Genomic DNA, 448384 nt, shown 5'->3' with positions numbered 1-448384 from the left:
TGCCGTTCTACAAGCGAGAGGCCTGACCATGAGCGAGACCAAGTACACGAAGGACCACGAGTGGGTGCGCACCGAGGGCGACGTCGCCACCGTGGGCATCACCGACTACGCGCAGGCGCAGCTCGGCGACGTCGTGTTCGTCGACCTGCCGGGCGTGGGCCGCACGTTCGCGGCCGGTGAGTCGCTCGGCGAGATCGAGTCGACGAAGTCGGTCGGCGAGCTCATCGCCCCGGCGGCCGGCGAGGTCGTCGAGGTGAACGACGAGGTCGCCGGCGACCCGACGCTCGTCAACTCCGGCGCGGAGGGCGCCGGCTGGCTCGTGAAGCTGCGCTTCAGCGAGCAGCCCGAGCTGCTCGACGAGGCCGCCTACCGAGAGCTCACCGCCTGATGCGCCCGTTCGTCGACCGCCACATCGGCACCGATGCGGCGGCGCAGCGCACCATGCTCGCGGCGGTCGGCTACGACTCGCTCGAGGCGCTCATGGACGCCGCCGTCCCGTCGGGCATCCGCACCGCGGGCACCGGCATCGGCGAGGCCGCGACCGAGACCGAGGCGCTCGCGGAGCTGCGCGGGCTCGCGAGCCGCAACCGCGTGCGCCACAGCGCGATCGGGCTCGGCTACTTCGGCACCGTGACGCCCGCGCCGATCAAGCGCCTCATCCTCGAGAACCCGTCGTGGTACACCGCGTACACGCCGTACCAGCCCGAGATCAGCCAGGGCCGGCTCGAGGCGCTCATCAACTTCCAGACGATGGTCGCCGACCTCACCGGCCTCGACATCGCCAACGCCTCGATGCTCGACGAGGGCACCGCGGCGGTCGAGGCGATGCTGCTCGCGCGCCGCGCGTCGAAGTCGGCCTCGTCGGTCTTCGTCGTCGACGCCGACCTGCTGCCGCAGACGAAGGCGCTCCTCCGCCACCGCGCGCACGCGACGGGGATCGAGCTCGTCGAGCTGCCGCTCGCCGAGACGCAGCCCGCCGACCTCCCCGACTCCTTCGGCGTCATCGCCCAGCTGCCGGGCGCATCCGGCCTCGTGTGGGACGCGAGCGGCATCTTCGCGGCGAGCACCGAGATGGGCGGCGTGCCGGTCGCCGCCGCCGATCTGCTGGCGCTCGCGCTCATCGAGGCGCCCGGGAACCAGGGTGCGCGCATCGCCGTCGGCTCGTCGCAGCGCTTCGGCGTGCCGATGGGCTTCGGCGGCCCGCACGCGGGCTTCATGGCGGTCGAGCAGTCGCTCACGCGTCAGCTGCCAGGCCGCCTCGTGGGCGTCTCGGTCGACGCCGACGGCTATCCCGCCTACCGCCTCACGCTCCAGACGCGCGAGCAGCACATCCGCCGCGAGAAGGCGACGAGCAACATCTGCACCGCGCAGGTGCTGCTCGCCGTCATGGCGTCGATGTACGGCGTGTACCACGGGCCGGACGGCATCACCGCGATCGCCGAGGGCGTGCACGGCGTCGCGACCCGCTTCGCCGCCGCCGCGCGCGGCGCGGGCGTCGAGCTCGTGCACGACGCGTTCTTCGACACGGTGCGGATGCGGGTGCCCGGCCGGGCGCGCGAGCTGCAGTCGAGCGCGGCCGACGCCGGCATCCTCGTGCACGTCGTCGACGACGACACGCTCCACGTCGCGTTCGACGAGACGTGGGCCGAGGTCGGCACGGGCGTGCCGCTGTCGCGCCTGCTCGAGGCCCTCGGCCTCGACGCCGCGGGCGAGGGCGAGCGCGCCATCCCGTCGACGCTCGCGCGCACGAGCGAGTTCATGACGCACGAGGTGTTCCGCGCCCATCGCTCGGAGACGCAGCTCATGCGCTACGCCAAGCGGCTCGCCGATCGCGACTACGCGCTCGACCGCGGCATGATCCCGCTCGGCTCGTGCACGATGAAGCTCAACGCCGCTGCCGAGATGGAGGCCATCACGTGGCCCGAGTTCTCGGCGCTGCATCCGTACGGGCCGCTCGAGGACGCCGAGGGCTCGCTCGCGCTCGTCGACCAGCTGGGGGAGTGGCTCGCGCGCATCACCGGCTACGACACCGTCTCGCTGCAGCCGAACGCCGGCGCGCAGGGCGAGCTCGCGGGCCTCATGGCGATCCGCGGCTACCACCGCTCGCGCGGCGAGGAGCACCGCGACGTCGTGCTCATCCCCGCGTCGGCGCACGGCACGAACGCCGCGTCGGCGGTGCTCGCGGGCTGCCGCGTCGTCGTGGTCGCGACGAGCGCCAACGGCGACGTCGACATGGCCGACCTCGAGGCGAAGATCGCGGCGCACGCCGACGACCTCGCCGGGCTCATGATCACGTACCCGTCGACGCACGGCGTCTACGAGTCCGGCATCCGCCGCGTCTGCGACCTCGTGCACGAGGCGGGCGGCCAGGTCTACATCGACGGCGCCAACCTCAACGCGCTGCTCGGCCACGCGACGTTCGGCGACATGGGCGGCGACGTCTCGCACCTCAACCTGCACAAGACCTTCTGCATCCCGCACGGCGGCGGCGGTCCCGGCGTGGGGCCCGTCGCGGCGATGGCGCACCTCGCGCCGTTCCTGCCGCGCGACCCGCGCGAGGAGGCCCAGGTCGTCGACGGCGTGCTCGTGGGCGCCAACCCGCTGTCGGCCGCGCCGTGGGGCTCGGCGTCGATCCTGCCCATCTCGTGGGCGTACGTGCGCATGATGGGGCTCGAGGGCCTCACGAAGGCGACCGCGAGCGCCGTGCTCGCCGCCAACTACGTCGCGGCGCGCCTGCGCGAGCACTTCCCGGTGCTCTACACGGGCGAGCACGGCCTCGTCGCGCACGAGTGCATCCTCGACCTGCGCCCGCTCAAGGAGGCCACCGGCGTCACGAACGACGACGTCGCGAAGCGGCTCGTCGACTACGGCTTCCACGCGCCGACGATGTCGTTCCCCGTCGCGGGCACGCTCATGGTCGAGCCGACCGAGTCCGAGGACCTCGGCGAGATCGACCGGTTCATCGACGCGATGATCGCGATCAAGGCCGAGGCGGATGCGATCGGTCGCGGCGAGGTGCCGCTCGAGGAGAGCGCGCTGCGGCGGGCGCCGCACACCGCGGGCTCGATCGTGCACGGCGAGTGGAGCCGACCGTACTCGCGCGAGCAGGCGGTCTTCCCGGTGCCGGGCGTCGAGCGTGCGAAGTACTGGCCGCCGGTGTCGCGCATCGACCAGCCCTACGGCGATCGCAACATCGTCTGCAGCTGCCCGCCCGTGGAGGCGTTCGCCTGATGCAGCCGCCCGCCGGCCGCGCCGATGCCGCACGTCCTCGAGGCGTGCGGCATCGGCGCGCGCTGGCCGCGGTCGCCGGCGCGGCCGTGCTCGCGCTCGCGCTGACCGCGTGCGGCCCGCAGGTGCAGTCGCGGGTCGAGGAGGGCACGCGCGTCGACGTCGCGTGGTCGGGCGAGCTGACGTCGGCGAACGCCGAGAGCGCGGTGGGCCGCACGGCCGCGAACCTCGACGTCGCCGCGCTCACGCGCTCGCGCTTCGCGACCGTCGACGACAGCGGCGAGCTCGTCGAGGACCACTCGTTCGGCACGGCGACCGTCGTCGCCGACGACCCGTTCACCGTGCGCTACGACCTCGCCGACACCGCGCGCTGGTCGGACGGCGTGCCGGTCGACGCGGCCGACCTCATGCTCGCGTGGGCCGCGACCTCCAACGCGCTCTCGACCGATGACCTCGACCTCGACGCGCTCCGCGGCGCCGACGGCGGACTCGACCTGCCCGACGACGCGGTGTGGTTCGACGTCGCGCGACCCGGCGGCATGGCGCACGCCGAATCGGCCGAGCGCGACGACTGGGCGCGCTCGATCGACGTGACGTTCTCGCAGGCCGTGCCCGACTGGCGGCAGGCGCTCGAGGTCGCGGTGCCGGCGCACGTGCTCGGCCAGCGGGTGCTCGGCGTCGACGACGCGATGCAGGCGAAGCACGCGGTGCTCGACGTCATCGACCGCGCCGACCCGCTCGCCCTCCGCGAGCTCGCGGAGGGCTGGATCGCGGCGATGCGCATCGACGCCGCCGCGCTCGAGCAGGCCTCGCTCGTCTCGAGCGGCCCCTACCGCGTCGACGCGGTGCAGGACGGCCGGGTCGAGCTCGTCGCGAACGGCGACTACGCCGGCGCGCGCGGTGCCGAGGTCGAGCGCGTCGTGCTGCAGCCCGTGGCCGACGACGCGACCGCGCTCGCGCGCCTCGCCGCCGGCGAGCTCGACGTCGCGACCGTGCGGCCGACCGCCGACGACCGCACCGTCATCCGCGACCTCGAGCGCGACGACGCGACGCTGCTCGAGGCCGCCGACGGCACGCGCTGGGAGCTCGCCCTGCGCGCCGACCGCGCCCCGCTCCAGGCGGCTGCGGCGCGCGCCTCGCTGCTGCGCTCGCTCGAGCGCGGCGCGCTCGCCGAGACCGTGCTCGCCGAGAGCCCGCTGCGCACCACCGGCACCGACTCCGTGCTCTTCCGCGCCGACACCCGCATCTACGGCTACGCCCTCGAGGACGCCGGCTTCCCGCAGGCGTTCGGCGACCCCGACGCCGAGGCGGCCGCCGCGGCGCGCGAGGCGCTCGGGATCGACGCAGGCACCGAGGTGTGCGTGCGCTACGACCGGGCCGAGGCGTTCGCGGCCGCGACCCTCGAGGTGCTGCGCGCGCAGGCCGCCGAGGCGGGCTGGTCGCTGCGCGACTGCGGCGTCGACGACCTCGAGGCCGGCCTCGCCGAGGACGACTGGCACGCCGTGCTGCAGCGCGTGGCGGTGCCGGCGAGCGTCGAGCAGATCGACGAGCGCTGGCGCGGCGGCGGCATCACGGCGGCCTCGAGCGCCGAGCGCGACGCGCTGCTCGACGAGGCGCTCGCGACCGGCGACCAGGACGCGCTCGAGTCGACGCTGCTCGAGCTCGAGGCCTCCCTCGTCGCCGACGCCCTCGTGCTGCCGCTCGTCGAGCCGCGCCCGCTCACGATCGCCGCGCCCGGCGTCACGGGGATCGCCCCCCGACCGGGTGACGCATCCGTCACGTGGAACGCGTGGGAGTGGGGCGCGGAGCGGGCCTCGGCCGCGCCCTGACAGCCGTGACCGCTCGGGCGTCCCTCAGGCGCCGAACAGCGTCGGGAACGTCGTGTACGCCCAGGGGTAGCCGACGAAGACGGCCACGTCGATGAGCGTGTGCGCCACGATGAGCGGCACGAGCCGGCCGGTGCGCGCGTAGAGCCAGCCGAACAGCACGCCCATCGCGAGGTTGCCGACGAGCGCGGGCACGCCCTGGTAGAGGTGGTACACGCCGCGCAGCGTCGCTGCGGCGAGGATGATCGGCCACGTGCCCCAGCCGAGCCGCCGCAGGCGCTCGAAGAGGTAGCCGACGACGATGACCTCCTCGGTGAGCCCTGCGCGCAGCGCCGACAGCAGCAGCACGGGCACCGTGAACCACTCCGCGTCGAGGGGCGACGGCACGACGTCCACCGTGAGGCCGAGCGAGCGGCCTGCGAGGTAGAGCGCGAGCCCCGGCACGCCGATCACGAGCACGAGGGCGGCGCCGGATGCGGTGTCGCGCCACGGGCGCGTGCCGTCGATCCCGAGGGCGCCGAGGTGCGGCCGGCGGCTGCGCCACAGCAGCCACACGACGAGCGCGACCGGCACGAGGTCGAGCAGGATCCCCGTGAGCTGGTACGCGAGGTCGAGCCACGCGCGGTCGGACCGCGACGGGTTGAGGGCGACCTGCTGGTCGCCGATGGGCGTCGGCCGCGTCGAGACGTCGGCGAACTGGAGGATCGACCAGAGGGCGCTCGCGCCGAGCGAGAGCAGCAGCACGATGGCGAGCTCGGTCGCGAGGCGACGGCGGGAGGGGAGGGCGCTCACGCCTCAACGCTAGGGGCACGCAGGCTCAAGACCCGGTAAGCACCAACTTGGTAACGATCCGTCATCGAGCGCGCGTCGCCGCGGATCCGCGTGCTTAGACTGACCTATCTCAACGAGCACTGCGGCTCTTTGCAGCCGTGCGCTCACCTTGCACAGGAGGAACCAGTGACAAACATCATCAGGCGTCGCGGTCGCGCGATTGCCGGGCTCGCCATCGGCACGGCTGCCATGGTCGCGCTCGCCGGCTGCACGACGGGCGGCACGCCCGCGCCGTCGGAGTCCGGCGACGGAGAGGCCACCGGCGGCACGATCAGCATCGCGCAGACCAACGCCGCGACGGCGCTGAACTCGGGCACCCCCGACTCGAACCTGAACACCAACGGCATGGTCGACTACCTCATGGGTGCCGGCACCGGCCCGGGCTCGTTCTTCTACGTCGACAACGAGTTCAACATCGTCCCCGACGAGACCAACGGCACGATCGAGCTCGTGAGCGACGACCCGCTGGTCGTCCAGTACACGCTCGACCCCGAGGCCGTCTGGTCGGACGGCACGCCGATGTCGACGACCGACCTGCTCCTCAGCTGGGCGATCGGCTCGGGCTACTACGACGACGCGACCTACGCCGAGGACGGCACGGTCTCCGAGGGCAACGTCTACTTCCAGCTCGCCGGCTCCACCGCGGGTCTCGACACCACCGAGTTCCCGGAGATCGACGAGGAGGCGGGCACGCTGACCCTCACGTACGGCGAGCCGTACGTCGACTGGAACCTGGTCAACCTCATCAACAAGCCGGCGCACGTCTTCGCCGAGGCCGCAGGCTTCGGCTCGGTCGAGGAGCTCGCGACGTTCCTCGAGGAGACCCCCGCGGGTGACCCCGAGGCCCCGGCCGAGCCCAACGAGCAGCTCTCGGCGCTCGCCGAGCTCTGGAACACGGGCTACAACATCACCGCGATGCCCGAGGACGAGGGCCTCCTCGTCGGTGCCGGCATGTGGATCCCGAAGGACTTCCAGGCCGACGACGGCGGCTTCATCTCGTTCGAGCCCAACCCCGAGTGGCGCGGCGAGATGGCTCCCTCGTTCGACGAGCTGATCATCCGCTTCATCGGTGACCCGAACGCGCAGATCACGGCACTCCAGAACGGCGAGGTGCACGTCATCGAGCCGCAGCCCTCGGCTGACACGATCGCCGCGATCGAGGCCTTCAACGGCACGCTGATCCAGGGCTCGCAGCTCTCGTACGACCACCTCGACCTCACGATGAACTCCGAGGTGTTCTCCGACCCGGCCGTCCGCGAGGCCTTCCTCCTCACGGTGCCGCGTCAGCAGATCCTCGAGTCGATCGTCACGCCGGTGCAGCCGGACGCCGAGGTGCTCAACTCGCAGCAGTTCGTCACGAACCAGCCGCAGTACCAGGACGCGGTCGCCGCGAACGGCTACAGCGACTACGCCGAGCCCGACATCGAGCGCGCTCGCGAGCTGCTGGGCGGCGCCACGCCGACCGTCAGCATCCTCTACAACACGAACAACCCCAACCGCGTCGACGCCTTCCAGCTGATCCAGGCGAGCGCGGCTGAGGCCGGGTTCAACGTCGAGGACGCCGGTTCGCCCGACTGGTCGAGCCTGCTCGGCAGCGGCAACTACGACGCGTCGATCTTCGGCTGGATCTCCCCGGGTGTCGGCTACGCCAGCCTCCCGCAGATCTGGAAGACGAACGGTGGCGGCAACTACAACGGCTACTCGAACGCCGAGGTGGACGCCCTGGCCGACGAGTCGCAGGTCACCATCGGTGACGAGGAGCGCCTGACCGAGATCATGATCGAGATCGACCGCCTCTCGCGCGAGGACTTCTACGGCCTGCCGCTCTTCCAGACCCCGGGTCTGGTGGCGACCAACGGCGCCGTGGACGGCGTGGTCTACAACGGCGGCCAGACGGGCGCCATCTGGAACACCTGGGAGTGGTCGCTCGTCGGCTGACGCCGACGGTAGGCTTTCCAGCTAGTCCAACCAGGCCGTGGCCGTCGGGACTCCTCCCGGCGGCCACGGCCGACCCGTGTCCGTCATCGACCGCGCGCGACCCGCGCGATCTCCGACTGAACGGAGCCAAGAGCATTGCTCAGCTTCATCGTGAGGCGCATCCTCGCCTCGATCCTGACGCTCATCGTGGCGTCGTACATCATGTACATCCTGACCGCGTACTCGGGGAACCCCCTCGAGGACCTGCAGGCCTCCAACGCACCCAACGCGCAGCTGCTGATCGGCCAGCGCATCGAGCGCCTCGACCTCGACGTGCCGCCGCCGCTGCGCTGGTTCGGCTGGGCCGCCGGCGCCGTCGGCTGCCTCGTGCCCTTCGGTCCCTGCGACCTCGGCACTGACCTCAACTACACCCCGGTCACGCAGCTCCTGCCCAACGCGGCAGCCTCGACGGTGAGGCTCGTCGCCGCGTCGACCATCCTGGCGATCCTGTTCGGCATCATCACCGGCATCGTCTCGGCGCTGCGCCAGTACTCGGCGTTCGACCTGGGCATGACCTTCGTCAGCTTCCTCCTCTACTCGCTGCCGTCGTTCCTCGCGGCCGTGCTGCTGAAGGAGTTCGTCGCCATCGGCTTCAACAACTGGTTGGCGAGCGGCGACTCGAGCATCGGCGTGATACCGACGCTGATCGTCGCGCTGGTCGTCGGCGTGATCATGCAAGCGCTCGTGGCGGGCTCGACCCGAGGCCGCCTCGTCTCGTTCGCGCTCTCCGCGGCCGCGACCTTCGGGCTCATCTCGCTGCTCGACGCGATCGACTGGTTCCAGCAGCCCGGGCTCGGCCCGATCGGCCTGCTCATCCTCATCGGCGGCGTCGTCGCCGGCGTCGTGGCTGTGCTGGCGGGCTTCGGCAACCGACGAGCGCTGCTCGGCGCAGGGATCGCGGGCGTGCTCGCCTACGCGGCGTTCTTCGCGCTCCAGGGCCTCTTCGCGGTCTCCACCATCTGGACGATCATGATCCTCGGCCTCGCGACGCTCGCGGTCTGCTTCGTGATCGGCTGGGTGATCGGCGGGCCCGACCGCAGCCAGGTCATCCGCGTCACGATGCTCGTCGGCTTCCTGTCGGGGCTGCTCGTCGTCGCCGACCGCTACCTGCAGGCGTGGCCCGGCTACCTCTCGCACCCGCGCATCAACAACCGACCGATCGCGACGGTGGGGGAGCAGACGGTGGGGCTCTCGGGCGACATGTGGCTCATGGGCCTCGACATGTTCACGCACTTCCTGCTGCCGACGATCTCGCTGACGCTCATCTCGTTCGCGGGCTACACGCGCTACGCGCGCGCCGGCCTGCTCGAGGTCATGAACCAGGACTACATCCGCACGGCGCGGGCCAAGGGCCTCTCCGAGCGCGTGGTCGTCACGCGGCACGCGTTCCGCAACATGCTCATCCCGATCACCACGATCGTGGCCGCCGACATCGGCGTGCTGCTCGGCGGTGCGCTCATCACCGAGCGCGTCTTCGCCATCAGCGGCATGGGCGCGCTGTTCAACGTGTCCCTCGACCGCGTCGACGTGAACCCGGTGATGGGGTACTTCCTCGTGATCGCCATCACCGCGATCCTGTTCAACTTCCTGGCCGACTTGAGCTACGCGCTCCTCGACCCGAGAGTGAGGGTCAAGTGACGAACCCCACCGCAACCGACACGACCGTCGGGCAGAGCCAGGGGCGGCTGATCCTCCGCCGGTTCGTGAGCAACAAGACCTCGATGGTCTCGCTCGTGCTGCTGTTCGCGATCTTCGCCTTCTCGATCTCGGCGATCGGCCTCGGGCCCATCCCGGGGTGGTGGCAGTACAACTACTACCAGCCGTATCCCGTGCTCGACGCGGGCCGGCCGACGCTGTCGCTCATCCCCGAGTGGCTCGGCGGCGCGGGGATCGCGCTCGGCGAGCACCCGTTCGGCCAGACGCGCATCGGCATCGACTACTTCGCGCAGACGATGCGCGGGGTGCAGAACTCGTTCGTCGTCATCGTGCTGCTCGCCGGCGTCGCGACGGTGCTCGGCACCGTCGTGGGCGCGATCGCGGGCTACTACCGCGGCTGGGTCGACGCGATCCTCATGCGCATCACCGACGTCTTCATCGTCATCCCGACGATCGTCGTGGGTGCCGTCGTCGGGCGCATGACCGGTGGCCTCGGCGTGCAGTACCTCGCGATCTGCCTCGGGCTCGTGGCCTGGATGGGCATCGCGCGACTCGTGCGCGCGGAGTTCCTGTCGCTGCGCGAGCGGGAGTTCGTCGAGGCGGCGCGCGTCGCCGGCGCGAGCGACATGCGCATCATCTTCAAGCACATCCTGCCGAACGCCGTCGGCGTCGTGATCGTCGCCGGTTCGCTCATCGCGGCCGCCGCGGTGATCCTCGAGGCGTCGCTGAGCTTCCTCGGCTACGGCATCCTGCCGCCCGACACCTCGCTCGGCCGGCAGGTCTCCGAGAACCAGTCGGCCTTCGCCACGAGGCCGTGGCTGTTCTGGTTCCCCGCGGCGTTCATCGTGGTGCCGGCCCTGCTGATCAACTTCATCGGCGACGGCCTGCGCGACGCGTTCGACCCGCGGCAGAAGCGCTTCTCGGTGCGCCGCACCAAGGAGCTGCCCGAGAACGCGGAGCACCGCGGATGACCGCGATCGCGGCGCCGGCGCTAGAGCAGCAGCGGCACCGTGGCGGCGAGCACGGGGCCGGCGAGCAGCAGCGCGATCCGGCCCCAGTGCACCGTGACCGGCACGGGCACGTCGTCGGCGTCGGCGGCGCTCGCCGGGCGCCGCGCCCAGCGCTCGCGCACGAGCGCTGCGGCGTCGCCCGACTCGGTGCCCGGGATGTCGCCGATGCGCACGCCGGCGTCGAGCGGGTTGCGCGGATCGCGCGGGTCGCGGTCGTCGCGCGCTCGGCGCGCGGCGCGTCGGGCAGCGAGCGCGCTCGCCTGCGGGGCGCACCACACGGGCCAGCTGCGGCCGGGTGTGAAGAGCGTCAGCGCGAACTTCGTGTCGACGTGGATGAGCGCATCCCATGCGACCGCCACGGTGCGCACGGGGTTGCGGATCTCGGCGCCGCGCGCGTCGACGACGAGCGCCGGCGCCCACAGGAACACGACGGCCGCGTAGGCGAGCCACGCCGTGACGATGGCCGTCGACACCACGCCCCTCGGCTCCGACTGGAGCATGAGCAGGGCCCCGAGCACCGCGAGCAGCGCCCACGAGGCGATCGCGACCCCGCGGTTGACGCGGGAATGGACGGTCACGGCACGCAGATCGTCGTTCACAGGCTCATCGTCGCAGGCGCCACCGCGCCGGGCGAATCCGACACCCCGCTCCAGGAGGCGGCATGACTTCCACCACTGACACCATCCAGCACGGCCAGGACGACGTCCCCGCCCTGCGGATCTCCGGCCTCAACGTCGACTTCGCCGTCGAGGGCTACTGGGTGCCGGCAGCGAAGGACGTCTCGTTCGAGATCGGCAAGGGCGAGGTCGTCGCGGTCGTCGGCGAGTCGGGCTCGGGCAAGAGCGTCTCGTCGATGGCGATCCTCGACCTGCTGCCGAAGAACGCGCGCATCTCGGGGGAGGTGACGCTCGCGGGAGACAGCCTGCGCGGCCTGAACCCCGCGGAGATGCGCGAGGTGCGCGGCAACCGCGTCTCGGCGATCTTCCAGGAGCCGATGACCGCGCTCAACCCGGTCTTCACCGTCGGCTTCCAGATCATGGAGGCGCTGCGCCTGCACCGGGCGATGACGCCGAGCCAGGCGAGGGAGCGCGCGCTCGAGATGCTCGCGCTCGTCGAGCTGCCCGACCCGATGAAGGCGTTCAAGTCCTACCCGCACCAGCTCTCGGGCGGGCAGCGGCAGCGCGCGATGATCGCGATGGCGCTCTCGCTCGACCCCGAGCTGCTCATCGCCGACGAGCCCACGACGGCGCTCGACGTGACGGTGCAGGCCGAGATCCTCGAGCTCATGCGCTCCCTCAAGGACCGCCTCGGCTCCGCGGTGCTGCTCATCACCCACGACATGGGCGTCGTGGCCGACCTCGCGGACTGGGTCGTCGTGATGGAGAAGGGCGTCATCGTCGAGCAGGGCCCCGTGCGCGAGATCTTCGCCGCGCCCAAGGAGGCCTACACGCAGATGCTGCTGTCGTCGGTGCCGCGCCTCGGCGAGGGCGGCGACGAGGAGGAGGCGATCGACCTCACCGCGGCGCTCGCGCTCGCGGCCGAGGACGCCGTCGAGGACGACGCCGAGCTGCGGCGCCGCGTGGAGGCGAACGCCCGGGCGGCGGCGGAGGCCCGCAGCCAGCAGGCCGCGCCGAAGGGCGAGCCGGTGCTCGTGCTCGACGACGTCGCGATCGAGTACGGCCGGAAGGGCAAGCTCGGCGCCTTCCGCGCGGTCGACGGCGCATCGCTCGAGATCTACGCGGGCGAGATCCTCGGCCTCGTGGGCGAGTCGGGCTCGGGCAAGTCGACGATCGGCCGCGCGGCCATCGGCCTCCAGCCGATCGCCCAGGGCCGGCTCGAGGTCGCGGGCATCGACATCTCGAAGCTCGACCGCAAGCTCGCGCGCAGCCTCAACCGCAAGGTCGGCATCGTCTTCCAGGACCCGTCGTCGTCGCTCAACCCCCGCCTGCCGATCGGCGAGTCGATCGGCGAGCCGATGCTGCTCGCGAAGATCCACCGCGGCGCGGCGCTCGACAAGCGCGTCGAGGAGCTCCTCGACGCCGTGCGGCTCCCGAAGTCCTACCGCAACCGCTTCCCGCACGAGCTCTCGGGCGGCCAGAAGCAGCGCGTCGGCATCGCGCGCGCGCTCTCGATGAGCCCCGACCTGCTGGTCGCGGACGAGCCGACGAGCGCGCTCGACGTGTCGGTGCAGGCGACGGTGCTCGAGCTGCTGCAGGAGCTGCAGCGCGAGCAGGGCTTCGCGTGCCTGTTCATCAGCCACGACCTCGCGGTCGTCGACCTCATGTCGGACCGCATCGCGGTGATGCACCACGGCAAGATCGTCGAGCAGGGCACGCGCGACGCGATCCTGCGCGCGCCGCAGGAGGCGTACACCCAGCGCCTCATCGCGGCGATCCCGGTGCCGGATCCCGACAAGCAGCGCGCGCGCCGCGAGCTGCGCCAGCAGGTGCTCGCGCGCACCGCCGCGGAGTCGGACGACACGGGCGGCGGCGACGCGGTCGACGCGGACGCGCTGACCGACGAGCGCAAGACGCAGACGGCGATCGAGGACGAGCGCAGCATCTGATCGCCACGAACGGCCGCGGCCGCCCGCTAGGATGGGCGACCGCGGCCGTTCGTCGCACTCTCCACTCCATCGGAAGGCACCTGCATGCCGATCGCCTCGCGATCAGACCTCCGGAACGTGGCGATCGTCGCCCACGTCGACCACGGCAAGACCACCCTCGTCGACGCGATGCTCCGCCAGACCGGCTCCTTCACCGCTCACCAGGCCGTCGACGAGCGCGTCATGGACTCCGGCGACCTCGAGCGCGAGAAGGGCATCACCATCCTCGCGAAGAACACCGCCATCCGGTACGCGGGCGCGCACACCGACGAGCCGGTGACGATCAACGTCATCGACACCCCCGGCCACGCCGACTTCGGCGGCGAGGTCGAGCGCGGCCTCTCGATGGTCGACGGCGTCGTGCTGCTCGTCGACTCGTCCGAGGGCCCGCTGCCGCAGACCCGCTTCGTGCTGCGCAAGGCGCTCGAGGCGAAGCTCCCCGTCATCCTGCTCGTCAACAAGACCGACCGCGGCGACGCGCGCATCGACGCCGTCGTCGAGGAGAGCCAGGACCTCCTGCTCGGCCTCGCGTCCGACCTCGCCGACGACGCGCCCGACCTCGACCTCGACGCGGTGCTCGACGTGCCGGTCGTCTACGCATCCGGCAAGGCAGGTCGCGCGTCGACCGTCAAGCCCGCCGACGGCGAGCTGCCCGAGAGCGAGGACCTCGAGCCGCTCTTCGCGGCGATCCTCGAGCACATCCCGGCACCGACGTACGACGACGAGGCGCCGCTGCAGGCGCACGTGACCAACCTCGACGCGTCCCCCTTCCTCGGCCGCATCGCGCTGCTGCGCGTGAAGGCCGGCACGATCCGCAAGGGCCAGACGGTCGCGTGGGTGCGGCACGACGGCGAGGTGCAGAACGTGCGCATCACCGAGCTGCTCGAGACCAAGGCGCTCGACCGCGTGCCCGCCGAGAGCGCGGGACCGGGCGACATCGTCGCGGTCGCCGGCATCGCCGACATCACGATCGGCGAGACGCTCGCCGACCCCGACGACGTGCGGCCGCTGCCGACCATCACGGTCGACGAGCCCGCGATCTCGATGACGATCGGCACCAACACGTCTCCGCTCGCCGGCAAGGTCAAGGGCGCCAAGCTCACGGCCCGCATGGTGAAGGACCGCCTCGACCGCGAGCTCATCGGCAACGTGTCGCTGCGCGTCGTCGACGTCGGCCGTCCCGACGCGTGGGAGGTGCAGGGCCGCGGCGAGCTCGCCCTCGCGATCCTCGTCGAGCAGATGCGCCGCGAGGGCTTCGAGCTCACCGTCGGCAAGCCGCAGGTCGTCACCCGCAAGGTCGACGGCGTCGTGCACGAGCCCTTCGAGCACCTCACCGTCGACGTGCCCGAGGAGCACCTCGGCGCCGTCACGCAGCTGCTCGCCGGCCGCAAGGGCATCATGGACGGGATGCAGAACCACGGCACCGGCTGGGTGCGCATGGAGTTCGTCGTGCCCTCGCGCGGCCTCATCGGGTTCCGCACCGAGTTCATGACGATCACGCGCGGAACGGGCATCGCCAACGCCATCGCGCACGGCTGGCAGCCGTGGGCGGGCGCGATCACGACGCGCAACAACGGCGCGCTCGTCGCCGACCGCCAGGGCGTCGCGACGCCCAACGCGATCATGGCGCTCCAGGAGCGCGGCACCTTCTTCATCAAGCCGGGCGACGACGTCTACGAGGGCATGGTCGTGGGCGAGAACGCCCGCGCCGACGACATGGACGTCAACATCACCAAGGAGAAGAAGCTCAACAACATCCGGTCGTCGACCGGTGAGGAGCTCGAGCGCCTGACGCCGCCGAAGCTGCTCTCGCTCGAGGAGTGCCTCGAGTGGGCGCGCGACGACGAGTGCGTCGAGGTGACGCCCTCGGCGGTCCGCATCCGCAAGGTGACGCTCGACGCGACGACCCGCGCTCGCGAGGCGAGCCGCCTCAAGAAGCAGGGGTAGCGCGCAGCTCCCGTCCCGAGGACCCGTTCCGCCGACGACGACCCGGTGCAGGTGCACCCGGTCCGGTCGGGTGGAACGGGTCCTCGTGCGCGTCAGCGCCCCGTGCGCCCGGCGGCGGACGACGAGCGGATGCGGTACCCGGCGCCGCGGTGCTCGGCCGGCAGGCGGTCGCCGCGCCCGTGCAGCTTCTGCCGCAGCGTGCCCGGCGCGTACTCCTCGGGGTAGGCGCCGCGCGCCCGGAGCACCGGGACGACGTGCTCGATCACGTCCTCCCACGTGCCGGGCGTGATCGCGTAGGCGAGGTTGAACCCGTCGACGTCGGTCTCCTCGACCCACGCCTGCAGCGCATCCGCCACCTCTTCGCCGCTGCCGACGATCGTCGGGCCGAGCCCGCCGATCGCCGAGTGGCGGCCGAGGTCGCCGACCGTCCACTCGCGCCCGAGGTCGGCCTCGGCCCGCAGGTGCTGCAGCACCGACTGGATCGCGTTCGACTCGACGTCGCCGACGGGATCGGCGGGGTCGTAGGCGGCGAGGTCGACGCCCATCCAGCCCGACATGAACACGAGCGCGCCCTCCTCGCTCGCGTACGAGCGGTACTCGGCCTCCTTCGCGCGCGCCTCCTCGGCCGTCGCCGCGGTGATGATCGTCAGGAGCGTGTAGATGCGCGCGGAACCGCGGTCGCGGCCGGCCGCCTCGAGCGCGTCGCGGATGCGGCGCACGGTGGCCGCGAGCACCTCCTTCGAGGGCGCCGCGACGAAGATCGCCTCGGCGTGCTCGGCCGCGAACGCGACCCCGCGCGGCGAGGCGCCGGCCTGGTAGATCACCGGCGTGCGCTGCGGCGAGGGCTCCGAGATGTGCGCGCCCGGCACGCGGAAGAACCGCCCCTCGTGGCCGATGTCGTGCACCTTCGCGGGGTCGGCGAAGACGCCGCGCTCGCGATCCTCGACGACGGCGTCGTCCTCCCACGAGCCCTCCCACAGCTTGTAGAGCACCTCGAGGTACTCGTCGGCGTGGTCGTAGCGCGCGTCGTGCGCCAGCTGGTCCTCCTGCCCCATGTTGCGCGCGGCGCTCGGCAGGTAGCCGGTCACGACGTTCCAGCCCACCCGGCCCTCGGTGAGGTGGTCGAGCGTCGTCATGCGCCGGGCGAACGGGTACGGATGCCCGAACGCGGTGCCCGCGGTCACGCCGAAGCCGAGGTGCTCGGTGACCGCCGCCATCGCGCTCACGAGCAGGATCGGGTCGTTGACCGGCACCTGCGCGCCGTTCCGCACAGCGGCGGTGCGGTCGCCGCCGTACACGTCGTAGGTGCCGAGCACGTCGGCGATGAAGAGCCCGTCGAACCGGCCTCGCTCGAGCAGCTGCGCGAGCCGCGTCCAGTAGCCGAGCGTGCGGTACTGCCGCGAGCGGTCGTCGGGGTGGCGCCACAGCCCGGAGGACTGGTGCGCGACGCAGTTCATGTCGAAGGCGTTGAAGCGGATCTGCCGTGTCATGCCGGGCATCGTGCCGCCCGCCCGCGCGCGGTCACAACGGATGCGCGTCCCACGGCGTCATGGAGCGTCACGGTGCGTCACACTCGCCGCTGCGGGCCCCCACGCGCCTACCGTGGCGGCCATGACGCATCCGCACCCCACGCGCCCGCTGCGCATCGTCGCGGTGAGCGGCAGCCTGCACCGGCCGTCATCGACGACCGCGCTCGTCGCGGCGCTCGCGGGCGCCGTGTCGCGGCGCGTCGACGCGGACGTCGACGTGATCGAGCTCGCCGAGGTCGGGCCGCACCTCGGCGGCGTGCTCGAGCGCACGGCGCTGCCCGCACCGGCGCGCGCGGCGATCGAGGCGATCGAATCGGCGGATGTGCTCGTGGTCGGCAGCCCCGTCTACCGCGCGAGCTTCACGGGGCTGTTCAAGCACCTGTTCGACTTCGTCGACCAGCGCGCGCTCGTCGACGTGCCGGTGCTGCTCGCGGCGACGGGCGGCTCGCACCGGCACGCGCTCACGATCGAGCACCAGCTGCGGCCGCTGTTCGCCTTCTTCCAGGCGCTCACGCTGCCGGTGGGGGTGTACGCGGCGAGCGCCGACTTCGAGGCGGGGCGCGTGCGCTGCCCCGAGGTGCTCGAGCGCATCGAGGCCGCGGCCGACCGCGCGCTGCCGTACCTCGTGCGGCCGCCGGCGCCCGTGCGTCCTGCCGCGTGGTGAGCGCGCCGCCCGGCGCACCGTGAGCCGCGCCGATCCGCCGGCGTCGGCGGGGGAGCGGCGCTGGTGGTTGGATGGAGGCGATGGATCCCCGCCTCGAGCGCGTGCTCTTCGTGCACGCCCACCCCGACGACGAGACCCTCTCGACCGGCGCCGCGATCGCGACCGTCGCCGAGGGCGGCGGCTCGGCGGTCGTGGCCACGTTCACGCTCGGCGAGCGCGGCGAGGTGCGCCCGGAGCGGCAGCCGCTCGTCGACGAGCTGGGCGTCGGCGAGGTGCGCCGTGCCGAGCTCGAGGCGGCGCTGCGCGCGCTCGGCGCCCGCGGCCGCCGCATCCACGGCTGGGACGACTCCGGCATGGCCTGGCACCGAAGCGGCCGGGCGGGAGCCGCGCCCGACGCGCCGCCGACCTCGATGAGCCGCGGCGACATCGACGACCTCGCGGATGCGCTCGGCGCGGTCGTCGAGGAGGTCGACCCCACCGCGATGGTCACCTACGACGCCGACGGCGGCTACGGGCACCCCGACCACATCGCCGCGCACCGCGCATCCGTCATCGTCGCGCGCCGCTACGACCTGCCGCTCTACGTGCGCACCGACGCTCCCGCCGACGTCGCCTTCCCGCTCGCGCCCGTGCGCGACCGCGTGCTCGCCGCCCTCGACGCCCACCGCTCGCAGCTCGAGGTCGACGGGGACGAGGTCGTGCACGTCGGCGGCCAGCGCCGGCCCCTCGACGACGTCGAGCACTACCGGCTGATCGAGACCCGCCCACGCCGCCGCGCGCGCTGGGGCCTCCGCGTCGGCGCGCTCGCCGCAGGCGTCATCGTCGGCGTCGTCGGCACGCTCTCGCACCAGCAGCTGCCGTGGGGGCTCGGGCTCTCGCTCATCGCCGCGGTCGGCCTCATCGGCGGCATCCGCGCCGCGAGCGGCTCGCGCCCGCTCACGCTCGCCGCGGTGCTCGGCGTGGTGGGCGTCGTCGCGCTCATCGCGATCGACCCGCTCGGCCGCGGCGCGTTCGGCACCGAGCGCTCGCTCATCCCCGACAACCTGCCGGGCTGGCTGTGGTCGCTCATCCCCGCGCTCGCGTCGCTCGTCGCGCTGGCGTGGCCGGATGCGGAGTCGATGCGGCGGATTAGGATGGCGGGGAAGGCCGAGACGAAGGGGGGAGCGTGAGATGACCTACGTGATCGCGCTGCCGTGCGTCGACCTGAAGGATCGCGCGTGCGTCGACGAATGCCCCGTCGACTGCATCTACGAGGGCGAGCGGATGCTCTACATCCACCCCGACGAGTGCGTCGACTGCGGCGCGTGCGAGCCGGTGTGCCCGGTGGAGGCCATCTTCTACGAGGACGACGTCCCCGAGGAGTGGGCCGAGTACTACGACGCCAACGTGCAGTTCTTCGAGGAGATCGGCTCGCCCGGCGGTGCCGCGAAGGTCGGCGCCCTCAAGCACGACCACCCGATCGTCGCCGCGCTGCCCCCGCAGCAGACCGGCTGATGCTGCTGCCCGAGTTCCCCTGGGACACGCTCGCGGGGGCCAAGGCGCGCGCGGCGACGCACCCGCGGGGGCTCGTCGACCTGAGCGTCGGCTCGCCCGTCGACGCGACGCCCGCGATCATCCAGCAGGCGCTGCGCGAGGCGACCGACGCCCACGCCTACCCGACCAACCACGGCTCGGCCGAGGCGCGCGCCGCGATCGCCGAGTGGTTCGCGCGCGTGCGGGGCGTGCCCGGCATCGGCGACGAGCACCTGCTCGTGACGATCGGCTCGAAGGAGCTCGTCGCGGGCCTGCCGCTCCAGCTCGGGCTCGGCCCCGGCGACGTCGTCGTGCACCCCGCGATCGCCTACCCGACGTACGACATCGGCGCACGCATCGCGGGTGCCACGCCCGTGCGCGCCGACGATCCCGACGACTGGCCCGAGGCCACGCGGCTCGTGTGGCTCAACTCGCCCTCGAACCCCACCGGCGAGGTGCTCGGCACGGATGCGCTGCGGCGCGTCGTCGCCGCCGCGCGCGAGCGGGGCATCGTGGTCGCGAGCGATGAGTGCTACGCGCTGCTGCCCTGGGAGGTCGACGAGGCGCCCTCGATCCTCGACCCGCGGGTGACCGACGGCGACCTCACGGGCCTCGTCGCGGTCTACTCGCTCAGCAAGCAGTCGAACCTCGCGGGCTACCGCGCGGCGTTCATCGCCGGCGACCCCGCCGTCGTGCAGCGCGCGCTCGCGGTGCGCAAGCACCTCGGCCTCATGGCGCCGAGCCCCGTGCAGCACGCGCTCGCCGTCGCGCTCGGCGATGCGAGGCACGTCGACGAGCAGCGCGAGCGCTACCGCGCGCGGCGCGCCCTGCTGCTGCCCGCGCTGCGCGCACGCGGCTTCGAGGTCGCCTCGCAGGCGGGGCTCTACCTGTGGGCCGCCGACGGCACGGATGCGCTCGAGCAGGTCGACGCGCTCGCGCGGCTCGGGATCCTGGTCGCGCCGGGCACCTTCTACGGCGACCCGAGCCATGTGCGCGTCGCGCTCACCGCATCCGACGACCGCATCGCCGAGGCGGCGGCGCGCCTCCGGGGGTGAGCGGCGCGGGTGTGAGAGGGCCGCGCCGATCGGCAGGTAGGCTGGCACGGTGACGACCGAGGACACCGCTGCGACCCTTGCCCGCGACGAGGCCACCGCCGGCCGCTCCGTGACGCTCCAGCACGACGGCCGCTCGACCGAGCTGCAGGTGCTCGAGGCGTCCGACGGCCGCTCGGCGATCGACATCTCGCGCCTCACGCGCGACACCGGGCTCACGACGCTCGACTACGGCTTCGTCAACACCGCGAGCACGCGCAGCGCCGTGACCTACATCGACGGCGACGAAGGCATCCTGCGCTACCGCGGCTACCCCATCGAGGAGCTCGCGCAGCAGAAGACCTTCCTCGACGTCGCGCACCTGCTGATCTACGGCGAGCTGCCGAGCGAGGACGAGCTCGCCGAGTTCGACCAGCGCGTGCGCCGCCACACGCTCCTGCACGAGGACCTGCGCCGCTTCTTCGACGCGCTCCCGCGCGACGCGCACCCGATGAGCGCCCTCTCGAGCGCCGTGAGCGCGCTCTCGACGTACTACGAGCGCGACCACGACCCGCGCGACCCCGAGAAGGTCGACAAGCAGACCATCCGGCTGCTCGCGAAGATGCCGGTCATCGCCGCCTACGCGCACAAGAAGTCGATCGGGCAGGCGTTCCTCTACCCCGACAACTCGCTCTCGTTCGTCGAGAACTACCTCAAGCTCAACTTCGGCATCGAGGCCGAGCCGTACATCCAGAACCCGGTGATGGTGCGCGCGCTCGAGCGGCTGCTCATCCTGCACGCCGACCACGAGCAGAACGCGTCGACCTCGACCGTGCGGCTCGTCGGCTCGACCGACGCGAACCTCTTCGCCTCGGTCTCGGCGGGCATCCACGCGCTCTCCGGCCCGCTGCACGGCGGCGCGAACGAGGCCGTGCTCACGATGCTGCGCAGCATCCGCGACTCGGGCGAGGGCGTCGAGCGCTTCGTGGAGCGCGTGAAGCGCAAGGAGCAGGGCGTCAAGCTCATGGGCTTCGGGCACCGCGTCTACAAGAACTACGACCCGCGCGCGAAGCTCGTGAAGACGTCGGCCGAGGAGGTGCTCGCGCAGCTCGGCGTGCGCGACCCGCTGCTCGACATCGCGCAGGAGCTCGAGCAGGTCGCGCTCGCCGACGACTACTTCAAGGAGCGCAAGCTCTACCCGAACGTCGACTTCTACACCGGCGTCATCTACAAGGCGATGGGCTTCCCCGAGCGCATGTTCACCGTGCTCTTCGCGATCGGCCGCCTGCCGGGCTGGATCGCGCACTGGCGCGAGATGATGCTCGACCCGCAGACGAAGATCGGCCGCCCGCAGCAGCTCTACGTCGGCCCCACCGAGCGCCACATCTCGGCCTGACCCCCCGCACCGCACCACCCCCTCATCGCCGCCTGCGCGGCCGACCGGAGCACGCCATGACCAGCACCACGCAGGCGCCGCAGCGCAGCGCCATCGATCGATTCTTCAAGATCTCCGAGCGCGGCTCGTCCGTGACGCAAGAGGTGCGCGGCGGGCTCGTGACGTTCTTCGCGATGGCGTACATCATCGTGCTGAACCCGCTCATCATCGGCGGCTTCTCCGCCGACCAGGCCGCGGTCGACGTCGAGGGCGGCTGGCTGCCCAACCACCAGGTCGCCGCGGTGACGGCGCTCGTCGGCGGGGTCATGACGCTCGCGATGGGCCTCATCGCGAACGTGCCGTTCGGGCTCGCGGCAGGCCTCGGCATCAACTCGTTCCTCGCCTTCGGCCTCGTGGGCGAGCTCACGTGGCCCGAGGCGATGGGTCTCGTGGTCATCAACGGCCTCATCATCGTCGTGCTCGGTCTCACGGGGCTGCGGCGCATGATCTTCGACGCCGTGCCCGCGCCCCTCAAGGCCGCGATCACGGTCGGCATCGGCCTGTTCATCGCGTTCATCGGATTCGTCGACTCGGGCTTCGTGCGCTCGACCGGCATCGCGGCCCCGCCCGTGCAGCTCGGCGACGGCGGCTCGATCACCTCGCTCCCGACCGTCGTGTTCATCATCGCGCTCGCGCTCATGGGCACGCTGCTCGCGCTGCGCGTCAAGGGCGCGCTGCTCATCGGCATCGTCGGCGCGACGGTCGTCGCGATCGTGCTCGAGGCGATCTTCCGCGTCGGTCCGTCGCTCGGCCAGGACCCGGATGCGTGGAACCTCAACCCGCCGGCGCTGCCGACCGCGATCTTCTCGCTGCCCGACTTCTCGCTCATCGGCCAGGTGTCGTTCGGCTCGTTCGAGCGCATCGGCATCCTCGCGACGACGATGTTCATCTTCACGCTCGTGTTCATGAACTTCTTCGACGCGATCGGCTCGATGACGGGCCTCGCCCGCCAGGCCGGCATCGCGACGCCGGACGGCCAGTTCCCGGGCCTCAAGCGCGCGCTCGTCGTCGAGGGCTTCGGCGCCGTCGCGGGCGGCGGCGCGAGCGCCTCGTCGAACACCGTGTTCATCGACTCGGCCGCGGGCATCGGCGACGGCGCGCGCACGGGCCTCGCGTCGGTCGTCACGGGCGCGCTGTTCCTCGCTGCGATGTTCCTCACGCCGCTCACCTCGGTCGTGCCGCTCGAGGTCGCCGCCGCGACGCTCGTCGTCGTCGGCGCGCTCATGATGGCGCAGATCACCGAGATCGACTTCACCGACTTCCGCGTCGCCCTGCCGGCGTTCCTCACGATCGTCGTCATGCCGCTCACCTACAACATCGCCAACGGCATCGGCGTCGGCTTCATCGCGTGGGTGCTCGTGAACGCGGTCGCGGGGCGCGCGAAGCAGATCTCGCCGCTGCTGTGGATCGTCGCCGTGCTGTTCGTCGTGTTCTTCGCGCGCGGCCCGATCGAGGCGCTGCTCGCCGCGTAGGCGGTCGCGGAAGCACGCGGGGGAGCGAGGCTCCGCTCGGCCGACCGACCGCCGGGACGCCTGAGGATCAGGGCTCGCGGGAGACCGCCGCGAGCACCTCGGGCCAGCGCCGCTCGAGCGCGCGCCCGCCGATGCGCACGCCGAGCCACACCGCGAGCGCGCCCACGAGGAGGCCCGTCGCGAGGCTCACCCACGCGAGCCACGGGATCCACGCCGACGCGATCGCCGTGCCGATCGCCGGTGCGCCGACGGTGCCCGCGGCGACCATCATCACGAGGGCGCCCAGCAGCGCCTGCGCGCCGCCCGAGGAGCCCGAGCCGAAGGGGCTCGCCTCGGGGGCGGGCGTCTGGCCGGGGAGCCACGGGCTGATCGCCGAGCCGACGCCGATCACGAGGCCGCCGGTGCCGAGCGTGGCGCCGACGGATGCGGGGAGGAGATCCCAGCGCCCGGACACCGCGGTCGTGAGCACGCACGCGACCAGCAGCATCGGCACGAACAGGACGACCATGCCGAGCGCGCGGCCCGCGCGGTCGTCGCGGCCGCTGACGCCCGTGAGCACATGGGCTGCGAGCGCCGAGCTGTCGTAGGCGGCGTCGAGCTGCGCGATCGACATGAGCACGACTGCGCCGAGCACCGGCAGGAGCACGGGGCCGACGGCCGCGAACGCGCCGAGCACCACCCCGTCGTCGCCGAGCTCGACCTCGACCGACCTGCCCACCACGAGGTCGATGCCGAGCACGAGCAGCGGCACGAGCAGCACCCCGACGACGTTCACGAGGTGCCGCGGGTCGCGGAATCGGTAGCGCAGCCCGCGCGCGGCGATCGCGCCGACGGGGGTCGCGGGCAGCAGGCGGTCGAGCCACGCGCCGCTGCGCACGCGTCCTCCGCCGCCCGCGGTGATGGGAGCGGTGAGGCGCGCCCGGAAGTCCGCGCCCCACACGAGGGCGAGGCCCGCGGCGGTCGCGAGCGCGATCGCGAGCTGCGCGACGGCGCGGAGCGGCTCGCCGGCGGCGAGCGCGTGCGGCGCGCCCCATGCCGCGCCGAGCGGGGTCCACGCGAGCACCTCGGCGGTCGCGGCGAGCATCGACTCGGAGGCGCCGAGCGCGCGCACGGCCTCGACGACCGTGGGCACGATCATGCCGGCGAGGATGACGAGCACGCTGCCGACGACGATCGTGAGGTCGCGCACGCTGCGCTTGGCGAGCTGACGCGCGAGCGCCGAGGTGAGCGCGCGGCCCGCGAGCATGCATGTCGCGAGCTGCAGCGGCAGCAGGACGGCAGCGACGGCGAGCGCGAGCGAATCGATGCTCCAGCCGATGAGGGTCAGCAGGAGCGCGATCGCCGTGCCGATGCCGCCGACGCCGATCGCGCTCGCGAGCAGCACGCCAGGCAGCAGCCTCGCCGCGCGCACGGGCAGGAGGGCGAAGCGCTCCGGCGCGAGCGCGTCGTCTCCCGAGATCAGCAGGCTCGCGACCGCCCACCCGACGACGAGGGCGCTCCCGAGCACGACCACCGCATCCGGGCCGAGCCCCGGCAGCGTGAGGCGCATCGCGACGAGCAGGCCGGCGAGCACGCCGAGCATGCCGAGCGCGCCGAGCACGCCGAAGGCGAGCGTGACGATCGCCCAGGGGCTGCGGCCGAGCGTGCGCCCGTACTGCCGCAGCCGCAGGGCTACGAGGAGCGCAGCCACGACAGGCTCTCGGTCGCGAGCGACTGGGTGCCGACGAGGTCGAGGAAGCGCCGCTGGAGCGGCTGCCCCTGCCGCACCTCGTCGAGCGTGCCCGAGGCGAGCAGGCGTCCCGCGGCGATGATGGCGACGCGGTCGCAGATCGACTCGACGAGCTCCATCACGTGGCTCGAGAGCACGACCGTGCCGCCCGAGGCGACGAAGCCGCGCAGGATCTCGCGGATCGTCTCGCCCGAGACGGGGTCGACCGCCTCGAACGGCTCGTCGAGCACGAGCAGCCGCGGGGCGTGGATGAGGGCGCACGCGAGGCCGATCTTCTTGCGCATGCCGGCCGAGTAGTCGATCACGAGGGTCGACGCGGCCGACGCGAGGCCGAGCGCGGCGAGGAGCTCGCCCGAGCGGCGCTCGACCTCGGGCTCGGGCATGGCTCGGAGGAGGCCGTGGTAGCGCAGCAGCTCGGCGCCCGTGAGCCGGTCGAACATGCGCACGCCGTCGGGCAGCACGCCCATGCGGGCCTTCGCCGCCGGTGGGTCGGCCCAGACGTCGAAGCCCTCGACGAGCGCCGTGCCGCCATCGGGCCGCAGGAGGCCCGTCGCCATCGACAGCGTCGTCGTCTTGCCCGCGCCGTTCGGGCCGAGGAGGCCCACCATGCTGCCCGCGGGCACGTCGAGCGAGAGCCGGTCGACGGCGATCGTGGCGCCGAAGCGCTTGGTCAGCTCGCGCAGCGCGAGCACCGGTGCGGCGGCGGGGCCGGGGGCATGCTGGGACATGCCTCGATCCTGCCGCATCGGGGTGGACTGCCGCCGCGTCGGCGGGGGATCTCGTGACGCGTGCGCCTGCGGCGCGCGCTCCTCGATCAGCGGGTGGCAGCCGGATCTCGTGACGCGTGCGCCTGCGGCGCGCGCTCCTCGATCGGCGGGTGGGGTGCGCCTGCGGCGCGCGCTCCTCGATCAGAGGGTGGGATGCGCGCGCGCTCCTCGATCAGCGGGTGGGGCTCAATGGAGCGCCTCGTTGAGCTCGACGCCGGAGCCGTCGCGCGGCACGACCTCGACCGCGCCCGTGAGCGAGTTGCGGCGGAAGAGCAGCCCCGGCCGCCCCGAGAGCTCGACGGCCTTGACCGTCCCGCCACCGGGCAGCATGGTCACCTTCGTGCCCGCCGTGACGTAGAGGCCCGCCTCGACGACCGAGTCGTCGCCGATCGAGATGCCGACGCCGGCGTTCGCGCCGAGCAGCACGCGCTCGCCGAGCGCCACGCGCTCCTTGCCGCCGCCCGAGAGCGTGCCCATGATCGAGGCGCCGCCCCCGATGTCGGTGCCGTCGCCGACGACGACGCCCTGCGAGATCCGCCCCTCCACCATCGAGGCGCCGAGCGTGCCGGCGTTGAAGTTCACGAAGCCCTCGTGCATCACGACCGTGCCGGGCGCGAGGTGCGCGCCGAGGCGCACCCGCGCGGCGTCGCCGATGCGCACGCCGTCGGGCACGACGAAGTCGAGCATCCGCGGGAAGCGGTCGATCACCTGCACCTGCAGGCCCGCGCGCTGCAGGTCGACGCGGCGCGCCGTCGCCCACGACGGGTCCACCGCGCCGCCGTTCGTCCACGCGACGACGGGCAGCGCGCCGAAGATCCCGTCGAGGTTGATCGTGTTGGGCCGCACGAGGCGGTGGCTGAGCAGGTGGAGCCGGAGGTAGGCGTCCTCGACCGACGCGGGCGCCGCATCCAGGTCGATCTCGACGTGCCGCGGCTCGAGCACGACGCCGCGCGCAGGGACGGGGCCCGCGAGGTCGTCGAGCGCGCCGCCGCGGATCCACTGCTCGTCGCCCGCGGGGGATCCGAGGGCGGGCGCGGGGAACCAGGCGTCGAGCACCCGGCCCTCGAAGACGGTGACGAGCGCATGTCCGTGTGCAGGGCGAGCCATGCCTCGAGTCTAGGCTGGAGCCCATGACGGCCATCCCGCTCGAGACGACCGCGACCTCCGCCGAGCTCACCCGGCAGCTGTGCGACATCGAGTCGGTCTCGGGCGGTGAGGGTGCGATCGCCGACGCGATCGAGGCCGCCGCGCGCCGCGCGCCGCACCTCGACGTCACGCGCGTCGGCGACACGATCGTCGCGCGCACGGCGCTCGGCCGAGACCGCCGCGTCGTCATCGCCGGCCACATCGACACCGTGCCCGTCAACGGCAACCTGCCGACGCGTCCGCTCGTCGTGGACGGCGAGGAGCACCTCTGGGGGCGCGGCACCGTCGACATGAAGGCCGGCGTCGCCGTGCAGCTCAAGCTCGCGGTCGAGCTCGCCGAGCCCGTCTTCGACGTCACGTGGATCTGGTACGACCACGAGGAGGTGGGGGAGGAGCACAACGGCCTGCGCCGCCTCGCCGCCGAGCACCCCGATCTCATGCAGGGCGACTTCGCGATCCTCGGCGAGCCCTCGAACGGACAGATCGAGGGCGGCTGCAACGGCACGCTTCGCGCCGAGATCCGCACGCGCGGCGTGCGCGCCCACTCGGCGCGCGCGTGGGCCGGCCACAACGCCATCCACGACGCGGCTGCCGTGCTGCAGGTGCTGCAGGAGTACCGCCCGCGCGAGGTCGACGTCGAGGGCCTGCGCTACCGCGAGGGCCTCAACGCCGTGCGCATCTCCGGCGGCGTCGCCGGCAACGTCATCCCCGACGAGTGCATCGTCGAGGTCAACTACCGCTTCGCGCCCTCCCGCTCGCTCGAGGAGGCGACGGCGCACGTCGTCGACCTCTTCGCGGGCTTCGACGTGCGCGTCGTCGACGCCGCCTCCGGCGCTCGTCCCGGGCTCGACGCCCCGCTCGCGATCGAGTTCATCGAGGCCGTCGGCGCGACGCCGCAGCCGAAGTACGGCTGGACCGACGTCGCGCGCTTCTCGGCGCTCGGCATCCCGGCGGTCAACTTCGGCCCCGGCGACCCCACGAAGGCGCACGCCGACGACGAGTCGGTGCCGGTCGCGCAGATCGCCGGCACCGAGGCGAGCCTCAGAGCGTGGCTCACGCGCTCCTGACCGAGCGCCTCGCCGGGCTCGACCGGCGCTGGTGGCTGTGGCCGGCGGCGCTCTGGCTCGTCTCGCGGCTCGTCAGCACCGCGCTGCTCGGCGCGTTCGCCGGGCGGCAGGACGCCAACGCGTGGACGCCCGCGCGACCCGACCTGCTCGACTACTCGACGATGTGGGACGCCCACTGGTACTTCATCGTGGCGATGTCGGGCTACCCGACCGAGCTGCCCGTCGACGACTCGGGGCACGTGGGCGAGAACGCGTGGGCGTTCATGCCGGTCTACCCGATGCTCGCGCGCGTGCTCATGCTCACGGGGCTCCCGTGGGAGGGCGCGGCGGTCGCGATCTCGCTCGCAGCCTCGCTCGGCTTCGCGCTCGTCGCCTACCGGCTCTTCGCCGAGCTCGCGCCGGGCCGCGAGCGGTTCGCGCTCGCGATCGTGCTGCTCTCGCCGACGGCCCCCGTGCTGCAGCTCGGCTACGCGGAGGCGCTCTTCCTGCTGCTGCTCGCCGCAGCGCTGCTCGCGTGGCGCCTGCAGCGCTGGGAGTGGCTGTGGGTGCTGCTGCCCATCCTCTCGCTCACGCGGCCCGGCGGACTCGCCTTCGCGCTCGCGCTCGGGCTGTGGTTCCTCGTGCGCGCGTCCCGCGAGCGCGAGGCGTTCCCGGCCCAGGAGCGGCGGATGCTCGTCGGGCTCGGGGCGTGGAGCGCGCTGTGGGGCTTCGCGTGGCTCATCGCGTGCACCGTCGCGACCGGGAGCCTCGCCTCCTACCTCGAGACCGAGCTCAGCTGGCGCTCCGCCTACATCGGCAGGCAGGAGCTCGTGCCGTTCACGACGTGGCCCATCGGCCTCGAGTGGTGGTTCGGGCCCTGGTGGCCGCTGTGGCTCGCCGGCATCGTGCTCGCCGCGGTGGTCCTGCTCGCGGGTCCGTGGGCGCGCGCCGTCGGCCTCGAGGGACGGCTGTGGGTCGTCGCGTACCTCGTGTACCTCGCGGCGGTCTGGTTCCCGCAGTCGTCGACGTGGCGGCTGCTCATGCCCGCATTCCCGCTCGCGCTCGTGCTCGCGGCCGTGCGGCCGGCGTGGGCGCGGGGCATGCTGCTCGCGGCATGCGTCGCGCTGCAGCCCGTGTGGATCTGGTGGTGCTGGCACGTGGGCGAGCGCGACTGGACGGTTCCCTAGCACACCCGCCTCGGGTGTGCCCTAGGCGGAACGTGTCACCGGAGCGTGAGATAATAGCCCTACAGGAACTGAAGGGGGAGCCGCATGGCCGCCATGAAACCACGCACCGGCGATGGACCGCTCGAGGCTGTCAAGGAGGGTCGGCTCATCGTCGTGCGCGTGCCGCTCGAGGGCGGTGGACGACTGGTCGTCTCCGTGAACGACGAGGAGGCCGCCGCCCTGCACAAGGCGCTCGGCGAGGTGGTCGTCGCCGCGTAGCCGCGTCGGATCGACCGACGATGGTCGATCAGGGGAGGGGCCGGTCCGCGAGGATCGGCCCCTCCTCGTGTCTCACGCGGGTTCGGGCAACCGCACGATCTGCAGCAGGCCGTCGCCGACCGGGCTGATCGCGGCGCGCACGGCATCCGAGGTCGAGAGCTCGCGCAGCAGCGCGCGGAGGTCGGCCACGGCGTCGCCCCGCTGGGCGGGGTCGGCGACCCGACCGCCCAGCAGCGCGTGCGCGACGAGCACCGAGCCGCCGACCCGCACGAGCGAGAGCGCGTGCTCGACGTACTCGAGGAGCCCCGCGGGATCCGCGTCGATGAGCACGATGTCGTAGCTCGACTCGTTCATGCGCGGCAGCACGTCGCGCGCTCGGCCCGTGATGAGCCTCGCGCGGGTCACCGGGATGCCCGCGCGGGCGAACGACGAGCGCGCGTGCTGCTGATGGTCGAGCTCGGTGTCGATCGACGTGAGGGTCGCGCCGGGCGCGCCGCGCAGCAGCCAGAGGCCGCTCACGCCGGCGCCCGTGCCCACCTCGAGGATCGCGCTCGCCTGCGTCGCGGCGGCGATCGCGGCGAGCTGGGCGCCCACGGCGGGCGCGATGGGGGTGATGCCGAGCTCGACCGAGGCGTCTCGCGCTCCGGTGAGCACCTCGTCCTCCGCGGCGAGGTCGTCGAGGTACTTGGCGATGAGCGGTGATGTCTGCACGGTTCCTCCGGCCTCGAGCGTACCCATGGGCACGCATCCGCACCGCCGAGGCTCGCCGCGCGGCTCGACTACCCTGGAGGGGTGTCCCTCGCCGGCATCACCCTCGACAAGCTGCTGATCATCGCGATCCTCGCGGCCGTGCTCATCGGCCCCGAGCGGCTGCCCGCGCTCGCGGAGCGCCTCGGCACGCTCGTGCGCGGCCTGCGCGACCTCGCCGGCGGCGCGAAGGAGCGCATGCGCGAGGAGATGGGGCCCGAGTTCGACGAGGTCGACTGGCGCAAGCTCGACCCGCGCCAGTACGACCCGCGGCGCATCGTGCGCGACGCCCTGCGCGACGACCCGCCCGCGCGCCCCGACTTCCGGACCGCGGCGGCCGCATCCGCCGTCGCCTCGGTCACGTCGCTGCCGCGTCGGCAGCAGGGGCCGATGCGGTTCGACGACGAGGCGACCTGACGCGGCGCGACCGCGCCCTCACGCGGGGGCGAGCGGCAGCGAGCGCCCGGCGATCGGTCGCGTGCCGCGCAGCGCCTCGGCGAGGCGGATGACGGCGGATGCGGCGGGGTCGGCGGGTGTCGACGCCACGACGGGCGCGCCCGCGTCGCCGCCCTCGCGGAGCGCGATCGAGAGCGGGATGCGCGCGAGCAGCGGCACGCCCAGGCGCCGCGCGGCCTCGTCGCCGCCGCCGGAGCCGAACAGCTCGAGGATCGTGCCGTCGGGCTGGGGCAGGCCCGCCATGTTCTCGACGACGCCGAGCACGGACTGGCCGGTCTGGCGCGCGACCTCGGCCGCGCGCTCGGCGACGTCGGCGGCGGCGCTCTGGGGCGTCGTGACGACGAGCACCTCGGCGTGCGGCAGCAGCTGGCCGAGCGAGATCGCGACGTCGCCCGTGCCCGGCGGCATGTCGATGAGCAGCACGTCGAGGTCGCCCCACCACACGTCGGTGAGGAACTGCGCGAGGGTGCGGTGCAGCATCGGCCCGCGCCACGAGACCGAGCGGTTGCCCTCGACGAACATGCCGATCGAGACGAGGCGCACGCCGTGCGCCTCGGGCGGCATCATCATGTCGCCGACCCGGGTCGGCCGCGCGTCGGTGCCGAGCAGCGCCGGGATCGAGTAGCCGTGGACGTCGGCGTCGATGACGCCGACCGCGAGGCCGCGAGCCGCGAGCGCGACCGCGAGGTTCGCCGTCACGGTCGACTTGCCCACGCCGCCCTTCCCGCTCGCGATCGCGATGATGCGCGTGAGGGTCCCGGGCCCGAACTGCTGCGGGCGCGAGCCGCGCAGCCGCTCGACGAGCGCCTGCCGCGTCGCGGGCTCCATGACGCCGACGGCGACCTCGACGCGCTCGACGCCCTCGACCTGCGCGGCCGCCTGCCGCACATCCGCCTCGATCCGGTCGGCCGCGGGGCACGCGGCCACGGTGAGCTCGAGCGCGATGCGCGCGACGCCGCCGTCGAGGGTCGCCGAGGGGATCATGTCGAGCTCGACGAGCGGGCGGCGGATCTCGGGGTCGATGACCGCCCGGAGGGCGCGCTCGAGCGCCGGGTCGAGGCTCGCGGTCACGGCGTGCCCGTCACGGCTCGTCGCGCGCGCGCCGCTCGTCGAGGTCGTCGACGAACGATCGCAGCTCGGCGCGGATGAACTCGCGCGTGGCCATGTCGCGCATCGCCATGCGCAGCGCCACGACCTCGCGCGCGAGGTACTCGGTGTCGTTGAGGTTGCGCTCGGCGCGCAGGCGGTCCTGCTCGATCTGCACGCGGTCGCGGTCGTCCTGGCGGTTCTGCGCGAGCAGCAGCAGGGGCGCGGCGTAGGAGGCCTGCAGGCTCAGCACGAGCGTGAGCAGCGGAAAGCCCTGGTCCTGGGGGTCGAACTGCGCCTCGGCCGGCGCGATCGAGTTGTAGGTGAGCCAGAACCCGCAGAAGACGGTCATGCCGATGAGGAACGCGGGCGTCCCCATCCCGCGCGCGAACGCCTCGGTGAACCGCCCGAAGCGATCCTTCGACTGGGGCATGCGGATGCGTCGGCGCGCCTTGGGGCGCGCGAAGGACTCGTCGCGGTCGCGCTGGTCGCGCTCGCGGTCAGCCATGCGATCCCTCCTCCTGCGCGCGCCAGTCGGCCGGCAGCAGGTGGTCGAGCACGTCGTCGATCGTGACGACGCCGACGAGCCGCCCCGCGGGGTCGACGACGGGCACCGAGACGAGGTTGTAGGCGGCCATCCGGCGCGTGACCTCGGCCGCGGTGTCGCTCACGAGCACCGGCTCGATGAGCTCGTCGAGCAGCGTGCCGACGCGCTCGTTGGGCGGGTACCGCAGCAGCCGCTGGAAGTGCACCATGCCGAGGAAGCGGCCGGTGGGGGCCTCGTAGGGCGGCAGCGTCACGCAGATCGCGGCGGCGAGCGCGGGCGCGACCTCGTGGCGGCGCATGAGCGCGAGCGCCTCGGCGACGGTCGCGTCGGAGGCGAGGATGATCGGCTCGGTCGTCATGAGGCCGCCCGCGGTGTCGGCGCCGAACGAGAGCAGCATGCGCACGTCCTCCGCCTCCTCGGGGTCCATGAGCTCGAGCAGCGTCTCGCCGCGCTCGGCGGGCATGTGACCGATGAGGTCGGCGGCGTCGTCGGGCTCCATCTGGTCGAGCACGTCGGCCATGCGGTGGTCGCCGAGGGCGTCGAGGATCTCGAGCTGCCGATCCTCGTGCATCTCCTCGAGGATGTCGGCAAGGCGGTCGTCCGAGAGGTCCTCGGCGACCTCGATCATGCGCTGCGTCGGCAGGTCGAGCATCGCCGAGGCGGCGTCGGCGGCCGGCAGCTCCTCGAGCGCGGCGAGCAGGTGCTCGGTGTCGTGCTCGGCGTCGAGCTCGTGCCGAACCTCGTTCCAGAGCGCGAGGGTCGTCGGCCCCTTGCCGAACGGGCCGGTCTTGGGCTTGCGGAGGAAGAGCTCGTGCACCTCCCACTCGCCGGGACCCCGCTCGGCGATCGAGAGGTCCTCGACGAGCGCCGTCGTGCCGTCCTGCAGGGTGACGGTGCGGCCGATGACGTCGGCGAGCAGCAGGCGCTCGGAGCCGCGCTGGCTGAAGCGGCGCTCGCTGATGGCCGACGCGATGAGCTGGCCGCCGCCGATCGAGAGCACGCGGCCGATCGAGAGGAAGACGCGCTGGCGCCCGCGGTCCTCGACGACGAGCCCGACGACGCGCGGCGAGGCGTCCTGGCGCGGCACGGTGACGACGTCGCGCACCTTGCCGATGCGCTCGCCCGCGGGGTCGAACACGCCCGCACCCGCGAGGCGGGCGACGAAGACGGTCGGAGCGCTCATGGCGTCCAACGTACCGCGCGAGCCTGACGCTCACAGCGAACCCGCCCGTGCCCTCGACGGGCCGCGTGGGAGGATTGCCGGGTGACCATGTTCCAGCGAGCGGCCGCAGGCGACCAGGGCCTGCCGCGCGGCGTCGTCGTCGCGTCGTACGAGACCTACGACCAGGCGCAGGCGGCCATCGCCAAGGTGTCGGGCTCCGACACCGAGCTCGCCGGGCTCGCGATCATCGGCAACGACCTCAAGCTCGTCGAGCGCATCGTCGGCCGCCTCACGTGGGGCAAGGTCGCGATGCGCGGCGCCCTCCGGGGCCTCGGCTTCGGCGCGTTCATGGGGCTCATGTTCCTGCTCTTCGTGCCCGAGGCCGTCGGCTCCGTGCTCGTCTTCCCGCTGCTGGGGCTCGCCTTCGGCATCCTGCTCTCGGTCGTGCAGCACTCGATCGTGCGCCGCAAGCGCGACTTCGCGTCGACGCAGCAGGTGCTCGCGAGCCGCTACGACGTCGTCGCGCCGCAGGAGAGCGCGGGCCGCGCGATGCACATCATCGGGCAGCGCCAGGCCGGTCAGCAGCAGGGCACGGTGCCCACCGAGGCGCAGCTGCAGGCGGCGCCGCCGCCCGCGCCCGAGCAGCGCATGCCCTCGACTCCCGAGCCGACTTCCCCCGACGAGGCACCATCGGCCGAGCCGGGGCAGGGCCCCGCATCGCGCGACCCCCAGGCGCCGCCCGCGCCGTAGCGGGTCGCCGCGGCGTCACACGAGCGCGTCCGACGCGCGCGCCGCATCCGCGACCGCGTCGCTCACGAGGTCGAGCAGCGGGGAGGCGAGGTTCCAGCGCTGCCACCACAGCGGCACCTCGATCGTCTCGTCCGAGAGCACGACGAGCGAGCCGTCGGCGACGCCGGCCTCGAACTGCCCGGGCAGCAGCATGCCCCAGCCGAGGCCCATGCGCACGGCCTCCGCGAACTCGGCGGATGCGCTGATGACGTGCCGAGGTCCCGTGGACTCCGCGCCGCGCAGCCGCGCGAACGCCGTCTGCAGCGTGTCGTGCGCGTCGAAGTCGACGAGCGGGGCGCGCTCGAGCGCCGCAGCGGTCGGGCCCTCCGGCAGCCACCGCTCGGCGAACGCGCGCTCGGCGACCGGCACGTAGCGCATCCGCCCGAGCGGCGACGAGACGCAGCCGGAGACCGGCTCGCGCTGCGCGGTGACGGCGCCCATGACGGTGCCGGCCTCGAGCAGCTGCGCGGTGCGCTCCTGGTCCTCGCGGTGCAGCTCGAACGTGACCGCGCGCTCGGCGGTGACCCGCGCGAGCACGGGCAGGAACCACGTGATGAGCGAATCGGCGTTGACCGCGAGCGCGACGCGGGGCCCGCCGCCGGCGTCGTCGGCGCCGAGCGCGTCGAGCGCCTCGCGCTCGAGCAGGCCGAGCTGGCGGGCGAGCCGCACGAGCGGCTCGCCAGCGGCGGTCGGGCGCACCGGCTTGGTGCGCTGCAGCACGATGCGGCCGACGCGCTGCTCGATCGCCCGGATGCGCTGGCTCACGGCGCTCGGCGTGACGCCGAGCTGCGCCGCCGCGCGATCGAGCGTCCCGGCATCGACGGCGGCGGCGAGGGTGCGCAGGTGCTCGAGCGGCAGGTCCACGTCGCCACGATAGATGAAGGAACGCTTACGACGCTCCAGGATCTATCGTTGGACTGCATCCGGTCGGCTCAATAGCGTGGCGGGCATGGAGCAGCAGCATGTCATCGCCCTCGTGTCGGGCCTCGGGCTGTGCCTCGGCCTCATCGTCTCGATCGGCGCGCAGAACGCCGTGGTGCTGCGGCAGGGCCTGCGGCGCGAGCACGTCGGGCTCGTGGTGCTCGTGTGCGTCGTGAGCGACGCGATCCTGCAGGCGATCGGCGTCGCGGGCGTCGCGACGCTCGTGACCTCGCAGCCCTGGCTCGAGACGGTGGCCCGCTGGGCGGGGGCGCTGTTCATCCTCGGCTACGTGCTCCTCAGCGCCCGCCGCGCCTGGCGCGGCGGCGGCTCGCTGCAGGCCGCGGACGCGCCGAATGCGGCCGAGGACGCCGCCGGGGGAGCGGTCGCCGTCCGGACGCGCCGCGGCCGGCTCGTGACGCTCGGCACGATCCTCGCCGTCACGTGGCTCAACCCGCACGCGATCGTCGAGACGACGGTCGTGCTCGGCTCGGTCGCCGCGACGCACGGCGAAGCGCGCTGGTGGTTCCTCGCGGGCGGCATCGCCGGCAGCACGCTGTGGTTCGTGCTCTTCGGCTACGGCGCGCGCTACCTCGCGCCGCTGCTGCGCACCGAGCGCGCCTGGCGCGTCCTCGACGGGGCCATCGCTGCCGTGATGCTCGGGATCGCGATCACGCTCGTCGCCGGCTGACCGGCCGGCGTCAGCGCTCCCGCACCTCGCGCATCCACGCCTCCACCGCATCCGCCGTGCGCGGGATGGCACCCGAGAGGTTCACGGCGCCCTCGGCGGTGACGAGGATGTCGTCCTCGATGCGCACGCCGATGCCGCGCAGCTCCTCGGGCACGGTGAGGTCGTCGGCCTGGAAGTAGAGGCCGGGCTCGATCGTGAAGACCATCCCCTCGCGCACGATCCCGTCGTGGTAGAAGTCGCGCCGGGCCTGCGCGCAGTCGTGCACGTCGAGGCCGAGGTGGTGGCTCGTGCCGTGCACCATCCAGCGACGGTGCAGCTGCTGGTCGGGCTGCAGGCTCTCCTCGGCGGAGATCGGCAGCAGGCCCCACTCGGCGGTGCGGCGCGCGATGACCTCCATCGCGGCGGCGTGCACCTCCTTGAACACGATGCCGGGCCGCACGATCGCGAACGCGGCGTCGGCGGCCTCGAGCACGGCCTCGTAGACCTTCCGCTGCAGCGGCGAGAACGTGCCGGAGATCGGCAGCGTGCGCGTGATGTCGGCGGTGTAGAGGCTGTCGACCTCGACGCCGGCGTCGAGCAGGATGAGGTCGCCGGCGCGCACCGCGCCGTCGTTGCGCGTCCAGTGCAGGTAGCACGCGTGGTGCCCGGAGGCGGCGATCGTGTCGTAGCCGACCGCGTTGCCGTCGAGCCGCGCGCGGCGTTGGAAGGCGCCCTCGACCACGCGCTCGCCGCGCTCATGGCGGGTGGCCTCGGTCAGGTCGGCGATCACGTCGTCGAAGCCGCGCGCGGTCGCGTCGACGGCCGCCTGGATCTCGGCGACCTCGTGCGCGTCCTTCACGAGGCGCAGCTCGCTCAGGTCGCGCGCGAGCACGTCGCCGTCGGGGTTGGCGCCCGTGACGAGCGCCTCGACGGCCGGGTCGGCGCCCGTGACGACGAGCGCGGCGCCGGTGCCGGCGAGCGCGCCCTCGAGCTCGCCGAGGTCGGCGGTCGCGACGCCGAGGTCGGCGGCGACGTGGTCGAGCGAGGGGCGCGGGCCGACCCAGAACTCGCCGATCGCGGGATTCGCGTAGAACTCGGTCGTGCCGCGCCCGGCGGGCCCGCGGAAGTAGAGCGTGGCGCGGTGGCCCTCGCCCTGGCCGTCACCCTCGGGCTCGAGCACGAGCACCGAGTCGGGCTCCGCATCCGATCCCCAGCCGGTGAGGTACGTGAAGTCGGGGTGCGCGCGGAAGGGGTAGTCGGTGTCGTTCGAGCGCACCTTGAGCCCGCCCGCGGGCACCACGAGGCGCACGCCCGGGTGCAGCGCCGAGATGCGCGCGCGGCGCTCGGCGGCGAACGCGGCGGCGGCGCGGGGCTCGGGCGCCGCGTCCTCGCGGTCGGCCCATCCCGACTGGATGTGCTCGGTGAACGCCGACGACGTCGGCGTCGTCGAGCGGTTGGAGGTGGCAGGGGCGGCCGAGTCCTGGGCCTTCGTCGTCGCATCGGTCATGCGCCCATCCTCCCACCGTCGGCGCGTGCCGCGCCCGAGGGCGATCAGGCGGGGTCGGCGGATGCCGCCGGCCGCGAGGCGGGCGGGTTCCGGTCGGCGTAGAGGGCGGTGAAGAGGCCGAACGGCTCCCCCTCGGGGTCGGGGCCGCGCTCCTTGAACTCTGTGATGAGCTCGAACATGCGGCGCTGCAGCTCCTCGCGGTGCTCGGGGCTGACCTTCAGGCCCATCCATGCCACGTCGATCTCGTCGGGCGCGAGCCCCTCGATCTGCTGCAGGAACGTCTCGACGAGCACGGGGGAGATGTTGGGCACCGGCGTGCTCCACGAGCGGCCGGTCGCGCGGTAGGGCACCTCGCGCGCGCCGCCGGCACCCGCGCGCTCGGGCTCGGCCACGAGGAAGCCGGTCTGCACGAGGGTGCGCACGTGGTGCAGCATCGTGCCCGGATTGACGCCCAGGAGCTCGGCGAGCTCCTTGTTCGTGCGCGACTCGAACGCGCACAGCCGCAGCACGCGCAGCCGCAGGGGGGAGCTGAGGGCACGGCCGCGCGCCTGCACGTCGGCGTCGCTCTCGTGCGCCGCGCCGCCGTCCTGGGGCGCGGCCGGGCGCGTGCGGTCGTCCTGCGCCGGCGCCTGCTCGTCGGCCCCGTCGGGCCGTCGCCCGACGGGGCCGCTGTCGGTGATCGCGCGCTCGTCGGCCATGCACCGATCCTAGCGATTGAACTTCGTCGATCGGAGGCGCATACTGATCGACATGTCTCAATCAGAGGTCGCGCAACCGGCCGACGACACGCCCGTCGAGCTCGACGCGCCCACCGCCGTCGCCGGAGCGCCGAAGGGGTCGCTCTGGCGCGACGCCAACTTCCTCACGATGTGGTCCGGCCAGGCGCTCGCGCAGGTCGGCTCGCAGGTCACCGAGCTCGCGATCCCCGTGCTCGCGGTGCTGCTGCTGCACGCGAGCGAGCTCGAGGTCGGGCTGCTGAACGCCGCGGGCGTCGCCGCGTTCCTCGTCGTCGGCCTGCCCGCGGGCGCGTGGATCGACCGCATGCGCAAGCGCCGCGTGATGATCTGGGCGGATGCGGTGCGCGCCGCCGCGCTCGCGGCCCTGCCGCTGCTGTGGTGGGCGGGCGTGCTCGAGATGTGGCACCTCTACGCCGTCGCCCTCGTCGTGGGCGTCGCGACCGTCTTCTTCGACGTCTCGTACCAGAGCATCATCCCGTCGCTCGTGCGGAAGGATCAGATCGCCGAGGCGAACGGCAAGCTCGAGGCCACGCGCGAGCTCGCCAACATCGCCGGCCCCGCGCTCGGCGGCTGGCTCGTCGGCCTCATCACCGCCCCGTTCGCGATCCTCGCGACGGTCGGCACCTACATCGCGTCGTTCGTGGCGCTCCTGCGCACCCGCGACCACGAGGAGCCGCGCGCCGCCGACGACCGCGGGCCCATCCTGCGCGAGATCGGCGAGGGGCTGCGCTGGGTCTTCGGCAACCCGCTGCTGCTGCGCATCGTCGGCACGACCGGCATCTCGAACTTCGCGAGCACGATGTCGTTCACGCTGCTGCCGATCTTCCTGCTGCGCACGCTCGGCCTCACCCCCGAGGCGATGGGCGTCATCTTCGCGCTCGGCTCGGTCGGCGGGCTCGCGGGCGCCGTCGCGACCCCGCACATCGTGCGGTGCATCGGCGAGGCGCGCGCGATCCCCGCGAGCGCGATCGCCTTCAGCGTCATCGCGTGCATGCTGCCGCTCGCCGCGACCTTCCCGCAGCTCGCGTTCGGCCTCCTCGTCGTGCAGGGCTTCGTCGCGAGCTTCACGGTGCTCGTCTACAACATCACCCAGGTCACCTTCCGGCAGCGCATCACCCCCGGTCGCCTGCTCGGCCGGATGAACGCATCCGTGCGCTTCTGCGTGTGGGGCGTCATGCCGCTCGCGGCGCTGCTCGCGGGCGCGCTCGGCACGTGGATCGGCGTCGTGCCGACGATGTGGATCGGCGCGGCGGGGCAGGTGCTCGCGGCGCTGTGCGTCGTCGTCGGGCCCTTCTGGGGGATGCGCGAGCTGCCCGACGCCGAGCACTGAGGCTGCGGCCCGCTCCCAAGCGGGCGTCCTACGCTGGCGGGATGCACCTGCCGATGCCAGAGAGCGTCGCCCAGTGGCGGCACGCCACCCGGGGCGACCTCGGCGCGCAGACGAGCGCGCACGTGCACGGCGACCACACCGTGCTCGTGCACCGGTGGCCTCGCGCCGACGCGCCGACCGTCGTGCTCGTGCACGGCATCGGCATGGGGCAGCAGTACTTCGGGCTGCTGCGCACCGCCCTCTCGAGCCGCTTCGACGTCGTCGCGCTCGACCTGCCGGGCTTCGGGCCGTCGCCCGAGCCCACCTCGTCGCTCACGATGCCGAAGCTCGCCGACGTGGTGGCGGATGCGCTGCGGACGCTCGTGCCCACGCCCTGCATCGCGGTCGGGCACTCCATGGGGTCGCAGGTGGTCGCAGAGCTCGCGGTGCGCCACGCCGAGCTCGTCGATCGTGTCGTGCTGCTCGCGCCGACGGTCAACCCGGCCGAGCGCTCGGGCTGGCAGCAAGCGCTGCGGCTGCTGCAGGACCTCGCCAACGACCCCCCGATCGTCGCGCTGCTCGGCGCGCGCCTCTACCTGCAGGCAGGGCCGCGGTGGTACCTGCGGAAGCTGCGCACGATGCTCGACCACGACATCCGCCCCCTGCTGCCGCGCATCGCGCAGCCCGCGCTCGTGATCCGCGGCGAGGAGGACCGCGTCGCGCCGATGGGCTGGTGCGAGGCGGTCGCCGAGGCGCTGCCGGACGGCCGGCTGCGCATCGCGCCGGGTCGCGGCCACGAGGCGATGATCACCGGCGCCGAGCCCGTCGCCCGCATGATCGACGAGTTCGTGCCGTGAGCGCCGCGCTGCGGGTGGCCGGGGGCGCGGTGCGCGCATGAGCATCACGGCCCGCGAGGTGCGCGTCTGGGCGCGCGACTACGCCTTCGCCGCGCGCATGCACGTGCGCTCGACGCTCGACCCGCGGCCGCCGGCGCTGCGAGGGATGCCGGGCGCGCGCGTGCACGTCGTGCTCGTACCGGGGGTCGTGGAGCGCTGGCCGTTCATGGAGCCGCTCGCCCGCCGTCTCGTGCACGCGGGCCACGCGGTGCACTTCGTGCCGCAGCTCGGCCGCCACCTCATGCCGATCGCGGAGGCCGCGCACGTCGTGGGGGAGGCGGTCGACGCGGTCGCCGCTGCGCATCCGCACGCGCAGATCGTGCTCGTCGGCCACTCGAAGGGCGGCCTGGTCGGCAAGCGGCTGCTCGTCGACCGTGCGCAGCGCTCCGACCGGCCGCAGCCCGCGGGGCTCGTGGCGCTCGCGACGCCGTTCGCGGGCTCGAGCCGCGCGCGGCTGCTCCGGAACGCCGCGATCCGCGAGTTCGACCCGACCGACGAGCGGCTCCTCGCGCTCGCCGCCGAGCGCGGCGTCGACCTGCGCATCCGCGTGGTGCTCCCGGCCCTCGACCCGCACGTGCCCGGCAACCGGGTGCCCGAGGGGATGGGCGGCGTGCGGCTGCGCGCCGCGGGCCACTTCCGGCCGCTCGCGACGGCAGAGGCGGGCCGGGCGGTGCTCGCCGCGATCGACGGGTTCGCCCCCGAGCCCGAGCTCGATCGGGGCTGACGCTCAGCGGGCGCTGCGCAGCTGCACGACCACCGGGCGATGGTCGGAGCCCGCGTCGTCGAGCCCCGTGAGCACGCGGGCGGCGACCGGCGTCCAGTCGGGCGTCGCGAGCACGTGGTCGATTACCGGGCCGAGCCACGGCGGCGCCCACGTCGGCCACGTGCCCACGGCGCCGGCCCCGACCGCGGTCGCGGCGTCGCGGCACACGCCGAGGTCGCCGCCGTCTTCGCGCGTCGCCCACCAGTGGTCGAGGGTCGAGTTGAAGTCGCCCGCCATCACGACCGAGTCGCGGCCGTCGCACAGCCCCGCGACGAACTCGATGTCGGCTCGCCAGTTGCGCATCTGGTGCGGCACGGGCGCGACGGGATGCGTCGAGACGAGCACCGGCCCCTCGCCGTCGTCGGGCCGCGCGACGATCGTCGGCAGCGTGCGGGTGCCGCCGACCGTCGAGTCGGTCGTGTACTCGCCGAGGCGCGTGGAGATGAGCAGGGTCGTGTTGAGCGCCCCGTACTCCGGGTCGTAGTGCGTCGTGTGCACCCAGAACGGGTTGCCCCGCTCGCGCAGCCGCTCGGCGACCCCGACGCCGAGCGGCAGCGTCGTCTCGGCGAGCATCACCGCATCCGCCCCCGTCTCGTCGACCACGCGCGCGATCTCGTCGACGCCCGGCTCGTCGCCCGCGGTGTTCCAGGTGAGCACGACGAGGTCGTCGCCGTCGGCGGCGATCGTCTGCGACGCGTCGATGCCGCGCGAGAGGTGGATGCCGGTCGACGCGAGCGCGAAGGCCAGCAGCATCGCGACGACGCCGAGCACGAACGGCCGCACGCGCCGCCAGCCGACGAAGCACAGGAGCAGCAGCGCGAGCACGAGCGCGATGCCGACGACGCCGATCCGCAGCGACACCACCTGCGCGACGACGGGTGCCTGCTCGAGGCCGAAGCCCTGCGGCCACGCCGCGACCGCGAGGCACGCGGCGATCACGAGGGCGAGCAGCCAGCCGACGATCCCGAGCACCCGGCGATCGTAGGCGATGGGCCTGTGGCTCGGGCATGGGCGCGCGCGCGTAGGCTGGCGGCATGGAGCGAGCAGGTGCCGAGCCGCCCTCGGCGTACGACTGGACGAGCGCCGGGCCCGCCGACCTGCACGTGCACTCCCGCGAGTCCGACGGCACGGATGCGCCCGGCGACGTCGTGCGCGCCGCCGCCGCGGCCGGGCTGGGCGCGATCGCGCTGACCGACCACGACACCGTCGCCGGGTGGGCCGAGGCGACCGAGGCCGCCCACGAGTCGGGCGTGGCGCTCCTCCCGGGCGTCGAGTTCTCGTCGCAGATCGGGCCCGCGAGCGTGCACGTGCTCGGCTACCTCCTCGACCCCGAGGCCGAGAGCTTCATCGGCGAGCGCGAGCGCATCCGCGTCGAGCGCATCGGCCGCGCCGAGCGGATGGTGCACGCCATCGGCCGCGACTACCCCTTGACGTGGGAGCACATCGAGCAGCACTCGGCGCCGGGCGCGACGATCGGCCGCCCGCACATCGCCGACGCGCTCGTCTCGCTCGGGATCGTGCCCGATCGCACCGCCGCGTTCGAGGGGATCCTGCACTGGCAGGGCGGGTACTACCAGCCGCACGAGGCGCCGCCGCCCGAGGCGGCGATCGAGATCATCCGCGCGGCCGGCGGCGTCGCCGTGCTCGCGCATCCGGGGGCCCGCGGCCGGCCGGTGCTGCGGATGGGCGTGCTCGGCGACCTCGTCGCGGCCGGCCTTGACGGGGTCGAGGTGTGGCACCGCGACAACGGCGAGGCGGACCGGCAGCGGCTGCTCGACGAGGCCGAGCGCCACGGGCTGCTCGTCACCGGCTCGAGCGACTTCCACGGCGCCGGCAAGCCGAACCGGCTGGGGGAGCACACGACCGACCCTGAGGTGGTCGCCGAGATCGTGCGCCGCGCGACCGGCTGGGTCCCCGTGCTGCCCGCCTGAGCGCCCCAGCTCCCCGCGCGGAGCGGACACTCCCGCATGTGACCGGTCACTCCCGCGTGTGACCGGCCACTCCCGCGCGTGACCGGTCACTCCCGCGTGTGAGCGGTCACTCCCGCGTGTGAGCGGTCACTCCCGCGTGTGAGCGGTCACTCCCGCGCGTGACCGGTCACTCCCGCGTGTGAGCGGTCACTTCCGCGTGTGAGTGGTCACTTCCGCGTGTGAGTGGTCACGGTCGCGGACGCGATGTGGGGCGAGCTGCGCGGGAGCATGGCCGCGACGCTCGGGGCGGAGTGACCCGAGCGCTGAAATCCGAGCCCGACCGCTCGGGCGCTGAGTTGACCGCTCGGGCGCCGAGTTGACCGCTCAGACGCGCGCCCGTGCTGTTCGGGCGCGGCTGACCGCTCGGCGGCTGCCGCCTCCGCGCGGGATGCCGAACGGCCGCCCCGCGCGTGCGGAGCGGCCGTCCCAGGCTTGTGGGTGCGGCGCGCGTCAGGCCCGCGGGGCCTGCGCGGCACCGGCAGCGCCCCCGGCTCCGCCGCCGCCCGAGCGGCGACGGCGACGGCGTCGCGGCGCCGCGTTGCCGTCGTGGTGCTCGGCGCCGCCGCCGTCGTGCGTGCCGCGGCCCTCGGCGCGGCCCTCGCTGCCGGCCTCGGCCGGGGCCGACGCATCCGCCGGACCCTGGCCCTCGCCGCCCGAGCGGCCTCGGCCGCCGCGGCGGCGCCTGCGCGGCCGCTCGCCCTCGGGGCGCTCGACGCCGGCGCGCTCCTCGCGGGGGCCGCGCGAGCCGCCGTCGCGCGAGCCGCGCGCGACACCCTCGCGCTTGGCCTCCTTGTGGGGCGGCGTCGGCTGCAGGCGGCCCTTGGCGCCCTCGGGGATGCCGAGGTCGGTGTAGAGGTGCGGGCTCGACGAGTAGGTCTCGACCGGCTCGGGCCTGCCGAACTCGAGCGCGCGGTCGATGAGCGCCCACTTGTGCAGGTCGTCCCAGTCGACGAACGTGACCGCGATGCCCGTGCGACCCGCCCGGCCGGTGCGGCCCACGCGGTGAAGGTACGCCTTCTCGTCCTCGGGGATCGTGTGGTTGATGACGTGCGTGACGTCGTCGACGTCGATGCCGCGCGCGGCGACGTCCGTCGCGATCAGCACGTCCTTCTTGCCCGCCTTGAACTGCGCCATCGCGCGCTCGCGCGCCTCCTGGCTCATGTCGCCGTGCACGGCCGCGGCCGCGAAGCCGCGGTCGACGAGCTCCTCGGTGAGGCGCGACGCGGCGCGCTTCGTGCGGGTGAAGACGACCGTCTTGCCACGGCCCTCCGCCTGCAGGATGCGCGAGACGACCTCGTCCTTGTCGAGCGCGTGCGCCCGGTAGACGATGTGCTGGATGTTGGCCTGCGCGATGGTCTCGTCGACGTCGGTCGCGCGGATGTGCAGCGGGCGCGACATGAAGCGGCGCGCGAGCGCGACGATCGCGCCCGGCATGGTCGCCGAGAACAGCATCGTGTGCCGCACGGCGGGCACCTTCGAGAAGAGCTTCTCGACGTCGGGCAGGAAGCCGAGGTCGAGCATCCGGTCGGCCTCGTCGAGCACCATCTCCTTGACGTTGGACAGGTCGAGGATGCGCTGCTGCACGAGGTCGAGGAGCCGCCCGGGCGTGCCCACGACGATCTGCGCGCCGGCCTTGAGCTGGTCGATCTGGCCCTCGTAGGCCTTGCCGCCGTAGATCGAGACGACGGTCGTGGGGCGGTTGGAGGTGATGAGCTCCATGTCCTCCGTCACCTGCACCGCGAGCTCGCGCGTGGGGACGACGATGAGCGCCTGCACGCCGTGCTCGGGCTCGGCGCCGAGGCGCTGCGCGAGGGGCAGCCCGAAGGCGAAGGTCTTGCCGGTGCCGGTCTTGGCCTGGCCGATGATGTCCTGCCCCGACAGCGCGAGCGGGATCGTCTGCTGCTGGATCGGGAAGGGGTCGAGGATGCCGCGGTCGGCGAGGGCCTGGACCATGTCGGCGTCGATGGAGAGGTCGTGGAAAGTCAAAGGAATGTTCCGCCTGTTCTTCTGCTCAGGCAAGCGTACCGGCGGCATGCGCCGGGCGCCTCCGCACCGCCCCTAGACTCCTGCACTGTGGTGAAGTGGTTCGACCGGACGCCCCGCGACGTGACGCGGCAGCTCCTGCGGCAGCATCGGGTGCCGGTCGTCGGCGACCGCGTGCTGCTCTCGGACGTGCGGCCGGCGCTCGTGCCCTTCGTCGGCCAGGCGCTCGGGCTTGAGCTCGAGCTCGTCGCGAAGGCGGGCCGGGCGCTCGAGCAGGCGCCGTCGCTCGAGGCGCGCGCGGCGCTCGCAGAGGTCGTTCGGATCCACGCCACCCGTGCCGGCAGCTTCGCGCACGTGCTCGAGAGCGAGGACACCACCGTCGGCGACGCGATGCGCCCGTTCGCCGACTCGACGAGCCAGTTCGCCCGCGCGATCGAGGGCGCCGACTGGTACGAGCAGCTGCTCGCGCTGCACGTCGTCTCCGGGCTGCTCGAGGACTTCTTCATCGCGATCGCGCCGGGGCTGCCGGAGGACGACCAGGACGTCATGCTGCGCGCGCTGCGCAGCGAGAGCGCGCACGGGCACCTCGTGCGGCTGCTCCGCGTCGCGATCGAGGGGACGCCGCGGCTCTCGGACCGCATGGCGGTGTGGGGGCGCAGGCTCGTGGGCGACACGCTGCTGCAGATGTACCTCGCCGTGAACGGACCCGACGAGACCGGTCGCGCGGTGCCGAGCCAGAAGCGGCTCGAGCCGGCGTTCAACGACATCGTCGCCTCGCACACCCGCCGGATGGACGAGCTGGGGCTGACGGCCTGAGCGTCGGCCCCGCGGGCCTCAGCCGCGACGCGCGGTGAGCTCGGCGAGGTAGCGGCCGTCGGCGCGCACGCGTCGTGCGGGGAGCACCTTGGGGATCGCGATCGAGACGACGAGCGCCGCGAGCAGGCTGCCGACCCACAGCCAGCCGTTGTCGGCCGTCGCGCCGAGGAGCGCGCCGACGATCCAGACGACGCCTGCGGCGGCGGCGCCGGCGAGCGGGTTGAGGAAGAGCCCGACCCACTCGCGGCCCGGCAGCAGGTAGCGCGCGAGCAGCCCGATCGCCGCGCCCATCACCATGGGCACGAGCACGAGGATCGGGAGCATCAGGCGACGAAGCCGATCTTGCGCGTCGACTCGCTGCCGATCTCGACGTAGGCGATGCTCGCGCTCGGCACGATGTAGCGGCGGCCCTTGGCGTCGTCGAGCGCGAGGTGCGCGGCGCCGAACGCCGCGAGCACGGCGTCCTCGACCTCCTTGGCGGTCTGCGCCGAGTCGAACGCGATCTCGCGAGCCGAGTCCTTGATGCCGATGCGGATGTCCATGCTCCTGAGGATAGGCGATCGGATGCGGGGGTCCGGCCGCGTCCGCGACCGGCGAACGCCGCGCCGCCGCGGCGATGTCGGCGGCCGTCGATACCGTGGCGCTGTGGCTCCCGAATCCGCTCTGCTCGACCGCACCGCGACCCTGGACGCGTCCCAGGCCGCGGTGCTCGCGCTGCCCGCCGACGCCTCCGCCATCGTGCTCGGCGTCGCCGGCTCCGGGAAGACGACGACGCTCGTCGAGCTCGCCGCCGAGCGGCTCGCTGCGGGGCTCGACCCCGCCGGCCTGCTCGTCGTCGCCGGGTCGCGGCAGGCCGCGACGGCGCTCCGCGACCGCCTCGCCCGTCGCATCCCCATCGCGACGCCGGGGCCGCTCGCGCGATCGATGCCGTCGTTCGCGCACGCGCTGCTCACCGCGGCGGCGCTCGCCGACGAGCGGCCGGTGCCGCAGCTGCTCTCGGGCGCCGAGCAGGATCGCATCATCGCGGCGATGCTCGCGGGCCACGTCGACGACCAGGCGGCCGGTGTCGCCTCCGGGCCCGCGTGGCCCGAGCACCTGCACGCCGAGGTGCGCGAGCAGGCGGGCTTCCGTGCCGAGCTGCGCGAGCTGCTCGCGGCGGTGCAGGAGCGGGGCATGGATGCGTCGGCGCTCGCCGCGCTCGCCGCCGAGCGCGGGGTGCCCGAATGGGCCGCGGCCGCGGCGTTCTTCGACGAGTTCGAGCGGCTCCAGCGGCTCGAGCGGCGCGGGGCGGAGGCCATGACGGCCGCGTCGCTGCTGCGTCGGGCGGCGAGCGCGATCGACAGCACCGCCGTGCGGCTGCCGAGCCTCGTGCTCGTCGACGACGCGCAGGAGCTCACCGAGGGCGCGGTCGTCGTGCTCGAGGCGCTGCGGCGTCGCGGCGCGAGCGTCGTCGCGTTCGGCGACCCCGACACGACGACGGGCGGCTTCCGCGGCGCCGATCCGGCCCTTCTCGCGGCGCTGCCGGCGCGGTTGGGCTTCGCGGGCGAGCCGGGGCACCGCATCGAGCTCGCGGTCGACCACCGCCACGGCGAGCGGCTGCGCGCCCTCATCGAGCGCGCCGCGCAGGGGATCGGCGCGGCGGGCGCCGCGACCCACCGGCGGGCGGCGGCGCGCGCAGGGGGCGGCGACGACGTCGTCGAGCTGCACGTGGCGCAGTCCCTCGACGAGCAGGCCCGGCGCATCGCACGGCTCATCCACGAGCGTCGCGCCGCGGGGGTGGCCTTCGACGACATCGCGGTCATCGCCCGCACGGGGCGCGCCGCCTCCGAGCTCGGCTCGCTGCTCTCGGCGCTCGAGGTGCCGGTCGCCGCGGGCGGGCCGACGCGGCTGCGCGACACCGAGGTGGTCGAGGCGCTCGTGAGCGTGCTCGCGGTGGCGACGGGTCGGCGCGAGCTCGACGCGCAGCTCGCCGAGCAGCTGCTGCGCAGCGACCTGCTCGGGCTCGACGCGCTCGCGGTCCGCCGGCTCAAGCGCGCGCTGCGGCACCGGATCGTCGCCCGAGGCGAGGCCGTGCACGTCGCGGGCGCCGAGCTCGTGCGCGCGGCGCTCCACGACCCCGAGCAGCTCGAGGGCCTCACGACGGCGCGGCAGGGCGCTGCGGCCGCCCGTCGCCTCGTGCGCATGCTCGCCGACGCGAGCGCGCTGCTGACGGGCGACGACCCGGCGAGCGCCGACCGCGTGCTGTGGGCGGTGTGGAGCGCCGCGGGCGTCGCCGACGCGTGGCGGCGCACGGCGCTCGGCGGCCCGGGGGTCGAGCGCGCGCTCGCCAACCGCCGGCTCGACGCGGTGGTCGCGCTCTTCGACCAGGTCGCGCGCCTCATCGAGCGCCGTCCCGACGCCGACACCGGAGCGTTCGTCGACGCCTGGCTCGCCTCGAGCGTCGACGACGACTCGCTCGCCGCGCGGGCCGAGGGGGCGCGCGTCGCGATCGGCACGCCCGGGCAGTTCGTCGGCCGCGAGCTCGACACCGTGGTCGTCGCCGGGCTCCAGGACGGCGTGTGGCCCAACCTGCGACCGCGCGGCTCGCTGCTCGGCGCCAACCGGCTCGACGGGGCGCCGACGGAGGATGCGAGGGCGGGCGTGCTGCACGACGAGCTGCGCACGTTCGTCAAGACGATCGCGACAGCGCGCGGTGCGGTGCTGCTCACCGCGGTCGAGAGCGACGACGAGCAGCCCTCGCCGTTCGTGCTCGGCATCCCGAAGGAGCCCGTGCCGGGCGCCGACGACAGCTGGCACTCCCTGCGCTCGCTCGTCGCGAGCCTGCGCCGTCGCGTGACCGAAGGCCGGCCGGGCGCCGACGCCGCCGCGTCCGCCCTGCGGCGGCTCGCCGACGCCGGCGCGCCCGGCGCCGACCCCGCGGAGTGGGCGGGGCTCGCCCCGATCACCACGAGCGAGCGGCTCGACGCGGCCGAGCAGGTGCGCGTGAGCCCATCGGCGCTCCAGGGGCTCGTCGAGTGCGAGCTCTCGTGGGTCGTGCAGCGGCTCGCGGGCGGCACCTCCAACCGCGCCGCGGCGCTCGGCACCATCGTGCACGACGCCGTCGAGCACGTCGACGCGACCGACGCCGCGGCGATCGAGGCTGCCGTCGACGCCCGGTTCGCCGAGCTCGACCATCCCTCCGCGTGGGAGGCCGCGCAGCAGCGCGACGAGGTCGGGCCGATGGCCGCGGCCCTCGCCGGCTACTTCCAGGTGCTGCGAGGCTCCGGCTGGCGGATCGAGCGCGACGAGCGCGAGGCGCGCTTCGAGGTCGAGGTCGGCGGGGCGGTGCTCTCTGGCGCGATCGACTGGATCGAGCACGGCCCCGCCGGCGAGGTGCGCATCGTCGACCTCAAGACCGGCAGGCGGGTGCCGAAGGCGGTGCCCGGCCTCGGCAACCTGCAGTTGCGCGCCTACCAGCTCGCGGTCGCGCTCGGCGGCGTCGAGGGCATCGAGACGGGCGCGCACACGACCGCGCGCCTCGTGATGCCGAAGCTCGCCCGGAAGGAGAAGACGGTCGACTCCGAGCCTTTCGACGACGTCGCGGAGGCGTTCCACGACCACTTGCGCACGGCGATCGAGGTGATGGGCGGCGCCGTCTTCACCGCCCGCCCCGAGCTGCACTGCAGCGACGACTACAGCTTCGGCCAGTGCGCCATCCACGTCATCCCGGAGGTCACCGAGTGATCAGCGCCATCGAGATCACCGAGGCGATCGCCGAGGTGCGGGGCCGTGCGCCGCAGCGGCCGACCGACGAGCAGATCGAGGTCATCCAGGCTCCCGAGGCGCCGACGCTCGTCGTCGCGGGCGCCGGCAGCGGCAAGACCCACACGATGGCGCAGCGCGTGCTGTGGCTCGTGGCCAACGGCAGGGTCGCGCCCGACGAGGTGCTCGGCCTCACCTTCACCCGCAAGGCGGCGCGCGAGCTCGCCGACCGCCTCTCGGCCGAGCTGCGCGCGCTCGCCGAGGCAGGTCTCGTCGACGCCGAGGTCGCCGCGACGAGGCGGCCTGTCGTCCAGACCTACAACTCGTTCGCGAGCTCGCTGTTCCGCGAGTGGGCGCTCCTCATCGGGCGCGACCCGGAGTCGGAGGTGCTGACCGATCCGGCGGCATTCCTGCTCGCGCTGCGGGTCGCGCGCGAGTCCGACGACCTGCGCCTCGCGTCGCTCGGGCGCGCGGAGACGGTCGCCGACCGGGTCGTGCAGCTCGCCGGCACCCTCGGCGACCACCGGATCTCGACCGACCGGCTGCGTCGCGGCGCCTTCCCGGCCCGGCTGCGCGCGCTGCAGGCGCTCCCGACGGCCGACGAGCCCAAGCTGTTCAAGGCGGCGCACGCGAAGGCGATCGCGCAGGACGTCGAGCGGGTCGGCGGCCTCGACCCGCTCGCCGACCTCGTCGACGCGTTCGACGAGGCGAAGCGCCGCCGCGGCGCCGTGCAGTTCAGCGACCAGGTGCGGCTCGCGCTCGACGCGATCGATGCGCACTCGGGCGCCGTCGACGAGCTGCGCGCGCGGCATCGCGCCGTGCTGCTCGACGAGTTCCAGGACACCTCGGTCCTGCAGCTGCAGCTCATCCACGCGCTCTTCGACGGCACACCCGTCATGGCCGTCGGCGACCCCAACCAGGCCATCTACGGGTTCCGCGGCGCGAGCGCCGGCACGCTCGCGCTCTTCGCGCAGCGCTTCCGCGTCGAGCGCACGCTCACGCTCTCGACGAGCTGGCGCAACGACGTCGACGTGCTGCGCCTCGCGCACGGGGTCGCGAGCCGGCTGCCTGAGCAGCCCGGGGTGCCGGTGAAGCGGCTCGAGCCGCGCGCGGGCGCCGGCGCGGGCGACGTCGCGGTGCGCCACCTGTCGACGATCGAGGACGAGTCCCGGGAGCTCGCCGCGTGGCTGCGCTCCCACGGGGCCGGCGTCGCGGGCTCCGAGACGACCGCCGCGGTGCTCGTGCGCTCCCACTCGCAGGGGGTCGAGCTCACCCGGGCGCTGCGGGCCGAGGGCATCCGCGTGTTCCGCTCCGGCGGCGGCGGGCTGCTCGACGAGCCCGAGGTCGTCGACCTCGTCGCGGCACTGCGGGTGCTCGGCCGGCCGGAGGAGGGCTCGAGCCTCGTGCGGCTGCTCGCGGGCAGCCGCTGGCGCGTCGGGGTCGCCGACATCGCCGCCCTCCAGCGGCACGCGTCGATGCTCGCGAAGGCTGGCCTGAGCAGCGAGCAGCGCACCGCCGATCGCGGCGCGATCGCCGTCGAGGCGCACGTGTCGATCGTCGATGCGCTCGACGCGCTCGTCGACTCGCCGCGGCTCGAGGGCGCGACGGAGCAGGGACTCGCACGGATGCGCGACGCCGGCGCGCTGCTGCGCGAGCTGCGGCGCCGCGCGGGCATGCCGCTCGCCGAGCTCGTGCGCAGCGTCGAGCAGGCGCTCCGGCTCGACATCGAGGTCGCGGCGAAGCGCCATCACGCCCACGGCGCGCTCGACGCGTTCGCGCGCGAGGTGCAGGCGTTCGCGGCCGCCGACGAGCGCGGCTCGCTCGAGGCGTTCCTCGGCTACCTCGACGTGCTCGCGGCCGGCCGCGGCCCCGACGTGCCCGAGCCGGAGCCCGAGCCCGGCTGGGTGCAGGTGCTCACGATGCACGCCTCGAAGGGCCTCGAGTGGGATGTCGTCGCGATCCCGCGGCTCGCGGCCGCGAAGGAGGACGATCAGCCGCTCGGGTGGCTGACGCACGCGACGCTGCCGTACCCGCTGCGGGGCGATGCGGCGCTGCTGCCGCGGCTCGAGCTCGACGGCCACGCGACCCAGCACGAGTACGCGCTCGCGCGCGAGCGGTTCCTCGAGGCGCTGTGGGACCACTACCAGTCGGAGGAGGATCGGCTCGCGTACGTCGGCGTCACGCGCGCCCGCCGCGCGCTGTGGCTCTCCGGCGCGCAGTGGTACGGCCGGGCGCGCACGCCCGCGAAGCCGAAGCGCCTCCTCGAGCTCGCGGCCGCGTCGCTCGACGTCGAGCTGCTGCCGCTGCCCGAGCGCGGCGCGGAGAACCCGCTCGGCGACCGCAGCCCGACGCTCGCGTGGCCCGTCGACCCGCTCGGGCCGAGGCGCCCCGCGGTCGAGGCGGCCGCGGCGCGCGTCGCGGCGGCCGACCCGGCCGCGCCCACGCCGTGGGACGACGCGATCGCGCTGCTGCTCGCCGACCGCCGCGCGGCCGCCCTGAGCCTGCCGAGCCGCATCGCGGCATCCGGCTTCAAGGACTGGGCGGCCGACCCGGTCGCCGTCGCCCGGCAGATCGCGCGACCGATGCCGCAGCAGCCCTTCGCCGCGACGACGCTCGGCACGCTCTTCCACGGCTGGGTCGAGCGCCGCGACGGCGCCATCGGCCTCGGCGACGCGGTCGACGACGAGGCGCTCGACACCGACCTCGTCGGCATCGACGCCGAGCGGCTCGAGCGGCTGAAGCAGACCTTCCTCGCATCGCCCTACGGCGCGAGGCGGCCAGCCGAGACCGAGCTCGAGATCCACCTGCCGCTCGCCGGCACGACCGTAGTGTGCAAGATCGACGCGGTCTACCGCGACGGCGACCGCGCGACGGTGGTCGACTGGAAGACCGGCCGCCTCCCCTCGGGCGAGGCCGACCTCGAGGCGCGCCAGCTGCAGCTCGCGCTGTACCGCGCCGCGTACGCCGCCCACGCCGGGCTCGACCCCGAGCAGGTCGACGCCGAGCTGTACTTCGTCGAGCACGACCGCATCATCCGGCCCGAGCGCATCGAGTCGCTCGCCGAGCTCGAGGCGCGCTGGCTCCGCGCGCAGCGGGCCGTCGCCGAGGCGTCAGCGGTCGGCTGAGCCGCCGACGCCGTCGGTCGAGCCCGCTGCGCGGTCGTCGGGCTCGCGCAGCGGCTCGACCACCTCGGTCTCGGCCTCCGACGACGGCGATGGCGCGCGCGACCCCTGCACGCCCGGCAGGGTCGCCTCCGGCGACGCGGCCTCCGCTTCGCCGAGGTACTCCTGCACGCCGGTCAGGTCCATGGTCTCGAGCCGTGCCGGCGCGATCGCGGCACCCGCGTCGTGGTCGACGCGCGCGACGAGCCCCGCGAGCATCCCCTTGGCGTCCTCGACGATCGCCGCGTCGCCGCGGTCGACGCCGTGCAGCAGCCACCGTGCGATGTCGAGCTCGGCGTGCAGCATCGCGCGCTGGCGCACATGGCGGTCGCCGATGCCGCGCGCCGCGGCGTGCGCGTCGAAGGCGAGGTCGACGCTGCCGAACTCGCTCGAGCCGAGCAGGAAGGCGAGGTCGCGGGCCGGGTCGCCGATCGAGAGGGCGTGCCACCCGTCCACGCCGACGACCGCGCTGCCCTCGATGCGGAACGCCGGGGCCTGCAGGTCGCCGTGCACGAGGGTGGGCTTGAACTGCCAGAGGCGATCCTCGCCGAGCGCGGACTCCCAGCGCTGGAGCAGCGTCGCCGGCACCGAGCCCGTCGCGGCGGCGCGGTCGAAGACGTCGAGGAGCGTGCCGCGCAGCGTCGGCGCGCTCTGGTGCGGCAGGCCCGCATCCGCCGCGACCGAGGTCGGCAGCTCGTGGATCGCGGCGATCGCGCGGCCGACGCTCTCGGCGAGCCCGAGGCGCGCGGGCGAGATGTCGGCGAGGCGCATCGTCGCACCGCCGAGCCGCGTGAGCACGAACAGCCGCGAGCGGCCGGCGTCGGCGGTGCCGAGCAGCGTCGGCACCTCGAACGGCAGCCGCGAGCGGGTCGCGAGCGTGAGCGCGCCGAGCGCGGCGGCGTGCTCCTGCGCCGTGCGCAGCGCAGCGACGGAGCGGGGGAGCACCACCTGCACCGTCTCGCCGTCGGCGAGCTGCGCAGCCACGACCGAGCGGTGCTCGTCGGAGCCGTCCTCCGTCGCGCCGACGACGTCGAGCCCGGGCACGGCGGTGGTGGCGAGCGCGGCTAGAGTGAAGGGGTTCGTGCTCATGGATGCCAGGCTAGGCCGACCTCTCCCGACGGGGGCGGCGCCACGCGACGGAGGTGACGTGCAGGTTCCCCCGCTCGCCCGCTCGGGGCTCGACCGCGACCACGCGTCGCGCATCGCTCCCGACGCCGTCGAGCGTGCGCTCGGCGAGCCCACGACGCGCATCGTCGTCATCGCCGGCGACCGCGCGCCGGTGCGGGACGGCCGGCTCGTGCGCTTCGCTCCCGCCGAGCTCCCGAGCACCGCGAGGCCGGTCGAACCCGCTGTGCCGCTCAGCTGGCTCGGCCGCGCGACGGCCGCGGGCGGTGCGGCGCCGGGCGGGATCGTGCTGAGCATGCTCGTCGCGGAGCCCTTCGAGGTCGAGGGCGCCGAGTGGCGGTCGCTCCGCGAGGTGGGCGCCGCGCTCGACGACGCCGACGCGACGGCGCTCGTGCAGGCCGTCGCACTCGGGGCGTGGCAGCTCGAGAGCCACCACAGCCCGCTCGACGGCCTCCCGACGACGTTCGAGGAGTCCGGCTGGGTGCGGCGCTCGGCGAGCGGCCAGCCGCACTTCCCGCGCACCGACCCGGCGGTGATCGTCGCGATCCACGACCGCTCCGACGAGCGCATCCTGCTCGGCCACAACGCCGCGTGGCCCGAGGGCCGCTACTCGCTCATCGCCGGGTTCGTCGATCCGGGCGAGTCGCTCGAGGCCGCCGTCGTGCGCGAGGTGCACGAGGAGACCGGCCTCCGCGTCGTCGAGCCGCGCTACCTCGGCTCGCAGCCGTGGCCGTTCCCGCGCAGCCTCATGCTCGGGTTCGAGTGCGTCGCGCCCGAGCCGGACGCGATCGTGCCCGACGGCGTCGAGATCCTCGACGTGCGCTGGTTCACGCGCGACGAGCTGCGGGCGGGCGCGGTGCAGCTGCCCGGCGCCACGTCGATCGCCTCGTGGATCATCGAGTCGTGGATGGCGCGATGACGGATGCGTCGATGGCGGTGACGGCCACGACCGACGCCGACCGCATCCTCGCCGGCCTCGACGAGCAGCAGCGGCAGGCGGCGACGGCGCTCGGCGGGCCGGTGGCGATCCTCGCGGGCGCAGGCACCGGCAAGACGCGCGCGATCACGCACCGCATCGCCTACGCGGTCGCGACCGGCGAGCAGGCGGAGCACGCGTCGCTCGCGCTCACGTTCACGTCGCGCGCGGCGGGGGAGATGCGCACGCGGCTCGCGCGCCTCGGGGCGGGCGGCGTGCAGGCGCGCACCTTCCACGCCGCGGCGCTCGCGCAGCTGTCGCACTTCTGGCCGCGGGTGGCCGGTTCGCGCATGCCGGCGCTGCTGCCGCAGAAGGCGTCGACGCTCGCCGACGCCGCCGCGCAGCTGCGGCTGCGGCTCCCGACCGCGCAGCTCCGTGATGCCGCGGGCGAGATCGAGTGGCGCAAGTCGCAGGCGATGACGATCGAGGACTACGGCATCCAGGCCCGCATCCGCCCCATGCCGACGGGCGTCGCGCCCGAGGCGATGATCGACCTGCACATGGCCTACGAGCGGCTCAAGGACGAGCGGCGCCAGATCGACTTCGAGGACGTGCTGCTCGCGACCGCCGGCATGCTCGAGCGCGAGCCGGTCGTCGCCGACGAGGTGCGCGCGCGCTACCGCCACTTCACGGTCGACGAGTACCAGGACGTCTCGCCGATGCAGCAGCGCGTGCTCGCGGCCTGGCTCGGCGACCGCCGCGACGTGTGCGTCGTCGGCGACCCGAGCCAGACCATCTACTCGTTCGCCGGCGCGGACGCGGCGAGCCTGTCGCGCTTCGTGCACGAGCACCCCGACGCCGAGGTCGTGCGGCTCGAGCGCTCCTACCGCTCGACCTCGTCGATCGTCGGATGCGCCAACCGGCTCATGCGGGGACGCGACGCCCTCACGCTCTCGGCGGCATCGGGCGAGGCCGGCCGCGAGCCGACGATCGCCGCGTACGCGAACGACTCCGCGGAGGCCGCGGCGATCGCCGCCGCGTGCCGCGCCCAGGTCGACGCGGGCGCCGACCCGGGGCAGATCGCGGTGCTCACCCGCTTCCACGCGCAGTCCGGGCTCATCGAGCAGGCCCTCGCGAACGTCGGCCTCTCGTCGACGGTGCGCGGCTCGGTGCGCTTCTTCGAGATCCCGGTCGTCAAGCGCGCGGTGCTCATGCTGCGCAGCGCGCCCGCCGACGACCGTCCCGTCTTCCAGGCCGTCACCGACATCGTCATGGGGCTCGGCTACCGGGCCGAGCCGCCCGCGACCCACGGCGTCGAGCGGGCGCAGTGGGATGCGCTGCACGCCCTCGTCACGCTCGCCGAGGAAGCGGGCGGCACCGACCTCCCGGGCTTCGCCCGCGACCTGCAGCGCCGCGCGCAGACCGAGCACGAGCCCGCCGTGGCGGCGGTCACGATCGCGACGATCCACGCGGCGAAGGGCCTCGAGTGGCAGCACGTGCACGTGTGCGGGCTCGCCGAGGGGCTCCTGCCCGTCTCCCACGCCACGACGCTCGCCGAGATCGACGAGGAGCGCCGCCTGCTGTACGTGGCGATCACGCGCGCAGAGCGCACGCTCTCGCTCACATGGGCGCGCAGCTCGGGCCACGCCGTCAGGCAGCCCTCGCGGTTCCTCGCCGAGCTGACGCCGCCGCGCGGTGCGGGCACGCCCGCCGCCGCAGCGCGCTGACCGCACCGTCGCGCTGCCCGATCCGCACGCCCCAGCGGTGAGGCAGCTCGCCCGCGCCCGCGCGCCGCAGCGCCTCGAGCACGGTCACGACCGCCTGCGCCGCGGCGATGGGGCTCGGCACGGGGGAGAGGTGCGCGGGCAGCAGCGCCACGTCGACGAGCGCGCCGCACCGCTCGCAGCCGCCGTCCTGCTCGAACGGCCCCACCTGCACCCACGCGTCGCCGACCGTCACGGGCAGGTGCGCGACGCGCGAGTCGCGCAGCCGCTGCTGCTCTGCCGGCGGCAGCCGCCACGGCGCGACCGGCACGACGACGCCGCCGTCGCCCGCCGGGTGGCCGGCGTCGCGCGCCGCGCGGTGCAGCTGGGCCGCGAGGCGGATGCGCCCGCGCACGATCACGGGGACGGCCGTCGCGGGTACGACGAGCGCCGGGCCGAGCGCGTCGAGCAGCGCCCGCGCAGGCTCGTCGCCCAGCAGCTGCGCGAGCTCGATCGGCAGGACGCCGCGCGCGAGCGCAGCGAGCGCCTGCAGGGTGGGCGGGTCGGCGTCGAGCTCGGCGACGGGCGCCTGCGCACCGATCGCGATGCGGTCGGGCGAGGTGCGGAAGACGGCGAGGTGCGGGTCGAGTCGGAGCATGGGCGCATGATGCGCCGGATGCGCGCAGAGCGTCGTCGGCTCTCCACAGGAGCGCCGCCCGGGGCCGAGGGTCAGCGCTCGGCCGGCCCGCCCTCGGTGCCGTCGGCCGGCTCGCCGTCGTCCGTCGCGTCGGCGTCCGACTCGTCGCCGCCCGTCTCGTCGCCGCCCGTCTCGTCGCCGCCCGTCTCGTCGCCGTCCTGCTCGTCGCCGTCCTGCTCGTCGCCGTCCTGCTCGTCGCGCTCCGCGTCGTCGAGCAGCTCCTGCAGCGCGAGATCCATCTCGTCGAGCTCGCCGACGCCCTGCAGGCGCGCGATCACGCGCGAGGGGTCGTCGATGTCGTCCGAGCCCGGCATGAGGTCGGGCTGGTCCCACAGCGAGTCGCGCGCCTCGGCGCCCACCGCATCCGTCACCGCGCGCCAGAACGCCGCCGCCTCGCGCAGCCGGCGCGGCCGGATCTCGAGCCCCACGAGCGTGCCGAACGCCTTCTCGGCCGGACCGCCCGTCGCGCGCCGACGGCGCACCGACTCGGCGATCGCCTCGCGCTTGGGCAGGCGCGCGGTCGCGGCCTCGGTGACCGCGTCGACCCATCCCTCGATGAGGGCGATCGTCGTCTCGAGCCGCGCGAGGGCCTCGAGCTGCTCGGGCGTCTTCGGCGGGATGAGCGCACCGCTCGAGAGCGCCTGGCGCAGCTCTTCGGGGTTCGTGGGATCGAAGGACTCGGCGAGCTCCTCGAGCCGGTCCACGTCGATGCGGATGCCCTCGGCGTACTCGCGCACCGACGAGAGCACGTGGAGCCGCAGCCAGCGCGCGTGGTGGAACAGCCGCGCGTGGGCGAGCTCGCGCGCCGCCATCCAGATGCGGACCTGGTCCTCGGGGATCTCGAGGCCCGCCGCCGCGTCGCGCAGGTTGACGGGCAGCAGCGCCGCGGTGTCCTCGAGCAGCGGGAAGCCGAAGTCGCCGCCCGCGACGGTCTCGCCCGCGAGCTGGCCGACGACGTTGCCGAGCTGCATCGCGAACATCGTGCCGCCGACGTTGCGGAGGATGCGCTCGGCGCCGGCGATCATGTCCTGCGCCTCCTCGGGCGCGTGCTCCTGCATCGCGCGGGTGAGGGCGCTCGCGATGCTGTTCGCGACCGGCTCGCTCATCTCCTGCCACACGGGGATCGTCGCGTCGACCCACTGGCGTCGCGAGAGCATCGTGAGCGAGGTCGCGGCGCCGATCTCGGTGGTCTCGCCGAGCCACATCGCCGCGAGGTCGGCGGCCTGCTGGACCGCCTCGCGCTCGGCGCTCGTCACGGAGCCCGGGTCGCGCTGCACGACCGCCGCGGCCTGCCGCTGCGCAGCCGACCAGTCGATGCCGTCCTCGGTGCGCGAGAGCGCGGCCTGCAGCTGCGCCATGAGCGCCTGCAGCTGCGCGGGGTCCGACGGCATGCCCGCAGCACCCGCGAGGCGCGCGGGATCGATGGGGCCCTCGCCCGAGAGGAAGCGCTGCAGCATCTCGCGCAGCTCGTCCTCCGGGCGGCGATCGTCGGAGTCCTCAGGCATGCGACTACGCTAGCCCCAGCATGTCTGAGCCCGCGGGGATTCCCGCCAACCCGCCCTCCGCCGTCCGCGAACATCCGGCCATCCGGTTCCCGGACGTGCGCCCCCGCCGTCTGCGCCGCGCCGGATGGGGTGCGCTCGTCGCCGCAGCTGCCGCATCGCTCGCCCTCGCCTTCGTGCCCTCGCCGTACGTCGTGGAGGTTCCCGGGCCCACGTTCGACACGCTCGGAGCGACCGACGCCGGCCCGCTCATCGAGATCGACGGCGCCCAGACGTACCCGACCGAGGGCGAGCTGCGCCTGTTGACGGTCGCGTGGTTCGGCAGCCGCGACCGGCCGCTCAGCTGGGTCGATGTCGCGCAGGCGTACGTCGACCCGGCGCGCTCGATCATCCCGATGGACGCGGCCTTCCCCCCGCAGCTCACGATCGAGGAGTCGAACGAGGCGGGGCGCATCGACATGCAGAACTCGCAGCAGGCTGCGGTCGCCGCCGCGCTCCTGCACGAGGGCTACGACATCGAGAGCGACGTGCGCGTCGCGGGCGTGATCCCCGACAGCCCGGCCGACGGGGTGCTCGAGGAGGGCGACCGCATCCTGCGCGTCAACGGCGAGACCGCCTACGACGTCTACTCGATCCGGGCCTCCATCGCGGCCGTCGACGGCCCGACCGAGCTCGACATCGAGCGCGACGGCGAGCCGATGACCGTCGAGGTGACCCCGCTCGTGGAGGGCGACCAGCGACTCGTCGGCATCTACCCCTCGCACGAGTTCACGTTCCCCTTCGACGTCGACATCGAGCTGCCGAACGTGGGCGGCTCGAGCGCGGGCATGATGTTCGCGCTCGGGATCATCGACGAGCTCACCCCGGGGGCGATGACCGCCGGCACGCACTGGGCGGGCACTGGCACCGTGACCGCGCTCGGCGACGTCGGCCCGATCAGCGGCATCGTGCAGAAGATGCACGGCGCCGTGGATGCGGGCGCCTCGCACTTCCTCGCGCCCGTGGAGAACTGCGGCGACGTCGTCGGGCACGTGCCCGACGGCCTCACGGTGCTCGCCGTCGACACCCTCGACGACGCGATCGCGGCGATCGACGCGGTCGCGATGAACGAGGACATCTCGGGCCTGCCGACCTGCGGCTGATCCGCCGGGGGAGCGCGGCGCCTGCCGGGCGCGGGGCGGGAAGCTCATAGGGAGCCTGACTACGATGAGGGGCACCGCCCGCACAGCACCTTGGAGCCATACGACGTGTCTGCCAACGCCGAACGACCGACCGCCGCGACCACCGGCAGATCGCGGCCATCGCCGCTGCTCATCACCGTCCTGATCGTCGCCGCGATCATCGGCGCGTTCGTGGTGTTCTCGGGCTTCTACGCCGACATCCTCTGGTTCGACCAGCTGGGCTTCGTGCAGGTGCTGCAGACCCGCTGGCTCTCCATGGGCCTGATGTTCCTCATCGGGTTCCTCGCGATGGCGGTGCCGCTCGCGCTCAGCGTGCAGATCGCCTTCCGCTCGCGCCCCGTCTACGCGCAGCTCAGCTCGCAACTCGACCGCTACCAGGAGCTCGTCGAGCCGCTCCGCCGCGTCGTCATGTGGGCCGCGCCCGCCGCGCTCGGCCTCTTCGCCGGCACCGCCGCCGCCTCGCAGTGGGAGACGGCCCAGCTGTGGCTCCACCGCCGGCCCTTCGGCGAGACCGACCCGCAGTTCGGCCTCGACATCGGCTTCTACATCTTCGAGCTGCCGTTCTACCAGCAGATCGTCGGCTTCGCGCTCGCGGTGCTCTTCATCTGCGGCGTCGCCTCGATCGCGACCTCCTACCTCTACGGCGCCATCCGCATCACGGGCCGCGAGTTCCGCATCTCGCGCTCGGCGCGCATCCAGATCGCCGTCATCGCCGCGCTCTACATGCTCGCGCTCGGCGCCTCGATCTGGCTCGGCCAGTACGCCTCGCTCGCGCAGACCTCGCAGGGCTTCCTCAACACCGGTGCCGGCTGGACCGAGGTCAACGCGTCGATCCCGGCCGCGCAGATCCTCGCGGGCATCGCGGCGGTCGTGGCGATCTTCTTCATCATCACCGCCATCATCGGCCGCTGGCGCATCGCGATCGTCGGCACGGCGCTGCTCATCGCCGCGTCGCTCGTCGTCGGCGTCGCCTACCCGGCGATCATGCAGCGCTTCAACGTCGACCCGAGCGCCCGCACGCTCGAGGCCGAGTACATCCAGCGCAACATCGACGCGACCCGCTCGGCATGGGGCGTCGACGAGATGGTCGAGACGCCCACAGAGACGCGGACGGACGCCGAGCCCGGCGCCCTGCGCGCCGACGCCGAGACGACCGCGAACATCCGCATCATCGACCCGGCGCAGGTGACCGACGCGTTCGCGAACCTCCAGGAGTACCGCCAGTACTACGGCTTCGCCGACCAGCTCGACGTCGACCGCTACGAGATCGACGGGCAGATGCAGGACACCGTCATCGCGGTGCGCGAGCTCGACCTCTCGGGCCTCGACGACGACAGCTGGTACAACCGCCACATCGTCTACACCCACGGCTACGGCGTCGTCGCGGCGTACGGCAACCAGCGCGGCCCCGAGGGCCAGCCGGTGTTCCTGCAGGCCGGCATCCCGACCTCGGGCGCGCTCGGCGACTACGAGCCGCGCGTCTACTTCGGCGAGGCGATGCCCGACTACTCGATCGTCGGCGGCGCCCCCGGCAGCGACCCGCTCGAGCTCGACTACCCGCGCTCGACCGAGGAGGGCGCCGGCAACGCCGAGACGACCTTCGCCGGTGACGGCGGCCCGGCGCTCGACAACATCTTCAAGCGCCTCGTGTTCGCGCTGAAGTTCCAGTCGGAGCAGATCATCCTCTCGGATGCCGTCACGGACCACTCGCAGATCCTCTACGACCGCCACCCGCGCGACCGCGTCGCCGCCGTGGCGCCGTACCTCACGCTCGACAGCGACGTGTACCCCGCGGTCGTCGACGAGCGGCTCGTGTGGATCGTCGACGGCATGACGACCGCGTCGACGTTCCCGTACTCGTCGCACCGCTCGATCGCCCAGGCGATCGCCGATTCGACGAACCCCAACCCGCAGGTCGCGCCCGGCCAGATCATCAACTACGTGCGCAACTCGGTCAAGGCCGTGGTCGACGCCTACGACGGCTCGGTCACCCTCTACGCGTGGGAGCCCGAGGACCCGATCCTGCAGGCGTGGAACGAGATCTACCCCGGCACGATCCACCCGATCAGCGAGATGTCGGGGGACCTGATGAGCCACGTGCGCTACCCGTCCGACATGTTCAAGCTGCAGCGCTCGATCCTCGGCGACTACCACGTGACCGACCCCGGCACGTTCTTCTCGGGCGACGACCAGTGGGCGACGCCCTCGGAGCCGACGGCGTCGAACGCCGACACCGCGCCGGCGCAGCCGCCGTACTACCTCACGATGTCGGTCGACGGGCAGGACCCCGCGTTCACGCTCTACTCGACGTTCATCCCGCGCGACGGCCGGAACGTGCTCTACGGCTACCTGTCGGTCAACGCCGACGCCGGCAGCACCGACGGCGAGGTGGCCGACTCCTACGGCCGGCTCACGCTGCAGATGCTGCCGAAGGACCAATCGATCCCGGGCCCGGGCCAGGTGCAGAACAACTTCGACACCGACAACCAGGTCTCCGAGGTGCTCAACCTGCTGCGCCAGGGCTCGACCGAGGTGATCAACGGCAACCTGCTGACGCTCCCGGTCGGCGGCGGTCTGCTCTACGTGCAGCCGGTCTACCTGCAGTCGACGGGTGCGACGTCGTTCCCGGTGCTCCGCAAGATCCTCGTGGCCTTCGGCGACGACATCGCGTTCGAGGACACGCTCGACGAGGCGCTCGACGCGCTCTTCGGCGGTGACTCCGGCGCGCAGGCGGGCGACTCGGGCGTCGATCCCACGACCCCCGAGGGGGAGCCGGCCCCGGAGGAGCCGGGCGGCGAGCCCGCGCCTCCGACCGACCTGCAGGCGCAGCTCGACGCCGCGCTGCAGGACGCGGGCGCCGCGCTCCAGGAGCGGCAGCAGGCGTACGCGTCGAACGACCTCGTCGCGGCAGCCGAAGCCGACGAGCGGCTCACCGCGGCGCTCGAGCGCATGATCGAGCTCACTGCGCAGATCGAGGGCGGCCAGAGCGACGGCGGCCAGAGCGACGGCGGGCAGGCGGAGACGCCGGCTCCGGAGGAGACTCCGGCCCCGGAGGGCAGCGAGTCGCCGTAGCGATTTGCCCGGGCCCGAAGCCCCTGGTAAAGTCATTGACTGTGCCGCGGGGTGGAGCAGCTCGGTAGCTCGCCGGGCTCATAACCCGGAGGTCGCAGGTTCAAATCCTGTCCCCGCAACGAAGTCCGCGAACTGCGGCACGAGAAGAGGCGCCCGAGAGGGCGCCTCTTCTGCGTCTCCCTCGGAAGTGCTCGGTGCGAGCCGCCGGGTGTGCCGGCCGACCCGCCGACGGCGTAGCGTTCGACCATGGGCTTCGCGGTGACGGCGGATGCGTACGACCGGTTCATGGGCCGGTTCTCCCGGCCGCTCGCGGCCGTCTTCGCCGACATGGCGGGCGTCGACGGGGGCGCGGTGCTCGATGTGGGCTGCGGGCCGGGTGCGCTCACGGACGAGCTCGTCCGTCGCGGCGCGCGCGTGCGCGCCGTCGATCCCGCGCCGGGCTTCGTCGAGGCCGTGCGCGCACGGCATCCCGGCGTCGACGTGCTCGAGGCGTCCGCCGAGGCACTGCCGTTCCCCGACGGCGCCTTCGACGCGGCGCTCGCGCAGCTCGTCGTCCACTTCATGGCCGAGCCTGCCGCCGGCCTGGCCGAGATGGTGCGCGTCACCCGGCGCGGCGGCACGGTCGCGGCGTGCGTGTGGGATCACGCGCTCGGCCCGCTCTCGGTCTTCTGGCAGGCAGTCGCCTCGCTCCACGAGGGCGACGGCCCGCCGCCGGGCGAGGCCTCCCGTGCCGGCCAGCACCGCGGCGACCTCGAGCGCCTGCTGCTCGGCGCGGGGCTCGTCGAGGTCGAGGAGGCCCCGATCGCGACGGTCGTGCGCTTCGAGGACGTCGCCTCGTGGTGGGCGCCGTTCGAGCTCGGCGTCGGCCCCGCGGGCGATCACGTCTCCGGCCTCGACGCGCAGGGGAGGGCGCTGCTGGCCGCTCGCTGCCGGGAGCTCCTGCCGCCGGCGCCGTTCGATGTGACGGCGACCGCCTGGAGCGCCCGTGGCATCCGGCACTGAGCGCCTGCGGCATCCGGCCCTGAGCGCCCGCGGCATCGGGCCAGAGCGCCCGCGGCCTCCGGCCCTGCGCGCCCGCGTCCCTACTCGAAGAGCCCGCCGAGCCCGCCGCCGCTCGATGAGCCGCCGTTGGAGCCGGAGACCGCGAGGCGTCCCTCGCTCGGCTGCACGACGACGAAGCCCGGCCCGTGGAACGCGAGCTGGAACGCCTCGCCCGTGCCGCCTCGCAGCATCGAGCGCACGTTCATCGAGCTCACGACGCTCGGCTGCAGGTTCGCCGACCAGCACACCGCCGCGTTCGGGTCGACGAAGGTCGGCTGCTGCGAGCAGTCGAGCAGCAGCGGCTGGCCCTCGCACGAGACACCGACGGTGCCCTGGCCGCCGATCTCGACGTTGAAGAGGCCCCCCGCCATGATGTTGCCGCTGCGCAGCATCCGGATGTCCCACTGCAGCTGCGGATCGAAGGCCAGCAGGTTCTTCCCGTTGACGGAGAGCCCCTCCTGCTCGAGCAGCACGGTGAAGACGTTCGCGGCGTCGCGCGCCAGGAAGACCTCGCCCTCGCCGCGGATGCGCATGAGCGGCGCGCCCTCGCCGGTGACGAGCTTCTTGAGCAAGCGCGCGGCACCCGCGCCCTCGTGCTGGAACTCCATCTGCCCCTGGTAGGCGACCATCGCGCCCTTGGCCGCGAGCACGTCGCCGCCGCCCGAGACGCTGATGCGCAGCATCTTGCTCGACTGCTTGACCCAGCGCTCGCCCGAGCGCGCCTCCTGGTGCGCCTCGGCGAACAGCTCGCTCCTCACGCGCCCTCCTCCTCGAGCGCGCGCTCGAGCCGCTCGACCTTGCCGTCGAGCTCGCCGCTCCAGCCGGGGCGGATGTCGGCCTTGAGCACGAGGGATGCGCGCGGGGCGTGCGCGAGCACCGCGTCGGTCGCGCGCCGCACGACGTCGAAGACCTCGTCCCACTCGCCCTCGATCGTCGTGAACATCGCGTCGGTGCGGTGCGGCAGCCCGCTCTCGCGCACCACCCGCACGGCGGCCGCGACCGCGTCGTGCACCGAGCCGTCGGCACCGGCAGTGCCCGGCGCCACAGAGAATGCGACCAGCATCCTGCTCCCTTCGTCGCCTCGATCCTGGCACCTCGGCGTCGGCAGGGCGAGCGCCGGCGCGAGGCCGTCGGCACGCCGCGCGACGTAGGCTGGGGGCATGGGTGCTGACGACCGGATGCTGCTGGCCGCCGCGGTGCAGTGGGCACCGGGGGAGGACGCCGACGAGAACCGCCGCGCGGCCGCCGGCTGGATCGACGCCGCCGCCGACCGCGGCGCGCGGCTCATCGTGCTGCCGGAGTACTCGCAGCACTGCTCGAGCGACCTCGCGGCGACCGCGCCGGCCGCCGCGGAGGCCCTCGACGGACCGTTCGCGACGATGCTGCTCGAGCGCGCCGCAGCGCATGACGCCGTCGTCGTCGCGGGCATGGTCGAGCGCCTCGACGACGGCGTCGCGAACACCGTCCTCGCCGTCGACGCGACCGGCATCCGCGCCGCGTACCGCAAGGTGCACCTCTACGACGCGTTCGGCTCGCGCGAGTCCGACTGGCTGACCGCGGGCGACCCCGCGCAGCTGCCGGTCTTCGACGCGCTCGGCACGCGCATCGGCGTCGAGACCTGCTACGACCTGCGCTTCCCCGAGGCGACGAGGCGGCTCGTGGATGCGGGGGCCGACGTCGTCGTCGTGCCTGCCGAGTGGGTGCGCGGGCCGCAGAAGGAGCGTCACTGGACGACGCTCGTCACGGCGCGCGCGATCGAGTCGACCGTGCACGTCGTCGCCGCCGACCAGGCCCCGCCGCTCGGTGTGGGCTGCTCGCTCATCGCCGACCCGATGGGCGTGCCGCTCGCGGCGCTCGGCGACGAGCAGGGCATCGCGGTCGCGCCCCTCGACCCGGAGGCGATCGCCTCGACGCGCGCGCGGAACCCCTCGCTCGCGAACCGCCGCTACCGCATCGCCTGACGCGCGCTCAGCGCGCCGGTTCGAGCGCGGCGTCCCGGAGGCCGGCGAGCCGGGCGGAGGCCTCGTGCAGCATGTCGTCCGACTTGCAGAACGCGAAGCGCAGGGTCGAGCGCAGGTCGCGGCGCGACGGGCGGGCGAGCGCGGAGAGCGGGACGCCGACGACCCCGGCGAGCTCGGGCAGGCGGCGCGCGAGCGCCGTCGCGTCGTCGAAGCCGAGCGGCGCGGCGTCGGCGAGCACGAAGTAGCCGGCGTTCGCGTCGTGCACGGCGAAGCCGGCCTTCCGCAGGCCCCGCGTGAGGATGTCGCGCTTCCGGGCGAAGGACGCGACGATCGTGTCGAAGTGCTCGTCGGGCAGGCGCAGCCCCACCGCGACCGCGGGCTGGAACGGCGCGCCGTTGACGAACGTGAGGTACTGCTTGACGGCGCCGATCTGCGCGATGCGCTCGGGCGTCGACATGATCCAGCCGATCTTCCAGCCGGTCACCGAGAACGTCTTCCCCGCCGACGAGATCGAGACGAGCCGCTCGCGCGCGGCGTCGAAGGATGCGATGGGCACGTGCTGGTCGTCGTACACGAGGTGCTCGTAGACCTCGTCGGTGACGATGATCGCGTCGCGGCGCTCGGCGACACGCACGATCTCGCGGAGGGCCTCCTCGCCGAACATGGTGCCCGTCGGGTTGTGGGGCGAGTTGACGAGGATCATGCGCGTGCGGGGGCTCGCCGCCCGCGCGAGCCGCTCGGGGTCCGGCTGGAAGTCGGGTGCGTGCAGCGGCACGGGCACGAGCACCGCGCCGACGAGTGCCGCGATCGCCGCGTAGGCGTCGTAGTACGGCTCGAAGACGATGACCTCGTCGCCGGGGCCGAGGTAGGCGAGCATCGTCGCGGCGAGCGCCTCGGTCGCACCGGCGGTGACGAGCACGTCGCCGCGGCCGAGGCCGATGCCGTAGAAGCGGCGCTGGTGCTCGATGACGGCGTCGATGAGCTCCTGCGCGCCGCGGCCCGGGCCGTACTGGTTGCGGCCGTGGTCGATCGCGTGCTTCGCGGCGTCGAGCACCGCGCGCGGGCCGTCCTCGTCGGGGAAGCCCTGGCCGAGGTTCAGCGCTCCCGTCGCGGTGGCGAGCGCCGTCATCTCGGCGAAGATCGTCGGCGCGAGGCGCCCGTCCGCGCCCAGCAGGCCGGCGCCCGCCGCTGCTCGCTGCCAGGGTGCGTGCGCTGCTGCCTGCTCCATGCCTCGACGCTACCCCGCTTCGGCGCATTCCGAACGGCCGACATCGGCGCCGCGTAGGAATCGCATGGGATCGCCTGGCACCGTAGAGCCATGACCAACCCGTACGACAGCGTGCCGAACCCGATGGCGCCGCAGGGGCAGCCGCATCCGCAGCCCGCGCATCCGCAGCGCTACGCGCCGCAGCCCGGTCCGCAGGCGCAGACCCAGCCGCAGCCGGGCAGCCCGCACGAGCAGTGGCGCTGGCAGCAGCCGACGTCGGCGGCGGCTCCGGTCGGATCGGCGCCCGCGTCGCACCACGAGCTGTACCCGCAGCCCGAGCGCGACGAGGGCCGGCGCCCCCGCAGGCGCGCCGGCGCGGTCGTGGCGATGCTCGCCGCGGCGTGCCTCGTGGGCGGCGCCGCCGGCTTCGGCGCCGGTGCGCTCGTCATGGGGCAGCAGCAGCCGCAGACGCAGTCGGCGCCGCCCTCGAGCGACGCGACCGGTGAGACGGTCTCCGATCCGCAGACGATCGCCGACGTCGCCGCGGCCGCCGGCCCCTCGGTCGTCACGGTGCAGGCCGTCTCGAGCAACGGCAGCGGCGAGGGCTCTGGCGTCGCGGTCGCCGCGGGCGGCTACATCGTCACGAACAACCACGTCGTCACGCTCGACGGCCAGACCGCCGACGCGCGGATCACCGTCGAGACCAACGACGGCCGGCTGCTCGAGGCCGAGATCGTCGGCACCGACCCCATCGTCGACCTCGCGGTCATCAAGGTCGACGCCGAGCTCCCGGTCGTGACCTTCGCCTCGAGCGACGACGTGCGGGTGGGCGACACCGCCATCGCGATCGGCGCCCCGCTCGGGCTGTCGAACTCCGTCACCGACGGCATCGTCTCCGCGGTCGACCGGGGCCTCCGGATCGCCTCGAGCGCCGCGCCCGAGGGCAGCGACCAGTCGCAGCAGGAGCCGTTCGGCTTCTGGCAGGAGAACGGCGCGCAGGGCGCGCAGGAGGAGATCTCGATCCCGGTCGTGCAGACGGATGCGTCGATCAACCCGGGCAACTCCGGCGGCGCGCTGCTCAACGCATCCGGGCAGCTCGTGGGCGTCAACGTCGCGATCGCGAGCATGGGCCAGGGGAGCTCGACGTCGGGATCGATCGGGATCGGCTTCGCGATCGAGTCGAGCCTCGTGCAGCGCGTCGTGCAGGAGATCATCGACACGGGCGAGGCGAGCCACGGCCTGCTCGGCGCGACCGTGAGCGACGTGACCGACGCATCCGTCGGCACGGTCGGCGCGCAGGTGCGCGAGCTGAGCGACGGGGGAGCGGCGGCGAGCGCGGGCCTGCAGGCCGGCGACGTCATCACCGAGATCGACGGGCAGCGCGTCACGGGCGCGGTCGACGCGACCGCGCAGGTGCGCTCGCACCCCGCGGGCGCGGAGGTGACCGTGACCTACCTGCGAGGCGGCGAGGAGTCCGAGGCGCAGGTCACGCTCGGGGCGCTCTAGCTCCCGCCCTCCCGCGGGGAGTCCGACGGCGCGTCGACCGATGCATCCTGCATCGGCGGCGCGCCGTCCGCGTCGCCCGCGCGGCGCTCGCGCAGGCGACGGAGCCCGCCGCCGAGGCCCTCGCGCTCGATGGCGCGCGCCTCCTTGATGCGCTGGCCGAGGCTCGGGCGCACCTCCTTGATGCGCGGGGCCAGGTTGGCGTCGAACTCGCGCGGCGCGGGGCCGAACGCCTCGCGAGCGGCCTTGACGACCTGCCGGCCCAGGATGTTGTTGCCGACGCCGCCGATGACGGCGCCGATGCCGAACGGCATCGCGCGGCCCACCATCGAGGCGCCCGTGTTGCGGGCCATCCGCCGCAGGAAGGCGCGGCGCAGGTAGTCGATCACCTGGCCCATCGCGCCCGTCGGCATCGCCGAGGTGATGAGCTGGCCCCAGTGCGCGTCGATGCCGCGCGCTCGGCCGGTCGCCTGCTCGGCGGCGCGCTTGACGAGCGCCGAGCCGCCGGAGCCGAGCATGAGGGCCATGACGAGCGCCTTGGCGCGCTGCTCGTCCTCGACGGCGATGCCGTGCACCTCGGTGACGGCCTGGCCGAAGAACGCGGTCGCCTCGAGGAAGCCGACCGTCTCGGCGACGGTGAGGCCGAGCGCCGCCGCCGTGCCGATGCCCGGTGCCACGGCGGTCGCGCCGACCGCGGCGCCACCGGTCGAGACGGCAGCGAGGTACTGCTTCTCGAGCCGCTCGATGGTCTGCGCGGGCGTGATCCCGGGGTGCTTGCGCCGCAGCGACCGCAGGTGGTTCACGACGAGCGGACGCTGGACCCCCAGGATCCGCTCGAGCGCGGCCATCACCCAGCCCAGGTCGTCGTCCTGCTCCACCTCGCCCATCGCGGCCCTCCCGTCGTGGCGCCGCGTGCCGGCGCCGGCAAGCATGGTCTCGCGCGCCGCCGGGAGCGGCCTGAGCGTGGGATCATGGACCCATGAGCGACACCCAGCGACTGGACACCGGCCACACCGGCGGTGGCACCGACGTGCTCGACCGCGAGCTCGAGCAGCTCCTCAACCAGGAGTCGGTCGAGGACGGCGACCACGACCGCTTCGCGCACTACGTGAAGAAGGAGAAGATCCTGCAGTCGGCGCTCTCGGGCAAGCCCGTGCGCGCGCTGTGCGGCAAGAAGTGGACCCCGGGGCGCGACCCCGAGAAGTTCCCGATCTGCCCGACGTGCAAGGAGATCTACGAGAAGCTGAAGGCCGACTGAGCCGACGGCGGATGCGTGGGGCGCCCGGGCGGGAACCCCGTCAGCGGAAGGCGGTGGGCAGCGCGGGCTCGCCGCGCGCGAGCCGGTGCGCGTCGGAGGGCAGCTCCGCGACCGACGCGTCGTGGCGCTCGCGGGCGGCCTCGACGCCGTCGTGACCCATCCAGCGGGCGTCGATCTCGCCGCCGGTGACGAGCGGCACCTGCAGCGCGCGACCGAGCGCCGCGGCCTCCGCGGGGACGACGCCGTCGACGCTCAGCAGCACGGTCTCCTCGGTCGCGACGCCGCCCGAGAGCGTGCGCACCGCGATCTTCTCGCCGCCCTTCGAGGCCTTGTTCTCGGAGTGCTTCGCGACGCCGACCCATTCGCCGTCCGCATCCTGCCGCGCGACGAGCTTGTAGACCATGCCCGCCGCCGGGGCGCCGGAACCCGTGACGACGCTCGTGCCGACGCCGTACGCATCCACGGGGCTCGCCTGGAGGCCTGCGATCGCGTACTCGTCGAGGTCGCTCGTAACGGTGATGCGCGTGCCGGTCGCGCCGAGCGAGTCGAGCAGCGCGCGCGCCTCGGCGGCCACCTCGACGAGGTCGCCCGAGTCGAGCCGGATGCCGCCGAGCTGCGGACCGGCGACCTCGACGGCCGTGCGGATGCCCTGCTCGACGTCGTAGGTGTCGACGAGCAGGGTCGTGCCGACGCCGAGCGTGTCGATCTGCGCCTGGAAGGCCTCGGCCTCGGAGTCGTGCAGCAGGGTGAACGAGTGCGCGGCGGTGCCCATCGTCGGGATGCCCCAGCGGGCGCCCGCGGCGAGGTTGGACGTCGCGGAGAAGCCCGCGATGTAGGCGGCGCGCGCGGCGGCGATCGCGGCCTCCTCCTGCGCGCGGCGCGAGCCCATCTCCGCGAGCGGCCGGCCCTTCGCCGCACGCGTCATGCGCGTCGCGGCGTTCGCGACGGCGGAGTCGTAGTTGAGCACCGACAGCGCGACCGTCTCGAGCACGACCGCTTCGGCGAACGAGCCCTCGACGACGAGGATCGGCGAGCCGGGGAAGTAGAGCTCGCCCTCGGCGTAGCCGCGGATGTCGCCCGAGAACCGGTAGTCGGCGAGCCAGTCGAGCAGGTCGGCCGAGACGACCTCGTGCTCGCGCAGCCACGCGAGCTCCGCATCGCCGAAGCGGAACTCGGCGAGCCGCTCGAGGAAGCGGCCCGTGCCCGCGACGACGCCGTAGCGGCGGGCGCCGGGGAGCCGGCGGGCGAAGACCTCGAACACCGACGGCCGGAACGCGGTGCCCGACCGCATCGCGGCGTCGATCATCGTGAGCTCGTAGCGGTCGGTCATGAGCGCGGTGTCGGTCACGGCGCCAGCCTACGGTGCCGGCCTGCGGGTGCGGGTAGCGTTGCCCGGTGACCCGTTCCCCGAGGCCCCTGCCCGACGGCGTCGAGCTCCGCGAGCCGACGCCCGCCGACGCCCCCGCGTGGGCGACGTTCCTCGTGGAGGCGCAGCAGGCGACCTACGCGGGCCGGCTGCCGGAGGACTTCGGCGTCCAGGGGCTTGCGCAGGCCAACGTCGAGGGGCTAGCCCGGGCGTTCGGCGATCCGGCGCGCCACGACGCCGTGCGGCGCATCGCGTGGGCAGGCGACGCGATCGTCGGCGTGGCCGCGACGAGCGCCGCGCCCGCCCGGTGGGAGGTCGAGCTCGGGCTCGTGCCGCCGCCGGCCGGGCGCGAGCTCGACCGGCTCTACGTCCACGCCGACATGCACGGCACCGGCCTCGGCGCGGCGCTCTTCGACGCGGTCGTCGACGATCGCGCGCACTACCTGTGGCTCATCGACGGCAACGAGCGCGCCGCCCGCTTCTACGAGCGGCGCGGCTTCGAGCACCTCGACGAGCGCGTCTCGACCGGCCCGACGTGGGGCGGCATCCCGATGCACCGGATGTTGCGGCCGGAGCGCTCAACCGCAGGTTGAGCGTGGAGGCCGCAAGGTCGAGGAGCGCGCGCCGCAGGCGCACGCGTCACGAGACCTCGCTGTTGACCGCTGCTGGCACCGGTTGAGCGCGGAGGCCGCAAGGTCGAGGAGCGCGCGCCGCAGGCGCACGCGTCGCGAGACCTGCGGTTCGCGGGCTCGAGCTCGTCGAGCCCGCGAACCTCCTAGTCGAGGAAGCCCTCCTCCTCGAGCCACGCGCGCGCGATGTCGGCGGCGGGCGACTGCTGCTCGACGCTCTGGCGGTTGAGCGCGATGAGCGCGTCGGCGCTCAGCGCCTCGCTCACGTCGTTCACGATCTCCTGCGCGTCGTCGTCGACCTTGTCGCTCGCGACGGGCACGACGTGCGAGGCGAGGAAGAGGCCCTCGGTGTCCTCGAGCACGACGAGATCGTTCTGCGCGATGGTCGGATCGGCGGTGTAGACGATCGCGAGCTGGATGTCGCCGCTCTGCAGCGCCTGGATCGTGAGGGGGCCGCCGCCGTCCTCGATGGGGGTGAAGCCCACGTCGATGCCGTAGACCTCGGCCAGGCCCATCGGCCCGTTCGGTCGCGTCTCGGCCTCGGAGTTCGCGCCCATCGTGAGCGGCTCGTCGACGTTCGCCAGGTCGGCGACCGTGGTCAGGTCGTACTGCTCCGCGAACTCCCGGGTGACGACGTAGGAGTCCTGGTCGGTCGCCTCGGCCTGGTCGAGGATCGTGAGGCCCTCGGGCGCTGCCTCGACGAGCGCGTCGTACACCTCGTCGCCGAGCCGCTCGGGCGGATCCTGCACCCAGTACTGCAGCAGGGGGCCGGTGTACTCCGGGAAGAGGTCGATCGCCCCCGACTCGATCTCTGGCATGTAGACCTCGCGCTGGCCGATGCGCAGCTGGCGGTCGACGCGAAAGCCCTCAGCCTCGAGCGCCTGCGCGTAGAGCTCGGCGATGATCTCGTTCGAGTAGTAGTCCTGCGAGCCGACGACGAGCGTCGTGCCGCCCTCGTCGCCGCTCGGGGCGGTCGTCTCGCCCTCGTCGAGGGGGTCGGCGCTCGCGCATCCGGCGAGCACGACGCCCGCTGCGGCGAGCGCGGCGACCGCGAGCCCTGATCTGCGGATGGTGGTGATCATGCTTCGATCCTCTCTCTGTCGCCCAGGCGGGCGCGATGGGGTTCGGCGCGGCGGACGGCCGCGGATTGGGCGAGCTGGAAGCACAGCTCGACGACGAGGGCGAGCAGCGCCACGAGGATCGATGCGCCGAGCATCTGGTCGTACTGCTGCGTCTTGAGGCCGAGGAAGAGCGGCCGACCGAGGCCGGTGTCGGCGACGTAGGCGGCGAGCGTCGCGGTCGAGATGACCTGCAGCGCCGCCGAGCGCAGGCCCCCGACGATCACGGGCGACGCGAGCGGCAGCTCGACCCCGGTGAGGATCTGCCGCTCGGTGAGGCCGACGGCGCGCGCGGCGCCGACGGTCGCGCGGTCGACCGACTCGACGCCCGCGTAGGCGCCCGCGAGCACGGGTGGCAGCGCGAGCACGAGCAGGGCGAGGAACGGCGCCTCGAGCCCGATGCCGAGCCCGAGGCCGAAGAGCGTCAGGAGCCCGAGCGTCGGCAGCGCCCGCGCTCCGCCGGTCACGGCGATCACGGCGCCGCGGCCGCGGCCGGTGTGGCCGATGAGCACGCCGAGCGGCACGCCGATCGCGGCCGCGACGAGCAGCACGGCGCCGGAGAAGGCGAGGTGCTCGAGGATGCGCGAGCCGAGCGCGGTCGGTCCCGTCCAGCTCGCGGGGTCGAGCAGCCACTGGAGGGCTTCGGCGAAGAGGTTCACGCGCGGCTCACCACCCGCTGCCACGGCATCGCGACGCGCGCGGCCACGACGCACAGCGCATCCAGCAGGAACGCGACGGCGACGGTGAGCACGATGCCCGTCCAGATGCTCGCGTCGATGCCGCGCTGGAAGCCGTCGGTGAAGAGCGTCCCGAGGCTCGCGATGCCGATGACGGCGCCGACCGTCACGAGGCTCACGGTCGAGACGGCGACGACCCGCAGCGACGACAGCAGCACGGGCCCCGCGAGCGGCAGCTCGACCCGCCAGAACATCGCCCAGCGCGAGTGCCCGGTCGCGCGCGCGGCGAGCCGCACCTCGTCGGGCACCGAGCCGAACGCATCCGCCGCCCCGCGCACGAGCAGCGCGCAGCCGTAGACGGTGAGGGCGGTGATCATCGTCGCGGGGGAGCGCAGCGGCAGCCCGAGCACGGGCGGGATGATGATGAACAGCGACAGCGACGGGATCGCGTAGAGCAGGCCCGTGCCGGTCAGCAGCGGCGTGCGCCAGCGCGGCGAGCCGGCGGCGAGGCGCCCGAGCGGTACCGAGATCGCGAGGCTCAGCAGGATCGGCGGGATCGACAGCAGCAGGTGGTCGACGAGCAGCTGCCCGACGATGTGCAGGTTCTGGCTCAGCCAGTTCACCGCGCCACCCCCTCCCGCATCACCGCTCGAGCACGCCGGTCGGGCGGTCGTCCCCGTCGACCACGATGCTGCGGCCGTCGACCTCGCGGATGCGGAGGGTGCGACGGGCGGTGCCGGCGCCCACGAAGTGGGCGACGAAGTCGTCGGCGGGGTCGGCGAGGATCTCGGCGGGCGTGCCGCGCTGTGCGATCTCGGCGCCCGTGCGGAGCACGACGACCTCGTCGCCGAGCGCGAAGGCCTCGTCGATGTCGTGCGTGACGAACAGGATGGTCTTGCCGATGTCGGCCTGCAGCGCGCGCATCTCCTGCTGCAGCTGGTCGCGCACGATCGGGTCGACCGCGCCGAAGGGCTCGTCCATGAGCAGGATGTTGGGGTCGGCGGCGAGCGCGCGCGCGACGCCCACGCGCTGCTGCTGGCCGCCGGAGAGCTGCGCTGGATAGCGGTCGGCGAGCGCGGGGTCGAGGCCGACGCGCTCGAGCAGGCCGAGCGCATCCGCCCTCGCCTGCCTGCGGGGGCGGCCCTCGAGCACGGGGACGGTCGCGACGTTGTCGGCGACCGTGCGGTGGGGGAGGAGGCCGCCGGCCTGCAGCACGTAGCCGATCGAGCGGCGCAGCTTCACGCGATCCATCGAGCGCACGTCGACGCCGTCGATGAGCACGCGGCCCGCGGTCGGCTCGACCATGCGGTTGACCATGCGCAGGAGCGTCGTCTTGCCGCTGCCGGACGACCCGACGAGCGCGACGACGCGGTGCGACGGCACGGTGAGGGAGCACCGCTCGACCGCGACCGTGCCGTCGGGGTACTCCTTGCGCACGGCGTCGAACTCGATCACGCGGGCTCCTTCCGGTCGCCGGGTGCTGACGATACTCGTCGTCGCTGACATCGCGCCCGAGCGCCGCCACTAGGCTTGCCGTCGTGCAGCGCCCGATCGGAGTCTTCGACAGCGGCGTCGGCGGACTCACGGTGGCGCGCGCGATCATCGACCAGCTGCCGGCCGAGTCGATCACCTACATCGGCGACACCGCGAACGGCCCGTACGGCCCGCGCGAGCAGCACGAGGTGCGGCATCTCGCGCTCGACGTGCTCGACACGCTCGTCGCGCAGGGCGTGAAGATGCTCGTCATCGCGTGCAACACGGCCTCGGCCGCGACCTTCGACATCGCGCGCGAGCGCTACGAGCAGGGCATGGGCATCCCGGTCGTCGAGGTCATCCACCCCGCGGTGCGCGCCGCCGTCGCGCAGAGCCGCTCGGGTCGCATCGGCGTGATCGGCACCGCGGGCACGATCGGTTCGGGCGCCTACCAGCGCGCGTTCGCCGCCGCGGGCGTGCCGCACGTCGCCGCGGGCGCGGCGCCGCGTTTCGTCGAGTTCGTCGAGGCGGGCGTGACGACCGGCGACGACGTGCTCGCCGCGGCGCACGAGTACCTCGAGCCGCTCCTGGCCGAGCAGCTCGACACGATCGTGCTCGGCTGCACCCACTACCCGCTGCTCGCCGGCGCGATCGGCTACGTCGCGGGCGACGGGGTGCGGCTCGTCTCGAGCGCCGAGGAGACCGCGGCCGACGTCTACCGCATCCTCTCGGACCGCGGCATGCTCGCACCGACGGATGCGGTGCCCGCGTACGCGTTCGAGGCCACGACCGAGGCGCAGGAGCCGTTCCTGCGGCTCGCGCGCCGGTTCCTCGGGCCCGAGGTGACGCACGTGGAGTTCACGCAGACCGGGGTCATCCAGCTGCCCGGCCGCACCGACTGACCGACGACGAAGGAGAGCCGGATGGCACGCAAGGACGGCAGGCAGCCCGATGAGCTGCGCGAGGTCTCGATCGAGCGGGGGTGGAGCCAGCAGGCCGAGGGCAGCGCCCTCGTGGCCTTCGGCCGCACGCGCGTGCTGTGCACCGCATCCGTCATGCCCTCGGTGCCGCGCTGGATGGCCGGCAAGGGCAAGGGCTGGGTGACCGCGGAGTACGCGATGCTGCCGCGCTCGACGAACGAGCGCATGGACCGCGAGAGCGTCAAGGGCCGCGTCGGCGGCCGCACGCACGAGATCTCGCGGCTCATCGGCCGCAGCCTGCGCGCCGGCGTCGACATGCGGGCGCTCGGCGAGCTCTCGATCGCCGTCGACTGCGACGTGCTGCAGGCCGACGGCGGCACCCGCACCGCGGCGATCACCGGCGCGTGGGTCGCGCTCGCCGACGCGATCGCGTGGGCGCAGGCCGAGGGCCGCGTGCCGGGGAGCGCCAAGCCGCTCATCGACTCGATCGCCGCCGTCTCGGTCGGCATCGTCGACGGCGAGCCCGCGCTCGACCTCGACTACCTCGAGGACGTCCGCGCGGGCACCGACATGAACGTCGTCGCGACGGGCCGCGGGCTCATGGTCGAGGTGCAGGGCACCGCCGAGGGCGCGCCGTTCGACCGCGCCGAGCTCGACCGGCTGCTCGACCTCGCCCTCGCGGGCACCGCGCGGCTCACCGAGCTGCAGCGCGAGGCCCTCGCGGGGGTGGGCGCGTGAGCATCGGCGGCTCGACGGGGGTCGACCTCGTCGGCGGGGGCCTGCAGGTGGTCGTCGCGACGCACAACCCGCACAAGGTCGAGGAGCTCGCGCGCATCCTCGCGCCGCTGCTGCCGGGCGTCGAGCTGCTGCCCTACGACGGCCCCGAGCCCGTCGAGGACGGCGAGACCTTCGAGGCCAACGCGCTCATCAAGGCGCGCGCCGCGCACGCGACGACGGGGCTGCCCGCCCTCGCGGACGACTCGGGCATCGAGGTCGACGCGCTCGGCGGCGCCCCCGGCATCCACTCGGCCCGCTACGCCGGCACGCGCGACGACCGCGACAACCTCGAGCTGCTGCTCGCGAACCTCGCCGACGCATCCGATCGCGCTGCGCGCTTCGTGTGCGCCGCCGCCTGGGTCGACGCCGACGGCGAGCTCGCGGTGCGCGGCACGTGGGAGGGCACGATCGCGGATGCGGCGCGCGGCGCCGGCGGGTTCGGGTACGACCCGATCTTCCTGCCGCACGACGGGGGCGGCCGCGCGGCCGCCGAGCTGTCGGCCGACGAGAAGGACGCGCTGAGCCACCGCCGCATCGCCTTCACGGCGCTCGCCGAGCGCATCCAGCGCGCCTGATCGCTCGGCCCGCGAGCGGGGAGCGGTCTCCGATCGCTCCCCTCCGAACGCGACCCGTTTCGCCGAAACACACCCTGTGCACCAGGTCGAGTTCGGTGGAGCGGGTCGAGGAAGCAGCGCGACGCTGCGCACGAATGCCGAGCGCGCGCACCCGGTCGCGCTGTGCCATGATTTCGGTATGCCGAAAACTCAGCGTGCGGGCAGGCGAATCAGTGCCGCCGCAGCGGCATGCTCCGTCGCCGCCGTCGCGCTGAGCGGCTGCGCGCCCGCGGGTGCCGACGGCGCGCCGGCACCGGCGGGGGCCGGCGCAACAGCCGCCGCGGACGAGCGGCCGCTCGTGCTCGCGACGTTCACGGTGATCGCCGACATCGCCCGCGAGGTCGCCGGCGACACCGCGCGCGTCGAGTCGCTCACCCGCGTGGGCGTCGAGGTGCACGACTACGAGCCGACGCCCGGCGACCTCGTGCGCACCGAGGGCGCCGACCTCGTCGTCACGAACGGCATGGGCATCGACGACTGGCTGCTCACCCTCGTCGAGCGCGCCGACGCCCCGCACGTGGTGCTGAGCGACGCCGTCGAGCCGATCCCGATCGAGGCCGGCCACTACGCGGGCAACCCCAACGCCCACGCGTGGGTCTCGCCCGCCGAGGGCGCGGTCTACGTCGAGGAGCTGCGCGTCGCGATCGGCGACCTCGTGCCCGAGCGGCGCGCCGAGGTCGACGCGAACGCCGCAGCCGTCACCGCGCGCCTCGAGCGGCTCGGCGATCGCCTCCGCGACGGGGTCGCGGCGCTCCCCGAGCAGCACCGCGTGCTCGTGAGCTGCGAGGGCGCCTTCAGCTACCTCGCGCGCGACGCGGGCCTCGCCGAGGCGAGCCTGTGGCCGGTGAACGCCGGCGGCCAGGGCACGCCGCAGCAGATCGCCCATGTCGCGGCGGTCGTCGCGCGCACCGGGGTGCCGACGGTCTTCTGCGAGTCCACGACGCATCCGGGCACGCAGCAGCAGATCGCCCGCACCGCCGGGGTGCGCTTCGACGGCAGCCTGCACGTCGACTCGCTCTCGACGCCCGACGGGCCGGCGCCGACGTGGCTCGCGCTCCTCGAGCACGACATCGACGCGATCCTCGAGGGGCTGGGCGCATGAGCGGCACCCCAGCGCACGCCGCCGACCGGGCTGCGGCCCACGACGCGATCGTCACCCACGGGCTCGGCGTCCGCTACGGCGAGGTCCGCGCGCTCGCCGACGTGACCGCCTCGCTCCGCTCGGGCGAGATCACCGGCCTCGTGGGCGTCAACGGCTCGGGGAAGTCGTCGATGCTCGCCGCCGTGCTCGAGCGCGTGCCGCACGAGGGGACCGTGCGCATCCTCGGCCGCACGCCGCGCGAGGCGCGCCGCGCGGGCTTCGTCGCGTCGGTGCCGCAGGCCGAGGCGGTCGACTGGGACTTCCCGGTGACGGTGCGCGACGTCGTGACCGCCGGCCGCTACGGCCGCATGGGGCTGCTGCGCATCCCGCGCCCCGCCGATCGCGCCGCCGTCGACGAGGCGATCGCCCTGCTCGGCCTCGAGCGCCTCGCCGATCGGCAGATCGGCGCGCTCTCGGGCGGGCAGCGCAAGCGCGCGTTCGTCGCCCGCGCCATCGCGCAGGACGCCGAGCTGCTGCTGCTCGACGAGCCCTTCGCGGGCGTCGACCGCACGAGCGAGGCGGCGATCGTCGCCGTGCTGCGGGGCCTGCGCGACCGCGGTCGCAGCGTCGTCATCGTGCACCACGACCTCTCGGGCGTCGCCGAGCTCGTCGACAGCGTGCTGCTGCTGCAGCGGGGCCGGCTCCTGCACCACGGGCCGCCCGAGACCACCCTCACGCCCGAGCGCATCGCCGAGGCGTTCGGCGCCGGGCCCCGCTCCGACGCGGCACCCGAGCGACCGGCCCCGCCGCCGGCCGCATCCTCCGAGGAGGTCGCGTGATGGACGCATCCGTCCTCGACGCCGTGCTCGCCCCCTTCACCTACGGCTTCATGCAGCGCGCGATGGTCGTGACGCTCATGGCCGCGATCGCGTGCGCGCTGCTGTCGACGTGGCTCGTGCAGATGGGCTGGTCGCTCATGGGCGACGCGGTCTCGCACGCGGTGCTGCCGGGGGTCGCGCTCGCGTACATCCTCGGGCTGCCGTTCGCGCTCGGCGCCGCGGTCTTCGGCATCGGCGCCGTCGCCCTCATCGGCGGGGTGCGCGCCGCCACGAGGATCAAGGCGGATGCCGCGATCGGCGTCGTCTTCACCACGCTGTTCGCGCTCGGCCTCGTCATCGTCTCGGTCACGCCGTCCGACACCGACCTGCAGCACATCCTCTTCGGCAACGTGCTCGGCGTCTCCGACGCCGACATCGCGCAGGTGCTCATCGTCGGCGCGATCGTGTGCGTCACCCTGCTCGTGCTGCGCCGCGACCTCACCCTCGTCGCCTTCGACGCGGGCCACGCGCACGCGATCGGCCTGCGCCCGCGCATCCTGCACGCCGTGCTGCTCGGCGCGCTCGCGCTCACCGTCGTCACGGCGCTGCAGGCCGTCGGCATCATCCTCGTCGTCGCGATGCTCGTCATCCCGGGCGCGACGGCCGGGCTCATCGCGGTGCGGTGGGATGCGCTGCTCGCGTGGTCGGTGGGCGTCACGGTCGTCGCGTCGCTCGCCGGCCTCATGGCGGCGTTCTGGCTCGACATCTCGCCCGGCGGCGCCGTGGTGCTCATGCAGGGCCTGGGCTTCGGGCTAGCGTTGCTGTTCGGGCCCCGCCGGGGCCTCGTCGTGCGGTGGTCGAGAGCGAGGCGACATGCAGTCCACAGCGGCTGAGGACTACGTCAAGGCGATCTACCACCACACCGAGTGGCAGCCGGAGCCCGTCACGCCGTCGCAGCTCGCGACGCGGCTCGGGCTCGCGAACTCCACCGTGACCGAGATGGTCAAGAAGCTGGCCGCCGCCGGCCTCGTGCACCACCGGCCGTACGGCGCGATCGAGCTCACGAGCGAGGGCGCGGCGCTCGCGGTGCGGCAGGTGCGCCGGCACCGCGTGGTCGAGACGTGGCTCGTCGAGCGGCACGGCTACGACTGGGACGAGGTGCACGACGAGGCGGAGATCCTCGAGCACGCGCTGAGCGACCGGCTGCTCGACTCGATCGCTCGCTCGCTCGGCGACCCGGTCCGCGATCCGCACGGCGATCCGATCCCCGCCGCCGACGGCACGGTCGTCCGACCGGATGCGGTGCTGCTCGCCGATGCCGCCGTCGGCCACGCGGGTGCGGTCGTGCGCATCTCCGACAGCGACCCGGCGATGCTGCGGTTCCTCGCCGACGCGGGCATCGCGCTCGACGCGAGCCTCGAGGTGCTGGGCCAGAAGCCCTACTCGGGCTCGATCCAGGTGCGCACGGACGCGGGCACCGTCGACCTCGGGCCGCAGGTCGCGCAGGCGGTGTGGCTCTCGGCGTAGCCGGCGCGCCGGTCGCGAGCCCTCAGCGCTCGATGCCGAGGTCGTTCGTGCCCGAGAGGTCGAGGGTCTCCACGGGCCCGGTCGACGTGCCCTCGCGGATCTCCCGCTCGACCTCGCGCCGCGACTGGATCGCGTGCCACACGATGAAGCCGACCGCGATGAGGACGACGCCGATGAGCACGAGGTCGATGTACTCCGTGACGATCTCGGCGACGCCCGGGATGTGCGCGACGCCCCACCCGAGCAGCGGCAGCCCCGCGCCCCACAGCAGCCCGCCGAGCACGTCGAGGCGGAGGAACAGCGGCCACGGCATCCTGCCGACGCCCGCGGCGACGGGCATGAAGGTGCGCACGATCCCGATGAACCGCGCGATGATGACGGCCGCGGCGCCGTAGCGCAGGAAGAACCGGTTGGTGCGCTCGACCGTGCGATGCGAGAACAGCCCGGAGGATCGCCGCTGGAAGATCGGCGGCCCCGCCTTCTTGCCGATGTAGTAGCCCAGCTGGTCGCCCGCGACGGCGCACCCCCAGATGCACAGCATCACGAGCCAGATCGGCTGCGGGATGACGCCGGTGTACGAGAGCACGCCGGCGATGATCAGCAGCGTGTCGCCGGGCAGCAGGAAGCCGACGAGGAGCCCGGTCTCGACGAAGACGATCGCGCACACCAGCAGCAGCGCCCACGCGCCCGCGCCGGAGATGAGGCCCTCGATGTCGATGAGGAACTCTGCAGGCAGCGGATGCACGAGGTGCTCCTTCGCGTCGTGCGTCGGTGCGGGAGAGGGGACTTGAACCCCCACGCCACTAGGGCACAGGAACCTAAATCCTGCGTGTCTGCCAATTCCACCACTCCCGCGTGGGGGTCTCCAGACTACTGGCGCCGACCCACGCGGCAGTGCAGGGTCGGCCATGCGTTCTGCCAGGCTGAGCGCATGCAGATGCGCGCGCTCATCACCGGCGCCTCGGCCGGGCTCGGGGCCGAGTTCGCCCGCCAGCTCGCCGCCGACGGCTTCGCCCTCGTGCTCGTCGCCCGCGACGCCGAGCGACTCGCCGCGCTCGCCGCGCGGCTGCCGGTCGAGACCGAGGTGCTCGCCGCCGATCTCACCGACGCCGCGGGTCTCGAGCGCGTCGCCGCGCGCCTGCGCGACGGCGACCGGCCGGTCGACGTGCTCGTCAACAACGCCGGCACCGCTGTGGCCGAGCCCTTCCACGCATCCGCCATCGACGAGGAGCGGCGGGTGCACGAGCTGCTGTCGTGGGTGCCGCTGCGGCTCGCGCACGCGGCGCTGCCCGGCATGCGCGAGCGGGGCCGCGGCGGGATCCTCAACGTCGCGAGCCTCGCCGGCCGCATGCCGAGCGGCACGTACGCGGCCGCGAAGGCGGGGCTCATCATGCTGTCGCGATCGCTGCACGCCCGCTACCGCCGCGACGGGGTCGCGGTCACGGCGCTCCTGCCGGGCTTCGTCGCCACGGAGTTCCACGAGCGCATGGGCGTCGCGCCCGACGCCGTGCCGCGGGCGGGGTGGGCGGATGCGGCGACGGTCGTGCGCGACGGCCTGCGCGGGCTGCGCCGGCGGCGCGCGATCGTCGTGAGCGACTGGCGCTACCGGCTGGCCGCGCCGCTCATCCCGCTCGTGCCCGATCGGCTCTCCGCCGGTGTGGGCCTCGGAGCGCGCGTCGAGGCGTCGGGCGCTCGGCCGCCCATCAGCGACGCCGATCGGTCGCGCCGCTGACGCGTCGCGCCGCTGTGGCATCGTCGATCGAGACCGACAGGAGCAGCCATGCAGGAGACCATCGCCGTCCTCGGCGCGGGCGTCATGGGCGCGGGCATCGCGCGCGTGCTGGCCCGCGCCGGCCACGAGGTGCGCGTGTTCGACGTGCGCGCCGAGGCCGCGGCCGACGCCGCCCGCGCTGCCGGCGCATCCGCGCACGACACCGTCGAGGCCGCGGTCGACGGCGCGACGATCGTGCTCGAGGCGGCGCCTGAGCGGCTCGAGCTCAAGCACGAGCTCATCGCGCGGGTCGAGGCGGCCAACGCCGACGCGGTCATCGCCTCGAACACGTCGTCGATCGGGGCGGATGCGCTCGCGGCCGGCATGCGTGACGCGTCGCGGCTCGTGATCGCCCACTTCTTCAACCCGGCCGACACCGTGCCGCTCGTCGAAGTCGTGCCGGGGCCGGCGACGCCGCAGGCGACCGTCGGCCGCATGGTCGCGCTGCTCGAGGCGGCCGGCAAGACGGCGGTGCCGCTCGCGCAGCAGGTTCCGGGCTTCATCGCCAACCGGCTGCAGGCGGCGCTCTACCGCGAGGCGATGCACCTCGTCGAGCTCGGCGTCGCGAGCGCCGAGCAGGTCGACGCGGTCGTCACCGCCGGGCTCGGGCCGCGGTGGGCGCTCGCCGGCCCGTTCGAGGTCATGGACCTCGGCGGGCTCGACGTGTGGACGAGCGTCGCCGACGGCATCTTCCCGACGCTCGGCGACGCATCCGCCGCCCCAGCGATGCTGCGCGAGCGCGCCGAGCGGGGCGACCTCGGCGCGAAGGCCGGCCGCGGGTTCCTGCCGCGCGATGCCGACGCCCCGGCGCGCTTCGCGACGCGGCTGCGGGCGCTCATCGACGCGCGCGACGCGCTCGAGGCGTAACGTTCAAAATTGGAATAGATCGATACGCAGAGCGTTGCCCCTCGCGGAGGGCGACGAGATCCGCCGCCCGCGTCAGGAGGCAGAGCAATGACGTTCAAGGTGCTGCAGGACAAGGTCGCGATCGTGACCGGAGCCGCGATGGGCATGGGCGAGGCGACCGCGAGGCTCTTCGCCGAGGCCGGCGCGAAGGTGGTCGTGGCCGACTTCAACCAGGAGAAGGGCGAGTCCGTCGCGGCCGACATCCGCGAGCAGGGCGGCGACGCGCTGTTCGTGCAGGTCGACATCTCGAAGGGCGAGCAGGTCGAGGCGATGGTCGCGAAGGCCGTCGAGCACTACGGCCGCCTCGACGTCGCGGTCAACAACGCCGCGCTGACGCCCGACCAGAACCTCGTGAGCGAGATCGACGAGCAGTACTGGGACCGCCTCATGTCGGTCGACCTCAAGGGCACGGCCCTCACGCTCAAGTACGAGCTGCGCCAGATGCTCGCCCAGGGCGACGGCGGCTCGATCATCAACATCTCGTCGACCTCGGGCTTCCGCGTGCAGCCGCAGACAGTCGCCTACAACGCCGCGAAGCACGGCGTGAACGCCCTCACGAAGACCGCCGCGGTCGAGAACGGCCCGCACGGCATCCGCGTGAACTCGGTCGCCCCGGGCGCCGTCGACACCCCGATGCTCCGCGGCGCGATCGAGCAGTTCGGGCTCGACCCCGTCGAGTACCCCAAGCAGCTCTCGGCGCTGCACCGCTTCGCGCAGCCGCGCGAGATCGCGCAGGCTTCGCTGTGGCTCGCCTCCGACGCCTCGTCGTACGTCACCGGCACGACGATCCACGTGGACGGCGGCTACACCGGCGCGATGTGATCCGCGCTGCGTCGCGCTGACGCGTCGCGCACCATCACGCAGGACGGAGGGCACCATCGGCAGATCGCCGGTGGTGCCCTCCAGCATCCCGTGCCACCGTGGGGCGCATGACCGAACCCATCCGCGCGATCTACTTCAACGGCACGCTCACCCCGTCGCCGGGCGAGAGCCACACCGACCTGCTCATCGAGGCGAGCGCCGGCATCCTGCGCCAGCAGGGCGTCGAGGTCGAGGTCGTGCGCGCCGTCGACCACGCCCTCGCCCCCGGCGTGCAGCCCGACATGCGCGAGCACGGCGCGAGCGAGGACGCGTGGCCCGAGCTCTGGCAGCGCGTGCTCGCCGCCGACATCATCGTGCTCGCGACGCCCATCTGGCTCGGCGACGCCTCGAGCGTCACGCGTCGCGTGATCGAGCGGCTCTACAGCGAGTCGGGTGAGCTGAACGACCAGGGCCAGTCGATCTTCTACGGCAAGGTCGCCGGATGCCTCGTGGGCGGCAACGAGGACGGCATGAAGCACGTGGCGCGCGAGGTGCTCTACGCGCTGCAGCACATCGGCTGCACCATCCCGCCGCAGGCCGACGCCGGCTGGGTGGGGGAGGCCGGTCCCGGGCCGAGCTACGGCGACGAGCTCGACGACGGCTCGCGCGCGGGCGCCGACAACGACTTCACGAAGCGCAACATCACGATCATGGCGTGGAACCTCCTGCACCTCGCGCGCATGCTGCGCGGCGGCATCCCCACCGAGGGCAACGACCGCAACGCGTGGAAGCGCGGCGAGCGGTTCGGGTTCCAGAACCCCGAGTACCGCTGACCGTGCGCACCCACGCCTGCGCAGCACCCGCACGCACGCATCCACGACCGACGCCGACGAGCCACAGGAGGCATCCATGACCGACGTCCGACTCCACATCGACGACAGCGGCGGCGACGGCCGGCCCGTCGTGCTCATCCACGGCTGGCCGCTCTCGGCCGAGTCGTGGGCCGAGCAGGCGGATGCGCTCGGGCGCGCCGGGTACCGCGTCGTCGCGTACGACCGGCGCGGCTTCGGCCGCAGCGACAAGCCCGACGACGGCTACGACTACGACACGCTCGCGGCCGACCTCGACGGCGTCATGCGGCAGCTCGACCTGCGCGACGCGACGCTCGTGGGCTTCTCGATGGGCGGCGGCGAGGTGGCGCGCTACGTGTCGACCTACGGCGACGAGCTGGTGCGCTCGGTGGTCTTCGCGGCCGCGGTGCCGCCCTACCTGCTGCACGGCGACGACAACCCCGACGGCCCGCTCACCGAGGAGGCGTACCGCGGCATGCGCGATGCGCTCGAGGCCGACCGCGATGGCTTCCTCGACGAGTTCCTCGTCGGCTTCTTCTCGAACGCCGAGCGGCTGTGCGTCACCGAGGAGCAGCGGCAGGCGGCGCTCGTGCTCGCACGCCAGTCGCACCAGCCCGCGGCGCTCGCGTGCATGGACGCGTGGGCGACCACCGACTTCCGCGACGACCTCGGCACGATCACGGTGCCGACCCTCGTGCTGCACGGCGACGGCGACCAGACGGTGCCGCTCGAGGGCTCCGGCCGCCGCACGCACGAGACGATCGAGCACAGCGAGCTGCACGTCATCCCCGGCGCCCCGCACGGCTGCAACGTCAGCCACGCGGCCGACTTCGACGCCGCGCTGCTCGCGTTCCTGGAGCGCTGAGGCGCGCATGAGCGTCGTCGACTGGCTGCTCGAGGGCGATCCGGCGATCCGCTGGCAGGTGCTCGCCGACCTCCTCGACGAGGATCCGGATGCTGTGGCCCGCGAGCGCGCCCGGGTCGCGACCGAGGGGTGGGGCGCGGCCCTGCTCGCCGCGCGCGGGCCCGACGGGCAGTGGGCCGGCGGCGCGCACTTCCCGAAGGAGCCGCCGACGCTGCCGGGGCAGCCGTGGACGTCGACCGCGCACGTGCTCACCGAGCTGCGCCTCCTCGGCGTCGACCCGCACGCGCCGGCGGTGCGCGAGGCGATCGCCGATGTCGCCCGCGTCACCCACTGGGAGTACGACGGCGAGCCGTTCTTCGAGGGCGAGGTCGAGCCGTGCATCAACGGCGCGCTCGTGACGAACGCGGTCTACTACGGCGAGGCGGATCCGGGGCTGCTCGACGACCGCATCGTCGAGCGGCTGCTCGGCGAGCGGATGGCCGACGGCGGCTGGAACTGCGAGCAGGAGCACGGCAGCGTGCGCTCATCGTTCGACACCACGATCGCGGTGCTCGAGGCGCTCGCGGCCGTCGAGCGCGTGCGCGACGACGAGCGGATCCGCGCCGCGCGCGCCTCGGGCGAGGCGTACCTGCTCGAGCGCGACCTGCTGCGGCGGCGCTCGACGGGCGAGATCCCGAAGCCCACCTACACGCGCTTCGCGTTCCCGCCCCGCCACGAGTACGACGCGCTGCGGGCGCTCGAGCACTTCCGCGCGGTCGGCGCGATGCCTGACGAGCGCATGCAGGAGGCGCTCGACCTCGTGCACGCGAAGCGGCTCCCCGACGGCACGTGGCCGCTCGACGTCGTGCACGGCGGCGACGCCGTCAACGACTACGGGAAGGTCGGGGAGCCGAACCGCTGGATCACGCTCAAGGCGCTGCGGGTGCTGCGCTGGGCGGAGGGCTGATCGGCCTCACGCTCCCTCGGTGGGCTGCCGGCGCGCCGCCCGGGCCGCGACGTCCCGCAGGCGGATCGTCTCGTCGGTGACGTCGACGACGCTCAGCCCGTGCGCCTGCGCGATCGCGTCGCGGATGCCCCACGACGGGTCGTCGGCGTGCACGCGCTCGTACGCGACGATCTCGGCCGCGGCTGCCGCGATCCGCCGCGCGCTCGCGCGCCGCGGCGCTCGCGGCGCGCGTCGCCCGCACCGCGGGCAGCGGAGCCGGCCCGTCCGCGTCCCCGACGCATCCGGCCCCGAGCGCGTGAGCGCGCCGGCCACCGTGCGCCATGCGTCGCTCCAGAAGCCCATGCGGTCACCCTAGGACTGGCGGCTGACGGGCGCCCCGCCGGGCCCGAGAACCGGGGGCTTCCGGCTCAGCGCAGGCCGTCGAGGAACGCCCGCATCGCCGGCACGACGACCTCGGGGCGGTCGCGCTGCACCCAGTGCGCCGCATCGGGCACGACGAGCAGCTCGGCCTGGGGCATCGCGGCTGCGGCGCGGCGGGCGACCGCCGCCGGCACGCCCGCATCGAGCGCGCCGTGCACGACGAGCGCCGGCATCGCGAGCTCGCCGAGGCGGTCGGCGTAGGCGGTCGTCTGCCGCCGCGCGCCCACCTCGCTGCGCTGCCACTCGCCGAAGACGTCGATGCTCGTGCCGGCCCGTGCCGCTTCGTGCACGGCGCCGATCAGCTCTGGCGTGCGCTGCGCGGCGCTGCGCAGCACGGGGCGGAGGCTCCGCTCGACGGCCGTGGGCGTGCGCGTCGTGGCGCGCGTGATGACGGGCAGCACTCCGGCGCGCGTCGCCGCCCACGCCAGCAGCTGCGCGGGCGCCGACCACCGGCCCTCGACGAGCGTCGGCGCGAGGCCGTAGGAGCCGAGCAGCATGAGGCCGCGCACGCGCTCGGAGTGCGCGAGGGCGTGCCCGATCGCGAGCCCGCCGCCCATCGAGAGCCCGCCGAGCGCACACCGCTCGAGGCCGAGCGCGTCGACGACCTGCTCGACGCACGCGAGGAGCGCCTGCTGGGTCGCGGCCCACGGCGCCTTCGTGCTCTCGCCGTAGCCGGGCAGGTCGGGCGCGAGCACGCGGTGGCCGGCCTCGGCGAGCGCGCCGCCGACCCCGCCCCACGACAGCCACGCGCTGTCGAGCCCGCCCCCGTGCAGCAGGACGACGACGGACGCGTCGTCCCGCGCGGGCTCCGCCGGCAGCCACTCGAGCAGCGAGACGTCGCCCCAGGGGAGCGTGACGGTGCGGCGCGCGGGGTGCATGGCTCGAGGGTAGGGGCGCTCGTGGAACGGGTGCTGTGGACAACTTCCGCGGCCCGGCCGGGCGTTCGGCTTCACTGGCCGCATGCGCCAAGCCGTCGCCGAGATCACCGCGTCCGTCCGGGCGCGCGTGCGCCGAGACGGCGTCGACCTCGCGCGCGGCGGCGACCTCGCCGAGCGCTACGTGCGCGACGCGGTGCGCTCGTACGCCGAGCGCTCGCTGGGCGGCAGCCTGCCGATGCTCGCCGACGAGCGGCAGGCCGAGCGCGACGTGCTCGCCGCGGTCTCGGGCTACGGGCCGCTGCAGCCCTACCTCGACGACCCCGAGATCGAGGAGCTGTGGGTGAACCAGGGTTCGCGCGTGTTCTGCGCGCGCGCCGGGGTCAGCGAGCAGCTGCCGCTGCGGCTCACCGAGACCGAGGTGCGCGACCTCGTCGAGCGGATGCTCTCCACCACGGGCCGCCGCGTCGACCTCAGCACGCCGTTCGTCGACGCATCGCTGCCCGACGGCTCCCGCCTGCATGTCGCGTCGGGCGACGTCGCCCGCGGCGCCATGAGCCTCAACATCCGCAAGTTCTCCCGCCGGCTCGCGTCCCTCGCGGCGCTCGTCGAGCGCGGAGCGCTGAGCCAGCAGGCCGCGGGCTTCCTCAAGCAGGCGGTGGTCGCCGGCTGCAACATCCTCGTCTCCGGGCCGACCCACGCGGGCAAGACCACGATGCTCAACGCCCTGCTCGCGTCGGTGCGCCCGGGCGAGCGCGTCGTCACGGTCGAGGAGACGTTCGAGCTCGACCCGCCGGTCGACGACATCGTCGGCCTCCAGTGCCGCCAGCCGTCCCTCGAGGGCACCGGCGAGATCTCGCTGCGCCGGCTCGTGAAGGAGTCGCTGCGGATGCGCCCCGACCGGCTCGTGGTCGGCGAGGTGCGCGAGGCCGAGGCGCTCGACCTGCTCGTCGCCCTGAACTGCGGCGTGAGCGGCATGTGCTCCATCCACGCCAACTCGGCGCGCGATGCGCTGAGCAAGCTCACGACCCTGCCGCTGCTCGCGGGTCGCAACATCGACGCGGGCTTCGTCGTGCCCACGGTCGCCCAGTGCATCGACCTCGTCGTCCACCTCGCCATCGACGCGCGCGGCAACCGCCAGGTGGTCGAGATCCTCGCTCCCACGGGCCAGGCGGCCGGCGGCGTCATCGAGGCGTCGACGCTCTTCTCGATGCGCGACGGGCTGCTCGAGGCGACCGGCTCGCACCCCGCGCGCACCGCGAAGTTCGACGCCGTCGGCGCCGATCCGCGCGCCCTGCTCGCGAGGGGGACCGCATGACGTGGCTGCTGGGGGCGGCGCTGGGGCTCGGCGTCGTGCTCGCGATCAGCCCGTGGCTGTGGCCACGCAGGGCGCGCGCCGCCGTCGATCCGCAGCCGCGGCCGCGCCTCATCGACCGCTTGACCCAGGCCGGGCTCGACGGCATCCCGCCGCTCGCCGTCGGCGCCGTCTCGCTCCTGCTCGGGGTCGTCGCGGCGGGCGTCGCCCTCGCGCTCGCACCCGTCGTCGCGCTCACCGCGGCCGCCTTCGTCGCCGGCGGCGCGGCGCCCGTGCTCGCCGTGCGCTGGCGGGCGAAGCGGCGGCGCCGCGCGCTCGCGGCCGTCTGGCCCGACGTCGTCGACCACCTGGTCTCCGCGGTGCGCAGCGGTCTGGCGCTGCCGGATGCGGTGGCGCAGCTCGAGCACGCCGGTCCCGAGATCACGCGCCCCGCATTCGCCGCCTACGCGGCCGACCACCGGGCGACCGGCTCGTTCGCGTACGCGCTCGACCGTCTGAAGGACCGCCTCGCCGATCCCGTCGCCGACCGCATCATCGAGACGCTGCGCATGGCGCGCGAGGTGGGCGGCACCGAGGTCACGACGGTGCTGCGCGAGCTCGCCGCCTACCTGCGGCTCGACCTGGCGACGCGCGGCGAGCTCGAGGCTCGCCAGACCTGGATCGTGAGCGCGGCCAGGCTCGGCGTCGCCGCCCCGTGGATCGTGCTGCTCATCCTCTCGACGCGCCCCGAGGCCGCCCAGGCCTACAACGCCGCCGGCGGGCTCGTGCTCATCGCCGGCGGCGCGATCGTCACCGTCATCGCCTACCGCGTCATGCTGCGGATCGGGGCGCTGCCGACCGAGGCGAGGTGGTTCGCGTGAGCGGCGCGGCCGGCTGGAGCCTCATCCTCGGCGCCACGATGGGCCTCGGCCTGTGGATGCTCGTGAGCCTCGCGCCGATGATGCGCCGCCCCGTGCTCCTGCACCGCGTCGCGCCGTACGTGCTCGACGTCTCCGCGGGCGCCCGCGACCTCGTCGCGCGCCGCCGCGTGAGCCCCGCCCGGGTGCTCGGCGTCGTCGCCTCGCCGGTGGGCGACCGGCTCGCGCCGCTCGTGCACGCGGTGCTCGGGACCCCGGACGCGATCCGCCGCCGGCTGCGGCAGGCCGCCGCCGAGGAGACCGTCGCCGACTTCCGCGGCCGGCAGCTGCGCTGGGGCGTGCTCGGCGCCGCGGTGGGTGCCGCGCTCGGCGTCGCCGGTGCGATGCAGGGCGGCCACGTGGCGCTGCCCGCCGCGCTCGCTATGCTCGGGGCCGCGATCGGCGCGATCGCGGTCGACTGGCTGCTCCAGCGCCGCGCGAAGCGGCGCCTCGCGCGCATCTCGAGCGAGCTGCCGTCGATCCTCGAGTTCCTGTCGCTCAGCCTCGCCGCCGGCGAGAGCCTGCAGGATGCGCTGCGGCGCGTGGGCGGCGCAGGCCGCAGCGCGCTCGGCCGCGAGCTCGCGGGCGTCGTGGCCGATGCCGCGGCCGGCGCGAGCCTCTCGGCCGCGCTCGCGAGCCTCGCCGATGAGCTCGGCCACCCGGGCGTCACGCGGAGCGTCGACCAGATGCGCGGCGCGCTGGCACGCGGCACGCCGCTCGCGCAGACGCTGCAGGCGCAGGCCGTCGACGCGCGCGACGCCGCGAAGCGCGGCCTGCTCGAAGCGGCGGGCCGCAAGGAGATCTCGATGCTCGTGCCGCTGGTGTTCGGCCTGCTGCCGACCACGGTGGCGTTCGCGCTGTGGCCGGGCATCCACGTGCTGCAGGTCGGATTCTGAAGGAGGAGACATGTCGACGATCAGCCGACGATTCCAGCGCTTCGTGGGGCGCATGCACACCGAAGAGCGCGGCGACGTGCCCGGCTGGGTGCTGGTGACGCTCATGACCGCGGGCCTCGTGATCGTGATCTGGACGGTCGCGGGGCCGGCCCTCTCGGGCGTCTTCGAGCAGGCGATCGCGCGCGTCACCAGCTTCTGATGCGGCTGGCTGACGACCGGGGCTCGGCGGTCGCCGAGTTCACGATGGTCGCCGGCCTGCTCGTCGCGCTCGTGCTCTCGGTCATGCAGCTCGCGCTCGCGCTCCACGTGCGAGCGACCGTCGCCGACGCCGCCGCCGAGGGCGCTAGGCACGCGTCGCTCGTCGGCGCGGATGCGTCGGCCGGGGTTGTGCGCACTCGCGAGCTCATCACGACCGCGATCGGGCCCGACTACGCGCAGCAGGTCACGGCGTCGACAGCGACCGTCGCGGGGCTCGAGACGATCGAGATCCGCGTCGCAGCTCCCTTGCCGGTGTTCGGCCTCATCGGGCCGACGGCGCTGGAGGTCGCGGGCCATGCGCCGGTCGAGTCGCTGGGCTGAGCGGACGATGCCGGCCGTCCGTCGGTCGCGGCTCTGGACACGGCTTCGGCACCGGCTCCAGTTTCGGCACCGGCTGCGTCTCCTCGCCGACGACCGCGGCTCCGCGTCGCTCGAGTTCCTCACCGTCGGCGTCCTGCTGCTCGTGCCGCTCGTCTACCTCGTGCTCGCGCTCGGGCAGATCCAGCACGCGGTGCTCGGCATCGAGGGCGGCGCGCGGCACGCGGCGCGCGCGATCGCACAGGCCGACGGGCACGACGCCGGCCTCGCCGCCGCCGACCGCGCCATCCGCGTGGCGATCACCGACGCGGGCCTCAGCCCGGATGTGGTCTCGGTCGCCATCGCGTGCGAGCCGCGGCCGTCCGCGTGCGACACCCCGCGCGGCACGGTGAGCGTGCGCATCGATGCGACGGTGCCGCTGCCGCTCGCGCCGCCCGTGCTGCAGCTCGACGTCGGCCTCGGCGTCCCGGTCGCCGCGCACGCGCTCCAACCCGTGTCGGCCTTCGGAGGCGCGCCGTGACGCCGCGCCTCGAGCATCGCGTGCGTCAGGTGCTTCGCCGCCTCGCCCGCGAGGAGGACGGCTCGACGCTGCTGCTCGCGCTCGGCTTCGCCGTCCTCGCGCTCACGCTCATCATCGCGGTGACCGCCGCGACGAGCCTCCTCATCGAGCGCCGCCGCCTCTTCACCGTCGCCGACGGCGCGGCGCTCGCGGCCGCAGAGGCATTCGCGCTCGAGCAGGTCCGCTTCGACGGCGAGGCCGCGAGCCCCGAGCTCGCCGACGCAGCCGTCGACCGCGCCGCCGGCGACTGGGCTGCCCGAGCCGCGCAGGATCTCGCGGCCGTGCGCGTCGAGGGCGCTGCGGCCGACGCGCGGAGCGCAACCGTGACCGTCTCGAGCGCATGGCGCCCGCCGGTCGTCTCGCTCCTGCTGCCCGAAGGCATCCGCCTCGACGTCACCTCGACCGCGCGCGCCGTGTTCGTCGACTGAGCGCGCCGGCCCCCGCCGCCGACGGGCGCGCGGGTAGGCTCCTGCCATGAGCTGCCAACGCTAGCCCCGACCGGGGGCGGCGACCATCGAGAGGATCACCTCCATGCGCGGCATGCTCTGCGACACCCTGTTCGACGTCTTCGGCCACCGCATCTGCTGCGGCCGCATCCCCGAGTGGGCGGCGCGTGTCGGCCATCCCTGGCGGCCCGTCGGCGAAGCGCCGCTCAACCTCTACAACGTGCTCTGGCGCGCGCAGGAGTGGGTGCGCTCCGGCATGTCGGGCTAGGAGCGCCGGCGCCGCGCGGCGCTGCTCGCGGGCCGACCCTCAGTGCGGCCCGCGACCGGCGTCGCGCGGCTTCCGCGGCAGCCACCGCAGCAGCATCCCCGCGCCCAGCACGCACAGCGCGGCGAGCCCGCCGGCCGCCCACGCGATCGAGGCGACGGAGATGAGCAGCGAGATGAGCAGCGGCGCGGTCGCACCGCCCGCATCCGTCGTCAGGCGCCACGCGCCGAGGAACGGCGCGGGGTTCCGCGGATCGGCGAGGTCGGCGCCGAGCGTCATGAGGATGCCGGAGCCGAGCCCGTTGCCGAGCGCCATCACGATCGCCGCGACGACGAACCACATGACCGCCGCATCGAGGTCGTGCGAGACGGCGAGCAGCACGAACGAGGCGGCCATGAGGGCGAGCGACGGCACGACGCTCCACAGCCGCCCGAAGCGGTCCATCACCCAGCCGGAGATGAAGAACAGCGCGAAGTCGACGCCACCCGCGATGCCGATCACGAGGCCCGTCGTCACGCCGTCGAGCCCAATCGAGACGGCCCACAGGGGCAGCAGCACGTTGCGCGCCTGCCGCGCGAGCGCGAGCATCGCGGCGCCCACGCCGACCGTCGCGAGCACCCTCGCGTTCCGCCGCACGACCTGCCGGATACCCGTGCGCTCCTGGCGCAGCTCGATGACACCGGTCGTCACGGGCGTCCGCTCGAACGCCGACGAGGGGTCGGGCAGCACGATGAGCACGACGATCGCGACCACCGTGCCGATCGCGCAGATCACCCACACCGCGCTCAGGCCGAAGCCGAGCCCGAGCACGGCCGAGCCGATGAGGGGGCCGACGAACATGCCCATGCGGAAGATGCCGCCGAGCGTCGAGAGCGCCCGCGCGCGGAACCGCAGCGGCACGTACGTCGTCATGAACGCGTGCCTCGCGAGCGCGAACACCGCGTGCCCGAGGCCGAGCACGAAGATCGCGGCCCCGAGCATCCACCACTCGGTCGAGAAGAAGGCCAGGGCGATCGCGACGAGCACGAGCAGGCCAGCGCCGATCATCGTCGGGCGCTCGCCGAAGCGCGCGACGACCGAGCCGCCGGGCACGTCGCCGACGAGCTGGCCCACCGTGAGCATCGCCGCGACGACGGCGGCCACCGCGAGCGAGGCGCCGAGGTCGCCGGCGATGAGCGGGATGTAGGGGATGACGGCGCCCTCGCCGATCGCGAAGGCCGCGGTGGGCACGAAGGCGGCGCCCGCGACCCTCCGCCACGGGAACCGCTCCGACTGATCGACGCCGCTCACGCGCCCGAGCCTACGGGTGGTGGTCGGCGCGCGATCGGCGCTTCGGACGCCGACCGCCCCGCGCGGCGCCCGCCCAACGTCGGGTGCCCTGCGGAGGGTGGTCAGGACACGCCGCGCCGGCGTGGCCGCGGCCGGCGTGTCCTGACCACCCCCGGCCGCGCCGACGGCGTGTCGTGACCACCCACGGGATCGGCCAGCGGGCGGAGGAGAGGATGCGACGCGGTGCCGCCGCCCGGCCCCGCGTCGGTAGGCTGGTGGATCATGGCCGATCTCGACATCAGCGGCGCCATCGCCGAGCTGCGCTCCACGTTCTCCGACATCAAGGCGGTGCTCGACGAGGAGCGCCTGCGCGCCGACATCGCCCGGCTCTCGGAGGCGGCCGGCGCCCCTGACCTCTGGGACGACCCGGACGCCGCGCAGAAGGTGACGAGCCAGCTGAGCCACGCGCAGGCCGACCTCAAGCGCATCACCGAGACCGAGTCGCGCATCGACGACCTCGAGGTGCTCGTCGAGATGGCGAACGAGGAGGGCGACGAGGAGACGCAGGTCGAGGCCAAGAAGGAGCTCGCGAGCCTGCAGAAGCTCGTCTCCGAGCTCGAGGTGCGCACGCTCCTCGACGGCGAGTTCGACGAGCTGCCCGCGGTCGTCACGATCCGTGCGGGCGCCGGCGGCGTCGACGCGAGCGACTTCGCCGAGATGCTCCAGCGCATGTACCTGCGCTACGCCGAGCAGCACGGCATGCCCGTCACCGTCCACGAGACGAGCTACGCCGAGGAGGCGGGCATCAAGTCGACCTCGTTCGAGATCGACGCGCCCTACGCCTTCGGCAACCTCTCGGTCGAGGCCGGCACCCACCGCCTCGTGCGCATGAGCCCCTTCGGCGCCGCCGGCAAGCGCCAGACCTCGTTCGCCGCCGTCGAGGTCGTGCCGCTGTTCGAGCAGGTCGACGAGATCGAGGTGCCCGAGAACGACATCCGCGTCGATGTCTTCCGCTCGTCGGGCCCCGGCGGCCAGAGCGTGAACACGACCGACTCCGCGGTGCGCATCACGCACATCCCCACCGGCATCGTCGTCTCGATGCAGAACGAGAAGAGCCAGATCCAGAACCGCGCGGCCGCGATGCGCGTGCTGCAGAGCCGCCTCATGCTCGTCAAGCGCGAGGAGGAGGCGGCCCGCAAGAAGGAGCTCGCGGGCAACATCGCCGCGAGCTGGGGCGACCAGATGCGCTCGTACGTGCTCGCGCCGTACCAGATGGTCAAGGACCTCCGCACGCTCCACGAGGTCAACAACCCCAGCGCGGTCTTCGACGGCGACCTCGACGGCTTCATCGCCGCGGGCATCCGCTGGCGCAAGCGCCAGCAGCAGGAGACCGAGGACTGATCGTGGCCGGGGCCGCGAGCGAGGCGCAGGGCGCCGGCGTGCCGCAGACCGGCGCCGACTACCTCGCGAGCCTCGACGACGGCCGCGTCGTCGTCCACGACGGGCAGCCGGTCGACCGCGTGGCCGAGCACCCCGCGTTCGCCGGCGCCGCAGGCACGATCGCGGGCCTGTACGACGCGCTCCACGCCGAGGGGTCGGATGCGCTGCTCGCGCCGACCGCCGACGGCACGGGCCGCACGCACGCGTTCTGGGCGGTGCCCGCGACGCGCGACGACCTCCGCGCGCAGCGCGAGGCGATCCGGGCGTGGCAACGCTCCACGCGCGGCTGGATGGGCCGCACGCCCGAGTTCATGGGCAGCGTCGTCACGTCGATGGCCGCGCACCCGTCGTTCTTCGGCCGCTTCGAGGCCAACGTGCGCGCGATGCTCGACCGCGACCAGCGGGCCGTGACCCACTACGCGCAGGCGCTCGTCAATCCGCCGGTCGACCGCGAGCTGCCGCCCGACGAGGTGGGGGATGTCTTCCTGCACGTCGTGCGCGAGACCGACGACGGGGTCGTCATCCGCGGCGCGAAGGCCGTCGTGACGGGTGCCGCGACCGCGCAGCGCCTGCTCGTGTCGCACTTCGGCGGCGAGGTGCAGACCGACGCGTTCGCGTTCGCGGGCTCGGTCGCGGTCGGCACCCCCGGCATCCGCATCTACACGCGCGGCACGCCGGCCCGCGACGACCAGCCGCTCGCGCACCGCTTCGCCGAGCACGACGCGCTCGTGGTCTTCGACGATGTGCTCGTGCCGTGGGAGGACGTCGTGATCCGCGACGCCGAGACGATGGGCGCCTTCAACCGGGGCGCCGTCGGGTGGAACGCCCGGCTCGCGTTCCAGGCGGCGACGCGGCTCGAGGCCAAGCTCGAGCACATCGCCGGGCTCGCCGTGCGGGCCGCCGAGATCATGGGCATCGACGAGCGCCGAGGCGCGCAGGCGGCGCTCGGCGAGGTCATCGCCTTCCGCCACACCGTCGCGGGCCTGCGCGACGCGATGATCGAGCAGGCCGAGCCCTCGGGCGAGAGCATCGGCCCCGGCGTCGAGGCCGCGATGGCGTTCTCGGCGCTCGCGCCCGACGCCTACTCGCGCATGCGCGTCACCCTCGAGACGACCCTCTCGTCGGCGTTCGCGCACCTGCCGGTGCCCCTCGCATCCCTCGGCACCGAGGCGGTCGCGGGCGTCGAGCCGCTGCTGCGCGGCTCGGGCGGGGCGGATGCGCGCGAGCGGCTGAGCGTCATGGGCGAGCTGTGGGACGCGGTCGGCACGGGCTTCGGCGCTCGGCACGAGCTCTACGAGCGCAGCTACTGGGGCCAGCCGGAGCGCACGCACGTCGGCATCCTGGGGCTCGCGCGCGCCACCGGGCGCCTCGACGGCTGGCGGAGATGACGCCGCGCCGGGCGGGTGCCCGGCGTCGCGCGCGCATCGCCCGTAGCCTCGGTGGGTCATGATCCGGTTCGACGAGGTCTCGAAGACCTACTCCCGCAAGGCCCGCCCCGCCCTCGACGGCATCTCGCTCGAGATCCTCAAGGGCGAGTTCGTGTTCCTCGTCGGCGCCTCCGGCTCCGGCAAGTCCACGCTCATCCGCATGGTGCTCCGCGAGGAGACCCCCACGAGCGGCGAGGTGCACGTGCTCGGCCAGCGGCTGAAGGCCCTGCCGAGCCGCCGCGTGCCGTTCTTCCGCCGCAACCTCGGCGTCGTGTTCCAGGACTTCCGGCTGCTGGGCAACAAGACGGTCTACGAGAACGTCGCGTTCACGCTGCAGGTGATCGGCAAGAGCCGCGGCTTCATCTCGGAGGCCGTGCCCGACGTGCTCAAGATCGTCGGCCTCGCCGGGAAGGCCTCCCGCCTCCCGCACGAGCTCTCCGGCGGCGAGCAGCAGCGCGTCGCGATCGCGCGCGCGGTCGTCAACCGCCCGCCGATCCTGCTCGCCGACGAGCCCACCGGCAACCTCGACCCCTCGACGAGCGCCGGCATCATGGCGCTGCTCGCACGCATCAACGAGGGCGGCACGACGGTCGTGATGGCGACGCACGAGGCGTCGATCGTCGACCAGATGCAGAAGCGCGTCGTCGAGCTCGATGCGGGCGTCATCATGCGGGACGAGGCGCACGGCAGCTACCGCCGGCACCTGGTCGACCTCGACGACGACCTCGCGCCCGTGCCCGAGGAGGAGCTCGCGTGAGGCTGCAGCTGATCTCGCAGGAGGTCTGGAACGGACTGCGCCGCAACCTCTCGGTCGTGGTGTCGGTCGTGCTCGTCACCTTCATCTCCCTGTCGTTCGTCGGCGCGGCGATCCTGCTGCAGCTGCAGATCAACCAGATGAAGGGCTTCTGGTACGACCGCGCGCAGGTGGGCATCTACTTCTGCGGGCCGGTCGACGCGACCGAGACGTGCACGCAGACCGCGGCGACCCCCGAGCAGATCCAGGCGGTGCGGGATGTGCTCGAGGGCGGCGCGATCGCACCGTACGTCGCGCACGTGGAGTTCGAGGATCGCGAGCTGGCCTACGAGCACTTCATCGACCAGTTCGGCGGCACCGCCAGCGCGGAGTTCGCGAGCCCGGAGACGATGAACGAGGCGCTGTGGGTGCGCCCCGCGAACCCGGCCGACGCCGACCTCGTGCGGGAGGCGACCTCGACCCTGCCGGGGGTGCTCGAGGTGCGCGACCAGCGTGCGCTGCTCGAGCCGATCTTCCAGGTGCTCAACACCGCGAGCCTCGCGGCGATCGGCGTGGCGGTGCTCATGCTCGTCGCGGCGGTGCTGCTGATCTCGACGACCATCCGGCTCTCGGCGTTCTCGCGCAAGCGCGAGCTCGGCATCATGCGGCTCGTGGGCGCGTCGAACCGCTTCATCCAGACCCCCTTCATCATCGAGGGGGTGGTCGCGGCGCTCCTCGGGGCGGTGCTCGCCGCCGCATCGGTCGTCGGCATCGTGCACTTCTTCCTGCAGGGCTACGTCGCGCCCATGCTGCAGACGATCGCGATCGTGACGATCGACGACGCGCTGCTCGTCGCGCCCGTGCTCATCGGCATCGGCGTGCTCTTCGCGGGGGTCGCCGCGGCCGTCGCGATCCGCAGGTACTTGCGCATCTGACCCGGCCGGGTGCCGCTCGAGGCGCCGGTGGGGCTAGACTGGACGGCTGCCCGCCCGCCGGGCCGCCGCATCCGTCACCACCGACCCGTCTCACGACCCCGACACCAGGAGCCAGCCATGCCTCGCGAACAGGGCCACAAGGTCGTGGCGCAGAACCGCAAGGCGCGCCACGACTACACGATCGAGGATCGCGTCGAGGCGGGCCTCGTGCTCACCGGCACCGAGGTGAAGTCGCTGCGCGCCGGTCGCGCGTCGCTCGTCGACGGCTACGCGTACGTCGACGCCGGGGAGGCGTGGCTCGACGCCGTGCACATCCCCGAGTACGGGCAGGGCACGTGGACGAACCATCCGCCGCGCCGCAAGCGCAAGCTGCTGCTGCACAAGCACGAGATCGAGAAGCTCGCGGCGAAGGTGTCGCAGGGCGGCTACACGCTCGTGCCACTCTCGCTCTACTTCTCCGACGGCCGCGCCAAGGTCGAGCTCGCGGTGGCGAAGGGCAAGAAGGAGTACGACAAGCGGCACGCGCTGCGCGAGCGGCAGGACAAGCGCGAGGCCGAGCGCGCGATGCGCACGCGCAACCGCATGGGGGAGTAGCCCGTTCGACATCGGGCGCGCTCGACGATTGAATGGGGTCGCCGGCAGGGTTCACCCAGGACCGACCGGCGGAAGGCGATATGCGAGTCGGGATCCTCACCTCCGGCGGCGACTGCCCAGGGCTGAACGCCGTCATCCGCGCTGCCGTGCTCACGGGCATGGTGCACCACGGCCTCGAGTTCGTCGGCATCCGCGACGGCTACCGCGGCCTCAAGGAGGGCGACGTGCGCGTGCTCAACCGCTCGAGCGTGCGCGGCACCTCCCGCATCGGCGGCACGATCCTCGGCACGAGCCGCACGAACCCGTACGAGGGGGAGGGCGGCGGCGCCGCCGCGATCTCCGAGACGCTCGAGCGCCTCGGCATCGACGCGGTCATGGTGATCGGCGGCGAGGGCACCCTCGCGGCCGCGAACCGGCTCGCCGACGACGGGCTGCCGATCGTGGGCGTGCCGAAGACGATCGACAACGACCTCGATGCGACCGACTACACGTTCGGCTTCGACACCGCGGTGCAGATCGCGACCGAGGCCGGCGACCGGCTCCGCACCACGGGCGATTCGCACATGCGCTGCATGGTGCTCGAGGTCATGGGCCGCCACGTCGGCTGGATCGCGCTCCACACCGGCATCGCGACCGGCGCGCACGTCACCCTCATCCCCGAGCAGCCGCGGTCGATCGAGTGGATCTGCGAGTACGTGCAGTCGGTCTACGACCGCCGTCGAGCGCCGCTCGTCGTCGTCTCGGAGGGCTTCAGGCTCGAGGGGATGGAGGAGGAGTACTCCCGCAAGGGGCTCGATGCGTGGGGCCGCCCGCGGCTCGGCGGCATCGGCGAGGTGCTCGCGCCCATGATCGAGGAGCGCACCGGCATCGAGTCGCGCGCGACGGTGCTGGGGCACATCCAGCGGGGCGGCGCGCCCTCGGGCGCCGACCGCGTGCTCGCGACCCGCTTCGGCCTCGCGGCGATCGACGCGATCGTCGACCGCGCGTGGGGCTCGATGGTGTCGCTGCGCGGCACCGACATCGTGCGCGTGCGGATGGCGGAGGCGCTCGGCGACCTCAAGCGCGTGCCCGAGCACCGCTACCGCGAGGCCGAGCGGCTCTTCGGCTGAGGCCGCGGGGAGCGGGCGTTGCCCGCGGAGCCCCCACGCGGTAGCATGATGGGCTGGCCTCGGCCGGCACTTGGCAACTCAACAGCGTGCGACTCGCGACCCAGCACGGGGATGATCGGTTTCGACAGCGCCTCAGTCGCTGCGGGAAGCGGGTAGAGGATGCAGGGTCATCTCTTCAACGCCCCCTGCAAACCCATAGGTGCCAACGCAAAGCGCACCGACTTCGCCCTCGCTGCCTAAGCGAGCCTGAAGTCCGTCAGACCGGAGACGCCCTCGCTCCGGACCCTGGCGTCATCTTGAGGGCTTGCTGCGATGCTGCGTCACAGGGCATCGCGGGACTTTCTCTGTGACTGGGCTCGTCGACCTAGGTGCTCAGGACAAAGGTCGGAGCCGAGCAGAACGCCACGCCTGAGCTGCACCCGGAGAAGCCGCACGGTCCGAGCGTTGGACGGGGGTTCGATTCCCCCCATCTCCACCATCGGCCGCGAGTCGCACGTTGTTGACCAAGTGATCAATTCCTCGCTCCGCTTGGGTAGGCTGATGCCGTCCTGAACTGCGAGGAGGCAGCAGCGTGAGCGAGTACCGGGTCACCGATCCCTACACCGGCCAGGTCGTCAAGGAGTATCCGACGGCGACCGACGACGAGATCCGCGCCGCGATCGAGCGGGCGCAGACGGCCTACGGCACGTGGTCGTCCACGCCGCTGGCCGAGCGCGCCGCGATCATCGGCAGAGCGGCAGCGGCGTTCGCCGAGCGCAGCCGCGAGCTCGCCGAGATCATCCGCACCGAGATGGGCAAGCCGCTCGCGCAGGGCGTGGGCGAGGCCGAGTTCTCGGCCGACATCATCCAGTACTACGTCGACAACGCCGAGGCCTTCCTCGCCGACGAGGTGCTGACCACGAACTCCGGCGCCGACGCGCGCGTCGTGAAGTCGTCGCAGGGCGTGATCCTCGGCATCATGCCGTGGAACTACCCCTACTACCAGGTGGCGCGCTTCGCGTTCCCCAACCTCATCCTCGGCAACACCGTGCTGCTCAAGCACGCGCCGCAGTGCCCGTGGTCGGCGACGACGATCGCCGAGATCCTCGCCGAGGCGGGCCTGCCCGAGGGTGCGTACGAGAACATCTTCGCGACCAACGAGCAGATCGCCGAGATCGTCATCCCCGACCCGCGCGTGCGCGGCGTCTCGCTCACCGGCTCCGAGCGCGCAGGCGCGGCGGTCGCCGAGGTCGCGGGCCGCAACCTCAAGAAGGTCGTGCTCGAGCTCGGCGGCAGCGACCCCTTCGTCGTGCTCTCGGCCGACGACATGGATGCGGTGGTGCAGTCGGCGCTCGACGCGCGCATGGAGAACTCCGGCCAGGCATGCAACGCCTCGAAGCGCTTCATCGTGATCGACGAGCTCTACGACGAGTTCTCGCAGAAGCTCGGCGCCGCGATCGCGGACCTGCCGGTGGGCGAGGCGGAGGACGAGGACGCAGCCGTCGGCGCCCTCTCGTCGCAGGCCGCCGCGGACCGGCTGCGCTCGCAGGTGCAGTCGGCGCTCGGCGAGGGCGCGCAGGTGCTCGCGGGCTCCGTCGAGGAGTCGGGCGACACGCGCGTGCGGCCCGCGCTGCTCGGCGGTGTGACCGAGCAGATGGGTGCGTACCGCGAGGAGCTCTTCGGGCCCATCGGCACCGTCTACCGCGCGAAGGACGTCGACGACGCCGTGCGCATCGCGAACGACACCCCGTTCGGCCTCGGCGCGCGCGTGTGGTGCAACGACCCCGAGCTCGCGCTCGCGATCGCCGACCGCATCGACGCCGGCATGGTCGCGATCAACGACGCCGGCGCCGAGGACTACGACATGCCCTTCGGCGGCACCAAGCGCTCGGGCTTCGGCCGCGAGCTCGGGCCGCACGGCATGGAGGAGTTCATGAACAAGAAGCTCGTCGTCCGACCCTGACTCAGCGCAGCCAGCGACGCAGCCTCGATCGCTCGGCCCGGGCCCGCACGGGCTCGAGCCGGGCGATCGCCGCGTCCGCGGCGGCCTGCGCGCGAGCGTGGAGCAGGCCGTAGGTGAAGGCGCTCTCGCCGGCGAGGTGCGCCGGCATCGCCAGCCGCCGCAGCACCGCGCGCGCGACGACCGCATCCTGCACGTCGCCGAGCAGCGTCTGCAGCTCCTGCGCGGCGCCGGCGAGCAGCGCGGCGGGTTCGCCGTAGGCGGGCTCGGCGAGCTCGGCCGCGTAGCGCACGCGCTTCACGGCACGGCGGGCGGCGTGCAGCCTCGCCTCGCGCTCGGCTCCCGTCGCCTCGTCGGCGCGCGCGAGCCGGCGGCGCATGCGGCGCAGGTCGCGGCGGATGCGCGGGGCGAGCACGTCGTGCACGGCGCCCGCCGCCCGGGGCGTCCATCGCGGCGCCTCGGCGAGTGCCGCGAGCGCGTCCATCAGCGCGAAGTATCGGCTCGAGCGCATGGCCTCGAGCACGAGCGCGTGCGCATCGCGGCGCTCGGCAGCGAGGGCGGCATCGATGCGCGCGGCGACGGGCCCGATCACTTGCTCGCCGGGCTCGCTCGCCAGCTGCTCGGCCAGGCGCCGGCGCTGCACCTCGAGATCGCGCGCCTCGCCGAGCGCGCGGCCGAGCCACCCGAGCTCGGCGCGCAGGGGCTCGGTGCGCTCCCGCTCGAGCAGGGGACGGGCGGTCGCGAGGAGGCCGCGCAGCCGTCGCACCTCGACGCGCATCCGGTGCACCGCCTCCTCGACGTCTGCGCGCACGAGCGGATCGAGCGTGCGCAGGCTCGCGACGAGCCGCTGCAGCCGCGGCCCGACGAGCGCGTGCGCGGGGCTGTCGGGGCCTACCTCGACCGAGGGGACGGCGGCGGGCGCCATCGCGGGCAGCAGCCGCGTGAGCTTCGCCGCGGCCGCGGGTGCATGGCCGCCGGCATCCCGAAGGCTCGCGACGACCGCGTCGAGCTGCTGCGGCTCGCCGTCGACGAGCTCCGCCTCCCACTCGCGCCACGCATCGCGCGTGCCCGCTGCCGCGCCGAGCCCCTCGGCGGTCACGCGGTCGTCGGCGACCTCGACGAGCTCGCGACCGGCGGCGTCGCGCAGCCGATGCACCGTGCGCAGGGTCGCGATGCGCGCGACGGGCACGAGCTCGCGCCCCCGGGCTGCCAGGGCCACGGCATCCTGCAGCGCCTCGGGCACCGCGTCGGCGTCGCCGAGCGGCAGCTGCAGCTCCTCGCGGTGCTGCGCGTCGACGGCGATCTTGACGTGCCAGCCCGCGTCGTCGCCGCCCGTGCGGCGCCGCAGCACGATGCCTGCGGCGGCGAGCGCGCCGTCCTCGGTGTCGAGGTAGGTCGCCTCGAGCCGCAGCTCGCGGGGCGGATCGACGCTCGCGACCCCGGGGACCGCGGCGAGCGGCGGGAGCGCGGCAGCCGCATCCGCCTCGAGCTTCACCTCGATCTCGCGCTCGCGCGCCACCGTGCCGGGCGTCACCGTGCCGGGCACCACCGCGCCGGACGCCACCGCGCCGGGCACCACCGTGCCGGGCGCCACCGAGTCGGGCTGCGACGGCTGCGGCACGGCTGCGCGCCCGGTCAGACGACCGTGCCGGTCATGGGGCGCCCGTCGGCGGCCCACGCGAGCGTGCCGCCCGCGACGTTGACCGCGTCGCGCCCCTGCTGCTCGAGGTAGGCGACGACCTGCGCGCTGCGCGCACCCGAGCGGCAGATGACGGCCGCGCCGTCGGGGACCTCGTCGAGGCGCTCGACGATCTCGCCCATCGGGATGTGCAGCGCGCCCTCGGCGTGGCCGAGCTGCCACTCGTGCGGCTCGCGCACGTCGACGAGCGGGCGGTCCTGGACCTCGGCGGGGGTGACGTCTCGCATGCATCGAGGCTACCGAAGCCGGGCCTACCGGACGCGCGTGCGCCCAGGCATCATGGCGCCCATGGATGTGCGCACCGTGCTCTGGTTCGACGGCCGGATCGAGGAGGCCGCCGAGCGCTACGTCTCGCTCGTGCCGGGCTCGGCGATCACCGGCATCACCCGCTATCCCGATGGCGACGACCCGTGGCCGGGCGAGCACCGGCCGGGCGAGGCGCTCACCGTCGACCTGCACCTCAGCGGCGTGCCGTACCAGCTGCTGAACGGCGGCCCGCAGTTCCCGCAGTCGGAGGCGGTGTCGATCGCGGTGACCGTCGACGGGCAGGCAGAGGTCGACCGGCTGTGGGATGCGCTCGTCGCCGACGGCGGCGAGGAGTCGATGTGCGGGTGGTGCCGCGACCGCTACGGCGTCTCGTGGCAGGTCATCCCCAAGCAGCTCGGCGAGCTCATGCAGGGGCCGAACGGCATGGCGGTCACGCGGGCGATGCTCGGCATGCGCAAGCTCGACGTCGCCGCGCTCGAGGCCGCCGCGGCGGGCTGAGCCGCGCGGCCAGGCGCCACTCAGCGCGCGAGGCGCTCGAGCAGCTGCGCGTGCAGGTGGCCGTTCGTCGCGAGCGCCGAGCCGTGCCACGGGCCCGCCTCGCCGGTCACCGCCGTGAACGTGCCGCCCGCCTCCTCGATCACCGGCACGAGCGCCGCCATGTCGTAGGGCTGCAGGTCGAACTCGGCGACCGCATCCACCTTGCCCTCGGCGAGCAGCATGTAGCTCCACGCGTCGCCGTAGGAGCGCGCGCGCCACACGTCGCGCTGCAGGGCGACCAGCTGGTCGATCCGGCCCGCGCCGTCCCAGCCCTGGATGGAGTTGTACGACAGCGCCGACTCGGCGAGGTCGGCGACGCCCGAGACGCGGATGGGCTGCGGCGCATCGTCGGCGGGCGTCCGCTTCCACGCGCCGCCGCCGGCCGCTGCCCACCAGCGGGCGCCGAGCGCGGGGGAGGAGACGACGCCCACGACCGGGCGACCGTCGACGACGAGCGCGATGAGCGTCGCCCAGATGGGCGCGCCCCGGAGGAAGTGCGCGGTGCCGTCGATCGGGTCGATGACCCACTGCCGGCGCGCGTCGCCCGACGTGCCGTACTCCTCGCCGAAGATCGCGTCGTCGGGGCGCTCGGCCTCGAGCACGTCACGGATGCGGCGCTCGACCGCGCGGTCGGCGTCGGTCACGAACGTCGTGTCGGGCTTCGTCGCGATCTCGAGGTCCTGCGCGCCGAAGCGCGCCATCGAGATGGCGTCGGCGTCATCGGCCAGCCGCAGGGCGAGGGCAAGGTCGTCGTCGTAGCTGCTCACCGCTCCAGCGTACGGCGCGGCTACTCCTCGTGGCGCTCGGCGCGGGCGGCCACGAGCGTGCCGAGCAGTCGCTGCATCGAGTCGACGCGGCGAGGCTCCAGCCGGCCGTCCGCGGCCGCAGCGGCGAGCTCGCAGTACTCCTCGGTGGCGAGATGGGTGCACCCGCGCGGGCAGTCCTCGGCGACCTCCGCGAGGTCGGGGAAGCCGCGCAGCACGTTCGCGGTCGCGACGTGGCCGAGGCCGAAGGAGCGCACGCCGGGGGTGTCGATGATCCAGCCGTCGCCGAGCCGGAACGACACCGTCGATGACGACGTGTGGCGGCCGCGGCCCGTGACCGCGTTGACGTGACCGACGGCGCGCCCCGCGCTCGGCACGAGCGCGTTCACGAGCGTCGACTTGCCGACGCCCGAGTGGCCGACCGCCACCGTCGTGAGGCCGTCGAGCCGCTCGCGCAGCGCCTCGACCGGCGGGTCGTCGATCGACGAGCGCCACACCTCGATGCCGAGCCCCTCGAAGGCCGCGAGGAACGGCGCCGGGTCGGCGACATCCGTCTTCGTCATGACGAGCACCGGGTGGATGCCGGCGTCGTAGGCCGCGACGAGGAAGCGGTTGACCATGCCGGCGCGCGGCGGCGGGTCGGCGGAGGCGACCACCATGAGCATGACGTCGGCGTTCGCCACGATCACGCGCTCGACGAGATCGGCGTCGTCGGCCGAGCGTCGCAGCACCGTCGTGCGCGGTTGGATCCGCACGATGCGGGCGAGCGAGCCCGTCTCGCCGCTCGTGTCGCCCACCACGTCGACCCGGTCGCCCGCGACGATCGACTGCTTGCGCAGCTCCCGCGCCCGCGCGGCGGTCACGACCGCCTCGTCGGGCTCGCCGACCCGCACCGCGAGCCGGTAGCGCCCCCGATCGACGCCGGTGACGATGCCCGTCACCGCATCCTCGTGCTCGGGCCGCTGCTTGGTGCGGGGGCGGTTGGCCTTGGGGTTCGGCCGCTCGCGCACGCTGGTCTCGTCGTACTCGTCGTACGGGTCGTCGTAGTCGCCGAGCCAGCTCACGCGTCAGCCCTGCGCCGGGTCGAGGTCGCGGCCGGCGAGCATCGCCGCCCACAGCTCGGGGAACTCGGGGATGGTCTTCGCCGTGGCGGCGATGTCGTCCACCTCGACGCCGGGCACGCGCAGGCCGATCACGGCGCCTGCGGTGGCGATGCGGTGGTCGTCGTAGGCGCCCCACGGGCCGCCCGCGAGCGGTGCGGGCTCGATGCGGATGCCGTCGGGCAGCTCGATCGCGGTGCCGCCGAGCGCGGTGATGTCGTCGACGAGCGCGCGGATCCGGTCGGTCTCGTGCCCGCGCGTGTGGCCGATGCCGGTCACCTCGACGGGCGCCGTCGCGAGCGCGCCGAGCGCGACGATCGTGGGGGAGAGCTCGCCCGCCGCGTGCATGTCGAGCGTCGCGCCGGGGATCGGGCCGCCGCTCGCCTCGACGATGAGCGTGCCGCGCGAGACGCGGCTCGTGGCGCCGAAGGCGTGCAGCAGCTCGGGCAGCATGCGCCCCACCTGGGTGGTCTGGAGCGGCCAGCCGTCGAGCACGACCCGGCCGCCCACCGCGACGACGGCGGCGAGGAACGGCGCGGCGTTCGAGAGGTCGGGCTCGATCTGCTCGTCGAGCGCCGCGATCGGGCCCGGCTCGACCCGCCACGTCGCCTCGCCCGTCGCTGCGGCGTCGACCCCGCGCCGGCGCAGCGCGTCGAGCGTCATCTCGATGTGCGGGATCGACGGCAGCCGCTCGCCCTCGTGGCGCAGCGTGATGCCCTCGTCGAAGCGCGGCGCCGCGAGCAGCAGCGCCGAGACGAACTGGCTCGAGGCGCTCGCGTCGATCGTCAGCTCGCCCCCGCGCACGCCGCCGGCGCCGAGCACCGTGAACGGCAGCCTCGGCTCGTCGGCGTCGACGCGCACGCCCAGCGCACGCAGCGCCTCCACGACCTGGTCCATCGGCCGGAGCCGCGCGTGCGGGTCGCCGTCGAACGAGACGGGTCCGTCGCCGAGCGCCGCGACGAACGGCAGGAAGCGCATCGCGGTGCCCGCGAGGCCGCAGTCGACGTGCCCGCCGCCGACGACGGGGCCGGGCTCGATCACGAGGTCGGGGCCGAACGCGCCGTCGCCCGGCGCCTCGCGGATGCCCGCCCCGAGCGTGCGCAGCCCCTCGACCATGATCGTCGCGTCGCGGCTGCGCAGCGGCCGGTGCAGCGTCGACGGCCCGTCGGCGAGCGCCGCGAGCAGCAGCGCCCGGTTCGTCAGGCTCTTCGACCCCGGCAGCTGCACGCGCGCGTCGAGGCGGGCGGATGCGGTGGGTGCGGTCCAGGGGCGGGAATGATCGGCGTGGCTCATCGGTTGCAATCTATCGGTCGGGATGCGAGGAGGAGGAGGTGCCGGTGGCCACTGCGACGATCGACGCGCGCGCCGCGACACTAGACTCTGCCGCGATGACCAGTGACGAGGCCCAGGCCGACGAGACGGGCGCCGCGCGCCGCGACGACTTCGCCGAGCAGGCGATGCAGTACGCAGACCAGCTCTACGCGGCGGCGATGCGCATGACCCGCAACCCCGCCGATGCTGCCGACCTCGTGCAGGAGACGCTGCTGAAGGCCTACGCGGCCTACGGCTCGTTCAAGCCCGGCACCAACCTGCGCGCCTGGCTCTACCGCATCCAGACCAACACCTACATCAACACCTATCGCAAGCAGCAGCGACGCCCGTACGAGGCGGCGCTCGACGACATGGAGGAGTGGCAGATCGGCGACGCCGAGTCGGTCTCCTCCACGACGACGCGCAGCGCCGAGGCGGAGGCGATCCACCGGATGCCGTCCGGGATCGTGAAGGATGCGCTGCAGCAGGTGCCCGTGGACTTCCGCATGGCGGTCTACTGGGTCGACGTCGAGGGCCTCAGCTACGCCGAGACCGCCGAGGTCATGGAGACCCCCGTCGGCACCGTCATGAGCCGCCTGCATCGCGGCCGGAAGCTGCTGCGCGGGCTGCTGGCCGACTACGCGCGCGAGCAGGGCATCGACGTGCCGGAGAGCACCACGAAGGAGAAGAAGCCGTGAGCACGGTTGAAGCCAAGAAGAGCTGCACCGAGGCGAGGGCAGCCCTGGAGGAGTACCTCCACAACGAGCTGCGCGCCGAGGACGCCGCCGACGTGCGCGCCCACCTCGCGACCTGCGAGGAGTGCTCGGCCGAGCACCACGTGGGCGAGATGCTCACCGCGGCGCTCCAGGGCGCGTGCAAGGACCGCGCGCCGGAGGAGCTGCGCGAGCGCCTGCTCGCGAGCCTGCGCGCCGCGCGCGACCAGCACAGCTGATCGCCTGATCCCCTGATCCCACGACGAAGGCGGGACCCGCATGGGTCCCGCCTTCGTGCGCTCCCGGGCTCGCCGGCTCAGGCTGCGGCGCGCGCCTCCGCCGCTTCGTCGGCCGCGCCCTCCGGCTCGGCCGCGCCCTCCTCGTCGGCGGCCGCCGACGCATCCGCGACCGGGATCGGGCCGGTCGTGGCCCGCTCGACACCCTCGGCGAGGTAGCGCTCGGTGCCCGCGAGCGTCAGGAACGCCGGGTAGGTCTCCTCGAGCGCGATCTCGCGGAAGAGCGCGATCGCCTCGCGGAAGCGGTTGCCCTCCGCGCGCTCGAACGAGCGGTCGAGCTCGTCGACGACGCCCAAGCAGCGCTCGCGCGTCACCGTGCGGCCGTCGCTCGTGACCGACTCGTTGTGGATCCACTGCCACACCTGCGAGCGCGAGATCTCGGCGGTCGCCGCGTCCTCCATCAGGGAGTGGATCGCGACGGCGCCGTGGCCGCGCAGCCACGCCTCCATGTAGCGGATGCCGACCTCGATGTTGGAGCGCAGCCCCTCGTCGGTGATCTCGCCCTCCGTGGTGGAGAGGTCGATGAGTGCGTCCCCGTCGACCGGCACGTCCTCGCGGGTGCGCTCGATCTGGTTCGGCCGCTCGCCGAGCACCGCGTCGAACGCCTCGCGGCACGTCGCCACGAGCCCCGGGTGGGCGACCCACGAGCCGTCGAAGCCGTCGCCGGCCTCGCGCGACTTGTCGCTCGCGACCGCTGTGAGCGCCCGCTCGGTCGCCTCCGGGTCCTTCGCGCTCGGCACGAACGCCGCCATCCCGCCGATCGCGTGCGCCCCGCGGCGGTGGCACGCCCGCACGAGCTGCTCGGTGTAGGCGCGCATGAACGGCGCCGTCATCGTCAGCTGCGAGCGGTCCGGCAGCACGAACTCCGGGCCGCGGAGGCGGAACGCCTTGATCATCGAGAACAGGTAGTCCCAGCGGCCGGCGTTGAGCCCCGCCGAGTGCTCGCGCAGCTCGTAGAGGATCTCCTCCATCTCGAACGCGGCGGTGATCGTCTCGATGAGCACCGTGGCGCGGATCGTGCCCTGCGGGATGACGAGCAGCTGCTGCGCCATCCGGAACACGTCGTTCCACAGCCGCGCCTCGAGGTGGCCCTCGAGCTTCGGCAGGTAGAAGTAGGGGCCCGAGCCGCGGGCGAGGAGCTCCTCGGCGTTGTGGAACATGTGCAGCCCGAAGTCGACGAGCGCGCCCGAGACCGGCTTGCCGTCGATGAGGATGCGGTGCTCGTCGAGGTGCCAGCCGCGGGGCCGCACGACGATCGTCGGCGTCTCGGTCGCCGTGACCCGGTACTCCTTGCCCTCGGGGCTCGTGTACTCGATGCGCTCGCGGATCGCATCCTGGAGGTTGACCTGGCTCGCGATGACGTTGCGCCACAGCGGGCTCGAGGCGTCCTCGCAGTCGGCGAGCCACACCTTCGCGCCCGAGTTGAGCGCGTTGATCGTCATCTTCCGCTCGATCGGGCCGGTGATCTCGACCCGCCGGTCCTCGAGGCCGGGCGCCGGCGGGGCGACCCGCCAGCTCGCGTCCTCGCGGATGCGCCGGGTCGCCTCGAGGAAGCGGGGCGAGTCGCCGTCGGCGAAGGCCGCACGGCGCTTGCGGCGCTCCTGCAGCAGCTGCTGGCGCGTGCACTCGAACGCGTCGTGCAGCTCGAGCACGAACCGGAGGGCGTCGTCGGTGAGGACGCGCTCCTGGCCCTCGGCGTGTGCGGTGATGCGGATGCGGTCGTGCATGATCGTCTTCCTCCTTCGGTGCGGTGCGGATCAGCGGCGGATCAGTGGAACTGCTCGGACTCGGTCGAGCCGGCGAGGGCGAGGGTGCCCGAGTTCGGGTTGAGGGCGGTCGCGACCAGGTCGAACCAGCCGGTGCCGACCTCGCGCTGGTGCTTCGTCGCGGTGTAGCCGCTCGCCTCGGCGGCGAACTCGCGCTCCTGCAGGTCGACGTACGCGGTCATGTGCTGCTCGGCGTAGCCCTTGGCGAGGTCGAACATCGAGTGGTTGAGCGCGTGGAAGCCGGCGAGCGTGATGAACTGGAAGCGGAAGCCCATCGCGCCCAGCTCGCGCTGGAACTTCGCGATGTCGGCGTCGTCGAGGTGCTTCTTCCAGTTGAACGACGGCGAGCAGTTGTAGGCGAGCAGCTGGTCGGGGAACTCGCTCTTGATGCCCTCGGCGAAGGCGCGGGCGACCTCGAGGTCGGGCTTGCCGGTCTCCATCCAGAGCAGGTCGGCGTACTCGGCGTAGGCGCGGCCTCGGGCGATGCAGGGCTCGATGCCGTTGCGCACCTCGTAGAAGCCCTCGCTCGTGCGGCCGCCGGTCAGGAACGGCTGGTCGCGCTCGTCGACGTCGCTCGTGAGCAGCGTCGCCGCCTCGGCGTCGGTGCGGGCGATGATGACGCTCGGCACGTTCTCGACGTCGGCCGCGAGGCGCGCGGCGTTGAGCGTGCGCACGTGCTGCTGCGTGGGGATGAGCACCTTGCCGCCGAGGTGGCCGCACTTCTTCTCGCTCGCGAGCTGGTCCTCCCAGTGCACGCCCGCCGCGCCCGCGGTGATCATGCCGCGCATGAGCTCGAAGGCGTTGAGCGGGCCGCCGAAGCCGGCCTCGGCGTCGGCGACGATCGGGGCGATCCAGTCGGCGACGGTCTGCTTGCCCTCGCTCCGCTCGATCTGGTCGGCGCGCATGAGGGCGTTGTTGATGCGGCGCACGACCGCCGGCACCGAGTTGGCCGGGTAGAGCGACTGGTCGGGGTAGGTCTGGCCCGACAGGTTCGCGTCGGCCGCGACCTGCCAGCCCGAGAGGTAGATCGCCTCGAGGCCCGCGCGCACCTGCTGCACGGCCTGGTTGCCCGTGAGCGCGCCGAGGGCGCGCACCGGCGTCTCGTCGGCGTGCAGGCGCTCGAAGAGCCGCTCGGCCCCACGGCGCGCGAGGGTGTGCTCCTCGACGACCGAGCCGCGGAGGCGGACGACATCGGCGGCGGAGTAGTCGCGCTTCACGCCCGTCCAGCGGGCGTCAGCCGCCCACTCGAGCTCCAGCTCGGCTGCCTCGGTCGCCAGCGCACCCTGCAGGTCCTGCTGCGTCGCGTCGTGCTGCTCGGTCATGGTGTCCTCCTCGTTCGTCGCCGTCCTCGGCGGGGGTCGTGTCCACCACTCTGCGTGCAGAAGTGCGCCGAGTCAGGCGGATTCACCGGTGAAGTTCTGCAGTTCTGCCAACCTGCGCAGAACTGCCGTATGGTGCTCCCATGACGACGCGTCCCGCCCCCGCCGCCGGCAGCGCATCCGCCCCGTGGGACCGCCCCGCGCGGTCGGCGCCCGAGCCCGCGCCGGTCGACGCGCTGCAGCTCGGCAAGGCGCTGCGGCACGCGCGCAAGCAGGCGGGCCTCACCCTCGACGCCGTGCACGAGGCGATCGGCCTCGCCCCGTCGCAGCTCTCGGGCTTCGAGAACGGCAAGCGCGAGGCGCGCTTCTCGCAGCTGCAGCAGCTCTCGGCGCTCTACGGCGTGAGCCTCGAGCAGCTCACGGGCACCGCGCCGCCATCGCGCAGGGCCGCGATGGAGCTGCGGCTCGAGCGCGCGATGCAGTCGTCGACGTGGCAGCAGAAGCGCCTGCCGACGATGCGGATCGGGCCGCGCACGCCCGACGACGTGCTCGAGACGATGCTCGCCCTCGTCGACGAGCTCGACCGCGTCGCGGAGGAGCGCGTCGCGACGCCCGAGGAGGCCCGCCGGGCCAACACGCAGCTGCGCGCCGAGATGCGCGCGCGCGACAACCACTTCCCCGAGATCGAGGCCGAGGCGGCGGCGATGCTCGCGAAGGTCGGATACCACGCGGGGCCCCTGTCGCAGCACCTCATCGCCGCCATCACCGAGCGGCTCGGCTTCTCGGTGCACCACGTGGGCGACCTGCCGCACTCGACGCGGTCGGTCATGGACTACAAGCGCAAGCGCATCTACCTCTCGCGCTCGAGCCGCACGGGCCACGACCCCCGCTCGGTGCTGCTGCAGGCGCTCGGCCACCACGTGCTCGGCCATTCGGTGCCGGCCGACTACGGCGCGTTCCTGCGGCAGCGCATCGAGACGAACTACTTCGCAGCGGCCCTCCTCATGCCCGAGCGCACCGCGGTCGAGTTCCTCGATGCGGCCAAGCGCGAGCGGCAGCTCGCGGTCGAGGACCTGCGCGATGCGTTCGCGGTCTCGTACGAGGCCGCGGCGCACCGGCTGACGAACCTCGCGACCGTGCACCTCGGCATCCCGCTGCACTTCCAGAAGGTGCACGAGTCGGGGATCATCTACAAGGCCTACGAGAACGACGGCGTGACCTTCCCCGCCGACCACACCGGCGCGATCGAGGGCCAGCCGGTCTGCAAGCACTGGACGAGCCGCGAGGTCTTCGACGTCGCCGACAAGGTCAACGCCTTCGAGCAGTACACCGAGACCCCGGCGGGCACCTTCTGGTGCACGGCGATGACCGAGCGCAGCGCCACGGGGGAGTTCTCGCTCTCCATCGGCGTGCCGTTCTCGCACGCGCGCTGGTTCCGGGGCCGCGGGACGAAGGAGCGCTCCGTGTCGCGCTGCCCGGATCCCACGTGCTGCCGGATCCCGCCGGCCGGCCTCGCCTCCGAGTGGGCGGGGCAGGCGTGGCCGAGCGCGCGGGCGCACTCCCACCTGCTCGCAGCGCTCCCGCCGGGCGCGTTCCCCGGCGTCGACGAGACCGAGGTCTACAGCTTCCTCGCGTCACGCGAGTGACGCGCGCCCCGATCAGCCGATGAGCTCGAGCGCGTCGTCCTCCTCGCGGTAGCGCTCGCCCGAGGCCGGGCACACCCATCCGTCGCCGTCCCGGGTGAGGGGCACGCCGGCGCGCCCGACCCAGCCGATGCGCCGCGCGGGCACGCCGACGACGAGCGCGTGGTCGGGCACGTCCTTCGTCACGACCGCGCCGGCCGCGACGAGCGCCCACCGGCCGATCGCGACGGGCGCCACGCAGACCGCGCGGGCGCCGATCGAGGCGCCGTCGCCGATCGTCACGCCCACCGCCGTCCAGTCCTCGGCGCCCTTGACGCGCAGACCGGGCGTGGCGGCGCGCGGGAACTCGTCGTTCGTGAGGACGGCGCCCGGGCCGATGAAGACGCCGTCGCCGAGCCGCGCAGGCTCATAGACGAGCGCGTAGTTCTGCAGCTTGCACGCGCTGCCGATCACGACGCCCGGCCCGACGTACGCGCCGCGCCCGATGGTGCAGTCGGCGCCGAGCCGGGCGCCCTCGCGCACCTGCGCGAGGTGCCACACGCGCGTTCGCGCACCCAGCTGCGCGTCGTCGGCGACATCGGCGGATGCTTGGACCACGGGTTGGTCGGACATCGAAACCTCCTTGCTCGATCAGCGCCGACTGACGGCGTTGCTCAGGATCCTGCCAGGTGCAGCGCAGCACGCTCACACGGCTTCCGGACGGCGTTACATTCCCTCCGAAGGCGAGGATGCCCGACCCCAGGGGATGTGCGCAGCACCGTCGTCCTCCGCGGAGCGAATCCGCGGGTGCGGCGCCCGTGACGCCTTCGGGAAGCTGGCGGGACATGATGGAGGGCCGCATCGCCGACGGCGGGTCGGCGCGGGACCGAGCGGTGCCCCCTGCCCCGCTGCGGGTCGCCGTCATCGGTGCCGGGTACTGGGGGCCGAACCTCGCCCGCAACTTCCGCGCGAGCGCGGCGTGGGAGCTCGCCTCGATCTGCGACCTCGATCTCGAGCGCGCGCAGCGGGTCGCCGATCGCGTCGGCGGCGCGCCCGTGGACTCCGACCTCGCGGCGGTGCTCGCGGACCCGACGATCGACGCCGTCGCGATCGCGACCCCGGCGCGCACGCACCACGCGATCGCGCTCGCGGCGCTCGAGGCCGGCAAGCACGTCATGGTGGAGAAGCCGCTCGCCGACACCCGCGCCCGCGGGCTCGAGATGGTGGAGGCCGCGCGGAGCCGGGGCCTCGTGCTCATGGCCGACCACACGTACTGCTACACCCCCGCGGTCCTGAAGATCCGGGAGCTCATCGAGCAGGGCGTGCTCGGCGACATCCTCTTCGTCGACAGCGTGCGCATCAACCTCGGCCTCGTGCAGCCCGACGTCGACGTCTTCTGGGACCTCGCGCCCCACGACCTCTCGATCATGGACTTCGTGCTCCCCGGCGGGCTCGACGTCGTCTCGGTCTCGGCGCACGGCTCCGATCCGCTCGGCACCGGCAAGTCGTGCGTGGGCTACCTCGCGATGCCGCTCGGCTGCGGCGCGATGGCGCACATCCACGTCAACTGGCTCAGCCCGACGAAGATCCGGCAGATGGTGATCGGCGGCACGGAGCGCACGCTCGTGTGGGACGACCTCAACCCGCAGCAGCGGGTGAGCGTCTACGACCGCGGCGTCGACATCGCCTCCGTCTCGCGCGGCACCGCGCCCGACCCGCGCGCCGCGAGGGTCTCGTACCGGCTCGGGGACACGTGGGCGCCGGCGCTCCCGGAGCACGAGGCGCTCGCGGGCGTCGTGACGGAGCTCGCGGCGGCCATCGGGGAGCACCGCGCCCCGCGCACGGACGGAGAGGCCGGCCTCCGCGTCCTCTCGGTGCTCGAAGCGGCCACGGCGAGCCTCGCGGCAGCCGGCGCGCCGCAGCCTGCGCGCGAGCGCGCGCTCGAGGAGGGGGCGGCCCGATGACCCGGCTCGAGGGCGCGACCGCGCTCGTCACCGGCGGCGCCGGCACCGTCGGCTCGACCGTCGTCGACCAGCTGCTCGACGCCGGCGTCGCTCGCATCGACGTGCTCGACAGCCTCGTGCGGGGCCGCCGCGCCAACCTCGACGACGCCCTCGCGACGGGCCGCGTGCGCCTCGTCGAGGGCGACATCCGCGACCCCGGCCTCGTCGACGACCTCACCGCGGGCAAGGACCTCGTGCTGCACCAGGCCGCGATCCGCATCACGCAGTGCGCCGAGGAGCCGCGGCTCGCCCTCGAGGTGCTGGTCGACGGCACCTTCAACGTCGTCGAGTCCGCCGCGCGGCATCGGGTCGGCAAGCTCATCGCCGCTTCGAGCGCGTCGGTGTTCGGCCTCGCCGAGGCCTTCCCGACGCCCGAGCGGCACCACCACCACAACAACGACACGCTCTACGGGGCGGCCAAGTCGTTCAACGAGGGACTCATCCGCAGCTTCCGCGCGATGCAGGGCCTCGACTACGTCATCCTCCGCTACTTCAACGTCTACGGGCCGCGCATGGACGTGCACGGCCTCTACACCGAGGTGCTCGTGCGGTGGATGGAGCGGATCGACGACGGCAAGCCGCCGCTCATCTTCGGCGACGGCACCCAGACGATGGACTTCGTGTGCGTGCCCGATGTGGCGCGCGCCAACGTGCTCGCGGCTGCGAGCGATGTCGCCGACGGCGACTACAACGTCGCGAGCGGCCAGGAGACGAGCCTGCTCGAGCTCGCGCAGGCGCTCCTGCGGGTCATGGGATCCGACCTCGCCGTCGAGCACGGGCCCGAGCGCGCCGTCAACGGCGTGCAGCGGCGGCTCGGCGACACGACCGCCGCGCGGCGCGACCTCGGGTTCGAGGCGTCGATCGGCCTCGAGGAGGGGCTGCGGCGCCTCGTCGAGTGGTGGCGGCCGCTGCGGGACGAGATCGCCGCCGCCCGCCGGGAGGTGGCGGCGTGAGCGATCGGATCAACGTCATGCTGCCGTGGCTCGGGCAGGAGGAGGCCGATGCGCTCGCCGAGGTCATCGCGAGCGGATGGGTCGCGCAGGGCCCGAGGGTCGCGCGGTTCGAGGAGCGCTTCGCGGCAGCGATGCTCGCGCCGTTCGCCGTCGCGACGAGCAGCTGCACGACCGCCCTCCACCTCGCGCTCACCGTCGCGGGCATCGGCGAGGGCGACGACGTCGTCGTGCCGTCGCTGTCGTTCATCGCGACGACGAACGCGGTGCGCTACGTCGGCGCCGAGCCGGTCTTCGCCGACGTCGATGCCGAGACGGGCAACGTCACCGCGCACACGGTCGAGCAGGCGCTCACGCCCGCGACGCGCGCCGTCATCGCGGTCGACCAGGGCGGCGTGCCCGTCGACCTCGACGGAATCCGCGCCGTCACCGACCCGCTCGGCATCGTGGTCGTCGAGGATGCCGCGTGCGGCGCGGGATCGACGTACCGGGGCCGGCCGGTCGGCGCAGGGGCAGAGCTGACCGCCTGGTCGTTCCACCCCCGCAAGCTGCTCACGACGGGGGAGGGCGGCATGCTCACGACCCGGCGCGAGGACTGGGCGGCGCGCGCCCGGCGGCTGCGGGAGCACGCGATGTCGGTCTCGGCCGCCGACCGCCACGCATCCGTCCTCGCGCCTGCCGAGCAGTACACCGAGATCGGCTTCAACTTCCGCATGACCGACCTGCAGGCGGCCGTCGGGCTCGTGCAGCTCGCCCGGCTGCCCGAGATCGTCGCACGGCGCCGTGCGATCGCCGAGCGCTACCAGGCCGAGATCGCCGGCATCCCGGGGCTGCGGGCCGTCGCCGATCCCGAGCACGGGACGAGCAACTTCCAGTCCTTCTGGATCGAGGTGGGCGACGGCTACCCGACCGACCGCGACGGGCTGCTCGTCGCGCTCGCGAGCGCCGACATCTCGGCCCGGCGCGGCATCATGGCCGCCCACCGCCAGCCGCCGTACCGCTCCCGCACGCCGGCGGCGGGGCTGCCCGAGACCGATCGCCTGCACGACCGCACGCTCATCCTGCCCGTCTACCACCAGCTCACCGAGGCCGAGCAGCAGCGCGTGATCGACGTGCTGCGCTCGCCGGGAGGTGCGGGATGAGCGAGGCGGTGCTGCTCATCGGCGCGAGCGGGCTCGCGCGCGAGGTGCTCGCGAGCGGCCTCGAGCGGGCCGCGGGCATCCTCGACGACGACGTGGCGCTCCACGGGACGACGGTCGGGGGCGTGCCCGTCCTCGGCGGCATCGAGGCCGCCCGCGGGCGCTCGGAGCGGCTGCTCGTGTGCATCGGCGCCAGCAGGTCGCGGCGCGACGTCGTCGGCCGCCTCGCCGCGCTCGGCGTCGCTCGTGGACGCTTCGCGACCTACGTCGCCGGCTCCGCGCGGATCGGGACGACGAGCGTCGTCGGAGCCGGCAGCATCCTGCTCGACGGGGTGGTCGTGACCGCGGATGCCAGCATCGGCGACCACGTCGTGGTCATGCCGGGCTGCACCGTCACGCACGACGGCGTGCTCGAGGACTTCGCGACGCTCGCGGCGGGCGTGGCGCTCGGCGGCGGCGTCGCGGTCGGCGAGGCCGCCTACCTCGGCATGCTCTCGTCGGTGCGCCAAGGCGTGCGGATCGGCACCGAGGCGACCATCGGCATGGCCGCGGCGGTGCTGCGCGACGTGCCCGCGGGGGAGACGTGGGTCGGCGTGCCCGCCAGGGCGCTCGAGGTGCGGGCATGACCGCCGCGGTGCCGTTCGTCGATCTCGCCGCCCAGCAGGCCGAGATCGCGAGCGAGGTGCTGCCCGTCTGGCGGCGCCTCCTCGAGACCGGGGGCTTCATCGGCGGCCCCGAGGTCGACGCCTTCGAGCGCGAGCTCGGCGACTACTTCGGCGTCGGCCACGTCGTGGGAGTCTCGAACGGCACCGACGCCCTTGAGCTCGCGATGCGGGCGGTCGGGGTCGGCCCCCGCGACGAGGTCATCATGCCGGCGAACACGTTCATCGCGACGGCAGAGGCTGCTTCGCGCATCGGCGCCGTCCCCGTGCTCGTCGACGTCGACGACGCGTGCCTGCTCATCGACCCCGAGGCGGTCGAGGCCGCGATCACGCCGCGCACGGCGGCGATCGTGCCCGTCGACCTCTTCGGCCAGACGGCGCCGATGGAGCGGATCGCGCCGATCGCCGCGCGCCACGGCATCCCCGTGGTCGAGGATGCGGCGCAGGCGCAGGGCGCAGCGGGCCCGGCAGGCCGCGCGGGGACGCTCGGGCGGGTCGCCGCGACGAGCTTCTACCCGGGCAAGAACCTCGGGGCCGCGGGCGACGCGGGCGCGGTCATGACCGACGACCCCGAGATCGCCCGCACCGTGCGGAGCCTCGGCGGCCACGGCAGCAGCGTCAAGTACGTGCACGACCGCGTCGGCATGAACGCGCGCCTCGACGCGGTGCAGGCGGCGGTGCTGCGGGCGAAGCTGCGCCGGCTCGACCGCTGGAACGCGATGCGGCGCACCGCCGCGGGGCGCTACGCCGCGCTGCTCGGCGACGTCGACGCCGTGCGGCTCCCAGCCGTCCGGACGGGCAACGACGACGTCTGGCACCTCTACGTCGTGCGCGTCGACGACCGCGACCGGGTGCTCGCGGAGCTCACCGAGGCCGGGATCGGCGTCGGCATCCACTACCCGACCCCCGTGCACCTCACCGAGGCCTACGCGTGGCTCGGGTACCGGCGCGGGCAGCTCCCGGTCGCCGAGGCCGCGGCCGACCGCATCCTGTCGCTGCCGATGTTCCCGCACCTCACCGAGCAGCAGCAGGGCCGCGTGGCCCGCGCGCTGCAGGGCGCATCGGTCGGCGCGAGCGCGAGGTCCTGAGATGCCGACCATCGACGCGCCGGCCGGCCGAGCGCCGCGCGACTGGGCCGGCCCGAAGCCGCGCCTGGTCTTCTTCCGCTTCGCCGACCCGACGCTCCCGGACTTCATCGCCGGGCACCTGCGCGATCACGTGCGCTGCCTGGAGCAGTGGTTCGACGTGCACGTCATCGACCGCGACGCCGACTACGACGAGGTCGTCGACCGCCTGCAGCCGGATCTCGCGCTCTTCGAGTCAGGGGTGTACGCGCGAAGGGGTCGGGCGATCGCCAACACGCACCGCCATCCCGGGATCCCGAAGCTCGGCCTGCTGAACGCCGACGGGTACTGCCCGACCCGGTCGGTCTTCCTCGCCGACATGGACGACTGGGGCGTCGAGACGTTCTTCACGATCGCGACGTCAGCCTCCGGCTACACCCCCGATATCGCCGACCGCACCTTCGTCTGGCCCAACTTCGCCGACCGGCGGATCTTCCACCCCTATCCGGGTGGGAAGAGCCGGTCGATCCTGCTGAGCGGCAGCCGCGAGACGAACTACCCCTGGCGCGTGCGCGTCGACGGGGCGCTGCGCGAGCGGTTCCCGGTCACGACGATGCAGCACAGCGGCTGGTTCGACCGCGAGGCTGCCGCCGCGATGCCCGCAGGCGAGGCCTACGCGCGCACGCTGAGCGCCGCGCTCATCGTGCCGACGTGCGGCACGATCGCGGAGGAGCTCGTGCGCAAGCACCTCGAGATCCCCGCGTCGGGCGCGCTGCTGCTGACCGAGCGCACGCCCGTCGTCGAAGCGGCGGGCTTCGTCGACATGGTCAGCTGCGTGTTCGCCGACGCGTCGGATGCCGCCGACAAGGTCGCCTACCTCCTCGAGCACCCCGACGAGCTGGCTGAGATCGCGGCAGCAGGCACGAGGCTCGCCCATGAGCGGCACTCGATCGAGCACCGCGACCAGATCCGCCAGTGGTATGAGCTGCACCGTGGTGCCCCGGGTGCACGCATCGTGCAGCCCGACCTCTTCGGCAGCCTCGCGCACGATCCGCTCAGCGGTGCCCGCCCGGTGAGCGCCGTCGCGCGTCCCGGCGTCGACCGACGGCTCCTGCGCTCGGGCGACGCGCTCCTCGAAGCGGGCCTGCCCGCGAGGGCCGCCGACCGCTTCGCGCAGGTCCTCAACCTGCACTTCGAGCCCGAAGCAGCGCTCGGCCTCGCACGCAGTGCGGTGCGGCTCGGCCGGCCGCCCTTGGCCTCTGCGCTCCTCGAGCACTCCGCGGCGATCGTCGTGCGGACCCACGGGGCATCCCACCCCGATCCCGTCGAGCAGGCATGGCAGAGCCGCGTCGCGCTCTGCGGGGCCGACCTCCGCGCTGCCGTCGAGCACGCGGCAGCGCACCCCGGCGTGCGCCATCCCGAGCTCGATCGCATGCGCGCGGTGATCCGTGCGCTCGGAGGCACGGCACCCGAGCCCGCAGATCGCCCGCGGCACCGCTCGGTGCACTCGGGCTTCGGGGCCGAGCCGTGGGACGAGTGGCAGCGGGCGCTCGTCGATGACCTCGCCGCGTGCGGCCGCGACGAGACCGCCGCCCGGGTCGCGGCGATGCCCGACCCGACGCGTGCGACCGCGCAGTCCGTCGGGGCGCGCGCAGGGCGCACGTCCGCCTCGCGCGGCCGCGGCGCCGCGGCTGCCGCCCGCCACCTGCTCGCGCGCGCCCGCCGCCGCGCGACGCGCGAGGCTGCCGCGCTGCTGGGGCGCGACGCGCCGCCCGACCGCGCGTCGCTCTTCCAGGTGCTCGAGGGGCGTCCCATCGACGCCGTCCTCCTCCTGATGGTCGACGACGGCATCGCACGGCGCATCGAGGCGCTCGGCTCCCGCGATCCCTGGCCGCTCGAGATCGTGCGGCTCGGCCGCGCGGTGAGCGGCCCCGCGCGGGATGGATTCGTGCCATGGGGTCATCGGTCAGGCGTCGAGCGTGCCGTCCTGCGGAGCGTGCCCTCGTGGGGCACGTCGATGGTGGTGACGACGCGCGCGGGCATGGGGCACCTCGAGCTCGCCGACCTCGCGAGCACGCGCATCGTCGTCGTCGTGCCGGGCGGAGCCCCGGAGACGGACGCGGAGCGACGGCTGCGCGCCCGCGACGACTGGAGCCCGGCATCCGAGGCGCTGGCCACGCGGCTTCGCGCTGTCCTGCCCGCGGCGGAGGCAGCCGTCTGGGAGCGACGGCCGGCCCGCGACGATCGCGCCCGAGTCCCGGTGCGCGTCGGCGATCTGGCGGTGGAACGGTGACGCGGGGGAGGGTCCGGCCGGCGCACGAGGGCCGCACGTTCCCCGGCATGCGTAGGCTCGTGCCGGAGGCGCCGAGGCCGGAGGCAGTCGTCGAGGATGCAGGGCTGCCCGACGCGCCCATCGCGGGCACGCTCCAGCCACCGGCGATCGGGGGCCGCGCCGCGTCCGGGATCGTCTGGATGACGCTGCAGAAGTGGGTCATCCGCATCTTCGGGTTCGCCACCATCGTCCTGCTCGCGCGCCTGCTCGCGCCCGAGGACTTCGGTACCGTCGCCGCGGCGGGCGTCGTGCTGCCCTTCTTCTACCTGCTCGCCGACCTCGGCTTCGCGGCCTACATCGTGCAGGTGCAGGAGGCGGACCAGCGGATGCTCAGCACGGCCTTCTGGTTCTCGCTCACCGCGGGTGCCGTGCTGAGCGGGGTGCTCGTCGCGACGGCGCCGCTGTTCGGCCTCGCGTTCTCCGACGATCGCGTCGTGCCGGTGCTGCAGGTGCTCTCGGCGTGGGTGGTGCTCACGGCCGTCGGCTCGGTGCCGTCCGCGATGCTGCGCCGCGCGATGCGCTTCCGCGCGATCGCGGCGCAGGGCGCGATCGGCGCGGTCGTCGCGCAGGTCGTCGCGGTGGCGATGGCCCTCGCGGGGCTGGGCGTCGCCGCGCTCGTCGCGCAGTCGCTCGTCGCGTGCGCCGTCACCACGGCCCTCGCGTGGCACGCGGCGAAGTGGCGACCGACGCTCGCCTTCTCGCGGGAGGAGTTCCGCCGCATGGCCGGCTTCGGCTCGCAGGTGCTGAGCGTCGAGCTCGTGGCGATGCTGCGCGCGTCGGGGGAGGCAGCCGTGATCTCCCGCACGCTCGGCGTCGCGGCGCTCGGCTCGATGACCATCGCGCAGCGGCTCGTCCAGATCGTGCAGGAGCTCACGGGAAGCGCCATCGTGCCGGTGACGAACGTCGCCTTCGCCAAGATCCGCGACTCCTCGGCGCGCCTGCGCAGCGCCTACCTCCGGGCGCTCCGGCTCACCTACGCCGCCCTCTCGCTGCCGATGGTCGTCATCGCCGTCGGCGCACCGCAGCTCGTCCCCCTGCTCTTCGGCGACCAGTGGACCGCGAGCGTCGCGCCCGCGCAGGTGCTCGCGGTCGCGAGCGTCCTCGCCCTCGGAGCATGGCTGGATCACGGCCTGTTCTACGGGCTCGGGCGGCCCGGGACGTGGCTCGTGTACGCCGTCGTGATCGATGCGCTCACGCTCGCGACCACGATCGTCGCCGCGCAGTGGGGCCTCGTCGCGATCGCGTGGGGCTTCCTCGGCGTCGCAGTCCTCGCGACCGTCGTCCGCTGGTTCCTCGTCGCGCGCGCGCTCGAGACGAGCGTGGGCGTCGTCGCGGGCCCCTGCACCTACCTCGTCGCGGTCGTCGCGGTCAGCGGGGCCGCCGGCTGGGGCGCCGGGGTGCTCGCGGCAGGCGCTCCAACCATCCTCGCCCTCCTCGCGATCGGCGCGGCGGTCCTGGTCGGCCACGCGGCCGTGACTGCGGTGGGCGCGCGCGACGTCGTGCGTGACGCCGCCGGCATCCTCCGGCGGGCTGCCGTGCGGCGCGGGCAGGAGCGGAGGGCCGACCGATGACGATGCAGGAGCGGGTGCGAGCGCTCCAGGAGCGGCACGCGGTCGGCGGGCGCGTGCTGCCGCTCGTCGCGAGGCGCTGGCCGGGCGCGCTCCGCGCGACGACGACGCCGGCGTCGGCCCTCGCGCCGGCGGGAGACGTCCTCGTCTCGGTCGTCGTCCCGTGCTACGACTACGCGCGATACCTCCCCGCGGCCGTCGAGTCGGCGCTCCAGCAGGAGGGCGTGCGCGTCGAGGTCATCGTCGTCGACGACCGGTCGACCGACGACAGCGCCGACGTGGCCGCCGCCCTGAGCCGCCGCCATCCCGAGGTCCGGCTCATCCGGAACCCGACGAACGTCGGGCACGTCGTCTCGTTCAACCGGGGCTGGAGCGAGTCGACCGGCGCCTACGTCGTCAAGCTCGACGCCGACGACCTCCTCGCGCCGAACGCGCTCGCGCGCGCCGCGGCGCTGCTCGAGGCGCACCCGTCGGTGGGCCTCGCGTACGGCCATCCCCGACACTTCGCCTCGGCCGATCCGCCGCCCGCCCGCGCCGGGACGATCACGTGGACCCGATGGCGCGGCGACGACTGGCTCGAGGAGCGGTGCAGGCTCGGGGTGAGCGCGATCACGAACCCCGAGATGGTGCTCCGCTCCTCGCTGCTCGCCGAGCTGGGCCCGATGGACCCGGCGATCCCGTACGCGCCGGACTTCGAGCTCTCGCTGCGCATCGCGGCGGTCGCCGACATCGGCTACGTGGGCGGCGCCGATCAGGCGCTGCACCGCGAGCACCCCTCGAGCATGAGCGAGACCCACGGATCGGGGCTGCTCGTCGACCTCGGGGCGCGGCGCGACGCCTTCGACGCCGCGTTGCGCCACGTCGCGGATCCCGCGCTCCGCGCGAGGCTCCAGGAGCTCGCGCGCCGAGCGCTCGCCCACGACGCTCTGCGCTTCGCGTCCGCCGCAGCCGACCGCGGCCGCGCGGCGAGCGTGCACGCGCCCCTCACCGAGTTCGCGCTCGCCGTGCATCCGACGGTCGCGTCGTCGCGCGCTGCGCGGAGGCTGCGCCGCCCGGCGCGCGCGCTCGTGACCGCGGGTGCGCCGCTGCGGCGGCTCGCGCGGCGGCTGCGCCACGAGGCCTACTACGCACGATGGATGGTGTCGGGTGTCTGAGATCGCGGCACGGGGAGCGCGTCCGTCGGGCGCGGGAAGAGCGCGTCCGCGCTCGCCGCTCGAGGTGAAGGTCCGCCGTGCGCTCGCGGTCGGTCCGGCGGGCATCGCTCAGCGGCTCGCGATGCGCGCCTACGAGGCGACGGACGCCGCCGCGATGAGCTTCAACCTCGACTACGACGACATCCTGCTCGACGTGCCCGCCCGGCTCCCCGAGCCGACCGAGCCTCTCGCGCGCGGCCGAGCGGCGCGGATCGGCTGGGTCATGACCCCGCCGGGCGCCGGATCAGGCGGGCACACGACCGTCTTCCGCATGGTCGAGGCCCTCCGGGCGCGGGGGCATCGGCTGACCGCGTTCGTCTACGACAAGTACGGTGTCGACGTCGACGAGCTCGGCGACCGCATCCGCCGCCACTGGCCGGCCGCGGGCGTCGACGTGCGCGACGCCCGCGCCGGCATCGACGACGTCGACGCCGTCGTGGCCACGTCGTTCGAGACGGCGCACGTCATCGTGCGGTACGCGCGCCAGCCGATGCGGCGCCTGTACTTCATCCAGGACTTCGAGCCGTACTTCTACGGGCACGGCGCCTCGTACGAGCTCGCCGCGATGACCTATCGGCTGCCGTTCCGGCGCATCGCCCTGGGTGCGATGCTCGATGGGATGATCCGGGAGGCGACCGGGATCGAGAGCGACGTCGTGCCGTTCGGCTGCGACTCCGCGGCGTACCGGCCGCCGTCGCCGCCGGTGCCGCGGAGCGGGGTCGTCTTCTACTGCCGGCCCGGCGCGCCGCGGCGGGGATACGAGCTCGCCGTCGCCGCGCTCCGCCAGTTCCACCGCATGCACCCCGACCAGGAGATCCACGTCTACGGACTCCGTCCCAGGGGCATCGGCATCCCCGTCACCTTCCACGGGCGGATGAGCGTGCCCGAGCTCAACGACCTCTACGGCCGCACGATCTCGGGGCTCGCGATGTCGTTCACGAACATCACGCTCGTCGCCGAGGAGATGCTCGCAGCCGGCAACATCCCGGTCGTGAACGAGCTCGCGCTCGCGCATCTCGTGCTCCCGAACCCGCACGTGCGGTGGGCGGCGCCGACGGCGGCCGCCCTCGCCGGCGCGCTGAGCGACGCGGTGTCGGTGCCGGACGTCGCCGGCCGAGCCGCGCGGGCGGCGGCGTCGATCGTGGAACGCTCCTGGGAGCCGACCAAGGACGCGGTCGTGCGGCTCATCGAGCAGGAGGTGTACGGCTCATGAGTGCGGCGACCCTCCGCGCGCCCATCGCGCGCACCAATCTCCATCACCTGCTCGAGCAGGCGGCCGAGCGCACCCCGTCGGCTCCCGCGCTCACGTTCGGCGAGACATCGGTCACCTACGGCGACCTGTGGCGCATCGTCCGCGACGCGGCCTGCGGGCTCGCCGCCGCGGGCGTCCGGCGCGGCGACCGGGTCGCCATCTACCTCGAGAAGCGCATCGAGACGGTCGCGGCGATCTTCGCAGCCTCGGTCGTCGGCGGCCTCTTCGTGCCGATCAACCCGGTGCTGAAGCCTGCACAGGTGCGGCACATCCTCCGGGACAGCGGCGCGCGGCTGCTCGTGACGTCGGCCCATCGCCTGCCGGTGCTCGTCGAGGCGGTCGTCGACGCGGGGGTCCGCGACGTCGTGCTCGTGGACGGCTCCGGCCCGGTCGGCGCGCGGTTCGCAGTGCACGCGTGGGGCAGCGGCGCCGGCGCCGAGGCGCCCCGGTCGGGTGCCATCGACCTCGACGCGGCCGCGATCCTCTACACCTCGGGGAGCACGGGCAGCCCGAAGGGCGTCGTGCTCAGCCACCGGAACCTCATCGCCGGAGCCGAGAGCGTGAGCGCCTATCTCGAGCAGACCGCCGACGACGTCATCCTGAGCCTGCTGCCGCTGAGCTTCGACGCGGGGCTCAGCCAGGTCACGACGGCGTTCGCGGTCGGCGCGCACGTGATCCTGCTGAACTACCTGCTCGCGCGCGAGGTGCCGAGGGTGTGCGAGCGCCACGGCGTCACGGCGATCACCGGCGTGCCGCCGCTCTGGGTGCAGCTCGTCGAGGCGACGTGGCCCGAGGCGACCGCGCACCGGCTGCGGTACTGGGCGAACACCGGTGGCCGGATGCCGCGCGCGCTGCTCGACCGGCTGCGCGCGACGTTCCCGGAGGCGAGGCCGTTCCTCATGTACGGACTGACCGAGGCCTTCCGCTCGACGTACCTCGACCCCGCCGAGATCGACCGGCGACCCGAGTCGATCGGGAAGGCGATACCGAATGCCGAGATCCTTGTCCTCCGTCCGGACGGTTCGAGGTGCGCGGCAGGCGAGGAGGGAGAGCTCGTCCACCGAGGTGCGCTCGTCAGCCTCGGCTACTGGAACGACGCCGACCGGACCGCGGAGCGCTTCAGGCCCGTCGACCAGGGGGATGCGGGGTGGCGCGCGCCCGAGCGCGCGGTGTGGTCCGGAGACACCGTCGTCGCGGACGAGGACGGATTCCTCTACTTCGTCGGCCGTCGCGACGACATGATCAAGACCTCCGGCTACCGAGTGAGCCCGACGGAGATCGAGGAGGCAGCGTTCGCGACCGGCCTCGTCCGCGACGCGGTCGCGATCGGCGTCGCCGACGCGAGCCTCGGGCAGCGGATCGTGCTCGTCGCCTCAGCCTCGGGGCAGGGAACGGACGCCGGCGCGGTGCTGCGGGCGATGCGCACGCTGCTCCCGCTCTACATGGTTCCGTCGGAGGTCGTGCTGCGGGATGCGATGCCCCGGTCGCCGAACGGCAAGTACGACCGGGCGCTCATCAGAGCGGAGGCGGCGCGATGAGGGCCGAGGAGCACGTCGCCGCGTTCGGCACGGTCGCCGGCGAGCTGCGGGTCGGGGGCAAGCCGCTGAGCCTGCTCGCCGCGGCGGTCGGGTCCACGCCGTTCTTCGCCTACGACCGCGGTCTGCTCGACCAGCGCGTGGATGCGCTCCGGGCAGCGCTGCCGCCCTCGATCGAGCTGAGCTATGCGATGAAGGCCAATCCCATGCCCGCGCTCGTGCAGCACCTGGCGCTGCGCACCGACCGCATCGACGTCGCGTCGGCGCTCGAGATGCGGACCGCGCTCGACACCGGGCTCGACGCGAGTCGGATCAGCTTCGCCGGGCCGGGGAAGCATCCCGACGCGATCGCCCGGGCCGTCGCGTCGGGAGTGCTGATCGAGGTCGAGTCCCGCACCGAGATCGATCGCGTGCTCGCGGCTTCCGATGCGCTCGGCGTCGCCCCGAGCGTCGCCATCCGCGTGAACCCTCCCTTCGCCGTGCGCGGATCGGGCATGAGGATGGGTGGGGGTCCGCAGCAGTTCGGCATCGACGCCGAGGAGGTGCCGCGGGTGCTGCGCCACTGCGCCGGCGCCGGGATGGACGTCGTCGGGTTCCACGTCTTCGCGGGCTCGCAGAACCTCAGCGCCGAGATCCTCGCCGAGGCGCAGCGCAGCACGGTCGCGCTCGTCCTCGAGCTCGCGTCTGCGCTCGAGCGTCCGGTGCGCTACCTGAACCTCGGGGGCGGCTTCGGCATCCCCTACGTCGAGCGCGACCGGCCGCTCGACCTCGCCGCCGTCGGCGCGGCGCTCCACACGCTCGTGGACGACGTCATCGCGCCGCACCTGCCCGAAGCCGCACCCGTGATCGAGCTCGGCCGCTACATCGTGGGCGAGTGCGGCGTGTACGTCACCCGCGTCCTCGACCGCAAAGTTTCCCGAGGCACCACCTACCTCGTGGTCGACGGCGGCATGCACCACCAGCTCGCGGCATCCGGGAACCTCGGGCAGGCGATCCGGCGCAACTACCCGGTCATCGTCGGCAATCGCGCCGAGCGCGCGGCGAGCGAGACCGCATCCGTGGTCGGGTGCCTGTGCACACCGCTCGACCTGCTCGGCGACGCGCTCGAGCTCCCCCGCGCCGAGATCGGGGATCTCGTCGTGGTCTTCCAAGCGGGCGCCTACGGGCTCACCGCGAGCCCCACGGCCTTCCTCGGGCACGCCGCCCCGATGGAAGCGCTCGTCTGACGGAACGAGGAACCCATGACCGCGACGATCGACGCCATCCGCGACACCCTCATCGAGACGCTCGAGCTCACGGTGCCGCCCGAGGATCTGGGGGCGCACACGCCGCTGCTCGGTGCGCTGCCCGAGCTCGACTCCTTCGGGGTCGTGCAGCTCGTGGCCGCGATCGAGGAGCGGTTCGACATCACGATCGACGACGACGAGTTCGGTCCGGAGCTGTTCGGCACGGTGGGCAGCCTGACCGACTTCGTGGAGCAGAAGCTCGCGGACTGAGCCGGCGATGACGAAGGATGCCGTCAGATCGCGCCGCGGGCGGCGCGCATGATGCCGTCCGCGCTCCGCACCGGGTTCCTCGCGACGCTCGGCGGTGCGGAACCCGTCGCCGGCGTGCCGGACGGCGCGGCGCATGAACGATTCGAGGCCATCTCGCTCTCGCTATGGGGCCGGCCCGCGGTCGACGACGGGCACGAGGGCCGTCGGACCTTCGTCGTCTCGAGGGTCGCGCGGCGTCGCGACGGCGCGCTGGACGGCGGCGAGATCGCCGACGCGATGGCGGTCGATCCTGCGCTCCTCCACGATCTGCTGCCGCCCTTCGGGGCGATCCAGGCGTCCGGCGGCACCCTGCGGTTCTCGGGGGACTGGATGGGCTTCGAGCACGTGTTCGCCCATGACGGTCCCGGGTCCGTCATGCTCTCGACCTCCGCGCTCCTGATCGCCGAGCGCGTCGCCGCCGGGTTCGATCCGGTCGGCGTCGCGGTGCAGTCGCAGCTCGGCTGGCAGCTGGCATCCCGGACGCTCTTCGACGGCGTCCGGAAGCTCCCGCCGAGCGCATCCGCATCGCTCACGGCCGACGGGCTGTCGCTCGCCGCCGATGCCGACGCGGCGAACCCCACCGACGACGCTGCCGTGCCGCACGCGGCGGGCATCCTGCGACGCTCGCTCGAGCGGCTGCTCGACGAGCATCCGGATGCGGTGCTCCAGCTCACCGGCGGCATGGACTCGCGCCTGCTGCTGAGCGCGATCCCGCCCGAACGACGCCGAGGGCTGCACGCCATGACGCTCGACGTCCCGGGTGCCGGCGACGTCGCCGTCGCGCGCGACATCGCGCGGCGCTTCGGCATCGAGCACGAGGTCCACGGATTCGCCGGGCTCGACGATCTCTCGCCCGAGGACGCGTGGGCGTCGTGCCGGGCGGAGGCGACCCGGCTCGACTGCATGACGGATCCCGTCGCACTGGCAGCGCAGCGGAACGCCGAGCGGGCGTTCGCGCAGGGTGTGCGCATCTCCGGGCTGGGCGGGGAGGTCGCCCGGGGGTTCTACTACGTCGGGGACGTCGACGACCGCACGTACGAGCGGAAGGACGCCGCGCGGCTCGCTGACTGGAAGCTGTTCGTCAACGAAGCGGTCGAGCCGGGGCTGCTGACCGCTGAGTTCGCCGATTGGGCCCGGGAGCGCGCCGTGGACGAAGTGCACGACGCGCTCCGTCGCGGCGGCGACGAGTGGTTCCGGGCGACGGACGCGCTGTACCTGCGCCACCGCATGCAACGGTGGGCAGGGGCGACCGACATCGCCGTCAGCGACCAGCGCGTCGTCGTCAACCCGATGCTCGACCGCGACTTCCTCGCCATCGTGTCGGGACTGCCCCCGCGGGAGAAGGCGAACGCGCGGTTCCTCGCGCGGCTGCAGATGGCGCTCGACCCCGAGCTCGGCCGACTTCCGCTCGAGGGGCGACCCGCGCCCGCGTCCTACGCCGAGCCCTCCGCGTGGGAAGGCGTCGCGGGCACCTATCGCACCGCGAGGAGGCTCGCGAGGAAGGCAGCGCAGCGGCTGCGGCACCGCGGTCGAGCGCCGGCTGGGGGCGAGGAGCTCGCCGCGAAGGTCGTCGCCCACTGGCGAGCGCACCCCGCAATCCTCGACGGCGTCGTCCGCGAGCCGTTCGTGTCCGAGCGCTGGGTCGCCGCAGTGCTCGACGGCGCGCACGAGCCTCGGCCGAGCTCGGTCGCGCTGCTGACCAACCTCGCGGTCGCTGCCGAGGGGCGCTGAATGGAGGTCGCGCTCGCCCCCATCGCCGACGCCGACATCGAGGCGGTCTCGCGATTCATGCACGACCACCACAATCGTCGGGTGGCGCCCGAGCAATGGGCTCGCGCACTGCGCATGCGCTGGAGCGACGCGGCGCCGCATCACGGGTTCCTGCTGCGGGCCGAAGGGGACATCGTCGGCGCGTACCTGGCCTACTTCTCGGAGCGGGAGGTCGACGGCCACGCCGAGCGCTTCTGCAACCTCGGTGCCTGGTGCGTGCGGGAGGAGCATCGCGCCGAGGGGCTGCGGCTCGCGATGGCGCTCGTGCGGATGCGCGGCTACCACTTCACGGATCTGTCGCCGAGCGGGAGCGTGGTGGCGCTCGACCGCGCGATGGGGTTCACGGAGCTCGACACGTCGGCATCGGCGATGCCGAACCTGCCGTGGAGGACGCTCGGCGTGCGCGTCACGGGAGATCCGGATCGGATCGACGCCGCGCTGTCGGGCGCCGAGCGGCGCGTGTGGGCGGATCACCGCGCCGCCGCCGCCGCGCGGCACCTCATCGTGCTCTCGGGCGAGGAGCAGTGCTACATCATCTTCCGGCGCGACCGGCGCAAGCGCGTGCGTGCATTCGCCTCGATCCTGCACGTCTCGAACCCGGACCTGTTCCGGCGGGCGGTCCGCGACGTCGGTGCGCACCTGCTGCTGCACCACGGGATCGCGGTGACGCTCCTCGAGCGGAGGGTCGTCGGGGACCCACCGCCGGGCACCGTGGCGCTCCCGCGCACCCGACCGAAGATGTTCAAGAGCAGCGCGCTCGCATCCACGAGCATCGACTACCTCTACAGCGAGCTCGTCGCGCTCGAGTGGTGAGCGCGGTCTTCCCGGGCGAGCCTCACTAGCGCGGGCTGCGCACCACACGCCGCCCGAACGGTGCGGCCGTCGGGCCGCGCTCGAGCTTCCACAGGGCTCCCGCGATGCCCAGGATGAGGAAGAGCGTGCCCGTCGCCATCGGGAACGAGAACGCGTCGAACATGACGAGGCACGCGAACCCGGCGCATACTGCGGCGGCGAGCGAGAGCGCGAGGTCGCGGGTGGCCTCGTCGGCCACGATCCAGCGGAGCCGCAGCATGACGACGGCGGTCGTGACGCCGAGCGCGAGGAACGCGAGCGTGCCCACGATGCCGATCGTGACGAGCAGCACGAGGTACTGGTTGTCGAAGATGCGGTACTTGGGGAGGAACGTGCCGAGGCCGCGCCCGAACAGCGGCGAGCGGGCGATGAAGTCACCGGCGATCGGAAGGCTCTCGACGCGAGACGTGACGCTGGGATCGTCGGCGGCGCCCACGAAGAGTCCCACGGTGGCATTGAAGAGGTTCGGGGTCACGACGAGCATCGCGAGCAGGCCCGCGGCGCCGACCCCGGCTGCGAGGAGCCGGCGCCTCGTCGCCCAGCCGATGACGCAGACGCCGAGCGCGAGGAGCGCGCCCAGGTACGCCGAGCGCGACGACGTCACGGGGATGACGGCGACGACGGCGAGCGCGGGCAGCCACCGGACGAGGCGGCCGCGGTGCACGTGGTGGAACCCGACGTGGAGGACGAGCGGCAGCAGCATCGCGAGGAGCATGCCGTACTCGATCGGGTGGATGGACGTTCCGGCGGGTCGAGGGAAGCCGCCGCGCCCGCTCAGGTCGTAGCCCGGCGAGCTCGCGAGCCCCGGGATCGTCAGCTGGTCGACCCAGAGCTCGCGCGTGACGACCTGCACGATGCCGAGCAGCGCGATGAGCCCGCCGCAGACCGCGAGTCGCCAGACGAGCGTGTCGAGCCGGTCGCGCTCGAAGGTCGTGTCGTGGGTGAGCAGCAGCGTGCCCGCCCACGACGCGAGGGTGAGGAGCGCGACATCCGCCGGGCTCACCTCGTCGGCGCTCATCGGGCCGGCCATCGCGAGCACGTAGCTGATGCCGACGCAGAGCAGCAGCACGCCGAGGGCGATCCGGACGGGCTGCGCGCTCCCGGCAGGTCGTCGCAGCCCGCCGACGAACATGAAGACCCAGAGCGCGAGGCTCCCGAGCCCGAACAGCATCGACGGCGCGCCGGCGCTGCCGAGCTGGCCGATCACGAACCGCGACGGCACGAAGAAGAGCAGGACGAGGTAGAGCGTCAGCCAGCCGACGGCGTCGATCGCCGTCGTGGGCGGTCGGAGGCGCCGGACGGCAGTCGTCATCGAGCGCGGCCGGTCCGCGCCGGTGACGGCTCCGGCGCCTGGGCCGCCTCCTCGTCCTGCTGCGCCGGCGCAGCGTCGGCGGGCTCCTTCGGGACGGCCGGAACGCGGCCGGCCCGATCGCCCGACAGGTCATTCGCGGCGCCCTCCGCACGGGGGAGCGCCGGCTCCCGCGCCGAGCGGCGGGTGATGAGCCCGTCGACGCCGAAGGCGAGGAACCCGGTGGCCGCGAGTCCGACCGCGACGGCCGCGATGGCGTTGCGGATCGTGGTGCTGAGATCCTCGGTCGCGGTCACGTCGGTCGTGAGCTCCATCGATCGGATGATCGAGTCGTCAGGGGCGTCCACCTCTGCCTGGAGGCGCGCGAGCTCGTCGGAGATCCGCCCCTTCAGGTACTCGAGCGTCGCGAGGCTCTGCGCGGCGGTGACGTCGTTCACCTCGACGAGGATGACGGGGCCGCGCACGCTGCTGTCGAGGGCGACGAAGTAGTCGGCGGTCGCCGAGCGCCGCTCGACGGCCTCCCGCTCGGGGTTGCTCATGATCTGGGCGACGACGAGGCTCGCGGGCTGCTCGAGGCCGCTGAGGGCGAGCAGCGGGTTGCCGATCTCCTCCACGGCGTCGGCGGACGGCAGCAGCAGCACGAGCGCGCGCGACTTGAACTCGGGGGGCGTCGCGGCGACCGCGCCGTACGCGAGGCCCGCGGTGAGCAGGAGGCCGAGGAGCACGACGTACCAGCGGCGGACCAGCACTCGGATCACGTCGCGCACCATGTCAGATCCTCTCCGCACCATCTTCACCGACAGCCGGGGCAGCGTTAGTGTATGCCACACGACCATGTCTCTCTGGGAACTGATCCGAGCGTGCTGGCGCGCATGGCCCGTGGTGGTCATCGGCGCGATCCTGACGGCTGTCGCGGGCGCAGCGGTCGCCCAGCAGGACGGCGTGCACTACTCGCGCACCGAGCTCATCTTCCTCGCGCCGACGAGCGACGACCGCCCGAACGCGATCGGCACGCAGTCGGACTCGATCACCATGACCGCGGGAGCAGTGGCGCGGGCGGTCGTCGGTCCCGCGCGGCTGCCGAAGTACGCGTCGCCGGAGGTGACGCTCGTCGGGCTCGGGGTCGACGAGGGCTGGTCGCTGCGGCTGCCCGACACGGGCGGCCAGTGGGCGACGAACTTCGCGACGCAGCGCCTCGTGCTCGAGGTCGCTGCGCCCACGGCCGAAGCCGTCGCGGCGCAGCAGGAGGAGCTGGTGCGCGAGGTGGCCGCGACGCTCGAGTCGCTGCAAGCGCGCTACGGCGTCGCGCCGGCGTCGCGGATCACCGTGATCGAGTCGCCCGAGGCGCCCGTCATCCAGCATGTGACGGGAAGTCGCGTCCGCGCGCTCGCGATGACCGCCGCGCTCGGCATCGGGCTGACGCTCGCGTGCGTGCAGGTGCTCGATCGCCGCAGGCGGGCGGCCGCGGTCGCCCCGCTCCCGGCGCGGCGCGCTCCGCGCCACGCGGCTCGCGCGCCTCGACCGCTGCGCTGACGCCGCGTCTCGCGCACGACCAGGTCAGCCGCGGCTAGGCCCAGGTCTGCACCCAGCGCTTGCCGACGACCCTCGGGTTCCACCGGTCGACGTCGCGCTGCCGCGACCTCGGGATGCCGCCGATGAGCGCCGCCGCGACCGAGAACGTCGAGTGGCGCGAGTGGACGAGCCAGTGGCAGCCGGCCAGCCCCCACATGTCGACGAGGGCGTTCTCGGCCTCGCGGAGCGGATCGTCGGTCTCGGTCTGCTGATGCAGCGACCGGTCGTCCGCGCCGAGGGCCTTCTCGATGACGAGCACGTCGTCGAACGCCTCGCGGAACCGCGCCTGCACGGCCGCGTTGTCGGTCGCGAGGAAGATCCGAGCGTCGGGGGCGCGCTCGCGCAGCCTTCGGGTCTCGCGGAAGACGCGGTCGAGCGACACCTTCCGGTCGGTGTAGCGGATGTGCACGCCGATGCGCGGCCGCGCATCGTCGGGGAAGAGCCGCTCGAGCGCCGATCGCACGCGCGCGTTCGGACGGAACCACCGCTCGAGCGCCCACCTCGTCAGCTGCTCGTGCCCCATGCCCCGGAACGCGGGGGCGCGGCTCGCGCGGCGACGGATGCGGGCCATCTTCGGGAGGTACGACCAGAAGACCGCGATCGGCTCGGGCACGTCGGGATGCGCGAGGTCGATCGAGAGCCTGCGGTAGACGAAGGGGCTGCTGTGCTCGCCGGGGAATCGGTCGTCGATGATCTGGAACGGGTGCTCGTCGAGGCGGCCGCGCCAGAGGGCCGGGGCCACGTCGACCCGGTCGTCGAACTCGGCAGCGACGTGCCCGCCCGGGCCGTCGAAGAGCGCGGGGTACGCGTCATCGCCGAGCGGCAGGTAGTCGCCGTCGCGCCAGTCGATGACGGCGGTGCGACCCGTGAGCTCCGCGAGCACGAGGCCCGTGCACGCGGAGAGCATGCGGTTGCCGAGCCCGCCCTTCGCCTTGATGAGGAGGACCCGCTCGGGTGTCGCGGTCATAGCCGCTGCGCCTCCGCGATGCGCGCGAGGTCGGCGTCGACCATGAGCCGGGCGAGATCGGGCGTGTGCGTCTGCGGCTTCCAGTGGAGCACGCGCTCGGCCTTGCTCGCATCGCCCACGAGGGCGTCGACCTCGGTCGGCCGCAGGTACCGCTCGTCGAACCGCACGTGGTCCTGCCAGTCGAGGCCGACGTGGCCGAACGCGAAGTCGAGGAAGTCGCGCACGGTGTACGACGTGCCGGTCGCGATCACGTAGTCGTCGGGCTCGTCGACCTGGAGCATGCGCCACATGCCCTCGACGTACTCCTTCGCGTACCCCCAGTCGCGCGCAGCGTCGAGGTTCCCGAGGTAGAGGACGTCCTGGCGGCCCGAGGCGATCCGCGCCGCCGCCATGGTGATCTTCCGCGAGACGAACGTCTCGCCGCGCCTGGGCGACTCGTGGTTGAAGAGGATCCCGTTCACCGCGTACATGTCGTACGCCTCGCGGTAGTTGCGCGTCATCCAGTAGGCGTAGAGCTTCGCCGCGCCGTACGGCGATCGCGGGTAGAAGGGGGTCGTCTCGCTCTGAGGCGGCGGCGTAGCGCCGAACATCTCCGAGCTCGAGGCCTGGTAGAACCGCGTGGGCAGCCCCGACTCGCGGATCGCCTCGAGGATGCGCGTCGTGCCGATGCCCGTGACGTCCCCGGTGAACTCGGGCTCGTCGAACGAGACGCGCACGTGCGACTGCGCCGCGAGGTGGTAGATCTCGTCGGGTCGCACGCGCTCGATGAGGGTCACGAGGCGCGAGCCGTCGGAGAGGTCGGCGTAGTGGAGGAAGAGGCGCGCCTCCTCGTCGTGCGGGTCGCGGTAGAGGTGGTCGATGCGCGACGTGTTGAACGTCGAGGCACGGCGGATGAGCCCGTGCACAGTGTAGCCCTTGTCGAGCAGCAGCTCGGCGAGGTAGGAGCCGTCCTGGCCCGTGATCCCCGTGATCAGTGCGACCCTGCCAGCGTCCATGCCAGCCCCCCGTCGTGCGATGCCATCCCTCGCGCTCTCGAGCATCGCACTGCCGTGATCCGCAGAGGTTGCTGCACTCTACCCAACCGTCGCGCCCTGGGAACAGCGCCATTACGATGAGCCAGCAACGGCGCTCATCGGGAGGCGGAGCCATGGACGAGACCCTCGATCGCGACGCGCGCGTCTACGTCGCCGGCCACGGCGGCCTCGTGGGCTCCGCGATCTGGCGCGACCTCGAGGCGCGCGGCTTCTCCGACCTCGTCGGCTGGCGGTCGTCCGAGCTCGACCTGCGGGACGCGCGAGCGACGATGGACGCCGTGCGCGAGGCGTCGCCGGACGTCGTGGTGATCGCCGCGGCCCGCGTCGGCGGCATCATGGCGAACGCGACCGAACCGGTCGAGTTCCTCAACGACAACCTCCGCATCCAGACGAACCTGTTCGAGGCGGCCCACGCCGCCGACGTCGACCGCCTGCTGTTCCTGGGGTCGTCGTGCATCTACCCGAAGGAGGCAGCGCAGCCCATCGCCGAGCGCTCGCTGCTGACGGGACCGCTCGAGCCGACGAACGCCGCCTACGCGATCGCGAAGATCGCCGGCATCGAGGCGATCAAGGCCTATCGCTCGCAGTACGGGCGGCGCTGGATCTCGGCGATGCCCACGAACCTCTACGGCCCGGGCGACAACTTCGACCTCGTGCGCTCGCACGTGCTGCCGGCGATGATCCGGAAGTTCCACGACGCGAAGGTCGACGGCGGGGCAGTGCGCCTGTGGGGGAGCGGAACCCCGCGACGCGAGTTCCTGCACGTCGACGACCTGGCAGATGCCGTCCACCACCTGCTCGAGCACTACGACAGCGCGGAGACGATCAACGTCGGCGTCGGCGCCGACGTGTCGATCCGCGAGCTCGCGCGGCTCGTCGCCGATGCCGTCGGCTTCGACGGCCCGGTCGACTGGGACGCCTCGAAGCCGGACGGCACGCCTCGCAAGCTGCTCGACGTCAGCCGCCTCGAGGAGCTCGGGTGGCGGCCGTCGATCGGCCTCGAGGAGGGCATCGCGTCGACCTACCGCTGGTTCCTCGAGCACCGGGCATGATCCCCGCCGTCGCCGCCGTCGTCGTGACCTACAACAGCGAGCGCGACATCGACGGGCTGCTCGACAGCGTCCCGGCGGCGATGGGCGGCCTCGACCACTCGCTCGTCGTCGTCGACAACGGGTCGACCGACGGCACGCTCGACGTGCTCGGCGCCAGGACGGACTGCATCGTCGTCCGCTCGACCAACGTCGGGTATGCCGCAGGCATCAACCGCGCGGTCGCCGCCGCCGGCGAGGCGCGCTCGATCCTGATCCTCAACCCGGATGCGACGCTCGACCCCGGGTCCGTGCCCGCGATGCTCGCGGTGCTCGAGCGCCCCGGCGTCGGCATCGTCGCGCCGCGCGTGCGGGAGGCCGACGGCAGGCTGTCGCCGACCATCCGGCGACGGCCGACGCTCGCGCGCGTGGGCGGGCTGAGCTTCACGGGCCTGGATGCGTTCAGCGAGCGGGTCGAGGACCCGGACGAGTACCTCGTCGAGCACGACGTCGACTGGGCCGTCGGCGCGATCCTGCTCGTCGACCGGCAGTGCTACGCGGCGCTCGGCGGCTTGGACGAGTCCTTCTTCCTCTACTCCGAGGAGACCGACTTCTGCCTGCGGGCGCGCGACGCGGGCTGGTCGACGCGCTACACGCCCGATGCGGGGGCGGTGCACGTCGGCGGGGGATCCGGCGAGAGCTCGCTCACGCACACGATGAAGATCCTCAACCGCGTGCGCGTGTACCGCCGGCGCACCGGTCCGCTGCGGGGCGGGCTCTACTTCGGGTTGAGCGTCGCGATCGAGCTCCGGCGTGCGCTCCTGGGCACGCACGACTCGTGGCCGACGGTGCGCGCGCTGCTGCGACCCTCCGCGCGGCCGCGCCAGCTCGGGCTGCGCCGGCGGCTCGTGCCGCGCTGACTCGCCGTAGAGGCCGATCGGCGCTCGCGCTCACGGTGTCACGGGCGTGCCGTCGTCGTAGACGTTGCCCCTCCACACCGCGCCCGGGGCGTCCGCGTCGAACGAGGCGATCGGTCCCCAGTAGCCGCAGACGAAGCCGCCGTCCTGACCCGGCTCGGTGCCGCGCTCCCACACGTTGTCGGTGAAGCGCATGTCGCGCGTGTGACCTGAGAAGGCCTTGCCCTCGGTGCCGCCGCCGTACGCGCAGTAGCCGCCCGAGCCCGCCCGGATGAGGTTGCCGTCGATCGTGACGTCGTGCATCGGGTCGAAGTCGGGGTAGCCCGTCAGCGCCGCCGAGCACCCTGCATCCGGCGGCACGTCGGGCGCGTCGCACGCGATCGTGCTCCCGATCACAGTGCTCTCGTGGTTGACGCGGATGCCGGACTCGTGGTGCGTGCCGGATGCGTCGTGGAGCTGGCCGTGCACGTACGAGTGCCGCACGGTGCAGTCCGAGTAGCAGTTGATCGAGCGGTTGCCGCCGACGACCTCGACGCGTGTCGCGGTGAAGTGCGCATCGCCGATCCCCGTCCGCACGACCTGGCCGGCGTCGACGGTGCTGTCGGTGATCGTGAACGAGCCGATGTCGTCGACGTAGTCGGCGTAGACGCTGCCCTCGATGCGCGAGTCGGTGATCGTCACGCCCCTCGCGAGGATGCGGAGGTCGCACCGCACCTCCTTGGCGTGGATGACGACATCCGGCGTCTGGATCAGGCATGGGCCGGTGTAGGGGGAGAGCAGCGTGCCCGGGGGCACCCCGGTCGTCGTCGCGCTCGGGAAGGTGCGGCCGAGCACCACGATGCCGCCCGGCCGCGGTGCAGGCATGGAGAGGAGCGGTGGGGATCCGGCCCCCTCCACGGCCGCGGGCGTCGCCGCCGTCGCCGTGGCCCCGCCGCCGGCCGGCGCGGCCCGGAAGGCCGGGGCGACCAGCGCGATGGCGAGGACGGTCGCCAGGACGGCGAGCGTCCGGAGCGCACCGCTCGGGCCTCGGGCGCGAGGGCCGCCCGCGCGCTGCACGTCCTCGACCATCGCCATCCGCGCATCCGGCTTCGGGGGTACGCTTCGCGAGGGAGCCCTGCACCTCGCGCACCCCGGTTCCCGGAGGCTAGTGGTGGAGTCGAGCGTTCGCAAGAGCCCCCGTCGCTGGGTCGTGCTCGCCCTCGCCGGCTACGCGCTCGCCGTGGTCATCGTGCTCCTGCTCCCGGTCGGGTACGGCCGCATCGTCGAGGCGATCGGCGATGCCCTCCGCTCGCTGCTCGGGGGCGCGGCGTTCGGCGACGGCTGGGTGGAGGCCAGCGCCAACGTGCTCCTGTTCGTGCCGCTCGGCGGCCTGGTGACGCTGCTGCTGCGCCGCCGCTGGCAGGGCATCGCGCTCGCGCTCGCGCTCTCGGCTGCGGCGGAGCTCGCGCAGATCGTGATCCCTGCTCGGCAGCCGAGCCTGCGCGACCTCGCCGCGAACGTGCTCGGCGCCGCGATCGGCGCGGGCCTCGCCTGGTGCCTCGTGGTGCGCCGCGAGCGGTCCGCCGCAGCGGAGCCGCCGTCAGCGCATCCGCTTGACCGCGCTCGCGAGCGCATTCCTCGCCGTGACGAGCCGAGGCCTGCCGGCGAGGATGCGGCGCACTGACTCGAGCGTGTCGTCGGCGGTGACGCTGTAGCGCGCCCGGAGCCAGGCGGAGTCGCGCACGGGGAAGCGGTCGCTCGAGTAGACCGCGGCGTAGGAGGCCTCGCGCAGCCGGCGGAGGGTGTCGCGCCCGTACCGGCCGAGCGGCAGCGCCGCAGCGGCGACGGATGCTCCCGCGGCCTCCGAGAGCGCCGAGCGGGCGTCGACGAGCTCGCGCCGCGCGTCGGCGTCGGTGAGGCTGCGCCACGAGACGTGGTCCCACCCGTGCGAGCCGATGGCCATGCCCGCGTCCGCGAGCGCGCGGACGTCGCCCCGCGAGAGGCTCCGCGCATCCTCGAGGCGCCCCGCGAGCGCGAAGAAGGTCGCGGTCAGGCCGCGCTCCCGCAGCGCGGGCAGTGCGACCTCCACGTCGGAGCGGTTGCCGTCGTCGAAGCTCAGCGCGACCCACGGCCGCTCGGCGACCTCGTCGAGGACGCGGCGGAACGCATCCGCGCTCACCCAGTAGCGCGCCTCCCCCGGCTCGCGCTCGGCCACGCACGTGCCGATGCCGTGGAAGCACAGGTGGACCGTCGCCCGGCGGGCGTGCTGCTGGGCGGCGCTCACGGGACTGCCCTCCCTGGAGCGCGCGTCGTGGCGTCGTGCCCCCACGCGCGAGCGGTCCCCGCGCGCGACGCGCGGCGAGCGACGACGGCGGCCGCGACGGTCATCCCGACGTACGCCACGGCGGCCGGCAGCAGCCAGGGCCGCGGGAGCACGACGTCGCGCAGCCACGCCCACCGGTCGGCGGGGCGCACCGCGGCGGCGACCGCGCCGCGCGCGGCGGCCGCCCGCAGCTCGGCGTTGCCCCGCCGCACGCGGACGAGCCGGTCGAACAGCGCGCGCGTCGTGCGCGGCGCTCGGACGACGACGCTCACGCCGCTCGCCTCCCGCTTCTCGGAGGCCTCGAACTGCCCGTCGAGGAAGAGGTCGTCGGCGATCAGGTCGGGGAACCGGTCGAAGCGGGCACGCCCCTCGGCGGAGACGGCGATCATGCCGCGCCCGTAGAGCCCGTCGCGGAACGCCGGCAGCCGCTCGCTGATCGCGCAGTACGCCCGCACGAGGAGCGGGCTGCCCTCGGTGTCGAGGATGCGGTGCGGCACGGCCGCGAGCACGCCGTCGCGCAGCGCTTCGAGCAGTCGAGCGACGCCGTGGGGCGGCACGACGATGTCGGCGTCGAGGTAGACGCGCGGGAAGCCGTCGGCGACGTCGTCACCGGCGTTGAGGGCGCCCGGCTTGCCTGCGGCCTCGCGCTCGACGACCGTCGCGCCGCGCCGCCGGGCGACGCCTGCGGTGTCGTCCGAGCAGCCGTTGGCCGACACGACGACGTGCATCGGCCCCGCATCCGCCTGCGCTGCGAGCGCGTCGAGGCATGCGCCGAGCACGGGCTCCTCGTCGTGCGCCGCGATGATGACGCTGCTCATGTCGGCACCCGGGCTCGGGCGTCGTCGGTCGGGGCCGACGGGGCGGACCGGGCGACGACGAACCGGCGGAGCTCGGCGGCGTCGTCGACGTCGACGTACCGCCGCCCCTCGGCGTCGTGCGTCGTCGGCGCCGGCTCGGGCACCGCGGGGACCGAGCGGCGGTGGCCGGTGAGGTCGTCGAAGACCCCGACGTACGCCTCGGCCTGCGGGCGCCAGTCGAGGTGGTCGCGCACGCGCGCCCGCGCCGCCGCTCCGAGGTCGGCCCGCCGCTCCGGGTCGTCGATGAGCGCCTCGACGTGGTCGGCGAACGCGCTGACGTCGCCGGAGGGCGCGTAGAGCACCGTGTCGCCGCCCGAGACGCGCGTCTCCGCGAGGTCGAACGCGACGGTCGGCAGGGCGTAGGCCATGTACTCCATGGTCTTGTTCATCGTCGACACGTCGTTGAGCGGCGTCTTCAGGTCGGGGCAGAGCCCGATGTGGGCGCGGCTGAGGTGCTCGGCGAGCTGCGCGCGGTCGACGCGGCCGGTGAAGGTGACGTGAGCGTCGAGCCCGAGCGCGCCGCACTGCGCACGCAGCGCCTCGAGGCAGTCCCCGAAGCCCAGCAGCATCGCCGTGATGTTCGTGCGCCCGCGGCGGTGGACGAGCTCGTCGACGACGAGCAGCACCTGGTCGACGCCGTCCTGCGGGCCCATCACGCCGACGTAGACGAGCCCGATGGCGTCGGGCGGCAGCGGATGCTCGGGCACGACCGGGCGCATCCGATCGGTGTCGGGGCCGCTGCGCACGACGGTGACGTCCTCGGGGCGCCTGCCGCCGCGCGCGATCGCGACCGCGCGGTAGGACTCGTTCGTCGAGATGACCCGGTCGGCGGCGCGGAACGAGCGGCGCTCGAGCCACAGGAGCGCGCGGTGCTCGAGCCGGCGCACGGGCCCCGCGGGCTCCCCGAACCGCGACCGGAGCAGCTCTGGGCCCAGGTCGTGGTGGTCGAAGACGAAGCGCACGCCGAAGGGGCGCCACAGCCGCGCGAGCAGCCAGTAGGTGTCGGGCGGGTTGCACGCCTGGAGCACATCGAACCGGCCGCGCCGCCGGACCCGCAGGCTCAGCGCCGCAGTGCGCATCCAGCTGTACGCGAACTCCCACGCGTAGCCGACGAGTCCGGCGGCCTCCGGCGCGGGCGCGTAGGCGTGGATGTCGACGCCGTCGAGGCGACGGAACGCGGGGTCGCCCGGCCCCTGGGGGCAGATGACGCTCACCCGGTAGCCGCGCGCCACGAGCGCCTGGCACTCGAGCCAGACGCGCCGGTCGAGCGGGACGGGGAGGTTCTGCACCACGATGAGGACGTGCGGAGGCCCGACGCCCGGTCGGCGCCGGCGCGCGCCCGGTGCGGCGCGCATCTCAGTACGCGCCCGAGGGATGCAGCACGACGCGAGCGGTGCGGAGGATGATCATGAGGTCCTCCATGACCGACCAGTTCTCCACGTAGCGCAGGTCGAGCCGAACGCTGTCCTGCCACGTGAGGTCGCTCCGGCCGCTGATCTGCCAGAGGCCGGTGATGCCCGGCTTCAGGTACAGCCGGCGCTTGACCACCTCGTCGTAGCTGCTCGCCTCGTGCGGCAGCGGGGGCCGCGGCCCCACGACGCTCATGTCGCCGCGCAGCACGTTCCAGAACTGCGGCAGCTCGTCGAGCGAGTGGCGACGGAGGAACGCGCCGACGCGCGTCACCCGCGGGTCGTCCTTCATCTTGAACAGCGGGCCCGCGCCCTCGTTGCGCTCTCGCAGCTCCTCGAGCCGCTGCTCGGCGTCCACGTGCATCGTGCGGAACTTGAGCATCGGGAAGCTCTGCCCGTCGCGGCCGATGCGCTGCTGCCGGAACAGCACGGGTCCCGGCGAGTCGAGCGCGATCGCGATCGCGATGGGCACGGCGACGATCGCGATCGCGACGAGGGCGCACGAGCTCACGACGACGTCGAGGGCGCGCTTGAGCACGTGCCGGCCGCCGTCGAACGTCGGGATGCGCACCTGGATGAGCGGCAGGCCGTCGACGGGTCGGAACGAGATGCGCGGCCCGGCGACGTCCGTGAGGCGCGAGAAGAGGATGAGCTCGGCGCACGTGCCCTCGAGCTGGCGCCGCAGCCGCGTGAGGTACTCGGGGTCGGCGTCGGTGCTCGCGGCGAGGATGACCGTGTCGGCGCCCATGCGCTCCGCGTTCTCGGCGACCGTCGCCGACGTCGGGAGCACCGGCACGGCCCTGCCGCGGAGCTCGAGCGGCTCGCCCGGATCGCCCCGCACGGCGGCGCCCACGACGTGGAAGGTCAGGTCGCGCGCGGCATCGAGGCGCTCGAGCACGTACCCGATCTCCTCGCGCTCGCCGACGAGGATCGTGCGGGAGGCGAACTCGCCCTCGCGCCGCCTCGCGACGAGCCACCGACGGCACTGCCACCGCGCGAGGAGGAGGCCCAGCATGCCGACCGGCAGCGCGACGAGCAGCTGCTGGCGCAGCTCCGGCCAGTCGACCGCGAGCGCGCCCACCGCGAGCAGCGCGAATGCGAGTCCCGTCGCGTGCGCGACCCGGCGGTACTCCGTGGCTCCGGCGCCCAGCACCGATGCATCGCGCGAGTGGAAGGCGGCGAGTGCGGTGAGCCAGACCATCGCCGTGAGCACGGGGGCCGCGAGCACCCGCTCCGGCGCCTCGATGACGGCCTCGCCGACGAGCATCGCGGCCGCGAGCGTCGTGACCGCGGCGAGCGCGACCGCGGTGTCCGCGACGACGAGGCGTGCGCGGCTCCGCCGCTCCCACTCGAGGCGGCGGGTCAAGGTGGAGGTGGGTCGTGGCGACCTGGCCCCCGGCAGCACGAGGGCGGGGGCGGCGACGCCGGCCGTGAGCCATCCGCGGCTCCGCGCGCCGGCCACGGCCTGGGGTGAGGCAACCGGCCGCGCGACTCGCTGCACCTGGACCACCTGCTTCCCCGCACATCGGCGCCGTCGCCGACCACTGGTAACACTGTTTCCAAACGTAGGCACGGGTCGCGGGCGCGACAAGCGCAGATCCCCCCTCGACCGGAATCGTGGGGGGATCTGCGGGTGGGGCTGAGCGCTTGCTCAGCGCGAACCGAGGATCGCTCGATCAGCCGAGGGCCGACTCCAGGATCGTCGTGAGCTCGCGCGCCGAGCGCTTGGCCGAGCCGGTCGCCGGGCTCGCCGACTGCGGGCGGCCGACGACCTTGAGCGTGCGGCCGTGCAGGTGGCGGGGGAGCACGAGGTGCACGAACGGCCAGGCGCCCTGGTTGAGCGGCTCCTCCTGCACCCAGACGAGCTCGGCGTTCGGGTAGCGGTCGACCACGGCGTTGATCTCGTCGATCGGCAGCGGGTAGAGCTGCTCGACGCGCACGAGCGCCACGTCGCTGCGGCCGCGCTTCGCGAGCTCGGCCTTCAGGTCGTAGTGGATCTTGCCCGAGTGGAGGAGCACGCGCGTGACGGCGCCGGCGTCCTGCACCTGCTGGTCGTCGATCACCGTCTGGAAGCGGCCGGAGGTGAACTCCTCGACCGAGCTCGTCGCATCCCGCAGCCGCAGCATCGCCTTCGGCGTGAAGACCACGAGCGGGCGGCGGGGCCGCGCGTACGCCTGGCGGCGCAGCAGGTGGAAGTGGTTCGCCGGCGTCGAGGGCCGCGCGACCGTCATGTTGTTCTCGGCGGAGAGCTGGAGGAAGCGCTCGATGCGGCCCGACGAGTGGTCGGGGCCGGCGCCCTCGTAGCCGTGCGGCAGCAGCAGCACGAGCGAGGAGTGCTGGTTCCACTTCTGCTCGGCCGACGCGATGAACTCGTCGATGACGATCTGCGCGCCGTTGGCGAAGTCGCCGAACTGCGCCTCCCACAGCACGAGCGCGTCGGGGCGCTCGACCGAGTAGCCGTACTCGAACGCCATCGCCGCGTACTCGCTCAGCAGCGAGTCGTAGATCGACAGCCGGGCCTGGTCGGGCCCGAGGTTGGCCAGCGGCAGCCACTCCTGGCCGTTGCGGCGGTCGTGCATGACGGCGTGGCGCTGCACGAACGTGCCGCGACGCGTGTCCTGGCCCGACATGCGCACGGGCGTGCCCTCGAGCAGCAGCGAGCCGAGCGCGAGCAGCTCGCCGAACGCCCAGTCGATGCCGCCCTCGCGGCTCGCCTTGACGCGCTTGTCGAGCACCTGGCGCACCTTCGGGTGCACGGTGAACGCCTCGGGCGGGTTGCCGTGCGCGTCGCCGATCGCGTGGATGACGGATGCGTCGACGCCGGTGGCCTCGGGCTCGCCCGTGGCCTCGGCGGGCTCGGCGGGCACGATCGGCATCGAGCCGGTCGCGGCGGCGTGCGTCTCCATGAAGGCGCGCTCGAGCTTGCCCTGGAAGTCGGCCTGCGCCGCCTCGTACTCCTCCTTGGTGATGTCACCGCGGCCGACGAGGTTCTCGGCGTAGAGGGTGCGCACGGAGCGCTTCTGCTCGATGAGCGAGTACATGAGCGGCTGCGTCATGGTGGGGTCGTCGCCCTCGTTGTGCCCGCGGCGGCGGTAGCAGATGAGGTCGATGACGATGTCGCGCTTGAACTCCTGGCGGTACTGGAACGCGAGCTCTGCCACGCGCACCACCGCCTCGGGGTCGTCGCCGTTCACGTGCAGGATCGGCGCGTGGATCGACTTCGCGACATCGGTCGCGTAGGTCGACGAGCGCGACTCGCTCGGCGGGGTCGTGAAGCCGACCTGGTTGTTCACGACGAGGTGCACGGTGCCGCCGGTCTTGTACGCGCGCAGCTGCGAGAGCTGGTGCGTCTCGAACACGACGCCCTGGCCGGCGTTCGCCGCATCGCCGTGCACGAGCACGGGCAGCACGCTGTGCTCGCCGTCGCCGATGCGGTCCTGCTTCGCGCGCACGATGCCCTCGAGCACGCCGTTGACCGCCTCGAGGTGCGAGGGGTTCGCGGCGAGGTACACGGGGACCGTCGAGCCGTCGGCGGCGGTGAACTCGCCCGCGTTGCCGAGGTGGTACTTCACGTCGCCCGAGCCCTGGAAGACGGCGGCGCCCTCGAACTCCTGGAACACCTGGCCGTACGTCTTGCCGGCGATCGAGGTGAGCACGTTGAGGCGGCCGCGGTGCGGCATGCCGATCGCGACCTCGTCGAGGCCCGCCTCGGCGGCGCCGGCGAGCAGCGCGTCGAGGAAGGCGATCATCGACTCGGCGCCCTCGAGCGAGAAGCGCTTCTGGCCGACGTACTTCGTCTGCAGGAACGTCTCGAACGCCTCGGCCTCGTTGAGCTTGCGCAGGATCCGCATCTGCTCGTCGTGCGTGGGCTTGACGTAGGGCACCTCGAGGTGGCTCTGGAACCACGCGCGCTGCGCCGGGTCGGCGATGTGCATGTACTCGACGCCGATCGTGCGGCAGTACGAGTCGCGCAGCACGCCGAGGATGTCGCGCAGCAGCGCAGAGCGCTTGCCGCCGAAGCCGCCGGTGACGAACTCGCGGTCGAGGTCCCAGAACGAGAGGCCGTGCTGCTCGATCTCGAGGTCCGGGTGCGTGCGCTGCACGAACTCGAGCGGGTCGATGTCGGCCATGAGGTGGCCGCGCACCCGGAACGCGTTGATGAGCTGCGTCACGCGCGTCTGCTTCGAGAGCTCGTCCGCCTCGCGCACCGAGACGTCGGTCGACCACTTGATCGGCTCGTAGGGGATGCGCAGGTCGGCGAAGATGTCGCGGTAGAAGTCCTGCTCGCCGACGATGAGGCCGTGCACGATCTTCAGGAACTCGCCCGAGCCGGCGCCCTGGATGACGCGGTGGTCGTAGGTCGATGTGAGGGTCACGGTCTTGCCGACGCCCGCATCCGCCAGCCGCTCGGGGCTCGCGCCCATGAACTCGGCCGAGTAGTCGAGCGCGCCGACGCCGATGATGCAGCCCTGGCCGGGCATGAGGCGCGGCACCGAGTGCACGGTGCCGATGCCGCCGGGGTTCGTGAGCGAGATCGTCGTGCCCGCGAAGTCGCCCGCGTCGAGCTTGTTCGCGCGCGCCTTCTTCACGAGCGCCTCGTACGCCTCGACGAACTCCGAGAAGTCCATCGTCTCGCACGCCTTGATGCTCGGCACGAGCAGCGCGCGGGTGCCGTCGGGCTTGGGGATGTCGATCGCGATGCCGAGGTTGATGTGCGGCGGCGCGATCATCGCCGGCTTGCCGTCGACGACGTCGTAGTAGACGTTCTGGCTCGGGAAGGCCTTGAGCGCCTGCACGAGCGCGTAGCCGATGATGTGCGTGAACGACACCTTGCCGCCGCGCGTGCGTCGCAGGTGGTTGTTGATGACGATGCGCTGATCGATCATGAGCTTCGCCGGCACCGTGCGCACGCTCGTGGCGGTCGGCATCGTCAGCGACTTGTCCATGTTGGCGGCGAGGGTCTTGGGCATGCCGCGCAGGGTCGTGACGACGGGCTCGTCGGCGGGCTTGGCGTCGGCCGACTGCGCCTTCTCGTCCTTCTGCGCCTGCTCCTTCTTCGCCTGAGCGGTGGGCGCATCCGCCGGAACGGGGGTCGGGCGGGCGGCCTGCGCGGTCGTCTTGGCGACGATGCCGCCGTCGCCCTTCGCGGCGGGGGCGGGCGTCTCGGCCTGGCCCTCGGTGTCCTCGCGGGGCGCGTCCTGGGCGCGCTGCCCCTCGCCCGAGTCGACGGGCTGCTCGGGGCGCGACTCGTTGCGCACCGGCCGGCGCGGCGGCGTCGGCTTCGACGGGGCGGCCGGGGCCTTCGCCGACTCGGCCCTGGGCGCATCCGCCTGCTCCGTCCCGCCCTGGGGCTGCGACGCCTGCGACTGCTGCGCCGTGGCCTCAGGCGCGGCGCCCTGCGACGCGGGCCGCTCGGGGCGCTCGCTCATGCTCGTCGCCGCGCCTCCCGCGTCACGCTGCGCCGCGTACCGCTCCAGGATGGGCCACCACGATCGGGCCACCGAGTCCTTGTCCTTCGCGAAGAGCTGGTACTGCTCCTCGACGAGCCACTCGTTCGCTCCGAAATCGTTGTCGTCCGCAGGGGTGGACACGGTATCGATCGCCTCTTTCGATTCTCCGGGCATGCCGCAGGGAGGCCTGCGGCGACACTGCCCACCAGCATAGTGGCGCTCCCGAGCGGCCCGGCGCCACGGCGCTCAGGGTCGAGCGCGGCGGTCAGCGGGCGAGCCCGAGGGCCTGCAGGTCGACGCCCGCCGCCTCGACGGCGAGCATCATCACCTCGCGCCGCCACACCACGCGCGGCTCGAACCGCAGCGGCATGCCGGCCTCCGCGGGCGTCCGGTTGCCCTTCGCGCCGTTGCACGCGACGCACGCGGTGATGGTGTTGAGCCAGCTCGACTCCCCGCCGCGCGAGACGGGCTGGATGTGGTCGATGGTCGCGCCCGGGCCCCCGCAGTAGGCGCAGCGGCGGCGGTCGCGGTCGAGGACGCCGCGGCGCGTCCACGGCATGCGGTCGTAGAGCCGCGTGTGCGGGATCTGCACGTAGTCGTTGAAGACCACGACGCGCGGCACGGGCAGCTCGAGCGAGTTCGACCGGATCGTGCCGTCGCCCGCGAGCATGACCTGCGCGCGCTCCTTCACGATGAAGGCCACGGCGCGCTGCAGCGAAGCGACGCCGATCGGCTCGAGCGTCGCGTTGAGCACCACAACCTGCGCTGTCATCGCTGTCTCCGACACCATCTTGCCGCGCTTCGGTGAACGGCGGGTGTCGGACCCGCCGACTAGCGTTCCGGTATGGCCACGGATGTGGGCGTCGTGCCCCTCGATCGCGGCGAGCGCATCGCCGTGGCGACCCTCGTCGGCGGTCGGGCGACGGATGCGGCGGTGCACGACCGCGCGCACGTCGCCCACGATGCGCGGCTCTCGGCGCCGCGTGCGCGCATCGTCTGGCAGGATGCCCGGTCGGCCGTGCCGGCGCTCCTCGACGCCGGCGTGCGGCTCGAGCGCGTGCGCGACGTGCGGCTCGTGCACCGCATCCTCGTCGACGCCCGCGGGCTCCCGGCCGAGGAGCGCTGGTCGCGCGCGCTGCGGGCCGAGGCGGAGGGACTCTTCTCGCTCGCGCCCGATGCCGAGCCGCTCGACGAGCTCGCTGGCCAGCTCGCCGCGCAGGAGGCCGCGATCGGCGACGACGCTGGCTTGCGGATGCTCGCGGCCGCCGAGTCGATGGGCGCGGTCATCGCGGTCGAGCTGAGCCGCCAGGGGCTGCCGTTCGATCGCGCTCGGCACGACGCGCTGCTCGCCGAGGCGCTCGGCGAGCCGCCCGCGGGCGGGGGCCCGGGCGATCGGCCGCTCGGCATGGAGGCGCTCGCCGCGCAGGTGCGCGACGCCCTCGGCGCGCCGTCGCTCAACCCCGACTCGCCGCAGGAGGTGCTGAAGGCGCTGCGGCGCGCGGGGCTCGACGTCGCCTCGACAGCGCGGTGGGAGCTGCGCGAGCACGACCACCCGGTCATCGCACCGCTCATCGAGTACAAGCACCTCGCGCGCCTGCACACCGCGAACGGCCGCGCGTGGGCGCAGCGCTGGGCGCGCGCCGACGCGCAGGGCCGCACGCGCCTCGCGATCGAGTACGTGCCCGGCGGCGTCGTCACCGGCCGCTGGGCGACCGAGGGATCGGGGGCGATGCAGATCGCGCGGCAGATCCGCGCGGCGGTCGCCGCCGAGCCCGGCATGCGGCTCGTCGTCGCCGACGCCGCGCAGCTCGAGCCGCGCGCGCTCGCCGCGATCGCGCGCGACCAGGCGCTCGCGGCGGCCGGCCGCGGCACCGACCTCTACCAGGGCCTCGTCGACCGCGGCGTCGTCGACAGCCGCCAGCAGGCCAAGATCGGGATGCTCGGCGCGCTCTACGGCGGCACGACGGGGGAGTCGGCCGTCGTCCTCCCGCGGCTCGCGCGCGCCTACCCGCGGGCGATGGGCGTCGTCGAGGCCGCGGCGCGCGCAGGGGAGCGCCGCGAGCGCGTGCGCACGTGGCTCGGCCGCACGTCGCCCCTGCCGCCCCGCTGGCGGGACGACGAGCGCGGCCTGCGGCAAGCGCGCGCGTGGGGCCGCTTCACGCGCAACTTCGTGGTGCAGGGCACCGCCGCCGAGTGGGCGCTCGCGTGGATGGCGGGCATCCGCCGCGCCATCCGCGACATCGAGGGGGCGGCGCTCGTGTGCTTCCTCCACGACGAGGTCATCGTGCACGCGCCCGAGGAGGCGGCGGATGCGGTGGCCGCGTCGGTGCGCGAGGCCGCGGCCGACGCTGGCCGCATGCTCTTCGGCGCCTTCCCGATCGAGTTCCCCGTGCAGACCGCCGTCGTCGCCGACTGGAGCCAGGCGAAGGGCTGAGCGCGCCCCGGCACGCCTACCCTGGAGCCATGCGCTTCATCGACGACGTCCCGGAGCACGACCTCACCTACTCCGACGTCTTCCTCGTCCCCAGCCGCAGCGATGTCGGCTCCCGCATGTCGGTCGACCTCTCGCCCGACGACGGCACGAGCGCGACGCTCCCGATCGTCGCCTCCAACATGAACTCGGTCACCGGCCCCCGCATGGCGGCGACCCTCGCGCGCCGCGGCGGCCTCGCCGTGCTGACGCAGGATCCGCCGCTCGAGGAGACGATCGCCGGCATCGACTGGGTCAAGGCGCAGCCGATCGGCCTCGAGTCGCCCCACCGCGCGGCGCCGACCGACATCGTGCTCGACGTCACGCGGCGCGTGCCCGCGATCGCCGGCCACGCGGTGGTGGTCGAGGATGCCGAGGGCATGCTGCTCGGCGCGATCCCGGCCGAGCGGCTCGCCTCGGCGCTGCCCGACGCGACGCTCGGCGACCTGCTGCACTCGCACCTGCCTGCGCTCACCATGGCCGAGGCCGTCGACGGCCGCACGATGTTCGCCGCGCTCGAGCGCGAGGGCGTCGACGTCGCCCCGGTCGTCGAGGACGGCCGGTGCGTCGGCATCGCCTCGCGGCTCGGCGCGCTCCGCGCCGACATCTACACGCCGGCGCTCGACGCATCCGGCCGCCTCTCGGTCGCCGTCGCGGTCGGCATCAACGGCGACCCCGGGCAGAAGGCCAAGGCGCTCGTCGACGCGGGCGCCGACGTCGTCGTCGTCGACACGGCGCACGGGCACCAGGGCGGCATGCTGCGCGCCCTCGAGGCCGTGCGCGCCGCGGTCGGCGACGCGATCCCGGTCGCAGCGGGCAACGTCGTCTCGGCCGACGGCGTGCGCGACCTCGCCGCCGCCGGCGCCTCGATCCTCAAGGTCGGCGTCGGGCCCGGCGCGATGTGCACGACGCGCATGATGACGGCGGTGGGGCGACCGCAGTTCTCGGCCGTGCTCGACACCGCGGCCGCCGCGATCGAGGTGGGCGCGCGGGTGTGGGCCGACGGCGGGGTGCGCTACCCGCGCGACGTCGCGCTCGCGCTCGCCGCGGGCGCCTCGAGCGTCATGGTGGGCAGCTGGTTCGCCGGCACGATCGAGGCACCCGGCCGCCTGCAGCGCGACGACCGCGGCCGCCTCTACAAGGAGTCGTGGGGCATGGCGTCGACCAAGGCCGTGCTCGGCCGCAACGCCGGCCTCGACGCGTACGAGCTCGCGCGGAAGACGCTCTTCGCCGAGGGCATCTCGTCGTCGACGATCCTCCTCGACCCGCAGCGGCCGAGCGTCGAGGACCTCGTCGACATGATCACCTCCGGCGTGCGCTCGTCGTTCACGTACGCGGGCGCGGCGACGGTGCCCGAGTTCCGCGAGCGCGCGCGCGTCGGCGTGCAGTCGGCGGCGGGCTACGAGGAGGGCAAGGCGCTGCCGGTCAGCTGGTGACGCGCCGAGCGCGTCGAGGCTCCCACCGAGCGGATGCGGGGCGCCGACCGATAGGATGCCGCGCGTGAACGACGACCACAGTCATAGTCCCGTGCCGGAACCGATCGGCTGATGGACCTCATCCTCATCAGCATCGGCGTCGTCCTGACGATCGGAACCGGCCTCTTCGTCGCCAGCGAGTTCGCGCTCGTCAACCTCGACCGCGCGGAGCTCGAAGCCCGTCGCGATCGCGGCGAGTCGCGCCTGGCGGGCACCATCAAGGCGCTCCGGCAGACCTCGACGCACCTCTCGAGCGCGCAGCTGGGCATCACGCTCACGACGCTGCTCACCGGCTACACGATGGAGCCCGCGATCTCGCGCCTGCTCACGCCGGTGCTCGTGTCGTGGGGGCTGGCTGAGGGCTTCGCCGCCCCGCTCGCGAGCGTCATCGCGATGACCGGCGCCACGATCCTGTCGATGATCGTCGGCGAGCTCGTGCCCAAGAACCTCGCGCTCGCGAAGCCGCTCGGCACCGCGATCGGCGTCACGCCCTTCCAGCGCGCCTTCACGGCCGTCTTCAAGCCGGCCGTGCTCGCGCTCAACGGCTCGGCCAACGGCATCCTGCGCTCGATCGGCATCGAGCCGAAGGAGGAGCTCTCGGGCGCCCGCACGGCCGACGAGCTCACGAGCCTCGTGCGCCGCAGCGCCATGGAGGGCGCGCTCGAGGCGGGGGCTGCGACGCTCCTCGCCCGCACGCTGCGCTTCTCGGAGCTCTCGGCGGGCGACGTCATGACGCCCCGTCCGCGCGTCGAGGCGATCGAGCGCAGCGACTCGGTCGCCGACCTCGTCGCGCTCGCCCACCGCACGGGCCTATCGCGCTTCCCGGTGATCGACGGCGACCTCGACGAGGTCATCGGCATCGCCCACATCAAGCAGGCCATCTCGGTGCCGCGCGAGCGACGCGCCGACGTGCCGGTCGCCGCGATCGCCGAGGAGCCGCACCGCGTGCCCGAGTCGGTGCGCCTCGACGCGCTGCTGTCGGATCTCAAGGAGCGCGGCTACCAGCTCGCGATCGTGATCGACGAGTACGGCGGCACCGCGGGCATTGCGACCCTCGAGGACCTCGTCGAGGAGGTCGTCGGCGAGGTCGCGGACGAGCACGACCGCCTGCACGTCGACGTGATCCAGGGCCCCGGATGGGTGACCTTCCCGGGCGAGTTCCGCCCCGACGAGCTGCTCGAGCGCGCGCGCATCGCGATCCCCGAGGACGGCCCCTACGAGACCGTCGGCGGCTTCATCATGGCGAGCCTCGGCTCGCTCCCGGCCGTCGGCGACACCGTCGAGATCGACAGCGGCACGCTCCGCGTCGAGCGCGTCGACGGGCGCCGCGTCGACCGCGTGCGCCACATCGACCGCCCGGCAGACGAGGAGGGCGAGCGATGAACGACTGGCTCGGCATCATGTGGCTGGTCATCCTGCTGATCGCCAACGCCTTCTTCGTCGGCGCCGAGTTCGCCGTCATCTCCGCCAAGCGCTCCCAGATCGAGCCCCTCGCCGACCGCGGCAACCGGGCGGCGAAGCTCGCGCTGTGGGCGATGGAGCACGTCTCGCTCATGCTCGCGATGTGCCAGCTGGGCATCACGGTCTGCTCGCTGCTCATCCTCAACGTCTCGGAGCCGGCGATCCACCACCTGCTCGAGGGCCCGCTCGAGTGGACGGGCCTCGCGCCCGAGGTCGTCTCGGTCGTCGCCTTCGTCATCGCGCTGCTGCTCGTGACGTACCTGCACGTCGTGCTGGGCGAGATGGTGCCGAAGAACGCCGCGTTCTCGGTGCCCGACCGCGCGGTGCTGCTGCTCGCGCCGCCGCTCGTGCTCATCTCGCGCATCTTCAAGCCCGTCATCTGGGCGATGAACGGCGTCGCGAACGCCATCCTGCGCCTCTTCCGGGTGCAGCCGGTCGACGAGGCCGCGAGCGCGTTCACGATCGACGAGGTCGAGACGATCGTCGAGACCTCGAAGCGCGAGGGGCTGCTGTTCGACCCGACCGGCGCGATCAGCCGCACGTTCGAGTTCACCGAGCGCCGCGTGCGCGAGGTGGCGCTGCCGCTCGAGGAGATCGTCACGCTGCCGGCGGGCGCGACCCCGGCCGACGTCGAGGCGGCCGTGCGCGAGCGGGGCTTCTCGCGCTACATCGTCGCCGACGAGGAGGGCCTGCCGGCCGGCTACGTGCACATCAAGGATGTGCTCGGCGCCGACGACGCGCACGCCGACCTGCCCGTGCCGGCCAAGCGCATCCGCCAGCTCGCCTCGATCTACGAGGGCGCCGAGGTGGAGGACGCGCTCGCGCTCATGCGCTCGACGGGCGCCCACATCGCCCGCTCGTTCGACGAGCACGGCGAGACGACGGGCCTGCTGTTCCTCGAGGACATCATCGAGGAGCTCGTCGGCGAGGTGCGCGACGCGACGCGGAGGCTCTTCTGACGCGGGGGCACGCGTGGCTGTGGCTCGCGTTCGGCCTCGTGCACGGCCTGCTCGCGATCCTCAACCTGCCGAGCGTGTCGAGCGCCTACGGCGACGTCGTCTCGGTCTACCCGTTCTGGCTGCGGGAGGGGCTCGACGGCGAGTGGCTCGGCATCGACGCCCCGTGGGTCTACCCGCTGCTCGCGTGGGCGCCGATCCTCGCCGCGGGCGTCGCGGGGCCGGATGCGCTGCCGCTCGTGTGGATGCTCGTCGTCACGGCCCTCGACGCGGTCGCGTTCGGCATGCTGCTGCGGGTGCCGAGGGGCCGGCTGCTCGCGCTCACCTGGCTCGGGCTGCAGCTCGCGCTCGGGCCGGTCGCGCTCGGCCGCATCGACACGGTCGCGGTCGCAGTGAGCATCATCGGCGTCGCGGTGCTGCGCAGCGGCCGCACGGGCTGCGCGGCCGCGGCGTTCACCGCGGGCGCGTGGATGAAGGTGTGGCCCGGCGCCCTCTACCTCGCGCTGCTCATCGCCCGGCGGCCGCGGCGCTGGATCCTCGCGGCCGGCGCGACCGTCTCGGCCGCCGTGCTCGGCGTCGCCGCGCTGCTCGGCTCGCAGCAGGCGCTCTCGTTCCTGCTCGAGCAGGGCGACCGGGGTCTCCAGATCGAGGCGGTCGCCGCGACGCCCGCGATGTGGCTCGTGGGCGCCGGCGACGCGTACGTCTACTACGACCGCCAGATCCTCACCTTCCAGGTCGACTTCGACGGCGTCGGCCGCATCGCGGCGCTCTCGACGCCCGTGCTCGTCGTCGCGGTGCTCGCGCTGTGCGCGCTCGGCGCGCTCGCCGTGCGGCGCGACCACGGGCGCGAGGCCGTCGTGTGGCTCGCGGTCGCGCTCGTCGCCGCGATGATCGTCACGAACAAGGTCGGCTCGCCCCAGTTCGTGCTCTGGCTCACCGTGCCCGCGCTGCTGCTCGCCGAGCTCGGCGCCCGGCGGCACTGGATCGGGGTCGGCGCGATCGCGGCGGTCGGCGTGCTGACCCAGGTGCAGTACCCCTGGACCTACGGCTGGCTCGTCACCGGCGACCCGCTCGCGGTGCTGCTGCTCACGGCGCGCAACCTCGTGCACGTCGGCATCCTCGTCGGCGCGGTCTGGATGCTCGTGCGGGCGACGCGCCGCGGACCGTTCGCGCTCTCAGCCGATGAGCGACGCGAGCAGGTCGCCCACGCGGCCCGACTCGATGAGGAAGGCGTCGTGGCCGAAGCCGCTCTCGAGCACGATCGGCTCGGCGCCGGAGACGCTCGTGGGGATGCCGGCGGCGAGCCGCTGCTGGTCGGCGACGGGGAAGAGCCGGTCGCTCGAGATGCCGACGACGAGCGTCGGTGACGTGACGCGCTCGAGCGCCGCCTCGACGCCCCCGCGCCCGCGGCCGACGTCGTGCGTCGACATCGCGTCCACGAGCCGCACGTACGAGCCGGCGTCGAAGCGGCGGGTGAAGCGGTTGCCGTGCACGTCGAGGTACGACTCCACCTGGAACCGCCCGCCCGCGAGCGGGTCGACGCTCGACTGCCACTCGCGCCGGAAGCGCTCGTTGAGCTCCTGCTGCGAGCGGTAGCCGAGCATCGCCATGCGGCGCGCGAGGGCGAGGCCGCGCGCGGGACCGGCGTGGCCGGGCAGGTCGTAGAAGTCGCCGCCGAGCCAGCCGGCGTCGGTCGTGATCGCCTCGATCTGCAGGGTGTTCTGCGCGATCTGGTCGGCGCTCGTCGCGGCGTTGGAGGCGAGCAGCGCCGTCGCACCGACTCGGTCGGGATGCTCGATCGCCCACTCGAGGGCGTGCATGCCGCCCATCGAGCCGCCGACGACGGCGTGCCAGCGGCGGATGCCGAGGCGGTCGGCGAGCCGCCGCTGGGCCTCGACCTGGTCGCGCACCGTGACGCGCGGGAACCGCGAGCCCCACTCGCGGCCGTCGGGGGCGAGCGACGCGGGGCCGGTGGAGCCCTGGCAGCCGCCGAGCATGTTGGGCGCGACGACGAAGTGGCGGTCGGTGTCGATCGCGAGCCTGGGGCCGACGACGTCCTCCCACCAGCCGGCCGTGACGTGGCCGGGGCCGGCGGGGCCGCGCACGTGGCTGTCGCCCGTGAGCGCGTGGAGCACGAGCACGGCGTTGTCGGCGGCCTCGTTCAGGCGACCCCACGTCTCGTACGCGACCACCGCATCCGCGACCGTGCCGCCGGCCTCGGCGTCGAGGTCGCCGATGCGGGCGAACCGCCGATCGCCCGGGTCGTCGCCGGGGCGCCAGGCGCCCGTGACGGGGACGGGCCGCACGTCGCCGGGGGAGGGCGAGCCGTCGATGCCGTGCGAACCCTCGAGCAGGCGGGAGGCGGGCACCCTGGCGGCTGGCTGCGCGTCGTCGCTCAGCTGCCAGTCCATCGGTGCCCGCCCTTCCGCTCGGCTCAGGCGGTCGTCGCCTCGAGGGCGCGGGCGCGCTCGGCGGCCGCGTCGAGGCCCCGGCTGAGGTCGGCGATCAGGTCGTCGGCGTGCTCGATGCCGACCGAGAGCCGCACGAGACCGGGCGTCACGCCGGCCGTGAGCTGCTGCTCGGGCGTGAGCTGCGCGTGCGTCGTCGACGCCGGGTGGATGACGAGCGAGCGCACGTCGCCGATGTTGGCGAGGTGGCTGAAGAGCTCGAGCGCCTCGACGAGCGCCTTGCCTGCCTCGACGCCGCCGACGAGCTCGAACGAGAGCACGGCGCCGGTGCCGCGCGGCGCGAGCTGCGTGCCGCGCTCGTGCCAGGGGCTCGAGGGCAGGCCCGCGTAGTGCACCTGGGCGACCTGCGGGTGCGCCTCGAGGAACTGCGCGACCGCGGTCGCGTTGGCGACGTGCCGGTCGACGCGCAGCGAGAGCGTCTCGATGCCCTGCAGCAGCTGCCACGCCGAGTCGGGGGCGGCGGATGCGCCGACGTCGCGCAGGAGCGTCACGCGCGCCTTGATGATGTAGGCGATCGCGTCGCCGAGCGCCTCGGTGAAGGTGACGCCGTGGTACGACTCGTCGGGGGTCGTGAGGCCGGGGAACTTGTCCGACTCCGACCACGCGAAGCGGCCGCCGTCGACGATGACGCCAGCGACGACTGAGCCGTGGCCGCCGAGGAACTTCGTCGCCGAGTGCACGACGATGTCGGCGCCGTGCTCGAGCGGGCGGATGAGGTACGGGGTCGCGATCGTGTTGTCGACGATGAGCGGCACGCCCGCCTCGTGCGCGACGCCCGAGACGCCGGCGATGTCGAGCAGGTTGATGCGCGGGTTGCCGATCGTCTCGCCGAAGAGCGCCTTGGTGTTCGGGCGGATGGCGCGGCGCCACTCGTCGAGGTCGTCCTGGTCCTCGACGAACGTGACCTCGACGCCGAGCTTCCGCAGCGTGAAGTGGAAGAGGTTGTAGGTGCCGCCGTAGATCGACGACGACGAGACGATGTGGTCGCCGGCCTGCGCGATGTTGAGGATCGCGTAGGTCGTCGCCGACTGGCCCGAGGCGAGCAGCAGCGCCGCGGTGCCGCCCTCGAGCGCGGCGATGCGCTGCTCGACGACGTCGTTCGTCGGGTTCATGATGCGCGAGTAGATGTTGCCCGTCTCGGCGAGCCCGAACAGCCGCGCTGCGTGGTCGGTGCTGTCGAAGACGTACGACGTCGTGCGGTAGACCGGCGTGATGCGCGCCTTGGTGGTCGGGTCGGGCCGAGCGCCCGCGTGCACCTGCAGGGTCTCGAACTTCCAGTCGCTCATGGCTCTCTCCTCGCTGGGCTGGTCGGCCGGGTGGCCTGAAGTCGTGGATCGAGTCTGGGCCGGTTCCGCATCCGCCACCAGGTCGCCGCGTCGCACGGCGTAACACTCGGGACTGCGGCCGGGGCCGTGCGGCCTCCCGGGAGCCACGGCCATCCTGCCTGGCCATCCCGCCCGAGTGGCGCATGCAGGCGCCGGATGCTTGCATGGCGGCATGAGCGAGAAGCGGTTGATCGTCACGGGTGCGTCGAGCGGGATCGGGGAGGCGGTCGCGAGGCAAGCGGTCGCCCGCGGCTGGCAGGTGCTCGCCGTGGCCCGGCGGGCCGAGCGGCTCGAGGCGCTCGCGGCCGAGATCGGCTGCGACGTGGCGGTCGCCGACCTCACCGATGAGGCGTCGGTCGCCGCCTTCGCCGAGGCGGCCGCGGCGTTCCGGCCCACGGGCCTCGTGCAGGTGGCGGGCGGCGCGAAGGGCGCGGCCCCGATCGCCGACACGACGATCGACGACTGGCGCTGGATGTTCGAGGCGAACGTCATCGGCACGAAGCGCGTGCTCGACGCCGTGCTGCCGCTGCTGCGCGCCTCGACCGCCGACGGCGGCTACGCCGAGGTCATGGTCGTGACGTCGATCGCCGCGACCGTGCCGTACACGGGCGGCTCTGGCTACAACGCCGCGAAGTCGGCCGAGAAGCAGCTCGTCGACGTGCTGCGGCTCGAGCTCGCGGGCGAGCCCATCCGCGTGATGGAGGTCGCGCCCGGCATGGTCTGGACCGAGGAGTTCAGCCTCGTGCGCTTCGGCGGCGACAAGGCGAAGGCGGATGCGGTGTACCAGGACGTGCAGGACCCGCTCTCGGCCGACGACGTCGCCCGCGTGATGACCGACATCCTGGCGCTGCCCGGCCACGTCTCGGTCGACGAGACCATCATCAAGCCCGTCGCCCAGACGCATCCGTGGATCGTCACGAAGGGCCCGCTCGTCGCGAGGGGCGCGTGACGTCGGCATCCGCGCCAGCGTTGCGCGTGTTCCGACATCTCTGGCTGTACGTCGCTCTGGTCCTCACAACCGTTCCGATCCTGGCCCTCTGGGCCCTGCTCTTCGAGAACGCGGGCGCGAGGCTCGCCGGACTGGTGCTTGGTGTGCCGGCCACCGCCGGGATCATGCTGCTGCTGATGGCGAGATCGGCGTACCGGCTGGAGGTGCTGCGGAGCGCGCTGCCCGACGCGATCGTGGTCCCCTTGATGATGCAGGCGCAGGACTGGCTCTTCCTCGCGCCGACGCCCCGCCGCCCGCGCCAGTGGTTCCGTCGGATGACGACCGCGAGCTTCGATGACTTCGGCGTGACGCTGTGGGAGGGCGGAGGGCGCCCGAGCCCGACGTGTGAGATCCCTTGGTCGGCGGTGACGGAGATCGCTGCCGCTGAGGTCGTGAGTGATGACGGCTCGCATTCTCCCTACGGGATCTTCCTCGCGCTCGCTGGCGAGGACGGGCAGGCCGTGCGCTTCGCGCTCGTCCGGGAGGGCGCGCTGTTCGGCTTCAAGCAAGGCCTTCCATATCCGGCGGATGTGTTGCGTGGGCGGGTGCGGGAGCGCTGGGGAGCCGCTGCGGCGTGGGGGGCCAGCGAGCCTCGTCCGTGGCGGAGGGAAGAGCATCCGAGCCCAACGCGGCCGCGGCAGGATCGGGTGCGCCCGATCGAGCGGCCGCAAGGGCCGCCCGTGCTCCGCGATGCCTTTACAGTGGGCCCTGCAGTGCTCGGAGCGACGTGGGTCGGCGTGGGCGTCCTCGTGGTCTGCTTCACCGAAGGCGCATGGCGTTGGGTCTTCGGCGTCCTGCTGCTCCTGATCGTGCTGTGTCAGGGGATCCTGCTGGCGCTGCTGCTCGCTACTCGATGGTCGGCGCGTGATGGCGAGCTGCGCATCCGCAGGGCGACGGGTTGGGAGTCGATCCGGCTCTCCTCGATCTCGTCGGTCGAGATCACCCGGGATCCTTCGATTCCAGCCATGCTCTGGATGGTCCCTGTCACGGGTGTCTGGTATGGCCTTGAGGTGCGGCTGCACGACGGCACTCGGGTGCCCATGCCAGAGCTCTTCGGCTCGGCGGCGCGCTGCGTCGCGATGGCCGACAGCATCGAGGCGCTGCTGCCGAACGCCCCGATACGCGCAGAAGCGCCTCGCGGTCACTGATCCGGCGCGGGGGCGTCGCAAGTGCGCGACACCTGCTCCCACACCGGCGCGGGTTGGGAGCGGCGGTGGTCCGGCCCGCCTCCGTCATGCCTCGGACGCCGCGGCGGCGCCGGCGGACGGCTCGGGCACGGGCTCGGGGTCGGCGAACGCCAACCGCGGCACCGCGACGAGGCCGACGGCGGCGACGAGCGCGGTGACGCCGCAGATGATCCACACGACGATGTAGCCGCCGAGGCTCGCGGCGGTGCCGATCGCGCGGACCGCGAGCACGATCGCGAAGATCGACGACGCGAACGAGCCGCCGATGGTCTTCGTCGTGTTCGTCATCGCCGTCGCGACGCCGGTCTGGCCGCGCGGTGCGGCGGCCGCCGCGGCCGCGGGCAGCGCGCCGACGAGCGCGCCGGAGCCGACGCCCGCGACGGCCATGCACGCGAAGACCTGCCACACCTCCAGGTGGAACGGCACGAGCAGCAGGTAGCCGACACCGACGAGCGTCGAGGCGACGATGAGCAGCAGCCTGGGCCGCACGCGCGCCGAGAGCACGGCGAGGGCAGCGGCGCCGACGATGAGCGCGAGCAGATAGACGCCGATGAGGATCGAGCGCCCGGATGCGTCGAGGCCGAGCCCGTAGCCGAGGCTCGGGTCGGTGCCCGCGTACGTCGCGAGCGGCGTCTGGGCGCCCAGCAGGCTCACGCCGATGAGGCCGGCGGTGAGCTGCACCGGCCACATCTCCGGTCGGCGCATGACGCGCAGGTCGATCGCCGGGTCCTCCTTGCCGAGCACCCACCGACCGAAGGGCACGAGCAGCAGCACGCCGACTGCCATCACCGCCCAGCCCCACCACGCATCCACCCCGCCGAGCTTGAGGAACGTGAGCCCCGAGGTGATGGTCAGCAGGGACAGCGCGAGCAGTACGAAGCCGCCGGCGTCGAGCGAGCGGCCCGGGAGCGGCTCGGACTCGGGTACGCCCCACAGGATCGCGAAGAAGCAGAGCGTCACCATCGCCGCCGGGAGCATCAGGGTCGCGGGCATCGCCTCCCCGAAGGCGCCGAACGCGGCGGCCGCGCCGAGCGCGCCGATGATGGCGCCGGCCTCGAGCGCGATGACGAGGAGGCCCGCGGCACGGCGCGTCGCGGAGGGGGCGACGCCGGTCCGTCGGCCGCGATCGAAGATGAGCGCGACCTCGAGCGGCAGCCACACCGTGTAGGCGCCCTGGAGGGAGAACGCGATGAGGTAGCTCCAGAAGTCGCCCGCGAAGGCCATCCACCAGCTCGCGGCGGCCGTGATGGCGGTCGAGACGAGCAGCATCCGCTTGTGCCCGTGCATGTCGCCGAGCTTCGCGAGCACCGGCACCATGAGCGCCGACAGCAGCAGCTGCCCTGCCTCGAACCAGTTGACATCGGCATCGGTCACGCTGAGATGCCGCGCGATGTCGGGCGTGAGCGTCACGTAGTAGCCCTGCAGCACGCCGCTCGTCAGCTCGACGCACACGAGCCAGCCGATGAGTGCCAGCGGCACGGCGTGCATCCTCGTCACGGATGCATCATGGCACCGGGATCGCAGGAATCCTCACGTCGGGCCTGGGACGCGCCACGGCGACCCGTGCGGCGGGGCGCATGGGCTCGGCTCGCGCGGCTGCTGTGCGGGTCTGGAACGCAGGGGCCCCGTGCGGTCGCGGACCGGATCGCTCGGGGCACAGGGTTCGGCTCGCGGCGGTCGCCCAGGGGTAGAGCGGGTCGCTTCGGACGCATGGCTCGGGTCGCGGCGGTCGCCCGGAGGTAGAGCGGGTCGCGCCGGACACATGGCTCGGGTCGCGGCGGCCGCCATGGTCGAGCGGGTCGTGACGGCTGCGCGCACGGGACAGTCGTCAGAAGGGCCGGCTCGGTGCACCTGAGCCTGTGGTGTCGCCCCAGTAGGCGTCGTGGTGCTCGCGGAAGACCGGTCCGGTCTGCGGCGGCTCGTCGGTGTAGACGTCGCCGGTGGGCGAGGTGAACTCGAGCACGCCTGGGCTGGTCTGGCGCACCTTCCAGCGTCGGGCGTGGGCGAGCTGGGCGCCTTTGAGGGTGTGGTGGCGTCTGCAGAGGTGGGCGAGGTTGTCGTGGCAGGTCGTGCCGCCCTCGGCCCACGGCTTGGTGTGGTCGATGTCGCAGCGGCGGGCGCGCTGCCCGCAGCCTGGCCATCGGCAGTGCTGGTCGCGGGCACGCAGCAGCCGCTTGAGCTGGCTGGAGGGCGTGTAGGAGTCGACGGCGAGCACCTGGCCGGTGAGCGGGTCGGTGAACAGCCGCGCCCAGCTGCTGGCGCGCTCGGCGAGGATGCGGGCGGTCTCCGGATCCAGCGGTGCGCCGTTCGCGAGCCGCGCGACCGCCGCCTCGAGGCCCGCCATGGGCTCCCCGTCACCGTTGTCGCCGGTGAGGACGGGTGCGGGGATGAGCACGCTGACCTCGGCGCGGATGCCGTGCAGGCCGGTGTCGGTGGGGTCGGCGGTCAGCAGCAGGTCGGCCAGCAGGTCGGCGCGCAGCAGGTCGGCGCGCAGCTGGTCGAAGGTGCGCCGGTCGCGGCCGCCGTCGGCACCGACCGGCGCCTCACCGACGGCATCGGCGCCGTTCCCGGGCGTGTCGGCGGCATCGGCAGCCCGGTCCGGCGCGCCCGCGCGCGCCCGAACCGACGCCTTGGCCATCTGGGTGAGGCGGTCGTGGATGCCGTGCGCGAGCGCGGTCGGCAGCAGCGCGCGCAGCATCGACATGCCGTCGTCGAGGTCGCTCACCCACACGCCGCGCTGCTCGCGGGCGGTGCGGTGCCGCTCGACGAGCGGCTCCGCCAGGTGCTGCTCGAGCTCGCGCCGCGCGATCGCCCGCAGTCGGCCCGGGGTGGTCTGCTCGGCGTGCGGCAGCAGCGCCGCTTCGAACGCCTCCCGCGCCGCCGGATCCTGGATCGGCGCGCCGATCTCCGCGATCACGGCGACGTGGCCGCGGTGTATGCGGGTGTCGCCCCACGCGCGCACGGTGGCGGGCCACCGCTGCGTGTCGGCCATCGCGGCGTTGAGCTCGGCCTCGACGGTGCGGTCGGAGCGGCGCTGCCGCAGCCCCAGCTCGCACGCGGCATCCCGCAGCCCCACCGCCGGGTCGAGGCGCTCCTCGAGCGCATCATCGACCGCGACGTGGCCGATGCCGGCGAGCAGGTGCGTGCGCATCGCCTGCAGGCCCGCGATCGCGGCGTCGATCTCGACGACCGCGCGCATCGCCGTCTCGGACACGTCGCGCGGCGTGGGGCCGTCGGCGCCGGAGCCGCGCACGGGCTCGGGCTCCTGCCCGTCCCGCGGCGTCGCGTCCGTCGTCATGCAGGCATGCAACCACGGGCCACCCACGCGGCCCGACCGGTGGGGACAACCCGCCCGGGCCGACGGCGGGTCTCGAGACGCGAGCGCCTCCGGCGCGCGCTCCTCGACCGGCGAGGGAGCGTCGAGCACCACGGGAGCGGGCGCGGGTCTCGTGACGCGAGCGCCTCCGGCGCGCGCTCCTCGACCGGCGAGGGAGCGTCGAGCGGCGAGGGAGCGTCGAGCACCACGGGAGCGGGCGCGGGTCTCGTGACGCGAGCGCCTTCGGCGCGCGCTCCTCGACCGGCGAGCGCGCGGTAGCGGGCTTCCGTACACGGAGGGGCGGGGTCGCACGGCGCGATCAGCGGTGGCCCGTAGACTGGGCGCATGGCCTCCTCCCACCCGTTCGTGATCTCTGTGCGCGACATCGCGCGGAAGCCGGGCGAGATGCGCGAGCACGAGCTGACGGCCCCCTTCGGCGAGAAGGTCGGCGAGGGGCTCGCGGCCGTCCAGCCCGACGAGCCTGCCGAGCTCGACGTGCGCCTCGAGAGCGTGCATGAGGGCATCCTCGCCACGGGCAGCGCCTCCGTCGTCGCCCGCGCGACCTGCGCGCGCTGCCTCACCGAGTTCGACCTCGACGTCGATGTCGACTTCCTCGAGCTGTTCGCGTATGATGGTGCGTCGGAATCCGACTACCTCGTCGTCGACGACACCGTCGACGTGCTTTCGGTGGTCCGGGACGCGGTCGTGCTGGCGCTGCCGTTCCAACCGGTCGACCGACCGGACTGTGCAGGGCTCGATCCTGAGACAGGGGAGCGGCTCGAGCCGGGCACGCAGCTCGTGCCGGAGGAGACCATCGATCCTCGATGGGCTGCGCTCCAGGGATTCGCACCAGACCTAGCCGACGACCAGTCGGAAGATGACGCCCAGGCGTCGAAGAAGGAGTGAGCAATGGCTGTTCCCAAGAGGAAGATGTCGCGGTCGAACACCCGCGCGCGCCGTTCGCAGTGGAAGGCCGTCGCGCCCAAGCTCGTGAAGACCATCGAGGGCGGCAAGACCGTCTACAGCCTCCCGCACCGCGCGAAGGTCGTCGAGGACTCGGCCGGCACCCCGCTGTACATGGAGTACAAGGGCCGCAAGGTCGCCGACGTCTGATCCCTCTCACGAGGATCGCCGTCGCATGACGGACACGGGCGCATTGCTCGAACAGCTCGGGGTCGACATCGACCCCGAGCTGCTCGTGTTGGCGCTCACCCACCGCTCCTGGGCCTACGAGCACGGGGGCGTGCCGCACAACGAGCGCCTCGAGTTCCTCGGCGACTCCATCCTCGGCCAGGCCATCACGATCGAGCTCTACCGACGTCTGCCCGACGCGCCGGAGGGCGAGCTCGCCAAGCGCCGCGCCGGCGTCGTCTCGACCGTCGCGCTCGCCGAGGTGGCCCGCGGCATCGGCCTCGGCCGGCACATCCTCCTCGGCAAGGGCGAGGCGGCGTCCGGCGGCGCCGACAAGCCGTCGATCCTCGCCGACACCATGGAGGCCGTCTTCGGCGCCGCGTTCCTCAGCGCCGGGCACACCGCATCCGCCGAGCTCGTGCTGCGCCTCGTCGGCCCGCTGCTCGACGATCCCGGCCGCACCGGCGCCGCGCTCGACCCGAAGACCGCGCTGCAGGAGATCGCCGCAGCCCAGGGCCTCGGCGCGCCGATCTACGAGATCGAGGCGGCCGGCCCCGACCACGCCCGCACCTTCACGGCATCCGTCCTCATCGACGGCCGCGCGGTCGCCACGGGCACCGGCTCGAGCAAGAAGGTCGCCGAGATGGCCGCCGCGCTCTCGGCCCACCAGCAGCTCAGCGCCGCGAACGCCTGAGCGGCCCACCATGCCTGAGCTGCCCGAGGTCGAGGTCGTGCGCGCCGGCCTGGCCCCGGCCGTCACCGGCGCCCGCATCGACGGCGTCGAGGTGCTCGACGAGCGCTCGATCGCCCGCCACGACGGCGACGCCGCGGCGTTCGAGGCGGCGCTGCGCGGCCGCACGCTCGAGCCTCCGCAGCGCCGCGGCAAGTTCCTCTGGATCCCCCTCCGCCCCGAGTCGGGCGAGACGGGCACGGATGCGCTCCTCGCGCACCTGGGGATGTCCGGCCAGATGCTGGTGCGGGAGCCGGGCGCCGCACCCGACCGCCACACGCGCATCCGCCTGCTGCTCGAGCAGCCGGTCCACGGACCGCTCGAGCTGCGCTTCGCCGACCAGCGCATCTTCGGCGGGCTCGCCGTGCGGCCCGTCCACGACGGCGTGCCCGACCAGGCCGCGCACATCGCGCTCGACCCGATCGACCCCGCCTTCGACGCATCCGCCGTGGCCCGTCGGCTGCGGCAGCGCAAACAGGGCGTGAAGGCCGCGCTGCTCGACCAGCAGCTCGTCTCGGGCATCGGCAACATCTACGCCGACGAGGCGCTGTGGCGAGCGCGGCTGCACTACCTGACGCCGGGGCAGCGGCTCACGCAGGCGCGGGCGCTCGAGCTGCTCGGCCACGTGCGGGCGGTGCTCGACCAGGCGCTCGCCGAGGGCGGCACGTCGTTCGACGCGCAGTACGTCAACGTCAACGGGCAGGCGGGCTACTTCGAGCACAGCCTCAACGCCTACGGCCGCGGCGGCCGCCCCTGCCCGCGCTGCGGCACCACGATGGTGCGCGAGGCGTGGGCCAACCGCTCGTCGACGCGCTGCCCGCGCTGCCAGCGCCGCCCCCGCGGGCTCGCGGCCTGAGGCGACGCCCACCCGGCTGTCCTAGCCTGGATCGATGGCCTTCGACGGATTCGACCCCGACGCGTTCGCCTTCTACCGCGAGCTCGAGGTGCACAACGAGCGGCCCTGGTGGCTCGCGAACAAGGCGCGCTACGACGAGCACGTGCGGGCGCCGTTCGAGGCCCTCGCCGAGGAGCTCGAGCCCGTCGCGAGCGCCGTCAAGGTCTACCGGCCCTACCGCGACGTGCGCTTCAGCCACGACAAGACGCCCTACAAGACGCGGCAGGGCATGTTCGCTCAGCGGGCGCCCGGCATCGGCTGGTTCCTCAACCTCGACGCCTCGGGCGTCTCGCTCGGCGGCGGCTTCTTCGGGGATGCGTCGATGACGAAGGCCTACCGCGCGGCCGTCGAGGCGGTCGGGCCGGGCACCGAGCTCGAGGGCATCGTGCGCGACCTCGAGGGCGCCGGCTACGCGATGGGCGGCGAGCAGCTGAAGACCGCGCCGCGGGGCATCGCCGCCGACCACCCGCGCATCGCGCTGCTGCGCTACCGGTGGATGACCGCGCGCAAGCACGTCGACGAGGCGGATGCGACGGGTCCCGCGCTGCTCGACGCCCTGTTCGACACGGTCGACGAGCTGCAGCCGCTCGTGGGGTGGGCGGTCTCGCACATCGCGTCGAAGCGATAGGCCGGGGGCGGGGCGGCGGCTCAGCCGAGGATGCGCCGCGCGAGCCGGGCGCGCCACCCGCTGAACGGCGGGTAGATCACGCGAAGCGTGTCGAGGCCCGTCGGCTTCGACAGCACGGCCTTGTGGTGGCTGAACGCGTCGAACGAGTGCTTGCCGTGGTACGCCCCGGTGCCGCTCTCGCCCACGCCGCCGAACGGCAGCGCCGCAGCACCGACGTGCGCGACCGCGATGTTGATGCCGAGCGCGCCCGACGAGGTCTCGCGCTCGACGCGCCGCACCGCATCCGCGTCCCTCGCGAAGACGTAGAGCGCGAGCGGCTTCTCGGCGCCGCGCATCGTCTCGATGAAGCCGTCGACGCTGTCGACGGGGAGCACCGGCAGGATGGGGCCGAAGATCTCCTCCTGCATGACGGCGGATGCGTCGTCGACGTCGGTGAGGATCGTGGGCGCGACGTACCGGTCGTCCGCGTCGACCTCGCCGCCGATCACGGCGGTGCCGCCGCTGAGCAGGCCTCGCAGCCGCTCGAGGTGGCGGGTGTTGACGATGCGCGCGTAGTCGGGGGAGGTGCGCGGATCGCCGAGCTGCTCTGCGGTCGCGCGCCGCAGCTCCTCGACGAGCTCGTCGGCGACCTCGCGGTCGACGCGGATGTGGTCGGGGGCGACGCACGTCTGCCCGGCGTTCAGCCACTTGCCCCACGCGATGCGGCGCGCGGCCGCGGGGATGTCGGCGGAGCGGTGCACGTAGGCGGGGCTCTTGCCGCCGAGCTCGAGCACCGTGGGCGTCAGGTGCTTCGCGGCCGCGGCCGCCACCACGCGCGCGACCTGGGCGTTGCCGGTGTAGAACACGAGGTCCCACCGCTGCTCGAGCAGCGCCGTCGTCTCGTCGACGCCGCCCTCGACGATGCGCACCGAGCGCGCATCGAGGTGCTGCGGCGCGAGCTCCGCCAGCAGCGCCGACGTCGCGGGCGCGACCTCGCTCGGCTTCACGACGGCCGCGCACCCCGTAGCGATCGCGCCGACGAGTGGGGCGAGCACGAGCTGCACGGGGTAGTTCCAGGGGCCGATGATGAGCGCCGCACCGAGCGGCTCGGGCACGGTCCGCGCGACGGCGGGCTGCAGCGCGAGCGGCGCGAGGAGCGGCGTCGGCGCCATCCAGCGCCGCAGCGACCGCTTCGCGGCGCGCGCCTCGGCCACGACGTAGCCGATCTCGGTGAGGTGCGCCTCGACCTCGCTCTTGCCGAGGTCGGCGCGCAGCGCCGCCTCCCACCGCGTCGTGTGCTGCAGCAGCATCGCCACGAGCCCGTCGAGCTGCTGCGCGCGGTGCTCGCGCGAGCGCGTCACCCCGCTCGTGACCGCCTCACGCAGCTCGGCGGCGAGGCCGTCGACGGATGCGCGGTGCTCGGTCTCGGGGCGGGCGTCGGTGGCTGCGCGGTCGCTCATGGGCACATGGTCGCAGGCGCGCCTATGCCTCCGCCGCGCCGTCGGCGCCTGCGCCCTGCACCGGCGCGAGCCGCTTCTGCCACGCGCCCTCCGCGCCGACCGCGACGAAGCCGAGCGCCTCGTTGACGGCGAGCATCGGCCGGTTCTCGCTCGCGTTCCAGGTGATGACCCGCGTGCGGTCGGGGTGCAGGCGACCGAGCTGCAGCAGGTTCTCGGTCTTCACGAGCATGCCGAGGCGGTGGCCGCGGTGGTCGGCGCGCACGAGCGTGTCCTCCTGGAAGGCCGGGCGGCCGGCGTCGGGCAGCACGAGCACGGTGAACGCGACGGCCTCGCCGCTGTCCCGGTGGATCGCGACCGCCTGCAGCAGCGTGCGGCCGCTGCCGGTGACCTCCTCCTCGAGCCGCTGCACGCGCGCGGCGTCCCACTGCTCGTCGTCGACGTCGAGGCCGGCCGACGGCGCATCCGTCGCCATGCGGGCGCGGAGCGCCGCCATCGCGTCCTGCAGCTCGGGCGGGGTCGCGCCCTGCCACGAGCGTGCCTCGTACACGTCGCCCGCGTGCGCGAGCGCATCCGCCCGATGCCGCTCGAGGTCGGCACGCGCCGCCTCGACGTCGAGCTCGGAGATGCGGTCGACCTGCTCGAGCGCATACCCGAGCGACGTCGCGAGCCGAGTGGGCGCGTCGACCGCGATCGCGCCGTGGCCGCTCGCGGGGCGGAGGCCCGCCTCGCCCTCCGCGGGCACGCGGTGGTCGACCCACCCCTGCAGCGTCGTCGCGCCGAGCTCGCGCCCGACCGCCTCGAGGCGCTCGGCCATCGCCCGGCCGATGCCGCGGCCGCGCTCGTCGGGGACGACCCACGCCGAGACGTAGGCGACGCGGGAGCCCTCCTCGCGGTTGATCGCGGCGATCGCGCGGCCCACGTCGCGCCCGCCCTCGGTCACGAGGAATCGGCGCGCGATCTCGTCGTCGGGATGGCGCAGGCTCGCCACGATCTCGTCGACCGTCGTGTCGAACGCGTCGTCGCCCCAGTGGTGCTGGGTGACGCGGTTCGCCGCCGCGACGTAGCGCGCGACGAGCGAGAGCCGCGGCTCGTCGAAGTCGTCGTCGGGCGTCTCGAGCTCGAGCCACTCGAGCCGCGGTGCACTCATCGCGCGTCCTTCCGCTGCCACTGCGCCTCGTAGGCGACGGGCTCGAAGCCGCACGCCTCGTTCACGGCGAGCATGGGACGGTTCTCCTCGGCGTTCCACGTGGCGATGCGCGTGAGCTCGGGTCGCAGCTCGCGCAGCCGCACCATGTTGTCGAGCTTGAGCAGCATGCCGAGCCCGTGCCCGCGGTGCGCCGTCGTCACGAGCGTGTCGTGCTGGCGCGCGACATCCCCGGTGGTCGGCAGGATGAGGCTCGAGAAGCCCGCGAGCTCGCCCGTCGCGCGATCGCGCGCCACGACCGTGACGAGGGTGCGGCCGCCGCCCTGGCGGCTCTGCTCGAACGCCGCGAGGCGCGCGTCGTCCCAGGTCTCCGCCTCCCACGCAAGGCCCGCGACGGGCGCGTCGACCGACATGCGCTCGTGCAGCATCCGCATGCCCGGCCGGTGCTCGGCAGGCGTCTCGCCGACCCAGCGCACGAGCTCGTAGCCGGCGGCGCGCGCGAGCCCTGCCGCGCGGCGCTCATCGAGGTCGTCGAGCCGCCCGAGGTGGGCGACGCTCACGCGGTAGACCTGCTCGAGCGCGAAGCCGCGCGCGACGAGGGGTGCGACCTCCGGATGCGTCGGGTCGGCGGCGCCGTGCCCGGTGCGGGCCGTGACGGGGCCCGAGCGCGCGCCGGGGGAGGAGGCGACGATCGTCGGACGGCCGAGCGCGCCCGCCTGCTCGACCCCGAGCGCGACGAGGGCATCCGCCGCTTCCGCGCGCTCCGCAGCCGCGAGCCCGGGGGAGAGCTGCGCCTCGATCGCGGCGACGTCGGTCGAGTCGAGCAGCGTCGCGTAGACCGTGAGCGCGCCGACGAGCCGGTCGCCCTGCCACGCGTGCCAGCGGTCGATGCGCTCGGTGCCGTCCGGCTCGAGGAGCGCCGCGAACTCCTCGAGGGTGTTCGTGTAGAGGCCGGCGCCGTAGCGCTCGGCGTTGCTCGCGTCGTTGAGCGCGTGCGCGAGGCGCAGCTCGATCGCGGCCGGGCTGTCGTCATCGGAGCGCAGGTGGTCGGGCAGGGGAGACGCGGGGCGGATGTCGAGGTGCATGGATCCTGCCGCTCGGCACCGGCGCCATGCCGGCGGGCAGCCTTGCAGGATAGGGTCGCGCGCGCCTGGCGCGCAACACGCGGTGCGACGACTACGGTGGTGCGAGCACGATCCGGGAGCCGCATGCACCTCAAGACCCTCACCGTCAAGGGCTTCAAGTCGTTCGCGCGCCCGACGACGTTCCAGTTCGAGCCCGGCGTGACGTGCGTCGTGGGGCCCAACGGCTCCGGCAAGTCGAACGTCGTGGATGCGCTCGCGTGGGTCATGGGCGAGCAGGGCGCGAAGACGCTCCGCGGCGGCAAGATGGAGGACGTCATCTTCGCCGGCACCGCGACGACGGGGCCGCTCGGGCGCGCGCACGTCGAGCTCGTGATCGACAACAGCGACGGCGCGCTGCCGATCGAGTACGCCGAGGTGCAGATCTCGCGCACGCTCTTCCGCAACGGCGGCTCGGAGTACGCGATCAACGGCGAGTCGTGCCGGCTGCTCGACGTGCAGGAGCTGCTGAGCGACTCGGGCCTCGGGCGCGAGATGCATGTGATCGTCGGCCAGGGGCAGCTCGACAACGTGCTGCAGGCGACGCCCGCCGACCGCCGCGGCTACATCGAGGAGGCCGCCGGCATCCTCAAGCACCGCCGGCGCAAGGAGAAGACGCTCCGCAAGCTCGACGCGATGCAGGCCAACGTCACGCGCCTGCAGGACCTCACCGGCGAGATCCGGCGGCAGCTGAAGCCGCTCGGCCAGCAGGCCGAGATCGCCAAGGAGGCCGCGACGATCCAGGCGACCGTGCGCGACGCCCGCGCGCGCCTCATCGCCGACGAGGTGATCGCGCTGCGCGCGCAGCTCGACTCGGCGGCCCGCTCGGAGTCGGAGCGGAAGTCGGAGCGCATCGTGCTGCAGGAGCAGCTCGAGCAGGCGCAGTTGCGCGCATCCCGCATCGAGGCGTCGATGGCGGGCGACGACGTCGACCGCGCCCGCACGGTCGCCCACGCGCTCGAGCGCGAGCTCTCGCGCCTCCAGTCGCTGCACGCGCTCGCGGGTCAGCGCCTCGCGCTGCTCGAGGAGGCGCCCGAGGCCATCGACGCCGCGCCGCTCGTGACGCCCGAGATGGTGCAGGCGGTGCGCGACGAGGCTGCGGCGCTCGGCGAGCGCGTCGCCGAGGCCGAGGCGGCGCTCGGGAAGGCGGCCGCGGGCACGGCGCTCGCGCGCGCCAACCTCGACTCGCTCGACGAGGAGATCGCCGCGCAGGCCGCCCTCGTGTCGAAGCACGACCTCGAGGCAGCCGCCCATCGTTCGAAGGTCGAGGTCGCGCAGTCGACGCTCGCCGCGCGCGAGGCCGAGGTCGCGCGCCGCGAGGCGCAGGTCGCGACCGCCGCCGAGCGGCTCGCCGCGGCGCGCGAGGCGGCCGCCGAGGTCGGCGACGACGAGGACGCGGGCGACAGCGAGTCGCTCGCCGCCGCCTACCGCGAGGCCGACGACGCGCAGGCGCGCCTCGCGAGCGCCCTCGACGATCGCCGCGACGCGCTCCACGCCGTCGAGCGGGAGCGCGACGCCCTCGCGGCCCGCACGTCGGCCCTGACCCTCGCGCTCTCGCAGGCCAACGCATCCGCCGGCATCGTCGAGGCGGGCCTCGACGGCGTCGCCGGGCTCGTCGCCGAGCGCGTGAAGGTGCGGAAGGGCTACGAGGCCGCGATCGCCGCTGCGCTCGGCACGCTCGGCGAGGCGGTGCTCGCCGAGTCGCGCTCCGCGGCGGTCGCCGCGCTCGAGCACGCGCACGCCGAGTCGCTCGGGCGCATCGAGGCGGTCGTGGCGGATGCGGGGCGCATGCGGCCGCGCATCGACGCGGCCGCCGAGGGCGTGCGCGGCGCCGTGCACGCGCCCGACGTCGTCGAGGCGCCGGACGGCGTGCTCGGCATCCTCGCCTGGACCTACGTCGTCGACGACCTCGCCGCCGCGCAGGAGCTCGGGCCCCGCCTCGCCGACCTCGAGCTCGGCGGACCGGTGACGATGGTGACGAAGCGCGGCGAGCTCATGACCGAGCACCTGCTGCGCGGCGGCAGCGACGACAGCCAGTCGCGGCTCGAGCTCCTCGCCGAGCGCGATGCCGCGACCGAGCGGCTCGGCGAGCTCTCGACCGCGATCGAGCGGGAGGCCGGCGCGCTCGAGGACGCGCGGCAGGCGCACCAGCAGGCGAAGCGAGCGGCCGCCGAGGCGCTCGAGGCGCTGCGCGCGCACGACGCCGCGTCGGCGACCCGCGGCGAGCAGCGCTCGCGTGCCCGGGCCCGGCTCGAGTCGGCGACCGGCGAGCACGAGCGCGCCGAGGCGGCGCTCGCCGAGGCGCGCGGCGGCATCCAGCAGGCGCTCGACGGCGTCGACGACGCGCAGCGCGCGCTCGAGCGCTTCGAGGCGAAGCCGCGGCCCATCCTCGACGCCTCTGAGCGCGAGGCGCTGCTCGTCGAGCTCGAGGAGGCGCGTGCCGACGAGACCGACCTGCGCATCGAGCTCGAGACCGCGCGGGAGCGCGTGCGCGCGGAGCTCGCGCGAGCCGACGCGCTCGCGCGCGACGTCGAGGCGCAGCGCGCCCGGGCCGAGGAGGCCGCGCGCCGCGCGGTGCTGCGCGAGCGGCAGTGCGAGCAGGCGCAGCGGGTCCTCGACGCCATCCCGCCGGTGCTCGGCGTCGCCGAGCGCAGCGTGCAGGAGGCCCGCCAGGTGCTCGCCGAGCGCGAGGCCGCGCGCCGCGACCGCAACGAGGAGCTCACCCGGCTGCGCCGCGACGAGGGCGGCCTGCGCGAGCGGCTGCAGGAGCTCACCGAGCACGTGCACGTCGCCGAGATGGAGGCGTACGAGCAGCGCCTGCACCTCTCCAACCTGCTCGAGCGGGCGGGGAGCGAGCTCGGCCTCGACGAGCGCGTGCTCGTCGCCGAGTACGCGCCGGAGGAGACGTGGGACCGGAAGGCCGAGCAGGTGCGCCTGCAGGACGCCGAGCGCAAGCTCGCCCGGCTCGGCCGCGTCAACCCGCTCGCGCTCGAGGAGTTCGAGGCGCTCGAGCAGCGCCACACCTTCCTCACCGAGCAGCTCTCCGACCTCGCGAAGACGCGCGCCGACCTCGAGCAGATCATCGCCGACCTCGACGGCACGATGGAGTCGATCTTCGCCGCCGCGTTCGAGGACACGAAGGCGGCGTTCACCGAGGTCTTCCCGATCCTCTTCCCGGGCGGCTCCGGCGCCCTCGCGCTCACCGACCCCGACAACTTGCTCGAGACGGGCGTCGAGGTGACGGTGCGCCCCGCCGGCAAGAAGATCGACCGCATCTCGCTGCTCTCCGGCGGCGAGCGCTCGCTCGCGGCGGTCGCGCTCATGGTCGCGATCTTCAAGGCGCGCCCGAGCCCGTTCTACATCATGGACGAGGTCGAGGCGGCGCTCGACGACGCCAACCTCGGCCGGCTCCTCGCGGTGTTCGAGCAGCTGCGCGAGACGAGCCAGCTCATCATCATCACGCACCAGAAGCGCACGATGGAGATCGCGGATGCGCTCTACGGCGTCTCGATGCGGCAGGACGGCGTCTCGGCGGTCGTCGGGCAGCGCACCGCCCGCGATCGCGAGCCCGTCGACGCCTGAGCCCGGCCCCCGCGCAGAGCGTCCGCCGCGCCGCACGCCAGCATCCGGCGAAGCGTGCTCATCCGACGGCCCTCACCGCATCGCCGAGATCACGAACACGGCGCCCTCGCCGTAGGCGGCGTCGAGCGCCTCCTGCATCGAGCCGTCGTCGTAGAGCACCTGCACGACCGCGGTGCCGCGGTCCCCCCAGGCCGAGAAGAGATCCTCGCGCCCCATCGCCATCAGCCGGTCGCAGATCTCCTGGATCCGCTCCTCCGAGAGGTCGCCCTCCGGCACCTCGACCGCGGGCATCGTGATGGCGGCCGCGCTCATCGGCTCGCCGGTCGGCGTGAACGCGTGCGCCTCGGCGTCGTAGGTGCCCTCGATCGCGACGCCCTGCACCCAGCGCACACCGCCCGTCTCCTCGTGCGGGTACGCATCCCAGTCCCACCCCACGAGCGCGGGCCCCGAGCACTGCGGCGGCGCCGACTCCGCCACGGGGCCCACGCACAGCAGCGTCGCATCGCGGGACTCGAGCACGGTCGCGATCGCGAGCACGGGGGAGTCGGCGCTCGGCATCGGGAGGTCGAGCGCAGCGGCGGAGGGCGCGTCGGGCGCGACCGGATCGCCGCCGCTGCCGGCGGTCGCGCAGCCGGCGAGGACGAGCGCGGCGAGGACACCGCCGAGCACCGGAGCGACGAGGGCGCGGTGGGCGGGGCGGGATGCGCGGATGCGCGGGAGAGGACGGCTCATGGCCTCACGGTAGGCGCGGGCAGGCGCGATCACAGCCCAACCTTTCGCGCGACTCGCACGTCCGGGCCGCGCGGCCGGCGCTGCCGGCGGTCCTTCAGCGCGGCAGCCGCCCCTCGTGCAGCACGCCGTCCGGGTCGGCTGCCGCCCGGATCGCGCGCAACCGCTCGAGCGCCTCGGCCGTGCCGCAGCGCTCGAGCGTGTCGTGCTCCTCGAGGAACGTGGGGAGCAGGCGCGCCGATGCACCTGGCCGCAGCAGCGCATCCAGCCCTGCGAGGCTCGCCGCGCCCGGCTCGGGCGGCGCGCCGGGGAACATCGGCGCGAGCGCCATCGACAGCCAGCGCGCGCCCTCGAGCGTCGCGAACCCCGGCCGCCGCGGATCGTCGAGCGCGCCGCCGAGCATGCGCAAGGTCACGCCGACGAGCGGCGCCTGCTCGGGCCGGGCGTGGAAGTCGAAGAGCGCGTCGATCATCGCCTCGTCGAGCCGCTCGAGCGCGATCGAGCCGCCGCGGCTCGGCGACGGGTCGGTCGGCTCCATCGACGCCGCCGCGATCGCCGCCTGCGACGTCGGCCCCATGCGCCCCTGCCGCGGCTCGGCGGCCGCCCGCACGGCGTCGAGCGCACCGAGGTCAGCCTCCGACAGCGCGACTGCCTCGACCGCGACGAAGCTCGTGCCGCGCACCTCGGCCGGCACCATCGGCGCATCCGGCATCCGCATCGACGACACGAAGACGTTGAGCCCGGCGGGCGCCTCGTCGGCGAGCTCGGCGAGCGCGCGCAGCACCGCCGGGCCGTCCTCGACGGCGAACATCATCGCCCCGCCCCAGAGCGTCGGCGCCTCGATGAGGTCGAGCGCGAGCGCCGTCACGACGCCCACGGTGCCGCCCGCGCCCCGCAGCGCCCACATGGTGTCGGGATCGGATGCGTCGTCGACGCGCTCGTGCGTGCCGTCCGGCCGCACGATCCATGCGGCTCGCAGCGACTGCGCGCCGAGGCCCGCCGAGCGGCTCAGCCACGAGTGGCCGCCGCCGAGGGTGTAGCCGGCGGCGCTCACGCCTCGGTTCGTGCCGGAGGGCACGGCGAGCCCGGAGCCGTCGAGCGCCTCGATGACCGCGCCCCACCGGACGCCCGCCCCGATGACGGCCGTGCGCGCATCCGCATCGATCTCGAGCCGGTCGAATGCGCCCGTGCGCACGAGGATCGCGCCCTCGAGCGCGCCGCCGGCATCGCCACCGCCGGCGCGGGGGCCGCCCGCCCCGTGCCCGCTCGGCTGCACCGCGACGGTCGCCCCGCTGTCGCGCGCGGCGGCGAGGATCGCGCGCAGGTCGTCGACGTGGGCGGGGTGCGCGATCGCGGCGGGCCGCTGGTCGACCGCGAGGTTCCAGGGGAGGCGCTCGGCGTCGTAGTCGGCGTCGCCGGGGAGCGTCACGAGGCCGTCGAGGGCCGCGGGGAGGGCGGAGAGGTCGGGGCGGGCGCCGGTCGCGGCGCGATGCGCGGTCACGCGCGCGAAGGTACTCCTGCGCGGGCGGGCGCACCAGAGCGCACAGCGCGGGAGCGCACCAGAGCGCACAGCGCGCGAGCGCACCAGAGCGCCCAGCGCGCGGGCGGCCAGAGCGCACCGCTCGCGAGCGCCAGAGCGCACTGCGCGTGAGTGGGAGCATGGAGGCGTGAACGATCGCGACGCGCTGTTCGCGCGCCTCCGCCGCCGGCCCGACGTCGAGGACGACGCGCTGCAGGCGCACGACGCCTCCGACGCGCTCATCCTCGACGAGGCGGCGAAAGCGGTCGGCGGCAGCCTCCCGGCCGACGTCGTCGTCATCGGCGACCGGCACGGCGCCCTCACCCTCGGCGCGCTCGCGGCCGGGGCTGAGCGGGTCCGCGTGCACCAGGACTCGATCGTCGGCGAGCGCGCCCTCGACGCGAACGCCGCCGAGCTGGGCATGTCGGGCTACGAGCACCACGCCCTCGACGCATCCCTCGTCGAGGGCGCGAGGCTCGTGCTGCTGCAGCTGCCCCGCTCGCTCGACGAGCTCGACGAGATCGCCGAGCTCGTCGCGACGCACGCCGACGAGGGCGTGCGCGTCGTGGCGGGCGGCCGCGTCAAGCACATGACGATGAGCATGAATGCGCTGCTCGGCCGCTCGTTCCGCTACGTGCACGCGAGCCTCGGGTGGCGGAAGTCCCGCGTGCTCCACGCCGAGGGGCCGCTGCGCCCGGGCATCAGCTGGCCGCGCGCCCGCCGCCACGTCGTGCGCGGTCGCGAGCAGGAGGTCGTCGCGCACGGCGCGGCGTTCGCGGGCACGTCGATCGACATCGGCGCGCAGACGCTGCTCGCGCACCTCGACGAGATGGCGGATGCGACGCACGCGATCGACCTCGCGTGCGGCACGGGGGTGCTCGGCATCGCGCTCGCGCTCGCCCGCCCCGGCGTGCGGGTGCTCGCGACCGACGCCTCGGCGGCCGCCGTCGCCTCGACCCGCGCGAGCGCCGAGGCGAACGGCGTCGCCGACCGCGTCGAGGCCCTGCAGGCCGACGGCCTCGAGGGCGTGCCGGATCGATCGGCGGGGCTCATCCTGCTCAACCCGCCGTTCCACGTCGGCGCCGCCGTGCACACCGGCATCGCCGAGCGGCTCATCGCCGACGCGGGCCGCGCGCTCGCGCCCGGCGGCGAGCTGTGGTGCGTGTGGAACAGCCCGCTCGGCTACCGGCCGCTGCTCGAGCGCGTCGGCGCCACGCGGCAGGTGAGCCGGAACGCGAAGTTCACGGTCACCGTGACGACGTGCTGAGCCGCGGGGAGGGCGCCGCGGCCGCCGCCCAGCACCGCAGCATGAGCGACGAGCGGTGGCCCGCGCAGTCGGCGGCGAGTGCCGCGAGGTCGGCGATCCCGAGGTGCCGCGCACCCTTCCGCACCGCGACGTCGCCCATGAGCAGCACGTCGGGATCGCCGAGCCGCAGCGAGAGGTAGCCGACCGTCCACGGCCCGATGCCCTTGAGCTCGAGCAGCCGCACGCGCATGGTCTCGAGGTCGGATGCGGGGCCGATGCCGGTTGCGGGGAGGACGATCGCTCCCGTCGCGACCGCCTCCGCCGCCCGGCGCACCGCCGCGGTCTTCGCGGCGGGGCCGCGCAGCACGTCGGCGCCGTCGGCGACCTGCGCCATGGTCGGGAAGCAGCGGTCGATGCCGTCTTCGACGAGCGCGGCCGGGAGCGGGTCGCCGAGCGCGGCGAGCAGCCCGAGCTGCAGGGTCGCGGCGGCGACCGTGATCTGCTGCCCGACGATCGCCCGCACGAGCATCTCGTGCGCGTCGGCGCACCCGGGCTGCGCGAGCGCGGGGCTCCGTGCGATCGCGTCGGCGAGCAGGGGAGCGCCGTGCCGTGCCGCCGCCCAGGCGACCTGCTCGTCGGCCGCGCGCCGCGCATCCGCACCCCGTGGTGTGCCGGGAGCGTCGCCGCCGAGGTCGAACAGCCGCGCGAGGTCGGCGTCGTCGGTGGACGCGGCCTCGCCGTCGACGACGACGCCCGCGACCCGGGGCCCGGGGAGGGCGCGCCGGTAGCCCGCGGGAGAGACGACCTCGACGCCCGGCACCGCGCGCGGCGCGAGCCACGCGAGGATGCCGGGCGCCCCGGTCATGCGCTCAGACCTGCCGGTCGCCGCGCTCGTCGAACTCGCGGCCCTCGCGGAGGCGCCGGCGCACCTCGTCGAGGTCCTCCGGGTCCATGTCCTCGCGCGCGGCCTCGCGCAGCACGTCCTCGGCGAAGTCGGCGGCGGGCGCCTCCTTGCCGGTCGCGTCGACGACCTGGAGGGTGCCGGCGTCGGTGTGCTCGACGCGCAGCGGGCGGTAGAACGCCGTGCCCATCGCGTCGACGATGTGGTAGTGGCCGTCGGCGCCGAGCTCGGCCTCGGCCGGGCCGATGTGGAGCGAGACGTCGCCGGTGCGCTTCGCGTCGACGCGCAGCTTGATGAGCGAGGCGACCGTCGCGACGACCATCGAGACGAGGATGACGAGCAGCGAGTGCCAGGTCTCGATGTGCGGCACCCACGTGATCGGCTCGCCGCCGTTGATGAACGGCAGGTCGTTCGCCTCCATGGCGTGGAAGACGAGCTTCACGCCGATGAAGCCGAGGATCGCCGCGATGCCGTAGTGCAGGTAGACCAGGCGGTCGAGCAGGCCGCCGAGCAGGAAGTAGAGCTGGCGGAGGCCCATCAGGGCGAAGATGTTGCAGGCGAAGACGAGGAACGGGTCGGTCGTGATCGAGAAGATCGCTGGGATCGAGTCGATCGCGAAGAGCAGGTCGGTCATGCCGAGCGCGAGGATCACCAGCAGGAACGGCGTGAAGTAGCGCGTGCCGTCGATCTCGATGCGGGTCTTGCCGCCCACCCAGCGGTCGGTGAAGTTGACGCGGCGCTTGAGCGCGCGGATGAGGAAGTTGTCCTTCTCGCCCGCTTCGTCCTCGCTGCCGAAGGCCTGCTTCCAGGCGACGAACACGAGGTAGGCGCCGAAGATGTAGAAGAGCCACGACAGCGACTCGACGAGCTGCACGCCGACGACGATGAAGATGCCGCGCAGCACGATCGCGATCAGGATGCCGATCATCAGCACTCGCTGCTGCATCTCCTTCGGCACCGCGAAGCGGCTCAGGATGATGATGAAGACGAAGAGGTTGTCGACCGAGAGCGAGTACTCGAGCAGCCAGCCGGTGACGAACTCGCCGGCCTTCACGCCGTCGCCGATGAGCCAGAGGACGCCCGCGAAGACGAGCGCGAGCGACACGTAGATGCCGACCCAGACGGTCGCCTCCTTCATGGAGGGCACGTGCGGCCGCTTGACCACGATGAGGAGGTCGAAGATGAGGATGGCGACCAGGACCGCCATCGAGGCGATCTCGAAGATCTGATACGTCGTCAAGGGCAGTGCCTCTCGTGAGGGTAGGGGAATCGGCGCGAACGTCTCTCCCGCGCTCGAAGCGCCTCCGCGACCGGGAGCCCCGGGGCTCCGTGATGACGATCGCGGCGTGACGGGATACTCCCCTTCGCCAGGGCACGAGTCTAGCGCCAGGGCCACCTAGCATGGAGCCATGGCAGCGAAGTGGTCCCTCTCCGGCGCGCTCAGGGGCATGTTCCAGCGCGAGACGATCACCGAGGAGACGTGGGACGACCTCGAGACCGCGCTCATCATGGCCGACTTCGGCCCCGACATCACCGAGCAGCTCATCGAGGCGCTCCGCGCCGACGTCGACCGGCTCATGGTCGACGACCCCAAGGACCTCAAGCGGATGCTGCGGGAGCGGCTCGAGGAGCGCTTCGCCGAGTACGACCCCACACTGTCGCTCCAGGAGCGGCCCGCGGTCATCCTCGTCGTCGGCGTCAACGGCGTCGGGAAGACCACGACGATCGGCAAGCTCGCGCGCTTCCTCGTCGCGAACGGCCAGTCGGTCGTCGTCGGCGCCGCCGACACGTTCCGCGCCGCCGCGGTCGAGCAGCTCGCGACGTGGGCGCAGCGCGCGGGGAGCGCGATCGTGCGCCCGGAGCGCGAGGGCCAGGACCCCGCATCCGTCGCCTTCCAGACCGTCGAGGCCGCGAAGGCCCACGACCACACGATGTGCATCATCGATACCGCGGGCCGCCTCCACACCAAGGGCGGCCTCATGGACGAGCTCGGCAAGATCAAGCGCGTCATCGAGAAGCAGGCGCCGATCTCGGAGGTGCTGCTCGTGCTCGACGCGACGACCGGCCAGAACGGCGTCAACCAGGCGATGGCCTTCATCGAGCACGCCGGCATCACCGGCCTCGTCGTCACGAAGCTCGACGGCAGCGCGAAGGGCGGCTTCATCCTCGCGGTGCAGGAGCGCACGGGCATCCCGATCAAGCTCATCGGCCAGGGCGAGGGCATCGACGACCTGACGGGCTTCACCCCGCACGTGTTCGTCGAGCAGCTCGTCGGCTGATCGGCTCCGTCGGTCGACGAGGGCGCGCCGCAGGCGCACGCGTCACCACCTCGCAGGTCGAGGAGCGCGCGCCGCAGGCGCACGCGTCACCACCTCGCAGGTCGAGGAGCGCGCGCCGCAGGCGCACGCGTCACCACCTCGCAGGTCGAGGAGCGCGCGCCGCAGGCGCACGCGTCACGAGACCGGAGCTGCTAGTCCGCCGTGTCCGGCCGCGAGAGCGTCCCCACGATCGTCAGCCGGCCGTCGTCGATGCGCGCCTGATCCTCGGTGATGACGGTCGCGTGCGCGCCGCGCACCCACAGGAGCCCGTGCGCGTCGCCGCGGCCCGAGTGGCCGACGATGCCGAAGTCGCTGCCCGGCAGCCGGCGGCCAGCCGTGTCGGGGTGCGCAGAGAGCACCTCGGGCGTCGCGACGGCGACGGTGCCGGTCTGCACGGTGCCGTAGGCGGCGAGCACGATCGGGCCCCACGTCGCGTGGAGGCGCCGCACGAGATCGGCGCCGATGTCCTCGCCGGCGACCATGATGCGGCGCAGCCGCGGCGGCTCCTCGCCCGAGCGGTCGAGCTCGTCGAGGATGCCCTGCAGCTGCCGCGGCGAGGCCGAGAGCACCGAGACGAAGCGGTCGCGGATGATGCGGATGCGGTCGGCGGGCGACGTGTGCGCGGCGCTCACGAGCGTCGCCCCGGTGAGCAGCGCCATGCCGAGCATCTGCAGCCCCTGCCCGCGGTGCGGGGGAGCGCACACGAGCACGACATCCGTGCCCTCGAGCCCCAGCCGGTCGTGCAGGCCCGCGAGCTGCCGCAGGCCCTGCAGGCCCATCGCGCCCTGCACGTGCCGCGTGATCGTGCCCGCCGCGGTCTCCGACGGCAGCACGATGCGTGCGCGGTGCCGCGTGCGCGCGAGGCCCGAGCCGTCGCTCGAGCTCCACTCCATGACCTGCTCGGCGCTCACGGCCGGGCCGGGGTGCCAGTCGGGCGCGTCGCCGTCGTGGATGAGCAGCGCGTCGCGCGGCACGGCGCGCGCGTAGTCGTCGAGCGAGCGGGGGCTCACGGGCATGACGTCGAGGCCGAGCCGGGCGGCGGCGAGGAGCGCGACCTGCATCGCCGGCCCGCGGCACGCGAGGACGACGGGGCGCGGCCGGCGCTCGAGCGGCCCGAGGTAGAGCACGGCGGCGACGCCCTCGGCCGAGCGCCAGAGCTGCCGGAACGTGCTGCTCCAGCCGTCGACCACGAGGCCGAGCCGGTCGCCGTGGATGCGCGCGGCGTGGCGCGCGAGCGCCGTGATCGTGAAGCCGTGGGCGCGCACGCTGCGCCACAGCGATCGGGCGTGCGTCGGCGGCATGCCGCGTAGGCGCATGCTGGACCCCCTCTGCGTCGACGCCTCCAGCATGCCAGGTGCGACGGTAGACTGGCGGGCACCATGGCTGCGTTCGGTTCCCTCTCCACTCGCCTCACCGAGACCCTCGCCAAGCTCCGCACGAAGGGCAAGCTCTCCGCGTCGGACGTCGACGGGACGGTGCGGGAGATCCGGCGCGCCCTGCTCGACGCCGACGTCGCGCTCGACGTCGTGAAGTCGTTCACCGCGGCGGTGCGCGAGCGTGCGCTCGGCGCCGAGGTGTCGGAGGCGCTCAACCCGGCGCAGCAGGTCGTCAAGATCGTCAACGACGAGCTCGTGGGCATCCTCGGCGGCGAGAGCCGCCAGCTGCAGCTCGCGAAGCAGCCGCCGACCGTCATCATGCTCGCCGGCCTCCAGGGCGCGGGCAAGACGACGCTCGCGGGCAAGCTCGCGAAGCACCTGCGCGGCCAGGGCCACACGCCGCTGCTCGTCGCGAGCGACCTCCAGCGCCCCAACGCCGTCACCCAGCTGCAGGTCGTGGGCGGCCAGGCCGGCGTGCCCGTCTTCGCGCCCGAGCCCGGCAACGGCGTCGGCGACCCCGTGCGGGTCGCGCGCGAGGGCGTCGCCGAGGCGACGCGCAAGCAGCACGACATCGTCATCGTCGACACCGCGGGCCGCCTCGGTGTCGACGCCGACATGATGCGCCAGGCCGCCGACATCCGGAAGGCCGTGCAGCCCGACGAGGTGCTGTTCGTCATCGACGCGATGATCGGCCAGGATGCCGTGGCGACCGCGAAGGCGTTCCAGGAGGGCGTCGACTTCACGGGCGTCGTGCTGACGAAGCTCGACGGCGACGCGCGAGGCGGCGCCGCGCTCTCGATCCGCGGAGTGACCGGCAAGCCGATCATGTACGCCTCGACGGGCGAGACGCTCGACGACTTCGAGCCGTTCCACCCCGACCGCATGGCGAGCCGCATCCTCGACCTCGGCGACATCCTGACGCTCATCGAGCAGGCGCAGAAGGCCTTCGACGAGGAGGAGGCGCACCGCCTCGCCGAGTCGATCGCCACCGACGGCTTCACGCTCGAGGACTTCCTGAAGCAGATGCAGCAGCTGCGGAAGGCCGGCAACTTCAAGCAGATGCTCGGCATGCTGCCGGGCGCGAAGGGCATGCGCGAGGCGATCGACTCGTTCGACGAGCGCGAGCTCGTCCGCACCGAGGCGATCATCCAGTCGATGACGCCGCAGGAGCGCAAGCAGTCGCGGATCCTCAACGGCTCCCGCCGGCTGCGCATCGCGCGCGGCGCGGGCGTCACGGTGACCGAGGTCAACCAGCTCATGGCGCGGTTCGAGCAGGCGGCGAAGATGATGAAGACCGTCGCGAAGGGCGGCGTGCCGCAGATGCCGGGCATGGGCCCGATGCCGGGCATGCGGCAGCCGAAGAAGGCGGCCGGCAAGCCCGCGAAGCAGCAGCGCCGCTCGGGCAACCCCGCGAAGCGCTCGGCCGAGCCGGCGCAGCCGGCGGCGCCGCAGGGCAGCGCGTTCGGCAAGCCCAAGGCCGAGGGGGCGTTCGGCGAGCTCTCGAACGCCGACCAGGAGACGCTCCAGCGCATGCTCGGCAACCGCTGACCCGCTCCGGCCGGGCCGCTCGCAGGGGCGGCGCGTACGGTGGGCGCATGGCACGCATCCTCGTCCTCGGCGCCCACGGCCGCATCGCGCTCCTCGCGCAGCGCATCCTCGCCCAGCAGCAGCACACGGTGCACGGCGCGATCCGCAATCCCGAGCACCGCGCCGACGTCGCCGACACCGGCGCCGAGCCCGTCGTGACCGACCTCGAGCGGCTCGACCAGGCCGGCGTCGACGAGCTGCTCACCGGCTACGACGTCGTCGTTTGGTCGGCGGGTGCGGGCGGCGGCGACCCGGCGCGCACCCGCGCGGTCGACCACGACGCGGCGATGCGGGTCGTGGATGCGGTGGCGCGCTCGGGTGCGCGGCTCGTGATGGTCTCCTACTTCGGCTCGAGCCGCGACCACGGCGTGCCCGCCGACCACCCGTTCCACGCGTACGCCGAGGCGAAGTCGCTCGTCGACGAGGCGATCCGCGACTCGGGCACCGACTGGGTCATCCTCGCGCCGTCGACGCTCACCGACGCCGACGAGGGCGGCATCGAGGTCGACGAGCCCGCCGGCTCGCTCTCGTCGGGCGAGATCCCGCGCGCGACGGTGGCGCGGCTCATCGCCGAGGTCGTCGCGCGGCCGACGCTGCGCGGCGTGACCATCCGCTGCAACGCGGGGGCGACGCCGGTGGGGGAGGTGCTCGACGCGCTCGCGTGAACGGGTCTCGTGACGCGTGCGGGCTGCGCCCGCGCGCTCCTCGACCAGCGGAGCCGGCGACTACAGCTCGATCGAGTACATCGTCGAGCCGTGCTCCTTGACGTAGCCGAGGCTCGCGTAGAGGCCGTGCGCGCCGGAGGGGTTCTCGGTGTCGACGTCGAGCACCGCCGCCTCCATGCCGGCGTCGGCGAATGCACGCATGCTCGCCGCGAGCGCCGCGAGCGCGGCCTTCCTGCCGCGGTAGGCCCGGCGGGTGCCGAGCACCCCCGTGTAGCCGAACGAGTAGCCGCGCACGGGGAAGTCGGCCTCGTACCGACTGTTGAGCGCGTACGCGACCACGAGCGGCGCGCCCGCCTCGAGCGCGGCGCGCGTGCCCGCATCCGTCGACGGGGCGGCGACGAGCGCATCGACGTCGGGCTCGTCGTCGACGACGACGAACGACCACTCGGGCGCGAACTCGCTGCGGCCGTTCGTCCACTGCTCGGCCGTCTGCGGCTCGCTGCCCCAGTGGTCGCGGAAGGCGTCGTTGTGGGCGAGCCGCGTCGCCTCGTCGACCTCGGGCGAGAACGGCACGAGGCGCAGCGGCGGCGCGAGCTCGACCTCGGGGATGGGCGGGGCGTCGCCCGTGAGCGGCCGCTTGAGGTCGGAGTAGTAGCGGCGCGGCTCGAGCCCCGCGTGCAGGAACAGGCGATGCTTCGAGACCGGGTCGTCGTCCTCGGCGTAGGCGCCGATGCGGCCGGGCAGCTCCTTGCCGGAGGCTGCGAGGATCTGGCGTGCGCGCGCGAGCTGCCACGCGAGCACCTCGCGCCCGATGCCCTCGCCGCGCCGATCGGGGTGCACGCCGCCGAACGCGAAGGCGCGCACCGTGCTCGTGTCGCCCGGGAAGGTCGCGACGAGCGCGCTCGCGACGAGGCGGCCGTCGGCCTCGAAGCCGAGCAGCGAGTCGTGCTCGAGGTCGCGCCACTCGGCACCGAGCTCCTCCCGCGTCTCCTCCTCGGTCTCGCGGAAGGGCGCGCCGTCGGCCTCGGCCATCGTGTTCGTGAGCACCGTCAGCTGCGGCGCATCGTCGACGGTCGCGGGGCGCCAGCGCAGGTCGCCCGCGGTGATCTCGGGCAGGGTCTCGGGCGCCTGGGCGCGCTCGGCGATGGGAGCTCTCTCGTCCACGCGCCCCAGCGTAGGACCGCCCGCCCACAGCGTCGAGCGCCTAGGGTCGAGGCATGACGGATCGCCCCACCCGGATCGGCGTGCAGCTCGCGCCGCAGCACGCCAGCATGCAGACCACGATCGACGCCGCGCGGCGCGTGGAGGAGATGGGGGCGGATGCCGTCTTCGGCTGGGACCACTTCTTCCCGCTCTCGGGCGAGCCCGACGGGTGGCACTTCGAGGCCACGGCGCAGCTCGCCGCATGGGCCCAGGCGACCGAGCGCATCCAGCTCGGCTCGCTCGTGTTCTGCAACTCCTACCGCAACCCCGACCTGCTCGCCGACGTCGCGCGCACGATCGACCACATCGCCGGCGGCCGCTTCGTCTTCGGCATCGGCAGCGGATGGTTCGAGCGCGACTACGAGGAGTACGGCTACGACTTCGGGTCGGTCGGGAAGCGGCTGAACGCGCTCGCCGATGCGCTGCCGCGGATCCGCGAGCGCTTCGCGCAGCTCAACCCGCCGCCCGTGGGCCCGATGCCGATCCTCATCGGCGGGAAGGGCGAGCAGAAGACGCTGCCGCTCGTCGCGCAGCACGCCGACATCTGGCACTCGTTCGTCGGGCCCGATCAGCTGCAGCACAAGCTCGACGTGCTGCGCGCCCGGTGCGACGACCTCGGCCGCGACGTCGGCGAGATCGAGATCTCGAACGGCGCGAGCGTGCGCGATGGCGTCGGCGGCGTCGGCTTCGAGCGCCTCGACGCGCTCCACGCGATCGGCACGCGCCTGTTCACGATCCCGCTCTCGGGCGACGACACCGCCGAGGGGTACGCGCTCGAGCGCGTGCAGGAGTTCCTCGACTGGCGCGACGCGAAGAACGACGGCCGCTAGGCCCGCATCGCCTCGATCAGCTCGCGCAGCACGGCCGAGTGGCCGCCGCGCGCGAACGCGGCCCGCTGGAGCGACGCCGATCCGCCGCGCTCGAGCACGCGGTGGACGGCGGCGAGCGAGTCGGTCGCGCCCAGGTCGGCAGCGATCGGCGCGAGGCGCTCGGCTCCCTGCGCGATCGCTTCGCGCACGGGCTGCTGCGTGCCGTCCTCGTCGATGATCGCCATCGCGTCCAGCCCGTCCCTCGCCGCGCGCCACTTGTTCTCGCGCACGAGCCACGAGGGCAGGTAGTGCCGCGGGGCACCCGCGTCGAGGGCGCGCGACGCCTCCTCGATGAGGCAGTGGGTGAGCGCGGTCACGGCCGCGAGGTCGTCGATCGACGGCGCGCCGTCGGCGATGCGCACCTCGATCGTGCCGAGCGTCGGCGACGGGCGCACGTCCCAGCGCAGCTCGCCGAGCTCGTCGATGACGCCGGCGCGCAGCATGTCGTCGAGCGTGCGCTCGTACTCGGCCCAGTCGACGAGCATCGGCGGCAGGCCGCCCGTGGGGAGCTGCTGGAACAGCATCGTGCGATGGGAGGCGAAGCCCGTGTCGTGGCCCTGCCAGAACGGGCTCGACGCCGACAGCGCGAGGATGAACGGCAGCTTGTCGAGCATGGTGCGCATGAGCGGCACGACCTTCGCGCGATCCTCCACCCCGACGTGGTTGTGCACGCCGAAGATGATGAGTCGCCTGCCCCACTCGCCGGCCTTGTCGATCACGCGGCGGTAGCGCGGATCGTCGGCCTGCTCCTGGTCGCGCCAGCGGCTCGTGGGATGCGTGCCCGTGCCGACGAGGGCGACGCCCAGCCGGTCGGCGGCGGCCCCGGCCGCATCGCGCATCCGCCGCAGCTCGTCGACCGCCTCGTCGGTCGTGCGGTGGACGCCGGTGATGAGCTCGATCATCCCGGCGAGGAACTCCTTGTCGAAGCGCGGGTCGTCGATCGCCGCGAGCAGCTCCTTGGCGCGGGGCACGATCTCGCCGGAGCCGGGATCGACGATGGCGAGCTCCCACTCGATGCCGAGGCTCGAGCGGGGGAGGCTGCGAACTCCATGGGTCGACTGTAGGGCCCGCGCCTGGATGACGCGCGAGTCGCCGCCAGATGTGCCAGAATGGGGGGTCGAGCACGCGCCCCGACCCTCTATCCGGCGCGCGGACGCTCACCGAGCTTTGCGGGTCGCGCAACCCCACGTGCGCAGGCCGCGGTGCAACCACGAGAACACAAAGCAGGAGAACTGTGGCAGTCAAGATCCGTCTGAAGCGCTTCGGCAAGATCCGTGCGCCCTTCTACCGCGTCGTCGTCGCCGACTCGCGCACCAAGCGCGATGGCCGCGTGATCGAGGAGATCGGGAAGTACCACCCGACCGAGAACCCCTCGCTCATCGACATCGACAGCGAGCGCGCGCAGTACTGGCTCGGCGTCGGCGCGCAGCCGACCGAGCAGGTCGCGGCGCTCCTCAAGCTCACGGGCGACTGGGGCAAGTTCACGGGCGAGGGCCCCACGGAGAGCCAGGTCAAGGCTCCCGAGGGCAAGAAGGCGTTCGTCGCCGACGAGGCCAAGAAGCCGGTGCTGAAGCCCAAGGCCGAGAAGCCGGCCGAGGCCCCCGCTGCCGAGGCGCCCGCCGAGGCCGAGTCGACCGAGACCGAGTCGGCGGCCGCCGACGAGGCCGAGAAGACCGAGTCCTGAGCATGCTGCGCGATGCGCTCGAGCACCTCGTCACGGGGATCGTCGATCGCCCGGACGACGTGCGCGTCGACTCGCGCGACACGCAGCGCGGCGAGGTCCTCGAGGTGCGCGTGCACCCCGAGGACCTCGGCCGCGTCATCGGGCGCGGCGGCCGCACGGCCGGCGCCCTGCGCACCGTGATCGGTGCGCTCCCCGGAGGACGCCGCGTCCGCGTGGACGTGGTGGACACCGATCGCTAGGCCGGCCGTGCCCGCGCGCACCCAGCTGCGCGTCGGCCGGCTCACGCGCGCCCACGGGCTCAAGGGCGCCATCAAGGTCGAGCTCTACACCGACGACCCCGGCCGGCGCTTCGTGCCCGGCGCGCGCTTCGCGCTGCAGGTGCCGACGTCGTCGAAGTGGCACGGCAAGTCGATCGAGCTCGTCGAGCTGCGCATCTACAACGGCACGCCCGTGGCGTTCTTCGCCGGGGTCACCGATCGCACCGAGGCGGAGTCGCTCGTCAAGGCGGTGCTCTGGGTCGAGCAGGATCCCACCGAGCTGCCCGCCGAGCCCGACGCGTGGTACGTGCACCAGCTCGCCGGCCTCGAGGTGTGGCGCGAAGGCGAGCGCATCGGCCGCATCGTGCGCGTCGACGCCCTCCCCGCGCAGGACGTGCTGATCGTCGAGCACGAGGGCCGCGAGGTCATGGTGCCGTTCGTCAAGCAGCTCGTGCCCGAGGTCGACCTGCGCGCCGGTCGCGTCACGGTCACCCCGCCGCCGGGCCTGTTCGAGGAGCTCGACGACGCGGACGACCGCGACGGCGATGCGCCCGACGCCCAGGCACAGCCCGACGCGCCCGCGGCCCATGCCGCCGACGCATCCGCCGACCGCGCCGACGCGCCCGACGCGTCCGACGCATCCGCCGAGGCCGACTCGCCCGAGCGCGGGTAGCCGTGCGCGTCGACATCGTCACGATCTTCCCCGAGTTCTTCGGGGTGCTCGACGTCTCGCTGCTCGGCCGCGCCCGCCGCGACGGCCTGCTCGAGCTCGGCGTGCACGACCTGCGGCAGTGGACCCACGACCGCCACCGCACCGTGGACGACACCCCCTACGGCGGCGGCGCGGGCATGGTCATGAAGCCGGAGCCCTGGGGCGAGGCGCTCGACGCGCTCCTCGGCGACGAGACGGATGCGCTCGTCATCCTGCCGACGCCCGCGGGTGTGCCGTTCACCCAGGCGCTCGCGCGCGAGCTCGCGGCCGAGTCGCACCTGCTGTTCGCGTGCGGACGCTACGAGGGCATCGACGCGCGCGTCGCCGAGCACGCCGCGACCCGCGCGCGCGTGCTCGAGGTGAGCCTCGGCGACTACGTGCTCAACGGCGGCGAGGTGGCCGCGATGGCGATGATCGAGGCCATCGGCCGGCTCGTGCCGGGCGTCGTCGGGAACCCCGAGAGCCTCGTCGAGGAGAGCCACGAGGACGGCCTGCTCGAGCATCCGTCGTACACGAAGCCGCAGGTGTGGCGCGGGCTCGAGGTGCCCGAGGTGCTGCGCAGCGGCAACCACGCGGCCGTGGCCGCCTGGCGGCGCGAGCAGGCGCTCGAGCGCACGCGTCGGGTGCGCCCCGACCTGCTGCCCGACGACCGCTGAGCCGGCGCTCGCGGGCGCCAGCCGTCAGCGAACAGCGCGGCGCGCCCACAACCTGCCGCGTTAGCCTCGGAGCATGGCAGGCACCCCTACCGAGCAGCCCGCGGCTGCCCCGCGGCACTGGGCGCTGCGCGGCTTCTTCTGGGCCATGGTCGGCGCCATCGTCGTGCTGCCGGCGTGGATCATGTTCGGCCGCGCGCTCGCCGGCGCGCCGCTCGGCGACGCGCTGCTGCTGCAGGCGTTCCTCGGCCCGGGGCTCGCGATCCTGATCGGCGGCGTCGTCGGCATCACGATCGCGCGCAAGGAGGTGCGCCGCCCTCGCGCCGTCACCTGGCGCGACGTGCGCCTCATCGGACCGTGGCTCCTCGTCATCGCGCTGCTCGGCTTCACCGTCGTCGACACCGCGGGCGGCCGCACGGGGAGCGCGCTCACGGCGTGGTTCGGCGACGGGTGGCTCACCGCCTCGCAGTCGTTCACCGCCATCGGCGTCATGGTGACGATCATCGGCGGCATCGTGATCTTCTGGCTGCAGGTGGTCGAGCTCGGCCGCGAGACCCGCCGCCGCGTCGAGCGCGTCGTGCAGGATCTGCAGTCGCCGCTGCTCGAGCAGCGCGCGCGCCAGGCCGACGCGACGTTCTCGCCCATCGACGGCCCGCAGTCCGGCCGCGTCATCAGCATCGACGACGACGAGCCGCACCGCTGAACGCGGCCCGGCGGGGGATGCGTTGGCGCGCGCCGCGCGCATATGGCAGGATGGATCGCTGGTGCCACACGCGTTCCCGCCTGCACGGCGGGCCTCTGCCACGGGGGAGCGGACGCGGGCACCGCATCCATGACTTCACCATCCCGTAGCGGCCGACCTGTGGCGGCTGCAGAGAGCGACACACCATGCACATCCTCGACAAGGTCGACGCCGCGAGCCTCAAGGCCGACGTCCCCGACTTCCGCCCCGGCGACACCGTCAAGGTGCACGTGAACATCATCGAGGGCTCGCGCTCGCGCGTGCAGGTCTTCCAGGGCATCGTCCTCGGCCGCTCTGGCCACGGCGTGCGCGAGACCTTCACCGTCCGCAAGGTCTCGTTCCAGGTCGGCGTCGAGCGCACCTTCCCGGTGCACTCGCCGGTCGTCGACAAGATCGAGATCGTGAGCCGCGGCGACGTGCGCCGCGCGAAGCTCTACTACCTGCGCGGCCTGCGCGGCAAGGCCGCCAAGATCCGCGAGAAGCGCGTCGGCTGAGCGCACGCGCGCACGGGGCGGGGTCGGCGATGCCGGCCCCGCCCTTCGCTTTCGTCGCCGAATCGTGATGCGACGCGGCGCGCGCCCGGGCCCGACGGCATCGGCGCGCGCCTAGACTTGCCGAGGCGAAAGGGCGGGGATGACGGAGACGGCTGGGGCCGCAGGAGCCGCTCGGGCTCGCGGTGCGAAGAGCGCGCTGCTCTTCCTGCGCGACATCGTCGTCATCTTCCTCATCGCGCTGCTCATCTCCTTCCTGGTCAAGACGTTCCTGATCCGGCCGTTCTGGATTCCGTCGGAGTCCATGAACGACACCCTGCAGGTCGACGACCGCATCATCGTGAGCCTGCTGACGCCTGCGCTGATCCCGGTCGGGCACGGCGACGTCGTCGTGTTCGAGGATCCGGGCGGCTGGCTCCCCGAGCCCGAGCAGGAGCCCGAGACCGGGCTCGCGGGCGCCGTCGACTGGTTCCTGACGTTCGTGGGGCTCGCGCCCGAGGACGACCACGGCTACCTCATCAAGCGCGTCATCGGGCTCCCGGGCGACACCGTCGAGTGCTGCAACGACTTCGGCCAGCTGCTCATCAACGGCGTGCCGATCGACGAGCCCTACCTGCACCTCGACCAGCCGGGCCAGCCCGCGAGCTCCATCCCGTTCGAGGTGACGGTGCCCGAGGGCCAGCTGTGGGTCATGGGCGACAACCGCAACCACTCGGGCGACTCGCGCGCGCACATGGACGGGCCCGGCGACGGCTTCGTGCCGATGGAGTCGGTCGTGGGCCGCGCGATCCTCATCTCATGGCCGATGGAGCGGTGGACGTGGCTCGACAGCCACGATCAGTCGTTCGTGGGCGTCGAGCCGCAGGCGGCCGAGCCCGAGGCGGTGCTGCCGCAGGCGGTGGCCCACTGATGGCGGCGCGCTGATGGTCGCCGTCCCGACGCTCGAGGCCGAGCAGGCCCTGTGGGCGGATGCGTCGCACGTCATCGGCATGGACGAGGTCGGCCGGGGTGCCCTCGCGGGCCCCGTGAGCGTCGGCGCGCTCGCGCTGCGGGCCGACTGCGGCGCGCAGCCCGAGCACCTGCGCGACTCGAAGACGATGACGGCGCTGCGGCGCACCGCGACCGCGCCGCTCGTGCGCGAGTGGGGCGTGAGCGCCGTCGGGCACGCGAGCAACGACGAGATCGACCGCTACGGCATCCAGGTCGCGCTCGGCCTCGCCGGGCGCCGCGCGCTCGTGGCGCTGCACGCGGCGGGCATCGACGTGCCGCGGAGCGCCATCCTCCTCGACGGCACCCACGACTGGCTCGCGCCGGCGCTGCGCGCGCCGGTGCGCACGATCCTGCGCGCGAAGGCCGACCGCGACTGCGCGTCGGTCTCCGGCGCGGCGCTCGTCGCGAAGGTCGAGCGGGACGCGCGGATGGTCGCCGCCGACGGCGACCATCCCGGCTACGCCTGGCACTCCAACAAGGGCTACGGCTCCGCGGCGCACCTCGCGGCGATCGCCGAGCTCGGCCCGACGGCGCTGCACCGTCGCACCTGGCTGCGCTGACGCATCCGCGCCCCGGCCGCCGCGCACGCGCGGCGCTCGGTGCTCAGACGTAGCGGCGGATGCCTCGGCGCCAGAGCCACACGACGAGCACGATGACCGCGATGACGACGAGCCCGCCGATCGCGAAGGCGATGAGCGCGCGCCACGAGGCGGGGTCGAGCGTGGCCGGCGCGGCCTCGCCGCGGGCCGCAGGAGCGGCGTCGGGAGCGCCGGAGTAGTCGGGGGCGCCCGTCGCCTCGCCGACGACCTCGATCGTGATCGTCATGGGCGTCGGCGTCGTGCCCTCCGCCGCCTCGAAGCCGACCGCGACGATGTACTCGCCGTCGAGCAGCGGCCGCTTGACCTGGCCGGGGTCGCCGTCCCAGCGCACCGGGGCCGTCGTCACCGCGACCGCCGCGCCGGGCTCCGCGAGGGGGGCTGCCCAGCGAGTGCCGTCCGCGGTCGTCGCGAGCAGCGCCGCGACGTCGGCGCCGACGGGGTCGAGCACCTGCAGGATGCCCCACGCGTCGGCAGGCACGGGCATGTCGGGGTCGAGGCTCGCCTGCACGCGCACCGACTGGCCCCACGCGACCGGCACGCGGAAGAACTGGAACTCGCTCGGCAGCATGTCGCTCGTGTAGGAGCCCGGCGCGATCTCGGGCGCGTCGTTGAGGCTCGACCCGCCCACCGCGGGGCCGGCGGCGCCGTCGGCGGCGGTCGCGAGCTCCCAGCCGCGCTGCGCGTCGTCGGGGCGGGGGAGCGCCGAGGCGTTGCTCGGCCACGGGTTCTCGGCGATGCGCAGCTCGAAGGGTACGAGCGCCTCGGGCGGCGTCTGCGACTCGACGGTCAGCACGAGCTGCTCAGCGGTCGCGCACGCGTGGGCGGGGCTCCCCTCGGCGGCGCTCACGCGGCCCGTGAAGACCGAGTAGCGGTCCTCGCCGAGCGCCGTGATCGTCGTCGCATCGCACGCGGTGCCCTCGGGCGTCGCGAGGGTCGCCTGCAGCGTGAGGCTGCCTGCCTGCGGCAGGCGGCCGGTGAGGCCGACGTGGATGGTGGAGCCGGTCGTCTCGCGGGGCACGAGGTACGTGAGGGCGGTCGTCTCCGGCGCGACCTCGTCGACGTACTGCTGGCCGGGCAGGAGCTGCGGGGCGCCGTCGGCCGACGCGGCACCTGCGACGCTCTCGCCGACGACGCCGAAGGGCCGGAACGCGCGCGTCGAGAGCCGCTCGAGCGCGTGCTGGAGGCTGTCGGCCTCCGAGACGTCGAGGTAGTCGCCGCGGCCGCGGTCGGCGACGCACTGCAGCTGCTGCCGCGCGGCCGCGTCGACGTCGAAGCCGATGACGTCGATGCGCAGGTCCGGGTCGTCCTGGGTGAGGTCGGCCGCGACCGAGCACGGGTCGGGGCTGCACGTCGCGAGCCCGTCGGAGACGAGCAGGATGCCGCGACGGCCGCCATCGCCGAGATCGCCCGCGGCCTGCTGCAGCGCGTAGCCGATCGGCGTCTCGCCGTACGGCCGGTAGCGGTCGACCGCATCCCGGAGCGCGTCGTGGTTGCCCGTGCCGAGCGGCACGAGCAGCTGGGAGTCGGAGCACGAGCCCTGGCCGCCGCTCGGCACGGTCGCGCCGAACACGCGCATGCCGACGCGGTTGCGCGCCGGCAGGTCGTCGATCACGGCGCCGAGCGCCTGCTGCGCGGCCGCGATGCGCGTGCCGCCGTCGGGCGTCGGATCGGCCATCGAGCCGGATGCGTCGAGGACGATGACGAGGCCGCCGCTGCCGCCGGAGCTGGAGGCCGCCGGCGCGGCGGTCGCGGGTGCGGGGGAGAGCGTGCCGGCGCCGAGCGCGAGCGCGGCGATGAGGGCCGCGACGGCAAGGATGCTCCGCACCGCGTCTCCCCTCGACGAGCATTTCTTCCGGATACGAATCTACGCCGTGGCGCATCGGCGTTCCCGGGGCGACCGATGTCTTGGAGGAATCTTCAGCGGACGCCGGCTCCTGCGCTGGGCCATAGGATGGCGGGGTGGAACCCGAGGACATCGAAGACTACGACCGCGAGGTCGAGCTGGCGCTGTTCAAGGAGTATCGCGACGTGGTGGGCATGTTCAAGCACGTCGTCGAGACCGAGCGGCGCTTCTACCTGGCAAACGACGTGAAGGTCACCCGGCACGACGCGGGCTCCGACTTCTACTTCGAGCTCGAGATGACCGACGTATGGGTGTGGGACATCTACCGCTCCGACCGCTTCATCAAGTCGGCGCGCGTGCTCACGTTCAAGGACGTCAACGTCGAGTCGCTCGCGTCGCGCGACCTCGAGCTGCCGAAGGACCTCGCGATCGAGGAGTGAGCCGCGGGGCTGAGGCCCCGTTCTCCACAGCACGCGCGCCGCGCGCGCCGCGCCCCGCCGCGCATCCGCTTTCCTGCCGCCATGCGAGCGAAGGATCAGCTGGGGCTCGACGGCGAGGCCGCCGCGAGCGTGCATCTCGAGCGCGCGGGCATGCGCATCGTCGACCGCCGGTGGCGCTGCGCGCACGGCGAGCTCGACATCGTCGCGCTCGACGGCGACACCATCGTCTTCGTCGAGGTGAAGACGCGCCGGGGCCTCGGCTTCGGCCACCCGTTCGAGGCCATCACGCCCGCGAAGGTCGCGCGGCTGCGCCGGCTCGCCGGCCTGTGGCTCGAGAAGACGGGTCGCCGCGGGCCGCTGCGCATGGATGCGGTGGGCGTGATCGCGCCGCGCTCCGGCAGCTGGCGCGTCGAGCACCTGCGGGGCATCGCGTGAGCGGGTTCGGCCGCGCCGAGTGCGTCGCGCTCATGGGCCTCGCCGGCGTCGGAGTGCAGATCGAGGTGCACGCCTCCTCGGGCCTCCCGGTCGTCCACATCGTCGGGCTGCCCGGACCGGCCGTGCAGCAGGCGCGGCACCGCACCTGGAGCGCGATCGCGCGCATGGGGCTCACCGCGCCGAGCGGCCGAGTGGTCATCAACCTCACGCCCGCGTCGCTGCCGAAGGCGGGCACGCACTTCGACCTCGCGATGGCGATCGCGGTGCTGCGGGCCTCCGGCGTCGTGCCGCCCGACGACGGCGAGACGGCGCTCCTGGGCGAGCTCGGGCTCGACGGGAGGCTGCGGCCCGTGCCCGGCACGCTGCCGCTCGCGCGCGCCGCTGCCGAGGCGGGCATGCGTCGGCTCGTCGTGCCGAGCGCCTCGGCCGACGAGGCGGCGCTCGTCCCCGAGCTGCGCGTGCTCGCCGCTCCGAGCCTCGCCCACGCCGCGGCCCTGCTCGGCGCGCAGCTCGACCCCGACCCCGTCGAACCGGTGCCCGCGGCGCCCGCGCCCGAGCGAGCGCACGCCGCGCTCGACCTCGCCGACGTCGTCGGCAACCGCGCGGCGATCGACGCGCTCGAGATCGCCGCAGCCGGCGCCCATCACCTGCTGATGGTCGGCCCGCCCGGCGCGGGCAAGTCGATGCTCGCGATGCGGCTCCCGGGGATCCTGCCGCCGCTCACGCAGGAGCAGGCGCTCGAGGTCGCGTCGCTGCGCTCGCTCTCGGGCGAGCCGGCGCCCGCGGCGCTCGAGCTGCTGCCGCCCTTCGAGCACCCGCACCACTCCGCGACCGCGGTCTCGCTCGTCGGCGGCGGATCCGGCACGATCCGACCGGGCGCCGCGGCCCGCGCGAGCCACGGCATCCTCTTCCTCGACGAGGCGCCCGAGTTCCCGCGGGCGGTGCTCGACATGCTGCGGCAGCCGCTCGAGTCGGGCTCCATCACGGTGCATCGAGCGGCCGGCGCCGCGACCTTCCCGGCGCGGTTCCAGCTGCTGCTCGCCGCCAATCCCTGCCCGTGCGGCATGTTCGGCACCGGCGAGTGCACGTGCGCGCCGCAGCAGCGGCGCCGCTACTTCGGACGGCTCTCCGGCCCGCTGCTCGATCGTGTCGACCTGCAGGTGCGCGTCGACCGCGTCGTGCCCGGCCAGGACGACAGCCGGCGCAGCACGGCGGATGCCTCGGCGCGCGTCGCGCTGGCCCGCGAGCGTGCCGCCCGCAGGCTCTCCGGCACGAGGTGGACGGCGATGGGGCACGTGCCCGGGCCGTGGCTGCGCCGCCACCTGCCGCTCGAGCCGAGCGTGCTCGAGCCGCTCGAGCACGCGCTCGAGCGGGGCACCCTCACGATGCGGGGGCTCGACCGCGCCGTGCGGGTCGCCTGGACCATGGCCGATCTCGCGGGCGAGGAGCGCCCGAGCAGGACGCACATCGGGAGCGCGCTCGCGCTCAGGAAGGGGATCCCCGCATGAGGCCGTTCCGACTGGAGCCGGCGCTGCTGCGCACGGCCGTCGAGAGCACGCTGCCACCGGGCGCAGCCGCGCCGGACGACGAGGAGGTCGTCGCACGCTTCGCCGCGGGCGCATGGACGGTGCTGCCCGAGCCGGGCGACGGCGTCGCGGGCATGCTGCGCGAGCGCGTCGGCGCCGCGCAGGCGCTGCAGCTGCTCGTCGAGGGCGCGGGCCCCGACGCGTGGGCGAGCGCGATCGGCGACGCCGAGTCGGCGCGCCGCATCCCCGACGCGCTCGCGCGCTGGCAGCCGAGGCTGAGCGCCGAGCGCATCCTCGGCGCGTTCGCGCAAGGCGCCGCGCACAGCCAGGTGCTCCTCACGCGCGATGATCCGCGCTGGCCGGCAGCGCTCGACGACCTCGGCCCGCACGCGCCTGCCGCGCTCTGGATGCGCGGCGATCCGGACGCCCTCGCGGCGTGCGACCGCTCGGCGGCGCTCGTCGGCTCCCGCGCGTCGTCCGGCTACGGCGAGCTCGTCACGGGCCAGCTCGCCGCCGGCCTCGTCGCCCGCCGGTTCGCGATCGTCTCGGGCGGCGCCTACGGGATCGACGGCACGGCGCACCGCGCGGCGCTCGCGAGCGGCGGGACGACCGTCGCCGTGCTCGCCGGCGGGCTCGACCGCTTCTATCCCGCCGGCAACGACGAGCTGCTGCGGCGCGTCGCCGCCGCCGGCTGCGTCGTCGCGGAGGCACCGAGCGGCGTGCCGCCGACCCGCTGGAGGTTCCTCGCGCGCAACCGGCTCATCGCGGCGCTCGCGAGCGCGACCGTCGTGGTCGAGGCGGGCCGCCGCTCGGGCTCCATCAACACCGCGGGCCACGCCGCGGCGCTCGGCCGACCGCTCGGCGCGGTACCCGGTCCCGTGACCTCGGGCGCGAGCACCGGCTGCCACCGCCTGCTGCGGGAGTACGGCGCGGCCGTCGTCGAACGCGCGGAGGACGTCGTCGAGCTCGTCGACGGCCCTGGGGAGGAGGACGCGCCGCTCGCAGGCGCCACGAGCGACGAGCTGCGGGTGCTCGACGCGCTCTCGACGCGCGCGCCCCGCGCGGTCGACGATCTCGCGATGCGCACCGGCATGGCGCCCGGCGACGTGAGCGCGGCGCTCGCGCTGCTCGAGCTCGGCGGCGCGGTCGGGGAGCGCGGCGCGGGGTGGGTGCGGGTGCGGTCGTGAGCCGCGCCCGATGATCAGTCCGTCGGCAGCTCGCGGATGACCTTCGCCGGCACGCCGGCCGCGACGACGTTCGGCGGCAGGTCCTTCGTGACGACCGCGCCCGCCGCGACGATCGTGCCCGCGCCGATCGTCACGCCGCCGAGCACGAGCACACCCGCGCCGAGCCACGCGCCGTCGCCGATCTCGATCGGCGTCCACACGTTCTTGCCCGCCCGGCGCTCCACGCCGCCGATCTCGTGGCCGTCGGTGACGAGCTTCACGAACGGCCCGAGGTTCACGTTTCGGCCGATCGTCGTGTGCTGCCGGATGTAGCACGAGCGGTTCATGAACGTGCCGTCGCCGATCGTGACGGGCCCGATGATCTCGGTCTGCCCGTAGAGCGTGACGTTGTTCCCGAGCCGCACCTCGTGCTCGGCGCCGAGCTCGCTCATGAACTTCACGCTCGGGTCGATGCGGTTGTTCTCGCCCTGCACGACGTGGTGGTGGATGCCGCGCGCGTGCCCGGGCAGCACGCGCTTGTTCAGCTCCTTCACGCGGCGCTGCAGGTGCTCGAGCTCCTCGAGCAGCTGCTCCTGCTGCTGCCGCATCCGGCGGATCTCACGAGGGCTGGCGAAGGGGAACAGACGCACCCCGGCACGGTACACCCGCGCACTAGCCTGGGCGAATGAGCTTCGGCATGCACCCGGAACCGGCGGCCGTGATCGCCCACCTGAGCGACACGCACCTGCTCGCGGGCGGTGCCGCGCTCGCGGATCTCGTCGACACCGAGGGGCACCTCCGCGAGACCGCCGCCCGGCTCGCGGTCGCCGCTGCCGACGCCGACGCGATCGTGGTCTCGGGCGACGTGGCCGATCTCGGCGAGCCGGAGGCGTACGCGCTCGCGCGCGAGATCCTCGAGCCCGTCGCCGACGGGATCGGCGCGCCGATCGTGTGGGCGGCGGGCAACCACGACGAGCGCGCGGCGATGCGCGCTGCGCTCGGCCTGCCGGGCGAGCCCGACGACCCCGTCGACTCGGTGCTCGAGGTGGGCGACCTCCGGATCGTCTCGCTCGACACGAGCCTGCCCGGCTGGCACCACGGCGGCTTCGACGAGGGGCAGGCCGAGTGGCTCGCCGCGGCCCTCGTCGACCCGCCTCGGCTCGGCTCGGTGCTCGTGATGCACCACCCGCCGCTGCCGTACCGCAGCCGGCTCATGCGCCTGCTCGAGTTCCGGGACGAGGCGCGCCTCGCCGACGTGCTCGGCGCGGGCGACGTGCGTGCGATCCTCTCCGGCCACCTCCACGTCGGCGGTTCGGGCACGTTCGCCGAGATCCCCGTCGTCCTCGCGAGCGCGACGAGCTACGCCGACGACCTCGGCGGGCCGCCGCCCGCGATGCACGGCATCGACGCGACGCAGTCCTTCAACCTTGTCGAGGTCTACGCCGACGCGATCGCCCACTCCGTCGTCCCCGCGCTCGTGCACGAGTCGCGCGAGACGCTGCCGGCCCACGTGGTCGAGCAGGTGCTGCAGCTCGACCCGGCGGATCGCATGGAGCGGTTCAGCAGGAAGCAGGGGTGAGCATGCTGCTCGACGCCGCGGTGGACGGGTTCCTCGACCACCTGGAGCGCGAGCGCGGCTACTCCGCCAACACCGTCCGCGGCTACCGGGGGGACCTGCGCAGCCTGCTCGAGCACTGCGCGCTCCAGGGCGTGCGCGACGCCGCGGAGCTCGACACCGACACGCTGCGCGAGTGGCTCTACCGCAGCGCCGACGCCGGACTCGGCAAGGCGACGATCGCGCGCCGCAGCGCCGCAGCGCGGGGCCTCGGTCGGTGGATCGCCGCCCAGGGCGGCGCCGACGCGGCGAGCAGGCTCCGCACGCCCAAGCGCGATCGGCACCTGCCCCGCGTGCTCTCGCGGCAGGCGATGGATGCCGTGCTCGCCGGCCTCGTGGAAGCGGCCGCCGACGGCGACCCCGTGGCCCTCCGCGACGTCGCGGTCGTCGAGCTGCTCTACGCGAGCGCGCTCCGCGTGAGCGAGCTCGTGGGCCTCGACGTCGACGACGTCGACCTCGAGCGGCTCACGGTGCGCGTCACGGGCAAGGGCTCGAAGGAGCGCGTCGTCCCGTTCGGGCGGCCCGCGCTCGACGCGGTGCTCGACTGGATGCGCACCGGCCGCCCGCACCTCGCGGACGCGTCGAAGCCGCATCCGGCGCTCTTCCTCGGCGCGCGCGGCGGCCGGCTCGGGCAGCGGCGCGTGCACGAGCTCGTCACCGGGCTGCTCGAGGCGACGCCGGGCTCGGGACCGCACGGGCCCCACACGCTGCGGCACACGGCGGCGACCCACCTGCTCGACGGCGGCGCCGACCTGCGCGCGGTGCAGGAGATGCTCGGGCACGCGAGCCTCGGCACGACGCAGATCTACACGCACGTCTCGCTCGAGCGCCTCGCGGAGGCCTACCGCACCGCGCACCCGCGGGCCTGACGCGCGGCCGCCTGCGCCCCGCCCGCAGCCGCCACCCGCAGCTCGGCGGCGTGCTCGAGCGCCGCCACGACGACCTCGGTCGCCGCGCTTGACGGAGTCGGCCGGCAGCAGCACGGGGCGCTCGATCCCGAGCAGCGGCAGCGGGTCGACGTAGGCGCCGTGCAGCCGTGCCCCGAGGTGGAGCCGCGCGCCACCCGCGGCGTGACCGGCCTGGAGCACGCCGATCGGATCGCCGCGCGAGACCGCGTCGCCCGCCGCGACGAGCGGCTCGACGGGCTCGAAGCTCGATACGAGCCCGTCTGCATGCTCGATCGAGAGCACGGGGCGCCCGGCGACCGGCCCGGCGAAGCGCACGACGCCATCGGCGGGTGCGACGACGGTCGCGCCCTCGAGGCTCGCGAGGTCGACGCCGCGGTGGCCCGGGCCGTACGGCGAAGCGGGCGCGTCGAACGCGCGCACCACGTCGTGCGGCTCGACCGGCCACAGCCAGGGCGCGGCCGCGAGCACCGCGAGGAGGGCGAGGATGCGCATGCCGGCCATGGTGCACGGATGCGGTGCGTGCGCGTGCCGCGGCCGCCTCGGTCGGTGGAGAGCGGTGCCGCGCTGCGAGCGCCCGGGGCATGTAGCATAGGAGGGCATCGCTTGTGCGATGACTTCGCGCGTCCATCGCGACTCCAGTCCCAACGGTCCAGCTGCCGAGCCCTCGTGCCCGCGCAGCTGGTGGGGCCGGGTCAGGGCGCCAGGGGCTCGGCCACCCGGCCGCGCCGGCAACCGCAACAGAAGAAGGAGGCGGCCATGGCCGTCGTCACCACCCGCCAGCTGCTCGACAGCGGCGTGCACTTCGGGCACCAGACCCGTCGCTGGAACCCCAAGATGAAGCGCTTCATCTTCACCGAGCGCTCCGGCATCTACATCATCGACCTGCAGCAGTCGCTCGCCTACATCGACAAGGCGTACGACTTCGTCAAGGAGACCGTCGCCCACGGCGGCAGCGTGCTCTTCGTCGGCACCAAGAAGCAGGCGCAGGAGTCGATCGCCGAGCAGGCGACGCGCGTGGGCCAGCCCTACGTCAACCAGCGCTGGCTCGGTGGCCTGCTCACCAACTTCAACACGATCTCGAAGCGCCTGAGCCGCATGAAGGAGCTCGAGGAGCTCGACTTCGAGGACACCTCGGTCTACACCAAGAAGGAGCTGCTGCTCAAGCGCCGCGAGCTCGAGAAGCTGCAGAAGTCGCTCGGCGGCATCCGCAACCTGCAGCGCACCCCGTCGGCGCTCTGGGTCGTCGACATGAACAAGGAGCACCTCGCGGTCGACGAGGCGAAGAAGCTGGGCATCCCGGTCATCGCCATCCTCGACACGAACTGCGACCCCGACGACGCGCAGTACCCGATCCCCGGCAACGACGACGCGATCCGCTCCGTCGCCCTGCTGACGAAGATCGTGGCCGACGCGGCCGCCGAGGGCCTCATGCAGCGCCACGGCGGCGGCGACGCCCAGGCCGAGCCGATGGCCGAGTGGGAGCGCGAGCTGCTCGAGCAGCAGGCCGCCGCCCCCGCCGCCGAGGAGCCCGCTGCCGCTGAGGCGCCGGCTGCCGAGGCCGCCGCAGAGGCCCCCGCCACTGAGGCGCCCGCCGAGGAGCCCGCCGCCGAGGAACCCGCCGCGGCCCCGGCCGAGACCACCGAGGACGCCACCGCGTCCGAGAAGAACTGAGGAGCAGCATGGCCACCATCAGCATCGCCGACCTCAAGATGCTGCGCGAGCAGCTCGGCACCGGCATGAGCGACACGAAGGCAGCCCTCGAGGAGGCCGGCGGCGACGTCGAGAAGGCGACCGAGATCCTCCGCCTCAAGGGCGCCAAGGGCAACGCGAAGCGCGCCGACCGCTCCACGAGCGAGGGCCTCGTCGCCGTCGCCGAGGGCGATGGCGCCGTGACGATGATCGCGCTCGGCTGCGAGACCGACTTCGTCGCGAAGAACGAGAAGTTCATCGCGCTCGCCGACCGCGTCGTCGAGGCGGTCGCCGCGGCGGGTGCCGCCGACCTGCAGGCCGCGCTCGCGGCTCCGGCCGAGTCGGGCACCGTGCAGTCCATCATCGAGGAGCAGGCGGCGACCATCGGCGAGAAGATCGAGCTGACCAAGGTCGCTCGCATCGAGGCGCCGGCCCAGGCCGTCTACCTGCACCGCACGTCGAAGGACCTGCCCCCGCAGGTCGGCGTGGTCGTCGGCTACACGGGCGACGACTCCGAGACCGCTCGCGCGGTCGCGCAGCACATCGCCATGTTCGACCCGGCGTACGTCACGCGCGACGAGGTGCCGGCCGACCAGGTCGAGAAGGAGCGCGAGCTCGTCACCGAGATCGCTCGCGGCGAGGGCAAGCCCGAGGCCGCCCTGCCGAAGATCATCGAGGGCCGCCTCAACGGCTTCTTCAAGCAGATGGTCCTGGTCGACCAGGACTACGCGCGCGACAACAAGCAGTCGGTCGCGAAGGTGCTCGAGGCCGCGGGCCTCACCGTCACCTCGTTCGCCCGCTTCAAGGTCGGCGCGTAACCAGCTGCAGCACGTCACGGAGGCCGGGGGAGACCCCGGCCTCCGTCGTCTCGCCGGACGCGCACGCGGTAGGCTCGTGCACGGTCCGGACCGGGCCGCGACCCCAGGAGGAGCCCATGCCAGCACAGCCGCGCCGTCGAGTCCTCCTGAAGCTCTCGGGCGAGGCGTTCGGCGCCGGCAGCCTCGGGGTCGACCCCGACGTCGTGCAGGCGATCGCGAAGCAGATCGCCGAGGCCGCGGCCACCGTCGAGATCGCGGTCGTCGTCGGCGGCGGCAACTTCTTCCGCGGCGCGGAGCTCAGCCAACGCGGCATGGAGCGCGGGCGCGCCGACTACATGGGCATGCTCGGCACCGTGATGAACGCGCTCGCGCTGCAGGACTTCCTCGAGCAGGCGGGCGCCGAGACGCGGGTCCAGTCCGCGATCCAGATGACGCAGGTCGCCGAGCCGTACATCCCGCGCAAGGCCGAGCGGCACCTCGAGAAGGGCCGCGTCGTCATCTTCGGCGCCGGCGCGGGGCTCCCGTACTTCTCGACCGACACCGTGTCGGCGCAGCGCGCGCTCGAGATCGGCGCCGACCAGGTGCTCGTCGCGAAGAACGGCGTCGACGGCGTCTACTCCGCCGACCCGAAGCGCGACCCCGCGGCGACCCGCTACGACGAGATCACCTACCAGGATGCGCTCGTGCAGGGCCTCAAGGTGGTCGACTCCACGGCGTTCAGCCTCTGCATGGACAACCGCATGCCCATGCGCGTGTTCGGCATGGAGGGCGACGGGCAGCTGCGCCGCGCCATCCTCGGCGAGCCCGTCGGCACGCTCGTGCGCGCCTGATCCACGGCGCCCGCGGATACACTCGACCCTGAGGGAAGGAACCACGTGATCAGCGACGTTCTGGCTTCGGCCAAGGAGAAGATGACGCAGTCGATCGAGGTCGCGAAGGACGACTTCCAGACCGTGAGCGCAGGTCGGGCGAACCCCGCCCTGTTCCAGCGGCTGCAGGTCGACTACTACGGCTCGCCGACGCCGCTCGTGCAGCTCGCGTCCTTCCAGCAGCCGGATGCGCGCACGCTCGTCATCACCCCCTTCGACAAGAGCGCGCTCAAGGAGATCGAGCGCGCGATCGTCGCCGCGCCGCACCTGGGCGTGACCCCCTCGAACGACGGCTCGATCGTGCGCATCGTGATGCCGGAGCTCACCGAGGAGCGCCGCCGCGACTACGTCAAGATCGTCAAGGACAAGGCCGAGCAGGCCCGCGTCGCGGTGCGCAACGTGCGCCGCCAGGCCATGACCGACCTCGACAAGCTCAAGGGCGAGGTGGGCGACGACGAGATCGCGCGCGCCGAGAAGGAGCTCGAGGCCGCGACGAAGCAGGCCGTCGAGGGCATCGACGAGGCGCTCAAGAAGAAGGAGTCCGAGCTCCTCGAGGTCTGACGAGGAGGTCGGGAGGCGACGCATGCGACGCGAGCATCGGAGCGCCGCCGAGATCGAGGCGCAGATCCAGGCGCAGATCCACGCAGCCCGCGACCAGATCGAAGCCACCCGCGAGCGCGTCAACAAGCGCACCGGCCGCGACCTGGCCGCGGCGATCGGCATCGCGCTCGTGCTCGGCGGTGCGCTGCTCGCGAGCCTGCTGTGGGTCAAGACGCTGTTCATGGCGTTCGCGACCGTGCTCATCGGCTTCGCGCTCTACGAGCTCGCGAGCGCGCTGCGCTTCGCGGGTCGCGACGTGCCGCGCGTGCCGCTCGTGCTGCTCGGCTGCGCGATCGTGCCCATCACGTGGTACTTCGGCGCGGCGGGCATGTGGTGGTCCACGCTCGGCGCGATCGGCATCGTCGCGATCGTGCGCCTCGTCGAGCTGGTCGACCCGTCGACGCGCTCGGGCGCGGGCGCGGTCTTCGCCGACGTGACGGCGGGCGCGCTCTGCATCGCCTACGTCGCGGTGCTCGGCGCCTTCACGGTGCTGCTGACGTCGCAGGACGGCGGGCAGTGGTGGACGCTCGCGATGATCATCATGACGACGGTGATCGACACGGGCGCGCTCGCCGCGGGCGTCTGGCTCGGCAAGCACAAGCTCGCCCCGCGCATCAGCCCCGGCAAGACGTGGGAGGGCCTCCTCGGCGGCGCGGTGCTCGCGACCGGCGCCGGCATCGCCCTCTCGGTGTGGATGCTCGGGCAGGAGTGGTGGTTCGGGTTCATCCTGGCGGCGCTGCTCGTCGCGAGCGCGACCGTCGGCGACCTCGCGGAGTCGATCATCAAGCGGGATCTCGGGATCAAGGACATCGGCTCGTTCCTCCCGGGGCACGGCGGGTTCCTCGACCGGCTCGACTCGATCCTGCCGAGCGCCGTCGTCATGATGGCGCTCTTCCAGGTCACGCACTCGTGAGCGGCACGGCGCCGCTGGCATGATGGAGACGATGAGCACGTTCCCGAGAGCCCGCAGGTCGCAGCTGGGCTACGACATCGAGCAGGTCGAGGACTTCCTCGAGGACGCTCGTCGTGCGTACGCGACCGACGCCAGGGCGGCGACGGCGATCGACTCGTCCGCCATCCGCCGCACGAGCTTCGGCATGCAGAAGGGCGGCTACTCGCCGGCCCACGTCGACGCCGCGCTCGAGCGGCTCGAGGAGGCCTTCGCGCGCCGCGAGCACGAGCGCGGCATCCTCGAGCACGGCGAGCAGCAGTGGTACGCCAAGGTGCGCGAGCGCGCGCAGGCGACCCTCGAGCAGCTGCGCAGGCCCGACGGCGAGCGGTTCCGCCGGGTGAGCCGCATCTCGCGCGGCTATCGCGTGCCCGAGGTCGACCGCTTCGCCGCGCGCGTCGCCGCCTACCTCGAGGACGGCCCCGACATGACGGCGCGCGAGGTGCGCACCGTGCAGTTCGACGCGCAGTTCGGCGGCTACGACGAGGACGAGGTCGACGCCCTGCTCGACACCGTCGTGAGCCTGATGCTGGCGGTCCGCTGACGACGCCCCTCGGCTTCGTTACCGTTCCGTGATACTGTCGATCCTCGTGTTCACCCGCTCCGCCACCGCATCCGCGCGCTCGACGCGCACGCGAGGCGTGCTCTCGGGCCTGTCGCTCCTCGCGGCAGCGGGCTTCGTGATGGTCTCCCTCGCGGCGAGCCCCGGCAGCCAGGTGATGGCCGAGCCGGCGTCGCTGCCGAGCGAGCAGCGCCCCGGACAGGCGCTCGACGCCGTCACGGGTGAGCAGGCGGCGCTCGTGCGCGACCAGATCATCGTGCACACGCCGACGCCCACGCCGACCCCGACGCCCGAGCCGGTCGCGGCCCCGGCGGCCGCCGGCGGCCAGGCAGCTGCCTCGATCGCCATCCCCACGGTCGCCGCGCCCAACCCCGGGAGCGCGCAGGCGATCGCCCGCGAGATGGTGCACGCGCGCGGCTGGGGCGACGACCAGTACTCCTGCCTCTACAACCTGTGGCAGAAGGAGTCGAACTGGAACGTGTACGCGCAGAACCGCTCGAGCGGCGCGTACGGCATCCCGCAGGCGCTGCCCGGTTCGAAGATGGCGACCGCGGGCGCCGACTGGCAGACCAACCCCCGCACGCAGATCTCCTGGGGCCTCGGCTACATCGCCGGCCGCTACGGCACGCCGTGCGGCGCCTGGGGCCACTCGCAGCAGGTCGGCTGGTACTGATGCCGTCGCGGCGGCCGAAGCGTCGCGCGCAGCCCTACGTGCCGCTCGACGTCGACCGTCTCATGCTCGGCGCCGCGCGCATCGAGCGCCGTCGCGCGGGGGAGTGGCACGTCCAGCCGATGTCGTCGGGCAACGCCGTGAAGGACTACACGTGCCCCGGATGCGGCGGCACGGTCGCGCAGGGCACGGCCCACGTGGTCGTCTGGCCCGCGGACTCCATCTTCGGCGACCGCGCCGTCGAGCAGCGGCGCCACTGGCACTCGGGCTGCTGGCGCGCGAGCTGACCGCCGTGGGCGCTACTTCGCGTCCTGCCTCGGGATGATGACCTCCTTGAGGATCAGCTGGATGGCCGCGGCGACCGGGATCGCCACGAGCGCACCGAGGATGCCGAGCAGGGTGCCGCCGATGAGCGCGGAGAGCACGACGACCACCCCCGGCACCTTGACCGCGCGGTTCATGATCTGCGGGCTGATGACGTAGGCCTCGAGCTGCATGTAGACGAGGTAGTAGATCGCCACCGGGAGCGCCGTCTGCGGGCCGTCGAGCAGCAGCACGAGCAGCGAGATGAGCACCGAGGCCGAGATCGTGCCGATGAGGGGGATCGTCGAGGCGATGAGGGCGATGAAGGCGTAGACGACCGCGAGCTCCGAGCCGACGACCGAGAGCATGATGAACGACAGCACGCCGTTGAGCAGCCCGAGCGCGCCCTGCCCGAGCACGAAGCGGCCGACCGAGCGCATGATCTGCTCGGCGATCTCGATGAACTTCGGCCGCGACGACGCCGGCACGAGGCGGTACATGCCGGACTTCAGCGCGGGCAGCGAGCCCGTGAAGTACAGCATCAGCACGACCACGATGAGCAGGCCGCCGATCGTGAAGGCGACCTGTCCGACCGCCGCGACGACCGCGGCGGCGAGGTCGGCGACGAACGGCGGCACGGTCGACCACGTGTTGAAGTCGGTGAGCGCGTCCTCGAGCTGCGTGAGGGCGAGATCGATGTCGAACCCCGGGAACGTCGAGCGCACCCACGCGAGGAAGCCCTCGAACGCGCCGCCCTCGATCTCCTCGACGATCGACTGCACGAGGAGGCCGAACTGCGCGGCGATCGTGGGCACGATGAGCCACGCGGCTCCCACCAGCACCGCGAGGATGACGGCGAAGACGATGAGCACGGCGCCCCAGCGCGGCACCCGGCGACGGATGAGGAACTGGATCACGGGCTCGACGCCGAGCGCGAGGAAGATGCCGGCGAACGCCCACACGAGCACGGTGCTGATCTGCTGCACCGCGGTGCCGATCGCGATCGCCAGCAGCACGCCGAGGCCGCCGAGGAGCCCGAGGAGGAAGCCGTTCCTGATCGTCACATCCGCATCCTAGGGGCGGCTCCCGGCGCGCCAGCCGAGGCGCGCGGTCCGTCGCGCGGCAGGGGGTTGGCGCTCGAGGCCGCCACTCCGGTACCCTGGAGGCTTGCCTGCCGGACGCGGTTCCCGATCGACGGCCCGCCATCCTCCCCGGCGATGGTGAAAGGACCTCTGACTCGTGCGATACATCCTCGCGGCTGTGAGCCTCGTGATCTCGCTCGTCCTGCTCGGCCTCGGCATCGGCCAGCGCACCTTCTGGGCGCCTCCCGAGACCATCGTCTCGCAGCTCGAGCAGTCGACCGACGCGCAGCTGATCGTCATCAGCGGCGAGACCATGGATCAGCATGACGGCCGCCAGACCGTGACGATCACCGACGACGGCCCCGTCACGGCGGTCGTCGGCCGTGACCACGACGTGCTCGGATGGGTCGGCGACGCGGAGCACGCGGTCGCGCAGCTCGGCGAGGCGGATGCCCTCACGCTCGACGAGGTGTCGGGGGCCGACGACCCGCTCCCGTCGCTGCTCGGCAGCGACATGTGGATCGAGGAGCACGAGGGCGACGGCCGCGTGCAGTTCGCGATCGACCTGCCGGTCGGCTTCTCGATGGCCATCCAGGGCGAGCCGGGCGCCGCGGCGCCGGCGGACGTGCGCGTCGAGTGGCCGTTCGACGCGAAGACGCCGCTCTTCGGGCCGCTCATCACCGCCGGGCTCGTGTTCCTCGCGCTCGCGCTCGTGCTCTTCCTGCTGGCGCTCCGGCGTCACCGGCGCAGCCGCGGGCCGCAGCGGCGCTCGCACCGAGAGCTGAGCCGCGCCGAGCGCCGAGCGCTCGCGCGCGACGCGCGCGCGGGGCTGCCGCTCCCCGAGCGCGCCGTGCGGCCGAGCGACCCCGCGATCGAGCCGACCGACCGGAGCGCGGACGCGCCGACCGACCGGAGCGCGGACGCGCCGGTCGACGAAGCGGCGCCCGCGCAGGAGCCGCCCGCCGAGGGCGCGCCCGAGCGCGGCGAGGGGCGCGCGCCGCGCGCAGCATCCCCCGCTCGGCGCCGCCTCGGCATCGTCGCGCTGCCCGCGCTCGCCGCGATCGCGCTGACCGGCTGCGGGCCGCAGTACTGGCCCGGCGGCGAGCCGAGCGCGACCGAGACCGTGCCGACGCCGACGAGCATCGAGGAGACGCTGCCGCCCGTCGCGCTCACCGAGCAGCAGTTCTCCCGCGTGCTCGAGGACACGCGCGAGGTGGTCGCCCAGGCCGACGCCGACCGCGACCTCGGGCTCGCCGAGCGCCGCACCGCCGGCCCGGTGCTCGACGCGCGCAGGACGAACTACGAGGTGCGCGGCGAGAGCGACGAGATCGAGCCGCTGCTCGGGATACCCGACGGCGAGGTGCAGCTCCTGCTGCCGCAGCAGACCGAGACCTGGCCGCGCACCGTCATGGCCGTCGTCGCGTGGGAGGACTCCGCGCGCGCCCAGTCGACGCTCGTCTTCCGCCAGACCGACGCCCGAGAGCCCTACCGCCTCGTCTACCAGGCGACCCTCGCCTCCGGCGTGCAGGTGCCGGCGGTCGCGAGCCCCACGATCGGTGCCGCGAGCCTGCCGGGCGACACCCCGCTGCTCCAGCGCCGCCCGGACGAGGTGACGATGGCGTACGCCGACGTGCTCATCAACGGCGAGGACTCCGAGTACGCCTCCTGGTTCCAGGAGGAGGGCGATGCCCTGCGGGAGCAGATCGGCAAGGCCTGGAAGGACGAGCAGCGGGCGAAGCCCGAGTACGAGCTCACCGACCTCGAGTGGTTCGCGGATGAGGACGAGCAGGCACCGCTCATGCTCGTGACGAACGAGGGGGGCGCGCTGCTGGCGACCTCGTTCACCGAGACGCAGCGCACGACCCCGGCCGAGGAGGGCGTCGAGGTCGAGGCCCAGGCGGGCCCGGCGATCCTCGCCGGCGTCGAATCGTCGACGCGCGGCATCGAGCAGACGTACCAGATCCAGGTGCTGTTCGCGGTGCCGCCGGCCGATGCGCCCGAGGGCGCGCAGATCCAGGTCGTCGGGTTCGCACAGTCGCTCCTGGACGCGAGAGAGGTCGGATGATGACGCAGGAGTCCATGCCCGCATCGATCGCCGGAGCCGTCGACCTGTCGGCGCTCGCGGCGCGGCACCAGCAGGCGCAGGCACCGCAGCAGGCCGCGGGCGGCTCGGCCACCGGCGGTGCCGCTCCCGGCGTCGTGATCGACATCACCGACGCCGACATGGCGTCGCTCGTCGAGCTCTCCGACCGCGTGCCGGTCATCCTCGCGATCGTCGCGAGCTGGAGCGAGCCGAGCGCGCAGCTCGCGCCGGTGCTCGAGCGGCTCGTGACGGCGCAGCGCGGCAGGCTCGTGCTCGCGAAGGCGGACGCCGACCGCAGCCCGCAGATCGTGCAGGCGTTCCAGGCGCAGTCGGTGCCGACGGTCGCGGCCGTGATCGGAGGCCGCCCCGCGCCGCTGTTCAGCGGCGCGCTCCCCGAGGACCAGCTGCAGGACGTGCTCGCGCAGGTGCTCGAGTTCGCGGCGCAGCAGGGCATCACGGGCACCGTGCCGGTGGGCGACGGCGAGCAGCCGGCCGAGCCCGCGCCCGAGCCCGTGCCGCCGCTGCACCAGGAGGCGTACGACGCGATCGACGCCGGCGACCTCGACGCCGCGATCGCCGCGTTCGAGAAGTCGATCGCGCAGAACCCGCGCGACGCCGACGCGATCGCGGGCCTCGCGCAGGTGCGGCTGCTCTCCCGGCTGCAGGGCAAGGCTGCGGAGGAGATCCGCTCGGCCGCCGCGTCGTCGCCGAGCGACGTCGAGGCGCAGATGCTCGTCGCCGACCTCGACCTCTCCGGCGGCCACGTCGAGGACGCCTTCGGGCGGATGCTCGAGCTGCTGGGCACGCTCAGCGGTGACGAGAAGCAGGACGTGCGGCTGCGGCTCCTCGACCTGTTCGAGATCGTGGGGCTCGACGACCCGCGGGTGAACGCGGCGCGGAAGCGGCTGACGACGCTGCTGTATTGAGCGTGGAGATCGCGGGCTGCGGTCTCGTGACGCGTGCCGGCTGCGCCGGCGCGCTCCTCGACCTGCGGGCCTCGCGGGCTGCGGTCTCGTGACGCGTGCGCCTGCGGCGCGCGCTCCTCGACCTGCGGGTGCGCGGGCTGCGGTCTCGTGACGCGTGCCGACTGCGCCGGCGCGCTCCTCGACCTGCGGGCCTCGCGGGCTCCGGTCTCGTGACGCGTGCGCCTGCGGCGCGCGCTCCTCGACCTACGGCGAGGCGGGGCGCAGCAGCAGGCCCGCGAGCGGCGGCACCGTGATCGTGGCCGACGCCGGGCGACCGCCCCAGGGCTCGTCGACCGCGTGCACCGTGCCGAGGTTGCCGACGCCGGATCCGCCGAACTCCACCGCATCCGAGTTCAGCACCTCCTGCCACGCGCCCGCGCTCGGCAGCCCGAGCCGGTAGCCCTCGACGGGCCGGCCCGAGAAGTTCACGACCACGGCGACGGGATCGCCATCGGCGCCCCAGCGCAGGAACGCGAGCAGGTTGTCGGCGGAGTTGCCGCCGTCGATCCACTCGAAGCCGCCCGGCTCGTTGTCGCGCAGCCACAGGGCCGGCGTCTCGCGGTAGATGCGGTTGAGCTGCGACACGAGCCCCATGAGCCCGCGGTGCACCGGCTGGTCGAGGATCCACCAGTCGAGCCCGCGCGCCTCGCTCCACTCGCTCGGCTGCCCGAACTCCTGCCCCATGAAGAGCAGCTGCTTGCCCGGGTGCCCCCACATGAAGGTCAGGTAGGCGCGCACCGAGGCGAGCTTCTGCCACTGGTCGCCCGGCATCTTGCCGAGCAGCGAGCCCTTGCCGTGCACGACCTCGTCGTGGCTGATCGGCAGCATGAACTGCTCCGAGAACGCGTAGAGGAACGAGAACGTGATGTCGTGGTGGTGGTGCGAGCGGTACATCGGGTCGACCGCCATGTACTGCAGCGTGTCGTGCATCCAGCCCATGTTCCACTTGAGCCCGAAGCCGAGGCCGGATGCGTCGGTCGGCTTGGTCACGCCGGGCCACGACGTCGACTCCTCGGCGATCATGACGATGCCGGGCACGCGCCGGTAGACCGTCGCGTTGACCTCCTGCAGCAGCGCGATCGCCTCGAGGTGCTCGCGGCCGCCGTGCACGTTCGGGAGCCACTCGCCGTCCTTGCGGGAGTAGTCGAGGTAGAGCATCGAGGCGACCGCGTCGACGCGCAGGCCGTCGATGTGGAACTCCTCGAGCCAGTAGACGGCGTTCGCGACGAGGAAGTTCTTGACCTCGGGCCGACCGAAGTCGAACACGTGCGTGCCCCAGTCCGGCTGGTCGCCGCGGCGGGGATCGGGGTGCTCGTAGAGCGCACGGCCGTCGAAGCGCGCGAGCGCCCACTCGTCCTTCGGGAAGTGGCCCGGCACCCAGTCCATGAGCACCCCGTAGCCGGCGCGGTGGAGCCGGTCGATGAGGTAGCGCAGGTCGTCGGGGTGACCGAAGCGGCTCGTCGGGGCGTAGTAGCCCGTCACCTGGTAGCCCCACGAGCCGCCGAACGGATGCTCGGCGAGCGGCATGAACTCGACGTGCGTGAAGCCGGTCTCCTCGAGGTGCTCGATGAGCGCGTCGGCCATCTCGCGGTAGCCGAGCCCCGGCCGCCACGAGCCGAAGTGCAGCTCGTAGACCGACATGGGGGAGTTGTGGGGGTCCCGGGCGGCCCGGGACCGCATCCAGTCGTCGTCGCTCCACGCGAAGCGGCTCGTGCCGACCTTCGACGCGGTCGCGGGCGGCACCTCGGTGTAGCGCGCCATCGGGTCGGCGCGCGTGACCCAGCCGTGGTCGGTGAGGATCTCGTACTTGTAGGCGCTGTGCTCGAGGTCGCCCGGCACGAAGAGCTCCCACACGCCCGAGATGCCCATCGAGCGCATCGGGTGGGTGCGGCCGACCCAGCCGTTGAAGTCGGCGATGATCCGCACCGCGTGCGCGTTCGGCGCCCACACCGCGAACGAGACGCCCGCGACGCCCTCGTGCTCGCGCATCCGCGAGCCGAGCACGCGCCAGACCTCCTCGTGGCGGCCCTCGCGCCACAGGTGCAGGTCGAGCTCGCCGAGGGTGGGGGTGAAGCGGTAGGGGTCCTCCGCCTCCCACGTCGCGCCGTCGGCGTACCGCGTGCGCAGGCGGTAGGGGCGGATGGGTCCGGGCACGCTCGCCTGCCACAGGCCGTCGCCGAGATGCTCCATCGCGATGGGCTCCTCGGCGGCGCCAGCGGCGTCGGGCAGCACCGCGACCTCCTCGGCGAGGTGGCGCACGGCCCGCACGACGTGCGAGGCGCCGCCGGTCGCGCCGGGCTCGGGGTGCGCCCCGAGCAGGTCGTGGGGCGCGGGGTGCGCGCCCTCCGCGAGTCGCTGGATGGTCGAACGCTCGAGCATCATGCCCCCGATCGTCGCACGTGGATGACGTGCGCCGGCTCCACGAAGGCGTCGAGGCGCACGAAGTTGTGGTCGCTCCAGTGCCAGCGCTCGCCCGTGATCAGGTCGTGCGCCTCGAACGACTCGCCCGGGCGCATGCCGAGCTTCGTGAGGTCGAGGTGCACGGTCGTCTGGCGGGCGGAGTGCGGGTCGACGTTCGCGACGACGATGATCGTGTCGGGCTCGCCCGACTCCGTGAAGGCCCCGTCGACGTGCTTCGAGTAGACGAGGATCGCGTCGTCGTCGCTCCAGTGCACGTCGAGCGCCCACAGCTGCCGGATCGCCGGGTGCGCGGCGCGGATCTCGTTGAGCCGCGTGATGTACGGGGCGATCGACGAGCCGTTGCGCTCGGCGCGCTCCCAGTCGCGCGGCTTGTACTCGTACTTCTCGTTGTCGATCGCCTCTTCGGCGCCGGGCCGCGCGACGTCCTCGATGAGCTCGTAGCCCGCGTACATGCCCCACGTCGGCACCGCGGTCGCGGCGATCGCTGCGCGCACCTTGAACGCGGGCACGCCGCCGAACTGCAGGTACTCGGTGAGGATGTCGGGCGTGTTGACCCAGAACGCCGGCTTGAACCAGGCGGCTTGCGTGCCGGTGACCTCGCGCAGGTACTCCTCGAGCTCGGCCTTCGTGTTCCGCCACGCGAAGTACGTGTACGACTGCTGGAACCCGACCTTGCCGAGCGCCTGCATCATCGCGGGCCGCGTGAACGCCTCGGCGAGGAAGACGACGTCGGGATGCGCCGCGTTGACGCGGGCGATGACGTGCTCCCAGAACCACAGCGGCTTCGTGTGCGGGTTGTCGACCCGGAAGATCTGCACGCCGCAGCCGATCCAGAGCTCGAGGATGCGCAGCACCTCGGCGACGATCCCCGCGGGGTCGTTGTCGAAGTTGATCGGGTAGATGTCCTGGTACTTCTTCGGCGGGTTCTCGGCGAACGCGATCGAGCCGTCGGGGAGCGTCGTGAACCACTCGGGGTGCTCGGTGACCCACGGGTGGTCGGGGGCCGACTGCAGGGCGAGATCCATCGCCACCTCGAGCCCCGCATCCGCTGCCGCCCGCACGAACGCGCGGAAGTCGTCGATCGTGCCGAGGTCGGGGTGGATCGCGTCGTGCCCGCCGTCCTTCGAGCCGATCGCCCACGGGCTGCCGGGGTCGCCGGGCTGCGGCGTGAGCGTGTTGTTGGGCCCCTTGCGGTTGACCTCGCCGATCGGGTGCACGGGCGGCAGGTAGACGACGTCGAAGCCCATCGCGGCGACCGCGGGGAGGCGCTTGGCCGCGGTCGCGAAGGTGCCGGACTGCCACGAGCCGTCGGGCCGCTGGACCGCGCCCTCGGAGCGCGGGAAGAGCTCGTACCAGGCGCCGACGGCCGCCCGCGTGCGCTCGACGCGCAGCTGCAGGGTCTCGGATGCGGTGACGAGCGAGCGCGGGCGGTTGCGGTCGACCGCGGCGAGGATGTCGGGGTCGTTGACCGACGCCCAGCGCTGCAGGATCGGCACGCGGCTGTCCTCGAGCGCGCTTGCGGCACCGGCGAGCATCGTCGCGTCCATGCCCTTCGCGGCCTTCGCCGCGCGGCGCAGCAGCTCGGCACCCATCGTCGCCATGAGCTCGGCGTCGATGTCGGCGGCGATCTTGATCTCGGCGTTGTGGTGCCACGTGGCCCACTCGTCGGCCCACGCCTCGACCTTCCAGCGCCACAGCCCCTGCTCGTCGACCTGCGCGAGCGCGCGGTGCCGGTCGAGGCCGTCCTCGAGCGGCCGCATCGGGATGCGGCGGCGCACGCCGGAGGGCGACGCGAGCACGAGCGTCACCCCGATCCGGTCGTGGCCCTCGCGGAACGCGACCGCCTCGAAGGGCACGACGTCGCCGACCACCGCCTTCGCCGGGAACCGGTTGCCGGGCTGCTGCGGATGCAGGTCGAGCACGGGGATCCGGCCGGTGCGGGCTTCGGGCTTCGCAGGTTCCTGGGTCTTCGCCACGAGGCCAACCTAGCGAGCGTCCCTGCGTGTCTGCGAGGAGGCCGGGGCTAGGCTCGGTGCACGTGAGAGCGATCCGCAAGTTCACCGTCCGCACGTCCCTGCCCGAGCGCCTCCGCAGGCTCGACGCGCTCGCCTCCAACCTGCGCTGGTCGTGGCACGAGCCCACGCGCGAGCTCTTCCGCGAGATCTCCCTCGAGGGCTGGCGCGCGACGGGCCACGACCCCGTGCAGCTGCTCGGCTGGGTCGGCACCGACCGGCTCGAGGAGCTCGCCGCCGACGACGCCTTCGTCGCGCGCGTCGAGTCGCTCGCCGACGACCTCGACGACTACCTCTCGCAGGCCCGCTGGTACCAGTCGCTCCACGGCGCCCCCGAGTCGATCGCGTACTTCTCGCCCGAGTTCGGCATCACGAGCGCCCTGCCGCAGTACTCCGGCGGCCTCGGCATCCTCGCGGGCGACCACCTCAAGGCCGCGAGCGACCTCGGCGTGCCGATCGTGGGCGTCGGCCTCTTCTACCAGGCCGGCTACTTCAAGCAGGCGATCTCGCGCGAGGGCTGGCAGCAGGAGTCGTACCCCGTGCTCGACCCCGACGGGCTGCCGCTGACGATCCTCCGCCGCCCGGATGGCACGCACGCGACCGTCTCGCTCGCGCTCCCGGGCTCGCGCACGCTGCACGCCCGCATCTGGCAGGCCACGATCGGCCGGGTGCCGCTGCTGCTCCTCGACACCAACATCCACGAGAACGACGCCGAGCTGCGCGCCGTCGCCGAGCGCCTCTATGGCGGCAGCGGCGAGCTGCGGCTGCAGCAGGAGCTGCTGCTCGGCATCGGCGGCGTGCGCGCGCTCGCCGTCTACAGCGAGCTCACGGGCGCGCCGACCCCGTCGGTCTTCCACTCGAACGAGGGCCACGCGGGCTTCCTCGGCATCGAGCGCATCTCGCAGCTCATCGCCGCGGGCCTCGACTTCGACGCCGCGCTCCAGGTCGTGCGCGCCGGCACGGTCTTCACGACGCACACGCCCGTGCCCGCGGGCATCGACCGCTTCGACGTCGAGCTCGTGCGCCGCCACCTCACGGGCGACCTCGTGCCGGGCGTCGACGTCGACCGCGTGCTCGCGCTCGGCCGCGAGGACGACCCCGGCATCTTCAACATGGCGCAGCTCGGCTTCTCGCTCGCGCAGCGCGCGAACGGCGTCTCGCAGCTGCACGGCAAGGTCTCGCGGCGCATGTTCGCGAGCCGCTGGCCGGGCTTCGAGACGAGCGAGGTGCCGATCACGTCGGTCACCAACGGCGTGCACGCCCCCACGTGGACGTCGCCGATCCTCAAGCACCTCGCCGAGCGCGAGCTCGGCACGCTCGACACCACGAAGTGCGACTGGGGGTCGGATGCGGTCTCCGACGAGACGCTGTGGTCGGTGCGCCGCGAGATGCGCGCGGCGCTCGTCGCGGAGGCGCGCGAGCGCACCCGCGCGAAGCATCGCCGCAACGAGGGCGTCGAGCCCGCGTGGATCGAGGGCCTCCTCGACCCGGACGTGCTGACGATCGGCTTCGCACGACGCGTGCCGACCTACAAGCGCCTCACGCTCATGCTCCACGACCGCGACCGGCTCCGCGCGCTGCTCACGCACCCCGAGCGGCCGGTGCAGCTCGTCATCGCCGGCAAGTCGCACCCGGCCGACGAGGCGGGCAAGGCGCTCATCCAGGAGCTCGTGCGCTTCTCGCAGGAGCCCGACGTGCGCGGGCGCATCGTGTTCCTCGAGAACTACGACATCTCGATGGCGAAGTCGCTCTACCCGGGCTGCGACGTGTGGCTCAACAACCCGCTGCGCCCGCTCGAGGCGTGCGGCACCTCCGGCATGAAGGCGGCGCTCAACGGCTCGCTCAACCTCTCGATCCTCGACGGCTGGTGGGAGGAGTACTTCGACGGCAAGAACGGCTGGGCCATCCCGTCGGCGAACGAGCACATGGACGCCGCCGAGCGCGACGCGTTCGAGGCGACCGCGCTCTACGAGATCATCGAGCACCAGGTCGCGCCGCGCTTCTACGAGCGCGACGAGCGCGGCCTGCCGACGGCGTGGATCGCGTCGATCCGCCACACGCTCGCGTCGCTGAGCCCCGAGCTCTCGGCCGAGCGCATGCTCGCCGAGTACGTCGACCGGCTCTACGCGCCCGCCGCTCGCGCGGCCGCGGTCGCGGGGGAGGACGGCGCGCGGGCGGCGCGCGAGTTCGCGGCGTGGACGGGGCGGATGCGCGACGCGTTCGGCCAGGTCGACGTGCGCCACGTCGAGGTCGAGGGCGTCGACGTGCCGCCGACCGTCGGCGATGCCGTGCGGGTGCGCGCGTACGTCGACCTCGGCGGCCTCGAGCCCTCGGACGTCAAGGTCGAGGTCGTCGCCGGCACGGTGACCGAGGAGGGCGACCTGCGCCACGAGCGGCGCTTCGAGCTCGAGGCGGCAGGCGCAGAGGACGACGGCGCGCTGCGCTTCGAGTCGGCGATCGAGCTGCGCCTCGCGGGCACGTTCGGCTACACCGTGCGCGTCGTGCCGAAGCACCCGATGCTCGCGTCGGACGCCGAGCTCGGGCTCGTCGCCTACGCCAAGGGCTGACCGGGCGCGGGCGGCGACGGCGGGACGCGGAAGCGCACGACCGTCGCCGCCGGCGCGCCGCCCGCGGGCATGCCGTGCACGGCGTAGACCCGCAGGCTCATCGCGGCCACGGCGACCTGTGCGCCGGGCGCGACCCGCTCGTCGGCGAGGCGGTCGGCCGCGGAGTCCCAGAGCAGCTCGAGCCCGGTCGCGCCGTCGGGCTCGGGCGTCGTGACGAGCGCGTCGCGCGGGGAGCCGTGGAAGATCACGAGCACGCGCGAGTACGCCTCGTCGATCGGCGTCGACTCGGCGAGCATCTGCATCGTGCGGTCGTGGGAGTGGTCCCAGTCGTCGATCGTCATGCGCGAGCCCGCGACGTTGAACCAGTCGAGCCGCGACGAGCCCGCGACGCGCTGCTCGCTCTGCCCGTACTCGAGCGGCCGCAGCGCCGGGTGCTCGCGGCGCAGCTGCAGCAGTCGGCGCGTCTGGGCGAGGAACGCGTCCTGCCACTCGCGCCGGTCCCACCGCATCCACGTGAGCGCCGAGTCCTGGCAGTAGGCGTTGTTGTTGCCGCGCTGGCTGCGGCCGAACTCGTCGCCCATCGTCAGCATCGGCACGCCCGCCGAGACGAGCAGCGTGCCGAGCAGGTTGCGCATCGAGCGTCGACGGTCGTGCTGCACGGCGACGTCGTCGGTGCGGCCCTCCACGCCGTGGTTGTACGAGCGGTTGTCGTCGGTGCCGTCGCGGTTCTCCTCGCCGTTGGCCTCGTTGTGCTTGCGGTCGTAGCGCGTGAGGTCGGCGAGCGTGAAGCCGTCGTGGGCGGTGATGAAGTTGAGGCTCGCGAGCGGCCCGCGGGTCGCCGAGAACGGCCCCTCGGAGCCGGAGACGGCGTGGGCGAGCGGTCCGACGCCCGTCGCGCCCTCGCCGCCCGCGCGGAACTCGCGCAGGTCGCTGAGCCAGAAGCGTCGCACCGTGCCGCGGAAGCCGTCGTTCCACTCGCTGAAGCCCGCGGGGAACTGGCCCGTGCGCCAGCCGTCGGGGCCGAGGTCCCAGGGCTCCGCGATCATCGTCGCGCCGCGCAGCGCCGGGTCGGCGAGGATCGCCTGCAGCAGCGGATGCTGCGGGTCGTAGGCCCCGTCGGCGCCGCGCCCGAGCGTCGTCGCGAGGTCGAAGCGGAAGCCGTCGACCTGGAACTCCTCGCGCCAGTGGCGCAGCGAGTCGAGCACGAGCTGCTGCGCGGCCGGGAGCGAGAAGTCGACGGTGTTGCCGCAGCCCGTCCAGTCGACGAGCCCGCTGTCGTCGTGGCGGTAGTAGGAGGCGTTGTCGATGAGTCGCAGGCTCGACGGCGGCCCGCCGGCGCCCTCCTCGGCGGTGTGGTTGTAGACGACGTCGAGCAGCACCTCGATGCCGGCCTCGTGCAGCAGGCGCACCATGCCCTTGACCTCGCGCAGCACGCCGCCGGTGCCGTCGAACTGCGCCTTGCGCGACGCATAGGCGCTGTGGGGCGCGAACCAGCTGAGGGTGTTGTAGCCCCAGTAGTTCACGCGGCCCTGCTGGATGAGCCGCTGCTCGGAGACGAACAGGTGGATCGGCAGCAGCTGCACCGACGTGACGCCGAGGTCGCGCAGGTAGTCGATGGTCGACGGATGCGCGAGGCCCGCGTAGGTGCCCCGCAGCTCGGGCGGCATGTGGGGGCTCAGCTTCGTGAGCCCCTTGACGTGCGCCTCGTAGATCACGCGTCGGCTGCTGGGGATGTCGGGACGCGCGACGCCGCCCCAGTCGAACGCGTCGTCGACGACGGTCGCGCGGTGCTGGCCGTGCGGCGTGCGCACGATGCCGCGCGCGTGCGGGGGCAGCGCGTTCCGGGTCCAGTCGAACGCGTGGCCCGGCCCCTCGGGGCCGTCGACGCCGAGCGCGTACGGCGTGCCGACGACGAGCCGGTCGGTGTCGATGACGAAGACGTCGCCCTGACGCTGCATCGGGATCGCGTCGATGAGCCAGTCGGGGTCGTGCGGGTCGAACAGCCGCAGCTCCATGCGGTCGGCGTTCCGCGACCAGACGGTGAGGCGCTGGCCTCCGGCGATGGGCTCGATGCCTCGCGCTCGATCGACCCCCGCCATCACGCGCTCTAGGCTAGACGCTCATGCGGCTCTTCGATCACGCCGCCGCCACGCCCATGCGCGACTCGGTGCGGCAGGCGCTCGCGGACGCCCCGTCCCTTGCGAACCCGGCGTCGACGCACCGCGCCGGCCAGCACGCGCGGGCCGTGCTGGAGGATGCGCGCGAGCGGCTCGCCGCGGCGCTCGGCGCGCACCCGACCGAGGTCGTGCTCACGTCCGGCGGCACCGAGTCGATCAACCTCGCGCTCAAGGGCTCGTGGTGGGCGGCCCAGCATGCGGGCGCCGATGCGGGTGGGGGCGCCGCCGTCGTCGTGCCCGTCGCCGAGCACCACGCGACGCTCGACGCGGTCGAGTGGCTCGAGCGGCAGGGCGCCGAGCTGCGCTGGATCGGCGTCGACGCGCACGCGGTGACCGACCCCGAGGCCTTCGCCGACGCGCTCGGCGGACCCGGCGGATCCCGCCCGGCCGCCGCGGTCGCGACGATGCTCGTCGGCAGCAACGAGGTGGGCTCGCTGCAGCCGGTGCAGCAGGCGGCGGATGCGTCGGCGCGCGCGGGCGTGCCCCTGCACCTCGACGCGGTGGGCGCGTTCGGGCACGTGCCGCTGCGGTTCGCCGAGACCGGCGCGTCGCTCCTGAGCGTCGCGAGCCACAAGATCGGCGGACCGCACGGCGTCGGCGCGCTCGTCGTGCGGCGCGACGCGCGGCTCGAGGCGCTGCACCACGGCGGCGGCCAGCAGCGCGGGCTGCGCTCGGGCACGCAGGATGCGCTCGGGGCCTCGCTCTTCGCGCTCGCGGCCGAGGAGGCGGTCGCCGAGCTCGCCGGGGAGGCGGCGCGCCTGCGCTCGCTCACCGACCGGATCCTCGCGGCCGCGGCCGCGCTGCCAGGCGTGCGGGTGCTCGCCGCCGATGAGCGGCTGCCGCACATCGCGCACCTCGTCGTCGAGGGCGCTGAGGGGGAGTCGCTGCAGTTCCTGCTCGACGAGGCGGGGTTCGCGGTCTCGAACGGCTCGGCCTGCTCGGCGGGCGTCGCGCGCGAGTCGCACGTCGTGCGCGCGTGCGGGCTCGAGGGGGTCGCCCCCCTGCGGCTCTCGCTCGGCCGCACGACGACCGCCGACGACGTGGACGCGCTGCTCGCGGTGCTGCCCGACGCGATCGCCCGCGCCCGAGCGCTCGCGCGCTGACCCGTCGCCGGTACCCTGGATGGCCGGAACGCCCGGGAGGTGCGCATGAAGGTGCTGGCCGCGATGTCCGGCGGGGTCGACTCCGCCGTGGCCGCAGCGCGCGCCGTCGACGCCGGCCACGAGGTCGTGGGGGTGCACCTCGCGCTCAGCCGGATGCCCGGCACGCTGCGCACCGGGAGTCGCGGCTGCTGCACCGTCGAGGACGCGATGGACGCGCGCCGCGTCGCCAACGCGCTCGGCATCCCGTTCTACGTGTGGGACTTCTCGGAGCGCTTCCACGACGACGTCGTGCAGGACTTCGTCGACGAGTACGCGGCAGGCCGCACGCCCAACCCCTGCTTGCGCTGCAACGAGAAGATCAAGTTCGAGGCGCTGCTCGACCGCGCGATCGGCCTCGGCTTCGACCGGGTCGTCACGGGGCACTACGCCCGCGTCGAGCGCACGCCCAAGGGGCCGGAGCTGCATCGCGCGGCCGACTGGGCGAAGGACCAGTCGTACGTGCTCGGCGTGCTGACCGGCGCGCAGCTCGAGCGGTGCTGGTTCCCGCTCGCCGAGACCCCGACGAAGGCCGAGGTGCGCGCGGAGGCCGCCGAGCGCGGCTTCCTGCTCGCGCAGAAGCCCGACAGCCACGACATCTGCTTCATCCCCGACGGCGACACGCGCGGCTTCCTCGCCGAGCGGCTCGGGAGCGAGCCGGGCGAGATCGTCGACCGCGACGGCACCCCCGTCGGCGCCCACGAAGGCGTGCACGGGTACACGGTGGGCCAGCGGCGCGGGCTCGCGCTCGGCGTGCCCTCGCCCGACGGCCGCCCGCGATTCGTGCTCGAGGTCAGGCCCTCCACCCGGCAGCTCGTCGTCGGGCCGAAGGAGGCGCTCGCCGTGACCCGCCTGGCCGGCACGCGCATCTCGCACGCCGGCGCCCCGCATCCGGCGCTCGCGCACGGTGCGCCGGGCGACGGGCTCGAGGTCGAGGTGCAGATCCGCGCTCACGCCGATCCCGTCCCGGCTCGCGCCCGCCGCGTCGGTGACGAGCTCGTGATCGACGCCGACGAGCCGCTCACCGGGGTCGCCACGGGCCAGTCGGCGGTGCTCTACCTCGGCACGCGCGTGCTGGGCCAGGTCACGATCGACCGCACGGTCGCGGCCGACGTCGTCGTCGCCTGAGCCGGCTCCGGCGCTGCGCGGGCCGCCGTGCAGGGGCGCCCTCCGCGGGGCTCGCGCTCGGCCGGGAGGCCCCGCGCATCAGTGCCCGGCGTGCTCCGCGATGTCGAGCCCCGCGAGCTCTGCGGTTCCCGCGCCGTGCGCGCCGTGCGGCTGGGCGAAGGCGCCGGCCTCGGTGCCGGCGAGCGCCCCCGTCGTGACGGTCGCGACGACGGCGGATGCGGCGGCGAGCACGCCGAGCGCCGCGAGCGGGCGCGGCTCGGCTCGGGCGTGCTGCGCTTCGTGGCTCGCGCGCCGCGACGGGCGGCACAGCGCGAGGCTCGCCCCGAGCGCGAGCGCGCTGCCCGCGAGCATCGGCACGAGCGGCACCGCCGACGCAGCGCCGCCGGCGACGAGCCCGGCGAGCCACGCGAGGGTCGGCGTCCCGAGCGCCAGGGCGACGGCACCCGCCCGCAGCCGTCGGCCGCGCAGCGCCAGCACCGCGACGGCGAGCTGGGCGGCGCCGCCGGCGAGCACGAGCAGCGCGAGCCACGACGCGGCCGCCCACAGCGGGGCGGCGGCGCCCACCGCGATCGCGATGAGCGCCGCGCCGAGCGCCGCGACGGCGCCTGCGGGCCGCAGGAGCGCATCCATGGGCCGGCCTACGCCGTCGCGCCGCGCGCCGCCGAGCTGCGGTCGAGCGCGAGCCCCGTGCCGAGCAGCACGATCGCCGAGGCGAGGTGCAGGATGTGGTCGGCGGTGTTGAGCGCGAGGATGTTGAGCGCCGTGCCGACGAGGAAGAACCCGACGATGCCGAGCAGCAGGTAGACGGCGCCCACGGTGACGTTGACCGCCTTCGCCGACGCGGTGCCGCGGAGACCCGAGAGCAGCAGCGCCGCGCCGATCGCGAGGTGCGCGATGTTGTGCAGGTGGTTCACCTGGAAGACGCCGAGCAGCAGCGCGCCGTCGGGGCCCGCCACGTTGCCGCCGGCCACGAACAGGCCGAGCACGCCGACGAGCAGGTAGACCGCGCCGAAGATCGTGGCGACGAGGCGGTTGGGGGACTGGGTCATGGCTCCTCCTTCTGTGGGGGCCCGCGGGCCCGGGATGTCGAGGGTTCGGAGCCGGAGCGGTCTCGGATTGCGTGCGGCCGGCTCGTGGGCGGACGGTGGCACGATGGGTGCATGTCGAGCCCCGAGGCCGCGCAGGCCACCGACGCCGCCCAGGTCACCGACGCCGCGCAGGCCGCCGCATCCATGAGCCTCGGCGAGGCGAACGAGCGCGCGCAGGAGCTGCGCGCCCGCATCGAGGAGGCGAGCGCGGCGTACTACGGCCGCGACGCGTCGATCATCGACGACGCGACGTACGACGCGCTCGTGCGCGAGCTCGACGCGCTCGAGCGGGAGCACCCCGAGCTGCAGAGCCAGGACTCGCCGACGCAGACGGTGCAGGGCGCCGCGGCGGGCGGGCTGCCGACGATCGAGCACCTCGACCGCATGCTGAGCCTCGACAACGTGTTCTCGCTCGACGAGCTGCGCGAGTGGTGCACGAAGGCCGAAGCGGCGTCGGGTCGGCCGGTGCGGTGGCTCTCGGAGCTCAAGATCGACGGACTCGCGATCAACCTGCGCTACGAGCGCGGCGCGCTCACCTCCGCGGCGACGCGCGGCGACGGGCGCGTCGGGGAGATCGTCACCCCGAACGCCCTGCGCGTCGCCGGCATCCCCGAGCGCCTGAGCGGCGAGGGCCATCCCGAGGTCGTCGAGGTGCGGGGCGAGGCGTTCATCCCGACGCAGGCGTTCCACGAGCTCAACGCGCTGCAGGAGGCGCTGCGCGAGCGCGCGTACGAGGATGCGCTGCCGCGGCTCGGCGAGGAGCGCGCGCGCAAGAGCGCGGCCAACCGCTTCCCGACGTTCGCGAATCCGCGGAACGCCGCCTCGGGGGGCCTCCGCCAGCAGCTCGAGAAGAAGAGCGGCCTCGAGCGCGAGGCGGGCGACGCGCGCGTCGCGGCGCTGCGGATGTACGTGCACGGCATCGGGGCGTGGCCCGACCCGCCCGTCGCCGCGCAGAGCGAGGTCTACGAGCTCCTGGCCTCGTGGGGCCTGCCGACGAGCCCGCACTCGAGCGTCGAGGACGACGTCGACGGCGTGGTCGCGTTCGTCGAGCGGGTCGGCGGCGACCGGCACGGCTTCGAGCACGAGCTCGACGGCGTCGTCGTGAAGGTCGACGAGCTCGCGCTCCACGCCGAGCTCGGCCAGACGTCTCGCGCGCCGCGCTGGGCCATCGCCTACAAGTACCCGCCCGAGGAGGTGCACACGAGGCTGCTCGACATCGTCGTGAGCGTCGGGCGCACGGGCAGGGCGACGCCGTTCGCCATCATGGAGCCCGTGCACGTCGCCGGCTCCGTCGTGCGGCAGGCGACGCTCCACAACCAGGACGTCGTGCGGGCCAAGGGCGTGCTGATCGGCGACACCGTCGTGCTGCGGAAGGCCGGCGACGTCATCCCCGAGGTGCTCGGACCGGTCGCCGACCTGCGCGACGGCTCGGAGCGCGAGTTCGTGATGCCGAGCGCGTGCCCGGAGTGCGGCACCGAGCTGCGCCCCATGAAGGAGGGCGACATCGACCTGCGCTGCCCCAATGCGCGGTCGTGCCCCGCGCAGGTGCGCGGTCGCGTCGAGCACATCGGCTCGCGCGGCGCGCTCGACGTGGAGGCGCTCGGCGAGGTGACCGCGGCGGCGCTCACGCAGCCCTCGCACCCCGCGGAGCCCCCGCTCGTGACGGAGGCGCGGCTGTTCTCGCTGACGATGGACGAGCTCGTGCCGATCGAGGTCGTCGTGCGCGACGGTGAGACCGGCGAGCCGAAGGTCGACGAGGAGACCGGCGAGCCCGTGCGCCGGCGACCGTTCCAGCGCAACCCCACGGCGGCCGAGAAGAAGGCCGGGGCGACCGGCCCCCAGCCGTCGAAGCAGGCGCAGACGCTGCTCGCCGAGCTCGAGCGCGCCAAGGAGAAGGACCTCTGGCGGCAGCTCGTCTCGCTCAACATCCGCCACGTCGGGCCCGTCGCGGCTCGCGCGCTCGCGGGCTGGTTCGGCTCGCTCCAGGCCATCGAGGAGGCGACGCCGCAGGAGCTCGCCGAGGTCGAGGGCGTGGGGCCGATCATCGCCGACGCGGTCGTCGAGTGGCTCGCGGTCGACTGGCACCGCGAGATCGTGCAGGCGTGGCGGGATGCGGGCGTGCGATTCGCGACCCCAGGTCACCCCGGGCCGGGCGCTGCGGCCGAGGCGGGCGGGCCGCTCGTGGGCATCACGGTCGTCGCGACGGGCACGCTCGAGGGCTACACCCGCGAGGGTGCGCAGGAGGCGATCATCGCCGCGGGCGGCAAGGCCGCCTCGAGCGTGTCGAAGAAGACCGACTATGTCGCCGCCGGCCCGGGAGCCGGCTCGAAGCTCGCGAAGGCCGAGGAGCTCGGCATCCGCATCCTCGACGCCGAGCAGTTCCGCATCCTGGTCGAGCAGGGCCCCGAGGCGCTCCCAGCGGTCGACGGCGCGTGATCGAGCGCCTCGCGATCGAGGGCTACCGGTCGATCCGGTCGCTCGTGGTCGACCTGGCGCCCCTCACGGTTGTCACCGGGGCCAACGGGTCGGGCAAGTCGAGCCTCTACCGGGCGCTGCGGCTGCTCGCCGACTGCGGCGAGGGCCGGGTGGTCGCCTCCCTCGCTGCCGCGGGCGGGCTCGATGCCGTGCGCTGGGCGGGTCCCGAGCGCGGCTCGCGCCGCGGCGGAGCCACCGAGGGCACGGTGCGCGGCGGCCCGGTGTCGCTGCGGCTGGGGGTCGCGACGGATGCGCTCGGCTACGCGATCGACCTCGGGCTCCCGGTCGCGCAGCGCAGCGCCTTCGACCTCGACCCCGAGATCAAGCAGGAGCACGTCTTCGCCGGCACCGATCCGCGCCCGGCGGGCGTGCTCGTCGAGCGCACGCGGGGCGCGGCGCGCGTCGCGACGAACGGCGGCTGGAGCGAGCTCGCCCGCGGACTGCACCCGTGGGCGTCGGTGCTCGACGAGTTCGCGGGCCACGCGGAGGCCGCCGAGCTCGCCGGCGCGCGCCGCATGCTGCGGGGCTGGCGCTTCCACGACGCGATGCGCACCGACGCGTCGGCCCCCGCTCGGCATCCGCAGGTCGCGACGCGCGCCGCTCGGCTCGACCACGACGGCGCCAACCTCGCTGCTGTGCTGCAGACGGCGATCGAGGCGGGGCGGGATCGGGAGGTCGCCCGCGCGATCGACGACGCGTTCCCGGGCTCGCGGCTGCGGCTGCCGATGGTCGACGGCCGCATGCGGGTCGCGCTCGAGCAGCCCCGGCTGCTGCGGCCGCTCGACGCAGTCGAGCTCTCCGACGGCACGCTCCAGTACCTGCTGCTCACCGCCGCGCTCCTGTCGGCCGAGACGCCGGGCCTCATCGTGCTCAACGAGCCCGAGCGGAGCCTGCACGCCGAACTCGTGCCGGCGCTCGCCGAGCGCATCAGTCGCGCCGCGGGCGAGACGCAAGTGGTCGTCGTCACGCACCATGCGAGCCTCGCCGAGGCGCTCGGCGGCGCCGCGGGTGCGCTGCGCATCGCGCTCGAGAAGGACGCGGGCGAGACCGTCGTCGCGGGGCGCGAGGGGCTCCTCGACCAGCCGGCGTGGCGGTGGCCGAAGCGTTGACCGGAGGCGGCACGGGACCGGCACGGGCGAGCCGACCGCGCCCGCCGGGCCGGCGCCGCGGCGCTGACCGCGCGCCCAGCCCGTGCCGGTAGCGTCGCGGCATGGCTGATCGACACGAGGTCCAGGCCGCGTTCGGCGCGGTGCTCACGATCGAGGGCGGCGCGTCGCTGTCGCCGTGGAGCGACGTGTGGGCCGCGCGCGTGCACGGCGGCGAGCACGACGTCGACGCGGTCGTCAAGCGCACGTGGCGGAGCCCTGCGCCGCTCGAGGCGTGGCAGCGCACGCTCGTCGCGCGCGGCATCCGCACCGTCGCGCCCCTCGTGCCGCCCGTCGCGGTGGGCGAGGGCGACGCCGCCGAGCAGTGGGTCGCCTACCCGCGGCTGCTCGGTCGCGAGTGGGACGGCGGCGCCGACGACCTCGCCGCCGCAGGCCGGCTGCTCGGCCGGATGCACGCGGCATCGGACGGGCTCGCGATCGACGGCTTCCCGCCCTTCGAGTGGGGCAGCGCGGAGCGCTCGTCGATCGACGAGGACGTCGAGGCGATCCGCGCCTCGGCGGCCGAGCACTGGCCGCACGCCGACGCGGACCGCTGGATCGCCCAGCTCGAGGCCTTCGGCGACACGCTCGAACGGATGCGCGCCGCCGGACTGCCGCACGTCCCGGTCTCGCTCGACCACCGCGCCGCGAACCTGCTCTTCGACGCGGAGGGCGCACTCATGGTCGACCTCGAGAACGCCTCGCTCGCGCCGCGGATCCTCGACCTCGCGGTCGCCGCGCTGCTCTTCCCGCTCGAGCACCCCGGCGCCGCCGGCAGCGCGCTCGGCGGCGCCGAGTGGGCGGCGTTCCGCGGCGGGTACCTGAGCGAGTGCCGGCTCACGAGGCGCGAGCTCGAGCTGTGGCCGACCGCGCTCACCTACATGAAGCTCGAGTGGGGCACGTGGCACCTCACCGAGGGCGTCGAGCCGGAGCCCGAGGGCAACCTCGCCTACCTCGAGGACCTCCTCACGCTCGACGAGCACGCGCGCTTCCCGCTCGGCTGATCGGGGGTTCGCGCGAGCGCCCGAGCGCTCCTACCCTGGAGCGCATGCCCCACGCACCCGCCTCGACCGCGCCCCGCATCCGCTGACCGTGCGCCTCGTCTTCGCCCATGGCTCCGGCCGGGTCGGCGCTGCCGCGTTCCCGCAGCAGGCGGCGGCCTTCCCCGACGCCGAGTTCCCCGTGCTGCCGGGCTACGGAGGCGACGAGCCCGCGGTCGGTGACGTCGCCTCGGCCGCGCAGGCGCTCGCGCTCTCCGCGAGCGAGGCCGACGGCGTCGTCGGCTACAGCTACGGCGGTGTCGTCGCGGCGCTCGCAGCGTGCATGGAGCAGCCGGCGGCGCTCGTGCTCATCGAGCCGGCCCTCTTCGGGCTCTCGCGCGAGCGGCCCGCGACCGCGCGCCTCATCGAGCGGCTCGAGCCCGTCTACCTCGACAGCACGCTCACCGACGAGACGTTCGAGCGCGCCCTCCTGCAGGCGCTGAGCGGCCACGACATCGGCCCCGCGAGCACGGCGGATGCGCGGCGCTCGTCGCGCCGGACCCGGCTGCACGGCGCCCCGTGGCGCCACGCGATCGACCCCGCGTGCCTCGCGGAGACGAGGATGCTCGTGCTGACGGGCGGCTGGAGTGCCGACTACGAGGAGGTGGCCGACGCGCTCGTCGCGCTCGGCGCCGAGCACGCGGTGCTGCCGGGCCACGGCCACCGCGTGATCGACCATCCCGAGTGCAGCGATCGCATCCGCGCGTTCGTCGAGGCCGGCGCGGCGCGCTGAGCGGCGCGCGCGACAGCCGCAGCCGGGTCAGAAGAGCGGCACCGTCGCGCCGGGCGACTGCGTCGTCGACGGCAGCTGCGTCGCGCGCGACGGGCGCGCGGGCGGCGCAGTGAGCCCCGTGCCGGAGGTCGTGCGCACCGGTGCGAGCCGATGCTGCCGCAGGAGCGGCCTCGTGCGCGCCCGCAGCCAGTCGCGATAGCCCTTCGCGGCGTAGGCGCCCCGCCCGTAGATGCGCCCGTACAGCGGCAGCAGGTGCGGGTGCGCCTCGCGCAGCCACGCGAGGTACCACTCGCGGGCGCCGGGCCGCAGGTGCAGCGTGCTCGTGATCGCGCTCGTCGCGCCCGCGTCGGCGATCGCGGCGAACGCTCGGTCGAGGTGCTCGTGCGTGTCGGTGAGGCCCGGGAGCACCGGCATCGCGAAGACCGCGCAGTCGAGCCCGGCGTCGCGCACGGCACGCACGGTCGCGAGGCGCGCGGCGGTCGTGGGCGTGCCCGGCTCGACCTCCTGCTGCAGCTCGTCGTCGAAGATCGCGATCGACATCGCGATCGCGACGGGCACGTCGCGCGCGATCGAGGCGAGCAGCGGCAGGTCGCGCCGCAGCAGGGTGCCCTTCGTGAGGATCGAGATCGAGGCGCCGTGCCGCGCGAGCGCCCGGAGCACGCCCGGCATGAGCCGGTAGCGCCCCTCGGCGCGCTGGTACGGATCGGTGTTGGTGCCGAGCTGCACCGCGTCGACCGCGCGCCTGGGGCCGGCGAGCTCGCGCTCGAGCACCTCGACGAGGTTGGCCTTCACGACGATCCGGGAGTCGAAGTCGGCGCCCGCGTCGAGGTCGAGGTACGTGTGGGTGTTCCGCGCGAAGCAGTAGCGGCACGCGTGCTGGCAGCCGCGGTAGGGGTTGATCGTCCACGTGCCGCCCATGAAGCCGTCGCCGGGCACGCGGTTGAGCGCGCTCCGCGCAGTGATCTCGAGGAACGAGGCGCCGTCGAAGCCGGGCGTCGGCCACTGCTCGAGCACGCTCCCGCGCTCCTCGAGGCCCGGCAGCGCGTCGGCGTCGACGTGCGTCGTCGTCTGCCCTTCCCATCGCATGCGCCCATTCGAACACACGTTCGAAGCCTGCGCAAGCGCGCACTCGGCGCGCCGCGGATAGGGTGCTGGCGTGGGGCGAGGTCGACGGATGCGCGTGCTGCGCCCGGCGCTCTGGGCCGTCGCGATCGTGGTCGCGTTCACCGCGCTGCTGACCCGCGCGATCCGGCGGATCGTCCCGGCTTGGCTCGACGTGCCGGTCGAGCACGGGCTGTGGGCGCTGCTCGTCGCGCTCGCGATCGTCGGCGCCGCAGGCCTCGGCGGGGCGAGCCTGTGGCACGCGCTCATGCTGCCGCGGCTCGTGCGGGTGCGGCGCATCGACGTGCTCATCGCGCTCCTCGGGTCGGGCATCCTCGTGCTCTCGGTCGCCGTCGTCGGCGCCTCGGCGATCGACCCTGCGCTCGCCCGCGCGCTCCTGCTGCTCGCGCTGCCCGTCTGGGTGGGCGGCGCCGCTGCGGTGGCGCTCGCCCTCGCGATCCTCATCCACCTGCGCGCCGCTCGCGCGCCGCGCGCCGTCGGGACGGTGCTCATCCTCGGCGCGGGCCTGCGCGGCCGCGAGGTCGGCCCGCTGCTGCGGCGGCGCGTCGAGCGGGGCGCCGAGGTGTGGCGCGCCGCGGTCGTCGCCCGGCCGGATGCCCGCATCGTCGTCGCGGGCGGGCAGGGCCCCGACGAGGTGCGCACCGAGGCGTCCGCGATGGCCGAGCACCTCGTGCGACGGCTCGGCGTGCCCGCCGAGGCGATCGACCTCGAGCAGGCCTCGACGACCACGCGGGAGAACCTCGCGCTCTCGCGCCCGCTCATCGCGGGCCGGGGGCCGCTCGCGGTCGTGACGAGCGAGTACCACGCGTATCGCACCGCGTGGCTGCTCGCGCGGCTCGGGATGGACGGCACGGTCGTGGGCGCGTGGACCCGCCCGTCGTACCGGCCGGGCGCCGTCGTGCGCGAGGCGCTCGCGGTCGCCGCCGACCACCGCTGGTGGACGATCGGAGCCGCAGTCGCGCTGTGGGCGCTCGCGGCCTGGGCCCTCCTGCAGCGACCGTAGGATTGGAGTCCGGAGGGCTCACGACCGTGAGCCCGGAGGACTCCAGGTCGAGGAGCGCCGCGCGCAGCGCGACGCGTCACGAGACCGCGCTGTCCCGCTCCGCGAACCGTTCACCAGCCGCCCGCCGACCCCCCTTGGAGACGCATGTCCGAGATCACGCGCGAGCAGGTCCAGCACCTCGCTGGGCTCGCCCGCATCGCGCTCACCGACGACGAGGTGACGAGCCTGACGGCCGAGCTGTCGCAGATCGTCGACGCCATCGCCACCGTCCGCGAGGTCGCGGGCGACGACGTGCCCGCCACCAGCCACCCGGTGCCCATGGCCAACGTGCTGCGGCCCGACGAGGTCGGTGCGACGCTCTCGCACGAGCAGGCCTTCGCGGGCGCACCGAGCCACGACGGCGAGCGCTTCCGCGTCTCGGCGATCCTGGGGGAGGAGCAGTGACGGCCGACCTCACGCGCCTCGCGGGCCACGAGCTCGCCGCGCTCATCGCATCCGGCGACGTGTCGAGCGTCGAGGCCACCCAGGCGCACCTCGACCGCATCGCCGCGGTCGACGGCGAGATCCACGCCTTCCTGCACATCGACGACGGCGCGCTCGAGCGGGCGCGCGCGATCGACGAGCGGCGCGCGAGCGGCGAGCCGCTGCACGAGCTCGCGGGCGCGCCCGTCGCGATCAAGGACGTGCTGTGCACCGTCGGGATGCCCTCGACGTCGGGCTCGCGCATCCTCGAGGGCTGGATCCCGCCCTACGACGCCACCGTCGTCGCGCGCCTGAAGGACGCCGGGCTCGTGCCGCTCGGCAAGACCAACATGGACGAGTTCGCCATGGGCTCGTCCACCGAGCACTCCGCCTACGGCGTCACGCGCAACCCGTGGGACACCGAGCGCATCCCGGGCGGCTCCGGCGGCGGCTCGGCCGCGGCGGTCGCGGCCTTTGAGGCGCCCTTCGCCCTCGGCTCCGACACCGGCGGCTCGATCCGCCAGCCCGCCGCCGTCACCGGCACGGTCGGCGTCAAGCCCACCTACGGCGGCGTGAGCCGCTACGGCGCGATCGCGCTCGCCTCGAGCCTCGACCAGGTCGGCCCCGTCACACGCACGGTGCTCGACTCGGCGCTCATCCACGACGTGATCGGCGGCCACGACCCGCACGACTCCACGAGCCTCGACCGCGAGTGGCCGTCGTTCGCCGCGGCCGCTCGCGAGGGCGCCGCGTCGGGCAGCCTCGCGGGCCTGAAGGTCGGTGTCGTGCGGGAGCTCGACAGCGAGGGCATCGCCGCCGACGTGCAGGCGCGCTTCCGCGAGACCGTGCAGGTGCTCACGGATGCGGGAGCGGAGGTCGTCGAGGTCTCGTGCCCGTCGTTCTCCTACTCGGTTGCGGCGTACTACCTCATCCTCCCCGCCGAGGCGTCGTCGAACCTCGCGCGCTTCGACTCGGTGCGCTTCGGCCTGCGGCGGGAGCAGGCGGGCCAGACGGTCGAGGAGGTCATGGCGGCGACGCGCGAGGCCGGCTTCGGGCCCGAGGTCAAGCGCCGCATCATCCTCGGCACGTACGCGCTCTCTGCCGGCTACTACGACGCCTACTACGGCTCGGCGCAGAAGGTGCGCACGCTCATCCAGCGCGACTTCGACGCCGCGTTCGAGCAGGCCGACCTGCTCATCAGCCCGGCAGCGCCCACCACGGCGTTCCGCCTGGGGGAGAAGCTCGACGACCCGCTCGCGATGTACGTCAACGACATCACGACGATCCCCGCGAACCTCGCCGGCATCCCCGGCATGGGCCTGCCGATGGGCCTCGGCGACGACGGGCTGCCGGTGGGCCTGCAGCTGCTCGCGCCGATGTTCGAGGACGCCCGGCTCTACCGCGCCGGCGCCGCGATCGAGGCGCTCCTGGCCGAGCGCTGGGGCGGCATCCTGACGACGAAGGCCCCTGCGCTGGACGGAGACGCACGATGAAGGCGAAGCTCATGGACTTCGACGAGGCGCTCGAGCGGTTCGAGCCGGTGCTCGGCTTCGAGGTGCACGTCGAGCTCGGCACCCGGACCAAGATGTTCTCGGGCGCGCCCAACCCCGCGCACCCGGACTTCCACGACGCGGCGCCCAACACGCTCATCGACCCGCTGAGCCTCGGCCTGCCCGGCAGCCTCCCGGTGACGAACGAGACGGCCGTGCGCTACTCGATCTCACTCGGCCTCGCGCTCGGCTGCGAGATCGCCGAGTCGTGCCGGTTCGCGCGGAAGAACTACTTCTACCCCGACGTGCCGAAGAACTACCAGATCTCGCAGTACGACGAGCCCATCGCGTTCGAGGGCGAGGTCGAGATCGAGCTCGCGAGCGGGCGCCGGCTGACGGTGCCGATCGAGCGCGCGCACATGGAGGAGGACGCGGGCAAGCTCACGCACGTGGGCGGCTCGACCGGCCGCATCCAGGGCGCCGAGTACTCGCTCGTGGACTACAACCGCGCGGGCGTGCCGCTCGTCGAGATCGTCACGAAGCCGATCTTCGGCGCCGAGCACGACGCGCCCGAGATCGCGCGGGCGTACGTCGCCGCGATCCGCGACATCGTGCTCTCGCTCGGCATCTCCGAGGCGCGCATGGAGCGCGGCAACCTGCGCTGCGACGCCAACGTCTCGCTGCGGCCCCGCGGCCAGGAGGCGCTCGGCACGCGCACCGAGACGAAGAATGTCAACTCGATGCGCTCGGTCGAGCGCGCGGTGCGCTACGAGATCCAGCGGCAGGCGGCCATCCTCGCGGCCGGCGGCACGATCGTGCAGGAGACCCGGCACTGGCATGAGGACACCGGCACGACGAGCGCGGGCCGTCCGAAGTCGGACGCCGACGACTACCGCTACTTCCCGGAGCCCGACCTGCTGCCCGTCGAGCCGAGCCGCGAGCTCGTCGAGGAGCTGCGCGCGCAGCTGCCCGAGCAGCCCGTCGCCCACCGCCGGCGCCTCAAGGCCGAGTGGGGCTTCACCGATCTCGAGTTCCAGGACGTGGTGAACGGCGACATGCTGCACCTCGTGGAGGCCACGGTCGCCGCGGGCGCCGCCCCGCAGGCGGCGCGCAAGTGGTGGACGGGCGAGATCGCGCGCGTCGCGAACGACCGCGGCGTCGAGGCGGGGAGCCTCGTCGACCCGGCGCACGTCGCCGAGCTGCAGCGGCTCGTCGACGAGGGGACCCTCACCGACCGGCTCGCCCGGCAGGCGCTCGAAGGCGTCATCGCGGGCGAGGGCAGCCCCGCCGAGGTCGCCGAGGCGCGCGGCCTCAAGGTCGTCACGGATGAGTCGGCGCTCGTCGCCGCGGTCGACGAGGCGCTCGCGGCGCAGCCCGATGTGCTGCAGAAGATCCGCGACGGCAAGGTGCAGGCTGCCGGCGCGGTGATCGGTGCCGTCATGAAGGCGATGCGGGGCCAGGCGGACGCCGCACGAGTGCGCGAGATCGTCCTGGAGCGTGCCAGCAGCTGAGTAGGACGCTCCCAGGAATCTCCCATGAATCTGCGTAGGCTTGATCCCGGCTTCCGCCACCGCGGGGGCCCGGCGGGGTAAGACCCTTGCACCGCTGCTGGAGAGAAGGGACCAAGCACATGGGCATTCTCGGTTGGATCGTCCTCGGCCTCCTGGCCGGCGCGATCGCGAAGCTGATCCTCCCCGGTCGTCAGGGCGGCGGATGGATCATGACCCTCATCCTGGGCGTCGTGGGCGCACTGCTCGGCGGCTGGCTCGGCTCGCTGCTGTTCAACGCACCGCTGGAGGACTTCTTCTCCATCCAGACCTGGCTGCTCGCGATCGGCGGCTCGATCATCGTGCTGCTGATCTGGGGCCTCGTGACCCGCAACCGCGGTCGCACGCAGGCCTGAGTCACGCAACACCCAGGACGGGGGCGGCCTTCGGGCCGCCCCCGTCCTCGCGTTCTCCGTCCTCGCGCTCCGCGTGCTCGCGTCAGCCGCGCGTGCCTGACGCGACCGCCTCCGTGCGCGCGGCGAGCTCGTCGAGGTGCTCGAGGTCGCGCAGGTCGAGCACCTGCAGGTAGACCCGCTCGACGCCGTCGTCGGCGAGCGCGGCGAGCCGGTCCTCCACCTCGGCGGGCGTGCCCGCGATCCCGTGGGCGCGCAGCTCGGCGGGCTCCCGGCCGATCGCGGCCGCGCGGCGCGCGAACGCCGCCTCGTCCTCGCCCACGCACGCGACGAGCGCGACGGAGCGCACGACGGGCCGGGTGCGCTCGGCGCGCTCGATCGCGTCGTCGAGGGCCGCGAAGAGCGGGCGGATGCGGTCGAAGGGCGGGAACGAGAGGTTGTGCTCGTCGCCGAACTCCGCCGCGAGCCGCGGCGTCCGCTTCGCGCCGAGGCCCCCGACGATCACCGGCACGCGCTCCTGCACCGGCTTCGGCAGCGCGGGGGAGTCCTCGAGCCGGTAGTGCTCGCCCGCGAACGAGAAGCGGGCGCCGACGGGCGTCTGCCACAGTCCCGTGACGATCGCGAGCTGCTCCTCGAGCAGGTCGAAGCGGCGCTCGGGGAAGGGGATGCCGAGCGCCCGGTGCTCGGCCTCGAACCATCCCGTGCCCAGGCCGAGCTCGATGCGGCCGCCGGACATCGCATCCACGTTCGCGACCTGCACCGCCAGGATGCCGGGCAGCCGGTAGGTGACCGACGACACGAGGGTCCCGAGCCGGATGCGCTCGGTGTCGCGCGCGAGCCCGGCGAGCGTCGTCCACGCATCCGTCGGCCCGTACCCCGGATCGCCGTCGCCCATGCGCAGGTAGTGGTCGGAGCGGAAGAAGCCGTCGAAGCCCAGCTGCTCGGTGCGCAGCGCGATCGCGAGCAGCTCGTCGTAGGAGGCGCCCTGCTGGGGCTCGGTGAAGATGCGGAAGTCCATGCGAGCCAGCCTACGGAGGCCGACCCGCGCGTCGGCGGCTCGTAGGGGGTCGACAATCGCGACCCGGCGCATCCGTCGCCATGCCACCATCGGCGCATGGACTACGGCTACATGCTCGGCTACTGGAAGGCGGGCCCGCCCGCCGGCGCGCTCGAGGCGGTGCAGGAGGCGGAGCGGCTCGGCTTCGACTCGGTGTGGACGGCCGAGGCCTACGGGTCGGATGCGTTCACGCCGCTCGCGTGGTGGGGCGCGGCGACGTCGACCATCAGGCTCGCGACCGGCATCGCGCAGCTCTCGGCCCGCACTCCCGCATCGACGGCGATGACGGCGATGACGCTCGATCACCTCTCGGGCGGGCGCGTCATCCTCGGCCTCGGCGTGAGCGGTCCGCAGGTGGTCGAGGGCTGGTACGGCCAGCCGTTCCCGAAGCCGCTCGCACGCACGCGCGAGTACGTCGCCATCCTGCGCAGCATCATGGCGCGGCAAGCACCGGTGACGGCTCCCGGGCCGCAGCTGCCGCTGCCGCGCACGGGCGAGGGCACGACGGGGCTCGGGAAGCCGCTCATGTCGACGCTGCACCCGCTGCGCGAGCACATCCCCATCCACCTCGCGGCGGAGGGCCCGAAGAACACCGCGCTCGCCGCCGAGATCGCCGACGGCTGGCTGCCGTTCCTCTTCTCGCCCGCGAGCGACGCCGACGCGCGGGCGCTGCTCGCCGAGGGGTTCGCGCGGCGCGACCCCACCCTGCCGCCGGCGGACGCGTTCGAGGTCTCGGTGCCGGTGCCCATCGTCGTCGACGACAGCGTCGAGGCGGCCGCCGACCGGCTGCGCCCGATGATCGCGCTCTACGTCGGCGGGATGGGCGCGAAGGGGGCGAACTTCCACTTCGATGCCGTCGCGCGGCTCGGGTTCGAGGCCGAGTGCGCCGCGATCCAGGAGCACTACCTCGCGGGCCGGAAGGCCGAGGCGATCGCGGCGGTGCCGATGCGGCTCATCGACGAGATCGCGCTCGTCGGCCCCGTCGGGCGCATCCGCGACGGCCTCGCGCGCTGGGAGGAGTCGGTCGTGACGCGCATGCTCGTGCAGGGCGACGCCGAGGCGCTGCGGGCGATCGCGAGCCTTCGCGGCTGAGTCGGCGTTGCACCCGCGCGGCCGCAGCGGCGGTGCCTACGATCGATCGGTGCGGACGGACTGGGACAGCTGGGGCGGCGACGTGCTCTCGAAGGAGGCGAAGGCCGCTCGCGTGCCGGCCCCGCCGAGGCGGGTGCCCGCTGAGCGCGACCTCGTGGTCGAGCGGCACGACGGATGGGTCGGCGCGGTCGTGCGCGTCGAGGCCGGCACCGTGCACCTCGAGGATCGCCGCGGCAAGGTGCGCGCGTTCCCCCTCGGGCGGGGCTTCTTCGTCGACGGCGTCGAGGTCGAGCTCGTCCCCGCCGCCGCTCGCCAGGCGGGCCCGACGCGCACCGCCTCCGGCTCGCGCGCGGTCGAGGGGCTCAAGGCGCGCGTCGCGCTCCCGAGCCGCATCCTCGTCGAGGGGGTGCACGATGCCGAGCTCGTCGAGCAGGTGTGGGGGCACGACCTGCGCGTCGAGGGCGTCGTCGTCGAGCCGCTGCACGGCGCCGACGACCTCGCGGGGATCGTCGCGGAGTTCGCGCCGACGAGCGAGCGCCGGCTCGGCATCCTGCTCGACCACCTCGTGGCGGGCTCGAAGGAGTCGCGGATCGCCGAGGCCGTGACGCGCGGCCCGCACGGTGCGCACGTGCGCATCGTCGGGCATCCGTTCATCGACATCTGGCAGGCGATCAAGCCCGCGCGCCTCGGGATCCCCGCGTGGCCCGACGTGCCGAAGGGCGAGGACTGGAAGCGGGGCACCCTGCGCAGGCTCGGGATGCCGCACGAGAGCCAGGAGGACGTGGGGCGCGCGTGGCAGCGCATGCGCTCGCGGGTGCGCGACTGGAACGACCTCGAGCCGGCGCTGCTCGGCCGGGTCGAGGAGCTCATCGACTTCGTGACGGCGAACCGCCACTGATCCGCGCTCGTCGGTCGAGGAGCGCGCCGGACCCAGTCCGGCTCGCGTCACGAGACCCGCGCTGCGGTCCCCTCGTCGGTCGAGGAGCGCGCCGGACCCAGTCCGGCTCGCGTCACGAGACCCGCGCTGCGGTCGCCTCGCTGGTCGAGGAGCGGGCCGGACGGAGTCCGGGCCGCGTCACGAGACCCGCTACTCGATCACCGTCGGCGGCAGCGGCTGCACGTCCACGAACGTCGGCAGCTTCGGGTCGCGCCCGTCGCCCGACGACCGCCCGGTGAAGCGGCGCCCCAGCCACGGCAGCACGTACTCGCGGTAGTAGGCGAGGTCGCGGCGCCCCTCGGCGGTCGTCGCGCCGGCGAGATCGCGCCACGCCTCGGGCGCGGGGTGCCCGAGCGCGCGCAGCACGTTGCGCGCCACGTGCGCGTGGCCGGCGGCGTTGAGGTGCAGGCGGTCGATCGACCAGAAGCGCGGGGCGCGCAGCTCGGGGTCGCTCCAGTTGTCGACGTAGGGGGCGTCGAGGTCGCCGACGTTGGCCCGGAACGCCCGGGCGAGCGCGTCGCCGCGGCGCTGCATCACGGCGCCGATCGGCATGACCTCGCTCGGGTTGCCGCCCGAGAGCAGGATCGGCCGGATCCCCGCGGCGGCGATCCGGCGGGCGGCGTCCGCGAGCCGCGCGCCGACGTGCTCGATCGAGACGCGCGGGCGCAGGATGTCGTTGCCGCCGCCGTTGATCGAGATCGCGTCGGGCTCGAGCGCGATCGCGGCGTCGAGCTGCTCGTGCAGGATGCCGGCGAGCTTGCGGCCGCGGATCGCGAGGTTGGCGTAGCGCACCGGCTCGCCCTGCGCCGTCGCGAGCCCCGCGGCGACGAAGTCGGCCCACCCGCGCACGCTGCCGTCGGGCAGCTCGTCGCCGACGCCCTCGGTGAAGCTGTCGCCCACGGCCACGAACGAACGGATGTGCTGCGCGGTCTGGCTCACCGGCCCAGCCTACGCGCGGCGGCCGGATGGGTGCCGGGCTAGACTGGCCGGCAGACACGGGAGTCCGGTGCGCCGGGCTGAGAGGAAGGCCGCAGCCTTCGACCGTCACACCTGATCTGGATCATGCCAGCGCAGGGAGACATCTTCACCCGTGCCATCACATCCGAGTGAAAGGCACAGCATGACTGCAACCACCGCATCCGCGCCCGCGAGGCGCACCAACCCGCGCTGGCGCGTCGTCGACATCGTCGTGGCCGCCGTGCTCGGCGTCGCCACAGGGCTCCTCTTCGTGCTCTGGAACGGCGTCGGCTACGTCTGGTTCACCGCCATGGAAGGGCTCACGCCCGGATTCGGCGGGCTCGCGGCGGGCGTCTGGCTCATCGGCGGCGTGCTCGGCGGGCTCATCATCCGCAAGCCCGGCGCAGCGCTCTTCGTCGAGCTGCTCGCAGCGACGGTCTCGATGCTGCTGGGCAGCCAGTGGTCGATCGAGACGGTCTACTCCGGCATCGCCCAGGGCCTCGGCGCCGAGCTGGTCTTCCTGCTCTTCGCCTACCGCCGGTTCGGGCTCGTCGTCGCGATGCTCGCGGGCATCGGCGCGGCCGTCGCCGCGTGGACGCTCGAGCTGTTCACCTCCGGCAATCTCGCGATGAGCGGCGAGTTCCTCGTGATCTACCTCGGCTGCCTCGTCGTCTCGGGCGCGCTGCTCGCCGGCCTGCTCGGCTGGCTCCTGACCCGGGCGCTCGCGGCGACCGGCGTGCTCGACCGCTTCGCGTCGGGACGATCGCGCGGCCGGTGACCGGCTCCCGCATCCGTGCGCGCGGTTGGGGCTGGCAGCACGCCGGCCGCGGCGCGCCCGCGCTCGCCGGGCTCGACCTCGACGTCGAGCCCGGCGAGCGGGTGCTGCTGCTCGGACCCTCCGGCGCGGGCAAGTCGACGCTGCTCGGGGCGCTCGCAGGCGTCCTCGGCGGCGAGGAGGAGGGCGACGAGACGGGCGAGCTGAGCGTCGACGGCGCGCACCCGTCGAGCCGGCGCGGCATCGCTGGCCTCGTGCTGCAGGATCCGGAGGCCAACACGATCATGTCGCGCGTCGGCGACGACGTCGCGTTCGGCTGCGAGAACCTCGCGGTGCCGCGCGAGGAGATCTGGCGCCGCGTGCGCCACGCGCTCGACGCCGTGGGGCTCGAGGTCGAGCTCGACCGCTCGACCGCGGCGCTCTCGGGCGGCCAGCGGCAGCGGCTCGCGCTCGCGGGCGTCATCGCGATGCGACCGGGCCTCATCCTGCTCGACGAGCCCACCGCCAACCTTGACCCCGCCGGGGTCGTCGAGGTGCGGGATGCGGTCGATCGCGTCGCGCGCGAGACCGGCGCGACGCTCGTCGTGGTCGAGCACCGCGTCGAGACGTGGCTGCCGGTCGTCGACCGCGTCGTGGTGCTCGCCGCGGGCGGCGGCGCCGTCGCCGACGGCTCGCCCGACCAGGTGCTCGAACGCCATCGTGAGCAGCTCGCGGCCGACGGCGTCTGGGTCCCGGGGCTCCCGGTCGAGGTGCCGCGCGGCGGCCGCCGCCCCGCCGATGCGCTGCTCGAGCTCGACGAGGTGCGGGCCGGTCGCGGCGGAGAGCCGGCGCACGAGGCCGTCTCGCTCGACATCCGCGCGGGGGAGGCGCTCGTCGTCACCGGGCCGAACGGCGCGGGCAAGTCGACCCTCGCGCTCACGATCGCAGGCCTCATGGCGCCGGTCGCGGGGGCCGTGCGGGCGACGGACGCGCTGCGTCGGCCGGGTGAGCCGGCTGCGGTCGGCGCGCCGGGGGCACGGCGATCTCGCCGCGGGGGCGAGGGCCCGCGCGATCCCTCCCCGTTCCGCTGGCGGCCGAGGCAGCTCGCGACGCGCATCGGCACCGTCTTCCAGCAGCCCGAGCACCAGTTCGTCACGCCGCGCGTGCGGCAGGAGGTCGCCGCGGGGCTGCACGCGCTCGGCATGGCGCCCGCAGACATCGACCACCGCGTCGACGGACTGCTCGCGGCCCTGCGCCTCGAGGCCCTCGCCGACGCGAACCCGTTCACCCTCTCCGGCGGCGAGCAGCGGCGCCTCTCCGTCGCCACCGTGCTCGCCCCCGCGCCGCGGGTCATCGTGCTCGACGAGCCCACCTTCGGGCAGGACCGCCGCACGTGGACAGAGCTCGTCCGGCTCATCGCCTCCCTCGTCGACGACCGCGGCTGCGCCGTCGTCGCCGTCACGCACGATGCCGACGTCGAGCGCGTGCTCGGCGACCGCACGCTGCGGCTGGGGGAGGCGCGATGACGTCGACGACGCGCACCGCTCGCGCCGCGCGCCGACCGAGCGCGCTCGAGCGCGTCAACCCGGTCACGCCCTTCGCCGCCGCGGTCGTGTACTCGTTGCCGATGCTGCTGACGATCGACGTCGTCTCGGCCGGGGTCGCCCTCGTCGCGTGGCTCATCGTGCTCGGAGCGGCGGGCATCGGCCCGCGCACCGTGCTGCGCCGCGCGTGGCCGCTGCTGCTCGCGGCGCCCGTGTCGGCGGTGAGCATGCTGCTCTACGCCGAGCCGGGCGGGCGCATCCACGCACAGCTGTGGATCGCGACGGTGAGCGACCGGTCGATCGAGCTCGCGCTCGCGATCGGCCTCCGCGTCCTCGCGCTCGGGGTGCCGGTGCTCGTCGGGCTCGTCGGCCTCGACCCCACGCGGCTCGCCGACGGCCTCGCGCAGGTCGCGCGCCTGCCGCACCGCTTCGTGCTCGCGGCGCTCGCGGGCGTGCGCCTCTTCGGGGTGCTCGGGGAGGACTGGCGGCAGATCGCGCTCGCCCGCCGCGCTCGCGGCCTCGGCGACACCGGTGCCGTGCGGCGCGCGCTGCAGGCGGCGTTCGCGCTGCTCGTCGTCGCGCTGCGCCGCGGCGGCACGCTCGCGACGGCGATGGAGGCGCGCGGCTTCGGCGGGCCCGAGCGCACGTGGGCGCGGCCCTCGACCGTGGGGCGGGCGGATGCGGTGCTGCTGCTCATCACGGCGGGCATCGTCGCGCTCGCCCTCGGCGCCTCCGTCGCGACGGGCTCGTTCATGCCGGTCTGGGCGGGCGCGTCGTGAGCGGCACGGAAGTCACGCTCATCGACGGCCGCTCCGGCGCGGGCAAGACCGCGCTCGCCGCGCGCCTCGCCGCCGAGACGGGGGCGCGCGTGATCCACATGGACGACCTCTACGCCGGCTGGCACGGGCTCGCGACCGGCTCGCGGCTGCTCGAGCGCGCCATCCTCGCGCCGCTCGCCGCAGGCTCCCCAGCGGTCTGGCGCCGCTGGGACTGGGCGGTCGGCGACTGGGGCGATGAGGACCGGGCCGAGCCGGGTGCACCGCTCATCGTCGAGGGCTGCGGCTCGCTCACGATCGCGTCGCGCGAGCACGCGAGCCGGGCGATCTGGCTCGAGGCGCCAGAGGAGGTGCGGCACGCCAGAGCGCTCGAGCGCGACGGCGACGACTCCTGGTGGGCGCTGTGGCGCGAGCAGGAGGACACGCACATCGCGGCCAACGACCCCGCGTCGCTCGCCGACGAGGTGCGCGCGACCTGACGACCGGTGCGGGAGCGCGCGCGTCGGTGCTCGAGGCTCCGGCGCGGAGCGCGGCCGTCGGTGCGCGGAGCCGTCAGGCCCAGCCGAGCTCGTGCAGCTGCTCGTCGTCGATGCCGTAGAAGTGCGCGATCTCGTGCACGAGCGTCGTGCGCACCTCCGCGCGCAGGTCGTCGAGCGTCTCGCTCGTCGCGAGGTGCGGCAACCGGTAGACCATGATGCGGTCGGGGAGCTCGCCGAAGCCGTACTGGCCGCGGTCGGTGATCGCGACGCCCTCGTAGATGCCGAGCAGGTCCTCGTCGGGATGCTCGTCCTCGACGAGGAAGACGACGTTGTCGAGGCCCTCGACCATCTCGTCGGGCAGCGCGTCGAGCACCTCGGTCACGAGCGCCTCGAAGTCGTCCGCCGTCATCTCCACCGACGCATCCTCTCGCACTCCCGGCGTGCTCGTGCCGCTGCGTGGGCCGGTGCGGCCGTTGATACCGTGGAGGGGTATGAGCATCCCTGAGCGCGCCCCTCGACCGCCCCGACCGCAGCACGTCATGGAGGTGGTGGGCACCGAGCGCATCGCACCGAGCCTCGTGCGCGTGCGCATCGGCGGGCCAGGGTTCGCGGCCTTCGTGGACAACGGCTGCACCGACGCCTACGTGAAGCTGTGGTTCGCGCGACCCGAGCTCGGCCTCGAGCCGCCCTACGACCTGACGGCACTGCGCGGCACGCTCGCGCCCGAGGATCTCCCCGTCACGCGCACCTACACGGTGCGCGAGGTGCGCGACGACAGCTTCGCGATCGACGTCGTCGTGCACGGCGACCAGGGCATCGCGGGCCCGTGGGCCGCGCGAGCGCAGCCGGGGGAGCGCGTCGTGTTCGGCGGACCCGGCGGCGCGTTCGCGCCGGACGCCACCGCCGACTGGCACCTCTTCGTCGGCGACGAGTCGGCGCTGCCGGCCATCGCGCGCGGCGTCGAGGCGCTCCCGGCGACGGCGAGCGGCCTCGCGCTGATCGAGGTGCGGGATGCGTCGGAGGAGATCGCGATCCAGGCGCCGCCCGGCGTCGAGGTGCGCTGGCTGCACCGCGGCGCGCCGACCGCCGCGACCGTCACGCTGCTCGCCGACACGGTCGCCGAGCTCTCCTTCCCGGCAGGCCGGGTGCAGGCGTTCGTGCACGGCGAGCGCGAGTCGATGAAGGCGCTGCGCGACGAGCTCTTCGGCCGCCGCGGGCTCGAGCGCGCGCAGGTGTCGCTCTCGGGCTACTGGGCGCAGGGCCGCACGGAGGATCGCTTCCAGGCCGAGAAGCGCGAGCCGGTCGGGCAGATCCTCCCGCCCGCCTGAGCGGCGCCCTGTCGGCCACGGCGCGGCAGGGTGCAGGATGGCCCCATGGCCGACGACCCGATGGAGCGCGCGATCCTGGCCCTGCTCGCCGAGCGGCGCGAGGGGGCGTCGATCTGCCCGAGCGATGCGGCGCGACGCGTTGCGGGGGACGACCCGGAGGTGTGGCGCCCGCGCATGGACGAGGCGCGCGCCGCAGCGGCGCGCCTCCTCGAACGGGGCGCGGTCGTCGTCACGCAGGGCGGCGCGCCCGTGCATCCGAGCGAGGCCCGGGGCCCGATCCGCATCCGCCGCGCCGAACGCTGACTCGCGCCGCCACAAGGCTCGCGGCCGTCGGCGCTACCGGGCGAAGAGCAGCAGGCCGAGCGCGCGCGGCGTCGAGAAGCCGGCGTAGTGCGGCGGCATGCCCTTGGTGATGAGCCGCCACCGCGCGTGCGCGATCGTGTCGCGGGACACCTCCCGGACCGCGTCGTCGGCCACGGCGTGGAGCGCGGACTCCGCCGCCGCGAGGATCGCCTCGGCGTGCAGCTCGATGTCGAAGCCGCGTCGCGCTGCGATCGCGTCGCCGAGCACGGCGGGTCCGGCGGGCACGTCGTCGGGGGAGCCGAGCACGCGGATCGGGCGCACCTCTGCGTCGGTCAGCGGGCCGCCGAGCTCGCGCAGCCGGTGCGCGGCGGCGTCGGGGTCGATCGCGCGACCGCCCTCGTACGGCATGAGCGCGAGGTCGAGGTGCAGCAGCGTCAGCAGGTCGGTGATGCCGCGGTCGCGCTCGGCGAAGCGCGCAGCGTGCCGTCGCGACCTGGCGGGGAGGCCATCGGTGCGCAGGTGCCCGACGACCGCGAGCGAGAGCTGCTGCAGGAGGCGCACGCCCGTCATGTGCATCGCGATGTGCCCTGCGCCGTGCAGGCCGTTGCGGTAGCCCGCGTACTGCAGCTCCGAAGCGTCGCTCCAGCGGGGGTCGACCCCGAGCGCGCGCATGCCGGAGGCGATCTGCCGCCGGAGGGCGCGCTCCCGCGCGGGATCGAGGTCGAAGCCCGCGAAGATGCCGTCGAGGTCGGTCCAGCCCCAGCCGCCCTTGAGCACGCCCGCGCCCAGGCCGGTGAGCGTGAGCTCGCGCCGATGGTGGCGCACCGAGGTCGCCGGCACCAGGCGGTCGTAGATGCCGAGCAGGCTCGACGCCCAGATCGTCAGCGGGTTCATGCCGAGGTCGACGGACTCGTCGCGCGGACGGCTCTCGTTGAGCGGGAACCGCCAGCGCTCCGCGAGCAGCTGCGCGATGCGGTGATCGTCGGCGTGCTCCGGCACGGTGTTCGACGCGGTCACGTGGATGTCGTCCATCGCCCCGCCGCGCAGCGCGCCGGCGAGGATGATCCGGGAGTCGTAGCCGCCCGACAGGTGCAGCTCGCTCCGCCACCCGGTGATGCCGGCGAGGGCAGCCGTGGCGCCTGCGATGAAGCCCGCGGCGCCGCGCAGGCTCGCGGTCGAGTCGACGGCGTCATCGACGATCCGCGCCGCGAGCGGGGGCCCGTTGAGGCGCGCGGCGAGCCGCATGCCGAGCCGGATCTCGAGGCCCTGGCCCGCGGGCACCCAGCCGATCTCGCGCACCGCGGTGTCGGGCGAGATCTGCTGGCCGGCGTGGCTGTTGAGCACGGAGCGGGCCAGCAGCGCCTCGCGATGCTGCGTGGAACGGAGGCCGAAGGCGGCGCGCAGGTCGTCGAGCACGAGCAGCGAGTCGGAGACCGCGACGAAGCCGGGACCGTGCGTGTGCATGAGCGCGACGCTGCCGAAGACGTCCCGTCGGATCCGCACGCGCTGACGATCCCAGTCGGCGACCAGGAACTCGCCCGCCGCCCCGTCCGCGGATCCGGGCAGCGCCATCCACCCATCGACGCCGAACGCGATCGCGTCGAGCTCGGGCACCATCGCGGTGCCGCGGAAGTAGGTGCTGCCGCGGATGCTCGCGGCGACGTCGCGGCTCACGATCGTGATGCTGCGTCGGCGGTCGAGCTCGGCGGAGAAGCGCTCGGAGGCGGGGCTGCCGTGCCGGTCGAGCCACGACGCGACGGTCGCGCCCGCAGCGCGGTCGTGCACGACGATGAGCGCGTTCACCATCACGACACCCTATGTCGAGATTCGCTCAGCGTCGAGCGTCGCCGACCGACGCGTCGTGCGATCGGACGAGCGTCGAAATGCACTCGAGTACGCACATGGCCCCGGTGCTCGACCGGGGCCATGCTTCGTGGGGTGAGTAACGGGGCTTGAACCCGCGACCTCCTAGACCACAACCAGGCGCTCTACCAACTGAGCTATACCCACCATGTGTGCGCGAAGCGCAACCAGGACAGTGTACGACATCCGGCGGCCGTTCGCCGCATCGGCCCCTCAGATGCTGTGCGTCCCGGCGGCCGGATCCGTGCCCCCGGCCGGCAGGTGCGCGCTGAACCCGTCGACGACGGCGGCCGAGATCGACTGCAGCTCGTCGCTCGCCCGGCCCGGCGCATCCGTGAACACCGCCTCGCGGTAGTAGCGCAGCTCGCGGATCGACTCAAGGATGTCGGCGAGGGCCCGGTGCCCGCCCGCCTTCGCCGGCGCCTGGAAGTAGGCCCGCGGGAACCAGCGGCGCGAGAGCTCCTTGATGCTCGAGACGTCGATCGAGCGGTAGTGCAGGAAGCCGTCGAGCGCCGGCATGTAGCGCGCGAGGAACATGCGGTCGGTGCCGATCGTGTTGCCGCCGAGCGGCGCGGTGCGCTCGAGCGGCACGAAGCGCTGCACATACTCGAGCACCTCGAGCTCGGCCTCCGCGAGGCTCACACCGTGCGGGATCTCGGCGTCGAGGCCGCTCGTGGCGTGCATCTGGCGCACGAAGTCGTTCATCTGCTCGAGCGCGCCGTCGGAGGGCTTGATGACGATCTGCAGCCCGGGATCGAGCACCTGCAGCTCGAAGTCGGTGACGACGGCGGCGATCTCGACGAGCTCGTCGACCGTCGGGTCGAGCCCCGTCATCTCGCAGTCGATCCACACGATCCGGTCCGCAGCAGCCACGGAGCGAGTCTATGCGGCCGGCGGGCCGCTCAGCCGAGCTCGTCGAGCAGCTCGTCGAGGTCGACGTCGGCGAGCGTGCCGAAGGTGCGCTCGGCGGGCACCGGCGCGTGGGTGAGCTGCGTCGTGAGGAACCAGAGGCGCGCACCCGCCGCGACGACCGATCGCGCGCCCGAGCCGGAGTCCTCGAAGGCGATGCACGCGGATGCGTCGGCCCCGAGCCGTCGGACGGCGAGCGCGTACGGCGCGGGGTCGGGCTTCGATCGCTCGACGTCGTCCGCCGAGACGGCGAAGCGCAGCGAGCCCTCGGGGGCCGCCCCGACCAGCGCGTCCGCGTTGGCGGCGGATGCGTTGGTCACGAGCGCCGCAGGGATCCCCGCGGCGGCGATGCGCTCGAGCAGCGCGAGGCTGCCGGGCAGCCAGGGCACGTCCTGCCGCACGCGGTCGGCGACCGCGCCGGCGATGGCGGCGATGATCGACGCGCAATCGCCGTCGGCGCCGCGCTCGCGCATCCGCTCGGCCCACTCGACCATCGGCCTGCCGGTCGTCCAATGGGCGTCCTCGGCCGTCCACTCGATGCGCTGAGCGCGCGCGAACGCGCGCATCTCCTCGTGCCAGATGGGCTCCGAGTCGATGAGGGTGCCGTCCATGTCGAGCAGCAGCGCGCCGGTCATGCCCCCACTCTTCCAGGAGGGGCGACGGATGCTCACCAGCGGAAGCGCGTCACGTCGTGCGGGAAGGCGAACCACGCGAGCACGCGGCGGGGCGTGATCACCCGCAGCCCGCCGCCGTCGTCGCCCGACCACGCGTCAGCATCCGGCGCGTACCCGTCGTCGCGGTACTTGCCGAACGCGGCCGACAGCCGTGCGCCGAGCTCTGCGGCGTCGGCGCGGGTCGCGTACGAGTCTCCCTCGACGATGACGGCCTGGCTGCCGCTCTCGAGCGTCAGGGTGACCGCGGGCCGGCGCTCCGCGTTGCGCGCGTGCCGCGTCTCGGGCGAGCCGTCGTACCAGAAGCGGCCGTCGACCCACACGCCCCAGCGCGGGACGGCATGGGGACGGCCGTCCGGGCGGACGGACCCCAGCCAGTAGTGCTTCGCCGCCACGAGCCGCGCCTCGACCTCGGACCACTCGAGGAGTCCCTCGTCGTCGTCGGGCAGGCCGTAGCCCTCGGGCAGCACCGCGCGATCGCGAACCGGAGCGGGCAGGGGCGGGAGATCGGTGCGCATGAGGAAAGCATGGCGCCGACCGCCCACAACGCATCGGCTGGGTCGGGCGGCGCCCCCGGCAGGAATCGAACCTGCGACCAAGAGATTAGAAGGCTCCTGCTCTATCCGCTGAGCTACGGGGGCGAGCCGTGCGGCCTGCCGATTCTACCGATCCACCCAGCGCCGCCCGCCTAGGCTGTCGGGGTGCTTCCCACCCTCCTGCAGACCGCATCCGCCACCGAGGAGCTGACCGGGGTCGCCGGCTGGGCCGTCGGGCTCATGGACGCGATCGGTGCGCCCGGCGCGGCGGTGGCGATCGCGGCAGAGAACCTCTTCCCGCCGATCCCGAGCGAGATCATCCTGCCGCTGGCGGGGTTCGCCGCAGCGCAGGGCTCCTTCTCGCTCGCCGAGGCGATCCTCTGGACCACGATCGGATCGGTCGTCGGTGCACTCGCCCTCTACTCGCTCGGCAGGCTCCTCGGGCACGCGCGGCTCGTCGCCATCGCGCGCCGGATGCCGCTCGTGCGCGCGAGCGACATCGACAAGACGACCGCGTGGTTCGCCAAGCACGGGTGGAAGACGGTGCTGTTCGGCCGGTTCCTGCCGATCTTCCGCAGCCTCATCTCCATCCCGGCGGGCATCGAGAAGATGCCCGTGCTCCTCTTCCTCGGCCTCACGACCGTGGGCTCCGCCGTCTGGAACACCATCTTCATCCTCATCGGCTTCACGCTCGGCATGAACTACCACGTCATCGAGCCGTACATGGACTGGCTGCAGTGGATCGTCATCGGCGCGGTGCTGCTCGCGATCGCCTGGTGGGTCGTCCGCCGCATGCTCCTCAACCGCCGCGAGGGCAAGCACCTCTTCCACGGCGAGTGACCGGCCCGCCCGCCGCGCGGCAGACGGCTCAGGGGCGGGTGAAGCACGAGAGCGCGTCGTCGAGCGCCCAGGCTCGGCCGATCGGCAGCAGCGCGGTGCCGCCCGGCAGGAGCCGACGCGACTCGAACGCGACCCCCGACGCGTCGTCGACGCGCGCGATGTAGCCGATGGCGAGGCCGGAGGCGCTCGTGACCCGCCAGAGGTCGTCGCGCACCCGCCGGGTCGCCACATGCGGCGCGGTCGGCGCGGTGCGGCGCTGCCTCTCGGTCATGATCGCCATGGCTGCTCCTCTCGGTCGTCTGCGACGCTACGGGCGGCCACCCACAAGGCGCGCGCCGGGTCGCGGACGATAGGCTCTGCGCATGCAGGAGATGGTGCTGGCCGGTGGGTGCTTCTGGTGTCTCGACGCGGCGTACCGCGTCGTCGACGGCGTCGAGGAGGTCGTCTCGGGCTACACGGGCGGCAGCGTCGCGAGCCCGAGCTACGAGCTCGTCTGCACGGGCTCGACGGGGCACGCCGAGGCCGTGAAGGTCGTCTACGACGAGACGCGGCTGCCGACCGACGTCGTGCTCGACATGTTCTTCACGATGCACGACCCCCGGCAGCTGAACCGCCAGGGCAACGACATCGGCACGCAGTACCGCTCGGCGATGTTCTACCGCGACGAGGCGGAGCGCGAGCGCTTCGAGGCCGCGATCGCCCGGGCGAGCGAGTGGTGGCCGGGCGAGCTCGTGACGACGCTCGAGCCGCTGGGGGAGTTCTACCCCGCCGAGGAGTACCACCAGGACTTCTTCGCGAAGAACCCGACCCAGGGCTACTGCCTCGCGGTCGCCGTGCCGAAGGTCAACAAGATCCGCGCGGGCTTCGCCGACTACCTGCGCGTCTGAGGTTCTCCACAGCGGGCGCGACGCGCGGCGCGGCGGTGCGCCTGCGCAGGGCACCCTCCGTGGCATGAACGATGCAATCACCGTCGTCGGCTCGCTCGGAGGCGACCCGACGCTCAAGTCCGTCAACGGCGACCGGGTCGCCGAGTTCCGCCTCGCCTGCACCTCCCGCCGCAAGGAGGGCGAGGAGTGGGTCAACGGCCACACCAACTGGTACAGCGTCGAGGCGTGGGGCGGCATGGCCGATCACGTGGGCGCCTCGCTGCGCCGCGGCGACGTCGTGGTGCTGCTCGGCAGGCTCAAGGTCGACCAGTGGGAGTCCGGCGACAAGCGCGGGACGAGCGTGAAGATCCGCGTCGAGCATGTCGGCCACTCGCTCCGAGTCGGGCCGTCGACTCGGCAGCGCCGTGCGTCGGATTCCGGCGGCGCGCCGTCGGGCGAGCGCGATTCGGCGGACGACGCCGCTGCCCTCGCCGATGACCCCGCCCTCGCCGATGCCCGTGCGCTGAGCGGCGCCGGCGCGACGTCCGGCGGCGACTGGGGGGCGCAGGCGACCGCGAACGCCTTCGGCGCCTAGGCTGAGGGCGTCCCCGCCGGTGAAGGAGGTCGCGTGCGCCGCACCGCAGCAGTCGTCTCGCTGGCCGTGCTCGCGCTCGGGCTCGCCGGCTGCTCGCCGGCCCCTGAGCCGACGACGGGGACGCCCGCGCCGGGCGACAGCGCTCCGGCGCCGGCTCCGTCGGCGACCGAGGATGCCGAGCTCGCGGCGTTCCGGGATGCCCTCGAGGGCCACTCGCCCGCCGATCCCGACGCGCTCGTCTCGGCGCTCGAGGCCGCGGGCTTCGCGCGCGACACGATCGAGCGCACTCGGGAGCTCGATTCGCTCGGGGCGCCGGTGACCTTCCTCGAGGTCGCGGTGCGGGGCGATTCCGACTGCCTGCTCGGCCAGGTCGGCGAGGGCGAGGCGACGGCGATGCGCGCCGAGCTGCTCGGCGGCGGCCGGTGCCTGGTCGGCGACGTGATCGTCCTAGACTGAGGGCATGGCCGAGTACATTTTCTCGATGGTCCGCGCCCGCAAGACGGTGGGCGACAAGGTGATCCTCGACGACGTCACGACAGCGATCCTCCCCGGCGCCAAGATCGGCGTGGTGGGACCGAACGGCGCGGGCAAGTCGACGATCCTGAAGATCATCGCGGGCCTCGACACGCCGTCGAACGGCGACGCGGTGCTCAGCCCCGGCTACTCCGTCGGCATCCTCATGCAGGAGCCGGAGCTCGACGAGTCGAAGACCGTGCTCGAGAACGTGCAGGAGGCGTTCGGGCACCTGACGCAGAAGATCGCGCGCTTCAACGAGATCTCCGCCGAGATGGCGAACCCCGATGCCGACTTCGACGCCCTGATGGCCGAGATGGGCTCGCTGCAGGAGGAGATCGACGCCGCCGACGCGTGGGACCTCGACTCGCAGCTCGAGCAGGCGATGGACGCGCTGCGCTGCCCGCCGGGGGACTGGCCGGTCACGAACCTCTCCGGCGGTGAGCGACGCCGCGTCGCGCTGTGCAAGCTGCTGCTCGAGAAGCCCGACCTGCTGCTGCTCGACGAGCCCACGAACCACCTCGACGCCGAGAGCGTGCTGTGGCTCGAGCAGCACCTCGCCAAGTACCCGGGCGCCGTCATGGCCGTCACCCACGACCGGTACTTCCTCGATCACGTCGCAGGCTGGATCTGCGAGGTCGACCGCGGCCGCCTCTACCCCTACGAGGGCAACTACTCGACGTACCTCGAGAAGAAGGCCGAGCGCCTCCAGGTGCAGGGGAAGAAGGACGCGAAGCTCGCGAAGCGCCTCTCGGAGGAGCTCGACTGGGTGCGCTCGAACGCGAAGGGCCGCCAGGCGAAGTCGAAGGCGCGCCTCGCCCGCTACGAGGAGATGGCGGCGGAGGCCGAGCGCACCAGGAAGCTCGACTTCGAGGAGATCCAGATCCCGCCGGGCCCGCGCCTCGGCTCCGTCGTGCTCGAGGCCAAGGACCTCCAGAAGGGGTTCGGCGACCGCACGCTCATCGACGGGCTCTCGTTCACGCTGCCCCGCAACGGCATCGTCGGCGTCATCGGCCCGAACGGCGTCGGCAAGACGACCCTCTTCAAGACGATCGTCGGCCTCGAGCCGCTCGACGGCGGCGACCTCAAGATCGGCGAGACGGTCAAGCTCAGCTACGTCGATCAGAGCCGCGCCAGCATCGACCCGAACAAGAACCTGTGGGAGGTCGTCTCCGACGGGCTCGACTACATCCAGGTCGGCAACGTCGAGATCCCGTCGCGCGCGTACGTCAGCCAGTTCGGCTTCAAGGGCCCGGATCAGCAGAAGAAGGCGGGCGTGCTCTCCGGTGGCGAGCGCAACCGCCTGAACCTCGCGCTCACGCTCAAGGAGGGCGGCAACCTGCTGCTGCTCGACGAGCCCACGAACGACCTCGACATCGAGACGCTCGGGAGCCTCGAGAACGCGCTGCTCGAGTTCCCCGGCTGCGCGGTCGTCATCACCCACGACCGGTGGTTCCTCGACCGCATCGCGACGCACATCCTCGCGTACGAGGGCACCGACGAGGATCCGGCCCAGTGGTACTGGTTCGAGGGCAACTTCGAGGCGTACGAGCAGAACAAGATCGACCGTCTCGGGCCTGAGGCGGCGAAGCCCCACCGCTCGGCCTACCGCAAGCTGACGAGGGACTGATGCGACTGCCCGTGCCCGTCCAGGTCCGCTGGTCGGATCTGGACGCGTACGGGCACGTCAACAACGCAGCGCTGCTGACGCTCCTCGAGGAGGCCCGCGTCACGGCCTTCTGGGCCGGGGGACCCGAGGACGCGCCGACGACGGCGATCATCGACGCGGGCCCGGGCGCGTCGAGCCTCACGGTCATCGCGCGGCAGGAGTCGGAGTACCTCGGCCAGATCCCGCACCACCGCCTGCCGCTCGTCGTCGAGATCTGGATCGGGCGCATGAGCGGTGCCTCGATGGACGTCTGCTACGAGGTGCACGCGCCCGACCGCTCGCAGGTCTACGCGCGGGCGCAGACGACGGTTGTGATGCTGGATGCGGCGTCCGGCCGACCGCGCCGGCTCACCGCCGAGGAGCGCGCGGCCTGGGAGCCGTACCTCGAGGAGCCGGTCGCCTTCCGCCGACGCTAGGCCGACCGGCGGCCTCGGCGCTCGCTAGGCTGGGAGCGCAACGTCGCCACCTTCGTCGAGGAGCCTCCCATGACCGACACCGCCGTCGAGACCACTGAGCAGCCGACCGCGATCCCGCACTGGATCTCGGGCGCCCGTCGCGAGGGCGCGGGCCGCACGTCGCCGGTGTTCAACCCTGCCCTGGGGCGGGTGGTCTCCGAGGTCGGCCTCGCGAGCGCCGACGAGGTGAGCGAGGCGATCGCCACCGCGAAGGCCGCCTTCCCGGCGTGGCGCGACATGTCGATCGCCAAGCGCCAGGCGGTGATGTTCCGCTTCCGCGAGCTCATCGTGCAGCGCAAGGACGAGCTCGCCGCGATCGTCACCCGCGAGCACGGCAAGGTGCACTCCGACGCGCTCGGCGAGATCGCGCGCGGCATCGAGGTGGCCGAGCTCGCGACCGCGTTCCCGCTGCTCACGAAGGGCGAGTACTCCGAGAACGCCTCGACCGGCGTCGACGTCTACTCGCTCCGCCAGCCGCTCGGCGTCGTCGGCATCATCAGCCCCTTCAACTTCCCCGCGATGATCCCGCTGTGGTTCGCGCCGGTCGCGCTCGCGGCGGGCAACGCGGTCGTCATCAAGCCGAGCGAGAAGGATCCGTCGGCCGCGGTCTTCATCGCCGAGCTCTTCCAGGAGGCCGGGCTGCCCGACGGCGTGCTCTCGGTCGTGCACGGCGACAAGGAGGCCGTCGACACGCTCCTGACCCATCCGGACGTGCAGGCGATCTCGTTCGTCGGCTCGACGCCGATCGCCGAGTACGTCTACGAGACGGGCTCGAAGCACGGCAAGCGCGTGCAGGCCCTCGGCGGCGCGAAGAACCACATGCTCGTGCTGCCGGACGCCGACCTCGACGTCACGGCCGACGCGGCGGTGAACGCCGGCTTCGGCTCGGCGGGCGAGCGCTGCATGGCGATCTCGGTCGTCGTCGCGGTCGAGTCGATCGCCGACGAGCTCACCGCCAAGATCCGCGAGAAGATGGCGACGATCCGCACGGGCGACGGCACGCGCGACAACGACATGGGCCCGCTCATCACGGGGCAGCACCGGGACAAGGTCGTCGGCTACATCGGCACCGCCGAGCAGGACGGCGCGACGGTCGTCGTCGACGGGCGGAACCCCGAGGTCGACGGCGACCCGAACGGCTTCTGGGTGAAGCCGACGCTGCTCGACAACGTGCCCACCGCATCCGCCGCCTACAAGGAGGAGATCTTCGGGCCCGTGCTGTCGATCGTGCGCGTGCAGTCGTACGAGGAGGGGCTCGAGCTCATCAACGCGAACCCCTACGGCAACGGCACCGCGATCTTCACGAACGACGGCGGCGCGGCGCGCCGGTTCCAGAACGAGGTGCAGGTGGGCATGGTCGGCATCAACGTGCCGATCCCCGTGCCGGTCGGCTACCACTCGTTCGGCGGCTGGAAGCGCTCGATCTTCGGCCAGGGCAAGGCGTACGGCAAGCACGCGTTCGAGTTCTACACGCGCGAGAAGGTCGTCACGAGCCGCTGGCTCGACCCGAGCCACGGCGGGCTCAACCTGGGCTTCCCGCAGCACGACTAGCCGCTGCAGGGTGCGCCGGGGCTACGCGCTCCGGCGCACCGCCATGATGAGCGACGTGCCGAGCTCGCCGGTGGCCGGGTTGACCTCGTCGTCGACGAAGCGGCCCTCGAGGGCCATGCCGATGCGCTCGGCGACGCGCTGCGAGGCGACGTTCTCCTCGTCGAGGTGCGCGATCACCCGGTGGGCGCCCATCGCGAAGCACAGCTCGAGCGCGGCCCGGGCAGCCTCGGTCGCGATGCCGCGGCCCTGCATCTCGGCGGCGACCGTCCAGCCGAGCTCGGCCTGGCGGCTGCCGAGGCTCGTGATCCGCACCATGAGGTCGCCGACGAGGGTGCCGTCGTGCTCGATGCCGAGCTGCTCCGCGTCGCCGTCCCGCAGGAACACCGGCGCGCCGCCGGCGGTCCACGCCATGAGCTCGGCCTCGGTCTGGTCGCGGTTGTAGGTCCAGCGGCGCTGGCCCGGGGCGTTGCGATAGGCGCGCACGGTCTCGAGGTCGTCGGGCCGGAGGGTGCGCAGCACGAGCCGTTCCGTGCGCAGCGGCAGCGCCGCGCGCATCGTGCGCATGGCCTCCGCGGGCTCGATCGGCTGGATCGTCACGGCTGCCCCTCCTCGGGCACGCGCACCATGCCCTCCTGCGCGACGGTCGCGACGTGCGTGCCGTCGGCCGAGTAGATGTGGCCGTGCCCGAGGCCGCGCCCGCCGCCGGACGAGCTCGTCTCGAGCTCGAGCAGGAGCCATTCGTCGACGCGCGCGGGCCGGTGCCACCAGAGCGCGTGGTCGAGGCTCGCCGCCTTGAGGCCCGGCGTCGTCCATGCGGCGCCGTGCATGCGCACGATCGGCTCGAGCATCGCGTAGTCCGAGAGGTAGGCGAGGGCCGCGCGGTGCAGGGCGTCGTCGTCCGGCAGGCGGTCCTTCGCGCGGATCCAGACGTGCTGCTTCGCGTGCCGCTCGCGGGCGGGATCGGGCAGGTAGATGGGCCCCTCGACGTGCCGGATGTCGAACGGCCGCGCGATGACCGCACGCGCCTGCGGGTGGCCGGCGTAGGGCGCGAGCAGCTCGTCGGAGCTCGGCAGCTCCTCGGGGCCGGGCAGCCCCTCGGGCATCGGATGCTGCGACGACGGGCCGCCGTCGACGTCCTGGAACGACGAGATCATCGACATGATCGGCACGCCGTCCTGGTAGGCCTGCACGCGACGCGTGCCGAACGAGCGACCGTCGTGGATGCGCTCGACCGCGAACGTGATGGGCCGCTCGACGTCGCCGGGCCGCACGAAGTAGCCGTGCACCGAGTGGATGTGGCGATCCGGCGGCGTCGTGCGCTGCGCGGCGACGACGGCCTGCGCCATCACCTGCCCGCCGAAGACGCGGCCGTAGGGCATCGGGTGGCTCGTGCCCGTGAAGATGTCCTCATCGGTGCGGGCGCCGGTGTCGGCGAGGTTCAGGGTCTCCAGCAGGATGCGGATGCGATCGGTCACGCAGGCTCCTCTCGGCGCGGCTGCCCGGACGGGCCCGCCCTAGTCTAGAGAGCGCATGCACGCCATCCTGACCCTCGACGAGCGCGCCCGCGCCGACCTCGTCCTGCTGCTCGACCGGGCCGCCGTCTTCGGCGACGGCACCGTGCGGCTCGCGGCCGACGGCGACGTCGCGCTGATCACGACGCCCATGACCGCATCCTCCGGCCTGCTCGACACGGGGCCGACGGTGCTCGTCGCCCGGGCGTCGCGCATGCGCGAGCCCGCGCGCTTCGACGGCGTCGTCGCGCTCGCCGCCCTGCGGGACGCCCTGCGCGAGGGCGCCGACATCGAGATCCCGGATGCGGTGGGTCGCCCGGCGTGGGCCGCGGTCTCGCCGCCGCGGGGCGGCTGGGCGCACACGGGCGACGTCGACGCCGCAGCGGTGCGCGCGCTCGCGACCCAGGCGGCCGCGGACGTCGAGGCGTCGCTGCCGGCCTCGCCGGGAGAGCCGGTGCGACGGCGCGCGGAGCGTGCGGTGTGGGCTCGCGCGGTGCACCCGAGCGGGCTGACCGCCGGTCAGGCCGCCGCCCTCGTCGCGATGCGGTTCCTCGGCGACGCGCCGGTGCGGGTGACCGAATCGGGCGGGTGGATCCGCGCCTCGGGCCGCGCTGGCGAGGTGCTGGCCCGCTAGCTCGTCCGCCCCTGTCGGCGCCGGCGGCGAGCCCAGGTGAGCAGCAGCGCGCCGACCGGGATGAGCAGCGCCATCGCGGGGATGGCGATGACGATCGACCGCCACCTGCCCGTGAGCGCGATCATCCCTATGCTGCACACGACGAGCAGTGCGCCCAGCACGAGCGCCACCACGCCGACCATGGTCGCGATCGTCGCGCGGCGGTCGACGGACCGCGCCGGTCGCTCGAGCCGGCCGTCTGCGGCGTCGACGAGCTCCTGCGGGCTGCCGAGCCTGGCCAGCGTCTCGTCGAGGCTGTCGCCGTCCGCCACGGCGGCCTCCAGGTGCTCGGCGATCTGCTCGACGAGCTGGGCGCGGTGCGCCTCGGGCAACGACGCGGCGCGCAGCTCGAGCGTCTCGAGGTAGCGCCGCGCTGCGGCCGGGAGGGCGGGGGAGTCGGTCATGGCGTCAGTGCCTCTCGGGGTCGAGGATGCCGTGCACGGCTCGGGCGAACACCGGCCACTCGGCGCGGAAGGCGGCCAGCTCGGCTCGGCCGGCGGGCGTCAGCCGGTAGAAGCGGCGCGGGCGGGCGCCGTCGGCGATCACCCAGTCGCTCGCCACCCTCCCGGCATCCTGGAGCCGGGTGAGCAGGGGGTAGACCGTGCCCTCGCTGGCCACGAGGCCCGCGTCGGAGAGCTCCCGCACGATCTCGAGCCCATAGCGCTCCCGCTGCTCGAGCAGCGCGAGGACGGCCGGGCCGAGCACGCCCTTGCGCAGCTGGGTCGCCACGGAGCCATCGGCCATGTGCTGCACGATACCTTGCATCGCAAGGCCAGGCAGGGAGCCCGCACGTGGCGGGAGGGCGCTCAGAGCACCTCGAGCTCGGGGATCGCGCCGAGCTCGCGCGCGAGGCCGCCGCCGTTGGGCGACCACACCCACGGGTGCATCGAGCGCGTGTCGGCGTGCTTGCGACCACCGGCGAGCACGGCCTCCTGCGCCGAGAGCTCGCGGATCGCGACGGCCCGCACCGACCGCGGGTGCGCGCTCGCGAACTCGCCGTAGAGCTCCTCGTCGTGCTGGCCGTCGTCGCCCACGAGCAGCCACGCGATGTCGGGGAACTCGCGCGCGAGGCGCTGCAGCTGCAGGCGCTTGTGCTCCTTGCCCGAGCGGAAGAACCGGTCGGGCGTGGGGCCCCAGTCGGTCAGCAGCATCGCGCCCGCGGGGTAGAGGTTGCGCGAGAGGAAGCGCGACAGGGTCGGCGCGGCGTTCCAGGCGCCGGTCGAGAGGTAGATGAAGGGGCTGCCGGGGTGCTGCCGCGCGATGCGCTCGTAGAGGACCGCCATGCCGGGGACCGGGGTGCGGGCGTGCTCGTCGAGCACGAACGCGTTCCAGGCAGCGAGCAGTGGGCGGGGGAGCGAGGTGACCATGACGGTGTCGTCGATGTCGCTCACGACGCCGAAGCGGGTCGCCGGGTCGACGACGAAGACCGGAGCGGCGACTTCTACCGATCCGGCGACCGAGATCGTGACCTCCCGCCAGCCCGGCTCGAGCCGCGCTGGCACGATCGCATCGACGATGCCGCCGCGATCCGCCACGACGACGTGCTGCTCGCCGCCCGCCTCGATCGTCACCTCGATGTCGTTGAGCGCGAGGGAGGTGAAGGAGCGCCAGCCGCGCACGTTCTCGTAGTGCACGCTGCGCTCGGCGCCCGGCTGCACGAGCAGCACGCGCGCGAGCACCCGCACCCAGCCGTCGCCGCCGTAGCCGGGGTACGCGACGATCGCCGGGAGACGGCCCGCGCGCAGGGCGCGCGCCTCCCGCACCTCGTGCACCCAGTCCTCGACTCGCGCCGCGGTGTGCTTGATGCGCTCGGGCACTCGCGAGAGCGGGTCGAGCTCATCCATGCGTGACCTCCTGAGCCGTGGACGCCATCGACCCTACCGACTGCAGGATGCCGCGGGACGATGATCAGCCGACCGGCCGGATCAGATCCGCGCCCTCCTCGCGCACGCTGCCGACGCGCCGGTCGACCTCGTGGATGGTGAGCCCCGCCGCGACGTCGCCCGCCTCGGCGACCACGGCCTCGAGCGCGGCCTCGCCGTCCTCGGCCGGGTCGAGCCACGCATCCCGCATCTCGGGCGCGACGACGAGCGGCATCCGCTCGTGGATGCTCGCGAGCTCGCCCGTCGCCGCTGTCGTGAGGATGGTGGTCGACAGCAGCCAGGAGCCGTCGGGCTGCTTCCACCACGCGTAGAGCCCGGCGAACGAGATGGGCGCGTCGCCGTGCACGTAGTGCGGCGTCTTCGCCTCGCCCAGGCGCCGCCACTCGTACCACCCGTCGGCCGGCACGAGCGCGCGCCGCTCGCGCACGCCGTCGCGGAACATCGGCTTCGACGCGGCCGTCTCGCTGCGCGCGTTGAACGCGCGGGAGCCGACCGAGACGTCGTCCGCCCACGCGGGCACGAGCCCCCAGCGGGCCGGCTCGAGCCGGCGCACGGGCGGGCCGTCGTCGCGCGGCCGCGGCTCGACGACGATCGGCACGGTCGTGGTCGGGGGGATGTTCCAGTTGGGCTGCGGGAGGCCGTCGGCCGCCTCGTCGACCTCGAACAGCGCGACGAGATCGGTCGCGGGCGTGGCCATCACGTAGCGTCCGCACATGTCGGAGATACTCTCACCTAGTGGACCCGGATGCGAGAGGATGGCCGTCATGGACGAACGCGGAGCGGCTTCTCCGTCCCACTCGGTGACCGTGCGCCACGAGCCCGTGCAGGCGCGCGCCGCGCATCGCATCGAGGCGCTGCTCGACGCCGCGGCGGCCGTCGTCGTCGAGCAGGGCATCGAGCACCTCACGACCGCGCTCGTCGCCGAGCGCGCCGGCGCGTCGATCGGCACCGTGTACCGCTACTTCCCGGATCGCGTCGCCGTGCTCGTGGCGCTCGCCGAGCGCAACTTCGAGCGGCTCCGGCACGCGATCGAGCGCGAGATGGCGGCCGAGCACGCGACGTGGGGCGAGGCGATGGAGGGCATCGTCGGCGCGATGGTCGAGACCTTCCGCTCCGTGCCGTCGTTCCGGGCCCTGCGCACGGGCGAGGGGCTCGACCTCGGGCCGGAGAGCCGGGAGCCCGTCGCGCCGATCTTCGTCGCGGACGTCGAGCGCTACCTGCGCGAGCGCTGGGGCGTCGAGATGGACGACGCGCGCCGCGGCGACCTCGAGCTCGCGATCGGCTCGCTCGACGCGCTCGTCACCTACGCGTTCATGCACGACCCGGACGGCGACCCGCGCTACCTCGCGCTCGGGATGGAGCTCGCGCGGCAGCACCTCACCCGGGTGATCGGCGACGACGCCGCCTGAGGCAGGCGCGCGGCCCGCTCAGCCCGCCGCGTCCTCCTGCTCGTCGTCCATGTGCCGGGACTCCGAGCGAGAGATGACGCGCTTCGCGACCCACACGAGCAGGATGAAGCCCGCGATGACGGCGACGAGCACGTAGCCCGCGCCGTGCAGGCGGTCGGCGAGCTCGCGGTAGGTGCCGCCCGCGAGCCAGCCCGCGGTCGCGTACGCCGTCGCCCACAGCAGGCACGCGGGCAGCGTCCAGCGCAGGAAGCGGCGGTAGGGCATGCCCGCGCCGCCGGCGATGAGCGGCACGAGCGAGTGCGCGACCGGCAGGAAGCGCGACAGGAAGATCGCCGGCCCGCCGCGGCGCGCGAGGTAGCGCTCGGTGCGCCGCCACTGCTTCGATGCGCGCGGCCAGCGGCGCTCGAGCCAGCGGTCGATCGCGGGGGCGAGCCAGCGACCGATCGCGAAGCCGATCGTCTCGCCGCACAGCGCGCCGATGACCGTCGCGACGATGAGCCCGAGCCACCAGGGCCACTCCTCGACCGCGAGGGCCGCGACGATCACGATCGTGTCGCCGGGCACCACGAGGCCGAGCAGCACGCTCGTCTCGAGCAGGATCGCGATGCCGGCGAGCACGGTGCGCAGCAGCGGGTCGATGCCCGCGACGGCGTCGAGGAAGCCGCCGATCGCGTCGTCGATCACCGACCGCCCTCGGCCGGCCGCGCGCGCAGGCCCGCGAGGCGCTCCCGCCAGGCGCTCGCCCGGGTGGGCTCGGCGAGCCGCGGGCCGTCGATCCAGCGCTCGACGGTGCGGATGCCGCGCAGCGCGTTCGCGAGCCACACCTCGCAGCCCTCGAGGTCGGCGGGCGTCGCGCGCTCCTCGCGCAGCTCCACCCTGTCGATCCGCGCGACCTCGGCGATGACCGCGGCGGTCACCGACGGCAGCCGCGGGATGTCGGCGGCCGGCACGTGCAGCGCGTCGCCCCGCCACCACAGCAGCGCCGACCAGGTGCCCTCGGCGACGGCTCCGCCGTCGAGGATGACCGGCTCGACGGCAGTGCCCGCGCGCGCGGACTCCTCGGCCTGGAGGGCGCCGAGCGCCTCGAGGTCGGGGCCCTTCCGCAGGGGCGTGGTGCGCGGGTCGCGCCGCGCGGTCACGACCGTCGCGGTCTCGCCCGCTGCGGGCACCGGCCGCACGCGCAGCCGGATGCCGCCGGGCGTCAGGTCGAGCCTCGGCGACCACCTGCCGGCGGTCGGCACCTCGCGCATGGCGCGTCGGGCGGCGCTGAGCGCGTCGGCGCGATCCCCGCCCGCGTCGGCCACCGCATCCGCGAACCGCAGCCGGTGCCGGTCGAGGGCGAGCACGAGGCCGTCCTCGACGAGCCACGAGTCGGCCGCGACCGTGCCCGCCACCGGCTCGCGAGTGGGCTCGAAGCGCCCGTGCGCCCACGCGCGCACGTCGTCGCTCCCGCTCATAGGATCGACCCTATGCCCGCGACCTCTGCGCCGCTCCAGGCGCACCTCGGCGCGCGCTGGGCCGCCGGGGTCGAGACGACGCCCGAGGCGGCGTTCGCGGCGCTCGAGGTGGAAGCCTGCGACGTCGTGTGGCTCGACTCGTCCTCCGAGGGCTCGCACCTCATCGGCACGGGCGCGCACGTGCTGGTCGTGCGCGACGGGCGCGCCGAGCTCGACGGCGAGCCCGTGCCGGGCGACGCGCTCGCCGCGCTCGAGGCCGCGCGGGCGGCGCTGCCGGGCCCGTGGGTCGGCTGGCTCGGCTACGAGTCGGGCGTGCGGATGCTCGGGCTCGACCCGGTCGGGGACGCCGGCCCGGGCGCAGACGCCGACCCTGGCGGGGACGCCGACCCGGGCGCGCGGTTCCCCGAGGCCGCGTGGCTGCTGCTCGACCGCTGGGTCGTCGTCGACGGCCGGTCGGCGCAGCTGCAGTCGCGCGACGGAGAGCCGTGGTCGCTGCCGGAGGCGGAGCCGCGGCTGCCGTCGATGGCGACGATCGACCCCGCGCAGCTGCGCTGGCGCGACGACGACGCCGGCTACGCCGAGAAGGTCGAGCGGTGCCGCGCGCACATCCGCGAGGGCGACTCCTACGTGCTGTGCCTCACGACCGCGATCGAGGCGCCCCCGATCGACGCCGTCGCGACGCACGGGCGGCTGCGCTCGGCGAGCCCGGTGCACCACGGCGGCCTGCTGCGCATCGCCGGGGTCACCGTCTCGAGCGCGAGCCCGGAGACCTTCCTGCGCGTCGAGGGCGGCATCGCGACGACCCGCCCGATCAAGGGCACCAGGCGGCGAGGCGCCGACGACGACGCGGCGCTCGCGCTCGAGCTCTACGAGAGCGAGAAGGAGCGCGCCGAGAACGTCATGATCGTCGACCTGTGCCGCAACGACCTGCAGCGCGTCTGCGCGCCCGGCACGGTCGAGGTGACGAGCCTCCTCGGCGTCGAGTCGTACCCCACGGTCCACCAGCTGGTGTCGACCGTGCAGGGTCGGCTGCTGCCCGGCGTCGGGCCGCTCGACACGGTGCGCGCGCTCTTCCCGGCGGGGTCGATGACCGGCGCGCCGAAGCGCCGCACCGTCGAGCTGCTGCAGGCGCTCGAGGGCGGCCGGCGCGGGGTGTACTCCGGATGCTTCGGCCTGGTCGCGGGGGAGACGTGCCACCTCGCGATGGTCATCCGGAGCGTCGTCGCGGATGCGCACGGCACGCACATCGGGGTCGGCGGCGGCATCACCGCGCTCTCGGAGCCGGCCTTCGAGGTCGAGGAGCTGCACGTGAAGGCGGCGGCCCTCCTCGCCTCGCTCGTGCCCCGCGACGACTAGGGGCGGGTGGCTCCCTCGCCAGCGCTCGCCGTCGCCTCGGCGCGCTCGGCGAGCCGCTCGAGCCGCGCGTCCCACTGCCGGCCGATCGCATCCAGCCGGCCGGCGAGGTCGCTCAGGCTCGCGCCGATCGCCCGGTGCCGCAGCGCCCGGCCCTGCCGCTCGCTCGACACGAGTCCTGCGGCCTCGAGCACCGCGATGTGCTTCGCGATCGCCTGCCGCGACACGGGCAGCTCGCGCGCGAGCTCGCTCGCCGACCGAGCCCCGACGCCCAGCAGCTCGAGGATGCGCCAGCGCGTGTCGTCGGCGAGCGCTGCGAGCTGCAGGGTGGGCGGGGCGCTGCGCGGCTCGGCGGCCGCGCTCACGACGTCGCCGCCAGCACGTGCGCGCGCAGCCCTTCGAGGACCTGCTCCCAGCCGCCCGTGTTCTCGTCCATCCGTGCGTCGCGCTGCGCGGCCGGCACGCGCATCCACCCCGATTCCACGACCGTGACGCGGGTGCCGCCGTGCTCGGTCGCCTCGAGGTCGAAGCGCACGTCGCACGCCTCCGGCCCCGGTTCGTCCTCACCGATCGCGCCCCACCGGAACGCGAAGACCTCCTCGGGGCGCAGGATCCGGATCGCCACGGGCCAGCGCTGCCCCTGCCACTCGAAGGTGCCGGTGACGCCCTCGCGCAGGCCGCCGGGGAAGACGGCCGGATGCCCCCACCACGCCTCGATGGACGCGGGGTCGGTGAGGTGGCGCCAGACGAGCGCCTTCGGCGCGGGGATGTCGCGCGCGTGGGTGATGGTGCCCGCGACCCGGTCGACGCTCGCCCGACGCCAGCGGCGGGCGACGAGCGCGACGAGGTCGTCGAGCTCCTCGGTCCAGCCCTGCCGGTTGTCCTCCATCGCGGCGCGCGCCCGCGCCGCATCGCCCAGGCGTTCGAAGCCGGTCTCCTCGACCCGCAGCCGGGTGATGCCCGCGTCGTGCTCGAGCGTGAACGACGCGAGCGTCGAGTTGTCGTCGCGGATCGGCTCGCCGGGCGTTCCCCAGCGGAAGGCGAACGCGCGGGGCCGCTCCCACCGCTCGACGCGCGCGGGGAAGTCGTCGTGCTCGGTCCACCCGAACGTGCCGGTCGCGCCCGCAGCCATGCCGTCGGGGAAGTCGGCGCGCTGCCCGAACCACTCGGCGATCTCCCGAGGGTCGGTGAGCGTCTCCCAGACCACCTCGAGCGGCGCGCGCACCTCGATCGTGCGCACCACCCGCATCCGCTCGTCGTCGGCCGTCGCCTGCGCCTCGTGCGCCATGAGCACCTCCTGCAATCGATCGGTTGCAGGTGACGCTACGCCGTGCCGGCACGGAATGCAACCGTGAGGTTGCGCGAAGTCAGGGGGCGAGCGACTCGGCCAGGTCGACGAGCTCGTCGAGCTCGACCGTCCAGCCCGCGGCGAGCGAGCGCAGCGCCTCGCGCCGGGTCGCGTCATCGCCCTCGAGCGGGAAGCCCGACTCGACGAGGTGCAGCTGCGTGCCGCCGTCGACCTGCCGGAGGGTCATCTCGACCGTCGAGGCGCGCCCAGAGAGGATGCCCTCGGCCCACTCGAACGAGAAGCGCGACTCGGGCTCGACCTCGCGGATCCGGGCCGCGAGCACGACCTCGCCCGTCCAGGCGAATCGGCCGAGCGCATCCGGCACCACCCCGTCGGGGAAGGCGGCGATGTCGCCGAGCCAGCGCGCGAGCAGCTCGGGCTCGACGAGGCAGCGCCAGACGGTCGCGACCGGCGCATCCACCGAGACGATGCGCGTCACACGGGATGCGGGCACATCGACGGTGGCGGGCGGGTTCTCGAACTGCGGCACGCACGACCTCCTGATGACTGGCCCCATCCTGCCACGAGGGCGTCGGGCGGGCTCACCGTAGACTGGGGAGCCGTGCCGGACGCCGGATGCCGGCACGACCCAGGAGCTTCTGTGACCGACGAGACCTACGACTTCGCCCGCATCCAGCAGCGGTGGCTGCCCGTGTGGGACGCCATCCGCCCCTTCGCGACGGATGACGAGACCGACGCGCGCCCCCGCAAGTACGTGCTCGACATGTTCCCGTACCCGTCGGGCGACCTGCACATGGGGCACGCGGAGTCGTACGCCTACGGCGACGTGCTCGCGCGCTACTGGCGCCAGCGCGGCTTCAACGTGCTGCACCCCATCGGCTGGGACTCGTTCGGCCTGCCCGCCGAGAACGCCGCCATCAAGCGGGGCGCCGACCCCAAGGCGTGGACCGAGGCGAACATCGCCCAGCACAAGAAGTCGATGCGGCAGTACGCGACGGCGTTCGACTGGGACCGCATCCTGCACACCTCCGACCCCGCGTACTACAAGTGGAACCAGTGGCTGTTCCTCGAGCTCTACAAGGCGGGGCTCGCGTACCGCAAGCCCTCGAACGTCAACTGGTGCCCCAACGACCAGACGGTGCTCGCGAACGAGCAGGTCGTCGACGGGCGCTGCGAGCGCTGCGACACCCCGGTGGTGAAGAAGAAGCTCACGCAGTGGTACTTCAAGATCACCGACTACGCCGACCGCCTGCTCGACGACCTCAACCAGCTCGAGGGCCGCTGGCCCGAGAAGGTGCTGCGCATGCAGCGCAACTGGATCGGCCGCTCCGAGGGCGCGGAGGTCGAGTTCGAGATCGAGGGCCACCGCGGCACCGTGCCGGTCTTCACGACGCGCCCCGACACGCTCTACGGCGTCACCTACATGGCGGTCGCCCCCGACTCCGACCTCGCGGCGGAGCTCGCGGCGGGCGCCGCGCCCGACGTGCGGATGCGGTTCCAGGCCTACCTCGACGACGTCAGCCGGATGACGGAGATCGACCGGCAGAACACGGAGCGCCCGAAGACGGGCGTCGACCTCGGCCGCTTCGCCACGCATCCGCTCACGGGGGAGCGCCTGCCCGTCTGGGCGGCCGACTACGTGCTCGCCGACTACGGGCACGGCGCCGTCATGGGCGTGCCCGCGCACGACCAGCGCGACCTCGACTTCGCGCGCGAGTTCGACCTGCCGGTCAGGGTCGTCGTCGACACCAACGCCGCGGTGACGGGGGTCATGCCGGCGATCCCGCTCGACGAGCACGGCAACGCGGTGCTGCCCGACGAGCTGCCGCCGCTCGACCCGAAGGCGACCGGCGAGGCACTCACGGGCGACGGGCGCCTGATCAACTCGCGCGAGCTCGACGGCTTGTCGAAGCAGCACGCGATCGGCCGCATGATCCAGCTGCTCGAGGCGAAGGGCGTCGGCCGCGCCGCGAAGTCGTACCGCCTGCGCGACTGGCTCGTGAGCCGCCAGCGCTACTGGGGCACGCCCATCCCGATCGTGCACACCGCCGATGGGCAGGAGGTGCCGGTGCCGTTCGAGCAGCTGCCCGTGACGCTGCCCGACTCGGCCGGGCTCGACCTGTCGCCGAAGGGCACGAGCCCGCTCGGCGCCGCCGAGGACTGGGTGAACGTGCCCTCGCCGATCGACGGCACCCCCGCGAAGCGCGACGCCGACACGATGGACACGTTCGTCGACTCGTCGTGGTACTTCCTGCGCTTCCTCTCGCCGAACGACGACACGCAGGCCTTCGACCGAGCGCAGGTCGAGCGCTGGGCGCCGGTCGACCGCTACGTCGGCGGCGTCGAGCACGCCATCCTGCACCTGCTCTACGCGCGCTTCATCACCAAGGTGCTCTTCGACCTCGGCCACGTGCCGTTCACCGAGCCCTTCGAGTCGCTGCTCAACCAGGGCATGGTCATCCTCGACGGCGCGAAGATGTCGAAGTCGAAGGGCAACCTCGTCACGCTCTCCGAGGAGCTCGAGCGCTTCGGCGTCGACGCCGTGCGCCTCACGATGTCGTTCGCCGGACCGCCCGAGGACGACATCGACTGGAAGGACGTCTCGCCGACCGGTGCGCAGAAGTTCCTCGCGCGTGCGTGGCGCCTCTCGCGCGAGGCGCTCGCGAAGCCCGGCAGCGACCCCAAGCCCGGCGACCGGGCGCTGCGGCGCGAGACCCACCGGTTCCTCGCGGATGCGCCGGGTCTCGTCGAGGGCCTGAAGTTCAACGTCGTCGTGGCTCGACTCATGGAGCTCACGAACGCCACGCGCAAGGCGGTCGACTCCGGCCCCGGCGCCGGCGACCCCGCGGTGCGCGAGGCGGTCGAGACGATCGCCCTCGGGCTCTCGCTCTTCGCGCCCTACACGGCGGAGGACATGTGGGCGAACCTCGGCCACGAGCCGTCGGTCGCGAACGCGGGCTGGCGCGAGGCTGACCGCTCGCTGCTGGTCGAGCAGACCGTGACGGCTGTCGTGCAGGTCAACGGCAAGGTGCGCGACCGCGTCGACGTGCCGGCCGACGTCAACGACGCCGACCTCGAGACGATCGCGCGAGCGCTGCCGGGCGTCGAGCGGGCGATCGGCGACGCCGACATCCGGAAGGCGATCGTGCGGGCGCCGAAGCTCGTGAACTTCGTGATCGGCTAGCTGTGATGTCCAGGCAGGTTGTTCAGTCTGCTGATGGGCGTGCCGCCGATGGCGGAGTGTGCTCGATGGTGATTGTAGAAGTACAGCCAGCCGGGCAGTTGCGCTCGGCGCTCGGTCTCTGATTCGTAGCGTCGGGCGTAGGCCCAGCCGTCGGCGAGGGTGCGGTGGAAGCGTTCGATCTTCCCGTTCGTCTGCGGACGGTAGGGCCGGGTGCGTTTGTGGACGATGCCGAGGCTGGTGCAGGCGTCGCGCCAGGCGTGTGAGCGGTAGGCGGAGCCGTTGTCGGAGAGGACGCGCTCGACGGTGACGCCGCGGTCGGCGAACCAGTCGACGGCGCGTTCGAGGACGCCGATCGCGGTGTCCGCGCGCTCGTCGGAGCAGATCTCCGCGTAGGCGACTCGGGAGTGGTCATCGATGACCGTGTGGACGAACGCGTGGCCGAGCAAGGGGCCGCGGTGCTTGCTGCGCGGGGTCCCGGTGCGCTCGACGGTGGCGGAGCGGTTGCGGTCGCCTTGCTGCTTGCCGACGTAGCGCCAGCCGCCGCCGTCGGGGATGTTGCCGAACTTCGTCACGTCCACGTGAATCAGCGAACCCGGGTGGGGGTGCTCATACCGGCGGATCGGCTCCCCGGTGACCCGGTCGATCGTGGAGAGCCGGTTCAGGCGGGAGCGCACCAGCACCGCGTGGACGGTCGAGGCGGCCATCCCCAGCCGGCCGGCGATCTGCACCGGGCCGAGCCGGTGCCGCCAGCGCAGCATCACGATCGACCGCACGGCCTCGTCCGGCGTCCGGGCCGGGCTGCGAGCGGGACGGCTGGAGCGGTCCTGCATGCCGGCCTCGCCCTCCTCCCGGAACCGCTTCGCCCACTTGCGCGCCGTCGGGGTCGAGACCATGAACAGCTTCGCCGCCGTCACGGCGCTCCAGCCGTCGTCGACGATCAGCCTCGCCAGCCGAAGACGAGCGCGCGGGGTCAGCGCAGCGTTAGCGTGGGACACGAAGGCCTCCTGGTGTGTGGAGCGGTGAACTAGACAGCTCCACTCCACTACCGGAGGCCTTCGCCTATCCGCAGATCAGGCCCGTGTCACGAAACAACGTCCCCGGACATCACAGCTAGCGCCACCGCGCAGTTCCCTCCGCAGGTCGAAAAGCGCGCGGGCGTGAGCCGGCACGCCTCTCGAGACCGCCGCCGTTCCCTCCGCAGGTGGAGGAGCGCGGGCGCTCTCCGCAGGTCGAGGAGCGCGCGGGCGTGAGCCCGCCCGCGTCACGAGACCGCTGCCGTTCCACAGCCCCGCCCACCCGTCCCGCGCGCCCCCGCGCATCCGCCCTACCGTGCCTGCCATGGCCGGGACGGATGCGCGCTGGCGGCTCGGCGCGGGCGCCGCCGTGCTGCTCGTGCTCGGTGCCGTCGCGGGCGGCGTCGCGCAGCGCATGGTCGCCGACGCGCAGCCCGCCGCCGTGCTGCCCACGCCGGTGGCGACCGCTGCCTCCGGGCTGGTCGTCGACGTGCAGGGCGCCGTCGCGGAGCCGGGCGTCTACCGGCTCGCGCAGGGCTCGCGCGTGCTCGACGCGCTCGCCCGCGCCGGGGGCACGACGGATGCGGCGGCCCCCGGCGCGCTCAACCTCGCGCGGGCGCTCGTGGACGGCGAGCAGCTGCTCGTGCCGACCGAGGAGGAGCAGGCGGCGGCTGCCGAAGCGGCGCCCGGCGGCGCCGGTGCGGGCACGGGCATGGGCGGGCTCGTCTCGCTCAACCGCGCCGATCAGGCGACGCTCGAGACGCTCCCGCGGGTCGGCCCGTCGCTCGCGGGCGCGATCATCGCGCATCGCGACGAGCACGGACCCTTCACCGATCTCGCGCAGCTCGACGACGTGCCCGGCATCGGGCCGGCGCTGCTCGCGACCCTGACCCCGCTCGTGACGCTGTGACCGGCTCCGCTGGGGAGCGCGCCGCTGCGACCGGCGAGCGATCGTGAGGGCCTGATGCGCGACGTGCGGCTCGCGCTTCCCGTCGCGATCGCCTGGGCGGCGCTCGCGGCCGTGAGCCCGCACACCGGTGCGCCGGGGATCGCCGCCGTAGTCGCCGCAGCGGTCGCGGTGCTCGCGCTGCTCGCCGCCCACGGCATCGCGCGCCGCGCGACGGGTGCCGACGCCGGCGCGCTCGCCCCGCGCGCGGCCGCCGCGGTGCGCACGGTGGCGGTCGGCGCCGCTCTCGCGTGCCCGCTGCTCGTCGGCGCCGACGTCGTCGCGGGCAGCGGGCTCGACGCGTGCGACTCGCTCGACCTCCTGCTGCTCGGTCAGGCGGCGCCCACCGAGGTGGTCGTCACCGGCTGCGACGACGCGCCGACCCTGCGCAGCGCCATGCTGTTGCGGGCAGCGGATGCGGCGCTCACGATCGGTGGCACGGCCACGGGCGCGTGCGATGCCTGGCTCGACGGCACCCGGTGGCTCCTGACGTGCGACCGCCTCGAGACCGCTGAGCCCGCGGCGTGGGCGGCGTGGGCGGCGCCGCTGCGCGACGGACTGCTGCAGGCCTCGGCCCGGCTCCCGGGCGTCGGCGGCGAGCTGCTGCCCGGCCTCGCGATCGGCGACGAGCGCCGGGTGAGCCCGCAGCTGCGGCAGGCGATGCTCGACACCGGGCTGTCGCACCTCACCGCAGTGTCTGGCGCCAACTGCGTCATCGTGGTCGGCGCCGCCTTCCTCGCCGCCTCGTCGCTCGGCGCGCGCCGGGGCGTGCGCATCGGTGTGGCGCTCGCATCGCTCGCGGCGTTCGTGGTGCTCGTGACCCCCGAGCCGTCCGTCGTCCGCGCGGGCGCGATGGCGTCGATCGGGCTGCTCGGCATCGCGACGGGCCGGCGGGCCGGGGCGGTCGCGCTGCTGTCGCTCGCGGTGCTGGTCGTGCTCGCGGTGCAGCCCCATCTCGCGACGAGCGCGGGCTTCGCGCTGTCGGCGCTCGCGACGTGCGGGCTCATCGTGCACGGGCGGCCGATCACGCGGGTGCTCGCGCGGTGGCTCCCCACGCCCATCGCGGCGCTCATCGCCGTACCGGTCGCGGCGCAGCTGTGGTGCCTGCCCGTGCTCGTCGCGCTCGACGCGCAGGTGAGCCTCGTCTCGGTGCTCGCGAATCTGCTCGCGGGGCCAGCGGCACCGCTCGTGACGGTCGTCGGGCTCGCCGCGTGCCTCGCCTCGCCGCTCGCCCCGGCGGTGGCGGTGGGCCTCGCGTGGGTCGCGTGGCTGCCCGCCGCGTGGATCGCGCAGGTCGCGATGGTCGCGCAGCAGCTGCCGGCCGCCCAGGTGCCGTGGCCGGTGGCGCCCTGGGGCGTCATCGCCGCATCCGCCATGCTCGCGCTCGTCGCGATCGCGCACGCGCGCGGCCGGCTCGCGCGCGGAGTCGCGGGGGCGCTCGTGCTCGGCGCGGTGGTCGGGCTCGGGGCCGCGTGGCCGAGCATCCGGCTGGGGTCGCTCGCCGACTGGCGGATCGCGCAGTGCGACGTCGGGCAGGGAAGCGCGACGCTCGTGCGCCACGGCGGCGCGGTCGTGCTCGTCGACACCGGCGAGGACCCGGCGCGCATCGAGGGCTGCCTCCGCCTGCTCGGCGTCCAGCGCGTCGACCTGCTCGTGCTCACGCACTTCGACCGCGACCACTCCGGCGGCGCGCCGGCGCTCGTGGGCCGCACCGCGCTCGTCGTGCACGGGCCGACGGACGAGCGGGCGCTGCCGGTGGTCGACGAGCTCGCCGCCGGCGGAGCCGCCGCGCACGAGGCGCGCCGAGGCGACGCGTGGCAGGTGGGCGAGGTGCGCGTCGAGGCGCTCTGGCCGATCGGCGAGCTCGAACCGGGCAACGACGCGAGCGTCGCCGTCGCGATCGACCTGCCCGGCGCTGGCCTCGAGCTCGTCGTGCTCGGCGACCTCGGCGCCGAGTCGCAGTCGCGGCTGCTGCGCGCCGGCGGCTCCGCGGCGAGCGTCGTCGTCGTGTCGCACCACGGCTCCGCCGACCAGCTGCCCGCGCTCTACCGCCGCATCGGGGCTGTCGCGGGGCTCGTCGGCGTGGGCGAGAACGACTACGGGCACCCGACGGATGCGGCCCTCCGGCTCGTGCAGGAGAGCGGCGGGATGCCGCTGCGCACCGACGAGCTCGGCACGGTCGCGCTCGCGGTCGATTCCGGCGGGGTGCGTGTCTGGTCAGAGCGCGTCGGCGGCGGGCCGTAGCTTGAGGGCGGGAGGGGATCCATGACCGAAGTGCTTGAGTTGAGCGCAACTGCGACCGAGCGCTACGCGACGGTACTGGCGGGGGTCGCATCGAGACTCGCAGATCGCGACTTCATCGCAGCAGAAGCCCAACTGCAGCCGATCGCTGGGGAGCGCTGGGTCGGCTCTCTGCGCCTCTATGCTTCGCCGGTCGCGGGCGTGCCGAAGCGCCTGGGACGCTCGGTGGCCGATCGGGTCAAGGCCGAAGTGTTTGCGAAGGATTCGTTCCGCTGCACCTACTGCGGCGGCCGCGCTGTGCCGCGATGTGTCCTCGTCGCGATCAGCGACGTCTTCCCGGAGTTGTTCTCGTATCACCCCAACTTCGCGAGAGGCAAGATCCATCCCGCGTTCTGGGCGCTGGCTCCAGAGGCCGATCATGTGATCGCTCACAGCAGCGGCGGCACGAACGAACCGAGCAACCTGACGACCCTGCACACGACGTGCAATACACGCAAGTCCAGTACGGCGAGGAGCGCACTTCCGCCGGTCGTGATCGGGAACCACGACGCAGCCTGGGACGGTCTCACCGCTGTCTACCCAGGTGTCGTCGCAGCGGGGGAAGAGCACGGCGTCCGGCATTCCTCGCTCGGTTACCACGCGAGGTGGATGAAGTACTTCTCGGACGCGGCGTCTCGGCCGGACGTCCCCGTGGGCGGGCTCCCGTAGGCTGGGGCGCATGGCGCAGGGCATCCCCAAGATCGGCTGGGAGCAGGTGTCGCCGGCACCCGTCGTGCTCGTGTTCGGCAAGGAGTCGTTCCTCGCCGACCGCGCGCTGCAGCGCCTCAAGTCGCTGCTCCTCATGGAGGACCCGGAGCTCGAGGTCAGCGACCTCGACGCCGGGCAGTACACCGACGGCGCGCTCGAGCTGATCGCGAGCCCGTCGCTCTTCGACGAGCCCCGCCTCGTGCGGGTCTCGAACGGCGTGAAGGCGACGGATGCGTTCATCGCCGACGCGCTCCGCTACCTGCAGGCGCCCGTCGACGGCACGACCCTCGTCATCCGGCACGACGGCTCGACGGTGCGCGGCAAGAAGCTGCTCGACGCGATCCGCTCGCACCCCGGTGCGATCGAGGTCGTGTGCCAGCCGCTCGGACGCGGCGACATGGTGCCCTTCGCCCGCAACGAGCTGCGGCTGCTCGAGCGCGAGGCGACGCCCGGCGCGATCGCCGCGCTCGTCGACGCCTTCCACTCCGACATCGCCGAGCTCGCGAACGCCGTCCGGCAGGTGGCGCTCGACACCGAGGGGCCGGTGACCGAGCAGGTCGTGCGCACGTACTACGCCGGCCGGGTGGAGACGACCGCGTTCGCGGTGGTCGACGCGGTGGTCGCGGGCGACGTGGCGAAGGCGCTCGTGACGCTGCGGCAGGCGATCGCGACGGGCGCCGACCCGGTGCCGATCGTCGCCGCGTTCGCGATGCGGTACCGGCAGCTCGCGAAGGTCTCGGGCGTGAGCGGCGGGGGAGCGCAGGTCGCGCGCCAGCTGGGCATGCAGGACTGGCAGCTGAACAACGCGCGCCGCGACCTGCGCGGGTTCACCGACGCCAGCCTCTGCGATGCGATCGAGGCGATCGCGCACGCCGACCACGCCGTCAAGGGGGCGGAGCGCGACCCACAGCACGCGGTCGAGCGCCTCGTGCGCCAGCTCGCCTCGCGCGCCGCGGCCTGAGCCGCCGGCGTCGCCGGGGCGGGCGCGCGCAGACGCAGAAGAGGGGCCCCCTCGGGGACCCCTCTTCGCGAAGCTGCTCAGCTCAGAGCGCGGCGACCTGCTTGGCGATGGCCGACTTGCGGTTCGCCGCCTGGTTGCGGTGGATGACGCCCTTCGAGACGGCCTTGTCGAGCTTGCGCGACGCGACAGCGACCTTCTCCTGCGCGACGGCCTTGTCGCCGGCGGCGATGGCCTTGCGGGCCTCGCGCACAGCGGTGCGGAGCTCGCTCTTGAGGGCGCGGTTGCGGTCGGTCGCCTTCTGGTTGGTCAGAATGCGCTTGATCTGCGACTTGATGTTCGCCATGGTGTCCTGTCCTGGTTGGGAAGCGTGGGCGGCGGCGGCTTGCGCTCCTGCAGAGCCCGCCGCATCCCGGCCTCGCGCGACGGGCGCGCAGAAGCAGGGGAAGCCAACGAATGATGCTACCAGCGCGCGTCCGGTGCTCGCAACGCGAGCGACCGCATCCGCTGTGGAAGAATGGAGCATTCCGCGCCGTCCGTTCCGGCGGCGCCCGAAGCCCACCCGAGAAGGACCCGTGAGCCCCCGAGCGACCAAGGCCCTCGAGCCCGCCGCGACCGATCCGGCGCAGATCCGCAACTTCTGCATCATCGCGCACATCGACCACGGCAAGTCGACCCTCGCCGACCGGATGCTGCAGCTCACCGGCGTCGTCGACGACCGCTCGATGCGCGCGCAGTACCTCGACCGCATGGACATCGAGCGCGAGCGCGGCATCACGATCAAGTCGCAGGCCGTGCGCATGCCGTGGGCCGTCGACGGCGAGCCGTACGCGCTCAACATGATCGACACCCCCGGGCACGTCGACTTCACCTACGAGGTGAGCCGCTCGCTCGCCGCGTGCGAGGGCGCGATCCTGCTCGTCGACGCGGCGCAGGGCATCGAGGCGCAGACCCTCGCCAACCTCTACCTGGCGATGGAGAACGACCTCGAGATCATCCCCGTGCTCAACAAGATCGACCTGCCGGCCGCCGACCCGGAGAAGTACGCGGCCGAGATCGCGGGCCTCATCGGCGGCGACCCGGCAGACGTGCTGCGCGTGAGCGGCAAGACCGGCGAGGGCGTCGAGGCGCTGCTCGACCGCGTGGTGCAGACCATCCCCGCGCCCGTCGGCGACGTCGACGGCCCGGCGCGCGCGATGATCTTCGACTCCGTGTACGACGCCTACCGCGGCGTCGTCACCTACGTGCGCATGGTCGACGGGCGGCTCGCGCCGCGCGAGCAGATCCAGATGATGTCGACCGGCGCCCGCCACGAGCTGCTCGAGATCGGCGTCTCGAGCCCCGAGCCGCGCCCGTCCCAGGGCCTCGGCGCCGGCGAGGTCGGCTACCTCATCACGGGCGTCAAGGACGTGCGCCAGTCGAAGGTCGGCGACACCGTCACCTCGTTCCGCACGCCTGCCGAGCAGCCCCTCAAGGGCTACGCCGACCCGAAGCCGATGGTGTTCTCGGGGCTGTACCCGATCGACGGCAGCGACTACCCGGTGCTGCGCGAGGCGCTCGACAAGCTCAAGCTCTCGGATGCGGCGCTCGTCTACGAGCCCGAGACCTCGGTCGCGCTCGGCTTCGGCTTCCGCTGCGGGTTCCTCGGCCTCCTGCACCTCGAGATCATCACCGAGCGCCTCCGCCGCGAGTTCAACCTCGACCTCATCGCGACGGCGCCGAGCGTCGTCTACGAGGTGGAGACCGAGGACCGCAAGGTCCACACCGTCACGAACCCGAGCGAGTTCCCCGAGGGCAAGATCCACTCGGTCGTCGAGCCGATGGTGCGCGCGACGATCCTCGCGCCCAAGGACTACGTCGGCGCGATCATGGAGCTGTGCCAGTCGCGCCGCGGCACGCTCGGTGGCATGGAGTACCTCTCGGAGGACCGCGTCGAGCTGCGCTACCGGCTGCCGCTCGGCGAGATCGTCTTCGACTTCTTCGACCAGCTGAAGTCGAAGACGCAGGGCTACGCATCCCTCGACTACGAGCTCGACGGCGAGGAGGAGGGCGACCTCGTCAAGGTCGACATCCTGCTGCAGGGCGAGCAGGTGGATGCGTTCAGCGCGATCGTGCACCGCGACAAGGCCTACGCCTACGGCGTGCTCATGGCCGGGAAGCTGCGCGAGCTCATCCCGCGGCAGCAGTTCGAGGTGCCGATCCAGGCCGCCGTCGGCGCCCGCATCATCGCCCGCGAGACCATCCGCGCGATCCGCAAGGACGTGCTCGCCAAGTGCTACGGCGGCGACATCACCCGCAAGCGCAAGCTGCTCGAGAAGCAGAAGGAGGGCAAGAAGCGCATGAAGATGGTCGGCCGCGTGGAAGTGCCCCAGGAGGCGTTCATCGCCGCGCTCTCGAGCGGCGAGACGAAGAAGGAAGCGAAGTAGGCAGCACGATGAAGCCCATCCGCGAGCGCGCCACGAACTACGGCTCCGTCGGGGCCACCGCCCACTTCGACTTCCACCGGTACCCGCCGAAGGGCTTCGAGGTCGTGCAGCTGCGCAGCCGCATCGGCCACGGCCGGCCCCGCTACGACGCCGCTGTCGCGGCGCTGCGCACCTGGAAGGTGCAGCGGCTCGCCGGCATCGAGGTCGACGTCGTCGGCACCGAGGAGGGCACCGTCTACCGCCCGGTCGGCTTCGACGGCGACGAGGCGACCCGCGCGGCGAGCATCGAGCCGCAGCAGGACTTCGGCCCCGACGGCGAGCCCTTCCTGCAGCCGGGCGACTCGGTCGACCAGCGCGTGCGCCTGCTCGGCATCCAGTTCCACGGCCCGATGCGCGTCATCGCGGTCGAGGAGGAGGCCAACAGCCACGGGGTCATCCTCGGCACGCTCGAAGGCCACCCCGAGGCGGGCGAGGAGCGCTTCACCGTCGAGATCGCCGACGACGAGACCGTCTTCCTGCACTTCCGCGCCATCGTGCGGAACGCCGCGTGGTACGCGAAGCTCGGCAAGCCGTTCGCGAAGGCGCTCCGGGCCAGGTACCACGACCGCTATATGAACGTGCTGCGGTCGATCGACGTGCGCTGACGATGGGACGCCTGCCCGACGGCGAGGCGGCTCCCGCCGACGGCCGGCTGCCCGAGGGCACCGCGGCCGACGCACCGTTCGGCACCTACATCCACGTGCCGTTCTGCTCGGTGCGCTGCGGCTACTGCGACTTCAACACGTACACGGCCGACGAGCTCCGCGGCGCGACCCGGGCGGGCTACCCCGGCGACGTCGCCCGCGAGATCGCGCTCGCCCGCGACGTGCTCGGCGAGCTGGGGCCCCTGCGGCCCATGCGGACCGTCTTCTTCGGCGGCGGCACCCCGACGCTGCTGCCCGCGGACGACCTCGTCGCGATGCTCGAGGGCGTGACGGATGCGTTCGGCCTCGCCGAGGGTGCGGAGGTCACGGTCGAGGCCAACCCCGACTCGATCGACGCCGCCGGGCTCGCGCGGCTCCGCGACGGCGGCGTCACGCGCGTCTCGGTCGGCATGCAGTCGGCGGTGCCGCACGTGCTCGCGGCGCTCGACCGCACCCATGACCCCGAGCGCGTGCCGCTGGTGGTCGAGTGGGCCCGCGACGCGGGGCTCGAGGTGAGCGTCGACCTCATCTACGGCGCGCCGGGGGAGTCGCTCGGCGACTGGCAGCGCTCGCTCGACGCCGCCGCCGCGATGGCGCCCGACCACGTCTCCGCCTACGCGCTCATCGTCGAGGAGGGCACGGCGCTCGCCCGCCGCATCCGTCGCGGTGAGCTCGCCGCACCCGACGACGACCTGCAGGCGGCGATGTACGAGGCGGCGGATGCGACGCTCGGCGCCGCGGGCTACTCCTGGTACGAGGTGTCCAACTGGGCGCGCGACGGGCGCGTCGCCCGGCACAACCTCGCCTACTGGCGCGGCCACGACTGGTGGGGCTTCGGGCCCGGCGCGCACAGCCACGTCGGCGGCGTGCGCTGGTGGAACGTCAAGCATCCGGCCGCCTACCGCGACCGGCTCGCGGCCGGCGCCTCGCCGGCGCTCGCGCGCGAGGTGCTCGACGACGAGACGCGCCGCGTCGAGCGCGTGCTGCTCGAGTCGCGCATCGCCGAGGGGCTGCCGGTCGGGCTGCTCGAGCCCGAGGGGCGCCGCGCGGTCGCGGGCCTCGTCGCCGACGAGCTCGTGGACGGCAGAGCCGCCCTCGCCGGCCGGGTGGTCCCGACGCTGCGAGGGCGGCTCCTGGCCGACGCGGTCGTGCGCCGGCTGCTGCCGTGAGGCGCGGCTACTTCACGAGCCGCCAGTTGAACGGGTAGCGGTACGAGCCGCCGCCGTTGACGCGCATCGCGCCGATGATCGAGAAGATCACCTGCAGCAGGCCCGGCACCCAGTAGAGCGCCATCAGGATGAAGCCGATGCCGACGATGCTGAGGATGGTGCCGACAACGATGAGGCCGATCGCCAGGATCGTCATGAAGATGCCGAAGTTCAGCGCCTCCTTCGACTCCTGCCGCGCGAAGGCGCTGCGGTCCTTGTAGATGAGGAAGACGATCAGCGGGCCGATCCAGCCGCCCCAGCCGCCCGTGACGATGGTCGACAGGCCGGAGAGGTGGCCCCACATGCCGGCGTTCTTCTCGTCCACGGGCGACATGGGGGCGCCGGCGGCGTACTGCGGCTGACCGGGAGCGCCGTACTGCGGCTGGCCAGGGGCGCCGTACTGGGCGCCGTACTGCGGCTGGCCGCCCGGGGCGCCGTACGGCTGCTGGCCCTGGCCGTAGCCGGCCTGGCCCTGTCCGTAGCCCGCCTGGCCCTGCCCGTACGGGTGCTGGTCCTGCCCAGCGCCGTAGGTCGGCGCGCTCGACTGGCCCTGCGGGGCGCCGTACTGCGGGGCGCTGGGCGTCTGCGGTGCGCCGGGCGCCTGGCCGTAGCCGGATGCGGCCTGGGCGTTCGGGTCCACGGCGTCGCCGCTGCCCGGCGCCGGCTGCTGCTGGCCGTGCTGCCAGCCCTGGCCGGGATCGGCGGGCTCGCTGAAGGCGGGCTGGCCGGGGGCCTCGGGCCCCGCTCCGGCGGCGGGCGACGAGAAGGACTGGGCGGGCTCGCCGACGCCGGGCGCGGCGGGCGCGCTGGGCGCGGCGTGCTGCTCGTCGGTCACGGAGAATCCGTCGACCGGCTGCTCGGCAGGATCGTGCTCGCCCGGGCGAGGAGCGTTGGGATCGGACATGGCGTGCCTTTCTCGGATGTCGACGCGGGCCGCCGAGGCGACTGCCGCTACCGCCATTGTGCGCGCGATCGCCTGGAGATCCTCTTCGAACCGCGGCGGGTCGCGGTAGGATTGGCAGTCAGCAGTTGAGAGTGCCAGCACAGACGGGGAGGGGAGCGATGGTCTCGGATCGTGGCCTCGAGGTCCTGCGCGCGATCGTGCAGGACTACGTGGCGCTGCGCGAGCCGGTCGGCTCGAAGGCGATCGTCGAGCGCCACGCCTTCGGCGTCTCCGCCGCCACCATTCGCAACGACATGGCGCTGCTCGAGGAGGAGGAGCTCATCGTCGCTCCCCACACCTCCTCCGGCCGCGTGCCCACCGACAAGGGCTACCGCGTCTTCGTCGACCGCCTGCAGCGCATGCAGCCGCTCACGCAGGCGCAGCGGCTCGCCATCACGCGCTTCCTCGACGAGTCGGTCGACCGCGACGACGTGCTCGACCGCACCGCCCGGCTGCTCTCGCAGCTCACGAACCAGGTCGCGCTCGTGCAGGTGCCGATCCGGCGGCATGCGCTCGTGCGCCGCGTCGAGCTCGTCGCGGTCTCGGAGCGCCGGGTGCTCGCGGTGCTCATCCTCGACTCCGGCAGGGTCGAGCAGCGGGTGCTCGACGCCGGCCAGCGCATCGACCCCGAGCAGGCGGGCGCGCTCGGGCGCGCGTTCACCGAGATGATCGGCGACCGCTCGCCTGCCGACGCCCAGCAGCGCCTCGCCGAGGCCGCCGCATCCGCCCCCGCCTCGCTCGGCCCCGCGACCGCCGCCGTCGCGCATGCGCTCGGCGAGATGCTGCAGACGGGCGGCGGCGACCGCATCGTGATGGCGGGCGCCTCGAACCTGGTGCGCGAGGAGCGCGACTTCCACGGCACCGTCACCCCCGTGCTCGACGCGATCGAGGAGCAGGTCACGCTGCTGCGCCTCTTCGCCGAGATGGGCGGCGACGGCGGCGTGGCCACCCGCATCGGCCGCGAGCTGCACGGGCCGCTCGGCGAGGCGTCGATCGTCGCATCGACGTACTCGACCGACGGCATCGAGGGCCACGTGGGCGTGCTGGGCCCCACCAGGATGGACTACGCAGGGAACATGGCCGCGGTGCGCGCAGTGGCGCGCTACCTCACGCGGCTGCTGAGCGAGGACTGAGTGACCGACCACTACGAGACCCTCGGCGTCGCCCGCGACGCCGCCCAGGACGAGATCAAGAAGGCGTACCGCAGGCTCGCCCGCGAGCTGCACCCCGACGTGAACCCCAGCGAGGACGCGGCGGAGCGGTTCAAGGACGTCACGCACGCCTACGACGTGCTCGGCGACCCGCAGTCGCGCGCGGAGTACGACCGCGGCCCGATGCCCGGCATGGGCGGCGCCGGCTCGTTCGGCTTCGGCGACATCTTCGAGCAGTTCTTCGGCGGCGGCCGCTCGAGCGGCCCTCGCTCGCGGCGACAGCCGGGGCAGGACAGCCTGCTGCGCGTCGACCTCGACCTCGCCGACGTCGTCTTCGGCGTGCACCGCGAGCTGCGCGTGCAGACCGCCGTGCTGTGCGAGACGTGCGAGGGCGCCGCGACCGCGCCCGGCACCAGCCCCGAGCGCTGCCTGCAGTGCGGCGGCTCCGGGCACGTCCAGCGCCAGGTGCGCTCGCTGCTCGGCAACGTCGTCACGAGCCAGCCCTGCGGCGTCTGCCAGGGGTACGGCACCGTCATCCCGCAGCCGTGCCACACGTGCGCCGGCCACGGCCGCGTGCGCGCCGAGCGCACGATCCCGGTCGACATCCCCGCGGGCGTCGACACGGGGCTGCGCATCCAGCTGCCCGGTCAGGGCGAGGTGGGCGAGGGCGGCGGCCCCGCCGGCACGCTCTACCTCGAGATCAACGTGCGCCACCACGACGTCTTCAGCCGCGACGGCGACGACCTGCTCGGCACCCTCGAGGTGTCGATGCCGGATGCGGCGCTCGGCGCCCGCACCACGGTCGAGGGCATCGACGGGCCCGTCGAGGTCGAGGTGCGCGCCGGCACGCAGTCGGGCGACGTCATCACGATCGGCGACCGCGGCGTCACCCGGCTGCGCGGCGCCGGCCGCGGCGACCTCAAGCTCGGCGTGCAGGTCGTGACGCCGCAGAAGGTCGACCGCCGCACCGAGGAGCTGCTGCGCGAGCTGCGCGACCGCACGAAGGCGCCCGCGCCGCAGCTCGCGCACTACCGGCAGGGCCTGTTCGCCAAGATGCGCGACCGCTTCCGGCTCTGATGGCGCACTGCTACTGGCACGACGCGCTCGCCGGCGCCGCAGCGGGCGACGTCGTGACGCTCACCGGCGAGGAGGCGCACCACGCCGCCGTCGTCTCCCGGATGCGCCGCGGCGAGCGGGTGCTCGTGAGCGACGGTGAGGGCACGCTCGCCGAGGGCGTCATCGACCGCGCCGAGCGCGACGGGGTCGACGTCGTGCTGCAGCGCGTCGAGCGCGTCCCGGCGCCCGTGCCGCGCATCGGCCTCGCGCAGGCGCTCGCGAAGGGCGACCGCGCCGAGCTCGCCGTGCAGGCGGCGACCGAGCTGGGGGTCGACGCGATCGTGCCGTGGCAGGCGCGCCGCAGCGTCGTGCAGTGGAAGGGCGACCGGGGCGAGAAGGCGCTCGAGCGCTGGCGGAAGATCGTGCGCGAGGCGGGCAAGCAGGCGATCCGCCCGCACCTGCCCGGCGTGGGCGCGGTCGTCGACACCGCGGGGCTCGCGCGTCTCGCGGACGAGTGGCAGCTCGTCGTGCTCGAGCCCACCGCATCCGTCGCGCTGCCGCAGGTGCCGCTCGAGCGCGACGTGCTGCTCGTCGTGGGGCCCGAGGGCGGGATCGAGCCGGGCGAGCTCGAGGCGCTCGAGGCGGCGGGCGCGGTGCCGGCCCGGATGGGCGACCACGTGCTGCGCACCTCGACAGCCGGGCTCGCGGGCATCGCGGGCCTCTCGATGCTGCTCGGCCGCTGGTGAGCAGCGCGAAGGTAGGCTGACGGCATGGCTGAGCCCACCGTGTTCGAGAAGATCATCGCGCGCGAGATCCCGGCGGAGATCGTGCTCGAGAACGACCGCCTCATCGCGTTCACCGACATCAAGCCGCAGGCACCCATGCACGTCGTGGTGACGCCGAAGACGGCGCAGTACCGCGACGTGGTCGAGCTCGCCGCCGGCGACCCCGACCTGCTGGCCGAGATGGTGCAGGTGGCGCGGGCGATCGCGCGGGAGCGCGCCGAGGGCGACTTCCGCCTCGTGTTCAACACCGGCGAGCTCGCCGGGCAGACGGTCTTCCACGTGCACGCGCATGTGCTCGCGGGATCGCTGGGAGAGGGTTCGCTTGCCTGAGTCCACCGAGTCCACCCGGTCCACCGCCACCGAGTCGATCGAGATCGACGGCATCGAGATGGTGCGGCTGCTCGGGCCGCAGGACCGACTGCTCACGCGGCTCGAGCACGAGCACCCCGATGTGACCGTCGCGGTGCGCGGCAACCTCGTGAGCCTCAGTGGCCCCGAGGAGGACGTGCGCGTCGCGGGACGGCTCGTGCGCGAGCTCGTCGACCTCGTGCGGCAGGGAACGCACCTGAGCCAGACCGAGGTGGGCGAGGGCTCCCGCATCCTCCGGCAGGACTCGAGCCGCAGCCTCGCCGACGCGATCGGCGAGGTGATCCTCACCTCGAAGGGCAAGTCGATCCGCGCGAAGACCGAGGGCCAGCGCGCCTACGTCGAGGCGATCGAGGACCACACGATCGTGTTCGGCATCGGCCCGGCCGGCACCGGCAAGACCTACCTCGCGATGGCGAAGGCCGTGCAGGCGCTGCACCGCAAGGAGGTCAACCGGATCATCCTCACGCGGCCCGCGGTCGAGGCGGGGGAGCGGCTGGGCTTCCTGCCCGGCACGCTCACCGACAAGATCGACCCCTACCTGCGGCCGCTCTACGACGCGCTCAACGAGATGATGGATCCCGAGCTGCTGCCGAAGCTGCTCGCGACCGGCGTCGTCGAGGTCGCGCCGCTCGCGTACATGCGCGGCCGCACGCTCAACGACTCGTTCATCGTGCTCGACGAGGCGCAGAACACGACGCCCGAGCAGATGAAGATGTTCCTCACCCGGCTCGGCTTCGGCTCGAAGATGGTCGTCACCGGCGACGCGACCCAGGTCGACCTGCCCGCCGGCACCTCCGGGCTGCAGGTCGCGCAGCACGTGCTGCGCCGCATCGACGACATCCACTTCTCGCACCTCACGAGCGCCGACGTCGTGCGGCACACGCTCGTCGGTGCGATCGTCGACGCGTACACCGAGCACGACCAGCGGCAGATGGCGCGCGAGGCGCGGCGTCCGCAGCAGCAGCACCGCGGGAGGCGCTGATGGCGATCGACCTGCTCAACGAATCCGGCGCCGAGGTCGACGAGGCCCAGCTGCTGCGGCTCGTCGCGTTCGACCTCGAGCGGCTCTTCGTGCATCCCGACGCCGAGGTCTCGGTCGTGCTCGTCGACGTGCCCACGATCGAGCAGCTGCACGTGCAGTGGATGGACGAGCCCGGCCCCACCGACGTGCTCTCGTTCCCGATGGACGAGCTGCGGCCCGGCTCGCACGATCAGCCCACGCCGCCGGGGCTCCTCGGCGACATCGTGCTGTGCCCCGAGGTCGCCCAGGAGCAGGCCCGCGAGGCCGGCCACAGCCTCATGACCGAGCTGCGGCTGCTGACGACGCACGGGCTGCTGCACCTGCTCGGCTTCGACCACGCCGAGCCGCACGACCGCGACGAGATGTTCGCGCTGCAGGATCGCCTGCTCGAGGCGTTCGAGGAGCACGACTCCTCCACCCCGGGCCGCGCCCCCTGATGTTCGAGATCGTCCTCTTCGTCGTCGCCGCGCTGCTCGTGGCCTTCGGCGCCTGGCTCGCCGCGTGCGACGCCGCGCTCGGCGTCGTCTCGCGCGCCGAGCTGCAGGCGGCCGCGAAGACCTCGCGCCGCGAGCGCGCCATGCTCTCGATCGCCGACGACCTGCCGAGCCACATCATGACGCTCCAGTTCGGCCGCATCATGTGCGAGACGATCGCGGCGGTGCTCATCACGCTCGCGGTCGACTCGCTCGTCGTGGAGTGGTGGATCACGCTGCTCGTCGCGGGCGGCGCCATGATCCTCATCTCGTTCGTGCTCGTGGGATCGAGCCCGCGCGCCGTGGGCCGCGCCCACGCGGTCGGGCTGCTGCGCGCATCCGCCGGCTTCATCCGCTTCTGGCGCGTGCTCACCGGCCCCGTCGCCTCGCTCGTCGTGACCGTCGGCGACAAGGTGACGCCGGGCCGCCAGCGCGAGACGGCGTTCGCGACCGAGCAGCAGCTGCTCTCGATGGTCGACGCCGCCGCGGAGTCGGCGGTGCTCGAGGACGACGACCGCGAGCTCATCCACTCGATCTTCGAGTTCAACGCGACGCTCGTGCGCGAGGTCATGGTGCCGCGGCCCGACATGATCGTCGTCGAGCGCGACGTGACGGCGGCGGATGCGCTGCGGCAGTTCCTCGACAACGGCCTCTCGCGCATGCCGGTCGTGGGGGAGTCGACCGACGAGATCGACGGCATCCTGTACCTGCGCGACGTCGTGCGCAGCCGCACGTGGCGGCCCGACGCATCCGAGACCGCGGCCGACCTCGCGCGCCCCGCGCTGCTCGTGCCCGAGTCGAAGAACGCCGACGACACGCTCGCGCTCATGCAGGCCGAGCGGATGCACGTGGCGATGGTCGTCGACGAGTACGGCGGGATCGCGGGGCTCGTGACCCTCGAGGACCTCGTGGAGGAGCTCGTCGGCGAGATCCACGACGAGCACGACCGCGGCCGCGCCGAGACGGTCGACGCCGGCGACGGCGTCTGGCACGTGTCTGCCCGGCTGCAGATCGACGAGCTCGGCGACCTCTTCGGCCTCGACCTCGAGGACGAGGACGTCGACACCGTCGGCGGCCTCATGCAGAAGGAGCTCGGCCGCATCGTCGAGGTCGGCGACGTGGTCACGACGCGCGGCCTGCGGATCGAGGTGCGCTCGCTCGACGGGCGCGGACGCAGCACGGGCGAGATGGCGGTGCGGCTCGTCGAGCAGCCCGCCGAGCCCGGCACCGAGGGGGCAGCATGACCGAGCAGACGCATCGCAGCGGGTTCATCACGTTCGTCGGCAGGCCGAACGCCGGCAAGTCGACGCTCATGAACGCGCTCGTCGGCGAGAAGATCGCGATCACGTCGTCGAAGCCGCAGACGACGCGCCACGCGATCCGCGGGGTCGTCCACCGCGACGACGCGCAGATCGTGATCGTCGACACCCCCGGCATGCACAAGCCGCGCACGCTGCTCGGCAAGCGGCTGAACGCCGTCGTGCAGACGACGCTCGGCGACGTCGACGTCATCTGCCTGTGCATCCCCGCCGACGAGCCGATCGGCCCGGGCGACCGCTACATCGACCAGCAGCTGGGCGGCTTCCCGCGCGCCCACAAGATCGCGGTCGTGACGAAGACCGACGCGGCCTCGAAGGAGCGCGTCGCGGCGCAGCTGCTCGCCGTCTCCGAGCTGCGGGAGTGGGATGCCGTCGTGCCGCTGTCGTCGGTCGCGGGGGAGCAGCTCGACGTGCTGCTCGATGCGATCGTGCCGCTGCTGCCCGAGGGTCCGCCGTTGTACGAGACCGCGACGACGACCGAGGAGCCGCTGCACGTGCGCGTCGCCGAGCTCATCCGCGAGGCGGCGCTCGAGGGCGTGCGCGACGAGCTGCCGCACTCGATCATGGTGACGGTCGACGACATCGCCGAGCGCGAGGGTCGCGACCTCACCGACGTGTACGCCAACCTCTGGGTGGAGCGCGACAGCCAGAAGGGCATCATCATCGGCAAGGGCGGCTCGCGGCTCAAGCAGGTGGGGGCGGATGCGCGAGCCGAGATCGAGCGGATGCTCGGCACCCGGGTGCACCTCGACCTGCGGGTGAAGGTCGCGAAGGAGTGGCAGGGCGACCCCAAGCAGCTGGGCCGCTTCGGGTTTTGAGCGCGCAGGCCGCAATGCCGCAGAGCGGCGTTGCGGCCGGAGCGCTCAAGGTCGAGGAGCGCGCGGCCTCCGGCCGCACGCGTCACGAGACCCAGCCGTCCCGCTGGTCGGGCGCGTGTGCAGCCCCCGGCCGCACGCGTCACGAGACCCGTCCGTCCGGCTGCTCGCCGGTCGAGGAGCGCGCGGCCCCCGGCCGCACGCGTCACGAGACCCCTCCACCGAGCGGATGATTCCGGGCGGGAGCGCCGCCGACGGAACCCCCGCCGCAATAGCCTGAGATCCATGTCCGCCCCCGCCGTCGCCCCCGTCGAGCCGCCTTCGACGGCGCGCGAGCGGCGCCCATGGATCGACCGGGAGACCGTGCGCGCCGACGGCATCCTCGCCGCGGTGTCCCTCGGGCTCCTCGCGGTGCCGACGCTCCTGCTCATGGTCCTGATCACCGACACGGGGCCGACGTGGCTGCTCGCGATCGTCGTGACCGCCGCGCTCGCCGGGGCGATCCTCATCCGCCGCACGCGCCCAGTCCTCGCGCTCGCGGGGCTCACCCTGCTGGCGGGGCTGCACGTCGCGGTGCAGGCGTGGCTGTTCCCCGTCTGGTTCGGCGTGCTGATCGTGCTGTACTCGATCGGGCGCTTCAGCCGCTGGCCCGGCAGGCTCGCGGGCCTCGGCATCGCGTTCGTCGCCTCGCTGCTCGCCGGCTACTGGCTCATGGCGGTCACCTCGATCGACGGCGTGCAGACCGGCTGGGGCCTCGTGCAGGCGATGTCGTTCCTCTGGTTCCCGCCGATGCTGCTGTTCAGCCTCGCGATCCTCACCGGCTGGGGTGCCGCCGCGGTCGCGCGGAGCACTGCGGCCACCGAGGTCGCGCAGGTGTCGCTGCGCCGCGCCGACCAGGAGGAGGAGCGCGCCGCGCTCGCGCGCGACATGCACGACGTCGTCGCGCACTCGCTCGCCGTCGTCATCGCGCAGGCGAACGGCGCGCGCTACACGCCCGATCCCGCCGCGAAGGACGCCTCTCTCGAGACGATCGCCGGCACCGCGAAGGAGGCGCTCGGCGACGTGCGCCTCCTGCTCGCCCAGCTGCGGCACCGCGAGGCGCCCGATCCCGTCGCCTCCCTCGACGTCGCCGACGCGCTCGTCGAGCGGATGCGGGGCAGCGGCCTCGACGTCCGCGTCCAGCACCTCGGGCGGCCGGCGCCGCTGCCGCGCACCGCGGACATCGCCGCGTACCGCATCCTGCAGGAGGCGCTCACGAACGCGCTGCGCCACGGCGACCGGAGCCAGCCCGTCCACGTGCGGCTGCGCGCCGTCACCCTGCCCGACGGCCACGGCGGCGTCGTCGTCGACGTGCACAACCGGGTGCTCGCGCAGCCGGGGGCCGCCGGTCACGGGGTGCGCGGCATGCACGAGCGCGCGCGGCTCGCCGGCGGCGACGCGTGGACCGGCATCGAGGACGGCTGGTTCCGCGTGCGAGCATCGTTCCCTGCGGGGCTCACGTGAGGGCCGGCAGGAGAGGAGCCGCATGATCCGGGTGCTGATCGTCGACGACCAGGCGCTGTTCCGAGGCGGGATCCGCATGCTCGTCGCATCGCAGCCCGACATGGTGTGCGTGGGCGAGGCCGCCGACGGGGCGCAAGCGGTGCGCGTCGCGGCCGAGCAGGAGCCGGACGTCGTGCTGATGGACGTGCGCATGCCCGTGCTCGACGGCATCTCGGCGACGGCGCGCATCGTGCAGGCGCGGCCGGCGACGCGCGTCGTCGTGCTCACGACCTTCGACCTCGACGAGGCCGCCGCGCGCGCGATCCGGGCCGGCGCATCCGGCTTCGTCCTCAAGGACGCCGAGCCCGAGCTCGTGCTCGCGTCGATCCGCACGGTGCACGCCGGCAACGAGGTCGTCGCCGCGAGCGCGACCCGCGAGCTCTTCAAGGCCTTCGGCGCGCAGCGGCGCACCGTGCCGCAAGCCTTCGCCGAGCTCACCGATCGCGAGCGCCAGATCTTCGCGCTCGCCGCGAAGGGGCTCTCGAACACCGAGATCGCGCGCGGCGAGTTCGTGTCGGAGGCGACGGTGAAGACGCACATCTCGCGCATCCTGCAGAAGCTCGGGCTGCGGGACCGCGTGCAGCTCGTGGTCTTCGCCTACGAGCACGGGCTCGCGGGCGAGCACGTCTGACGCCGCGCCGCAGCGCCGGTCGCGACGGTCGTCCCACCCCGCTGGTCGCGGAGCGCGCGGCGGAGCCGCTCGCGTCACGGGGGTCCAGCGTCTGCGGCAGGATCGGAGGGTGCACATCGACGAAGCCGGCCCCGCCGACGCCCCGCCGCTGCTGCTCCTCCACGGCGGCGGCGTCTCCGGCTGGATGTGGCGGCCCACGATCGCCGCGCTCGCGCGGCCGGTGCGCACGATCGTGCCGGACCTGCCCGGGCACGGCCGCAGCGCATCCGCCGACTACCGCTCGCACGCGGAGACGGTCGACGCGCTCGAGCGCGAGCTCGAGCGGCGCGCGCCCGGCGGCGCGACCGTCGTGGGCTTCTCGCTCGGCGCCCAGCTGACGGTGCTGCTCGCAGCCCGGCGGCCGGATCTCGTGACGGATGCGGTGGTCGTGAGCGCGCAGGCGAAGCCGATCGCGATGGCGTCCCTCACGCTCGGCATGCTCGCGGCGGCCGCGCCGCTCGCGAGGTGGCAGCGGTTCGCGCGCCTGCAGGCGAAGGAGCTCTTCGTGCCCGAGGCCCTCGTGCCGGAGTACCTCGCCGACAGCGCCCGCATCACGCGGGCGACGCTCGTGGCGAGCGTGGGGGAGAACCTGCGCTTCACGCCGCCCGCGGGCTGGGGCGAGGGCACGGCACCCGCCCTCGTCGCGGTGGGCGCGCGCGAGCGCTCGCTCATGCGCCGCTCCGCCGAGGTCCTGCACGAGGCGCGCCCCTCGAGCGAGCTGCGCGTGATCGAGGGCGTCGGCCACGGGCTGCCGCTCCAGCGGCCCGACCTCATGGCGGCGCTGCTCGACGCGCGGCTCGGTCATCCGAGCGGATGACGCCGGTTCCGCCCGCCGCCTGACGACGCGGGAGGCCGCCCCGCCTTGACTGGGAGCATGCACCAGCACGCACTCCTGCTCCGCGACGTCTCCAAGCGCTACGGCGACGGCGACGCATCCGTCACCGCCCTCGACCGCGTCGACCTCGCCATCGCGCCCGGCACGCTCACGGCCGTCATGGGCCCCTCCGGCTCGGGCAAGTCGACCCTGCTGCACCTCGCGGCAGGGCTCGACGCGCCGACCTCCGGCGACGTCCTCATCGGCGGCACGTCGGTGGTCGGGCTCGACGACGACGCGCTCACGGCACTGCGGCGCGAGCAGGTGGGCGTGGTGTTCCAGTCGTTCAACCTCGTGCCGAGCCTCACCGCGCTCGAGAACGTCGAGCTGCCCGCCGTGCTCGCGGGCCGCGCACCCGACCGCGCGCGCATCGCCGATCTGCTCGACGAGCTCGGGGTGGCAGGCCTCGCCGACCGGCGGCCGCACGAGCTCTCGGGCGGGCAGCAGCAGCGCTTCGCGATCGCGCGGGCGCTCGCGCAGCGTCCCGCGATCGTGCTCGCCGACGAGCCGACCGGCGCGCTCGACACCGCCACCTCGGTCGAGGTGCAGGAGATCCTCGTGCGGCAGGCCGCCGCGGGGCAGGCGATCGTCGTCGTCACCCACGACCCCATGGTCGCCGCACGTGCCGAGCGCGTCGTGCTGCTGCGCGACGGCCGCATCGAGCCGGAGCTGCCTGCGACCGACGCCGCCTCGATCGCTCAGCGCATGCTGGCGGTCGCCCGATGACCGCCGTCGCGGCCCCCGCGGCTCCCGCCGCGCGCGCTCGCCGCGCCGACGGCGCGACCCGCACCGGGCAGGGCCTCGCCTTCGCGGTCTCGGTGCTCGCGGCCGCCTTCGGTACCGGGCTCGCGACGCTCATGGAGCACGCCGCGCGCGCCCTGTACGGCGAGGCGATGCTGGCCTCGAGCCCCACCGCCCGCATCATGCTCGCGATCGCGGGGGTGCTGCTCATCGGCGTCTCCGTCGTCGTCGGAGCCATCGTCGCGCGGCAGGCGTTCACCGGCGCCGTCGAGGACCTGCGGAGCGAGATCGCGCTGCGGCGGCTCCTCGGCGCGTCGGCCCGCGTCGAGCGCGGGCGCGTGCTGCGCGGCTTCGTGCTGGTCGGCGCGACCGGCGCCGCGGTCGGCTGGCTCGCGGGCGTGCTCCTCGCCGCCGGCGCGGGCGCGGTCGTCTCGAGGCTCGCCGACCGCATGGACTTCGCCGGGATGCCGGCGGTCGAGCCGTGGGCGGTCGTGCCGGCCGCGGCCGTCGCGGCCGCCGCGGCGCTCTCGGCCGTGCTCGCGACCCGCGGCGTGCTCGCCGTCTCGCCGCTCGAGGCGCTGCGCGGCGCGGGCGTCGACGTCGAGACCACCCGCCCGCGCCGGCGCGTCGGCGGCATCGTGACCCTCGCGATCGGCGCGCTGCTGCTCGCCGCGTCGGTCGCCCTCTCGGTGCTCTCGCCGCTCGCCGTGCTCGTCGGTTTCGCGGGCGGCGTCGTGTCGGTCGTCGGCATCATCGTGCTCGCGCCCGCGATCGTACCGCCGCTCACGGCCGTCGCGGTGCGCGCGCTCGGCCGGGGCGTCCCCGCACGCGCCGCCGCGGGCACGCTCGCCACGCATCCGGGCCGCACGTCGGCGCTCGTGCTCTCGCTGTTCGCCGGCGCCGCGGTCGTGACGATGATGATGACCGCCGGCTCGTCGCTCACGACCGCGGTCGTCACGATGGAGCGCAGCCCCGAGTTCCGCGCCGAGCTGCAGGCGATCTACGGCGGCGTGACGACGGTCATCACCGGCATCGTGGGCTTCTCGGCCGTGCTCGCGGTGCTCGGCTTCGTCGCCGCGATGCTGCTGTCGGTGCGGCGCCGCGCGCGCGAGATCGGCCTGCTGCGGATGCTCGGCATGCGCCGCCGGCAGACGCGCGCGATGCTCGTCGCCGAGGCGGGCGTCATCACCGCGGTCGCGGTCTCGACCGGCTTCGGGATGGGCGTCCTGTACGGCTGGATCGGCACGCAGTCGATGGTCGGATCGATCGGCGGCGTCGTCTCGACGGCGCCGGTCGTCCCGTGGGCGCTGCCCGTCGCGCTCGTCATCGGGGGCGTCGTGGTCGCGCTCGCCGCAAGCCTGCCCGCGGGGCACCGCGCCGCATCCGTGCCCCCGCTCGCCGCGGTCGCCGCCGACTGACGTTCGCCTGGATGCCCACCTGACGCTCGCCCCTCGGGAACGCGAGGGGGTATACGCTGGTGCCATGCAGAGCGTGCTGCTCCTTCGTCGCCGCGGCGAGGCCTGACACCGGGCTTCCTCGTCGCGGAGGCTGTCCTGCCCGGACTCAGGAGCGAGCGACAGGAGCAACGATGAAGAACATGCAGCAGCCGTCCGGGATGCCGGCCCACCGGTACATCCCGTTCCACGAGCAGATCCAGGTGGACCTGCCGGATCGCACGTGGCCGTCGAAGCGCATCGAGCGCGCGCCGCGCTGGTGCGCCGTCGACCTGCGCGACGGCAACCAGGCCCTCATCGACCCGATGACCCCCGACCGCAAGCTCATGATGTTCCAGCTGCTGGTCGAGATGGGCTACAAGGAGATCGAGGTCGGGTTCCCGTCGGCGAGCCAGACCGACTTCGACTTCGTGCGCCGGCTCATCGACGAGGGGCACATCCCCGACGACGTCACGATCCAGGTGCTGACGCAGTGCCGTGACCACCTCATCCGCCGCACGTTCGAGTCGATCCAGGGCGCGACGCAGGCGATCGTGCACATCTACAACTCCACGAGCGTGCTGCAGCGCGATGTCGTGTTCCGCTCCGACCGCGAGGGCGTCAAGCAGATCGCGATCGACGGCGCGAAGCTGTGCCTCGAGCTCGAGGGGATGCTCGAGGGCACGAAGGTGTTCTACGAGTACAGCCCCGAGTCCTACACCGGCACCGAGCTCGACTACGCGCTCGAGGTCTGCAACGCGATCATCGAGACGCTCGACGCGCGGCCCGAGCGGCCCGTCATCATCAACCTGCCGGCTACGGTCGAGATGGCGACGCCGAACGTCTACGCCGACTCGATCGAGTGGATGCACCGCCACCTCGCGCGCCGCGAGTCGGTCATCCTCTCGCTGCACCCGCACAACGACCGCGGCACGGGCGTCGCCGCCGCCGAGCTCGGCTACATGGCCGGCGCCGACCGCATCGAGGGGTGCCTGTTCGGCAACGGCGAGCGCACCGGCAACGTCGACCTCGTCGCGCTCGGCCTCAACCTCTTCACCCAGGGCATCGACCCCGAGATCGACTTCTCCGACCTCGACCGCGTGCGCCGCGTCGCCGAGCACTGCACGCAGCTGCGCGTGCACGAGCGCAGCCCGTGGGCCGGCGACCTCGTCTACACCGCCTTCTCCGGCTCCCACCAGGACGCCATCAAGAAGGGCTTCGAGCGGATGGCCGCCGACGCCGCCGCTGCCGGCAAGAGCGTCGACGAGATCACCTGGGCGGTGCCCTACCTGCCGATCGACCCGAAGGACGTCGGCCGCAGCTACGAGGCCGTCATCCGCGTGAACTCGCAGTCGGGCAAGGGCGGCGTCGCCTACCTGCTGAAGGCCGACCACGGGCTCGACCTGCCGCGCCGCCTGCAGATCGAGTTCTCGAACATCGTGCAGACCCGCACCGACAGCGAGGGCGGAGAGGTCTCGAGCGACGAGATCTGGCACATCTTCGGCGACGAGTACCTGCCCTCTGAGCCGCACAACGAGGCGGAGCAGTGGGGCCGCTTCGAGCTCACGGGCTTCTCGACGACCTCCTCGAACGAGGGTGAGGCCCAGCTCACCGCGCGCCTGCGCGACGGCGAGTGCATCCGCGAGGTCGCGGCGACCGGCAACGGTCCCATCGACGCGATGCTCCAGATGTTCCGCGCCGAGGGCGTGCAGGTGACGCTCACCGACTACGTCGAGCACACGATGAGCGCCGGCTCCGACGCGACCGCCGCGTGCTACATCGAGCTCGACGTCGACGGCGAGACCGTGTGGGGCGTCGGCCTCGACCCGAGCTCGACGACGGCGGCGCTGCGCGCGATCGTCTCGGGCGTCAACCGCGGCCTGCGCATCCACGACCACAGGGCGCTGCCGGTCGGCTGAGCGTGCCCACCTACCGCGACGAAGGGGTCGTCCTCCGCACCCACCAGCTGGGGGAGGCCGACCGCATCGTCACGCTGCTCACGCGCGAGCACGGCAAGGTGCGGGCGGTCGCGAAGGGCGTGCGCCGCACCTCGTCGCGCTTCGGCGCGCGGCTCGAGCCGTTCATGGTCGCCGACCTGCAGCTCGCGGTGGGACGCAGCCTCGACATCGTCACCCAAGCGGTGACGCTCGGCGCCTACGCGCCGGTGATCGTCGCCGACTACCGCGCCTACACGGCGGCCGCGGCGATGGTCGAGACCGCCGACCGGCTCACCGACGAGGACGCCTCGCGCCAGCAGTACCTGCTGCTCGTCGGGGCGCTGCGGAGCCTCGCGCGCAGCGAGCACGACCCGTCGCTCACGCTCGACTCCTACCTGCTGCGGGCGCTCTCCATCGCCGGCTGGGCCCCGTCCTTCGGCGACTGCGCCGTCACGGGCGAACCCGGCCCGCACCGGGCGTTCGTGCCGCAGCTCGGCGGCATGGTGTCCGACCAGGCGGCGCCACCCGGAGCCCTGCGCATCGATGCGGCGACCCTCGGACTGCTCACGGCGCTCCTGACCGGCGACTGGGCGGCGGCGGATGCGTCGCCGTCCGGCGTGCGCACGCGCGCGTCGGGTGCGGTGGCCGGCTACGTCCAGTGGCACCTCGAGCGGGGCCTGCGGAGCCTCGAGCACGTCGACCGGGGCGCGCAGTGACCGACGAGCCGATCGAGCTGCGGCCGATCGACTGGACCGGCGAGCACCCGCCCGCGTACGAGCGCGGCAGCGTGCCCCGCCACGTCGCGATCATCATGGACGGCAACGGCCGCTGGGCCAACCAGCGCGGCCTCACGCGCACGCAGGGGCACGCCGCCGGCGAGGCGGTGCTGCTCGACGTCGTCGCGGGCGCGCTGCAGGCGGGCGTGCAGCACCTCTCGGTCTACGCGTTCTCGACCGAGAACTGGAAGCGCAGCCCCGACGAGGTGCGCTTCCTCATGGGGTTCAACAAGGCGGTGCTGCGGCGGCGCCGCGACCAGCTCGACGCGTGGGGCGTGCGCGTGCGGTGGGCCGGCCGGCGGCCGCGGCTCTGGCCGAGCGTCATCCGCGAGCTCGAGGAGGCCGAGCGCCGCACCGCATCCAACACCGCCATGACCCTGCAGATGTGCGTCAACTACGGCGGCACGATGGAGATCACGGATGCGGTGCGCTCGATCGCCGCGGACGTCGCGGCCGGGCGCCTCAAGCCCTCGGGCGTGACCGACCGGCTCGTGCGCAGCCGCATGTACAACCCCGACGTGCCCGACGTCGACCTCTACATCCGCTCGTCTGGCGAGCAGCGCATCTCGAACTTCCTCACCTACCAGGGCGCGTACGCCGAGATGGTCTTCCTCGACCGCCTGTGGCCCGACTTCTCGCGCGCCGACCTCTGGCACGCGCTCGACGTCTACACCGGCCGCGAGCGCCGCTTCGGCGGCGCCGTCGACGCGCCCGGCACGCTGCCCGACTAGCGACCGCAGGCCGGGGACACCTCGCTGATCGAGGAGCGACCGCAGGTCGCGCGCCCGCCCACGCTGATCGAGGAGCGACCGCAGGTCGCGCGCCCCTCGCTGATCGAGTAGCGACCGCAGGTCGCCCGCCCGCCCACGCTGATCGAGGAGCGACCGCAGGTCGCGTATCGAGATCCCGCCGCTACTCGGCGACCGCGGCCGCCAGCCGCTTCCGCCACGGATGGTCGTCGGCGAGCCGGTCGGCGAGCCACGCGCGCGCGTCGGCGTCGAGCGCGGGCAGCGCCTCCTCGAGCCAGGCGACGTCGTCGGTCTCGGTCGCCGCGTACGCGAGCACGACCTGCGGCTTCGCGAAGCGGATGCCGCGGTGCACGTCGAGCGCGTCCTCGAGCGGGAGCGTGACCGCGGTGTCGCGGCGGAAGCGCCACGTGTCGCCGTCGCTCGGATCGAGCAGCACCTCGTACTCCCACAGCGCGTACGCGTTGCGGCGGAGCCAGATGCTCGACGTGCCGATCGGCAGCACGTCGGAGTCGTGGGTGCGGAGCGGCTTGAGCGCGCCCTGGAAGGCGCACCAGAACTGCCAGCGGCTGCCGAGCCAGCCGCGCAGCAGGCTGAGCTCGCTGCGCGGGATGACGAGGTCGATGTCGCTGTGCGGCCGCTCGCGGCCGATCGCCGCGTCGATGGCGTAGCCGCCGCCGATCCACCAGTGGCCGGAGTAGCCGTCGAGCAGGTCGGCCGCATCGCTGGGCCAGCGCTCGGCCCAGGCGCCATAGAGCTCGTGCTGCTCCTCGCTCTGCATCCAGCCCTCCTCGCCGAGACTCGGGGCGCTTCGCGCCCGAGGCCCGAGCCTATCTCAGCCGCATGTCCCCCGAGCACTCCACCGACGCCTCCGCACGCGGCGACGGGAGGGGCCCCGGCTCGGTAGGATCGACGTTCATGCGCGCGCCTCAGCCAGAGCCGCGCGCTCGCCCGATCCCGAGGAGCATCCGTGGCCCAGAACCGTCTCGACGCCGTCATCAACCTCGCGAAGCGACGCGGCTTCGTGTTCCAGGCGGGGGAGATCTACGGCGGCTCGCGGTCGGCGTGGGACTACGGGCCCCTCGGCGTGGCGCTCAAGGAGAACATCAAGCGCCAGTGGTGGAAGACGTTCGTGCAGGGCCGGGACGACATGGTCGGGCTCGACTCGTCGATCATCCTGCCCTCGGCGGTGTGGCAGGCCTCCGGACACGTCGACACCTTCACCGACCCGCTCGTCGAGTGCCTGCAGTGCCACAAGCGCCACCGGCAGGACCACCTCGAGGAGGCGTTCGAGGCGAAGAAGGGCCGCGCGGCCGCCTCGATGGACGAGATCACGTGCCCCGACTGCGGCACGACCGGCAAGTGGACCGAGCCGCAGCTCTTCTCGGGTCTCATGAAGACCTTCCTCGGCCCCGTCGACAACGAGGCGGGCCAGCACTACCTGCGCCCCGAGACGGCGCAGGGCATCTTCGTCAACTTCTCGAACGTGCTCACCGTCTCGCGCAAGAAGCCGCCGTTCGGCATCGGCCAGGTCGGCAAGGCGTTCCGCAACGAGATCACGCCCGGCAACTTCATCTTCCGCACGCGCGAGTTCGAGCAGATGGAGATCGAGTACTTCACGCACCCCGACGAGGCGGCCGCGTGGTTCGACACGTGGGTCGAGGCGTGCTGGCAGTGGTTCCTCGACCTCGGCGTCGACGAGGCCAACATGCGGCGCTTCGACGTGCCCGAGGAGGAGCGCGCGCACTACTCGGCCGGCACGATCGACATCGAGTACCGCTTCGGCTTCCAGGGCTCCGAGTGGGGCGAGCTCATGGGCATCGCGAACCGCACCGACTACGACCTCTCGTCGCACTCGAGCGCATCCGGCAAGGATCTCGTCTACTTCGACCAGGCATCCGGCGAGCGCTACACGCCGTACGTCATCGAGCCCTCGTTCGGCCTCACCCGCAGCCTCATGGCGTTCCTGGTCGACGCGTACGACGAGGAGGAGGTGCCGAACGCGAAGGGCGGCACCGACACCCGCACCGTGCTGCACCTCGACCCGCGCCTCGCGCCCATCAAGGTCGCCGTGCTGCCGCTGAGCCGCAACGAGCAGCTCTCGCCGCTCGCGCGCGACATCGCCGCGAAGCTGCGCGGGCTCTGGGCGATCGACTTCGACGACGCGGGCGCGATCGGCCGCCGCTACCGCCGCCAGGACGAGGTGGGCACGCCCTACTGCGTGACGGTCGACTTCGACTCCCTCGAGGACGGCGCCGTCACGGTGCGCGAGCGCGACTCGATGCAGCAGACGCGCGTGCCGATCGCCGAGCTCGAGGCGCACCTCGCGCAGGGGCTCGTCGGGGCGTGAGCGTGACGACGAGCACGCCGCCGGCGCTGTCGATCGGGCCGATCGCCCTCGACGCGCCGGTCGTGCTCGCGCCCATGGCGGGCATCACGAACACCGCCTTCCGGCGCCTGTGCCGCGAGTACGGCGCGGGGCTCTACGTGAGCGAGATGATCACCACGCGCGCGCTCGTCGAGCGCACGCCAGAGACCATGCGGCTCATCAGCCACCACGAGTCCGAGACGCCGCGCTCGGTGCAGCTCTACGGCGTCGATCCCGCGATCGTCGAGCAGGCCGTCGGCATCCTCGTCGACGAGGACCGCGCCGATCACATCGACCTGAACTTCGGCTGCCCGGTGCCCAAGGTCACCAGGCGCGGGGGCGGCAGCGCGCTGCCCTGGAAGCGCGACCTGTTCGCCGCGATCGTGCAGCGCGCGGTGCGCCGGGCGGGCGACATCCCCGTGACCGTCAAGATGCGCAAGGGCATCGACGACGAGCACCTGACCTACCTCGATGCCGGCCGCATCGCCGAGGACGCCGGCGTCGCGGCGGTCGCGCTGCACGGCCGCACCGCGGCGCAGCACTACTCCGGCACGGCCGACTGGGATGCGATCGCGACCCTCAAGCAGCACGTCACGTCGGTGCCGGTGCTCGGCAACGGCGACATCTGGCAGGCCGAGGATGCGCTGCGCATGGTCGAGCACACCGGGGTCGACGGCGTCGTCGTCGGCCGGGGCTGCCTCGGCCGTCCCTGGCTCTTCGGCGACCTCGCCGCCGCCTTCGCCGGCAGCGGCGAGCGGCACCGGCCGAGCCTCGGCGAGGTCGCGGATGCGTTCCGCCGCCACGCCGAGCTGCTCGTCGAGTTCTTCGGCGAGGAGGACCGCGCGTGCCGCGACATCCGCAAGCACGTCGCCTGGTACTTCAAGGGCTACCCGATCGGCGGCGACGCCCGGCGGTCGCTCGCGGCAGTCGGCTCGCTCGCCGAGCTCGACGACCTGCTCGGCGCGCTCGACCGCGCGGTGCCCTACGACGCCGCGGGCATCGAGGGGCAGCGCGGGCGCGCGGGCGGCGCTCGCACGCCGGCGCTCCCGGACGGCTGGCTCGACAGCCCCGAGCTGAGCCCCGCGCAGCGCGCCGCCCTCATCGAGGATGAGAGCGACACCCGTGGGGGTTGACGCGCGGCGGCCGCTCGCCGCCGGCTACACCGAGCACGACGTCGAGCGGCGCCTGCCCGAGACGCACACCTCCGCCCGCACCGACTTCGCCCGCGACCGCGCGCGCCTCCTGCATTCGAGCGCGTTCCGACGGCTGGGGCAGAAGACCCAGGTGCTCTCGCCGACGATGGGCTTCGACGACTCCCGCACGCGCCTGACGCACTCGCTCGAGGTCGCGCAGATCGGCCGCGAGATCGCGGGCGAGCTCGGTGTCGACCACGACGTCGTCGACACCGCGTGCCTCGCGCACGACATCGGCCATCCGCCGTTCGGGCACAACGGCGAGCGCGGCCTCAACGAGTGGGCGCTCTCGATCGGCGGCTTCGAGGGCAACGCGCAGACGCTGCGGGTCATCACGCGGCTCGAGCCCAAGGTGATCCGCGACCGCCCCTACGGCCTCAACCTCACGCGCGCGAGCGTCGATGCCGCGTGCAAGTACCCGTGGCCGGCGGCGCACGACGTGCACGACGCATCCGGCCGGGTCAAGTTCGGCTACTACGCCGACGACCGCGAGGCGTTCGAGTGGATGCGCGAGGGCGCGCCCGAGCGCACGCCCAGCATCGAGGCGCAGGTCATGGATCTCGCCGACGACATCGCCTACTCGGTGCACGACTTCGAGGATGCGGTCGTCGGCGGGTACGTCGACGTCGCGAAGCTGCAGGGCCGCGTGGGCCATGACGAGCTCGTCTCGATGATGCTCACGTGGGTCGGGCCCGAGTTCACGCGCGACGACCTGCTCGCGGCGTTCGACCGGCTCGACGACCTCGACACGTGGCTGCGGTCGTTCGACGGCTCGCGCGCCGACCACGCGCGCCTCAAGAACCTCACGTCGAAGCTCATCGGGCGCTTCGCCAACGCCGCGATCGAGCGCACGCGCGCGACGCACGAGGGGCCGCTGACGCGCTTCGGCGCGTCCGTCGAGGTGCCGCGCGAGGTGCGGGCCGAGATCGCGGTGCTCAAGGGCACGGCGGCGAGCTTCATCCTGGCCGAGCGGCGCCAGCCCATCTACGCGAGCCAGCGGCGGGTGCTGCAGGAGCTCTGCGACGCGCTGCTGCGCATCGGGCCGTCGGCGCTCGACCGCGCCTACGCCGACGACTGGGCGGCCGCGCGCGACGACGCCGCGCGGGCGCGCGTGGTCGTCGATCAGGTCGCGAGCCTCACCGATCGCGGCGCGTTCGCGTGGCACGAGCGGTTCGTCGGGGACTAGGGGGAGCGATGGCGGGGCGGATCCGGCGCAGCGACATCGACGAGCTGCGCTCGCGCATCTCGATCGTCGACGTCGTCGGCGAGCACGTCACGCTGAAGACGGCCGGCGTCGGCAGCATGAAGGGCCTGTGCCCCTTCCACGACGAGCGCACCCCGTCGTTCCACGTGCGGCCCGCGGTGGGCCGCTACCACTGCTTCGGATGCGGGGAGGACGGCGACGTCTTCCAGTTCGTCATGGCGATGGACCACACGTCGTTCGCCGAGACGGTCGAGCGCTTCGCGGCGCAGCTCGGCTACACGCTGCACTACGAGGACGGGAAGCCGCAGGAGGAGACGAGCGGCCGGCTGCGCCTGCTCGCGGCGAGCCGCGAGGCGGAGGCGTTCTTCCAGCAGCAGCTCCTCACGCCCGCCGCCGCGCTCGGGCAGCGCTTCCTGGGGGAGCGCGGCTTCGACCTCGCGGCCGCGCAGCGCTTCGGGGTCGGCTACGCGCCCGCGTCGTTCGACGCGCTGAAGTCGCATCTGCGCGGCAAGGGCTTCAGCGAGGCCGAGCTGCTCGGCGCGGGCCTGCTGAGCGAGGGCCAGCGCGGCAGCTACGACCGCTTCCGCGGCCGGCTCGTGTGGCCCATCAGAGACGTCGCGGGTGCGACGGTCGGCTTCGGCGCGCGCCGGCTCTCGGATGACGACAAGGGCCCGAAGTACCTCAACTCGCCCGAGACGCCGATCTTCCGCAAGAGCCAGGTGCTCTACGGCCTCGACCTCGCCAAGCGCGACATCGCCAAGGGGCACGAGGCGGTCGTCGTCGAGGGCTACACGGATGTGATGGCCTGCCACCTCGCGGGCGTCACGACCGCCGTCGCCACGTGCGGCACCGCGTTCGGCGTCGACCACATCAAGGTGCTGCGGCGCGTGCTCGGCGACGTCTCGACGACCGACACCCGCTCGCTCGGTCGCGTGATCTTCACCTTCGACCCCGACGAGGCGGGGCAGCAGGCCGCCGCTCGCACGTTCGCCGAGGAGCAGCGCTTCGCCGCCCAGACGTTCGTCGCCGTGCCGCCGGAGGGGCTTGACCCGTGCGACCTGCGGCTCGAGCGCGGCGACGACGCCGTGCGCAAGCTCGTGCAGCAGCGCCGCCCGCTGTTCGAGTTCATGCTGCGGCGCATCGTCGCCGAGCACGACCTCGAGACCGTCGAGGGCCGCGTCGCGGCGATGCGCCGCGCAGCGCCCGTGCTGCAGTCGATCCGCGACCGCGCGCTCGCCGACGGCTACGCCCGCACCGTCGCCGGCTGGCTCGGCGTCGGCCCCGACGAGGTGCGCCGCGCCGTGCGGCAGGCCGGGCCCCGCCCGACGCCCACCGCCGAGGGCGCCGCACCGCAGCATCCGCCCGCCGATGTCGCGCTCAAGCAGCTCGAGCGCGATCCCGCGTCGCGGCTCGAGCGCGACGCCCTCGCGGCGCTCCTGCAGCAGCCCGCCGTGCTCGGCAAGGATCTCGCCGCCCGCGGCGCCTCGGCGTACGTCGCGAACCCGTCGCTCGCGGTCGTGCGCGACGGCGTGCTCGCCTCGCTCGACGCGATCGAGGCGCCCGACTTCTCGGAGCGGGTCGCCGAGACCGTGCCGGCCGAGATCGTGCCGCTCGTGCGCACGCTCGCGATGGCGCCCATCCCGCAGTCGACGCCGGAGGGCGTGACCGACTACGTGCGCGGCATCGTCTCGTCGCTCGTCGACCGCGACATCCTGCGCCGGAAGGCGGCGCTGCTCGGCAGCCTGCAGCGCCTCGGCACCTCCGATCCCGATGCGTCGAAGGCGCTCAACCAGCAGCTGCTCGACCTTGAGCGCGAGCGGCGGTCCCTCCGCGAGGAGTGACGGATGCGGCGGCCGGCCGCCCCTCGATGTGACCCGGGGGTGGCGGAGATGGTACGCTGGTCGTCGCTCCCGCAGCGATCCTCGATAGCTCAATTGGCAGAGCAGCCGGCTGTTAACCGGCAGGTTGATGGTTCGAGTCCATCTCGGGGAGCGACCAAGGCCCCGCCGAACGGCGGGGCCTTTCGCGTGCCCGCGCCATCCCCTCGTCGGTCGAGGAGCGCGCGGCCGCCGGCCGCACCGTCCCCTCGTCGGTCGAGGAGGCCGCCACGGGCCGTACCGTCCCCTCGTCGGTCGAGGAGCGCGCGGCCGCAGGCCGCACGCGTCACGAGACCCGCCGCCGCTCCGGCGTGTTCGTCCCGGCTGGATGCGCCGCGCCGGTTACACGTGGCGCCGTGTCACCCTTCGACCCGACCGACCTCTTGGCCGGGCCCGCCGGCTTCGGCTTCGCCGTGCTGCTCATCTGGCTCGGGCTCTGCGTGCTCGGCATCCTCGCCACGTACTGGCTCATCCGCCTGGCGGTGCGCCACGGCACGAAGGACGCCATGCTCTGGCAAGCGCGCGGCATGCCGACGAAGGCCGAAAAACGCTACCGCGTGAGCCTTGCGCTGCAGGAGCAGCGTCGGAGCGACCTCGGCCGCTGAGCGACCCCGCTCAGTCCTCGAGGTCGTCGACGCCCGGCATCCACGTCAGGCCGGGCACGCCCCACTTGTTGCGCTTGATCGCCTTCTGCACGCCCTTCGTACCGAACGCATCCAGCCGGTCGGCGTAGAGGATGCCGTTCAGGTGGTCGTACTCGTGCTGCAGGATGCGCGCGAGCCATCCCGAGGCCTCGAGCTCGTAGTGCTCGCCGTGCACGTCCTGCGCCCGCAGCAGCGCCCGCTCGGCGCGCTTGAGCGCGAACCGCTCGCCGGGGATGGACAGGCAGCCCTCCTCCTCGTCGTCCTCGGGGACGCCGACCGGCACGGGCGAGATCCACAGCTCGGGGTTGACGGCCACGCCGCGCGTGCGCGTGCCCTCCTCATCCGTCCAGTCGTAGACGAACACGCGCTCGCCCCTGCCGATCTGCGGGGCGGCGAGGCCGACGCCGGGCGCGGCCTCCATGGTGGCGAACATGTCGTCGACGAGCGTCGCGAGGGCGTCGTCGAAGGCGACGACGGGCTCGGCGACCTGGTGCAGCACGGGCTCGCCCGTGATGCAGATGGGCAGAACAGTCATGTCCTCCAGGGTATCGACGCGCGTGCGGAGTAGGTTCTACAGGTGCTCTTCACCGCGCTCGACGACTTCGCGGCTGAGATCTCGCTCACGCCGCTGCAGGCACTCGGGATCCCGGTCGCGCTCGTGGGCGCCATCTTCCTCTCGGTGGGCACGCAGTTCCAGCACCGCGGTGTCGGCCACTTCGAGGGGGGCGACCAGCGCGGTGCGCACCTCGGCGGCTCGGCGCTGCTGCGACTGCTGCGCAGCCCCGCGTGGGTGCTCGGCACGCTGCTGCTCGGCCTCGCGATCGTCATGCAGCTGGGCGCGCTCGCGCTCGCGCCGCTCATCGTGGTGCAGCCGCTGGGCGCCGTCGCGCTCGTCGTCACCGCGATCCTCAACTCGCGACTCGCCAACATCCGCCTCGACCACCGCTCGATCCGCGCGATCGGCGCGTGCCTGTTCGGCATCGGCATCTTCGTCACCGTCGCCGCGATCTTCGCCGTCGAGCGTCCGATCCAGGATCGCCAGCTGCTCACGGTGCTGTCGCTGCTCGTCGTCGCGCTCGTCGCGCTCGGCGCCGCGTGGTGGTGGTTCCGGCACCGCGCGAACGCGATCTTCTACATCGTCGCGGCTGGCGTGCTCTACGGTTTCGTCGTGACGCTCTCCAAGATCGTCATCAACCGCATCATCAGCGGCAACTTCGAGGGCCTCACCATCATCTGCGGCGTCGCGATGCTCATCGCGATGCTCGTCGGCAGCTATGCGGTGCAGCTCGCGCACGCATCCGGCCCGCCCGACCTCGTGATCGCCGGCCTCACCGTCGTCGACCCGCTCGTCGCCGTGCTCATCGGCGTGACCGTGCTCGGCGAGGCGGCCGAGACGCCGCCGTGGGCCATCATGGTCTTCGCCGGCGCCGGCGCGATCGCCATCTGGGGCGTCTTCCAGCTGGCGAGGCACCACCCACAGATCCGGCCGCTCGAGACGGCGCCCGAGGAGGACCATGACTGACCGCCCCCTGCGCATCCTGATCGCCACCGACACCTTCGCCCCCGACGTCAACGGCGCCGCGAAGTTCACGACCCGCCTGGCCGCCCGGCTCACGCAGCGCGGGCATGAGGTGCACGTCGTGGCGTCGGCGCTCGGCCGCGGCCGCCACGGCACCCGCATCGAGGAGCACGAGGGCGAGCGCTTCAGCGTGCACCGCCTGCGCTCGATGCTCTACCCGGGCCACGAATGGCTGCGCTTCGCGCATCCGTGGCGGATGTTCCAGAACGCGGCCTCGTTGCTCGACGCGCTCAAGCCCGACGTCGTGCACTTCCAGTCGCACATCATCCTCGGCCGCGCGTTCTCGCTCGAGGCGAAGAAGCGCGGCATCCGCGTGATCGGCACCAACCACCTGATGTTCGAGAACCTCATGGACCACTCGAACATCCCGCAGTTCCTGCAGGGCAAGACGGTCGAGTGGGCGTGGCAGGACGCCGCGACGGTGCTCGGCCGCTGCGACGTCGTCACGACGCCGACGCGGCGCAGCGCCGACTACCTCGAGCTCAAGACCGGGCTCGAGGGCGTGCACGCCATCTCGTGCGGCCTCCCGGGCGACGAGTACAGCCCGAATCCCGAGCGCCAGCGCGGCCGCATCGTCTTCGTCGGCCGCGTCACGAGCGAGAAGCGGCTCGACACGCTCGTGCGCGCCGTCGCGCAGCTGCCCTCCGATCTCGAGTGGCACCTCGACATCGTCGGCGGGGGCGACCAGATCGACGAGCTCGCGGCCCTCGCCCGCGAGCTGCACGTCGCCGACCGCGTGACGCTCACCGGTTTCGTCTCCGACCAGGAGCTGCGCGAACGGCTGCGCGGCGCCGAGGTGTTCGCGATGCCGTCGACGGCCGAGCTGCAGTCGATCGCGACGATGGAGGCGATGGCGACCGGCCTGCCCGTCGTGGCTGCGGATGCGATGGCGCTGCCGCACCTGGTGACCGACGGCGTCAACGGGTGGCTCTTCCGCCCCGATGACGCCGAGGACCTCGCAGAGAAGCTCGAGCGCGTGCTGCGCCTCGACGACGAGGAGTACGCCAAGCTGCAGCAGCACAGCCTGCAGATGGTGGCGCCCCACGACATCGAGGCCACGATCACCGCCTTCGAGCGGCTGTACCGCGGCGAGGACATCGCCGACCCCGACACGCACGTCGAGATCGACGACTAGGCTCGGATTCCGGGCCGAACGGCCCGCGGGGCGGTAGCTCAGCCGGTCAGAGCAGCGGACTCATAATCCGTCGGTCACGGGTTCAAGTCCCGTCCGCCCTACGATCACCCGCCCGGTCGGCGTCCCCGCCGCATCCGCTGCGCGGTCTCGAGCGCGGCGACCCCGAAGAGCACGGCGGTCGTCGCGCCGCTCGTCGCGAGCGGCGACATCGCGGCGGCCGCGAGCCCGACGGTGACGAGCGCGATGATGCCCGCCGCGTGCGCGACCATCCAGCGGCCCTCGAGGAGGCGCCGGAAGCACAGCGTGCCGGCGAGGAAGAGCAGCGGCCCGCCGATGACGGCGAGCGTCGCCGGCACGCTCTGCTCGTGCGGGTGCGAGAGCACCTGCTTGTCGCCGACGCTCACGAGCACGATGCCGCCGATGACGAGCAGGTGCACGTAGGTGTAGGCCGTGCGGGCGAGGCGGCCCGGCGCGTCCGACGCCTCCATGGCCTCGGCGCCGATGCGCTCGCCGTGGTCGAAGTAGATCCACCAGGTCGCGGCCGCGGTGCAGAACGCGAACGCCATCGCGAGCACCGAGTCCGCCGTGATCTCGAGCTCGATGAATGCGAAGCCCGTCACGAGCAGGCCCTCGCCGATCGCGATCAGGACGAACAGCGCCGAGCGCTCGGCGATGTGCGCTCCCGAGAGATCCCACCGGCTCAGCTCGACCCGGCCCATCCCGGGCACGGGGAAGCCGATCCGTGAGCCGAGCAGCTCCACGCCGAGCGCCGCCGCCCACAGCGGCAGCTGCGCCGGCAACGGCAGCAGCGCGCCGACGATCCAGAGCACGCCGCCCGCGGCCGTCCAGATGAGCACGAGCGTGAAGTCGCGCGCCACCTCGCGATCCTCCCGCCGCGCCGCGAGCACGATGAACGCCGTGCGGCCCACCTGCATGACGACGTACGCGATCGCGAAGATCCAGGCGCGCTCGCCGAAGGAATCGGCGATCGACACGCTCATCACGAGCCCGACGAACGCGAGCGCGACCACGGCGATGCGCACCGGCAGGCGCACGGGATCGAGCCAGTTGGTCACCCATGTCGTCGCGACCCACGTCCACCACAGCGCGGTGACCATGATCGCGCCCTCGAGCGCGCCGAGCGGCGTCTCGTGCTCGACCAGGTAGGCCGAGAGCTGGGTGAGCGCGAGCACGAACACCAGGTCGAAGAACAGCTCGACGTAGGTGACGCGATCGGAGCGCGACGCATCCGAGGGGCGGAGGAGGGGCTCGCGAGCCTCGGCGGTCATAGGCGGATGCTACGCCCGCGCTCCAGCGACGCACGCCCTGGCCCCGACGTAGCATCGAGCCATGCCCGCTCCCGCCACCCCGCACCTCGCGATCGACCTCGAGCGCATGCAGGCGAACATCGCGCGCGTCGCCGAGGCCGCGACCGCCCGCGGCGTCGCGCTGCGCCCGCACGCCAAGACCCACAAGACGATCGAGATCGGCCGGATGCAGGTCGCGGCCGGCGCGCACGGACTCACGGTCGCGACCGTGGGGGAGGCCGAGGCATTCGTCGCCGGCGGCCTCGACGACCTGTTCGTGGCCTACCCGATCTGGGTGGACGCCGACAAGGCGGCGAGGCTGAGCACGCTCGCCGCCCGCGGCGCCGCCATCTCGATCGGCATCGACTCGATCGCCGGCGTCGAGCGGCTCGTGCACGCCGGGCTCGCGGGCCGCATCGCCGTGCGCGTCGAGGTCGACGCCGGCCACCACCGCTCCGGATGCGCGCCGCACGACGCGGGGGAGGTCGCGGCCGCCGCGGTGCGCGCGGGCGTCGAGGTGGAGGGCGTCTTCGCCTTCCCGGGGCACGCGTACGCGCCGGATGCGCGCGAGCGCGCCGCGCGGGAGGAGGCGGACGCACTCACCGCCGCTGCCGCCGCGATGCGCGCCGCGGGCGTGCCTCCGACCGTGATCTCCGGCGGCTCGACGCCGAGCCTCGCGGCCTCGCTCGCCCTCGACTCGCCCGTCACGGAGCTGCGCCCCGGCGTCTCGGTCTTCGGCGACGCGCAGCAGTGGGAGCTGGGCTCCGCGGATCCCGCGCACATCGCGCTCACCTGCCACGCGACGGTCGTCTCGCACGCCGGCGGTCGTCTCGTGCTCGACGCCGGCTCGAAGGTGCTCGGCCCCGACCGCGCGCCGTGGGCGACCGGGCACGGCCGCCTCCTCGACCACCCGGACGCGCGCATCGTGCAGCTCAGCGAGCATCACGCGGTGGTCGAGCTCCCGGGGGATCTGCCCGCGCTCGGCAGCGTCGTGCGCGTCGTGCCGAACCACGTCTGCATCGCGGTGAACATGGTCGACGACCTCGAGGTCTACGACCGCGGCGACGACACGATGCCCGCCACCCGCTGGCGCGTCGCCGCGCGCGGGCGCAACAGCTAGGTCGCCGCGCCGATCGTCTCGGCGAGCCGCAGGATGCCGTCGCCCGACTCGGGCCGCCCCTCGCCGTCGAGCGGCAGCAGCGGCACGCTCGTCGCGCCCGCCGCACCGTAGACCGACCGCAGGCGCCGCACCTCGTCGGCCGACGCATCCGCCCGCACGCCCGCGAACTGCACGACCGCGCTCTCGGGCGGGAGCCCGGCGGCCTCGCGGGCGGCGCGCACGATCGCCACGGCCGCGCGCGTCTCTTCGGCTCCCTCGCCCGGCGTCATGTCGCCGGCGAGGATGATGCCGTCGCCGAGCTCGCCCGCGAGCGCGAGCGTCTTGGGCCGGCCGCCGCCGATGAGCAGCGGCGGCACCGCGGGGGCCGGCCAGCGCAGCTGCACGCGATCGAGCCGCACGTAGCGCCCGTCGGCGCTCACCTCGTCGCCCGAGAGCAGGGCGCGCAGCGCCCTCGCCTGCTCGTCCAGCAGCGTGAGCGGCGACGCCGCGCGCACGCCGGCCTGGGTCATCCACTCGAGCACGCCGTGCCCGATCCCCGGCAGGAAGCGGTCGGGGAACATCCGCGCGATGGTCGCGATCTCCATCGCGGTGAGCGCGACGTTGCGCAGCGGCACGGGCATGAGCCCGAGGCCGACGCGGATGCGCGGGGTCGCGGCGAGCACCGCGGCCGCCGTCGAGGTGCCCGACTGGCCGAAGCAGTCCTCCCACAGCCACAGCTCCGGCACGTCGGCGGCGTCGGCGGCGCGCGCCACCTCGAGGAACCGCTCGGGCGCCTGGTCGGGCGGGAGGATGAGGCCGAGCGTCGGTGCCGCGTGCATGCCGCCGACGGTACGCCCTGCCGCCCACGCGGAGCCGATGCCGCCGCTCCGCCGCGCCGCGCTCCCGGTGGGCGCGCGTCGGTAGGCTGAAGCCATGAACGATGCCCCGGTGACCGCACCCGACGACGAGGCCATCGCCCAGCACGCCGCCTTCCGCCGCAAGCGCGACGCGAGCGTGCGCGGGCCGCAGGGCGCCCTGGCGCTCGTCACCACCGCGTGGGTCTCGGAGCCCACCCAGATCGAGGGCGTGCCCGGCACGTGGGCGCCGTCGCCGGCGGGCGACGGGCTCGTCGTCACGGCGGATGCGGCGGCCGGCATCATCGTCGACGGCGAGACCGTCGACGGCGAGGCCACCGTGTACGGCCACGAGACGATGACGCCGAGCTCGGTGCGCTTCGACGAGCGCCGCACCGGCTTCGTGATCGGCCCGGACTACCACGGTCGCTTCGCCCTGCGGGTCTGGGACGCCGAGGCGGCCGAGGAGCGGGGCTTCGAGCAGATCACCGCCTACGACTACGACCCCTCCTGGCACGTGCAGGGCACGTTCGAGCCGGTCGAGGGCGGCGTCGCCTTCGAGCACGGCAAGTCCCAGGGCGGATCGCTGCGCAAGGCCGTCTCGCCCGGCCGCATCCGCTTCGAGCACGACGGCGAGGAGATCGAGCTCATGGCGCTGCCCGACGGCGACAGCCTGCAGATCGTCTTCGCCGACGCCACCACCGGCGACGAGACCTACGAGGTCGGTCGCTTCCTCTTCATCAAGCCGCGCCACGACGGCACGGTCGACCTCGACTTCAACCGGGCCATCGTGCCGCCGTGCGCCATGAGCGACCAGTTCAACTGCCCGCTGCCGCCGGCGGGCAACCGCCTGCCCTTCCCGATCCGTGCGGGGGAGCAGAAGCCGGTGTTCGCCGAGTAGGTCTCGTGACGCGTGCGGCCTGCGGCCGCGCGCTCCTCGACCGACGGGCCTCGTGCGGACTGCGGCCGCGCGTTCCTCGACCGACGGGCTCTGCCACGCCGCGCACGAACGACAGCCTTGTCGTTCCGCGCCGGGATGTGACACACTCGAAGTGTCTCGATCCGTTCGACCGATGGGGAAGTCGCATCGAACGAGGGAGAGACGATGACTGCTGCGCACACGCTCAGACGGCATCCCGCGACCACCGCGGGCGTCGTCTGGATCCACGCGTCCCAGCGCGCCATGCGCACCCACCTCGAGTGGGCCGTCGGGCATGCCGTCGGCGACGCGCTCCGCTTCGTCTGGCAGCCGCAGCCCGCGGAGCCGGGCGCCGAGCGCGCCGAGGTGCACTGGTCGGGACCGGTCGGCACCGGCGCGGCCATCGCATCCGCCCTCGCCGGCTGGCGCGACGTGCGCTTCGAGGTGACCGAGGACCCGACGCCCGGCTCCGACGGCATGCGCTGGATGCACACGCCGCAGCTCGGCATCACGGCGCAGCGCATCGACGCGAGCGGCTCGATCGTCGTGCCCGAGGATCGCATCCGCGGCGCGATCGACGCTGCCGGCACCGATGGCCGCAGGCTGCTCGCCGCGCTCGACGACGCCATGGGCGGCGCCTGGGATCGCGAGCTCGAGACCTACCGGCACGCCTCCGACGCCGCGCCCGTCATCGCGCTGCACCGCGTCGGCTGACACCGACCGGTCGCCACGGGCGGCCCGCCCGGCCGCCCCACAGACCACTGAGGGCCCCGCTGCGTACAGCGGGGCCCTCAGTCATGCCGGAAGCGTCACACCGAGCGGATCGCCACGACGGCGTTGTGCCCGCCGAAGCCGAACGAGTTCGACACGGCCAGCTGCGGCCCGTCGCCGAGGGCGATGGGCTCGCCCGAGATCCGCAGCGGCGCATCCGGGTCCTGCTCGGTCACGTTGATCGTCGGCGGCGCCTGGCGCTCGACGAGCGCGAGCACCGTGAAGACGGCCTCGAGCGCACCGGTGCCGCCCAGCAGGTGGCCGTGCGCGGCCTTCGTCGCCGAGACCGGGATCTCGCGCACGCGCTCGCCGAACACGCGGTGCAGCGCGCGCACCTCGGCCACGTCGCCGACGGGCGTCGAGGTGGCGTGCGCGTTGATGTGCGTGACGTCGTCGGGCGTGGCGCCCGCCGCCTCGAGCGCGAGGTGCACGGCGCGGCTCGCGCCGAGGCCCTCCGGCTCGGGAGCCGTGATGTGGTGCGAGTCGGCGGTGACGCCGCCGCCGGCGAGCTCGGCGTAGATGCGGGCGCCGCGCGCGAGCGCGTGCTCCTCGGTCTCGAGCACGAGCGCCGCTGCACCCTCGCCCATGACGAACCCGTCGCGGGTGACGTCGTAGGGGCGGGATGCGGTGGCAGGGTCGTCGTTGCGGCGCGAGAGCGCCTGCATCGAGGAGAAGGCCGCGAGCGTGAGCGGGTGGATGGCCGACTCGCTGCCGCCGGCGATCACCACGTCGGCGAGACCGGCCTGCAGGTGCTCGTAGGCGTTGACGAGCGCCTCGGTGCTCGAGGCGCACGCGGAGGCGACGGTGCGGGCGTAGGCGCGCGCCTCGAAGTGCATCGAGACGGCCGCCGAGGGAGCGTTGGGCATGAGCATCGGCACCGTCATGGGCATGACGCGGCGCGGGCCCTTCTCGCGGAGCGTGTCCCACGCGTCGAGCAGCGTCCAGAGGCCGCCGATGCCGGTCGAGAAGTCGACGCCGAGCCGCTCCGAGGGCACCTCGGGCGAGCCCGCGTCCGCGAAGGCCTCCTTCGCGGCGATGAGCGCGAACTGGCTCGACGGGTCGAGCCGCTTCGCGACCGGGCGCTCGAGCACCTCCGAGGGGCGCACCTTCGCCTCGGCGGCGAACGTGACGGGCAGCTCGTGCTGCTGCACCCACTCGTGCTCGAGGCTCCGCGCGCCGGACTCGCCGGCGAGCAGCGCCTCCCAGCTCTCGCGCGCGGTGCCGCCGAGCGGCGACGTGGCACCGATGCCGGTGATGACGATCTTCTTCGTCATGCCTCTCCTCCAAGATGGCGCGTGCGGCCGGTCACCCGGCCGCACGCGAACGCCTGCACAGGCTCAGGCCGCCTGGGCGCCCGTGATGTAGTCGACAGCGTCCTGCACGGTCTTGAGGTTCTTGACCTCGTCGTCCGGGATCTTGACGTCGAACTTCTCCTCGGCGTTCACGACGATCGTCATCATGGAGATCGAGTCGATGTCGAGGTCGTCGGTGAACGACTTCTCGAGCTGCACGTTCTCGGTCGCGATGCCGGTCTCGTCGTTCACGAGCTCGGCGAGCCCGGCGAGGACCTCGTCCTTGCTGAATGCCATGGGGTGTCTCCTTCTGTGGATGGAACGGGGTCGAGTCTAGGGGAGCACGACGACCTGGGCGCCGTACACGAGACCGGCGCCGAAGCCGATCTGCAGCGCGAGGCCGCCGGAGAGCTCGGGCTGCTCCTCGAGCAGCCGGTGCATCGCGAGCGGGATCGAGGCGGCCGAGGTGTTGCCGGTCGTGGCGATGTCGCGCGCGATCGCGACGCTCTCGGGGAGCTTCAGCTGCTTGGCGAACTCGTCGATGATGCGCATGTTGGCCTGGTGGGGGATGAACGCGGCGAGGTCGCCGGGCTCGATCCCGGCGGCGTCGAGCGCCTCGCGCGCCTTCTTCGCCATCTCCCACACGGCCCAGCGGAACACGGTCGGGCCGTCCTGTCGCAGGGTCGGCCACGGCTGCCCCTCGCGCATCGAGCCGAGCGTGTTGGTCATGCGGATGGTCTCCCAGTGCGAGCCGTCCGAGCCCCACACCGAGGGGCTGATGCCCGGCTCGTCCGAAGGGCCGACGACGACCGCGCCCGCGCCGTCGCCCAGCAGGAAGCTGATCGAGCGGTCGGTCGGGTCGACGACCTCCGAGAGCTTCTCGACGCCCACGACGAGCACGTGCTCGGCCATGCCGCTGCGCACGAGCGCGTCGGCCTGCGCGACGCCGTACGCGTAGCCCGCGCACGCCGCCGAGATGTCGAACGCGGGCGCGGGGGTCGCCCCGACGCGCTCGGTGAGCAGCGCCGCCATCGACGGCGTCTGCACCGTGTTGCTGATGGTCGAGACGATCACGGCGTCGAGCTGCGAGCCGTCGATGCCGGCGCGCTCGATCGCCTCGCGCGCAGCGGTCTCGGCGAGGTCGACCGCCTCGCTCCCGTCCGAGACGCGGGCGCGCGTGATGATGCCGGTGCGCTGCCGGATCCACTCGTCGGACGAGTCGATCGGGCCGACGAGCTCGTCGTTGGGCACGAGCCGGTCGCCGCGCGCGGCGCCGACCGACAGGATCCGCGATCCGCCGCGCGAGGCCAGCCTCTTCATCGCCGGGGTCCGCTTGGTCTCGCTCATGCTGCTGCTCCGCTCTCCAGCAGCGCGACGGCTGCCTCCAGGTCCTCAGGGGTGGTGATGCCGACCGACGGCACGCCGCGCAGGCCGCGCTTCGCGAGGCCGGTGAGCGCGCCTGCGGGGGCGAGCTCGACGATGCCGGTCACGCCCGCGGCGGCGAACGCCTCCATGCACCGGTCCCAGCGCACGGGGCTCGAGACCTGCCCGACGACGAGGTCGAGGAACGCGGGTCCGGATGCGACGGCGCTGCCGTCCCGGTTGGTCCAGAGAGTGGTGGTCGGGTCGGCGGCGGCCGTCTCGGCGGCGCGCGCGCGGAAGCGCTCGACCGCGGGCGCCATGTAGTCGGTGTGGAAGGCGCCGGCCGTCTGCAGCGGGATCACGCGAGCGCGCTCCGGGGGAACCTCCGCGAGGGCGGCGAGCGCGTCGAGGGCGCCCGCGACCACGATCTGGCCGCCGCCGTTGTAGTTCGCCGGCTGCAGGCCGAGCTCGGCGAGGCGCGCCTCGAGGGCGGCCTCGTCGGCACCGAGCACCGCGGCCATGCCGGTCGGCGTCTGCGCCGCCGCATCCGCCATCGCCCTCGCGCGCTCGCCCACGAGCGCCATGGCGTCCTCCGCGGTGAGCACGCCGGCCGCGACGGCGGCCGTGATCTCGCCGACCGAGTGGCCCGCGACGCCCGAGGCGAGCCGCGCGCGGTCGCCGAGGGCGTCGAGCGTGAGGATGCCCGCGGCGACGATGAGCGGCTGGGCCACGAGGGTGTCTCGGATGGTGTCGGCGTCCGAGACCGTGCCGTGCTCGACGAGGTCGACGCCGGCTGCGTCGCCGAGGGCGCGGAGCCGCTCGTGCACGCCCGGCAGCTCGAGCCACGGGGCGAGGAATCCTGGCTTCTGCGAGCCCTGGCCTGGTGCGACGATGACGATCACGGCATTCATCCTCCCACCGCGCCCTTGCCCCGGGCGGCATGGCGCTGGTGCTGGGATCCGGGCTGCGGCTGCCGTTGCGCACGCTCGCGCGACGCGTCGTGGATGGCGCCGAGGATGATCGCGGTGTGCAGCGCGAGGGCCTCGCGCGCACCCGTCGCGTCCCAGCCGATGATCTCGCTGATGCGCTTGAGGCGGTAGCGGACGGTGTTGGGATGCACGAAGAGCTCGCGCGCCGTCGCCTCGAGGGAGCGGCCCGTGTCGAGGTAGCACGCGAGCGTCGCGAGCAGGTCGCTCGAGTGGTCGCGCAGCGGCTGGTAGATGCCGCGCAGCAGCTCGGCGCGCGCGAGCGGGTCGCCCGCGAGGGCGCGCTCGGGCAGCAGGTCGTCGGCGCGCACGGGGCGTGGGGTGCGGCGCCACGCGTCTGCGACGGCGAAGCCCGCGAGCGCGGCCTTCGCGCTGCGAGCGGCCTCGACGATGCTCGGCACCGCGGGTCCCAGCACGAGGTGGCCCTCGCCGAAGCCCTCGGCGAGCTGGCTCGCGATCGCGAGGAACTCGATCGGGTCGTCGCCGGCCTCGTCCTCGGCGGCGGCGCGGCCGATGACGACCACCAGGCGGGTGCCCTGCACGCCGACGAGCACGTCGCATCCGGCATGCCTCGCCTTCCGGCGGATGACGTCGACGTCGAGCGTGCGCGGCGCGACGCCCACGAGCACGGCGCACTCGCCGCGGCCGTGCCAGCCGAGGGCCGCCGAACGGCTCGGCAGCTCGTCGTCGTGCTCGCCCGTGAGGATCGAGTCGACGACGAGGGCTTCGAGCCGCGCGTCCCACAGCCCGCGCGACTCGGCGGCGCGCGCGTAGACGTCGGCGGCCGCGAACGCGATCTCGCGCGAGTAGCGCAGGATCGGCTCGCGCATGCGCGGGTCGGCGTCGCCGATGCGCTCCTCGAAGACCGACACGACGGTGCGGATGAGCTGGAGCGTCTGCTGCAGGCTCACGCTGCGCAGCAGCTCCCTGGGCGCCGCCGCGAAGACGTCGGCGGCGATCCAGGGCTGCGCCTCGGGATCCTCGTGCCAGGCGATGAAGGACGTGATGCCCGACTGCGCCACGAGCCCCACCGCGCTCCGCCGCGAGGGCGGCATCGTGCGGTACCAGGGCAAGCGGTCGTCGAGCGCCCGCATCACCTGCGTCGCGAGGTCGCCGGAGATGCGGCGCAGCCACGCGAGCTGCTGCGCCTGGAGCTCGGCGTCGGCGGGCAGCGCCGACCGCCTAGGCGTCGCCGCCGGCGGTGCCGGAGACGCCCGCGGTCACGTCGTGCAGGTCGTACTTCGAGATCGCCTGCTGCACCATGCCGAGCGGCACCTTGCCCTGCTTCGCGAGCGCGTCGAGCGCGCGCACGACCACCGAGTGGCTGTCGATCTTGAAGAAGCGACGAGCCGCGGCGCGCGTGTCGGCGAAGCCGAAGCCGTCGGCGCCGAGCGTCGCGTAGTCGCCGGGCACCCACTGGCGGATCTGGTCCTGCACCGCGTGCATGTAGTCGCTCGTGGCGATGAAGGGCCCCTCGGCCTCCGAGAGCCGCTGCGTGACGTACGGCACCTTTGCGGGCTCCTGCGGGTGCAGGAGGTTGTGCTCCTCGACCGCGAGCGCGTCGCGGCGCAGCTCGCTCCACGAGGTCACCGACCAGATGTCGGCCGAGATGCCCCAGTCCTTGCCGAGCAGCTCCTGCGCGTGGTGGAGCCACGGGAGGGCGACGCCCGAGCCGAGCAGCTGCACCTTGATGGGGTGGTGGTCGCTCGTCGAGACGCGGTGGATGCCGCGGCGGATGCCCTCGACGTCGACGCCCTCGGGCTCGGCCGGCTGCAGCATCGGCTCGTTGTAGACCGTGAGGTAGACGATGACGTCCTCGGGGGTCTCGCCGTACATGCGCTCGAGGCCCATCTGGGTGATGTGCGCGATCTCGTAGCCGTAGGCCGGGTCGTAGGCGAGCACGGCGGGGTTCGTCGAGGCGAGCAGCGGCGAGTGGCCGTCGGCGTGCTGCGTGCCCTCGCCGGCGAGCGTCGTGCGGCCCGCGGTGGCGCCGATCAGGAAGCCGCGCGCCATCTGGTCGGCGGCCGCCCAGATCGAGTCGCCGGTGCGCTGGAAGCCGAACATCGAGTAGAAGACGTAGATCGGCACGAGCGGCTCGCCGTGGGTCGAGTACGACGTGCCGGCGGCGGTGAACGCCGCCATCGCGCCGGCCTCGTTGATGCCGACGTGCACGATCTGGCCGTCGGGCGCCTCCCGGTACTTCAGCAGCAGGTCGCGGTCGACCGAGGTGTAGTTCTGGCCCTGCGGGTTGTAGATCTTGGCGGTCGGGAAGAACGCGTCGATGCCGAACGTGCGCGCCTCGTCGGGGATGATCGGCACGATCCGCTCGCCCCAGCCCTTGTCGCGCAGCAGATCCTTGAGCAGGCGGACGAACGCCATGGTCGTGGCGACCTCCTGCTTGCCCGAGCCCTTCTTGGGCATGTCGTAGGTCTTCGCCTCGGGCAGCGGGATGATCGTGTGCTTCGAGCGGCGCTCGGGCGTGAAGCCGCCGAGCTCGCGCCGGCGCTCGAGCATGTACTGGATCTCGGGCGACTCGACGCCGGGGTTCCAGTACGGCGGGTGGTACGGGTCGCTCTCGAGCTGCTTGTCCGAGATGTCGATCTGCATCGCGTCGCGGAAGGTCTTGAGGTCGTCGAGCGTGAGCTTCTTCATCTGGTGGGTCGCGTTGCGCCCCTCGAAGCTCTTGCCGAGCCCGTAGCCCTTGACCGTCTTGGCGATGATGACCGTCGGCTGGCCCTTGTGCTGGCTCGCCGCCTTGTAGGCCGCGTAGACCTTCCGGTAGTCGTGGCCGCCGCGCTTGAGCGCCCAGATCTCGTCGTCCGAGAGGTGCTTCACCATCTCGAGCGTGCGCGGGTCGCGGCCGAAGAACTGCTCGCGCACGAACAGGCCCGACTCCGCCTTGTAGGTCTGGTAGTCGCCGTCGGGCGTCGCGTTCATGAGATCGCGCAGCGCGCCGTCGTGGTCGGCGTCGAGCAGGGCGTCCCACTCGCGGCCCCAGATGACCTTGATGACGTTCCAGCCCGCGCCGCGGAAGAACGACTCGAGCTCCTGGATGATCTTGCCGTTGCCGCGCACCGGGCCGTCGAGCCGCTGCAGGTTGGCGTTGATCACGAAGTTGAGGTTGTCGAGGCCGTCGTTCGCCGCGAGCTGCAGCGCGCCGCGCGACTCGACCTCGTCCATCTCGCCGTCGCCGAGGAATGCCCAGACCTGCGCGTCGATGTCGCTCTTGAGGCCGCGGTTGACGAGGTAGCGGTTCGCCTGCGCCTGGTAGATCGCGTTGATCGGGCCGAGCCCCATCGACACCGTCGGGAACTGCCAGAACTCCGGCATCATGCGCGGGTGCGGGTAGGAGGGGATGCCGTTGGGCGCCTTCGACTTCTCCTGCCGGAAGGCGTCCATCTGCGCCTCGCTCAGGCGCCCCTCGAGGAACGCGCGGGCGTACATGCCGGGGGAGGCGTGGCCCTGGTAGAAGATCTGGTCGCCGCCGCCCGGCGCGTCCTGCCCGCGGAAGAAGTGGTTGAGGCCCACCTCGTAGAGCGAGGCCGACGACGCGTAGGTCGAGATGTGGCCGCCGACGCCGATGCCGGGCGCCTGCGCGCGGTGCACCATGATCGCGGCGTTCCACCGGATCCAGCGCCGGTACGTGCGCTCGAGCGCCTCGTCACCGGGGAACTCCGGCTCGTCCGAGGCGGCGATCGTGTTGAGGTAGTCGGTGGTCGGCACCATCGGCACACCCAGGTGCAGATCCTTCGAGCGCTTCAGCAGGCTCAGCATGATCTCGCGCCCGCGCTGCGGGCCGTGCGTCGCGACGAGCTGGTCGAGCGACTCCTGCCACTCGGCAGTCTCGGCCGGGTCCGAGTCGTTGGTGTGGCCCGAGTAGGGGTCCTGGTCGTTCAGCACCGAAGCTCCTGACGTCGATTCCTGCGGCACGCCCTGGGTGCTGGGGCCGCCCGTCCACTCTAGCCACCGCGCCGTGCCCGACGAGTCCGGCCCGAGGGCCGGTCTGGCACGATGAAGGGCGGATGCGCAGCACGACCCGGGGAGGACGCATGGCACTGCAGATCGGCGACGAGGCTCCCGACTTCACCCTCACCGACCACACGGGCGAGGCGATCACGCTCTCGGCGCTGCGCGGCAGCCCCGTCGTGCTCGTGTTCTACCCGGCCGCGTTCACGGGCCGCTGCACGGGCGAGCTGTGCGCGATCCGCGACGAGCTCTCGGCGTTCGAGGGCGCCGAGGCGAAGGTCTACGGCGTCTCGACCGACACCGCCGCGTCGCTGCGCGTCTTCCACGAGCAGGAGGGCCTCACCTTCGACCTGCTGAGCGACTTCTGGCCGCACGGCGCGGTCGCGCAGGCGTACGACGCGTTCCTCCCCGAGCGCGGGCAGGCGACCCGGGCGACCTACGTGATCGACCGCGACGGCAGGATCGCCGCGCACTTCCGCGTGAGCCCCGCCGAGTCGCGGGACATGGACGCGTACCGCGAGGCGCTCGCGGGGCTCGCGTAGCCTCCCCGCGCCCGTCAGCCGGCGCGGCGGTAGCGCGTGACGATCACGCCGTTGCGAAGCGGCTCCGCCGAGCGCAGCGCGAGCCGCCGCGTGCTCGGCAGCCCGTCGGCGAAGAGGGTGGGTCCGTGCCCGACGATGCGCGGGTGGACGAGGAGGACGTACTCGTCGATGAGCCCGAGTCGGTCGAGCTCGGTCGCGAGCCGGCCGCTGCCGAGCAGCACGCCGTCGGGGGTCGCGTCCTTGAGCGCCTGGACGCCCGTGCGCAGGTCGCCGGCGATCCGATGGCTGTTGGTCCACGGGAAGCTCGTGCGGGTCGCCGACACGACGTGCTTGGGCTTCGCCTCGAGCTTGCGGGCCCACGCGACCATCGCCGGCGTCGCGTCGACCTCGCCGCGCGCGATGGGCGGCCAGGCCTCCTCCATCATCTCGTAGGTGACGCGGCCCCACAGCATGGCGCCTGCGCCGTCCATGAGCGCCGAGAAGAAGGCGTGCGTCTCGTCGTCGGCGATGCCCTCACGATGATCGATGCATCCGTCGAGGGTGACGTTGATGCCGAAGGTCAGCAGCCCCATGTCGGGAGCGTAGACCCGGAGCACGGCAGCGGCCAGGCGCACGGCCGCGCGGGAGCGTCACGGTGGGCGGTGCCGGGCTCGAACCGGCGACCCCTTCGGTGTAAGCGAAGTGCGCTACCAGCTGCGCCAACCGCCCCCGGGTGCCATCCTGCCACCCGCGCGCGCCGGGCCCGCGCATCCGCCCGGCACGGCATCCCTAGGATGGGGCCATGACGAGCGTCGCCGATGTGCAGCGTGCGGTGGAGTCGCTCTGGCCCGCCGCCACCGCTGAGGAGTGGGACGCCGTCGGGCTCGTCGCGGGGGATCCGGCCGATCCGGTCGAGCGCATCCTGCTCGCCGTGGACGCGGTGACGGCGACCGCCGCGGAGGCGGTCGAGCGCGGCGCCGACCTGCTGCTCGTGCACCACCCGCTGCTGCTGCGCGGCGCGACGAGCGTCGCCGCGACGACCCCGGCGGGCCGCATCATCACGCGCCTCGTGCGCGAGCGCGTCGCGCTGCTGGCCGCCCACACGAACGCCGACGCGGTCGATCGCGGCACGAGCGGTGAGCTCGCATCGATGCTCGGCCTCGAGCGCGTCGTCCCGATCGTCGAGAACCGCGTCGACCCCGCGAAGGGCCTCGGCCGCGTGGGCACGCTCCCGGAGCCGGTCCCGCTCGGCGAGCTCGTGCGCCGGCTCGCGGGTCTCGTCCCCGCGGTCGCGGGCGGCCTCCGCGCCGCGGGCGATGCGGATCGCGCAGTGCGGCGCATCGCGATCTGCGGCGGCGCGGGCGACTCGCTGCTGCGCGAGCCCGCGGTGCTCGGCGCCGACGTCTACATCACGAGCGACCTGCGCCACCACCCCGCCTCCGACGCGCGCGAGCGGCACGCGGCGGGCGAGGGGCCGGCGCTCATCGACATCTCGCACTGGGCGAGCGAATCGCTGTGGCTGCGGCCGGCGGCCGAGCAGCTGCGCACCGCGCTGCCGGGTGTCGACGTCGTCGTGAGCGAGATCCGGACGGACCCATGGGACTTCGCGGTCCCGCAGGAGGAGCAGGCATGGCACTGAAGGCGAGCAACCACGACCAGCGGCAGCTGCTGACGCTGCAGGAGGCCGACACCCGCATCGTGCGGCTGCAGGCCAAGGCGCGGGCGCTGCCGCAGACGCCGCGCATCGAGCAGCTCGACACTGAGCTCGTGCAGCTCGACCGCGAGGTGCTCGAACGGCTCGGCGAGCACGACGACATCGCCGCTGAGGTCGGCCGCATCGAGAACGACGTGCAGACGGTCGAGGCCAGGCTCAAGCGCAACCACGAGCGGCTGCCGCTCATCACCGATCCCAAGACGGCGACCGCGACCGAGCACGAGATCGGCACGCTCGAGCGGAGGCGGGGCGAGCTCGAGGATCTCGAGCTCGAGGCGATGCAGCGCCAGGAGGACGCGGAGGCGGCGCTCGCCGCGGCGCGGGAGCGCGCCGGCGCGGCTCGCGCGGAGCGCGAGCGGCTCGCCGCCGAGCGCGATGCGGAGGCCGCGGGGATCGCGGCCGAGCTCGAGCAGGCCCGCAGCGAGCGCGAGCGGCTCGCGGCGCCCGTGCCGACCGATCTCCTCGCCCTCTACGAGCGGCAGCGCGAGCGCTACGGCATCGGTGCGACGCTGCTGCAGCGCCGCACCTCCGTCGCGTCGGGCGTCGAGCTGACGGCCGCCGAGCTCTACGAGATCCGGCAGGCGCCGGAGGACGACGTGCTGCTCGACCCCAACTCCTCGGCGATCCTCGTGCGCACGGAGGAGAGCGGGATCTGACCCGCGCGCGCGACGCGCGACGTACGATCGGCGTGGGAGGTGCGCCATGGAGGTCGTCGAGGTCGCCGACGAGGCGGGCCTCGACGAGTTCCTGCGGCTCGGGCGGGAGACGCACGGCGGCCGCGCAGTGCCGGTCCTCGAGCGCACCGTGCGGGCATGGCACCGCGGCACGACCCCGCATCCGCACCCCGTGACGCTGCTGCTCGCGCGCACCGGCGCCCACCCCGTGGGGCGCGCGATCGTGCACCGCGACGACCGCCTCGACGCCCGGCTCGGCAGCCGGGCGCTCGTCTTCGGCGCGCTCGAGGCGCGCGACGCGGCCGTGCTCGACGCCTTGCTCGACGACATCGAGCGCCGAGCGCTCGCCGCGGGCGCGACCGAGGTCTTCGGGCCGGCGCAGCTGCTGCCCAACCAGTCGGGCGGGGTGATCACCGCGGGCTTCGAGGAGCGCGGGTTCCTCGACGCCGCGTGGAACCCCGAGTGGGTGCCCGAGGTGCTCGAGGCGCGCGGCATGGAGCGCTGGTACGAGGGCGACACGTGGGTGGTCGACGTCGTCGACGAGGACGGTCCGAGCGTCGCGGAGCTCGACGCGGCGGGCATCCGCATCGACGAGGTCACGCGCGCCGGCCTCGGCCGCGGGCTGCGGGCGCTGCTGCCGCTCCTCAACGACTCGTTCGCGCAGCTGCCGTACTTCACGCCGTTCACGGCGGCCGAGCTGCACGCGCAGTTCTCGGGGTTCTGGCTGCTGCACGAGCCGGGGCTCTTCCTCATCGCGCGCGACGAGGAGGACGTGCCGCTCGCGTTCGTGCTCGCCGTGCTCGATGCCGCGCCGATGCTCCAGGCATCCGGCGGCCGCTTCGGCCCGCGAGAGCGGTGGCGGCTGCTCGCGCACCGGCGCGAGCTGCGGTCGGATGCGGTGCTCGTCATCCAGGGCGCGCGGCCGGAAGCGCAGGGCAAGGGCATCGTGACGCTCCTGAGCCGCCGGCTGCACGCGAACCTCGCCGACATCGGCTGCCGCAGGCTGCGGTCGACGCCGGTCGGGCGGCAGAACCCCGGATCGGCGCGGCAGTTCTCGCGCTTCGGCGGCCGGCCGCTGCACGCGACCGCCTACTACCGGAAGTCGCTGACGCGGTGACGAGCGCCCCGCTATCCTGGTCCTGCGAATCGGTCGGCCAGGCGGTCGCGTCGCGCATCTTCGGATGCGTGCCGAGGAACGTCCGGGCTCCGCAGAGCAGGGCGGTGGATAACGTCCACCCGGGGCAACCCGCGAGCAAGTGCAACAGAGAGCAGGTCCACCGGTCGGGGCGACCCGGCCGGCCAGGAGTGAAACGGTGGGGCAAGAGCCCACCAGCGCGGCGCGTGAGCGTCGCGGCTAGGCAAACCTCGCCCGGAGCAAGACCAGACAGCGGATCACGGGGCTGCTCGTCCCATCCGCGGGTAGGTCGCTAGAGGCGCACGGCGACGTGCGTCGTAGAGAGATGACCGTCCACGACAGAACCCGGCGTATCGGCCGGCCGATTCGCCCGCTGGAGCTCAGGGCGGAGGCCCTTTCGGGCCTCCGCCGCGACGCCAGCGCCGACGCGCGTCCCGGGCGTCGGGAACCGCTGCACCTGCGCACAGCGTCCCCTCGAGGCGTCTGCCCGCTCAGTCAGGCCGCCACCGCGACCGGCTGCGACTCCTCCGCCACCGGCTGCGGCGCGCGCCGGGCCCACCGCTTGAGCGCGACGACCGCGAGCGCGGTGATGATCGCGCCGACGACGATCGCGACGACGAACATCAGCAGGTTGCCGATCGCGAAGAAGACGAAGATGCCGCCGTGCGGCGCCTGGCTCGTGACGCCCGCCGCCATCGAGATCGCCCCGGTCGTCGCGGCGCCGAGGATCGAGGCCGGGATGACGCGCAGCGGATCGGCCGCGGCGAACGGGATCGCGCCCTCGGAGATGAACGAGGCGCCGAGCAGCCATGCGGCCTTGCCGTTCTCCCGCTCGGCGAGCGAGAAGAGCCTGCGGTCGATGACGGTCGCGAGGGCCATGCCGAGCGGCGGGACCATGCCCGCCGCCATCACGGCGGCCATGATCATCCACGGCGCTGGGTTCTCGGGCGACCCCTCGGCGAGGCCTGCGACGGCGAAGCCGTAGGCGACCTTGTTGATGGGGCCGCCCAGGTCGAAGGCCATCATCGTGCCGAGCAGCAGGCCGAGCAGGATCGCCCCGGTGCCGGTCAGGCCGCCGAGGAACCCGTAGAGCGCCTCGGACAGCGCCGCGATCGGCCCGCCGAGCAGCATCACCATGAGGCCCGAGGCGAAGATCGAGGCGAGCAGGGGGATGACGACGACGGGCATGAGCCCCCGCATCCACACCGGCACGCGCCACGACCCGATCCACCACGCGGCGACGCCCGCGAGCAGGCCGCCCACGATGCCGCCCAGGAAGCCGGCGCCCATGAGGCCCGCGACGGAGCCGGCGACGAAGCCGGGTGCGATGCCCGGCCGGTCGGCGATGCCGAAGGCGATGTAGCCCGCGAGCGCCGGCACGAGGAAGCCCATCGACGCCTGACCGATCGCGAACGCGACGCAGCCGAGGTAGTAGAGGAGGCCCTCCGGCGGGAGGTTCCACAGCGTCGTCGAGAGCGCGACGTCCTGCGCGGTCGAGAGCGACGTGCCCTCGGCGGCGAACGCGATCTCGAAGCCGCCCAGCAGGAAGCCGAGGGCGAGCAGGAGGCCGCCGCCAGCGACGAACGGGATCATGTAGCTCACGCCCGTGAGCAGCGAGCGCTTCACCGTGCCGCCGATCGAGCGCGAGGACGCCTGCGGCTGCGCCTCATCGGCGCCCGAACCGCCCGCGACGCGTGCCCCGGCGGGGTCGTCGGCGATGCGCAGGGCCTCGGCGATGAGCTCGTCGGGCGCGTCGATGCCGCGCTTGACCGGCACCTGCACGAACGGCTTGCCGGCGAAGCGCGAGCGGTCGCGCACGTCGACGTCGACGGCGAAGACCACGGCGTCGGCATCGGCGATCGTCGCCGGCTCGAGCCGCTTCGTGCCGCTCGAGCCCTGCGTCTCGACGGCGATGCGCACGCCCGCGCGCTCGGCGGCCGCCTTGAGCGCATCCGCCGCCATGTAGGTGTGCGCGATCCCGGTCGGGCACGCGGTGATCGCGACGATGCCGCGCCGTCCCTCGGCGGCCGCGGCCGGCTCCTCGGGCTCCTCCTCGTCGGCGACCGCGCGCTCGACGAGCGCGACGACCTCCTGCGGCGAGGCGGCCGCGCGCAGCGCGCTCGTGAACTCCTCGTCGATGAGCGAGCCGGCGAGCCGCGAGAGCACGGCGAGGTGGGTCTCGGCGGCGCCCTCGGGCGCCATGATCATGAAGACGAGGTCGGCGGGACCGTCGCCGGCGCCGAAGTCGACGGCGGGGCGCAGCCGCGCGAAGCCGAGGGTCGGCTCGAGCACGGCCGACGACTTGCAGTGGGGGATGGCGATGCCGGCGCCCATGCCCGTCGGGGTGAGCGCCTCGCGGGCGAGCACCGCGTCGGCGAGACCGTCGGCGTCGGCGACGCGCGGGGTGTCGGCCGCGCGCGCGGCGAGCGCGCGGATGACGCTCTCCTTAACGGGTCCGAGGTCGGCGTCGAGCAGCACGAGGTCGGACGTGAGGATCTGGGGCATCAGTGCTCCTGGGGTTCGGCGGCCGCGGCCGCGAGGGGGGAGTCGGCCGTGGCCGGCGCGGGTCGGGGGAGGATGCGGACGCGCTCGGCGTCGGCATCGGCGGGGGTCGGGAAGCCAGTGCCGGACATCGCCGCAGCCGCGGAGCCGTGCGCGACGGCCTGCGCGAGGCGACCGGACGTGTCGTCGCCGCGCGCCTCGGCGATGAGCCAGCCGGCGAGGCTCGCGTCGCCGGCGCCGACGGTCGAGCGCACGACGGTGGGCGGCGCCTCCGCGCGCAGCGTGCCGGAGCGGTCGGCGAGGATCGCGCCGTCGCCGCCGAGGGTGAGCAGCACGGCGCCGACGCCGCGGCCGACGAGGGCCTCCGCTGCGGCGGCGGCGTCCGCAGGCGACGCGATCGCGCCGTGCGCGAGGCCGAGCAGCTCTTCGAGCTCCTCGTCGTTGGGCTTGACGAGGTCGACGCCGCCGGCCGAGACCGCCGCGGCGAGGGGCGCGCCCGAGGTGTCGACAGCGATGCGGATGCCCGGGGCGGCCTCGCGCGCGACGCGCACGATGTCGGCGACGAGACCCGGTGCGGTGCCGGCGGGCAGCGACCCCGCGACGACGAGCCAGCGGGCGGCGGCGGATCGCTCGCGCACCGCTCGCAGCACCGCCGCGATCGCCGCGTCGCCGAGCGCGGCGCCCGGCTCGTTGACCTTGGTCGTGGTGCCGTCGGGCTCGGTGATCGCGATGTTCGTGCGCACGGGGGAGCCGACCGCGACGCACGTCGCGTCGACGCCGTCGGCGGCGAGCAGCGCGGCGTAGCGGTCGTCGGCGTCGGCGAGCACGATCGCGTGGGCGTCGACGCCGGCTGCCGCGAGCACGCGGGCGACGTTGACGCCCTTGCCGGCGGCGACCTCGGTCGTCGCGCCGGCTGTGCGCTGCACGGCGCCGCGCGCGAGAGGAGCCGCGAGCTCGAGCGTGCGGTCGATCGAGGGGTTGAGGGTCAGCGTGACGATCATGCGACGTGCACCTCGCAGCCGGCGGCGTCGAGCGCCGCGGCGAGCTCGGTCGACGGCGCGGTGTCGGTCAGCAGCACGTCGACGGCGTCGAGGCCGGCGAAGCGCACGAGCGAGGCCTCGTCGAGCTTCGCGCCGTCGGCGAGCACGGCGACGCGGCGACCGGCGCGCACGATCGCCGTCTTCACGGCCGCCTCGTCGGGGTCGGGCGTCGTGAGCCCTGCGGCGTCGAGGCCGTTCGTGCCGAGGATGACGAGGTCGGGCCGCAGCGCGCCGATCGCGAGCACGGTCTGCGCGCCGACGGCGGCGCCGGTGACGGCGCGGATGCGGCCCCCGATCGCGTGCACCTCGATCGCGGAGTGCGCGGCGAGCGCCTGCGCGATGGCGGGGGAGTGCGTCGCGACGACGAGCCGCGGGCCGCCGGCCTCCGGCCACGTCGCGACGATCTCGTCGGCGAGCGCCGCGGTCGTCGTGCCGGCGTCGAGCAGCACGCTCGTCGCGCCGGAGGCGAGCAGTCGCTCGCACGCGAGCCGCGCGATGCGGCGCTTGCCCTCGGCGTTGGCGCTCGCGCGCTCGGCGACCGCCGGCTCGACGAGGCTCGACCGCCCTGCGCTCACCGCGCCGCCGTGCACGCGGCGGGCGACGCCCGCCTCCTCGAGCGCGTCGAGGTCGCGCCGCACGGTCTCGGTGGTGATGCGGAAGTCTCGGGCGAGCTCGGTGACGAGCACGCGTCCGTCGGTGCGCAGCCGCGCGGCGATCGCGTCTCGGCGCTGGGGGGCGAGCATCGGTGCATCCACGCTGGCGACGATACAACACAAGCGCAGATGAAACAAGAGAAACAAAGATCACAGGCGCGGCCCGTGCATGCGCGCGCAACGACGCCCCGGCGCAGCGGTCGGGGGCGTCAGCGGATGCGGTCAGACGCCGCGCGCGAGCGCCGCGGCTCCGATGATCCCGGCGTTGTTGCGCAGCATCGCGGGGACGATCGGCGTCTGCAGCTCGAGCAGCGGCAGGAACTTGTCGGCCGACTTCGACACGCCGCCGCCCACGACGAACAGGTCGGGCGAGAAGATGAACTCCAGGTGGCTGTAGTAGCGCTGCAGGCGCGCGGCCCACGCCTCCCAGCTGAGCCCCTCGGCCTCGCGCACGCGGTTCGACGCACGGCTCTCGGCGTCGTGGCCGTCGAGCTCGAGGTGGCCGAGCTCGGCGTTCGGGATGAGCACGCCGTTGTAGATGAGGGCCCCGCCGATCCCGGTGCCGAGGGTCGTCATGATGACGAGCCCCGCCGCATCCTTCGCGGCGCCGTAGTGGTCCTCGGCGAAGCCCGCCGCATCCGCGTCGTTGACGAAGTGGATGTCGCGCCCGAGCGCCCGCTCGAAGAGCGACTCCGCCTCGAGCCCGATCCACGCCTTCGAGACGTTGGCGGCGCTCATCGTGCGGCCGCGGCGGACGATCGCGGGGAAGGTCACGCCGATGGGGGTGTCGTCGTCGATCTCGAGGCGGCTGACGAGCTCGACCACCGCATCCCGGATCGCGTCGGGCTCGCCGCCCGCCGGCGTCGGCACCTTCACGCGATCGCTCAGCAGCTCGCCGCGCTGCACGTCGACGAGCGCCGCCTTCACGCCCGTGCCGCCGATGTCGACCCCGACCGCCTTGTCCCTGGACTTCACCACGGCGACGATCCTGCCACGGTTCGCCGCGAGCGCGGCGTCAGCCGGGCAGGGGTGTCAGGCCGAGGGCAGCGTGAGGATCTCGGCACCCGTCTCGCGCACGACGATCGTGTGCTCGAACTGCGCCGTGATCGAGCGGTCCTTCGTCACGACCGTCCAGCCGTCCTCCCACATCTGCCACTCGTGCGTGCCGAGGGTGAGCATCGGCTCGATCGTGAAGACCATGCCGGGCTCCATCACCGTGTCGAAGCGCTCGGTGTCGTAGTGGGGGATGATGAGGCCCGAGTGGAACGACGTGCCCACGCCGTGCCCGGTGAAGTCGCGCACGACGCCGTAGCCGAAGCGCTTCGCGTACATCTCGATCGCGCGGCCGATGACGTTGACGCGGCGACCGGGCATCGCGGCCTTGATGCCGCGCTGCAGCGCGAGCTCGGTGCGCTCCACGAGCAGCGCGACCTCCTCGCTCGTCTCGCCGACGACGAACGTGCGGTTCGAGTCGCCGTGCACGCCGTCCTTGAAGGCCGTGATGTCGATGTTGACGATGTCGCCGGCCTCGAGCACCGTGTCGTCGGGGATGCCGTGGCAGACGACCTCGTTGACGCTCGAGCACACCGACTTCGGGAAGCCGCGGTAGCCGAGCGTCGAGGGGTACGCGCCGCGCTCGGTGACGAACGCGTGCCCGATCGCGTCGAGCTCGTCGGTCGTGACGCCCGGCCGCACCGCGGCGCCGACCGCGGCGATCGCGTCGGCGGCGATCGTGCCGGCGGCGCGGATGCGATCGATCGTCGCCTCGTCGTACACGTCGCCGCCGACGTGCTTCGCGGGGCCGGGCCGCCCGACGTACTCGGGGCGGGCGATGGATGCGTCGACGCGGCGCTCGGGGGAGAGGCGGCCGGGGATGAGGTGACCTGACACGTCCTTCGGCATAGGCTCCATCCTAGGCAACCGTTCCGCGGCGAGATCCCGAGGAGGCCCCTATGGCCGAGTACTGGTACAACCTGGAGACCGGTGTCGTCGAGGAGGGCATGGTCTCGCCCGGCTACGACCGGGCCGGACCCTTCGCGACGCGCGAGGAGGCGGCTCGCGCCCCCGAGATCATCAAGGAGCGCTCCCGCGCGTGGGCCGCGGAGGACGCTGCCGAGGACAGCTGGGGCAAGGGCTCGCAGGGGTCGAAGGACGCGTCGGGCTCGTAGCGCCCGGCGGCTGCCGCCCTACGCCGCCGCGAGCACCTTGCGCAGCGTGCGCAGGTTGCGGGTCGTGACGGCGTCCTTCGCCGTGCGCTCGAGCGCCTTCGCGAACGCGCTCGTGAGCGTCGTGCCCTTCGGGTTCGACCAGTGCACGACGCCGTGGCCGCGCGGGTCGCTGCCGGCCGCGACCGCCTCGCCGTCGCCCTGCTCGAGCCGGGCGAGCGCTGCGGCGACGCCGGGCTCGAGGGCGAAGACGACGTAGGGGGTGTGCGCGTCGTCCTCGGCGTGCGGGTAGGCCTCGACGATCGCGGCGAGGTCGTCGATCGCGATCCCGAGCACGCGGATGCGCCTGCCGTAGCGCCGCTCGAGCGCGGCCTCGGCCGCCCGGGCAGCGCCCCGCGCATCCGTCGCCGTCACGACGGCGTTGCCGCTCGCGAGCACCGTGACGACGTCATCGAGACCCGCGTCGGCCAGGAGCGCGCGCAGGTCGGCGGAGCGCACCGTCACGCCGCCGACGTTGACGCCGCGCAGCAGGAGCGCGATCCGCACGGCTACTCGTACTCGTGCTCGGGGGCGGGGTAGACGCCCGACTCGACGTCGCTGCGGAAGTCGCGCGCGGCCTGCTCGAGCGTCTGCGCGAGCTGCGCGTACTGCTTGACGAAGCGCGGGATGCGGCCCGTGGTCATGCCCGCCCAGTCGCTCCACACGAGCAGCTGGCCGTCGCAGTGCGGGCCGGCGCCGACCGAGAGCGTCGGGATCGTGAGCGCCTCGGTCACGGCCTTCGCGGCATCCGAGGGCACCATCTCGAGCACGACCGCGAAGGCGCCAGCCTCCTGCACCGCCAGCGCGTCGCGCAGCAGCTGCTCGGCGCCCGCCTCCCCGCGGCCCTGGATGACGTGGCCGCCGAGCCCGTGCTCCGACTGCGGCGTGAACCCCACGTGGCCCATGACGGGGATGCCCGCCTCGACGATGTGGCGGATCTGCTCGGTCGAGCGCTCGCCGCCCTCCAGCTTCACCGCGTGGGCGCCCGTCTCCTTCATGAAGCGGATCGCGGTGTGCACGGCCTCGCGCGCGTTCACCTCGTACGAGCCGAACGGCAGGTCGGCGACCACGAGCGCCCGCTGCACCGCGCGGGCGACGCCGCGCGTGAGCGGGATGAGCTCCTCGACCGTCACCGGCAGCGTCGTGTCGTAGCCGAAGACCGTGTTGCCCGCGGAGTCGCCCACGAGCAGGAAGTCGATGCCCGCGCGGTCGAACACCTGCGCCGACAGGAAGTCGTAGCTCGTGAGGCCGACGATCTTCACGCCGTCCTGCTTCGCCTTCTGGAAGTGGCGCGTGCGCACGCGCTTCGGGCCGCCGCTCGCGCCCCCGCCGTAGGGCGCGCCCTCCGCGCCGTCGCCGGGGACCTGAGCGCTCTCGCTGAATGCCATGGGCCGAGCCTAACCCGCGCGCCCACTAGCCTGTGGGAAGGCAGAGAGGGGCCCGCATGGACAAGCAGCAGGACTTCGTGCTCCGCACGATCGAGGAGCGCAGCGTCAAGTTCGTCAGGCTGTGGTTCACGGATGTGCTGGGCTCGCTCAAGTCGGTCGCGATCGCGCCCGCCGAGGTCGAGGGTGCGTTCCTCGAGGGCATGGGCATCGACGGCTCCTCGATCGAAGGCCTCTCGCGCTCCTCGGAGGCTGACGTCATCGCGAAGGCCGACCCGTCGACGTTCCAGGTGCTGCCCTGGCGCGGTGAGGTCGACCCGACGGCGCGCATGTTCTGCGACATCTTCACGCCCGACGGCGAGCCCGCCGCGGCCGACCCCCGGCACGTGCTCAAGCGCACGCTCGCGAAGGCCGCCGATCGCGGCTTCAGCTTCTACACGCATCCGGAGTGCGAGTTCTACCTGCTGAAGTCGGCCGACGTCGAGCGCCCCGAGCCCGTCGATCGTGCCGGCTACTTCGACAACGTGCCCGGCGGTACGGCCCATGACTTCCGCCGCGCGTCGGTGCGGATGCTCGAGGACATCGGGATCTCGGTCGAGTTCAGCCACCACGAGGCGGGCCCGGGCCAGAACGAGATCGACCTGCGCTACGCCGACGCGCTCTCGACCGCCGACAACATCATGACCTTCCGCACGATCGTCAAGGAGGTCGCGATCTCCGAGGGCGTCTTCGCGACCTTCATGCCGAAGCCCTTCGAGGGGCAGCCCGGCAGCGGCATGCACACCCACATGTCGCTCTTCGAGGGCGAGCGCAACGCCTTCCACGACCCGGCCGGCAAGTACCAGCTCTCGAAGATCGGCCGCCAGTTCGTCGCGGGCCTGCTGCACCACGCGCCCGAGTTCACGGCGGTCACCAACCAGTTCGTCAACTCCTACAAGCGGCTGTGGGCCGGCGACGAGGCGCCGAGCTTCGTCAGCTGGGGCCACAACAACCGCTCGGCGCTCGTGCGCGTGCCGCTCTCGAAGCCGAACAAGGCCCAGTCGGCGCGCGTGGAGTACCGCGGCCTCGACTCGGCCGCGAACCCCTACCTCGCGTTCTCGGTGCTGCTCGCCGCGGGCCTCAAGGGCATCGAGGAGGGCTACGAGCTGCCCGACGAGGCCGTCGAGGACATCTGGCAGCTCTCGGACCGCGAGCGGAAGGCGCTCGGCTACACGCCGCTGCCGACGAGCCTGCACGACGCGATCCGCGCGATGGAGGAGTCGGAGCTCGTCGCCGAGACGCTCGGCGAGCAGGTCTTCTCGTACTTCCTGCGCAACAAGCGCGAGGACTGGCGCCGCTACCGCGACCAGGTGACGCGCGTCGAGCTCGAGTCGAACCTGCTCTCGCTCTGAGCGATGCGCGTCCCGTCGCCGCGCACGCGCCTGGCCCGGCTGGGGTTCCGCGAGCCGAGCCGCGCGGAGGCGTGCCTCGACGAGCTGCCCGCTTCGCTGACCGGCGTCGTCGAGGAGTGCGCGCGCACCGCTGATCCCGACACGGCGCTGCAGATGCTCGTGCGGCTGCTGCGGGCCCACGGCGGCCCCGCGGGCGGCGACGCACAGGGCGGCGACGCGCTCGGCGGCGACGTGCACGAGGCGGTCGCGGATGCGCTCGGCGACGACGCGGCGCGCACGTCGCTGCTGCGCGTGCTCGGCGGGTCGCTCGGCGTCGCCGAGCACCTCGAGCGGCACCCCGAGGCCATCCGGGCGGTCGCGCGGCCCGAGCCGCCGCGCGCCGCGGACGCATACCGGTCGAGCCTGCTCGAGGCCGTCGCCGCGGAGGGCGGGGCGACGACCCTGCCGCGCGACGCGGCGGTCGCGGCGATGCGCGACCGCTACCGCCTCCACCTCGCCGAGCTCGTCGCGTGGGACCTCGCGCTCGAGGAGCCCCAGCGCGAGGTCGACGTCGTCTCCGCCGCGCTCGCCGACCTCGCGGCCGCGGCGCTCGAGGCGGGCCTCGCGATCGCGCGGTCGGCCGCGCGGGAGCGCTTCGGGGAGGACGCCGACCGCGTGCGGCTCGCCGTGATGGGGATGGGCAAGACCGGCGCCCGGGAGCTCAACTACATCAGCGACGTCGACGTCATCTGGGTGCACGGCGTCGACGAGGGCCGCGTCGACGGCTCGCCGCTCGAGGAGTCGCGCGCGACCCAGATCGCGACGCTGCTCGCGCGCGAGACGACCGCGGCGTGCGCGCAGTTCCAGGCGGCGCCGCCCCTGTGGGAGGTCGACGCGAACCTGCGCCCCGAGGGCCGCGACGGCGCGCTCACCCGCACCCTCGCATCCCACATCGCCTACTACGAGCGGTGGGCGAAGACATGGGAGTTCCAGGCGCTGCTCAAGGCGCGGCCGATCGCCGGCGACGCCGAGCTCGGCGCCGCCTACGACGCGGCGATCCGCTCGCTCGTGTGGGAGTCGTCGAGCCGCGACGGCTTCGTCGAGTCGGTGCAGCGGATGCGCGAGCGCGTGACCGAGCACATCCCGGCCGACGAGGTCGAGCGGCAGCTCAAGCTCGGCCCCGGGGGCCTCCGCGACATCGAGTTCACGGTGCAGCTGCTGCAGCTCGTGCACGGCGCCGACGACCCGACGCTGCGGCAGCGCGGCACGCTCGAGGCGCTCGAGGCGCTCGCCGCGCGGGGCATCGTCGGCCGCGCCGACCGCGACGAGTTCAGCGACCACTACCGGTTCCTGCGCGTGCTCGAGCACCGCATCCAGTTCTGGCGCATGCGGCGCACGCACCTCATGCCGATCGAGCCCGACGAGCTGCGGCGGCTCGCGCGCTCCGCGCGCATCGGCGGCGAGGAGGCGCTCACCGCCCAGTGGCAGTCGGTGCGGCGCGCCGTGCGCAGCCTGCACGAGCGCATCTTCTACCGGCCGCTGCTCGGCGCGGTCGCGTCGCTCGACCGCGACGACGTGCGCCTCACGCCCGAGGCGGCGCAGCGGCGGTTGCGTGCCGCGGGCTACGTCGACCCGAAGGGCGCGCTCGCGCACATCGCCGAGCTCACCGGCGGCGTGTCGCGCCGCGCGCAGATCCAGCGGCTGCTGCTGCCGGTGCTGCTCGGCTGGTTCGCCGACGGCGCCGACCCCGACATGGGCCTCCTCGCGTTCCGGCGGCTCAGCGAGGCGCTCGGCGACAGCCCGTGGTTCCTGCGCATGCTGCGCGACTCACCGGTCGCGGCGCAGCGCCTCAGCAGGCTGCTGTCGTCGTCGCGCCTCATCGGCACGCTCATGGAGCGCATCCCCGAGGCCGCGTCGTGGCTCGGCAGCGACGAGCAGCTGCGGCCGCGCTCCGAGGAGGCGCTGCGCGAGGAGGCGGCCGCCGTGCTCGCGCGGCACGAGGGCGACGCCGACGCGGTGCAGCGGGCGCTGCGGGGCCTGCGGCGGCGCGAGCACCTGCGCGTCGCGATGGCGAGCGCGCTGCAGCGCGCCGACGAGACGGCGGTGGGCGCGGCGCTCACCGCGATCGCCGCCGCGCTCGTCGACGCGGCGATCACGCTGCACCGGCCCCAGGGCCTCGAGCTCGCGACGATCACGATGGGCCGCACGGGCGGCCGCGAGATCGGCTTCGGCAGCGACATCGACGTCATGCACGTCGCGCGCGGCGGCGACGATCCCGTCGGCGCGGCGACCGTGGTCGTGCGCCGCGTGCAGGAGACGCTCGCTGACCCGACACTGCCGTTCGAGCTGGATGCGGCGCTGCGGCCCGAGGGTCGGCAGGGTCCGCTCGTGCGCACGCTGGAGAGCTACCGCGCCTACTACGACCGCTGGTCGGAGCCGTGGGAGGCGCAGGCGCTGCTGCGCGCCCGGCCGTTCGCGGGCGACGCCGCGCTCGCCGGCGAGCTCATGGCCGTGATCGACGAGCGCCGCTACCCCCTCGAGTTCCCCGCGTCGTCGGTGCGGGAGGTGCGACGCATCAAGGCGCGCGTCGAGACCGAGCGGCTCCCGCAGGGCGCCGACCGCCGCCGGCACCTCAAGCTCGGCGACGGCGCGCTCAGCGACGTCGAGTGGCTCGTGCAGCTGCTGCAGCTGCGGCACGCGGGGCACGAGCCGGGGCTTCGCACGACCTCGACGCTCGAGGCGCTCGCCGCTGCGGCGCGCGCCGATCTCATCTCCGACCGGGACGCCGAGATCCTGCGCGAGGCATGGCTGCTCGCCACCCGCATCCGCAACGCCCTCGCGCTCGCGCGCGCCCGCTCGATCGACGTGCTGCCCGAGGATCGCGCCGAGCTCGAAGCGGTCGCGCGGCTCGTCGGCATGCCGGCGGGCTCGGCCGCGGCGCTCGAGGAGCAGTACCTCGCGGCGACGCGCCGCGCGCGCCGCGTCTTCGACCGCCGCTTCTACGAGTAGCGCTGCGCGCACGAGAGCGGGGCCGGATCCCCCCAAGGAATCCGGCCCCGCCGCGTGTGAGCGTCAGACGCCGTAGTAGAGCTCGAACTCGTACGGGTGCGGACGCAGCGCCATCGGCAGGATCTCGTGCTCCCGCTTGTAGGCGATCCAGGTGTCGATGAGGTCCTTCGTGAAGACGTTGCCCTCGAGCAGGAAGTCGTGGTCGTTCTCGAGCGCGACGAGCGCCTCCTCGAGCGAGCCCGGCACCTGCGGGATGCCCTTGGCCTCCTCGGGCGGCAGCTCGTAGAGGTCCTTGTCGATCGGGTCCATCGGCTCGATGCGGTTCTTGATGCCGTCGAGGCCGGCCATCATCTGCGCCGCGAACGCGAGGTAGGGGTTCGACGCGGCGTCCGGCGCGCGGAACTCGATGCGCTTGGCCTTCGGGTTCGAGCCCGTGATCGGGATGCGGATCGCGGCCGAGCGGTTGCCGGCCGAGTAGACGAGGTTGATCGGAGCCTCGTAGCCCTTCACGAGGCGGCGGTAGGAGTTGATCGACGGGTTCGTGAACGCGAGCACGGCGGGCGCGTGGGCGAGCAGGCCGCCGATGTACCAGCGGGCCGTGTCGGAGAGGTTGCCGTAGCCGTTCTCGTCGAAGAAGAGCGGCTTGCCGTCGAGCCACAGCGACTGGTGCGTGTGCATGCCCGAGCCGTTGTCGCCGAAGAGCGGCTTCGGCATGAAGGTCGCGGTCTTGCCCCACTCCTCGGCCGTGTTCTTCACGATGTACTTGAAGGCGAGGATCTCGTCGGCCGCCTTGACCATCGTGTTGAAGCGGTAGTTGATCTCGGCCTGGCCGCCGGTGCCCACCTCGTGGTGGCTGCGCTCGACCTGGAGGCCGATCGCCTCGAGCTTGAGCACGATGTCGTCGCGCAGGTCGGCCTGCTTGTCGACGGGGGAGACGGGGAAGTAGCCGCCCTTGTAGGGCGTCTTGTTGCCGAGGTTGCCGCCCTCCTCGACGCGGCCCGAGTTCCAGGCGCCCTCCTCCGAGTCGACGGCGAAGAACGACTGCTGCGGCTTCACGTCGTAGCGCACGTCGTCGAAGATGTAGAACTCCGCCTCGGGCGCGAAGAACGCGGTGTCGGCGATGCCGGTCGAGGCGAGGTACTGCTCGGCCTTGTGCGCCACCTGGCGGGGGTCGCGGTGGTAGATCTCGCCCGTGCGCGGGTTGTAGATGTCGAAGAGCATGACGAGCGTCTTCGCCTCGCGGAACGGGTCGATGTACGCCGTGGAGACGTCGGGGATGAGCTGCATGTCCGACTCGTGGATGTTCGCGAAGCCGCGGATCGACGAGCCGTCGAAGAGCTGGCCGACGCTGAAGAACTCCTCGTCCACCGTCGAGGCGGGGATGTTGAAGTGCTGCTGCACGCCCGGCAGGTCGGTGAAGCGGATGTCGAGGAAGGCCACCCCCTCGTCCTTGATGTAGGCGAGGACCTCGGAGGAATCCTTGAACATGGTGCTCCTTGCGTTGGGGGTGGGCGAGTGCCGTACCTCGACGCTACGCGGGAGCCGTTGCCCGTCGGTGACGCCGATGTTTCGGCGGTGTTACGTCAGCGGGGGCGACCGGGGCGCACGCGGCGCGGGTCGATGCCCTTCGGGATGGGCAGGTTCGCCTGGCCGAGCGAGGTGAGGCGGTTGGCGACGGCCATGACCTCGGCGCGCGTGAGCGTCTTCTTCAGCCGCCGCATCGAGCGCGTGAGGCGGCGCAGCTCGAGGTCGGAGTCGGGACCGACCTCGATGACGTGCACCGGCACGTTCGGCACGATGCGCTTGACCTTGCGCTGCTCCTCGCCGAGCAGGCGGGCGACGCGCTCCTTCGGGCCCTCGGCGATCAGCACGACGCCCGGCTTGCCGACGGCGCGGTACACGGCGTCCTGCGTGCGCGGGTTGACGCCCACGGGCATCTCGCTCGTCGTCCAGTTGCCGCGCAGGCCGTTCTTCAGCACTGCGCCCACGGCGCCCGGCCGGCCCTCGATCTGCGCGAACGCGATCTTCTCGGCCCGCCAGGTGAGCGTCATCATCATGAGCATCAGACCGATGAGCACGCCCGAGATGATCCACAGCACGAGGAACAGCACGTCCTGGCGGAAGACGATCGCGAGCACCGTCACGACGATGATCGGCCCGAAGAACGCGAGCAGCATGAGCGGCAGCGCCAGCTTGTCGTTCCTGCGGGTCATCTGGAAGATGGACCACATCGTCTTGAGCCTGCCGGGCTCCTTCTCGCTGTCGCGTGCCATGCCATCAGGATACCGGGGCGCCGAGCCGCGGTTCTCCACACCGGCGGCGGGCGGGCCGTCGCCGCTCGCGGCGGGGCTGGCACCATCCGCCGCGTGGACGACGAGACGCTGACGATCGCTGGCTACCCGCTGGTGCGGGCGCTGCGCCGCGACGACCGGCGCGAGGTGTGGGTGGGGGCGGATGCGTCGAGCGCGGGCGTCGAGCTGCACCGCGCGCTCACGGGTGAGGACGCCGCGCTCGCGCGAGAGGCCGAGGCGCTGCTCGCCGCCGAGCACCCGCACCTGCTGCCCGTGCTCGACGTCGCGACCGACGGCGGCGCGGTGCTCGTGCGGCCGCTCGTGCCGCACGACCTCGCCGCGTGGCTCGTGCAGCGCCGCGCACCGCGGCCCGGCGAGGCGGTGACGGCACTGGCCCCCGTCGCGTCGGCGCTCGCCGCGCTGCACGCGATCGGCGCGAGCGCGGGCGGCTGCGACGCGCACGAGGTGCGGCTCGACGGCGACGGGGCGCCGATGCTGGTCGCCGCGGGCGCATGCGTCGAGACCCTGCGGCCGACGCCGGCGTGGCGGGAGGAGAGCGCGGGCGTCGCGGCCGACATCGCCTCGTGGCGTGCCCTCGCCGTCGCCGTGCTCGAGGCCGGCGGCGAGTCGCTCCCGGCCGAGGTCGAGGGCGCGCTCGAGCGCCACGACCTCGCGGCGGCCGCGGAGGCGCTCCTCGCGGCGTGGCCTGCGCTGCCGCTCGCGCTCGAGACGGCGTCGCCACCCCCTGCGGCCCCGGCGCCGGGCCGGATGCGTCGGCGCGAGCGGCCGGCGGGGCTCGACCGGGTGCTGGCCCGGGTCGCGCTGCTCGCGGAGCGCTCGGCCGAGCGCGCGGGACCGCTCGTGCCCGCCGCGGTCGCGGCGCTCTCGCGAGTGCGCCCACGGTTCTGGGCCGTCGCGGGCGGCGGGGCCGCGGCGGCGATCGTGTCCGCGCTCCTGCTCGCATCGCCGGGCGACGCGGGTGCGGTCGGCGCGGACCCCGCACCGATCGCATACGAGCGGGGCGGCGCCGGTGCGCCGGAGGCTCCGGACGGCCGCGCGGCAGCCGAGGACGGTGCGACAGCCCCGGCGCAGCACGACGGCGCCGGCGGGCCCGACGAGGCTGTAGCGCCTGGGGAGGCCGCGTCCGAGTCGGCGGAGGCCGCCGGCTCCGCGACTCCGGACGCCGATCCGGTCGCAGCGGCCGCCGCGCTGCTCGCGGAGCGGGAGGCGTGCCTCGACGCCGACGACGCCGCGTGCCTCGTGCTGCTGCACGAGCCGGGCAGCCCGCAGCTCGGGGCCGACGAGCCGTGGCGCATGCCCGCGGACGGCCGGCTCGAGGTCGTGCAGCGGCTCGGCGACGCGTGGCTGCTGCGGGTGGTGTCGGAGACGGCACCGGCCTCGGTGCTCGTGATGAGCACCGAGGCCGGGTGGACGCTGCGCGACGCCTGGTCTGACTAAAGGGGTCTCGCGACGGCTGCGGCCCTGCGGACCGCGGCCTCCTCGACCTTGACCCCTCCGGGCTCACAGGCGTGAGCCCTTCGGCGTCAAACCTCGAACTGGCCCGACTCGAGGTGCGCCTTGACCTGGCCCAGGTAGCGGGCGGCGTCGGCGCCGTCGATGATGCGGTGGTCGTACGACAGCGCGAGGAAGACCATCGAGCGGATCGCGATGGAGTCCTGCCCGTCGACCTGCACCACCACGGGACGCTTCACGACCGTGCCGACGCCGAGGATGGCGCGCTGCGGCTGGAACACGACGGGCGTGTCGAACAGCGCGCCGCGCGAGCCGGTGTTGGTCAGCGTGAAGGTGCCGCCCGAGAGCTCGTCCGGCTTCAGCTGGTTGTCGCGCGTGCGCTGGGCGAGATCGGCGATCTCGGCCGTGAGCTCCTTGATGCTCTTGGAGCTCGCGTCGCGGATGACCGGCGTGAGCAGGCCGCGCTCGGTGTCGACCGCCATCGCGAGGTTCTCGGTCGCAGGGTAGGTGATCGTCTCGCCGTCGTCGGTCGCGTTGATGAGCGGGTGCGACTTGAGGGCCTGCACCGCCGCCTGCGTGAAGAACGGCAGGAAGGTGAGCTTGTTGCCCGTCTCCTCCTGGAACGCGGCCTTCTTCGCCTCGCGCAGCTGCGCGACCTTCGTCACGTCGACCTCGACGACCGTCGTGAGCTGTGCGAGCGTCTGCATCGACTCCACCGCGCGGGTGGCGACGATCTTGCGCAGGCGCGACATCTTCGCGGTCGTGCCGCGCAGCTCCGAGACCTCGGCCTCGATCGGTGCGGCGGCTGCGGCCGCGGGCGCTGCCGCGGGAGCGGCCTCCGCAGCGGCGAGCACGTCCTCCTTGCGGATGCGGCCGCCGACGCCCGTGCCCTGCAGCGAGCCGAGGTCGACGCCCTTCTCGTTCGCGAGCTTGCGCACGATGGGCGTGACGTAGGCCGCGGACGAGCCGGATGCGGCCGGCGCCGCGGGAGCCGCGGGCGCCGGAGGCGCGGGCTTCGCCGGCGCTGCCGGGGCGGCGGGCGCGGCCTTGGGTGCCTCAGCGGGCTCCGCGGCCTCGGCGGGCTTCGCCTCCTCCGCGGACTTCGCCTCGGCGGCAGGCTCCGGCTCCTCGGCCGGCTCCTCGGCCTTCGCCGGCTCGGGCTGCTCGGTCGAGGGCTTCGCGGGCTCCGGCTGCTCGGCGGGCGCCGCGTCCTGCGCCTCGGCGGAGCCGGTCGACTCGGCCGGGGGCTCGTCCGTCTTCGCCGGCTCGGCCTCGGGCGCCTCGGCCGCCGGAGCATCCGACGACGCCTGGCCGCCGACGCGGGCGATGACCGCGCCGACCTCGACGGTGTCGTCCTCCTCGGCGAGGATCTCGGTGATCGTGCCCGCGATGGGCGACGGCACCTCGGTGTCGACCTTGTCGGTCGAGATCTCGACGATGGGCTCGTCGACGGCGATCTCGTCGCCGACCGCCTTGAGCCAGCGGGTGATCGTGCCCTCGGTGACGCTCTCGCCGAGCTCGGGCAGCGTGATGTCCTGGCCGCCAGACGCCGCCGGCGCCGACTCCTGCGCAGCCTCCGCGGGCGCGGCCTGCTCCTCCGACTCCTTGGACGGAGACTCCTGCGCCTCGGCGGCCGACTCCTCGTCGGCCTCCTGGTCGGCCTCGCTGTCGGTGCCCTCGGTCGCGGTCTCGGCGGCGGGCTCCTCGGCCTGCTGCGCAGCCTCGGCAGCCTCCTCCGCCGGGGCCTCCTCCGCGGGAGCCTCCTCGGCGGGCGCCTCGCCGGCGTCGCCGACGCGGGCGATGACGGCGCCGACCTCGACGGTGTCGTCCTCCTCGGCGAGGATCTCGGTGATCGTGCCCGCGATGGGCGACGGCACCTCGGTGTCGACCTTGTCGGTCGAGATCTCGACGATGGGCTCGTCGACGGCGATCTCGTCGCCGACCGCCTTGAGCCAGCGGGTGATCGTGCCCTCGGTGACGCTCTCGCCGAGCTCGGGGAGCTTGATGTCAGTCATGGATCGGTCTCCTGTGGCAGTGATCAGATGGCGTGGAGGGGCGTGCCGGCGAGCTTCAGCATCGTCTCGCCGAGCGCCTCGTGCTGGGTGGGGTGGGCGTGGATGAGCTGCGAGACGTCCTCGGGGTACGCCTCCCAGTTCACGATGAGCTGCGCCTCGCCGATGAGCTCGCTCACGCGGCGGCCGATCATGTGGACGCCGACGACGGGGCCGTCCTTGACGCGCACGGCCTTGACCGAGCCGGTCGTGCCGACGATCTCGCTCTTGGCGTTGCCGCCGAGCGAGTACTCGTAGGTCTCGATGCGGTCCTCGCCGAACTGCTCCTTGGCCTTCGCCTCCGAGTAGCCGATCGAGGCGACCTCGGGGTCGCTGTAGGTGACCTTGGGGATGTTGATGTCCTCGACCTTGCGGGGGTTCAGGCCCGCGATCTCCTCGGCGACGAAGATGCCCTGCTGGTAGCCGCGGTGCGCGAGCTGCAGGCCGGGCGTGATGTCGCCGACGGCGTAGACGCCGGGCACCGACGTCTGCAGGCGGTCGTCGACCGTCACGAAGCCGCGGTCGAGCTGCACGCCGACCTCCTCGTAGCCGACGCCGGCGGTGTTCGGGCCGCGGCCGACCGCGACGAGCAGCAGGTCGGCGTCGATCGTCTCGCCCGTCTCGAGGGAGACGTGCACGCCCGACTCGTCCTGCGTGACGCCCGAGAAGCGGGCGCCGAGCTTGAACTGGATGCCGCGCTTCTTGTAGGCGCGCTCGAACTGCTTCGAGACCGACTCCTCCTCGTTCGCGACGAGGTGGGGGAGGCCCTCGATGATCGTGACCTCGGCGCCGAAGGCGCGCCAGACGCTCGCGAACTCGACGCCGATCACGCCGCCGCCGAGGATCGCGACGCGCTGCGGGATCCAGTCGAGCTGCAGCGCCTGCTCGCTCGTGATGACGTTGCCGGTGATCTCGAGGCCGGGGAGCGTCTTCGCGTACGAGCCGGTCGCGAGCACGATGTTTCGGCCCGTGAGGGTCTGGTCGCCGACCTGGACGGTCGTGGGGGAGGTGAGCTTGCCCTCGCCCTCGAAGACCGGGATGCCCTTGGCCTTGAGGAGGCCCTGGAGGCCCTTGAACTTCTTCGAGACGATGCCGTCGCGGAACGCCGAGACGCCCGCGATGTCGATGCCCTGGAGCTCGGCCTGCACGCCGGCGTGGCCGGCGTCGCGCACCTCGTCGGCGACCTCGGCCGAGTGCAGCATCGCCTTCGTCGGCACGCAGCCGCGGTGCAGGCAGGTGCCGCCCAGCTTGTCCTTCTCGACGACGGCGGCGCTCTTGCCGAGCTGGACGGCCCGCAGCGCGACGGCGTAGCCGGCGCTGCCCCCACCCAGGACGACGATGTCAAAGCTCTGATCGGACACGCACTTGCTCCTTATGAGTCTTCGTCGCCGCACCGGTGGGCGCGGCTGTGCACGGCAGTTCCTGCCCACCCCAGCCTAGACGGTCGCCTGGGCGGCACCTGGGTCACTCCGCCGAGCGCGACATCTTCGACAGCGTGCGCAGCAGCCCGCGCACGACGACGCCGGTCGCGCCGGTGGGCGTGTAGCCGAACGGCGTGCCGGTGTTGGTCGACGGCCCGGCGATGTCGATGTGCGCCCACGGGATGGGGGAGCCGTCGCGCTCGCCGATGAACTCGTTGAGGAACGCGGCGGCGAGCAGCATGCCGCCGGCGCGGTTCCCGACCTTCGCGTTCGCGAGGTCGGCGACCTCCGAGTCGAGCATGGGCCGCATCTCCTCGGGGATCGGCATCGGCCACACCTGCTCGCCGACCTCGCGCGATGCCTGCAGCACCGCATCCACGATGGCCTCGTCGTTGCCCATCACACCGCTCACCCGGTTGCCGAGCGCGATGACCTGGGCGCCCGTGAGGGTCGCGACGTCGATGATCGCGTCGGGCTGCGCCTCGCTCGCGAGCACGAGGCCGTCGGCCATGACGAGCCGGCCCTCGGCGTCGGTGTTCGTCACCTCGACCGTCGTGCCGCCGCGCATGGTGATGACGTCGTCCGGGCGCGTCGCGGTCGAGGAGACGAGGTTCTCGGCGAGGCACAGGTGCGCCGTGATGCGGATCGGCAGCTGCAGGGCGGCCGCGGCGACCGTGACGGCGTAGACCGTCGCGGCCCCCGTCATGTCGTACTTCATGTGCTGCATCGAGGCGGCGGGCTTGAGCGAGAGGCCGCCCGAGTCGAACGTGATGCCCTTGCCGACCAGCACGACGTGGCGGGTGGCGTTCTCGGGCGCGTGCTCGACCGTCACGAGGCGCGGCGGACGGCTCGAGCCCTGGCCGACGCCGATGATGCCGCCGAACCCCTCGCGGCGCAGTCGCTCCTCGTCGCGCACGACGACGCTGAGCCCGGCGTCCGCGGCGCTGGCGACGACGCGGTCGGCGAAGTCGACGGGGCTCAGGAGGTTGGGGGGCGTGTTCGCGAGGTCGCGCGTCGTCCACACGGCCTGCGCGGCGACGCCGGCGCTCTGCACGGCGTACGCGGAGACCTCGGCGTCGCCGGCGACGACCGCGATCTCGCACACCCGCGGGGCGTCCTCGTCGCGCTTGCGCTTCGCGTCGTAGCGGTACGCGCCGAGGGCCGCGCCCTCGAGCACGGCCTGCACGTCCTGGGCGGAGGCCGCCGGGAGCGCGAGCGCGAGCGACGGCACGTCGCGCAGCGCCCGGACCGCGGCGCCGGCCGCCTCGCGCAGCCGGTCGGCGCTCGCCGAGTCGCCGAGGCCGACGAAGGCGACCTTGCGGCCGTCGACGACCGCGCGCGTCACCTGCTCGCGCTTGCCGGTGATGCCGAGGTCGGCGAGCAGCTCGGGGTCGAAGCCCGCGGCCGAGGGGGTCTCGCCGGCGTGCACGCCGTGCACGATCAGCTCGGCGGTCGCGTCCTCGGGCGTGGCGATGATGGAGAGTGCTGGGAAGGGCATGGGTCACGAGGATACCGGCGACTCCCGGCTCAGTAGGCTGGGAGCGTGTTCGAACCCCACGAGCTGACGCTGCCCCTCGAGGATCTCGAGACCGTGCCCCGCGGCCTCGACCTCGTGATCGCGCTCCACGGCTTCGTCGACGCGGGCTCCGCCGCCGAGGCGGCCGCCGCCGCGATCCTCGACACCCTGCCCTACCGCGGGATCGTCGAGTTCGACACCGACCTGCTCATCGACCACCGCTCGCGCCGCCCCCGCATGCTCTTCAACGAGGACCACATCGAGGAGTACCTGCCGCACTCGCTCACGCTCCTGCAGGTCGAGGACGACGCCGGCGCCCCCTTCCTGCTGCTCACGGGGCCCGAGCCCGACTGGATGTGGGAGCGGTTCACGGATGCGCTGCTCGGCCTGCACGAGCGCCTCGGCATCGCGAGCACCACGATCATCACGTCGATCGGCATGCCCGTGCCGCACACGCGGCCCCTCGTCTCGACGGTGTCCGGCAACCGCGCCGAGCTCATCGAGCAGTACTCCGCCTGGCGGCCCGTCTCGTCGGTGCCGGCGTCGGTCATCCACCGCATCGAGCACCGCCTGCAGACGACCGCGCCCGTGTCGACGTTCACCGTGCTCGTGCCGCACTACGTCGGCGAGTCCGGATCCGCCGGGCCGGCGCTCGCGGCGCTCGAGGGAGTGACGAGCGCCACGTCGCTCGCGTTCCGCACCGAGGAGCTGCGGCAGGCCGACCGCGAGTTCCAGCAGCTCGTCGCCCAGCAGATGGAGACGAACGAGGAGCTGCAGCGCATCGTGCACACCCTCGAGGCCCGCTACGACGCGTTCATGGCGCAGTCGTCGGTGCGCTCGCCCCTCACCGACGAGGACGGGACGCTGCCGAGCGCCGACGAGATCGCGGAGGAGCTCGAGCGCTACCTGCAGCAGCGGCGCCGCCCGGGCTCGGACCCGCTGGGATGAACAGCGCCCGCTCCTGGCTCGTCTGGGGCGTCGGCGCCTTCGCCTACATCGCCGCCGTCCTGCACCGCTCCTCCCTCGGGGTCGCCGGGCCCGCCGCCGCCGAGCGCTTCGAGGTGCAGGCGACGCTGCTGTCGACGCTCGGCGCCGTGCAGATCGGCGTCTACGCGATCATGCAGGTGCCCGTGGGCGTGCTGCTCGACCGCTTCGGCCCCCGCGTGCTCATCGCGGGCGGCGCCCTCGTCATGACCGGCGGCCAGGTGATGGTCGCGCTCGCCGAGGAGCTGCCGCTCGCCGTCGCCGGGCGCGTGCTGCTCGGCATCGGCGACGCTGCGACGTTCATCTCGGTCATCCGGCTGCAGTCGGGATGGTTCACCGGGCCGATCGTCGCCCAGATGTCGCAGTGGACGGCCGTGAGCGGGCAGCTCGGCCAGCTGCTCTCGACCGTGCCGTTCGTGTGGCTGCTGAGCCAGGTCGGCTGGACGCTGTCGTTCGGCACCCTCGCGATCGTGGGCGCCGTCGCGCTCGTGCTCGTGCTGCTGCTCGTGTACGACGCGCCGCCCGGCGGCGCGCCGACGACGGGCTCGATCGACCTGCCGGAGGGCTGGTGGCCGCGGCTGCTGACGGCCTTCCGCCAGCCGGGTACGCGGCTCGGGTTCTGGACGCACTTCTCGCTGCTGAGCACCACGAACGTGTTCCTGCTGCTGTGGGGCTACCCGATGCTCGTCGACGGACTCGGCTTCTCGAGCGGCGAGGCGGCCGGCTTCATGTCGATCGTCGTGTTCACCGGCATGGTCGCCGGCCCCATCCTCGGCGTCGCGACCGCGCGGTTCCCGCTGCGCCGATCGACGCTCGTGCTCTGCATCGTCGGCCTCGTGGCGCTCGTCTGGACGGTCGTGCTCGTCTGGCCCGGGCATCCGCCCACCTGGCTCGTCGTGGTGCTCGTCATGGCGCTCGGCGTCGCCGGCCCCGGCTCGACCGTGGGCTTCGACTTCGCCCGCACGTTCAACCCGCTCCGGCTGCTCGGCTCGGCGAACGGCATCGTCAACATGGGCGGCTTCATCGCCTCGTTCGCGATCATGCCCATCATCGGCATCGTGCTCGACGTCGTGCACTCGGTGCGCGTCGCGGGCGGCGAGGACGTCGGGCTGTACGACTGGGAGGGCTTCCGCATCGCGTTCGCGGTGCAGCTGCTCGTGCTCGGGCTCGGCTTCGCGATGGTCGTGCGGATGCGCCGCATCACGCGGTCGAGGCTGCGCGAGGAGGGCATCGAGGTCGGCCCGATCTGGGCCGCGCTCGCCGCGTGGATGCGGGGCCGCCGAGGCTGAGCGGGCTGGATCCGGCAGGCTGGGAATGCCTATGCCACATCCGGCGCTATACTGTCAAGACCGACCCAGTCGAGACCGGTGCCCGCCGCCGGACTTGACATGGGTCATTCGACTGCCCTCAGTCTGACCGCACTGAGCCCCTCGGCTCGCTGCACTGGGCGCCCGAGACCCACCGGAGGACGCATGCCAGCCAAGGACACGCCGAAGACCGCGGCCGCTGCGAGCGACGCCGAGCAGCCCGCCAAGGCGCCCGCGAAGCGGACGTCGGCCGCGAAGTCGACCGCCGCGAAGGTCACGGCGGCGAAGGCGCCGGCCAAGACCACCGCGGCCAAGACCACCGCCGCGAAGACGGCTGCGGCCAAGACGACGACCGCGAAGTCGACGACGGCGAAGACGACCGCCGCGAGGACGACCGCCGCGAAGTCGACGACGGCGAAGACCGCGACGGCGAAGACCGCCGCCGCGAAGTCGACGACGGCGAAGACCACCGCCGCGAAGGCGACGGCGAAGCCCGCCGCCAAGAAGCCCGCGACGCGCCGCAAGGCCGCGACCGACGTGCTCGAGCCCGAGACCGAGGAGACGACCGAGGAGGTCGAGACCGAGGAGGAGGAGGAGAAGGTCCACGTCGAGAAGCTGCCCACGGGCGCGCTGCGCCTCTCCGGCGACGACGACGAGCCGGCTCCGACGCAGATCACCGGCGCGACCGCCGACCCGGTCAAGGACTACCTCAAGCAGATCGGCAAGGTGGCGCTGCTCAACGCCGAGCAGGAGGTCGACCTCGCGATGCGCATCGAGGCGGGCCTGTTCGCCGAGGAGAAGCTCTCGCTCGAGGGCGACGACCTCGACTGGCAGCTCAAGCGCGACCTCACCCGCATCGCCCGCGACGGGCAGCGCGCCAAGAGCCACCTGCTGGGCGCGAACCTGCGCCTGGTGGTGTCGCTCGCGAAGCGCTACACCGGCCGCGGCATGCAGTTCCTGGACCTCATCCAGGAGGGCAACCTGGGCCTCATCCGCGCGGTCGAGAAGTTCGACTACACCAAGGGCTTCAAGTTCTCGACCTACGCGACGTGGTGGATCCGCCAGGCGATCACGCGCGCCATGGCCGACCAGGCCCGCACCATCCGCATCCCGGTGCACATGGTCGAGGTCATCAACAAGCTCGCCCGCGTGCAGCGGCAGATGCTGCAGGACCTCGGTCGCGAGCCGAGCCCCGAGGAGCTCGCCCGCGAGCTCGACATGACCCCCGAGAAGGTCATCGAGGTGCAGAAGTACGGCCGTGAGCCCATCTCGCTGCACACGCCGCTCGGCGAGGACGGCGACAGCGAGTTCGGCGACCTCATCGAGGACACCGAGGCGGTCGTGCCGGCCGACGCGGTGGGCTTCACGATGCTGCAGCGCCAGCTCGAGTCGCTGCTCGACTCGCTCTCGGAGCGCGAGGCGGGCGTCATCCGCATGCGCTTCGGCCTCGGCGACGGCATGCCGAAGACCCTCGACCAGATCGGCGACACGTTCGGCGTCACGCGCGAGCGCATCCGCCAGATCGAGTCGAAGACGATGGCGAAGCTGCGCCACCCGTCGCGATCGCAGCAGCTGCGCGACTACCTCGAGTGATCCGCGCGCAGTGATCCGCATGGAGTGATCCGAGCGGGTGACCGATGTCATCCGACGTCACGAGGCCGTCCCGGAATGCCGGGGCGGCCTCGCGCTGTTCTAAGATGCAGTGTTACCCCTCTGAAGGAGAGCTCATGACCCACGCCCGCGCCCGCTTGACCCTCGTCGCCGGCATCGCCGCCGCATCCGTCGCCCTCGTCGGCTGCTCGAGCGCCGGCTCGCCCGCCCCGAGCGACGCGGAGTCGGGCGGCCTCACGCTCGAGCAGGTGCAGGAGGCCGGCGTGCTCGTCGTGGGCACCGAGGGCACCTACTCGCCGTTCTCGTTCCACGAGGGCGGCGCCGGCGAGCTCACCGGCTACGACGTCGAGGTCATCACCGCCGTCGCGGACGAGCTGGGCGTCGAGGTCGAGTTCGTCGAGACCCAGTGGGACGCGATCTTCGCCGCGCTCGACTCCGGCCGCATCGACGTCATCGCCAACCAGGTCGGCATCACGCCCGAGCGCCTCGAGCGCTACGAGTTCAGCGAGCCCTACACCTACTCGCCCGGCGTGCTCATCGTCCCCGAGGGCAGCGACATCGCCGGCTTCGAGGATCTTGAGGGCCGCACGAGCGCGCAGTCGCTCACGAGCAACTTCGCCGACATCGCGCGCGACGCCGGCGCGCAGGTCGAGGAGGTCGAGGGCTTCGCCCAGGCCGCCGAGCTCCTGCGGCAGGGCCGCGTCGACGCCACCGTCAACGACCGCCTCACCTTCCTCGACTACGAGCAGGCGCAGGGCGGCGAGACCGGCCTCGTCATCGCGGCCGAGTCGGACGACGTGAGCGAGATGGGCGTCGCGTTCCGCGCCGGCAGCGAGTCGCTCGTCGCCGCGGTCGACGAGGCGCTCGAGGCGCTCCGCGCCGACGGCACGCTCGCCGAGATCTCGGAGTCCTACTTCGGCGAGGACGTCTCGCAGCCGTGATCCCGGCCCACCACGACCGCGCGGCCCGGGCGAGAGCCCGGGCCGCCGTCGCGTAGGCTCGCGCCGTGGACTGGCAGCTCATGCTCGACTCGGTCGGGCCGATCGCGCTCGGCGCGATCACCGGCAGCATCCCGCTCACGCTCGCGTCGTTCTCGCTCGGGCTCGCGCTCGCGCTCCTCGTGGCGCTCATGCGGCTCTCGGGCAACCCGATCCTCTCGGGGATCGCTCGCGTCTACATCTCGATCATCCGCGGCACGCCGATGCTCGTGCAGCTGTTCGTGATCTTCTACGGCATGCCGCAGCTCGGCGTCACGCTCGATCCGTGGCCGAGCGCCATCATCGCGCTCTCGCTCAACGTCGGCGGCTACGCGGCCGAGATCGTCCGCGCCGCCATCCTCTCGATCCCCAAAGGACAGTGGGAGGCGGGCGCGATGATCGGCATGTCGCGCTGGCAGACCCTCGTGCGCATCGTGCTGCCGCAAGCGGCGCGCGTGTCGGTGCCGCCGCTGTCGAACACGTTCATCTCGCTCGTGAAGGACACCTCGCTCACCTCGGTGATCCTCGTCACCGAGCTGTTCCGCATCGCCCAGCGCATCGCGTCGCCGACGGGCGAGTTCCTCACCATCTACCTCGTCGCAGCCGCCGTCTACTGGGTCATCTGCGTCGTGCTGGCCCTCGGCCAGGACGCCCTCGAGCGGAGGCTCGATCGCTATGCCGTCTGATCTCCCAGGCGCGCCCGCCGGTACGCCCTTCGTCGAGGCGCGCGGGCTGCACAAGTCGTTCGGCGACAACCACGTGCTGCGCGGCGTCGACCTCGAGATCGCGGCGGGCAGCGTGCACGCGCTCATCGGGCCGTCCGGCTCCGGCAAGACGACGGTGCTGCGCTCGCTCAACGGGCTCGAGTCGCCCGAGGCTGGCACGCTCCGCATCGGCGACCTCGAGCTCGACCTCGCCCGCCCCCGCACGCGCGCCGAGCGCGCGGCGCTGCACCGCGCATCCGCGATGGTCTTCCAGCAGCACCAGCTCTTCCCCCACCTGAGCGTGCTCGGCAACGTCACGATCGGCCCGCTGCGCGTGCAGCGCCGCCCCCGCGACGAGGTCATGGCGGATGCGCTCGCGCTGCTCGAGCGCGTCGGCCTTCGCGAGAAGGCGGATGCGTTCCCGTCGTCGCTCTCGGGCGGCCAGCAGCAGCGCGTCGGGATCGTGCGCGCGCTCGCGCTGCAGCCGTCGATGCTGCTGTTCGACGAGCCGACGTCGTCGCTCGACCCCGAGCTCGTCGGCGAGGTGCTCGCCGTCATGACCGAGCTCGCGCGCGAGGGCTGGACGATGGCGGTCGTGACGCACGAGCTGGGCTTCGCGCGCGAGGTGGCCGATCAGGTCTCGTTCTTCGCCGACGGCGTCGTCGTCGAGCGCGGCACCCCCGCGCAGCTGTTCGACGCGCCGCAGCACGAGCGCACGCAGCGCTTCCTGCAGCGGATGCGGGGGCCGTTCGGCGCCTGACGCCCGCAGACGGAAGCGGCCCGCCCCTCGATGGGGCGGGCCGCTGTCGATCGTCGTGGGTCAGCGCTCGGCGAGCTTGGCCGTCTCGTCGTGCCAGACGGTCGCGAGCGGCTGGAGGGCGTCGCGGTGCTTGGCCGCGTGGTGGGCGCAGAAGAGCAGCGTGCCGCTCTCCATGGTGGCGCGCACGTAGGCCTGCGCGCCACAGCTGTCGCAGCGGTCGAGCGCGCTGAGCGGCGCGTTCGCCTCGTCGGCCTCGAGCGTCGTGGTCTGAGTGTCGTTCACGGTGCCCTCCTTCTTCATGCGTTCCGACCATCGTCGCACGCGCGAGGCCGGGAACGGCGCTCCTGGGGGCCCGGTTCGCCAGCGGCGCAACCCGGCGGCGAGCCGCGCGCCCTGACGGGACGGGGCGGCGCGCGGCCGTAGGCTGGCAGATGCGCTCGATGCGGGATCGCGCATCCCGGGCGCGTCACGCACGGAATGGGGGATCGGTTGGCAGCCGCGGCATCCGACTACTCGGCACGGCACCTGACGGTGCTCGAGGGCCTCGAGGCGGTGCGCAAGCGCCCAGGCATGTACATCGGCTCGACCGATTCGCGCGGGCTCATGCACTGCCTGTGGGAGATCATCGACAACGCGGTCGACGAGGCGCTCGGCGGGCACGGCGAGCAGATCACCGTCACGCTGCACGCCGACGGCTCGGTCGAGGTCGCCGACCGCGCGCGCGGCCTGCCGATCGACGTCGAGCCGCGCACGGGCCTCACGGGCGTCGAGGTGATCTTCACGAAGCTGCACGCGGGCGGCAAGTTCGGCGGCGGCGCGTACCAGTCCTCCGGCGGCCTCCACGGCGTCGGCGCATCCGTCGTCAACGCCCTCTCCGAGCGCCTCGACGTCGAGGTCGACCGCGACGGCGCGACCTGGGCGATGTCGTTCCACCGCGGCGAGCCCGGCGAGTTCCTCGACGAGGGCGAGCCCTCGCCGGCTGCGACCTTCCTGCCCTTCACGGATGCGTCGAGGCTGCGGAAGGTCGGCAAGGTCAAGAAGGGCGTCACGGGCACGCGCGTGCGCTACTGGGCCGACCCGCAGGTGTTCACGAAGGGCGCGGAGTTCCTCGCCGACGAGCTCGCGCGCCGCGCCCGCCAGACCGCCTTCCTCGTGCCGGGCCTCGGGATCGAGATCATCGACGACCGCGGCGACGAGCGCGTCGTGCACGACTTCAAGTACGACGGCGGCATCAGCGAGTTCGCCGAGTACCTCGCGCCCGACCCCGCGCTCACGGCGACGTGGCGGCTCACCGGCGAGGGCGAGTTCCAGGAGACGATCCCGGTGCTCGACGAGGAGACCGGCCACATGGTCACCCGCGAGGTCGACCGCACGTGCGAGGTCGACATCGCGCTGCGCTGGGGCACCGGGTACGACACCGTCGTGCAGACGTTCGTCAACATCATCGCGACCCCCAAGGGCGGCTCGCACCTCGCCGGCTTCGAGCAGTCGCTGCTCAAGCTCATCCGCGACCAGGTCGCCGCGAACGCGCGGAAGCTCAAGGCCGGCACCGACAAGGTGGAGAAGGACGACGCCCTTGCCGGGCTCACCGCCGTCGTGACCGTGCGCCTGCCCGAGCCGCAGTTCGAGGGGCAGACGAAGGAGGTGCTCGGCACGCCCGCCGTCCGGCAGATCGTCGCGCAGGTCGTCGCGCGCGAGCTCGGCGCCATCCTCACCTCGTCAAAGCGCGACGAGAAGGCGCAGGCCTCGCAGCTGCTCGAGAAGGTCGTGAGCGAGATGAAGGCGCGCATCTCCGCGCGCTCGCTCAAGGAGACCGCGCGCCGGAAGAGCGCCCTCGAATCCTCGTCCCTCCCGGTCAAGCTCGTCGACTGCCGCTCGAACGACGTCGAGCAGACCGAGCTCTTCATCGTCGAGGGCGACAGCGCGCTCGGCACGGCGAAGCCTGCGCGCGACAGCGAGTTCCAGGCGATCCTGCCCATCCGCGGCAAGATCCTCAACGTGCAGAAGGCGTCGATCGGCGACATGCTCGGCAACGCCGAGTGCGCGGCGATCATCCAGTCGATCGGCGCCGGCTCCGGCCGCACGTTCGACCTGAGCGCCGCCCGCTACGGCAAGGTCATCATGCTCTCGGACGCCGACGTCGACGGCGCTCACATCCGCACCCTGCTGCTGACGCTCATCCATCGCTACATGCGTCCCCTCATCGAGGAGGGCCGCGTCTACGCCGCCGTGCCGCCCCTGCACCGCGTGCTCGTGAAGCACCGCGGCAAGCCCGACGAAGCGGTCTACACGTACTCGGATGCGGAGCTCCACCGCACGCTCGCGCGGCTCAAGAAGGCGGGCAAGTCGTGGCACGAGCCGCCGCAGCGCTACAAGGGACTCGGCGAGATGGACGCCGACCAGCTCGCCGAGACCACGATGGACCGCACGAAGCGCACGCTGCGTCGCGTGACGATCGGCGACGCCGAGCGCGCGACCGAGGTCTTCGAGCTGCTCATGGGCAACGACGTCGCACCGCGCCGCGACCTCATCGTCTCGTCGCAGCCCGACCGCGACCGCATCGACGCCTGACCCGAGCCCGCAGCGAGACGGGGACTACCGCCGGCGAGCGCGGAGGCGCACACTGGCGCCATGCTCGGCAGGCGGGCGGTGGCGATCGTGGTGTCGGCGGTGCTGGCCCTCACCGTGATGGGCTGCGTCCCCGAGGCGCCGGTCGAGCCGGGCTCGAGCGCGAGCCCCACCGCGCCAGGACCGAGTGCTGCAGCGCCGAGTGCTGCAGCACCGAGCGCCGGCCCGAGCGCGACCTCCGCGCCCGAGCCGACGCCGCTGAGGCCCACCCCGCCTCGCCCGACCGCCACCGGACCCGTCGTGCCGTCGCCGCCGCAGCCGTCGCCCGGCGTCGACCCCCAGCCGACCTCCCCGCCGCCGGCGCCCAGGCCGACCGCGCCCAGGCCGCCGGCGCCGAGCCCGCCAGCGCGCCCGACGCCCTCCGCGACCGCGCCGCCCGCCGCGGTCGTCCCCGCCGCGTGGCGCGGCCGCGACGTCGAGCGCATCCTCACCGACCGGCGCGTCGTCGCGCTCACGTTCGATGCCGGAGCTTCCGACGCGGGGCTGGCTCCCATCCTCCGCACCCTCGAGCGCGAGGGCGTCGCTGCGACGTTCTTCGTCACCGGCGCCTTCGCCCGCGCCCACCCACAGCAGGTGGCGGCGATCGCGGCGGCCGGCCATCCGGTCGGCAACCACAGCGACACGCACCGGTCGCTGCCCGACCTCACCGACGCGCAGATCGCCGCCGATCTGGCCCGCGCGGAGGCGGCGATATCGGCAGCGACCGGGCGCCCCGCGAAGCCGCTGTTCCGCTTCCCGTTCGGCGCGCGCACGCCGTACGACATCGGCGTCGTGAACGATCTGGGCTACGTGCCCTTCCGCTGGAGCGTCGACTCGCTCGGCTGGCGCGGCACGAGCCAGGGCGGCTCCGCCGCGGCGGTCGCCGACCGAGTGGTGGGCGCCGCCCAGCCGGGCATGATCGCGCTCATGCACGTGGGCGCGAACCCCGACGACGGGACGACGTTCGACGCGGACGCGCTGCCGTCGATCATCGAGCGGCTGCGGGCGGCCGGCTACAGCTTCATGGACCTCGACGGCGTCGTGCGCTGAGCGGGACGGCTGCGTGCGGCGCGCGTCACGCGCCCAGCCGCGCGCCGATCGCGCCGATCGTGCCGTCGATCGCGACGCCCGAGCCCGCGCGCGGCGCGCCGCCCGGCGGCAGCTGCCGCTGCGAGCCGTCGGCGCCCACGGCGATCGGGGAGGGGCCGGCCCACGCGATCGCGAGCCCGATCTCTCCCTTGAGCAGCCGGTGCGCCTGCACGCCGCCGGTGCCGCGACCCTTCGGCGGGAACTCGGTGATCGCCGACACTTTGACGCGCGGCTCGTCGAGCCCGGCGAGGGTCTCGGCGGCGGCGGTGACGGTGACCACCTCGGCGGCCTCGTCGACGGCGCCGGCGAACCGCACCGACGCATCCGCCTTGAGGCCGATGCCCTTCATGCCCGCGGCGCCCGCGCCCTGCGGGTTCACCGCGGCGGCGGGGAAGCGCAGCAGCTGCGCGTCGCTCGTGATCAGCACGATCCACGCGTGGTCCGGCGCGGGGGCGATGCCCACGACCCGGTCGCCGGCCTTGAGCGCGATGACGCTCTCGCGGTCGCGGTCACGCAGGTCGGCGGGCACGATGCGCTTGACCGTCCCGTTCGCGGTCGCCACGAGCCACGGCTCGCGGCTCGCGAGGTCGATGAGCGCGACGTGCTCCTCGCCCCGCTCGAACGCGCCGAGCTCCTTCACCTTGATGCCCGCGGTGAGGCCCACGGATGCGGGGGGCACGCTCGGCAGGTCGGCGGGGGTCAGGCGCAGCACGGCGCCCGACGAGGTGACGAGCCCGAACGTGCCGCGCGTCGTCGTCGCGACCGACGAGCGGATCGCGTCGTGCCGGCTGCGGCGCGCGGGCACCGGCACCGGCTCGTCGCCGTCGACGCGCACGACGCGGCCGGTCGCCGACAGCAGCACCGTCGTCGGCGCATCCGCGATCTGCAGGCTCGCGGCGATCTTCGCCGCCGAGGCGCGGCCGGTCGTCTGCTGGCCGTTCGCCTCCGTCAGCAGCGTGCGGCGGGGCGTGCCGAAGCGCTCGGCGACCTCGTCGAGCTCGTCGGCGACCACGCGGTGCAGGGCGCTCTCGCTGCCGAGGATGCGCTCGAGCTCGGCGATCTGCGCCTGCAGCTCGTCGCGCTCGGCCTCGAGCTCGATGCGGCTGAAGCGCGTGAGCCGACGCAGGCGCAGCTCGAGGATGTACTCGGCCTGCGCCTCGGACAGGTCGAAGATCTCCTGCAGCCGTCCGCGCGCCTGCTCCGAGTCGTCGGAGGAGCGGATGACCTGGATGACCTCGTCGATGTCGAGGATCGCGATCAGCAGGCCCTCGACGAGGTGCAGGCGCTCGCGCTTGCGGGCGAGGCGGTACTCGCTGCGGCGGCGTACGACCGAGACGCGGTGGTCGAGGTAGACCCGCAGCAGCCCCTTGAGCCCGAGCGTCTCGGGCTTGCCCTCGACGAGCGCCACGTTGTTGATCGAGAAGCCGTCCTCGAGCGGCGTGTAGCGGTAGAGCTGCTGCAGCACCGCATCCGGGTCGAAGCCCGTCTTGATGCCGATCACGAGCCGCAGGCCGTGCTTGCGGTCGGTGAGGTCCTGCACGTCGCTGAGGCCCTGCAGCTTCTTCGACTGCACGCCGTCCTTGATCTTCTCGATCACGCGCTCGGGGCCCACCTGGTACGGCAGCTCGGTGACGACGATCTGGGTCTTGCGCCCGTGGCGCTCGATCGACGAGCGCGCGCGGGTGCGGAACGAGCCGCGGCCGCCCTCGTACGCGTCGCGGATGCCGTCGAGACCGACGATGACGCCGCCGCCGGGCAGGTCGGGGCCGGGCACGTGGCGCATGAGGTCGGCGGTCGTCGCGTCGGGGTGCGCGAGCAGGTGCTTTGCCGCCTGGACGACCTCGACGAGGTTGTGCGGCGCCATGTTGGTCGCCATGCCGACCGCGATGCCGCTCGCGCCGTTGACGAGCAGGTTGGGGTAGGAGGCCGGCAGCACGTCGGGCTGCTGGTACGAGTTGTCGTAGTTCGGCACGAAGTCGACGACGTCCTCGTCGAGCCCGTCGGTGAGCGACAGGCCCGCGGCGGCGAGCCGCGCCTCCGTGTAGCGCGCCGCGGCGGGCCCGTCGTCGAGGGAGCCGAAGTTGCCGTGCCCGTCGACGAGCGGCAGGCGCAGCGCGAACGGCTGCGCGAGGCGCACGAGCGCGTCGTAGATGGCGGTGTCGCCGTGGGGGTGCAGCTTGCCCATGACGTCGCCGACGACGCGAGCGCTCTTCACGTGCCCCTTGTCGGGGCGCAGCCCCATCTCGGACATCTGGAACAGGATGCGTCGCTGCACGGGCTTGAGCCCGTCGCGGGCGTCCGGCAGGGCGCGCGCGTAGATGACGGAGTAGGCGTACTCGAGGAACGAGTCCTGCATCTCGCTCGTGACGTCGACGTCGTCGATGCGCTCGCTGGGGACGAGATCGCCGGATGCGGGAGGGGCGGGTGTTGCAGTCATAGGCTGAAGGAATGCTACCGACCAGGGCGCCCGGATCCCGGAGCCTTGCCGACGTGCTGCGCAGTTCGTCGCTCGCGATGCGCGGCGAGCGCAACCCGCTCTCGCTCCCGCCTGTGGAGGGCGCCGTGGTGCTGCTCGTCGACGGGCTCGGGTCGGCGCAGCTCGGGCAGCGCGCCGGCCACGCGCGCACGCTCGCGACCGCGCCGGGAGGCTCGCTCGACGCCGGCTTCCCGTCGACGACGGCGGTGGCGCTGGCGAGCCTCATGACGGGGGCGCTCGCCGGTGAGCACGGCATCGTCGGCTACGACGCGCTCGTGCCCGGCCACGGCGTGCGCAACCAGCTGCGCGACTGGGGCGGTCCGATGGATCCGCTGCGCTGGCAGCGCCTGCCGACGCTGCTCGAGCAGACGCCCTCGATCGTCATCGGCGAGCAGAAGCACGCGGCGAGCGGCTTCACCCAGGCCGTGCTGCGCGGCGGCGAGTACCGCGGTGCGCGCACCCTCGCCGAGCGGTTCGCGCTCGCCCGAGACGCCGCTCGCGAGCGCGTGCTCGTCTACCTCTACGTGCCGGAGCTCGACCGCATCGGGCACGACGACGGCTGGCAGAGCGACCGCTGGGTCGACGCGCTCGAGCAGCTCGACGGCGCGGTGCGCGACCTCGTCGCGGGGCTGCCGCGCCGGACGGGCCTCGTCGCGACCGCGGATCACGGCATGGTCGACGTCGACGCATCCGGCCACCTGATCGTCGAGCCCGCGCTGCTCGACGGCGTCGCCCACGTCGCCGGCGAGCCGCGCTGCCTCCAGCTGCACCTCGCCCCGGGCGGGTCGGCGGATGCGGTGGCCGGCGCGTGGCGCGCCTGGCTCGGCGACGCCGCGTGGGTCGCGACGCGCGACGAGGCCACGGCCTCGGGCTGGTTCGGCGAGGTGCACCCCGACGTCGCGCCGCGGCTGGGCGATGTGTTCGTGGCGAGCCGCGGCCGACGCGCGATCTACCTCGACGCGGCGGACCCCGCCCGCGGCATGATCGGCCAGCACGGCTCGCTCACGCCCGACGAGCTGCGCGTGCCGCTGCGCCGCTTCGGCGCCTTCGCCTGAGGGCGCCCGAACGCTCGAGGGGCGTCACAGCGCATGCGCCGTGACGCCCCTCGAGCGGTAGGTGAGTGCTTACGGCTGGAAGAACATCTCGTCGGCGATGAAGCCGGGCTGCACCCGGATCAGGGCCGCCTCGCCGTCCGGCACGGTGAAGGCGACCGAGCCTGTGGACGAGGCGCCGCTGAAGAGCTCGTCGGCGCCGATGCTGTCGTCGAGCAGTACGGGGTTGTCGAAGGCGTCGATGACGTTGCCGCCCTCGGTCACGAGGTCGACCATGACCATCGCGGCGTAGCCGGAGTCGTCGCCCGTGTAGGTGACGGTGTACGTGACGATCTCGTAGTGCGAGCCGTCGGGTGCCGGGTCGTTCACGCCCCCACCCATGGCGCCCGCGACGGTTTCGGCCGCGGCAGCGTCGTGGGAGTCGACGGTCACCGTCCACTCGTCGCTGCTGATGGTGCTGCCGATCGGGAGCGGGTTCTCACGCGTACCCTCCTCGCCGGTCGCTGCATCTCCCTGGTCGGCGGCGGGGGCGGCGCCCTCATCGCTCGCGCCCTCGACCTCGGCCGGCTCGACGACGGACGTCGACTCGTCGAAGGCGTCGTTGAAGGCGGCGGCGGCGACCGCGAAGAACACGACGACGCCGACGATGGTGCCGACGACCGAGATGATCAGGGCGGCGATGCCCATGCCCTTGGCCTTGTCGCGCATGAACAGCGACACGATGCCGAGGATGAAGCCGATGGGCAGCAGCACCCAGCCGACGATGAGCGCGCCCGGGATGCAGGCGAAGATGAAGCCCACGATGGCGACGATCATGGCGACGAGGCCGAGGACGTTGCGCGACTTCTTCGTCTCGACGGGCGCGGGCGGGCCGAAGGCGGGCTGCTGGCCGTACTGCGCCGGAGCAGGCTGGTAGCCCGGCGCAGGTGCGGCGGGCGGGACGGAGGAATCCTGCGCAGCAGGATTCGGCGTGGAGGGGTGGTGCTGGGACATGACCGCTATTCTGCGCGATCTGCAACTCTCTGGCTCTGAACTTCACCGAAACCTGAGGAACGACACGCCGGTGCGCAGCGACGCGGCGACGCGGCGTGGCTCGGGGGCGGCCGGGTCTCGTGACGCGTGCCCGCTGCGCGGGCGCGCTCCTCGACCCTGAGCCCTCCGCGCTCACCGCGACGGTGAGCTCCGGGCTCAGAACCGCACGACCTGGCGGATCGCCCGGCCGTCGGCGAGGGTGTCGAGCGCCTCGTTGAGGTCGTCGAGCGCGATCTCGCTCGTGACGAGCTCCTCGACGGGCAGGCGTCCCTCGCGCCACAGCTGCTCGTAGCGCGGGATGTCGCGCGACGGCACCGCCGAGCCGAGGTACGAGCCGATCACCGTGCGCGCCTCGGCCGTGAGCGTGAGCGGCGACACCGACGAGCGGGCGTCCGGATGCGGCAGGCCGACGGTCACGGTCGTCCCGCCGGGCGCCGTGAGCGCGAGCGCGGTCTCGAACGCCTTCGGGTGGCCGGCGGCCTCGACCACGACGGGAGCGCGGAGGCCCTGCTCGATCGCCTCGTCGGGGGAGAGCGCGACGTGCGCGCCGAGCTCCCGCGCCCGGTCGAGCTTCGCCGGCACCGCATCCACCCCGATGACGCGGCCCACGCCGAGCGAGACCGCGGCGAGGAGTGCGGCCATGCCGACCCCTCCGAGCCCGACGATCACGATGTCGTCGCCCTCGGCGGGCCGGCCGGCGTTGATGACCGCCCCACCGCCCGTGAGCATCGCGCAGCCGAGGACCGCCGCGACCTGCGGCGGGACGTCGTCGCCGACGGGCACGACCGAGCGACGGTCGACGACCGCGTGGGTCGCGAAGGCCGAGACGCCGAGGTGGTGGTGCACCCCAGCCGCGCCCTCGTGCAGGCGCCGGCCGCCGCCGAGCAGCTCGCCGGCGCCGTTCGAGGCGGAGCCGCGCTCGCAGGGCAGCCGGCCGTCGGTCGCGCACGCGGCGCACTCGCCGCAGCGCGGCAGGAAGGTCGTCACCACGCGCTGCCCCGCGACGACATCGTCGACCCCGTCGCCGACCGCCTCGACGATGCCGGCGGCCTCGTGGCCGAGCAGCATCGGCACGGGTCGCGGTCGCGCGCCGTCGACGACCGAGAGGTCGCTGTGGCAGAGCCCCGCCGCCTCGATGCGCACGAGCAGCTCGCCCGGGCCCGGCGGATCGAGCTCGAGCTCGACCAGGTCGAGCGGCCGCGACTGCGCGAAGGGTCGCTCGGCGCCGATCGCGCGCAGCACGGCGCCCCGGATGCGCATCAGCGGCCGTCCCAGCCCGCGACCGTGCCGTCGGGCGACGTCTCTCGCACGACGAGCGTGCAGTCCTTGCCGCCGAGCCCGTCGTCGAGCAGGCGCTGCAGCTGATCGCGGATGAGCGTCGCGGCAGGCACGCGGACGCCTGCCGCCTCGGCGCCCGCGACGGCGAGCGTGATGTCCTTGTGGCACAGCATCGCCGAGAACGACGCATCGAAGTTGTGGTTGGCCGCTGCGCCCGGCACGACGCCCGGCACCGGGTACCAGGTGCGCAGCGCCCAGCTGTCGCCGGAGGAGACGCGCGCGACGTCGAAGAAGGCCTTGGCGTCGAGCCCGAGCTGCTGCGCGAGCTGCGCGCCCTCGCTCATGCCCAGGATCGAGATGCCCAGCATCATGTTGTTCACGAGCTTCGCGGCGATCCCGTGCGTGGCCTCGCCCACGACCATCACGTTGCCGGCCATGGGCAGCACGACCTCGCGCGCGTCGGCCACATCGGCCTCGTCGCCGCCGAGCATGAAGGTGAGCGTGCCCGCCTCGGCGCCCTGCGTGCCGCCGGAGATGGGGGAGTCGACGAACCGGAAGCCGCGCGAACCCGCTTCGCCGTGCGACCAGCGCGAGGTCTCGATGTCGACCGTCGAGGTGTCGAGGATGAGGGTTCCCGGGGCCGCGTGGTCGAAGACGCCGTCGGGGTCGGCGAGCACCGACCGCACGTGCTCGCCCTTCGGCAGGCTGAGGATCACGACCTCCGCGCCCTCGACCGCCTCCGCGATCGAGCCGACGGCGTGCACGCCGTGGTCGGCGGCCGCCGCGCGCAGCGCGTCGACGACGTCGTAGCCGCGCACGTCGTGGCCGGCGCTGACGAGGTGGGAGGACATCCGGCTGCCCATGTTGCCGAGTCCGATCCAGGCGATTGACGTCATCGTCGATTCCTTCCGAGGTGAGGGTTCCACGCTATCCCCTCCGACGCGGAGCGGGCGGCGAGGAAGCCCTCGCCGCCCGCCCGCTCAGGGGTCGATCCGTGGATCAGGCGGTGCCCTTCTCGCTCGCGATGCGGCGACGGTCCTCGTCGTCCACGTCGTGCAGCGAGATGCCCTTGGTCTCCTTCAGGGCGAAGACCGCCACGAGCGTGATCGCGCACGCGACCACGAGGTACACGGCGACCGGCACGTGCGAGTCGAACTCGCGCAGCAGCGCGGTCGCGATGACCGGCGCGAGCGAGCCCGCGACGATCGACGTCACCTGGTAGCCGAGCGAGACGCCCGAGTAGCGCATGCGGGTCGGGAACAGCTCGGCCATGATGGCCGGCTGGCCGGCGTACATGAGCGAGTGGAACGCGAGGCCCAGGATGATGCCGCCGAGGATGACGAAGTCGTTCCCGGACTGGTACATCGGGAAGGCGATGAAGCCCCACGTCGCGCCGAGGATCGCGCCGACCATGTAGACGCGCTTGCGGCCCACGGTGTCGACGAAGCGGCCCACGATCGGCACGAAGATGAAGTGCGCGACGTGCGCGATCGCCAGGAGGCCCAGGATGCGGGCGACGTCGTACTCCAGGAACTCGCGCAGGTAGACGATCGAGAACGTCACGACGAGGTAGTAGAGGATGTTCTCGGCGAAGCGCAGGCCCATGGCCGTCAGCACGCCCTTGGGGTAGCGCTTGAGCACCTCGAGCACGCCGTAGCCCTGCGACTTCGACTGCGCGACCTCCTCGCGGACCTCCTGGAAGATCGGAGCGTCCTCGATGCGCGTGCGGATGTAGTAGCCGACCGCGACGATGACGACCGAGAGCCAGAACGCGATGCGCCAGCCCCAGCCGAGGAACTGCTCCTCCGAGAGCACCCACTGCAGCACGAGCAGCACGACGGTCGCGAGCAGGTTGCCCGCCGGCACCGCGGCCTGCGGCCACGACGACCAGAAGCCGCGCTCCTTGTTGGGGGAGTGCTCAGCGACGAGCAGCACGCCGCCGCCCCACTCGCCGCCGACCGCGAAGCCCTGGAAGAAGCGCAGGATCACGAGCAGCGCCGGAGCCCAGTAGCCGATGACGTCGAAGGTGGGCAGGCAGCCCATCAGGAACGTCGCGACGCCGACGAGGATGATGGCGAACTGCAGCAGCTTCTTGCGGCCGAACTTGTCGCCGAAGTGGCCGAAGACGATGCCGCCGAGCGGGCGCGCGACGAAGCCGACGCCGTAGATGAGGAACGCGTTGATGATGCCGGCGTACGGGTCGTCGCTCGGCGGGAACATGATGATGTTGAAGACGATCGTCGACGCCGTGGCGTACAGGAAGAACTCGTACCACTCGACGACGGTGCCCGCCATCGCCGCAGTGACGACCTTTCCGAGCCCCTGGCGCGAATTGTCGCGCGACGTGTCTGTGACGGACTGGGTCATGCCTACCTCCTCGTAGGTGCACGGGACTGTGCCGACGGGCAACATAACATGACGATCGGTTCAGGTGCGCACGGCGTGCGGCGTGGCGCGACGACGGAGGGCGCCCCCGCGGGGCGCCCTCCGTCATGCGTGCGGATGCGGTTCAGTCGTCGGTGCGGGACCCGAAGACGATCTCGTCCCAGCTCGGCATGGCGGCACGCGAGCCGCGCTTTCGCCCGCCGACGGGGCCGGTCGCGCGCTGCGGCCGCTGGGGCTGCTCGTGCTCGAGCGGCTCGATCGCGGGCTCCGGTGCGGCGTCCACGGGCGACGGGTCGTGCTCGGCGCTGCGCAGCGCCGCCTCGCGCTCGCTGCGGCGGCGGCGGAGCGCGTCGAGCAGCTCGGCGGTGTGGTTGGGCTGCGCGGCGGCGGCCGGCCGGTTGATCGCGGCGGCCTGCACGTTCTCGGGCTGGCTCCCGACCTCGCCGCCTCGCCGCCGCAGCCACGGGTTGTCGGCCTTCGTCGGCTCCGGCCGGGCGCTCGGCGCGTGCTCGGGCACCGCCGCCGAGGCGACCGCCTCCTCGAGCCCCATCCCGGGCTCGACCGGTGCCGGCGTCGACCGCACGGCGCCGCGCTGGATGCGGAACGCATCCGAGTCGAAGCGGCCGGTGTCGCGCGCGGCGTCGTGGGAGGGCAGCTCGGCGCGCTGCGAGATCGGGGGAGCGCCGCCGGCATCGGTGGCGGGCGATGCGTCCGGCGCCTTCGCGGCGGCATCGGGGCGCGACTGGCGGTCGATCGCGCGCAGTCGGGGCACGAGGACGCTCGTCGCGTCCCCCGTCTGGCTCAGCGAGGTCGCCTCCTTGCCTCGCGGCGTCAGCGTCGCCTTCTTGGGCTCGTAGCCCCAGACGGCCTCGTGCTGGATCGCCTCGGTGGTGAAGCGCAGCCGCACCGTCCACGCGCCGCCGTCGGCGTCCTTCCAGGCGGCCCACGCGCGGTCGGATGCCCGCAGGTCGTCCAGGCGCTCGTCGATCGCCGCGCCGAAGGTCGTCTCGCCCGCGAGCGGGTCGATGTCGCCGGAGGCGACCGGGATCGACAGCGCGGAGTCGAGCACGTGATCGCGCTCCGCGACGACCGGTCCCTCGAATCGCTCGACGTACGCGAGCTCCTCGCCGGTCGAGGACGCGACCTCCTCGGCGGTCATGCCGCCACGGATCAGCGCCTGGATCTCGCGCGGCGTCGCCTTGCGCTCGCGGTGCGGGATGGCCGCCGGCGGCTTGCGGTGCTCGGGCAGGTCGTCGACGCGCACGCGGAAGCGCTCGCCGGACTCCGACTCGAGGATGAGCACGTCGTCCTCGACGCCGATGACGCTCAGCTGCTGCATGATTCGTCGGTCCTTCCTGGCGTGATCTGGATGGGTCGTCAGCATCCCACGCAGCTCCGGCCGGGCTCGGGAATGGAGCGGGCGCGCCGTGCGTTCCGTCGGAAGCACCGCCTGTCGGTGCCGACCGCCGCGGTCAAGGAGCACGCCCCGCCAGATATCTGATTTGCCCCGGATGCCGGATTCGTGCAGAATGTGCGCCGACGCCGCCCCACCACCCCCCAGCAAGGAATGCCCTGATGGCCACCGATTACGACGCCCCGCGCAAGACCGACGACGAGAACGAGTCGATCGAGGCGCTGAAGGAGCGAGTGCCGTCGAAGAGCGTCGCGACGGACGACGACGCCGACAACCCCGGCAGCTTCGACCTCTCCGCCGCCGACCTGGCCGACGTCGAGCTCGACGTCGTCGTGCTGCCGCCGCAGGAGCACGAGTTCACCTGCGTGAGCTGCTTCCTGGTGAAGGACCGCCTGCAGTTCGACCACGAGACGAAGCTCGGGCCGATCTGCCGCGAGTGCGCCTGACGCGGACGGGCAAGACCCGGCCGGCCTGAGCTCCACGACCCGAGCCGTCGCGACCAGAGCCGTCGTCGCCTGAACCGGCCCGCTCAGCGCGCCCGCCGACGAGTCGTCAGCCGACGGGCGAGCGCCGCCCTAGCGCGAGCGCTGCGCCGCGGTGATCGCTGCCGCGAGCTCCCGCGGCCTGCGGGTGCTGACCACCCACGCGGGCGTCGGGTCCTGCTCGTCGGTGACCGCGACGCGCACGACCGCGCGGGTCCAGGGCGAGATCACGTGGTGATCCGCGGGATCCCAGCCTGCGCGCAGCGCGGCCCTCGCCGCATCGCCGTCGAGCGCGACCGGCTCGCCGAGGTCGTCGACGTCGATGTGCGCGCGGCCGGCGCGCAGCTCGCCCGCGCGCACCTCGAGCACCGGAGCGCCGATGAGCAGCGCGGCCACGATGCCGCCGTAGAGGACGATCGCCACCGCGATCCCAACTCCGATGCTCACGGGCAGGAAGACCAGCAGGGTCGCCGGCACGATGAGCAGCAGGACGACGGGCAGCCACCACGGCGGCACGAGCCGCTCGCGGTACGAGGGGGCGGATTCCATGTCCCCATCATCCCGCGTCCGCCGACGAGTGTTCGCCGGGCGCCCGAGCCTCGGATAGCCTCGGGTGCGATGGAGCAGGTCGAAGTCCTCATCACCGGAGCACCGGTGCCCGCCTACGCGCACCCGGGCGACGCCGGTGCCGACATGCACGCCGCCGAGAGCGTCGTGCTCGCGCCGGGCGCGCGCGCCCTCGTGGGTACCGGCGTCGCGATCGCGCTGCCCGACGGCTACGCCGCCTTCGTGCACCCGCGCAGCGGCCTCGCGCACAAGCACGGGATCACGATCGTGAACGCGCCCGGCACCGTCGACGCGGGCTACCGCGGCGAGATCAAGGTCAACCTGCTCAACACCGGCAGCGAGCCGCACCGCATCGAGGTCGGCGACCGCATCGCCCAGCTCGTGGTGCAGCGCGTCGAGCGCGTCCGCTTCATCGAGGTGGAGCGCCTGCCGGGATCGGATCGAGGCGAGCGCGGGCACGGATCGACCGGCCACAGCGCGGCGCCGGAGGGGATCGCACGATGACCGACGTCACCGCCGGGCAGGAGCCCGAGCAGGAGCTGCCGCAGGACGACGAGGAGCTCGTCCCCAAGAGCGCGCCCGCCGACCGCCCCGAGGTCGGCCCGCTCGACGAGTCGGAGGCGCCCGTGCGCCCGTACGTCGATCTCGGCGGCCTGCGCATCGTGCCGCGGCCCGGCATGCAGATGCGGCTCGAGGTCGAGGAGAAGACCAAGCGGATCGTCGCCGTCACCCTCGAGCACGACGGGTCGACCGTGCAGCTGCAGCCGTTCGCGGCACCTCGCAGCGAGGGCATCTGGGCGCCCGTCCGCTCGGTGCTGCGCGCGCAGCTCGAGCGCCAGGGCGCGGCGGTCGACGAGGCTGAGGGCCTGCTCGGGCCCGAGCTCCGCGCGCGACTGCAGTCCGGTCCCGACGGCGCCCCGCGCGCGGTGCGCATCATCGGCGTCGACGGGCCGCGCTGGATGCTCCAGGGCCTCATCGGCGGGCGCGCCGCGGTCGACGACGACCGGGCCGCCGCGGCGATCGAGCTCTTCCGCTCGACCGTCGTCTGCCGCGGCAGCGACCCCATGCCGCCCCGCGAGCTCATCCCGCTGCGCGCACCGAAGTCGGCGTGAGCGAGCCGGGCAGCCCGCAGGGGCCCGAGCAGGGGCCCGCGGAGCCGTCGTTCTCGGAGCAGGTGGGCGACGCGATCCGCAGCTCGAAGCTCGGCCGCCTCGACCCCGCCGCGAAGCCGTCGCCGCACGCGCTGCTCGAGGCGATGGGCGGCGCGCGGGGGCTCATCGAGTCGCTGCTGCCCGGCATCCTCTTCCTCGTGCTCTACGCCACGACGAAGAGCGTGCTCGTCTCCGTGCTCGTCCCCCTCGTCGTCTCGATCGGCTTCGTCGCGTGGCGCGTGCTGCAGAAAGGGCAGCCGGTGCTGGCGTTCGCGGGCCTCATCGGCGTCGGCATCTCGGCGGCCGTCGCGCTCATCACGGGGCAGGGCGAGGACAACTTCCTCTGGGGCTTCACGGTCAACGCGGTCGTCATCGTCGTGCTCGTGGTCAGCATGCTCATGCGGCGCCCGCTCGTCGGCGTGATCGCGGGGGCGCTCACCGCGACCCCGTACGCGTGGCGCACCGAGCGCGCCAAGCGAGCGGTCGCGTGGCGCGGCACCGTGCTGTGGCTGCTCGTCATCGGCGCGCGCCTCGCCGTGCAGGTGCCGCTCTACCTCGCGGCCGAGGCGGACGTGCCGGGATCGATCGAGCTGCTCGCGGCGGCCAAGCTCGTCATGGGCGTGCCGCTCTACCTCGCGGCCCTGTGGGTCACGTGGCTCATGGTGCGCACCGTGCTCACCGAGCACGACGGCGACACGCGTGATGCAGCGCCGGAGGACGAAGCGCGCTAAGGTATCTTGACGTCAAGATATCTTGGCCCGGGCCGCCCCACGGCGATGACCCGAGGCATACACTCGAGGCGCAGCCAGCGCATCCCGTGAGACACAGAGGAGTCACGATGGCGAACCCGAACAGCTTCGACAGCAAGAGCTCGCTGTCGGTCGGAGGCACCGACTACACGCTCTACCGGATCGACAAGGTGGCGGGGCACGAGCGCCTGCCGTTCAGCCTCAAGGTGCTGCTGGAGAACCTGCTCCGCACCGAGGACGGCGCGAACGTCACGAGGCAGCAGATCGAGGCGCTCGGCTCGTGGGATGCGAACGCGGAGCCGAACGTCGAGATCCAGTTCACGCCGGCCCGCGTCGTCATGCAGGACTTCACCGGCGTGCCCTGCATCGTGGACCTCGCCACGATGCGCGAGGCCGTCGCCGAGCTCGGCGGCGACCCGACGAAGATCAACCCGCTCGCGCCGGCCGAGCTCGTCATCGACCACTCGGTCATCGCCGACCTCTTCGGCAGCGCCGACGCGTTCGAGCGCAACGTCGAGATCGAGTACCAGCGCAACGGCGAGCGCTACCAGTTCCTCCGCTGGGGCCAGACGGCCTTCGACGACTTCAAGGTCGTGCCCCCGGGCACCGGCATCGTTCACCAGGTCAACATCGAGAACCTCGCGAAGGTCACGTACTCGCGCGAGTTCGACGGCGAGCTCACCGCCTACCCCGACACGGTCGTCGGCACCGACTCGCACACGACGATGGTCAACGGCCTCGGCGTGCTCGGCTGGGGCGTCGGCGGCATCGAGGCGGAGGCGGCCATGCTCGGCCAGCCCGTCTCGATGCTCATCCCGCGCGTCGTGGGCTTCAAGCTCACCGGCGAGATCGCCACGGGCGTCACCGCGACCGACGTCGTGCTCACGATCACCGACATGCTGCGCAAGCACGGCGTGGTCGGCAAGTTCGTCGAGTTCTACGGCACCGGCGTGGGCGCGGTGCCGCTCGCCAACCGCGCCACGATCGGCAACATGAGCCCCGAGTTCGGCTCGACGGCCGCGATCTTCCCGATCGACGACGTCACGCTCGACTACCTGCGCTTCACCGGGCGCGACGAGCAGCAGGTCGCGCTCGTCGAGGCCTACTCGAAGGAGCAGGGCCTGTGGCACGACCCGTCGGTCGAGCCGGTCTTCTCCGAGTACATGGAGCTCGACCTCGGCACCGTCGTGCCGTCGATCGCCGGCCCGAAGCGCCCGCAGGACCGCATCGAGCTCTCGCGCGCGAAGGAGCAGTTCGCGAGCGACATCGCCAACTACGCGACGCCCTCGACGAGCCACGACATCGTCGACCTCGAGTCGAAGCACTCGTTCCCCGCATCCGACCCCGGCACCGTGCCCGGCGAGGAGGAGGACGACACCCGCGAGGTCCACATCAACGGCGGCGGTCCGACCGAGTTCTCGAAGCCGGTCACGGTCTCGACGCCCGAGGGCGAGTCCTACACGCTCGACAACGGTGCGGTGACGATCGCCGCGATCACGTCGTGCACCAACACGTCGAACCCCTCGGTCATGCTCGCGGCGGGCCTGCTCGCCCGCAAGGCGATCGAGAAGGGCCTCAAGGCGAAGCCGTGGGTCAAGACCACGCTCGCGCCCGGCTCGAAGGTCGTCACCGACTACTACGACAAGTCGGGGCTCACGAAGGACCTCGACGAGCTCGGCTTCTACACGGTCGGCTACGGCTGCACGACGTGCATCGGCAACTCGGGCCCCCTCATCGAGGAGGTCTCGGCAGCGGTCAACGAGCACGACCTCGCCGTGACCGCGGTGCTCTCGGGCAACCGCAACTTCGAGGGCCGCATCAACCCCGACGTGAAGATGAACTACCTCGCGTCGCCGCCGCTCGTGATCGCCTACGCGCTCGCCGGCACGATGGACTTCGACTTCGAGAACCAGCCGCTCGGCAAGGGCAAGGACGGTCAGGACGTCTTCCTCGCCGACATCTGGCCCTCGGCCGACGAGGTGCAGGCGACGATCGACTCGTCGATCGACACCGAGATGTTCACGAAGCAGTACGCCGCCGTCTTCGACGGGGACGAGCGCTGGCAGAGCCTGCCGACGCCCGACGGCGACGTCTTCGAGTGGGACGAGCAGTCGACCTACGTGCGGAAGCCCCCGTACTTCGAGGGCATGACGATGGAGCTGACGCCGGTCACCGACATCCAGGGTGCGCGCGTGCTCGCTGCGCTGGGCGACTCGGTCACGACCGACCACATCTCGCCCGCGGGCGCGATCAAGGCCGACAGCCCCGCCGGCCGGTACCTCACCGAGCACGGCGTCGAGCGCAAGGACTTCAACTCCTACGGCTCGCGCCGCGGCAACCACGAGGTCATGATCCGCGGCACGTTCGCGAACATCCGCCTGAAGAACCAGCTGCTCGACGGCGTCGAGGGCGGCTTCACGCGCGACTTCACGACCGAGGCGGGCGAGCAGACGTCGATCTACGACGCATCCGTCAACTACCAGGCGCAGGGCACCCCGCTCGTCGTGCTCGGCGGCAAGGAGTACGGCTCGGGCTCGAGCCGTGACTGGGCCGCGAAGGGCACGAACCTGCTGGGCGTCAAGGCGGTCATCACCGAGTCGTTCGAGCGCATCCACCGCTCCAACCTCATCGGCATGGGCGTCGTGCCGCTGCAGTTCCCCGCGGGCGAGTCGTGGGCGTCGCTCGGCCTCGACGGCACCGAGTCGATCTCGATCACGGGCCTCGAGGAGCTCAACGAGGGCCGCACGCCCAAGACGGTCCACGTCGTCGCCGAGCCGACCGCGCACAGCCCCGAGGGCAAGCAGACGGTCGAGTTCGACGCCGTCGTGCGCATCGACACCCCGGGCGAGGCCGACTACTACCGCAACGGCGGCATCCTGCAGTACGTGCTGCGCTCGCTGGTCTGACCCGCGTGCCCGACGGCCCCGTCTCCTCGAGAGGCGGGGCCGTCGGCGTGCGGCGCGGACACAGGGCCGCGGATGCGTGCGCGGGCTACGATGGACGGGTTATGGCGATCCTCGAGCAGATCACGGGCCCGCGCGACCTCGACCGGCTGTCGAAGGCCGACCTGCAGCGCCTCGCCGCCGAGATCCGGTCCTTCCTCATCCGCGAGGTCGCCCGCACGGGCGGCCACCTCGGCCCCAACCTCGGCGTGGTCGAGCTGACGATGGCGATGCATCGGGTCTTCCGATCGCCGCGCGACGCGTTCGTGTTCGACACCGGCCATCAGTCCTACGTGCACAAGCTGCTCACCGGGCGCCAGGACTTCTCGCGTCTGCGCCGCAAGGGGGGCCTCGCCGGCTACCCGCAGCGCGCCGAGAGCGAGCACGACATCGTCGAGTCGAGCCATGCGTCCTCGTCGCTGTCCTGGGCCGACGGCATCAGCCGGGCCTTCGACCTCACCGGGCAGCACGACCGCAGCGTCGTCGCGGTCGTCGGCGACGGCGCGCTCACGGGCGGCATGACGTGGGAGGCGCTCAACAACATCTCCGACGACAACCGACGCAGGCTCGTCATCGTCGTCAACGACAACGGCCGCTCGTACGCGCCGACGATCGGCGGCATGGCGCGCTTCCTCAACGGCGTGCGCACGCAGCGCTCCTACACGACGCTGCGCGGCACCTCCGAGCGCGTGTTCTCCCGCTTCGGGCGCCCGGGCCGCGCGCTCTACCGCGGGGTGCGGGGCGCGACCCACGGCTTCCTGACGCGCTTCGTCAACAACGAGGTGCTGTACTCCAACCTCGACATCAAGTACCTCGGGCCGATCGACGGCCACGACCTCGACGCGCTCGAGGAGGCGCTGACGCAGGCGCGCGACTTCGGCGCGCCGGTCATCGTGCACGCGATCACCCAGAAGGGGCAGGGCTTCGACCCGGCGATCAACGACGAGGCCGACCAGTTCCACGCCGTCGGCCAGATCGACCCGGAGACGGGGGAGTCGATCGCGAGCGCAGGCCGGCCGGCCTGGACGTCGGTGTTCGCCGACGAGCTCGTGCGGATCGCCCGCGACGACCGCCGCATCGTCGGCATCACGGCTGCGATGCTGCGGCCCACCGGACTCGACCGGCTCGCGGCGCTCGACGCCACGCGCGTGCTCGACGTCGGCATCGCCGAGCAGCACGCGGTCACGACCGCGGCAGGTCTCGCGTACGGCGGCCTGCACCCGGTCGTCGCGATCTACGCGACCTTCATGAACCGCGCCTTCGACCAGGTGCTCATGGACGTCGCGCTCCACAAGGCGGGCGTGACCTTCGTCCTCGACCGCGCCGGCGTCACCGGCCCCGACGGGCCGAGCCACCACGGCATGTGGGATCTCGCGCTCCTCCAGTTCGTGCCCGGCATCCGCCTCGCCGCGCCGCGCGACGCCGCTCGCCTCGAGGAGGAGCTGCGCGAGGCCGTGCTCGTCGACGACGCGCCCACGGTCATCCGCTACCCGAAGGGCTCCGTGCCGCCGCAGCTCGATGCGCTGCACCGCACCGACGACGGCGTCGACGTGCTCGTCGAGGCCGAGCGGCGCGACGTGCTCATCATCGCGATCGGATCGTTCGCGCACCTCGGCGTCGACGTCGCGGAGCGCGTGCAGGCGCAGGGGATCGGCGTGACGGTCGTCGACCCCCGCTGGGTCGTGCCCGTGGCCGACTCGATCATCGACCTCGCGCGCGAGCACCGCATCGTCATCACCCTCGAGGACGGCGTGCGCGTCGGCGGCATCGGCACGCGCGTGCGGCAGGAGCTGCGCGCGGCGGGCGTCGACACGCCCGTCGACGAGCTGGGCCTGCCGGATGCGTTCATCGACCACGCCGATCGCGGCGAGATCCTCGAGGACGCCGGCCTCTCTGCCCAGACGATCGCGCGCAACATCGTGCACCAGGTGCTCGGCACCGGTCGCCTGCCGGTCGCCCGGCAGCTGCCCGGCGAGCACGAGGTGCGCATCGAGCACCCGGGCGAGCCCGCCCCGCAGCCGAGCGCCGACTGAGGCTCTCCACAGGCGGCCGACGCCGGGGAGCGGCCACCGCACGGGATGCGGTTGGCTCGCGCCCATGGACGACACCCCCGCTCTCCCCGGCTCGCTCGGCGAGGTCGCCGCGCTCGTGCAGCACGGCATCGTGCGCCGCCTGTGGATCTTCCTGATGGACGACGTCGGCGTCCTGCAGCCCCAGCTGCAGCAGATCGATGGCACGCCCGTCACGCCCGACGCCTACGCCGTGCTCGCGCTGCGGCGGATCCTCGCGCTCGTGGCCGAGCCGGGGACGTCGATCGTCGTCGTGCTCGAGCGCTCCGGCAGCGCCGCGCCGACACCGGATGACTGGGCGTGGCGCGACGCCGCCGTGCGCGCCGCGCGCGAGCAGGCGCTGCCGCTCGACGGCGTGCTGCTCGCGCATCGGGACGGCGTCGGGCCGCTCGAGCCGGAGGCGCCGCGTACGCTGGCCGCATGACGTGGCTGCGCGCGCCTGGGCCTGACGACGACAAGCGATCGATGGGCGTCCTGGGCGTCGTGACGGGGTCGGTGCGCTATCCCGGCGCGGCGGTGCTCGGCGTGGAGGCGGCGTGGCGCACGGGCGTCGGCACGGTGCGGCTCTGGGCCCCGCGGCGCGTGCAGGACCTCGTGCTCGCGCGGCGCCCCGAGACGGTGTGCCACGCGCTCGACGAGCCGCCCGAGGGTGTCGACGCGTGGGTGCTCGGCTCGGGGCAGGACGCGCGCGAGCGCGACGAGGCGCTGCGGGCACTGCTGCGCGCGTGCCTCGGCGGCGGCCGCCCGGCCGTCGTGGACGCCGGAGCGCTCGACCTCGTGCCGGGACACGAGGGTCCCGCGGTCGTGACGCCGCATGAGGGCGAGCTCGCCCGCATCCTCGGCCGCGAGCGGGATGCGCTCGGCGACCGGGATGCGGCCGCGGGGGAGGCGGCTCGCGCGCTCGACGCGATCGTCGTCGCGAAGGGCGTGCCGACGTTCGTCGCGACGCCGGCCGGCGCCCTGACGACGGTGCATCCGCCGACGCATCGCCTCGCGACCGCCGGTACGGGCGACGTGCTCGCGGGCGTGCTCGGTGCCGTCGTCGCCGGCAGCGCGCGCGAGGCGGCGGACCCCGGAGCGCTCGCGTCGATGGCCGCCCTCGCGGTGCGTCTGCACGGCGCCGCGGCCGCCCTCGCCGCCCAGGGCGGCCGGTCGGTGACAGCGCTCGACGTCGCCGAGCGGCTCCCGGAGGCGGTCGCGGCGGCGCGCGCGGACTAGCGGTCGGCGGCCTCCTCCGCCGCGGCGCTGCCGGCCGTGTGTGCGTCGATCGCGTCGGCGGGCAGGAGCAGGAAGGCCGTGCGCACGAGCTCCCGCACGCGGGGGAGCAGGTCGTCGGCGAGCGCGCGCTCGTCGACCTCGAGCAGCTGCGCGATCGCGCTCACGAGGCGCCTGACGGGCAGCTCGCCGTCGCTCGCGCCGACGAGCGCCGCGAGCGCGGTGTCGACCGAGAGCGTGCGCGCGAGCGCACCGCCCTGCCGCAGCTCGATGACGTTCGGGCCGTCGGCCCCGGGCAGCTGGTGGCGCGCCTCGGTGACGTCGCGCGCGGTCACGAGGCACTGCTCGGCGAGCGCCGCGTCGTCGAGCGCGGCGAGCCGCTCGGCGTCCTCGAGCGCGGCGGCGAGATGGGCGCCCGCGTGCTCGAGCTGCACGGGCTGGGGGATGCGCTCGGCTCGCGCGAGCGACGGCGTGCCGTGCGGACGCCGCAGGGCGAGCCAGCCCATGCCGACCGAGACCACGCCGCGCGCGCCGAAGTCGTCGAGCCACGCGCCCAGCATCCCGTCGTGCGCGGGATCGCGAGGCAGCGTGCCGCCGTCGCGCAGCCACAGCTCGGCGTAGGCGACCGGATCGAGCGACTCGCGCTCGAGCACCCACGCGTCGAGCTCGCCGCTCGCCCATCCGAGGGCGCGCCCGATGCCCGGCTCGTCGCGCGTCGACTCCCAGTTGCCGAGCAGCCGCGCGTGCCCGCCGGGGCGCAGGTGGGCAGCCGCGCCCGCGACGACCTCGTGCATGAGCGCATCGCCCGTGCGGCCGCCGTCGCGGTACGCGTAGGCGGGCACGCCCTCGGCGCGGGGCGTGATGACGAACGGGGGGTTGGATGCGACGAGGTCGAAGCGCTCGTCCGCGACGGGCTCGTAGAGCGAGCCGAGCCGAGTCTCGATGCCGTCGACGCCGTTGAGCGCGGCGTTGAGCCGCGTGTAGGCGAGCGCGCGCTCGGAGACGTCGGTCGCGACCACGCGCGCGGCCCGGCGCCGGAGGTGCAGGGCCAGCACCCCGCATCCGGTGCCGAGGTCGAGCGCGTCGCCCGCAGGAGCGTCCGTGACGGGCGGCAGCAGCGCGGCGAGCGTGCGTGCGGCGCCGCCCACCCCGAGCACGTGGTCGTCCGGCAGCGGGCGCACGCCGGCGAGCTCATCCGGGTCGCTCGCGATCCACCACTCGCCCTCGCCGCCCGCGTCGCGCCAGCGATGCGGGCGGATCGTCATGCGGGGCTCGAGTCGGCCGTCGCGGCGCGCGACGAGGCCGAGAGCGACCGCGCCCTCGACGCCGAGCGACGGCAGCGCATCCGCGAGCTCGTCGGGCTCGACCGCGTCGCCGAGCCACAGCGCGCGCACGAGCGTCGCGAGCGGCCCAGGCGCGGCGAGCGCAGCCCGCCTCGCGGGCGCGGCGAGCATGCGCCCGAGCGCGGCGTGCGCGTCGTCGCCGAGCAGCGCGCCGACGCCCTCGTCCGTGAACCCCGCGGCTGCGAGGTCATGGGCGAGGGCGTCGACACGGGCGGAGTCCATCCCGCCAGTCTGCCGGATCGCGTGCCGGCGGGCGGTGCGGCTCAGGCCTTGGCGCCCTCGATCCGCGGCGAGTGGAACGTGCCGCCGAAGACGCGCTCCGAGGCCCCGACGCGGTCGAGGTACGGCGTGATGCCGCCCATCTGGAAGGGCCAGCCGGCGCCGAGGATCATGCAGAGGTCGATGTCCTCCGGGGCCGCGACGACGCCGTCGTCGAGCATGCGCTTGATCTCGTCGGCGAGGCCGTCCTCGATGCGCAGCCGCAGCTCGTCGACCGAGAGCGGCACGGCGCCCTTCGGCGTGTGCTTCGCGACGATCTTGCGGGCGCGCTTGTCGATGCCCTTCGCGGTGCCCTTGGCGTCCTTGTCGAGCAGCACGCCCGCCTCGGCGAGCTCGTGCAGCGCGTGCGACTCGAAGAAGCGGTCCGGGAAGGCGCCGTGGTGCGTGTCGAGCACGTGCGCGCCGACCTTGAGGCCGACGAGGTCGAGCAGCACGAACGGGTCCATCGGGAACCCGAACGCGCGCTGCGCCTCGACGACGTCCTCGAACGACGTGCCCTGCTCGACCGCGTGCATCGCCTCGCCGAGCAGCTTGGCGAGGATGCGGTTGACGACGAAGCCGGGGGTGTCGCGGGTGATCACGGCGCTCTTCTTCAGGTCCTTCGCCACTCGCATCGCGGTCGCGAGGGTCGCGTCGTCCGTCGCGGGCGTCTGCACGACCTCGATGAGCGGCATGACGGCGACGGGGTTGAAGAAGTGGAAGCCGACGAGCCGCTCGGGGTGCGCGAGCACCGAGCCCATCGCCTCGATCGACAGGCCCGACGTGTTGGTCGCGAGCACCGCGGTCTCCGACAGGTGGGGCTCGACCTCGGCGAAGACCTGCTGCTTGACGCCGAGCTCCTCGAAGACGGCCTCGATCACCCAGTCGCAATCGGCGAAGTCGGCCTTGTCGACCGTGCCCGAGATGAGGGCCTTCAGGCGCTGCTGCTCGTCGCTCGAGACGCGGCCCTTCGCGGCGAGCGCGTCGATCTCGCCGCGGATGCCCTCGAGCGCCGCGTCGACGCGGCCCTGGTCGAGGTCGGTGATCACGACGGGCACCTGCAGGCGCCGCACGAACAGGAGCGCGAACTGGCTCGCCATGAGCCCCGCGCCGATGATGCCGACCTTCCGCACCGGCTTCGCGAGCTCCTTGTCGGGCGCGCCGGCGGGGCGCTTGGCGCGCTTCTGCACGAGGTTGAACGCGTAGATCGACGCGACGAACTGGTCGCCGACGGCGAGGTCGGTGATCGCCTCGTCCTCGGCCGCGAAGCCCGCGGCGCGATCGTTCTTGCGCGCGAGCTCGAGCAGGTCGAGCGCGCGGTACGGCGCCGCCGGCACCGTGCCGATCTTCTGCTGCAGCATGTCGCGGGCGACCTTCACCGCGATCGGCCACTTGACGGTGCGCTCGATCGCGCCCGGCTGGTTCGGCCGCTCGACCTTGCGGCCGCCCAGCACCTCGTCGGCCCACCGCAGCGACGACTCGAGGAACGTCGCGGGCCCGAACATCGCGTCGGCGATGCCGAGCTCGAGCGCCTCGGCCGGCTTCAACATCCGGTTCTGCTTGAGGGGGTTCTCGACGACGACCTTGAGCGCGCGCTCGATGCCGATGAGGTTCGGCAGGATCGTGGCGCCGCCCCAGCCGGGGATGAGCCCCAGGAAGACCTCGGGCAGCGCGACGGCGGGGGCGGCAGAGCTGATCGTGCGGTAGTCGGCGTGCAGGCCGATCTCGAGCCCGCCCCCGAGCGCGAGCCCGTTGATGAGCACGAAGGTCGGCACGGGCGCCTCGTGCAGGAGCCCGAGCACCCGGTGGCCGAGGCGGGGCAGCTCGCCCGCGGTCGCGCGGTCGGGGATGTCGGCGACGTTCGAGAGGTCGACGCCCGCGGCGAGGAAGTACGGCTTGCCCGTGACGGCGATCGCGTCGATCTCCCCGGCGGCGCCGCGCGCGCGCTGCGCCTCGAGGACGTCGCCGAGCTCGAAGAGCGTCGCGGGCCCGAGCGTCGACGGGCGGGTGTGGTCGCGCCCGTTGTCGAGCGTGACGAGCGCGAGCCGCCGCCCCGAGGGCAGGGCGACGTCGCGCACGTAGGAGTGCGTGACGACCTCGTCGAACTCGGCGGCCGCCAGCAGCGGGAACTCGTCGCGGATGGCCATCAGTTGCCCTTCCCGTAGCGCTTGTGGTGGGGGTTCTCCCAGATGACGGTGCCGCCCTGCCCGAGCCCGACGCACATCGCGGTGACGCCGTAGCGCACGTCAGGGCGCTGCTCGAACTGGCGGGCGAGCTGCAGCATGAGGCGCACGCCCGAGGAGGCGAGCGGGTGGCCGATCGCGATCGCGCCGCCCCACGGGTTGATGCGGGGGTCGTCGTCGTCGAGACCGAAGTGGTCGGTGAACGACAGGATCTGCACCGCGAACGCCTCGTTGAGCTCGAACAGCCCGATGTCGTCGATCGACAGGCCGGCCTTCCGCAGCGCCTTCTCGGTCGAGGGCACAGGGCCGATGCCCATGATGTCGGGGTCGACGCCCGCGAAGGCGAACGAGACCATCCGCATCTTGGTGGTGAGGCCCAGCTCCTTCGCGGCGGCGGCCGACGCGACGATCGACATCGTCGCGCCGTCGTTGAGGCCGGATGCGTTGCCCGCGGTCACGCGGCCGTGGTCGCGGAACGGCGTCTTGAGCCCGGCGAGGCCCTCCATCGTCGTCTCCGGGCGCGGCGCCTCGTCGGCGGTCGCGAGGCCCCAGCCGGCGTCGGACTGCGTCGCGACGGGGATGAGGTCGTGCTGGATGTGACCGGCCTCGAGGGCCGCGGCGTACTTGTGCTGCGACCGCATCGCGTAGCGGTCGGCGCGCTCCTTGGTCAGGTGCGGGAAGCGGTCGTGGATGCGCTCGGCGGTCTTGCCCATGTTGAGGGCGTCCATCGAGACGAGCTTCTCGGCGACGAAGCGCGGGTTGGGGTCGGCGTCGAGGCCCATGGGGTGGCGCCCCATGTGCTCGACGCCGCCGGCGATCGCGACGTCGTAGGCGCCGAAGGCGATGCCGCCCGCGACGGTCGTCACGGCGGTCATGGCGCCCGCGCACATGCGGTCGAGCGCGTAGCCGGGCACGGTCACGGGCAGCCCCGCGAGCATCCCGACCGTGCGGCCGAGGGTGAGCCCCTGGTCGCCCGTCTGGGTGGTGGCAGCGATCGCCACATCGTCGATGCGCTCGAGCGGCAGCCCGGGGTTGCGCTCGAGCAGCCCGGTGAGCGCCTTGACCGCGAGGTCATCGGCGCGCGTGCGCCAGTACATGCCCTTCTCGCCCGCACGCCCGAACGGGGTGCGGACGCCGTCCACGAACACGACGTCGTCGTTGGCCACAGTGCCTCCTGAGTGGGTGATTGCGGCACCAGCCTAGGAACCCGTCCTGACCGCGGGCGGCGCGGTTGCCGCTTCCTACGAGTCCGGCTCCGCGGCCTCGACGGGGGCTTGGTCAGCCTCTACAAACGCCGCAGCGATCCTCTGTGCGGTCGCCGCAACCTGCCACTCGCGTGCGTCGCGCTCGCGCAGCACCTGCGCGACCGCCTCGGCCGTCGGCTCGGTCGGCTCCCACGCGACGCGGCGCAGGGTGTCGGGCATCAGGAGGTTCTCGGACGGCATCGACAGCGCATCCGCCACCTCCTGCACCGCGGCGCGGGCCGCCTTGAGGCGCGCGTCGGCCTCGGGCCGGCGCTGCTTCCAGAAGCGCGGGGGCGGCGGCTCGTCCGAGCGCACGCGCAGCGGCGGCAGCTCCTCGCGCGCGCGGCCGCGCTCGATCGCGGCCCACCAGCGGTCGAGCTCGGCCCGGCTCGCGCGGCCCGTGAAGTCCTTCCGCGCCGCGAGGCGGCCCTTCGACTCGGGGTCGGCGATGGCGGCGGCGAGGAGCGAACGATCCGGCACGAGCCGCCCGGGCGCGGTGTCGGTCTCGCGCGCGAGCTCGTCGCGCGCGAGCCACAGCTCGCGGGCGACGGCGAGCTGCCGACGGTCGCGGATCGCGTGGATGCCCGAGAGCCTCCGCCACGGCTCGGCGGCAGGGGGTTTGGGCCGGCGCTCGAGCGCGTACGCGAACTCCTGCTCGGCGAGCTCCTGCTTGCCCTGCCGCGTGAGCTCCTCTGCCAGGGCGTCGCGCGCATCCGGCAGCACCTCGACGTCGAGGGCGGCGTACTCGAGCCAGCTGCGGGGGATCGGTCGTGTCGACCAGTCGCTCGCGCCGTGCTCCTTGCGCAGCCGCAGCCCGACGAGCCGCTCGGTCACCGCGGCGAGGCCCACGCGGTCGAAGCCCGCGAGGCGGGCGCCGAGCTCGGTGTCGAACAGCCGCGCGGGCTCGAGGCCGACCTCGCGCAGGCACGGCAGATCCTGGCTCGCGGCGTGGATGATCCACTCCTCGCCGCCGATGGCCTCCTGCAGGCGCGTGAGGTCGTCGACCGCCACGGGGTCGACGAGCACGGTGCCGGCGCCGCGGCGGTGCACTTGCACGAGATAGGCGCGGGCCGAGTACCGGAAGCCGTTGGCGCGCTCGGCGTCGACCGCGACGGGCCCGCTGCCCGCGTGCAGCCGGTCGGCGGCGGCCTTGAGCGACTCGGCGTCGGCGATGACCTCGAGGGGGCCGACCGCTTGCGCGAGCGGCAGCTCGGGCTCGGCGGCGGATTCGGCGACCGGCTCAGCCACGGGTGCGCCGATGCGCGTCGAGGCCGGTCGCGCCGGGCTGCACCGAGAGCCCGGCGATCGCGCACAGCAGGTCGGTCCAGGCCGTCAGGTGAGCGCCGAAGTCGTAACCGGTCGGGGTCCACGACGCGCGCAGCTCGATCTGGGCGCCTTCGCCCTGCGCGGCGAGCTCGCCGAACCCGATCGAGAGGATCTTCGTCGCGGTGCCCGACTCCGAGTGGTACTCCGCGCCGCGCTGCTCGAGGGCTTCCAGCAGGTACGTCCAGGTCACCTCGGCGAGGAACGGGTCCACGCCGATCTCCGGATCCTGCGAGGCCTGGGTGAAGCTCACGATGCGGAAGTCGCCGCCCCACGCCTCGGGCTCCTCGGGGTCGTGCATGAGGATGAAGCGGCCTGTGCCGAGGTCGGAGTCGCGGCCGTGGTCGGGGGTGCCGACGTCGGCAGCGATCGCGAACGAGAACGGCGCGATGCGGCCCGGGGCCGGGATCTCGCGCACCGAGAGCTCGCTCCGCAGCTCTGCGCGCCGCAGCTGGTCGACCGCGGCGCGGAACGCCTCGGGCTCAGGGGCGGGGGCTGCACTGCTCGTGTCCACTCGGCAAGACTACGATTCCCCCGTGACCACCGGAACAAGGCGCGCCGCCGCAGGCACCCGGGCCGGTCGCTGGGCGCTCGTCGCGGGCGGCGCGGTCGTCGCCGGAGCGGCCCTCGCGGTCACGGGAGCCTCGGCCGCGCTCGGCTCGATGCTCGTCACCCCGCCTCGCAAGCAGGTCGACGACATCGTCGTGCTCGGCCTCGACGAGCGGGGCGTCCGCCTCGGCCGCACGCCCGACACGGGGCTGCCCGGCACGTACGCGCTGTGGATCGGGGAGCGGCTCGCGGTGCTCGGCGAGGTCGTCGCCGAGGACGCCCGGAGCGTGACGCGGGCGGTGGATGCGCGGTCCCGCGCGATGCTCGAGGGCGTCGCCTCGGCACGGTGGTCGGGCTACGCCCTCTTCAAGCCGCGGCAGGTGACCGACCGCGTCGAGCGCGTCGACGTGCCGACCGAGGTCGGGCCCGCCCCCGCGTGGATCATGGGCGAGCAGGATGCGTCGACGTGGTGCGTGCAGGTGCACGGCCGCGGTGTGACCCGGCGGGAGACGATCCGCGCGGCGCCGATCTACCTCGAGCGCGGCATCCCCGTGATGGCCGTCTCGTACCGCAACGACACTGAGGCGCCTCCGAGCCGGCAGGGCAAGTATCGGCTCGGGCTCGACGAGTGGCGCGACGTCGAGGCGGCGATCGACATCGCCGTCGAGCGCGGCGCCCGCCGCATCGTGCTCCAGGGCTGGTCGATGGGCGGGCAGATCGCCCTGCAGGTCGCTCGCCGCTCGCGCCACCGCCGGCGCATCGCGGGCATCGTGCTCGACTCGCCCGTCGTCGGCTGGCGGCCGACGCTGCAGCTGCAGGTCGCCCTCGTGCGGATGCCCGTGTGGCTCGTCGATACCGCCGTCGGCCTGCTCGAGTCGCCTGCCGCCGCGCTGAGCGGCACGCGCAGCCTCGACTTCGACGAGCTCGACAACGTGCTGCACGCGGACGCCCTGTCGCAGCCGATCCTGCTGCTCCACTCCGCCGACGACGGCTACGTGCCGCCGGACGCCTCGCGCGCGCTCGCCGCCGCGCGGCCCGACCTCGTCGACTACCGCGAGTGGGAGCGCGCGCGGCACACGAAGCTGTGGAACCTCGATCGGGAGCGCTACGAGCGCGAGATCGGCGAGTGGCTGGATGCGCGGGGGATCGGGTTTGCGTCGATGAGCGCACCGAGCTGACGATTCCGGTCTCGTGACGCGTGCGGCCTCCGGCCGCGCGCTCCTCGACCTGCGGAGTGACGCGTGCGGCCTCCGGCCGCGCGCTCCTCGACCTACGAGGCTCGGGCTACGAGGCCGGAGCGTGCTCCCTGATCTGGCGCTGGATGCGGCCGAGCATGCCCACCATGCCGCGCAGGCGCAGAGGCGACACCACCCGGTCGAGCCCGAGCATCCGGGGCATGTCGATCGGCACCGCGAGCGCGGCGTCGACGCTCGCGCCCTCGAGCCCGTGGGCGAGGATCGAGGCGAAGCCGCGCGTCGTCGGCGCCTCCTCGGGCGCCGTCGCGTGCACGTGGACCGCGTCGTCCACCTCGACGAAGAGGTAGACCGGCGACTGGCACTCGGCGACCCGCTCGAGCAGGTCGGGGTGGTCGGCGAAGCGCTGCGGCAGCGGCGGGAGGTCGTCGGCGTACTCGAGCAGCAGCTGCAGGCGATCCTGCTCGGGCATCGCCTGGAAGTCGTCGACGGTCTGCTGCAGGCCGGGGGTGAGGCTCATCGGGCGGGCGCCTCGCCCGGCTCGTCGCCGACGGCGATGGGCACGCCGACGAGCGAGCCCCACTCCGTCCACGAGCCGTCGTAGTTGCGCACGCCCGGCAGGCCGAGCAGGTGGGTGAGCACGAACCACGTGTGGCTCGAGCGCTCGCCGATGCGGCAGTACGCGATGACGTCGTCGGCGCCCCGGAGGCCCGCGCCGTCGAGGTAGATCGCCTCGAGCTCCTCGCGCGAGCGGAAGGTGCCGTCCTCGGCGACGGCACGGCCCCACGGCACGCTCGCCGCGGTCGGGATGTGCCCGGCGCGGAGCGCGCCCTCCTCGGGGTACGCGGGCGCGGTCGTGCGCTCGCCCGAGTACTCCTCGGGGCTGCGCACGTCGACGAGCGGCTTGCCGAGGTGCGCGAGCACGTCGTCGCGGAAGGCACGCAGCGTCGAGTCGTCGCGCTCGACGACGGGGTAGTCGACCGGCTCGCGCCGCGGCGCCTCGCGCGTGAGCTCGCGGCCCTCGGCGATCCACTTGTCGCGGCCGCCGTCCATGATGCGCGTGCGGTCGTGGCCGTAGAGCGCGAAGACCCACAGCGCGTACGTCGCCCACCAGTTGGCCTTGTCGCCGTAGAAGACGACCGTCGTGTCGCGCCCGATGCCGCGGCTGCCGAGCAGCCGCGCGAACGCCTCGGGGGAGACGTAGTCGCGCAGCACCGGGTCGTTGAGGTCGACGTGCCAGTCGATCTTGACGGCGCCCGGGATGTGGCCGACCTCGTAGAGCAGCACGTCCTCGTCGGACTCGACGATCACCACATCCGGGTCGTCGAGGTGCGCGGCGACCCACTCGGTCGACACGACCCGCTCGGGCGCGGCGTACTGGGCGAAGCGGTGCTCGGTCTCGGTCACGTCGGTCTCCTCGTGCGCGATACGCAGGTCGGGTGCGGGAGCCTGAAGTAGGCTCGTGGGGGCGAACGCCATCCTCCCACCGAATGTTCCACGGGCGCCGCGCGCCCTCGTCTAGGAGCCCGCATGCCAGCACCGATCTCGCTCGTCGAGCGCAACCCCGCGGTGAGCGCCGAGCAGATCGTGGCGAGCCTCGTGCCGCCGCCCCAGTTCGACGACGCGACGTTCGAGTCCTACCGCCCCGACCCCGCGCATCCGTCGCAGGCTGAGGCGGTCGAGCGGATGCAGGAGCTGGCCGAGGCGTGGACGTCGCCCAGGCGCGGCGGCCTGTTCCGCAAGAAGGCGCCGGAGGTCAAGCCCGGCATCTACCTCGACGGCGGCTTCGGCGTCGGCAAGACGCACCTGCTCGCCTCGCTCTGGAAGGCGATGCCCGGCCCCAAGCGCTTCGGCACGTTCATCGAGTACACCGCGCTCGTCGGCGCGCTCGGCTACGCCGAGGCGGTGCGGCAGCTCGCGAGCTCGACGATCATCTGCATCGACGAGTTCGAGCTCGACGACCCGGGCGACACGATGGTGATGACGCGGCTGCTCGGCGAGCTCGTCGCGGGCGGCACGAAGCTCGCCGCCACGAGCAACACGCCGCCGAACGCGCTCGGCGAGGGCCGGTTCGCGGCGGCCGACTTCCTGCGCGAGATCCAGGCGATCGCCGACCGGTTCCAGATCATGCGCATCGACGGCGAGGACTACCGCCAGCGGGACATCACCGGCGCCGCGCCGACCGTCGAGCCCGCCGAGCTCGAGCCCGCGCTCGAGGCGCTCGGCGGCGCGGTCGCGCTCGACGACTTCGACGCGCTCGTGCGGCACCTCGCGACCGTGCACCCGTCGCGCTACGTCGGGCTCGTGCGCGACGTCGACGCGCTGGGCCTGCGCGACGTGCGCGTGCTGCACGACCAGAACGACGCGCTCCGCTTCGTCGCGCTCGTCGACCGGCTGTACGACGCGCAGGTCGCGATCCGCGCGACGGGCACGACGCTCTCCGAGGTCTTCAGCGACGAGATGCTCGGCGGCGGCTACCGCAAGAAGTACCTGCGAGCGATCTCGCGCCTCGTCGCCCTCGCGCACCAGGAGTAGCGGCGGGGCGCTGCGCGCTCAGCCCTCGGCGTCCGTGCGCCGCAGCTGCTCCTGCGCGTCGCTCGACGAGCGCTCCGCGGCGTCGACCGGCGGGTAGCGCCGGCTGAGCAGCGCGACGTACGCGCCGCCGAGCACCGCCGAGATGAGCGAGCCGGTGAGCACGCCGAGCGTGCCCTCGACGATGAGCTCCTCGGCGCTGCGGTGGGCGAGCTCGTTCATGAGCAGCGAGACCGTGAACCCGATGCCGGCGAGCAGGCCGATGCCGATGAGCTCGCGCAGCCGCAGCCGGTCGGCCTTCGGCACGCGCAGCGCGGCCTGCCCGACGAGGCCCGCGATCGTGACGCCGAAGAGCTTGCCGACCGGCAGCGCGATCACGATCGCCCAGAACACGCCGCTCAGCTCGGTGATGGGCACCTGCGGGATCGCGACCGACGCGGAGGTGAACGCGAACAGCGGCAGCACGACGCCGTTCGAGAAGGGCTCGAGCTTGAGGCGGGCCGACTCGGCCGGTGCGGGCGCGAGCACGAGGCCGAGCAGCACGCCGGCGATCGTCGCGTGGATGCCGCTCATCGCCACGAGCCACCACGTGATGACCGCGACGAGCACGAGCGCGATGCGCAGCGGCCAGCTGCCGCGACGGCCCCGGTACACGCGGCCGAGCGCCCAGAAGGCGACGACGCCGACGGCGGCGAGCGCGAGGTAGGGGACCTCGACCTGCTCGGTGAAGAACACGGCGATGAAGAGAATGCCGATGAGGTCGTCGATGACGGCGAGCGCGAGCAGCAGGGCGCGCACGGCGGTCGGGAGGCGGCGTCCGAAGAGCGCGAGCACGCCGAGGGCGAAGGCGATGTCGGTCGCGGTCGGGATGGGCCAGCCCTGCGCGCCGTCCTCGCCCGCGACGGTGAAGTAGATGATGGCCGGCAGCGCGACGCCGCCGAGCGCCGCGATCGTCGGGACGGCCGCCTTCGCGATCGAGTTGAGGTCGCCCTGCGTGAACTCGTAGCGCAGCTCGACCGCGACGACGAAGAAGAAGACGACGAGCAGGCCGTCGGTCACCCAGTGGGCAGCGGAGAGGTCGAGGCCGAGGATCGTGAAGGGGAGGTGCGCGTGCTTCGCGGCGTCGAGCGCGGGCCCGAGCGCGGTGTTGGCGAGCACGAGGCCGAGGATCGCGGCGCCGAGCAGCAGCATCGCCGAGACTTGCGGGTTCCGGATCCACGACAGGTTCATGGGCCCATCCTCCCACCGGGCCCGCACCGGTCAGACATCCCGGACACGTCCGCGAAACACGGCGTGCGCATCCGTAACCCACCCGAAACGTGAGCGGCACCGACCGCGAAACGCGCCGGGAGCATGCTCGGGGCATCCCCGTCGGACACACCCCAAGGAGCACCTCGTGGATGCAGGCAGCATGGCCTTCGGCGTCGTCGCGACAGCACTCGTGCTGTTCATGACGCCCGGACTGGCGTTCTTCTACGGCGGCCTCGTGCGCGCCAAGAGCGTCATCAGCATGATGATGATGTCGTTCGGCGCGATCGGGCTCGTCGGCACGCTGTGGATCCTCTACGGCTACAACATGGCGGCGGTCGAGACGCCCTTCGCGTTCTCGGGCAACCCGTTCAGCGACTTCGGCCTCGCCGCGATGGCCGCCGGCGAGAGCGCGAACACCGATCTCATCGGCGTCGCGTACGGCTCGACCTTCGCGATCATCACCGTCGCGCTCATCTCCGGCGCGATCGCCGACCGCGCGAAGTTCGGCGCGTGGATGCTCTTCGCGGGCGTCTTCGCGACGCTCGGCTACTTCCCGATCGCCGCGTGGGTCTGGGGCGGCGGCTGGGCGTACTCGCTCGGCGACCTGCTGGGCCTGCCCGCCGTCATCGACTACGCGGGCGGCACGGCCGTGCACATCAACGCCGGCGCCGCGGCCCTCGCCCTCACCTTCGTGCTGCGCAAGCGCGTCGACTTCACCAAGGGCGCCCACAAGCCGCACAACGTGCCGTTCGTGATCCTCGGCGCGAGCATCCTGTGGTTCGGGTGGTTCGGCTTCAACGTCGGGGCCGAGTGGCTCAACGGGCTCGAGGGCGCGGGCCTCATCACGATCAACACCCTCGGCGCGACCGCCGCCGCGATCTGCGCGTGGATGGTCGTGGAGAAGCTGAAGGACGGGAAGCCCACGTCGGTCGGCGCGGCGTCGGGCGCGGTCGCGGGCCTCGTCGCGATCACCCCGGCGTGCGCGAACCTCACGCCCGGATGGGCGCTGCTGCTCGGTGCGCTCTCGGGCGCGCTGTGCGCCCTCGCGGTCGAGCTCAAGTACAAGCTCGGCTTCGACGACTCCCTCGACGTCGTCGGCATCCACCTCGTCGGCGGCATGCTCGGCACCGTCTACCTCGGCTTCTTCGCGAACGGTACGGGCCTGCTGCTCGGCGGCGGCTTCGGGCAGCTCGTCGTGCAGCTGCTCGCGTCGGTCGGCGTCATGGTCTACGCGTTCGTCGTCGCGTTCCTCATCGGCTTCGCGATCGAGCGCACGATGGGCTTCCGCCTCACCGAGCAGGACGAGGTCGCGGGGGTCGACCGCGTCGTGCACGGGGAGGCCGCCTACGAGTACGAGCTCGAGCGCGTCTGACGCGACGCGGTGCGGAGGGGTCGGCGATGCCGGCCCCTCCGCTCGTGCCTGGCGCTCGCAGCGCGCGGATGCGAGGCTGGGCCGCATGAGCGCCTCCACTCGTCGGATCCTGCTGCTGGGCGTGAGCGCAGGGATGCGCTCCTTCACGCCGCTGGCGGCCCTCGCCCGCACGCACGACCGCGCCCCGGGCGCACGCGGCTGGCGCCGCTGGCCGGTGCTGCGGAGCCGGGTGGGGCGCGCCGCGATCACCGGCATGGCCGCCCTCGAGCTCGTCGGCGACAAGTCGCCCGCCGCCCCCTCGCGGCTCGCCCCGCCGGCGCTGCTCGGCCGCGCGTCTCTCGGCGCGATCGCGGGTGCCGCGCTCGCGTCCGAGGCGGGTGTGGATGCGGGTCGCCGGGTCGCGCGCGGTGCCGTCCTCGGTGCCCTCGGCGCCGTCCTCGGCGCGATGGCCGCGCTCGCCGTGCGCTCGGCGGTCGTGGAGCGCACCCCGCTGCCCGACCCGGCGGTCGCCGTGCTCGAGGACGCCGCGGCGATCGCACTCGCGCGCGCGTCGATCGGCGCCTAGGGCGTCACAGCGCGACGGCGCCGCGGACGCGGTGGCCGCTCGCGATCGACTCGCTCGAGACGGCGATGCGGGGCGAGAGCAGCATGACGACGAGGTCGGCGACCTGCTGCGGCGTCGACTCGCCGGGCTTCCCGAGCGCGACCTCCGCGCGGGCGTCATCGGTCACCGGCCCGGGATTGACGACGTTCACGGCCACACCCGTGCCCGCGAGCTCGTCGGCGAGGCTCTGCGCCGCGATGATGAGCGCGGCGTTCCGCACGGCGCCGGTGATGTTGCCGGTGATGAGGGCGTTCTGGCCGCTCACGCCGACGACGCGGCCCGAGCCGGCCGCACGCATGTGGGGGAGGACGGCGTTCGCGATGCGCAGGAACGTCATCGCCTTGCCGTCGACCGCCTGCGCGACCTGCGCGGGGTCGCTCGCGCGCGCGGGGTCGAGGGTCTGCGCCGGCGGGGCGGCGGCGACGACGAGGCCGTCGATGCGGCCGTGCCGCTCGAGCACCTGTGCGACGGCTGCCTCCACCGACGCGTCGTCGGCGGCGTCGAGCCGGAGGTCGGCGCCCTCGCCGCGGGCCGCGGTCACGACGACGGCTCCCTCCTCTGCGAGCGTGCGGGCGACGGCGCGGCCGATGAGGCCCGTGCCGCCGACGACGAGGACGACGTGGTCGGTGAGCTGCAGATCCATGCCGCCACGGTAGTCCTCGCGCGGTGCGCACCTGCCGGATGCGGGGTTCCGGTGCCGCTCGCACCCGCGTACCGTGCCCCGCGAGCGCGCCGCCCGGTGCGCTCGGAGAGGAGTGGACATGGAGCACGACCACAGCGCAGGTGCCGCCGGGACCGATCCGGGATCGCACGCCGAGCACATCGAGGCGCTCCGGCGCTGCGCCGAGGAGTGCCGCCGATGCGCCGAGGCCGACCGCCGGGAGGGCATGGACGACTGCGCCGCGTCCTGTGAGAGCTGCGCGGAGGTGTGCGAGGCGGTCGCGAGCGTGCTCGAGCGCGGCGCGATGCCGGTCGACGCCGTGTCCGCCCTGCTCGCCGCGTGCGCCGCGGTGTGCCGGGCGTGCGCGGCCGAGTGCCGACGCCACGATGCCGAGCACTGCCGGGCGTGCGCGGAGGAGTGCGAGCGCTGCGCCGAGGCCTGCGCCGCCTGAGGAAGGCGCCTGAAGACGGCGCCCGAGGAAGGCGCCTCAGGACGAAGAAGGGGCCGGCATCTCGACGATGCCGGCCCCAGGCGGTGGGCGATACTGGGTTCGAACCAGTGACCTCTTCCGTGTGAAGGAAGCGCGCTACCACTGCGCCAATCGCCCTCGCCGCACCGGTGCGGACCGGACAAGTCTGCCACATCCGGGAGGGTGCTCGTGACCATCGGACCGCATCCGACACGGGTGGCGGGCCGATTTGGACATGGGTCGATCCGGGGGCTATAGTCATTCGAGTGCTCAGCGATGAGCCCCGCGGATGTGGCGCAGTGGTAGCGCATCACCTTGCCAAGGTGAGGGTCGCGAGTTCGAATCTCGTCATCCGCTCGAGAGCAATCTCATGGAGAGCAATCTCACACCACCTGGTGGGGTGGCCGAGTGGTGAGGCAGCGGCCTGCAAAGCCGTCTACGCGGGTTCGAATCCCGTCTCCACCTCGATCACACCCCAAGCGGGCGATTGGCGCAGCGGTAGCGCGCTTCCCTGACACGGAAGAGGTCACTGGTTCGAACCCAGTATCGCCCACCACCTCGAGGCCCCGGCACTGCCGGGGCCTTCGTCGTCTCCGCGTGCGCGCGGACACGCGACGTCACGGCACGTGCGGCCCGCCTACGATAGAGCGGTGACCACCGGATTCGATCTCTTCACCGACCGTGCCGTCGTCGCCATGCGCGTCGACGGCGAGCTGCAGGACCTCGCCCGCGAGGTGACCGAGACCCAGACGGTCGAGCCGGTGACGATCGACAGCCCCGATGGGCTCGACATCCTGCGCCACTCCGCCGCGCATGTGCTCGCGCAGGCCGTGCAGCGCGTGAACCCCGAAGCGAAGCTCGGCATCGGCCCGCCCATCCAGGACGGCTTCTACTACGACTTCGACGTCGACGCGCTCTCCACCGACGACCTGAAGGCGCTCGAGAAGGAGATGCAGCGCATCGTCAAGGCCGGCCAGCGCTTCGTGCAACGCGTCGTGACCGACGACGAGGCGCGGGCCGAGCTCGCCGACGAGCCCTACAAGCTCGAGCTCATCGGGCTCAAGGGCGGCGCCGCGAAGGCCGCCGAGGGCGCATCCGTCGAGGTCGGCGCGGGCGAGCTGACGATCTACGACAACGTCGACCCGAAGACGGGCGAGGTCGCCTGGAAGGACCTCTGCCGCGGGCCGCACCTGCCCTCGACCCGGCTGATCGGCAACGGCTTCGCCCTCACGCGCGTCGCGGGCGCCTACTGGCGCGGCAAGACCGACCAGCCGCAGCTGCAGCGCGTGTACGGCACCGCGTGGCCGACGAAGGACGAGCTGCGCGCCTACCAGGAGCGCCTCGAGGAGGCCGCGAAGCGCGACCACCGCAAGCTCGGCCGCGAGCTCGACCTCTTCTCGTTCCCCGACGAGATCGGCTCGGGCCTGTCGGTGTGGCACCCGAAGGGTGCGATCGCGCGCGGCGAGATGGAGCAGCACGCGCGCCGCCGCCACATCGAGCAGGGCTACAGCTACGTCTACACACCGCACATCACCAAGCGCGACCTCTTCGTCACGTCGAACCACCTCGTCACCTACGGCGAGGGGATGTGGCCGCCCATCCACATGGACGAGGAGCGCGACGACGAGGGCAACGTGACGAAGGCCGGGGTGGACTACTACCTCAAGCCCATGAACTGCCCGATGCACATCCTCGTGTACCGGTCGACCGCGCGCAGCTACCGCGACCTGCCGCTGCGCCTCGCCGAGAACGGCACCGTGTACCGCAACGAGCTCTCGGGCGCGCTGCACGGCCTCACGCGCGTGCGCGGCTTCACGCAGGACGACGCGCACCTGTTCGTCACCCCCGAGCAGCTCGAGGAGGAGACGACGAAGGTCCTCGAGTTCGTGCTCTCGCTGCTGGGGGACTTCGGCCTGACCGACTTCCGCCTCGAGCTCTCGATGCGGGACGACGAGAAGGAGAAGTGGATCGGCGACGAGGCCGTCTGGGAGACGGCGACGGATGCGCTGCGGCGCGTGGCGAGGGCCTCCGGGCTCGAGGTCGTGGAGGAGCCGGGGGAGGCCGCGTTCTACGGCCCGAAGATCGACCTCAAGGTGACCGACGCGATCGGCCGCTCGTGGCAGCTCTCGACCGTGCAGCTCGACTTCAACCTGCCCGAGCGCTTCGAGCTCGAATACACGGCGGCCGACGGCTCGAAGCAGCGCCCGATCATGATCCACCGCGCCCTCTTCGGCTCGATCGAGCGCTTCTTCGCGATCCTGCTCGAGCACTACGCCGGCGCGTTCCCCGTGTGGCTCGCGCCCGTGCAGGTCGTCGGCGTCCCGGTCGCCGAGGAGTACGCCGACTACCTCGAAGAGATCGCCGCGCGCCTGCGCGGCCACGGCGTGCGCGTCGAGGTCGACCGGTCCGACGAGCGGATGCAGAAGAAGATCCGCACGCACACGCTCCAGAAGGTGCCCTTCCAGCTCATCGCGGGCGGCCAGGACCGCGACGCCGGGAGCGTCTCGTTCCGGTTCCGCGACGGCACGCAGGACAACGGCGTGCCCGTCGACGAGGCGGTCGCGCGCATCCTCGAGGCGATCGAGACGAAGGCCCACGTGTGACCGAGCACGGCGACGCGACCCGCCGCGGCGGCGACCCGGCGCTCGACGAGCCCGCCGAGCGGGCCGCCGCGCGCCGAGACTCGCTGCCCGGCTTCGTGCCCGCCCCCGACCAGGAGGAGCCGCTCGTCGCCGAGCACGCGTGGGGCGCGCCCACGCAGATGTCGAGCGAGCTGCCGGGGGTGCCGGATGCGTTCCAGCGGCTCTGGACGCCGTACCGGATGGTCTACATCCAGAACGGCCAGATGCCCGACGAGCACGCGTGCCCGTTCTGCCGCGCGCCGGAGCTGAGCGACGACCAGGGCCTCATCGTCGCGCGCGGCGAGACGTGCTTCGTGCTCCTGAACCTTTACCCCTACAACACGGGGCACCTCATGGTGTGCCCCTACCGGCACGTCGGCATGTACGACCAGGCAACGACCGAGGAGGTCGCCGAGATGGCCGTGCTGACGCAGACGGCGATGCGCGTGCTCTCGCAGGTCACGCGCTGCCAGGGGTTCAACATCGGCATGAACCAGGGCCGCATCGCCGGCGCCGGCATCGCCGACCACCTGCACCAGCACATCGTGCCGCGATGGACGCTGGACTCGAACTTCTTCCCGATCATCGCGAAGACGAAGGCGCTGCCCATCCTGCTGGAGGACATGCGCCAGGACATCCAGGCGGCTTGGCCGGCGTGATCCCCGGACGCAGCCCTCACGAAAGACACATCATGACCGAGAACACCACCGGCTCGGCGCGCGTCAAGCGCGGCCTCGCCGAGATGCTGAAGGGCGGCGTCATCATGGACGTCGTCACCCCCGAGCAGGCGCGGATCGCCGAGGACGCCGGCGCGGTCGCCGTCATGGCGCTCGAGCGCGTGCCCGCCGACATCCGCGCCCAGGGCGGCGTCGCGCGCATGTCCGACCCCGACCTCATCGACGCGATCAAGGCCGAGGTCTCGATCCCCGTCATGGCGAAGGCGCGCATCGGCCACTTCGTCGAGGCGCAGGTGCTCGAGGCGCTCGAGGTCGACTACATCGACGAGTCCGAGGTGCTGAGCCCCGCCGACTACGTCAACCACATCGACAAGTGGCCCTTCACCGTGCCGTTCGTCTGCGGCGCGACCAACCTCGGCGAGGCGCTCCGCCGCATCACCGAGGGTGCGGCGATGATCCGCTCGAAGGGCGAGGCCGGCACGGGCGACGTCTCCGAGGCGACCAAGCACATCCGCACGATCAACCAGGAGATCCGCCGCCTCTCGTCGCTCTCGAAGGACGAGCTGTTCGTCGCCGCCAAGGAGCTGCAGGCGCCGTACGAGCTCGTCGCCGAGGTCGCCGAGGCGGGCCGCCTGCCGGTCGTGCTCTTCGTGGCCGGCGGTGTCGCGACGCCCGCCGATGCGGCGATGATGATGCAGCTCGGCGCCGACGGCGTCTTCGTCGGCTCGGGCATCTTCAAGTCGGGCGACCCCGAGCGCCGCGCGGCCGCGATCGTCAAGGCGACCGCCGCGTTCGAGGACCCGAAGGCGATCGCGGATGCGTCTCGCGGGCTCGGGGAGGCGATGGTCGGCATCAACGTGGCCGACCTTCCCGCCCCGCACCGCCTCGCCGAGCGCGGCTGGTAGCCGTGGCCGACCGGCGCGCGCCGCGCGTCGGAGTGCTCGCCCTGCAGGGCGACGTGCGCGAGCACGTCGCCGTGCTGGCGGCGCTCGGCGCCGAGACGGCGCTCGTGCGCACTCCCGCGCAGCTCGCCGAGGTCGACGGCCTCGTGCTGCCCGGCGGCGAGTCGAGCGTCATCGACAAGCTCGCGCGGATCTTCGGCCTGCGCGAGCCGATCATCGCGCGCATCGGCGCGGGCATGCCGGTCTACGGCACGTGCGCGGGCCTCATCCTGCTCGCCGACCGCATCCTCGACGGCCTGCCGTCGCAGCTGCCGTTCGGCGGGCTCGACATCGACGCGCGCCGGAACGCGTTCGGCAGCCAGGTCGACTCGTTCGAGGCCGACCTCGCGGTGCCCGTGCTGGGGGAGCCGCCCGTGCACGCGACCTTCATCCGGGCGCCCGCGGTCGAGCGCGTGGGGCCAGCGGTCCGGCCGCTCGCCGCGGTCGACGGGCGCGTCGTCGCCGTCGAGCAGGGCGCGCTCCTCGCGACGGCGTTCCACCCGGAGGTCGGCGGCGAGCTGCGCTTCCACCGGCGCTTCCTCGACCGCGTCGCGCATGTCAGCGGTGCGTGATCGGATGCTGCGGTGACCGACCGGCTCAGCCGCATCCCCTGGCAGGCGCTGTGGATCGCGCTCGCCGTCATCTGGGGCTCGTCCTTCCTGCTCATGAAGCTCGGCCTCGAGGCGCTCCATCCGATGCAGATCGCGACCGCGCGCGTCGCGATCGCCGCAGCGACGCTCGCGGCGCTCGCCGCCGCCTCGCGCACCCGGCTGCCGAGCGACGCGCGCACATGGGGCCTGCTCGCGGTGTGCTCGCTCTTCCTCACCGCGCTGCCGTTCACCGCGTTCGTCGTCGCCGAGACCCGCATCTCGTCGGCCGCCGCGGGGCTCGCGAACGCGATCACGCCGATCTCGACCGTGCTCTTCGCGCTCCTGCTGCTGCCGAGCGACCGCCTCACGTCGCGCAAGCTCGCGGCTGTGCTCCTCGGGCTCGTCGGCGTCGTGCTCATCGCGCAGCCGTGGACGGCCGAGAGCGGGCCCGACCTGCTCGGCTTCGGGATCGCGGTGCTCGGCGCCGCGTCCTACGGCGTCGGTTGGACGCTCAACCGACGCCTGCTGGGGCGCACCGAGGTGCCGGGCCTCGCGCATCCGACCGCCCTCATGATCACCGGCCTGCCGATGACCCTCGCCGCGCTGCTCGTGTGGAGCTCTGTCGAGGGGTGGTCACCAGTCGCGGTGCACGGCCCGGCCGCCTCGCTCCCGCTCGCCCTCGCCGCGGTGGTCGCGCTCGGCGCGATCGGCACCGGCGTCGCCTACATCCTGCAGTTCGAGGTCGTGCGCGCCGTCGGGCCGACGGTCGCGGCGACGGTCACCTACCTCATCCCGGTCGTCGCGGTGCTGCTCGGCGTGCTCGTGCTCGGTGAGCGGCTCGGCGTGTGGCAGATCGCGGGCGCCGCGATCGTGATCGGCGCCGGCATCCTCGTGGGCCAGCGCCCGCGCACCCCCGCGGTCGCGACGCCCTGACCGCAGCCGCGGGCGGCGCCGCGGTGCCGCCCGCGCCCGTCGCATCGGCACCGGCCGCATCGGCACCGGTTGCATCGGCGCCGGCTGCATCGGCGCTGGTTGCATCGGCGCCGGCTGCATCGGCGCTGGTTGCATCGGCGCTGGTTGCATCGGCACCGAGTGCACCGGCGCTGGTTGAATCGGCCTGTGCAGCTCTACTCCAGCCGGCCCGCCCGCGCCGCCCTCCAGGTGCTCGGCGACCTCATCGCCCTCGTGACGATCGTCGTCGCGGTGTGGGTCGCGCGGCAGGTGCACGACGCGATCGCCTCCCTCGGTGCGCTCGGGACGCAGGTCGAGGATGCCGGCGCCGGCTTCTCGCGCACGCTGCGGGATGCGGGGGAGGGTCTCGCGCAGGTGCCGCTCGTCGGCGAAGGGGTCGCGCAGCCCTTCCGCGACGCCTCCGGCTCCGCCGAAGAGCTCGCGGCGGCCGGTGTCGCGCTGCGCGATGCCGTCGACGCGCTCGCTGGCGGCGTCGCGACGGCGCTGTGGCTGCTGCCGGCACTCCTCGTCGTGCTGCTGTGGGTGCTCCCGCGGCTTCGCGGGGTGCGGCGCGCGGGCGCGACCCTCCGGCTCGCGGCGACCCCGGCCGGACGCGAGCTGCTCGCGGTGCGCGCGCTCGTCGGCCAGCCGATGACCCGCGTGCTCGCGGCGGTGCCCGACCCCGCGGCGGCCATGCGCGCAGGCGATCCGGCCGCGATCGAGGCGCTCGCGTCGCTCGAGCTGCGCTCCGCGGGGGTGCGTGCGAGCAGCCGCTGACCGAGATCGGCGCTGGTGCGGCGGGGCGCCGCCGCGTACCGTGCTCGCATGGTGCAGCAGCTGCCTTCGACGGGCGACGGCGAGCGGCCCCCGCCGGGCGCGGGCTGCGACACGAGCGAGCTGCGCATCATCCACGCGATCTACCGCGAGGACTTCGCGCGCGCGGGTGAGCTCGTGCGCGCGACGCCCGCCGCCGACGCTCGCCGCGTCCGCCTCATCGCCGGCCATCTCGACGCGCTCGTCGAGGACCTCGGCGTGCATCACAGGCTCGAGGACGAGCACATCTGGGATCGCCTCGAGCAGCGCGCGCCCGCGTGCCGCGCGCACGTAGGGCGGATGCGGGACCAGCACGCGAGGATCGCGGAGCTGCTCGAGCGCGTGCGGGAGGCGGTCGCGGCCTGGCGCGCTGCGCCCTCCGAGCCCGAGGCGCTCATCGACGCGCTCGAGCGCACGCGAACCGTGCTGATCGACCATCTCGGCGACGAGGAGCGCGACGTCGTGCCGGTCGCGGCCCGCGTCATGACGCAAGGGGAGTGGGACGGCATCCGCGAGGCCGCGATGCGCGAGGGCCGGCCGTCGACGATGATGATGATCGAGCTCGACCGCGTGCGGCGCCAGTTCGCTGCCGAGGGCCGAGAGGCCGAGTTCATGGAGCAGCTGCCCCAGCCCGTGCGCCTCGCCTTCCGCCTCTTCGGCCGCCGCCAGGCCGACCGCCGCTGGCGCGCGATCTACGGGCCGCGGTGACGGCGGTCGGCCGCTGAGCCGCCGCCCCGCGGCACCGGCGTAGGATGGGGCGTCCTCCTCCCTCGACCCGGAAGGCAGCATGTCCGGACACTCCAAGTGGGCGACGACCAAGCACAAGAAGGCGGCCATCGACGCCAAGCGTGCGAAGTCGTTCGCGAAGCTCATCAAGAACATCGAGGTCGCCGCGAAGATCGGCGGCGCCGACCTCGCGGGGAACCCCACCCTCGTCGACGCCGTCCAGAAGGCGAAGAAGACGAGCGTCCCGAACGACAACATCGACCGCGCGATCAAGCGCGGCGCGGGTCTCACGGGCGAGACGATCGACTACACGGCGATCATGTACGAGGGCTACGCGGCCAACGGCGTCGCGCTCATGATCGAGTGCCTCACCGACAACAAGAACCGCGCGGCCGCCGAGGTGCGCACCGCGATGAGCCGCAACGGCGGCACGATGGCCGATCCCGGGTCGGTCGCGTACAACTTCAGCCGCAAGGGCGTCGTCTCGATCACGAAGGCTGAGGGCGTCGACGAGGACACGATCCTCGAGGCCGTGCTCGACGCGGGCGCCGAGGAGGTCATCGACCAGGGCGGCGGCTTCGAGGTCATCTCGGAGGCGGGCGACCTCGTCGCCGTGCGCTCCGCGCTGCAGGAGGCGGGCATCGACTACGACTCCGCCGAGGCCGAGTTCGTGCCGAACCTCAAGGTCGAGGCCGACCTCGAGACCGCGCGCAAGGTGCTGCGGCTCATCGACGCGCTCGAGGACCTCGACGACGTGCAGAACATCTACGCGAACTACGACATCTCCGACGAGGTGCAGGCGCAGCTCGACGAGGACGAGTAGGTGGTCTCGGCGTCGGTGCGCGTGCTCGGCGTCGACCCCGGGCTGACCCGCTGCGGCATCGGCGTCATCGACGTCGAGCGGCGGACGCCCTCGCTCGTCCACGTCGAGGTCGTGCGCTCCGACGCCGACGAGCCGATCCCGCAGCGGCTGCTGCGCATCGGCCGCGGCGTCGAGGCGGCGATCGACCGGCACCGCCCCGACGCGATCGCCCTCGAGCGCGTCTTCGCGCAGGCGAACCTGCGCAGCGTCATGGGCGTCGCGCAGATCTCCGGCATCGTGCTGCGCGCGGCTGCCGAGCGCGAGCTGCCCATCTCCCTCCTCACGCCGACCGAGGTCAAGGCCGCGGTGACCGGCTACGGCGCCGCCGACAAGCGCCAGGTGGGGGAGATGGTGCGCCGCCTGCTGCGGCTGCAGGCCGCGCCGAGCCCCGCGGACGCGGCGGACGCCCTCGCGATCGCGATCGCCGAGGGCTGGCGCGCGCGCGTCCCGGTGCGCGGCGCCGCGACGCCCGCGCAGCAGGCGTGGGCGGCCGCCGAGGCGGCAGCGAAGCGCCGCCCGGCTCGCTGAGCGGGGCGGCGCGTCGAACGCGGGTCAGCGCGAGCGGCGGTGCTCCCGGCGGCCGACCTCGATGGCGAAGAACACACCGACGCACAGCGCCGCGAGGCCGCCCGTGAACATGATGAGCTCGAGGCCCTCGGTCTCGAACGAGTAGCCCATGAGGATCAGGCCGCCGATGAACAGCACCATCGCGAAGGCGGTGTGGATGACGTGCATGGTCGCTCCCTGTCTGCGGATCGGCGGTCGGCATCGACTCTACCGGAGTCGCGAGCCCCGTCCGACGCGCGGCGCGGCAGGGCGGCGGGCGGGGTGGCCCGGCCTAGGCTGATGGGGTGATCTCCAGTCTCGACGGCACCGTGCTGTCCGCGCGGGGGCAGCGGCTCGTCGTGGGCGTCGCCGGCATCGGCTACGCCGTGGCGGTGACTCCGCAGTGCTCGCTCGCCGCGCGCGTCGGCAGCCCGATCGCGCTGCACACGCACCTCGTGGTGCGCGAGGACGAGCTCGCGCTGTTCGGCTTCGAGACCGAGGCCGAGCTCGATGCGTTCGAGCTGCTCATCGGCGTCTCGGGCGTCGGCCCGAAGTCGGCCCTCGGCGTGCTCGCGCACCTCGCGCCCTCCGAGCTCGCGCGCGCGGTCGCCGAGCAGGACGAGCGCGCGTTCAAGGCCGTGAGCGGCATCGGGCCGAAGACCGCGAAGCTCCTCATCCTGCAGCTGAGCGGCAAGCTCGCCGCACCGGCGCCCGCCGCGGCGGCGAAGGGGTCGGATGCGCGGGCAGACGTGCTCACGGCCCTCACGGGGCTCGGGTGGCCCGAGCGCACCGCGAACGACGCGATCGAGCGCGCGGCAGCCGCCGCCCCCGACGCCGCCGGCACGACCGGCGGACTGCTGCGGGCCGCGCTCGCCATCCTCGGGCCGGGGGCGCGGCAGTGACGGAGCCGATCGGCGATCCGCTCCTCGATCCGGGCGCGACGGCGGACGAGCTCGCCTTCGAGGGCGCGCTCCGGCCGGCGAGCCTCGCCGAGTTCGTCGGGCAGCCGAAGGTCAAGGGGCAGCTCGAGGTGCTGCTGCACGCCGCGCGCCTGCAGGACCGCGCGCCCGACCACATCCTGCTCGCGGGCCCTCCCGGCCTCGGCAAGACGACGCTCGCGAGCATCATCGGCGCCGAGACGGGGCGGCCCATCCGCTACTCGTCCGGCCCGGCGATCCAGCACGCCGGGGATCTCGCCGCGGTGCTCTCGGCGCTCGTGCCCGGCGAGGTGCTCTTCATCGACGAGATCCACCGCATGTCGCGCGCGGCCGAGGAGATGCTCTACCTCGCGATGGAGGACTTCCGCATCGACATCATGGTCGGCAAGGGAGCGGGCGCGTCGTCGATCCCGCTCGAGCTCGCGCCGTTCACGCTCGTCGGCGCGACGACGCGTTCGGGGATGCTCCCGGCGCCGCTGCGCGACCGATTCGGCTTCACCGCCCACCTCGAGTTCTACGTCGCCGACGACCTCGAGCGCGTGCTCGCGCGGTCCGCGCGGCTGCTCGGCCTCGAGATCGAGCCCGCGGCGCTCGGCGAGCTCGCGAGCCGCTCGCGCGGCACCCCGCGCATCGCCAACCGCCTGCTGCGCCGCGTGCGCGACTGGCTGCTCGTGCACGCCGGCTCGAGCGACCTCGAGGGCGTGCGCGCGGCGCTCGAGCTCTACGACGTCGACGAGGCCGGGCTCGACCGCATCGATCGCGCGGTGCTCCACGCGATCGCGCACCGGTTCGGGGGAGGCCCCGTCGGCCTCTCCACCCTCGCGGCGGCGATCGGCGAGGAGGCGGACACGATCGAGTCCGTCGTCGAGCCGTTCCTCGTGCGCGAGGGCCTCATCGGCCGCACCCCCCGCGGTCGGGTCGCGACCCCCGCGGGCATGCGCCACGCCCGCGCCGACATGCGGGAGCCCACGCTCGACGGGCTATGATGGTCGCTTGGCCCCGCGCGAAGCCGCGCAGGGCGAACCACCCTGAGAGGCTCTTCCTTCACGATGCTCTTCCTGCAGAACGCCGCCACCGGCCAGACGGGCTTCCAGCTCGACCCGCTGACCATCATCATGCTGGTCGTCCTCGCGGCGATGATCTTCTTCATGTTCCGCAGCAACAAGAAGCGCAAGGCGCAGGCTGAGGAGCTCCAGACCAAGATGGTGCCCGGCGCCGAGGTCATGACGAACTTCGGCCTCTTCGGCGAGCTGCGCGAGATCGACGAGGAGCGCAACGAGGCGCTGCTCGAGATCGCGCCCGGCACGATCGTCCGCGTGCACCGCCAGACGCTCGCCCGCGTCGTCGAGGATGACGCCGTCGTCGCCGAGGAGCGCGTCGACGACGTCGGCGACGCGGACGAGCCGCGCGACCGCGCCTGATCCGTGGCCAAGGCTCGGACCCGGGGCGCGCGCGCCCTCATCTGGCTCTTCGTGCTGATCGCCGGGCTCGCCGGCGCCAACCTCGCCGCCGTGCAGTTCTCGGGCGGCTCGTGGGCGCCGCAGCTCGCGCTCGACCTCGAGGGCGGCACGCAGATCGTGCTCGAGCCGCGGCTCGCCGAGGGCGCCTCGATCACGCAGGAGCAGCTCGACCAGGCGGTCGAGATCATCCGCCAGCGCGTCGACGCCTCCGGCATCTCCGAGACCGAGATCACCACGCAGGGAGGCCGCAACATCGTCGTCGCGCTCCCCGGTGAGCCCGACGCCGCGACGATGCAGCGCATCCAGGCGAGCGCCAAGATGGAGTTCCGGCCCGTGCTCGCCTCGGCCGCCGCGAACCCGCCGGGGGCGACCCCGACGCCCGAGGCGACCGAGCCCGCGGACGAGGCGCCCGCATCCGAGCCCACCGACTCGTGGGACCAGGCGTGGATCACGCCCGCGCTCCAGGCCGAGTTCGACGCGTTCCAGTGCGCCGACGTCGACCCGACGAAGGTCGCCGACCCCGATCGTCCGTTCATCACGTGCTCGACCGACGGCACCGCGCGCTTCATCCTCGGCCCGGTGCAGGTCGACGGGGCCGACATCGCCGACGCGCAGGTCACAGCCGCGACGAACTCGCAGGGGCAGGCGACCGGCGGCTGGGCAGTCAGCCTCGAGCTCGACGGCAACGGTCCGGCCGACTTCGAGGAGATCACCCGCGCGATCACGGGCCTGCCCGAGCCGACGAACCAGTTCGCGGTCGTGCTCGACTCGACCGTGCTCATGCCGATCTCGTCGAACGCCATCATCACCGACGGCAACGCGAGCATCACCGGCGGCTTCACGCGCGAGGGCGCCCAGAGCCTCGCCGACCAGCTGCGCTTCGGTGCCCTGCCGGTGAGCTTCCAGGTGCAGTCGAACGAGACGATCTCGCCGACGCTCGGCGCGAGCCAGCTGCAGGCGGGCCTCATCGCCGGCCTGATCGGCCTCATCCTGGTCGTCGCCTACTCGATCCTCCAGTACCGCGCGCTCGGGCTCGTCGTCGTGCTCTCGCTCGGCATCGCCGGCGTGCTGACGTACCTCGTCGTGACGTTCCTCTCGAGCACCGAGGGCTACCGCCTCTCGCTCGCGGGCATCGCGGGCCTCGTGATCTCGATCGGCATCACGGCCGACTCGTTCATCGTCTACTTCGAGCGCATCCGCGACGAGCTGCGCGAGGGCAAGCACCTGACCTCGGCGCTCGAGACCGGCTGGAAGCGCGCGTTCCGCACGATCCTCGTGTCGGATGCGGTGAGCTTCCTCGCCGCGGTCATCCTGTTCCTGCTCTCGGTCGGCAACGTGCGCGGGTTCGCCTACACCCTCGGCATCACGACGTTCATCGACATCGTGGTGGTCGCGCTCTTCACGCATCCGCTGCTGCGCCTGCTCGCGCGCACCGGGTTCTTCTCGTCGGGCCACCGGCTCTCGGGCCTCGACCCGCAGGCGCTCGGCGCCGTCTACCGCGGCAGGGCGCGCTTCCGCGAGCCCGTGCTCGCAGGCAAGGGCGCGACCTCCTCGCGGGAGGCGCAGCGCCGCCAATCGATCGCGGAGCGCAAGGCGGCCGCGGCCACGACGGGCAAGGAGGACTGATGGCGTCGCTCACCACCCTCGGCAACGAGCTCTACACCGGCGAGCGCTCGATCCCGGTCGTGTCCAAGCGCAAGACCTGGTTCATCGTCACCGCGGTCGTGCTCATCGTGCTCGCGCTCGGCACCGTCGTCCGCGGCGGCTTCGTCTTCGGCATCGAGTTCACCGGCGGCAGCGAGTTCCGCGTCTCCGGCCTCGAGTCGGCGAGCGTCGAGGGCGCGACCGAGACGGTCGAGGCCATCGTGCCCGACACGGAGGCGCGCGCCGCCGCGATCGGCCAGGACACCGTGCGCGTGCAGACCGACGCGGTCTCGGAGGAGCAGGCGGCCGAGATCCGCGCCGCGCTCGCCGAGCAGTACGGCGTCGAGACCGGCGACGTCGCGTTCTCGTTCATCGGCCCCTCGTGGGGCCAGGACGTCTCGCGGCAGGCGCTCATCGCGCTCGTGGTCTTCCTCGTGCTCGTCTCGATCGTGCTCGCCGCCTACTTCCGCACCTGGAAGATGGCGCTCGCAGCCCTCAGCTCCCTCGCGTTCGACCTGCTCGTGACGGCGGGCATCTACGGCATCATCGGCTTCGAGGTGACGCCTGCGGCGGTGATCGGGTTCCTCACGATCCTCGGCTACTCGCTCTACGACACCGTGGTCGTGTTCGACAAGGTGCGCGAGAACACCGCGCCCGGCGTCTCGGGCACCATGCTCGACAACATCAACCTGGCCGTCAACCAGACGGTCGTGCGCTCGATCAACACGTCGATCGTGGCGACGCTGCCGATCGCGTCGATCCTCTTCATCGGGGCGTTCCTGCTCGGCGCCGGCACGCTGCGCGACATCGCGCTCGCACTGTTCATCGGCACCATCGTCGGCACGTGGTCGTCGCTGTTCGTCGCTGCGCCTGTCTATGCTCAGCTGCGGCAGCACGACAGCATCGGCGAGGCCAAGGTCAAGGTCCAGCGCGAGCAGGGGGCCGTGGTCTAGCCACGATCGGAGGTCCGACATGAGCGAGGTGCAGCCCAGCGGCGGCTTCCGCACGCTCCTGCCGTTCCTGTTCTCCCGCTCGCACCGGGCGGGGGCGGTCGACGAGCTCATCCGCTCGGTCAAGTCGCAGCACCCGAAGGCCGACACGGGCCTCATCCAGCGCGCCTACATCGTCGCCGAGGAGGCGCACCGGGGGCAGTACCGCAAGTCGGGCGAGCCCTACATCACGCATCCGGTCGCCGTCGCGCAGATCCTCGCCGACCTCGGCATCGGCGCGATCACGGTCGCCGCCGCGCTGCTGCATGACACGGTCGAGGACACGAGCTACACGCTCGACCAGTGCCGCGCCGACTTCGGCGACGAGATCGCGATGCTCGTCGACGGGGTCACGAAGCTCGACAAGCTCAAGTACGGCGAGAACGCGCAGGCCGAGACGGTGCGCAAGATGGTCGTCGCGATGTCGAAGGACATCCGGGTGCTCGTCATCAAGCTCGCCGACCGCTTGCACAACGCGCGCACGTGGGGCTTCGTCTCGGGCGACTCGGCGCTGCGGAAGGCGCGCGAGACGCTCGAGATCTACGCGCCGCTCGCGCACCGCCTCGGCATCCAGACGATCAAGGTCGAGCTCGAGGACCTCTCGTTCGCGGTGCTGCAGCCCAAGGTCTACCTCGAGATCAAGAACCTCGTCGAGGCGCGCGCGCCCGAGCGCGAGCGCTACCTCGAGGAGGTCGTCGCGGGGCTCCGCGAGGACATGAAGGCCGGCAAGATCCGCGGGCGCATCGCCGGGCGACCGAAGCAGTACTACTCGATCTACACGAAGATGCAGGTGCGCGGCCACGACTTCGCCGACATCTACGACCTCGTCGGCGTGCGCGTCATCGTCGCATCGGTGCGCGACTGCTACGCGGTCCTCGGCGCGATCCACGCGCGCTGGCAGCCGATGCCCGGGCGCCTGAAGGACTACATCGCCACCCCGAAGTTCAACCTCTACCAGTCGCTGCACACGACCGTCATCGGCCCGCGCGGCCACCACGTCGAGATCCAGATCCGCACCGAGGAGATGCACCGCCGCGCCGAGTACGGCGTCGCGGCGCACTGGAAGTACAAGCAGTCGGGCGGCAGCGAGATGTCGTCGACCGACATGGCGTGGCTGCAGCACATCAACGACTGGCAGGAGGAGACGACCGACCCGGGCGAGTTCCTCGACTCGCTGCGCTTCGAGATCGGGGCGAAGGAGCTCTACGTCTTCACCCCGAAGGGCAAGGTCATCGGGCTGCCGGCCGGCGCGACGCCGGTCGACTTCGCCTACGCGGTCCACACCGAGGTCGGGCATCGCACGATGGGCGCGAAGGTCAACGGCCGGCTCGTGCCGCTCGACACGAAGCTCGCCACCGGCGACGTCGTCGAGGTGCTGACCTCGAAGAACCCGGATGCGGGGCCGAGCCAGGACTGGCAGGGCTTCGTGACCTCCCCGCGCGCACGCGCGAAGATCCGGCAGTGGTTCCAGCGCGAGCGGCGCGACGAGGCCGTCGAGGCGGGCAAGGAGGCGATCGCGAAGGCGATGCGGCGCCATGACCTGCCGATGCAGAAGCTCATGGGGCGGGATGCGTTCGCCCAGGTGGCCGCGCAGCTCAAGTACGACGACGTCACGGCGCTCTACGCGGCCGTCGGCGAGGGGCACGTCTCCACCCAGTCGGTGCTCGAGAAGGTCGTCGCGTTCATCCGCGCCGAGGAGGGCGGGGCGGACGACGCGCCCGAGCCGCTGCTGCCGACGCGCACCGCGTCGCGCCCGGCGGCGAGCACCTCGGGCGTCCTCGTGCGCGGCGCCGACGACATCCTCGTGAAGCTCTCCAAGTGCTGCACGCCCGTGCCGGGCGACGACATCGTCGGCTTCGTCACGCGCGGGCAGGGCGTGAGCGTGCACCAGCGCAGCTGCCCCAACGTGCAGGGGCTGCTCACCGAGCCCGAGCGCATGATCGAGGTCGAGTGGGCGCCCGTGTCGAAGGGACTGTTCCTCGTCAACATCCAGGTCGAGGCGCTCGACCGCTCCGCGCTCCTGAGCGACATCACCCGCGTGCTGAGCGAGCACCACGTCAACATCCTCTCGGCGAGCGTCAACACGGGCAGCGACCGGCTCGCGCTCAGCCGCTTCGCGTTCGAGATGGGCGACGTCACGCACCTCGAGAACGTGCTGAACGCGGTGCGCCGCATCGACGGCGTGTACGACGTCTACCGCATCACGACCGGCTGACCGCCGGCCGCGCGCCCTCGGCCGCAGCGCATCCGCTCACGTGCCGCACATGCAGGAGGCCGGCCCCGTCACGGGACCGGCCTCCTGCATGCGCCGCGATCAGCCGGCGGCGGCGACGACCTCGAGCCAGCTGCGCTTGGTCGCGAGCTCGGCTTCGATCTCGGCCTTGCGCTTCGCGTCCTTCGCGTCGGCGAGCTCGGCCTCGAGCGCCTCGATCGCCTCCTCGAGCTGGCCGGCGAGCCCCTCGGAGCGCGCCTTCCGCTCGGGGTCGGAGCGCTTCCAGTGCTGCTCGTCGAGCTCGCGCACGTGCGTCTCGATGGCCCGCATGCGGTCCTCGACCTCACGCAGCGACTCGCGCGGCACGCGGCCGATCTCGTCCCAGCGACGCTGGATGCTCAGCAGCGCGTCGCGCGCGGCGGCGCGGTCCTGCAGCTCGAGGATCGGCGCGGCCTCCTCGAGCAGCGCCCGCTTCGCGACGAGGTTGGCCGCGTACTCCTCGTTGTCGACCGCGGCCTGCTCGGCCTTCGCGGCGAAGAGGACGTCGCCGGCCTCCTTGAACTGGGCCCACAGCGCGTCGTCGATCTTGCGTCCGGCGCGGCCGGCGGCCTTCCACTGATCGAGCAGCGCACGGTAGGCGGGGATGCCGTCGACCCCCTTGGGCGCGAGCGCCTGCGCCTGCTCGACGAGCGCCTGCTTGCGGGCGCGCACGTCCTTGTGGGAGGCGTCGAGCTCGGCGAAGAACTTGCGGCGCGCGGTCTCGAGCGTGCTGCGGGCATCGCGGAAGCGCTTCCAGAGCGCGTCGGCCTGCCCCTTCGGCAGGCGCGGGCCGTCCTTCTGCAGGCGCTGCCAGTCGGCGAACAGCACGTCGACCTTCTGCATCATCTGCTTCCACTGCACGTCGCCCAGGTCGCCCGCGGCGAGCCGCTCGATCGACTCGACGACCTGCGTGCGCTCGGCGATCGCGTGCTCGAGGTCAGCCTTGCTCGCGGCCTGCTGCTGCGCCTCGAGCTCGCCGAGCGTGCCGCGGAGCGCGTCGAGGCGCGCGAGCAGCGCGGGGATGTCGCCCACGGCGCTCGAGCCCTGCACGGTCTCGTGGAGGTGCGACGCCGCCTTCGCGACGTCCTTCGCGTTCGCGCCGCCGCGGATGCGCTGCTCGAGCAGGCGCACCTGGCCCTCGAGCTCGGTGTGCTTGCGCTCGAAGTAGGCGAGCGCCTCCTCGGGCGTCGCGTCGGGGAACTGCCCGACGACGCGCCAGGCGTCGCCGTCGCGGACGGCGACCGTGCCATCGGCGTCGACGCGGCCGAAGCCGCGCTCGATGACGGGCTCGCCCATGGCCGGCCCCTGCGGCTCAGCGGCGGGCGCCTCCGGCTCGGCGGGCGCGTCCTGCTCGGCGGGCGCGTCCTGGTCGGCGGGCGCGTCCTGCTCGGCCGGCGCGTCCTGCTCGGCGGCGGGCGCCTCGTCAGCAGGAGCGGGGGTGTCCGGCTCGGCGGCGGGGGCGGCGGCCCCGGGAGCGGCGTCCTCGCCGGTCGCGGGCTCGCCGGCGACCGTCTCAGCGGCCTGCTGCTCGGCGTCGGCGTCGGTGGGCTGGATGGGGTCGGGCATGACGGAGTCTCTCGTACGAGGGGACGGGCAGGGTCGAGCCTATCGCGGCGGGCGGCGGCCGCTACTGCAGGACGAAGTCGTCGATCGTCACGGGCTCGGCGGGCGGGCCGTCCGGGACGCCGCCCTCCGTGCCGGCCGCGATCACCGTGTCGCGGAGCTCGTCGAGCCCCGAGGTGACGGTGCCGATGACGGTGTAGCCGCCCGCGGCGTCGGAGGGGATGGTGGTGTCGCCGTAGACGATGAAGAACTGGTGGCCGTTGGAGTCGGCGTTGCCGCTCTGGCGAGCCATCGCGATCGTGCCCTCCGGGTAGACGTCGTCGGCGGGCGCGTTCTCGATCGGGCCGTACATGTACGACGGGTCGCCGGCGCCGTTGCCGTCGAGCGAGCCGCACTGCAGCACGCTGAAGCCCTCGCTCGTGGTGAGGCGGTGGCAGCTCTTGCCGTCGTAGTAGTCCTGCTGCGTGTCGTGGAGCACGGCCGAGACCGCTTGCGGCGCGGCCTCGCCGTCGAGCTCGACGCCGAGCGCGACGCCGTCGATCGTGAGCGTGCCCGTCCATGACCGTCCCTCGGCGAGCTCGGGGCCGGGCACGGTCGACTCGGCAGCGGGCTCGCTCGCCGAGGGAGCGGGCGTCTCGTCGGCCGGGGCCGCGGGGGGCTGCGTGATCGAGAGCAGCCCGACGCCGCCGAAGAGCACGACGGCCGCAGCGACGCCGCCGACGATCGAGTCGCGCACCTGCCGGCGCTTCCGCCGCTCGTGCACGGCCTGCCGCGCGCGGTAGTCCCGGACGCGCCGCTCCTGCTCCTGCTTCGTGACCACGGACTCTCCTCCATCGATGCCGCGTGTGCGCTCGCCGGCGAGCGGCGGCGCGGCGTTCAGGCTACCGGCTCACCCGAGCGGAGCCCGACAGCGCCGCCCGCCGCGCGGCCGGTGTGGGCGGGCCCGCCTAGCATGGAGGCATGGCCATCGGGACGACGGCGCCGCTCGCGGTGCGGATGCGGCCGATGAGCCTCGACGAGGTCGTCGGCCAGCGCCACCTGCTCGGGCCGGGTTCGCCCTTGCGGCGGCTCGCGGCGAGCAGCACGGATGCGGCGGGCCGCTCGAGCGGCCAGAGCGTCATCCTCTGGGGTCCGCCCGGCACCGGCAAGACGACGCTCGCGCAGTCGATCGCGCACTCCTCCGATCGCAGGTTCGTCGAGCTGAGCGCCGTCACGGCGGGCGTCAAGGACGTGCGGCAGGTGATGGAGGAGGCGCTGAACCAGCGCGACCTCTTCGGGCAGTCCACGGTGCTGTTCCTCGACGAGATCCACCGCTTCACGAAGGCGCAGCAGGACGCGCTGCTGCCCGGCGTCGAGCAGGGGTGGGTCACGCTCATCGCCGCGACGACCGAGAACCCGTCGTTCAGCGTCATCAGCCCGCTGCTGTCGCGCTCGCTGCTGCTCACGCTCGAGCCGCTCGGCGACGACGACATCGGCGCGCTCGTCGAGCGCGCCGTCGCCGACCCGCGGGGCTTCGACGGCCGCATCGTGCTCGACGACGACGCCCGCGCCCAGCTCATCCGGCTCTCCTCGGGCGACGCGCGACGCGCGCTCACGGCGCTCGAGGCGGCCGGCGCGCACGCGCTCGAGGCCGCGTCGGCGTCGGGGGAGGAGTCGGATGCCGCGGCGACCGTGACGGCGGAGGCCCTCGCGACCGCGGTCGATCGGGCGCTCCTGCGCTACGACCGGCAGGGCGACGAGCACTACGACGTCATCTCCGCCTTCATCAAGTCGGTGCGCGGCTCCGACCCGGACGCCGCGCTGCACTACCTCGCGCGCATGATCGAGGCGGGGGAGGACCCGCGCTTCATCGCCCGCCGCATCATCGTGCTCGCGAGCGAGGACATCGGGATGGCCGACCCGCAGGGGCTCGTGATCGCGACCGCCGCCGCGACGGCCGTGCAGATGATCGGCATGCCCGAGGGGCGCATCCCGCTCGCCGAGGCCACCGTGTACCTCGCGACCGCGCCGAAGTCGAACCGCTCCTACCGCGGCATCGACGCCGCGATCGCCGATGTGCGCGCGGGCGACTTCGGGCGCGTGCCCATCCACCTGCGCGACGGCCACTACCCGGGCGCGAAGCGGCTCGGCCACGGCAAGGGGTACCGGTACGCCCACGACGCGCCCCACGGCGTCGCGACGCAGCAGTACCTCCCCGACCCGCTCGTCGGCCGCCGCTACTACGACCCCGGTGCGCACGGCTTCGAGCGCGACGTCGCCGCCCGCCTCGAGCGCATCCGCCGGATCCTGGCCGGCGACCGCTGATCTGGTAGTCTGGACGACGGCCCACCGGGCGGCAGCGTGCCACGGCATGCTCGCCTCGGGCCCGCAACCCTCCTTAGGTCCCGGCACTCGGCCGGGACAGCCGCTCGCGCGGCAGCGACTCAGCGAAGGAAGTCATGTCCACGAAGTCCCGTTCCCGTTCGAAGGTGCGCCTGTCGCGCGCCCTCGGCGTCGCCCTCACCCCGAAGGCCGCTCGCTACCTCGAGAAGCGTCCCTACGGCCCCGGCCAGCACGGCCGCACGAAGCGCAAGGCCGACAGCGACTACGCCGTCCGCCTGCGTGAGAAGCAGCGTCTGCGCGCCCAGTACGGCATCCGCGAGGCGCAGCTGCGCCTCACGTTCAACGAGGCCCGCCGCCAGCCCGGCCTGACCGGTGAGAACCTGGTCGAGCTGCTCGAGATGCGCCTCGACGCGCTCGTGCTGCGCGCCGGATTCGCCCGCACCACCGCGCAGGCGCGCCAGATGGTCGTGCACCGCCACATCATGGTCGACGGCCAGCGCGTCGACCGCCCGTCCTTCCGCGTGAAGGAGGGCCAACTCATCCACGTGCACGAGCGCAGCGAGGGCATGGAGCCGTTCCAGGTCGCGGCCGCGGGCGGTCACGCCCAGGTGCTGCCCCCGGTGCCGCCGTACCTCGACGTGCAGCTCGACCGCCTGCAGGCCCGCCTCGTGCGCCGCCCCAAGCGCGCCGAGGTGCCGGTCGTCGCCGACGTCCAGCTCGTCGTCGAGTACTACGCCGCTCGCTGATCCAGCGAACCGTCGGGAGGGGTCGCCAAGGTGGCGGCCCCTCCTCGTCGTTAGACTGCTACCGCCCCGCCGCCGATCCGGTGCGGAGCGAAGCGAGACATGAGGGAGACCCGCTGTGAAGAAGCTCCTGTTCCTGGCCGTCGGCGTCGTCATCGGCGTCTTCGCCGCACGGCGCATCGAGGAGAGCGAGAAGGGCAAGGCCTTCCTCGACAGCGTCGACGACCGCACGCGCGAGTTCACGGATGCCGTCAAGGACGGCTACCAGGCGCGTGACCGCGAGCTGCGAGGCGAGTGACGACACCCGATCCGAGCCCGGGCGCCCGTCGCGGCGCCCGGGTTCGTCAGGCCCCGAGGGGCTGGAAAGACTGACCTGATGCAGACCGCAGAGATCCACAGCCGCTTCCTGAAGCACTTCGAGCAGCGCGACCACACCATCCTCCCCTCGGCGTCGCTCGTGAGCGACGACCCCGCGATCATGTTCACGATCGCCGGCATGGTGCCGTTCATCCCGTACCTCTCGGGCCGCGTCCCCGCACCCTGGCCGCGCGTCGCCGACGTGCAGAAGTGCATCCGCACGAACGACATCGAGGAGGTCGGCCGCACGCCCCGACACGGGACGTTCTTCCAGATGGCCGGCAACTGGTCGTTCGGCGACTACTTCAAGCGCGAGGCGATCGAGTGGGCGTGGCAGCTGCTGACCGCCCCCGAGTCGGAGGGCGGCTACGCGTTCGACCCCGCTCGCCTGTGGGCGACGGTCTACGAGACCGACGACGAGGCCGAGCGGCTGTGGCTCGAGGTCACCGACCTGCCGGCCTCCCGCATCCAGCGCCTCGGCCTCGACGACAACTACTGGATGACGGGGCAGCCCGGCCCCGCCGGCCCCGACTCCGAGATCTTCTACGACATGGGGCCCGAGTACGGCCCCGAGGGCGGCCCCGCGACCGGCAGCGACCGCTACGTCGAGATCTGGAACCTCGTCTTCATGCAGGACGAGATCGCCGACGTGCGCTCGAAGACCGAGTTCACGATCGTGCGCGAGCTGCCGAACAAGAACATCGACACCGGCATGGGCCTCGAGCGCATCGCGTTCCTCAAGCAGGGCGTCGAGAACATGTACGAGATCGACCAGGTGCGGCCCGTGCTCGACCTCGCGAGCGAGCTGAGCGGCCGGCGCTACGGCGCCGAGCACGAGGACGACGTGCGGATGCGCGTGGTCGCGGACCACGTGCGCTCGTCGCTCATGCTCATGGGTGACGGCGTGACGCCCGGCAACGACGGCCGCGGCTACATCCTGCGCCGCCTCATGCGCCGGTCGATCCGCGCGATGCGCCTGCTCGGGGTGCACGATGCCACCTTCCCGACGCTCTTCCGCGCGAGCTACGACGCGATGCGCGCCGCCTACCCCGACCTCGACGCGGCCTGGGGCCGCATCGAGCGCCTCGCGGTCGCCGAGGAGGAGACGTTCCTGAAGACGCTCGAGGCGGGCTCGACCGTGCTCGACCTCGCGATGGCCGACGTGCGCCGCGACTCCGCGCGCACGGTGCCGGGCAAGACCGCCTTCCTCCTCCACGACACCTACGGCTTCCCGATCGACCTCACGATGGAGATCGCCGAGGAGGCGGGGCTCGAGGTCGACCGCTCGACGTTCGAGACCCTCATGAGCGAGCAGCGCACGCGCGCGAAGGCCGACGCGAAGTCGCGCCGCCGCCAGCTCGCCGACCTCTCGGTCTACGCCGACCTGCGCGCGAAGGGCGAGACGGCGTTCCTCGGCTACGACGAGCTCGAGGCCGACGGCGAGGTCATCGGCATCGTCGCCGGCGGCCAGCAGGTGCGCTCGGCCGGCGTCGACCAGGAGGTCGAGGTCATCCTCACCGCGACGTCGCTCTACGCGGAGTCCGGCGGGCAGGACAGCGACCAGGGCCGGCTCGTCGGCGCGGGCTTCGAGGCCGAGGTGCTCGACGTGCAGCGCCCCGTCCAGGGCCTCATCAGCCACACGGTCCGCGTCACGAGCGGCGAGATCGCCGTCGGCGACGTCGCGCACGCGGTCGTCGACCCGCTGTACCGCCGCGGCGCCAACAAGGCGCACTCGGCCACGCACCTCGTGCACGCGGCGCTCCGGCAGCTGCTCGGCCCGGACGCCGTGCAGGCGGGGTCGTACAACAAGGCCGGCTACATGCGCCTCGACTTCACCTGGTCGAGCCCGCTCTCGCCCGACATGCGGGCCGAGCTCGAGGGCATCGCCAACAACGCCATCCGCGACGACCTGCCGGTCGAGACGCGCGTCATGCCGCTCGACGAGGCGAAGGCGCTCGGCGCGATGTCGCTCTTCGGCGAGAAGTACGGCGACACGGTGCGCATGGTCGACATCGGCGGCCCGTGGTCGCGCGAGCTGTGCGGCGGCACCCACGTGGGCACGTCGAGCCAGGTGGGCCTCATCTCGATCACGAGCGAGGCGAGCGTCGGCTCATCGGCGCGGCGCGTCGAGGCCGCCGTGGGCGCGGACGCGTTCGAGCAGCTCGTCGCCGAGCGCACGCTCGTCAGCGAGCTCACCTCGATGCTCAAGACGCCGCGCGAGCAGCTGCCCGGCCGCATCCAGGAGATCGTCGCGGCGCTCAAGACGGCCGAGAAGCGCATCGCCGAGTTCTCCTCGCAGCAGCTCGCCGGTCGCGTGCAGCCGATCGCGGACGCCGCGGAGCGCGTGGGCGACGTGCGGCTCGCGGCCGTCGACCTCGGCGCCGTCGCCTCGCAGGACGACCTGCGCTCGCTCGCGGGCCAGGTGCGGGAGCGGCTCGGGGCCGACGCGGCGGTCGTCGCCGTCGGCGGCGCCGTCGACGGCAAGCCCGCGATCGTCGTCGCGACGAACCAGGCGGCGCGCGACGCCGGCCACGCCGCCGGCCCGCTCGCGAAGGCCGCTGCAGGCGTGCTCGGCGGCGGAGGCGGCGGCAAGCCCGACATGGCGCAGGGCGGCGGGCAGGACGCGAGCGCGATGCCCGCGGCGCTGGCAGCCGTGCGCGAGGGGCTGAGCCGCTGAGCGCGATGGCCGGCATGCGACGGGGCGTGCGGATCGGGGTCGACGTGGGCAGGGCCCGCGTCGGCGTCGCCCGGTGCGACCCCGACGGCCTGCTTGCGACGCCCGTGGAGACGATCCAGCGCGCGACCGTCGACCCGGTCGCGCGGCTGCGCGAGCTCGCGGCAGAGCTCGACGCCATCGAGGCGGTCGTGGGGCTGCCGATCTCGCTCTCCGGCGGCGACACCCCGAGCACGCAGGACGCCCGCGACATGGCGGCGCAGCTCGCCGCGACCATGCCCGTGCGGCTCGTCGACGAGCGGCTCTCCACCGTGACCGCCTCGGCGGGCATGCGCGCATCCGGCCGCTCTGCGAAGCAGCAGCGCCAGACGATCGACCAGGCGGCCGCGGTCGTCATCCTGCAGCACGCGCTCGACTCCGAGCGCGCCGCCGGGCGCGCGCCCGGCGAGCTGGTGCACGACGGCGGCGAGGCCGCACTCCGAGAGAGGGACTGACATGGCCGGACGACGCGAGCGCGCTCGACTCGAGCGCAAGGCGCGCGCCCGCAGGCGCATCATCGGCTGGAGCATCGCGCTCGTCGTGGTGATCGGCCTCTCCGTCGCGGCCGTGTGGGGCGTGCAGCGCCTCGCGGAGCGGTTCAGCGGACCCGAGGACTACCCCGGCCCCGGTACCGGCGAGGTCGTCGTGCAGGTGCAGTCGGGCCAGAACGGCTACGACGTCGCGGCGACGCTCGTCGAGGAGGACGTCATCGCGAGCGCCGAGGCGTTCACCGACATCCTCGTCGCCGACCCGTCGATCCAGCTGCACCCCGGCGCGTTCCGCCTGCAGCAGCAGATGCCCGCGCAGGCCGCGCTCGACGCGCTGCTCGACCCCGCGAACAAGGTCGAGCTGCGCGTGACGGTGCCCGAGGGCTACACGCTGCCGCAGGTGTTCGAGCGGCTCGAGCGCGACCTCGGCATCCCCAAGCAGGAGTTCGTGCAGCTCGCGAGCGACGTGTCCAACTTCGACGTGCCTGCCGATGCGCTCAACATCGAGGGCTGGCTCTTCCCCGCGACGTACACGTTCGACGACGGCGTGACGGCGCAGGGCGTGCTCGACACGATGATCGCCCGCCAGCACCAGGCGCTCGAGCAGCACGGGGTCTCGGCCGACGACGCGCAGCGCGTCATCACCTTCGCGTCGCTCGTCCAGCGCGAGGCGCGCTACGCCGACGACTTCGGCAAGGTCGCGCGGGTGTTCCAGAACCGCCTCGACATCAACATGCCGCTGCAGTCCGATGCCACCGTCGCGTACGGCACCGGGAACCTGCACGTCGTGACGACGACGCGCGAGGAGCGCGCCGACGCATCCAACGCGTACAACACCTATGCGCACCCCGGCCTGCCGGTGGGGCCGATCGGCGCGCCGGGCGACGTCGCGATCCAGGCGGTCCTCGAACCGACCGAGGGGCCGTGGCTGTACTTCGTGACCGTCAACCCGGAGACGGGCGAGACCGTCTTCTCGGAGACCTACGAGCAGCATCAGGTCGCGGTGCAGCAGTTCCAGCAGTTCCTGCGCGACAACCCGGGCTGGGGCGGCTGAGTGCCGGATGCCTCGGCCGGAGCCTGGCGGCTCGCGGTCGTCGGCGCGCCGATCGAGCACTCGCTCTCGCCGGTGCTGCAGGGCGCCGCGGCCGCCGCGCTCGGGCTCGACTGGCGCTACGAGCGGCGGCTCGTCGCGGCGGGTGAGCTCGCGGGCTTCGTCGACGCGCTCGACGGTCGGTGGCTCGGCCTGTCGGTGACGGCGCCGCTCAAAGAGGAGGCCCGCGCGCTCGCGCGGTGGGTCGACGAGCGCGCCGAGCGCACGGGAGCCGTCAACACGCTCCTGCTCGACGGCGCCGCACCGCGGGGGTGGAACACCGACGTCGGCGGCATCGTGCGGGCGTTCGCGGATGCGGGCCTCGCGTCGGCCTCCACGGGCGCGATCGTGGGTGCGGGCGCGACCGCGCAGTCGGCGCTGCTCGCGCTCGCAGAGCTCGGGGCGCGCCGCGTGACCGTCGCGCTCCGCACGCCCGCGAAGGGCGCGCGAGTGCAGGAGCTGGGGGAGCGGCTCGGCGTCGCCGTCGTGCTGCAGTCCCTCGAGGCGGCTCTCCCGGCGGTGGATGCGGCGGTCTCGACGCTCCCGGCCGCGGCCGCGCTCGTGCCGGCCTTCGCGCATCCGCCCGCCGTGCTGCTCGACGCCGACTACGCGGGCGCGGCCGGCTCGCGCTACGTCGCGACGCTCGGTGCCGAGCGCGTCATCGACGGGCGCGAGATGCTGCTCGGCCAAGCGGTGCTGCAGGCGCGCATCTTCGCCCACGGCGACGTCGATGCGGCGCTGCCCGACGAGGATCGGGTCGCCGACGCGATGCGGGCGGCGATGGTCCGGGCGGCATCCGCGGGTCTGGAAGAATCGTAGGCATGCTGCGCTGGCTCACTGCCGGGGAGTCCCACGGCCCCGAACTGATCGCGATCCTCGAGGGGATGCCCGCGGGCGTGCCGATCACCGCCGAGCAGATCCAGGCCGATCTGCAGCGCCGCAAGCTCGGTGCCGGCCGCGGTGCGCGCATGAAGTTCGAGCAGGACGAGCTCTCGATCTCGGGCGGCGTGCGGCACGGCCTCACGCAGGGCGGCCCGGTCGCGCTGCGCATCGGCAACACCGAGTGGCCGAAGTGGACCGAGGTCATGGGCGCGGCGCCGCTCGAGGGCGAGCTCACCGGTGCGCGCGCCGCGAAGCTCACCCGTCCGCGCCCCGGCCACGCCGACCTCGTCGGCATGCAGAAGCACGGCTTCGACGAGGCGCGGCCCGTGCTCGAGCGCGCGAGCGCGCGGGAGACCGCGGCGCGTGTCGCGCTCGGCGCCGTCGCGCGCGCCTTCCTGGGCGAGCTGGGCGTGCGGCTCGTGAGCCACACGCTCTCGATGGGCCCCGTGCGCGTGCCCGAGGGCGCGCCGCTGCCGACGCCCGACGACGTCGAGCGGCTCGACGCCGACGAGCTGCGCTGCAACGACCCCGGCACGAGCGCCGCGATGCTCGCCGAGGTCGAGGACGCCAAGCGCTCGGGCGACACGCTCGGCGGCATCGTCGAGGTGCTGGCCTACGGCCTCCCGCCGGGGCTCGGCTCGTACGTGCACTGGGATCGCCGGCTCGACGGACGCCTCGCACAGGCGCTCATGGGCATCCAGGCGATCAAGGGTGTCGAGGTCGGCGACGGCTTCGAGACGACGCGCCGCCGCGGCAGCGTCGCGCACGACGAGCTCATCGTCGGCGACGACGGCGTGCACCGCGAGACGGGTCGCGCCGGCGGCATCGAGGGCGGCATGTCGACGGGCGACGTGCTGCGCGTGCGTGCCGGCATGAAGCCGATCGCGACCGTGCCGCGGGCGCTGCGCACCATCGACGTCGCGACGGGCGAGGCCGCGCAGGCGCACCACCAGCGCTCCGACGTCGCCGCGGTTCCCGCCGCGGGCGTCGTCGCCGAGGCGATGGTCGCGCTCGTGCTCGCGGACGCGATGGTCGAGAAGTTCGGCGGCGATTCGGTCGCCGAGACGCGCAGGAACCTCGACGCCTACCTCGCCGCCATCCCCGAGTCGCTGCGCACGTCGCCGTGACCGCCGGCGGGCTCCGGCCCGGTGCAGCGCACGGCCCGCGCCCCGGCGACGAGGCGGGCACCGTCCCGCCCATCGCGCTCATCGGCCCCATGGCGGCGGGCAAGACGTCGCTCGGCCGCAAGCTCGCCACGCGCATCGGCCGCACCTTCGCCGACACCGACCGGCTCGTGGTGCTCGAGCACGGCCCCATCCCGCAGATCTTCGCCGAGCACGGGGAGCCGGTGTTCCGCCGCTGGGAGGCCGACGCCGTGCAGCGCGCCCTCACCCCGGGCGCGGTCGTCGCGCTCGGCGGCGGCGCCGTGCTCGACCCGGGGACCCAGGCGCTGCTGCGCGAGCAGGCGACGGTCGTGCTCGTGACCGTCGACGAGGAGGCCGCCGCGCGCCGCATCGGCGGCGGCGGTCGGCCGCTCCTCGCCGACGGCATCGCCGCCTGGCGGCGCATCGCGCGCGAGCGCGAGCCCCTCTACCGCGAGCTCGCTGACACCGTGCTCGACACATCCCGCACGCCCATGGCGCGGCTCGTCGACCAGCTGCAGGGCTGGCTCGAGGAGCGCGGCCTGTGACCGCCGCAGGCCGCGCCCGCACCCCGAACCGAAGGAGCGCATCCGCATGACCACCATCCGCGTCGAGACCGAGGCGCCGTACGACGTGCACGTCGGCAGGGGGATCCTGGTGGAGCGCCTGCGCGAGTCGCTCGGCGACGCCCAGCGCCTGCTCGTCGTGCACCAGCCCGCCATGAGCCGCATCGCCGACCACCTGAAGGACGAGCTCGGCATCGAGGTGCTGCTCGCCGAGGTGCCCGACGCCGAGGCCGCCAAGCGCATCGAGGTCGCGCAGTTCCTGTGGCAGATCATGGGGCAGGCGGAGTTCACTCGCACGGATGCGGTGCTGGGGCTCGGCGGCGGCGCCGTCACGGATCTCGCGGGCTTCGCCGCGGCGACGTGGTTGCGGGGCATCCGCGTGCTGCAGGCGCCCACGAGCGTGCTCGGGATCGTCGATGCGGCCGTCGGCGGCAAGACCGGCATCAACACCGAGCAGGGCAAGAACCTCGTCGGCGCCTTCCACCACCCCTCGCTCGTCGTCGCCGACCTCGAGCTCGTGGACTCGCTGCCGCGCAACGAGCTGCTCACCGGGTTCGCCGAGATCGCGAAGGCGGGCTTCATCGCCGACCCGCGCATCCTCGAGCTGCTCGAGGGCTCGCTGGACGCCGCGACCGACCCGACGACGCCGGAGTTCCAGGAGGTCGTGGCGCGCTCGATCGAGGTGAAGGCGCGCGTCGTCGCGAACGACTTCCGCGAGGCGGGGGAGCGCGAGTTCCTCAACTACGGCCACACGCTCGGCCACGCGATCGAGCACACCGAGCGCTACCGCTGGCGCCACGGCGCGGCCGTCTCGATCGGCATGGTGTTCGCCGCCGAGCTCTCGCGCCTCGCGGGCCGCCTGCCCGAGTCGGTCGTCGACCGGCACCGGGCGGTGCTCTCGTCGCTCGAGCTGCCGATGACCTACCCGGTCGGCCGCTGGCAGACGCTGCTGGGCACGATGCGCAAGGACAAGAAGGCGCGCGGCTCGATGCTGCGCTTCGTCGTGCTCGACGACGTCGCCAAGCCGCGCATCCTCGAGGGGCCCGACGAGGGCCTGCTGTTCATGGCGTACCAGTCGCTCGCCGACTGACTCGGCTCGCACCCCTCGTCGGTCGAGGAGCGCGCGCCGGAGGCGCACGCGTCGCTGTCGTCGGTCGAGGAGCGCGCGGCGCAGGCGCCCGCGTCACTGTCGTCGGTCGAGGAGCGCGCGCCGGAGGCGCCCGCGTCACTGTCGTCGGTCGAGGAGCGCGCGCCGGAGGCGCACGCGTCACGAGACCCCGCCCTTGCGCGCCGTCGCGGCGCTCGCGCAGACTGCACCCATGGCACACGGCGACATCACGCACATCGAGATCCCGGTCACCGACTTCGCGAAGGCGACCTCCTTCTACTCCGGCCTCTTCGGCTGGCAGATCGCCGAGATGGAGGGCTTCGAGGGCTACCCCATGTTCCAGGCGCCCAACGGCGTCTCGGGCGGGGCGCTCACCGAGCGCGCCGAGGGCTTCACGCAGCCGCGCAGCATGGTCGAGGTCGACTCGATCGACGCCGCCCTCGAGCAGGCGACCGCGAACGGCGGCGCCGTGGTGGTGCCCAAGTCGGAGATCACGCCCACGAGCTGGTGGGCGGTGCTCGCCGACCCCGACGGCAACCACATCGGCCTCTTCGAGGGCGAGATGTAGCCAGCAGGGCCGGGCGCATGCGGCAGACTTGGCCGCATGCGCATCCTCGTCCTGAACGGCCCCAACCTCGGCAGGCTCGGCACGCGCGAGCCCGAGGTGTACGGCACGGCGACGATCGACGACATCGCACCGCTCGTGGAAGCATCCGGCCGCACTGACGCCCCGATCGAGGCCGACGTGCGCCAGACCGACGACGAGGCCGAGCTCGTCGGCTGGATCCACGAGGCGGTGGATGCGCGCACGCCCGTGATCCTGAACCCTGCGGCGTTCACGCACTACTCCTATGCGCTGCGCGACGCGTGCGCGCAGCTGCAGGGCGTCGCGCCGCTCGTGGAGGTCCACATCTCCAACCCGCACGCGCGCGAGGCCTTCCGGCACACCTCGGTGATCTCCGGCGTCGCGACCGGCGTGATCGCAGGCTTCGGGCTCGACGGCTACCGACTGGCGGCCGCGGCGATCGCCGCCCGGTAGACTCGGCTCTCGGCCGCGAACCCCACGGAACGGATACCGCCAGCATGGCAACCACGAACGACATCAAGAACGGCTCGGTGCTCAACCTCGACGGACAGCTCTGGAGCGTCATCGAGTTCCAGCACGTCAAGCCCGGCAAGGGCGGGGCGTTCGTGCGCACCAAGCTGCGGAACGCCCGCAGCCAGAAGACCGTCGACAAGACCTTCAACGCCGGCACCAAGGTCGAGTTCGCGACCGTCGACCGCCGCGACTACCAGTTCCTCTACAACGACGGCACCGACTTCGTCTTCATGGACAACGAAACCTACGAGCAGCTGCCGATCCCGGCCTCGGTCGTCGGCGACGGCGCGAAGTACCTGCTCGAGAACGGCACCGCGACCATCTCGATGCACGAGGGCGAGGCGCTGCAGGTCGAGCTCCCCGCATCCGTCGTGCTCGAGATCACCTACACCGAGCCGGGCCTGCAGGGCGACCGCTCGAGCGCCGGCACGAAGGCCGCGACGGTCGAGACGGGCGCCGAGGTGCAGGTGCCGCTCTTCGTCGAGCAGGGTACGCGCATCAAGGTCGACACGCGCACGGGCGACTACCTCGGCCGCGTCACCGACTGACGTGGCAGACGAGGTCTACCCCTCGCGCCGCAAGGCGCGCAAGCACGCCGTCGAGGTGCTGTACTCCGCGCAGGCGCGCGGCGAGGCGCCCGAGACGGTGCTCCGCGACACCGCGTCGCGGCTCGGCTGGACGAAGCACGGCTGGTACCCGTTCGCGCGCGAGATCGTCGCGGGCGTCGGCGACGCGACCGATGCGCTCGACGAGCTGATCGCCTCGTCGAGCGAGCACTGGAGCCTCGACCGCATGCCGCGCACCGACCTCGCGATCCTGCGGGTCGGCGCGTGGGAGCTCGAGCACGAGACGGCACCCGCGAGCGTCGTGATCTCGGAGGCCGTGCACCTCGCGAACGAGCTCTCGACCGACCGCTCGGGCGCGTTCATCAACGGCGTGCTCGGGCGGATCGCGGCGCAGCGCGCCTGACCGGCGGGTCCGACCCGAGCTGAGCGGCCGCGGTGCGCGCGCCGTAGGCGCTCGCGTCACGAGACGGCGCCGGTCGCCTTGCGCGCGCCGCTCCCTCGTCGGTCGTGACGAGACCCCGCGGCCGCTCGCTGCTCCCTCGTCGGTCGAGGAGCGCGCGGCGCAGCCGCTCGCGTCACGCGACCAGCGCGGTCGATCCGATCGAGTTCTCCACATCGTCGCGGTCGTGTGGGTGGCCCGTGGTTGCATGCCTGCATGTCGACGGATGCGGTGGAGCATGAGGGGCCGGAGGGTCCCGAGGTCGCCCGCGCCGAGCACCCGGCTGCTCCTGATTCCGCGCTCGAGCCGGCGACCGCCAGTGGCGCGCTCGACCCGGCTCCCGCCGCACCGCCCACCCCGCGCGATGTGAGCGAGACCGCGATGCGCGCGGTCGTCGAGATCGACGCGGCGATCGCGGGCCTGCAGGCGATGCGCACGCAGCTGCTCGCCGGCATCGGCCATGTGGCGGTCGACGATGCGCTCGCGGAGCGGCTCGACCCGGCGGTGGGGCTGCGGGATGCCGCGTGCGAGCTCGGGCTGCGGCAGCGCCGCTCCGACCGCACCGTCGAGGCCGAACTGAACGCCGCGATGGCCGACACGCAGCGCTGGCCCGCGACCGTGGAGGCGTGGGGGCAGGCGCGCATCCACCGCGGCCACGTCGCCGTGATCGCGGAGATCGGCGCGCCGATCCAGGATCCGGCGGCGCGGGCGGCGTTCGAAGCGGCGCTGCTGCCGCACGCCGAGCAGACCACCCCGGGCCGACTGCGGGCGATCGCGCGGCGCGAGCTCGAGCAGCACCTGGCGGAGCCGCTCGTCGAGCGGCACCGCACCGCCCGCGAGCAGCGCGGCGTGTGGGTGAGCGACCTCGACGACGGCATGTCGATGCTGCGCGCCCTGCTGCCGACCGCGCTCGCGCACGGCATCCACGACCGCCTCACCCAGATGGCCAAGGCGTCGGTTCGGGCGCGCCGGACCGGGCTGCCGACGCCGCCGACACGCCCGGGAACGGCGCCGATGCCGTCGGTGAGGCGCCGGTCGGTGCCGACGGCGGCCGCGACTCGCGGACCTTCGACCAGCTGCGCGCCGACTTGCTGGCCGACCTGTTGCTGACCGCCGACCCCACCGACACCGGCCTGCACGGCATCCGCGCCGAGGTCAGCGTGCTCATCCCCGCGCCCGTCCTCACCGGCGACGACGGGGCGCCTGTGGCGGGTGTCGAGGCGGCGGTCGCGCGGCTCGCGAACGGGGCACCCATCGACCCGGAGACCGCCCGCATCCTCGCCTCGCGGGCCAGCAGCTGGGCGCGGCTGTTCACCGACCCGCTCACCGGCCAGGTGCTCGCCGTCGACACCTACACGCCCTCCAGCCAGCTCAAGCGGCTGCTGCGAGCCCGCGACCAGCACTGCCGGTGGCCAGGCTGCGGGCAGCGCGCCCGCCGCTGCGACATCGACCACACCAAGCCGTGGGCCGAGGGCGGCACGACCTGCCACGACAACCTCGCCCACCTCTGCAGACGCCACCACACCCTCAAAGGCGCCCAGCTCGCCCACGCCCGACGCTGGAAGGTGCGCCAGACCAGCCCCGGCGTGCTCGAGTTCACCTCGCCCACGGGCGACGTCTACACCGACGAGCCGCCGCACGTCGGGCCCGTATTCGTCGACGCGTCGGTTGAGCACTGGGGCGAACGGCGAGCCGACTCCGACGCGCCGTCGCCGTTCTGAGGGCGCTGGTGCCGGCCACCGCCACCGAGCACGATGGGAGCATGAGCGCGGACGACGCGGGATCGCAGTCGGGTCGGCGTCCTCGTCGAGCGTACGCGGCCGACGATCGCGCGGCGACCGAACGCATCCGCACCGATTGCGCGATCGTCGGCGGGGGACCGGCGGGCATGATGCTCGCACTGCTGCTCGCGCGGCGGGGCGTCCGCGTCGTCGTGCTCGAGCAGCACGGCGACTTCCTCCGTGACTTCCGCGGCGACACCATCCACCCGTCCACGCAGGAGGTGCTGCACGAGCTCGGCCTGCTCGAGCGGTTCCTCGCGCTGCCGCACGCCGACATGCAGCAGGTGACGCTGCGGTTCTCGGGCGAGCACCTCGTCGTCGCCGACTTCTCCCGATTGCCGACCCGGCGCAAGGCCATTGCCTTCATGCCGCAGTGGGACTTCCTCGACTTCCTCGCGGATGCGGGGCGGGACCTCCCGGGGTACGACCTGCGAATGCGCACGACGGGTGTCGAGCTGCTCCGCGATGGCGACCGCATCACCGGGGTGCGAGGTGCAGGCCCGGAAGGCCCGATCGAGCTGCGTGCGAAGCTCACCGTCCTCGCCGACGGGCGGGACTCGCGCCTGCGGGATGCGGCCGGGCTCGTCAGCGCGGGTGGTCCGAGCGCGATCGACGTGCTGTGGTTCCGCCTGCCTCGGGAGCCCGACGAGTCGATCCCGTTCATGCAGGTCGGCGACGGCGCGCTGCTGTCGATCGATCGCGGCGACTTCTACCAGTGCGCGCACATCGTGGGGAAGGCCGTGTGGCGTCGGGACAAGTCTGCGCTCGACGCCCTCCGGGAGCGGATCGCACGCCTCCACCCCCCGTTCGCAGCACGCATCGCGGCGCTCGAGGTCGACGACATCCGCGTGCTCGACGTGCGCATCGAGCACCTCGAGCGCTGGTACCGCGACGGCGTCCTGGCGATCGGCGACGCCGCCCACGCCATGTCGCCGGCCGGCGGCGTCGGCATCAACCTCGCGATCCAGGATGCCGTCGCGGCTGCGAACGCGCTCGCGCCCCGCCTCGCGACCGCGCGCCCGACGCCCGAGCTGCTCGCCCGCATCCAGCGGCGCCGGCAGCCGCCCGCGCGCGCCGTGCAGGCGCTCCAGCGGCGCCTCGAGCGTGTGCTCGTGCGCGTGGCCGAGCCGGGTGCCGAGGTGCCCGTGCCGCTGCCGCTGCGCCTCGTGCAGCGGGTGCCGGTGCTGCGGCACGTCATGGGCAGGGTCATCGGCCTCGGTCTCCGATCGGAGCACGTCGAGGAGTAGAGTGGAGGCATCAGACAACCTTGAAGCCCGTCCTGTGAGGCGGAGAAGGGAGTCGCTGTGGCTCAGACTGCGCGCACTCGCACCGTGCTCGGTCCCGACGAGATCGGGCGGGCGCTGACGCGCATCGCCCACGAGATCGTCGAGGCCAACCACGGCCCCGATGACCTGGTGCTCCTCGGCATCCCGACCCGCGGCGTGCCGCTCGCGCAGCGACTCGCGTCGCGGCTCACCGAGATCACGGGCGAGGACTTCGCCGCCCGCACCGGTGCGCTCGACATCACGATGCACCGCGACGACCTGCGGGCCAGGCCGACGCTCGCCTCGCAGCCCACGCGCATCCCCGCGATCGGCATCGACGACCGCACCGTCGTGCTCGTCGACGACGTGCTCTACTCGGGCCGCACGATCCGCGCGGCGCTCGATGCGCTCGCCGACCTCGGCCGGCCGCGCGCGGTGCGGCTCGCGGTGCTCGTCGACCGCGGCCACCGCGAGCTGCCGATCCGCGCCGACTCCGTGGGGAAGAACCTGCCGAGCGCCCGCAGCGAGCACGTCTCGATCCTGCTCGACGAGATCGACGGCGAGGACGCCGTCGTGATCGAGGGAGGCGCCGCATGAAGCACCTCCTGACCGCCGCCATGCCGCGCGACGAGGCCGTGGCCCTCCTCGACCTCGCCGAGGACATGCACCAGATCCAGGAGCGCGAGGTCAAGAAGCTCCCGGCGCTGCGCGGCCGCACGGTCGTCAACCTCTTCTTCGAGGACTCGACCCGCACCCGCTCGTCGTTCGAGATCGCCGGCAAGTGGCTCTCGGCCGACGTCATCAACGTCTCGGGCAAGGGCTCGAGCGCGTCGAAGGGCGAGTCGCTGCGCGACACGGGCCTCACGATCGCCGCGATGGGCGTCGACGGCGTCGTCGTGCGCTCGGGCGCTTCGGGCGCCCCCGCGCTGCTCGCCGACTGGATCGGCCGGCCGGTCGTCAACGCCGGCGACGGCACCCACGAGCACCCGACGCAGGCGCTCCTCGACGCGTTCGCCCTCAGGCGCCGCATCCACGGGCCGGATGCGGCGCGCGGCAAGGCGCTCGACGGCGTGCGCGTCGCGATCGTCGGCGACATCGCCCACTCGCGGGTCGCGCGGTCGAACGCGCTGCTGCTGCCCGCGCTCGGCGCCGAGGTCACGCTCGTCGGCCCCGCGGCGCTCCTGCCGCCCGCCGGCGCCGACGGCAGCCGGCTCGGCGTGCGGGCGACGACCGACCTCGACGCGGTGCTCGCCGAGCGCCCCGACGCGCTCATGCTGCTGCGCGTGCAGCTCGAGCGCCAGGCGGGCCGGGTGAGCCTCAGCCCCGCCGAGTACGTCACCGGCTGGTCGCTCACCGACGAGCGCCTCGCACGCATCCCCGGCACCCGCATCATGCACCCGGGCCCGATGAACCGCGGCCTCGAGCTCTCGAGCCGCGCCGCCGACGACGACGCGTCGACCGTGCTCGAGCAGGTCACCGCGGGTGTCTCGGTGCGCATGGCCGTGCTCTACGCGCTGCTCGCATCCGACCAGGGAGGCTCCCGATGACCGCCCCGACAGCGCACACCCGCGCCACGCTCATCACCGGCGCCGCGATCCTCGGCGGCGAGCGCCGCGACCTCGCGATCGTCGACGGCGCCCTGGTCGACCCGACGACCATCGACCGCGACTCGGCCGACGTCGTCGACGCATCCGGCCTCATCGCGCTGCCCGGGCTCGTCGACCTGCACACGCACCTGCGGCAGCCCGGCGGCGAGCAGGCCGAGACCGTCGCGACGGGCGTCCGCGCAGCGGCCGCCGGCGGCTACACGTGCGTGTTCGCGATGGCCAACACGAATCCCGTCGCCGACACGCGGGCGGTCGTCGAGCAGGTGCACCGGCTCGGCCAGGAGGCCGGGCTCGCGACCGTGCGCCCGATCGGCGCCGTCACGGTCGGCCTCGCGGGGGAGCGTCTCGCCGACATGACGATGCTCGCGCGCAGCGCCGCCCGAGTGACGGTGTTCAGCGACGACGGGAAGTGCGTCGCCGACGCCGAGCTCATGCGCCGCGCGCTCGAGCACGCCGCGTCGCTCGGCGCGGTCGTGGCGCAGCACGCGCAGGATCCCGACCTCACGCGCGGCGCCGTCATGCACGAGGGGCCGCTGTCGGCCGAGCTCGGCCTCGCCGGCTGGCCGTCGGTCGCCGAGTCGTCGATCGTCGCGCGCGACGCGATGCTCGCCGAGCTCACCGGCGCGCGCCTCCACGTGTGCCACGTCTCGACCGCCGGGACCGTCGAGGTCGTGCGCGCGGCGAAGGCGCGGGGCATCGCGATCACCGCAGAGGTCACGCCCCACCACCTGCTGCTCACCGAGCAGCTCGTGCGCGGCTACGACGCGCGCTTCAAGGTCAACCCGCCGCTGCGCACCGACGCCGACGTGCAGGCGCTCCGCGAGGCGCTCGCCGACGGCACGATCGACATCGTCGCGACCGACCACGCGCCGCACGCGCCCGAGGCGAAGCAGACGGCGTTCGCGGATGCGGCCTTCGGCATGGTGGGCCTGGAGACCGCGCTCGGCGCGGTGCAGGAGGCGATGGTCGAGACGGGGCTCCTCGACTGGGCCGGCGTCGCGCGCGTGATGTCGACCGCGCCCGCCGCGATCGGCCAGGAGGCCGGCTACGACGCGCCGCTCGAGATCGGCTCGCCCGCGCACGTCGTGCTCGTCGACCCGGCCGCCCGCACGACGATCGACACCGGCAGCCTGCGCGGCCGCTCGGCGAACTCGCCGTTCCTCGGGATCGAGCTGCCGGGCAGCGTGCGGCACGTCTGGCGCGGGGGGCGCCGCACCGTCGCCGACGCCGTGGTCGTCGAAGCCGTCGTCGAAGCCGCCGTCGGAGCCGCCGTCGGAGCCGCCGTCGGAGCCGCCCCTCTCGAGGGGCAGGTGCGCGCATGACCAAGGAGCTCTTCGCGCTGCTGTGCGCGGCGTTCGTCGCGCTCGTCGCCGTGCTCGTGTGGCTCGGCATCCGCTCGCGCCGACGACGCCAGGGCGATGTGGACGAACCGCTCGGCTGGATCGACGCCGCGCCGACGCTCGTCGTCGACGCGCTCTACGTCGCCACGACGCGCGCCGGCGACCCGTACGACCGCATCTTCGCGCACGGCCTCGGCTTCCGCGGCCGCACGAGCCTCGCGGTCGACGCCGACGGCGTGCAGCTGCTCGCCGACCGGCGGGAGGTGCGCATCCCGGCCGAGCGCATCCGCGCCGTCGAGCGCGCCACCTGGACCATCGACCGCGTCGTCGAGCCCGGCGGGATCATCGTGATCGCGCACGAGCTCGGCGCCGACGTCGACACCTACATCCGCGTCATCGGCGATGACGCGGCCGCCTTCGAGGCCCTCACGGGGCTCGTCCGCGGCACCACCAGCACGCCCGCAGGGGAAGGAACGACCGCATGACCGCATCCGCAGCCCACGCCCTGGACGCCGCCCTCGTGCTCGAGGACGGCACCATCTACCGCGGCAGCGCGTACGGCGCCGTCGGCCAGGCGCTCGGCGAGGCCGTCTTCGCGACCGGCATGACCGGCTACCAGGAGACGCTCACCGACCCGAGCTACGCCGGGCAGATCGTCGTGCAGACCGCGCCGCACATCGGCAACACCGGCGTCAACCGCGAGGACGACGAGTCGACGCGCATGTGGCCCGCCGGCTACGTCGTGCGCGCCGCGAGCCGCGTGACGTCGAACTGGCGCTCGGAGGAGCCGCTGCCCGCGCAGCTCGCGCGCGACGGCGTCGTCGGCATCGCCGGCGTCGACACCCGCGCGATCACGCGCCGGCTGCGCGACGCGGGCGTCATGCGCGCGGGTGTCTTCTCGGGCGACGCGCTCGTCGACGACGACGCGATGCTCGCGATCGTGCGCGAGAGCCCGCAGATGGCCGGACGCAGCCTCGCCGCGACGGTCAGCACGGCCGAGGCGTACCGCCTCGAGGCGATCGGCGAGTCGATCGGCACGCTCGCCGTGCTCGACCTCGGCGTCAAGGCCTCGACGCTGCGCTACCTGCGCGAGCAGGGCTTCGACCTCGTCGTGCTGCCGCAGGACGCGACGCTCGACGAGGTGCTCGCCCACGAGCCCGTCGCCGCGTTCTACTCGAACGGCCCCGGCGACCCGGCCGCATCCGACGCCCAGGTCGAGCTGCTGCAGGGGCTGCTGCGCGAGGAGCTGCCGTTCTTCGGCATCTGCTTCGGCAACCAGCTGCTCGGCCGCGCGCTCGGCTTCGGCACCTACAAGCTGCCGTTCGGCCACCGCGGCATCAACCAGCCCGTGCTCGACGTCGCGACCGGCCGGGTCGAGATCACGAGCCAGAACCACGGCTTCGCCGTCGACGCGCCGCTCGGCGAGGAGCTCACGAGCCCCGCGGGCTTCGGCCGCGTCGAGGTGAGCCACTACTCGCTCAACGACAACGTCGTCGAGGGCCTGCGCGCGCTCGACATCCCGGCGTTCAGCGTGCAGTACCACCCGGAGTCGGCGGCGGGCCCGAACGATGCCCACCACATGTTCGAAGAGTTCCGCCAGCTGGTGCTGGCGAAGAAGAAGGGGGCGCAGGCCTGATGCCCAAGCGCGACGACATCAACTCCGTCCTCGTCATCGGCTCCGGCCCGATCGTCATCGGGCAGGCCGCCGAGTTCGACTACTCGGGCACCCAGGCGTGCCGCGTGCTGCGCGAGGAGGGCGTGCGCGTCATCCTCGTCAACTCCAACCCGGCGACGATCATGACCGACCCCGACTTCGCCGACGCGACCTACATCGAGCCGATCACCCCCGAGGTGATCGAGACGATCATCATGAAGGAGCGCCCCGACGCGATCCTGCCGACGCTCGGCGGCCAGACGGCGCTCAACGCCGCGATGGCGCTCCACGAGCAGGGCATCCTCACGAAGCACGGCGTCGAGCTCATCGGTGCCCGCCCGGACGCGATCCAGCGCGGCGAGGACCGCCAGATCTTCAAGCAGCTCGTGCTCGACGCGGGCGCCGACGTCGCCTCGAGCGCGATCGCGAAGAGCGTCAACGAGGCGGTCGCCTTCGCCGAGGAGTACGGCTACCCGGTGGTCGTGCGCCCGTCGTTCACCATGGGCGGCCTCGGCAGCGGCTTCGCGCACGACGAGGCCGAGCTGCGCCGCTTCGTCGGCGACGGCATCCACTCGTCGACGATCGGCGAGGTGCTGCTCGAGGAGTCGATCCTCGGGTGGAAGGAGTACGAGCTCGAGCTCATGCGCGACGTGGCCGACAACACGGTCGTCATCTGCTCGATCGAGAACGTCGACGCCGTCGGCGTGCACACGGGCGACTCCATCACCGTCGCCCCGGCGCTGACCCTCACCGACCGCGAGTACCAGCGGATGCGCGACATCGCCATCCGCATCATCCGCGACGTCGGCGTCGACACCGGCGGCTGCAACATCCAGTTCGCGGTCGAGCCGGCGACCGGCCGCATCATCGTCATCGAGATGAACCCGCGCGTCTCGCGCTCGTCGGCGCTCGCCTCGAAGGCGACGGGCTTCCCGATCGCCAAGATCGCGGCGAAGCTCGCGCTCGGCTACCGCCTCGACGAGATCCCCAACGACATCACGAAGGTCACGCCCGCGTCGTTCGAGCCCGCGCTCGACTACGTCGTCGTGAAGGTGCCGCGGTTCAACTTCGAGAAGTTCCCGGCGGCGGATGCGACGCTCACCACGACCATGAAGTCGGTCGGTGAGGCGATGGCGATCGGCCGCACCTACGCCCAGGCCCTGCAGAAGGCGCTCCGCTCGCTCGAGAAGCGCGGCTCGTCGTTCCACTGGGAGGGCGAGCCGGGCGACGCCGCGGCGCTGCTCAAGATCGCGCGCACGCCCACCGACGGCCGCATCGTGACGCTGCAGCAGGCGCTGCGCGCCGGCGCGACGGTCGAGCAGGCGTTCGAGGCCACCGGCATCGACCCGTGGTTCCTCGACCAGATCGTGCTCATCAACGAGGTCGCCGAGGAGATCGGGGCAGCTGCCGAGCTCGACGAGGCGACCCTCCGGCTCGCGAAGGAGCACGGCTTCTCCGACGCGCAGATCGCGCAGCTGCGCGGCATGACCGAGGCCGAGGTGCGCGAGGCGCGCTGGGCGATCGGGCTGCGGCCGGTCTACAAGACGGTCGACACGTGCGCGGGGGAGTTCCCCGCCGAGACGCCGTACCACTACTCGAGCTACGACCTCGAGACCGAGGTCGCGCCCTCCGACCGCCGGAAGGTCATCATCCTGGGCTCGGGCCCCAACCGCATCGGCCAGGGCATCGAGTTCGACTACTCGTGCGTCCACGCGTCGTTCGCGCTCGCCGACGCGGGCTTCGAGACGATCATGGTCAACTGCAACCCGGAGACCGTCTCGACCGACTACGACACGAGCGACCGGCTCTACTTCGAGCCGCTCACGCTCGAGGACGTGCTCGAGATCGTGCATGCAGAGTCGGCCTCCGGCGAGCTCGTCGGCGTCATCGTGCAGCTCGGCGGCCAGACGCCGCTCGGGCTCGCGCGCGGCCTCGAGGCGGCCGGCGTGCCGATCCTCGGCACGACCCCGGATGCGATCGACGCGGCCGAGGAGCGCGGCCTGTTCCAGCGCATCCTCGACGAGGCCGGCCTCATCGCCCCGAAGAACGGCACCGCGACGACCGAGGACGAGGCGGTCGCGATCGCGGAGCGCATCGGCTACCCCGTGCTCGTGCGCCCGTCGTTCGTGCTCGGCGGCCGCGGCATGGAGATCGTCTACGACACGCCGAGCCTGCACGGCTACTTCGACCGCATCGCCGGCCACGGCATCGTCGGCCCGGGCGCCCCGCTGCTCGTCGACCACTTCCTCGACGACGCGATCGAGATCGACGTCGACGGCATCTTCGACGGCACCGAGCTCTACGTCGGCGGCATCCTCGAGCACATCGAGGAGGCCGGCATCCACTCGGGCGACTCGTCGTGCACGCTGCCGCCCGTCGGGCTCGGCCGCGCGCAGCTCGAGGAGATCCGCGAGGCGACGCTGCGCATCGCCCAGGGCCTCGACGTGCGCGGCCCCATCAACGTGCAGTTCGCCTACGCTACGGGCGTGCTGCACGTGATCGAAGCGAACCCGCGCGCGAGCCGCACGGTGCCGTTCGTCGCGAAGGCCATCGGCACGCCGATCGCCCGCGCGAACGCGCGCGTGCTCGCCGGCAGCACGATCGCCGAGCTCGTCGCCGAGGGGCTGCTCCCCGAGCGGGACGGCACGATCCTGCCGGTCGACGCGCCCGTCGCGGTCAAGGAGGCCGTGCTGCCGTTCCGCCGCTTCCGCACCGCCGACGGTCGCATGGTCGACTCGCTGCTCGGGCCCGAGATGCGCTCGACCGGCGAGGTCATGGGCATCGACCGCGACTTCCCGACCGCGTTCGCCAAGAGCCAGGTCGCCGCGTACGGCGGCATGCCGACCTCGGGCACCGTGTTCGTCTCGCTCTCCGACCGCGACAAGCGCCAGGCCGTGCTGCCCATCCACCGGCTCCAGCAGCTCGGCTTCCGCATCGTCGCGACAGCGGGCACCGCCGAGGTGCTCGCGCGCAACGGCATCCGTGTCGAGCAGGTGCGCAAGCACTCCGAGGCGGGCGACGAGCCCTCGATCGTCGACCTCATCGACGCGGGCGAGATCGACATCATCATCAACACGCCCTCCGGCGGCGTCGCCCGCGCCGACGGCTACGAGATCCGCGCTGCGACGGTCGCGTCCGACAAGGCGCTCTTCACGACGGTCTCGCAGCTCGGCGCCGCGGTCACCGCGATCGAGGCGGCGCGCGACGCGTTCGAGGTGACGAGCCTGCAGGAGTACCACGCGCGGCGGTCGGCGTGACCTCGCAGCGCCCGACCTTCCTGGGGCACCTCACCGCATCCGTCGCCGCGCACGGGCCGCTGTGCGTCGGCATCGACCCGCACCCCGCGCTGCTCGACGCGTGGGGCGCGGGGGCGGATGCGGCGGGCCTCGAGCGCTTCGGCCGCACGGCCGTCGAGGCGGCCGCCGGCCGCGTCGCGGTCGTGAAGCCGCAGGTGGCGCTCTTCGAGGCCCACGGGTCCGCCGGGCTCGGCGCGCTCGAGCGGGTGCTCGCGGATGCGCGGGCGGCCGGCCTGCTCGTCATCGCCGACGCCAAGCGCGGCGACATCGGCTCGACGAACACCGGCTACGCCGCGGCGTGGCTGACGCCGGGCTCGCCGCTCGAGGCCGACGCGCTCACGGTGAGCCCATACCTCGGCGTCGACGCGCTCGACGGCGCGTTCGCGGCCGCCGAGGCGGCGGGCAAGGCGCTCTTCGTGCTCGCCGCGACCTCGAACCCCGAGGCCCGCGCGCTGCAGAGCGCCCGGCTGCCCGACGGCCGCACGGTCGCCGCGGCGGTCGCCGAGGCGGTGACGGCGCGCAGCGTCGCGACCGGCGCCGGCCACGGCCTCGTCATCGGCGCGACCGTCGATCGCGCCGACTACGGCCTCGCGACCCACCCGTCGACACCCGTGCTCGTACCTGGCTTCGGCGCGCAGGGCGCGAGCCTCGGCGCGCTCCGCACCCTCTTCCCAGCCGACGCGGTCGTGCTCGCGAGCGCGAGCCGCAGCATCCTGCGGGCCGGCCCCGACGCGCTCGCCGCCGCGATCGACGCGGCGAAGGCCGAGCTGCCGGCGTGAGCGCCGGGGAGCGCTCCGCGGTCCCGGATCCGGCCGCGGCGGGCCGAGCGGCCATCGAGGCGCGTCGCGCGCGCGCCGCGGTGAAGCGCGCGCTCGCCGCGGGGGAGCGCGGGCCCCGCGACGTCGCGGAGCGGGCATGGCAGGAGCCGGGCGGCCCCGAGGGCCGCCTCCGGGTCGCCGAGTACCTCACGAGCCTGCGCGGCATCGGACCCGCACGGGCCGCATCCGTCATGGAGAGCCTCGGCATCGCGGGCTCGAAGCGGCTCGGGGGACTGGGCGGTTTGCAGCGCGAGCGCGTTCGCGGTTGGCTGGACGACGTGGATCCCTCGCGCCGCCCCCGCCTCATCGTGCTCGCCGGACCGACGGCGGTCGGCAAGGGCACCGTCGCGCAGTACGTGCGCGAGCACTTCCCGCAGATCCGGCACTCGGTGAGCGCCACGACGCGCTCGCCGCGCCCGGGCGAGATCGACGGCGTGCACTACGCGTTCGTCTCCGACGCCGACTTCGACCGCATGATCGAGGAGGACGACTTCCTCGAGTGGGCGAAGGTGCACAACCAGTCCCGGTACGGCACGCCGCGCTCGAGCGTGCAGGCCGCGCTCGACGAGGGCTCGTCGGTGCTGCTCGAGATCGACCTGCAGGGCGCGCGCCAGGTGCGCGAGTCGTTCCCGGATGCGGTGCTGCTGTTCCTCGCGCCGCCGTCGTGGGACGAGCTCGTCCGCCGCCTCGTCGGCCGCGGCACCGAGACCGAGGACGAGCGGGAGCGCCGCCTCGAGACCGCGAAGGTCGAGCTCGCGAGCCAGCCGGAGTTCGACGCGACGATCGTCAACACCGACGTCGCCGAGGCCGCGCGCGAGGTCGTCGAGCGGATCCTCGCCGCCGAGGCCGACGAGGCACGGTAGAATCGTCCATTGCGCCCATCGGCGCACGAGCTTGCGCGGGCCCCGACCCGCATCCATCACGACTGCAGGAGGCACCCATGGCCAGCCAGGGCATCATCAACCCGCCGATCGACGAGCTGCTCGAGAAGGCCGACTCCAAGTACCAGCTCGTGATCTTCGCGTCGAAGCGCGCGCGCCAGATCAACGACTACTACACCGACATCCACGAGGGCTCGATGTTCGACAACGTCGGCCCGCTCGTCGACGCCACGGTCGAGGACAAGCCGCTCTCGGTGGCGCTGCACGAGATCCACCAGGACAAGCTCGTCCTGACCAAGGACGAGACCGCCTCCGCCTGATGCGCGTCGTCGTCGGGATCTCCGGCGGGATCGCGGCGTACAAGGCTGCGCTCGCCATCCGCGAGCTGGTCAAGGCGGGCCACGACGTGCACGTCGTGCCCACCGCATCCGCCCTGCGCTTCATCGGCCGCCCGACGCTCGAGGCGCTGAGCCGCAACCCCGTCACCGACGAGGTCTTCGACGACGTCGCGAGCGTGCGGCACGTCGCGCTCGGCCAGCAGGCCGACCTCATCGTCGTGCTGCCGGCGACCGCGAACACGATCGCGAAGCTCGCCCACGGCCTCGCCGACGACCTGCTCGGCACGACCGTGCTCGCGTCGCGCGCACCGCTCGTCATCGCGCCGGCGATGCACACCGAGATGTGGGAGCAGCCGGCGGTGCAGGCGAACGTCGCGACGCTCGCCGCGCGCGGCGCGACGATCGTCGGGCCCGTCGCGGGACAGCTGACGGGGGACGACTCGGGACTCGGTCGCATGGCGGAGCCGGCGGAGGTCGTGGCCGCCGCGCTCGCCGTCGTCGCGCAGGCGCCCACCGAGCGCGCCGACGCGACGCCGCTCGCCGGCCGGACGCTCGTCGTGAGCGCCGGCGGCACCCGCGAGCCCATCGACCCGGTGCGCTTCCTCGGCAACCGCTCGAGCGGCGCGATGGGCGTCGCGCTCGCCGAGGCGGCCCGCGACGCCGGTGCAGCGGTGACGCTCGTCGGCGCCAACCTGCACGTGCCGGCGCCCGACGGCGTCGCGCTCGTCGAGGTCGAGACCACGGCGCAGCTCGCCGAGGCGATGGAGGCGCACGCCGACGCCGACGTCGTCGTGATGGCCGCCGCGGTCGCCGACTACCGCGTCGACGGCGTCTCCGACGGCAAGCGCTCGAAGGAGGAGTGGGGCTCGCAGCCGACCCTCACCCTCACGGAGAACCCCGACATCCTCGCTGGCCTCGCGCACCGCGCGCGCCAGAACCTCGTCGTCGGCTTCGCCGCCGAGACCGAGCCCGACGACACCGCGCTCATCCACCGAGGCCGCGCGAAGCTCGCGCGCAAGGGCGCCGACCTGCTCGTGGTCAACCGCGTCGGCCACGCCGAGGGCTTCGGCGACGTGACGACGCGCGTGAGCGTCCTCGACGCATCCGGCGTCATCGCCGAGAGCGCCGGCGCCAAGGCGTCAGTGGCCCGCGACATCATCGACGCCATCGCGGAGCACCTGGCCCCGCGCGAGGAGGGAGCCGAGTGAGCCTTCGGCTGTTCACGTCCGAGTCCGTCACCGAGGGGCACCCCGACAAGATCTCCGACCAGATCTCGGATGCCGTGCTCGACGCGATGCTCGCCCAGGACCCGGAGGCGCGGGTCGCCGTCGAGACGCTCGTCACCACGGGCCTCGTGCACGTCGCGGGCGAGGTGCGGACGACCGGCTACGTCGACATCGCGTCGCTCGCGCGGAAGACGATCGTCGACATCGGCTACGACTCGAGCGAGGTCTCGTTCGACGGGCACTCGTGCGGCGTCACCGTCTCGATCGGGGAGCAGTCGAGCGAGATCGCGACGGGCGTCGACACCGCGATCGAGGCGCGAGGCGGCTCGGTCGACCCGCTCGACCGCGACGGCGCCGGCGACCAGGGCATCATGTTCGGCTTCGCGACCGACGAGACGCCCACCTTCATGCCCGCGACCGCGTGGGCGGCGCACCGCCTCGCCGAGCGCCTCGCCGCCGTGCGTCGCTCGGGCGAGATCCCGTGGCTTCGCCCCGACGGCAAGACCCAGGTGACGATCGGCTACGACGGCTTCACGCCCGTGACCGTCGACGCCGTGCTCGTCTCGACGCAGCACGCGCCCGGGGTGACGGGCGACGAGATCCGGGACGCCGTCTCCGAGCACGTCATCGAGCCGGTCGTGTCGCAGCTCGGCCTCGACGCGAGCGCGATGCGCACGATCGTCAACCCCTCGGGCTCGTTCCTCACGGGCGGCCCGAAGGGCGACGCGGGCCTCACGGGACGCAAGATCATCGTCGACACCTACGGGGGCGCCGCGCGCCACGGCGGCGGCGCGTTCAGCGGCAAGGACCCGTCGAAGGTCGACCGCTCGGCCGCGTACGCGCTGCGCTGGGTCGCGAAGAACGCCGTCGCCGCAGGCCTCGCGTCGCGGCTCGAGGTGCAGGCGGCGTACGCGATCGGCATGGCGCAGCCCGTCGGCATCTACGTCGAGTCGTTCGGCACCGGCGCCGTCTCCGACGAGGCGATCCAGGCCGCGATCCTCGAGGTCTTCGACCTGCGCCCCGGCGCGATCGTGCGCGACCTCGACCTGCGCCGCCCGATCTACCGCCAGACGGCCGCCTACGGCCACTTCGGCCGCGAGCTGCCCGGCTTCACCTGGGAACGGCTCGACCGCGTCGACGCGCTGCGCACCGCCGCGGGGCTCTGAGCCTTGCCGGCCCGGTACGCGCGGGTCGTCGTCGACTCGCGGCTGCCGCAGCTCGACCGGCTCTTCGAGTACCGGGTGCCGCCGGGCATGGAGGGCGTCGGGCCAGGCGTGCGCGTGCGCGTGCCGCTGCGGGGCGACCGGCTCGCGACGGGCTGGGTCGTCGAGGTCGCGGATGCGCGGGCCTGGGAGGGCGAGGTCGCGGACATCGAGCAGGTCGTCTCGGCGGTGCCCGTGCTGCAGCCCGAGGTGTGGGCGCTCGCGCGCGCCGTCGCCGACCGGGCGGCGGGCGGGGCCGCCGACGTGCTGCGCGTCGCGATCCCCGGGAGGCAGGCGCGCGTCGAGAAGCAGTGGCTCGCGGGGGAGCGGGCGGCGCTGCCCACGCTGCCGGAGCTGCCTGAGTCCGCCGCCGTGCTGCCCGGGCTCGTCGCCGACCGTCGCCGGGTGGCGATGGAGTGCGCGGGCGGCGTCGTCGAGGTCGCCGGCGGCGCGGAGGCCGGCGAGGACGGCCCGCAGTGGATCGGGCGCTGGGCGGTCGCGCTCGCCGCGCTCGTGAGGCAGGCGCTCGAGCGCGGCGAGCAGGCGATCGTCGTCGTGCCCGACCACCGCGACCAGCGGCAGCTCCGCCTCGCCCTCGCCACCGCCGTCGGCGCCGAGCGCGTCGTCGAGCTCGACGCGCGGCAGAAGAACCCCGAGCGCTACCGAGGGTTCCTGCGCTGCCTCGAGGGCGAGCCGCTCGCGATCATCGGCCCGCGCTCGGCCGTCTACGCACCGGCTGCGCGGCTCGGGCTGCTGGTCGTCTGGGAGGACGGCGACCCGCTCCTGGCCGAGCCGCTCTCGCCATGGGTGCACGCGCGCGACGCGGCGCTCGTGCGGCAGGCGCAGACCGGCTGCGCGCTCGTCATCGCCGGCCACGCCCGCTCGAGCGACGCCGAGCGGCTCGTCGAGCTGGGCTTCCTCGAGCACGAGCGGGTCGGCGCGCACCGCCGCCGCGTGCTGCCCACCGCGCTCGCCGACGACGGCCGGCGCGTGCCCGCCGCCGCGTTCCGCGCGGCGTCCGAGGCGCTCGCCGAGCGGCCCGTGCTCGTGCAGGTCGCGCGCCCAGGGCACGCGCCGGGCCTCCGCTGCGGCGACTGCGGCACGCGAGCGCGCTGCGCGGCGTGCGGCGGTCCCCTCGGCCGGCGCTCGCGCGGCGCCGCCCCGTCGTGCCGGCTGTGCGGTCGGCTCGCCGCAGGCTGGCAGTGCCCCTCGTGCCACGGCACCGCGCTCACTGAGGTGGGCCGCGGCTCGACACGCATCGCCGAGGAGCTCGGGCGCGCCTTCCCCGGCGTGCCGGTCGTCGTCGCCGACGGCGACCACGAGCGCCTGCGGGTCGACGGCAGGCCGCGGCTGGTGATCGCCACGCGCGGCGCCGAGCCGATCGCCGATGGCGGCTACGGCGCGGTCATCCTGCTCGACGGCGACACGCTGCTCGCGCGCGAGGGCCTGCGCGTGGGGGAGGAGGCCGTGCGGCAGTGGGCGACCGCGACCGCGCTCGCCGCCGACGGCGCCACGATCGTGCTCGCGGGCGTCGCGGGCATCGCCGTGACGGCGCTCACGGGCGACACGACCGTGCCGTTCGCGAAGGCCGAGCTCGCCGAGCGCCGCGCGCTCCGGTTCCCGCCCGCCGTGCGCACCGCATCCGTCGTCGGGCACCCCGACGCCGTCGCCGAGGCGCTCGAGGCGCTCGGCGAGGTCGAGCACCTCGACGTGCTCGGGCCTGTACCGGCCGAGGGCGCGCGCGACGGCGACCTCGAGCGCGCGATCGCCCGCTTCGCCTACGCCGACGGCGCGCGCGTCGCGGGCATCGCGCGCGGCCGCGTGCTCGCCGAGGCCACCCGGCCGCGGAAGCCCTCGGCGCCGGCCCGGCTCCGCATCCGCTTCGACGACCCGGAGCCCTTCGAGGGCCTCTGATCGCCGAGGGTCGAGCCCGGATGCGGGAGGATGGAGGCACCATGCGCATCGTCTTCGCCGGCAGTCCGGCCGCCGCCGTCCCCAGCCTCGAGGCGCTCGCCGCGCGGCACGAGATCGCGGCCGTCGTCACGCGCGCGGCGTCGCCCCAGGGGCGCAAGCGCGTGCTGACGCCGACGCCCGTCGCGGCGGCCGCCGAGGCGCTCGGTCTGCCCGTCATCGAGGCGAACCGGCTCGACGCCGAGGCGACCGCGCGCATCGCGGCGCTCGAGCCCGAGCTCGCCGTCGTCGTCGCCTACGGCGGCCTCGTGCGCGAGCCGCTGCTGTCGATGCCGCCGCACGGCTGGATCAACCTGCACTTCTCGCTGCTGCCCGACTACCGCGGCGCCGCGCCCGTGCAGCGCGCGCTCATCGACGGGCACGGCGTCACGGGCGTGTCGGTCTTCCGGCTCGTGCCCGAGCTCGATGCGGGGCCGGTGGTGCGGATGCGCGAGGCCGAGATCCCGGAGGGCGCGACCGCGGGCGCACTGCTCGCGCACCTCGCCGAGGTCGGCGCGCGCGAGCTCGTCGAGGCGGTCGACGCGATCGCCGACGGCACGGCGGTCTTCGAGGAGCAGTCGGGCGCGCCGACGTTCGCGCCCAAGCTCACGCTCGCCGACGGCGCCCTCGACTTCACGCGCACCGCGCCGGCGCTGCTCGCGCGCTTCCGGGGCGTCACGCCCGAGCCCGGCGCGCACGCGATGCTGCAGACCTCCGAGAGCGAGGGCGAGCGGGTGAAGCTGCTGGCGCTCGCGCGCTCCGGCGCCGAGCCGCTCGCGCCGGGCGAGGTCGCCCTCGCCGGCCGCACCGCCGTCGTCGGGACCGGCAGCACCCCGCTCGAGCTCATCGAGGTGCAGCCAGCGGGCAAGCGCCCGATGGCGGGCGCTGACTGGCTGCGGGGCCGCGGCGGCACGGCGAGATTCGACGTAGGTCGAGGAGCGCCCGCCGAAGGCGGACGCGGTTCCGTAGGTCGAGGAGCGCCCGCCGAAGGCGGACTCGGTTCTGTGGGTCGAGGAGCGCCCGCCGAAGGCGGACGCGGTTCCGTGGGTCGAGGAGCGCCCGCCGAAGGCGGACGCGGTTCCGTAGGTCGAGGAGCGCCCGCCGAAGGCGGACGCGTCACGAGACCGGAGCCCCGCGCATGACCGCCAACCCTCGCCAGCTCGCCCGCGACGTCGTCCTCGACGTCGCCCGCGACGACGCCTACGCCAACCTGCTGCTGCCGAAGCGCATCCGCGAGGCCCATCTCAGCGCCGCCGACGCGGGCTTCGCGACCGAGCTCGCCTACGGCACGCTCCGCTGGCAGGGGCAGCACGACGCACTCATCGCCGACGCCGCGGGTCGCCCGATCACGGAGATCGACCCCGAGACCCTCGCGACGCTGCGCATCGGCTCGCACCAGCTCGCGCACATGCGGGTGCCCTCGCACGCGGCCGTGCACGAGACGGTCGCGCTGCTGGGCCGCCACAAGGGCCGCGCCGGCTTCGCCAACGCGGTGCTGCGACGGCTGAGCGAGGTGCCCGCCGACGAGCGCCTCGCGCGGATCGCCGCCGACCTCCCCGCCGACGAGCGGCTCGCCCTCGAGACCGGGCACCCCACGTGGGTGCTGCGCGCACTCCGTCGCACCCTCGAGCGCGAGGGCGCCGCCGACGAGCTGCCCGAGCTGCTCGCGGCCGACAACGACCCGCCTGCTGTGCAGCTCGTGGCGCTGCCGGGCCTCGCGCGCCCCGACGAGCTCGCGCTCGAGGCGACAGCGAGCCCGATCGGCCGCATCGCGCCCGCCGGCGACCCCGCGCGCCTGCCGCAGGTCGCGGGCGGCAGCTGGCGCGTGCAGGACGCCGGCAGCCAACTCGCCGCGCTCGCGCTCACCCGCGCGCGGCCGGTCGCGGCCGGGGAGCGGTGGCTCGACGTCTGCGCGGGCCCCGGCGGCAAGGCGGCGCTCATGGCGGCCGAGGCCGCGATCGGCGGCGCGCAGCTCGAGGCCAACGAGGTCGCGCCCCACCGCGCGAAGCTCGTGCGGCAGGCGGTGCGCGCAGTCGGCGAGCGCTTCCCGGATGCTCGAGCACGCGTCGTCACGGGCGACGGCCGCCGCTACGGCGAGGGCGACACCGAGGCCGCGTTCGACCGCATCCTGCTCGATGCCCCGTGCACGGGGCTCGGGGCGCTCCGCCGCCGGCCGGAGGCGCGCTGGCGCAAGGAGCCCTCCGACGTGCCCGCGCTCGCGACCCTGCAGGCCGAGCTGCTCGCCGCATCCGCCCGCGCCCTCAAGCCCGGCGGGCTGCTCGCCTACGTCACGTGCTCGCCGCACCTCGCCGAGACGCGCGCGATCGTCGACCGCGCCGCTGCGCTCGGCCTCGAGCCGGTCGACACCGGCGCGGTGGTCGCCGAGCTCTCGCCGGGGATCGCGCTGGGGGAGACGGGCGCGGCCGTGCAGCTGTGGCCGCACCGCAACGGCACCGACGCGATGTTCATCCAGCTGCTCACGACGGCCGACCGATAGGCCACGCACAGCCGGATAGGCTGGAACCCATGGTCAGGATCCACCCCAGCATCCTGTCGGCCGACTTCGTCAACCTCGAGCGCGACCTCGGGAAGATCGCGAGCGCCGACGGCGTGCACGTCGACGTCATGGATGCGCACTTCGTGCCCAACCTCACGTTCGGGCTGCCGATGGTCGAGCGCATCGCCGAGGTCACCGAGCTGCCGATCGACGTGCACCTCATGATCGACGACCCCGACACGTGGGCGCCGCAGTACGCGATCGACCGCGTCGACTCGGTCACCTTCCACGCCGAGGCGACGCGCGACGCCGTCTCGCTCGCACGCGAGCTGCGCGCCCGCGGCACGCGCGCCGCGATCGCGCTCAAGCCCGGCACGCTCGTCGACGCCGTCATCGAGCACCTGCCCGAGTTCGACATGGTGCTCGTCATGACGGTCGAGCCCGGCTTCGGCGGCCAGGCGTTCATGCCCGACATGCTGCCGAAGGTCGAGGCGCTCCGCACCAAGGCGGAGGAGCTCGGCATCGAGCTCGCGCTGCAGGTCGACGGCGGCATCACGGCCGACACGCTGCCCATCGCCGCAGCCTCGGGCGCCGACGTCTTCGTCGCCGGCAGCGCCGTCTACGGCCACGCCTCGCCCGCCGAGCGCATCGCGACGCTGCGCGACGCCGGCCGCGGCGCGTTCGACACCGGGCGCATCGACCTCTCGGCCATCCACCGCGGCACCGCCGGCAAGGGCCTCGGCGCCGACGCCGACGACGCGGCCGGTAGCCTGGACCGGTGAAGACCTTCGACGAGCTGCACGCCGAGCTCGAGCGCACCCTCGCCGAGCGCCGAGAGGGCTCCCGCACCGTCGAGCTCGTCGACGCCGGCGTGCACGCGATCGGCAAGAAGATCGTCGAGGAGGCCGCTGAGGTGTGGATGGCGGCCGAGCACGAGACCGATGAGGACACGGCGCTCGAGATCTCGCAGCTGCTGTACCACCTGCAGGTGCTCATGCTGGCGAAGGGCATCAGCCTGCAGGACGTCTACCGACATCTCTGACGCGCTGTCCCCACATCCGTCAGACCTGCAAGGGAACCCATGCTGAAGATCGCCGTGCCCAACAAGGGCTCGCTGGCCGAGACGGCCGCCTGGATGCTCGACGAGGCCGGCTACCGCGGCCGCCGCGACGGCAAGGAGCTCATCGTCGTCGACGCGCGCAACGAGGTGGAGTTCTTCTTCCTCCGCCCGCGCGACATCGCGACCTACGTCGGCTCGGGCGCGCTCGACGTCGGCATCACCGGCCGCGACCTGCTGCTCGACTCCGGCTCCGACGCCCACGAGGTCGAGGGGCTCGGCTTCGCGCGCTCCACGTTCCGCTTCGCCGGCCCCGCCGGCCGCTTCCAGAGCGCCGCCGACCTGCAGGGCGTGCGGATCGCCTCGAGCTACACGCTGCTCGTCGAGCAGCACCTCGCCTCGCTCGGCGTCACCGCGCAGCTCGTGCGCCTCGACGGCGCCGTCGAGTCGGCCGTGCGGCTCGGGGTCGCGGATGCGGTGGCCGACGTCGTCGAGACCGGTGCGACGCTGCGCGCCCAGGGCCTCGAGGTCTTCGGCGACCCGATCCTCACGAGCGAGGCCGTGCTCATCTCGAACGGCAGCAACCCGCCCGGCCTGTCGCGCCTGAAGCGCCGACTCGACGGCGTCATGGTCGCGCGCGACTACGTGCTCGTCGACTACGACATCGAGCGCACCCACCTCGACGCCGCGATCGCGATCGCGCACGGCTTCGAGAGCGCGACCGTGAGCCCCCTGCAGAAGGAGGGCTGGGTCGCCGTGCGCGTCATGGTGCGCCGCGACGACACCAACCACATCATGGACGCGCTCGACGACGTCGGCGCGAAGGCGATCATCGTCTCGCGCATCCACGCAGCCCGCCTCTGAGGCGCCCGAACCGAGGAGGTCCACGATGCTCGCGACCCGCGTCATCCCGTGCCTCGACGTCGCGCACGGCCGCGTCGTCAAGGGCGTGAAGTTCCAGGGGCTCACCGATCAGGGCGACCCCGTCGAGCTCGCCGCGCGCTACGCCGAGCAGGGCGCCGACGAGCTGACGTTCCTCGACGTCAAGGCGACCGTCGAGGATGCCGGCACGATGCTCGAGGTCGTCGAGCGCACCGCCGAGCAGATCTTCATCCCGCTGACCGTCGGCGGCGGCGTGCGCTCGCGCGACGACGTCGCGCGCCTGCTCGCGCACGGTGCCGACAAGGTGGGCGTCAACTCCGCCGCGATCCGCGACCCCGAGCTCATCGACCGCATCGTGGCCGACTTCGGCTCGCAGGTGCTCGTCCTCTCGCTCGACGTGCGGCGCGAGGCGTCGATGCCGAGCGGCTTCGAGGTGACGACCCACGGCGGCAGCCGCGGCGCCGGCCTCGACGCCATCGCGTGGGCGCGCGAGGGCGTCTCCCGCGGCGTCGGAGAGCTGCTCGTCAACTCGATCGACGCCGACGGCACGAAGGAGGGCTTCGACCTCGAGCTGCTGCGGGCCGTGCGCGAAGCCGCGACGACCCCCGTGATCGCCTCGGGCGGCGCGGGGGAGCCGGCGCACTTCGCGCCGGCGGTCGAGGCGGGGGCGGATGCCGTGCTCGCCGCGAGCATCTTCCACAGCGGGCAGTGCACGATCGGCGAGGTGAAGGCCGCGATGCGGGAGGCCGGGGTGACGGTGCGATGAAGGCCGGTGACGGTGCGATGACGGATGGCTCGATGCCACTGCTCAAGAAGGACGCCGACGGCCTCGTCGCCGCGGTCATCCAGGACGACGCGACGGGCGATGTGCTCATGGTCGGCTACATGGACGACGAGGCGCTGCGCCGCACGGCGACCGAGGGCCGCGTGACGTTCTGGTCGCGCTCGCGCCAGGAGTACTGGCGGAAGGGCGACACCTCCGGCAACATCCAGGTGCCGCGCTCGATCGCGCTCGACTGCGACGGCGACGCGCTGCTGATCCGCGTCGACCAGACCGGCCCCGCGTGCCACACGGGCGCCCGCTCGTGCTTCTTCACGCCCGTGCCCGTGGCCGACGGGAGCGACGCGTGACCACCGGCACCGACCGCGCGGCGTTCGACGCGCTCCTCGAGGGCCACCGCGTCGTGCCGGTCGTGCGCGAGGTCTTCCTCGACGGCGAGACGCCCGTGGGCGTCTACCGGCGCCTCGCCCTCGACGCCGACGGCGCCGCGCGCCCGGGCAGCTTCCTGCTCGAGTCGGCCGAGCAGGGCGTCTGGAACCGCTACTCCTTCGTCGGCGTCGCCTCGTTCGGGCAGCTCACCGCCGACCGCGGCCGCGTCGTGTGGCGCTCCGAGCACGTGGGCGCCGAGCGCCTCCTCGGTGACGACGCGCCGGAGGGCGGCCTCGCCGCGCTCGAGCACGTGCTCCGCCGCTGGGCGACCCCGCGCATCCCCGGCCTGCCGCGCCTGACGACCGGCATGGTCGGCCACATCGGCTGGGAGGTCGTGCGCGAGCTCGAGCGGCTGCCCGACGCGCCCGAGCGCGACGTCGACGTGCCCGCGATCGCGATGTCGCTCGTGTCGGCCCTCGTGGTGCTCGACCACCGCACCGGCGCCGCGCACCTCGTCGCGAACGCCCTCAACGACGGGGCAGAGACGGCGGATGCGCTGTGGCGCGACGCGCAGGCGCGGCTCGACGCGCTCGAGGCGGCGCTCGTCGCGCCCGCCCCCGGCGCGATCGCCGCGCTCGACCGCGAGGCCCAGCCCGACCCGACCTCTCGGCTGAGCGCAGAGGACTTCCGCGGCATGGTCGAGTCGTCGAAGCGGCACATCGTCGACGGCGACGTCTTCCAGGTCGTGCTCTCGGCGCGCTTCGACCTGCCGACCGACGCCGACCCGCTCGAGGTCTACCGCGTGCTGCGCATGCTGAACCCCTCGCCCTACCTCTACCTGCTGAGCCTCGAGACGGCCGACGGCGAGCCGTACGCGGTCGTCGGCTCGAGCCCCGAGGCGCTCGTCACCGTCCACGAGGGCCGGGCGACCATGCACCCGATCGCGGGCTCCCGCCCGCGCGGCGCCGACGCATCCGCCGACCGCGACCTCGCCGAGGAGCTGCTCGCCGACCCCAAGGAGCGCAGCGAGCACGTCATGCTCGTCGACCTCGCCCGCAACGACCTCGCGAAGGTGTGCGTGCCGGGCACGGTCGCCGTGACCGAGCTCATGGCGATCGAGCGCTTCAGCCACATCATGCACATCGTCTCGACCGTCGAGGGCGACATGCGATCGGATGCGTCGGCCGTCGACGCGTTCCGCGCGACGTTCCCCGCCGGCACGCTCTCGGGTGCGCCGAAGCCGCGCGCGCTCGAGCTCATCGACGAGCTCGAGCCCGCCCAGCGCGGCGTCTACGGCGGGGTCGTCGGATGGTTCGACCTCGACGGGGATGCGGATCTCGCGATCGCGATCCGCACCGTCACGATGCGGGCAGGGGTCGCGCACGTGCAGTCGGGCGCGGGCCTCGTCGCCGACAGCGACCCGGAGACGGAGCTGCGGGAGGTGCGGAGCAAGGCCGCCGCGCCGCTGCGCGCCGTCGCCGTCGCCTCGTCGATGCGGGGGAGGCCGTGAGCCGGCTGCTCGCGCGCGGCCGCACGGTCGCGTCGGCGCTGCTGCTGCTCGCCGCGGCGCTCGGCCTGCTCTCGGCGACGCAGCCCTGGGCGAGCGTCGTGCTCGTCGACGGCCGCGAGCTCGCCGCGACCGGCCAGCAGCTCGCGGGGGCGCTCACGGTCATGGCGCTCGCCTGCGCGGTGCTCGCGCTCGTGCTGCCGCTCGCGGGCCGCGCGTGGCGCGTCGTGCTCGGGGTGCTCGCCCTCGCGCTCGGCGCCGGCCTCATCGCGCACGTCTCGGCGGCGCAGGGCGGCATCGGGCGCGCGCTCGACGTGCTCGTCGCCGACGCGACGGGCATCGCCGGCAGCGCGCAGGCGGCCGAGGTCGCGAGCCTCGTCGCCGACGGCTGGCAGGGCGCAGGCTTCGCCGCGGGCGCCGTCGCCGCGATCGCGGGCGCGTGGACGCTCGCGACGGGGCACCGCTGGCCCGCGCGGGCGAAGCGCGCGGCGCGCTACGAGCGCACCGGCTCGGGACTCGCCTGGGACGCGATGGACGACGGCGAGGATCCGACTCGATAGACTGGCCCCGAGGCGCATTCCGCGCGCCCTGGATCGACCCGAGGAGCACCGTGAAGGCACGCAGCAACGGCATCAGCGACGAGCACGCCGAGGAGCTGCACGTCGCCGACTACGACCCCGCGTTCGTCGACCCCGGCCACGGCAACTCGCGCGCCGGCTGGACGAGCGTCGTCGTCATGCTCGTCGCCATCCTCCTCGGCACGCTCTTCTTCTTCCTCGACATGCCCGTGCTGGTGTGGGCGAGCGCGGGCCTGCTGCTCGTCGGCGCCCTCCTCTGGCCGATCCTTGCCAAGGCCGGCTTCGGCGCGCAGGGCCACTGACCGTGCTCGACGCGCTCACCGCGGGCGCGCTCGAGGATGCGGCGCAGCGGCGCGAGTCGCTGCCGACCGCGCGCCTCGAGTCGATCGCGCTCGCCACGCCGCAGCCCCGTGACGCCGCCGCGATCCTCGGCACGCCGAAGGCCGACTCCGACGGCCCGCACATCATCGCCGAGGTGAAGCGCGCGAGCCCGTCGAAGGGCCCGCTCGCCGACATCCCCGAGCCCGCGGCGCTCGCCGCCCGCTACGAGGCCGGCGGCGCGAGCGCGATCAGCGTGCTCACCGAGGGGCGCCGCTTCCTCGGCTCGCTCGAGGATCTGCAGGCCGTGCGCGCCGCCGTGTCGCTGCCGGTGCTGCGCAAGGACTTCATCGCCGACGAGTACCAGCTGCTCGAGGCGCGCGCCTTCGGCGCCGACCTCGCCCTGCTGATCGTCGCGTCGCTCGAGCCGGCGCGGCTCGAGCAGCTGCACCGCTTCGCGACCGACCTCGGCTTGTCGGTGCTCGTCGAGGTGCACGACGAGCGCGAGATCGACGCGGCCCTCGCGGTCGACGCCCGCATCCTGGGCGTCAACACGCGCGACCTCAAGACCTTCACGATGCACCCCGAGCGCTTCGCCGAGCTGCGCGAGCGCATCCCCGCCGGCACCGTCGCGGTCGCCGAGTCGGGCGTCCGCGAGGCCGCCGACGTCGCGCGCTACCGCCGTGACGGGGCGGATGCGGTGCTCGTCGGCGAGGCACTGGTGACGCACGGCGACCCGGAGGCCCGCGTCGCCGAGTTCGGGAGGGCATCATGAGCGAGACCCGGCTGCGCGAGCAGCACGGCCCCTGGTTCGGCGCGTTCGGCGGGGTCTTCATGCCCGAGCCGCTCATGGCGGCGATCGACGAGCTCGCCGCGTGCTACGCCGAGTGCAAGGCCGACCCGGCGTTCCAGGCCGAGTTCGCCAGGCTCTCGCGCGACTACACCGGCCGCCCGTCGATGCTCACCGAGGCGACGCGCCTGAGCGAGCGCGCGGGCGCGCGCATCCTGCTCAAGCGCGAGGACCTCAACCACACCGGCAGCCACAAGATCAACAACGTGCTCGGCCAGGCCCTCGTCGCCCAGCGGCTCGGCAAGACGCGCCTCATCGCCGAGACCGGCGCCGGCCAGCACGGCGTCGCGACCGCGACGGCCGCTGCGCTCTTCGGCATGGAGTGCGTCATCTACATGGGCGAGGTCGACACCGAGCGCCAGGCGCTCAACGTCGCCCGGATGCGGCTGCTCGGCGCGAAGGTCGTGCCCGTCACGAGCGGCTCGCGCACCCTCAAGGACGCCATCAACGAGGGCCTGCGCGACTGGGTCGCGAACGTCGACACCACCCACTACCTCATGGGCACGGTCGCGGGCCCGCATCCGTTCCCCGAGATGGTGCGCGACTTCCACCGCGCGATCGGCGAGGAGGCGCGCGAGCAGACGATCGCGATGACGGGCGGCCTGCCGGACGCCGTGCTCGCGTGCGTCGGCGGCGGGTCGAACGCGATGGGCATCTTCCACGCGTTCCTCGACGACGAGGGCGTGCGCCTCATCGGCCTCGAGGCCGCGGGCGACGGCGCCGAGACGCCGCGCCACGCGCTCTCGATCGGGCGCGGCGAGCCGGGGCTCCTCCACGGCATGCGCACGTTCCTGCTGCAGGACGCCGACGGCCAGACGCTCGAGTCGCACTCGATCTCCGCCGGCCTCGACTACCCGGGCGTCGGCCCGGAGCACGCGTGGCTGCACGACATCGGCCGCGCCGAGTACTGGCCGGTGAGCGACACCGAGGCGATGGATGCGTTCCTCGCCCTCACGCGCGCGGAGGGCATCATCCCGGCGATCGAGTCGGCGCACGCCGTCGCGGGCGCGATGCGCCTCGCGCAGGAGGCGCCCGGCTCGACGCTCGTCGTCTCCCTCTCGGGGCGCGGCGACAAGGACGTCGCGACCGCCGGGCGCTGGTTCGACATGCTCGACGAGGGAGCGCAGCAGCTGTGAGCGCCATGCGTGCAGGGCGCCGCACCGAGGACGCCATCCGCGACAGCGGCAACCGGGCGCTCATCGGCTACCTCCCGGTCGGCTTCCCCGACCTCGCCACGAGCATCGAGGCGGCCGTCGCGATCGCCGAGGCCGGCTGCACGGCCATCGAGCTCGGCGTGCCCTACTCCGACCCCGGCATGGACGGCCCCGTCATCCAGGCCGCGACGCAGGCGACGCTCGAGCGCGGCTTCCGCCTCGACGAGCTCTTCGAGGCGATCGCGGCCATCACCGCTCGCACCGACGTGCCCGTGCTCGTGATGACCTACTGGAACCCGGTGCTCCGCTACGGCGTCGAGCGCTTCGCCGAGCAGCTCGCGGCTGCGGGCGGCGCCGGCCTCATCACGCCCGACCTCACGCCCGAGAACGCCGCCGAGTGGCTCGACGCCGCCGAGCGGCACGACCTCGACCGCGTCTTCCTCGCCGCACCCTCGTCGTCCGCCGCGCGGCTCGACGCCGCGATCGCCGCCTCCCGCGGCTTCGTCTACACCGTCTCGACGATGGGCACGACGGGCGCGCGCCAGGATGTCGACGCGGCCGCCCGCACGCTCTCCGACCGCATCGCGGCCCGCGCCGCCGCATCCGGCACCGAGGTGCTGCGCTGCGTCGGCCTCGGCGTCTCGACCGCCGAGCAGGTGCGCGACGTGCTCGCCTACGCCGACGGCGCGATCGTCGGATCGGCGCTCGTGCGCGCGCTCGGCGACGGGGGCGTGCCGGCGGTGCGCGAGCTCGCCGCCTCCCTCGCCGCCGGTACACTCGACGGCGGTCCGGCGACGTCGTCGCAGTCCTCCGCACCGAAGGCATCAGCACAGAAGGGCGCCACCGCGTGACCAACGTCTTCCAGAGCATCCCCAGCCCCAGTCCCGAGTGGCAGCAGGTGCCGATCGGGCGGTGGCTCGAGGCCATCGGCGTGATGGACCTCGTGCAGGGCTCGGTGCTCGGCGCGGTCGTCGCGGGCCTCGTCCTCGGGCTCGTCGTCACGCTCATCGTGCTCGCCGTCTGGCTCGTCGCCGGTCGGCTCACCCGCAAGGACGCCGCCTGGACGCTGCTGATGAGCCTGCTGTTCGGCGTCGCGGTCGCCTTCCTGCTGCGCATGGTCGGCCCCTCGTGGGGCATCCAGACCTACGCGCTGTGCATCCTCGCGGGCATCGTCGTCGCGACGCTGCTCACCGGCTACCGCCTGCGGCAGCGCGGCGTCGACGCCGGCTACGTCATCGACATCGCCGTGTGGGCGGTGCTGCTCGGCATCGCCGCCGCGCGCCTGTTCCATGTCGTCACGCACCCCGACGACTACTTCGGCCCCGGCCGCGACCCGATGACGGCGTTCTACGTCTGGGAGGGCGGCATCGCGATCTTCGGCGCCCTCATCGGCGGCGCGATCGGCATCTGGATCGGCTGCCGCACGACGGGCCTGCGCTTCTCGACGTTCGTCGACGCGCTCGCGCCCGGCCTGCTGCTCGCGCAGGCCTTCGGCCGCCTCGGCAACTGGTTCAATCACGAGCTGTTCGGGCAGCCGACGGGCCTGCCGTGGGGCCTCGAGATCGAGGCCGACAACCCCGCGTTCCCGATCGGCCTGCCACCCGAGACGCTCTTCCACCCGACCTTCGCCTACGAGATCGTCTGGAACGTCGCCGGCGCCGTGCTGCTGCTGTGGCTCGACCGCAAGCGCGACGTGCAGTGGGGCCGCCTCATCGCGCTCTACCTCATCTGGTACGGCATCGGCCGCTCGGTGTTCGAGACGATCCGCGTCGACCCCTCGGAGCTCTTCCTCGGCATCCGCACCAACGTCTGGATGGCGTTCCTCGCGATCGCGATCGGCATCGTCGTCTGGGTGGTCCAGACACGCCGCCACCCGGGCCTCGAGCCCTCGCCGTGGGAGCCCGGTCGCGACCCGGACGCCGAAGAGGGTGTAGATTCTTCCCGCTACACCGAGCTCCCCGAGCCCCGCACCCAGGACGACCCGGAGCCCGCCGCAGAACCCGCGGCCGCGCAGCACTGACATCGCGCGCTCCTCTGCGCGCTGCGGGCCGACGGCGTCCCGCTCCTTCCGCCCGAGCACATAGGAGCGACATGCACACGTCCAGCGATCTCACGAACGGGGCCTTCACCTCGCGGGGCCTCGGCCTGCCGGCCGCCTCAGGGCTCTACGACCCGAGGCACGAGCGGGACTCCTGCGGATTGGCGATGGTCGCCACGACGCGGGGCACGGCAGGCCATGACATCGTCGCGCTGGCGCTCGATGCGCTGCGCAACCTGGAGCACCGCGGCGCGGTCGGCTCCGACGCGGGGACGGGCGACGGCGCGGGCATCCTGACCCAGATGCCGGATGCGTTCCTGCGGGCCGTGGTGGGCTTCGACCTCCCGGCCGCCGGCAGCTACGCCGCGGGTCTCGCGTTCCTCCCCACCGACGCCGCAGAGCGCGAGCGGGTGCAGGAGCGCATCTGGGAGCTCGCCGGCCAGGAGCGCCTGCGGGTGCTCGGCTGGCGCGAGGTGCCGACGGATCCCTCGGCGCTCGGCAAGCTCGCGAGGGCAGCGATGCCCTCCATCCACCAGCTGTTCGTCATGGGGGCGAACGGCCCCACCTCCGGCATCGAGCTCGACCGGCTCACGTGGCGCCTCCGCAAGCGCATCGAGCGCGAGGTGGGGGAGTACCTGCCCTCGCTGTCGAGCCGCACCATCACCTACAAGGGCATGGTGACGACGCTCCAGCTCGAGCCCTTCTACCCCGACCTGTCGGACTCTCGCTTCGAGACCAAGCTCGCGATCGTCCACTCCCGCTACTCGACGAACACGTTCCCGTCGTGGCCGCTCGCGCAGCCGCTGCGCATGATCGCCCACAACGGCGAGATCAACACCGTCGAGGGCAACCGCAACTGGATGCGCGCGCGCGAGTCGCAGCTCGCCTCCGAGCTGCTCGGCGACCTGCGGCCGCTGCGGCCGATCGTGACGCCCGGCATGAGCGACTCCGCCTCGTTCGACGAGGTGCTCGAGCTGCTGACGCTCGCGGGCCGCTCGCTGCCGCACGCCGTCATGATGATGGTGCCGCCGGCGTGGGAGAACCAGCCCGACATGCCCCAGGAGCTCCGCGACTTCGCCGAGTACCACTCGCTGCTCATGGAGCCGTGGGACGGCCCCGCGGCGATCTCGTTCACCGACGGCACCCTCGTCGGCGCGACCCTCGACCGCAACGGCCTGCGCCCGGGGCGCTGGCTCGAGACCTCCGACGGCCTCGTCGTGCTCGCGAGCGAGACGGGCGTGCTCCCGATCGAGCCGAGCCGGGTCGTCCGGCGCGGTCGCCTGCAGCCGGGTGTGCTCTTCCTCGTCGACACCGCCGCGGGCCGCATCGTGCCCGATGCCGAGGTCAAGCGCGAGCTCGCGTCGATGGAGCCGTGGGGCGAGTGGCTCGACTCGAGCCGCATCCACCTCACCGACCTCCCGGACCGCGAGCACGTCGCGCACACCCCCGCATCCGTCACCCGCCGCCAGCGCACGTTCGGCTACACCGAGGAGGAGGTGCGGATCCTCATCGCGCCGATGGCCAAGACCGGCGCCGAGCCGCTCGGCGCGATGGGCTCGGACACGCCCGTGGCGGTGCTCGCCGAGCGGCCGCGGCTGCTGTTCGACTACTTCACGCAGGCGTTCGCGCAGGTGACGAACCCGCCGCTCGACAGCCTGCGGGAGTCGATCGTCACGAGCATGACGATGGGGCTCGGGCCCGTGCGCAACCTGCTGACGGCGAC

Annotated in this window: 419 protein-coding genes, 11 tRNA genes, 2 other RNA genes and 3 pseudogenes (2 of these 435 running past the window's edge); 289 read left to right on the top strand and 146 right to left on the bottom strand. The window is 73.5% G+C overall.

Annotated features, from left to right (window positions below):
• The 4 genes in view from gcvT to BLT67_RS03240 are tightly spaced (at most 44 nt apart) and all read left to right on the top strand, a layout consistent with a single transcriptional unit that may run on beyond the window.
• Positions 1–26, top strand: partial view of a glycine cleavage system aminomethyltransferase GcvT gene (gcvT, locus tag BLT67_RS03255; protein ID WP_092665700.1) — the 3' portion only. The gene continues 1093 nt to the left of window position 1, outside the view; only the last 26 of its 1119 coding nucleotides appear in the window; its start codon lies off the left edge, out of view; the stop codon is at positions 24–26.
• 2 nt (positions 27–28) lie between these two features.
• The gene (gene gcvH / locus BLT67_RS03250) at positions 29–388 is read left to right on the top strand and encodes a glycine cleavage system protein GcvH (RefSeq protein ID WP_092665699.1); all 360 of its coding nucleotides are present in this window, start codon (positions 29–31) and stop codon (positions 386–388) included.
• Positions 388–3231 carry an aminomethyl-transferring glycine dehydrogenase gene (gcvP, locus tag BLT67_RS03245; RefSeq protein WP_092665698.1) on the top strand — a complete coding sequence of 948 codons (2844 nt, stop codon included), beginning with the start codon at positions 388–390 and terminating at the stop codon, positions 3229–3231. The genes gcvH and gcvP overlap by 1 nt, the downstream gene beginning before the upstream one ends.
• A gap of 44 nt (positions 3232–3275) precedes the next feature.
• Complete coding sequence (locus tag BLT67_RS03240; RefSeq protein WP_172801973.1) at positions 3276–5057, top strand: ABC transporter substrate-binding protein; 1782 nt, start codon at positions 3276–3278, stop codon at positions 5055–5057.
• Positions 5058–5081: 24 nt separating this feature from the next.
• Here the strand turns inward: BLT67_RS03240 and BLT67_RS03235 are convergent, their stop codons facing one another.
• Entirely contained in the window at positions 5082–5846 is a 765-nt protein-coding gene (locus BLT67_RS03235) for a CPBP family intramembrane glutamic endopeptidase (RefSeq protein ID WP_157674136.1), read from the bottom strand.
• Between the two features lie 165 nt (positions 5847–6011).
• Here BLT67_RS03235 and BLT67_RS03230 point away from each other — a divergent pair, with 165 nt between their 5' ends.
• From BLT67_RS03230 to BLT67_RS03220, 3 genes are all read left to right on the top strand, one after another.
• Positions 6012–7823, top strand: coding sequence for an ABC transporter family substrate-binding protein (locus BLT67_RS03230; protein ID WP_231945561.1), 1812 nt, complete (start codon positions 6012–6014; stop codon positions 7821–7823).
• 135 nt (positions 7824–7958) lie between these two features.
• Positions 7959–9500: an ABC transporter permease gene (locus BLT67_RS03225; RefSeq protein ID WP_092665695.1), complete on the top strand. Its 1542-nt coding sequence runs from the start codon at positions 7959–7961 to the stop codon at positions 9498–9500.
• The gene (locus BLT67_RS03220; protein ID WP_231945560.1) at positions 9497–10489 is read left to right on the top strand and encodes an ABC transporter permease; all 993 of its coding nucleotides are present in this window, start codon (positions 9497–9499) and stop codon (positions 10487–10489) included. Before BLT67_RS03225 ends, BLT67_RS03220 begins: the two co-directional genes overlap by 4 nt.
• 20 nt (positions 10490–10509) lie before the next feature.
• Here BLT67_RS03220 and BLT67_RS03215 read toward each other — a convergent pair whose 3' ends face one another.
• Complete coding sequence (locus tag BLT67_RS03215; protein ID WP_092665694.1) at positions 10510–11127, bottom strand: PH domain-containing protein; 618 nt, start codon at positions 11125–11127, stop codon at positions 10510–10512.
• 62 nt (positions 11128–11189) lie between these two features.
• Here BLT67_RS03215 and BLT67_RS03210 point away from each other — a divergent pair, with 62 nt between their 5' ends.
• Positions 11190–13094, top strand: a complete 1905-nt coding sequence (locus tag BLT67_RS03210) for an ABC transporter ATP-binding protein (RefSeq protein ID WP_092665693.1) — start codon at positions 11190–11192, stop codon at positions 13092–13094.
• A gap of 84 nt (positions 13095–13178) precedes the next feature.
• A complete protein-coding gene (gene typA / locus BLT67_RS03205) occupies positions 13179–15080 on the top strand; it encodes a translational GTPase TypA (RefSeq protein ID WP_092665692.1) in 1902 nt (633 codons plus the stop codon).
• A 92-nt stretch (positions 15081–15172) separates the two neighbouring features.
• On the opposite strand, the gene BLT67_RS03200 is transcribed toward typA, so the two are convergent.
• Complete coding sequence (locus BLT67_RS03200) at positions 15173–16570, bottom strand: LLM class flavin-dependent oxidoreductase (protein ID WP_092665691.1); 1398 nt, start codon at positions 16568–16570, stop codon at positions 15173–15175.
• Positions 16571–16691: 121 nt separating this feature from the next.
• On the opposite strand from BLT67_RS03200, the gene msuE reads away from it, so the two are divergent.
• From msuE to BLT67_RS03170, 6 genes are all read left to right on the top strand, one after another.
• Positions 16692–17273, top strand: coding sequence for an FMN reductase (gene msuE, locus BLT67_RS03195; protein WP_092665690.1), 582 nt, complete (start codon positions 16692–16694; stop codon positions 17271–17273).
• 80 nt (positions 17274–17353) lie between these two features.
• A complete protein-coding gene (locus BLT67_RS03190) occupies positions 17354–18442 on the top strand; it encodes a PIG-L family deacetylase (protein ID WP_172801972.1) in 1089 nt (362 codons plus the stop codon).
• A gap of 1 nt (position 18443) precedes the next feature.
• A complete protein-coding gene (fdxA, locus tag BLT67_RS03185; protein WP_092665688.1) occupies positions 18444–18767 on the top strand; it encodes a ferredoxin in 324 nt (107 codons plus the stop codon).
• Entirely contained in the window at positions 18767–19840 is a 1074-nt protein-coding gene (dapC, locus tag BLT67_RS03180; RefSeq protein WP_092665687.1) for a succinyldiaminopimelate transaminase, read from the top strand. The genes fdxA and dapC overlap by 1 nt, the downstream gene beginning before the upstream one ends.
• 142 nt (positions 19841–19982) lie before the next feature.
• On the top strand, positions 19983–21212 hold the full coding sequence (locus BLT67_RS03175) for a citrate synthase (protein ID WP_231945619.1): 1230 nt from the start codon (positions 19983–19985) through the stop codon (positions 21210–21212).
• Positions 21213–21268: 56 nt separating this feature from the next.
• Positions 21269–22723, top strand: coding sequence for an NCS2 family permease (locus tag BLT67_RS03170; RefSeq protein ID WP_157674134.1), 1455 nt, complete (start codon positions 21269–21271; stop codon positions 22721–22723).
• A 67-nt stretch (positions 22724–22790) separates the two neighbouring features.
• On the opposite strand, the gene BLT67_RS03165 is transcribed toward BLT67_RS03170, so the two are convergent.
• The 3 genes from BLT67_RS03165 to dapD all read right to left on the bottom strand — a co-directional run bounded on the left by BLT67_RS03165 (position 22791) and on the right by dapD (position 26326).
• Entirely contained in the window at positions 22791–24413 is a 1623-nt protein-coding gene (locus BLT67_RS03165) for a hypothetical protein (protein WP_092665686.1), read from the bottom strand.
• Complete coding sequence (locus BLT67_RS03160; RefSeq protein WP_092665685.1) at positions 24395–25180, bottom strand: ABC transporter ATP-binding protein; 786 nt, start codon at positions 25178–25180, stop codon at positions 24395–24397. Before BLT67_RS03160 ends, BLT67_RS03165 begins: the two co-directional genes overlap by 19 nt.
• Positions 25181–25405: 225 nt before the next feature.
• The gene (dapD, locus tag BLT67_RS03155) at positions 25406–26326 is read right to left on the bottom strand and encodes a 2,3,4,5-tetrahydropyridine-2,6-dicarboxylate N-succinyltransferase (protein WP_092665684.1); all 921 of its coding nucleotides are present in this window, start codon (positions 26324–26326) and stop codon (positions 25406–25408) included.
• A 23-nt stretch (positions 26327–26349) separates the two neighbouring features.
• Between dapD and dapE the strand changes: the two genes are divergently transcribed.
• The 3 genes from dapE (at position 26350) to BLT67_RS03140 (ending at position 28856) form a co-directional block, all read left to right on the top strand.
• Positions 26350–27432 (top strand): succinyl-diaminopimelate desuccinylase, encoded by a 1083-nt coding sequence (dapE, locus tag BLT67_RS03150; RefSeq protein ID WP_407922512.1) that lies wholly within the window; start codon positions 26350–26352, stop codon positions 27430–27432.
• Positions 27414–28598, top strand: a complete 1185-nt coding sequence (locus tag BLT67_RS13325; RefSeq protein WP_157674132.1) for a hypothetical protein — start codon at positions 27414–27416, stop codon at positions 28596–28598. The genes dapE and BLT67_RS13325 overlap by 19 nt, the downstream gene beginning before the upstream one ends.
• Before the next feature lie 84 nt (positions 28599–28682).
• A complete protein-coding gene (locus BLT67_RS03140; RefSeq protein WP_092665683.1) occupies positions 28683–28856 on the top strand; it encodes a DUF3117 domain-containing protein in 174 nt (57 codons plus the stop codon).
• Positions 28857–28928: 72 nt separating this feature from the next.
• Here BLT67_RS03140 and BLT67_RS03135 read toward each other — a convergent pair whose 3' ends face one another.
• Positions 28929–29567 (bottom strand): O-methyltransferase, encoded by a 639-nt coding sequence (locus tag BLT67_RS03135; RefSeq protein ID WP_231945559.1) that lies wholly within the window; start codon positions 29565–29567, stop codon positions 28929–28931.
• An 81-nt stretch (positions 29568–29648) separates the two neighbouring features.
• On the opposite strand from BLT67_RS03135, the gene BLT67_RS03130 reads away from it, so the two are divergent.
• On the top strand, positions 29649–30020 hold the full coding sequence (locus tag BLT67_RS03130; RefSeq protein WP_092665681.1) for a Sec-independent protein translocase family protein: 372 nt from the start codon (positions 29649–29651) through the stop codon (positions 30018–30020).
• Positions 30021–30038: 18 nt separating this feature from the next.
• Here BLT67_RS03130 and BLT67_RS03125 read toward each other — a convergent pair whose 3' ends face one another.
• The 3 genes from BLT67_RS03125 to BLT67_RS03115 are packed head-to-tail and all read right to left on the bottom strand — an operon-like array spanning position 30039 to position 32875.
• Positions 30039–31130 (bottom strand): Mrp/NBP35 family ATP-binding protein, encoded by a 1092-nt coding sequence (locus BLT67_RS03125; protein WP_092665680.1) that lies wholly within the window; start codon positions 31128–31130, stop codon positions 30039–30041.
• 10 nt (positions 31131–31140) lie between these two features.
• On the bottom strand, positions 31141–31653 hold the full coding sequence (locus BLT67_RS03120; RefSeq protein WP_092665679.1) for a DUF1003 domain-containing protein: 513 nt from the start codon (positions 31651–31653) through the stop codon (positions 31141–31143).
• Entirely contained in the window at positions 31646–32875 is a 1230-nt protein-coding gene (locus tag BLT67_RS03115) for a magnesium transporter MgtE N-terminal domain-containing protein (RefSeq protein ID WP_092665678.1), read from the bottom strand. The genes BLT67_RS03120 and BLT67_RS03115 overlap by 8 nt, the downstream gene beginning before the upstream one ends.
• Positions 32876–32962: 87 nt before the next feature.
• Here BLT67_RS03115 and BLT67_RS03110 point away from each other — a divergent pair, with 87 nt between their 5' ends.
• Entirely contained in the window at positions 32963–33604 is a 642-nt protein-coding gene (locus BLT67_RS03110; RefSeq protein ID WP_331712167.1) for a general stress protein, read from the top strand.
• Between the two features lie 15 nt (positions 33605–33619).
• Here the strand turns inward: BLT67_RS03110 and BLT67_RS03105 are convergent, their stop codons facing one another.
• Positions 33620–34507 carry a LysR family transcriptional regulator ArgP gene (locus BLT67_RS03105; protein WP_092665676.1) on the bottom strand — a complete coding sequence of 296 codons (888 nt, stop codon included), beginning with the start codon at positions 34505–34507 and terminating at the stop codon, positions 33620–33622.
• A gap of 85 nt (positions 34508–34592) precedes the next feature.
• Between BLT67_RS03105 and BLT67_RS03100 the strand changes: the two genes are divergently transcribed.
• Positions 34593–35252, top strand: coding sequence for a LysE/ArgO family amino acid transporter (locus tag BLT67_RS03100; protein WP_092665675.1), 660 nt, complete (start codon positions 34593–34595; stop codon positions 35250–35252).
• Between the two features lie 10 nt (positions 35253–35262).
• Here the strand turns inward: BLT67_RS03100 and BLT67_RS03095 are convergent, their stop codons facing one another.
• Positions 35263–36738: an aminopeptidase P family protein gene (locus tag BLT67_RS03095; RefSeq protein WP_092665674.1), complete on the bottom strand. Its 1476-nt coding sequence runs from the start codon at positions 36736–36738 to the stop codon at positions 35263–35265.
• Between the two features lie 44 nt (positions 36739–36782).
• Positions 36783–37436: an ArsR/SmtB family transcription factor gene (locus BLT67_RS03090; RefSeq protein WP_092665673.1), complete on the bottom strand. Its 654-nt coding sequence runs from the start codon at positions 37434–37436 to the stop codon at positions 36783–36785.
• Positions 37437–37488: 52 nt separating this feature from the next.
• Between BLT67_RS03090 and BLT67_RS03085 the strand changes: the two genes are divergently transcribed.
• The 3 genes from BLT67_RS03085 to BLT67_RS03075 are packed head-to-tail and all read left to right on the top strand — an operon-like array spanning position 37489 to position 40404.
• The gene (locus tag BLT67_RS03085) at positions 37489–38805 is read left to right on the top strand and encodes an MFS transporter (protein ID WP_092665672.1); all 1317 of its coding nucleotides are present in this window, start codon (positions 37489–37491) and stop codon (positions 38803–38805) included.
• Positions 38806–38846: 41 nt separating this feature from the next.
• Entirely contained in the window at positions 38847–39641 is a 795-nt protein-coding gene (locus tag BLT67_RS03080) for an alpha/beta fold hydrolase (protein WP_092665671.1), read from the top strand.
• A 37-nt stretch (positions 39642–39678) separates the two neighbouring features.
• Positions 39679–40404, top strand: coding sequence for an esterase/lipase family protein (locus BLT67_RS03075; RefSeq protein ID WP_092665670.1), 726 nt, complete (start codon positions 39679–39681; stop codon positions 40402–40404).
• A 3-nt stretch (positions 40405–40407) separates the two neighbouring features.
• Here the strand turns inward: BLT67_RS03075 and BLT67_RS03070 are convergent, their stop codons facing one another.
• The gene (locus BLT67_RS03070) at positions 40408–41415 is read right to left on the bottom strand and encodes an endonuclease/exonuclease/phosphatase family protein (protein ID WP_092665669.1); all 1008 of its coding nucleotides are present in this window, start codon (positions 41413–41415) and stop codon (positions 40408–40410) included.
• A 62-nt stretch (positions 41416–41477) separates the two neighbouring features.
• On the opposite strand from BLT67_RS03070, the gene BLT67_RS03065 reads away from it, so the two are divergent.
• The gene (locus tag BLT67_RS03065) at positions 41478–42374 is read left to right on the top strand and encodes a PHP domain-containing protein (RefSeq protein WP_092665668.1); all 897 of its coding nucleotides are present in this window, start codon (positions 41478–41480) and stop codon (positions 42372–42374) included.
• Between the two features lie 489 nt (positions 42375–42863).
• Here BLT67_RS03065 and BLT67_RS03060 read toward each other — a convergent pair whose 3' ends face one another.
• Entirely contained in the window at positions 42864–44366 is a 1503-nt protein-coding gene (locus tag BLT67_RS03060) for a DEAD/DEAH box helicase (RefSeq protein WP_407922518.1), read from the bottom strand.
• 123 nt (positions 44367–44489) lie between these two features.
• Here BLT67_RS03060 and BLT67_RS03055 point away from each other — a divergent pair, with 123 nt between their 5' ends.
• Entirely contained in the window at positions 44490–45212 is a 723-nt protein-coding gene (locus BLT67_RS03055; RefSeq protein ID WP_157674130.1) for a ferritin-like fold-containing protein, read from the top strand.
• An 18-nt stretch (positions 45213–45230) separates the two neighbouring features.
• On the opposite strand, the gene BLT67_RS03050 is transcribed toward BLT67_RS03055, so the two are convergent.
• Both BLT67_RS03050 and BLT67_RS13320 read right to left on the bottom strand, forming a co-directional pair.
• Positions 45231–45536, bottom strand: a complete 306-nt coding sequence (locus tag BLT67_RS03050; protein ID WP_092665665.1) for a hypothetical protein — start codon at positions 45534–45536, stop codon at positions 45231–45233.
• Positions 45536–45754 carry a DUF3107 domain-containing protein gene (locus BLT67_RS13320; protein WP_157674128.1) on the bottom strand — a complete coding sequence of 73 codons (219 nt, stop codon included), beginning with the start codon at positions 45752–45754 and terminating at the stop codon, positions 45536–45538. Before BLT67_RS13320 ends, BLT67_RS03050 begins: the two co-directional genes overlap by 1 nt.
• A 103-nt stretch (positions 45755–45857) precedes the next feature.
• Here BLT67_RS13320 and BLT67_RS03045 point away from each other — a divergent pair, with 103 nt between their 5' ends.
• Positions 45858–48935, top strand: a complete 3078-nt coding sequence (locus tag BLT67_RS03045; protein ID WP_172801970.1) for a UrvD/REP family ATP-dependent DNA helicase — start codon at positions 45858–45860, stop codon at positions 48933–48935.
• Positions 48932–52078, top strand: a complete 3147-nt coding sequence (locus BLT67_RS03040; RefSeq protein ID WP_172801969.1) for an ATP-dependent DNA helicase — start codon at positions 48932–48934, stop codon at positions 52076–52078. Before BLT67_RS03045 ends, BLT67_RS03040 begins: the two co-directional genes overlap by 4 nt.
• Here the strand turns inward: BLT67_RS03040 and BLT67_RS03035 are convergent.
• Positions 52064–53203, bottom strand: coding sequence for a phosphotransferase (locus BLT67_RS03035; RefSeq protein ID WP_172801968.1), 1140 nt, complete (start codon positions 53201–53203; stop codon positions 52064–52066). The genes BLT67_RS03040 and BLT67_RS03035 overlap by 15 nt on opposite strands.
• 58 nt (positions 53204–53261) lie before the next feature.
• Between BLT67_RS03035 and nudC the strand changes: the two genes are divergently transcribed.
• Both nudC and BLT67_RS03025 read left to right on the top strand, forming a co-directional pair.
• A complete protein-coding gene (gene nudC, locus BLT67_RS03030; protein WP_231945558.1) occupies positions 53262–54158 on the top strand; it encodes an NAD(+) diphosphatase in 897 nt (298 codons plus the stop codon).
• Entirely contained in the window at positions 54143–55882 is a 1740-nt protein-coding gene (locus BLT67_RS03025) for an ATP-dependent helicase (protein ID WP_231945557.1), read from the top strand. Before nudC ends, BLT67_RS03025 begins: the two co-directional genes overlap by 16 nt.
• Here the strand turns inward: BLT67_RS03025 and BLT67_RS03020 are convergent.
• Positions 55806–56516: a hypothetical protein gene (locus tag BLT67_RS03020; RefSeq protein ID WP_092665661.1), complete on the bottom strand. Its 711-nt coding sequence runs from the start codon at positions 56514–56516 to the stop codon at positions 55806–55808. The genes BLT67_RS03025 and BLT67_RS03020 overlap by 77 nt on opposite strands.
• A gap of 71 nt (positions 56517–56587) precedes the next feature.
• Positions 56588–58060 (bottom strand): zinc-dependent metalloprotease, encoded by a 1473-nt coding sequence (locus tag BLT67_RS03015; protein WP_092665660.1) that lies wholly within the window; start codon positions 58058–58060, stop codon positions 56588–56590.
• Positions 58061–58080: 20 nt separating this feature from the next.
• Between BLT67_RS03015 and BLT67_RS03010 the strand changes: the two genes are divergently transcribed.
• From BLT67_RS03010 to BLT67_RS02995, 4 genes are all read left to right on the top strand, one after another.
• Positions 58081–59199: a YlbL family protein gene (locus BLT67_RS03010; protein ID WP_157674122.1), complete on the top strand. Its 1119-nt coding sequence runs from the start codon at positions 58081–58083 to the stop codon at positions 59197–59199.
• Positions 59200–59304: 105 nt separating this feature from the next.
• A complete protein-coding gene (locus tag BLT67_RS03005) occupies positions 59305–62310 on the top strand; it encodes a UPF0182 family membrane protein (protein ID WP_231945556.1) in 3006 nt (1001 codons plus the stop codon).
• A 45-nt stretch (positions 62311–62355) separates the two neighbouring features.
• A tRNA-Met gene (locus BLT67_RS03000) sits at positions 62356–62429 on the top strand.
• A gap of 127 nt (positions 62430–62556) precedes the next feature.
• Positions 62557–63312 carry a class I SAM-dependent methyltransferase gene (locus BLT67_RS02995; RefSeq protein ID WP_092665658.1) on the top strand — a complete coding sequence of 252 codons (756 nt, stop codon included), beginning with the start codon at positions 62557–62559 and terminating at the stop codon, positions 63310–63312.
• Positions 63313–63392: 80 nt separating this feature from the next.
• Here BLT67_RS02995 and BLT67_RS02990 read toward each other — a convergent pair whose 3' ends face one another.
• Together BLT67_RS02990 and BLT67_RS02985 are read right to left on the bottom strand one after the other, a co-directional pair.
• Positions 63393–64109: an AIM24 family protein gene (locus tag BLT67_RS02990; RefSeq protein WP_092665657.1), complete on the bottom strand. Its 717-nt coding sequence runs from the start codon at positions 64107–64109 to the stop codon at positions 63393–63395.
• Positions 64106–64414: a thiamine-binding protein gene (locus BLT67_RS02985; RefSeq protein WP_092665656.1), complete on the bottom strand. Its 309-nt coding sequence runs from the start codon at positions 64412–64414 to the stop codon at positions 64106–64108. The genes BLT67_RS02990 and BLT67_RS02985 overlap by 4 nt, the downstream gene beginning before the upstream one ends.
• A 97-nt stretch (positions 64415–64511) precedes the next feature.
• On the opposite strand from BLT67_RS02985, the gene BLT67_RS02980 reads away from it, so the two are divergent.
• Entirely contained in the window at positions 64512–65312 is an 801-nt protein-coding gene (locus BLT67_RS02980; RefSeq protein ID WP_231945555.1) for a nitrilase-related carbon-nitrogen hydrolase, read from the top strand.
• A 7-nt stretch (positions 65313–65319) separates the two neighbouring features.
• On the opposite strand, the gene BLT67_RS02975 is transcribed toward BLT67_RS02980, so the two are convergent.
• Positions 65320–66540 (bottom strand): aminotransferase class I/II-fold pyridoxal phosphate-dependent enzyme, encoded by a 1221-nt coding sequence (locus BLT67_RS02975; RefSeq protein ID WP_092665655.1) that lies wholly within the window; start codon positions 66538–66540, stop codon positions 65320–65322.
• A 90-nt stretch (positions 66541–66630) separates the two neighbouring features.
• Between BLT67_RS02975 and BLT67_RS02970 the strand changes: the two genes are divergently transcribed.
• A complete protein-coding gene (locus BLT67_RS02970; RefSeq protein WP_092665654.1) occupies positions 66631–68025 on the top strand; it encodes a S1C family serine protease in 1395 nt (464 codons plus the stop codon).
• On the opposite strand, the gene BLT67_RS02965 is transcribed toward BLT67_RS02970, so the two are convergent.
• Positions 68022–68909 (bottom strand): hypothetical protein, encoded by an 888-nt coding sequence (locus tag BLT67_RS02965; protein WP_197674429.1) that lies wholly within the window; start codon positions 68907–68909, stop codon positions 68022–68024. The genes BLT67_RS02970 and BLT67_RS02965 overlap by 4 nt on opposite strands.
• Positions 68910–69001: 92 nt before the next feature.
• Here BLT67_RS02965 and BLT67_RS02960 point away from each other — a divergent pair, with 92 nt between their 5' ends.
• Entirely contained in the window at positions 69002–69280 is a 279-nt protein-coding gene (locus BLT67_RS02960; protein WP_092665653.1) for a DUF3039 domain-containing protein, read from the top strand.
• Between the two features lie 40 nt (positions 69281–69320).
• Here the strand turns inward: BLT67_RS02960 and BLT67_RS02955 are convergent, their stop codons facing one another.
• Positions 69321–70628, bottom strand: a complete 1308-nt coding sequence (locus BLT67_RS02955; RefSeq protein ID WP_269456973.1) for a nicotinate phosphoribosyltransferase — start codon at positions 70626–70628, stop codon at positions 69321–69323.
• 47 nt (positions 70629–70675) lie between these two features.
• On the opposite strand from BLT67_RS02955, the gene BLT67_RS02950 reads away from it, so the two are divergent.
• On the top strand, positions 70676–71239 hold the full coding sequence (locus BLT67_RS02950) for a GNAT family N-acetyltransferase (protein ID WP_092665652.1): 564 nt from the start codon (positions 70676–70678) through the stop codon (positions 71237–71239).
• 182 nt (positions 71240–71421) lie between these two features.
• Here BLT67_RS02950 and BLT67_RS02945 read toward each other — a convergent pair whose 3' ends face one another.
• From BLT67_RS02945 to BLT67_RS02930, 4 genes are read right to left on the bottom strand one after another with little or no spacing between them, the layout of a single operon-like run.
• Positions 71422–72357: an ABC transporter substrate-binding protein gene (locus BLT67_RS02945; RefSeq protein WP_172801967.1), complete on the bottom strand. Its 936-nt coding sequence runs from the start codon at positions 72355–72357 to the stop codon at positions 71422–71424.
• Positions 72354–73052 carry an ABC transporter permease gene (locus BLT67_RS02940; RefSeq protein ID WP_092665651.1) on the bottom strand — a complete coding sequence of 233 codons (699 nt, stop codon included), beginning with the start codon at positions 73050–73052 and terminating at the stop codon, positions 72354–72356. Before BLT67_RS02940 ends, BLT67_RS02945 begins: the two co-directional genes overlap by 4 nt.
• Entirely contained in the window at positions 73049–73693 is a 645-nt protein-coding gene (locus tag BLT67_RS02935; protein WP_092665650.1) for an ABC transporter permease, read from the bottom strand. The genes BLT67_RS02940 and BLT67_RS02935 overlap by 4 nt, the downstream gene beginning before the upstream one ends.
• 19 nt (positions 73694–73712) lie before the next feature.
• Positions 73713–74525 carry an ABC transporter ATP-binding protein gene (locus BLT67_RS02930; protein ID WP_092665649.1) on the bottom strand — a complete coding sequence of 271 codons (813 nt, stop codon included), beginning with the start codon at positions 74523–74525 and terminating at the stop codon, positions 73713–73715.
• An 83-nt stretch (positions 74526–74608) separates the two neighbouring features.
• Between BLT67_RS02930 and murI the strand changes: the two genes are divergently transcribed.
• From murI to BLT67_RS02895, 7 genes are all read left to right on the top strand, one after another.
• Positions 74609–75445 carry a glutamate racemase gene (murI, locus tag BLT67_RS02925; RefSeq protein WP_231945554.1) on the top strand — a complete coding sequence of 279 codons (837 nt, stop codon included), beginning with the start codon at positions 74609–74611 and terminating at the stop codon, positions 75443–75445.
• A 21-nt stretch (positions 75446–75466) separates the two neighbouring features.
• Positions 75467–76201 (top strand): ribonuclease PH, encoded by a 735-nt coding sequence (gene rph / locus BLT67_RS02920; protein ID WP_092665647.1) that lies wholly within the window; start codon positions 75467–75469, stop codon positions 76199–76201.
• On the top strand, positions 76198–76815 hold the full coding sequence (gene rdgB / locus BLT67_RS02915) for an RdgB/HAM1 family non-canonical purine NTP pyrophosphatase (protein WP_231945553.1): 618 nt from the start codon (positions 76198–76200) through the stop codon (positions 76813–76815). Before rph ends, rdgB begins: the two co-directional genes overlap by 4 nt.
• A gap of 337 nt (positions 76816–77152) precedes the next feature.
• The gene (locus BLT67_RS02910) at positions 77153–77956 is read left to right on the top strand and encodes a metal ABC transporter solute-binding protein, Zn/Mn family (RefSeq protein WP_231945552.1); all 804 of its coding nucleotides are present in this window, start codon (positions 77153–77155) and stop codon (positions 77954–77956) included.
• Positions 77953–78774, top strand: coding sequence for a metal ABC transporter ATP-binding protein (locus tag BLT67_RS02905; protein WP_092665645.1), 822 nt, complete (start codon positions 77953–77955; stop codon positions 78772–78774). The genes BLT67_RS02910 and BLT67_RS02905 overlap by 4 nt, the downstream gene beginning before the upstream one ends.
• Entirely contained in the window at positions 78774–79646 is an 873-nt protein-coding gene (locus BLT67_RS02900; protein WP_092665644.1) for a metal ABC transporter permease, read from the top strand. Before BLT67_RS02905 ends, BLT67_RS02900 begins: the two co-directional genes overlap by 1 nt.
• The gene (locus BLT67_RS02895; protein ID WP_092665643.1) at positions 79627–80280 is read left to right on the top strand and encodes a metal-dependent transcriptional regulator; all 654 of its coding nucleotides are present in this window, start codon (positions 79627–79629) and stop codon (positions 80278–80280) included. Before BLT67_RS02900 ends, BLT67_RS02895 begins: the two co-directional genes overlap by 20 nt.
• A 22-nt stretch (positions 80281–80302) precedes the next feature.
• Here the strand turns inward: BLT67_RS02895 and BLT67_RS02890 are convergent, their stop codons facing one another.
• Together BLT67_RS02890 and BLT67_RS02885 are read right to left on the bottom strand one after the other, a co-directional pair.
• A complete protein-coding gene (locus BLT67_RS02890; protein ID WP_172801966.1) occupies positions 80303–81025 on the bottom strand; it encodes a DedA family protein in 723 nt (240 codons plus the stop codon).
• Positions 81026–81052: 27 nt separating this feature from the next.
• A tRNA-Leu gene (locus tag BLT67_RS02885) sits at positions 81053–81135 on the bottom strand.
• Positions 81136–81211: 76 nt separating this feature from the next.
• Between BLT67_RS02885 and BLT67_RS02880 the strand changes: the two genes are divergently transcribed.
• The 6 genes from BLT67_RS02880 to BLT67_RS02855 all read left to right on the top strand — a co-directional run bounded on the left by BLT67_RS02880 (position 81212) and on the right by BLT67_RS02855 (position 86420).
• Entirely contained in the window at positions 81212–82012 is an 801-nt protein-coding gene (locus BLT67_RS02880) for an SDR family NAD(P)-dependent oxidoreductase (protein ID WP_092665641.1), read from the top strand.
• A 48-nt stretch (positions 82013–82060) separates the two neighbouring features.
• Entirely contained in the window at positions 82061–82918 is an 858-nt protein-coding gene (locus BLT67_RS02875; protein ID WP_092665640.1) for a 3-hydroxyacyl-CoA dehydrogenase family protein, read from the top strand.
• Positions 82919–83005: 87 nt separating this feature from the next.
• On the top strand, positions 83006–83779 hold the full coding sequence (locus BLT67_RS02870) for an SDR family NAD(P)-dependent oxidoreductase (protein WP_092665639.1): 774 nt from the start codon (positions 83006–83008) through the stop codon (positions 83777–83779).
• 107 nt (positions 83780–83886) lie between these two features.
• On the top strand, positions 83887–84591 hold the full coding sequence (locus BLT67_RS02865) for a flavodoxin family protein (protein WP_092665638.1): 705 nt from the start codon (positions 83887–83889) through the stop codon (positions 84589–84591).
• Between the two features lie 76 nt (positions 84592–84667).
• Entirely contained in the window at positions 84668–85474 is an 807-nt protein-coding gene (locus tag BLT67_RS02860) for an alpha/beta fold hydrolase (RefSeq protein ID WP_092665637.1), read from the top strand.
• Positions 85475–85481: 7 nt separating this feature from the next.
• Positions 85482–86420, top strand: coding sequence for a prenyltransferase/squalene oxidase repeat-containing protein (locus tag BLT67_RS02855; protein WP_092665636.1), 939 nt, complete (start codon positions 85482–85484; stop codon positions 86418–86420).
• A gap of 6 nt (positions 86421–86426) precedes the next feature.
• On the opposite strand, the gene BLT67_RS02850 is transcribed toward BLT67_RS02855, so the two are convergent.
• Both BLT67_RS02850 and BLT67_RS02845 read right to left on the bottom strand, forming a co-directional pair.
• Positions 86427–86762 (bottom strand): hypothetical protein, encoded by a 336-nt coding sequence (locus BLT67_RS02850; protein ID WP_092665635.1) that lies wholly within the window; start codon positions 86760–86762, stop codon positions 86427–86429.
• A gap of 65 nt (positions 86763–86827) precedes the next feature.
• Complete coding sequence (locus BLT67_RS02845; RefSeq protein ID WP_092665634.1) at positions 86828–87718, bottom strand: alpha/beta fold hydrolase; 891 nt, start codon at positions 87716–87718, stop codon at positions 86828–86830.
• 82 nt (positions 87719–87800) lie between these two features.
• On the opposite strand from BLT67_RS02845, the gene BLT67_RS02840 reads away from it, so the two are divergent.
• The 8 genes from BLT67_RS02840 (at position 87801) to BLT67_RS02805 (ending at position 92671) form a co-directional block, all read left to right on the top strand.
• Positions 87801–89033 (top strand): CpaF family protein, encoded by a 1233-nt coding sequence (locus BLT67_RS02840; RefSeq protein WP_092665633.1) that lies wholly within the window; start codon positions 87801–87803, stop codon positions 89031–89033.
• On the top strand, positions 89030–89890 hold the full coding sequence (locus BLT67_RS02835) for a type II secretion system F family protein (RefSeq protein WP_092665632.1): 861 nt from the start codon (positions 89030–89032) through the stop codon (positions 89888–89890). The genes BLT67_RS02840 and BLT67_RS02835 overlap by 4 nt, the downstream gene beginning before the upstream one ends.
• Positions 89887–90822: a type II secretion system F family protein gene (locus BLT67_RS02830; RefSeq protein ID WP_231945551.1), complete on the top strand. Its 936-nt coding sequence runs from the start codon at positions 89887–89889 to the stop codon at positions 90820–90822. The genes BLT67_RS02835 and BLT67_RS02830 overlap by 4 nt, the downstream gene beginning before the upstream one ends.
• Before the next feature lie 10 nt (positions 90823–90832).
• Positions 90833–91021 (top strand): hypothetical protein, encoded by a 189-nt coding sequence (locus tag BLT67_RS02825; RefSeq protein ID WP_092665631.1) that lies wholly within the window; start codon positions 90833–90835, stop codon positions 91019–91021.
• Positions 91021–91401 (top strand): TadE family protein, encoded by a 381-nt coding sequence (locus BLT67_RS02820; protein WP_172801965.1) that lies wholly within the window; start codon positions 91021–91023, stop codon positions 91399–91401. The genes BLT67_RS02825 and BLT67_RS02820 overlap by 1 nt, the downstream gene beginning before the upstream one ends.
• 7 nt (positions 91402–91408) lie before the next feature.
• A complete protein-coding gene (locus tag BLT67_RS02815; protein ID WP_231945550.1) occupies positions 91409–91918 on the top strand; it encodes a hypothetical protein in 510 nt (169 codons plus the stop codon).
• Positions 91915–92385, top strand: a complete 471-nt coding sequence (locus tag BLT67_RS02810) for a pilus assembly protein TadG-related protein (RefSeq protein ID WP_092665630.1) — start codon at positions 91915–91917, stop codon at positions 92383–92385. The genes BLT67_RS02815 and BLT67_RS02810 overlap by 4 nt, the downstream gene beginning before the upstream one ends.
• Before the next feature lie 103 nt (positions 92386–92488).
• Positions 92489–92671, top strand: a complete 183-nt coding sequence (locus tag BLT67_RS02805) for a hypothetical protein (protein ID WP_092665629.1) — start codon at positions 92489–92491, stop codon at positions 92669–92671.
• Positions 92672–92710: 39 nt separating this feature from the next.
• Here BLT67_RS02805 and BLT67_RS02800 read toward each other — a convergent pair whose 3' ends face one another.
• Positions 92711–93958 (bottom strand): MFS transporter, encoded by a 1248-nt coding sequence (locus BLT67_RS02800; RefSeq protein WP_092665628.1) that lies wholly within the window; start codon positions 93956–93958, stop codon positions 92711–92713.
• Positions 93959–94219: 261 nt separating this feature from the next.
• Between BLT67_RS02800 and prfB the strand changes: the two genes are divergently transcribed.
• The 8 genes from prfB (at position 94220) to BLT67_RS02760 (ending at position 102117) form a co-directional block, all read left to right on the top strand.
• Positions 94220–95338, top strand: a complete 1119-nt coding sequence (prfB, locus tag BLT67_RS02795) for a peptide chain release factor 2 (protein WP_092665627.1) — start codon at positions 94220–94222, stop codon at positions 95336–95338.
• Positions 95339–95340: 2 nt separating this feature from the next.
• The gene (locus tag BLT67_RS02790; RefSeq protein WP_092665626.1) at positions 95341–96765 is read left to right on the top strand and encodes a 4-hydroxyphenylacetate 3-hydroxylase N-terminal domain-containing protein; all 1425 of its coding nucleotides are present in this window, start codon (positions 95341–95343) and stop codon (positions 96763–96765) included.
• Positions 96766–96823: 58 nt separating this feature from the next.
• Positions 96824–97561, top strand: a complete 738-nt coding sequence (gene ftsE, locus BLT67_RS02785) for a cell division ATP-binding protein FtsE (RefSeq protein WP_092665625.1) — start codon at positions 96824–96826, stop codon at positions 97559–97561.
• Complete coding sequence (gene ftsX, locus BLT67_RS02780; RefSeq protein ID WP_092665624.1) at positions 97558–98472, top strand: permease-like cell division protein FtsX; 915 nt, start codon at positions 97558–97560, stop codon at positions 98470–98472. Before ftsE ends, ftsX begins: the two co-directional genes overlap by 4 nt.
• Positions 98473–98589: 117 nt before the next feature.
• Positions 98590–99066 (top strand): SsrA-binding protein SmpB, encoded by a 477-nt coding sequence (smpB, locus tag BLT67_RS02775; RefSeq protein WP_092665623.1) that lies wholly within the window; start codon positions 98590–98592, stop codon positions 99064–99066.
• An 80-nt stretch (positions 99067–99146) separates the two neighbouring features.
• Entirely contained in the window at positions 99147–100175 is a 1029-nt protein-coding gene (locus BLT67_RS02770; protein ID WP_092665622.1) for an ATP-dependent 6-phosphofructokinase, read from the top strand.
• 107 nt (positions 100176–100282) lie between these two features.
• Positions 100283–100653, top strand: a transfer-messenger RNA (tmRNA) gene (gene ssrA, locus BLT67_RS02765).
• 93 nt (positions 100654–100746) lie between these two features.
• Entirely contained in the window at positions 100747–102117 is a 1371-nt protein-coding gene (locus BLT67_RS02760; protein WP_092665621.1) for an aldehyde dehydrogenase family protein, read from the top strand.
• 1 nt (position 102118) lies between these two features.
• Here the strand turns inward: BLT67_RS02760 and BLT67_RS02755 are convergent, their stop codons facing one another.
• Positions 102119–103735: a CYTH and CHAD domain-containing protein gene (locus BLT67_RS02755; RefSeq protein ID WP_172801964.1), complete on the bottom strand. Its 1617-nt coding sequence runs from the start codon at positions 103733–103735 to the stop codon at positions 102119–102121.
• 14 nt (positions 103736–103749) lie between these two features.
• Positions 103750–104040: a rhodanese-like domain-containing protein gene (locus BLT67_RS13500; protein WP_172801963.1), complete on the bottom strand. Its 291-nt coding sequence runs from the start codon at positions 104038–104040 to the stop codon at positions 103750–103752.
• Between the two features lie 61 nt (positions 104041–104101).
• Here BLT67_RS13500 and BLT67_RS02750 point away from each other — a divergent pair, with 61 nt between their 5' ends.
• The gene (locus BLT67_RS02750; RefSeq protein ID WP_092665619.1) at positions 104102–104578 is read left to right on the top strand and encodes a VOC family protein; all 477 of its coding nucleotides are present in this window, start codon (positions 104102–104104) and stop codon (positions 104576–104578) included.
• A 20-nt stretch (positions 104579–104598) separates the two neighbouring features.
• On the opposite strand, the gene BLT67_RS02745 is transcribed toward BLT67_RS02750, so the two are convergent.
• The 3 genes from BLT67_RS02745 to aroA are packed head-to-tail and all read right to left on the bottom strand — an operon-like array spanning position 104599 to position 107774.
• Complete coding sequence (locus tag BLT67_RS02745) at positions 104599–105384, bottom strand: inositol monophosphatase family protein (RefSeq protein WP_231945549.1); 786 nt, start codon at positions 105382–105384, stop codon at positions 104599–104601.
• A gap of 20 nt (positions 105385–105404) precedes the next feature.
• The gene (rsgA, locus tag BLT67_RS02740; RefSeq protein ID WP_092665618.1) at positions 105405–106445 is read right to left on the bottom strand and encodes a ribosome small subunit-dependent GTPase A; all 1041 of its coding nucleotides are present in this window, start codon (positions 106443–106445) and stop codon (positions 105405–105407) included.
• Positions 106446–106448: 3 nt separating this feature from the next.
• On the bottom strand, positions 106449–107774 hold the full coding sequence (gene aroA / locus BLT67_RS02735; RefSeq protein ID WP_092665617.1) for a 3-phosphoshikimate 1-carboxyvinyltransferase: 1326 nt from the start codon (positions 107772–107774) through the stop codon (positions 106449–106451).
• 95 nt (positions 107775–107869) lie between these two features.
• Between aroA and BLT67_RS02730 the strand changes: the two genes are divergently transcribed.
• Positions 107870–108490, top strand: a complete 621-nt coding sequence (locus BLT67_RS02730; RefSeq protein WP_092665616.1) for a sigma-70 family RNA polymerase sigma factor — start codon at positions 107870–107872, stop codon at positions 108488–108490.
• Positions 108487–108744, top strand: a complete 258-nt coding sequence (locus BLT67_RS02725; protein ID WP_092665615.1) for a zf-HC2 domain-containing protein — start codon at positions 108487–108489, stop codon at positions 108742–108744. Before BLT67_RS02730 ends, BLT67_RS02725 begins: the two co-directional genes overlap by 4 nt.
• A gap of 77 nt (positions 108745–108821) precedes the next feature.
• On the opposite strand, the gene aceB is transcribed toward BLT67_RS02725, so the two are convergent.
• Both aceB and aceA read right to left on the bottom strand, forming a co-directional pair.
• On the bottom strand, positions 108822–110528 hold the full coding sequence (aceB, locus tag BLT67_RS02720) for a malate synthase A (RefSeq protein WP_092665614.1): 1707 nt from the start codon (positions 110526–110528) through the stop codon (positions 108822–108824).
• A gap of 41 nt (positions 110529–110569) precedes the next feature.
• Positions 110570–111889, bottom strand: coding sequence for an isocitrate lyase (gene aceA / locus BLT67_RS02715; protein WP_092665613.1), 1320 nt, complete (start codon positions 111887–111889; stop codon positions 110570–110572).
• Between the two features lie 140 nt (positions 111890–112029).
• On the opposite strand from aceA, the gene BLT67_RS02710 reads away from it, so the two are divergent.
• The gene (locus BLT67_RS02710) at positions 112030–113532 is read left to right on the top strand and encodes a helix-turn-helix domain-containing protein (RefSeq protein WP_092665612.1); all 1503 of its coding nucleotides are present in this window, start codon (positions 112030–112032) and stop codon (positions 113530–113532) included.
• 12 nt (positions 113533–113544) lie between these two features.
• On the opposite strand, the gene BLT67_RS02705 is transcribed toward BLT67_RS02710, so the two are convergent.
• Positions 113545–114141, bottom strand: a complete 597-nt coding sequence (locus BLT67_RS02705; protein WP_092665611.1) for an acyltransferase — start codon at positions 114139–114141, stop codon at positions 113545–113547.
• A 215-nt stretch (positions 114142–114356) separates the two neighbouring features.
• On the opposite strand from BLT67_RS02705, the gene BLT67_RS02700 reads away from it, so the two are divergent.
• From BLT67_RS02700 to BLT67_RS02635, 14 genes are all read left to right on the top strand, one after another.
• Complete coding sequence (locus BLT67_RS02700; protein WP_092665610.1) at positions 114357–115472, top strand: Gfo/Idh/MocA family protein; 1116 nt, start codon at positions 114357–114359, stop codon at positions 115470–115472.
• A complete protein-coding gene (locus tag BLT67_RS02695) occupies positions 115469–116464 on the top strand; it encodes an NAD-dependent epimerase/dehydratase family protein (protein ID WP_092665609.1) in 996 nt (331 codons plus the stop codon). Before BLT67_RS02700 ends, BLT67_RS02695 begins: the two co-directional genes overlap by 4 nt.
• A 17-nt stretch (positions 116465–116481) precedes the next feature.
• Positions 116482–117603 carry a DegT/DnrJ/EryC1/StrS family aminotransferase gene (locus tag BLT67_RS02690; protein ID WP_092667480.1) on the top strand — a complete coding sequence of 374 codons (1122 nt, stop codon included), beginning with the start codon at positions 116482–116484 and terminating at the stop codon, positions 117601–117603.
• Complete coding sequence (locus BLT67_RS02685) at positions 117600–118226, top strand: NeuD/PglB/VioB family sugar acetyltransferase (protein ID WP_092665608.1); 627 nt, start codon at positions 117600–117602, stop codon at positions 118224–118226. Before BLT67_RS02690 ends, BLT67_RS02685 begins: the two co-directional genes overlap by 4 nt.
• The gene (locus BLT67_RS02680) at positions 118223–119350 is read left to right on the top strand and encodes a DegT/DnrJ/EryC1/StrS family aminotransferase (RefSeq protein ID WP_092665607.1); all 1128 of its coding nucleotides are present in this window, start codon (positions 118223–118225) and stop codon (positions 119348–119350) included. The genes BLT67_RS02685 and BLT67_RS02680 overlap by 4 nt, the downstream gene beginning before the upstream one ends.
• Position 119351: 1 nt before the next feature.
• Positions 119352–121619, top strand: a complete 2268-nt coding sequence (locus tag BLT67_RS02675; RefSeq protein ID WP_092665606.1) for a glycosyltransferase family protein — start codon at positions 119352–119354, stop codon at positions 121617–121619.
• 47 nt (positions 121620–121666) lie between these two features.
• Complete coding sequence (locus tag BLT67_RS02670) at positions 121667–123229, top strand: lipopolysaccharide biosynthesis protein (RefSeq protein WP_092665605.1); 1563 nt, start codon at positions 121667–121669, stop codon at positions 123227–123229.
• A complete protein-coding gene (locus tag BLT67_RS02665; RefSeq protein ID WP_092665604.1) occupies positions 123226–124380 on the top strand; it encodes a glycosyltransferase family 2 protein in 1155 nt (384 codons plus the stop codon). Before BLT67_RS02670 ends, BLT67_RS02665 begins: the two co-directional genes overlap by 4 nt.
• Positions 124381–124444: 64 nt before the next feature.
• Complete coding sequence (locus tag BLT67_RS02660; protein WP_092665603.1) at positions 124445–125632, top strand: rhamnosyltransferase WsaF family glycosyltransferase; 1188 nt, start codon at positions 124445–124447, stop codon at positions 125630–125632.
• The gene (locus BLT67_RS02655; protein ID WP_092665602.1) at positions 125629–127209 is read left to right on the top strand and encodes an acyl-CoA ligase (AMP-forming), exosortase A system-associated; all 1581 of its coding nucleotides are present in this window, start codon (positions 125629–125631) and stop codon (positions 127207–127209) included. Before BLT67_RS02660 ends, BLT67_RS02655 begins: the two co-directional genes overlap by 4 nt.
• Positions 127206–128432, top strand: a complete 1227-nt coding sequence (locus BLT67_RS02650) for a pyridoxal-dependent decarboxylase, exosortase A system-associated (RefSeq protein WP_092665601.1) — start codon at positions 127206–127208, stop codon at positions 128430–128432. Before BLT67_RS02655 ends, BLT67_RS02650 begins: the two co-directional genes overlap by 4 nt.
• Positions 128433–128447: 15 nt before the next feature.
• A complete protein-coding gene (locus tag BLT67_RS02645) occupies positions 128448–128702 on the top strand; it encodes an acyl carrier protein (protein WP_092665600.1) in 255 nt (84 codons plus the stop codon).
• A gap of 48 nt (positions 128703–128750) precedes the next feature.
• Positions 128751–130472: an asparagine synthase-related protein gene (locus BLT67_RS02640; protein ID WP_092665599.1), complete on the top strand. Its 1722-nt coding sequence runs from the start codon at positions 128751–128753 to the stop codon at positions 130470–130472.
• On the top strand, positions 130473–131324 hold the full coding sequence (locus tag BLT67_RS02635) for a hypothetical protein (RefSeq protein WP_172801962.1): 852 nt from the start codon (positions 130473–130475) through the stop codon (positions 131322–131324).
• A 25-nt stretch (positions 131325–131349) separates the two neighbouring features.
• Here BLT67_RS02635 and BLT67_RS02630 read toward each other — a convergent pair whose 3' ends face one another.
• Both BLT67_RS02630 and BLT67_RS02625 read right to left on the bottom strand, forming a co-directional pair.
• Positions 131350–132675, bottom strand: a complete 1326-nt coding sequence (locus BLT67_RS02630; RefSeq protein WP_092665598.1) for an O-antigen ligase family protein — start codon at positions 132673–132675, stop codon at positions 131350–131352.
• Positions 132672–133442, bottom strand: a complete 771-nt coding sequence (locus BLT67_RS02625) for a hypothetical protein (protein WP_092665597.1) — start codon at positions 133440–133442, stop codon at positions 132672–132674. Before BLT67_RS02625 ends, BLT67_RS02630 begins: the two co-directional genes overlap by 4 nt.
• Positions 133443–133551: 109 nt before the next feature.
• Here BLT67_RS02625 and BLT67_RS02620 point away from each other — a divergent pair, with 109 nt between their 5' ends.
• Positions 133552–134205 carry a hypothetical protein gene (locus tag BLT67_RS02620; RefSeq protein WP_197674428.1) on the top strand — a complete coding sequence of 218 codons (654 nt, stop codon included), beginning with the start codon at positions 133552–133554 and terminating at the stop codon, positions 134203–134205.
• Positions 134206–134239: 34 nt separating this feature from the next.
• On the opposite strand, the gene BLT67_RS02615 is transcribed toward BLT67_RS02620, so the two are convergent.
• Both BLT67_RS02615 and gmd read right to left on the bottom strand, forming a co-directional pair.
• A complete protein-coding gene (locus tag BLT67_RS02615) occupies positions 134240–135211 on the bottom strand; it encodes an O-fucosyltransferase family protein (protein WP_092665595.1) in 972 nt (323 codons plus the stop codon).
• Entirely contained in the window at positions 135208–136206 is a 999-nt protein-coding gene (gmd, locus tag BLT67_RS02610; protein WP_092665594.1) for a GDP-mannose 4,6-dehydratase, read from the bottom strand. Before gmd ends, BLT67_RS02615 begins: the two co-directional genes overlap by 4 nt.
• Positions 136207–136358: 152 nt before the next feature.
• On the opposite strand from gmd, the gene BLT67_RS02605 reads away from it, so the two are divergent.
• Positions 136359–137297, top strand: coding sequence for a GDP-L-fucose synthase family protein (locus BLT67_RS02605; protein ID WP_092665593.1), 939 nt, complete (start codon positions 136359–136361; stop codon positions 137295–137297).
• Complete coding sequence (locus BLT67_RS02600; RefSeq protein ID WP_092665592.1) at positions 137294–138193, top strand: glycosyltransferase family 2 protein; 900 nt, start codon at positions 137294–137296, stop codon at positions 138191–138193. The genes BLT67_RS02605 and BLT67_RS02600 overlap by 4 nt, the downstream gene beginning before the upstream one ends.
• A gap of 30 nt (positions 138194–138223) precedes the next feature.
• On the opposite strand, the gene BLT67_RS02595 is transcribed toward BLT67_RS02600, so the two are convergent.
• On the bottom strand, positions 138224–139054 hold the full coding sequence (locus tag BLT67_RS02595; RefSeq protein WP_157674120.1) for a hypothetical protein: 831 nt from the start codon (positions 139052–139054) through the stop codon (positions 138224–138226).
• A gap of 286 nt (positions 139055–139340) precedes the next feature.
• Between BLT67_RS02595 and BLT67_RS13315 the strand changes: the two genes are divergently transcribed.
• Complete coding sequence (locus BLT67_RS13315) at positions 139341–139853, top strand: VanZ family protein (protein ID WP_157674118.1); 513 nt, start codon at positions 139341–139343, stop codon at positions 139851–139853.
• On the opposite strand, the gene BLT67_RS02585 is transcribed toward BLT67_RS13315, so the two are convergent.
• From BLT67_RS02585 to BLT67_RS02560, 6 genes are all read right to left on the bottom strand, one after another.
• Positions 139770–140453 carry a polysaccharide deacetylase family protein gene (locus BLT67_RS02585; RefSeq protein WP_092665589.1) on the bottom strand — a complete coding sequence of 228 codons (684 nt, stop codon included), beginning with the start codon at positions 140451–140453 and terminating at the stop codon, positions 139770–139772. The two genes, BLT67_RS13315 and BLT67_RS02585, sit on opposite strands and share 84 nt — an antisense overlap.
• The gene (locus BLT67_RS02580) at positions 140450–141310 is read right to left on the bottom strand and encodes a glycosyltransferase (protein ID WP_092665588.1); all 861 of its coding nucleotides are present in this window, start codon (positions 141308–141310) and stop codon (positions 140450–140452) included. Before BLT67_RS02580 ends, BLT67_RS02585 begins: the two co-directional genes overlap by 4 nt.
• Positions 141307–142638, bottom strand: coding sequence for a glycosyltransferase family 4 protein (locus BLT67_RS02575; protein WP_231945547.1), 1332 nt, complete (start codon positions 142636–142638; stop codon positions 141307–141309). Before BLT67_RS02575 ends, BLT67_RS02580 begins: the two co-directional genes overlap by 4 nt.
• A 67-nt stretch (positions 142639–142705) precedes the next feature.
• On the bottom strand, positions 142706–144124 hold the full coding sequence (locus BLT67_RS02570) for a sugar transferase (RefSeq protein WP_231945546.1): 1419 nt from the start codon (positions 144122–144124) through the stop codon (positions 142706–142708).
• Between the two features lie 310 nt (positions 144125–144434).
• Positions 144435–148382, bottom strand: coding sequence for a multifunctional oxoglutarate decarboxylase/oxoglutarate dehydrogenase thiamine pyrophosphate-binding subunit/dihydrolipoyllysine-residue succinyltransferase subunit (locus tag BLT67_RS02565; protein ID WP_092665585.1), 3948 nt, complete (start codon positions 148380–148382; stop codon positions 144435–144437).
• A 91-nt stretch (positions 148383–148473) separates the two neighbouring features.
• A complete protein-coding gene (locus tag BLT67_RS02560) occupies positions 148474–148980 on the bottom strand; it encodes an HNH endonuclease (protein WP_092665584.1) in 507 nt (168 codons plus the stop codon).
• Positions 148981–149052: 72 nt separating this feature from the next.
• On the opposite strand from BLT67_RS02560, the gene BLT67_RS02555 reads away from it, so the two are divergent.
• The 4 genes from BLT67_RS02555 (at position 149053) to BLT67_RS02540 (ending at position 154573) form a co-directional block, all read left to right on the top strand.
• Entirely contained in the window at positions 149053–150642 is a 1590-nt protein-coding gene (locus BLT67_RS02555; protein ID WP_172801961.1) for a bifunctional 3'-5' exonuclease/DNA polymerase, read from the top strand.
• Between the two features lie 29 nt (positions 150643–150671).
• Positions 150672–152114: a GMP reductase gene (gene guaB1 / locus BLT67_RS02550; protein ID WP_092665583.1), complete on the top strand. Its 1443-nt coding sequence runs from the start codon at positions 150672–150674 to the stop codon at positions 152112–152114.
• A gap of 111 nt (positions 152115–152225) precedes the next feature.
• Positions 152226–153536 (top strand): hemolysin family protein, encoded by a 1311-nt coding sequence (locus tag BLT67_RS02545; protein WP_092665582.1) that lies wholly within the window; start codon positions 152226–152228, stop codon positions 153534–153536.
• On the top strand, positions 153533–154573 hold the full coding sequence (locus BLT67_RS02540) for a hemolysin family protein (RefSeq protein WP_092665581.1): 1041 nt from the start codon (positions 153533–153535) through the stop codon (positions 154571–154573). Before BLT67_RS02545 ends, BLT67_RS02540 begins: the two co-directional genes overlap by 4 nt.
• A 1172-nt stretch (positions 154574–155745) precedes the next feature.
• Here the strand turns inward: BLT67_RS02540 and metX are convergent.
• Positions 155746–156981, bottom strand: coding sequence for a homoserine O-acetyltransferase MetX (metX, locus tag BLT67_RS02530; protein ID WP_092665580.1), 1236 nt, complete (start codon positions 156979–156981; stop codon positions 155746–155748).
• 23 nt (positions 156982–157004) lie between these two features.
• Positions 157005–158324 (bottom strand): bifunctional o-acetylhomoserine/o-acetylserine sulfhydrylase, encoded by a 1320-nt coding sequence (locus tag BLT67_RS02525; protein WP_092665579.1) that lies wholly within the window; start codon positions 158322–158324, stop codon positions 157005–157007.
• Between the two features lie 211 nt (positions 158325–158535).
• On the opposite strand from BLT67_RS02525, the gene BLT67_RS02520 reads away from it, so the two are divergent.
• Together BLT67_RS02520 and BLT67_RS02515 are read left to right on the top strand one after the other, a co-directional pair.
• Entirely contained in the window at positions 158536–159312 is a 777-nt protein-coding gene (locus BLT67_RS02520) for an SDR family NAD(P)-dependent oxidoreductase (protein ID WP_172801960.1), read from the top strand.
• Positions 159309–160499, top strand: coding sequence for a hypothetical protein (locus tag BLT67_RS02515; RefSeq protein WP_157674116.1), 1191 nt, complete (start codon positions 159309–159311; stop codon positions 160497–160499). The genes BLT67_RS02520 and BLT67_RS02515 overlap by 4 nt, the downstream gene beginning before the upstream one ends.
• An 84-nt stretch (positions 160500–160583) precedes the next feature.
• On the opposite strand, the gene BLT67_RS02510 is transcribed toward BLT67_RS02515, so the two are convergent.
• On the bottom strand, positions 160584–162026 hold the full coding sequence (locus BLT67_RS02510; RefSeq protein WP_092667477.1) for an MFS transporter: 1443 nt from the start codon (positions 162024–162026) through the stop codon (positions 160584–160586).
• A gap of 340 nt (positions 162027–162366) precedes the next feature.
• Complete coding sequence (locus tag BLT67_RS02505) at positions 162367–163836, bottom strand: HNH endonuclease (RefSeq protein ID WP_092665577.1); 1470 nt, start codon at positions 163834–163836, stop codon at positions 162367–162369.
• Positions 163837–164229: 393 nt separating this feature from the next.
• Here BLT67_RS02505 and BLT67_RS02500 point away from each other — a divergent pair, with 393 nt between their 5' ends.
• The 5 genes from BLT67_RS02500 to BLT67_RS02480 are packed head-to-tail and all read left to right on the top strand — an operon-like array spanning position 164230 to position 167238.
• Positions 164230–164760, top strand: coding sequence for a YceD family protein (locus BLT67_RS02500; RefSeq protein WP_231945544.1), 531 nt, complete (start codon positions 164230–164232; stop codon positions 164758–164760).
• 3 nt (positions 164761–164763) lie between these two features.
• Complete coding sequence (gene rpmF / locus BLT67_RS02495; RefSeq protein WP_092665575.1) at positions 164764–164967, top strand: 50S ribosomal protein L32; 204 nt, start codon at positions 164764–164766, stop codon at positions 164965–164967.
• Between the two features lie 25 nt (positions 164968–164992).
• Positions 164993–165679 carry a ribonuclease III gene (gene rnc, locus BLT67_RS02490; RefSeq protein WP_092665574.1) on the top strand — a complete coding sequence of 229 codons (687 nt, stop codon included), beginning with the start codon at positions 164993–164995 and terminating at the stop codon, positions 165677–165679.
• A 10-nt stretch (positions 165680–165689) separates the two neighbouring features.
• Positions 165690–166571 carry a bifunctional DNA-formamidopyrimidine glycosylase/DNA-(apurinic or apyrimidinic site) lyase gene (gene mutM / locus BLT67_RS02485; RefSeq protein WP_092665573.1) on the top strand — a complete coding sequence of 294 codons (882 nt, stop codon included), beginning with the start codon at positions 165690–165692 and terminating at the stop codon, positions 166569–166571.
• A gap of 34 nt (positions 166572–166605) precedes the next feature.
• Positions 166606–167238: a DUF2461 domain-containing protein gene (locus tag BLT67_RS02480; RefSeq protein ID WP_092665572.1), complete on the top strand. Its 633-nt coding sequence runs from the start codon at positions 166606–166608 to the stop codon at positions 167236–167238.
• 20 nt (positions 167239–167258) lie between these two features.
• Here the strand turns inward: BLT67_RS02480 and BLT67_RS02475 are convergent, their stop codons facing one another.
• From BLT67_RS02475 to BLT67_RS02465, 3 genes are read right to left on the bottom strand one after another with little or no spacing between them, the layout of a single operon-like run.
• Entirely contained in the window at positions 167259–168677 is a 1419-nt protein-coding gene (locus tag BLT67_RS02475; protein WP_092665571.1) for an aldehyde dehydrogenase family protein, read from the bottom strand.
• Between the two features lie 22 nt (positions 168678–168699).
• A complete protein-coding gene (locus BLT67_RS02470) occupies positions 168700–169824 on the bottom strand; it encodes a GNAT family N-acetyltransferase (protein ID WP_092665570.1) in 1125 nt (374 codons plus the stop codon).
• On the bottom strand, positions 169821–170906 hold the full coding sequence (locus BLT67_RS02465; RefSeq protein WP_092665569.1) for a GNAT family N-acetyltransferase: 1086 nt from the start codon (positions 170904–170906) through the stop codon (positions 169821–169823). Before BLT67_RS02465 ends, BLT67_RS02470 begins: the two co-directional genes overlap by 4 nt.
• Positions 170907–171029: 123 nt before the next feature.
• Between BLT67_RS02465 and smc the strand changes: the two genes are divergently transcribed.
• Positions 171030–174524 carry a chromosome segregation protein SMC gene (gene smc, locus BLT67_RS02460; RefSeq protein ID WP_092665568.1) on the top strand — a complete coding sequence of 1165 codons (3495 nt, stop codon included), beginning with the start codon at positions 171030–171032 and terminating at the stop codon, positions 174522–174524.
• A 72-nt stretch (positions 174525–174596) separates the two neighbouring features.
• Here the strand turns inward: smc and BLT67_RS02455 are convergent, their stop codons facing one another.
• Complete coding sequence (locus BLT67_RS02455) at positions 174597–175256, bottom strand: hypothetical protein (RefSeq protein WP_092665567.1); 660 nt, start codon at positions 175254–175256, stop codon at positions 174597–174599.
• Between the two features lie 94 nt (positions 175257–175350).
• Positions 175351–176754, bottom strand: a complete 1404-nt coding sequence (locus BLT67_RS02450; RefSeq protein WP_157674114.1) for an FAD-binding oxidoreductase — start codon at positions 176752–176754, stop codon at positions 175351–175353.
• A gap of 166 nt (positions 176755–176920) precedes the next feature.
• Between BLT67_RS02450 and BLT67_RS02445 the strand changes: the two genes are divergently transcribed.
• Positions 176921–178039 (top strand): class I SAM-dependent methyltransferase, encoded by a 1119-nt coding sequence (locus BLT67_RS02445; RefSeq protein ID WP_092665565.1) that lies wholly within the window; start codon positions 176921–176923, stop codon positions 178037–178039.
• Here BLT67_RS02445 and BLT67_RS02440 read toward each other — a convergent pair.
• Both BLT67_RS02440 and BLT67_RS02435 read right to left on the bottom strand, forming a co-directional pair.
• A complete protein-coding gene (locus BLT67_RS02440; protein ID WP_092665564.1) occupies positions 178020–178883 on the bottom strand; it encodes a DNA glycosylase family protein in 864 nt (287 codons plus the stop codon). The genes BLT67_RS02445 and BLT67_RS02440 overlap by 20 nt on opposite strands.
• Before the next feature lie 304 nt (positions 178884–179187).
• A pseudogene (locus BLT67_RS02435) lies at positions 179188–180126 on the bottom strand (TerC/Alx family metal homeostasis membrane protein); the annotation flags it as partial.
• A 202-nt stretch (positions 180127–180328) separates the two neighbouring features.
• Between BLT67_RS02435 and ftsY the strand changes: the two are divergent.
• Positions 180329–181198 (top strand): signal recognition particle-docking protein FtsY, encoded by an 870-nt coding sequence (ftsY, locus tag BLT67_RS02430; RefSeq protein WP_092665563.1) that lies wholly within the window; start codon positions 180329–180331, stop codon positions 181196–181198.
• A 191-nt stretch (positions 181199–181389) separates the two neighbouring features.
• Here the strand turns inward: ftsY and BLT67_RS02425 are convergent, their stop codons facing one another.
• Positions 181390–182538, bottom strand: a complete 1149-nt coding sequence (locus BLT67_RS02425; RefSeq protein ID WP_157674112.1) for an AMP-binding protein — start codon at positions 182536–182538, stop codon at positions 181390–181392.
• 78 nt (positions 182539–182616) lie between these two features.
• On the opposite strand from BLT67_RS02425, the gene ffh reads away from it, so the two are divergent.
• On the top strand, positions 182617–184161 hold the full coding sequence (ffh, locus tag BLT67_RS02420; protein WP_092665561.1) for a signal recognition particle protein: 1545 nt from the start codon (positions 182617–182619) through the stop codon (positions 184159–184161).
• Positions 184162–184208: 47 nt separating this feature from the next.
• Positions 184209–184865, top strand: a complete 657-nt coding sequence (locus BLT67_RS02415) for an NAD(P)H-binding protein (protein WP_092665560.1) — start codon at positions 184209–184211, stop codon at positions 184863–184865.
• Positions 184866–184925: 60 nt separating this feature from the next.
• On the opposite strand, the gene BLT67_RS02410 is transcribed toward BLT67_RS02415, so the two are convergent.
• Positions 184926–186029, bottom strand: a complete 1104-nt coding sequence (locus BLT67_RS02410; RefSeq protein ID WP_172801959.1) for a GNAT family N-acetyltransferase — start codon at positions 186027–186029, stop codon at positions 184926–184928.
• Positions 186030–186082: 53 nt separating this feature from the next.
• On the opposite strand from BLT67_RS02410, the gene BLT67_RS02405 reads away from it, so the two are divergent.
• On the top strand, positions 186083–186898 hold the full coding sequence (locus BLT67_RS02405; RefSeq protein ID WP_092665559.1) for an LLM class F420-dependent oxidoreductase: 816 nt from the start codon (positions 186083–186085) through the stop codon (positions 186896–186898).
• On the opposite strand, the gene BLT67_RS02400 is transcribed toward BLT67_RS02405, so the two are convergent.
• The gene (locus BLT67_RS02400; RefSeq protein ID WP_269456977.1) at positions 186895–187953 is read right to left on the bottom strand and encodes a glutamate--cysteine ligase 2; all 1059 of its coding nucleotides are present in this window, start codon (positions 187951–187953) and stop codon (positions 186895–186897) included. The genes BLT67_RS02405 and BLT67_RS02400 overlap by 4 nt on opposite strands.
• A 218-nt stretch (positions 187954–188171) precedes the next feature.
• On the opposite strand from BLT67_RS02400, the gene rpsP reads away from it, so the two are divergent.
• The 8 genes from rpsP to BLT67_RS02360 all read left to right on the top strand — a co-directional run bounded on the left by rpsP (position 188172) and on the right by BLT67_RS02360 (position 193026).
• Positions 188172–188621 carry a 30S ribosomal protein S16 gene (gene rpsP / locus BLT67_RS02395; RefSeq protein WP_092665557.1) on the top strand — a complete coding sequence of 150 codons (450 nt, stop codon included), beginning with the start codon at positions 188172–188174 and terminating at the stop codon, positions 188619–188621.
• A gap of 2 nt (positions 188622–188623) precedes the next feature.
• On the top strand, positions 188624–188860 hold the full coding sequence (locus BLT67_RS02390; protein ID WP_092665556.1) for an RNA-binding protein: 237 nt from the start codon (positions 188624–188626) through the stop codon (positions 188858–188860).
• Between the two features lie 7 nt (positions 188861–188867).
• A complete protein-coding gene (gene rimM, locus BLT67_RS02385; protein WP_231945542.1) occupies positions 188868–189551 on the top strand; it encodes a ribosome maturation factor RimM in 684 nt (227 codons plus the stop codon).
• 2 nt (positions 189552–189553) lie between these two features.
• A complete protein-coding gene (trmD, locus tag BLT67_RS02380) occupies positions 189554–190246 on the top strand; it encodes a tRNA (guanosine(37)-N1)-methyltransferase TrmD (RefSeq protein WP_092665555.1) in 693 nt (230 codons plus the stop codon).
• Between the two features lie 73 nt (positions 190247–190319).
• Positions 190320–190946 carry a hypothetical protein gene (locus BLT67_RS02375; RefSeq protein WP_092665554.1) on the top strand — a complete coding sequence of 209 codons (627 nt, stop codon included), beginning with the start codon at positions 190320–190322 and terminating at the stop codon, positions 190944–190946.
• Positions 190947–191131: 185 nt separating this feature from the next.
• On the top strand, positions 191132–191479 hold the full coding sequence (rplS, locus tag BLT67_RS02370) for a 50S ribosomal protein L19 (RefSeq protein WP_092665553.1): 348 nt from the start codon (positions 191132–191134) through the stop codon (positions 191477–191479).
• Between the two features lie 139 nt (positions 191480–191618).
• A complete protein-coding gene (gene lepB / locus BLT67_RS02365; RefSeq protein ID WP_092665552.1) occupies positions 191619–192386 on the top strand; it encodes a signal peptidase I in 768 nt (255 codons plus the stop codon).
• Between the two features lie 13 nt (positions 192387–192399).
• Positions 192400–193026, top strand: coding sequence for a ribonuclease HII (locus tag BLT67_RS02360; RefSeq protein ID WP_092665551.1), 627 nt, complete (start codon positions 192400–192402; stop codon positions 193024–193026).
• 43 nt (positions 193027–193069) lie between these two features.
• Here BLT67_RS02360 and BLT67_RS02355 read toward each other — a convergent pair whose 3' ends face one another.
• Positions 193070–194890, bottom strand: a complete 1821-nt coding sequence (locus BLT67_RS02355; protein WP_092665550.1) for a vWA domain-containing protein — start codon at positions 194888–194890, stop codon at positions 193070–193072.
• Between the two features lie 134 nt (positions 194891–195024).
• Here BLT67_RS02355 and BLT67_RS02350 point away from each other — a divergent pair, with 134 nt between their 5' ends.
• From BLT67_RS02350 to dprA, 4 genes are all read left to right on the top strand, one after another.
• Positions 195025–195348: a DUF2469 domain-containing protein gene (locus tag BLT67_RS02350; protein ID WP_092665549.1), complete on the top strand. Its 324-nt coding sequence runs from the start codon at positions 195025–195027 to the stop codon at positions 195346–195348.
• Positions 195349–195429: 81 nt separating this feature from the next.
• On the top strand, positions 195430–195783 hold the full coding sequence (locus BLT67_RS02345; RefSeq protein ID WP_092665548.1) for a YraN family protein: 354 nt from the start codon (positions 195430–195432) through the stop codon (positions 195781–195783).
• 32 nt (positions 195784–195815) lie between these two features.
• Entirely contained in the window at positions 195816–197291 is a 1476-nt protein-coding gene (locus BLT67_RS02340) for a YifB family Mg chelatase-like AAA ATPase (protein WP_092667473.1), read from the top strand.
• Positions 197288–198496, top strand: a complete 1209-nt coding sequence (dprA, locus tag BLT67_RS02335) for a DNA-processing protein DprA (RefSeq protein ID WP_092665547.1) — start codon at positions 197288–197290, stop codon at positions 198494–198496. The genes BLT67_RS02340 and dprA overlap by 4 nt, the downstream gene beginning before the upstream one ends.
• 14 nt (positions 198497–198510) lie before the next feature.
• Here the strand turns inward: dprA and BLT67_RS13625 are convergent, their stop codons facing one another.
• Positions 198511–199125 carry an acyltransferase gene (locus BLT67_RS13625; protein WP_157674110.1) on the bottom strand — a complete coding sequence of 205 codons (615 nt, stop codon included), beginning with the start codon at positions 199123–199125 and terminating at the stop codon, positions 198511–198513.
• Between the two features lie 35 nt (positions 199126–199160).
• Here BLT67_RS13625 and BLT67_RS02325 point away from each other — a divergent pair, with 35 nt between their 5' ends.
• Positions 199161–200054 carry a metallophosphoesterase gene (locus tag BLT67_RS02325; RefSeq protein WP_092665546.1) on the top strand — a complete coding sequence of 298 codons (894 nt, stop codon included), beginning with the start codon at positions 199161–199163 and terminating at the stop codon, positions 200052–200054.
• A 2-nt stretch (positions 200055–200056) separates the two neighbouring features.
• Positions 200057–200959 carry a tyrosine recombinase XerC gene (locus BLT67_RS02320; RefSeq protein ID WP_092667471.1) on the top strand — a complete coding sequence of 301 codons (903 nt, stop codon included), beginning with the start codon at positions 200057–200059 and terminating at the stop codon, positions 200957–200959.
• A 153-nt stretch (positions 200960–201112) separates the two neighbouring features.
• Here BLT67_RS02320 and BLT67_RS13620 read toward each other — a convergent pair.
• Positions 201113–201490, bottom strand: a pseudogene (locus tag BLT67_RS13620) (murein hydrolase activator EnvC family protein); the annotation flags it as partial.
• 264 nt (positions 201491–201754) lie between these two features.
• On the opposite strand from BLT67_RS13620, the gene rpsB reads away from it, so the two are divergent.
• The 8 genes from rpsB to BLT67_RS02275 all read left to right on the top strand — a co-directional run bounded on the left by rpsB (position 201755) and on the right by BLT67_RS02275 (position 207442).
• A complete protein-coding gene (gene rpsB, locus BLT67_RS02310) occupies positions 201755–202669 on the top strand; it encodes a 30S ribosomal protein S2 (RefSeq protein ID WP_092665545.1) in 915 nt (304 codons plus the stop codon).
• A gap of 8 nt (positions 202670–202677) precedes the next feature.
• Positions 202678–203505, top strand: coding sequence for a translation elongation factor Ts (gene tsf / locus BLT67_RS02305; protein ID WP_092665544.1), 828 nt, complete (start codon positions 202678–202680; stop codon positions 203503–203505).
• A 116-nt stretch (positions 203506–203621) separates the two neighbouring features.
• Positions 203622–204335 (top strand): UMP kinase, encoded by a 714-nt coding sequence (gene pyrH, locus BLT67_RS02300; RefSeq protein WP_092665543.1) that lies wholly within the window; start codon positions 203622–203624, stop codon positions 204333–204335.
• 45 nt (positions 204336–204380) lie between these two features.
• Positions 204381–204935, top strand: coding sequence for a ribosome recycling factor (frr, locus tag BLT67_RS02295; RefSeq protein WP_092665542.1), 555 nt, complete (start codon positions 204381–204383; stop codon positions 204933–204935).
• A 22-nt stretch (positions 204936–204957) separates the two neighbouring features.
• Complete coding sequence (locus BLT67_RS02290; protein ID WP_092665541.1) at positions 204958–205887, top strand: phosphatidate cytidylyltransferase; 930 nt, start codon at positions 204958–204960, stop codon at positions 205885–205887.
• A gap of 31 nt (positions 205888–205918) precedes the next feature.
• Positions 205919–206467 carry a DivIVA domain-containing protein gene (locus tag BLT67_RS02285; RefSeq protein ID WP_092665540.1) on the top strand — a complete coding sequence of 183 codons (549 nt, stop codon included), beginning with the start codon at positions 205919–205921 and terminating at the stop codon, positions 206465–206467.
• A 28-nt stretch (positions 206468–206495) separates the two neighbouring features.
• On the top strand, positions 206496–207158 hold the full coding sequence (locus BLT67_RS02280; RefSeq protein ID WP_092665539.1) for an aggregation-promoting factor C-terminal-like domain-containing protein: 663 nt from the start codon (positions 206496–206498) through the stop codon (positions 207156–207158).
• Positions 207158–207442, top strand: coding sequence for a hypothetical protein (locus BLT67_RS02275; RefSeq protein ID WP_092665538.1), 285 nt, complete (start codon positions 207158–207160; stop codon positions 207440–207442). Before BLT67_RS02280 ends, BLT67_RS02275 begins: the two co-directional genes overlap by 1 nt.
• A gap of 12 nt (positions 207443–207454) precedes the next feature.
• On the opposite strand, the gene BLT67_RS02270 is transcribed toward BLT67_RS02275, so the two are convergent.
• Entirely contained in the window at positions 207455–208522 is a 1068-nt protein-coding gene (locus BLT67_RS02270; protein WP_092665537.1) for an AI-2E family transporter, read from the bottom strand.
• Between the two features lie 196 nt (positions 208523–208718).
• Here BLT67_RS02270 and BLT67_RS02265 point away from each other — a divergent pair, with 196 nt between their 5' ends.
• Together BLT67_RS02265 and BLT67_RS02260 are read left to right on the top strand one after the other, a co-directional pair.
• Positions 208719–210605: a hypothetical protein gene (locus BLT67_RS02265; RefSeq protein WP_092665536.1), complete on the top strand. Its 1887-nt coding sequence runs from the start codon at positions 208719–208721 to the stop codon at positions 210603–210605.
• Between the two features lie 14 nt (positions 210606–210619).
• Positions 210620–211549, top strand: coding sequence for a tetratricopeptide repeat protein (locus BLT67_RS02260; protein WP_231945541.1), 930 nt, complete (start codon positions 210620–210622; stop codon positions 211547–211549).
• A gap of 243 nt (positions 211550–211792) precedes the next feature.
• Here the strand turns inward: BLT67_RS02260 and glgB are convergent, their stop codons facing one another.
• On the bottom strand, positions 211793–213970 hold the full coding sequence (gene glgB / locus BLT67_RS02255) for a 1,4-alpha-glucan branching protein GlgB (RefSeq protein ID WP_092665535.1): 2178 nt from the start codon (positions 213968–213970) through the stop codon (positions 211793–211795).
• A complete protein-coding gene (locus BLT67_RS02250) occupies positions 213967–215985 on the bottom strand; it encodes an alpha-1,4-glucan--maltose-1-phosphate maltosyltransferase (RefSeq protein WP_092665534.1) in 2019 nt (672 codons plus the stop codon). Before BLT67_RS02250 ends, glgB begins: the two co-directional genes overlap by 4 nt.
• A gap of 62 nt (positions 215986–216047) precedes the next feature.
• Between BLT67_RS02250 and glgP the strand changes: the two genes are divergently transcribed.
• Positions 216048–218588 (top strand): alpha-glucan family phosphorylase, encoded by a 2541-nt coding sequence (glgP, locus tag BLT67_RS02245; protein ID WP_092665533.1) that lies wholly within the window; start codon positions 216048–216050, stop codon positions 218586–218588.
• On the opposite strand, the gene glgX is transcribed toward glgP, so the two are convergent.
• Positions 218573–220687 carry a glycogen debranching protein GlgX gene (gene glgX / locus BLT67_RS02240; protein ID WP_092665532.1) on the bottom strand — a complete coding sequence of 705 codons (2115 nt, stop codon included), beginning with the start codon at positions 220685–220687 and terminating at the stop codon, positions 218573–218575. The two genes, glgP and glgX, sit on opposite strands and share 16 nt — an antisense overlap.
• A gap of 23 nt (positions 220688–220710) precedes the next feature.
• Here glgX and BLT67_RS02235 point away from each other — a divergent pair, with 23 nt between their 5' ends.
• Both BLT67_RS02235 and mnmA read left to right on the top strand, forming a co-directional pair.
• Positions 220711–221868: a cysteine desulfurase family protein gene (locus tag BLT67_RS02235; RefSeq protein WP_092665531.1), complete on the top strand. Its 1158-nt coding sequence runs from the start codon at positions 220711–220713 to the stop codon at positions 221866–221868.
• Between the two features lie 45 nt (positions 221869–221913).
• Positions 221914–223032: a tRNA 2-thiouridine(34) synthase MnmA gene (gene mnmA / locus BLT67_RS02230; protein ID WP_092665530.1), complete on the top strand. Its 1119-nt coding sequence runs from the start codon at positions 221914–221916 to the stop codon at positions 223030–223032.
• A gap of 78 nt (positions 223033–223110) precedes the next feature.
• Here the strand turns inward: mnmA and BLT67_RS02225 are convergent, their stop codons facing one another.
• Together BLT67_RS02225 and BLT67_RS02220 are read right to left on the bottom strand one after the other, a co-directional pair.
• Positions 223111–223662, bottom strand: a complete 552-nt coding sequence (locus tag BLT67_RS02225) for a hypothetical protein (protein WP_092665529.1) — start codon at positions 223660–223662, stop codon at positions 223111–223113.
• An 8-nt stretch (positions 223663–223670) separates the two neighbouring features.
• Positions 223671–224081: a DUF4383 domain-containing protein gene (locus BLT67_RS02220; protein WP_092665527.1), complete on the bottom strand. Its 411-nt coding sequence runs from the start codon at positions 224079–224081 to the stop codon at positions 223671–223673.
• A 183-nt stretch (positions 224082–224264) separates the two neighbouring features.
• On the opposite strand from BLT67_RS02220, the gene ligA reads away from it, so the two are divergent.
• The 4 genes from ligA to BLT67_RS02200 all read left to right on the top strand — a co-directional run bounded on the left by ligA (position 224265) and on the right by BLT67_RS02200 (position 229513).
• Positions 224265–226556 carry an NAD-dependent DNA ligase LigA gene (ligA, locus tag BLT67_RS02215; protein ID WP_092667469.1) on the top strand — a complete coding sequence of 764 codons (2292 nt, stop codon included), beginning with the start codon at positions 224265–224267 and terminating at the stop codon, positions 226554–226556.
• On the top strand, positions 226553–227704 hold the full coding sequence (locus tag BLT67_RS02210) for an AAA family ATPase (protein WP_092665525.1): 1152 nt from the start codon (positions 226553–226555) through the stop codon (positions 227702–227704). Before ligA ends, BLT67_RS02210 begins: the two co-directional genes overlap by 4 nt.
• 101 nt (positions 227705–227805) lie before the next feature.
• Positions 227806–228744, top strand: a complete 939-nt coding sequence (locus BLT67_RS02205; protein WP_092665523.1) for a phosphotransferase enzyme family protein — start codon at positions 227806–227808, stop codon at positions 228742–228744.
• Positions 228745–228832: 88 nt separating this feature from the next.
• Complete coding sequence (locus BLT67_RS02200) at positions 228833–229513, top strand: alpha/beta hydrolase (protein ID WP_157674106.1); 681 nt, start codon at positions 228833–228835, stop codon at positions 229511–229513.
• 27 nt (positions 229514–229540) lie between these two features.
• Here the strand turns inward: BLT67_RS02200 and BLT67_RS02195 are convergent, their stop codons facing one another.
• On the bottom strand, positions 229541–230599 hold the full coding sequence (locus tag BLT67_RS02195) for an Rv2578c family radical SAM protein (RefSeq protein WP_092665519.1): 1059 nt from the start codon (positions 230597–230599) through the stop codon (positions 229541–229543).
• A 70-nt stretch (positions 230600–230669) separates the two neighbouring features.
• Here BLT67_RS02195 and BLT67_RS02190 point away from each other — a divergent pair, with 70 nt between their 5' ends.
• The 5 genes from BLT67_RS02190 to BLT67_RS02170 all read left to right on the top strand — a co-directional run bounded on the left by BLT67_RS02190 (position 230670) and on the right by BLT67_RS02170 (position 235493).
• On the top strand, positions 230670–231638 hold the full coding sequence (locus tag BLT67_RS02190) for a YdcF family protein (RefSeq protein ID WP_157674104.1): 969 nt from the start codon (positions 230670–230672) through the stop codon (positions 231636–231638).
• 144 nt (positions 231639–231782) lie between these two features.
• Positions 231783–232082, top strand: coding sequence for an Asp-tRNA(Asn)/Glu-tRNA(Gln) amidotransferase subunit GatC (gene gatC / locus BLT67_RS02185; protein ID WP_092665515.1), 300 nt, complete (start codon positions 231783–231785; stop codon positions 232080–232082).
• Complete coding sequence (gene gatA, locus BLT67_RS02180; protein ID WP_092665513.1) at positions 232079–233593, top strand: Asp-tRNA(Asn)/Glu-tRNA(Gln) amidotransferase subunit GatA; 1515 nt, start codon at positions 232079–232081, stop codon at positions 233591–233593. The genes gatC and gatA overlap by 4 nt, the downstream gene beginning before the upstream one ends.
• A complete protein-coding gene (gene gatB / locus BLT67_RS02175; protein ID WP_092665511.1) occupies positions 233590–235101 on the top strand; it encodes an Asp-tRNA(Asn)/Glu-tRNA(Gln) amidotransferase subunit GatB in 1512 nt (503 codons plus the stop codon). The genes gatA and gatB overlap by 4 nt, the downstream gene beginning before the upstream one ends.
• A 119-nt stretch (positions 235102–235220) precedes the next feature.
• Entirely contained in the window at positions 235221–235493 is a 273-nt protein-coding gene (locus tag BLT67_RS02170; RefSeq protein ID WP_092665509.1) for a GlsB/YeaQ/YmgE family stress response membrane protein, read from the top strand.
• Positions 235494–235575: 82 nt separating this feature from the next.
• On the opposite strand, the gene BLT67_RS02165 is transcribed toward BLT67_RS02170, so the two are convergent.
• Complete coding sequence (locus tag BLT67_RS02165; RefSeq protein WP_092665507.1) at positions 235576–236508, bottom strand: LLM class F420-dependent oxidoreductase; 933 nt, start codon at positions 236506–236508, stop codon at positions 235576–235578.
• A 96-nt stretch (positions 236509–236604) separates the two neighbouring features.
• Here BLT67_RS02165 and BLT67_RS02160 point away from each other — a divergent pair, with 96 nt between their 5' ends.
• Both BLT67_RS02160 and BLT67_RS02155 read left to right on the top strand, forming a co-directional pair.
• Positions 236605–237639 (top strand): LLM class F420-dependent oxidoreductase, encoded by a 1035-nt coding sequence (locus BLT67_RS02160; RefSeq protein ID WP_092665505.1) that lies wholly within the window; start codon positions 236605–236607, stop codon positions 237637–237639.
• Between the two features lie 49 nt (positions 237640–237688).
• The gene (locus BLT67_RS02155; protein ID WP_197674427.1) at positions 237689–238537 is read left to right on the top strand and encodes a DUF3097 domain-containing protein; all 849 of its coding nucleotides are present in this window, start codon (positions 237689–237691) and stop codon (positions 238535–238537) included.
• Positions 238538–238726: 189 nt separating this feature from the next.
• Here the strand turns inward: BLT67_RS02155 and BLT67_RS02150 are convergent, their stop codons facing one another.
• Positions 238727–239515 (bottom strand): SGNH/GDSL hydrolase family protein, encoded by a 789-nt coding sequence (locus BLT67_RS02150; protein WP_172801958.1) that lies wholly within the window; start codon positions 239513–239515, stop codon positions 238727–238729.
• Between the two features lie 181 nt (positions 239516–239696).
• Between BLT67_RS02150 and BLT67_RS02145 the strand changes: the two genes are divergently transcribed.
• From BLT67_RS02145 to BLT67_RS02130, 4 genes are read left to right on the top strand one after another with little or no spacing between them, the layout of a single operon-like run.
• Positions 239697–240311, top strand: coding sequence for an ECF transporter S component (locus BLT67_RS02145; protein ID WP_092665503.1), 615 nt, complete (start codon positions 239697–239699; stop codon positions 240309–240311).
• Positions 240308–241813, top strand: a complete 1506-nt coding sequence (locus tag BLT67_RS02140) for an ABC transporter ATP-binding protein (protein ID WP_092665501.1) — start codon at positions 240308–240310, stop codon at positions 241811–241813. The genes BLT67_RS02145 and BLT67_RS02140 overlap by 4 nt, the downstream gene beginning before the upstream one ends.
• Positions 241810–242610 (top strand): energy-coupling factor transporter transmembrane component T family protein, encoded by an 801-nt coding sequence (locus BLT67_RS02135; protein WP_092665499.1) that lies wholly within the window; start codon positions 241810–241812, stop codon positions 242608–242610. The genes BLT67_RS02140 and BLT67_RS02135 overlap by 4 nt, the downstream gene beginning before the upstream one ends.
• Positions 242607–243086: an isopentenyl transferase family protein gene (locus BLT67_RS02130; RefSeq protein ID WP_092665497.1), complete on the top strand. Its 480-nt coding sequence runs from the start codon at positions 242607–242609 to the stop codon at positions 243084–243086. Before BLT67_RS02135 ends, BLT67_RS02130 begins: the two co-directional genes overlap by 4 nt.
• 73 nt (positions 243087–243159) lie before the next feature.
• On the opposite strand, the gene BLT67_RS02125 is transcribed toward BLT67_RS02130, so the two are convergent.
• Positions 243160–243495, bottom strand: coding sequence for a metallopeptidase family protein (locus BLT67_RS02125; protein WP_092667466.1), 336 nt, complete (start codon positions 243493–243495; stop codon positions 243160–243162).
• 82 nt (positions 243496–243577) lie between these two features.
• On the opposite strand from BLT67_RS02125, the gene BLT67_RS02120 reads away from it, so the two are divergent.
• Positions 243578–244414 (top strand): siderophore-interacting protein, encoded by an 837-nt coding sequence (locus BLT67_RS02120; protein WP_092665495.1) that lies wholly within the window; start codon positions 243578–243580, stop codon positions 244412–244414.
• Positions 244415–244459: 45 nt separating this feature from the next.
• Positions 244460–244717: a DUF3253 domain-containing protein gene (locus BLT67_RS02115; protein WP_092665493.1), complete on the top strand. Its 258-nt coding sequence runs from the start codon at positions 244460–244462 to the stop codon at positions 244715–244717.
• Positions 244718–244750: 33 nt separating this feature from the next.
• Here the strand turns inward: BLT67_RS02115 and BLT67_RS02110 are convergent, their stop codons facing one another.
• From BLT67_RS02110 to BLT67_RS02085, 6 genes are all read right to left on the bottom strand, one after another.
• The gene (locus BLT67_RS02110) at positions 244751–246523 is read right to left on the bottom strand and encodes a hypothetical protein (protein WP_092665491.1); all 1773 of its coding nucleotides are present in this window, start codon (positions 246521–246523) and stop codon (positions 244751–244753) included.
• A gap of 128 nt (positions 246524–246651) precedes the next feature.
• A tRNA-His gene (locus BLT67_RS02105) sits at positions 246652–246727 on the bottom strand.
• A 66-nt stretch (positions 246728–246793) separates the two neighbouring features.
• Positions 246794–247414, bottom strand: a complete 621-nt coding sequence (gene orn, locus BLT67_RS02100; RefSeq protein WP_092667465.1) for an oligoribonuclease — start codon at positions 247412–247414, stop codon at positions 246794–246796.
• Positions 247415–247482: 68 nt separating this feature from the next.
• Positions 247483–248124 carry an HAD family hydrolase gene (locus tag BLT67_RS02095; RefSeq protein WP_092665489.1) on the bottom strand — a complete coding sequence of 214 codons (642 nt, stop codon included), beginning with the start codon at positions 248122–248124 and terminating at the stop codon, positions 247483–247485.
• Positions 248125–248156: 32 nt separating this feature from the next.
• Complete coding sequence (locus tag BLT67_RS02090) at positions 248157–248678, bottom strand: pyridoxamine 5'-phosphate oxidase family protein (RefSeq protein WP_092665487.1); 522 nt, start codon at positions 248676–248678, stop codon at positions 248157–248159.
• 50 nt (positions 248679–248728) lie between these two features.
• Positions 248729–248801, bottom strand: a tRNA-Arg gene (locus BLT67_RS02085).
• A 60-nt stretch (positions 248802–248861) separates the two neighbouring features.
• Here BLT67_RS02085 and BLT67_RS02080 point away from each other — a divergent pair.
• Entirely contained in the window at positions 248862–249536 is a 675-nt protein-coding gene (locus BLT67_RS02080) for a DedA family protein (RefSeq protein WP_231945540.1), read from the top strand.
• A gap of 28 nt (positions 249537–249564) precedes the next feature.
• Here BLT67_RS02080 and BLT67_RS02075 read toward each other — a convergent pair whose 3' ends face one another.
• Positions 249565–249816: a hypothetical protein gene (locus BLT67_RS02075; protein ID WP_092665485.1), complete on the bottom strand. Its 252-nt coding sequence runs from the start codon at positions 249814–249816 to the stop codon at positions 249565–249567.
• An 82-nt stretch (positions 249817–249898) separates the two neighbouring features.
• Between BLT67_RS02075 and msrA the strand changes: the two genes are divergently transcribed.
• The 6 genes from msrA to BLT67_RS02045 all read left to right on the top strand — a co-directional run bounded on the left by msrA (position 249899) and on the right by BLT67_RS02045 (position 255185).
• Positions 249899–250423, top strand: coding sequence for a peptide-methionine (S)-S-oxide reductase MsrA (gene msrA / locus BLT67_RS02070; protein ID WP_092665483.1), 525 nt, complete (start codon positions 249899–249901; stop codon positions 250421–250423).
• Between the two features lie 64 nt (positions 250424–250487).
• The gene (locus BLT67_RS02065) at positions 250488–250997 is read left to right on the top strand and encodes a single-stranded DNA-binding protein (protein ID WP_092665481.1); all 510 of its coding nucleotides are present in this window, start codon (positions 250488–250490) and stop codon (positions 250995–250997) included.
• A gap of 33 nt (positions 250998–251030) precedes the next feature.
• Positions 251031–251453, top strand: coding sequence for a DUF6993 domain-containing protein (locus tag BLT67_RS02060; protein ID WP_092665479.1), 423 nt, complete (start codon positions 251031–251033; stop codon positions 251451–251453).
• A 4-nt stretch (positions 251454–251457) separates the two neighbouring features.
• Entirely contained in the window at positions 251458–253140 is a 1683-nt protein-coding gene (ettA, locus tag BLT67_RS02055) for an energy-dependent translational throttle protein EttA (protein WP_092665477.1), read from the top strand.
• Positions 253137–253595: an acyl-CoA thioesterase gene (locus tag BLT67_RS02050; RefSeq protein ID WP_231945617.1), complete on the top strand. Its 459-nt coding sequence runs from the start codon at positions 253137–253139 to the stop codon at positions 253593–253595. The genes ettA and BLT67_RS02050 overlap by 4 nt, the downstream gene beginning before the upstream one ends.
• Before the next feature lie 69 nt (positions 253596–253664).
• Positions 253665–255185: a CoA-acylating methylmalonate-semialdehyde dehydrogenase gene (locus BLT67_RS02045; protein ID WP_092665473.1), complete on the top strand. Its 1521-nt coding sequence runs from the start codon at positions 253665–253667 to the stop codon at positions 255183–255185.
• Between the two features lie 21 nt (positions 255186–255206).
• On the opposite strand, the gene BLT67_RS02040 is transcribed toward BLT67_RS02045, so the two are convergent.
• Both BLT67_RS02040 and BLT67_RS02035 read right to left on the bottom strand, forming a co-directional pair.
• Positions 255207–255782 (bottom strand): GNAT family N-acetyltransferase, encoded by a 576-nt coding sequence (locus BLT67_RS02040; protein ID WP_092665471.1) that lies wholly within the window; start codon positions 255780–255782, stop codon positions 255207–255209.
• Positions 255779–256660, bottom strand: a complete 882-nt coding sequence (locus BLT67_RS02035) for an acyl-CoA thioesterase (protein ID WP_092665469.1) — start codon at positions 256658–256660, stop codon at positions 255779–255781. Before BLT67_RS02035 ends, BLT67_RS02040 begins: the two co-directional genes overlap by 4 nt.
• Before the next feature lie 55 nt (positions 256661–256715).
• Between BLT67_RS02035 and BLT67_RS02030 the strand changes: the two genes are divergently transcribed.
• Positions 256716–257330 (top strand): hypothetical protein, encoded by a 615-nt coding sequence (locus BLT67_RS02030; protein WP_092665467.1) that lies wholly within the window; start codon positions 256716–256718, stop codon positions 257328–257330.
• On the opposite strand, the gene BLT67_RS02025 is transcribed toward BLT67_RS02030, so the two are convergent.
• The 4 genes from BLT67_RS02025 to BLT67_RS02010 form a co-directional block, all read right to left on the bottom strand.
• Positions 257327–257773: an HAAS signaling domain-containing protein gene (locus tag BLT67_RS02025; protein WP_092665465.1), complete on the bottom strand. Its 447-nt coding sequence runs from the start codon at positions 257771–257773 to the stop codon at positions 257327–257329. The two genes, BLT67_RS02030 and BLT67_RS02025, sit on opposite strands and share 4 nt — an antisense overlap.
• A gap of 4 nt (positions 257774–257777) precedes the next feature.
• Positions 257778–258113: a PadR family transcriptional regulator gene (locus tag BLT67_RS02020; protein WP_092665463.1), complete on the bottom strand. Its 336-nt coding sequence runs from the start codon at positions 258111–258113 to the stop codon at positions 257778–257780.
• 62 nt (positions 258114–258175) lie between these two features.
• Positions 258176–259213 carry an App1 family protein gene (locus BLT67_RS02015; RefSeq protein WP_092665462.1) on the bottom strand — a complete coding sequence of 346 codons (1038 nt, stop codon included), beginning with the start codon at positions 259211–259213 and terminating at the stop codon, positions 258176–258178.
• 64 nt (positions 259214–259277) lie between these two features.
• Positions 259278–259967 (bottom strand): SOS response-associated peptidase, encoded by a 690-nt coding sequence (locus BLT67_RS02010; RefSeq protein ID WP_092665460.1) that lies wholly within the window; start codon positions 259965–259967, stop codon positions 259278–259280.
• A 49-nt stretch (positions 259968–260016) separates the two neighbouring features.
• On the opposite strand from BLT67_RS02010, the gene BLT67_RS02005 reads away from it, so the two are divergent.
• Positions 260017–260661 (top strand): TetR/AcrR family transcriptional regulator, encoded by a 645-nt coding sequence (locus tag BLT67_RS02005; RefSeq protein ID WP_157674102.1) that lies wholly within the window; start codon positions 260017–260019, stop codon positions 260659–260661.
• Between the two features lie 18 nt (positions 260662–260679).
• Here BLT67_RS02005 and BLT67_RS02000 read toward each other — a convergent pair whose 3' ends face one another.
• Together BLT67_RS02000 and BLT67_RS01995 are read right to left on the bottom strand one after the other, a co-directional pair.
• The gene (locus tag BLT67_RS02000) at positions 260680–261345 is read right to left on the bottom strand and encodes a DedA family protein (RefSeq protein ID WP_407922511.1); all 666 of its coding nucleotides are present in this window, start codon (positions 261343–261345) and stop codon (positions 260680–260682) included.
• Positions 261342–262118 (bottom strand): aminotransferase class IV, encoded by a 777-nt coding sequence (locus BLT67_RS01995; RefSeq protein ID WP_092665456.1) that lies wholly within the window; start codon positions 262116–262118, stop codon positions 261342–261344. Before BLT67_RS01995 ends, BLT67_RS02000 begins: the two co-directional genes overlap by 4 nt.
• A 12-nt stretch (positions 262119–262130) precedes the next feature.
• Here BLT67_RS01995 and BLT67_RS01990 point away from each other — a divergent pair, with 12 nt between their 5' ends.
• On the top strand, positions 262131–263474 hold the full coding sequence (locus BLT67_RS01990) for an anthranilate synthase component I family protein (RefSeq protein WP_092665454.1): 1344 nt from the start codon (positions 262131–262133) through the stop codon (positions 263472–263474).
• Here the strand turns inward: BLT67_RS01990 and BLT67_RS01985 are convergent.
• The 3 genes from BLT67_RS01985 to BLT67_RS01975 all read right to left on the bottom strand — a co-directional run bounded on the left by BLT67_RS01985 (position 263471) and on the right by BLT67_RS01975 (position 265309).
• Entirely contained in the window at positions 263471–263836 is a 366-nt protein-coding gene (locus BLT67_RS01985) for an ArsR/SmtB family transcription factor (protein WP_092665452.1), read from the bottom strand. The two genes, BLT67_RS01990 and BLT67_RS01985, sit on opposite strands and share 4 nt — an antisense overlap.
• Positions 263833–264759, bottom strand: coding sequence for an SRPBCC domain-containing protein (locus BLT67_RS13310; RefSeq protein ID WP_157674100.1), 927 nt, complete (start codon positions 264757–264759; stop codon positions 263833–263835). The genes BLT67_RS01985 and BLT67_RS13310 overlap by 4 nt, the downstream gene beginning before the upstream one ends.
• A 79-nt stretch (positions 264760–264838) precedes the next feature.
• Entirely contained in the window at positions 264839–265309 is a 471-nt protein-coding gene (locus BLT67_RS01975) for an SRPBCC domain-containing protein (RefSeq protein ID WP_157674098.1), read from the bottom strand.
• A 111-nt stretch (positions 265310–265420) separates the two neighbouring features.
• Here BLT67_RS01975 and leuS point away from each other — a divergent pair, with 111 nt between their 5' ends.
• Positions 265421–267964 (top strand): leucine--tRNA ligase, encoded by a 2544-nt coding sequence (leuS, locus tag BLT67_RS01970; protein WP_172801957.1) that lies wholly within the window; start codon positions 265421–265423, stop codon positions 267962–267964.
• Here leuS and BLT67_RS01965 read toward each other — a convergent pair.
• Entirely contained in the window at positions 267961–268959 is a 999-nt protein-coding gene (locus BLT67_RS01965) for an IS481 family transposase (protein WP_157674096.1), read from the bottom strand. The two genes, leuS and BLT67_RS01965, sit on opposite strands and share 4 nt — an antisense overlap.
• Before the next feature lie 343 nt (positions 268960–269302).
• Between BLT67_RS01965 and BLT67_RS01960 the strand changes: the two genes are divergently transcribed.
• Genes BLT67_RS01960 through holA form a run of 4 tightly spaced genes read left to right on the top strand, consistent with a single transcriptional unit; the run spans position 269303 to position 273872 of the window.
• Positions 269303–269887 carry a ComEA family DNA-binding protein gene (locus BLT67_RS01960; protein ID WP_092665446.1) on the top strand — a complete coding sequence of 195 codons (585 nt, stop codon included), beginning with the start codon at positions 269303–269305 and terminating at the stop codon, positions 269885–269887.
• A 54-nt stretch (positions 269888–269941) separates the two neighbouring features.
• Positions 269942–272167, top strand: a complete 2226-nt coding sequence (locus BLT67_RS01955) for a ComEC/Rec2 family competence protein (RefSeq protein WP_092665444.1) — start codon at positions 269942–269944, stop codon at positions 272165–272167.
• 21 nt (positions 272168–272188) lie between these two features.
• On the top strand, positions 272189–272872 hold the full coding sequence (locus tag BLT67_RS01950) for an HNH endonuclease (protein ID WP_092665442.1): 684 nt from the start codon (positions 272189–272191) through the stop codon (positions 272870–272872).
• Positions 272873–272882: 10 nt separating this feature from the next.
• Positions 272883–273872: a DNA polymerase III subunit delta gene (holA, locus tag BLT67_RS01945; RefSeq protein WP_092665440.1), complete on the top strand. Its 990-nt coding sequence runs from the start codon at positions 272883–272885 to the stop codon at positions 273870–273872.
• Between the two features lie 82 nt (positions 273873–273954).
• Here the strand turns inward: holA and rpsT are convergent, their stop codons facing one another.
• Positions 273955–274215: a 30S ribosomal protein S20 gene (gene rpsT, locus BLT67_RS01940; RefSeq protein WP_092665438.1), complete on the bottom strand. Its 261-nt coding sequence runs from the start codon at positions 274213–274215 to the stop codon at positions 273955–273957.
• Between the two features lie 229 nt (positions 274216–274444).
• Between rpsT and lepA the strand changes: the two genes are divergently transcribed.
• Genes lepA through hemW form a run of 3 tightly spaced genes read left to right on the top strand, consistent with a single transcriptional unit; the run spans position 274445 to position 278147 of the window.
• The gene (lepA, locus tag BLT67_RS01935) at positions 274445–276295 is read left to right on the top strand and encodes a translation elongation factor 4 (RefSeq protein WP_092665436.1); all 1851 of its coding nucleotides are present in this window, start codon (positions 274445–274447) and stop codon (positions 276293–276295) included.
• 8 nt (positions 276296–276303) lie between these two features.
• The gene (locus BLT67_RS01930; RefSeq protein WP_092665434.1) at positions 276304–276939 is read left to right on the top strand and encodes a DUF1990 family protein; all 636 of its coding nucleotides are present in this window, start codon (positions 276304–276306) and stop codon (positions 276937–276939) included.
• Between the two features lie 2 nt (positions 276940–276941).
• The gene (gene hemW, locus BLT67_RS01925) at positions 276942–278147 is read left to right on the top strand and encodes a radical SAM family heme chaperone HemW (protein WP_092665432.1); all 1206 of its coding nucleotides are present in this window, start codon (positions 276942–276944) and stop codon (positions 278145–278147) included.
• 7 nt (positions 278148–278154) lie between these two features.
• Here the strand turns inward: hemW and BLT67_RS01920 are convergent, their stop codons facing one another.
• Complete coding sequence (locus BLT67_RS01920) at positions 278155–279090, bottom strand: DUF4870 domain-containing protein (RefSeq protein ID WP_092665430.1); 936 nt, start codon at positions 279088–279090, stop codon at positions 278155–278157.
• Between the two features lie 158 nt (positions 279091–279248).
• Between BLT67_RS01920 and hrcA the strand changes: the two genes are divergently transcribed.
• The 16 genes from hrcA (at position 279249) to BLT67_RS01840 (ending at position 294822) form a co-directional block, all read left to right on the top strand.
• The gene (gene hrcA / locus BLT67_RS01915; protein WP_092665428.1) at positions 279249–280262 is read left to right on the top strand and encodes a heat-inducible transcriptional repressor HrcA; all 1014 of its coding nucleotides are present in this window, start codon (positions 279249–279251) and stop codon (positions 280260–280262) included.
• On the top strand, positions 280263–281357 hold the full coding sequence (gene dnaJ, locus BLT67_RS01910; RefSeq protein ID WP_092665426.1) for a molecular chaperone DnaJ: 1095 nt from the start codon (positions 280263–280265) through the stop codon (positions 281355–281357).
• Positions 281357–282082 (top strand): 16S rRNA (uracil(1498)-N(3))-methyltransferase, encoded by a 726-nt coding sequence (locus BLT67_RS01905; RefSeq protein ID WP_092665424.1) that lies wholly within the window; start codon positions 281357–281359, stop codon positions 282080–282082. The genes dnaJ and BLT67_RS01905 overlap by 1 nt, the downstream gene beginning before the upstream one ends.
• 24 nt (positions 282083–282106) lie before the next feature.
• Positions 282107–282451, top strand: coding sequence for a histidine triad nucleotide-binding protein (locus BLT67_RS01900; protein WP_092665422.1), 345 nt, complete (start codon positions 282107–282109; stop codon positions 282449–282451).
• Complete coding sequence (locus tag BLT67_RS01895; RefSeq protein WP_092665420.1) at positions 282411–283472, top strand: PhoH family protein; 1062 nt, start codon at positions 282411–282413, stop codon at positions 283470–283472. Before BLT67_RS01900 ends, BLT67_RS01895 begins: the two co-directional genes overlap by 41 nt.
• On the top strand, positions 283472–283948 hold the full coding sequence (gene ybeY, locus BLT67_RS01890; RefSeq protein WP_092665418.1) for an rRNA maturation RNase YbeY: 477 nt from the start codon (positions 283472–283474) through the stop codon (positions 283946–283948). Before BLT67_RS01895 ends, ybeY begins: the two co-directional genes overlap by 1 nt.
• Positions 283948–285228: a hemolysin family protein gene (locus BLT67_RS01885; protein ID WP_092665416.1), complete on the top strand. Its 1281-nt coding sequence runs from the start codon at positions 283948–283950 to the stop codon at positions 285226–285228. The genes ybeY and BLT67_RS01885 overlap by 1 nt, the downstream gene beginning before the upstream one ends.
• Positions 285225–286121 (top strand): GTPase Era, encoded by an 897-nt coding sequence (era, locus tag BLT67_RS01880; RefSeq protein WP_092665414.1) that lies wholly within the window; start codon positions 285225–285227, stop codon positions 286119–286121. Before BLT67_RS01885 ends, era begins: the two co-directional genes overlap by 4 nt.
• Before the next feature lie 282 nt (positions 286122–286403).
• Positions 286404–287621 carry a sensor histidine kinase gene (locus tag BLT67_RS01875; protein WP_092665412.1) on the top strand — a complete coding sequence of 406 codons (1218 nt, stop codon included), beginning with the start codon at positions 286404–286406 and terminating at the stop codon, positions 287619–287621.
• A 22-nt stretch (positions 287622–287643) separates the two neighbouring features.
• The gene (locus tag BLT67_RS01870) at positions 287644–288291 is read left to right on the top strand and encodes a response regulator (protein WP_092665410.1); all 648 of its coding nucleotides are present in this window, start codon (positions 287644–287646) and stop codon (positions 288289–288291) included.
• Between the two features lie 109 nt (positions 288292–288400).
• Positions 288401–289147, top strand: a complete 747-nt coding sequence (locus BLT67_RS01865; RefSeq protein WP_092665408.1) for an alpha/beta fold hydrolase — start codon at positions 288401–288403, stop codon at positions 289145–289147.
• A gap of 57 nt (positions 289148–289204) precedes the next feature.
• Entirely contained in the window at positions 289205–289930 is a 726-nt protein-coding gene (locus BLT67_RS01860) for an ABC transporter ATP-binding protein (protein WP_092665406.1), read from the top strand.
• Positions 289927–291363 (top strand): ABC transporter permease, encoded by a 1437-nt coding sequence (locus BLT67_RS01855; protein ID WP_092665404.1) that lies wholly within the window; start codon positions 289927–289929, stop codon positions 291361–291363. The genes BLT67_RS01860 and BLT67_RS01855 overlap by 4 nt, the downstream gene beginning before the upstream one ends.
• A 170-nt stretch (positions 291364–291533) precedes the next feature.
• Positions 291534–293297, top strand: coding sequence for a 2-isopropylmalate synthase (leuA, locus tag BLT67_RS01850; RefSeq protein WP_092665402.1), 1764 nt, complete (start codon positions 291534–291536; stop codon positions 293295–293297).
• Positions 293298–293299: 2 nt separating this feature from the next.
• Positions 293300–294031 carry a DNA repair protein RecO gene (recO, locus tag BLT67_RS01845; RefSeq protein ID WP_092665400.1) on the top strand — a complete coding sequence of 244 codons (732 nt, stop codon included), beginning with the start codon at positions 293300–293302 and terminating at the stop codon, positions 294029–294031.
• Positions 294028–294822 carry an isoprenyl transferase gene (locus tag BLT67_RS01840; RefSeq protein WP_092665398.1) on the top strand — a complete coding sequence of 265 codons (795 nt, stop codon included), beginning with the start codon at positions 294028–294030 and terminating at the stop codon, positions 294820–294822. The genes recO and BLT67_RS01840 overlap by 4 nt, the downstream gene beginning before the upstream one ends.
• 181 nt (positions 294823–295003) lie before the next feature.
• On the opposite strand, the gene BLT67_RS01835 is transcribed toward BLT67_RS01840, so the two are convergent.
• Positions 295004–295618 carry a nucleotidyltransferase domain-containing protein gene (locus BLT67_RS01835; protein ID WP_092665396.1) on the bottom strand — a complete coding sequence of 205 codons (615 nt, stop codon included), beginning with the start codon at positions 295616–295618 and terminating at the stop codon, positions 295004–295006.
• Positions 295619–295807: 189 nt separating this feature from the next.
• On the opposite strand from BLT67_RS01835, the gene BLT67_RS01830 reads away from it, so the two are divergent.
• From BLT67_RS01830 to BLT67_RS01805, 6 genes are all read left to right on the top strand, one after another.
• The gene (locus BLT67_RS01830; protein ID WP_092665394.1) at positions 295808–297187 is read left to right on the top strand and encodes a glycine--tRNA ligase; all 1380 of its coding nucleotides are present in this window, start codon (positions 295808–295810) and stop codon (positions 297185–297187) included.
• Between the two features lie 2 nt (positions 297188–297189).
• A complete protein-coding gene (gene dusB, locus BLT67_RS01825) occupies positions 297190–298338 on the top strand; it encodes a tRNA dihydrouridine synthase DusB (RefSeq protein ID WP_092665392.1) in 1149 nt (382 codons plus the stop codon).
• Entirely contained in the window at positions 298313–299584 is a 1272-nt protein-coding gene (locus BLT67_RS01820) for a deoxyguanosinetriphosphate triphosphohydrolase (protein WP_092665390.1), read from the top strand. The genes dusB and BLT67_RS01820 overlap by 26 nt, the downstream gene beginning before the upstream one ends.
• A gap of 8 nt (positions 299585–299592) precedes the next feature.
• On the top strand, positions 299593–301443 hold the full coding sequence (gene dnaG, locus BLT67_RS01815; protein WP_092665388.1) for a DNA primase: 1851 nt from the start codon (positions 299593–299595) through the stop codon (positions 301441–301443).
• Positions 301444–301521: 78 nt separating this feature from the next.
• Positions 301522–301594 (top strand) — tRNA-Asn (locus BLT67_RS01810).
• Between the two features lie 241 nt (positions 301595–301835).
• Entirely contained in the window at positions 301836–302084 is a 249-nt protein-coding gene (locus BLT67_RS01805) for a hypothetical protein (protein WP_092665386.1), read from the top strand.
• Between the two features lie 10 nt (positions 302085–302094).
• On the opposite strand, the gene def is transcribed toward BLT67_RS01805, so the two are convergent.
• Positions 302095–302658, bottom strand: coding sequence for a peptide deformylase (gene def / locus BLT67_RS01800; protein ID WP_092665384.1), 564 nt, complete (start codon positions 302656–302658; stop codon positions 302095–302097).
• Positions 302659–302700: 42 nt separating this feature from the next.
• On the opposite strand from def, the gene BLT67_RS01795 reads away from it, so the two are divergent.
• From BLT67_RS01795 to BLT67_RS01785, 3 genes are all read left to right on the top strand, one after another.
• The gene (locus BLT67_RS01795; protein ID WP_172801956.1) at positions 302701–303645 is read left to right on the top strand and encodes a DMT family transporter; all 945 of its coding nucleotides are present in this window, start codon (positions 302701–302703) and stop codon (positions 303643–303645) included.
• On the top strand, positions 303638–304837 hold the full coding sequence (locus tag BLT67_RS01790; protein ID WP_092665382.1) for a glycosyltransferase: 1200 nt from the start codon (positions 303638–303640) through the stop codon (positions 304835–304837). Before BLT67_RS01795 ends, BLT67_RS01790 begins: the two co-directional genes overlap by 8 nt.
• A gap of 27 nt (positions 304838–304864) precedes the next feature.
• Positions 304865–304938: transfer RNA gene (locus BLT67_RS01785), tRNA-Ile, on the top strand.
• A 3-nt stretch (positions 304939–304941) separates the two neighbouring features.
• Here the strand turns inward: BLT67_RS01785 and BLT67_RS01780 are convergent.
• Positions 304942–306126, bottom strand: coding sequence for a low temperature requirement protein A (locus tag BLT67_RS01780; protein ID WP_092665380.1), 1185 nt, complete (start codon positions 306124–306126; stop codon positions 304942–304944).
• 61 nt (positions 306127–306187) lie between these two features.
• Here BLT67_RS01780 and BLT67_RS01775 point away from each other — a divergent pair, with 61 nt between their 5' ends.
• Positions 306188–307264, top strand: coding sequence for an alanine racemase (locus BLT67_RS01775; protein WP_092665378.1), 1077 nt, complete (start codon positions 306188–306190; stop codon positions 307262–307264).
• Here BLT67_RS01775 and BLT67_RS01770 read toward each other — a convergent pair.
• On the bottom strand, positions 307261–308082 hold the full coding sequence (locus BLT67_RS01770) for an LLM class flavin-dependent oxidoreductase (RefSeq protein ID WP_092665376.1): 822 nt from the start codon (positions 308080–308082) through the stop codon (positions 307261–307263). The two genes, BLT67_RS01775 and BLT67_RS01770, sit on opposite strands and share 4 nt — an antisense overlap.
• 94 nt (positions 308083–308176) lie before the next feature.
• Between BLT67_RS01770 and BLT67_RS01765 the strand changes: the two genes are divergently transcribed.
• Positions 308177–308998 carry a DUF1684 domain-containing protein gene (locus tag BLT67_RS01765; RefSeq protein WP_092665374.1) on the top strand — a complete coding sequence of 274 codons (822 nt, stop codon included), beginning with the start codon at positions 308177–308179 and terminating at the stop codon, positions 308996–308998.
• A 204-nt stretch (positions 308999–309202) separates the two neighbouring features.
• The gene (locus BLT67_RS01760; protein ID WP_092665372.1) at positions 309203–309730 is read left to right on the top strand and encodes a DUF3145 family protein; all 528 of its coding nucleotides are present in this window, start codon (positions 309203–309205) and stop codon (positions 309728–309730) included.
• 95 nt (positions 309731–309825) lie between these two features.
• On the opposite strand, the gene BLT67_RS01755 is transcribed toward BLT67_RS01760, so the two are convergent.
• The 6 genes from BLT67_RS01755 to aceE all read right to left on the bottom strand — a co-directional run bounded on the left by BLT67_RS01755 (position 309826) and on the right by aceE (position 317327).
• Positions 309826–311061, bottom strand: a complete 1236-nt coding sequence (locus BLT67_RS01755; protein ID WP_092665370.1) for a beta-ketoacyl-[acyl-carrier-protein] synthase family protein — start codon at positions 311059–311061, stop codon at positions 309826–309828.
• A 63-nt stretch (positions 311062–311124) separates the two neighbouring features.
• Positions 311125–311376, bottom strand: coding sequence for an acyl carrier protein (locus tag BLT67_RS01750; protein ID WP_092665368.1), 252 nt, complete (start codon positions 311374–311376; stop codon positions 311125–311127).
• 36 nt (positions 311377–311412) lie between these two features.
• Positions 311413–312426 (bottom strand): beta-ketoacyl-ACP synthase III, encoded by a 1014-nt coding sequence (locus BLT67_RS01745; protein ID WP_231945538.1) that lies wholly within the window; start codon positions 312424–312426, stop codon positions 311413–311415.
• Positions 312423–313343: an ACP S-malonyltransferase gene (locus BLT67_RS01740; protein ID WP_092665363.1), complete on the bottom strand. Its 921-nt coding sequence runs from the start codon at positions 313341–313343 to the stop codon at positions 312423–312425. Before BLT67_RS01740 ends, BLT67_RS01745 begins: the two co-directional genes overlap by 4 nt.
• Positions 313344–313348: 5 nt before the next feature.
• The gene (locus tag BLT67_RS01735; RefSeq protein WP_092665360.1) at positions 313349–314521 is read right to left on the bottom strand and encodes a PucR family transcriptional regulator; all 1173 of its coding nucleotides are present in this window, start codon (positions 314519–314521) and stop codon (positions 313349–313351) included.
• Between the two features lie 88 nt (positions 314522–314609).
• Positions 314610–317327 carry a pyruvate dehydrogenase (acetyl-transferring), homodimeric type gene (aceE, locus tag BLT67_RS01730; RefSeq protein ID WP_092665357.1) on the bottom strand — a complete coding sequence of 906 codons (2718 nt, stop codon included), beginning with the start codon at positions 317325–317327 and terminating at the stop codon, positions 314610–314612.
• A gap of 149 nt (positions 317328–317476) precedes the next feature.
• Here aceE and BLT67_RS01725 point away from each other — a divergent pair, with 149 nt between their 5' ends.
• Positions 317477–317935, top strand: coding sequence for a peroxiredoxin (locus tag BLT67_RS01725; RefSeq protein ID WP_092665354.1), 459 nt, complete (start codon positions 317477–317479; stop codon positions 317933–317935).
• Positions 317936–317949: 14 nt separating this feature from the next.
• Here BLT67_RS01725 and BLT67_RS01720 read toward each other — a convergent pair whose 3' ends face one another.
• Positions 317950–318507 carry a dihydrofolate reductase family protein gene (locus tag BLT67_RS01720; protein WP_092665351.1) on the bottom strand — a complete coding sequence of 186 codons (558 nt, stop codon included), beginning with the start codon at positions 318505–318507 and terminating at the stop codon, positions 317950–317952.
• 63 nt (positions 318508–318570) lie between these two features.
• Positions 318571–318643 (bottom strand) — tRNA-Val (locus tag BLT67_RS01715).
• A 73-nt stretch (positions 318644–318716) separates the two neighbouring features.
• Here BLT67_RS01715 and BLT67_RS01710 point away from each other — a divergent pair.
• The 4 genes from BLT67_RS01710 to rnpB all read left to right on the top strand — a co-directional run bounded on the left by BLT67_RS01710 (position 318717) and on the right by rnpB (position 321806).
• Complete coding sequence (locus BLT67_RS01710; RefSeq protein ID WP_092665348.1) at positions 318717–319553, top strand: Nif3-like dinuclear metal center hexameric protein; 837 nt, start codon at positions 318717–318719, stop codon at positions 319551–319553.
• On the top strand, positions 319544–320284 hold the full coding sequence (locus BLT67_RS01705) for a zinc ribbon domain-containing protein (RefSeq protein WP_092665345.1): 741 nt from the start codon (positions 319544–319546) through the stop codon (positions 320282–320284). The genes BLT67_RS01710 and BLT67_RS01705 overlap by 10 nt, the downstream gene beginning before the upstream one ends.
• 46 nt (positions 320285–320330) lie before the next feature.
• Positions 320331–321419, top strand: coding sequence for a GNAT family N-acetyltransferase (locus BLT67_RS01700; protein ID WP_092665342.1), 1089 nt, complete (start codon positions 320331–320333; stop codon positions 321417–321419).
• A gap of 29 nt (positions 321420–321448) precedes the next feature.
• An RNA gene (gene rnpB / locus BLT67_RS01695) (RNase P RNA component class A) lies at positions 321449–321806 on the top strand.
• A gap of 126 nt (positions 321807–321932) precedes the next feature.
• Here rnpB and BLT67_RS01690 read toward each other — a convergent pair.
• The 5 genes from BLT67_RS01690 to map form a co-directional block, all read right to left on the bottom strand.
• The gene (locus BLT67_RS01690) at positions 321933–323942 is read right to left on the bottom strand and encodes a PTS fructose transporter subunit IIABC (RefSeq protein WP_092665340.1); all 2010 of its coding nucleotides are present in this window, start codon (positions 323940–323942) and stop codon (positions 321933–321935) included.
• A complete protein-coding gene (locus BLT67_RS01685; RefSeq protein WP_092665337.1) occupies positions 323942–324940 on the bottom strand; it encodes a 1-phosphofructokinase family hexose kinase in 999 nt (332 codons plus the stop codon). The genes BLT67_RS01690 and BLT67_RS01685 overlap by 1 nt, the downstream gene beginning before the upstream one ends.
• Positions 324937–325722, bottom strand: coding sequence for a DeoR/GlpR family DNA-binding transcription regulator (locus BLT67_RS01680; protein ID WP_092665334.1), 786 nt, complete (start codon positions 325720–325722; stop codon positions 324937–324939). Before BLT67_RS01680 ends, BLT67_RS01685 begins: the two co-directional genes overlap by 4 nt.
• Before the next feature lie 132 nt (positions 325723–325854).
• Complete coding sequence (gene ppgK, locus BLT67_RS01675; RefSeq protein ID WP_407922510.1) at positions 325855–326610, bottom strand: polyphosphate--glucose phosphotransferase; 756 nt, start codon at positions 326608–326610, stop codon at positions 325855–325857.
• A 54-nt stretch (positions 326611–326664) separates the two neighbouring features.
• Positions 326665–327534, bottom strand: coding sequence for a type I methionyl aminopeptidase (gene map, locus BLT67_RS01670; protein WP_092665330.1), 870 nt, complete (start codon positions 327532–327534; stop codon positions 326665–326667).
• Between the two features lie 50 nt (positions 327535–327584).
• On the opposite strand from map, the gene BLT67_RS01665 reads away from it, so the two are divergent.
• The gene (locus BLT67_RS01665; RefSeq protein WP_092665327.1) at positions 327585–327800 is read left to right on the top strand and encodes a hypothetical protein; all 216 of its coding nucleotides are present in this window, start codon (positions 327585–327587) and stop codon (positions 327798–327800) included.
• 18 nt (positions 327801–327818) lie between these two features.
• Here the strand turns inward: BLT67_RS01665 and BLT67_RS01660 are convergent, their stop codons facing one another.
• Positions 327819–328343: a DUF1697 domain-containing protein gene (locus BLT67_RS01660; RefSeq protein ID WP_092665324.1), complete on the bottom strand. Its 525-nt coding sequence runs from the start codon at positions 328341–328343 to the stop codon at positions 327819–327821.
• A 2-nt stretch (positions 328344–328345) separates the two neighbouring features.
• On the bottom strand, positions 328346–329224 hold the full coding sequence (gene panB / locus BLT67_RS01655; protein ID WP_092665321.1) for a 3-methyl-2-oxobutanoate hydroxymethyltransferase: 879 nt from the start codon (positions 329222–329224) through the stop codon (positions 328346–328348).
• 56 nt (positions 329225–329280) lie between these two features.
• On the opposite strand from panB, the gene BLT67_RS01650 reads away from it, so the two are divergent.
• The gene (locus BLT67_RS01650; RefSeq protein WP_092665317.1) at positions 329281–330612 is read left to right on the top strand and encodes a glutamine synthetase family protein; all 1332 of its coding nucleotides are present in this window, start codon (positions 329281–329283) and stop codon (positions 330610–330612) included.
• A 3-nt stretch (positions 330613–330615) separates the two neighbouring features.
• Complete coding sequence (locus tag BLT67_RS01645) at positions 330616–333600, top strand: bifunctional [glutamine synthetase] adenylyltransferase/[glutamine synthetase]-adenylyl-L-tyrosine phosphorylase (RefSeq protein WP_092665314.1); 2985 nt, start codon at positions 330616–330618, stop codon at positions 333598–333600.
• A gap of 63 nt (positions 333601–333663) precedes the next feature.
• Here BLT67_RS01645 and glnA read toward each other — a convergent pair whose 3' ends face one another.
• Both glnA and BLT67_RS01635 read right to left on the bottom strand, forming a co-directional pair.
• Complete coding sequence (glnA, locus tag BLT67_RS01640) at positions 333664–335088, bottom strand: type I glutamate--ammonia ligase (RefSeq protein WP_092665311.1); 1425 nt, start codon at positions 335086–335088, stop codon at positions 333664–333666.
• Between the two features lie 95 nt (positions 335089–335183).
• On the bottom strand, positions 335184–335873 hold the full coding sequence (locus BLT67_RS01635) for a DUF4191 domain-containing protein (RefSeq protein ID WP_092665308.1): 690 nt from the start codon (positions 335871–335873) through the stop codon (positions 335184–335186).
• A 93-nt stretch (positions 335874–335966) separates the two neighbouring features.
• On the opposite strand from BLT67_RS01635, the gene BLT67_RS01630 reads away from it, so the two are divergent.
• Positions 335967–337349, top strand: coding sequence for a protein kinase family protein (locus BLT67_RS01630; protein ID WP_092665305.1), 1383 nt, complete (start codon positions 335967–335969; stop codon positions 337347–337349).
• Positions 337350–337435: 86 nt separating this feature from the next.
• Here BLT67_RS01630 and sucB read toward each other — a convergent pair whose 3' ends face one another.
• The 3 genes from sucB to BLT67_RS01615 all read right to left on the bottom strand — a co-directional run bounded on the left by sucB (position 337436) and on the right by BLT67_RS01615 (position 342334).
• Positions 337436–339379: a 2-oxoglutarate dehydrogenase, E2 component, dihydrolipoamide succinyltransferase gene (sucB, locus tag BLT67_RS01625; RefSeq protein WP_092665302.1), complete on the bottom strand. Its 1944-nt coding sequence runs from the start codon at positions 339377–339379 to the stop codon at positions 337436–337438.
• A 23-nt stretch (positions 339380–339402) separates the two neighbouring features.
• Positions 339403–340776, bottom strand: coding sequence for a dihydrolipoyl dehydrogenase (gene lpdA, locus BLT67_RS01620; protein WP_092665299.1), 1374 nt, complete (start codon positions 340774–340776; stop codon positions 339403–339405).
• Positions 340777–340879: 103 nt separating this feature from the next.
• A complete protein-coding gene (locus BLT67_RS01615) occupies positions 340880–342334 on the bottom strand; it encodes a leucyl aminopeptidase (RefSeq protein ID WP_092665296.1) in 1455 nt (484 codons plus the stop codon).
• Positions 342335–342379: 45 nt separating this feature from the next.
• Here BLT67_RS01615 and BLT67_RS01610 point away from each other — a divergent pair, with 45 nt between their 5' ends.
• The 6 genes from BLT67_RS01610 (at position 342380) to BLT67_RS01585 (ending at position 348695) form a co-directional block, all read left to right on the top strand.
• Positions 342380–343300: a PAC2 family protein gene (locus BLT67_RS01610; protein WP_092665293.1), complete on the top strand. Its 921-nt coding sequence runs from the start codon at positions 342380–342382 to the stop codon at positions 343298–343300.
• Positions 343297–344625 (top strand): MFS transporter, encoded by a 1329-nt coding sequence (locus BLT67_RS01605; RefSeq protein WP_092665290.1) that lies wholly within the window; start codon positions 343297–343299, stop codon positions 344623–344625. Before BLT67_RS01610 ends, BLT67_RS01605 begins: the two co-directional genes overlap by 4 nt.
• Before the next feature lie 183 nt (positions 344626–344808).
• Positions 344809–346236 carry an RNA polymerase sigma factor gene (locus tag BLT67_RS01600; RefSeq protein WP_092665287.1) on the top strand — a complete coding sequence of 476 codons (1428 nt, stop codon included), beginning with the start codon at positions 344809–344811 and terminating at the stop codon, positions 346234–346236.
• Between the two features lie 134 nt (positions 346237–346370).
• Entirely contained in the window at positions 346371–347195 is an 825-nt protein-coding gene (locus BLT67_RS01595) for an amino acid ABC transporter substrate-binding protein (protein WP_092665284.1), read from the top strand.
• An 80-nt stretch (positions 347196–347275) separates the two neighbouring features.
• On the top strand, positions 347276–347917 hold the full coding sequence (locus BLT67_RS01590) for an amino acid ABC transporter permease (RefSeq protein ID WP_172802033.1): 642 nt from the start codon (positions 347276–347278) through the stop codon (positions 347915–347917).
• A complete protein-coding gene (locus tag BLT67_RS01585) occupies positions 347907–348695 on the top strand; it encodes an amino acid ABC transporter ATP-binding protein (RefSeq protein WP_092665278.1) in 789 nt (262 codons plus the stop codon). The genes BLT67_RS01590 and BLT67_RS01585 overlap by 11 nt, the downstream gene beginning before the upstream one ends.
• Before the next feature lie 60 nt (positions 348696–348755).
• Here the strand turns inward: BLT67_RS01585 and BLT67_RS01580 are convergent, their stop codons facing one another.
• Positions 348756–348977 carry a DUF7455 domain-containing protein gene (locus BLT67_RS01580; RefSeq protein WP_231945537.1) on the bottom strand — a complete coding sequence of 74 codons (222 nt, stop codon included), beginning with the start codon at positions 348975–348977 and terminating at the stop codon, positions 348756–348758.
• Positions 348978–349172: 195 nt separating this feature from the next.
• On the opposite strand from BLT67_RS01580, the gene BLT67_RS01575 reads away from it, so the two are divergent.
• Together BLT67_RS01575 and BLT67_RS01570 are read left to right on the top strand one after the other, a co-directional pair.
• Complete coding sequence (locus BLT67_RS01575) at positions 349173–351266, top strand: DNA gyrase/topoisomerase IV subunit B (RefSeq protein WP_092665272.1); 2094 nt, start codon at positions 349173–349175, stop codon at positions 351264–351266.
• 60 nt (positions 351267–351326) lie between these two features.
• Positions 351327–352352, top strand: coding sequence for a polysaccharide deacetylase family protein (locus BLT67_RS01570; RefSeq protein ID WP_197674426.1), 1026 nt, complete (start codon positions 351327–351329; stop codon positions 352350–352352).
• 25 nt (positions 352353–352377) lie between these two features.
• On the opposite strand, the gene BLT67_RS01565 is transcribed toward BLT67_RS01570, so the two are convergent.
• Positions 352378–354828, bottom strand: a complete 2451-nt coding sequence (locus tag BLT67_RS01565) for a DNA gyrase/topoisomerase IV subunit A (protein WP_092665269.1) — start codon at positions 354826–354828, stop codon at positions 352378–352380.
• A 53-nt stretch (positions 354829–354881) separates the two neighbouring features.
• Here BLT67_RS01565 and BLT67_RS01560 point away from each other — a divergent pair, with 53 nt between their 5' ends.
• Entirely contained in the window at positions 354882–355922 is a 1041-nt protein-coding gene (locus BLT67_RS01560; RefSeq protein ID WP_231945535.1) for an alkaline phosphatase family protein, read from the top strand.
• 69 nt (positions 355923–355991) lie between these two features.
• Here the strand turns inward: BLT67_RS01560 and BLT67_RS01555 are convergent, their stop codons facing one another.
• The 5 genes from BLT67_RS01555 to sepH form a co-directional block, all read right to left on the bottom strand.
• A complete protein-coding gene (locus tag BLT67_RS01555; protein WP_231945534.1) occupies positions 355992–356912 on the bottom strand; it encodes a DUF4352 domain-containing protein in 921 nt (306 codons plus the stop codon).
• Between the two features lie 195 nt (positions 356913–357107).
• Complete coding sequence (locus BLT67_RS01550) at positions 357108–358211, bottom strand: alcohol dehydrogenase catalytic domain-containing protein (protein WP_092665262.1); 1104 nt, start codon at positions 358209–358211, stop codon at positions 357108–357110.
• The gene (locus tag BLT67_RS01545; protein ID WP_092665257.1) at positions 358211–359125 is read right to left on the bottom strand and encodes an NAD(P)-dependent oxidoreductase; all 915 of its coding nucleotides are present in this window, start codon (positions 359123–359125) and stop codon (positions 358211–358213) included. Before BLT67_RS01545 ends, BLT67_RS01550 begins: the two co-directional genes overlap by 1 nt.
• 103 nt (positions 359126–359228) lie before the next feature.
• Positions 359229–360596: an MFS transporter gene (locus tag BLT67_RS01540; RefSeq protein WP_092665254.1), complete on the bottom strand. Its 1368-nt coding sequence runs from the start codon at positions 360594–360596 to the stop codon at positions 359229–359231.
• A gap of 142 nt (positions 360597–360738) precedes the next feature.
• Positions 360739–361953 (bottom strand): septation protein SepH, encoded by a 1215-nt coding sequence (gene sepH, locus BLT67_RS01535; protein WP_092665251.1) that lies wholly within the window; start codon positions 361951–361953, stop codon positions 360739–360741.
• Between the two features lie 236 nt (positions 361954–362189).
• On the opposite strand from sepH, the gene BLT67_RS01530 reads away from it, so the two are divergent.
• The gene (locus tag BLT67_RS01530) at positions 362190–362474 is read left to right on the top strand and encodes a DUF4193 domain-containing protein (RefSeq protein ID WP_092665248.1); all 285 of its coding nucleotides are present in this window, start codon (positions 362190–362192) and stop codon (positions 362472–362474) included.
• 129 nt (positions 362475–362603) lie between these two features.
• On the opposite strand, the gene BLT67_RS01525 is transcribed toward BLT67_RS01530, so the two are convergent.
• Complete coding sequence (locus BLT67_RS01525) at positions 362604–363059, bottom strand: DUF3093 domain-containing protein (RefSeq protein WP_092665245.1); 456 nt, start codon at positions 363057–363059, stop codon at positions 362604–362606.
• 69 nt (positions 363060–363128) lie between these two features.
• Here BLT67_RS01525 and dut point away from each other — a divergent pair, with 69 nt between their 5' ends.
• From dut to BLT67_RS01490, 7 genes are all read left to right on the top strand, one after another.
• Positions 363129–363581, top strand: a complete 453-nt coding sequence (gene dut, locus BLT67_RS01520) for a dUTP diphosphatase (RefSeq protein ID WP_092665242.1) — start codon at positions 363129–363131, stop codon at positions 363579–363581.
• The gene (locus BLT67_RS01515) at positions 363578–364189 is read left to right on the top strand and encodes a DUF3710 domain-containing protein (protein WP_092665239.1); all 612 of its coding nucleotides are present in this window, start codon (positions 363578–363580) and stop codon (positions 364187–364189) included. Before dut ends, BLT67_RS01515 begins: the two co-directional genes overlap by 4 nt.
• Positions 364186–364959 (top strand): DUF3159 domain-containing protein, encoded by a 774-nt coding sequence (locus tag BLT67_RS01510; protein WP_092665236.1) that lies wholly within the window; start codon positions 364186–364188, stop codon positions 364957–364959. The genes BLT67_RS01515 and BLT67_RS01510 overlap by 4 nt, the downstream gene beginning before the upstream one ends.
• 107 nt (positions 364960–365066) lie before the next feature.
• A complete protein-coding gene (gene acnA / locus BLT67_RS01505; RefSeq protein WP_092665233.1) occupies positions 365067–367883 on the top strand; it encodes an aconitate hydratase AcnA in 2817 nt (938 codons plus the stop codon).
• Between the two features lie 101 nt (positions 367884–367984).
• Positions 367985–369952, top strand: a complete 1968-nt coding sequence (gene dxs / locus BLT67_RS01500; RefSeq protein ID WP_092665230.1) for a 1-deoxy-D-xylulose-5-phosphate synthase — start codon at positions 367985–367987, stop codon at positions 369950–369952.
• Positions 369953–370016: 64 nt separating this feature from the next.
• Positions 370017–370412, top strand: a complete 396-nt coding sequence (locus tag BLT67_RS01495; RefSeq protein ID WP_092665227.1) for a hypothetical protein — start codon at positions 370017–370019, stop codon at positions 370410–370412.
• Positions 370409–371206 (top strand): ADP-dependent NAD(P)H-hydrate dehydratase, encoded by a 798-nt coding sequence (locus tag BLT67_RS01490; protein ID WP_092665223.1) that lies wholly within the window; start codon positions 370409–370411, stop codon positions 371204–371206. Before BLT67_RS01495 ends, BLT67_RS01490 begins: the two co-directional genes overlap by 4 nt.
• On the opposite strand, the gene BLT67_RS01485 is transcribed toward BLT67_RS01490, so the two are convergent.
• The 5 genes from BLT67_RS01485 to BLT67_RS01465 form a co-directional block, all read right to left on the bottom strand.
• On the bottom strand, positions 371203–372768 hold the full coding sequence (locus tag BLT67_RS01485) for a class I SAM-dependent methyltransferase (protein ID WP_092665220.1): 1566 nt from the start codon (positions 372766–372768) through the stop codon (positions 371203–371205). The two genes, BLT67_RS01490 and BLT67_RS01485, sit on opposite strands and share 4 nt — an antisense overlap.
• Before the next feature lie 41 nt (positions 372769–372809).
• A complete protein-coding gene (locus BLT67_RS01480; RefSeq protein ID WP_092665217.1) occupies positions 372810–374951 on the bottom strand; it encodes a 3-hydroxyacyl-CoA dehydrogenase NAD-binding domain-containing protein in 2142 nt (713 codons plus the stop codon).
• Positions 374951–376135, bottom strand: a complete 1185-nt coding sequence (locus BLT67_RS01475) for a thiolase family protein (protein WP_092667458.1) — start codon at positions 376133–376135, stop codon at positions 374951–374953. Before BLT67_RS01475 ends, BLT67_RS01480 begins: the two co-directional genes overlap by 1 nt.
• Positions 376136–376228: 93 nt before the next feature.
• Positions 376229–377440: an HRDC domain-containing protein gene (locus BLT67_RS01470; RefSeq protein ID WP_092667457.1), complete on the bottom strand. Its 1212-nt coding sequence runs from the start codon at positions 377438–377440 to the stop codon at positions 376229–376231.
• A 31-nt stretch (positions 377441–377471) separates the two neighbouring features.
• Complete coding sequence (locus BLT67_RS01465; protein ID WP_092665214.1) at positions 377472–378068, bottom strand: DUF3000 domain-containing protein; 597 nt, start codon at positions 378066–378068, stop codon at positions 377472–377474.
• Positions 378069–378090: 22 nt separating this feature from the next.
• Here BLT67_RS01465 and BLT67_RS01460 point away from each other — a divergent pair, with 22 nt between their 5' ends.
• Complete coding sequence (locus BLT67_RS01460) at positions 378091–379281, top strand: alpha/beta hydrolase family protein (protein WP_092665211.1); 1191 nt, start codon at positions 378091–378093, stop codon at positions 379279–379281.
• Positions 379282–379387: 106 nt separating this feature from the next.
• On the opposite strand, the gene BLT67_RS01455 is transcribed toward BLT67_RS01460, so the two are convergent.
• Both BLT67_RS01455 and BLT67_RS01450 read right to left on the bottom strand, forming a co-directional pair.
• Positions 379388–379816 (bottom strand): SufE family protein, encoded by a 429-nt coding sequence (locus BLT67_RS01455; protein ID WP_092665208.1) that lies wholly within the window; start codon positions 379814–379816, stop codon positions 379388–379390.
• Positions 379813–380703: a sulfurtransferase gene (locus BLT67_RS01450; protein ID WP_231945533.1), complete on the bottom strand. Its 891-nt coding sequence runs from the start codon at positions 380701–380703 to the stop codon at positions 379813–379815. The genes BLT67_RS01455 and BLT67_RS01450 overlap by 4 nt, the downstream gene beginning before the upstream one ends.
• A gap of 123 nt (positions 380704–380826) precedes the next feature.
• Between BLT67_RS01450 and zapE the strand changes: the two genes are divergently transcribed.
• A complete protein-coding gene (zapE, locus tag BLT67_RS01445; RefSeq protein WP_092665202.1) occupies positions 380827–381831 on the top strand; it encodes a cell division protein ZapE in 1005 nt (334 codons plus the stop codon).
• Positions 381832–381849: 18 nt separating this feature from the next.
• Here zapE and BLT67_RS01440 read toward each other — a convergent pair whose 3' ends face one another.
• Positions 381850–383058, bottom strand: coding sequence for a Na+/H+ antiporter NhaA (locus BLT67_RS01440; protein ID WP_172801954.1), 1209 nt, complete (start codon positions 383056–383058; stop codon positions 381850–381852).
• Between the two features lie 166 nt (positions 383059–383224).
• Between BLT67_RS01440 and BLT67_RS01435 the strand changes: the two genes are divergently transcribed.
• Both BLT67_RS01435 and BLT67_RS01430 read left to right on the top strand, forming a co-directional pair.
• Positions 383225–384451, top strand: a complete 1227-nt coding sequence (locus BLT67_RS01435; protein WP_092665199.1) for an ammonium transporter — start codon at positions 383225–383227, stop codon at positions 384449–384451.
• Between the two features lie 85 nt (positions 384452–384536).
• Entirely contained in the window at positions 384537–385016 is a 480-nt protein-coding gene (locus BLT67_RS01430) for a DUF4126 family protein (protein WP_092665196.1), read from the top strand.
• 4 nt (positions 385017–385020) lie between these two features.
• Here BLT67_RS01430 and BLT67_RS01425 read toward each other — a convergent pair whose 3' ends face one another.
• Positions 385021–385698 carry an SDR family NAD(P)-dependent oxidoreductase gene (locus tag BLT67_RS01425; RefSeq protein ID WP_092665193.1) on the bottom strand — a complete coding sequence of 226 codons (678 nt, stop codon included), beginning with the start codon at positions 385696–385698 and terminating at the stop codon, positions 385021–385023.
• A gap of 73 nt (positions 385699–385771) precedes the next feature.
• On the opposite strand from BLT67_RS01425, the gene BLT67_RS01420 reads away from it, so the two are divergent.
• Positions 385772–386167, top strand: a complete 396-nt coding sequence (locus tag BLT67_RS01420; protein ID WP_157674094.1) for a four-helix bundle copper-binding protein — start codon at positions 385772–385774, stop codon at positions 386165–386167.
• An 84-nt stretch (positions 386168–386251) separates the two neighbouring features.
• On the opposite strand, the gene BLT67_RS01415 is transcribed toward BLT67_RS01420, so the two are convergent.
• Positions 386252–386323, bottom strand: a tRNA-Val gene (locus tag BLT67_RS01415).
• Between the two features lie 147 nt (positions 386324–386470).
• Here BLT67_RS01415 and BLT67_RS01410 point away from each other — a divergent pair.
• From BLT67_RS01410 to ruvC, 12 genes are all read left to right on the top strand, one after another.
• A tRNA-Gly gene (locus BLT67_RS01410) sits at positions 386471–386542 on the top strand.
• Positions 386543–386579: 37 nt separating this feature from the next.
• Positions 386580–386650 (top strand) — tRNA-Cys (locus tag BLT67_RS01405).
• Between the two features lie 16 nt (positions 386651–386666).
• Positions 386667–386741 (top strand) — tRNA-Val (locus BLT67_RS01400).
• A 139-nt stretch (positions 386742–386880) separates the two neighbouring features.
• A complete protein-coding gene (thrS, locus tag BLT67_RS01395) occupies positions 386881–388788 on the top strand; it encodes a threonine--tRNA ligase (protein WP_231945675.1) in 1908 nt (635 codons plus the stop codon).
• A gap of 158 nt (positions 388789–388946) precedes the next feature.
• The gene (locus BLT67_RS01390; RefSeq protein WP_092667455.1) at positions 388947–389465 is read left to right on the top strand and encodes an HIT family protein; all 519 of its coding nucleotides are present in this window, start codon (positions 388947–388949) and stop codon (positions 389463–389465) included.
• A gap of 32 nt (positions 389466–389497) precedes the next feature.
• Positions 389498–390388, top strand: a complete 891-nt coding sequence (gene pdxS, locus BLT67_RS01385; RefSeq protein WP_092665185.1) for a pyridoxal 5'-phosphate synthase lyase subunit PdxS — start codon at positions 389498–389500, stop codon at positions 390386–390388.
• A gap of 2 nt (positions 390389–390390) precedes the next feature.
• Positions 390391–390996, top strand: coding sequence for a pyridoxal 5'-phosphate synthase glutaminase subunit PdxT (pdxT, locus tag BLT67_RS01380; protein WP_231945532.1), 606 nt, complete (start codon positions 390391–390393; stop codon positions 390994–390996).
• Positions 390997–391008: 12 nt separating this feature from the next.
• Positions 391009–391947: a DMT family transporter gene (locus BLT67_RS01375; protein WP_231945531.1), complete on the top strand. Its 939-nt coding sequence runs from the start codon at positions 391009–391011 to the stop codon at positions 391945–391947.
• 186 nt (positions 391948–392133) lie between these two features.
• Positions 392134–392742: a hypothetical protein gene (locus BLT67_RS01370; RefSeq protein WP_092665182.1), complete on the top strand. Its 609-nt coding sequence runs from the start codon at positions 392134–392136 to the stop codon at positions 392740–392742.
• Positions 392743–392790: 48 nt separating this feature from the next.
• On the top strand, positions 392791–393486 hold the full coding sequence (locus tag BLT67_RS01365) for a hemerythrin domain-containing protein (RefSeq protein ID WP_092665177.1): 696 nt from the start codon (positions 392791–392793) through the stop codon (positions 393484–393486).
• Between the two features lie 79 nt (positions 393487–393565).
• Positions 393566–394327 carry a YebC/PmpR family DNA-binding transcriptional regulator gene (locus BLT67_RS01360; RefSeq protein WP_092665174.1) on the top strand — a complete coding sequence of 254 codons (762 nt, stop codon included), beginning with the start codon at positions 393566–393568 and terminating at the stop codon, positions 394325–394327.
• Positions 394328–394894 carry a crossover junction endodeoxyribonuclease RuvC gene (gene ruvC, locus BLT67_RS01355; RefSeq protein WP_092665171.1) on the top strand — a complete coding sequence of 189 codons (567 nt, stop codon included), beginning with the start codon at positions 394328–394330 and terminating at the stop codon, positions 394892–394894.
• A 24-nt stretch (positions 394895–394918) separates the two neighbouring features.
• Here ruvC and BLT67_RS01350 read toward each other — a convergent pair whose 3' ends face one another.
• The gene (locus BLT67_RS01350; protein WP_092665168.1) at positions 394919–395101 is read right to left on the bottom strand and encodes a hypothetical protein; all 183 of its coding nucleotides are present in this window, start codon (positions 395099–395101) and stop codon (positions 394919–394921) included.
• A 116-nt stretch (positions 395102–395217) separates the two neighbouring features.
• Here BLT67_RS01350 and ruvA point away from each other — a divergent pair, with 116 nt between their 5' ends.
• From ruvA to BLT67_RS01320, 6 genes are all read left to right on the top strand, one after another.
• Positions 395218–395814: a Holliday junction branch migration protein RuvA gene (ruvA, locus tag BLT67_RS01345; protein WP_092665165.1), complete on the top strand. Its 597-nt coding sequence runs from the start codon at positions 395218–395220 to the stop codon at positions 395812–395814.
• Positions 395815–395822: 8 nt separating this feature from the next.
• Entirely contained in the window at positions 395823–396836 is a 1014-nt protein-coding gene (gene ruvB, locus BLT67_RS01340; RefSeq protein WP_092667452.1) for a Holliday junction branch migration DNA helicase RuvB, read from the top strand.
• A gap of 63 nt (positions 396837–396899) precedes the next feature.
• A complete protein-coding gene (locus BLT67_RS01335; RefSeq protein WP_092665162.1) occupies positions 396900–397271 on the top strand; it encodes a preprotein translocase subunit YajC in 372 nt (123 codons plus the stop codon).
• Between the two features lie 3 nt (positions 397272–397274).
• The gene (secD, locus tag BLT67_RS01330; RefSeq protein WP_092665159.1) at positions 397275–398936 is read left to right on the top strand and encodes a protein translocase subunit SecD; all 1662 of its coding nucleotides are present in this window, start codon (positions 397275–397277) and stop codon (positions 398934–398936) included.
• Positions 398936–399907: a protein translocase subunit SecF gene (gene secF, locus BLT67_RS01325; RefSeq protein ID WP_092665156.1), complete on the top strand. Its 972-nt coding sequence runs from the start codon at positions 398936–398938 to the stop codon at positions 399905–399907. The genes secD and secF overlap by 1 nt, the downstream gene beginning before the upstream one ends.
• Before the next feature lie 19 nt (positions 399908–399926).
• Positions 399927–402158 (top strand): RelA/SpoT family protein, encoded by a 2232-nt coding sequence (locus BLT67_RS01320; RefSeq protein ID WP_092665153.1) that lies wholly within the window; start codon positions 399927–399929, stop codon positions 402156–402158.
• Positions 402159–402257: 99 nt separating this feature from the next.
• Here the strand turns inward: BLT67_RS01320 and BLT67_RS01315 are convergent, their stop codons facing one another.
• Entirely contained in the window at positions 402258–403490 is a 1233-nt protein-coding gene (locus tag BLT67_RS01315) for a DUF349 domain-containing protein (protein WP_092667451.1), read from the bottom strand.
• A gap of 331 nt (positions 403491–403821) precedes the next feature.
• Positions 403822–404577, bottom strand: coding sequence for a peptidylprolyl isomerase (locus BLT67_RS01310; RefSeq protein WP_092665150.1), 756 nt, complete (start codon positions 404575–404577; stop codon positions 403822–403824).
• 140 nt (positions 404578–404717) lie between these two features.
• Between BLT67_RS01310 and BLT67_RS01305 the strand changes: the two genes are divergently transcribed.
• From BLT67_RS01305 to gltB, 44 genes and pseudogenes are all read left to right on the top strand, one after another.
• Positions 404718–406061 carry a replication-associated recombination protein A gene (locus BLT67_RS01305; protein WP_092665146.1) on the top strand — a complete coding sequence of 448 codons (1344 nt, stop codon included), beginning with the start codon at positions 404718–404720 and terminating at the stop codon, positions 406059–406061.
• A gap of 134 nt (positions 406062–406195) precedes the next feature.
• Complete coding sequence (rpsD, locus tag BLT67_RS01300) at positions 406196–406825, top strand: 30S ribosomal protein S4 (protein WP_092665143.1); 630 nt, start codon at positions 406196–406198, stop codon at positions 406823–406825.
• Between the two features lie 115 nt (positions 406826–406940).
• A complete protein-coding gene (locus tag BLT67_RS01295) occupies positions 406941–407120 on the top strand; it encodes a hypothetical protein (protein ID WP_092665140.1) in 180 nt (59 codons plus the stop codon).
• 78 nt (positions 407121–407198) lie between these two features.
• Positions 407199–409856 (top strand): alanine--tRNA ligase, encoded by a 2658-nt coding sequence (alaS, locus tag BLT67_RS01290; protein ID WP_092665137.1) that lies wholly within the window; start codon positions 407199–407201, stop codon positions 409854–409856.
• A 5-nt stretch (positions 409857–409861) separates the two neighbouring features.
• Positions 409862–410347 carry a Holliday junction resolvase RuvX gene (gene ruvX, locus BLT67_RS01285; RefSeq protein WP_092665134.1) on the top strand — a complete coding sequence of 162 codons (486 nt, stop codon included), beginning with the start codon at positions 409862–409864 and terminating at the stop codon, positions 410345–410347.
• Position 410348: 1 nt separating this feature from the next.
• Entirely contained in the window at positions 410349–411434 is a 1086-nt protein-coding gene (gene mltG, locus BLT67_RS01280) for an endolytic transglycosylase MltG (protein WP_092665131.1), read from the top strand.
• A complete protein-coding gene (locus BLT67_RS01275) occupies positions 411435–412289 on the top strand; it encodes a shikimate dehydrogenase family protein (RefSeq protein ID WP_092665128.1) in 855 nt (284 codons plus the stop codon).
• Between the two features lie 2 nt (positions 412290–412291).
• The gene (gene aroC, locus BLT67_RS01270; RefSeq protein ID WP_092665125.1) at positions 412292–413479 is read left to right on the top strand and encodes a chorismate synthase; all 1188 of its coding nucleotides are present in this window, start codon (positions 412292–412294) and stop codon (positions 413477–413479) included.
• Positions 413476–414042, top strand: coding sequence for a shikimate kinase (locus tag BLT67_RS01265; protein WP_331712154.1), 567 nt, complete (start codon positions 413476–413478; stop codon positions 414040–414042). Before aroC ends, BLT67_RS01265 begins: the two co-directional genes overlap by 4 nt.
• Positions 414043–414088: 46 nt before the next feature.
• On the top strand, positions 414089–415150 hold the full coding sequence (gene aroB, locus BLT67_RS01260; RefSeq protein WP_092665123.1) for a 3-dehydroquinate synthase: 1062 nt from the start codon (positions 414089–414091) through the stop codon (positions 415148–415150).
• A 229-nt stretch (positions 415151–415379) separates the two neighbouring features.
• Complete coding sequence (locus BLT67_RS01255) at positions 415380–415736, top strand: VOC family protein (protein ID WP_092665120.1); 357 nt, start codon at positions 415380–415382, stop codon at positions 415734–415736.
• A 36-nt stretch (positions 415737–415772) separates the two neighbouring features.
• On the top strand, positions 415773–416207 hold the full coding sequence (gene aroQ / locus BLT67_RS01250) for a type II 3-dehydroquinate dehydratase (protein ID WP_092665117.1): 435 nt from the start codon (positions 415773–415775) through the stop codon (positions 416205–416207).
• Positions 416208–416251: 44 nt separating this feature from the next.
• Positions 416252–416815: an elongation factor P gene (efp, locus tag BLT67_RS01245; RefSeq protein ID WP_092665114.1), complete on the top strand. Its 564-nt coding sequence runs from the start codon at positions 416252–416254 to the stop codon at positions 416813–416815.
• 1 nt (position 416816) lies between these two features.
• Entirely contained in the window at positions 416817–417236 is a 420-nt protein-coding gene (gene nusB / locus BLT67_RS01240; protein WP_092665111.1) for a transcription antitermination factor NusB, read from the top strand.
• 252 nt (positions 417237–417488) lie between these two features.
• Positions 417489–418382, top strand: coding sequence for a DUF222 domain-containing protein (locus tag BLT67_RS01235; RefSeq protein WP_092665107.1), 894 nt, complete (start codon positions 417489–417491; stop codon positions 418380–418382).
• Positions 418376–418993, top strand: coding sequence for an HNH endonuclease signature motif containing protein (locus BLT67_RS01230; protein ID WP_092665104.1), 618 nt, complete (start codon positions 418376–418378; stop codon positions 418991–418993). Before BLT67_RS01235 ends, BLT67_RS01230 begins: the two co-directional genes overlap by 7 nt.
• A gap of 41 nt (positions 418994–419034) precedes the next feature.
• Positions 419035–420300, top strand: a complete 1266-nt coding sequence (locus tag BLT67_RS01225) for an FAD-dependent oxidoreductase (RefSeq protein ID WP_092665101.1) — start codon at positions 419035–419037, stop codon at positions 420298–420300.
• A gap of 57 nt (positions 420301–420357) precedes the next feature.
• Positions 420358–420915, top strand: coding sequence for a bifunctional pyr operon transcriptional regulator/uracil phosphoribosyltransferase PyrR (pyrR, locus tag BLT67_RS01220; protein ID WP_092665098.1), 558 nt, complete (start codon positions 420358–420360; stop codon positions 420913–420915).
• On the top strand, positions 420912–421865 hold the full coding sequence (locus tag BLT67_RS01215) for an aspartate carbamoyltransferase catalytic subunit (protein ID WP_092665095.1): 954 nt from the start codon (positions 420912–420914) through the stop codon (positions 421863–421865). The genes pyrR and BLT67_RS01215 overlap by 4 nt, the downstream gene beginning before the upstream one ends.
• The gene (locus tag BLT67_RS01210; protein WP_092665092.1) at positions 421862–423247 is read left to right on the top strand and encodes a dihydroorotase; all 1386 of its coding nucleotides are present in this window, start codon (positions 421862–421864) and stop codon (positions 423245–423247) included. Before BLT67_RS01215 ends, BLT67_RS01210 begins: the two co-directional genes overlap by 4 nt.
• Positions 423244–423750, top strand: a complete 507-nt coding sequence (locus BLT67_RS01205; protein WP_092665089.1) for a PH-like domain-containing protein — start codon at positions 423244–423246, stop codon at positions 423748–423750. Before BLT67_RS01210 ends, BLT67_RS01205 begins: the two co-directional genes overlap by 4 nt.
• Positions 423747–424901, top strand: a complete 1155-nt coding sequence (gene carA / locus BLT67_RS01200; RefSeq protein ID WP_092665086.1) for a glutamine-hydrolyzing carbamoyl-phosphate synthase small subunit — start codon at positions 423747–423749, stop codon at positions 424899–424901. Before BLT67_RS01205 ends, carA begins: the two co-directional genes overlap by 4 nt.
• Positions 424901–428176 (top strand): carbamoyl-phosphate synthase large subunit, encoded by a 3276-nt coding sequence (gene carB / locus BLT67_RS01195; protein ID WP_092665083.1) that lies wholly within the window; start codon positions 424901–424903, stop codon positions 428174–428176. Before carA ends, carB begins: the two co-directional genes overlap by 1 nt.
• Positions 428173–428994: an orotidine-5'-phosphate decarboxylase gene (pyrF, locus tag BLT67_RS01190; protein ID WP_092665080.1), complete on the top strand. Its 822-nt coding sequence runs from the start codon at positions 428173–428175 to the stop codon at positions 428992–428994. Before carB ends, pyrF begins: the two co-directional genes overlap by 4 nt.
• Positions 428991–429896 carry a guanylate kinase gene (gene gmk / locus BLT67_RS01185; protein ID WP_092665077.1) on the top strand — a complete coding sequence of 302 codons (906 nt, stop codon included), beginning with the start codon at positions 428991–428993 and terminating at the stop codon, positions 429894–429896. Before pyrF ends, gmk begins: the two co-directional genes overlap by 4 nt.
• A 77-nt stretch (positions 429897–429973) precedes the next feature.
• Positions 429974–430234, top strand: coding sequence for a DNA-directed RNA polymerase subunit omega (rpoZ, locus tag BLT67_RS01180; protein WP_092665074.1), 261 nt, complete (start codon positions 429974–429976; stop codon positions 430232–430234).
• Complete coding sequence (gene coaBC / locus BLT67_RS01175; RefSeq protein WP_092665071.1) at positions 430234–431460, top strand: bifunctional phosphopantothenoylcysteine decarboxylase/phosphopantothenate--cysteine ligase CoaBC; 1227 nt, start codon at positions 430234–430236, stop codon at positions 431458–431460. The genes rpoZ and coaBC overlap by 1 nt, the downstream gene beginning before the upstream one ends.
• Complete coding sequence (gene metK, locus BLT67_RS01170; protein WP_092665068.1) at positions 431457–432644, top strand: methionine adenosyltransferase; 1188 nt, start codon at positions 431457–431459, stop codon at positions 432642–432644. Before coaBC ends, metK begins: the two co-directional genes overlap by 4 nt.
• A 3-nt stretch (positions 432645–432647) precedes the next feature.
• Positions 432648–434594 (top strand): primosomal protein N' family DNA-binding protein, encoded by a 1947-nt coding sequence (locus BLT67_RS01165; protein WP_092665065.1) that lies wholly within the window; start codon positions 432648–432650, stop codon positions 434592–434594.
• A 41-nt stretch (positions 434595–434635) separates the two neighbouring features.
• Positions 434636–435532, top strand: a pseudogene (gene fmt, locus BLT67_RS01160) (methionyl-tRNA formyltransferase); the annotation flags it as partial.
• Between the two features lie 236 nt (positions 435533–435768).
• Positions 435769–437127, top strand: a complete 1359-nt coding sequence (locus BLT67_RS01155) for an RsmB/NOP family class I SAM-dependent RNA methyltransferase (RefSeq protein WP_092665059.1) — start codon at positions 435769–435771, stop codon at positions 437125–437127.
• 29 nt (positions 437128–437156) lie between these two features.
• Positions 437157–437909 carry a ribulose-phosphate 3-epimerase gene (rpe, locus tag BLT67_RS01150; RefSeq protein WP_092665057.1) on the top strand — a complete coding sequence of 251 codons (753 nt, stop codon included), beginning with the start codon at positions 437157–437159 and terminating at the stop codon, positions 437907–437909.
• Positions 437906–438169, top strand: coding sequence for a phosphoribosyl-ATP diphosphatase (locus BLT67_RS01145; protein WP_092665054.1), 264 nt, complete (start codon positions 437906–437908; stop codon positions 438167–438169). Before rpe ends, BLT67_RS01145 begins: the two co-directional genes overlap by 4 nt.
• Before the next feature lie 39 nt (positions 438170–438208).
• On the top strand, positions 438209–439048 hold the full coding sequence (gene hisG, locus BLT67_RS01140) for an ATP phosphoribosyltransferase (protein ID WP_092665051.1): 840 nt from the start codon (positions 438209–438211) through the stop codon (positions 439046–439048).
• A 25-nt stretch (positions 439049–439073) separates the two neighbouring features.
• A complete protein-coding gene (hisF, locus tag BLT67_RS01135; RefSeq protein WP_092665049.1) occupies positions 439074–439832 on the top strand; it encodes an imidazole glycerol phosphate synthase subunit HisF in 759 nt (252 codons plus the stop codon).
• A 32-nt stretch (positions 439833–439864) separates the two neighbouring features.
• A complete protein-coding gene (hisI, locus tag BLT67_RS01130) occupies positions 439865–440197 on the top strand; it encodes a phosphoribosyl-AMP cyclohydrolase (protein ID WP_331712153.1) in 333 nt (110 codons plus the stop codon).
• Positions 440194–441726, top strand: a complete 1533-nt coding sequence (locus BLT67_RS01125; protein WP_092665043.1) for a chorismate-binding protein — start codon at positions 440194–440196, stop codon at positions 441724–441726. The genes hisI and BLT67_RS01125 overlap by 4 nt, the downstream gene beginning before the upstream one ends.
• The gene (locus BLT67_RS01120) at positions 441723–442283 is read left to right on the top strand and encodes a Trp biosynthesis-associated membrane protein (RefSeq protein ID WP_092665040.1); all 561 of its coding nucleotides are present in this window, start codon (positions 441723–441725) and stop codon (positions 442281–442283) included. The genes BLT67_RS01125 and BLT67_RS01120 overlap by 4 nt, the downstream gene beginning before the upstream one ends.
• A gap of 95 nt (positions 442284–442378) precedes the next feature.
• Positions 442379–442603 (top strand): DUF6704 family protein, encoded by a 225-nt coding sequence (locus BLT67_RS01115; RefSeq protein ID WP_092667449.1) that lies wholly within the window; start codon positions 442379–442381, stop codon positions 442601–442603.
• A 2-nt stretch (positions 442604–442605) separates the two neighbouring features.
• The gene (trpC, locus tag BLT67_RS01110) at positions 442606–443394 is read left to right on the top strand and encodes an indole-3-glycerol phosphate synthase TrpC (RefSeq protein WP_092665037.1); all 789 of its coding nucleotides are present in this window, start codon (positions 442606–442608) and stop codon (positions 443392–443394) included.
• Positions 443391–444605: a tryptophan synthase subunit beta gene (gene trpB / locus BLT67_RS01105; RefSeq protein WP_092665035.1), complete on the top strand. Its 1215-nt coding sequence runs from the start codon at positions 443391–443393 to the stop codon at positions 444603–444605. Before trpC ends, trpB begins: the two co-directional genes overlap by 4 nt.
• Before the next feature lie 5 nt (positions 444606–444610).
• Positions 444611–445474, top strand: a complete 864-nt coding sequence (gene trpA, locus BLT67_RS01100; protein ID WP_092665032.1) for a tryptophan synthase subunit alpha — start codon at positions 444611–444613, stop codon at positions 445472–445474.
• Positions 445475–445737: 263 nt separating this feature from the next.
• Positions 445738–446643: a prolipoprotein diacylglyceryl transferase gene (gene lgt / locus BLT67_RS01095; protein WP_231945673.1), complete on the top strand. Its 906-nt coding sequence runs from the start codon at positions 445738–445740 to the stop codon at positions 446641–446643.
• Between the two features lie 71 nt (positions 446644–446714).
• Positions 446715–448384, top strand: the 5' end (the start) of a protein-coding gene (gene gltB / locus BLT67_RS01090; protein WP_092665029.1) for a glutamate synthase large subunit. Its footprint extends 2896 nt past the window's final position; 1670 of the gene's 4566 nt are visible here — the first part of the coding sequence; the start codon lies at positions 446715–446717; the stop codon falls past the right edge of the window.

Source organism: Agrococcus carbonis (assembly GCF_900104705.1).
Taxonomy (GTDB): domain Bacteria; phylum Actinomycetota; class Actinomycetes; order Actinomycetales; family Microbacteriaceae; genus Agrococcus; species Agrococcus carbonis.
Note: the sequence above shows the minus strand (reverse complement) of the source record. Positions and strands in the feature narration are given on the sequence as shown.

What these genes read in the sequence shown, in the direction of transcription:
- gcvH (WP_092665699.1), top strand. Translation starts at nt 29, where the DNA reads ATGAGCGAGACCAAGTACACGAAGGACCACGAGTGGGTGCGCACCGAG.
- gcvP (WP_092665698.1), top strand. Translation starts at nt 388, where the DNA reads ATGCGCCCGTTCGTCGACCGCCACATCGGCACCGATGCGGCGGCGCAG.
- BLT67_RS03210 (WP_092665693.1), top strand. Translation starts at nt 11,190, where the DNA reads ATGACTTCCACCACTGACACCATCCAGCACGGCCAGGACGACGTCCCC.
- typA (WP_092665692.1), top strand. Translation starts at nt 13,179, where the DNA reads ATGCCGATCGCCTCGCGATCAGACCTCCGGAACGTGGCGATCGTCGCC.
- BLT67_RS03200 (WP_092665691.1), bottom strand. Translation starts at nt 16,570, where the DNA reads ATGACACGGCAGATCCGCTTCAACGCCTTCGACATGAACTGCGTCGCG.
- msuE (WP_092665690.1), top strand. Translation starts at nt 16,692, where the DNA reads ATGACGCATCCGCACCCCACGCGCCCGCTGCGCATCGTCGCGGTGAGC.
- BLT67_RS03190 (WP_172801972.1), top strand. Translation starts at nt 17,354, where the DNA reads ATGGATCCCCGCCTCGAGCGCGTGCTCTTCGTGCACGCCCACCCCGAC.
- fdxA (WP_092665688.1), top strand. Translation starts at nt 18,444, where the DNA reads ATGACCTACGTGATCGCGCTGCCGTGCGTCGACCTGAAGGATCGCGCG.
- dapC (WP_092665687.1), top strand. Translation starts at nt 18,767, where the DNA reads ATGCTGCTGCCCGAGTTCCCCTGGGACACGCTCGCGGGGGCCAAGGCG.
- BLT67_RS03170 (WP_157674134.1), top strand. Translation starts at nt 21,269, where the DNA reads ATGACCAGCACCACGCAGGCGCCGCAGCGCAGCGCCATCGATCGATTC.
- BLT67_RS03160 (WP_092665685.1), bottom strand. Translation starts at nt 25,180, where the DNA reads ATGTCCCAGCATGCCCCCGGCCCCGCCGCCGCACCGGTGCTCGCGCTG.
- dapD (WP_092665684.1), bottom strand. Translation starts at nt 26,326, where the DNA reads ATGGCTCGCCCTGCACACGGACATGCGCTCGTCACCGTCTTCGAGGGC.
- dapE (WP_407922512.1), top strand. Translation starts at nt 26,350, where the DNA reads ATGACGGCCATCCCGCTCGAGACGACCGCGACCTCCGCCGAGCTCACC.
- BLT67_RS03140 (WP_092665683.1), top strand. Translation starts at nt 28,683, where the DNA reads ATGGCCGCCATGAAACCACGCACCGGCGATGGACCGCTCGAGGCTGTC.
- BLT67_RS03120 (WP_092665679.1), bottom strand. Translation starts at nt 31,653, where the DNA reads ATGGCTGACCGCGAGCGCGACCAGCGCGACCGCGACGAGTCCTTCGCG.
- BLT67_RS03115 (WP_092665678.1), bottom strand. Translation starts at nt 32,875, where the DNA reads ATGAGCGCTCCGACCGTCTTCGTCGCCCGCCTCGCGGGTGCGGGCGTG.
- BLT67_RS03110 (WP_331712167.1), top strand. Translation starts at nt 32,963, where the DNA reads ATGTTCCAGCGAGCGGCCGCAGGCGACCAGGGCCTGCCGCGCGGCGTC.
- BLT67_RS03100 (WP_092665675.1), top strand. Translation starts at nt 34,593, where the DNA reads ATGGAGCAGCAGCATGTCATCGCCCTCGTGTCGGGCCTCGGGCTGTGC.
- BLT67_RS03095 (WP_092665674.1), bottom strand. Translation starts at nt 36,738, where the DNA reads ATGACCGATGCGACGACGAAGGCCCAGGACTCGGCCGCCCCTGCCACC.
- BLT67_RS03090 (WP_092665673.1), bottom strand. Translation starts at nt 37,436, where the DNA reads ATGGCCGACGAGCGCGCGATCACCGACAGCGGCCCCGTCGGGCGACGG.
- BLT67_RS03085 (WP_092665672.1), top strand. Translation starts at nt 37,489, where the DNA reads ATGTCTCAATCAGAGGTCGCGCAACCGGCCGACGACACGCCCGTCGAG.
- BLT67_RS03080 (WP_092665671.1), top strand. Translation starts at nt 38,847, where the DNA reads ATGCACCTGCCGATGCCAGAGAGCGTCGCCCAGTGGCGGCACGCCACC.
- BLT67_RS03075 (WP_092665670.1), top strand. Translation starts at nt 39,679, where the DNA reads ATGAGCATCACGGCCCGCGAGGTGCGCGTCTGGGCGCGCGACTACGCC.
- BLT67_RS03065 (WP_092665668.1), top strand. Translation starts at nt 41,478, where the DNA reads ATGGAGCGAGCAGGTGCCGAGCCGCCCTCGGCGTACGACTGGACGAGC.
- BLT67_RS03060 (WP_407922518.1), bottom strand. Translation starts at nt 44,366, where the DNA reads ATGGTCCAGGCCCTCGCCGACCGCGGCATCCTCGACCCCTTCCCGATC.
- BLT67_RS03050 (WP_092665665.1), bottom strand. Translation starts at nt 45,536, where the DNA reads ATGCTCCCGATCCTCGTGCTCGTGCCCATGGTGATGGGCGCGGCGATC.
- BLT67_RS13320 (WP_157674128.1), bottom strand. Translation starts at nt 45,754, where the DNA reads ATGGACATCCGCATCGGCATCAAGGACTCGGCTCGCGAGATCGCGTTC.
- BLT67_RS03035 (WP_172801968.1), bottom strand. Translation starts at nt 53,203, where the DNA reads ATGAGCACGAACCCCTTCACTCTAGCCGCGCTCGCCACCACCGCCGTG.
- BLT67_RS03020 (WP_092665661.1), bottom strand. Translation starts at nt 56,516, where the DNA reads ATGCTCCGACTCGACCCGCACCTCGCCGTCTTCCGCACCTCGCCCGAC.
- BLT67_RS03015 (WP_092665660.1), bottom strand. Translation starts at nt 58,060, where the DNA reads ATGCCTGAGGACTCCGACGATCGCCGCCCGGAGGACGAGCTGCGCGAG.
- BLT67_RS03010 (WP_157674122.1), top strand. Translation starts at nt 58,081, where the DNA reads ATGTCTGAGCCCGCGGGGATTCCCGCCAACCCGCCCTCCGCCGTCCGC.
- BLT67_RS02995 (WP_092665658.1), top strand. Translation starts at nt 62,557, where the DNA reads ATGGGCTTCGCGGTGACGGCGGATGCGTACGACCGGTTCATGGGCCGG.
- BLT67_RS02985 (WP_092665656.1), bottom strand. Translation starts at nt 64,414, where the DNA reads ATGCTGGTCGCATTCTCTGTGGCGCCGGGCACTGCCGGTGCCGACGGC.
- BLT67_RS02980 (WP_231945555.1), top strand. Translation starts at nt 64,512, where the DNA reads ATGGGTGCTGACGACCGGATGCTGCTGGCCGCCGCGGTGCAGTGGGCA.
- BLT67_RS02975 (WP_092665655.1), bottom strand. Translation starts at nt 66,540, where the DNA reads ATGGAGCAGGCAGCAGCGCACGCACCCTGGCAGCGAGCAGCGGCGGGC.
- BLT67_RS02970 (WP_092665654.1), top strand. Translation starts at nt 66,631, where the DNA reads ATGACCAACCCGTACGACAGCGTGCCGAACCCGATGGCGCCGCAGGGG.
- BLT67_RS02965 (WP_197674429.1), bottom strand. Translation starts at nt 68,909, where the DNA reads ATGGGCGAGGTGGAGCAGGACGACGACCTGGGCTGGGTGATGGCCGCG.
- BLT67_RS02960 (WP_092665653.1), top strand. Translation starts at nt 69,002, where the DNA reads ATGAGCGACACCCAGCGACTGGACACCGGCCACACCGGCGGTGGCACC.
- BLT67_RS02945 (WP_172801967.1), bottom strand. Translation starts at nt 72,357, where the DNA reads ATGATCACCACCATCCGCAGATCAGGGCTCGCGGTCGCCGCGCTCGCC.
- rph (WP_092665647.1), top strand. Translation starts at nt 75,467, where the DNA reads ATGGCACGCAAGGACGGCAGGCAGCCCGATGAGCTGCGCGAGGTCTCG.
- BLT67_RS02905 (WP_092665645.1), top strand. Translation starts at nt 77,953, where the DNA reads ATGAGCGGCACCCCAGCGCACGCCGCCGACCGGGCTGCGGCCCACGAC.
- BLT67_RS02900 (WP_092665644.1), top strand. Translation starts at nt 78,774, where the DNA reads ATGGACGCATCCGTCCTCGACGCCGTGCTCGCCCCCTTCACCTACGGC.
- BLT67_RS02895 (WP_092665643.1), top strand. Translation starts at nt 79,627, where the DNA reads ATGCAGTCCACAGCGGCTGAGGACTACGTCAAGGCGATCTACCACCAC.
- BLT67_RS02880 (WP_092665641.1), top strand. Translation starts at nt 81,212, where the DNA reads ATGCAGATGCGCGCGCTCATCACCGGCGCCTCGGCCGGGCTCGGGGCC.
- BLT67_RS02875 (WP_092665640.1), top strand. Translation starts at nt 82,061, where the DNA reads ATGCAGGAGACCATCGCCGTCCTCGGCGCGGGCGTCATGGGCGCGGGC.
- BLT67_RS02870 (WP_092665639.1), top strand. Translation starts at nt 83,006, where the DNA reads ATGACGTTCAAGGTGCTGCAGGACAAGGTCGCGATCGTGACCGGAGCC.
- BLT67_RS02865 (WP_092665638.1), top strand. Translation starts at nt 83,887, where the DNA reads ATGACCGAACCCATCCGCGCGATCTACTTCAACGGCACGCTCACCCCG.
- BLT67_RS02860 (WP_092665637.1), top strand. Translation starts at nt 84,668, where the DNA reads ATGACCGACGTCCGACTCCACATCGACGACAGCGGCGGCGACGGCCGG.
- BLT67_RS02855 (WP_092665636.1), top strand. Translation starts at nt 85,482, where the DNA reads ATGAGCGTCGTCGACTGGCTGCTCGAGGGCGATCCGGCGATCCGCTGG.
- BLT67_RS02850 (WP_092665635.1), bottom strand. Translation starts at nt 86,762, where the DNA reads ATGGGCTTCTGGAGCGACGCATGGCGCACGGTGGCCGGCGCGCTCACG.
- BLT67_RS02845 (WP_092665634.1), bottom strand. Translation starts at nt 87,718, where the DNA reads ATGCACCCCGCGCGCCGCACCGTCACGCTCCCCTGGGGCGACGTCTCG.
- BLT67_RS02840 (WP_092665633.1), top strand. Translation starts at nt 87,801, where the DNA reads ATGCGCCAAGCCGTCGCCGAGATCACCGCGTCCGTCCGGGCGCGCGTG.
- BLT67_RS02835 (WP_092665632.1), top strand. Translation starts at nt 89,030, where the DNA reads ATGACGTGGCTGCTGGGGGCGGCGCTGGGGCTCGGCGTCGTGCTCGCG.
- BLT67_RS02825 (WP_092665631.1), top strand. Translation starts at nt 90,833, where the DNA reads ATGTCGACGATCAGCCGACGATTCCAGCGCTTCGTGGGGCGCATGCAC.
- BLT67_RS02820 (WP_172801965.1), top strand. Translation starts at nt 91,021, where the DNA reads ATGCGGCTGGCTGACGACCGGGGCTCGGCGGTCGCCGAGTTCACGATG.
- BLT67_RS02815 (WP_231945550.1), top strand. Translation starts at nt 91,409, where the DNA reads ATGCCGGCCGTCCGTCGGTCGCGGCTCTGGACACGGCTTCGGCACCGG.
- BLT67_RS02805 (WP_092665629.1), top strand. Translation starts at nt 92,489, where the DNA reads ATGCGCGGCATGCTCTGCGACACCCTGTTCGACGTCTTCGGCCACCGC.
- prfB (WP_092665627.1), top strand. Translation starts at nt 94,220, where the DNA reads ATGGCCGATCTCGACATCAGCGGCGCCATCGCCGAGCTGCGCTCCACG.
- ftsE (WP_092665625.1), top strand. Translation starts at nt 96,824, where the DNA reads ATGATCCGGTTCGACGAGGTCTCGAAGACCTACTCCCGCAAGGCCCGC.
- smpB (WP_092665623.1), top strand. Translation starts at nt 98,590, where the DNA reads ATGCCTCGCGAACAGGGCCACAAGGTCGTGGCGCAGAACCGCAAGGCG.
- BLT67_RS02770 (WP_092665622.1), top strand. Translation starts at nt 99,147, where the DNA reads ATGCGAGTCGGGATCCTCACCTCCGGCGGCGACTGCCCAGGGCTGAAC.
- BLT67_RS13500 (WP_172801963.1), bottom strand. Translation starts at nt 104,040, where the DNA reads ATGCGAGACGTCACCCCCGCCGAGGTCCAGGACCGCCCGCTCGTCGAC.
- BLT67_RS02750 (WP_092665619.1), top strand. Translation starts at nt 104,102, where the DNA reads ATGGATGTGCGCACCGTGCTCTGGTTCGACGGCCGGATCGAGGAGGCC.
- aroA (WP_092665617.1), bottom strand. Translation starts at nt 107,774, where the DNA reads ATGAGCCACGCCGATCATTCCCGCCCCTGGACCGCACCCACCGCATCC.
- BLT67_RS02730 (WP_092665616.1), top strand. Translation starts at nt 107,870, where the DNA reads ATGACCAGTGACGAGGCCCAGGCCGACGAGACGGGCGCCGCGCGCCGC.
- aceB (WP_092665614.1), bottom strand. Translation starts at nt 110,528, where the DNA reads ATGCACGACCGCATCCGCATCACCGCACACGCCGAGGGCCAGGAGCGC.
- aceA (WP_092665613.1), bottom strand. Translation starts at nt 111,889, where the DNA reads ATGACCGAGCAGCACGACGCGACGCAGCAGGACCTGCAGGGTGCGCTG.
- BLT67_RS02710 (WP_092665612.1), top strand. Translation starts at nt 112,030, where the DNA reads ATGACGACGCGTCCCGCCCCCGCCGCCGGCAGCGCATCCGCCCCGTGG.
- BLT67_RS02705 (WP_092665611.1), bottom strand. Translation starts at nt 114,141, where the DNA reads ATGTCCGACCAACCCGTGGTCCAAGCATCCGCCGATGTCGCCGACGAC.
- BLT67_RS02700 (WP_092665610.1), top strand. Translation starts at nt 114,357, where the DNA reads ATGGAGGGCCGCATCGCCGACGGCGGGTCGGCGCGGGACCGAGCGGTG.
- BLT67_RS02695 (WP_092665609.1), top strand. Translation starts at nt 115,469, where the DNA reads ATGACCCGGCTCGAGGGCGCGACCGCGCTCGTCACCGGCGGCGCCGGC.
- BLT67_RS02690 (WP_092667480.1), top strand. Translation starts at nt 116,482, where the DNA reads ATGCTGCCGTGGCTCGGGCAGGAGGAGGCCGATGCGCTCGCCGAGGTC.
- BLT67_RS02685 (WP_092665608.1), top strand. Translation starts at nt 117,600, where the DNA reads ATGAGCGAGGCGGTGCTGCTCATCGGCGCGAGCGGGCTCGCGCGCGAG.
- BLT67_RS02680 (WP_092665607.1), top strand. Translation starts at nt 118,223, where the DNA reads ATGACCGCCGCGGTGCCGTTCGTCGATCTCGCCGCCCAGCAGGCCGAG.
- BLT67_RS02675 (WP_092665606.1), top strand. Translation starts at nt 119,352, where the DNA reads ATGCCGACCATCGACGCGCCGGCCGGCCGAGCGCCGCGCGACTGGGCC.
- BLT67_RS02670 (WP_092665605.1), top strand. Translation starts at nt 121,667, where the DNA reads ATGCGTAGGCTCGTGCCGGAGGCGCCGAGGCCGGAGGCAGTCGTCGAG.
- BLT67_RS02665 (WP_092665604.1), top strand. Translation starts at nt 123,226, where the DNA reads ATGACGATGCAGGAGCGGGTGCGAGCGCTCCAGGAGCGGCACGCGGTC.
- BLT67_RS02655 (WP_092665602.1), top strand. Translation starts at nt 125,629, where the DNA reads ATGAGTGCGGCGACCCTCCGCGCGCCCATCGCGCGCACCAATCTCCAT.
- BLT67_RS02650 (WP_092665601.1), top strand. Translation starts at nt 127,206, where the DNA reads ATGAGGGCCGAGGAGCACGTCGCCGCGTTCGGCACGGTCGCCGGCGAG.
- BLT67_RS02645 (WP_092665600.1), top strand. Translation starts at nt 128,448, where the DNA reads ATGACCGCGACGATCGACGCCATCCGCGACACCCTCATCGAGACGCTC.
- BLT67_RS02640 (WP_092665599.1), top strand. Translation starts at nt 128,751, where the DNA reads ATGATGCCGTCCGCGCTCCGCACCGGGTTCCTCGCGACGCTCGGCGGT.
- BLT67_RS02635 (WP_172801962.1), top strand. Translation starts at nt 130,473, where the DNA reads ATGGAGGTCGCGCTCGCCCCCATCGCCGACGCCGACATCGAGGCGGTC.
- BLT67_RS02630 (WP_092665598.1), bottom strand. Translation starts at nt 132,675, where the DNA reads ATGACGACTGCCGTCCGGCGCCTCCGACCGCCCACGACGGCGATCGAC.
- BLT67_RS02625 (WP_092665597.1), bottom strand. Translation starts at nt 133,442, where the DNA reads ATGGTGCGCGACGTGATCCGAGTGCTGGTCCGCCGCTGGTACGTCGTG.
- BLT67_RS02615 (WP_092665595.1), bottom strand. Translation starts at nt 135,211, where the DNA reads ATGACCGCGACACCCGAGCGGGTCCTCCTCATCAAGGCGAAGGGCGGG.
- gmd (WP_092665594.1), bottom strand. Translation starts at nt 136,206, where the DNA reads ATGGACGCTGGCAGGGTCGCACTGATCACGGGGATCACGGGCCAGGAC.
- BLT67_RS02605 (WP_092665593.1), top strand. Translation starts at nt 136,359, where the DNA reads ATGGACGAGACCCTCGATCGCGACGCGCGCGTCTACGTCGCCGGCCAC.
- BLT67_RS02600 (WP_092665592.1), top strand. Translation starts at nt 137,294, where the DNA reads ATGATCCCCGCCGTCGCCGCCGTCGTCGTGACCTACAACAGCGAGCGC.
- BLT67_RS02595 (WP_157674120.1), bottom strand. Translation starts at nt 139,054, where the DNA reads ATGCCTGCACCGCGGCCGGGCGGCATCGTGGTGCTCGGCCGCACCTTC.
- BLT67_RS02580 (WP_092665588.1), bottom strand. Translation starts at nt 141,310, where the DNA reads ATGAGCAGCGTCATCATCGCGGCGCACGACGAGGAGCCCGTGCTCGGC.
- BLT67_RS02565 (WP_092665585.1), bottom strand. Translation starts at nt 148,382, where the DNA reads ATGCCCGGAGAATCGAAAGAGGCGATCGATACCGTGTCCACCCCTGCG.
- BLT67_RS02560 (WP_092665584.1), bottom strand. Translation starts at nt 148,980, where the DNA reads ATGACAGCGCAGGTTGTGGTGCTCAACGCGACGCTCGAGCCGATCGGC.
- BLT67_RS02555 (WP_172801961.1), top strand. Translation starts at nt 149,053, where the DNA reads ATGGCCACGGATGTGGGCGTCGTGCCCCTCGATCGCGGCGAGCGCATC.
- guaB1 (WP_092665583.1), top strand. Translation starts at nt 150,672, where the DNA reads ATGCGCTTCATCGACGACGTCCCGGAGCACGACCTCACCTACTCCGAC.
- BLT67_RS02545 (WP_092665582.1), top strand. Translation starts at nt 152,226, where the DNA reads ATGGACCTCATCCTCATCAGCATCGGCGTCGTCCTGACGATCGGAACC.
- BLT67_RS02540 (WP_092665581.1), top strand. Translation starts at nt 153,533, where the DNA reads ATGAACGACTGGCTCGGCATCATGTGGCTGGTCATCCTGCTGATCGCC.
- metX (WP_092665580.1), bottom strand. Translation starts at nt 156,981, where the DNA reads ATGGACTGGCAGCTGAGCGACGACGCGCAGCCAGCCGCCAGGGTGCCC.
- BLT67_RS02525 (WP_092665579.1), bottom strand. Translation starts at nt 158,324, where the DNA reads ATGAGCGACTGGAAGTTCGAGACCCTGCAGGTGCACGCGGGCGCTCGG.
- BLT67_RS02520 (WP_172801960.1), top strand. Translation starts at nt 158,536, where the DNA reads ATGAGCGAGAAGCGGTTGATCGTCACGGGTGCGTCGAGCGGGATCGGG.
- BLT67_RS02510 (WP_092667477.1), bottom strand. Translation starts at nt 162,026, where the DNA reads ATGCACGCCGTGCCGCTGGCACTCATCGGCTGGCTCGTGTGCGTCGAG.
- BLT67_RS02505 (WP_092665577.1), bottom strand. Translation starts at nt 163,836, where the DNA reads ATGACGACGGACGCGACGCCGCGGGACGGGCAGGAGCCCGAGCCCGTG.
- rpmF (WP_092665575.1), top strand. Translation starts at nt 164,764, where the DNA reads ATGGCTGTTCCCAAGAGGAAGATGTCGCGGTCGAACACCCGCGCGCGC.
- rnc (WP_092665574.1), top strand. Translation starts at nt 164,993, where the DNA reads ATGACGGACACGGGCGCATTGCTCGAACAGCTCGGGGTCGACATCGAC.
- mutM (WP_092665573.1), top strand. Translation starts at nt 165,690, where the DNA reads ATGCCTGAGCTGCCCGAGGTCGAGGTCGTGCGCGCCGGCCTGGCCCCG.
- BLT67_RS02480 (WP_092665572.1), top strand. Translation starts at nt 166,606, where the DNA reads ATGGCCTTCGACGGATTCGACCCCGACGCGTTCGCCTTCTACCGCGAG.
- BLT67_RS02475 (WP_092665571.1), bottom strand. Translation starts at nt 168,677, where the DNA reads ATGAGCGACCGCGCAGCCACCGACGCCCGCCCCGAGACCGAGCACCGC.
- BLT67_RS02470 (WP_092665570.1), bottom strand. Translation starts at nt 169,824, where the DNA reads ATGAGTGCACCGCGGCTCGAGTGGCTCGAGCTCGAGACGCCCGACGAC.
- BLT67_RS02465 (WP_092665569.1), bottom strand. Translation starts at nt 170,906, where the DNA reads ATGCACCTCGACATCCGCCCCGCGTCTCCCCTGCCCGACCACCTGCGC.
- smc (WP_092665568.1), top strand. Translation starts at nt 171,030, where the DNA reads ATGCACCTCAAGACCCTCACCGTCAAGGGCTTCAAGTCGTTCGCGCGC.
- BLT67_RS02455 (WP_092665567.1), bottom strand. Translation starts at nt 175,256, where the DNA reads ATGAGCCGTCCTCTCCCGCGCATCCGCGCATCCCGCCCCGCCCACCGC.
- BLT67_RS02440 (WP_092665564.1), bottom strand. Translation starts at nt 178,883, where the DNA reads ATGACCGGGGCGCCCGGCATCCTCGCGTGGCTCGCGCCGCGCGCGGTG.
- ftsY (WP_092665563.1), top strand. Translation starts at nt 180,329, where the DNA reads ATGGCAGCGAAGTGGTCCCTCTCCGGCGCGCTCAGGGGCATGTTCCAG.
- BLT67_RS02425 (WP_157674112.1), bottom strand. Translation starts at nt 182,538, where the DNA reads ATGCCGCCGACGCACGCCCGATCGCTGTGGCGCAGCGTGCGCGCCCAC.
- ffh (WP_092665561.1), top strand. Translation starts at nt 182,617, where the DNA reads ATGGCTGCGTTCGGTTCCCTCTCCACTCGCCTCACCGAGACCCTCGCC.
- BLT67_RS02415 (WP_092665560.1), top strand. Translation starts at nt 184,209, where the DNA reads ATGGCACGCATCCTCGTCCTCGGCGCCCACGGCCGCATCGCGCTCCTC.
- BLT67_RS02405 (WP_092665559.1), top strand. Translation starts at nt 186,083, where the DNA reads ATGACGGATCGCCCCACCCGGATCGGCGTGCAGCTCGCGCCGCAGCAC.
- BLT67_RS02390 (WP_092665556.1), top strand. Translation starts at nt 188,624, where the DNA reads ATGCTGCGCGATGCGCTCGAGCACCTCGTCACGGGGATCGTCGATCGC.
- BLT67_RS02375 (WP_092665554.1), top strand. Translation starts at nt 190,320, where the DNA reads ATGGCAGGCACCCCTACCGAGCAGCCCGCGGCTGCCCCGCGGCACTGG.
- rplS (WP_092665553.1), top strand. Translation starts at nt 191,132, where the DNA reads ATGCACATCCTCGACAAGGTCGACGCCGCGAGCCTCAAGGCCGACGTC.
- lepB (WP_092665552.1), top strand. Translation starts at nt 191,619, where the DNA reads ATGACGGAGACGGCTGGGGCCGCAGGAGCCGCTCGGGCTCGCGGTGCG.
- BLT67_RS02360 (WP_092665551.1), top strand. Translation starts at nt 192,400, where the DNA reads ATGGTCGCCGTCCCGACGCTCGAGGCCGAGCAGGCCCTGTGGGCGGAT.
- BLT67_RS02345 (WP_092665548.1), top strand. Translation starts at nt 195,430, where the DNA reads ATGCGAGCGAAGGATCAGCTGGGGCTCGACGGCGAGGCCGCCGCGAGC.
- BLT67_RS02340 (WP_092667473.1), top strand. Translation starts at nt 195,816, where the DNA reads ATGGGCCTCGCCGGCGTCGGAGTGCAGATCGAGGTGCACGCCTCCTCG.
- dprA (WP_092665547.1), top strand. Translation starts at nt 197,288, where the DNA reads ATGAGGCCGTTCCGACTGGAGCCGGCGCTGCTGCGCACGGCCGTCGAG.
- BLT67_RS02325 (WP_092665546.1), top strand. Translation starts at nt 199,161, where the DNA reads ATGAGCTTCGGCATGCACCCGGAACCGGCGGCCGTGATCGCCCACCTG.
- BLT67_RS02320 (WP_092667471.1), top strand. Translation starts at nt 200,057, where the DNA reads ATGCTGCTCGACGCCGCGGTGGACGGGTTCCTCGACCACCTGGAGCGC.
- rpsB (WP_092665545.1), top strand. Translation starts at nt 201,755, where the DNA reads ATGGCCGTCGTCACCACCCGCCAGCTGCTCGACAGCGGCGTGCACTTC.
- tsf (WP_092665544.1), top strand. Translation starts at nt 202,678, where the DNA reads ATGGCCACCATCAGCATCGCCGACCTCAAGATGCTGCGCGAGCAGCTC.
- pyrH (WP_092665543.1), top strand. Translation starts at nt 203,622, where the DNA reads ATGCCAGCACAGCCGCGCCGTCGAGTCCTCCTGAAGCTCTCGGGCGAG.
- BLT67_RS02290 (WP_092665541.1), top strand. Translation starts at nt 204,958, where the DNA reads ATGCGACGCGAGCATCGGAGCGCCGCCGAGATCGAGGCGCAGATCCAG.
- BLT67_RS02285 (WP_092665540.1), top strand. Translation starts at nt 205,919, where the DNA reads ATGAGCACGTTCCCGAGAGCCCGCAGGTCGCAGCTGGGCTACGACATC.
- BLT67_RS02275 (WP_092665538.1), top strand. Translation starts at nt 207,158, where the DNA reads ATGCCGTCGCGGCGGCCGAAGCGTCGCGCGCAGCCCTACGTGCCGCTC.
- BLT67_RS02260 (WP_231945541.1), top strand. Translation starts at nt 210,620, where the DNA reads ATGCCCGCATCGATCGCCGGAGCCGTCGACCTGTCGGCGCTCGCGGCG.
- glgB (WP_092665535.1), bottom strand. Translation starts at nt 213,970, where the DNA reads ATGATGCTCGAGCGTTCGACCATCCAGCGACTCGCGGAGGGCGCGCAC.
- glgX (WP_092665532.1), bottom strand. Translation starts at nt 220,687, where the DNA reads ATGGCGGGGGTCGATCGAGCGCGAGGCATCGAGCCCATCGCCGGAGGC.
- BLT67_RS02235 (WP_092665531.1), top strand. Translation starts at nt 220,711, where the DNA reads ATGCGGCTCTTCGATCACGCCGCCGCCACGCCCATGCGCGACTCGGTG.
- mnmA (WP_092665530.1), top strand. Translation starts at nt 221,914, where the DNA reads ATGAAGGTGCTGGCCGCGATGTCCGGCGGGGTCGACTCCGCCGTGGCC.
- BLT67_RS02225 (WP_092665529.1), bottom strand. Translation starts at nt 223,662, where the DNA reads ATGGATGCGCTCCTGCGGCCCGCAGGCGCCGTCGCGGCGCTCGGCGCG.
- BLT67_RS02220 (WP_092665527.1), bottom strand. Translation starts at nt 224,081, where the DNA reads ATGACCCAGTCCCCCAACCGCCTCGTCGCCACGATCTTCGGCGCGGTC.
- ligA (WP_092667469.1), top strand. Translation starts at nt 224,265, where the DNA reads ATGAGCCTCGGCGAGGCGAACGAGCGCGCGCAGGAGCTGCGCGCCCGC.
- BLT67_RS02205 (WP_092665523.1), top strand. Translation starts at nt 227,806, where the DNA reads ATGGCTGATCGACACGAGGTCCAGGCCGCGTTCGGCGCGGTGCTCACG.
- BLT67_RS02195 (WP_092665519.1), bottom strand. Translation starts at nt 230,599, where the DNA reads ATGCGATGGGAAGGGCAGACGACGACGCACGTCGACGCCGACGCGCTG.
- gatC (WP_092665515.1), top strand. Translation starts at nt 231,783, where the DNA reads ATGTCCGAGATCACGCGCGAGCAGGTCCAGCACCTCGCTGGGCTCGCC.
- gatB (WP_092665511.1), top strand. Translation starts at nt 233,590, where the DNA reads ATGAAGGCGAAGCTCATGGACTTCGACGAGGCGCTCGAGCGGTTCGAG.
- BLT67_RS02170 (WP_092665509.1), top strand. Translation starts at nt 235,221, where the DNA reads ATGGGCATTCTCGGTTGGATCGTCCTCGGCCTCCTGGCCGGCGCGATC.
- BLT67_RS02165 (WP_092665507.1), bottom strand. Translation starts at nt 236,508, where the DNA reads ATGGACTTCCGCATCTTCACCGAGCCCCAGCAGGGCGCCTCCTACGAC.
- BLT67_RS02160 (WP_092665505.1), top strand. Translation starts at nt 236,605, where the DNA reads ATGGACTACGGCTACATGCTCGGCTACTGGAAGGCGGGCCCGCCCGCC.
- BLT67_RS02145 (WP_092665503.1), top strand. Translation starts at nt 239,697, where the DNA reads ATGACTGCAACCACCGCATCCGCGCCCGCGAGGCGCACCAACCCGCGC.
- BLT67_RS02135 (WP_092665499.1), top strand. Translation starts at nt 241,810, where the DNA reads ATGACGTCGACGACGCGCACCGCTCGCGCCGCGCGCCGACCGAGCGCG.
- BLT67_RS02125 (WP_092667466.1), bottom strand. Translation starts at nt 243,495, where the DNA reads ATGACGGCGGACGACTTCGAGGCGCTCGTGACCGAGGTGCTCGACGCG.
- BLT67_RS02120 (WP_092665495.1), top strand. Translation starts at nt 243,578, where the DNA reads ATGAGCATCCCTGAGCGCGCCCCTCGACCGCCCCGACCGCAGCACGTC.
- BLT67_RS02115 (WP_092665493.1), top strand. Translation starts at nt 244,460, where the DNA reads ATGGCCGACGACCCGATGGAGCGCGCGATCCTGGCCCTGCTCGCCGAG.
- BLT67_RS02110 (WP_092665491.1), bottom strand. Translation starts at nt 246,523, where the DNA reads ATGGTGAACGCGCTCATCGTCGTGCACGACCGCGCTGCGGGCGCGACC.
- orn (WP_092667465.1), bottom strand. Translation starts at nt 247,414, where the DNA reads ATGACGGGGCTCGACCCGACGGTCGACGAGCTCGTCGAGATCGCCGCC.
- BLT67_RS02095 (WP_092665489.1), bottom strand. Translation starts at nt 248,124, where the DNA reads ATGACCGGCGCGCTGCTGCTCGACATGGACGGCACCCTCATCGACTCG.
- BLT67_RS02090 (WP_092665487.1), bottom strand. Translation starts at nt 248,678, where the DNA reads ATGCGCACCGATCTCCCGCCCCTGCCCGCTCCGGTTCGCGATCGCGCG.
- BLT67_RS02075 (WP_092665485.1), bottom strand. Translation starts at nt 249,816, where the DNA reads ATGGCGATCATGACCGAGAGGCAGCGCCGCACCGCGCCGACCGCGCCG.
- msrA (WP_092665483.1), top strand. Translation starts at nt 249,899, where the DNA reads ATGCAGGAGATGGTGCTGGCCGGTGGGTGCTTCTGGTGTCTCGACGCG.
- BLT67_RS02065 (WP_092665481.1), top strand. Translation starts at nt 250,488, where the DNA reads ATGAACGATGCAATCACCGTCGTCGGCTCGCTCGGAGGCGACCCGACG.
- ettA (WP_092665477.1), top strand. Translation starts at nt 251,458, where the DNA reads ATGGCCGAGTACATTTTCTCGATGGTCCGCGCCCGCAAGACGGTGGGC.
- BLT67_RS02045 (WP_092665473.1), top strand. Translation starts at nt 253,665, where the DNA reads ATGACCGACACCGCCGTCGAGACCACTGAGCAGCCGACCGCGATCCCG.
- BLT67_RS02030 (WP_092665467.1), top strand. Translation starts at nt 256,716, where the DNA reads ATGCACGCCATCCTGACCCTCGACGAGCGCGCCCGCGCCGACCTCGTC.
- BLT67_RS02025 (WP_092665465.1), bottom strand. Translation starts at nt 257,773, where the DNA reads ATGACCGACTCCCCCGCCCTCCCGGCCGCAGCGCGGCGCTACCTCGAG.
- BLT67_RS02020 (WP_092665463.1), bottom strand. Translation starts at nt 258,113, where the DNA reads ATGGCCGATGGCTCCGTGGCGACCCAGCTGCGCAAGGGCGTGCTCGGC.
- BLT67_RS02015 (WP_092665462.1), bottom strand. Translation starts at nt 259,213, where the DNA reads ATGGATGAGCTCGACCCGCTCTCGCGAGTGCCCGAGCGCATCAAGCAC.
- BLT67_RS02010 (WP_092665460.1), bottom strand. Translation starts at nt 259,967, where the DNA reads ATGTGCGGACGCTACGTGATGGCCACGCCCGCGACCGATCTCGTCGCG.
- BLT67_RS02005 (WP_157674102.1), top strand. Translation starts at nt 260,017, where the DNA reads ATGGACGAACGCGGAGCGGCTTCTCCGTCCCACTCGGTGACCGTGCGC.
- BLT67_RS01995 (WP_092665456.1), bottom strand. Translation starts at nt 262,118, where the DNA reads ATGAGCGGGAGCGACGACGTGCGCGCGTGGGCGCACGGGCGCTTCGAG.
- BLT67_RS01990 (WP_092665454.1), top strand. Translation starts at nt 262,131, where the DNA reads ATGCCCGCGACCTCTGCGCCGCTCCAGGCGCACCTCGGCGCGCGCTGG.
- BLT67_RS13310 (WP_157674100.1), bottom strand. Translation starts at nt 264,759, where the DNA reads ATGGCGCACGAGGCGCAGGCGACGGCCGACGACGAGCGGATGCGGGTG.
- BLT67_RS01960 (WP_092665446.1), top strand. Translation starts at nt 269,303, where the DNA reads ATGGCCGGGACGGATGCGCGCTGGCGGCTCGGCGCGGGCGCCGCCGTG.
- BLT67_RS01955 (WP_092665444.1), top strand. Translation starts at nt 269,942, where the DNA reads ATGCGCGACGTGCGGCTCGCGCTTCCCGTCGCGATCGCCTGGGCGGCG.
- BLT67_RS01950 (WP_092665442.1), top strand. Translation starts at nt 272,189, where the DNA reads ATGACCGAAGTGCTTGAGTTGAGCGCAACTGCGACCGAGCGCTACGCG.
- holA (WP_092665440.1), top strand. Translation starts at nt 272,883, where the DNA reads ATGGCGCAGGGCATCCCCAAGATCGGCTGGGAGCAGGTGTCGCCGGCA.
- rpsT (WP_092665438.1), bottom strand. Translation starts at nt 274,215, where the DNA reads ATGGCGAACATCAAGTCGCAGATCAAGCGCATTCTGACCAACCAGAAG.
- BLT67_RS01930 (WP_092665434.1), top strand. Translation starts at nt 276,304, where the DNA reads ATGAAGCCCATCCGCGAGCGCGCCACGAACTACGGCTCCGTCGGGGCC.
- hemW (WP_092665432.1), top strand. Translation starts at nt 276,942, where the DNA reads ATGGGACGCCTGCCCGACGGCGAGGCGGCTCCCGCCGACGGCCGGCTG.
- BLT67_RS01920 (WP_092665430.1), bottom strand. Translation starts at nt 279,090, where the DNA reads ATGTCCGATCCCAACGCTCCTCGCCCGGGCGAGCACGATCCTGCCGAG.
- hrcA (WP_092665428.1), top strand. Translation starts at nt 279,249, where the DNA reads ATGGTCTCGGATCGTGGCCTCGAGGTCCTGCGCGCGATCGTGCAGGAC.
- BLT67_RS01905 (WP_092665424.1), top strand. Translation starts at nt 281,357, where the DNA reads ATGGCGCACTGCTACTGGCACGACGCGCTCGCCGGCGCCGCAGCGGGC.
- BLT67_RS01900 (WP_092665422.1), top strand. Translation starts at nt 282,107, where the DNA reads ATGGCTGAGCCCACCGTGTTCGAGAAGATCATCGCGCGCGAGATCCCG.
- BLT67_RS01895 (WP_092665420.1), top strand. Translation starts at nt 282,411, where the DNA reads ATGTGCTCGCGGGATCGCTGGGAGAGGGTTCGCTTGCCTGAGTCCACC.
- ybeY (WP_092665418.1), top strand. Translation starts at nt 283,472, where the DNA reads ATGGCGATCGACCTGCTCAACGAATCCGGCGCCGAGGTCGACGAGGCC.
- BLT67_RS01885 (WP_092665416.1), top strand. Translation starts at nt 283,948, where the DNA reads ATGTTCGAGATCGTCCTCTTCGTCGTCGCCGCGCTGCTCGTGGCCTTC.
- era (WP_092665414.1), top strand. Translation starts at nt 285,225, where the DNA reads ATGACCGAGCAGACGCATCGCAGCGGGTTCATCACGTTCGTCGGCAGG.
- BLT67_RS01875 (WP_092665412.1), top strand. Translation starts at nt 286,404, where the DNA reads ATGTCCGCCCCCGCCGTCGCCCCCGTCGAGCCGCCTTCGACGGCGCGC.
- BLT67_RS01870 (WP_092665410.1), top strand. Translation starts at nt 287,644, where the DNA reads ATGATCCGGGTGCTGATCGTCGACGACCAGGCGCTGTTCCGAGGCGGG.
- BLT67_RS01860 (WP_092665406.1), top strand. Translation starts at nt 289,205, where the DNA reads ATGCACCAGCACGCACTCCTGCTCCGCGACGTCTCCAAGCGCTACGGC.
- BLT67_RS01855 (WP_092665404.1), top strand. Translation starts at nt 289,927, where the DNA reads ATGACCGCCGTCGCGGCCCCCGCGGCTCCCGCCGCGCGCGCTCGCCGC.
- leuA (WP_092665402.1), top strand. Translation starts at nt 291,534, where the DNA reads ATGAAGAACATGCAGCAGCCGTCCGGGATGCCGGCCCACCGGTACATC.
- BLT67_RS01835 (WP_092665396.1), bottom strand. Translation starts at nt 295,618, where the DNA reads ATGCAGAGCGAGGAGCAGCACGAGCTCTATGGCGCCTGGGCCGAGCGC.
- BLT67_RS01820 (WP_092665390.1), top strand. Translation starts at nt 298,313, where the DNA reads ATGAGAGCGACACCCGTGGGGGTTGACGCGCGGCGGCCGCTCGCCGCC.
- dnaG (WP_092665388.1), top strand. Translation starts at nt 299,593, where the DNA reads ATGGCGGGGCGGATCCGGCGCAGCGACATCGACGAGCTGCGCTCGCGC.
- def (WP_092665384.1), bottom strand. Translation starts at nt 302,658, where the DNA reads ATGACTGTTCTGCCCATCTGCATCACGGGCGAGCCCGTGCTGCACCAG.
- BLT67_RS01790 (WP_092665382.1), top strand. Translation starts at nt 303,638, where the DNA reads ATGACTGACCGCCCCCTGCGCATCCTGATCGCCACCGACACCTTCGCC.
- BLT67_RS01780 (WP_092665380.1), bottom strand. Translation starts at nt 306,126, where the DNA reads ATGACCGCCGAGGCTCGCGAGCCCCTCCTCCGCCCCTCGGATGCGTCG.
- BLT67_RS01775 (WP_092665378.1), top strand. Translation starts at nt 306,188, where the DNA reads ATGCCCGCTCCCGCCACCCCGCACCTCGCGATCGACCTCGAGCGCATG.
- BLT67_RS01770 (WP_092665376.1), bottom strand. Translation starts at nt 308,082, where the DNA reads ATGCACGCGGCACCGACGCTCGGCCTCATCCTCCCGCCCGACCAGGCG.
- BLT67_RS01765 (WP_092665374.1), top strand. Translation starts at nt 308,177, where the DNA reads ATGAACGATGCCCCGGTGACCGCACCCGACGACGAGGCCATCGCCCAG.
- BLT67_RS01760 (WP_092665372.1), top strand. Translation starts at nt 309,203, where the DNA reads ATGACTGCTGCGCACACGCTCAGACGGCATCCCGCGACCACCGCGGGC.
- BLT67_RS01755 (WP_092665370.1), bottom strand. Translation starts at nt 311,061, where the DNA reads ATGACGAAGAAGATCGTCATCACCGGCATCGGTGCCACGTCGCCGCTC.
- BLT67_RS01750 (WP_092665368.1), bottom strand. Translation starts at nt 311,376, where the DNA reads ATGGCATTCAGCAAGGACGAGGTCCTCGCCGGGCTCGCCGAGCTCGTG.
- BLT67_RS01745 (WP_231945538.1), bottom strand. Translation starts at nt 312,426, where the DNA reads ATGAGCGAGACCAAGCGGACCCCGGCGATGAAGAGGCTGGCCTCGCGC.
- BLT67_RS01735 (WP_092665360.1), bottom strand. Translation starts at nt 314,521, where the DNA reads ATGCGGGCGCTCGACGACCGCTTGCCCTGGTACCGCACGATGCCGCCC.
- BLT67_RS01725 (WP_092665354.1), top strand. Translation starts at nt 317,477, where the DNA reads ATGGCACTGCAGATCGGCGACGAGGCTCCCGACTTCACCCTCACCGAC.
- BLT67_RS01720 (WP_092665351.1), bottom strand. Translation starts at nt 318,507, where the DNA reads ATGGGGCTGCTGACCTTCGGCATCAACGTCACCCTCGACGGATGCATC.
- BLT67_RS01710 (WP_092665348.1), top strand. Translation starts at nt 318,717, where the DNA reads ATGACGAGCGTCGCCGATGTGCAGCGTGCGGTGGAGTCGCTCTGGCCC.
- BLT67_RS01705 (WP_092665345.1), top strand. Translation starts at nt 319,544, where the DNA reads ATGGCACTGAAGGCGAGCAACCACGACCAGCGGCAGCTGCTGACGCTG.
- BLT67_RS01700 (WP_092665342.1), top strand. Translation starts at nt 320,331, where the DNA reads ATGGAGGTCGTCGAGGTCGCCGACGAGGCGGGCCTCGACGAGTTCCTG.
- BLT67_RS01690 (WP_092665340.1), bottom strand. Translation starts at nt 323,942, where the DNA reads ATGCCCCAGATCCTCACGTCCGACCTCGTGCTGCTCGACGCCGACCTC.
- BLT67_RS01685 (WP_092665337.1), bottom strand. Translation starts at nt 324,940, where the DNA reads ATGATCGTCACGCTGACCCTCAACCCCTCGATCGACCGCACGCTCGAG.
- BLT67_RS01680 (WP_092665334.1), bottom strand. Translation starts at nt 325,722, where the DNA reads ATGCTCGCCCCCCAGCGCCGAGACGCGATCGCCGCGCGGCTGCGCACC.
- map (WP_092665330.1), bottom strand. Translation starts at nt 327,534, where the DNA reads ATGCCGAAGGACGTGTCAGGTCACCTCATCCCCGGCCGCCTCTCCCCC.
- BLT67_RS01665 (WP_092665327.1), top strand. Translation starts at nt 327,585, where the DNA reads ATGGCCGAGTACTGGTACAACCTGGAGACCGGTGTCGTCGAGGAGGGC.
- panB (WP_092665321.1), bottom strand. Translation starts at nt 329,224, where the DNA reads ATGGCATTCAGCGAGAGCGCTCAGGTCCCCGGCGACGGCGCGGAGGGC.
- BLT67_RS01650 (WP_092665317.1), top strand. Translation starts at nt 329,281, where the DNA reads ATGGACAAGCAGCAGGACTTCGTGCTCCGCACGATCGAGGAGCGCAGC.
- BLT67_RS01645 (WP_092665314.1), top strand. Translation starts at nt 330,616, where the DNA reads ATGCGCGTCCCGTCGCCGCGCACGCGCCTGGCCCGGCTGGGGTTCCGC.
- glnA (WP_092665311.1), bottom strand. Translation starts at nt 335,088, where the DNA reads ATGTTCAAGGATTCCTCCGAGGTCCTCGCCTACATCAAGGACGAGGGG.
- BLT67_RS01635 (WP_092665308.1), bottom strand. Translation starts at nt 335,873, where the DNA reads ATGGCACGCGACAGCGAGAAGGAGCCCGGCAGGCTCAAGACGATGTGG.
- sucB (WP_092665302.1), bottom strand. Translation starts at nt 339,379, where the DNA reads ATGACTGACATCAAGCTCCCCGAGCTCGGCGAGAGCGTCACCGAGGGC.
- BLT67_RS01615 (WP_092665296.1), bottom strand. Translation starts at nt 342,334, where the DNA reads ATGCCCTTCCCAGCACTCTCCATCATCGCCACGCCCGAGGACGCGACC.
- BLT67_RS01605 (WP_092665290.1), top strand. Translation starts at nt 343,297, where the DNA reads ATGAACAGCGCCCGCTCCTGGCTCGTCTGGGGCGTCGGCGCCTTCGCC.
- BLT67_RS01600 (WP_092665287.1), top strand. Translation starts at nt 344,809, where the DNA reads ATGCCAGCCAAGGACACGCCGAAGACCGCGGCCGCTGCGAGCGACGCC.
- BLT67_RS01595 (WP_092665284.1), top strand. Translation starts at nt 346,371, where the DNA reads ATGACCCACGCCCGCGCCCGCTTGACCCTCGTCGCCGGCATCGCCGCC.
- BLT67_RS01590 (WP_172802033.1), top strand. Translation starts at nt 347,276, where the DNA reads ATGCTCGACTCGGTCGGGCCGATCGCGCTCGGCGCGATCACCGGCAGC.
- BLT67_RS01585 (WP_092665278.1), top strand. Translation starts at nt 347,907, where the DNA reads ATGCCGTCTGATCTCCCAGGCGCGCCCGCCGGTACGCCCTTCGTCGAG.
- BLT67_RS01575 (WP_092665272.1), top strand. Translation starts at nt 349,173, where the DNA reads ATGGGGGATCGGTTGGCAGCCGCGGCATCCGACTACTCGGCACGGCAC.
- BLT67_RS01570 (WP_197674426.1), top strand. Translation starts at nt 351,327, where the DNA reads ATGCTCGGCAGGCGGGCGGTGGCGATCGTGGTGTCGGCGGTGCTGGCC.
- BLT67_RS01565 (WP_092665269.1), bottom strand. Translation starts at nt 354,828, where the DNA reads ATGACTGCAACACCCGCCCCTCCCGCATCCGGCGATCTCGTCCCCAGC.
- BLT67_RS01555 (WP_231945534.1), bottom strand. Translation starts at nt 356,912, where the DNA reads ATGTCCCAGCACCACCCCTCCACGCCGAATCCTGCTGCGCAGGATTCC.
- BLT67_RS01550 (WP_092665262.1), bottom strand. Translation starts at nt 358,211, where the DNA reads ATGCGCATCCGGGGCGCCGTGCTGCGCGCGATCGGCGCCGAGCGACCC.
- BLT67_RS01545 (WP_092665257.1), bottom strand. Translation starts at nt 359,125, where the DNA reads ATGACGTCAATCGCCTGGATCGGACTCGGCAACATGGGCAGCCGGATG.
- BLT67_RS01540 (WP_092665254.1), bottom strand. Translation starts at nt 360,596, where the DNA reads ATGACCCAGTCCGTCACAGACACGTCGCGCGACAATTCGCGCCAGGGG.
- sepH (WP_092665251.1), bottom strand. Translation starts at nt 361,953, where the DNA reads ATGCAGCAGCTGAGCGTCATCGGCGTCGAGGACGACGTGCTCATCCTC.
- BLT67_RS01530 (WP_092665248.1), top strand. Translation starts at nt 362,190, where the DNA reads ATGGCCACCGATTACGACGCCCCGCGCAAGACCGACGACGAGAACGAG.
- BLT67_RS01525 (WP_092665245.1), bottom strand. Translation starts at nt 363,059, where the DNA reads ATGGAATCCGCCCCCTCGTACCGCGAGCGGCTCGTGCCGCCGTGGTGG.
- dut (WP_092665242.1), top strand. Translation starts at nt 363,129, where the DNA reads ATGGAGCAGGTCGAAGTCCTCATCACCGGAGCACCGGTGCCCGCCTAC.
- BLT67_RS01515 (WP_092665239.1), top strand. Translation starts at nt 363,578, where the DNA reads ATGACCGACGTCACCGCCGGGCAGGAGCCCGAGCAGGAGCTGCCGCAG.
- acnA (WP_092665233.1), top strand. Translation starts at nt 365,067, where the DNA reads ATGGCGAACCCGAACAGCTTCGACAGCAAGAGCTCGCTGTCGGTCGGA.
- dxs (WP_092665230.1), top strand. Translation starts at nt 367,985, where the DNA reads ATGGCGATCCTCGAGCAGATCACGGGCCCGCGCGACCTCGACCGGCTG.
- BLT67_RS01495 (WP_092665227.1), top strand. Translation starts at nt 370,017, where the DNA reads ATGGACGACACCCCCGCTCTCCCCGGCTCGCTCGGCGAGGTCGCCGCG.
- BLT67_RS01490 (WP_092665223.1), top strand. Translation starts at nt 370,409, where the DNA reads ATGACGTGGCTGCGCGCGCCTGGGCCTGACGACGACAAGCGATCGATG.
- BLT67_RS01485 (WP_092665220.1), bottom strand. Translation starts at nt 372,768, where the DNA reads ATGGACTCCGCCCGTGTCGACGCCCTCGCCCATGACCTCGCAGCCGCG.
- BLT67_RS01480 (WP_092665217.1), bottom strand. Translation starts at nt 374,951, where the DNA reads ATGGCCATCCGCGACGAGTTCCCGCTGCTGGCGGCCGCCGAGTTCGAC.
- BLT67_RS01455 (WP_092665208.1), bottom strand. Translation starts at nt 379,816, where the DNA reads ATGAGCCTCACCCCCGGCCTGCAGCAGACCGTCGACGACTTCCAGGCG.
- zapE (WP_092665202.1), top strand. Translation starts at nt 380,827, where the DNA reads ATGCCAGCACCGATCTCGCTCGTCGAGCGCAACCCCGCGGTGAGCGCC.
- BLT67_RS01440 (WP_172801954.1), bottom strand. Translation starts at nt 383,058, where the DNA reads ATGAACCTGTCGTGGATCCGGAACCCGCAAGTCTCGGCGATGCTGCTG.
- BLT67_RS01430 (WP_092665196.1), top strand. Translation starts at nt 384,537, where the DNA reads ATGAGCGCCTCCACTCGTCGGATCCTGCTGCTGGGCGTGAGCGCAGGG.
- BLT67_RS01425 (WP_092665193.1), bottom strand. Translation starts at nt 385,698, where the DNA reads ATGGATCTGCAGCTCACCGACCACGTCGTCCTCGTCGTCGGCGGCACG.
- thrS (WP_231945675.1), top strand. Translation starts at nt 386,881, where the DNA reads ATGCGCGTCGACGGCGAGCTGCAGGACCTCGCCCGCGAGGTGACCGAG.
- BLT67_RS01390 (WP_092667455.1), top strand. Translation starts at nt 388,947, where the DNA reads ATGTCGAGCGAGCTGCCGGGGGTGCCGGATGCGTTCCAGCGGCTCTGG.
- pdxS (WP_092665185.1), top strand. Translation starts at nt 389,498, where the DNA reads ATGACCGAGAACACCACCGGCTCGGCGCGCGTCAAGCGCGGCCTCGCC.
- BLT67_RS01365 (WP_092665177.1), top strand. Translation starts at nt 392,791, where the DNA reads ATGGTGCAGCAGCTGCCTTCGACGGGCGACGGCGAGCGGCCCCCGCCG.
- BLT67_RS01360 (WP_092665174.1), top strand. Translation starts at nt 393,566, where the DNA reads ATGTCCGGACACTCCAAGTGGGCGACGACCAAGCACAAGAAGGCGGCC.
- BLT67_RS01350 (WP_092665168.1), bottom strand. Translation starts at nt 395,101, where the DNA reads ATGCACGTCATCCACACCGCCTTCGCGATGGTGCTGTTCATCGGCGGC.
- BLT67_RS01335 (WP_092665162.1), top strand. Translation starts at nt 396,900, where the DNA reads ATGCTCTTCCTGCAGAACGCCGCCACCGGCCAGACGGGCTTCCAGCTC.
- secF (WP_092665156.1), top strand. Translation starts at nt 398,936, where the DNA reads ATGGCGTCGCTCACCACCCTCGGCAACGAGCTCTACACCGGCGAGCGC.
- BLT67_RS01320 (WP_092665153.1), top strand. Translation starts at nt 399,927, where the DNA reads ATGAGCGAGGTGCAGCCCAGCGGCGGCTTCCGCACGCTCCTGCCGTTC.
- BLT67_RS01315 (WP_092667451.1), bottom strand. Translation starts at nt 403,490, where the DNA reads ATGGGCGAGCCCGTCATCGAGCGCGGCTTCGGCCGCGTCGACGCCGAT.
- BLT67_RS01305 (WP_092665146.1), top strand. Translation starts at nt 404,718, where the DNA reads ATGGCCATCGGGACGACGGCGCCGCTCGCGGTGCGGATGCGGCCGATG.
- rpsD (WP_092665143.1), top strand. Translation starts at nt 406,196, where the DNA reads ATGTCCACGAAGTCCCGTTCCCGTTCGAAGGTGCGCCTGTCGCGCGCC.
- alaS (WP_092665137.1), top strand. Translation starts at nt 407,199, where the DNA reads ATGCAGACCGCAGAGATCCACAGCCGCTTCCTGAAGCACTTCGAGCAG.
- ruvX (WP_092665134.1), top strand. Translation starts at nt 409,862, where the DNA reads ATGGCCGGCATGCGACGGGGCGTGCGGATCGGGGTCGACGTGGGCAGG.
- mltG (WP_092665131.1), top strand. Translation starts at nt 410,349, where the DNA reads ATGGCCGGACGACGCGAGCGCGCTCGACTCGAGCGCAAGGCGCGCGCC.
- aroC (WP_092665125.1), top strand. Translation starts at nt 412,292, where the DNA reads ATGCTGCGCTGGCTCACTGCCGGGGAGTCCCACGGCCCCGAACTGATC.
- aroB (WP_092665123.1), top strand. Translation starts at nt 414,089, where the DNA reads ATGACCACCATCCGCGTCGAGACCGAGGCGCCGTACGACGTGCACGTC.
- BLT67_RS01255 (WP_092665120.1), top strand. Translation starts at nt 415,380, where the DNA reads ATGGCACACGGCGACATCACGCACATCGAGATCCCGGTCACCGACTTC.
- aroQ (WP_092665117.1), top strand. Translation starts at nt 415,773, where the DNA reads ATGCGCATCCTCGTCCTGAACGGCCCCAACCTCGGCAGGCTCGGCACG.
- efp (WP_092665114.1), top strand. Translation starts at nt 416,252, where the DNA reads ATGGCAACCACGAACGACATCAAGAACGGCTCGGTGCTCAACCTCGAC.
- BLT67_RS01235 (WP_092665107.1), top strand. Translation starts at nt 417,489, where the DNA reads ATGTCGACGGATGCGGTGGAGCATGAGGGGCCGGAGGGTCCCGAGGTC.
- BLT67_RS01225 (WP_092665101.1), top strand. Translation starts at nt 419,035, where the DNA reads ATGAGCGCGGACGACGCGGGATCGCAGTCGGGTCGGCGTCCTCGTCGA.
- BLT67_RS01215 (WP_092665095.1), top strand. Translation starts at nt 420,912, where the DNA reads ATGAAGCACCTCCTGACCGCCGCCATGCCGCGCGACGAGGCCGTGGCC.
- BLT67_RS01210 (WP_092665092.1), top strand. Translation starts at nt 421,862, where the DNA reads ATGACCGCCCCGACAGCGCACACCCGCGCCACGCTCATCACCGGCGCC.
- BLT67_RS01205 (WP_092665089.1), top strand. Translation starts at nt 423,244, where the DNA reads ATGACCAAGGAGCTCTTCGCGCTGCTGTGCGCGGCGTTCGTCGCGCTC.
- carA (WP_092665086.1), top strand. Translation starts at nt 423,747, where the DNA reads ATGACCGCATCCGCAGCCCACGCCCTGGACGCCGCCCTCGTGCTCGAG.
- carB (WP_092665083.1), top strand. Translation starts at nt 424,901, where the DNA reads ATGCCCAAGCGCGACGACATCAACTCCGTCCTCGTCATCGGCTCCGGC.
- rpoZ (WP_092665074.1), top strand. Translation starts at nt 429,974, where the DNA reads ATGGCCAGCCAGGGCATCATCAACCCGCCGATCGACGAGCTGCTCGAG.
- coaBC (WP_092665071.1), top strand. Translation starts at nt 430,234, where the DNA reads ATGCGCGTCGTCGTCGGGATCTCCGGCGGGATCGCGGCGTACAAGGCT.
- BLT67_RS01155 (WP_092665059.1), top strand. Translation starts at nt 435,769, where the DNA reads ATGACCGCCAACCCTCGCCAGCTCGCCCGCGACGTCGTCCTCGACGTC.
- rpe (WP_092665057.1), top strand. Translation starts at nt 437,157, where the DNA reads ATGGTCAGGATCCACCCCAGCATCCTGTCGGCCGACTTCGTCAACCTC.
- hisG (WP_092665051.1), top strand. Translation starts at nt 438,209, where the DNA reads ATGCTGAAGATCGCCGTGCCCAACAAGGGCTCGCTGGCCGAGACGGCC.
- hisF (WP_092665049.1), top strand. Translation starts at nt 439,074, where the DNA reads ATGCTCGCGACCCGCGTCATCCCGTGCCTCGACGTCGCGCACGGCCGC.
- hisI (WP_331712153.1), top strand. Translation starts at nt 439,865, where the DNA reads ATGCCACTGCTCAAGAAGGACGCCGACGGCCTCGTCGCCGCGGTCATC.
- trpB (WP_092665035.1), top strand. Translation starts at nt 443,391, where the DNA reads ATGAGCGAGACCCGGCTGCGCGAGCAGCACGGCCCCTGGTTCGGCGCG.
- trpA (WP_092665032.1), top strand. Translation starts at nt 444,611, where the DNA reads ATGCGTGCAGGGCGCCGCACCGAGGACGCCATCCGCGACAGCGGCAAC.
- lgt (WP_231945673.1), top strand. Translation starts at nt 445,738, where the DNA reads ATGGTCGGCCCCTCGTGGGGCATCCAGACCTACGCGCTGTGCATCCTC.